We start from the raw sequence: 461373 nt of genomic DNA on the forward strand, positions 1-461373 counted from the left end.
GCCGGTGGCCTGGCACGCCAGCGCTGCATCGCTCACGCTGGCGACGCAGGGCGCGGGCGATCTTAGCGATCTGGACGACGGAGGCGGGCCAACGGGGGACGCGTCGGCCCATACCTTTCGCGACGCGTGGAGAGACACCGACGACAAGACGCTGTGGCCAATCGCGACGTCCCTGTCGCGCGAACGTGTGGAGACGTCGTGGCGCGTCGGCATGGTGTTGCAGCGAGAGGGGCGTCAGTTGGCATTGATCTATCTCGACGGGGCGAGCGCGTGGCTGCGCGAGCGCTGCCGTCGGGCGACGCCAGACGACGTGCCGCTGGACCCGGCGGGCTGGCCTGAACGCTGCTGCGCACTCGTGGCGGGATGGGTGACCTTACCCGCAACGCAATACAAAGCGCTGCACGCGGGCGACGCCGTCCTGCTCGATGTGGCGGCGGATATCGCGCGAGGCGAATACTGGCTGATAGATGGCGACTACGCGATCGCCATGTGTGATGGCCGGCCGTCCGATTGCCATGTCGTGCAGTTCGACGACATGAGCGGCATGGATCGCACGGACAGCGCGCGATGGGATGCCGTCGTTACCGAAAAGCCATTTCCCATTCCGTTGTTGATGGCGTGGCGCGCGGGCGTGCCCGGGGCTGCTCACCGACCGATGGCGCCGAGTGCGTTGCACGCCGGACGCATTGTGCTCCGGAGCCGCCGCGCAGTGGGGGCCAGCGGGCGTTTGATGCGTTTCGAGGACGGACGTCTCGCGGTCCATATCGACGAGAAAAGTGACGCGCCGTTCGTGCATGACACCCCGACCTGCGACGATCCGCCGGGCGATATTTCGGGTGGTGACCCGATGGGCGTGCATCCGGCGCCGACCTAACATCGCTCGTGCGCTTGCCGCGACGCGCGGTGGTCTGTCTGCGCACGGTGATCCACCGTGGCCGCTTCCGGCCTTCGTCCTGCCCCGTTCTGCTTTGTCCTGCCGCGTTCCACCTCGTCTCGCGTTGCCACGCGGCGTCGACACCGCGTGGCATGCGCATCTGGCCGCCGTCAACAACGCATATTGGAGTTTGCATGTCCTTGCTCGACCACCCGGTGCAGCTCATCGTGTTGCTGTCGCTGCTATCGATCATGCCGCTGCTGGTGGTGCTGGGGACTGCATTTCTGAAGCTGGCCGTGGTGTTCGCGCTACTGCGCAATGCGCTGGGCACGCAGCAGATTCCCCCCAACATCGCCATCTACGGGCTATCGCTCGTGCTCACCTGTTTCATCATGGCCCCGGTGGCGTTCGACATCGAGGCCAATCTCGAGACACGTCCCGTGTCGCTGTCGTCCACGAGTGTTGTGGCCGATGTCGACGCGAGCATCCTGTCGCCGTACCGAGCGTTTCTCACCCGCCATACCGATGCGAGGCAACGCGACTTCTTCGCGAACATCGCGAGCGAGACGTGGCCGCAGGCGCATCGTGCTCGCCTCGCGCCGGACTCCCTGCTCGTGCTGATGCCGGCCTTCGCGCTGAGCCAGCTGGCCGAGGCGTTCAAGATCGGCCTGTTGCTGTATCTGCCGTTCGTCGTGATCGATCTGGTGATCTCGAACATTCTGCTCGCGATGGGCATGATGATGGTCTCGCCCATGACCATTGCGCTGCCGTTCAAGCTGCTGATCTTCGTGATGATGAACGGATGGGAGCAGTTGGTGCGTCAGTTGATGCTCTCTTACGCATGACGGCCCCCGGAGCGCACTCATGAGCGAAGCCGTCGTTGTCAATCTGACGAGCGAGATGTTGTGGCTGACGCTGCTCCTGTCGCTGCCGACGGTCGTGGTGGCGTCGGTAGTCGGTGTACTCGTCTCGCTGGTGCAGGCGCTCACGCAGGTGCAGGACCAGACTGTGCAATTCCTCATCAAGCTCATCGCCGTGTCGGTCACGCTCGCTGCGACCTATGCGTGGATGGGCCATGTGCTGCTCCACTACGCGGGCAACGCGTTCGAGCAGATCAGCCGGATGCGGTGAACGGCATGGCGACCTCTCTCGTGCCGGGCATGGACCCCGCACTCGACACGGTGCTCTCGCCGTTGTGGGGCGACCTCTACGGCTGGCTGGTCGCGTGGGGCGTGGCCATGCTGCGCCCGCTGGGCATCGCGATGCTGCTGCCGGTGCTCTCGGTCGGCATGCTCGGCGCGGGCATGCTGCGCAACGCGCTGGTGCTCGCACTCGCGTTGCCGGTCGTCGCCCTGGTGCATGCCACGCCCGACATGCCCACGCATTGGGGGGCGTGGGCCCTGCTGATTCTGCAAGAGCTATGCATCGGGGGGCTGCTTGGGTTTGCCGCCGCGTTGCCGTTCTGGGCCGTCGATATGACGGGGTATGTGATTGACACGATGCGCGGCGCGTCCATGGCGAGCGTGCTCAATCCGTTGATGGGGGCGCAGTCGTCCGTCTTCGGTGTCGCGCTCACGCAGATGCTTTGTGTGCTGTTCTTCATCACCCCGGCGGCGCATGCCATGCTCACCGCGCTGTATGAGTCCTACGTCGCGTTGCCGGTCGGCAAGCCGTGGCAATGGCATGACGGCAGCGTGGCGTGGTTGCTCACGCTCTGGCAGGCGATGCAAGTCATGTGCGTGGCGGTTGCCCTGCCGGCGATGGTCGTGATGGTGCTCGTCGACATGTCGATGGGTTTCGTCAATCGCGCCGCGCAGCAGCTCAATGTGTTCTTCCTCGCCATGCCGGTGAAAAGCGCCATGGCGCTGCTGGTCACGGTGGCGAGCCTGCCGTTTGCCATCGCCGTGCCGCTCGCGGGTTGGTATCGCTTGCCCGATGTGTTCCGCGCCTGGACCACGCTGACGCTGCCCGCATCGTGAGACGCCCATGAGCGAAAAGAGTCAGCCGCCTACCCCCAAGAAGATCAAGGACGAACGCGCCAAAGGCCGTGTCGCGAAGAGCGCCGACCTCGCGGTGTGCATGCAGCTCGGCGTGGTGCTTGCTTGGCTGACGTTCGAAGGCCCCGCGCTTTATCAAGCGATGGAGGCACTCGTGTCGCGCATGCTGGCGGTGCTGAACGATCCGGTCGACGACGCCGTGCGCGGCATGCTGGGGCCGTCGCTGCTGCTTCTGGTGCGTTTCGGCGGCGGACTCGCGCTGCTGTTGATCGTCACGACCTGGCTGGCCATGGTGATGCAGGTCGGGGCGCTCGTGGCGCCAGAGGTGATTCGTCCCAAGTACGAACGCATCGATCCGATCGCGAAGGCCAAGCAACTGTTCTCGATGCAGTCGCTCTTCGAGTTCGGCAAGTCGCTCGTCAAGGTCGGCGTGCTGGGGATGGTGTTCTTCTATCTCATCCGGCAATACACGCCTTCGCTGGCGGCGCTGCCGCAATGCGGCCCCGCGTGCGGCATCGCGCTGACGACCCGGTTGTTGTTCTGGCTGATGGCCGTGCTTGTCGTTGCCTACGTGGTGTTTGGCGGACTCGACCTTGCGTATCAGAAGTATCAGTTGCACAAGCAATTGAGGATGTCTCATGACGAGATCAAGCGCGAATCGAAAGAGGTCGAGGGCAATCGGGACCTCAAGAACAAGCGCCGCGACATTCACCGGGAGACGATCGAAAGCGGCAGTCTGTCGAACAATGTGAAGCGCTCGACAGCTGTGGTGCGAAACCCGACGCACATTGCGATCTGCCTGCGCTATGTGCCCGGTGAGACGCCCGTGCCGCTCGTAATCGAGAAGGGCCGCAACGCCCGCGCACGGACGATCGTGCGGCTCGCCGAGCGCGAAGGCGTACCGGTGGTCGAGCATGTGTCCGTGGCGCGTCGCCTGATGAGCGATGTCGAGATCGATGCCCCCATTCCTACCGATTTGTTCGACGCGGTCGCGGCGATTCTGCGGCTCGCGCTCGATTTGCCATACGAAGTGCGGGCAGTGCAGGACGAGCCGGCAGGCCAGAGCGGCGATCCGATGTCGGCGGAGCGTTCCGGAGATGGCGACACTTCGGCCAAGTCGACGCGTATCGACGGGAGGCGGCGGGTATGAGTGCTCCTCTGTGCCTGGTTTCACGTATGGGGGCGCTCGGCTGCCGGTCGTTGCGGTGGGTCGTGTTCGTGATGGGGGTGCTGAGTCTGTCGACACCCGCGACGGCCGGCAATCGTGGATTGTTGCCGCTTCATCCGCGCGTGGCCGATGCACGGCTTCTGGTGCCCGAGCCACGTGCCATCGTGAACCCGCCGTCGCCGCTCGTAGACGCCCGCGTTACCGCGGACGTTCCCGTGGTCGACGAACCCGACACGCCAAAGTCGGCACCGATCCCTTCCACAGAAGCGCTGGCGTCAGCAGAGCCCGCGGCAACGGAAGCGCCGTTGGCCCTCGCACCGACGCCGATGGCGTCTTCGCAAGCACGGCCCTTCGACATGCTGGTACAACGCGCTGCCGAAGTGGCGTCGGTCGATGCGGCACTGCTACACGCGATTATCGACGTCGAGTCGGGATACGATCCGCAGGCGGTGTCCGGAAAAGGGGCGATCGGGTTGATGCAGGTGTTGCCCCGCACAGGGGAGCGTTTCGGCGTGCGGCGTCTTGAGGACCCGGCCGAAAACGTGCGTGCGGGGGCGTCCTACCTCCGCTGGCTGCTCACGCGCTTCGATGGCGACCTGCCGCTGGTGCTGGCGGCCTACAACGCGGGGGAGGGGGCTGTACTGCGCTATGGGCGTCAGATACCGCCGTTTCCCGAGACGCAGAACTACGTTCGCAAGGTGATGGCGGGGTATTCGCGTCTGCGCACCACGAATGGGCCGGAGACGGTTGAGCCGCAGCGACATCGGGTGCCGCGGGGCAGCGCGTCGCGGCGTCCGGCCATCGGGGATATCGCGACAACGCGTCCGGCCCCGACGCCCTCGCCGAAGGCTCCCCATGTGACACAGCCGGCGAAGGCTGCGCAGACCGACGACGTCGCGGCGGATCGCGCGTTACGTCTGTTGCGAGGCTTGGGAACGTTGCTGACCCGCAGCCCATCGGTCGAAGCGGCGGGCGGGCGCACACGCGACCAGCCTGCGGTGCTTATGCCTTGACGCAATGAGGCAATGACGCGGTGACGCCGTGCGCATGGAGCCCGGCTGCCAGCGCAGTTCGGGCGGGGGGGCTTACAGCGACGGGACGGTGTCGGCGACCGAGGCGCGGGCAGACATGCGCTCGAAGTGCTTGGCGAGATTCGGATTCGCCTCGCGCCAGTGGATTTCCGGGTAACGGAAGTCCAGATAGCCGAGGGCGCAGGTAACGGCCACGTCGGCCAGTGTGAGGCGATTGCTTGCGCACCACTGGCGTTCGTTCAGCCCTTGTTCCATGGCGCGCAGTCCTTCCTCGATCTTGCTGAGCTGCCGCGCGATGAGCGCGGGTGAGCGCGACGCTTCGTCGTGGAACAGCGTCTCGACGCGGATCTGCACGGCGGCGTCCGTCAGGCCGTCGGCGAGCGCTTCCCAGCAGCGCACTTCGGTGCGCTCGCGCCCCGACGGGGGAATGAGCTTGCCGACCGGCGAGAGCGTATCGATGTACTCGCAGATCACCCGCGAATCGAACACGGCTTCGCCGTCCTCCATCACCAGACAGGGCACTTTGCCCAGGGGATTGGACTGCTGGATACGGGTGTCGTCGGCCCACACATTCTCTAGCTCGAGCTTGTAATCGAGCTTCTTTTCAGCCAGCACAATGCGGACTTTGCGAACGTAGGGACTGGCGAGGGCACCGATCAACTTCATGTGAATCCTTGATAAATCGCTTGAGCGCGGGGGAGAGTATAACGTGTGGTCCGGACCGGTCGCCGCCGGCCTCGGGAGGGTTGGGGCCGGGAATGGTAAAATACTGGCCTTTCCGAGTTGGCGCCTCGCCGGCTCCCCGGTTTTCTTTTTCGGTGCCCAGTGCCATGTCCGACGAATTCTCCCCATTGACCGCGCTTTCCCCGCTCGACGGCCGTTATGCCAGCAAGACCGACGCTCTGCGTCCGTGGCTGTCCGAAGCGGCATTCATGCGTCACCGCGTGACGGTCGAAATCCACTGGCTGATCGCCTTGTCCAAGGCCGGTTTCGCTGAAATCGCCCCGTTCTCGGCCGATGCGGAGACGTTCCTGCTGAATCTGGCAACGAACTTCTCGAACGCCGATGCACAGCGCATCAAGGACATCGAGAAAGTCACCAATCACGATGTGAAGGCTGTCGAGTACTGGCTCAAGGAAAAGGTCCAGGGTCAGGCCGAACTCGAAAAGGCCAGCGAATTCATCCATTTCGCCTGCACCTCGGAAGACATCAACAACACCTCGCACGGCCTGATGATCAAGGGGGCTCGCGACACGGTGATCGTGCCAGCACTCGAATCGCTGGTCACCAAGCTCGGCGAACTGGCGCGCGAACACGCATCGCAGCCGATGCTCTCGCGCACGCACGGTCAGCCGGCGTCGCCGACCACGCTCGGCAAGGAACTGGCCAACGTGGCCGTGCGTCTGGCCCGTGCGCTCGAGCGTGTTCGCCGCGTTGAGCTGCTCGCCAAGATGAACGGTGCGGTCGGCAACTACAACGCCCACCTCTCGGCCTACCCGGAGTACGACTGGGAGGCTTTCTCGAAGGCTGTCATCGAGCAGCGTCTGGGCCTGACGTTCAACCCATACACGATCCAGATCGAACCGCACGACTACATGGCCGAGCTGTTCGACGCCGTGGCCCGTGCGAACACCATCCTGCTCGATCTGAACCGCGACATCTGGGGTTACATCTCGGTCGGCTACTTCAAGCAGAAGACGAAGGCCGGCGAGATCGGTTCGTCGACCATGCCGCACAAGGTCAACCCGATCGACTTCGAAAATTCGGAAGGCAACCTTGGCTTGGCCAACGCCGTGCTGCGCCATCTGGCCGACAAGCTGCCGGTCTCGCGCTGGCAGCGCGACCTGACGGACTCGACCGTGCTGCGCAACATCGGCGTGGCGTTCGGTTACAGCCTGCTCGCCTACGACTCGTGCCTGCGTGGTTTGGGTAAGCTCGAAGTCAATCCGGCGCGTCTGGACGAAGACCTAGACAACACGTGGGAAGTCCTGGCCGAGCCGGTGCAGACCGTGATGCGCCGCTTCGGCATTCCCAACCCGTATGAGCAACTCAAGGAGCTCACGCGCGGCAAGGGCATCACGCGCGAAGCGCTGCAAGCGTTCATCGGGAAGCTGGATATTCCGGCCGACGCGAAGGCCCGTCTGCTGGAAATGACGCCGGCGAACTACATCGGCATCGCAGAGTCGCTCGCGAAGCGCGTCTAACCCGCGCCGTTGCTTCAACGAAACGGGCCGCTTCTGCGGCCCGTTTTGCGTGGTGGGTTGCATCCCGATCGCCGTTGCTCAAGTCATTCAATCCCGTAGCGAAAGCGCCATTCCGAACCCATGTTGTCGTCCGTGATGGCGGTGACATCCTGCGTTTGCGCGAGGATCGTCCGGCAGGAGGGCATGGGGGGCGTTGTGCCAGTGTCAGCAGTGGCGATATCCGGGCCAGGGAAGCGCTGTGCGAACCCGCGCAGATAGTCCCGGTGGGCCGGATTGTCGGGATCGATGACCGGCTTGCCGTCGATGCGCCATGCGAGCATTGCCTCGCGCCAGCGAGACAGATCCCAACGGATGGGAGACGTCGACAGCACGAGGTTGTTGCCCAGCATGACCCCGTTGCCAAACACCTCGCATCCCGTGCGTTGTACCCGTTGCGAACTGGTGGTGTTGTACATCAGTACCCCATCAGGAGCCAGCCGGTCGCGTGTCAGCGTCAACATCTCGCGCGACAGCAGCAGCGACGCATGTGCCCGCATGAAGAACGTTGTGTTCATGACGATCATGTCGAACGGCTGAGCGCGATATTGCCGCAGCCATCGGCGGCCGTCGTCGGTGATCAGCGTGACCTTGGGATTGCGCAACAGCGAGGCGACGTTCGGATGCTGGTCGATCAGCGTTGCGTAGCCGTCGTTGAGTTCGACGACAGTGAGTGACTCCACGCCCGGCATGTTCACCAGTACCTGTGCCCACGAGCCGGAAGACAGTCCGACCATCAATACCCGACGGGGGGCGGGAGGCGCGGCGGCCGCGAGTCCATATGGACGGAACACCATGTTGGTGTCGTTGATCGGATCAACGTTGAACTTGCCGTCGTACATGCCCCCGCCGTAGACCGTGCCGTCGGCCGCAACGGTGACGATGCCGTGGCGATTTTCGAGCACGTCAACGACGGCCGAGGTGTCCGTCGCGCTCTTGTATTCGAGCGCACCGAACAGGTCGCGGGTCATCGGCGGCACGAGCCATGCCGCGCACAACGCAAATACCAGCGCAGCCACCGTGTATCGACGCCGCATGTTGCGAGGAGTGCCCGGCAGCACCGAGGCGAAGCGTCCCAGCGTTACGGCACCCGCCAGTGTCAGGCCGATGGAGATTTGTACGAGCCCAAAGCACTGCATTGCGACGAAGCCGGTGAAGAGGCTGCCGCATGCGCTGCCGGCGATGTTCGCCAGGTAAAGCTGGGATGTCCTCAATCCCGCGCGATGATCGGGGGCGATGGACAATTGGGAGAGCAGCGGCAGCAGCGTTCCCCATGCGGTGCCAATGCTGAACACCGCGAGGTACAGGAACGGGAAGAGGGCCACCGGACTACGCACCGCCAACGCCCCGGCGATCGGAAGAAGCGCAGCGCTGACGACAATGGCGGCTAGCTGCGTATTGAGGATGCGATGAGCAAGCCTGGGCAGGTTGCCTGCCGCATCGCCACACCAGCGCCCGGCGGCCTGTGCGCCCATGGCGAGTCCTGCCAGAAACATTGCCAGTGTTGTCGCGAACGCGCTCGCGTTGCCGCCGCTGGCAAACGAGATTGTGCGAAACAGGAAGACCTCGAACGACATGGACACGCCGCCGCCCAATGCCGCGAGCCAGAGGCATGCGCCAAATTTCACAGCGAGCGGTGCGCCCGTCGAGGTCCAAGCCGCCGGTGTTTCAGTAAGTCTTGGCGATGCCATCACCCCGCCGTTTGTCGACGCACGCGAACGCAGGTAGGTCGCGAGTGCTGAAGCGGCGATGGTCGCATTGATGGCGGCCGCGAGATAGGTTGCCGCTCGCATCCCTGAGAAAGGAAAGATCAGAAAGGAGGCAATCACACAGGCAGAGGCCGCGCCCAATGTGTTCATGCAATAGAGACGCCCCACGCTCTCGCCGGTGCTGCCGGAGTGGATGACCCAGTGACGTACCAACAGCGGCAGTGTCGCCCCCATCAGCATCGTTGGGGCAATGACAAGGGCAAGCGTGATCAGCGCCATGCTCGGCAACGATGTCCCCAACACCCTATCGCTCACCCATGCGAGCACCGGGAGCGATATTGCACCAAGCGCGGCAATCGACAGCTCGATCAACGCGAACACGCGCAGGGTCGCCAGCCCCGTGCGGGTCGACAACCAGCCACCCGCGAGGCTGCCGCATCCCAGTCCGATCATGAACGCGGTGACGATCACCGTGACCGCCTCGATCTGCACCCCGAAGATTTCCGCCAGCACGCGTTGCCAGACGAGTTGGTAGATCAGCGCGGGAATGCCCGAACCGAAGAACATCAGGCAGATGAGCGTAGCTTCCCTTGCCGATGCAGGCGATTCTTGGGTAGTGCATGGGCTGCCGGTACCGGGTGCCGTGGCTGAATGCGGGGGCGATTCTATCGTCATGTTCGGTTTCCAAAATGAAAAACGACACGGGAAAGCGGCGGCCCGGCGGCGAAGACTCAGTGAGTCGGGGATGTCATACACGACGCTGGGTTGCTGTGTATCATAGCCGCATAACCCATAAGGAGAACCCCACAGATGAAGCTCACTTTCGCAGTTGCAGCGCTTGCCGCCGCCGTTGTGCCGGCCCTCGCTCAAGCCCAGTTCGCCAAGCCCGACGACGCCGTAGAGTATCGTCAGTCGGCGCTCTTCCTGCTTGGCAATCATTTCGGCCGCATCGGTGCCGTCGTCAAGGGCGACGCCCCGTTCAACAAGGACGACGTAGCGAAGAACGCCGAACTCGTCGCGACCCTGTCGAAGCTGCCGTGGCCGGCGTTTGAAGGCGGTCAGACCACCGCCAAGAGCAAGGCCAAGCCGGAAGTCTTCGCCGACAAGGCGAAGTTCCAGCAGGCCGCCGAGAAGATGGAAACGGCCGTGGCGAAGCTCAATACCGTGGCCAAGGGCGGCGACCTCGCCTCGATCAAGACGGCGTTCGGCGAAGCCGCGCAAACCTGCAAGAGCTGCCACGACAATTTCCGCGCGAAGTAAGCGTCATCTGTCTGCATGAAAAAAGCCGGTCGTGCTCAGCGACCGGCTTTTTTCATGGGCGACGAGGCGATGCGTGCGCCGCCCGCGCATCGTGGTGCGCCGTCAGTAAGACGGTAACGACGCCACCGCCGGGGTCAGGTGTACGATCCGGTACACCAGCGCCGAGGCCAGCACGATCAGCACCAGCGCCCCTGCCCGCACCCGCCAGTCGTCACGCGCCGGATGCACCGGTGCGGCGAGCGGCTTGTCGCCCACGATCATCGGCTTGATCAGATCCTTCTTGCGCGCAATGCGGTAGTACAGGATCGCAAGCACATGCAATGCCACCAGCGCCACCAACACCCATTGATTGCGCAGATGCCAGCCAGTGAGCATGTCGCTCGTGTCCTTGTCGATGAATTTGACGAGCGGGCCGTCGTTGAAGATGTCGTCGTTCGAGAACAGGCCGAGCACGACCTGAATGCCGAAGAACAGCAGCATGGCGATGACCGACAGGCCACCCAGCGGCGTGTGGCCCGCGAAGCGAGCGTCGGTGTCCGGCGCGTTGCGCAGCGACCGGAAGAACGCGCGCGGCCCGGCGATGAAAGCACTGAAGCGCGCATAGCGTGGCCCGGCGATGCCCCACACCAGGCGGAAGAGCAACAACGCGAGCACCGCATAGCCGCACCAGAAGTGATAGACCATCGCGTTGCCGCCGGTTTTGGCGGTGACATAGGCGGCGACGGCGAACACGACGAATGACCAGTGGAACAGGCGGGTGGGCAGGTCCCAGATGCGGATCGGCTTCATTGGCGTGACGTTTCGTAAATGGCGAATCCCGCGAGATTACCGCAAGCCCGGCGCGGCTGCACGTTCGGGGGGGCGACTTCGTGCCGGAACACGGGGGGCAGTCGGACGAAAAAAAACCGCAGGACGCGCCGGCGGTTTTTCTGACGAAGCGTTGCGAGCCGGTCAGACTCGTGCGCCGAAGTTCGGGTCGTTGCGATCGATGCCGTCTTCCTCGTCCTTGTTGCTGTGCTTGATGAGGTCTTCACGCTTCACGCCGAACCACATGGCAAGCGCTGCCGCCACGAACACCGACGAGTAGATACCGAACAGAATACCCACGGTCAGGGCGAGCGCGAAGTAGTGCAGCGTCTGGCCACCGAAGAAGAACATCGACAGCACCATCATTTCCGTACTCGCGTGCGTGATGATGGTACGCGACATGGTCGTCGTGATCGCGTGATCGATGACTTCCTGCACCGTCGCCTTGCGCATCTTGCGGAAGGTCTCGCGAATCCGGTCGAAGATCACGACCGATTCGTTCACCGAGTACCCCAGCACCGCCAGCACCCCCGCCAGTACCGCCAGCGAGAACTCCCACTGGAAGTACGCGAAGAAGCCAAGAATGATCACCACGTCGTGCAAGTTGGCGATCACGCCGGCCACCGCGAATTTCCATTCGAAGCGGAACGACAGGTAGATGATGATGCCGACGACCACGAAGGTCAGCGCCAGCAGACCGTCCGTGAACAGCTCGTGACCAATCTGCGGGCCGACGAATTCCACGCGACGCAGTTGCACGTCGGGGGCGTCGGCCTTGAGCGCGGTCATCACGGCGTCGCTCTGCTGCGCGCTGGTGATCTGCTTGCCGTCGGAGCCGGTCTGAATCGGCAGACGGATCATCACGTCGCGCGAGGTGCCGAAGCTCTGCACCTGCACGTCGCGATAGCCGAGCTTGCCGACTTCGCCCCGGATCTTCTCGAGATCGGCCGCCTGCGTGTAGGCCACTTCCATGACCGTGCCGCCGGTGAACTCGATCGACAGGTGCAGGCCCCGCGTGAGCAGGAAGAACACCGCCGCCACAAACGTGAGCGCCGAGACAACGTTGAAGATCAGGGCATGCCGCATGAACGGCACGTCTTTCTTGATGCGGAAAAATTCCATGACTGTTTCCTCTCGCGCCTGCGGTTATTGCTCGCCTGCGTCGGGTGCGTTTGTCGCACCGTCCGGGCGCCAGACCTGACCGATCGCCAGCGTCTTGAGCTTGCGACGGCCGCCGTACCACAGGTTGACCAGACCGCGCGAGAAGAACACGGCCGAGAACATCGAAGTCAGGATACCCAGGCAGTGCACCACTGCAAACGCGCGCACCGGGCCCGAACCGAACGCCAGCAGCGCCAGACCGGCGATGAGCGTGGTCACGTTCGAGTCCACGATCGTCGCCCACGCATGCTCGAAGCCCAGCGAAATCGCTTTCTGGGCCGATGCCCCCGCACGCAACTCTTCGCGGATACGTTCGTTGATCAGCACGTTGGCGTCGATGGCCATACCGAGCGTGAGCGCGATAGCGGCAATGCCCGGCAGCGTGAGCGTGGCCTGCATCATCGAGAGCACGGCCACGAGCAGCAGCAGGTTGAACAGCAGGGCGATGACCGAGAACACGCCGAACAGCATGTAGTACATCATCATGAACAGGGCGATGGCGACCAGGCCGTACAGCACCGAGTTGACACCCTTCTGCACGTTATCGGCACCGAGGCTCGGGCCGATCGTGCGTTCTTCGATGATTTCCATCGGCGCGGCCAGCGAACCGGCGCGCAGCAGCAGCGCCAGATCGTTGGCGCCTTGTGCCGAGCCCATCCCGGTGATCTGGAAGCTCTGACCCAGTTCGCTGCGGATGTTGGCCACCGTCAGCACTTCGCCCTTGCCCTTCTCGAACAGCACGATGGCCATCGGCTTGCCGATGTTGTCGCGCGAGACATCGCGCAACACACGGCCACCTGCGGCGTCGAGCTTGATGTTCACGGACGGCTGCTGGTGATCGTCGAAGCCTGCCGACGCGCTCGTGATGCGATCGCCGCTGAAAATCACCTGACGCTTGAGCATCACCGGTGCGCCATTGCCGTGCAGGAACAGTTCGTCCTGCGGCGGCACCGGCGTATCGGCCGACACGAGGCGCGGTGCATCGGGATCCGCCAGACGTGCTTCGAGCGTTGCCGTGCGACCGATGATGTCCTTCGCCTTGGCGGTGTCTTGCACGCCGGGCAACTGCACCACGATGCGGTCCGGGCCTTCCTGCTGAATCACCGGTTCGGCCACGCCGAGTTCGTTCACCCGGTTATGCAGCGTGACGATGTTCTGCTTGACGGCGTTGTCCTGCACCGCGCGGCGTGCGGCCTCCGTGAACGCGCCCACGACCTTGAACGTGCCGTTCGGGCCGGGTTGCGTGGTGTACGAAAGGTCGGGCAGGCCATCAGTGAGGGCGGTGCGGGCACGGTCTGCATCGTCCTGGCTGCTGAAGACGGCTTCGATGCCGGTATCCGTGCGCGTCAACCCGTTGTGGCGGATGTTCTTGTCGCGCAGCAGCGTGCGGGCGTCGGCGGCGGCGGCATCCAGACGCTTGGTGATGGCGCCGGCCATATCGACTTGCAGCAGGAAGTGGACCCCGCCGCGCAGGTCGAGGCCGAGATACATCGGCAGCGCGTGGATTCGGGAAAGCCATTCCGGCGAGGCCGAGAGCAGGTTGAGCGCAACCACGTAGGTCGGATCGGTTGCGTCGGTGTTGAGCGACGCCTGAAGAAGATCCTTGGCGCGAAGCTGCGTGTCGGTATCGGAGAAGCGAATACGCACGCTCGGGTTGTTGCCCGTGCTGTCGAACACGGCGCCGTTATAGGCAATGTTCTGTGCCTTGAGCGCGTCTTCGGCGCGCGAAAGCGTCGAGGGATCGACCTTGACGGTCGCCTTGACGCTGGAAATCTGTACTGCCGGTGTCTCACCGAACAGGTTCGGCAGCGTGTAGAGCACCCCGATGGCAAGTGCCACCAGAATGACGATGTATTTCCAGAGAGGATAGCGATTCATAGCAGCGGGCTAGGGTGATGCCTCGTGGCAAACCGTGCTTCGGACCGGCCGGCACGGCAACGCGGGTCGCCACGACCGGCGTCGCCATGCACTGCGGCCGCCGGGAGGGCGGCCGCGAGCGGTTGCGCGAAGGATCAGAGCGCCTTGATGGTGCCCTTCGGCAGCAGGGTCGTGATGGCGCCCTTCTGCACGTTGATCTCGACGTTCTCTGCGATCTCAACGGTCACGAAGGTCTCGCCGACCTTCGAGATACGACCGGCCAGGCCGCCCGACGTCACCACTTCGTCGCCCTTGGCGAGCGCAGCCAGCATGTTGCGGGTCTCTTTCTGGCGCTTCATTTGCGGACGAATCATGATGAAGTACAACACCACGAACATCAGCACGAGCGGCAGGAAGCTCATCAGGTTGCTGGTCGGACTGGCAGCGCCTGCCGTCTGAGCGAAGGCTTCGGAAATCAGCACGTTCGGTTCTCCTTATGTAAGACGTGTAAAAGCCGCGTGTGGCCGGTCTTGCGGACACGCGCGGCGTGTGTTTCGGTGCGAGGATGCAGGATCCAAGCCCGGCATTTTACCACTGCCCGACCCCGTTCCCCCGGGGATTCGGTGCCCATTTCAATCGTTGTCGGGCCCCGGCCATTACTGCACGCCGCGCGCGCGATCGGCCCGGAACTGGGCAACGAACGCGTCGAAACGGTGAGCTTCAATGGCATCCCGGATTTCCTGCATCAGCGTGAGATAGTAATGCAGGTTGTGAATGGTATTGAGCCGCGCGCCCAGAATCTCCCCGGCTCGCTGCAAGTGGTGCAGATAGGCGCGCGAGAAGTTTCGACAGGTGTAACAGCCGCAAGTTTCGTCCAGCGGACGTGTGTCGGTCTTGTGCGAGGCGTTGCGGATCTTCAGATCGCCAAACCGCGTGAAGAGCCAGCCGTTGCGGGCGTTACGCGTGGGCATCACGCAGTCGAACATGTCCACGCCCGCCGCCACACCGGCGACCAGGTCTTCCGGCGTGCCCACGCCCATCAGGTAGTGCGGCTTGTTCGCAGGCAGACGCGGCGCCACGTGCTCGAGCACGCGCATCATGTCTTCCTTGGGCTCGCCGACCGACAGCCCGCCAATCGCATACCCATGGAAATCGAGCTCGGACAGCCCGGCTAGCGATTCGTCGCGCAAATGTTCGTACATGCCGCCCTGAACGATCCCGAACAGCGCGTTCGGGTTCTCGAGCCGGTTGAATTCGTCGATCGAGCGCTTGGCCCAACGCAGCGACATGCGCATCGACTGGCCCGCTTCGACCTCGGTGGCCGGACGGCCGTCGATCTCATACGGCGTGCATTCGTCGAATTGCATGACGATGTCCGAATTGAGCACGTGCTGGATCTGCATCGAGATTTCCGGCGAGAGGAAGAGACGGTCGCCATTCACCGGCGAGGCGAATTTCACCCCTTCCTCGCTGATCTTGCGCAACTCACCCAGGCTGAACACCTGAAAGCCACCCGAATCCGTGAGGATGGGACGATCCCAGCCCATGAAGCGGTGCAGGCCGCCGTGCGCGGCAATCGTCTCCAGCCCCGGACGCAGCCAGAGGTGGAAGGTATTGCCGAGGATGATCTGGGCGTTGTTTTCAACGAGTTCGGCCGGCGACATCGCCTTGACCGAGCCGTAGGTGCCGACCGGCATGAAGATGGGCGTCTCGACCACGCCGTGGTTGAGCGTGACGCGCCCCCGGCGGGCTTGCCCGTCGGTGGTGATGAGTTCGAACTTGAGCATGTGTCGTGCGCCCCGGCACCACCGGCAACACAAGCCGGCGCCCGCGCGGGACGTCAAAAAAAGCGGCCAGCGCCCCATGCGCGGCCAAGGCGCTATTGTACCGGGTCGAACGGCCGTCGATCGCGGATCTGACGGCCGTGCGGATTCAGGCGGCGGCTTGCGGCGCGTCGCGCAACGTCTCGCGCGAGAGAATCATGGCGTCGCCGTAGCTGAAGAAGCGATAGCGCTGCTCGATAGCGTGGCGGTAGGCCGCGCGGATCGTCTCGACACCCGAGAATGCGGAGACGAGCATGAGCAACGTCGATTTGGGCAAATGGAAGTTGGTGACGAGACGCTCGACCAACTGGAAACGGTAGCCCGGCGTGATGAAGATGTCCGTCTCGGCGCTCCCGGCGCGCAAGGTGCCCGGGGCGCCGCCGGCGGCCAGCGTGGCCTGCGCCGCAGACTCCAGCGCACGCATCGATGTCGTGCCGACCGCGATCACACGTCCGCCGCGCGCGCGGGTGGCGGCAACGGCGTCGACCAGTGACGGCGTGATCTCGTACCACTCCGAATGCATCTTGTGCTCGCCGATGTTCTCGACCCGCACCGGCTGGAACGTGCCTGCGCCAACATGCAGCGTGAGCGCGGCGCGCTGCACGCCCAGCGCGTCGAGGCGGGCGAAGAGGGCGTCGTCGAAGTGAAGGCCCGCCGTCGGCGCGGCCACGGCGCCCGGATTGCGGGCGTAGACGGTCTGGTAACGCGTTTCGTCCGCGGCGTCGGCGTCGTGCTCGATGTACGGCGGCAGCGGCAGGCGGCCGTAGGTTTCGAGCAGCGTGTAGCAGTCTTCGGGGAAGTGCAGCGTATAGAACGGCTCGACGCGCTCGCCGACCGTCACCTCGAAGGCATCGGCCAGACGCAGCACGGTGCCGGGCGCCGGGCTCTTGCTCGCCCGGATCTGGGCGAGGGCGGTGCGGTTGTCGATCACGCGCTCGACAAGCACTTCGATCTTGCCTCCACTCGCCTTCTGGCCGAACAGACGGGCCTTGATGACACGGGTGTCGTTGAACACGAGCAGGTCGCCGGGGGCGAGCAGGCCGGGCAGATCGGCGAAGTGCCGGTCGTACAGATGGGGTGGCGTGACACTGCCATCGACCTCCAGCAAGCGGCTGGCCGTGCGCTCGGCGAGAGCGGTCTGCGCGATCAGTTCGGGCGGCAGGTCGAAATCGAAATCGGAAAGGGTATACATCAGCGTTTACAATGCGTAGCAACCGACATTTTACTTGGTTCGTCCGAAGGCTTGCCGGCACGGTGTGTGCCGCACGGGCGAACGCCCCCGACTCGCGACTGCATGACCGAACGCAGAATGCCCGCCACCGCGCCTGACGACGCCCCTGCCGACCTCGTGGATCTTGCCGATGCCGCAGGCGCACAGGCAGATGCCGCGTCCCGCCCCGCTGCGAAACGCGCGCGGCGCACGTCCGCCGAGACTGACACGCCAACCGGCGCGCACGCTTCCGAGCCCGAGCCCAAGTCCGCCAAGTCGGGAAAGACGGCGAAGTCTTCCCAATCCGCCAAATCCGCAAAAGACGCCAAGCCCGCCGCACGCAAGACGGCTGGCTCCGCCACGGTCGACAAGCTCGCCAAACTGGGTCTGAAGCGCGACATCGACCTGATCCTGCATCTGCCGATGCGCTACGAGGATGAAACCACGCTGCGCAAGATCGGCGACGTGCTGCCCAGCGAACTGGCGCAGGTCGAAGGCGTGGTCACGGCGAGCGAAGTGGCGTACCGGCCGCGCCGTCAGTGGGTAGTACGCATCGCGGACGACGGCCACGAGCTCGTGCTGCGTTTTCTGAATTTCTACGGCAGCCAGCAGAAGCAACTCGCCATTGGCACGCGCGTGCGGGTGCGCGGCGAAGTGCGCGGCGGTTTTTTCGGACTGGAGATGGTGCACCCCGCGTACCGCGTAGTGCAGGACGCTGCGGCGCCGCTTCCCGAATCCCTCACGCCGGTGTATCCGAGCGCGGCTGGCTTGTCGCAGGCCTATCTGCGCAAGGCGATTCACAACGCCATGGAGCGCACCCCGTTGCCGGAGTTGTTGCCGACGGGGCTGCTTCAGCGCGCCATCGGCCCTGACCATCCCCTCCCGGCGCTGGCCGATGCCGTGCGGCTGTTGCACGCGCCGCCCCCTAACGTGTCGGAGACGGCGCTCATCGAGCGTTCGCATCCGGCATGGTTGCGCATCAAGTGCGAGGAACTGCTCGCGCAGCAACTGTCGCTCAAGCGGGCGCAGGCGGCGCGCCGGCGTCTCGCGGCGCCGTCCTTCGGCAAGCCCGTGCCGGGCGGTTTGCTCCAGCGTTTCGAAGCTGCGTTGCCGTTTCGTCTGACGGGCGCGCAGCAACGCGTGTGGGCAGAAATTCAGACCGATCTGGCCGAACCGCATCCGATGCAGCGTCTGTTGCAGGGCGACGTGGGCAGTGGCAAGACGATCATCGCGGCGCTGGCCGCGGCGCAGGCGATCGACGCCGGCTTTCAGGCGGCGATCATGGCGCCGACCGAAATCCTCGCGGAACAGCATCTGCGCAAGCTCTCGGCGTGGCTCACGCCGTTGGGCGTGGAGGTCGCATGGCTGGCCGGCAGCATGAAGGCCAAAGAGAAGCGCGAAGCGCTCGCGCGCGTGGCGAGCGGCGAGGCGCAACTCGTCATCGGCACGCACGCGATCATTCAGGACACGGTCACGTTCGCGCGTCTGGGCATGGCGGTCGTCGACGAACAGCACCGGTTCGGGGTGGCGCAACGTCTCGCCCTGCGCAGCAAGATGCAAACGGCGGGCATGGGGGCAAACGCCATGCCGCATCAATTGATGATGAGTGCGACGCCCATTCCGCGCACGCTCGCGATGACCTACTACGCCGATCTCGATGTCTCCGTGATCGACGAGTTGCCGCCGGGCCGCAGCCCGGTCGTCACGAAGCTGATCAGCGACACGCGCCGCCCCGAAGTGATCGATCGCGTTCGGGCGGCGGCGCTGGCCGGACGTCAGGTGTACTGGGTGTGTCCGTTGATCGAGGAAAGCGAGGCGCTGCAATTGCAGACGGCCGTCGACACCCACACCCAATTGGTCGCGGCGCTGCCCGAACTGCGCGTGGGACTCGTGCACGGACGTCTCTCCCCGGCAGAAAAAGCCGCCGTGATGGATGACTTCACGCGCGGCGACACCCATCTGCTGGTGGCGACCACTGTCATCGAAGTGGGCGTGGACGTGCCCAACGCGTCGCTCATGGTGATCGAACATGCGGAGCGCTTCGGACTTGCGCAATTGCACCAGTTAAGAGGACGCGTCGGGCGGGGCTCCGCAGAATCCGTTTGCCTGCTGATGTACGCGTCGCCATTGTCGATGGGCGCGAAGGCTCGCCTGCAAACGATGCGCGAGACGACCGACGGTTTCGTCATCGCGCGGCGCGATCTGGAAATCCGCGGGCCGGGTGAGTTTCTCGGGGCGCGGCAGTCGGGCGCGGCCATGCTGCGCTTCGTCGATCTGAATGAGGACGCGTGGTTGATTCCTGGGGCGCAGGAAGCGGCCGATGTGCTGCTGAAGTCCCATCCCGGCGCGGTGGCTGCGCATCTGGAGCGCTGGCTTGGGGCGCGGGAAGACTATCTGAAGGCGTGAACGCTGGCCTTGGTTGGCTCTGGCTGGGCGTCTGTGCGGCGGCGAGGGATGGGGCCGGATCGGGGGGATGACGATGAGCGCGTCGCCCGAAAACGGGCAATTGCCGCTCGATTGTGCTATAAAAAACAAAATCTATCGATTGCGGTACTTCGATTAATTTACACAGGTTAGGACGACATGACCCTCACGGAACTCAAGTACATCGTGGCGGTGGCGCGTGAACGCCATTTCGGTCGCGCGGCGGAAGCCTGTTTCGTCAGCCAGCCGACGCTCTCGGTGGCCATCAAGAAGCTCGAAGACGAGCTGAACGTACAGATTTTTGAGCGTGGCGCGGCGGAAGTGAGCGTGACGCCCCTCGGCGAGCAGATCGTCGCCCAGGCGCAACGCGTGCTCGAGCAGACCATCGCCATCAAGGAAATTGCCAAGCAGGGGCGCGATCCGCTGGCCGGGCCGCTGCGTCTGGGCGTGATCTACACGATCGGGCCGTATCTGCTGCCCGCGCTCGTCAAAGAGATGATCGAGACTACGGCGCAGATGCCGCTCATGCTGCAAGAGAACTACACGCTCAAGCTCATCGAGTTGCTCAAGCAGGGCGAGATCGATGCCGCGATCATGGCGCTGCCGTTCCCCGAGAGCGGCCTGATGGTGCGTCCGCTATACGACGAGCCGTTCGTGGTGGCGCTGCCGCGCTCGCATCCATGGGCCGATCGCACGCAGATCGATGCCGGCGACCTCAAGCAAGAGACGATGCTTCTCCTCGGCAGCGGCCACTGCTTCCGCGATCATGTGCTCGGCGTGTGTCCGGAGCTGATGCGCTTCTCGCAGAACGCCGATGGCATCCAGAAGACGTTCGAGGGCTCGTCGCTCGAAACGATTCGCCATATGGTCGCAAGCGGTGTCGGAATTACTGTCCTGCCGAAGACGTCGGTGCCGGACACGCAGGCCCCCGACAGCTTGTTACGCTATGTGCCGTTCTCGGCCCCGGTGCCGGACCGTCGCGTCGTGCTGGCGTGGCGCAAGAGCTTCACGCGTCTGCCGGCCATCGAAGCGGTGGCTCAGGCCATTGCCCGCTGCCATCTGCCGGGCATCATCCCGCTCGATCTGCCGGCGACGTCGAACTGACGCCGCGTTGAGGGGGCGCTGATAGAGCGCTGACCCATCGGGGCGACCCCGTCCCGAGATCCCTGAATTCGCCATACGCCGCTGCCTTGTGCCGCGGCGTATTGCTTTTGCCTATTAAATATATAAAAACGATTAATTCGACCGTTTTAATAAAAATAATTAATCTTGAGTCACTCGTTTGAAACCGCCCCGCCCAAGCGATGAGGGTCCTTCAGACGATGATCGCTGCCCCCGCAGCACGACGCATTCGAGGTGCCGACGATGACCCAACTGAAGGCCTATTTGCACGACATCGAAACCACGCTGAAACCCATACTCGCCGACTTCGCGCTCATGAGCGCCTGAGTCTCGCGAGATTGCCCGATCAGGAAACAGGAGAGCGTCACATGTCAGAAACGAAAAAACTCACTACTGCCGCCGGTGCACCGGTGCCCGATAACCAGAACACGATGACGGCCGGCCCCCGGGGCCCGGCGCTGCTGCAAGACGTGTGGTTTCTCGAGAAACTCGCCCATTTCGACCGCGAGGTCATTCCGGAGCGTCGTGTGCATGCGAAGGGGTCGGGCGCCTTCGGCAAGCTCACCATCACACACGACATTACGAAGTTCAGTCGGGCTCGCGTGTTCGAGGCGGTCGGCAAGGAAACGCCGGTCTTCCTCCGTTTCTCCACGGTCGCCGGTGAGCGCGGCGCGGCCGATGCCGAACGCGATGTGCGCGGTTTCGCCCTGAAGTTCTACACCGACGAGGGGAACTGGGATCTCGTAGGCAACAACACGCCGGTGTTCTTCGTGCGCGATCCGCTCAAGTTCCCCGACTTCATCCACACGCAAAAGCGCGATCCGAAGACGAACCTGCGCAATCCGACGGCCGCATGGGACTTTTGGTCGCGTCACCCCGAGTCGCTCCATCAGGTAACGATTCTGATGAGCGATCGCGGCTTGCCGGCGAACTATCGTCAGCAGCACGGCTTCGGTTCGCATACGTTCAGCTTCATCAACGCCGCGAACGAACGCTTCTGGGTGAAGTTTCACTTCAAGTCGATGCAGGGTGTCGAGAACCTCACGAACGCGCAGGCGGCAGAGGTCGTGGCGGGGGATCGGGAGAGTGCGCAGCGTGATCTGTTCGCGTCGATCGAGGCGGGCGACTTCCCGCGCTGGCGCATGCAGGTGCAGGTGATGCCCGAGGCAGAGGCCGAGACCTATCGCATCAACCCGTTCGATCTGACGAAAGTGTGGCCGCATGCGGACTACCCGTTGATCGACGTAGGCGTGCTGGAGCTGAACCGCAACCCGGAGAACTACTTTGCCGACGTCGAGCAAGCGGCCTTCAATCCGGCCAACGTGGTGCCGGGCATCGGCTTCTCGCCGGATCGCATGTTGCAGGGACGCCTGTTCTCTTACGGCGACACGCAGCGCTATCGACTGGGCGTGAACCACAGCGCGATTCCGGTCAATGCGCCGAAATGCCCGTTCCACAACAGCTTCCATCGGGATGGCGCGATGCGCGTGGACGGCAATCTGGGCAGCACGCCGAACTACGAACCGAATCGCTACGGCGCGTTTGCCGAGCAGCCGGAATTCCGTGAGCCGCCGCAAGCCGTGGGTGCCGTGGCCGATCGCTTCGATCACCGCGAGGATGACGACTACTACTCGCAGCCGCGTGCCTTGTTCCATCTGTTCGACGATGCGCAGAAGTCGCGGTTGTTCGGCAATATCGCCGCCGCAATGCAGGGCGTGCCCGACGACGTCGCCGAGCGTCAGATCGGTCACTTCGCCAAGATCGATCCGGCGTATGCGCAAGGGGTGATCGCAGCACGTCAGGCGTTGCTGAAGTAACGCACGGATGTCGTAACACGACGCTTGGCGAAGTTGGCGGGGACGGGTAACACCGTCCCCGTGCAGGCGTTGCGGCTGGCGCTCGCGAATCGTGGCGAACGCGAGATCGGATACGGAATACGTCAGGCCGCTGGCCAGAAGGCACGGATCGCCGCAATACCGTAGGCGCCAGCATGACGAGCGCTCATGAGCGTGTCGGCGCGCATGCCGCCGAGGGCGAAGACCGGCAGCGAGGTTTGCGCAGCAAGTGCGGTGAATGCGGGCCAGCCGAGCGGTGTCGCGTCGGGGTGCGTGGCGGTGGCAAGTACGGGGGAGAGCGTGACGAAGTCGAGTCCCAACGCCGTGGCATGGGCGAGTTGCGCGGCGTTGTGACAGGCGGCGCTTATTAGCTTCCAGCCCGCGGGGCGTGCGTGACTGGCCATCAGCCGATCGCTGGTCAGGTGCCAGCCATCGGCCTGCGGCACGGTGCCGGCGTGAACACCGTTCGCGGCGTCGAGCCAGAGGTCAGCAACGTCGTGCGGCGGGTTGAGGATGAGTTGTGCCCCGGCGGCATGCGTCAACGCCAGCGCACTCTCTGCCAGCGCACGATAGCCGTCGGCATCGAGGGATCGATTGCGAAGCTGTACGAGGCGCGTGCCGCGCGCGAGCGCTTGTGCGAGCTGCGACGAAAACGTGGCGATCTGCGCACGCGATGCGACGTCGGGCGTGACCAGAAGCTGGCGGGGCAGGGCGAGTTGAGCGGGGTTCGAGGTGTCGTTGACGAGGGCGCTCACGCGGGATGTTCCGGCGGGATGGGTGGGCATCGGCAGGCGGTTGGCGGACTCTGCTGCGCCGCAGTCGCGGCGGGTATGCGCGCAGTGTACCCGGAATGGCGGATTGAACGTCTCGAGGAAAGTACGGAGGTGCGGGGCACGCGTCGGCCTCCGCCGACATTTTCATGACAGGGTTCCCCCCATGTATGAAGGGGGCACCATAGCAAACGGAGTCAACATCATGGCAAAGAAAAGCAACGTGGCCAGCGTGAACATCGGCATCAGCGACAAGGATCGCAAGCATATTGTGGAGGGTCTGAGCCATCTGCTGGCCGACACCTACACGCTCTACCTGAAGACGCACAACTTTCATTGGAACGTCACCGGTCCGATGTTCAACACGCTGCATCTGATGTTCGAAGGGCAGTACAACGAACTGGCGCTGGCCGTCGATCAGATTGCCGAGCGGATTCGCGCACTGGGCTACCCGGCACCGGGAACCTACAAGGAGTTCGCGAAGCTTTCGTCGATTCCCGAGGCGGACGGCGTGCCGGCCGCTGAGGAGATGATCCGTCAACTGGTCGAAGGGCAGGAAGCGGTCACGCGCACTGCGCGCGGCATCTTCCCGATCGTCGATGCGGCATCGGACGAGCCGACCGCCGACCTGCTCACGCAACGCATGCAGTTGCATGAGAAAAACGCGTGGATGCTGCGCAGCTTGCTGGCCTGAACTTGGCCTGTCTCTGGTTTCCCTTCACGCCCGTGCGCTCGCACGGGCGTTTTTGCTCGTGATGCGCCAGCCTCCGTCGGCACGGCGTCACGTGTTTTTCTCACACAGGCGCATCGTTTCCCCTATCGCGCGGGAATGGTCATAGAGAAAGGGGTGCACTCCTTGGTGCAGTCCAGTACACTCGCCGGATGCCCTTCGATTGGCTCGCCCGCAACCTTCTCGTCAGCCTGTTTCTGCCACCGGTCAATGTGCTGGTGCTCGCAGGGCTTGCGTTCGTGGTCTGGCGTCGCTGGCCGCGTGTTGGCAAGACGCTGGCGGCGGTCGCCATGCTGGCGCTCTGGGTGCAGGCGATGCCCTGGTTCGGCCGGCAATTGGCCCATCCGCTGGAGGTCGGAACCCTTGTCGACCTCAAGGCGGTCGACGCCGCCCGTCAGGCGCCGGGGGCTGCTGCGAAGCTGCCGCAGGCCGTGGTGATTCTCGGCGGTGGGGCGAACCTTCACGGGCCGGAATATGGCCGTGCCAATGGCGCAGACATCAGCGATGCCACACTTGCCCGCTTGCGCTACGGCGCGTTCCTTGCACGTCGAGCGCAGTTGCCGGTACTCGTCTCCGGAGGCAGCCCGACAGGCGAGGCCGTCGAAGCCCGTGTGATGGCGGAAATTGCGACGGACGAGCTGGGGGTGCCAGTGCGCTGGGTCGAGGCTCAATCATTGAACACGGCGCAAAACGCCGCTTTTAGCGCGCATATGCTGACGAACTCCGGCGTATCGCGCATCTATCTGGTCACGAGCACATGGCATATGCGCCGTGCCCGCGATCAGTTCGAACGTGCCGGACTCACGGTGGTACCCGCACCGTGCTGCAACGCGAACGCGTTCGAGCCGGATATCGTGCCGGGCTGGTGGCCGACCGTCGGCGGCCTGCGCACCACGCATCAGGCCTTGCGTGAGTGGATGGGCCTGGCGGTGGGGCACTGACCCGCGCGGCATCCGCAAAATGTCACGAAGCCCCGGCATCGTAGGCAGAAGATTGATGCTCCGGAGTCCCGCGTTCGCGAGGCTTCCTGATTTGCCAACCCTAAAACGAGAGAGACGTATGAAGACGAAAGCAGTCCTGAGCGTTGAAGACGTGCAGAAGATCAACGCCGCCGCTGTGGCCGAAGCGACCGCCAACGGCTGGAACGTGTGCATCACGATCGTCGACGACGGTGGCCATGCCCTGTCGCTGTATCGCATGGACGGCGCTGCCCCCAGCACCGCCATGATGTCGCTGGGCAAAGCGCAGACGTCGGCCGTCGGCCGTCGCGAAAGCGGTGCGTTCGAAGAGATGATCAACGGCGGGCGCTTCGCATTTCTGAGCGCGCCGAACACGGCGATGCTCGAGGGCGGCGTGCCCATCGTCGTCGACGGCAACGTCATTGGTGCGGTGGGCGTGTCCGGTGTGAAGTCGGCGCAAGACGCACAGATCGCACGCGCCGGCATTGCGACCGTGACCGGCGGCTGATCGAACGATCGATGCGCCAGGGCGTCCGGGGCTCCGGATCTTTGCCCTGCGCCGGAAAGACAAAAACATCGCCGATGACATTCGGCGATGTTTTTTTTCGGGCGCGCCAAAAGAAAAACCCGTCCGCGAGGACGGGTCAAAGGCTTGTCAGGCCGGATGGCCCTACCTGAGGCTTGGCAGGCCGGGCCACGAGGAGAACATCAATGAAACCCGAGGGGATGGACAAAAAAAGTGGCTTGGCTGGCGCGCAACGCAGGTAGAGAGGGGCTTGCCGTAACTATATGGGATCGCGTTGCGTTCGCTGGCTACTGCCAAACACCTCTTAGGCGAGGTGGTCCCCACAAAACTCGGTGAAGGTGACGGCACGGTCGTGGTCATGCCGCCGCCAAAATTCGTGATGGCTTGGGTGCCTTACTTCGTCAGAATCAACTTGCCGTAACGGGTGGCGCGTAGCTGATACGTCTGTCCGTTGTGCAGGATGTTCACGCACTGCGTGCCTTGCAGCAGGTGATCGCTGGTCAACACACGGCCTGTGGCGTGGCTGGCCGGCTTGTCTGCCGCCGGGCTGGCCACTTGCGTGCGCGACACCGACAGGGTGCGGCGCGGCGCGGTAGCAGGCTGGGTCTGGCGGGCAGTGGTGTGGCTTGCGGTCATCTCGCTCATCCGTGTGGCTGACTGTGAGATGAATCTTAAATGAGAATCATTCCCATTTATATTTGAATTTGGCTATTGTTGTCTTTGATTGAATAGTTTTCCGCTAAGCGGTGATTTGCCGGACGCTAAGCCTCATGGTCCGGCAAACGACTGGCTGGGGCTTGCCTGAGGTGGTTCAGCCCAGTGCGCCTTGCTCGGCGAGCGCCCGGATCTGCCCGATCGTATCGATGTCCGCCTCGCGGTACGCGGATTTCACAAACTCGCTGTAACGTGTGTCGGCCGTGGCGGCATCTTCCTGCAGCGTAGTGCTGTAGGTGAAGCGAACGAAGTAGTGCGTCGGCGTCGGCTCTTCGATACGCATCGTAAGGGTGCCCCCCGCGTGCTGCTCGGTCGCCGCCGTTTCATAACGAACGGACTGGAGGGGATCGAACACGACCCGGTCATGCACGATGGCTTCGCCAAAACGCAGCTCACGGGTGAGCGTGTCGTCTGTGCGCTCGTGCACGATGCACTTGTCGAGTCCCAGCACGAAAGATTCCGGCTGTTCGGCGCGCAGCACGAGGCCACGCCAGAGTTGATCGCGCGTCAGCGCGAAGGCCAGCGGATTCAGGAGGTCGTTGACCTCGATCAGGTGTTCGTACTGCAAGAAAATCTCCCCTTCAATCGATGACTGCCAGTGAGCAGCAATAGCACGCCAGCAACGCGCCGGATATTACTCGACCAATGCACTCTCGATGGCAATGGTGCCCGACAATACCTTGTGAATTGGGCACGCATTGGCAATTTCCAAGAGGCGCTGACGCTGTTCCTCCGACAAATCGCCCGCCAGTTCGATCTTGCGCGTGATCTGCGTCGTCCCGGCAGGCGGTTTGCCGTCCGGGTTCATCGCCAGTGTCACCTTCACGTCCTTGAGCGGCCACTCTTTACGGCGTGCATACATCTGCAACGTGATTGACGTGCACGCACCGAGACTGGAGAGCAACAATGCCGCCGGGGCGGGGCCCAGGTCGGCGCCGCCGAGCGTTGCAGGCTCGTCGGCGCTCCATTCGTGCTTGCCGTCAGAGAGATGGGTGGTGAAACCTGCGGCGCCCAGATGGGCGGTGACAATCGCGTCTGCGGCCATGGCAGCTCCTGTAAGGGCTCAATGCACGAAGTGGAACATGTCGAGAGATGACAAGAACGGCCCGGCGATGAGATCGGGCCACAACGCACTCTGCGTGCCATTGTGACCCAATTTCGCCGGGCCGGTGCGAACGGCGGGCGTCGACCCGCCAGCGCATGCTCAGGCGGCGGAACCCGAGGCGGGAATGCGTCCCATGCGGCCCGCCTGGAAGTCGAGAATCGCCTGACGGATCTCGCCTTCCGTGTTCATGACGAACGGGCCGTAACGGGCCACCGGCTCACCCAGCGGCTTGCCACCGATCAACAGGAACGAGAGCGGTTTGTCGCTATCGTTGCGCACCGTGATGCCTTCGCCTTCGTTGCCGAAGACGACCATCTGATGCGTCTTGGCGGGCGAGGCGTCGGCACCGAAATGCCCTTCGCCGTCGATCACGTAGGCGAACACATTGAAGTCCGCAGGCACCGGATGCTCGAGCAGGGCTTGCGGTTGCAACGTGAAATGCTGGTAAAGAATCGGCGTGCGTGTCTCGATGGCCGCGCGTGTGCCAAGCGCCTCGCCGGCGATGACACGCACCGAGACTTTGCCGTCGTCGCTCGTCGCGCTCGGGATGCCTGCGGCAGGCAGTTCCTGATAGCGCGGCGTCATCATCTTGTCCGTGCGCGGCAAGTTCACCCACAACTGGAAGCCGTGCATTTCGCCGCCACGCTGCTGGAAGGCTGCCGAAGGCATTTCGGAGTGAATCACGCCGGCGCCCGCCGTCATCCACTGCACGTCGCCAGGCGTGAGCTTGCCTGCGTGGCCTTGCGAGTCGCGATGCTCCATCTCACCGGCAAGCAGGTAGGTCACGGTCTCGAAGCCACGGTGCGGGTGATCGGGCGCGCCCTTGGCGTCGCCGGGGGCCACCTGCATGGGCCCCATCTCGTCGAGCAGCAGAAACGGATCGAAGTCCGCCAGCATACGGGTCGGGAACGGACGATTCACGTAAAAGCCGGCGCCTTCCTGCGTTTGCGCTGCCGTAAAGATGCGGGCGACCGGGCGGGCGTAGGGGGTGCTCATGGGGAAATCTCCTGTAGGGACGGGCGTCGAGATGACGTCTTGCGTCCAATGTCATGCCCCAACTATATCGGGGCAGATGGCACCGGGAGTAGCCCGTAACACAGGAAGGATTGTTACCCGATTGGAACAATATCGGGCAAGCGCGGGGTGGCGACGCAGTTTGCGAATCGTCGGGACAAAAAAAGCGCGGTGACGAGCACCGCGCTTCCCTTCTGCGAAACGTGAATCGACCGGACTGGCTTACTTGGTGACCGGCTCGGTCACGAAACCGAGTTTGGTCACGCCGGCCGTCTGCGCCTCCGAGAGCACCTTGGCGACGCTCTCGTAACGCACGTTCTTGTCGGCGAACAGATGCAGTTCCGGTTGCGGCTGCGCTTCGGCCGCTTGTGCCAGACGCGCCTTGAGCGTGGCGTCGTCGATGGCCTGCTTGTCCCAGAAAACAGTGCCGTCGGCCTGAATCGACAGATCGATCTTGGCCGGTTTGGTGTCTTCGGGCTGGCTGCTCGCCTGCGGCAAGTCGAGCTTGACCGAGTGATTGAGCACCGGCAGCGTCACGATGAAGATGATCAGCAGCACCAGCATGACGTCGACGAGCGGCGTCATGTTGATCTCGCTCATCATGGCGTCATCGGCACCGTCGTCGCTGCTGTATGAACCCATAGCCATAGCGAACTCCTTCTCTTGCGTGGCCGCTTAGCTGGCGCTGGCCGGGGTGGACTTGCGCACCGGCGTAACGTTGGTCGCGAACTGCGTCGAGTGCAGGCTGGCGCCGGTCAGGAAGTAACCGTGCAGGCTGTGTGCGAAACGATTGAGCTTCGAGACGATGCCCTTGTTGGCACGCGTCAGGGCGTTGAAGCCGAGCACGGCCGGGATGGCGACGAACAGACCGAAGGCGGTCATGATGAGCGCCTCGCCCACGGGGCCGGCCACCTTGTCGATGGTCGTCTGACCCGAGGCACCGATGGCGAGCAGGGCGTGATAGATCCCCCACACCGTGCCGAACAGGCCGACGAACGGCGAGGTCGAACCGATCGAGGCGAGCATGGCCAGGCCGCTTTGCAGACGTGAAACTGTGTCGTCCACCGAGTTCTTCAGGGCGCGCGTGATCCAGTCGCTCACGTCCATCTTGTCATGCAGATGCGGCTGGCTTTGGCGGTGATGTTCGGCGGCGTCCTGACCGGCCAGTGCCAGTGCGAGGAACGGGTTGTTCTGACCCGATTCGCCCAGTTTCTGCAAACCGGCGGAAAAGTTCTCCGAGTGCCAGAAATCCGGCTCGGCGGAGCGCGTCAGGCGGCTCAGGCGGAAGACTTGCGTGCCCTTGATGATGATGACCGTCCAGGACAGCACCGACATCACCAACAGCACGATCGCGATCGCACGGGTGACGAAATCGCCCTGCGCCCAGACGTGGCTCAAACCATACTCTTGCATTTTGCGTTCCTCGGGAGATCCAGTTCGTAAATCGTTACGTTAATCGTTCAGATTGAAATTAAACGGTTTGGTCGCCGCGGCTTCCACCGCACGGCCGTTTTGCATCGGGGGCGCGCAGCGCATCGCCAATGCGGCGGTGCGGGCGGCCTGATCGAGGCGGGGGAAGCCGCTCGACTTGGTGACATTGGCGCTCGAGACCACCCCGCGGGTGTCGATCACGAGACGCAACGTGACGGTGCCTTCCTCGCCAACGCGACGTGACTGCGTAGGGTAGACCACGCGGGGTTCGTCGCATTTGACGGCAAGCCCTTCGATCGGTCCCGACGGTGCGGGGGCGGGCGCCGGTGCAGGCGGCGCCGGGGGCGTCGGCGCGGCGTTTTGCACCGGTTCGACTTGCTGCTGCGGCGGCGCGACCGGTTCGGCCTTTTGAGTAATGGCGTTCTTCGGTTGCTCGCGCGGCTTGGGCGGCGGTGGCGTGACCTTCGGCTTTGGCGGTTCCGGCTGCGGTTTGGGCGGCGCGGGTTGGGGCGGGGTCGGCGCCGGTGTGAGCGGAATGATCGTGGCGGTAAACGTCGTCGGTTCGATCGTTGCCTTCTCGGGGTCGTTGCGCAGGTGCGACAGACCGACCAGAGCGGCAATGTGGAGGACGACGATCGCGGCCGCGATCGCGATGGCGCGCGGCGACGTCAGCGGATCTCGGATCTGCGTGAGCGCAAGGCCAGATGGGGGCACGGCGGTCGACATGATAACGGCTAGGGTACGCTAAATTGCGGCGATGAACGGTGAGTGAAGCGCAGTGTGCGAAACCTCGGAGTTCGGGATGGCCGGACGTGCGATCAAAGGAAAACCGCGCCAAGGGGCGCGGTCGGCGAACGCAGTGAGTTGAAAACCCTGCCTGAACTCACCTTCGAAACAGGAAAAACGACAAACATAACGTCGAAACAAAGCCAATCAGGAGTTCCATCTGACACCTCCAGGGTGACGAATCGCTGGCTGGCGCATGACGCCGCTAGACGCCTGGCTGGCTCCGTAACCATCGTGAACCGAAAGGACGCCGGTCACGACAGTGAAATCGAAACAGATGCGACGAGGCGAATATGGTCTTCGCCATTGCGTTGACGTCGATTATGCCGCCAGGGCAAGTTCGCGCGTCATGACCACGACTTCGGTCGAGGTCTCGACGTGATCTGCCTGGGCCGACTGGCAGCAGCCACCGCATGAGCGGCCGCAGCATGGCGTGGCACCCGAGACCATCTCCTGAACGTACGGCCCGCACTTGCCGCAGCAAAGCGCGACGCCGAGGTCGATCTGAAGATCTTCCATCGTGGAGGCGCCGGCGTCGAGACAGGCCTTGATCTGGCGCTCGGAGACGGATTTGCAGACACAGACGATCATGGTGAAAACGTCAAAATGTAACACTAATGAGAATAATTATTATTTAAGTCATGGCGTTTTGCAAGCCCCATCGACCTATCCCATAGTCCGCACAGGGATATACGTCGGTGGTCTTAGGCGGGAATGATGGGAAGGTCCGGCGGCAAATCCAGACAGGCCGGGCCATGCGGCGCGATGCCGGCAATCTCGACCGTTTGTACGCGCGGGGCGTTGGGCAGGAGTCGATCGGCCATCGTTTGGAGGGCATCGGCGTTGGCGGTCGTCATCAACTGGAGGTCGCCGTGCGCGCCGATCGGGGAGGTGGCATGCAGCCCATCGGTTTCAAGACGCCGTTGAAGCTGGCGGGCGATGGCGGCCCCGGTGTCGATGAGCGTCAGGGTTGTGCCGAAGCGCCGTTCAATGGCGGGAATCAGGAAGGGGTAATGGGTACAGCCGAGCACGAGCGTATCGGCCCCTTGCGCCATCATCGGCTCGATGAACTTGTCCAGGAGCGCCATGACCGCAGGGGAATCGACGTCGCCGGCTTCGATGCGTTCCACGAGCCCGTGGCCCGGTTGGCAAAGGAAACGCTGCCCTTGCGCCGTGTGACGCGCCAGCAGATCCGCGAATCGGGCGCTTCGTAACGTTGCGGCCGTGGCGAGCACGCCGATCACGCCACTGCGCGATACGGCGGCGGCGGGCTTGATGCCGGGCTCGACACCGATGACCGGCCACGGCGCGTCGGCGCGCAGCGCGGCAACGCCATGCGCCGTAGCGGTATTGCAGGCCACGACGAGCGCCTTGGCGTCATTCGCGCGCAACCACCGGCCAATCGCGAGGCTGCGCTGTTCGATGAACGTATCGGGGCGCTCGCCATACGGTGCGAAGCGTGAGTCGGCCACGTAGAGCAGCGACTCGTGAGGGAGCAGAGCGCGTATGGCCTGAAGGACCGACAGGCCACCGAGGCCGGAATCGAAGACGCCAATCGGCGCGTTGGAGGGCATGGCAAATGAAAAAGGGCCGGCAAATGCCGGCCCCGAAATTTTAGCGCAAACCTTGCCGGCCGATACTGGCCCGGCGTAGCGCCCGTTATGTGTCTTGTGGGGTGTGACGAGCTTATTATTCGAACGACGCCATGCCCGACTGCTGGTAGTTCTGGAGACCGACCTTGTCGATCAGGTCGATCTGCGTTTCGAGCCAGTCGATGTGCTCTTCGGTGTCGTGCAGGATCTCGTTGAAGATTTCACGCGAGACGAAATCCTTCGCGCTTTCGCAATGCGCGATACCTTCCTTGCAGGTCTGCTGCGAGATGTTCTCAAGCTTCAGGTCGCACTTCAGGATTTCGAGGGTGTCCTCACCGATGAGCAACTTGTGCAGATCTTGCAGGTTGGGCAGGCCGTCGAGCATGAAGATGCGTTCGATCAGCTTGTCGGCGTGCTTCATCTCGCCGATGGACTCGTCGTATTCGTGCTTGCCGAGTTTGTCGAGCCCCCAATGCTTGTACATCCGGGCGTGCAGAAAGTACTGGTTGATCGCCGTCAGCTCGTTCGTGAGCTGCTTGTTGAGGAGTTCGAGGACTTTCTTGTCGCCTTTCATTTCGGATCCCTGTTTTTTCATGCAATTTGCAAGCGGTTGAAGAGTAGCTCGAAAAGCCCGGAAAGCCAAGCTCCACAAGGCTTTTCGTGAACCGAGGTGCGAATGGAAATACGATCCATTCTCGCCGCGCAATATGACATCGACGTCGCACGAGGCGACATCGCGAGGGCGAAAAAAAAGCCCGGACGATGCCGGGCTTTGTCCTTCGGGCTGACGAGACCGTTGACGGGGCTCGTGCAGCCTGACCTCCTGTGTCGACGGGAACCGTCGAATTACTCGGCAGCGACCGGAATCTTGCCGATCTTGGCTTGCCATTCCTTCGGGCCGGTCTGGTGCACCGACACGCCGGTCGAATCGACGGCCACGGTCACGGGCATGTCCTTGACGTCGAATTCGTAGATCGCTTCCATGCCGAGGTCGTCGAACGCCAACACGCGGGCGGCGCGAATCGCCTTGGAGACGAGATACGCGGCGCCGCCGACGGCCATCAGGTACGCAGCCTTGTGCTGCTTGATGGCTTCGATGGCGGCCGGGCCACGTTCCGACTTGCCGATCATGACGGCGAGGCCCGTCTTCGACAGCATCATGTCGGTGAACTTGTCCATGCGGGTGGACGTGGTCGGACCGGCCGGGCCGACGACTTCGTCGCGTACAGGATCGACCGGGCCGACGTAGTAAATCGCACGTCCCTTGAAGTCGACCGGCAGCGGTTCGCCCTTGGCGATCATGTCGGCGATGCGCTTGTGGGCGGCGTCGCGACCGGTGAGCATCTTGCCCGAGAGCAGCAGAGTCTGGCCCGGCTTCCAGCTCGTGATTTCTTCCGGCGTGAGCGTGTCGAGATCGACGCGCTTGCTCGTCTCGGTGTTCGGCGCCCAGTGCACGTTCGGCCATGCGTCGAGCGACGGTGCGGCGAGGAACGACGGGCCCGAGCCGTCCAGCGTGAAGTGCGCATGACGCGTTGCCGCACAGTTCGGGATCATGGCGACCGGCTTCGATGCTGCGTGCGTCGGGTAGTCGAGGATCTTCACGTCGAGCACCGTAGCCAGACCGCCGAGACCTTGTGCGCCGATACCCAGCGCATTGACCTTCTCGAACAGCTCGATACGCAGCTCTTCGTTCCAGTTTTGCGGGCCGCGCTTGATCACGTCATGGATGTCGATCGGGTCCATGAGCGATTCCTTGGCGAGCACCATGGCCTTTTCCGCCGTGCCGCCGATACCGATGCCGAGCATGCCCGGCGGGCACCAGCCGGCGCCCATCGTCGGCACCGTCTTCACCACCCAGTCGACGATCGAGTCGGACGGGTTGAGCATGACGAACTTCGACTTGTTTTCCGAACCGCCGCCCTTGGCTGCGACCGTGATATCGACCTTATCGCCTTCCACGATTTCGTAGTGGATGACGGCGGGCGTGTTGTCCTTCGTGTTCTTGCGGCCGGCTTCGGGCGGCGCCACGATCGAGGCGCGCAGCACGTTGTCCGGGTGCATGTAAGCCTGACGCACACCTTCGTTGATCATGTCGGTGAGGCTGCGCTTGGCGTCCCAGCGCACGTTCATGCCGACCTTCACGAACACGGTCACGATACCGGTGTCCTGACACAGCGGACGGCGGCCTTCGGCGCACATGCGGCTGTTGGTCAGAATTTGCGCGATGGCGTCCTTGGCCGCGGGGCTTTGCTCGGCCTCATAGGCACGGCCCAGGGCCTGAATGTAATCGTCCGGATGGTAGTAGCTGATGTACTGCAGGGCACCGGCGACGCTCTGAATGACGTCGTCTTCTTTAATGACGGTAGACATGAAACGGCTCTCGACTTAGTGGGGACTGGTAGGGGTAATGACGTGCTGCGGGGTAGCGTATGCCGGGGCGTGGCTATCGTTCGTCATCTTGTTGACGACGGCCATGACAACGGCAGAAAGCAGAAAGGCGCAGTGAATGATCACTTGCCACATGATGGTGTGCGGCGTTTGCTGAGACGCATCGATGAACGTCTTGAGCAGATGAATCGACGAGATGCTGATGAGCGCCATCGACAGCTTCACCTTGAGCACGCCGGCGTTCACGTGATCGAGCCATTCCGGTTCGTCCGGATGGCCTTCGACACCGAGGCGGGAGACGAACGTCTCATAGCCGCCGATGATCACCATGATGAGCAGGTTCGAGATCATCACCACGTCGATCAGACCGAGCACGACGAGCATGATCTGCGTTTCGTCGAACGTCGTGGCGTGCGAGATCAGGTGCCAGAGTTCGACCAGAAACTTGTAGACGTAGACGCCTTGTGCGGCAATCAGGCCCAGATACAGCGGCAGTTGGAGCCAGCGGCTGAAGAAAATGACGCGGGGCAGGGGGCGCAGGGGGCGCCGCGGCGCGTCGGATGAGCGGCCGGGAGTCGACATGGCTATTTTGACGGAGTGGAGACATTGGCCTGCGGTATCGACCACAGGCTGTAGTTATCAAATACGCAAAGCAACTGCGAAACCACCGGGCAACGGGCTTACCGCAGGTATGTCACGGATTGCGCGTCGCAAAATCGGCATGGCGGGCATTTTACAACGTCTTGTCCGGCATGCCGCGTCCGATTCAGTCCCGGGCCGGCAATAGCGTCTTGCGCGTACCGGCGGACGGCAGCGCCGCGAGCACGATCCCGGCCACCGTCAGGGCCAGCGCGGCGCCCTGAGCGAGCGTCAGTCGCTCACCCAGGAAGATCACGCCGTAAGCCGTGGCGGCCACGGGCACCATGGCGGTGAATACCCCGGCGAGTTGAGCGCTGACGTGCCGAATGCCGCGCATCCACAGGAAGAACGAGAACACGCTCGCAGCGAGGCCGTACCAGACGATGAGCGCCCAATGGCCGGGCGTGAGCGACGCGTAGTCCACGGCCATCAGACCCACCACGCCAAGCGGCAGCATCAGTACGCCGCCGATCAGGTGTGTATAGGCGCAGATATCGATGGCGGAGAGTTCGGCGGCGAGTCGTTTCGAGACGATCACGTAGATCGCTTCGCAGACGACGGCGCCCAGCACGAGCGCGTTGCCAAGCCACGCATTGCCCGCTTCGGTGGTGCCGGCGCCGTGGGCGTCGCCGCGAGAGAGGTTCAGCAGGGCCACGCCGGCAATCGCCAGCCCGACGCTCACCAGTGTGCGCCGCGACGGATGCTCGCGCAGCACGGCCCACGACAGCAGCGCCACACAGGCGGGCAGGGTTGCGGTGATAACGCCGGCGGCCGTGGCCGTCGTCATCCGAACGCCCGAGAGCATGAGCAGGGTGAAGAGGAACGTGCCGAAGAACGTCTGCACGAACAGGTGCCACCATTGGCCGCGCGTGACGCGCCGCATGGCCGAGGGCCGGTAGCGCGGGGCGAGCGCGATGACGGCGATCACGAAGCGCCACAGGGCGAAGGCGGCCACGGGCATGACGGCGACCATGGTCTTGCCGATGCCGACGTTGATCCCGACAAAGGTCATCGCCAGCGCCAGCGCGAAGCTTGGGAAGCGGGCGAACACGCGGTCGGTGGCCGAGGGCGCGCTGGGAATATCGGCGGGCGGTTGAGGCGAAGATGTCGAATTCACGGGCGCTCCGGGCGAGTCCGGGGTGGCGAGATAGGGTTGATGCGGGTAGGATTGTAGCGAATACGCCACAGTCTGCTGCAATGCGGTGACGCGTCCGCGTGAGTCCCGCACGTGGGACACGAAGCTTGCGTGCACCAGTGTAAGGCGTTAGTAAGTCGCTCGTCTTAATGTGACGTTAGCGATTTGATTTGGCTTGATTGCAATCGGTTTGCATATTCATAAGAGGGGACAACTCATGGCAGCAATTGAATCGGTATTGCAGGAGCAGCGCGTTTTCGCGCCGCCGCAGGCGCTGGTCGCCAAAGCGAACATCTCCGGCATGCCCGCCTATGAGGCGCTGTGCGCTGAGGCCGAGAAGGATTACGAGGGATTCTGGGCGCGTCAGGCGCGCGAGAATCTGGCCTGGCACAAGCCGTTCACCAAAGTCCTCGACGAGACCAACGCCCCCTTCTATACGTGGTTCGAAGACGGTCAGATCAACGCGTCGTACAACTGTCTGGATCGTCAGATCGAGGCGGGTCTGGGCGACAAGAACGCCATTCTTTTCGAAGCTGACGACGGTACGGTCACGCCCGTGACCTATCGCGACCTGCTCGCGCGCGTGAATCGCTTCGCCAATGCGCTCAAGGCCAAGGGTGTGAAGAAGGGTGACCGCGTGGTCATCTACATGCCGATGTCGGTCGAAGGCGTGGTCGCCATGCAGGCGTGCGCCCGCATCGGTGCAACGCACTCGGTCGTGTTCGGCGGTTTCTCGGCCAAGTCGCTCAACGAGCGTGTGATTGATGCCGGCGCCGTCGCCATCGTCACCGCCGACGAGCAGATGCGCGGCGGCAAGGCGCTGCCGTTGAAGTCCATCGTCGACGAAGCGCTCGCGATGGGCGGTTGCGACCATGTGAAGTCCGTGATCGTCTACCGTCGCACCGGCGGCAACGTCACCATGCAAGCGGGCCGCGACGAAGTGTTGCAGGACCTCGTTGCCAGCCAGTCGGACCAGTGCGAACCCGAGTGGGTGGGCGCGGAGCATCCGCTTTTCATTCTCTACACGTCGGGCTCGACGGGCAAGCCGAAGGGGGTGCAGCACAGCACCGGTGGCTACCTGTTGTGGGCGTCGCTCACCATGCAGTGGACGTTCGACATCAAGCCGGACGACGTTTTCTGGTGCACGGCCGACATCGGCTGGATCACCGGCCACACGTACATTGCTTATGGCCCGTTGGCCGTGGGCGCGACGCAGGTGGTGTTCGAGGGCGTGCCGACGTATCCGAACGCGGGGCGTTTCTGGGACATGATCGGCCGTCACAAGGTGACGGTGTTCTACACCGCGCCGACGGCGATCCGTTCGCTGATCAAGGCGGCTGAGCAGACGCCCGACGTGCATCCGAAGAAGTACGACCTGTCGTCGTTGCGCATTCTCGGGTCGGTCGGTGAGCCGATCAATCCGGAAGCGTGGATGTGGTACTACGAGAACGTTGGCGGCGCCCGTTGTCCGATCGTCGATACGTGGTGGCAGACGGAGACGGGCGGTCATATCATCACGCCGCTGCCGGGCGCCACGCCGTTGGTGCCGGGATCGTGCACGTTGGGTCTGCCGGGCATTGCCGTGGCGATCGTTGACGAGACCGGGCAGGACGTGCCGAACGGTCAGGGCGGCATGCTGGTGATCAAGCGTGCGTGGCCGGCGATGATTCGCACGATCTGGGGCGACCCGGAGCGTTACAAGACGAGCTACTTCCCGTCGGAGCTGGGCGGCAAGATTTACCTCGCGGGTGACGGTTCGATTCGCGATGCCAAGACCGGTTACTTCACGATCATGGGGCGAATCGACGACGTGCTGAACGTTTCGGGTCACCGCATGGGCACGATGGAAATCGAGTCGGCGCTGGTGGCGAATCCCATCGTGGCGGAGGCTGCGGTGGTGGGGCGTCCGGACGACACGACGGGCGAGGCGATTGTCGCATTCGTGGTGCTCAAGCGTTCGCGTCCGACGGGGGACGAGGCCAAGCAACTGGCGCTCGAGCTGCGTAACTGGGTGGGCAAGGAGATCGGGCCGATCGCCAAGCCGAAGGACATCCGTTTCGGGGACAACCTGCCGAAGACACGCTCGGGCAAGATCATGCGTCGTTTGTTGCGTGTGATCGCGAAGGGCGAGGAGATCACGCAGGACACGTCCACGCTTGAGAATCCGGCCATTCTGGAGCAGCTCAAGCAGGCGCAGTAAGCGCACGGTCGCCGGCCTGCTATGGCGCATCGCTCGCAGACCGGCGCGGCCGGCACGACTGACAGCATGAGTGTCGGCGTGGATAACAGCGGGACGCCGCCGGACCTGGCGTCCGGCGGGTCGCCGTCCGATGTCGACTGGCATGGGGCGGCGGCAGCTGTCGCGTCGCGCCATTGGCGGCGCACGTTGCGGCTGGTGGCGGTCCTGATGGTGATCGGCTTCGGGGTGACGTTCGTGCCGCAATTCTGGGCGCGCGAATGGGCGTCGCTGCGATTTGCCGGGTGGCCGCTACCGTTTTACATGGGTGCGCAGGGGGCGATCCTGATCGATATCGGTCTGATCGTCATTTATGCGTGGCTGCAGCGTCGCAACGACGCGCGCTATCACCGTGAGCTGCATGCGTTACGCGATGCACATCGCGACAGCCTTGGCCTTGGCGTTGATGGGGCCGGGCCGAGCCGCGCGGCGGTGGCAGCGACCTCACGAAGTGCTTCCTCTCGCGCCGTTTCGGCGCCGACCTACCGATGAGTTTCACGCGCAGATTGATGCGCTACTACCTGTACTACACGGCGGGTTTCCTTGCGTTCGTGTTGATGATTGGTCTGCTCGAGCGGGTCAATGGTCCGGGGGTGTGGATCGGTTACGCCTTCCTTTTCGTGACGATTGCCGTCTATGCCGTGATCGGCCTGATCTCGCGGACATCGGACGCGGCCGAGTACTACGTTGCGGGACGACGCGTGCCGCCGATGTTCAACGGTATGGCATGTGCGGCGGACTGGATGAGTGCGGCGTCGTTCATGGGGTTGGCGGGGTCGCTGTACGTGTCCGGTTACGACGGCCTGGCTTACGTCATGGGGTGGACGGGGGGCTATTGTCTGGTGGCGTTCCTGCTCGCGCCGTATTTGCGCAAGATGGGTCGTTACACGGTGCCGGACTTTCTTGGCACGCGATACGACAGCAATCTGGTGCGCGCGCTGGGTGTCTTCTCGACGATTCTGTGTTCGTTCGTCTACCTTGTTGCGCAGATTCAGGGCGTGGGGCTGATTGCGTCGCGGTTCATTGGGGTTGAGTTCACCATTGGCATCTTCTTCGGGTTGGCGGGCATTCTTGTGTGCTCGTTCCTTGGCGGGATGCGTGCCGTGACTTGGACGCAAGTGGCGCAGTACATCATCATGATCACGGCGTTTCTGGTGCCGACGGCGATGATTGGTCATCAGACGGGCAACGGGTGGTTTCCGCAATTCAGCTACGGCCAGGCGTTGGCGAAGGTTGAAGCGCTGGAGCGGGAGATTCAGCAGTCGGTGCCGGAGCGGGAGGTGCGCGACTACTACCGTGAGCAGGCGGAGCAGATGCAGCGGCGTCTGGACGGATTGCCGGATAGCTTTTATAGCGAGCGTGCGGAGCTGGAGCGGCAGTTGCTGGACACGAAGCGTCGGAATGGGCCGTTGCGCGATGTGAAGGTGTTGGAAACGAAATTGGATGCGTTTCCGCGCGATGTTGGTGAGGCGCAGAATCAGTGGCTGGAATTGCGCAATCAGTATGTGGAGCGCAGTGAGCCTCCGCATGCGATGACGGAGCCGTTCCCGGCGCGAGACGATACGACACGAAGCTCGCAGCGGTTGAATTTCCTGTTGTTGATGTTGTGTCTGATGATCGGCACGGCGAGCTTGCCGCATATTTTGACGCGCTATGGCACGACGGCGACGGTGCAGGGCGCGCGCAGTTCGGTGGGGTGGACGCTATTTTTTGTGGCGCTGCTGTATGTGAGTGCGCCAGCGTTGGCGGTGATGCTCAAGTACGACGTGTTGTTGCATCTGGCGGGGGCGCGTTACGAGAATCTACCGGGATGGGTGACGCAATGGCGGCATGCGACACCGGTGCAATTGGACATCTCGGACGTTTATCGTGATGGGGTGGTGCAATGGGGCGAAATCTGGATGCAGCCGGACATGTTGGTGCTGGCGGGCCCGGAAATCGCTGGGTTGCCGTATGTCATATCGGGATTGGTGGCGGCGGGCGCGTTGGCGGCGGTGTTGTCGACGGCGGACGGATTGTTGCTGACGATTGCGAATGCGTTGTCGCACGACGTCTATTTCCACATGGTGGATAGAAATGCGTCGAGCCAGAAGCGGGTGACGACATCGAAGATTTTGTTGTTGTGTGTGGCGATGTTTGCGTCGTATGTGACGTCGCTGAAGCTGGGAAATATTTTATTTTTGGTGGGGGCGGCATTTTCGTTGGCAGCATCGTGTTTGTTCCCGGCGTTGGTGCTGGGGGTGTTTTGGAAACGCACGACACGGCTGGGTGCGACGGCGGGGATGGTGAGCGGGTTGTTGGTATGCGTGTACTACATCGTGACGACGTATCCGTTCTTCACGAGGCTGACGGGGTTTGTGGGGTCCCGCTGGTGGGGCGTTGACCCGATTTCGGCGGGGGCGTTCGGGGTGCCGGTGGGGTTTGCGGTGGCGATCGCGTTTAGCTTGCTGGGCGGACGCCCGAGCGCGCGGGACCGGCATCTGGTGGACCACTTGAGGCGTCCGTGATGAGGGTGCGGAGAAGAAATTTTACGTGGGCGACGCGAAAGGGTATGGGATGTTGCCGCCGACCTGCTATAATGCGCGACTCTTCAGGAGAGATGGATGAGCGGTTTAAGTCGCACGCCTGGAAAGCGTGTATAGGTTAATAGCCTATCGGGGGTTCGAATCCCCCTCTCTCCGCCACGGATACATAAGGCTTTGCAGCGAAGTGCCCGCTCAGCTTGTGCAATAGATGCGCGAGTGTGCAATAGAGCGGGCTGCAAAGTTCACTTCAAAGGCATCACCTTCTCGGCTTTACGGCGATACACGCGACGCGTGGTCCGGCTATCCGTGTGCGATAGCAGCGCCTGAGCATGCTCCAGCGTCTCTGCGTCACTTGCTGCTTTGGCACGCAAGTCGTGCTCTGAAAATCGCTCGGAGACGTCCGTTTCCTCAAGAACTCTGTCCATGAAATCGCGCCAAAGCGAGTCCCATCCGCCTGCGCGTCCAGTCAGTTCGTTGATGTACGGTTCTGCCCGGCGATTACAGAATAGATGAGTGGCGTTCTGCGCCGACCTGGCATCGATAGCCTCCCTCACGCAACGACGCAGTTCTTCGGTCCATTGATAGAGCGTTCGTTTCCCCGTCTTCTTGGCCGTCTTGTTTCGCTCGATCAGAATCCCATCGTCGGTAAAGTGCCTCTCCGGTTGAAGGCGTAGCAAGTCGCCGCGCGCCATGCCGGTCATGCCCTTAAGTCGAATGTAGGCCTGGACCATTCGAATGCCGCCACGAGGCCGCTTGGGCTTGATAGACATACACGCATCAACCTCCCAGTCCTCTACATAGCGTGTCCGTGCGTCTTCGCCCTTTAGGCGGACCTCGAATTTGAATGGGTGGCGATCAAGGTATCCCCATTCGACTGCTTTGGTAAAGGCATGTGACAGCACTTCGATTTCTCTATGGGCTGCGGTGACTGCCGGAACTTCCTTAAAGCTCCCGTCGGGTTGCTTCACTTTCTTTCGACGGAGATTTACGTAGGCGTAAATGTGTCTCGGTTTTATGCCACCCAACGGCGCATCGTGAAATTTTTCGCGTAGCTGCTTCACTGCGAGTTGGTTTTGCGTCTGCGTAGTGGGAGCTTTGGTCGGGACGACTTCGAGTGCATAACGGTCAAGTAGTTGGCCAACGGTCTTCGCCTTGTCCAGGGTTCCGAGACGTTCGGCCCAGACCCGATACGATTCCGGGAGTGTTTTGCCGAGACGAAACTTCTTTTTCCCATCCCAATGAAGCTCCATGCCAGGGGGGACTTCGTAGTAATAAGCCCCGTGATAGTGTCGCCATCGAGACGGAAGACCTCGATTTTCTGGTTTGCGCGGAACTGGCATCAGGCGACGCTCCAAACAGGGTTCCAGTCAGACGATGACTTTTCCGGCATGCGTCCCCCAAGAAGTGATTCCACATGCGCTCGCAACACGAGTACATGGCCGTCGGGCCTCACCCGATGTTCGATGCCCATAGAGCGAAGTGCGAAGACTTGGTTGTTTCGCCGCCGTCGCCCCGTCAATTCAGACAGTTCCTCGACGCTGAGAAAAAGCGATGCAGTCAATTCAGTTCTCCTTCGTTGCTAACCAGAAGCTTCCGAGCCCCTGATTCCAAAATGCTTGGCAGTTGTCCAACTTCGCGCCAGCCTCTTGAGCCGCTTCAAATGCAGTCACGATGGCCTTCACCGGGTCGTCGCTCAAGATGTGGTCGATGGCATCTCGCTCGGGGATCGTAATGCCACGACTCGACCAATAGCGCTTCTCGTTCATCTTGTGCTCGGCAAAGTCCTTGGTCAGATATTTGCCGAGGTAAGCCGCCAGCTTGTGATGTTGACCTTTCTGACGAAACGGATTGCGCACATTGACGTTGCCGTTGTCCTCGCCAACGATGGATATCCAGATCGCGCGGAGCACCCTGTAGTTCTGCCGTCCCTTTACCGCGATGTGTAGATGCCACGCGCCCCGTTTCTGACGTTCCGGAACTGCGATGTACTGGAAGTCCTGAATCTTGTTCAAGCGGCGGCGTAGAGCGTCGAAATGACGCTTCAGGCGCTCCTTGTCCTGCATATTCTCCCGGTAGGTCAACGTAATCATGCGATCCGCGCCAATGGCCTTACAACGCAATCTGACTTGTTGCTTGGCCCGTTTGGCCGCCGCCATTTGGTTATCTTCCGAGTTTTCGGATTCGCCGCGCTTGGCTTTCGGCAAGGTGTGAAGCCGCTGGGCGCCCATGTAGCGGTCGAATCGGGTGACGGTGACCTCCACCTGACCCTGTCCAAAATTTCGTCCCCTGACGATCCACTCTCGTCGGAAGGCGGAATCGTTCACTAAACTCGGTTCTTGCATGGCAGCTCCTTTGTCATGTGTCATCGCGGAGAAGGCGTTGGCCCCGGTGTTCTGCATCGGGGCCTTTTTTCATCCGGATCGAAGTCGAAGTGTTTCTGTCCCGGCTGGATGCCCTTTGCCACCCCCTTTCTCGTTAAGTGTTACGGATATAAATTTAGGGCGCGCTTCGCGCGCCCCCGCCGTCCTCGACCCTGCGGGCGGCGGCGGTCGCGCGAAGCGTCGTTCTTTCTTCGATCCGCGCCACTTTGTTGGCGGGAGCGGAAAGGCGGTTTTCAATGAGAGGAGGTGTAGCCGGTGGTGGCGCTTCGGCGGGCGTCTGGGGTGCTACCCGCTGCTCGGTCGCGCGGGTCGCGCTGAGTCGCGCGTCAACGGCCCGGACGTTGCAGGTGCGTCCGCGGGCATCCATGGCTTCGGCATCGGCGCCGACACTCCCGACGCTAGACGTCCTGACACGCTCTACCTGGAGGACGAGAAGGATCTCGGTGTTCGAGGTCGCATCGGCCTGGCTATCGAGGAATCGGGGCAGGAAAGACAGTCCCGTGGTGTTGTCGGATGCCTTGTTGGTTGTCAGTCCGCCAATGAGGATGATGTCGCCATCCTGCGAACTGATTTCGGTGCTCACTTCCCGGGTGTTCAGCGTTGGTGACTTGTTGACGCCAGTCGTCGTTTTCACGAAGTCGCTGATTTGCTGCGAGACGTGCAGATCGATAACGCAATCCTTCACGGTCGGGCGCAACTCGAAGATGACGCCGGACGAGTGGTATTCGACCGATTGAACCGGTTCACCGCCACCGCGAGGGTAGGAGACGGACTTGAGCACCGGGACTTTCTGCCCCACGGTGAGCTTTCCCCGCGAGCCGGATCGGATACGCAGGTTCGGGCTATTGATGACCTGAAATCGTGTGTCTTTCGATAGTGCCGAAAACACCGTGTCGAGATCTCCCGCTGTGATGCGCACAGCGTTGCTCAGCTTCTCTCCTGTCACCTGTATGGATAGCCCTAAACCTTTGGATAGCAGATCCAGTGCAAGCTGAAACGCGGAACCATGTTCGCTGCTTTGGGTGACCTCGTAGGCCGTTGCTCGCACAGCGACTTCACCGACCGGCGTATCGACGAGCGGTAGTAACTCCTGGAGCATCAGAATTTCGGCTTTCGTTCCACGGAAAACGAGCGTGTCGCCTTTCTGGTCGATGAGCATCGCCGCAGAACCGTCGAGGATATTGCCGCCCGCTCGTCCCTCGGGTGGGGCAGCGACTTCGCGGTTCACGGTGAACTGCCCTCGAAACACTGGCCTGACGAGATTGGCGAGATAGGCCGTGTCTCGATATTGGGGGCGATAGACGTAGGTGGATTGCGGTTCCGCGTCTACGCTGATACTTGACCGCTTGAATACGAAGTCGACACCTTGGCGCCTTTCGATGCCGAATCCGAGAGAATCCAGAAACGTGATCAGGAATGCACGTAGGTCGCCGCGCCTCGTATCGAACCGCATCGAGACCATTCGCGGGTCATCGAGCACTTCGGGGGAAATGACATAAGGCGTCTTGATGGCTTCGCCGTAGAGCAAGGAGACGAGCTGCGCCACATTGACGAACTGGAAGTCGAATTTTCCGGATGAGGGGCTCGGCCTTAATCGAGGGGGCGGGCCACTTGCGTTGGTCCAGTCGGGCGAGTGGGGGCGCTCGACGCTGTCCCGAATCGCCGGGCCGTCATCGTGAAGGGCTGGCCCTCGGTAATCGATGGGGGCGGGCACGATGCGAGGCTCGTCCGCAAATGATTGGGCTGCAGCGATCAACATCGCGCCGGCGAACAGGGACTTCATCGCGATTCTCCGAAGAACCGAGAAGCGGGCTTTTGCCCCGACCATGCAGTGACCTGTTGACCGTCGACCTCACCGATGATCGCGAGGCCACGATTGCGAAATGCTGATGAGGGCTCGATGCGTAAGCGCCCAGCGTTATCGCTCAGCACGACATAGCGCTTTCCTGTGACCGAGTATTGCCCCACGACGCGCCATCTATCGCTAAGCGTCGGAGCGCGGGGCACAAGATCGGATCGCACATTGGTGGGAGCGGGCAGACTTCCGTCCGATTCCACCTTAGTAGGCGACGACTCCGTGGCCAGTTCGGGATGAAAGAATCGCCAGAGGAGAACCCCAACGCCGGTCCAGCAGCCCACGAAAAGTACGGCGGTCATCCACAGCTTGGGATTGCGCAGCATGTTTTGCCGGGAATCGATGGCGCGCTCTTTCCCTTTGCCGCCCGCATACGACTGATACAGCGGAAAAATGGCTTTGTCGTATGTTGTGGTCGTGGTCCCCAGTCGTGCTGCCTTGGTGATCCGCCCGCCGCCGAACATCTCGACGCGATAGCGATTGCCTAGCCCCAATTCCTTGAGCTTCTTCGTGACGAACGTGACTTCGATCACCGAGCGTAACTGCCGGTGGAGATCCGTGATCGACTGGATCATCAACGCGACATCGCACGAAACGCCAGTTTCCGGATGCACATAGTGTCGATGCATCCGGAAGAAGCGCATGTGCTCGGGGCTGATTTTGTGCGAGACGGACCAGAACTCCCACGCCTCATCGATCGCCACTAGATCGCCTGCTTTGACGATTGAGTCGAGGTCCGGCCTCGTTTCGTCGGGAAAGAAGCCTGCCTTGAGAACGTCTGCGTTTGAAATAGGAATCAGCGCGCCAAGCGTTGTCGGGTCTGCTTTCTTCACGTCCGTGCAGTAAGCGTGAATAGCGTCCGCGTTGATGCCGTCGACATTGGTCACCACACGTCTGCCAGACAAAACCGCTGGCACGATGACGCTGCTAACGACCTCATAGCTCTTGCCCGATCCCATCAAGCCTGTGTAAGCGTTGATTGCCATGGCACTTACCCAATGATCGGCAAACGCCGGATGAGAAAGCGTGCTGCCATGGCGCTGACGATCATCGGTGCACCTTGTGAGACGGCAAACAGGTCGAGCCAATACCAAACCCCGGTAGGGATGCCCGAAAACACCTCGTTAAGCTTGGACACCTGCGGGAAGAGGTTGCTCGATTTGAGGGCGACGACAAATTCGCTGACGACATACCAGAGCGCAAAGAATGTCGCCCACTTGACCACCGACGCGCGGAACATAAAGCCCAACGCGGTGTTAAGAACGCTCGCGATAATGGCAAACAGTGGCATGAGGACCTCAGGCGGAGAGAACAATCAAAAGCGCCATGACCGCGAAGGCCGCGATCATCACCTGGCGAAGTTGTGGCCCAATGCGTTCGGCAATTTCGCAGTGGACATCGATTGGAATGGTGCGATCGAATACCTGGAACGTTGCGCGCGGACACTCAGCACCGTGCGAAGGCATCGTCCAGGCTTTGAAGTCGGCCGTCAGCCCCAGGATCGGATCGATGATCATCTTTGCGGTGGGCGTTTCTTCCAGTGCCGGCTTACCCACTTCGGGGGCGCCACCTAGCTCCATATCGACCTTGACCCGGTTGCCGATATCGACAGTCGGGCGGTTGACGACATTCACGTCCTGAACGCCTTCGGTGTTCTTGTTGCGGTCGGTGCCGGGCTCGCCCTCTTCATGGGGATCGCGCGCGGTGTTCGGGTCTATCTCGGGATCGGGTCTAGGATCGACGCGCGGATCTGTTTCGGGATCGACCTGCTGGTTTGGGTCTTCGCGTGGACGGATGCGAGGAGATATCGGTACCGTCTTGATGTCTGGCGGATTGGCGGGCTCGAATACGTCGCCGATATGCGGAACCAGCTTGGGATTCTCTTTGACCCATATCACCACGTCCTCTTCCGTGACGGGCTCCGAGTCGCGATAGGGGAGTCCCGCATAGTCAGGTGCTTCCGCCGCCTGCTGCCACGATTCATCGACGATGTCGGCGAGCGTCTTGGGGCTGATCGGCATCTTCATGAGTTCCCGGTTCATGCTGGCGCGCGCTGCGTCCAGATCGGGGTAAATCGATTCCGTTGTCATCCGGTTGAACCCGTAAAAGGCGTCGCGGCTGATGTCGAATACGGCTGGGTTCAGTTCGAGCGTCACCCATTCATGGGGCGCGGGGCAAAAGGGCGGGGCGTCGTCGTAGCAGGGCCGGTGTTTGTTTGTCCACATGCGTTCAGCAAAGCCTGCGAACTCGCCGTAGTCATCGAGCAATTCGATGATTTTCAGTTGCGGATCTGTATCGCCGGGCTGGAACAACCAACGTGTGCGCAGTGCCTCTAGCTCAGATATCGACGTGAAGGGGATGCGAATTCCGTGTTCTGGATAGGACAAGGCGATGCCGGCGGACTCTGGCGGCAGTAGCGGAAATTCGTGACATGCGACTCGGGTGTTTGTGGGGGAGCATCCATGCGTTCTATACACATGTGCCCCGAGGCGTCTGAGAGTTTCGAAAAGCGGTTCGTGGGAGGGAGACGTCTTGAAGTCCGGGTAGGGCGGTAACTTCACGGGTTCCGTGCGCGGGAGCTTGCTCGCGAGCGCAACGGAACCGTCATAGGTCTGTCCGATAGCGACCTCAGCGTCGCCCAATGATGCGATCAATTGGCTACCCGCACCGACGATGCCGAGCCCCGCGAGGATTGTCAGCCAGACGGGCGCGCCAGCAAGGGACAGGCCGATGCCCGCGCCGGTTGAGACAACGTTTAGCGCTGTGCTCGATGACGAGATTGCTTCTAACGTCGCAATAACGCGAGCGTCGTTCGCAGCGAAACCGCGGGAGGCTGCTATCCGCGTAATGACGCCAGCGATGGCGCGATTCATGGCGAAGTTCGCGACGGGGAGCGCTTGCGGTATTGCCGGCTGTGGTGCGAGGAGGGCGAGTAGCGCTAAGGCCACCATTGCTTGTTTCATCGTTATCCTCTCAAGCCTTGAACAACCGCCCATCCGCATACGACTCCCCAGGCGAAGAAAGTCAGATCCCACAGTTCTTGCGTCGGCATGATGGTCTCCGGTGGCCGAGCGCTCGACACGCGCGATGGAGCGCTCGGCCATGCTCAACGATTAGCCTTTGATAACGCCGAGCACGATCTTTGCGCCGCGTAGCGTGGCATACACGGTGACCAGCGACAGGGCGACAGCAAGGATTGCGGCGGTGGTGGAGCCCATGTTGATGCCGTTGGTCAGTGAGGACAGGTCAGGGCCGCCACCTCCGCCGCCACCGCCATCTGCCTTAGCCAAGCAGGACGCCGTACCCAACGTAATGCCGAGAGCGGTTCGCGTGACAATCGAGCGAAGGTGTTGAAGTGCTTCTTTCATAGTTACTGACTCCAATTGAGATGCCGGGATGCGCCCGGCGCGCTGGCTCAACCTCGACGGATGAAGCCGAGGACTGCGCCCACATGGGCACTCACGAACCAAAGGCCGACGACGGTTGTGAATGCCAATGTCCAGAAGCCCGCCATCTGTACGGTGTCGAGTGAGGTGGCGGGTGCATGTGCTTGCGCGATTTCGGGGTCGACGGAGACAAAACTGAATTGCTGGCCGTTCTCTGGCGGGCAGAGCTCGCGGTCAAGGGCGGTAATCGCCATCGGTGGGCGAATGGGTTGGCAGGCCAGCAGACGGATGGTTTGGTCTGTCACGCGCAGCCTCCGTGTGCACATTGCTGGCCTTTCGCCGCGCGAATGCACTTAGGAAGCGGATGGCCGTCGTAGTCCGAGGTTTGGGCGGCGAGCGAAAGCGTTTGTTTGGCGCGTGCCGGGCCGAAGCGGTCGCGTAGGCTGAGTAAGAACTGTCGGAACATCGCAACCCCCAATCTCCATCACGGCTAATGAGCTGCGACGGTGTTAAGAATCTGGCGGGGGGCCGGATATAGAAGATGAGTTATCGGCGTCTACATGAAGACGCGACGCAAGGCGGGAAAATCAGGTTGTGGATTTGCCGGAAGTTGCGGGGCGCGCGCCGCTCGCACAGGGATGCAGGGCTACAATGCGCGGAACTAGATGACCATCCATCGATTGAGAAAAGGCGAATTCCGCGAGGTATTCGCCTTTGGTCGTTTCCTTAAGACCGTCCGGCAGCATGACTCGGCCGACGACGGCTTGATCGCCTTCGCTTGTCGATTGGTAGAGCACGCACTGTGCGGTGCGCATGTCGTAGGGACGCCCCGTCTTACTTGAGATGCCTTCGAGTCGCGTGACGTCGATGATGATGAGCTTTTGTTTGCTGGTCATAAGGTCACCGGTTGCATGTGAGCGGCAGCAGGGGAATCCGAGCTACCGATGCCTAGGAATTAGACATGCCTAAAGTATAGGTTTCCATGTCTGGAACGTATTTGGGGAAATTCCGAGATGCGCGAGCGTATCTGCGAACTCATTGAGCACGTCGCCGACGCCGACCGATGTTGGCGGGAGATGGAGGACTTCACGGGTATCCCGTCGAAGCGGTGGCAGAACGTCTCGCGAGGTCTGCAACGCCCGACGTCCGAGATGATTGAAGCCATTGGTGAAGTCTGGCCGCAGTTTGCTTTCTGGTTGGTAACGGGGCGCACGGACGAGGCGAGCGGGCATATCTCACCCGCCCTGGAGCAAGTGGCTCGGGACTTAAACAAAATCCGGAAGGCTGGGTAGTCGCAGCGAAGGTGCTAAACCGATGGCTGCAGCGGCGTTAAGCCGCGAGAACGTTTCATGGAAGTGTCCCCGTTGCCTCGCTGAGGTGGAGAGCGCCAATCAGGTACTGGGGGCGACCGGCAGTTGTTTTACTTGATGTCGTCGCTTTACGTTGGAAGGTGTACGGCGAACGCTGTGCGGTGCCGCAAACCCCTCAGCGTTCCACGCGGTTGAGCCGCTAAGGAAAACAGCAAGATCGTTCATCGGCTCCCGGCAAAGTGCCGGTAAGCAGTTTCGTAAGCCTTCGCGACCACCATTCGGGCGCTCGTCGTGACGTTGGCAGGCAACTCGTCGCGGGTTTCCTCATAGAAAAGCAGAAGTGCCTCTCGCAATGAGAGGCACCAAATTGCTGAGGGCTCGAGGCAACGTCAGGACAGCAGGAGTGTGGGGTTTCCTGCAAAACTCAGATCGTCGTCCAACCGTTGGGTCACGTCGAGAACTTCGTCCGCGAGGTCTCCCAGTTGCTCGAAGTATGCGTTTGCGAATTCGGAGGGAATGGCTTCCGCACTTTCTTGATTGGCCGCCACCATGCAAAGTGCGACGAGGCGTTCGGAAAGACAGTGCAGTTTGTCGAGAGAATCGCGAACAGCGACAGGAGTAGATACGAGAGAGGTCATGCTGTGTGTCCTCATGCTAACCGTTTCAATCCTGCCCCTCGTGCGACGAGAGGGGGTGGGCAGGCACTGGACTGGGTTAGCGGACCGCTGATCAGTCGGATTGGGCGGCACACCCGAAGGTGTCCCAGCCCAGGCCTGCCCGTTGATTTCGTAGGCATGCATGAGACCGCACACGAAGCCGCGATGCATTGCGGCTGTGTGCCCGGACAGATCAATCGGGCCGCTACGCCCGGTCACGTTTGGGGCGTGACGAGGACAAGCTTACAGAGACCGCACGCAGGCAACAAGAACGCAAGCGGTGAATTATGCGAGATAAGTGCGATTTCGGATTCGTCTTAGAGGAATGTAAGGAAACATCCTTCTGAGAAGCTCATTTCCGTGCTTCTAGAGAACAAACCCGAGGGACACCATCGAGACACGAAGTAACGGTAGCGACGAGAGACTCATCTCTTGGTCTAGACGGAACCTCAAGGCATCGATTTTCTAGAAAAGCTGGCGTACGATTTGCGCGATTTTTTTTGCGAGCAAGGGAGGCACAGCGTTGCCGACTTGGTGGTACTGCTGGGTTCGATTGCCTTGGAATATGTAATTATCGGGGAACGTTTGCAGTCGAGCAGCTTCCCTCACGGTCAGACTTCGGCATTGACTGGGATCGGGATGAATAAAATAGTGGCCATCCTTGGAAATATGGCTTGTTATTGTTGTCGATGGTTTTTCCAAAAGCTGAACCCGGAATCTGTCCGAAAACTTTCCACTTTTCCAGTTCGCATGATTCGGGTGCAACAATTCACTCAGGTTGAAATCTTCATGCCCTTTGGGGGATTGCCCATTGGCCTTCGCGAATGTACTCGCAAATGCATATCGCATGAGGTCCGAGTCCATGTGGCCTCGCGCCTCATGATTCATCCAAACTTGGAGATGCTCGTCCTCTAGCCATTCCGCAAGCGGAGAGTCCAAGGTGCATGTCGGGTCCTTTGGCACCCGTAGTCCACCAGAACTCAAGCTATCTGCTACGCCGATGAGCCCACGTTGTAGTTCTGCAAGGATCCCGTTTTGTCCGCTAAATGTCGCTGCTTGAGACAGACTGCTAAAGTGCGTTCGGACAACGCGTGCCCACTCGTCGGGACTGTCTTTCCGTTTGCTAAGTTTGCTTCTGAGTGGCGGCAAGGATCCAATCGCGTCATTAAGCGTGGGACATTTGGATTGGAATTTTTCTAAAAAATGACTGATCGGTTGATCCATGTCCTCTCGCACGCCCAAGAGAATCACGCGGTGGCGAGCTTGTGGAATGCCATAGTTTTCCGTACGAACCACGAACTTCCGAACATCAATGTCCTCGAGAGCCATTTTCCTGTCGAACATTGCTTCTTCGGAAAGCGAATAGATCGTATAGCCACCCCTACGTGTTCGCTTGCCTGCTACAGCTAGATCTGGATCCGAAAGGTCTCTAAGAATCGAATGGAACACAAGCTCGCCACCAACCGTTGATGAGAGAATCCCCTTGACATTCTCCATGACAAATACGGCAGGTCTATATTTATGGATGATTCGTAGGTATTCCTTGTACAGGAAGTGCCGATGGTCGTTTTCCGGACGATAATCACTTTTACCCTTATTTCTGGCCCGACCGACTAACGAATAGGCTTGGCATGGAGGGCCTCCAATTAGAACCCACGGTGCGCGCGAAGACAGACGGTGCTTCCTGATTTGAGCATCCAGTGTAGCGTTGCCCTCGGGGGTGCCAAGCGTAAGTTGCAGGGCTTCCGACCTCGCCGTCTTGAGCGCTTGCTGTGCCAGCGGGTCGCTAATGATGTCTCGCCCCTCGTTGCAGAAGTCATAGTAGGCCTGAAGTGCAGAACCTCCCGCTCGTTTAAGTTCACGAAAGACCGATCGCAACTGGAGCGTCTTGTGCGCATGTGGGTCCATCTCGGCCGAAACTACGATTTGAAATGGTTCTCCTTCAAGCGAGGAAAAACCCTCCCCGAGTCCACCTGGGCCTGCAAACAAATCAACGATCGGTATGGACTGTTTTCTTGACATACTTCATAGAGACTTCGGAGAGCGGGAACCACTTGGCCGTGGAAAATCCAGGATACCAGGAATGGTAGATATCGTCGACGAAAACACTCGCTCCCGGATGATGTCGAATATCAGGGCGAAGGATACCAAGCCGGAGATGATCGTTCGGCGGTATTTGCATGCGCATGGCTTCCGCTTTCGGTTGCACGATAGACGGTTGCCAGGTACACCGGATTTGGTGTTGAGAAAGTACCGAACCGTAATATTCGTGCACGGTTGCTTCTGGCACCATCATGCCGGATGTCCCAAGGCGTACGTGCCTGCGTCAAACACGGATCAGTGGATGAGGAAGTTTGAGCTGAATCGAGCCCGCGACGCAAGGTGTTCGGAAATGCTTGCAATAGCAGGATGGTCCATCATCGTGGTATGGGAGTGTGAGCTTGGGGCAAATAGATCCGCTACAACGTTGCTCAAATTGCGCGAAACCCTATTAGGCTCACTCTGAGCAGCGAAAGTCGATTTGCGCCCATGGGGGACGGAATTCGCCCCGTGTCACTACGGGGCGGCGCAAGCTCATGAGATAGATGGCGATGCGGACGACTAGTTTGGGTGTGAGTAGTCAGGGGTTCCGATTCGACTAAAGAATGTTCCAAGTCGCTCGACTAGTGAGGGCAAGAATTCGCCGGTCAACGCGGCCACTCGCACGCCAGGAAATTGGATGTTTTCATTCACAGGGCGTTCAACGAAGCGCACCTTGTCAAAGCGCACCATAAATGGCCCCAAGGATCTGTCTGCAAGCTTCATTTGGGGCAGGAAGTGTAAGTTTGTCTTGCTTCGGTGCTGCGTGAATTTTCTTAGTTTCTCCTCCGCGGCTCCTAGTTTCTCCAACGGCTTTTTAGTATCTGTGCCTTCAGCTGCGGCAGCTGCCTCATACGCTCCCTTGGCGGCGTTGACTGCGTCAACTAGCGCTTGCCACTCCGCTGATACGTCCTCGCATACAGCGAGCTGAATGGTATCTCCGCGGGTCGCAGGGCGAGCGAGGTCGCATCGGGGTGTGATTACGATTTCGAGGCCGGCAGCGAATTGCAGAAGGTCGCCGGTGCGAAGACCGTCCCGTATTGGCGGTACAAAGTACCACTCCTCGGGGTGCGCGACCTGATTTCCTCGCTCTTGGAGTGTGGCGTAGACGTGCGAGGTGATATGACGAGTAATTGCGCTTTGAACCTGATTTTGGCTCGGTTGGTCGACGATCCAATTAGCCCAGCGAGGCCAAATGGATTTGGCGAAGATTTTCGCCATTTCACGGCGAATCGCCTCTTGCGCGGCTTGAATGTGCTCAAGCATGGGCGCTTGCTCCGTCAACCAACGCATCACGGCATTAGTGCCATCGCCATCGTCGCCCCCCTTCACAAAAATACGGACAGACCCCCTCGCGTATTCTGGACTGTCGACCAACTTCGTTTCACCCGTGAAGGCTGCGACTGCGGCCATCTCTGCTTCCAGTATCTCTTTTAGAGCGTCATTGCCGTCAGTGTTTGGTGCGGCGTTGCCATTCTCCAACTGCAAACGAATGTCGACAATGGCTGCATCGAAGTTGCTAGTTGCAATACACTTTCGGACATTAGTTAACGTAGATGCGAACTGAGCTTCAATAAAAAAGCCGTGCCCCGTGTCTTGGGTGTCGGCATTGTGCATATCAAATTGACGCTTCCATGAGTTTTGTTCGTCAATGTCATCTTCGACGATGAGTACTCTCATTTGAAAAGTCATTAAAAATCCCCGATTATTCTAATTGCTAACTGGAAACTCGATAATAAAAGTTACATCAGGGGAGTTTTCATCAAATCTTAGATCCCCCATGCTTGCGCGGCATGCCTCGCGTGCGATGGCGAGGCCAAGTCCCGTGCCATCTGATTTTAGGCTAGCCCCGGCCTGAAAGAGACGTGGAATGTAATTTTCATCGATAAGCGGACCATTGTTTGAAATTGAAACAAGAACATTTTTTTCGTTCTTCTTGCTTGTAATTATGATTTCCCCGTCTGGGTTGTTCTTTGTCGAAATCCAGTAAATGGCATTTTCGACGATATTCATTAGGGCTGCCTGAAAATCCTCGATATAGCCATAGGCCTTAATATCTGAGGGGACGTCGAGTTCAATGCGAATGCCGTGGTCGGCCAAGGACGCTTCGAAGAGGTCGACTGATGCACCAATCGGATGAATTACCGAGAATTCCACGGGGCGACCTCTGCGCCGACCGGAAACTGGGTCGAGCTTCTTAAATAGACGACTAAGCCCTTTGGTTCCGTTATTCACAACCTCTATCTGGCTGGGAAATTGCTTTCTCGCAATCTCTCCCTTCTTGCTCGCGCCATCTGTCACAAATTCAATGTTTTCGGCGAGAGCTTTTCCCGCGGTAGCCATCGGATTCAGAAGACGTCGTCCTTCGTGAATGACCTGTGCGACAACCAAGCCCAATGCGGCTCGTGATTGAAGAAGTTTCTGGTACTCTTCAATCTGATCTAACGAGCTGGTTAGTGCTGTTGAGTCCTTGGCAATAGCCTTCTCTATTGAGCCCCTGAATTCCACCGGGAGCTTGGCCACGGCTTGCGAGACTGCATGGAGAGCTGCAAGCGTTTTTGCATGGGAGACATCTGCCCGTGGGCGACGACTTAGTCCCGCCCGCTCGCGATACTCCAATCGACGATCTTCGGCATAAATCAGTACGTCGCCAACCAGGCGCTTTAGCCGTTCGAAGGCCCCGTTATGCTCTAACCCCTCGCGACTACTGCGTTCCACCAGCCTATTGGTGCCCTCAGAGCCAATGTAAATGCTGCCGGATACCTGAGATATACCCAATTTTTTAGACGGATTTTGTACTCGCTGTCTCTCAAGTTCGAGCCAATCATTTTCTGGTTCGCCGTAAGGTCTGATTCTGAATCCGCTTCGAAAGATTGCGATGCCGGCGTAGTCGCTCAAGATCTTTCTGGCATCGCGAATTCCAATTTGTTCGAAGTTTAATCCCATTCTGGAAAAAAGAGCGGATACTGACTCTGCTTCTCGATCATAAATGTTGATGCGGACGTCAAAAGCTCCGCAGGGCTCTTCGTCTTCTCGAGGTTTCGAAGAGTTCATCTCCAGAGGTAACGGGTGATTGTCGCCCTTGCAAATGGTGAACGTTCCGAAAAATTGCCCATCCTCATCGAATCTACCTTCCAGGATATAATCGGCGATGTTGGATATTTCGAAGGGCCGTATTAAATTCGGATTTTCGACATCATCGGTATTCTGCAGGTGAGTGAAGTTAAGCTTTTCGAATAAATCTTTGCCGTCGAAACCGGTAGTGGATTGTGTAAAATCAGAGATATCGAGGTGAATATCAAATTGATCACCTGCTATGTTCGGTGATGCAACTCTTCTCAACTCACGAATCAACGATTCCAAGCGTTTTTTTGTCCAGGTATCGCGAGTCGAAGTGATTTCTAGACTCACTCCGGTTGGATGTGAACTTCCCTGCGGCAGATATCGCTGACTGACCGGAATGTCTATGTCATCGAGATAGTTTTCGGCGGTGAAAATATCCCAATCGACTGACAATTTAACTTCTTCTTTTCTTCCCGAAGCATCGACGGCGACTGACTTCAGTGCGGTAAATCTTCCGAGCCGTGATGCTGCGAAGCGTCCAATGCCCTTCGCTCCAAGTAGTCGTCGCCCGCGCGGACTTACGCATCTACGTAATTTTTCGTCGGTTGCCGGTTCGAACCAACCATTCACGACCGTTTGAAGTGTCATACCGTGTCCTGAGTCCTGGACACTGATGGCACCTCTAGGGACCGCGTCGTTCGGTGGCGTGATCTTGATTACGACAAACGCTGAATCCGCATCGTAAGCGTTCTTCACTAGCTCAATAAGTGCTGCTTCGGGGCCGCTAATAAGTTGATCCCCGATCGTTCTTATAATTCGCGCGCGCGGTCTCAGCTTTGCCATAGAGGGCTCTTCGTTATCCTAGGTTTTTCCGATGCCAGCATTGTTTGCGTGGGCTGGGCGAAACTATTTGCCCTATTGTAATGCTCGAATTTCTCTATGTGTAATCAGAACACCCAAATCCTGTCATGGATGTCCGCTAACCAGAATGTATGGGGGGGCCGTACGCTTATAGCGCTGCATCATCTTCGATGAGACGGGGATGGCGAAGAATAGGGGGGCGTGTGGCGGCAAGAGGGCTAGAGTATGCCGCCACCGATGTCGGCCATAATCGGATAGTTGAGTGTTGCCCTTCGGGGTGGAACTGTCGACTGAATGTCTATGGGGTGTTCGACCAATAGACCTCTATTGGCCGGAGCTGTGTGTAAATGCGGAAGTACTTGGTTATGAGATGTCGCTTGATTTGGTTGGGGGCTGCTGCGAAGCTAATGCAAGGCGATCTGATGGTCGACGGCTTGGACTTGAGCCTTCGGCGTGCGTTTCGCACAGTCTTGACTGAAACCGGCCGCATGAACATCTGTGGGGAGACGGATGCTCTATGCCTCGCCGAACAACTCCTCGAATCCTTCCTTGCAAAGCTTGAGCATTGCTTCGGGTTCCTTTTTATCAGGGGAAATCTCCGCCGCCTCGCGGATGACGTCGTTCATCTCAGAAAATAGTTCTTTGACGCCGTCACGAACGGACTTTTGCTGGTTGGGATGCTGCGTGTTCTCAAGTTTCTTCCAGATGGGGGCGAGGTCGGTCTCGATGGCCCCATTGAAAATCTGAAGTGTATCGTGGATATAGAGCACATCCTGTGCGCGTTTTTTCCCGACCCGCTTGTCCCTGATCAGAAGCTTCTGGATCATAAAGCTCACAGGATTCGGCACTCTCAGATCCGCTACTGCCTCGCCCAATCCAGACTCATCCTTCGGGATGGTCACAAACCAAGGGTCGTAGAGCAGTACTTCTAGGTAGCGGAGCTTTTGTGCGACAACACCTGCGTGTTGTTCGGTGGCATCGTCTTGCAATACCCCATGCTCATCGCGTTTTTTTCCGCTGCCCGTGAGTGGCGTGAGGAACTCCGCGTAAAATCCATTCGTGCCGTCGCTTAAGTTATAACGCATGGCTGGTGGCCTGAACTCACCAGCAAGGTTCGGCTCCTCCGCGAATCCTGCTCCTGCCAAGGCCTTCTTGATATCACCTTCGAGAGGTTCGCGCTTGTCGTATGCTACATCTGCGTCTCGGGTGAAGATCGGAATGTGATCTGCCGTGTAAGCGCGCGGCTCATAGCGATAGAGTCGGAATGCCCAGCCACCAATGAAGACGATCTGCTTGCGCCATGGTTCAAGGGTCACCGCAAGTAGGCTAAATTCGGCTAGTTCGCTCACACTTTTTCTCCCGCGATCTTTGCCAGCACACCGTGCTCGAGTTCGGCCGCTTGCTCCGCACCGCGCCTCGGGTCTGCTGAAACGTCCAGCCATGTCTGGATGACGTCTGACACCCATATCCCATCTCGCATCACTCGCCCACGAAGCAACGAATTGGGGTATGGGTGCTGTTTCAGAATGAAATCAGGCCGCTCGCCTTCGCGCGCCCGACGGAGGCCCCGCCAGTTTTCACTGGTTATGAGATCAGGCACCCACAACGTCGCTGTTGCGCCATTTACGTGCCCTACGCCGAGTGCGTGCGCGGCAGAAAACTGCCCCAGTGTTGCCCCCTCTTCCCGTTTGAGCGTCTTACGTAGCTGCTCCTCAGGCACGCCACTCGCGAGAAACTTCATTGGCACACTGACGGCCGGCTTCGCGTATGCGGCCTTCCATCGTTGCGCAAGCTTGCGTCTTTGGATGATTCTCAGGTGCGGCGCGAACTCAACCAAATTCTCTTCCTTCAGGGCATTGACGAGACGTGTAGCGGTCATGACCGATACGTCAGCTTCGCGCGCAAGCTCGGTCGCTGTCCGATATGTCCTTTCTGGAGCGTTAATTAGGTTGTCGCGTTTGATGTCCGACGCCAGCAACAGCTTGAGCATCCATTGGGCCAGATCGGAAAGAACGAGTGTTGGTGGTGCCGAATGGCTCATTCGCCGCATAGCTGCGCTCGGCTCGTTGGCTTCCAGACCAGGAAAATCAACATACAGCGGCGTGTCCGACAGGAGGGCGATCGGTTCGCCTTCACCATATGTATGCTGAAAATCCCGAACCTTGTTGACGAGGGTCGGTGATGCAACGCCCACCCATAGGAGGACGGCTGGCCGAAACTTTTCTTCACTTGCGTTTGCGTGAGCGCGCGATTCAAGCAGTGCCTGCGAGAACAGCGGTATCACACGATCTGTTCGTCCCTCTGTCAGCGCTTTGAGTACGGCGTGGTACTTTTCACCATGAGGACTGGTCAGGACAAAATCTGCGCCCTTGTCATCCGCTCGGCCCTCCTCGATCTCCCAGCCCCCGTTCTCAAACAGCGTACGCACGGAGTCCCGCGCTAGGCGCTCGGCAGCTCTAGTTCTGAAATGGTGGTTACTCATAATTCACTTGGCCGAGTTATTTAAGATGGCCATGTGAAATCACTTGGCCGCGTTATATCACTCGGCCATGTTACTCCCGTGCCACCCCACATGCAAGAAGATGACCTTTTTCATCGCTGATGTGTGCTAAGGCTGTGAGGCACGGTGACGAAAGTGCACCGAGTATCGTGCGAGAGATTGTTGGAACGCCCAAGTCCTACGTCCAGAAGCTAGTGTGGACAGCGCCACAGTGCTGGCCGCGACAATAAAGCTCCGCGCTCTGAAATGAGGGGGACATCGGTGCCATAGTTTGTCGCGCTCCTAGGATCGCCAGTGGTTTTGGGGCGAAGTAGGGGGCGGCAATGGCACATCAAAGCTCTGTCACTCCATTGATTTTAAAAGAGATTCATGGAATGGGGGAAGCGGTTAATAGCCTATCGGGGGTTCGAATCCCCCTCTCTCCGCCACTAGATTCCATGCGGGTTTCCGGGCAGTTCAGGAAACCGGTTTGTGTCATAGATCGGGTGTTATGTCATTCGACCCGGTTTCTTGAGCGGATTCACCCGCTCGGCTTTCCCTCGGTAGATATGTCGTGTTGTTCTGCTATCAGCATGAGAGAGCAGGGCGCGCGCTTGCTCGAACCGTCAAGCGACCCCGCGTCACTCGCCGCCTTGGCGCGAATGTCATGCTCACCGAACGGCACCGTCACCTTTGTTTCTTCCATGGCTCTGGCAATGAACTCCGCCCAGAGTGATTCCCATCCGACCGCACGTCCGTGTCCCTTCACGTAGCACTCGCCCTAGCGAATGCAGGATAGCCAGCGCGATTTCGCGACAGGGTGAGCAGCCTGCACAGCCGCAACGGCCGTGCGTAGATCGTCGTTCCGGAGATATAACGTGCGCTCGCAGCACGAGCATGCTGTCGTCCGGCCACACCTTGTGTTCGATGCCGAGAGTCGAGAGTCGAGAGAACGTGAGACTGCGACTCATATCGCGCGCAGCCAGTCATCTGCCGAATTTCGTCTTGCATCGTGGCGTCAGCCGCCGGAGAAGGCGGGTACGTGACGATTCGAGAAAAGCTCATTCACGCGCTCGGCGGCGGGGCGCCGATCATTGCGATTGCGCTTGCGGCGAACTTCGAGGGCGTGCGGCGCGAAGCGTATCTTGACGCGGTGGGTATCCCAACGATCTGCGACGGACATACCCAGGGCGTTAAGCATCGGGATGCGGGCCATCGCCAACGCGCTCGCTTCCGCCGCGAAGCCTGTCGGCCTGCAAAGGCTTCGGTATCAAGAAGACTCCAATTTTTCGCTCGTCGGCCTTTGCCGGAGTGTGGAAGATGCAGACAGATGTCGAATTCTCGGCGGAAATTCAAACGAAATCCCCAATTCTTCAAAGGATCGTTGTTCGCCTTTCTCATATTTTTGGGGCTGGCGTATGCTGGGCGGCGATGCGCCGGGGCACGAGAGACTGCTCATATATTTCTCTCAATTCATAGGGTCGGGCACTCATGAATAAGAATCGGTTCCGCAAAGTCTTTTGCATCATCGAGGGGGAAAAACTCGCCGCCAATCAAAGAACTACTCTGGGAGAGAGGAACCCTATGCAGATCCGCCACGCCGTCACTCTTGCCTTCTTGCTTGCCCCGGTCGGGGTCATGGCGCAGAACCAAGGCCAGGCAGAGAAGAGCCCCTGGAGGACCATTGAGCCGGGTGGTGAAACCTCCTGCGCGACAGGAACACCCTATGCCTTCCATGTGAAGCCGGGTGAAGGCGCGGACGCCGCGAAGCTCATGATCTTTCTCAGTGGCGGCGGCGCCTGCTGGACGGGCGAGCAATGCGACCCCAGCTCGGCGGTTTACATTCCCTTCGCGCGTCCTCAGCCAAACGAACCGCAGTGGCGGAGCGAATACATGGGGCGCCTTGGACTCTCTGAACGGGTTGATCCAAGCGACCCGCGCAACTGGCGGGGAGTCTTCGACCTCGGCAACCCGGAAAACCCGGTTGCCAAATGGACGCAGGTCTATGCCTCCTATTGCACAGGCGACGTATACCTCGGCAATCGCGATGTGACCTACAAGACAGCGGATGGTCGGGAGATAGCGGTGCGCCACCGGGGGCGTGCAAATGTGGAATCGGTGCTCAGTTGGGTCTATCAGAACGTGAAGAAGCCCGAGCGCATCGTCGTTGCCGGGTCGAGCGCGGGCGCCATCGGCGCGCCGATCTATGCGGCGGAAGTCGCGGATCATTATCCGGACGTTGAGATTACCGCCGTCTCGGACGGCGCGGGCGGCTATCGGTCCCCGAAGATTGCGGAATTGATCCGGCACTGGGGCTTCTGGGATGGCGCGCCCAAATGGATGGGCGGCGTCGATCGCAAGAGCGCGACGTTCGAAGATCTCGGCCGCGCGGCGGTGAGACACGCGCCGCGTTTGCGAGTCGTCGAACTCGACACCGCCTATGACCAGGCGCAGGAAAGGTTCCAGAAGGCCTTCGGCACTCCCTCCAGGCTCTACCCGCTGCTGTTGCAGAACCGGGCGGAACAGGCCAAGGGGATTCCCGGCTTCGCAGGCTTTACGAGCCGTGGCAAGGAGCACACGCAGCTCCTTTTCGACCGCTTCTATACCAATAAAGAGGAAGGCGTTCGCGTAGTGGACTGGTTCCGCGACGTGACGGAAGGCCGCAAGGTCAAAAGCGTCACTTGCGGCGAACCGAAGTCCTGCGAAAAGGAACCGGAATAGGAGTCTTCCGGTTCGGACAAGGCTGTAACTTCGATAGCATTTCTGCCGCGTTGCCCGGCTGGCTTCCCGCAAAACACATGCGTCACTGGTGGTGACTACACGTGACACTGCACTGCCGGGCAAACGTGGTTGGATTTCTGAACGAATACAACCTCGATGGCTATCAGAATGGCCTGTTCAAGTACCAGAACCCTTCCATCAATTCGCTGTGGAGCACCATGTCGGTGCAGATCAGCGTTCTTTAACCTGCTGATCGTCGCCTGATGTTGTTGAGGCCGGGAAACCGGCCTTTTGTATTTCTAAACGTGGATATTGACGCCGATGGGTTGGCCTTGCCGACCCAACATGATCGATATAGCCGATTTCAGCATCTTCACGGTCGTCTCGTCGTTGCGGGATAGCGCGCCTTCTGTGCCGTCGCGCATCTTCTGCGTGAAAGTCGTATCGCTTCCCGGCGCTCTCGGCCGTTAGCGAATATAGGTGCTTAGCGTTTCGGGGGGGAAGGCGAATTCTCTCTTCGCCAAGCAAACAATGAGGCCCTTGATTACCCAAGGGCCTCATTGTTTCCGGCGGCCTGACCTCTCTTCATCGCCGCAGTCTATGCAAGGCCCCGGAGGGGCGCCTCACCAGTTAAATCGAACACCGACGATGCCCTGGGCGACGGATTGCCGTGAGCGGCTGTCATCGAGCGACACGCGGTAGCTCGCCTGGCCATAGAAGCTCGTATAAGCGTTCACTCGCGCCGTCACACCGCCGCCGATCTCCACCGCCGTCTCGCCGAAACGGCTCGCGATGGGCGCGTTCGTGCCGAACGTCGCCTGGTCGCTGCCCGAAAAGGCGTGCCAGAGATTCAACAGCGCATACGGTTGCCAGAGCGTGCCCCGCGCATCGCGCCCCGTGCGTTGGAGCCGTATACCCAGCCGGCCTGTCACGGCGTTCGCCGAATCCCAATCCACACTCGAGTACGCGTCTTGCGCGTGATTCACCGACAGGTGTTGCCAGATGATCTGCGCCTGCGGCTCCCACTGCCAGTCGCTCTCGTCGCCGAACCGGATCGGGTATCCGGTCTCAAGCGAGGCGGTGTAGCCCGTTGCATGGGGCGATATTTCGGCGCCGTAGTTCGACTTTGCGTTGATGTCGTACCAGCTTGTCTGAAAGACGGCATCGGTATACCACCCGCTCGGGCCGAAATGGGTCCAATACGCGCCGACCGAGGGCCCGCTCATCGAGAGTTTTCCGACTTCCAGATCTTGTGTGCCAAGCGCGAAGCCGCTCACCGACGACGTGTTGTAGTCCGTATAAGCGGCATAGACGCCGACATGGTCGCGATGCCCGCTGTCTGTCGTGCGTCGCAAGAGGTCGAAGCCTGCCTGCACCCCGGTCTGATTGCCGGTCGCCTTGGTATCGACATCGCCCGTCCAGCGATTGTTCACGTGTGCGCCGAACACGCGTGCCCATCCCAGGTTGCCATAGGTACGGCCTTCCGGAATGCCACGAAGATTCTCCTCTTCGCCAACCCGTTGATGCAGAGTGCCGAGCGTGGCCAGCCCCATTTGTCGCGCCAGTGCCGGCACCGGCATGTAGAGCGCCACCTCGGGGCGATAGAGCGGAATTTCCGTGGTCGGCGCCGATGGACTGCTCGGTGCCACGCTCAAATTCGAGCGCAGGAACCAGTCGTCGGCGCCGGTACTGCCACCGCGAAAGAGCTGGTACTCGTAGGCACCGGCGGCAACACGTTGGCCCAGCGCAAAGGCATTCGTCGCGGAGGTGCCGCCCCCGGTCACCTGAACCAGTCGAATGCCATCGGCCGTCGTTTGCGCGCCGGGGCCGCCGGCATTATTGACCAGCAGCGCGGTGGTGCCGCTGGCCTGGCCGCCATTGACCACCAGAAGATTGGTCGGCGAGTTGTCGGTGCCGAGATAAGTGTTGAACCCGATGCGGCCGCCGGCGCCGCCGGCGTAGCTGCCGACCGTTAGCGCACTGTACGATCCCGGCAGGGCCAGGAACTGGATCAGGCCCGCGTTACTCACAGCGCCTACAACGTTGGAGTTCCCCGTCACATTCCAGACGCTGCTGCCATCGATTGCGACATTGGTGGCATTGCGAGCCAGGCCGGTCCAGAGGCTGCCTTGCAGCGAGACGTTTGCGGTGTTGCCGGCATCGGCCAGCAAGTCCCCCGTCCATTGCGATGCGTCGAAGCTCGCATTGACGGTATTGCCCGCGCCGCTCAACACCAGATCGCCGACCCAGCGACTGTTGCCGAGATGGTAGGTGAGGGTGGAGGGATCGACGACGATGTCGCCGGAGACGGTGGGCATGTCGACGATATTGAGCGTCAGATTGGACGCGGTGCCCGCAGCGTCTTCCGTCGCCTGCGCGAGCAACTTTCGGCCATTGACGGTCGCCGGGGCGATCGTATTGACGCCACTGAGCGTGACGGCGCCAGTGCCGCCGTCGGCCATCACGATGGCACCGTTTGCCGCGCTCAGGCTGCCGCCATTTACCGAGACAATACTCGGCGCGCTGCCCGAGAGATAGATCGCCGCCGATCCGTTGCCGCTGACCTCAATGGCAGTTCCCGTGGCCGACACGGTGCCGCCGTTGATGGCCGCAATGCCATGCGCCGCGCTGCCTGCGGTTGTAACCGAACCGCCGCTCGCTTGCACCTGTCCCGAATTGCTGGCCTCGATACCGTTGGCCGCAACGCCTGCGGTGGTAATGGCGGCGCGGTTCAGTGTGACGGCGCTGCCGGCGTCTTGCGCCAGGGCGCCGAAGGCGCTCTGGCCCTGCGTGTTCACGGTGATGTCGGTGGCACCGATCGTACCGCCGGCCGACGCGTGCACGCCAACGGCTTTGGCGTTCGTGGTGCTGATCCGTGTGCCGGTCAGACTGATGAGACTGCCGCTATCGGTCGCTCGGACGGCATCGGCGCCACCGACCGAGGCAGTATCGGCACCATGAGTCGTGATGGTGCCGCCGGTGACGGAAGCCGTTCCCCCCTGTTGGGCCCAGATGCCGACGGCACCGTCGCCGTTTGTTGTCACGGCATTGTTTTCGGCCTGTAACTGACTGCCCGCGCCCACCACATCCACGCCATGAGCTTCGAGGCCGATCTGGGCATCCGGGAACTGGAGGACGGGCGGAGAACTGCCGCTGACCCGATATCCGGTGGTGATCTCGGTGCCTTTTGCAAGCACTGTGCTGCCATCGCTGACAAGCAAGCCCGCACTCGACGGGCCTGACGTGCGGACGATGGTGCTGGTCAGCGTGATCGTGCTGGCGCCAGTGGCCTGCGCGCCCGGCGAATCGGGTTGGTAGGTGAAGATGCCATAGCCCGCGAAGTCGATCTTGCCCCCGGCGTCGGCCCACACGCCGGGGCTGTTTGCGCCATAGGTGGCCGAACTCGCACCATTGCTCACGACGATGCTGCTACCCGGGCCCCGAGCGAGCATGCCAGGGGAGTTGGCGTTGACTGTGCCTCCGTAATAATCCCCGGACGCAATGGCGCCGCCGTTGATGGTGATGTTTCCGCCTGCGGTGGCGAACAACCCCGCGCTGCCGTTGCCGTAGACATTTACGTATGTGCCGATCAGGCTGAGACGGCTGCCTGCGCCTGACGCAACCGCGCCTGGGGCATTGTCACCAAAGCTGTACGTGTTCACGTTGTTCAGGGTGATCAAGCCCCCAGCATCCGCAAATGCGGCCGACGCGCCCGCACCTGAGGTCGTGATGGTGGTGTTGGTGCCGGTGATCTGGCCCCCACCGTTGGCATACAAGCCATGCCCGCCCGCGCCCAAGGTTTCGACCGTGGAAACATCCTGCGTTGTGCCGTCCAGCGTCACCGTCCCTTTGTTTGTCGCCTGTACGCCCAGGCCGGTGCCAGTTGCGGTAAGACTGACAGACGTGCCGCTATACGTTATCCCGGTGCCGGAGACTTGCACGACGGGGTCCACGCCAGTGCTTTCTCGCACGGTGAGGGCCGAATCGGCGCAACTATCAGTGGATAGGCTGAGTGTCGCTGGAGCCGGTGCGCATTGCGCCAGCGCTTGCGCCGAAGGCAGCATCGCCGCCACGACAGTGGCCAAGACATGGCGTTTGGTTCTGGGAGGGCTCTTTAACGCGGGTTTCGTCTTGCCAGACACGGTTCTCCTCCAATGGTCGATCGAGCTCGATCTATTTGGATAAGATCATAAGTATTTCTAAAGTATTTGTGTGAACCCTGTGGCATCAATGACATCCCGTCTTATACCGATGGGAATCTCTGAAGCTCGATTTGATTGGAAGTCCATGATAGTCAGTTCATGCTGGTCCACCCGGAAGAACCCCAGGTTCGCGCTTGAGGCCGCATGCGCAAGCCCGTCGCTATCGCAGAATCGGGCCCGGCGTATTCACGTCCACGCAGCAAACGATGGCGTCGACGCCATCGTCGTGCTCGCTCAGATACACATGTCCCACGCCACTATCGAAATAAAGGCTATCCCCAGGTGCCAGCCGGAATTTGCTGCCGTTTTCAAACTGCAACAACAGGTTGCCCGATAAGACGAATACAAACTCTTCGCCTGCGTGGCGGATATAGTCGGGAAAATCTTCCAGCTTGCGCGCGCGAATATGTGCCCGCATCGGCACCATGCGCTTATTGGCAAGATCGGAAGCGATCATGCCGTAGCGATAGTTGGGGGTCTCGTATATCGCCTGCTTGCCCGCCTCGGTGAACGATGGGCTGATGCCAGCGCTCAATTCGACGTTGTCGTGTCCGAAGATCGCCGAATAGTCCAGCCCGAGTGCCCGCGCAAGTGCGCCAAATTTGTCGTAGGTCAGCGCAATATCGCCGCGCTCCGCCTTCGAGATCGTCGATACCGCGACACCTGAGCGCTCGCTCAACGCTTTGAGCGTCAGTCCGTTCGCCGTTCTTGCGTTTCGCAGTCGCGCGCCTACCGTTTCGTGACTCACCTGGCTATCGCGCTTCAGCTTGCCTGGCGAGACGGACTTCTTTCGTGTAGTTGACGTCATAGCACTGTAATTGAGCCTGTTGCCCCCGCCCCTGGGACCTGAACATCGCTCGCCAAGGGGATCGACATATCGGTGTTTTCTCGTATACGAGAAATGAAATTCTCATATATGATAACCGGACTGCCCACAGACGCCTGGCGTCCACCTCGACAGCCGCATCGTCATTCTCTCCGAGTCCCACAATGAAGAAAGAAATCACGCGTTTGCAAACCAATGCCCGCATGAGTCAAGTGGTCGTTGCCGGCGGTGTCGTATATCTGGCAGGTCAGGTGCCTGCCACGCAAGGCGCCACCATTACCGAGCAGACGATCGAAGTTCTGAAGCAAATCGACACGCTACTCGCGTCAGCAGGTGTAGACAAAACCCATCTTCTGACGGCCAACATCTGGCTTTCCGATGCGCGTCATTTCGACGAATTCAACCGTATCTGGGATGTCTGGATCCCGGAAGGAAATGCGCCCACGCGAGCGTGCGTTCAATCGTTGTTGATGCGAGCCGGTTTCGACGTAGAAGTTGCCGTGACGGCGTTGGCGTAGGTCCCCCACGGCATTTGCCATTCAATCACCCCACCGTAGCGTTGCCGCGCGATTGCGCAGCGAACCGTCACAATGGGCTAACGACAATATCTCTGCCATGAAATTCGATGTCCTCGTACTCGGCGCCGGGATCGTAGGCACTTCGACAGCCATCCATCTTCAGAGTCGCGGCCTGACAACCGCGCTCATTGACCGTGGAGCGCCCGGCAGGGAAACGTCGTTTGGTAACGCCGGATTGATACAGCGCGAAGGCGTCTATCCTTACGCGTTTCCTCGCGATGTCGGCACACTGCTTCGCTACGCGCGCAATCAATCAACCGACGTGCACTATCACCCGTCGGCGCTGCCGGGCATCGCCCCATTTCTTGCACGGTACTGGCATCACTCCGCACCGCAGCGCCATGCCCGCATTGCCCGTCAATACAGCACCCTGATCGAGCATTGTGTGACCGAGCACAAGGCACTCATCGGCCTTGCGGGCGCGGACGACCTTCTACGGGAAGGCGGCTGGCTCAAAGTCTTCCACACCCGTGGTGCGCTCGATGCTGCGCACCAGGAAGCCGAGCGTTGGCAACGTGAGTATGGCGTGCCATTCGAGCGACTTGATGCAGCGAGACTTCAGAGGGATGAGCCGTCGCTCTCGACAGCGCTCGTCGGCGCCATTCGATATACCGCCTCGAATTCGATACGCGATCCGGGCGAGCTGGTTGCCCGCTATGCCCAGCACTTCACATCGATAGGCGGACGCATCCTTCGCGGCGATGCGACCACGCTGACTCCCCACTGGCACGTACAGACGACTGAGGGGGACATCGAAGGCCGTCAGGCGGTCGTGGCAATGGGCCCCTGGTCCGATACGATCACGAATGCTCTGGGTTACCGGCTCCCGCTGGCAGTCAAGCGTGGCTATCACCGCCACTTCCGGCCGGAGCCTGGCGCCAGACTGAATCAACCGGTGCTGGATGCCGAAAGCGGCTTCCTGATAGCCCCGATGAACCAAGGTATCCGTCTGACCACCGGCGTCGAGCTTGCACTGCGCGATGCCCCTCGGACACCCGTTCAACTGGCAGCCGTCGAACCTCTGGCGAGACGCCTGTTCCCGTTAGGCGCACCGGTCGAACCCGAGCCCTGGATGGGGTGCCGACCCTGCACGCCCGATATGCTGCCGATCATCGGCCCGGCGCCCAAGCATCGCGACCTTTGGTTCGCATTCGGTCACGCGCATCATGGCCTGACGCTAGGTCCTGTGACAGGGCGTCTGATTGCCGAGATGCTGACCGGCGCGCCAACGCTCGTCGACCCCTCGCCATTTCGTGCCGACCGATTCTGACGCGGCGCGGTGCCATTCCATCGCCTGCGTGTGTCGCCGTCCGGCGGCGCTTCAGACGAAAAAAAGCCCTCCGATGTGAAGGGCAAAATTTGCCGGAGTTTTGGCGATTCCCGGCAAACTATCGGATCAGCCGACTTGTCGCGAATCTGCACGATCCGTGGCGTCGATGCGCCCCGGATCACGCGAACGGATTTTCAACGCGAGGCCAGTAGTTAAGGTCGCGGTGGCGATAGGGAATGGCTGCGAAATCTGGCGTCAGTGCACCGGGCGCCGCGACGTGAACGATCGCCTTCGCCCGGGGGGCAAACTCCGCCTGGAAGTGCTGAGTCGATTTCACGACCACGAGTCGCTTGGCGTCCATTGGCACACCGATGCCCGTGAATGCGTCCACGCCGATGACTTGTGTTCGCACGGACACCAGCACGATGTCCAATCCGTTGGGCCCTTCCACCCAGATCGAGCGACCCAGCGGGATCGACATCCCGGAGATGCTCTGCGAATGCGTATCGTGCACGGCCCGAACGGTAACGCGCAGGTCAATCGGGTCGCCTGACGCGGCACCGCACTTACCGCCAATGCGAAGGTCGAGTGTGGCGCCGACGCCGGCATCCGCACAGATCTGAATGGCGCCCAAATCCCAGAAGCAACCCAATGCGACATCGGGAATACCGCGCTCGACGACCCGCCGGAGGATGAAGGTGCTGTCTCCGGGGGCGCCACCGCCGGGGTTGTCGGCAACATCGGCTACGACCACCGGGCCGGCACCTACGGCCAGGGCGATGTCGAGCCCGTGATCCAGATCGTGCCATTGGGGCTGGACCTCACGTCGTATCGCCCAGAATTCCTGTCCGAGTTGGTGTGCCAGTGCACTGGCGAGCGCAGGGTCGCGGTCTGCAATCACCCAGAGCTTCGCACCGGCTTCGGGGACATCGCCCCAGGGAAAGCCATGGCCAAGAGACACGGAGAGAATTCCATCGCGTCCCTCGAAGGACTTCATTCGCCGCACAAAGCCGGCCATCGGTTCCGATGTGGTGTGCCATGCCCCGACCATACGGCAATCGAATACGGCCGTGACTGGTTTTACTTTTCCCTCCACGGCCTGCGTCACCAGTCGATAGACCTCGCGCAACCGGTCGATTGCATCGGTATGCGGATATTCCTTGTAGGCGATGAGAATGTCGGCCGCACACTGCATCCGCTCGGTGAAATGACAGTGGGGGTCGAGCGTTGCCGCGATCGGCACATCGGGGCCGACAACTTCGCGAATGCACGCAAGGAGATCGCCTTCGCAGTCGTCGTAATGCTGCGCCACCATCGCGCCGTGAAGCATGAGGACGACGGCGTCAAGCGGCAGTGCTGCGCGTACACCGGCGACGATTTCATCGCGCAGCGTTTCATAGACTTCCCGGATCACGGGCCCCGAAGGCTGCGCCTCTGCGCCCAGGCCTTCGGCGATCTCGTGCTCCTCCGACTGAGCGAGTCGCCGAAGCTCTGCTAGCAGATAGCCCACACCTTCAGGCGAGCGGATGCTTGCATCGCCCCGGAAGATCCCGTATTCCTGAAATCCTCCCCACCCGGTGGGGCATGGCGCGAAGGTATTGGTTTCTGTCGAGAGATGTGCCGCGAAGATCTTCATTGCGAGTCCAGAGGTGTGAAGAAAACCGTTGCACACACTCTATTGAGACCGCGTTGCCGGATTGTGAGCAATGTGTATCCACATTGACACACACGTGGGAAGACGTTCGTCCGAACGTTGGCGTCGGTGCTGCAGACACCTATCGCCTTGGCAGCACGACGCGTGCAATCAGGCCACCGTCCCTGCCATTGAGCAGCGTCAGCGAACCGGCGTGCCGCTTGACCACGTCGTGTGCAATGGCCAACCCGAGCCCGGTACCGCCGGTGTCTCGGCTACGGGATTGCTCAAGCCGGAAAAATGGCTCTAGTACCCGCTCAAGATCGCGCTCCGGAATGCCGGGGCCCTGATCGACGATATCGATCTGAACTTCCTCATCGCCGTCGATCAGTTGAATTCGAGCCTCGCCCCCGTAGCGGATGGCATTCGCCACCAGATTGCTGAGACAACGCTTCAACGCCAGCGGCTGCGCGAGCAGCGGGGCGATGGCGCCATGCACGGAGACCTTTTGGCCACGTTCCAACGCGTCTTCCGCGATGGCGTCTACGAGCGCATCCATATCGATGGGGCTGAGTTCTTCCGTCACGGCCTCGTTGCGCAGAAACGAGAGTGTTGCGTCGAGCAACTGCGTCATTTCGTCGATATCGGCCACCATTCGATCGCTGAACTCCGAGGTCTCGAGCGTCCGTAGACGAAGACGCATGCGCGTGAGCGGCGTGCGCAAGTCGTGCGAGACGGCCGCGAGAAAGCGATTGCGGTCGTTGACCTGACGCCGTATGGCCGCCTGCATCGAGTTGAAAACACGTGCGGCCTGCCGGGCTTCGATCGGGCCCGCTTCGGGAATCGGTGGCGCGTCCATATTGCGGGACAACTCTGCGGCACCTGCGGCCAGCGACTTGAACGGCACCGACAGCATCCGCGCGCCGACCCAGGACGAGACGAGCAGCGGAACGATCTGCACGGCGGTGGCGAGACCCCACTGCAGCCCGGTCGACATGCCGGGAGGCGGCTTGAAGGCCTCGGAGGAGTACAGCGTATACACAAGGATGCCGGTGCCGGCTTGCGTGAGGGCCACCATGACGAGCATGACAAACAGCAGCCGATAGAACGCGGAATCGAACGATGGCTTTTGCATGATGGTGGCGGCGGGCGCGGTGGAAGAAGACTCGAACATGCCCGCCATTATCCCGCCGCCGTGTAGCGTCTTCATCAACAGATTGTTTCAGGACGGAAATATCCGGGAGCCGTCACCTCGCACCGAACTCCCGCAGGTGCGAAAAGCCACTGCCGTGAGGGCTATGTTTCACGCGCGATACAAAGTCCACATGAACCAGAAATATCGCACAAATAACGTTCATGCCAGAGCCGAGACTCGAAAGAACGTGGACAGATAACGCGAAACGATCCCTAGCGCGAAGGCATCTGTGATGACCGACGTGCGGAAATCCCGGAGGAGACGACAGTGGCAATCGAACAACATCGCAGGCATACCGCAGTCAACTTGCATCGATTCAGGTTTCGCCCGCGCGGAGGAACCTGGTTGGTCGGTTCGCTGCTGGGACTGGCGTCAGCTTACGGATATGCCCAAACGGCGGCATTGCCCGGTGCGGCGTCTGCTGTGAGTGCAGACGCTGAGAATGTCGACCCGTCGATTGACACAAACGCAAGATCGGGCGATGCGGCGCAAACCGCGACCGTGGTATCGGCGAAAGACGGCGCGACGCTCAACACCGTCGTTGTGACGGCAACGCGTCGTCGTGAACCGGCGCGCGAAGTGCCGATGCAGATCAATGTCATTTCGGCAGATGAGTTGCAGAAGAGCGGTGCGAAAACGATGTCCGATTTTCTGTCGTCGGAACCTGGGGTCGATCTCAATACGCAAGGCGGAAGCGGTGCCGGACAGATCAGCATGCGCGGCGTGACGACCGGGGAACAAACCGGTCCGACCGTCGGTGTCTACGTCGACGATGTCGCCTTCGGGGGGAGCACGGTCTTCTCGCAAGGCGCCACGTTCGCGCTGGACATGAGCCTGCTCGATCTGAACCACATCGAGGTGCTGCGCGGGCCGCAAGGCACGCTCTACGGCGCGGGCGCGATGGGCGGGCTGTTGAAGTACGTCACCAACGAGCCGGATACCAATGCGTTCTCCGGCCAGGCCAGCGCGGGCATGTCGTCGACCAAGCACGGCGGCATTGGCAATACCGCCAGCGCGGTGCTGAATATTCCAATCAAGAACGATGTGGCCGCCGTGCGCGTTTCGGCATTCAGCCAACACGATGCTGGCTACGTCGATGCCGTCGGTCCCCAGGCGGGCAGTCGAATCGACAGGGGCGACACCTACGGTGCGCGCGCGTCGTTGCTCTTGACGCCAACCAGCCAGTTCACAGTGCGTCTGAGCGCGATCACGCAGAACATCAATCGAAACGCGCCGAATTACGTTGCCTACGACAAGAGCGGCCAACCTGTCGATGGCGATCTGACAACGCGGATTTACGCCCCGGAGCCGTTCCATCAAAACGTCCAGCTCTACTCGCTGGGCGTGGAGTACGACTTCGGATGGTCTCGCTTCAATTCGATCACGTCGTATCAATCGGTGAGAACGGATCAACCTCAGGACCTGTCGGTGGTCTACGTGCCGGCGCTGGCCGCGCAAGGGTTCAATCTGAACTCGGTCGTCGCGGCGAATCTGGCGACAACGAACAAGGTGACTCAGGAATTTCGTTTGACGTCGCCCGCGAATCAACGTCTCGAATGGCTCGGGGGACTTTTCTTTACCCGGGAGCGCAGCGAGTCGGATCAGGGCATTGTCGCGGCGTTTCCCGACGGTTCGTCGGCCTCGCTCTCCGGGCTGACGGCGCCGAGTACCTACACCGAATATGCGGCGTATGGCGATCTGACGTATCACCTGACACCGCGTCTCGCGCTCACCGGGGGCGTGCGAATCGCCCACAATCGTCAGACCTACGACCAGACCACATCGGGGCTTCTGGGTGGGCCGCCGCAGTCGATTTCTGCGCCGTCGTCTGACACGAGCAAGACGTACATGCTGACTGCCAGCTATGCGTTGACCGAGAACAGCAATGTGTATGCCCGCGCAGCCAGCGGCTATCGCCCGGGGGGACCGAACGCGCTGCTCGTCAGCCCGATCACGGGGCAGCCCGGTAACGGTAGCGCCACGTTCCAGCCCGATACGCTCTGGACATATGAGGCTGGCTATAAGGCCGACTTGTTCGACAAGCGTGTCTCGTTGTCAGCGACCGTCTACGACATCGAGTGGAAGAACATCCAGCAGCTTGGTGCACTGGAGGGTGTCAATCAGGTGCTCAACGCCGGTAACGCCCGCATCAAGGGGTTCGAGTTGGCGAGCAGCTTCCGCCCCGATCGGCATTGGAGTTTCGGCATGGGCTTCTCCTACATCGACGCCAGGCTGACACAAGGAAACGCCTCCACCGGGACGCAATCGGGGGACCCGCTGCCGAACTCTGCGAAGTTCTCGGCAACCTTGACGGGGACGTATCGCTTCTCGCTCGGTTCATACGTCTCATACGTCGGCATTGCGGAACGATTCGTTGGCCGTCGTCATGCGGGATTCGGCAGCAGCAACGGCCGCCCGGATTACCCGCTGCCGGGCTATGCGGTGACAGACCTTCAGGCAGGGATCGACTTCGGCAAGGCGAGTCTGAGCCTTTACGTGCGCAACCTGTTTGATCGGCGCGCGCTGCTCGCTGCGGGCACCGCATTGATGCCGCTTGGCGGGCCGGCGCTGGTCAGTGTGGAACAGCCGCGCACCATCGGCGCCGTGCTCACCGTTCCGTTCTGATCGACGTCGATCCGAATTCCGCAATACCGGAGAATCTCACATGACTTTGCAGCAAAAAGACCTGCACGCTCGCCTCGATGCCCATCTGGCGACATTCAATCGGAGCGATGCCCCGGGGCTCGTGATCGGGATCGCGCGTGACGGGCGGGCACTGTACCGCAAGGGGTTCGGCATGACGAGCCTCGAACATGGGGTCGCCAACACGCCGGCGACCCGCATGCGAATCGGCTCGACCAGCAAGCACTTTGCTTGCCTGGCGGCGCTGCTGCTTGCGGAAGACGGCAAGCTGGATATCGATGCGGGCGTTCGCACGTATATGCCCGAATTACCCGAGTTGGCGGGCGAACCGACGCTGCGCCAGTTGATGACGCACACCAGTGGCTATCGCTGCTATCTGGATTTGTCCGTGATGACGCAAGGTGTGTCCACGATTTTGCCGGGGGCGCCGTTGGCGATCGAGCTACGTCAGCGAGACGTCAATTTCCCTCCGGGGGAGCGCATGATCTATTGCAACGGTGGGTACCACCTGCTGTCGCAGATCATCGGGCGCGTCAGCGGTATGTCGTTTGAGCAGTTTCTTGAGCAGCGGATCTTCCGCGTCATGGGCATGAACGACACCGAGTCCGTCAGCGACGACTTGCGAATCAGACCGCGCATGGCGACACAGCATGTTCCCGACGGGGCCGGTGGGTATCTGCGCGGATTGTTTCCCTGCGTCGACGTATTGGGTGAAGGCGGTATCGTTTCCACGATCGACGATATGTTGACGTGGGCCGGCCATCTCCGTCATCCCGACAGACTGGGGAGTCCCGATACGTGGCGTGAAATGCTGACGATGCCTCGGTATTCGAGCGGGGAAACCGGCGTCTACGCCTTGGGGCTGATGCGCACTCGGTACCGCAATGTCGAGACCATCCATCACGCCGGTGGCGTGTTCGGCGGAACGTGTCAGATGTTGACGGTGCCTTCGCATGCGCTGGACATCGTTCTGATGAGCAATGGCGCACCGGTCGACCCGGTCTCGCTGGCGACCGAGATTGTGGATATTGTTCTTGGAGACGAGGTGCTCGGCCCGCCGCGACAAGCCGCAGCAAGCACTTCGGCAAACCCCGGTCTGGTCGGCCAATATCTGTCCGTTGCGCCCCTTCAGTTTGTGGAGATCGTCGAGCGGGACGAACGTCTGCACGCCGTACTCCATCATCAGCCACACCTTGCGCAGCCGCTTATCGCGCTTGAGCGTGGATATCGTATCGAAGATGGCGCCGGTGCCCAGACCCGGGTCGTACCTCATGCGCGCACGGCAGCGGGAGACGTTCCGTCCATCGATTTCATCGAGAGCGGACATGCCGTCACACTGAATCGATATGAAGGTGCCCCGCCGGTTGAGGCGCAGGGAGTGGAAGGGCTCTGTGGTCAATACTCCAGTCACGATGCCGACGCACACGCCGTCATCTCGATTGAAGACGGGCTTCCGACGCTGTCCATTCGTGGCGCGACGGGAGGTGTGCGCTATCGCCTGAGTGCGCTTACCCGCGATGTCTGGACCTTCGAGCCAGCGGATGCCTCTGCACTCTCCACGGGCACTGCACTTGTGGAGCGTCGCGCAGACCAGGCCACTGGCTTCTCCCTGTACACGTCACGCACGCGGGCGCTGGCGTTCTCTCGTATCGGCTAACGTTGACGTGGGGCGGGCACTCCAAAACGCGAGTTCCCGCCCCGACGATAGGGAGCGGGATTCGACATTCACGTTAGGGACTTTGCGAATCGAAGGTTTCGCGTGCGGGGGGTGTTGATGGAAAGTCCCGCGACGTCCCGGGTGCCCGGCAGCCTGACGATGGTAATTGTTCCCGCTGTGGTGGCGTTTGGCCCTCTCGGCGAGAAGCGAAAAAGATCGATGTCGACCGGGAAGACGTCGTAGTGGCATTCGCCCGCTCTGCCCACGATCTCGAGCGACAGGATGGGGCGATCGCCGCCGTGCACATCCTGTACCGATCCGGCAGGTCGTAGCATCGCACGAGCATCGGCTTCTTCGCTCGCATAGGCGCCGCTCAGGGCGTCGATGTCTTCGATGCCCACGGAGGGCGGCATCTCGATGCGGCGATAGGTGGTCGCATGACCGCAATGCAAAATGTGCAAGTGCTCGACATCGCCCGGCTCGGTGGCGGGCGCCCAGCAGAGTCGGAATGTGCCATCGCCGCTCGACTCCAAGGCAAATTCGCTCGTATCGGTTTCGAGGGAATGCTCTTGATATAGCGTTGGAGTGCTCGGTTCCAGCGGTCCGCTTAGCATCATGTATCCCCCGCGCTCGACGATGTCGTACACGATATCTCCGTTCGCTTCGCGATAGGTCCCGGCTCGTTCGGAGGCGGAGACCATTCTGGCCGGTGTCGGGGCAGGGGCTTCCTTCATCTCGTCGGCCAGCAAGACATCCAGCATGCGAAGCGAGAGCGCCGCTGGCGCCGAAACAGCCCCGTTGCTAAGCAGCACAACGTCGATGCCGTGCTCGGGAACGCATAGCATTTGACACGATCCGCCGACGACACCACCGGCATGGTGGATCAGTTCACACCCACGATATTGCGTGCGCTTCAACCCCATCATGTAATCGCTGCGCAGGCCGCTGGAGAACACGGGGGACGAGAACATCAATTCCCATGTGGCAGGGCTACCCACGCGCTTGATTCCGCGCAAATGGGCGCACCATTTGAGCATGTCGTCCACGCACGAGACGACGCCGCCTTCACCGAGAATCTCACGCGAAGGAAATATCCCCCGGTCGTAAGATCCTGTGCCGCTCCCGACATGACTCGCGGCCATGTGGGGCTGGATCTGATCATCGCCGGACAGACAGAACGTATCGTTCATGCCCAGCGGTTCGAAGATTTCAGAGGCGAGAAATGCCGCGAACGATTGTTGGCTGACACGTTCGATTGCTAGCGAAATCAGGTGATATCCGCCGTTGCAGTACATCATCCGCTCGCCCGCCGGAAAGTTGACGCCTGTTTGCCGGCGCTGAATGTCGAGCAGGTAGCCGGGCTGGGGCGCGATCAATCCGTTGGTGAGGAGCGATATATCGAGCGCGCAGCGCTGGCCGCTGGTGTGCGTCATGAGCGAGCGGAGGGGCGCGTCACCGGCAATACCCGTCAGTTCCGGCAAATAGCGGCGGATCGGCACATCGATATCCAGCGCTTTTGCTTCCCGGAGCAGCAGGGCCGCGAGGCATGTCATGTGTTTGGTCGTCGACCCGATACGCAGCCGGGTTCGAACATCCAGGCCAAGACCCAGTCCCGTATTCGCCATGCCGTAGGCGCGGCGTAACACCACGTCTGCGCCAATGGCGGCGCTCACGACGACGCCGGGTGCATCGCTTCGGTTGAACGGAGCAAACAGTGCTGTCAGCGCCTCGCTGTCAAATCGCTCCTGTGCCGACACGGCATTTCCTCCCGTATCAATTCGCCTCATGGTGAGTCTCATCGCTGCCCCAAGGGCTAGCGGGGCCCAGCAGGTAGCCATTGCGGTATTGGAACGAAGGCGTGCGATCCTCGGCCAGAAAGCAGGGGCCATCGAGGTCGACCCGATCACTCAACTGTCCCAGCACGTAGGCCGGGGCGACGCCGAGCGACGTGCAGGGCATGCATCCGACCATGACCGAAAGCCCGAGATCCCGAATCGGCGTGATCAGCGAAAGCGCTCGCGTGAGGCCGCCGCACTTGTCCAGCTTGACGTTGACGACGTGGTACCTGCGGGCGACGGTGGCGAGATCGTCCAGATCCTGAAACGATTCGTCTGCGGCCAGACGGATCGGATACGACATCGATTCAAGACATACGTCTTCACCCACGGGCAGCGGTTGCTCCAGCAGCTCGACGCCAACGTGCTGCATCACCGGCAGCATCCGGATCATGTGGTCTTGCGTCCACCCCTGATTGGCGTCGACAGACAGTTCGACGCCCGGGCGAGCCGCTCGGATCGCGAGTAATCGATCCGCGTCGAGTGGGCTTCCGTCCAGTTTGATCTTCAGTGCCAAGGCGTCTTCATAGCCGCGAGCCGCTTCGGCCATGGCTTCCACGGTATCCACGCCGACAGTGAACGACGTTCGCAGCGGGCGCAGGCGCGGGCGTCCGGCAAGTTGTGCGACCGTCGTGCCACGACGCTGAGCGGTCAGAGACCACAGCGCTGCATCGACGGCATTTCTGGCGCCACCCGCAGGCATCAGCGCGATGAGGTCTTCCCGGGAGATACCGCGCTCGATGTCGGGACGCACCGCCGCAATCTGATCGGCCATGCCGTCCGGCGTTTCCCCCCGGTAGTAGACGCCGGCGGCCTCGCCCCGACCTTCATGCTGACCGGACCGCAAAGATACGACCAGAACACTGGCGGCTTCGACGGTGTGACCCGAGACGTGGAAGGGGGTGGCCAGCGGCCATCGTTCGACGAGCGTGGAGAGCGTGCAGGGAGTTGTCATTTGATCTTAGGCGTAGCGTTCGATAGCGAGACGTACCGCGTTGGCCGCACTGCGCATTAGGAGGCACGCCACGATGAATCCGGACAGGGCCACGGCAACGATGGCCCAGATGAGACCCGAGGCAGTGCCGTGCAGGTGATCCGACATCAGGCCAATGGCGACAGGGCTGCCGGATTGCATCAGCACGGTTGTCAGGACCCCGATGGCCGCCACTCTCGATCTCAGATAGGGCGGACAAATGCTCTGCATCAGGCCCGGAAACATGATCATCCCGGCGACGACGCACATGAATTGAGCACCGAACAGGACGTAGAGGCAGGACACGGATGGCGCGATCAAATAGCCGAGACTGACGATGCAGGCCCCAAGGGCCCCCCACTCGCATACCCGTAGCGGGGCGAGTACGCCGAGGCGTGTGCTCAGGCGGCGAGCGAGGAGCCAGCCGAGAACGCATCCGACGACGCTCCCCACCATCGCTGCACTGCCTAGTCCGGCGCCGGCGGTTGCCGGCGTCGCGCCGAAGAAGCGCACGGCGACGACGGGTATCCAGGTGGTAGTGCCGGCAAAGGCCATGTTGATCAGTGCGATCGCACCGAAAAATCGGATCATCATCGGCATCTCGCTGCGGAAGTACTCCCCGGCAGCGGGCCCGGCGGGCGATACGTTGCCGGTCGCGCGTTGGAGGTTCGAATGCGCATAGCGCGGCCGGATCATCGCGACGATCAGTACCAGCAGCGGCGCGGGGACGGCTACGGCGAAGAACGCGATACGCCACGTGGACGCATTGCCCAGACCGAAGGGCAAGACGCCGTGCAGGGTGTCGATCCCCTGGATCAGTAAGCCGCCAAGCGCCATGCCCGCGCCGGCGCTCAATAGATTGACCAGTGCAAAGACGGAGTTGGCGAGGATGCGTTGCCGCGCAGGAAATAGATCGGGGAGCAAGCCGTAGATGATCGGCATGAGTCCCGCTTCGCCGATGCCCAGCCCGATGGAGGCGATGAAGAGCGTCCAGAATCCGGTCGCCAAACCGCAGGCGGCAGTCGCGGCACTCCAGAGAAGGATGCAGAGTGCCAGAACGATCCGGCGATCCAGCCGGTCCGCGAGCCACCCGATCGGAATGGCCGCCGCGCCTGCAAACAGCGCGATACCGGCGCCTTGCAGCAGTCCCACCTGAATGTCGGCAAGGCCGAATTCTGCGCGAATGAGCTCGGCCAATAGCACCAGCATCTGGCGATCGACATTGGCGAAGAACGTCACGATGACGAGAGCAAAAAGCCCGAGCCACGCCCCGATCCCCGCATACCTCCCGCGGCGAGCCGCCGTTTCATACTGTGGCGTTTCGGTATTCGAATCGAACATTTGAAGTCCAGTAGTAGTGCGTCAGCGCGCGCGGACATCGGCGGACAGACGAGATGTCATTGCGCGAAACGCTCGTTGCCCACCAGTCCGATGCGCGTCACGCCGAGCCGTTGCGCCGACGCCATGACCATCGCGACCGATCGATAAGGGGCTTTCGCGTCGGCGCGCAGGTGCAGCTCGGTGGGGGGCGTGGACGTTGCCGCTTCGGTGAGGTGAGTCTCCAACTGTGTGCGGTCGTTGAGCGGCAATCCGTTCCATGCCACAACGCCTTGCTCATCGACATCGACTTGCACGACGAGCGGTGGGATCGCGGGTGACGCATTGGAAGGCGTGGGCATGTCGAGTTTTACGGCATGCGTCTGAATCGGAATGGTGAGAATCAGCATGATCAGAAGCACCAACATAACGTCGATGAGTGGCGTCGTGTTGATCTCCACCATGATGTCGCTGCTCTCGCCAGCGCCCGATGGCATGGTCATGGCCATGACAGTCTCCTGGGGTAGCGCGCCGTCGGCACTATTGGCGCGGCGGCGCTTCGGTAATGAAGTCGACCTTGGCGATGCCGGCGCGCTGGCATGCCAGCACAACCCGTCCGATGGCGGCGTAGCGGGCATCGAGGTCGCCGCGAATATGCACTTCGGGCTGGGGTGTCAGTACGGCGACCGCCTTGAGTTTTTCCAGCAACGTTGTGGCATCGGGAATCCGTCGCTCGTCCCAATAGACCTCACCGTCGTGGGTGACGGCGAGGACGATGTTCTGAGGTGTGGTTTGCAGGGGTTGGACCGATTCCTTTGGCAGGGTGACGGGAACGGTATGCGAGACCACGGGAATGGTGATCAGGAAGATGATGAGCAACACCAGCATGACGTCGACCAGCGGCGTCGTGTTGATTGTCGCCATGACCTCGTCGTGCTCTGCACCACCGCTCCCGCCGGATAGGGTCATCGCCATGACATCACCCCACGCGAGCGACTTGAGCGGCTCGGGTCGCCAATGCAGCGGCGGCTGTCGTTTTTCCTGTCAGCAGCACGTTATGCAGTTCGCTGCCGAACTCGCGCACGCGCTCCATGACGGCCTTGTTGCGACGGACAAGCCAGTTGTATCCGAGCACGGCGGGAACGGCGACGGCCAGGCCGATTGCCGTCATGATCAACGCTTCCCCCACAGGCCCGGCGACCTTGTCGATGGAGGCTTGCCCGGCAATGCCGATGGCGGTGAGCGCGTGGTAGATGCCCCAGACGGTGCCGAAAAGGCCAACGAACGGGGCGGTGGAACCGACGGTGCCCAGGAACGACAGTCCATCCTGGAGACGATTCGATACGCCGGTCATGGCACGTTCGATGGCGCTGGCGATCCAGGTATTCAGGTCGACCTGATCGAGCAACGCACCGGTGTGATGATCGCGTGCCGACAGCGCCGTTTCGGCAATGTAACGAAACGGACTTCCTGCATCGAGTGAGCGGATCCCTTCGGAGAGCGAGGCGGCGTTCCAGAACGTCTTTTCCGCGGCACGTGCGCGTCGCAGGATCTTGGCCTGTTCGAGCAGCTTGGCGACGATGATGTACCAACTTCCCATCGACATGATGACGAGAATGAGCAGGGTCCCGCGAGCGATCATGTCGCCGCCTTCCCAAAGCGCTTGCAGCCCGTAGGGGTTGATCTCCGCCGAGGCAGCGTGTGCGCCCGGTGAAGCGAGCGCCACGAGCGTGGTGAGCGCGCAGATAACGGCGGTTGAGACCAGGGGGCGGCGCTTACGCGGTGTGGCACGATATGGGAACTGAAACATGGTCGTCTCCTTGACGTGAGTTCAGAGGGGGAAGAAGGGCGGTTGCGGACCGCCTCAATTGAGTTGGAAATCGAACGGCACTTGAACGCGCACATCCTGACCTTGTGCGACGCACTGGAACTGCCGCACCGCGCTCTCGGCCGCCCGGTCCAGCGCCGGGGCTGCCGAGCGGGCGACACGAAGTTGTTTCACTTGCCCGTCGGTGCCGACAATGAATTCGATGAGGACGTTGCCGGTGATGTTGTCGCGCAGCGCTTCGCGTGGATAGCGGATCGCAGCCCGGACTTGTGCGGAATTCGGACAGACGACACCGACGTTGGCTGCCACCGGCTTGCTTTCGACGGGTGCCGGCGGCGCAACCGGTGTCGTGGCGACAGGCTTGTCGCTTTGTGCGGCAATCGCGTTGGGCTGCGGGGTGGCCTGTACCTGCACTTCAGGCGGTGGCACGTAGGCCTTGGGTGGCACGACGGGGCGTGGGGCCGGCGCGATCTTCTTGACCGGAGGGGGCGGCGGCGGAGGCGGAGGTTTGATTTCCTCGATGATTCGTGTCTCGATGGGCGCCTGAATGATCGTCGCGACACGCGTGGCGAGCCCACTCAGCAAGGCATACAGAATCAGTGCGTGCACAAGCAGGGCAACGCCGATGCCAAGCAGTCTCCGGGCGGGCGGTTTGGGTTGAGCGTAATTCATGGACTACGTGTCTCCTACCTGCATAGGTGTGGAGTCACGTTACGGCGCAGGTATTTCTGTTTCATCTCGACTTTGTATCGGGATTGATACATAGACGATGCGAGGCACTGACGCCGAATGTTTCAAGACCGCAACAAAGCCGCAAGATTGCTGGCACGTTTGTCGCCGATAATCCGGAAATCGGGCGCGTCGAATCGACGTGGCGGGGGACTAAAAGAGGAAAATGACCATGGCAACGCACGTACTTGTCGTCGACGACGATGCGCAGATACGGAGTCTGCTTTGCGATTGCCTCGCCGGCTTTGGCATGACCTGTACGCAGGCTGCCAGCGGTGAGGAGATGCATGATGCGCTTGAGCGCAACGACATCGATATTGTCGTGCTCGATCTGATGCTTCCCGACAGCGACGGGCTGACGCTATGCCGGGAATTGCGCACATCGTCGGAGATTCCCATCGTGATGTTGACTGCGCGTGGCGAGATGACCGACAGAATTGTCGGCCTCGAACTCGGTGCGGACGATTACGTCGTGAAGCCCTTCGAGCCGCGTGAGCTGGTCGCGAGAATTCAGACGATCCTTCGCCGCACCAAGGCGCAGGCGAGGGCGGTACCCGAGCCGAAGGACGAGCGGCGATTCGCGGGATGGCGTCTCAGTCTGATCGGCCGTCATCTGATTGCGCCCGACAACACCGTCATTCCTCTCTCGAACGCTGAATTTCGACTGCTGAATGCATTTCTTTCTGCGCCGGGCCGTGTGCTGAGTCGTGAGTACCTGATGGATGCGGCCCGAGGGAAGTCCATCGATGCGTTCGATCGCAGCATCGACGTCCAGATATCGAGGCTGCGACATAAGCTGCGAGAAGACATCAAGGAGCCACGGTTACTGCGGACGATCCGTGGCGAGGGCTACATGCTTGACGTCAGGGCACGATCGGATGGGGAGGGGTAGGTTTGGGTGGGATAAATGCATCGAACCGACCTTTTTCCCTCTTCCTCTCAAGAGGGCTGACAACACTTGCTCTGGCTAGTCGGAGAGCTCCCGGCTCGGTCGGTACACAATCGGCTCGTCACGGTGAGCTAGTTCGAAAGTGATTGAGGGCGAGCATCTTGTGCGCTACGCGCTAACGCATGCATCCCGGAATCAGCCATCGCATGATTCGGTCAATGGATGGTTCCGGGCGCACGCCTGGTGGGGAGATGGTCACGCTTAGCGCTTACGCGCTCAGTGGCTCAGTGTGTTCGACATAGGCTCGCTGTCGTTGCCGCGCGGTGGCCGGACTGCCAGCGTTTGCCCCCGCCCCCTCGGTTTTCGCCTGTCGCCGAAACTCCCGTGGTGACACGCCGTAGCGCGCACGGAAGTCCCGCGAGAAATGTGCGCCATCGGAGAATCCGCATTCCAGCGCGATATCGGTGATGCTGCGCGTATCGTGACGCAACTGCCACCGCCCGTAATCCAGTCGCATGCTGCGAAGAAATGACATCGGCGAAACGGCAAGCGCCTCGTGGAAGGCCCGTTCCAGTTGCCGTCGTCCGACGTTCACATACCGGGCGATGGCGTCGAGCGTTGGCGGATTGTCGATGCGCTGCTCGATGAAGTGGGCAGCCTGCCGCACGCGAATGTCGGTAATGTGGGAGAGATCCGCATAAAAATGCGCCTGCGGCAGCTTCGCCGGACGGATACCTTGCAGCATCATGTGCCGCACGACTTGCTGCGCTTTCGCCTGACCGCAGTGCCGGGTCACGAGATACAAGCCCAGATCGATGGCCGCCGTCGATCCGGCGCACGTGATCAGATCCCCTTCGTCGACGAACAGATGATCGACCACCGCCTTCGTCTGTGCGAAGCGCGACCGAAAGGCATCCAGCACGTTCCAATGCACGCAGACGGTGCGTGACCCTACCAGTCCCGCCTGTGCAAGCGTGAACGTGCCGGTGCAGATGCCCAGCATGCGCACATGCTTCGCGCTGGCAAGCTGAAGCCAATCGCGTAACTGTGGCGGAAGAAAAGTATTCGGGTAGTCGTTCCCGCCGCACATGGCAATGTAATCAAAGCACGAGGGGTCTTCCGACAGTGCGCCATCGACATTCACCTCCACCCCCGCGCTCGACTGACGCGGCAATCCGTCCATGCTCATGACGCGCCAATGCACGTCGATCTGACGGCTGCGTCCACCGTGATCGGCGGCCAGGCGCAGAACATCGACGAGGCCCGCGAACGCGGCCAGCGTGAACTGGTGTAGCAAGACGAGCCCGATGGACAACTTGGCCTTGGCGATCGGCTCGATGGCGTCATGCGCCGTGTCGTGGCTGGCGCCGCCAATCGGCGATACGTCCGGCACCAGCAGATGGGGCGCCCCCGACGCGCGCTTCTTTTTTTTCGACGTTTCCTGTCCAGTCGTCTTGCCGTAGATATGACGGCTTTGCATGTCGCGGTTATACAAGTTTTTGACCGATGCTTGCAAGCTGGCGACAACCCTTGCTCGCTACGATGCAACTCAGCGATATCCGCTGTGTCGCACGCCAGATGGACCTGAGCGCGACGCCTGCGGAACGCACAAGATGCTCGTAATGCTTGCAAGACTCGGAATGACTGGCCACACCTTCCTTCGGGGGATGACATGAACTTCTGCAGCCGCAACACCTTACGGAAGTCGGTAATCGCGATGGCGATTGCGACAACCGCGTCTATGTCTGCTTTCCAGGCGGCTGCGCAGTCTTCGCGCATTACGGTCGCCATGTACGGCGGCAACTGGGGCGACGCCTTCAAAGCCTGCGTCGCCGAGCCCTTCACCAAGGCCACTGGCATTGCTGTCACGCCTGAAATCGGCACGTCCACCACAACGCTCGCGAAGCTGCAACAGCAAAAGAATTCGCCGACCATCGACGTCGCCTGGCTCGACGGCGGCATCAGCGAACTGGCTTTCGATGCGGGGGTTCTCGACAACCTCGATGCCACGGGCATTCCCAATCTGAAGAACGTCAATGCGAAGGGCGTCTATCGCAACGGCAACACCACCTATGCGGTGAGTTCCGGCTACTACTCGCTGGGCCTGACATACAGCACGAAGTCGGTCAAGACGCCGCCCACCAGTTGGAAAGACCTCTGGAAGCCGGAGTATGCGGGCGCTGTGACGGTGCCGTCGCCGTCGAATTCCGCAGGCGTTCCGTTCGTGGTGTTTCTCGCCCATGTCTGGGGTGTCGATCCGGCCAATCTCGGCCCGGTGTACAGCAAGCTGGCTTCGCTCGACGCCTCGCTGTTCTACGACAGTTCGGGCGCGGCTACCAATGCTTTCCAGAGCGGCGAAGCCGTCATCGGCGCGCACTTCAACGTTGGCGCATGGGATCTGATCGACAAGGGCGTGCCCATCGGATTCGTCGTGCCGAAGGAGGGCGTCTGGGCGACGGACGCTCGTCTGCATCTGGTCAAGGGATCGCGCAACAAGGGGGCCGCCGAGAAGTTCATCAATACGGCGCTCACTCCCGAAGCGTCGTCGTGCCTGGCCTCGAAACTGTATCTTGGCCCGGCCGTTGCCGGCGTGAAGGTGTCGCCGGATGTCGCGCGCAAGTTGCCGTGGGGCGCAAATGGATCGGTCGACAGCCTGAAGCTGTTCGACTGGAGCATGATCAACGCGCGTCGCGCCGAGATCACGTCGGCCTGGAACCGTCAGGTGTCTGCAAAGAAGTAAGGAAGGTCGCACCATGACAGCATTGCTCTCTCTCGACGCGGTATCCAAGCGCTTCGGCAGTTATCAGGCGCTTGACCGCATCAGCCTCGATGTCCGGCAGGGCGAGTTCATCGCACTGCTCGGCCCGAGTGGCTGTGGCAAGACGACGCTCCTGCGCGCCATCGCCGGTTTCCAGACGCCCGACAGCGGTCGCATCGCCATCGACGGCGAGGACGTCACGCAATTGCCGCCGTATCGTCGCCCGCTCAACACGGTATTCCAGCAGTACGCGCTGTTTCCTCACATGCGCGTGCTTGAGAACGTTGCCTATGGCCCGCGCCGGCAGGGTGTCGCGCGCAACGAGGCGGCGAAGCGCGCACGTGACGCATTGGCCATGGTCGGGCTGGAGAACTTCGGCGAGCGCTATCCACGGGAGCTTTCCGGCGGGCAACAGCAGCGCGTGGCGCTGGCCCGCGCAATCGTCAATCGTCCGAAGCTGCTGCTGCTCGACGAACCGCTCTCCGCGCTCGACATGAAGCTGCGCAAGCGCATGCAACTGGAACTCAAGCATTTGCAGGAGCGGCTTGGCATTGCCTTCGTGTTCGTGACGCACGATCAGGAAGAGGCGATGACGATGGCGGACCGGATCGTGGTGATGAACGCCGGAAGCATCGAACAGGTGGGCACGGGGATCGACATCTATCGCTGCCCTGCGACGCGCTTCGTCACGGAATTCATCGGCGACGCCAACATGATTGCGTTCGACGTGCGCGACGGTGCGCTGCGCCTCGACATGGCATCGCCCGCGCAATGGCCTGTGCCGTCGAATACGCCGACGCGCGGCGTTGCGGTGCTGCGTCCGGAGCAATTGCATGTGCTCGCCGTGGCTGCCAATCGCTCACCCGATGCGTCGGCGTGCCGCATGCGAGGTGTGCTGGCCGACATCGTCGATATTGGGAGTCACGCGCTGCTCTACGCCGACATTGGCGCACATCGCGTCGTCGCCCGCACGACCAGCGGCATCGCGGCAACGCTGCGCCCCGGTGCCGACGTGCATCTGGGCTTCGACCCTGCGAACGTGCATCTGATCGGGGATGCGGCATGAACCCGGCATTGTCGCTTCCCGCGCACGACGAGGGAACGCACAGGCTGCGACTGGCGCCCGTGTGGATGATTGGCGTGCCTTTGCTGTTCTTCGCCGCGTTCTTCCTCGCACCGCTGGTCGTGGTGCTGGTCGCGAGCCTCACTTCCGTCAATGCCTCCGGGCTGTCGGTGCTGACGTTCGTCAACTATGCGCGGGTGCTCGCCGATCACTATCACTGGGACGTCACGCTCGTCACGTTTCGTATCGCTTGCCTCACGACGGTGTTCTGCGTGCTGCTCGGCTACCCGCTTGCCTGGTATCTCGTGCGCATCGTGCGTTGGCAGGCGTGGCGTCGGGCCTGCGTGATTCTGCTTGTCGTGCCCATGCTCACGAGCAATATCGTCCGATCGTTTGGCTGGATGGTATTGCTTGGCCGCAATGGGCTAATCAATGAGGCGCTGCTGGCGACCGGACAGATCGAACGCCCGCTTCGTTTCCTCGGCACGGAGACCGGCATCCTCATCGGCATGGTGTACGTGTTGCTGCCGTTCGTCGTGCTGGCGGTGGGCAACTCGCTGGCCCGCGTGGACACATCGCTTGAACAGGCCTCCGCCGATCTCGGCGCCAAGCCTTACGAGACGTTCTTTCATGTGACGTTGCCATTGACGATGCCCGGCATCGTGGCGGGCGCGATCATGGTCTTTACGCTTGCGGTCTCTGCCTATGTCACGCCGGCATTGCTCTCCGGCGGACGCGTCACGGTGCTCTCGATGCTGATCTTCCAACAATACAGCTCGACGTTCGACGTCCATTACGGCGGCGCACTCAGCATCGTGTTGCTCGTGTTCACCCTGGCGATGGTGGCGTTGGCGGGACGGATCGGCGCGGTGCGGGGAGGTGTCCGATGATTGCGCGATTTTCCGTTCGTCTGGTGGCATGGGCTGTGCTCGCCTACCTGATGTTGCCGCTCATCGTGATTCTCGGCAGTTCGCTGACCCGCACCGAGTTCCTGGCGTTTCCGCCGCAGGGCATCACGTTGCGCTGGTACCAGCAGATGCTGCACGACCAGAGTTATCTGGCGGCCTTCTCGACGAGCACGACGCTGGCGTTCACGGCGACGGTGTTGTCGCTCCTGCTGACGGTGCCCGCGTCGCTGGTGCTGGCGCGATACGAGTTTCGTGGCAAGGGCACGCTGACGGCGATTCTGATGGCGCCGCTGACCCTGCCGCACATTGTGCTCGGCGCCGCGCTGCTGCAGTTCGGTGGGTACTTCGGTCTGACACGCAGCTTCCTGTCGCTTCTGATCGGCCACACCATCATCGTGGCGCCATTCGTGCTGCGCTCGGTGCTCTCGATGATGACGCCGGAGCAACGCGCGCTGGAAGAAGCCTCGAGCGATCTGGGGGCAAATCCGTGGACGACGTTCTTCCTTGTCATCCTGCCGCGCATCCGGCCGGGCATCGTGACCGGCTCGATCTTTGCGTTCATTTCGTCGTGGATCAACGTCGAGCTTTCGATATTCAACACGACGGCGGATCTCAACACTATTCCGGTCAAGTTGTTCAACTACGTGCAGTACACGATCGACCCGACGATCGCCGCGGTGTCCGGTGCGACGATTCTGGTAGCCGTTGTGGCGATCGTGATCCTGGATCTCACCATCGGTCTCGACATGTTGTCCGACCGCAGCTAATCCTCAACTGACTCTTCTGGAGCAATTGTTATGCGCAAGCAAGACGCGTTCGACGTCATCTACACCCATACCGAAGGTGAACCGCTTTGCATCATCCACAGCGGCATTCCGTATCCGGCCGGGTCCACGATCCTGGAAAAGCGGGCTTTCCTCGAAGCCAACTACGACTGGCTGCGCATGGCGCTCATGCGTGAGCCGCGCGGCCACCGCGATATGTTCGGTGTGTTCCTCACGCCGCCGTCGAGTCAGGAGTTCGATGCCGGTCTGATCTATATCGACGGCACCGAGTACTCGCATATGTGCGGCCACGGCACGATTGCGGTCGCCATGGCGATGGTGGCGCACGGCTTCGTACCGCGTGGTCCGAACGGCATTACGCGCATTCGCTTCGAAACGACGGCCGGTCTTGTGGTCGCGGAAGTGGCGACCGAAGGCGATGAAGTGCTGTGGACGCGTTTCGAGAATGTGCCGGCGTATGTCGCGGCGCAGGACGTTCCGGTACATCTGCCCGGCTATGGCGATCTGAAGGCCGACATCGTCTGGGGCGGTAACTACTTCGGGATTGTCGATCTGAGCGGCTGCAATCTGCGCATCTCGCCGGAGAACGGCAGCGAACTGTCGCGCCTCGGTCTGTTGGTACGCGATCAGATCAACGCGAAGATGCGCATCCAGCATCCGACGCAAGCGCACGTGAATAACCTGAACTACGTGACTTTCTGGCATTCGCCGACGATTGAAGGCGCGTTCTACAAGAATGTTCACGTGTTCAGCGCCGGACAACTGGATCGCTCGCCGGGGGGCACCGGCACCAGCGCGATGATGGCGATGTTCGAAGCACGCGGACAACTGAAGATGAATCAGCCCATCCTGACCGAGGGCCTGCTGGGCAGCGGTACGTTCGAAGGTTGCCTGTTGGGTGAGGTGGATTTGAACGGCACGCGTGCCGTGCGTCCGACGGTCAAGGGCACGGCCAGTGTTCTGGGTACCGCGCGCTGGATCATCGATCGCAAGGACCCGGTCGGCGCAGGGTTCCTGGTGCGATAACGCCCCTTGGGGGGTAAGGGGGGGTATGGGAGAACGCGACGTTCGGCCACCCCCTCCTTTCGTTCATCGCGCTCGTGTACCGTCTCGCCCGTCGAATCGCTGTCAGGAACTTCGGGCGCCTGCGCTGCACTCGGCGCAAGGCGTTGCAAAGGCCCGACAGTCCAGCCCTCGCGCAACGCAGAGTCGAGCGAGATATCGTTGGTTATCCTTCGGAATCGATGTGAATTTGGTAAGCTCCCTGTCAATACGAATTGACCTGTCCGGTAGCTCGGGGCACGAAGAAGGGGGGGATCATGGCGCACACGGACATCCGCATTTCGACCGACTCGATCGAGCCGTCGCTACGTGACGACTACTGGCGCGAAGTCACACGGCCGTTCTGCGAGACGCTGCGTTCCGAGCGCGCGGACGCTCCCCCTCTCGAGGGGACCATGCTGATTCGCAATGTAGCCGGATTAACGCTGGGCTCGACGACGTTCAACGCCCAGCGGTATGTGCGAAACAAACGCACCATTGCGCAGGGCGGACTCGACCACTATCTCATTCATGTGCTGGTCGCGGGTTCGATTCACGGCAACTTCGCCGGCCGGGATGTCGTGGCAGCGCCAGGCAGCATCTGCGTCATCGATCTCGCGCGAACCTATGAGTGCGACGTCGATGCCGGTGTGCGACTGGCGACGACCGTGCCGCGAGCGGGTATCGAGACGTCGCTGGGCAGCCGCGATCTGCACGGATTCGTGCTCAAGCCAGGGCTGCCGATTACCCGTTTGCTGGTGGATTATCTGCGCGGTCTGCATGCCGTGTCTGCCGACTTGTCCGCCAGCGAAGACATTGCCGTGCAAGACGCTCTCGTGACCTTGCTGACCGCGGGGCTGACCAGCGCGCCGCCCGCGCAAGCCGAACCGAAGTCCGTGCTCGGCCGGGCGTTGCGTGAACGCCTGCTGACGTACATTGAAAACCACCTCGCGCACCCGGAACTCGGGCCGGAGCTTCTGGCGCGGCGCTTTCGCATCTCGCGCGCCCACTTGTATCGTGCGTTTGCGGAGGATGGCGGCATCGTCAGCGTGATCCGCAGCCGACGCCTTAATGCCAGCTACCGGGCTCTCATCGATCCGAGCAAGGCCACCTGGACGACGGCGAAAATCGCCACCGACTCAGGCTTCTCCGACGTGGGCAAATTTCGCAAGGCATTTACCGCGAGCTTTGGCGTGACCCCGGACGACGCCCGCGCACAGGGTCGCTTCGTTGCGCCGTCAATTAGCGGAGCTGGCCAGTTAGCGACGCATTTCGCCGCTTTCGGCGCGCTTCAGGCCGGTCAGTGGCCTCAAAACCGCTTGGATGGGTGAGTCGCAACGACGCTGTCAACTTCCCAAGTGGGCGTCACCTCTCGTATTGCACCTCGCCGTGCGCGTCGGGGATTCATCGAAAGTGCAAGCCAGCCGCCGGTATCATAAAACACGGCGTCGGCGCGCTGGCAGGATGCCATCTCCCACCACCGAAGGAGACCGACGATGAATCCCATAGGCATCGCAACGCCGGGCACTGCCCCGACGAGCTTCCCCTTGACGCATCAGCAACAACCTCATCGGCACGAGAGTTTCGTCGCGGATATTCAGACAGTAAAACTCAGAACGGCTGGCAGGCTCGAGTCGCCATTCGCAGCCACCGCGCAGCGAATTCGTCCTGTCGAGTCCGCAAGTCCCTTGCCGGTGGTGTCGCTCAGGAATTTGCTGGACGTCACCGACCCGGAGCAGGATCCTGGTCCGGCGGTGGACTTCGCGTTTTTCCGGGAGCCGCTGAAGCAGAACATGGCGCTGTTGGGCCAATGGGCCGCCGCTGCCAAGGCCGGTAGTCAGTCCGACGCGTGGTCACAGTTCGTCAACGACATCTCGGCGTACTACTTCAAGGGGAGCCGGCGGCAGCGTGTCATGGACGCGTTGATCCTGTCCATCGACGTGCTGCCCGCGAGCCATCGTGCGGATGCGCTGGCCTGTCTGCTTGCCGATGGCGAGGAGGGGATGGCGGCGGCCGAAGAGTTCTGGGAATACATCGGGCTGGATCGAATCCCCGAGACGGACAAGGAGCGGGTGCGCGGTTTGATCCGGCAGTACGGCATCGGGGCGTAACACGGCAAAGGGGTCGGTGACATTCGGTTGAGTGCGCCCCGTCGAATCAAACGGCACAGACTCACCCGGGAAAAGTGTCACCGACCTGGCGACTCAAACGACGCCCAATACCGACTTCGGTTCCATGAAGGCTTCCAACCCGAAGGTGCCGTACTCGCGGCCAATACCGGACTGTTTGAACCCGCCGAATGGCGCGGCCGGTTCGTGGGCGAGCGTGTTGACGAGCACGCGCCCCGCCACGATCTGCGACGCCACGGCGCCCGCGCGCTCGAGATCCGGGGAGCAGACGTAAGCCTGAAGCCCGTAGGGCGTGTCATTGGCAATCGAGACGGCTTCCGATTCGTCGCGATAGGCAATGATCGACAACACGGGGCCGAAGATTTCTTCGCGAGCAATCGTCATATCGTTGCGCACACCGCTGAACAGCGTCGGGCGCACAAACCAGCCTGCATCGATACCGTCCGGACGCCCGGGACCGCCCGCCAGCAGACGCGCGCCCTCGTCGATGCCGATACCGATATAACGCTGCACCCGCTCCCATTGCTTCTGGCTCACCATCGGCCCGATGTGGGTTGCGGGGTCACGCGGATCGCCCGCATGAATTCCCGCCACGGCGGCAACCATGCCTTCCTCGAACTCGCGCAACCGCGCCTGCGGCACAAGAATACGGGTGCCGGCGATGCAAGCCTGCCCGCTGTTCATGAACCCGGCCTGAAGCGCGAGGGGGATGGCGTCTTCGAAGTTCGCGTCGTCGAGGATCACCATCGGCGACTTGCCGCCCAACTCCAGCGTCACGCGCTTGAACGTTTCCGCAGCGGTGCGAAGAATCGAGCGGCCGACCGCCGTCGAGCCGGTGAACGAGAGTTTCGCAACGTCCGGATGCGAACTGATCTCGGCGCCAACGGTGTCGCCGCGTCCCGTCACGATGTTGAATACGCCAGGCGGAAGCTGAGCGTCGTGCAGCGCCTCGGTCACGACGCGCGTCTGGATGGCGCTCATTTCGCTCGGCTTCACGACTGCCGTGCAGCCCGCAGCAAGCGCCGCAGCCAGCTTGCCGCAGATAAACCCGGCGTTGCTGTTCCACGGCGTGATCAGACCCGCAACGCCCAACGGTTGCATGACGACTTCTGCGGTACCGATATGGCGCACGAGCGCATAGTCTTCCAGCGTATTCGCGGCTTGCAACAGCACATCGCTGGCGTGCAGGGCCATCCAGCGAGCACGCTCGATCGGTGCGCCATATTCTTCGACGATGGCGTCGCACAGCGCATCTTCGCGTGCGAGAACGGCGCCATGCAGACGTTTGAGCATTGCCACGCGCTCATGCTTGCTCGTGCGTGAAAAGGCAGGAAAGGCGCGCTTGGCGGCGGCGATGGCGGCGCGCGCATCGTCGGCGTCCGCCAGTCGGACCTGACCGATGACCTGTTCGGTGGCTGGGTTGAAAAGATCGAAGCGTTCGTCGCCGTGCGGGGTGACGAAAGCGCCGTCGATATAAATCTTGTCGATGATCTTCATGATCTGTCCTGAGAAAACTGGGTCGATGACTCAAGATAGACCAGCGATATTGCGCTGACTAGCCGTACAATCGTGGATGACTTGTTGAGGAATTCAGGATAATGAGAACGTCAGGCCTTGCGGAACTGGAAGCGGTCATGGCGGTTGCGCGTCATCGGAGTTTCCGTGCGGCAGCGACCGAGTTGGGGGTATCGACGTCGGCACTCAGTCATCAGGTGGCAGCGCTTGAAGCCCGTATCGGCGTGCGACTCTTCAACCGAACGACCCGCAGCGTCTCGCTCTCCGAGGCGGGCACGCAGTTCGTGGCCAGCATCGCGCCAGCGCTGTCGACCATCCAGACAGCGCTAGACGACGCCGGTACTTTTCGCGATACCCCGTCCGGCACGCTGCGCATCAATACGTCGGTGGGCGCAGCTCATCAGGTGATGCCGTTGCTCTTCGAATTCTCCGCACGCTATCCCGACGTGAAGCTCGACCTCGTAACGGAGGGGCGTCTGATCGATATCGTTGTCGACGGCTTCGACGCAGGCATTCGTCTCATGGAAATCGTGCCGCAGGACATGATCGCGGTGCCGTTCGGCGACCGGCAGCGGTTCGCGGTGGTCGGCAGCCCGGCGTACTTCGCCCGTCATCCGCCGCCGCGCACACCGGCGGATCTGCGCGAACACCAATGCATTCGAAGCCGCATGCCGAGCGGCGCCATCTACCAATGGGAGTTCGAGCGGCACGGCGAGATGTTGCGCGTCGATGGCAGGGGCTCGATCACGCTCGACGATGCGAGTCTGATGCTCCGGGCCGCCCGTGCGGGTGTCGGTCTGGCCTACCTGACGGAGTGGAACGTGCGCGACGATCTGGCGGCCGGCACTCTCGTGAGAGTGCTCGAAGCGTGGACACCGCCGCTCGACGGATTGGCACTCTACTATCCGGGCCGCCGCCACGTTCCCGCCGCCCTGCGCGCGTTGATCGATGTGATCCGCGAACGTGCCGACGCCGAGCGCGCGCCTGCGCCCCGCAAAGGGCGAGGTCGTGCGTAGCGACGGGGATCACCGCCCGGGGATGATCGGTGCCGGCGGCGGGGTGGCAGGCCGTTGCGGCGTCGCCGAATTCCCGAACGCGTTTCCCATGCGCTGAGACGTCGCGCTCCAGTTGAACTGGCCGCCGATCTGATTGCTCGGCTTGTTGGCGATGTCTTCCGATTCCAGGCCGGGCGCCCGTCCGCCCGCGAGCGGGCTCGACGCCGGCTGTAACTGATTCGTCAGACAGTCATACGACGGCGAGCGCTGTCCATTCACTTCCACATCGACACAGCCGGCTCGCGTGCGCGAAGCCTCGTCGGCGGCGCTCACGTGCCCAATTGCGCCGAGCGTCAATGCAAGGACGCTTGCTATCGATGCACCTGACACCATCGCGGGTGCACGAAATCCCCAAGTGTTCTCTGCCTTCATGGCATGTCTCCCCGTCAAAAATGTCAGGCCGTCCATCAGGACTCCGACCCAACAAGCATACGTCAGTCCTGCCGTTTTTCGAGAAAGATGAATTTCTCGTGACAAACGTTAGTCGGCCGCGTTCCCGGACGTCTAGGTATCCGTATTCGTGAGGAATGTCGACACGGATTGCGTGCGGCCGGGCGATTCCAGCGGTGTTTGGGTAAGCACAGGAAATCGCTGATAAGCGCCAGGCCACCGGGGGCACTGCATCGGGCAGAGCCGCGTCGACCTAACAAAGCAGAGTCTTCTATATGCGTTTGATGAAATCGAACCGGCCGTGGCTGCGCTGGGCGGCAGTGTGCGCAGTCACGTTGGGGGGAACCGTTCATGGCGTTGCGATGGCTCAGGAAGCCAACGCCGCTCGGTCGGACAACGCGCCTGCGGTCAAGCCGCAGGCAGGCGCAGCAGAATTGGCGCCAGCGAAGGAAAAGTCTGCCGAAGCGCAGAAGCCAGTCAATATCAACGAGTACGTTGTGCGCGGCAATACCGTGCTCGACGTGCGCACAATCGAAAAGGCGGTCACACCGTATCTCGGGCCGAACCGCACGCTCGCCGACATCGAAGCGGCACGCGATGCCTTGCTCGCGGCCTATCAGGCCAAGGGCTACCAGTCGGTGTACGTGGATCTGCCGGAGCAACAGGTCACCGGCGGCATCGTGTATCTGAAGGTGAGCGAGACCAAGCTGGGACGTCTGCGTGTGGTCGGCTCGGAATACCACTCGCCGCGCGAGGTGCGCGATCGCGTGCCGTCGCTGGCCGAGGGCAAGGTGCCGGACTTCAACGCCGCCCAGGCGGAACTCACGGCCCTGAACCGTACCGGCGAGCAACAGGTAGTGCCGCTCGTCAAGCAAGGCGCCGTGCCCGGCACGATGGACGTCGATCTCAAGGTCGAGGACACCAACCCGTGGCGGGCCAGCCTCAGCCTGAACAACGACCGCAGCGCCGATACGAAGCCGCTGCGCATGCTCGCCTCGGTGGGCTACGACAACCTGTGGCAACTCGGCCATCGCGTGTCGATGAGCTTCTTCGGCGCGCCGCAAGACTTCAGCCAGAGCAAGGTCTGGTCGGGATCGTATGTGGCGCCGTTGGGCGCTTCGCCGTGGACCCTCGAACTCAATGGCTATCAATCGGACAGCAACGTCGCCACCACCGGCGGTACCACGGTGCTCGGCAAGGGCCACGCGATCGGCCTGAAGACGACGTACACGCTGCCGGATACCGGTGCCTGGTACCACGCCTTCAGTGTGGGCGTGGACTTCAAGGACAACACGGAAACCACGCGCTTCGGCACCGCCGGCGATGTGGTGCCGCTCAAGTACGCACCGATCACGCTCGGTTACAGCGGCTTCTATCAGGACGAAGACCTGAGCGCCGGGCTGAATACGTCGATCGTCTCGGGCATGTCGAGTTTCCTTGGTTATGGCAGCAGTCCTGCCCAGTTCGATGCGAAGCGCTACAAGGCCTCGCCGAGCTTCATGGTGCTGCGCGCCGATGCGAACGGGACTTACACGTTCAGCGGCGGCTGGCAACTTTCGGCGCGCGTGGCCACGCAGATGACCGATTCGCCCCTGATCTCGAACGAACAACTGGCAGGTGGCGGCATGAACTCGGTGCGCGGCTACCTCTCGGCCGAGGCGACGGGCGACTACGGCGTGGTGGGTTCCATCGAATGGCGCACGCCACCGATCCCGCTGCTGGGACCGGTCGTCTCGAACTGGCGCGCCTACGCGTTCTTCGATGGCGCGCGACTGGGGCTGCGCGACGCGTTGCCCGAGCAGACGTCGCGGTACTCGCTGGCGTCGGTCGGCGTGGGCTCGTCGCTGCGGCTGACCTCGCACGTGACGGGCCGCGTCGATGCCGCGTATCCGCTGACCAACGGGCCGCGCACGGAGCGCTACAAGCCGCGACTGAACTTCAGCGTCACGGCAACTTATTGAGCGGATGGCGCGACCTGCCGGCGACCCGAAAACGATCCTTCCGAATTTCACGACACAACATTCACGACCTGATGCCCGATGCGCCAATTCAACGCATCGGGCGGCATAAACGGAGAAATACAGCCATGCGACGCATTCTTCCATTCCTGCTTGCGCTGATCGGCACGCTGATGCCGGTGCTCGCGCACGCCTGGTGGCAACCGGATTGGGCGTACCGCAAGCCGATCACCATCGATGTCGGCCCGCAAGGCGGCAACATCGCGGGCGACGCCGGCCGTGTGCCGATGCTGCTGCGCTTGCATACGGGTAACTTCAGCTTCGAAGGCGTGAACGAGACCGGGGCCGATCTGCGCTTCGTGGCCGCCGACGACAAGACCGTTCTCAATCACCAGATCGAGCAATTCGATCCGGTGCTGGGCATTGCGCTCGTGTGGGTCGATGTGCCCGCCGTGAGCGCAGGCGCCAAGCAACAGGTCTGGATGTACTACGGCAACCGTAAGGCACCTGCGGCCGGCAACGGCCAGCGCGTGTTCGACCCGGATTACACCGCCGTGTATCACTTTGGCGAATCGAATGTGCCGGCACGCGACACGACCGCTTACGGCAACAACAGTCAGAACCCGGTCGTCACGCTTGACGGCGCGATCATCGGCAAGGGGGCGCAAGTGGGCGCTTCGCCGATCGTGTTGCCGGCCTCGCCGTCGCTCGCGCTCGCCGCAGGCAGCCCGTTCACGTTCTCGGCCTGGGTGCGCCCGGAGAAGCTGGGCGCGAACGAAGCGATTTACGTGCGCCGCGACGGCGCCAACGATCTCGTGATCGGCGTCGATCAGGGGGTGCCGTTCGTGCAGGTGGGCGCTCAGCGCAGCCAGCCGGGTCAACCGATTCAGGCCGGTCAGTGGTCGCATCTGGCAGTCACGGCAGATGGCAAGTCGGTCACGCTTTACGTCGGCGGTCACGCGGCCACGACGCTCGCGCTCGCACTGCCCGCCCTGAACTCGCCGACGATCATCGGCGGCGACGCCGATGGCGCCACCGGTGGCCTCGCCCGCTTCTCGGGGGCTGTGGACGAAGTGCATCTCTCGAAGGTCGCGCGCAGCGCCGCACTGCTGCAAACGGACGCCGTCTCGCAAGGTGCCGAATCGCGTCTGATCGCCTTCGGTCCAGACGAGCAGCAAGCCGGCAAGAGCCACTTCGGTTTCATCCTCGCGGCCATGCCGGTCGACGCCTGGGTAGTGGTCTGTGTGCTGGGCCTGATGGCGTTGGTCTCGTGGATCATCATGATCACGAAAGGCCGTAGCTACGCTGCAAAGGCGCGCGCCAACAGTGCCTTCATGACGCAATTTCGCGAAGCCTCGGGCGCACCGCTCGACCAGATTGCGCGCACGAATCGCGTGCCGGAGGACGTGCGCGACCAATCGCCGCTGTGGCGACTGTACGAGGTTGCGCTCGGCGAATTGCATCGCCGTCACGAACTGGGCTACGACACGAGCGCGGTCTCGGACGCGACCATCAGCGCCATTCGCGCGTCGATGGACGGTGCGATGGTGCGCGAAGTCGAAGACATGAGCAAACGCATGAACTGGCTGTCGACGTCGATTGAAGGGGCGCCGTATGTCGGTCTGTTCGGCACCGTGATCGGGATCATGCTGGTGTTCGTCGTGGCGGCCATGGCGGGCGCGGTGGACATCAACTCGGTAGCACCGGGCATGGCCGCTGCACTGCTGTGTACGGCTGCCGGTCTCGGCGTGGCGATTCCCGCACTGTTCGGCTACAACTGGCTGGTGTCGCGCTCGGATGCGCTCTCCGCCGACATGGCCGTGTTCGTCGACGAGTTCACGACCCGCCTTGCCGAAGAGCAGGGCGAAGGCCGCCGTCAGCCCGTGCTGCAACGCGCCTGACGAGGACGAATCATGGCAAACGCAATGCGATTCGCGGCGAAGAAGCGCGCAGGTGGCATCAACATCACGCCGTTCGTCGACGTGCTGCTGGTGGTGCTGGTGATCTTCATTCTCACGAGTAACGCCAGTATTCCCGGCATCAAGGTCGATCTCCCGAAGGCCAGCTCGTCGGTGGCGCTCGAAAAACCGAAGACGAAGGCGATCACGGTCGATAACACCGGGCAGGTGTTTCTCGATGCCTATCCGGTGACGCTGACCGAGCTTGAGGATCGCTTGCGCACGGAAAAGGCGGTCACACCCGACTTCCCGGTGATCGTGCGCGGCGACGCGCAGGTGCAGTACGCCAAGGTTGTCGAAGTGCTCGACCTGCTGCGCCGGATCGATCTCAACCAGGTCGGCCTCGTGACCGGCAAGCCGCAGTAAGGAGCGCAGCGTGAAACCTCGCGATTTCGCGTCTAGCCCCGTGCGGCCCGCCGCCAGGCCGCCCAGTCCGGCGCTCGCGCTGTTGCGCCGGCGTGGCGCACTGATCGTTGGCGGCCTCGTCGTGCTCGGACTGATCGCCCTTTTCTGGCACTTGCTCACGGACAAGGCCAGCATGCGTCGCGAGGTCAACACCCCGCCGATGCTCATGCTGCCGCCGCCTCCGCCGCCCCCGCCGCCGCAGGAGAAACCGCCCGAGCCGCAGCCGGAGAAGATCAAGCCGGAAGTCGTCGAGCCGAAGCCGGCCGACCCTGTAGAGCCTCCGAAGGACGACACGCCGCCGAGCCCGACCAAGGATCTGGGCGATGCCGTGACGATCAATGGCGACGCGCAGGCCGGTACCGATGCGTTCGGCATCGGCGCGGGCAGCGGCGGCGGCATGACCGGTGGCGGGGGGGGATTGGGTAGCCGCTCGTATAGCGCGTGGCTGGCGAGTTCGCTGCAACAGGCGTTCGGGCGCGATCAACGCACTCGCACGCTGGCCTTCGACGACGTGCGCATCGATCTCTGGCTCGACGCCGACGGACGCGCCACACGCGCCCAGTTGGTACGGGGCACCGGTAACGCGGCGATTGACGATGCGGTGCTCGCGATGTTGCGCGACTTCCATGCAGAAGAGAAGCCGCCTGCATCGTTGCGCTACCCGCTGTCGATGAGCATTCGGGGGCGCAGGCCATGACGCGCACTACGGCGTCCGACACGCCACACATGCCGCAATCAGGACTTCCTTTTTACGCAAAAGTCACACACAAAATGAAAGCACTGGAACGTATGACCGACGCTCTCGCGCACCGACGTGCGCCTCGCGCAGCGGGCACCGCAGGCGCGGTGGCACTGGCGCTCGCGCTGCTGGGCGCCACGAGCCTGGCCCATGCACAGGCGCAGCCCGCCCCGAAAGATACCGCCATGGTCAAGCTGATCCGTGGTCTCATCAAGAGCGGCGCGATCGACAAGACCACCGGCGAAGCCCTTCTGGCACAAGCGGAGACGGAAGCCTACGCGGCATCGGCGGCAGCGCAGAAGGCGGCCGCCGCACCTGCCGTGGCGGCGGCGGCCGTGCCCGGAGGCGAGCCGGGCGACGTGCGCGTCCCGTACATCTCGCAGACCACGCGCGATCAGATTCGCGACGAGGTGAAGAACGAAGTGATGGCGCAAGCGAAGACGGAGGGCTGGGCTGCGCCGAACGAAACGCCGGAGTGGACCAAGCGCATTCACATCGAAGGCGACTTCCGCCTGCGCAACGAATCGCGCTTCTATTCGAGCAGCAACACGAACACGCAGATCGACTGGGCGCAGATCAACAAGGGCAATGGTTTCGACGTCAATTCGAACACCAATCTGACGCTCCCGCCGCTGCTCAATACCACGCAGAACCGCACCAACCAGTTCCGTGCCCGTGCACGCTTCGGCATCTTCGCTGACGTGTCCGAGCAGGTGAAGGCGGGGGTGAGACTGGCCAGCAGCAACGACGACAGCCCGGTGTCGACCAACTCCACGCTCGGTGGCGGTCTGAACAAGAAGAGCGTGTGGCTTGACCAGATGTGGATGTCGTATCAGCCGTTCGACTGGATGAAGATCACGGGCGGGCGCTTCACGCCGCCCTATGTCACCTCCGACATGCTGTTCTCGAACGACCTGAACATCGACGGCATTGCCGCGCAGTTCAACAAGGTGCTGCCGCAGAACCCGAACGTCGAACTGTTCGGCTCGCTCGGCTTCATCCCGCTGGAGTACTCGGGCGACAACTCGCCGTCGAACAGCCAGAGCAAGATGTCGAGCCAGACCAAGTGGATGCTCGGCACGCAGTTCGGTGCGAACTGGAAGCTCGACTCGAAGAACAGCTTGCGCGGCACGCTGGGGTACTTCGACTTCCGCAACATCACGGGTCAACTGTCGTCGCCTTGCGCGCTGTATGCAGGCCAGACGAGCTGCGATTCGGACTGGTCGCGTCCGGCGTTCATGCAGAAGGGCAACACGCTCATGCTGCTGCGTAACATCGCGCTCAACCCGCTCGATCCGGCCAATACGGCACAGCCGCAGTACGTCGGCTACGCCTCGAAGTTCCAACTGCTCGACTTGTCGGCCCGTTGGGACACGATGCTGGCCGGGCGCTATCCGCTGCGCTTCGACGTGAACTACATCCGCAACCTGGCCTACAACGAAGGCGAGATGTGGGCACGTGCGAACGGTGGCATCGTGAACAACTTCGGCGCGGGCGATGCAACGCGCGCCAACTTCAAGAGCGGTCCGAACGCCTACCTGTTCCAGGCGACCTTTGGCAAGCCGGTCATGGCGTCGCGCGGCGACTGGAACGTGTTGTTCGGTTACAAGCGTATCGAGCCGGATGCCGTGCCCGATGCCTACAACGACTCGACGTTCCACGGCGGTGGCACGAACGCGAAGGGTTACTACATCGGGGCTTCGTATGCCTTCGACAAGAACGCATGGCTCTCGGGCCGCTGGCTTTCGACGAAGGAAGTCTATGGTGCGCCGCTGTCGATCGACACGTTGCAGATCGAAGTCAACGCGCGATTCTAAGGAGGTGGTCATGAGTCAACAGCCCTCGCGCGCGATGAAGCGTCTGGCCTCAGGTGTGGCCGCCGCGGTGCTGCTCGCCGTGTGCTCCGTCGCCACGGCACAGACGCCGCAGGGCGCGCCGAGTATGGAAGAGCGTCTGCGCACGCAATTGCGCAGCACGACCGAGCAACTCCAGCAGGCGAAGAACGAACTCGCCGCACTCAAGGCCGGCGGCGCCACCGCCGGCGCACCTGGCAAGGACTCGCCCGAGGCGCTGAAGAAGGCGCTGGACGAAGCCCAGCGGCAACTTGCCGCGGAGCGTCAGGCGCGCGAGCGTCTGTCGCAGGACGCCCGGGCTTCGCAATCGGAAGTGAAGGCGGTGGCCGACAAGGCCAACGTGCAGATTGCGCAGTACCGCAATGCCTACGACGAACTGCTCAGGCTCGCGCGTCAGGCCGATGCGCAGCGCAAGCATCTCGCCGACGAGACGGCGGCGCAGCGAGTCGCGCTCGCGATGTGCAAGGAGAAAAACGATCGCCTCTACGCCGTGGGACAGGAAATCCTGACGGCCTACGAGACGATGGATGTGGCGACCGTGGTCGCCGCGCGTCAGCCGTTCGCTACGCAGACCCGCGTGAAGTACGAGCAAATCGCCCAGCAGTACGGCGACAAGCTGTACGAGGGCAAGTTCGACGAGCAACAGGCCGCTGCCGCCATCGCTGCAAAGCCTGCCGAAACGGCAGCGTCGTCGGCACCGGCATCGGTTGCAGCACCGGCAGCATCGCAGTAATACCGCGCGTGACGAGGGGGCGTGCACGGCGCACCTCGTCCTGAATTCGCATAACGATAGTTCGAGGATCACTGGCATGAACGAAGAGAACACGACACAACACGACAATCACGACGCCGAGCGAGCCGGTGCGCCGACGTCTTCGGGCGCGGCGTCGCCCGCCGACATCGTCACGTTCGTCACGTCCGCTCAGGTGGCAGATGCCATTCGCGCCGCCGGATGCGCGGTGTCGGTGCAACAAGACGATCTGGTCACGCGCCTGCACAGCGCGAGCCACGGTATCGGCTATCAGGTGCATTGGGGCAATCAGGCCGGTGCCGACCAGTATCTCAATTTCACGCTGAGCTGTCCGCTGCGCGTGCAGGGCGGCGATTTGCCCGACGGCCTGATCAACGAGTGGCATCGTTCGCGCCGCTTCGCCCGTGTGGCGGCGCACGGCGAGTTTCTCGTGCTGGAGATGGACGTCATTGTGGCGGGCGGCGTTTCCCCCGATTTCCTGAATTTCTCGATGCGACTCTGGGTCGAGATGATGGGACAGTTCTTCCTGCATCTTCGCAACTTCACACAGCAAGGCGCGGGCCAGATCCCGGGGGCCGGGGCATCGGGCGAAGCCCTTGCTGTTACGCCGGGCGATACGCTCGGGAGCGGCGATTCGCAGGTACCGATGACGCTTAACTAAAGCGTTACCGCGCGGCGCATCTTTTGCGCGTTTCTCGCCTGAGCCTCGGGAACCTCCCGCGCGCGGTTGTTTCACGTCCAGGTAGACGACTGGTTGGCCCGTAACCCGCCTACACCCCGTGGGCGCGTTACGGGCGTTTTTCGTGGGCGCTCGGGGACACCCGATGCCGTGAAATGCAGCACGATCGGCGGCACTGTCAAAGTACCGTCACAATCGCCCACCAGAATTCTCAGGAATTCTTACAAATTATTTTCGGACCGGGGAAACGGCTGACGCCTTGGCGCGCCACCGTGCGCTTTGCCTGCCGCAGAGGTCCCGGGATTCCCGATATTTCCGACCGCCTGCCATGCAAAGGCCCGCCGCCCGACATGATTGCCATTGCTCGCTCTGCACGTTTGCGATTCGCTGCTGCGGGCGTGCTGGTGGGCTGGCTGCTGTGCTGCATGCCGGGCGTTTCGCTCGAAAGCGCGTCGGCGGCGCCGCAGGCGCAATCGTTTGATTTCCCGGAGATGCCCTTGAAGGACGCGCTCGCCCGCTTCGATGCGCTCACGCGTATGTCCGTCTTCTACCCGTCTTCGCTGGTGGAAGGGCGCCGCTCGCATGCCGTCTCAGGTATTTATTCGCCGCGCGAAGCGCTCGACGTACTTCTCGAAGGCACGGGCGTGATGGCCGAGGCAACGGCGCAGAACGCTTTTGTTCTCGCGCCACTGGGCATGACGGACGTGCGGGACGCCACAACGCACAACTCGGCGCGGGTGGCCGACGACTACCACGCACGATTGCAGGGCAAGGTGTTGCAGGCGCTGTGCGCCATGCCATCGCTTTCGCCGGGGGAGTATCGATTGGCAATGACGGTGCAGGTCGGCGAGAACGCCAGGGTGGGGCGCGTGCGTCTGCTCGATACAACGGGGGATGCGCGTCGCGATGGGGCGATCCTGCGTCGCCTTCAGGGACTTGACGTTGGCATCGCACCTGCCGACACGTCGCATCCGTTCGTGCTGTTGCTGGTGCCAGCCGAATGCCGGGCGACTTCGTCCGCGTGTGCACCCTCGCCGTGTCCGGCGACGACGGAGCGATAGATGGTCGATACGCCCCGGGCATTCCTGCGCGATTTGCTCACGCAGCGTTACGAGGATCTCAAACGCAAACTGACCTGGCGTCTCGGGTCTGCCGAACTCGCCAGCGACGCGCTGCACGACACATGGGTGCATCTCGATGATCGCGCCGATCGCCAGAGCGACGTGAAGAGTCCCGGTGCGTATCTCATGCGCATCGCCATGAACATGGCGTTCGATCGCGTACAGCGCGAGCGCCGGTACATGAGCGACGACGAGATCGATGCGCTGATGACGGAGTTCGTGGACCCGGCGCCCGGCCCCGCGCAGACGGTGGAAGCGCGCGACGAGATTGCGCTGCTGGAGCGTTTGCTCGCCACCATGCCGCCGCGCCGCCGCGCGATCTTCATCGCGGTGCGGGTGCACGAGATGTCCAACGAGGATGTGGCGCGTCGCTTCGGCGTGTCCGCGCGTCTGGTCGGTCTTGAGCTCAAGCGTGCTCACGAGTACTGCATGGCCCATATGCCGAGGTCCGAATGAGCGAAGGATTGCCGATGGCGTGCGGGAAAACCGTCTCATGGAGTGAGACCTTCCGTCTCGTGCGAGAGGTGACGCCATGAGTGCCCGACCCGATACCCCCTTGCCGCCGAAGCGGCGTCTCGACGCGCTCGAGCGTCAGGCCATGGCATGGGTGCGGCGAATGGCGTCGGGGGAGATGACCCACGCCGACGGCGACACGCTGCGCGAGTGGGCGCGTCGTGACCCGAGCCATGCGCAAGCGCTGGCGAACGCGCGTCGTCAGTGGCAGCACCTGACTCAGGCGGCCCATCGGCATGCCGCGGCGGCTGCGGTATGCGCGGCCCCGGCCCCCGCGCGGTCGCCCGCACAGCATCGAAAGACCGAACGCGGCTTCGATCCGCGCCGTCGCTGGTGGTTGGCGGGCACCGCCGGGGCATTTGCGACCGCGGCCGGCGTCGCTGCGATCGGTGGTCCGCTTGGCTGGTTGCCGGGGACGGCCGCCCTGCACGCGGATTACCGAACCGGCACTGGCGAACAGCGCACGGTGGCGCTTGCCGGCAATGTGTCCGTCGAAATGAATACACGCACGAGCGTGGCGGTGCGCGCCGGTAGTACCGCGGGCATTGATCTGCTCGGCGGTGAAGCCGCGGTCGATACCACACGCGCGGCAGCGCCGTTCGAGATCGTTGCCGGGGCGGGGCGCACGATTGCGCATCGCGCCCGAGTGGAAGTTCGCAACGTGGCGCAGAAGGTGTGCGTCACCTGTATCGATGGTGTGGCCGAAGTTGTGCACACGGCGGGGCGCGTGCAACTGAGCGCGCGTCAACAACTGGTCTACGACGAGCGCGCGCTGCAATCGCTGGTGAATGTCGGCGACGGTGAAATGCCGGCATGGCGCGACGGCTATCTGCGATTCACCGAAGTCCCGCTGGGCGACGTCATCGACGAGATCAATCGCTATCGTCCCGGCAAGGTCGTGCTGATGAACGACAGGCTGGCGACGCGTCCGGTGACAGGACGCTTTGCGATCCGCTCGCTCGACGTCGCCCTCGGTCAGATCGAGCATTCGCTGCAACTCTCTGCGCACACCTTGCCGGGGGGCATCGTTCTGCTCGGATGACCCGGCGTGTTGGGCTTCGTGACGGCTTGACCCTGTCACGAAAGATTCAAATAAATCCTTGCCGATTGGCTCGTGCCGAACGGTCTTAGTCCCGAGAGCGTCAAGCGTTCGCAGCGCTTGAACGAAAACCTGCCAGGGCCGTCGCCGGCGTTGTCGCGAGACAACGTCCCACGGCCGCACGAGACGCCAGACGGGATTGAGATGACCATGCACAAGCGCGTAGTTTCCCTATCAACTCGCACGCGGGCCAGCACACGTCTGCTACGCATTCGACCGCTTGCCCAGGCCGTGGCCGTATTCGCCGCCAGTAGCGCCATGATTAGCGCGGCGCATGCGCAGCAGGCTTTCAGTAACGCGTGGTTTGCCGCTCGCGGTGCGGCGCAATCCACCGCGGCGCAGACGGGCCGCCTGCCGAACGGTATGCCGGTATCGTCGTTGCAGAATCCGGGGGAGCAACAGCAACGCGCTACGCAGGCCGTGCAGAATTCCATCGCCAATCTCGCCACGGCCGCGCAAGGCATTGCCGCGATGCAGGCTGCGCAGAACGCTGCGCGTCAGGCTGCTGCCGCAACACCCGAGACTATCCCCGACGGTCTGGCCGAAGGAGGCCTGAAGGTCGACACGAATAGCCTCACCGCCGGCTGGATCAATGCGAACAAGAAGATCGCACAGGATCGCGATGCCGCCGGCAACACCAAGGTGGCCATCGAGCAAACCGGCGAGAAGGCGATTCTGAACTGGGAGACGTTCAACGTGGGCCGTCGCACGACGGTCGAGTTCGTGCAGCAACCGGGTTGGGCGGTGCTCAACCGCGTGAACGATCCGCAGGCGCGTCCGAGCCAGATTCAGGGGCAGATCAAGGCCGACGGCACGGTGATGATCGTCAACCGCAACGGCATTCAGTTCTCGGGAACGGCGCAGGTCGATACGCGCAATCTCGTCGCGGCTGCGGTTGGCATGACGAACGATCAGTTCAATCGCGGCATCTACGGTGCCGCCGTGTCCGGCGCGACGGTGCCGACGTTTGCCAACGATCTTCAGGTGAGCGGATCGAGCGTGTCGCACACGGGGGCGAGCGCCGACGTGACGGTGGACGCGGGCGCACGCCTGAACACGCGGCGTCCGCAATCGGTGACGGAAGGCGGCGGCTACGTGTTGTTGCTCGGGCGCGAAGCGCACAATCGCGGCACGATCGTCACCCCCTCGGGGCAGACGGTCATCGCCGGTGGCGATGCGTTTGTGATCCGGCGCGGCGTCGGCACCGACGGCAATGTGAATTCGAGCACGCGCGGCAACGAAGTCGAGCCGAAGCTGTTGCCGGGGTCGACGGCCGGGCGCGTGAGCAACAGCGGTCTGATTCAGGCGGCGCTTGGCGACATCACGCTTGCGGGGCGTCAGATCGAGCAAAGCGGTGTGCTGGTCTCTACCACCTCGGTCAATGCGCGCGGCACGATTCACCTGACGGCGAGTGGCGACAGCAACGCCCTGGTGCGCGTGGCACCCGGCGCGCTCAACGCCATCGTGCTCGACCCGTCGGGCGATGCGGCACTCGATGCGCAACGCACGACGTTGCTGGCCGATGCTGCGAAGGCGGCGGAATCCGGGTTGTACAACCGCCGGGATCAGTCGCTCGTGCAAATCACGTCGTCTGGCGACGTATTGTTCGACAGCGACTCGCTCACCCTCGCCACGGGCGGGCAGATCAATGTGCTGGCCACCCGTCGCGCGATGGCGATGGAGCGCGCGAAGCTCGACGTCTCCGGCGCCGTGGGGGTGAAGGTGGCCATGTCGGCAAACAATGTCGAGGTGAACGTCCAGGGTAACGAGCAGCGTGACGCACCGAGTAATCGGGACACGCATTTGCTCAATAACCTGACCGTCTACATCGACCGGCGCTATCTCGTGCGTGTGCCTGCCGGCACACAGGGGTACACCACCGATCGCTGGTACACGCCGGGCGGCCTGCTGGAAGTCAGCGGCTATCTGAACACGGCGTCGCACAGCATCGGCGAGTGGGCGGCACAAGGCGGGACGGTGCAATTGGGCGGAGCCGAGGTGGTCACGCGCGCCGGTTCGCTCATCAATCTGGCGGGCGGCACGCTCGACGTGCAGACCGGCATGATCCGGCAAAGCTGGCTGCGCGGCGTCGACGGGCAGTTGTATCGCGTCGATAACGCGCCGGGCGATTTGCGGTACCTCGGGACGTATCGCGGGTTCGAGGCCGAACACGCCCGCTGGGGAAAGAGCACGACCGAGACGTTCGCCACGCTGTTCATCGCACCGGGGCAGCGTCTGGAGAATGGATACACCGTGGGGCGCGACGCCGGGCGGTTGATTATCTCGGCACCCTCTGCGGTGCTCGAAGGCGATGTCGATACCGCCGCTTACCAAGGCCCGCGTCAGACACAGGCTGCCGACCGGGGGCTTTACGACGGGTATCTGCAATCACCGCTTGCAGCACCGCGTGCCGGTCAGTTGATCGTCGGCAAGCTCACGCCTTACTACGACGACACCACGCTCACGTTGCGCGATAGCCCGTCGGCCATCGCGCGCACGATCAATGTCGGCGACGTTCAGGCGCTGGCGGCGGACATTGCGCAGGGGAGTGCGCTCGACACCCAGCGCGCAGGAAAGATATCGCTCGACGCAGGCTGGCTCAACCGTCAGCAGTTTGGCGGCGTGAAGCTGCTGGCGACAGATGCGCTGACGCTCACGCGCGACATTCGTGTAGCGGACGGCGGCGACGTTGGTTTGCATGCGACGCGAGTCGACATCGACGCGAACGTGACGGCGCGTGGTGGCTCGATTGCGGCGGGCAACATTGTGCAGCGCGTGCTCCAGGCGACGAACGGCGCGTGGGGCGATGTCCCTATCACGGACCCCGCGCTGATCGCCGGCGGCCAGTACGTCAAGGTGGCGCGTGGCGTGACGCTCGACACGCGTGGCCTGTGGAGCCGTGCGGACGATGATGAGGCGGGCATCCACGGTATGCCGTACCTCAATGGCGGCAATGTCATCTTCTCGACGACCGGCGACGTGCGAGTGGCGCAGGGCAGCACCATCGACGTCTCGTCGGGGGCCGTGCGGCTCGCGGGCGGCACGGTGCGTGGCGGCAAGGGCGGCAATGTGTCGCTGCTGGCCAGCCAGTACGACACGACTGGCAAGAGCGCTGGCGAGCTGCATGTCGACGGCGAGCTGCGCGGTTATGGCGTGAGCGGTGGCGGCACGTTGAAGCTGGACACCGGCAATGGCGTGGTGATCGGCGCGCCGACATCGCCTGGCTCGTCGCCCGATACATCGCTCGGTGTGTCGCTTTTCTCGACTGGCTTTTCCCGCTATGACGTCACAGGGCAACTGGGGTTGACGATAGCGGATGGCGCGCACCTCGACGTTGTCATGCCCGTGCTGAACGTCGACGGGCAAGCCGCGCGCGACACGCTCAGCGGCAGCGATCCGTCAGGCGTGTTGTCCGTCCTCCTTGCACCCGTCTGGCAAAGCGATGCCGCCAGGGGCACGATCACGCAGCGCAGCGGGGCCGATCTGGCGTTGTCCGCCGGCTCGCAACTCAAGCGTGGGCAACTGAGCGTGGGCGACGGGGCACAGATCGAAGTCGATCCGGGACGCAACATCACGCTCACGAGCAACGGGCAGATGACGGTGCTCGGCACGCTGCGCTCTGCATCGGGCACGGTCAGTCTGTTGCCTGGCCTGTTCGGTACCGGCGATGCGCAAGGCCGACCCGAGGGCACGTTCACACCGACATCGATCTGGCTGGGCGGCAATGCCGTCATCGATGTCGCCGCGCGCCCGATGGTGGCAAAGGACGCCTCCGGCGCAATTTCCGGCAAGGTGGCCGCAGGCGGCACCATCCAGATCGGCGCGAAGTATGTCGCGGGCGCTACCCAGGTCGAGGCAGCCGACGCGTTCGTTATCGTGCGCCCCGGCGCACGGCTCGATGCGTCGGGCACAGCCGCCGACGTCGATGTGCCGGGGCAGGGGCGCACGCACGTGGCAAGCAACGGCGGGGTCATCTCACTGGCGTCGGCACGCGGTCTCTATCTCGACGGCGATATGAAGGCGGCGTCGGGCGGCGCAGGCGCTGCGGGCGGTACGCTCAACGTGGTGCTCGAGACGCTGGCTTACGGCATGGTGGATCGGACCACGCTGCGCGGCAGCAATGTGGACGATTCCGTGCGCGTGGCGCACGAGATGATCGTCGCCCAGACGCAGGGCGGCAGCGCGCTCTCGGATACGCTGCGTCCGGGCGCGCTCGGCGGCGGACTGGCGTTGGGCAACGCACGCATCGGCGTCGATCGCGTGACGGCCGGCGGCTTCGACAATCTCTCTTTGCTCGCCAACGGGATGATGGATTTCGACGGCAACGTCAATCTGTCGCTCGGTCAGAGCTTGCGCCTCACCGCAAGTTCGTTTGGCTTGGCAGCGAACGCTGCACCGGGCGCGCAGGTCAGGTTTGCCGCGCCCTACGTGCAGCTTGCCGGCACGACACGCCAGCAATCCGATAACTTCCTCATGCCCAACCCGGTGAGTGGTTCGAGGAACAACGGACAGGGTGCCGGGGCGCTGGGGGTGCCGCTGCTCGACGATCAGGCGAAATTCGAAATCAACGGCTCGCTCATCGACGTATCGGGCCGGATGCAATTCGGCACCGCAGGGACCATCGAGACCAACGCCGGAACTCCCGTCAGTGTCTTGCGTAATGCGTTCGGCAATGTCGCCTTGCGCAGTACCGGTGACCTGCGTCTGCTCGACAAGACCGAAGTCTATTCGCCAGGCGACATGACGTTGGCCGCCGTGCAGATTTATCCGACACAGAACGCGAGCGCAATGATCGTCGTGGGGCAGCGTAGCTATCCGAGCGATTGCTGTGTGCGCCTGAACCAGTTGGACCCGACGCATGTTCTGACCATCGAGCGTGTGGGCGATACGCTGGCGGTGCAGCCGTATTCGCTGTTCGGCAGTCTCACCCTTAAGGCCGGGCAGATCCGTCAGGGCGGCGTGCTGCGCGCTCCGATGGGGACCATCACGTTCGGGGCGCCGATGGAGACGGAAGCCAACGGCATCCTGACCTTGTTGCCGGGTAGCGTGACGTCCGTGAGCGCGAATGGACTCGTGATGCCTTATGGCGGCTCGCTCGACGGACTGAGTTATCTCAATGCTGCCGTCGACGCGCGATACTCGCTCGCCGGCGGAGGACCGTCGGTCGTGGTGTATAGCCATGCGTTGGCTGTGGATCCGGGGGCCGTCATCGACCTCTCGGGGGGCGGCGAAATCCGGGGCGCCGCATTCCTCACCGGCCGTGGCGGCTCTACGGATGCCCGTCTCGCGCCGCTGATGCAAGTGGTGCAGACCGGCACAAAGGGAAGTTTCCGTCTGCCCTCCCTCTCGTCCAATCCGGTCTACGCCATCGTGCCTGGGGTACAGCCAGCCTATGCGCCGGTGGTAAGCGAGAACGGCGCGGGCGCCCCCCTCATGGGGCAGCAGATCACCATCGGCGCCGGGGTGCCGGGATTGCCCGCCGGCACCTATACGCTGCTGCCGTCGACGTTCGCGTTGCTGCCCGGCGCGTATCGCGTGGAGTTGCAGACGCAGTCCCCCGCGCAGGCGGGCCTCGCACCGGTCGCAATGCGCAATGGGTCGCTCACACTTCCGGCGCAATTGAGCGTGAGCAACACGAGCCTTCGTAACGCCACGCCGACGCAGGCCGTTCTGACTTCGGCGGATGTCCTGCGCACCTACTCGCAGTACAACGAGATGAGTTACGCGGACTTCGCCCGTGCCACGAGCGAACGTGTCGGAGCACCTCGTGCGCTGATCGAGGCGGACGCCAAGCGTCTCGATCTCTATTTCCTGTCGGATGTCTACCGGGGCAAAATCGCCGATACATCAGCGTTGCGCTTTCAGGGCTCGGCGAACGTCGCCCCGGCCAAGGGCGGTTACGGCGCCAGCCTGCTGGTCACCGCACCGTCCACCGGTAACTTTGAGATCCTCGGTGCAGGTGCGACACCCCGGCAAGACGACAAGTCGCTTATTTCGCTCAGAGCGGACGATCTGAACGCGATCGGCGCGGCGCGCATGGGGATTGGCGGACTACCCGTGGTCGCCGCCGACGCCACCGGGTCGATCCTCAGCGCCACCACAGCCGGGTTCACAGGCAACGCCTACAACGTTGTGCTGCGCGGTGGCGCAATGCTGCGCGCAAGCGAAGTGTTCATCGTCACGATCTCCACCGCCAAGGGCATTACCGTCGAGCAGGGGAGCGGCATCAACACACTCGGCTTCGGCATGCCGATGTGGGATTCCACAATGGGGTATACCTACACGCCGGGGGCGGCGGGGGTGCTGGCGGTGTCCAATGGCCGGCTCGCGATGCTATCGCCGTTGCCGACCGGCGCACAGGATTCCTTTGGCGCCGGGTACATCGACCTTGGCGTTTGCGCGTCGCCCGCCGCATGTGCAGGTGAAACGCTGCTGCTGTCCGAAGGCTCGATTGCGGTGGCGACTGACAAGCGATTCACGATCACCGATGCCGTGCGCTACGGCACGCGCCAACTGTCGCTCGCGGTCGGTCGGGTCAATGTTGGCGATCAGGCATCGCTGGATTCGCTTGCCGCTTCCGGGCGTCTGGCGGAAGGACTGACGCTCAACCAGACGGTGCTGTCGCGACTGTTACGCGGCGACCGGGCCTATGGCGCGCCTGCGCTCGAAAGCCTGTCTCTCATCGCTCGCGATTCGATCAATTTCTACGATTCCGTCGAGCTATCGACCATCGATGCTGCAACCGGAAAATCGAGCATCGATGTGCTCGTGCTGGGCACGCCGGCCATCTTCGGATACGGCGCGAGCGATGCACTCGCGCGTATTCGCACCGATCGGCTCGTGTGGACCGGCTCGAAGTCACCTGCGGGCGCCATCGTCGAGGGCGGGGCAGGCACCGGCAGCGGTCGCTTGTCGCTCGACGCACGGGAGATCGAATTCGGCTTCGGACCGGCCACGCAGCGCGACGTCAATCACGATATGAACCGCATGACCGTCGGTTTCTCGACAGTCGAACTCAACGCCAGCGAGCGGGTAACGGCTAACCAGAAGGGCAGCCTGTCCGTCTATCGCTCACAGAACGGGTGGAACGACCAGAAGCAGGATTTCGATTACAGCGGCGGTGACATCGTCATCGATACGCCACTGCTCACGGGGGCGGCAGGGTCGGTGAACCGTTTCGTCGCGGGCGGCAACGTGTCGGTGACGAACGCGAGTGCTCGCACGAGACCCGTGATCGACAACGGCAAGCTTGTGGCCGCGCTGGGGGCCGAAGTCGCGCTGAGCGCTGGCGGGGCAGCGAGCGTCGACACGAGCGTCGTGCTGCCGAGCGGCCGCTTGACCGTGGCCGCACAGGCGGATGTGACACTTGGTGATGGCGCCCAACTCGATCTGGCCGGACGCAAGCTCGATTTCTTCGACACCAGCAAATACAGCTGGGGCGGCGATATGGTCCTGTCGAGCGCCAACGGCAACGTTCGCCAGACCGCCGGGTCGCGCATCGATCTGTCGGCGCTGGAAAACCGGGCCGGCAAGCTCACCGTGACGGCGCTGTCACCGGTCAGCGGCGTCGTATCGCTGGCGGGCAAGGTGCTCGGCAGTGCCAGCGGTCGCTACGATGCGGGCGGCACGTGGGTGCCGTTCGCTGCGGGAGGCGTCGACATCCGCGCTCAGCACGTCGACGATTTCGGCGGGCTCAATGCTCGTCTGACCGACGGCGGCGTCTTTGGCAGCCGCAGCTTCCAGATCAAGCAGGGCAGTCTTGTCGTTGGCGACGAACTCAAGGCGCGTGAGATCACGCTCTCGATCGACGGGGGACGACTTGACGTGCTCGGGCGTGTCGACGCGAGCGGGGCACAAGCGGGCACCATTCGCCTCTCGGCCCGCGACGGCGTGACGGTCGGTGGCAACGCGGTGCTCGACGCGCACAGCACCACGCTGCGTCTGGACAGTTATGGGCAGCCCATCGAAGCTTCCAACCGTGCGGTCATCGAGATCAACGGCAATCAGGGACGTGTGGTGCTGGCCGACGGTGCACGGCTCGATGTGCGTGCCGGGACGAACGACGTGAAAGGCGCACCCCTGTCGGTCGGGACGGTCGAGATCAGCGCAAAGCGTCTGGGCGGTGCGAACGAAGCCCTGGGCAACGACATCGCGATCGATGCGGGCGGTAACGTCGTGATCGACGGTGCGCGCTCGATCACCGTCAACGGGATGTACCGCGACACCCAGGCACCGGCCGGCACCGATGTTTCCATCGACGGCCGTCCATATCAGCTCGTCAATCAAGCTTATCTGGACGCGCTTCACGCGCAGAACGAAACGTTCATGTCGAACGCGCTGGCCAATGGCGCGTTGCTCGCGCGGCTGGCCGGATTGCGCCGCTATACCGATGCCTTCCATCTGCGCCCGGGTGTCGAGATCGTCAGCGCGACGCCTGACGGCGACATTCACCTGGACGGCGATATCGACATGTCGCGCTATCGCTACGCGAGCCTGAACCCGAACACGCAGAAGACCGGTGTGTGGGGCAGCGGCGAAGCGGGCGCGCTGACGATTCGCGCCGGGGGAAATCTGAACGTCTTCGGCAGTCTGACCGACGGGTTCGATACCAGCAAGCTCACGCCGGGTGCGGACAACAAGGGGTGGGTGCTTACCAGCGGAACTGCAGGGTGGGGCGGCGATGCCGTGATCCCGGTGGGCGGGTTGGTGACGCTCGCCGCCGGCACGGAATTCCCGGCCGATCGCAAGCTTAACTACGACGTTCAGGTGGCGGCGACGAAGTTGCCTGCCGGCACGCGTCTGCCCGCCAGCATCACACTGAGCGCCGATCTGACGCTGCCGTCGGGCACTGTGCTTGGGGCGGCCGTGCGCGATGCGGCGGGCAACGTGGTGTACCCGGCGGGTACGGCGCTGACGTCGGCCCTTACCTTGCGCTCCGGCATGCAGATCGATGCCGGCATGGTGTTGCCTTTGGACGCGTCTGTGGCAGCGATGCGCTGGCCTGCGGGCGCTGTGATGCCGGTGAACCTCAAGCTCGCCGCCGATGTGTTGCTGCGCAAGGGCGCGATCATTCCGGCCGAGACCGACGTCAAGCTGCCGGGAGGCGTGCTGTTCGTCAACGTGCGCCCGGCGGATGCCGACGGTAATCAGGGGCAGATTCATGCGCTTGCGCCGATGCTTCAGGCGGGTTCGGCGTCGTGGTCGCTGCGGCTGGTCGCTGGCGCCGATACGTCGGCTGCCGATCCGCGTGCGTTGCAGCCGTTGAAGGCCGATGGACATCTGACGCTTGCAGACACGCACTACGGCATGGGCGTGCTCAATGTGCTCAAGCCGGGGACCGGCACGCTTGGCGTTTATCGCTGGGGGCCGGATGCTGCGGAGTTGGGCGCCGTCGAGGGCGAGATTGTGACGGAGGAAGACCTGATCAACTGGGGCATTTCCACGCCCGCGGACATCGACATGTGGAACGGGTACTACGATGCGTTCCGACTCGTGACGCCCGGCATTCCCGCCGAGTACGAGTTGAAGACGCAACCCGCTCGCGAACCTGTCTTCAGCGTGGTGCGTACCGGCACGGGCGATCTCGACATGCTCGCGGCGGGTAACTTCACGATGAGTTCGCCGTTTGGGGTTTATACGGCGGGTACGCAGGCGCGTGATGTGACGAGCGCCTATAACCTCGCACGGGCCACGATCAAGAATACGTCCGTGCTGGGGGCGGAGGGGGCGGCCTTCGAGTCATACGTCAGCGGTGCGCAGAGTCTCTACAGCGCGTGGTATCCGGAGCATGGCGGCAATCTGTTCGTGCGCGCTCAGGGCGATATTCGTGGCGACACCGTTGGCACACGTGACGGCTATCAACGCTCGACAAGTTTTGGTGTTCCGCGAGCGGTTCCGGATGCCGGCAATCTGGGCAATTGGCTGTGGCGCCAGGGATCGGGCTCCGTGATTGCGCAAGGGGGCGTGCCGAGCGCGTGGTGGGTCAATTTCGGGACGTATGTGGTCGGCAAGGAAGACGGCTACGCGGCATTCGAGAAGGTACCGTTCCTGGTGGGCTTTGCCGGACTTGGCACGCTCGGCGGCGGCAATGTGGTGCTCGAAGCCGGCGCGAACGCTGGCATGCTGGAGTCCCGCATGGGGGCAGGCAATAGTTACGGCCCAAGCGCGCTCGCTCGCAGCGAGGGCTTGAATGTCGCGGTAGGCAGCACCGGTCGGGTGTCGGCGGACGGTTCGCAGATTCAATTGACGGGCGGCGGCGATCTCGACGTGCGGATCGGCGGCGGTCTGAATCCTGTACGAGAAGTTCGTGCCATCACGCAGCCTGGTAGCTTGATCAAGGACTCGGCAGAGTGGCGCAATGGCAACCTTGGGCTGAACGGCACGTTCACGAACCTGCGCGGTGCCACGCGCATCGAAGCGGGGGCGCTGGGCGGTGTCGACGCGCTGTTCGGCGCCACCGATTTGCGCGAGACCCGGGCACGCGATGTGTTCACCCCCCAGATCGGCATGGCGACCGGGGGACCCACGCTGGTACTCGGCGACTCGACGATTCGCATCGACACACGTGGCGACCTGGTGATAGGCGGCTATGGCGATGCAACGCGCGCACAACAGCGCACCAACGGCACGCCGTTCACCGCGTCGGGCGTCAACTATAGTGGCGAAGGATTCAGTTGGTTCACGCTGTGGACGCCTTCCACTGCCATCGACTTGTTCAGTGCGGGCGGAAATCTCGCACCACTCACCGCGATGGCCGACCCGCGGGCAGGGGCGAACTACGCGTCGACCGACGGCCGTTTCGTGCTGCCTGCGACACTGCGCGCGGTCGCTGCTAGCGGCAATATTTACAACGGCTTTTCGGCAACTCGTATTCTCGATGCGGAGTCGAAGGTGACGATCGGCGACACGCCGGCGTTGCTGGCACCGGAGCCCGTCAGTTCGTTGTTCAGAGTGGCGCCCGACGGTGGTGCGCTCGAGATGATGGCCGGCCAATCCCTGTTCGGATCCGGGTTCCCCATCAGCCGTTCCGCGGCCGATCCCACGGCGTTACCTACGCCGCAAAACCCTGCCTTCATGGGGGGCGTGCGCAATGCATGGTTCGGCCGTGCTTACCTCACGAACGTGCGACAGGATGCCATCGCACCGCAACTGCTGTTCTATTACAGCCCGGATTCCGCGACACGGTTCCCGATGTTCAGCCTGACCCCGGCGACCGTCTCCGGCTATGACTTCACCGGCATCGCGCCGGCCCGTTTCTATGCACTCACGGGCGATATCGTCGGACTGCAAACGGGCGGCATTGACTACCGCGGCAGCATAACGCCCGTCGCAGGCACGCAGCCGACCTGGTACGAAGGCAATGGCGCCGTGGCGATTCGGGCCGGGCGAGACATCGTCAACTCGGGAACGCCGCTCGGCACCTATTTGAGCACCAACGCTGACTTCGCCGGCTGGACCACCACGCCCGATTTCACTGATCCGGTCAACAATCCGGGACGCCCGATGAGGGTCGCGTCGACGACGATGCGCGGCAACCTGATCGTGCAGAACTCGGCGGACGATGTCTCCGTGGTGTCGGCGGGTCGGGACATTCTTTACAGCACGTTCTACGTGGCGGGCCCGGGTTTGCTGGAAATCACGGCGGGGCGCAACGTCTTCATGGGCGACAAGGCCGAGTTGCGCAGTCTCGGCGCGCTCGCCAACGTCAAACCCGGCGACCGGAGCAACGGGGCTGCGATTGCGGTAGCGGCGGGTGTCGGACCCCGAGGGCTCGACGGCATCGACTTCAAGGCGTTCGCCGCCCGGTATCTCGATGCAGCGAATCTGGCAGACGGTGGACGGCCGCTCGCCGATCAGCCGGGCAAGGCAGTCGTTGTGTACGGCGGAGAACTCACGCTTTCCGGATGGTTAGGTCAGGAGTTCGGCTATCGCGGAAATGCGGCAGGCGCCGATGCGTTCCTCGTCACTAAGCAGGCAGAACTCGACGCGGCGAGTCAGGCTGCCGGTGGCGCAGGCGGCATCGCCAAACGGGATCTGCGCAATGAGTTCGCGCAGCAAAGCCAGTTGTATCTCGTGAATTGGCTCGCGACACGCTTCGGCGGCCGCAACGCGCTCGGGCGACATTTCGATGCGGCGTCGATGGATGCCCGTCAGTTCTTCGACGCCTTGCCGCCCGAGCACCAGCGCGCGTATCTGCGCGATGTGTACTTCGCGGAACTGCGCGCTTCGGGGCGTGAGTACAACGATGCGAGCGGCCCGCGCGCGGGTAGTTATCTGCGGGGGCGCGAGGCCATCGCCACGCTCTTCCCCGAGCAGGACGAGAGCGGTGCGTCGCGTCAGTATGACGGCAGTCTCACGATGTACAGCAGTGCGCTCTACTATCTGCAAAACCTGGATCGCCAATCGACGACACGTCCGGTGCCTGGTGTGAAGTATTTGACGCAGGCGCAATGGGTCGCGCGTGGCAGTCCTGCGTATGATGTTCCTCACTATGAAGTTCAAGACGCGGGCATCCATACCGACTTCGGCGGCGGGGTGAGCATCATGACGCCGGGCGGACGGACGCTCGTTGGCGTGGACGGTGGTTTTGTGCCGGCTGAAGGCTCCGGTGTGCTCACGCAGGGGCGCGGCAACATCGACATGTATGCGCGAGATAGCATTCTGCTCGGTCAGAGTCGTGTATTCACCACGTTCGGCGGCAATATTCTCGCGTGGTCGGCGCAGGGCGACATCAACGCGGGCCGTGGATCGAAATCGACGGTGGTCTACACACCGCAGCGTCGTGTCTATGACGACCTCGGACTTGTAGCGCTCTCGCCGACAACTCCAAATACGGGCGCTGGCATTGCCACGTTGAACCCGATCCCTGAGATTCCGCCGGGCGACATCGATCTGATTGCGCCGCTTGGCACGATCGACGCGGGGGAGGCGGGGATTCGGGTGTCCGGTAACGTGAACATCGCGGCGCTGCGGGTGATGAACGCCGAAAACATTCAAGTGCAGGGCAAGTCCGTTGGTATTCCGACGATTGCGGCCGTAAATGTGGGCGCGCTCACGAATGCCAGTGCGACGGCGGCGCAGGCGGCCGCGGCGGCACAGGACGCGGTGGCTCGCGATCGGGCGTCGGCGCGGCAGGGCCAGCCGTCGATTTTCTCTGTTCGCATGCTCGATACGGGGACGTCGAACGATGCGACCGGCAAGCCGCGTGCCGATAGCACTCGGATGTTCCGCTACGATCCTGCGTCGCCCGTACAGGTGCTCGGCCAGATGAACCTGAGTGAGGCGCAGTTGCAGGCGCTCACGCCCACGGAGCGGAAGAATCTGATGCGCTGAGGCTGGAACGACTCTCCTTGATGGGGAGAGTCGTTCGACGGCAGCCTGATGATCAGGGTGACCACTATATATAGCGGGCCAACGGAAGGAATTTGCCGGCCTTTCAAAATAGTTTCACAAAGGGCTTGCGCAGTTCGTCGAAGGTGACTAATATCTCGTCTCTCGCAACGACAGCGGCGCAGCGAAAGCGGCGACGACGTGGAAGCGACGGGCTGGAAAGCCCGGTGGTTAGGGGTTTTGGAGCTTGTGAGTCGCTACGGCGATGAGCGAAGAGAAGCGAAAAAAACTGTTGACGACGACGAGAAGCTGCGACATAATCTCACTTCTCTGCTGCTGATGCAGCGACGCAGAAAACGAAGCGACGGCGCGGTAAGTGTGCGACGAAGCGAAGTCAGATGCGATTGATCTTTAAAAATTGAACAACCGATAAGTGTGGGCACTCGATGAATAGTGCGTCTGCTTCGGCAGATTAGCTTTAAATTTATTGAGGCTCACATAGTAATAGGTAAGTTAAGTAATTAACTTGTCAGCATACTTTGAGAGCGACCGGTTCGAGTGATTTATCACGAAAAACCGAAAACAGTAACAGGTTTAAACTGAAGAGTTTGATCCTGGCTCAGATTGAACGCTGGCGGCATGCCTTACACATGCAAGTCGAACGGCAGCACGGGTGCTTGCACCTGGTGGCGAGTGGCGAACGGGTGAGTAATACATCGGAATGTACCTTGTAGTGGGGGATAGCTCGGCGAAAGCCGGATTAATACCGCATACGCTCTGAGGAGGAAAGCGGGGGACCTTCGGGCCTCGTGCTACAAGAGCAGCCGATGTCAGATTAGCTAGTTGGTGGGGTAAAAGCTCACCAAGGCGACGATCTGTAGCTGGTCTGAGAGGACGACCAGCCACACTGGGACTGAGACACGGCCCAGACTCCTACGGGAGGCAGCAGTGGGGAATTTTGGACAATGGGCGAAAGCCTGATCCAGCAATGCCGCGTGTGTGAAGAAGGCCTTCGGGTTGTAAAGCACTTTTGTCCGGAAAGAAATCCTCTGGGTTAATACCTCGGGGGGATGACGGTACCGGAAGAATAAGCACCGGCTAACTACGTGCCAGCAGCCGCGGTAATACGTAGGGTGCAAGCGTTAATCGGAATTACTGGGCGTAAAGCGTGCGCAGGCGGTTTTGTAAGACGGATGTGAAATCCCCGGGCTTAACCTGGGAACTGCATTCGTGACTGCAAGGCTAGAGTATGGCAGAGGGGGGTAGAATTCCACGTGTAGCAGTGAAATGCGTAGAGATGTGGAGGAATACCGATGGCGAAGGCAGCCCCCTGGGCCAATACTGACGCTCATGCACGAAAGCGTGGGGAGCAAACAGGATTAGATACCCTGGTAGTCCACGCCCTAAACGATGTCAACTAGTTGTTGGGGATTCATTTCCTTAGTAACGAAGCTAACGCGTGAAGTTGACCGCCTGGGGAGTACGGTCGCAAGATTAAAACTCAAAGGAATTGACGGGGACCCGCACAAGCGGTGGATGATGTGGATTAATTCGATGCAACGCGAAAAACCTTACCTACCCTTGACATGTACGGAATCCTGCTGAGAGGTGGGAGTGCTCGAAAGAGAACCGTAACACAGGTGCTGCATGGCTGTCGTCAGCTCGTGTCGTGAGATGTTGGGTTAAGTCCCGCAACGAGCGCAACCCTTGTCCTTAGTTGCTACGCAAGAGCACTCTAAGGAGACTGCCGGTGACAAACCGGAGGAAGGTGGGGATGACGTCAAGTCCTCATGGCCCTTATGGGTAGGGCTTCACACGTCATACAATGGTCGGTACAGAGGGCTGCCAAACCGCGAGGTGGAGCTAACCCCAGAAAACCGATCGTAGTCCGGATCGCAGTCTGCAACTCGACTGCGTGAAGCTGGAATCGCTAGTAATCGCGGATCAGCATGTCGCGGTGAATACGTTCCCGGGTCTTGTACACACCGCCCGTCACACCATGGGAGTGGGTTTTGCCAGAAGTAGGTAGCCTAACCGTAAGGAGGGCGCTTACCACGGCAGGATTCATGACTGGGGTGAAGTCGTAACAAGGTAGCCGTAGGGGAACCTGCGGCTGGATCACCTCCTTTCTAGAGCATGCACTGGAAGTTGAGTGTTCACGCTTATCGGTTGTTTGACTGCGTAGATCTAAGTCGGGTCTGTAGCTCAGGTGGTTAGAGCACCGTCTTGATAAGGCGGGGGTCGAAGGTTCAAGTCCTTCCAGACCCACCAATCTCTTTCCACCGACGCCTGGTAGAAAGAAATCTGGCTGAGGCAAGGCACAAAAAGCCGCGGCATACATTGGTATGCAAGGTTTTTTGTAACGCCGCATCAGACTGATTTGGGGGGCATAGCTCAGCTGGGAGAGCACCTGCTTTGCAAGCAGGGGGTCGTCGGTTCGATCCCGTCTGCCTCCACCAATTCCTTAGATCACACATCGATGTCAGTCAAAAGCTTTTACGTCTGTAGTAAATCCCAATAGTGATTTAGCGTGAACGTTTTTGAATGACAGCAATGTCATGCAGTATTTGTTCTTTAACAATTTAGAAGAAGTAGTAGTACAACGGAAGCGCGTTAGAGATGGCGCGTGGAAATTGTACGGGTTGTGATTGTATCAACCAGTATTTAAGTGATCGAAAGATGACTTGGAATACGGCACAACGCGATAACTCAACCTATAGCTGGAAGACATTCTGGTTATAGGGTCAAGCGAATAAGTGCATGTGGTGGATGCCTTGGCGATTACAGGCGATGAAGGACGCGATAGCCTGCGAAAAGTTGTGGGGAGCTGGCAAATAAGCATTGATCCACAAATGTCCGAATGGGGAAACCCGGCCTTTTAGGTCATCCTAGACTGAATACATAGGTCTAGCGAAGCGAACGCGGCGAACTGAAACATCTAAGTAGCTGCAGGAAAAGAAATCAACCGAGATTCCCAAAGTAGTGGCGAGCGAAATGGGACCAGCCTTCAAGATTTAGCACCGGTGTTATCAAAACGGAATGGAAAGTCCGGCCATAGTGGGTGATAGCCCCGTATGAGAAAACCCTGGTGTGGAACTAAGCTTGAGACAAGTAGGGCGGGACACGTGAAATCCTGTCTGAAGATGGGGGGACCATCCTCCAAGGCTAAATACTCGTAATCGACCGATAGTGAACCAGTACCGTGAGGGAAAGGCGAAAAGAACCCCGGGAGGGGAGTGAAATAGATCCTGAAACCGCATGCATACAAACAGTCGGAGCCTCGTAAGGGGTGACGGCGTACCTTTTGTATAATGGGTCAGCGACTTACATTCAGTGGCGAGCTTAACCGAATAGGGAAGGCGTAGCGAAAGCGAGTCCGAATAGGGCGTTCAGTCGCTGGGTGTAGACCCGAAACCAAGTGATCTATCCATGGCCAGGATGAAGGTGCGGTAACACGTACTGGAGGTCCGAACCCACTAATGTTGAAAAATTAGGGGATGAGCTGTGGATAGGGGTGAAAGGCTAAACAAACTTGGAAATAGCTGGTTCTCTCCGAAAACTATTTAGGTAGTGCCTCGTGTATCACCTTCGGGGGTAGAGCACTGTCATGGTTGAAGGGTCCATTGCGGATTACTTCGCCATAGCAAACTCCGAATACCGAAGAGTGCAATCACGGGAGACAGACATCGGGTGCTAACGTCCGGTGTCAAGAGGGAAACAACCCAGACCGCCAGCTAAGGTCCCTAAATATTGCTAAGTGGGAAACGAAGTGGGAAGGCTAAAACAGTCAGGAGGTTGGCTTAGAAGCAGCCACCCTTTAAAGAAAGCGTAATAGCTCACTGATCGAGTCGTCCTGCGCGGAAGATGTAACGGGGCTAAGCAATATACCGAAGCTGCGGATGCGAGCTTGCTCGCATGGTAGGAGAGCGTTCTGTAAGCCTGTGAAGGTGTCTTGTAAAGGATGCTGGAGGTATCAGAAGTGCGAATGCTGACATGAGTAGCGATAAAGGGGGTGAAAGGCCCCCTCGCCGTAAGCCCAAGGTTTCCTACGCAACGTTCATCGGCGTAGGGTGAGTCGGCCCCTAAGGCGAGGCAGAGATGCGTAGCTGATGGGAAGCAGGTTAATATTCCTGCACCGTCGTATGATGCGATGGGGGGACGGATCGCGGAAGGTTGTCCGGGTGTTGGAAGTCCCGGTCCCTGCAGTGGAGAAGGCGCTTAGGCAAATCCGGGCGCGTAATTCAAGGCTGTGGGGCGAGCGAACTTGTTCGCGAAGCAATTGGAAGTGGTTCCAAGAAAAGCCTCTAAGCTTCAGTCATACGAGACCGTACCGCAAACCGACACAGGTGGGCGAGATGAGTATTCTAAGGCGCTTGAGAGAACTCGGGAGAAGGAACTCGGCAAATTGGTACCGTAACTTCGGGATAAGGTACGCCCTTGTAGCTTGACTGGCCTGCGCCAGGAGGGTGAAGGGGTTGCAATAAACTGGTGGCTGCGACTGTTTAATAAAAACACAGCACTCTGCAAACACGAAAGTGGACGTATAGGGTGTGACGCCTGCCCGGTGCCGGAAGATTAAATGATGGGGTGCAAGCTCTTGATTGAAGTCCCGGTAAACGGCGGCCGTAACTATAACGGTCCTAAGGTAGCGAAATTCCTTGTCGGGTAAGTTCCGACCTGCACGAATGGCGTAACGATGGCCACACTGTCTCCTCCCGAGACTCAGCGAAGTTGAAGTGTTTGTGATGATGCAATCTACCCGCGGCTAGACGGAAAGACCCCATGAACCTTTACTGTAGCTTTGCATTGGACTTTGAACCGGTCTGTGTAGGATAGGTGGGAGGCTTTGAAGCAGGAACGCTAGTTTCTGTGGAGCCGTCCTTGAAATACCACCCTGGCTTGTTTGAGGTTCTAACCTAGGTCCGTAATCCGGATCGGGGACAGTGCATGGTAGGCAGTTTGACTGGGGCGGTCTCCTCCCAAAGTGTAACGGAGGAGTACGAAGGTACGCTAGGTACGGTCGGAAATCGTGCTGATAGTGCAATGGCAAAAGCGTGCTTAACTGCGAGACTGACAAGTCGAGCAGGTGCGAAAGCAGGTCATAGTGATCCGGTGGTTCTGTATGGAAGGGCCATCGCTCAACGGATAAAAGGTACTCTGGGGATAACAGGCTGATACCGCCCAAGAGTTCATATCGACGGCGGTGTTTGGCACCTCGATGTCGGCTCATCTCATCCTGGGGCTGTAGCCGGTCCCAAGGGTATGGCTGTTCGCCATTTAAAGAGGTACGTGAGCTGGGTTTAAAACGTCGTGAGACAGTTTGGTCCCTATCTGCCGTGGGCGTTGGAAGTTTGAAGGGGGCTGCTCCTAGTACGAGAGGACCGGAGTGGACGAACCTCTGGTGTACCGGTTGTCACGCCAGTGGCATCGCCGGGTAGCTATGTTCGGAAGAGATAACCGCTGAAAGCATCTAAGCGGGAAACTCGCCTTAAGATGAGACTTCCCTAGGAACTCGATTCCTTTGAAGGGTCGTTCAAGACCAGGACGTTGATAGGTCAGGTGTGGAAGCGCAGTAATGCGTTAAGCTAACTGATACTAATTGCCCGTAAGGCTTGATCCTATAACCAGTGTGTTTTCCCTGGTTTGAGTGACGTGTGTGCCCCAATGGCGCTGATACGCTCACAACCCAATTACATGTAGTACTACGCTTCTTCTGAATTGGTTTTGTTGCACGCCTAGTGCAGCAAGACATACAAGTTATGCCTGATGACCATAGCGAGTTGGAACCACCCCTTCCCATCCCGAACAGGACCGTGAAACGACTCCACGCCGATGATAGTGCGGATACCCGTGTGAAAGTAGGTAATCGTCAGGCTCCCCTAAAGACCCCTTGCTACAACGCGTAGCAAGGGGTTTTTGCTTTGTGTGATCGCTTTATCCTGTGACTTGCGGGGTGGTTCAAGCGCCGGGCAAGCGGGCTGGTCTTGGTGCTTTGGAATGCCCTGCGATGCTGGTAGCAGTTGTTCGTTGCAGAGCGAAAGCTTCCGCCTGTAATCGTCATTTCCGTCGGGCTCACATTTCCGCACAACAGGCGGGCGTCGGCGTTCGTTTCCGCGGCTTCGGTGCGGCGCATGAGAAGGCCTGCCTACCCGGTGTGATGCCTCCACACGCCTGAGGATGTACGCCAATCATCTGACGCTCGGAGGGGTTGAGTGCTACGCCTGTCATTACCGGATCTGGCAAGACCCTAGTGCGCTCCAATGACCGCATCTGGCCTGTCTTGGAGACGATATGGGACTGACGTTCGATTTCTCCCGGAGGCTGACGGCGGCACCGAACGTCTCAACGCTTTGGGGGGTATGTGCATGAAAGACGCCGGCTCCGCAGGGCGTTACCAGGTCACCGAGCTGCTGGACGGTGGAGTGCTGAATGATCGCCGCAAACAGCCCGGAGACGCGCAGGCTTATCTCATCCGTCGTGATGCGGCGTTGACGCCTTTGGCTTACGGCAAACGCATGATTCAACCGGTTGATGGCGTGCTTAACTGCAACTGGGAGCGCGGCATCCGGATGATCTCCATGGCAGCGGATATTGTGGTTGATTGCTGCGATGACCTGGGAGCGACCATTGCCAGTCGCCCGAAAGCCACGCGAAGCATCTCGCAAAAGCTCGGGCGGGAATTCCATAACGCACGAGACAGCCTGAGCCGGTACGTCGACGCCTGATGCCGCCGGATATTGATGTCAACGTGCCGTTGGGAATGATCGAGATCCGGCCCTGATTCACATATTCAAGCAAATCAAAGACTTGCCGCATATAGTGAAAATCCGCAGAGCATCAGGCACAAAAACTGCGTATTTAATGCATGGAAGGTGTTGACAAGGCCGGGGGACATCTCCATAATTGCAAATTCTCTGCGGAGGGGTGCCCGAGTGGCTAAAGGGGGCAGACTGTAAATCTGTTGGCTTACGCCTACGTTGGTTCGAATCCAACCTCCTCCACCAGAATGCGGAAGTAATGAGCGTCGGAAACCTCGGTCTCCGGCGCTTGTTACGAAGAAGCGAGAGTCGGAATCCAAGCGGGTGTAGCTCAATGGTAGAGCAGAAGCCTTCCAAGCTTATGACGAGGGTTCGATTCCCTTCACCCGCTCCAGGTGACGCGCAGAAGCAGTAGAAGTAACAGGATTCGCCCATGTGGCTCAGTGGTAGAGCACTCCCTTGGTAAGGGAGAGGTCGGCAGTTCGATCCTGCCCATGGGCACCAAAAGATAGTGTGAAGCGCGGCAATCAACATGCCGAGCAACCTCGGCAATAGATAACCCCGTTAGGAGTCGAAAATGGCAAAGGAAAAGTTTCAGCGGACCAAGCCGCACGTAAACGTTGGCACCATCGGTCACGTTGACCATGGCAAGACGACCCTGACGGCCGCTATCGCAACGGTTCTGTCGTCGAAGTTCGGCGGCGAAGCCAAGAACTACGCTGACATCGACGCAGCGCCGGAAGAAAAGGCACGCGGTATTACCATCAACACCGCACACATCGAGTACGAAACGGCTAACCGCCACTACGCACACGTTGACTGCCCGGGCCACGCCGACTACGTCAAGAACATGATTACCGGTGCTGCCCAGATGGACGGCGCTATCCTGGTTTGCTCGGCTGCTGACGGCCCGATGCCGCAGACGCGTGAGCACATCCTGCTGGCTCGTCAGGTTGGCGTGCCGTACATCATCGTGTTCCTGAACAAGTGCGACATGGTCGACGACGCCGAGCTGCTCGAGCTGGTCGAAATGGAAGTTCGCGAACTCCTGTCGAAGTACGACTTCCCGGGCGACGATCTGCCGATCATCAAGGGTTCGGCCAAGCTGGCGCTGGAAGGCGACAAGGGCGAACTCGGCGAAGCCGCCATCATGCAATTGGCTGAAGCCCTCGACACGTACATCCCGACGCCGGAGCGTGCAGTCGACAAGGCATTCCTGATGCCGGTGGAAGACGTGTTCTCGATCTCGGGTCGCGGTACGGTTGTGACGGGTCGCGTTGAGTCGGGCGTGATCAAGGTCGGCGAAGAAATCGAAATCGTTGGCATCACGCCGACGGTCAAGACGATTTGCACGGGCGTTGAAATGTTCCGCAAGCTGCTCGACCAAGGTCAGGCAGGCGATAACGTCGGTATTCTGCTGCGCGGCACGAAGCGTGAAGAAGTCCAGCGTGGTCAGGTTCTGGCCAAGCCGGGTTCGATCACGCCGCACACGGACTTCACGGGCGAAGTGTACGTTCTGTCGAAGGATGAAGGTGGTCGTCACACCCCGTTCTTCAACAACTACCGTCCGCAGTTCTACTTCCGCACGACGGACGTGACGGGCTCGATCACCCTGCCGGAAGGCAAGGAAATGGTCATGCCGGGCGATAACGTTTCGATCACCGTCAAGCTGATCGCTCCGATCGCCATGACGGAAGGTCTGCGTTTCGCAATCCGCGAAGGTGGCCGTACTGTCGGCGCCGGCGTGGTTGCAAAGATCTTAGCTTAAGCCGGTACCTTAACGGTCCGCGCTTACGGGGTCAGCTTTTGGCGGCTGGCCCCTCTGCTGTTTTAGGGGTATAGCTCAACTGGCAGAGCGTCGGTCTCCAAAACCGAAGGTTGGGGGTTCGATTCCCTCTGCCCCTGCCAAACAACTGTCTGCAAGCTGGAAATGGCGAATTCTCCCGTAGAAACTGTGCGTACGACTGGCGACAAGCTGCTGCTGGCACTGGCCGCAGTGCTGGTGATTGCTGGCGTCGTGGCGTTCTACGCGTTGGAGCAACAGGCACTGTACGTGCGTGTCGCTGCCATCGTCGTCGTTCTGGCCATCGCAGCAGGTGTTGCATTGGCATCGCAAACCGGCAAAGGCTTCCTGGCTTTTGCCAAGGATGCGTATCGGGAAGTGGGTAAGGTCGTTTGGCCGACCCGTAAAGAGGCCGCTCAAACGACCGCGATTGTCTTCGCGTTCGTCATCGTCATGGCGTTGTATCTGTGGATCAGCGATAAGACGATTGAATGGGCAGTGTTCTCTTTGATTCTTGGCTGGAAGTGATATGTCTGATACCGGGGCTGCACCGAGTAAGAAGCGCTGGTACGTCGTTCATGCTTATTCCGGCATGGAAAAGAGCGTAGCCAAAGCGCTTCGCGAGCGCATTGCGCGCGCTGGCATGGAAGACTACTTCGGCGAAATTCTCGTTCCGACCGAAGAAGTTGTTGAAACAAAAGGTGGCCACAAGTCGGTCACCGAGCGTCGTTTCTTCCCCGGCTATGTGCTGTGTGAGATGGAAATGACGGACGACACGTGGCACTTGGTGAAGAATACCGCCAAGGTCACCGGCTTCGTCGGCGGTACGGGCAATCGTCCGATTCCGATCCGACAGGCCGAGGTCGACAAGATCATGTCGCAAATCAAGGACGGGGTGGAAAAGCCGCGTCCCAAGACGTTGTTCGAGGTGGGCGAGTTGGTTCGAGTCAAGGATGGTCCTTTCACGGACTTCAACGGCTCGGTGGAAGAAGTGAACTACGAAAAATCTCGCCTCCGTGTTTCCGTCACCATTTTCGGACGGGCGACTCCGGTAGAACTGGAGTTCGGACAAGTCGAAAAGATCTAAGAATAAAATGCGCCGGCGCGACGTCCGGCGCGTTTTTGCGTTGGTGACAGCCGTCGCCGAGGAGCGCCAGTAGCCGGATTTCCGGTGAAAACGCGCTATGACTCAACCCCGAATATGCGCCACATATTCGTTCCGGAGTAAACCATGGCAAAGAAAATCATCGGCTTTATCAAGCTGCAGATTCCTGCAGGTAAAGCCAATCCGTCGCCCCCCGTGGGCCCGGCACTGGGTCAACGCGGCCTGAACATCATGGAGTTCTGCAAGGCGTTCAACGCGCAAACGCAGAGCCTCGAGCCGGGTCTGCCGATTCCGGTGGTGATCACCGCATTTGCAGACAAGAGCTTCACGTTCGTCCTGAAGACCCCGCCGGCAACGGTGCTGATCAAGAAGGCTGCCAACCTGCAAAAGGGTTCGAGCAAGCCGCACACCGACAAGGTGGGCAAGATCACCCGCGCACAAGCGGAAGAAATCGCGAAGACCAAGATGCCTGACCTTACCGCCTCCGATCTGGACGCTGCGGTTCGCACCATCGCTGGCAGCGCACGTTCGATGGGCATCACGGTGGAGGGTCTGTAATGGCTAAGATCTCTAAGCGTCAACAAGCACTGGCCGCCAAGGTCGACCGCAACAAGCTGTACCCGGTCGGCGATGCTCTGGCCCTGGTCAAGGAATGCGCAAGCGCCAAGTTCGACGAGTCGATCGACGTCGCCGTGCAACTGGGCGTGGATGCGAAGAAGTCGGACCAAGTGGTTCGTGGTTCGGTCGTTCTGCCGGCAGGTACCGGCAAGTCGGTTCGCGTGGCCGTTTTCGCCCAAGGCGAAAAGGCTGAGCAAGCCAAGGCTGCCGGCGCTGAAATCGTTGGCATGGAAGACCTGGCCGAGCAGATCAAGGCCGGCAACATGGACTTCGATATCGTGATCGCTTCGCCGGACACGATGCGTATCGTCGGTACGCTGGGCCAGATCCTCGGCCCGCGCGGCCTGATGCCGAACCCGAAGGTTGGCACGGTGACCCCGGACGTTGCCACGGCTGTGAAGAACGCCAAGGCAGGTCAGGTGCAGTTCCGCGTTGACAAGGGCGGCATCATTCACGCCACGATCGGTCGCGCATCGTTCGAACCGGCAGCGCTGCAGAAGAACCTGTCGGCCCTGTTGGAAGCCCTGACGAAGGCCAAGCCGGCTTCGAGCAAGGGTGTCTACCTGCGCAAGATCGCCCTGTCGAGCACGATGGGCGTTGGCGTGCGTGTGGACTAGGCTAGCCTGGCTGCCTAAGTGAGACAGTATCGCAATCGCAGGGTGATGGCGTCCCCTGCGATGGCCGAGATCCTCGAGATCGAAAGCCAGTAGCAAAAGACTTTGGGCGGAAGCGAGTTCTTCGGAAAGCGCTTCCGGTTATCAAAGACCGTTGGCGGGAATGGGCACTCACTGACGCTCCCTTAATACGCCAGCCAACGCAGATGGCGAACCCGAACAAGTTTTGCAGTCACACCGTCGCACGCGGGCAACCGGGCGCGAGGGTTGAAACTCCAGACATGTCGGTAAGCCGTTAGTGGAACGGCGTCACCATGAGGTGATGTCAATTTTGGAGGTTAACCGTGGCACTTAATCTTGATGATAAGAAGGCCGTCGTGGCAGAAGTATCGGCGCAAGTCGCCGGCGCTTCGACCATCGTTGTGGCTGAATATCGCGGAATCACGGTTGGCGATCTGACGAAGCTTCGCGCCAATGCGCGTCAGCAAGGCGTCTACCTGCGCGTTCTGAAGAACACGCTGGCACGCCGCGCGGTGGAAAACACCCCGTTTGCTGACCTGGCTGAGCAGATGACCGGTCCTCTGATCTACGGTATCTCGACGGATCCCGTAGCCGCTGCGAAAGTCTTGAACGACTTTTCGAAGGGCAACGACAAGTTGATCTTGAAGGCCGGCTCGTACGACGGCAAGGTGATGGACAAGGCAGGCGTGCAAGCGCTGGCCTCGATCCCGAGCCGCGACGAACTGCTCGCGAAGTTGCTGGGTGTCATGCAAGCGCCGGTTTCCGGCTTTGCTCGCGTCCTGGCTGCCGTGGCCGAGAAGAAGCAAGCGGAAGCTGCTTAATTCTCGACCCGGTTACACGATCGCTGACTTCGGTCCGAACACAATCTAGGAGTTTTACAAATGGCAATCACGAAAGACGAAATCATCGAAGCCGTAGGCGCGATGTCGGTTATGGAACTGAACGACCTGGTCAAGGCGTTCGAAGAGAAGTTCGGCGTGTCGGCTGCTGCCCTGGCAGTTGCTGGCCCGGCAGGTGCTGGCGGCGGTGCTGCTGCTGCTGAAGAGCAAACCGAATTCAACGTCGTTCTGGCAGAAGTCGGCGCGAACAAGGTCGGCGTTATTAAGGCCGTCCGCGAAATCACCGGCCTGGGCCTGAAGGAAGCCAAGGATCTGGTTGATGGCGCTCCGAAGGCTGTTAAGGAAGGCGTCGACAAGGCTGCTGCTGAAGAAGCCAAGAAGAAGCTGGAAGAAGCCGGCGCCAAGGTCGAAGTCAAGTAATTCGGCTCTGCGCGTAGGGAAGGCTGGCGACGAAAAGTCGTCAGCCTTTTTGTGCTTTCAGGAGATGCAAATCCCACAAGGGGCGTGCGGAAATCGAAAGTCGGCGCGAAGCGGCGCCAAGTGGTTGAAAGCAAAATGATTTCGCCGAAGCCTGTGCCAGCCACGCTGTTTCAAACGCGTGTATCACCGGCAAGTTGAGCGAAAGGCGGTATCAGAGAAGTAGCGAAGGCGTATCGAAGAGGCCAAAGAAAAAATCGCGCGGGAATGAGCCGGCGGCGGTTTTCTCTTTGTCTTCTGAAGCGACTGCAGAAGGCAAGTTTGGTCGGGCGACGGGCAACACAGGCATCCGTCGCCGTCAGCCAGCGGTTGGTAGCGGCCAACCACCAAGCTCGTTGCTCTACGGCAAGCCCGCCGTGGAGGACGTCTGGTCTCAGTCGATGAACACCCGTTGGCGATGCCTGCCGTCGTCGTCAGCGTAGTGATTCGGAGATCGTAATGCACTATTCCTTCACCGAGAAGAAACGCATTCGCAAGAGTTTTGCGAAGCGTCCGACCGTGCACAAGGTGCCGTTTTTGCTGGCCACCCAGCTCGCCTCGTACACATCGTTCTTGCAAGCCGATGCGCTTGCATCGGAGCGGAAGCCGGAGGGTCTGCAAGCAGCCTTCTCCTCCATTTTCCCGATCGTTTCTCACAACGGGTTCGCACGCCTGGAGTTCGTCAGCTATCTGCTCGGTACCCCTGCGTTCGATGTCAAGGAATGTCAACAGCGCGGCCTGACCTTTTGCTCGGCCCTGCGCGCCAAGGTTCGTCTGGTGATTCTCGACAAGGAATCGCCGAACAAGCCGGTCGTCAAGGAAGTGAAGGAACAGGAAGTGTACATGGGCGAAATTCCGCTCATGACCTCGACGGGTTCCTTCGTCATCAATGGCACGGAACGTGTCATCGTCTCGCAGCTGCACCGTTCGCCGGGCGTGTTCTTCGAACACGACAAGGGCAAGACGCACAGCTCGGGCAAACTGCTTTTCTCCGCGCGTATCATCCCCTACCGCGGCTCGTGGCTGGACTTCGAATTCGATCCGAAGGACATCCTGTACTTCCGCGTTGACCGCCGTCGCAAGATGCCGGTCACGATCCTGCTCAAGGCCATCGGCCTGACGCCGGAACAGATCCTCGCGAACTTCTTCGTGTTCGACAACTTCAAGCTGATGCCGGAAGGCGCACAGATGGAGTTCGTGCCGGAGCGTCTGCGCGGTGAAGTTGCGCGTTTCGACATTACGGATCGCGAAGGCAAGGTCATCGTTCAGAAGGACAAGCGCGTCAACGCCAAGCACATCCGTGATCTGGAGAACGCCAACACCAAGTTCATCTCGGTGCCGGAAGACTACCTGCTCGGCCGCGTGCTCGCGAAGAACGTGATCGATGGCGATACCGGCGAAGTGATCGCCAACGCCAACGACGAAATCACCGAAAGCGTGCTGGTCAAGCTGCGCGAGTCGGGCGTGTCGGACATCCAGACGTTGTACACGAACGATCTGGACCAGGGTTCGTACATCTCGGCCACGCTGCGTATCGACGAAACCGCCGACCAAACGGCCGCGCGTATCGCGATCTACCGCATGATGCGCCCGGGCGAGCCGCCGACCGAAGATGCGGTCGAGGCACTGTTCAACCGTCTGTTCTACAGCGAAGAAGCTTACGACCTGTCGAAGGTGGGTCGTATGAAGTTCAACCGTCGTGTTGGCCGTGACGAAGTGCTCGGACCGATGACGCTGGAAGACGACGACATTCTCGCGACCATCAAGATCCTCGTGGATCTGCGTAACGGCCGTGGCGAAGTCGACGACATCGACCACCTGGGTAACCGTCGCGTGCGTTGTGTCGGCGAACTGGCCGAAAACCAGTTCCGCGCCGGTCTCGTGCGTGTCGAGCGCGCTGTGAAGGAACGTCTGGGTCAGGCCGAGTCGGAAAACCTGATGCCGCACGACCTGATCAACAGCAAGCCGATCTCGTCGGCCATTCGCGAGTTCTTCGGTTCGTCGCAGCTGTCGCAGTTTATGGACCAGACCAACCCGCTGTCGGAAATCACGCACAAGCGTCGTGTTTCCGCACTGGGCCCGGGCGGTCTGACGCGTGAGCGCGCCGGCTTTGAAGTTCGCGACGTGCACCCGACTCACTACGGTCGCGTGTGCCCGATTGAAACGCCGGAAGGTCCGAACATTGGTCTGATCAACTCGCTGGCGCTGTACGCCCGCCTGAACGAATACGGCTTCCTCGAGACGCCGTATCGCAAGGTGGTGGACGGCAAGGTTACCGACCAGATCGACTACTTGTCGGCGATTGAAGAAGGTCGTTACGTGATCGCTCAGGCGAACGCGTCGATCGGCGAAAACGGCGAACTGACCGATGAACTGGTCTCGTCGCGTGAAGCTGGCGAAACGCTGATGGTCACGCCGGACCGCATCCAGTACATGGACGTGGCACCGTCGCAGATCGTGTCGGTGGCAGCCTCGCTGATTCCGTTCCTCGAGCACGATGACGCGAACCGCGCGTTGATGGGTTCGAACATGCAGCGCCAGGCCGTGCCTTGCCTGCGTCCGGAAAAAGCGGTCGTCGGTACGGGTATCGAACGTACCGTGGCGGTTGACTCGGGTACGACCGTGCAGGCGTTCCGTGGCGGTGTGGTCGACTACGTCGATGCCGGCCGTGTGGTGATTCGCGTGAACGACGATGAAGCCGTTGCCGGTGAAGTCGGCGTGGACATCTACAACCTGATCAAGTACACGCGTTCGAACCAGAACACCAACATCAACCAGCGCCCGATCGTGGAAGTGGGCGACAAGGTGGCGCGCGGCGATGTGATCGCCGACGGCGCGTCGACCGATCTGGGTGAGCTGGCGCTGGGTCAGAACATGCTGATCGCGTTCATGCCGTGGAACGGCTACAACTTCGAGGATTCGATCCTGATCTCGGAGCGTGTCGTTGCGGAAGACCGTTACACGTCGATCCACATCGAAGAGCTGAATGTGGTCGCTCGCGACACGAAGCTCGGACCTGAGGAAATCACGCGCGACATCTCGAACCTGGCGGAAGTGCAACTGAGTCGCCTGGACGAGTCGGGCATCGTGTACATCGGCGCGGAAGTCGAAGCCGGTGACGTGATGGTGGGCAAGGTCACGCCGAAGGGCGAAACCCAGCTCACGCCGGAAGAAAAGCTGCTGCGCGCGATCTTCGGTGAGAAGGCGTCGGACGTGAAGGACACCTCGCTGCGCGTGCCCTCGGGCATGAGCGGTACGGTGATCGACGTGCAAGTGTTCACGCGTGAAGGCATTCAGCGCGACAAGCGTGCTCAACAGATCATCGACGATGAACTGAAGGGCTATCGCCTGGACCTGAACGACCAGCTGCGTATCGTGGAAGGCGATGCGTTCCAGCGTCTGGAGCGCTTCCTGGTGGGCAAGACGGCCAACGGCGGTCCGAAGAAGCTCGCCAAGGGCACCAAGATCACCAAGGAATACCTGGCCGATCTGGACCGTTACCACTGGTTCGACATTCGTCTGGCAGACGACGAAGGTGCGCAACAACTCGAGCAGATCAAGGAATCGATCGAGCAGAAGCGTCACTCGTTCGATCTGGCCTTCGAAGAGAAGCGCAAGAAGCTCACGCAAGGCGACGAACTGCCGCCGGGCGTGCTGAAGATGGTCAAGGTGTACCTGGCGGTCAAGCGTCGTCTGCAGCCGGGCGACAAGATGGCCGGCCGTCACGGTAACAAGGGCGTGGTCTCGAAGATCGTGCCGATCGAGGATATGCCGTACATGGCCGATGGCCGTCCGGCTGACATCGTGCTCAACCCGCTCGGCGTGCCGTCGCGGATGAACGTGGGTCAGATTCTCGAGTCGCACCTCGGCTGGGCAGCGAAGGGTCTGGGCTGGCGTATCGGCGAAATGCTGCAAGCGCACACCAAGGTCCAGGAAGTTCGCAAGTTCCTGACGAAGATCTACAACGAGAGCGGTCAGCAAGAAGATATCGACAGCCTGTCGGACGACGAAATCATGTCGCTGGCGCGCAACCTGCAGAACGGCGTGCCGTTCGCAACGCCGGTGTTCGACGGCGCGCATGAAGAGGAAATTCGTCGCATGCTGGATCTGGCATTCCCGGATCACATCGCGAAGGAACTCGGCATGACCAAGTCGAAGAACCAGGTCACGCTGTTCGACGGTCGTACCGGCGAAGCCTTTGAGCGTCCGGTCACGTGCGGCTTCATGCACATGCTCAAGCTGCACCACTTGGTCGACGACAAGATGCACGCGCGTTCGACCGGTCCGTACTCGCTGGTGACGCAACAGCCGTTGGGCGGTAAGGCTCAGTTCGGTGGTCAGCGCTTCGGTGAAATGGAAGTGTGGGCACTGGAAGCCTATGGCGCATCGTATGTGCTGCAGGAAATGCTGACCGTGAAGTCGGATGACGTGACGGGTCGTACGAAGGTGTACGAGAACCTCGTCAAGGGCGATCACGTGATCGATGCCGGCATGCCGGAATCGTTCAACGTGCTGGTCAAGGAAATCCGTTCGCTCGGTATCGATATCGACCTGGAGCGCGGTTAATCGCGTTCAGGCAACAGGAGAAAGCAATGAAAGCTTTGCTCGATCTATTCAAGCAAGTCCAGCAGGACGAACAGTTCGACGCGATCAAGATCGGTCTGGCTTCGCCGGACAAGATCCGCTCGTGGTCGTTCGGCGAAGTGAAAAAGCCGGAGACGATCAACTACCGGACTTTCAAGCCCGAGCGTGACGGTCTGTTCTGCGCAAAGATCTTCGGTCCGATCAAGGACTACGAATGCCTTTGCGGCAAGTACAAGCGCCTGAAGCACCGTGGCGTGATCTGCGAGAAGTGCGGCGTGGAAGTCACGCTGGCGAAGGTGCGTCGCGAACGCATGGGCCACATTGAGCTGGCCTCGCCGGTTGCGCACATCTGGTTCCTGAAGTCGCTCCCGTCGCGTCTGGGCATGGTGCTCGACATGACGCTGCGCGACATCGAACGCGTGCTGTACTTCGAAGCCTACGTGGTCCTCGAACCTGGCATGACGCCGCTCAAGCGTTGCCAGATCATGACGGAAGAGGATTACTACAACAAGGTCGAGGAATACGGCGACGAATTCCGTGCCGAGATGGGCGCGGAAGGCGTGCGCGAGCTGCTGCGCTCGATCGACATCGACCAGCAGGTCGAGCATCTGCGCGCCGAGCTGCAAGCCACGGGCTCGGAAGCCAAGATCAAGAAGTACGCCAAGCGCCTGAAGGTGCTCGAGGCTTTCCAACGCTCGGGCATCAAGCCCGAGTGGATGGTGCTCGAAGTGCTGCCGGTGCTCCCGCCTGAGCTGCGCCCGCTGGTGCCGCTCGACGGTGGCCGCTTCGCGACCTCGGATCTGAACGATCTGTATCGCCGCGTCATCAACCGTAACAACCGTCTGAAGCGTCTGCTCGAGCTCAAGGCCCCGGACATCATCGTGCGCAACGAAAAGCGCATGCTGCAAGAGTCCGTGGACTCGCTGCTCGACAACGGCCGTCGCGGTAAGGCGATGACCGGTGCGAACAAGCGTCCGCTCAAGTCGCTGGCCGACATGATCAAGGGCAAGAGCGGTCGTTTCCGTCAGAACTTGCTGGGTAAGCGCGTTGACTACTCGGGCCGTTCGGTGATTACCGTGGGCCCGACGCTCAAGCTGCATCAGTGCGGTCTGCCCAAGCTGATGGCGCTCGAACTCTTCAAGCCGTTCATCTTCCACAAGCTGGAAGTGATGGGCGTGGCCACGACCATCAAGGCCGCGAAGAAGGAAGTCGAGAACCAGACGGCGGTGGTGTGGGACATCCTCGAAGAGGTGATCCGCGAGCATCCGATCATGCTGAACCGCGCACCGACGCTGCACCGTCTGGGTATCCAGGCGTTTGAGCCGGTGCTGATCGAAGGCAAGGCAATTCAGCTTCACCCGCTGGTTTGCGCGGCATTCAACGCCGACTTCGACGGTGACCAGATGGCCGTTCACGTGCCGCTGTCGCTCGAAGCGCAGATGGAAGCGCGTACCCTGATGCTGGCCTCGAACAACGTGTTGTTCCCGGCTAACGGCGATCCGTCGATCGTGCCGTCGCAGGATATCGTGCTGGGTCTGTATTACGCGACGCGCGACAAGATCAACGGCCGCGGCGAAGGCCTGTCGTTCATCGACGTCTCGGAAGTGCTGCGTGCGTACGACAACAAGGAAGTCGAACTGGCTTCGCGTGTGAACGTGCGTATCACGGAGTACACGGTCGATCCGGAAACGGGCGAAAAGACGCCGAAGATCACGCTGTACCCGACGACTGTCGGCCGCGCGATTCTGTCGGAAATTCTGCCGCCGGGCCTGCCGTTCTCGGTGCTGAACAAGTCGCTCAAGAAGAAGGAAATCTCGAAGCTGATCAACACGGCGTTCCGCCGCTGCGGTCTGCGCGAGACGGTGATCTTCGTCGACAAGCTGATGCAGTCGGGCTTCCGCCTGGCAACGCGTGCCGGTATCTCGATCTGCGTCGACGACATGCTCGTGCCGACGAAGAAGGAAGAGCTGATCGGCGAAGCGTCGAAGAAGGTCAAGGAATACGACCGTCAGTACATGTCGGGTCTGGTCACGGCGCAAGAGCGTTACAACAACGTCGTGGACATTTGGGGTGCTACCGGTGACGCCGTGGGTAAGGCGATGATGGAGCAGCTCTCGAAGGAAAAGACGATCGATCGCGACGGTAACTCCGTGGATCAGGAGTCGTTCAACTCGATTTACATGATGGCCGACTCCGGTGCTCGCGGTTCGAGCGCCCAGATTCGCCAGCTCGCCGGTATGCGTGGCCTGATGGCCAAGCCGGACGGCTCGATTATCGAGACGCCGATTACCGCGAACTTCCGCGAAGGCCTGAACGTGTTGCAGTACTTCATCTCGACCCACGGTGCACGTAAGGGTCTGGCCGATACGGCACTGAAGACGGCAAACTCGGGTTACCTGACGCGTCGTCTGGTCGACGTGACGCAGGATTTGGTCGTGGTCGAAGACGATTGCGGCACGAGCAACGGCGTGGCGATGAAGGCGCTGGTCGAGGGCGGTGAAGTGGTCGAAGCCCTGCGTGACCGTATCCTGGGTCGCGTGGCAGTCGCCGACGTTGTGAATCCGGAAACGCAGGAAACGGTGTACGAGGCCGGCACGCTGCTGGACGAAGACGTCGTCGAAATGATCGAAACGCTGGGTATCGACGAAGTGCGCGTGCGCACGCCGTTGACCTGCGATACGCGCTATGGTCTGTGCGCAGCCTGCTATGGCCGCGATCTGGGTCGTGGCACGCGCGTGAACGTCGGCGAAGCCGTCGGCGTGATCGCCGCACAGTCGATCGGCGAACCGGGCACGCAGCTCACGATGCGTACGTTCCACATCGGTGGTGCAGCGTCGCGTGCGGCAGTGGCCTCGTCGATCGAAGCCAAGTCGAACGGTACGGTTCGCTTCTCGGCGACCATGCGTTACGTGACGAATGGCCGTGGCGAGCAGATCGCGATCTCGCGTTCGGGCGAAATCCTGATCACGGACGATCATGGCCGTGAGCGCGAGCGTCACAAGGTGCCGTATGGCGCCACGCTGCTGCATCTGGACGGCGCGCAGGTCAAGGCCGGCGCCCAACTGGGTACGTGGGACCCGCTGACGCGCCCGATCATTACCGAACACGGCGGTTTCGCCAAGTTCGAGAATGTCGAGGAAGGTGTCACGGTTGCCAAGCAGATCGACGATGTGACGGGTCTGTCCACGCTGGTCGTGATCGATCCGAAGCGTCGTGGTCCGGCGTCGAAGAATGTGCGTCCGCAGGTCAAGCTGCTCGACGAGAATGGTGTGGAAGTGAAGATCCCGGGGACCGATCACGCTGTGACGATCGGCTTCCAGGTGGGCGCACTGATCACCATCAAGGACGGTCAGCACGTTCCGGTGGGCGAAGTGCTTGCACGTATCCCGACCGAAGCGCAGAAGACCCGCGATATTACCGGGGGTCTGCCGCGTGTGGCCGAGCTGTTCGAAGCGCGTGCACCGAAGGACGCCGGCATTCTGGCCGAAGTCACGGGTACCACGTCGTTCGGTAAGGACACGAAGGGCAAGCAGCGTCTGGTCATTACCGATCTGGACGGCAACCAGCACGAATTCCTGATTCCGAAGGAAAAGCAGGTGCTGGTGCACGACGGTCAGGTGGTGAACAAGGGTGAAATGATCGTGGACGGCCCGGCCGACCCGCATGACATCCTGCGTTTGCAGGGTATCGAAGCGCTGGCACGTTACATCGTCGACGAAGTTCAGGACGTGTATCGCTTGCAGGGTGTGAAGATCAACGACAAGCACATCGAGGTGATCGTTCGCCAGATGCTGCGTCGTGTGCAGATCACCGACAACGGCGATTCGCGCTTCATCATCGGTGAACAGGTCGAACGTTCGGACATGCTTGACGAGAACGACGCCATGAACGCCGCGGACAAGCGTCCGGCGCAGTACGAAAACGTGTTGCTGGGTATTACGAAGGCGTCGCTGTCGACGGATTCGTTCATCTCGGCCGCATCGTTCCAGGAAACGACGCGCGTGTTGACCGAAGCCGCCATCATGGGCAAGAAGGACGACCTGCGTGGCCTGAAGGAAAACGTCATCGTCGGCCGTCTGATCCCGGCAGGTACGGGTCTGGCATATCACAAGGCCCGCAAGGCCCGTGAGATGTCGGATCGCGAGCGTCACGACCAGATCGCTCTGGAAGAGGCGTTTGCTCCGATGCCGAACTCGGTGGAAGAGCCTACGGCTGAGTAATCGGACTGGCGGCGCTGGCGAATGCGGGCGCTGCCGATCTGAAAACAACGTCGTAATAGAAACGGCACCCTTTGCGGGGTGCCGTTTTTTTTTGTCCCAACCGTGCGAGAGGTTGCCGACGTGCAAATGCCTCGCGGGAAACGGCGGGAAACGAAAAGCCCCGCCGTCGAATCGAGGGCGGGGCTGGGGGCGGCGACGGGCGCCGGTGACTTGTCAGGTGTCGCTCAGAATCCGAAGTGACCCTGAACATAGACCATGCGCGGTGCACCGACCATGATGCCGCCGTTCTGGTCGGTATTGCGCGTGTAGAAGCGCTTGTCGAACACGTTGTTCACGCCTACGGTGACATCGGCGTTCTTGTAGAACGGCAGTTTGTACATCGCCTGCAGATTCCACACACGGTAGCCCGGCACCCTGCCGTTCGTCCCGTCAGCCGACGCCGCTTCAGTGTTCGCCAGATCCGAGTACTGCGAACTCTGGTGCGTCGTCGATACGTTGAACGTCCATTGACTGATCGTGTAACGCGCGCCGAGCGTGTCGGTAAAGCGTGAGTAGAACGGCACGTCGAGGCCGGCCGTCGTGCCCGACTTCTGGATCGCGCGCACGTAAGTGAAGTTCGCGTACAGGTTCAGACCGCGCAATACGCTGTCGCGATCGAAGGTGTAGTCGAGCGCGGTCTCGATGCCGTCGTGGTTCGTCGCGCCAATATTCTGGAACGTCGCCGGGCTGACGTTCGGCACTTGCAGAATCTGATTGTCGAACTTCATCTTGAATGCCGTCAGCTCGGCCTTCCAGCGATTGTCCGTCCAACGTGTACCGATTTCATACGTGCGCGCCACTTCCGGCTGCAGCGGATTCGACGCGGACATCGAGTTCAACTGCGTGTTCTGCACCGGGCCGAACGACGTGCTGTAGTCCGCGAAAATCGTCCACGCGCTGTTCACCAGATACGACAGGTTCACCGACGGCAGCGGCTTGTTGTTGTCGGTGCGATACGTGTTGCCCGACGCCTTGTCGACGCGCTGCGAGGCGATCATTTCGTAACGCACGCCCGGCGTGAGGCGCCAGTTGCCCCATGCCATGCGGTCGTCGATATAGAACGCGTTCGCCGAGGTGTAGTTGTAGAACGTGGTCGTGGCGGACGTGGCGCCGTTGGCAACGTTCACGTTGAAGTTGTTGTCGTCGCCACGCTCGCGGATAAAGCGATATCCAACCGTCACATCATGCGCCGTCGGTCCGAAAAGCAGACGCTGCGTGTAGCGCGGCTCAATGCCGAACGTCTGATAGTTGCGGGGCTGGTGAACGCTCACGAGCGGCAATACCGACAGATTGGTCAGCGTGCTCTGACGGTAGCTCTCGTTGTAGAACGTGCGGATCTCGAATTCCTGCGTCTCCGAGATCGTGTTCAGGTAGCCGAAGTCGAGGCCCGTGCGGTTACCGCTCCAGTAGTCGTTCGGGCGGGTGTTCTGGAATGGATCGGCGTTGTATTGCGCCGTGGTCAGACCGCCGGGTGTCTTCGACTTGGCGTCGTAGTACGAGACCTTGCCGTAGACCTGCTGGCTCGGCGTGATGTCGTAGCGCCACTTCAACGCCAGATCGTTGACGTTTTCGTCGCTGCCCTTGCGCCAGTCGCGACCGACCATGCCCGAGTACAGCAGCGCGAAACCCAGACCGTTATCCATCTGCGTGCCGAGGAACAGGCCATATTGCGTGTTCGTGCCTCCACCGGTGGTGTAGATGTTCTGACGCACGGTGGCGTCGCCGGTCAGGCCCGGTGTATTCGGAATCGAACGTGTCTTGAAGTTGATCACGCCGCCAACGTTCTGCGGGCCGTAGCGAACCGCACCGCCGCTGCGCACCACGTCGATGCTCTCGATGTTGAAGAGGCTGACCGGCGCGAACGACAACTGCGGCTGACCATACGGCGCCACGGCGAGCGGAATGCCATCGAGCAGCACCGTCGAGCGCGGGCTGAAACGGCCCGCAAGCCCGCGCACACCGATGTTCAGGGAGATGGCGCTACCCGCGCTGCTGGAGTTGTCGGTGGCCTGTACGCCCGGCACACGGCGCAGCACGTCGCCGATGCTTGCCGCGCCCGACGCGTCGATCTGATCCTTCTTCACCACCGTGCGTGCGCCCGGGAATGTCTTTGCACTGTTGTCCAGCCCCGTGCCGAGCCAGTCGCCCGACACGTTGACCGCGCCGAGTTCGACGTCCGCCTTGGCGTCTGCGGCCGAGGTGGACGAACCTGCCTGCTGGGCATGCGCGCTACCGAGCGTTGCCACGAGCAACGCGGCGGCGCAGGCCGTGGCGCGTGGCAGACCGAGATGGGCGGCGAAGCGATGGGCACGGTTGAGGCGGGCGGTGCTAACGGTGCCGACGGCATGGGCTGCCGCGTGGGCACGGCGACTGACGGACATCTTCATCTTGATTGACCTTCGTGACTGCGAGCGTGTGACGAGCGTGGCCGCTGGCAGACATGGATGCCGCGGCGTTCGGATCGTAAGGCGTTGTAATAAAGTGACGCGGATTATAAATGCAAATCACTCTCATTTTTAATGTGTGTCGCCGAGCGCAAGTCGGGAAGGCTCGGCAGCGCGGGACGGGGGGACGATCTTGCGGAGAAAGGCCGACGTTATCGATGAAAGTCGATTGATGGCACTGCAAAGCCGGAAGAAAGGCAGGGGATCGGTTTTGCCGAACGCGATTCAACGGACGGTTGAAGGTGTGGCGATCGCGCGACAGTCGGGGAATGGGCGGGATTGGCCCGTCGACAGGGCGTTGGCGGGCGACGTCGGATTATCCAGTTTTGCTTATCAATCGCCCAAAATCGATTGATTGTTCCTGGCGCGTGCGGCCGCAAGAATAGCGGCTATCGACTGACAAAAACACGTCGCCTGCGCCGGGCGGCGCCATGGAGACAACGCGATGCCGAAGCTCGATGCCTCGACTCATCAGGCCCTTGCCCGCGAGCTGCACGAGGCGGAGCGCAACCGCACGCCGGTCATGCAGTTTTCCCGCCGTTATCCCGACATGACCATCGCCGACAGCTATGCGATTTCGCAGGCGTGGCTGGCGCTGAAATACGCGGAAGGTCGTCGCATGATCGGCCATAAGATCGGGCTGACCTCGCGCGCCATGCAAGTGGCGGCGCAGATCACCGAACCCGACCACGGCACGCTGCTCGACGACATGCTCGTCGCCGACGGTGCGACGCTCGAGGCCTCGCGCTTCATCGTGCCGCGTCTCGAAGTGGAGTTGGCGTTCATTCTTGCGAAGCCGCTCAAGGGGCCCGGTGTCACGCTGTTCGACGTGCTCGACGCCACCGCGTGGGTGACGCCGGCGCTCGAACTGATCGACGGTCGCATCGAGTTGTTCGACCGCGACACGAAGGCCCCGCGCAAGGTCTTCGACACGATTGCCGACAACGCGGCGAACGCCGCCGTGATTCTCGGCGGGCGTCCCGTCAAGCCGGACGCCGTCGATTTGCGCTGGACCGGTGCGCTGCTCTATCGCAATGGTGTGATCGAAGAATCGGGCCTGAGTGCGGCGGTCCTGAATCATCCGGGCAACGGTATTGCGTGGCTGGCCAACAAGCTTGGCGCGTTCGACGAAGGGTTGCAGGCGGGCGAAATCGTGCTGGCCGGGTCGTTCACGCGGCCCGTGGCCTGTGCGGCGGGCGATGTCTTCCACGCTGACTACGGTCCGCTCGGCGCCATCGGCGTTCGCTTCGTCTGAGGGGCATCGCCCCATTCGTTCGCCCCTCACTGGAGCCGATGTCATGAAAACACCCCCGAATCTCTTCAAGCAGGCCCTCGCACGCGGTGAGCGTCAGATCGGTTTGTGGCTGGGACTGGCGACGCCGTATGCCGCCGAGTTGTGCGCGGGCAGCGGCTTCGACTGGTTGGTGATCGACGGCGAGCACGCCCCGAACGACCTGCGCACGATGCTGGCGACGTTGCAGGCGGTAGCGCCGTATCCGACGCACCCGGTGGTGCGGCTGCCGCATGGCGACGCCACGCTCATCAAGCAGGTGTTGGAAATCGGTGCCATGACACTGCTTGTGCCGATGGTTGAGTCTGCGGCCATGGCGCAGGCGCTCGTCAGCGCGACGCGCTATCCGCCGCGCGGCATTCGCGGGGTCGGCAGCGGGTTGGCGCGTTCCTCGCGCTGGAATCGCTACGAGGACTATCTGCACGTCGCGAACGAGACGATCAGTCTGCTTGTGCAAGTGGAGACGGCCGACGCGCTGGCGCAAGTCGACGAGATCGCCGCCGTCGATGGCGTGGACGGTGTGTTCATCGGTCCGGCCGATCTCGCGGCATCGATGGGCTACCTCGGACAGGCATCGCACCCCGAAGTGCGCAACGCCATCGAAGACGGTATCGTGCGCATCCGTCGTGCGGGCAAGGCAGCGGGCATTCTGTGTGTCGACGAAACGCTGGCCCGTCATTACCTCGATCTGGGCGTGACCTTTATCGCCGTGGGGATCGACACCACGTTGCTCGCCAGTGCGAGCCGTTCGCTGGCCGCGAAATTCGCTGTTGCTGACGATTCGGCGGCGCCGGCGCGCTGATCGCACCCGCGTGCAGGTTGGGCGACAGGACGTCCGCCGCACGCGTCACCCCTCCCGCCCACCTTTCCCAACATTCCCCCCAAGAGACATGGCATGAGTGCTACCCGTTTTGACGTTGCCGGCGTATCCGTCTCGCCGGACCACTATATCGACGGCCGCCGTGTGGCGTGCGTCGACACCTTCGAGTGTGTTTCCCCCATCGATCAGACCCGGCTTGGCGACATCGCCAGCGGCAGTCTGGCGCACGTCGATGCGGCGGTGACAGCGGCGGCGCTGGCCTTTCCCGCGTGGGCTGCGCTGGGGGCGGCCGGGCGTGCGCCGTATCTCCAGCGATTCGCCGAGGCGATCGGGCGCCGTGCCGATGCCTTCGCCACGCTGGAGAGTTCCGACGCCGGTGTCCTGCGCTCGCGTATGGCGCACGGTGTGGTGCCGCGCGCCATGCAGAACATCACCTGGTTTGCAGAGCATGCATTGACATTGCAGGACCGCGTGATCGAGACACCGCAGGCGCGCCACCTCGTGCGTCACGACCCGGCGGGTGTGGTCGCCGTGATCACGCCGTGGAATTCGCCGTTGATGCTCGCGACATGGAAGATCGGCCCGGCGCTCGCGTCCGGCAATACGGTCGTGCTGAAGGCGCCGGAGTGGGCGCCGCTCACGTCCTCGCTGCTCGCCGACTGCGCGCACGAGGCGGGCTTGCCGCCGGGCGTGTTCAACCTGCTGCAAGGCTCGGGCGCCGTGACGGGGGCGGCGCTCGTGAGCGACGCACGGCTTGCACGCATCTCCTTCACCGGATCGGTGGCCACGGCCAAGTGGATCGCAAAGACAGCGGCGGCCAACCTCGTGCCTTGCAGCCTCGAACTGGGCGGCAAATCGGCGTTCATCGTGCTGGCCGACGCCGATCTCGACGCTGCGGCCGCGACCGCAGCACTGATGTACCGCAACGCCGGGCAGGTGTGTCTGGCGGGTACCCGTCTGCTCGTGCATGCCGACGTTGCCGCTGCGTTCACCGAGAGGCTGCGTGCGCAGGTCGAGCATCTGGTGGTGGGCGATCCACGCGACGGCGCCACCGAGGTCGGTCCGATCATTCATATGCGTCAGCTCGAGCGCGTGCAGGGCTTCGTCGAGCGTGCCGTCGCCGGCGGCGCACGCGTGTTGTGGGGCGGGACGCGGCATCCGTTCGGCGCGCAGTACTTCGCGCCCACGTTGCTGACCGATTTGCGCCAGCGCGACGAGATCGTGCAGGAGGAAGTCTTCGGGCCAGTGCTCACGCTGCAAACCTTCGGCAGCGACGACGAGGTCGTCGACATGGCCAACGGCACGGACTATGGGCTGGGCGGCGTTTGCTACGGCAATGAGGCGCATGCCATCGCGGTGGCCGAGCGCGTGCGCACGGGCTTCATCTGGATCAACAGTTTCGGCATTCGCGATCTGGCCGCGCCGTTTGGCGGCATCAAGCGCTCGGGCGTCGGGCGCGAAGGCGGTGACTGGAGTTTCGAATTCTTCTGCGACGTGAAGGATGTCGTCGTACCCAAACAGCCGTTCAAGGCGAGCTTCAGCCATCGCTGATGCGCGAGCGCAGCGACATGACAATGAGATGAGAGGAGAGCAACATGGGACAGATCGTCGGCGCGGCACTGGTGTCGCATCACCCCGGCCTGATGCAGTGTGAGGAGTTTCGCGTGCTGCAGGGAGCGGGGGCGGATTCGGACCTGATCCCCGGCTATGCGCGCGTGCGTGAGCGCCTCGTGGCGGCACGGCCGGACGTCATCATGATTTTCGATTCGCACTGGTTCACCACGGGCTATCACCTGATCGATGGCGGGGCACGGTACTCGGGCATGTACATCTCCGACGAAATGCCGTGGTATCTGCACGGCGTGCCTTACGATTACCGGGGGCATCCGGAGCTGGCGCTGGGCGTGGAAGCGGTTGCGCGCGAGCGCGGTGTGCGGGCACGCGCGGTCCAGCATCCCGATCTGCCGCGCCATTACCCGACGATCAACGTCATCAAACAGATGCGGCTCGACGCATGGCCGATCGTGACGGTGAGTTCGTGTCAGAACTGCGAGACGCAGCACTTTCTGCAATCCGGCGAAGTGATTGGCGAGGCGATTCGTCGCAGTGACTTGCGTGTGGCGCTGCTGGCGTCGGGCGCGTTGAGCCACAAGTTCAACGGCATCGACTGGACGCCGAATCACCCGCGCATCTTCCACGAGAGCAATGTGTCGCGTCCGGAAAATATCGAGAGCGACAAGCGCGCGATCGAGGCATTTCGAGAGGGACGTCACGACCAGATTCTGGCCGATTGGGACACCGATTACCGCAAGCGTCCGTGGGAGGCGCACGGGGCACACTATCTGCAGATGGTCGGTGCGCTGGGGGGCGCCGCGTGTCGCGACAAGGGCGCCGTGTTGTCGGAGTACGAGAACGCGCGCGGCACCGGCAACGTGCATATCTGGTTCGACACCATCTGACGAGGCGAGACCATGGACTTCGAATTTCCGCTGCGCGAATTGCCTGCCGTGATGTGCGGCCCGCGCGTCGAGCGCCGTCGCATTCTGCTGGGCGGCAGCGCATTCTGGGGCACGATCGTCGAAGAAGGCAACGAGCGCGGCATGCTGCGTCTCGACGATGGCCGGACGGTGGATCCGCAGACCGTGGCGCATCTGCCGCCGGTCGATCCGTCGAAAATCATCGCCGTGCATATCTCTTATCGCTCGCGTAGCATGGAGACACGCAACAAGCCGAAGCCGACGGACACCCCGACATACTTCACGAAGCCCCCCACCTCGCTGAACGGCCACGGGGGGCAGATCCTCAAGCCGGCGGACTGTCGCTATCTGAATTACGAAGGCGAGTACGCCGTGGTGATCGGACGCACGTGCCGCAACGTGTTGCCGGATGAGGCGTGGGATTACATCGAGGGATTCTGTCCGGCGCTGGACATGGGGTTGCAGGACTTTCGCGACACGGATCAGGGCTCGATGCTGCGCGTGAAAGGGGCGGATACGCTGTTGCCCGTCGGCCCTGGCATCGTGCGCGGCGTGAATTTGTTCGAGCAGACGTTGCGCACTTATCGCAACGGGCGCGTCGTGCAGGAGGCGCACATTGGCGACGAGACGATCTGGGGGCCGCACTACGTGATCGCGGATATTGCGCGGCACATCACATTGGTGCCGGGCGACGTGATCCTGATGGGCACGCCTTGCCATTCGCGCTCCGTGGACGCGGGCGATGTCGTGGAATGTGAGATCACCGGCCTCGGACGTCTTTCGGGCAGGGTCGTGCGTATCGAAGCCCCGCGTGCGGCGGCGCTCGGCGTGGGGCATGCGCCGGGCGACAGTCCCGAAGTGCGTCGGGTGGCGCTGGGTTTTGACGAACGTGTGCCGGAGCGATTCAAGGAAAACTATCGCCTCGCGGCACATCGACAGGAGTAATGGGATGAAGGTAACGATCATTGGCGCGGGCGCCATCGGTGGCTTGCTCGGGTTGAAGCTCGCGGCAACGGGTGAGGCGCAGGTCAGTGCGCTGGCGCGCGGCGCGACGCTGGCGGCGCTGCGCGAGCGCGGCTGGCGGGTGAAGCAGGGCGAGACGCTCACAGCGGCGCCGGTCGCCGCGGCACATCCCCTGGAAGATTCGGCGAAGTTGGGCGTTCAGGATCTGGTGGTGATCGCGGTGAAGGGGCCGGCGCTCACGCAGGTCGCTGCGTGCGTTGCCCCGTTGATCGGTCCGCAGACGCTGGTGCTGCCCGCAATGAATGGTGTGCCCTGGTGGTTCTGCAAGGGCGTGGCGCCTTTTTGCGACGACACGTTGACAAGCATCGATCCGGATGGCGCGATTGGCGCTGCCATTCCGCAGGCGAACGTGATCGGGTGTGTCGTGCATGCGAGTGCGGCGACACCGGAGCCGGGTCTGGTCGATCACAAGATGGGGCGAGGCCTCATCATCGGCGAGCCGGGCGGGGGCGCGAGCGAGCGCGTGCAACGCCTTGCCGCGCTGCTCGAGCGTGCGGGATTCGAGGTGAAGGCATCGGACAACGTGCGTCTCGACATCTGGTACAAGCTGTGGGGCAATCTGACGATGAACCCCGTGTCGGCCATTACCGGCGCCACCATCGACCGGTTGCTCGACGATCCGCTCGTGCGCGCGTTCTGCTCGGCCGCGATGCGCGAGGCGGCTACGATCGGTGCGAAGATCGGCTGCACCATCGAGCAGTCGCCCGAAGATCGGCATGAGGTGACGGCAAAGCTGGGGGCGTTCAAGACGTCGATGCTGCAGGACGTGGAAGCGCACCGCCCCATCGAACTCGACGCGCTCGTGAGCGTGGTGAGAGAGATCGGTCAGCGCGTCTCCGTACCCACGCCAAACATCGATGCCTTGCTCGGCCTGACAAGGCTCTTCGGGCGAGTGCATGGGTTATATTGACGGCTATCGAAAGGAAGCGAGGTGAGCGATGCGACCGTCAGTCTTGTTGAAACGCCACTGTGTCGCCGTGCGCGAGGCGGCACGGCGGCATCGTGCATCGAATCCGCGCGTATTCGGGTCAGTGCTGCACGGCACTGACCGCGACGGTAGCGATCTCGATATTCTCGTCGATGCACTGCCCGGGACGACCCTATTCGACCTTGGCGGGTTGCAGGACGAGTTGGAATCGATGCTAGGCATTCACGTCGATGTTCTGACGCCGGCGGATTTGCCGGTCAAATTCAGGGAGCAGGTACTGGCTGAGGCGCGTCCGGTATGAGCGAGACACGTCTGCCCGATTACCTGGATCACATGCGTCAGGCCGCGACTGACGCGTGCGATTTTGTCGACGGTCTCTCAAAAGACGACTTCCTGCACGACAAGCGCACGCAACAGGCTGTGGTGATGAGTCTGATTATCATCGGAGAAGCGGCGACGAAAATCATGGATCGTCACGCCGACTTCGCTCAGTCAAATCCCGAGGTTCCGTGGCGTGCGATGCGCGGTATGCGCAATCGCATCGCCCATGGTTATTTCGATATCAACCTCGATGTCGTCTGGGACACCATCCAGATCGCACTGCCCGATCTTCTGGGCCACCTCAAAGGCCTTTAAGAGGCGTTGCGCGCCGCCTCATCTTGCTCGGCCTTTAGCGCGTACTTATCGTACCCCGGTGTGCCGATACACCTGACTCAGTGCGGCGAGACCCACAGCGGCGGCGGCCATCATGTAGAAACTCGGCGCGAGTTTGCTGCCGGTTGCGTTGATCAGCCACGTCAGGATGAACGGCGCGAAGCCCCCGAAGAACGTCACCGACAGGTTGTACGAGAGCGACAGGCCCGTGGTGCGCGTCTTCACCGGAAAGATCTCCGAGGCGAGAGCGGGCAACGGAGCAAAGTACACCGTCATCAGCACGCCGAGCAGCGTCTGCAACGCGAGCATCATGCCAAAGCTCGGGTACGTCGAAAGCAGCCAGAACATCGGCCAGATCAAGACCAGCAACGCGGCCGCCGCGATCATCATCGGCTTGGCACGGCCGACACGATCCGACCACGCGCCCACGACCGGCGAGAGGAACATCTGCACGATCCCGGTCGCCACGGTCGCCGCAAACGCGACCGATGCGGGCAACCCGAGTTGTTTGATCGCATACGTCGGCATGTACAGCACGAGATAGGTCGAGACCGTGGCAACGACCACGGCACCCACCGCCAGCAACAAGCGCATCTTCTGATGCTCGAACGTGTCGCGCAGCGGCGTCTGCGTCGGCTCGGCTTCCAGGAACTCGGGCGTCTCGCTGACATGGCGACGGATGTAATACGCAACCGGCCCGATCAGCAAGCCGAACAGGAACGGCACGCGCCAGCCCCAGCTCTGCATCTGCTCGGGCGAGAGCGTGCTCGTCAGCACCGCGCCGAAGCCGGCGGCCAGCAGCGTCGTCAGCCCCTGACTCGCCACCTGAAAGCTCGCAAAGAAGCCGCGCCGTTGCGGCGCATGCTCGGCGAGAAAGGCCGTTGCACTACCGAATTCGCCGCCGGCCGAGAACCCCTGAATCATGCGTGCGAGCACGATGCCCATCGGCGCGAGCACACCAATCGTCTCGTAAGTCGGCATGAAGGCGATGATCGCCGTGCCTGCCATCATCAACAGAATGGTCATCGTCAGTGCCTCGCGCCGTCCCCGGCGATCGGCATACACGCCAATGACGATTGCGCCCAACGGCCGCATGAAGAACGACACACCGAACGTACCGAGCGTGAGCAGCAGCGATGTCGTGTCGTCGTGCGCGGGGAAGAACAGTTTCGCGATAGTGACGGCGAAAAAGCCGTACACAACGAGATCGAACCATTCGAGCGCGTTACCGATGGACGCGGATATCACCGCGCGCCAGGTGTGTGAGGTTGCGTCGCGGCCGATGCGCTCACCGGCGGCAGTGGCTGTGGTCATGTTGTCTCCAGTCGTTGTTATGTGTCGAGCATGCGTTCGTCGGAGGCATGCACCCCGTGTTCTTGTGGCCTGTCGCCGCGGCCTCAGCCCTGCGCCAGCACCTGGGCGATGGCCTGCGCCACGGTGTCGACGTTGCGCGTATTCAGGCCGGCCACACACATGCGTCCGGAGCGCAGCAGATAGACGCCGTGCGTTTCGCGCAGGGCGTCGGCTTGCGCGGCGGACAGCCCCGTGTACGTGAACATGCCGCGCTGCGCGATGTAGCGAGAAAGCTTCTCTCCACTGACGTGTGCCGCCAGCCGTGCATGAATCTGCGCGCGCATCGTGGCGATGCGCGTGCGCATGCTGTCCAGCTCGTCTTCCCACGCGCGCCGCAAGGCGGGTGTCGTCAACACTTGCGCGACGAGCCGGGCCCCGTGCGTTGGCGGATTGCTATAGTTCGCGCGCACCGTACCGGTGAGTTGTCCGAACACGCGTGACGCTTCGTCTGCCGACGCGCATACCACCGACAGCGCGCCGCATCGCTCGCCATATAGCGAGAAGTTCTTCGAGAACGAATTGGCCACCACGGTCGGCACGCCGGCGTCGGTCAACGCGCGCACGGCGAACGCGTCGGCGTCGAGGCCATCGCCGAAGCCCTGATAGGCCATGTCGACGAACGCGATGAGGCCGCGCTCGCGCAGCACCGGCACGAGCGTTTGCCATTGCGTCTGAGTCAGATCCACGCCGGTCGGGTTGTGACAGCAGGCGTGCAGGAGCACGATGCTGCGCGGCGGGAGCGACGCGAGGGTGTCGAGCATGGCGTCGAAGCGCAGTCCGCCGGTGGCGTCGTCGTAATACGGATAGGACCGCACGGGAAAGCCTGCGCTCTCGAACACCACGCGATGGTTGTCCCAGCTTGGGTCGCTGATCCAGAGGGTGCTCTCGGGGAAATAGCGTTTGAGGAAGTCCGCCCCCACGCGTAGCGCGCCGCCACCGCCCAACGTCTGCAAGGTGGCGATGCGCTGCTCGCGGCGCGCGGCATTGCCCTCCCCGAAGACGAGGGCTTGCACGGCGTCGCGATACGTGGGTGTGCCGGCCATCGGAAGATAGGGACGGGGCCCGATGTCGGCGAGCACGGCCGATTCGGCATCGCGCACGGCTTGCATGACCGGCAGACGCCCGTTGTCGTCGAAGTAGATGCCGATCGACAGATTGACCTTGTTCGGACGAGGATCGTGTCCGAAGGCTTCGTTCAGGCCAAGGATGGGGTCGCCGGGGTAGGCGTCGACATGGGAAAACATGAGGGGGCTCGCTCCTTACCGATTCGATCGGGTTCGACGGTGAATTTTGAAAATCGATTGTGGGCGACGCCCCTTTACGGAACAATCAATCGATTTTGGTCGATTCGTAAGCGAAACTTGATAATCGAAATGCCATGCCCCTGACCCGCGTCACGCTCCGCCAGTTCGAAGCGCTGGTGGCCATTGCCGAACTGCATAGCTTTGCCGAGGCCGGCAACCGGCTGGGGCTCACGTCGTCTGCCGTGAGCCAACTCGTTGCCGAGCTGGAGTCGGTGCTCGGCTTTCGCATCTTCGATCGCACCACCCGGCGTGTGGCGCTGTCCAGCGCTGGACGCGACTTCCTCGCCTCGGCCGAATCGGTGCTACGCCATGTACAGGCTGCGGAGAAGACCGCCGACGATCTGCGCAACCGGGCGGCCGGCATCGTGCGTGTGGGCGCGCCGCTCGTGCTCGCGAGCATGGCGTTGCCTGCGGCGATTCGCGTCTATGCCGAAACGCGGCCCAAGGTGGTGGTGCGCGTGGTCGACACGCCCGTCGATGCACTCATCGATCATGTCGCCAATGGCGACCTCGATCTGGCCATTGGCCCGAACCGTGCGACAGGGGCTCACGTGGCGGGCGAGCCGGCGTTCGACAGTCCGTGGGTGTTGTGGTGCACGCCCGAACATCCGCTCGCGCGGCGTCGCCGCGTGCGCTGGTCGGATTTGCGCGACACGCCGCTCGTCGCCGCCGGTCGCGATCATGAACGCAGCGTCGCGCAGATGCGGTTATCCGCCCCGGACGACGCACGCATCACGCCCATCGATGTCGTCGATAACGTGACAACCGCGCTTGGGGTGGCGGCGCAAGGGCTGGCGGCGACGCTCACGCCCGGCTACGTGGCGGCGCTCGCGCATCCGTTCGGTCTCGTGATGCGACGTGTCGTGTCGCCCGAGACGATTCGTCAGGTATGTGTCTATCGTCCGCTGTCTCGTGCGGCGTCACCTGCGGCGGAAGGCTTTGCGCAGTTCTTGCTGGAATGGCTGCCGCAGTGGAACGAACGGATCATGGCCACGCCTCAGACGTGAGCGCGGCGCGGCGCGGCGTCGCGCGTGAGGGTCTCAGCATCACTTTCAATGTCTTCAACGTCTCGCTGCGAGCCGGCAGATGGCGTAGGAAAGCCACACTTCAATAATTAAAATTACGATAAGCATGCCGAAATGAATAATAAAAATTACAGCGTTGCGGCGTGTGCGGAGAAAGTGGTTTTGATCGCCTGAAACAAGCTGTAATTTTCGAAGCGATTCGTTTAGTGTTTACCCATCCTGCCTGCGAGCAAAAACAGGTCAGTTGATTCGTAGTGCTTTCGATGTGTCAGATTGTCTCCCATCCCCAAGGAGGTAAAGTGACTCACGCAATGCGCCAACATCTGCCTCGTCGTCGTCCGCTGTCGGTGGCGGTTTCTCTTGTCTTTCTGTCTGCCGGCGCCGCACAGGCACAAACCTATCCGCTATCGGTGATCCCGTCCGGCAGCATCCTGACCTACGAACAGTATTACGACGGAAATGTTGTGCCCGTGGGCGTCATTCAAGGGACCGTGACGATTCACCCGGTGCCTCCTTATCCCGCCCAACTGGGCGGCGCCGGTGTGTCGGTATTCAACGGCGCGGTCGTGACGATCGACCCGAACCAGGGTGTGGCGGGACAGGTCTCCATTACCTCCGACTACCAGGCCGGCGCACCGAACGACGCGCTCTACATCGCCAATGGTACCGTGAAGATCACGCCAAGCGCCGGCGGGGTTCTGCTCAGGGGCAGGGGAACATCAGTCCACGGCGTCTACATGCCGGAGACGTCTAGCGGAACATCGCTGCTGCAAGGCGGTAACGTCACGATTACCACCGACGGGAGCACCGCCGACGGCATTCGCGCCTATGGCTCGACATCGACCATCAATCTCGATCAGGCGTCGATTACGGTGAGCGGTGCGGACAGCTGGGGTGTGCGTTCCTGGGGCGGGAGCAACATCACGCTCAGCAACTCGACCGTGACGTCCGTGGGCACGGGGGGAGGTGGCCTTCAGGTGTTCAACGGCAGCTCGGGCACGATCAACGGGAATTCGACCATCACCACCGCTGTGGATGGCAACCTCGGTCTGAACGCCGAAGCCGGTGGCACGCTCAACACCAACACCGACGCGAACACGCCGGGCACTGTCGTCGTAAGCACGACGGGCGCGGGCAGTCACGCCGTGCGGATCGGTACCGCCAACGGCAACCTCAATCGATTGCGTCTGTCCACCACGCAGAACAGCACGTATGGGTTGCTCGTCAACGGCACATCGACCGTAACGGGCTCGCAGGTCGCCGTGAGCACGCTGGGCACCTCTGCATACGGCATGTGGATCTCGGGCAGCACGACGGCCACGCTCAATGGCGGGTCCATCAGTACGCAGGGACAGACCGCTTACGGCCTGCTGTCCGGCTCAGGGGCGGCCACGGTGAATCTGTCCGACTTCGCGATCACGACGCAAGGCGTTCAGGCCTACGGCATCTACGGCTGGACGGGCAGTACGACCCACTTCGCCGGCGGCAGCATCACGACGAATCAGGCCAGTACTTATGGCATTTACGCGAACGCGGGCACGGTCAATTTGCTGACCAGCGCAAGCGGTGCAGGCACGGCGATCACGACCTCGGGCGCCAACGCCTACGTCGTGCGTATTCAGAATGGCGGCCTCTTCAACGCGACCGGCGCGACGTTGCACGCCACTGGTGCGGGCGGCGCGGGCATTGTGTTCGATGCGCCGCAAACGGTGGCGGCGATGCCGACATCCGTCGCCACTCCCGGGTTGCCCACGCTGCCCACGACCACTGCCGGGCTGACGTCGCTCGACCCGCCGCCTGCGCTGGCGATCACGACACCGTATCCGAGCGCGCCGACCGAGGTCGGCAGCGACATTGTCGGCGTAGCGACGGGCGGTGTGGGAGGCGTGGCGGCACCGCCGCGCGCCGGCGGTTACAACATGACGTTGCAAGGCACGACGGTCACCTCGGACCAAAGTGCGGCGCTATGGATCTATGGCGGCGTTGCCAACGTCAATCTGGTCGATTCGACGCTGACCGGCAGTGCGGGAGCGGTGTACGCGACGACGCGCGCCGTCTCGGGAGGGGGGGAGTTGGGCGCCACGCTCAACCTCGACGCCAACCACTCGGTGCTCAATGGCCGGATCCTGACCGACACGACCAGTACGTCGGTCGTCAATCTGAGCAACAGCAGCACATGGCATGTGACGGCGAGTTCGAATGTGACGGAACTGAGCAACGCCAACAGCCTGATCGACTTTCCTGTCACGGCACTGCTGGCGTCGGCGCCCACCAGTCAGAGTTCGTATCGCACCGTGAACGTCGGTAACAGCTATGTCGGAAACGGTGGCACGGTAGCGCTGAACACCTACCTGAACGAGGGTGGAGCGTTGACGAATCAGTACACTGACCGGCTGCTCATCGCAGGCTCGGCAAGCGGCACGACGCTATTGCAGATCAAGCCGGTTGCCGGGAGTCCGGGCAAGCTCACGTCGCCCACCGGTGTGATCACCAACGACGAGGGGATTTCGGTTGTCCAGGTCGGGGGCACCTCTACGTTCAATGCGTTCCGTCTGGCTGGGGGCTACGTCGTGGCGCCCAATTCGCCTTATGAGTACCGGCTCTATGCCTATGGTCCCGGTTCGGTACATGGCACGGCGGAGGCGTCGCAAAACCTCGTTGGCACCGGGGGTGGTTTTTGGGACTACCGCTTGCAAAGTGCCTACGTGGATCCGGGCGGCGAAGTGGACCCGGAAGGTCCTGGAGGACCCGGCGGCGAAATCGTCGACCCGGTGCCGCCCGATGCGCGCCCTGAGGTCGCCCCTCAAGTTCCTGCCTACCTGAGCGCGCCGCAGGCCTTCTTGCATGCCGGGCTGATGGATCTCGATTCGCTGCATCGGCGTCTGGGGGAAGTGCGCGATGACCGCGAACTGGGCCGGGATCGCGGGCCGGGCGAGATGTTCGTGCGCGGCTACGGCGGCAATTTCCGGTACTTCTCCAACCAGAGCTTCCAGGCGTTTGGTTACGATATGCGCGGAGATTATGGCGCGATTCAAATCGGTGGCAATCTGTTCAAACATGTCACCGAGGATGGCACATGGCGCTTCGGCGCGGCCGGTTCGATGGGCTGGCTACACTACGAACCCGACGCCGTCGATGGCGCCAGCTCTACGCGCTCGAGTACCTACCGGCTGTACGGATATGGCACCTATCAGAGCCAGCAAGGCTGGTATGTGGATGGCATTGTCTCGGTTGGCTGGTTCAACGGGCAAGTGAACACCGATGTTCGCACCGACGTCGCTTCGATGCGTGGCAACAGCTATGCGGCGTCGGTGGAGGCGGGCTATCCGTTAGCGCTTGCGTATGGTCTCAATCTCGAGCCGCAATTGCAGTTCGTGGGGCAGCATCTGGCGTTTCGCAATATGACCGACGCCGATGGACTGTCTGTGAATATCGGCTCCCAGAACCAGGTCACAGGTCGGCTCGGTGTGCGGCTGACCCGGCCGATAGCGGTGAGCACAGGGCGTGTCACGCCTTATGTCGGATTCGACCTTGTGCACGCTTTCGTCGCCGGGACCAGCGTGCAAGTCGGCGAGGCGATGTTCCAGACCGGGAAGTACGGCGACGCGATGGTGTTCTCGCTGGGTGTGAACGGCACGCAGTCAGCCAATCTGTCGATGTACGGCCGCGTGTCGTATCAACAGAGTTTCGGCACGGCCGGGATGCGTGGCGTGCTCGTCAACGTCGGTGCGAAGTACGTTTTCTGAGCGCCCGCATGGGTCGTATGATCCACGCGGTCTTCGACGTTGCCGGATCACGCGCCGTCAGCGACGCTTGCCGTCGGACGGCGGTGGCGGCAACGCTGCGAGATCCTCGCTCAACTGCGCGCGCAAAGTCGAGATGGCGGCCGAGGTGTCGGCCGGTTTCAATTCCTCACGCGCGATGGCTTCGCGCAGATGGTGACGCAGTATCGGATCACGGGTTTGCGAGAGCGTTTCGCGATAGAACGGCAAGACATTCTCGGGATGACCACCCACGCGGTAGAGGTGCGCGATCTCCTCTATCGTGCGAACGGCGGCAAAGCCGGGCCCGCCGGGCCCGCCGGGGGCGGCGGGGCCGCGAGGACCCGGCCCCCCGAAGTGCGGGCCCGTGCCCGGCGGCGGTGGCATTTCGCGGACTTCCGCGGCGGGTTGCGCACTCTGCACGCGAGCGGCGGGAGGTAACGCGTCGGCCGTGGCAACGCCGGTGGCCGTCATGGCCAGCACAAACGCAAGTGCACCGGCCGTGTGGCGTATCGTGATCTTCATCATATGGACTCCGTATTAAAAGCGCTCGCAGGAGTATCGAGCGCCTGGGGCAAGCGTAACGCGCATCCGATGCCCGGCCGGGGGGCGGTAACGACATGTAAGGCGAGTCGTGCGGCGTTACACTGATGCCCTCGCCGCGCAAACGCTGCGCGGGCTTTGTCGACTCCCGCACAGCGTTCGAGGAGACCCCTATGGCAACCGGCAAGACGACCGAATTCGTGCACCCCGCCTCCGTCACATCGTGGCGCAGCCCGGTGGATTTCTACGCCACGCTCACGCGCGTGATCGACGCGCTCAAGCAACACGGCATGACGATCTTCGCCGACATCGATCAGAGCGCGGCGGCGGCGTCTGCCGGGTTGGCATTGCGTCCGACACGCCTGCTGCTTTTCGGCAACCCGAAGGGTGGCACGCCGGTGATGGCCGCCAATCCGCATGCCGGACTGGAGTTGCCGCTCAAGGTGATGGTGTGGGCGGCCGCCGCCGACGATGTTCGTGTGGACTTTCTGAACCCCGGGCCGTCGTTGAGTGCGTTGTATGGCATCGATGCTTCACAGGCTGCGGGATTCGGTGGTGTGGCGAAGCTGTTCGAGGTCGCCCTCGCGGGATGAGCCAGCACTGGCGAGGACTTCGGGTTCGGCCGGCGAAACGTTAGGTGGCGCGATGCGCACGGCATGACACGCGCTGACGGCACGCAGTGCCGGGGCGCTGATGTCCAGAGCCCGCACGGCCTTGTCTGCCGGGCTTCGCCGCGCGCTGTGCGGTCACGTAAAAGTGCCTATACTGATCCGGCCTGACTGCACGCGGTTGCCGTTGTCTGTCGCGCCCCACTTCAGCGGGCGCTCAGTCAACATCGCGCGCAGGCACTTCCCCCTTCTTTGATGGAGTAACTCCCGTGTCGAACAGTCAATGGATCCGTGTCGAAACCGTGGATGGCGCCTTCGATGCCTATCTGGCATTGCCGCCGTCGGGTAAGACCGCAAACGCGCCGGGCATCGTGCTGGTGCAGGAAATCTTCGGCGTGAACGAGCACATTCGTGGCGTGGCCGATCAATACGCAATGGACGGCTATGTGGTGCTCGCGCCGGACATTTTCTGGCGCGCCGCACCGCGCGTGGAATTGGGCTACGCGGGTGACGACATGGCGCGTGCCATGGAGTTGCGCAAGTCGGTCGATGTCGAGAAGGCCGTGAAGGATATCGAAGCCACGGTCAAGGCACTGCGCACCAGGATCGATGGCGGTGCCAAGGTGGCGGCCGTCGGTTATTGTTTCGGCGGCCTGTTGTCGTATCTGAGCGCCGCACGCGGGCTGGTCGATGCCGCCGTGCCGTACTACGGCGGCGGCATTCACAGCTATCTGGCCGAAGCGGCCAATCTGAACGTGCCGGTGCAGTTCCACTACGGGGCACTCGATAGCCACATCACGCCGGATATCGTGACGTCGGTGAGCGACGCGGTGAAGTCGCGTCCGAACACGGAAGTGTTCGTGTACCCAGGGGCCGATCACGGCTTCAACTGCTGGGCCCGTGGCTCGTACCATCAGCCGTCGGCAGCGCTGGCGCACGGCCGCGCACTGACATTCCTCGCGAAATCGCTGACGAAGTAAGTCGCGCGGCGTAGCCGCCAACGGCAAGAAGCCCGCTTCGGCGGGCTTCGTCGTTTCTGGCGTTTGCAGACGCTATCTGGCGGACACCTTAGAAGCGGTGGGTGTCCGCTAAAAAAGCCCGTCGCCGAAGCGACGGGCAAAGTCCTGTGCGTTGAACCACCACGCACAGCGACAGGAGTCTTGGGTCGGGAACGACCGGAGATCACATCAGGCGCCGGTGCGGGCCGGCGCGTCGTTATGCGCAGAACGACGCGCCGCGGCCTCTTGTACGAGGCTCGCGGCGCGGCGAGTTACATTACGAACCGAAGTAGGTCGTGCCGGCACGTTGTTGGCCGCCGACCGAACCCATCGTGACCGGGGCGCTGGCCGATGCCGGTTGTGCGCTCGGCACTGCCTTCGGGTACACGGCGTCGTGTTGCACCACGAGGCCGGCCTGTTGAGCCTGAATCAGTTCTTCACGGACCTGTGCGCGGCTGAGCACGCTGGTTTGCGGCACCCACGAGAATTCCGAGGGACCGTCGAAGGCATCGCTGGCGAAAGCCGAACCGGCCGATAGGGCCAGCATTGCAGAAACCAGAGCCGAAGTCATAAGGGCGCGTTGCATGATGTTTTCTCCTGTCTTTTGAAAGGGGCGATGTTGATTTCATCGTCGACAGTTGAAGTCTATTAATGCAGGACGCAGTGATAAAGACGACTTCGAACAAGCAACTCTTGTTCAAACGGAAATAATCGACGGGCGACCAAGGAGACCTTCAATGCTTTATCTGTGGATCAAGGCCGTACATCTGATGGCGGTGATCGCGTTGATTGCGGGGATGGTGACGATGGCGCTGGGCGGGCGTTTGTCGCAGCCCGAATGGCGTCGTATCGCGCGACGGGCGGACTACGGGCTGGCGTCGCCCGCGTTGATCGTGGTGTGGCTGACCGGCCCCACACTCGCGATCATGGGGCATTGGTGGAGCGCACCATGGCTGATGATCAAGCTGGTTCTGGTGCTGGTCATCTCGGGATTGCATGGCCGCTTGTCCGCCACGCTCAGACGATTGGATCGCGACGGCGCTACATCGTCGCCGCCGCTTTTTCAACGGGCTTTGCCGGTCACGCTGCTCTCGATGGCGGGGATCGTGGCGTTGGTGATCGTCAAGCCGTTCTGAACCGTGTGCGCCGCGCAACGGTGCGGTAAGGGATTCGGCTTGGTGGGCGGACGTGCCCGGTGTTACGCTGGCGACATCGCCAAAAACGTCCCAAAAATTACGCCTTTGAAAGGCCTGGTGCCGATGCCGATCACTAGTGCGGTACCCCTGGATTTTCAGGGTCATGACCGCCCCGTCGGCGCGTTGGCGAAAGATTATCCGGATGGGCACGTCGTGCGGACGCACCAGCACCAGCGCGCGCAATTGATGTACGCCAGCGCTGGCATTCTCGAAGTGCGCACGGATACGTCATTCTGGGTGATTCCGCCGCAACGCGCATTGTGGATTCCGGGGGGAGTTGCGCATGAAGTGCGCATGCGCGGCAGAGTCGAGATGCGCACGATCTACGTCGACGTGGCCCGATGCGGTCTATCGGCACCCGACATGCCCGTCGTCATCCGGGTGTCCGCGCTGCTGCGCGAGTTGATTCTGCGCGCGATGACGCTTCCCGAAGACTGGTCGCCCGATGGACGCGATGCGCTCGTCATGGCGTTGCTGCTCGAGGAAGTCGAGTGGAAGAGCGACTCGCCGCTGCACTTGCAGGTGCCTCGCGATCCCCGTTTGCGCAAGATCTTCGATACCTATCTGAGCACGCCGGCCGATACCCGCAGTCTTCAGGACTGGGCGATCGAGGTCGGAGCATCGAGCCGCACGCTGGAGCGTCGGTTCATGACCGAGTTCGGCTTGCCTTTTCGGGAGTGGCGTCAGCATATGCGCCTGCTTGGCGCGCTGCCGCTGTTGGGCGCTGGGCGGCCCATCACACAGGTGGCGCTCGAAGTCGGTTACGACACGCCGAGCGCGTTTTCCACCATGTTTCGCCGCTTTATGGGCGTGACGCCAAGCGAGTACCTGACGCGCGCCCGCGGCCAGGGGTAAGCCAGTGCATGGCGTCCCACATATCGTCGTAGACCGTGACGCCTTCGGCATGCAGCGGAGAGCGCTGGCGTTTCGAGCCGATCCCGACGAAGTCGATCCCGAGCTGACGCGCCACTTTCAGATCCCACATGCCATCGCCCATGGAGACGATCGCGCGCGGATTCGTAATGCCGTAACCCGCCTGCGCCCGCTTGATCGCTTCGGCGACGAGTTGTTCGCGCGAGCTGTATTCCGACGCCGTGATGAGCATGGCGTCCGTGTAGTCGATGGCGACCGAGCGGAGCTTGCGGTGACTCACCTGGCGGATGCCGCCTGTCGCGAACACGACACCCCAGCGTGAGCGGTGCGCGGCCTCGACGAAGGCCCGCGCGCCGGGAATCTCGGCCAGCCCATGGGCGTTGAGCAGGGCGGTGAAGCGCTCGTCGATTTCATGTTCGAAGCGAGCGAGGTCGTGCGGCTGCGGCAGCGCCCGGCCGTGCTCGGCATGCGCGTGAATCAGGATGCCGGTGTCGGTGTGATGGGGGTAACTGCCCCAGTCGGTGTTCAGGTCCTCGAACGCCAGCGATTCCATCGCGCCAAGTAGCGCGCGCTGGTGAATGCGGACCGAATCGGTCAGAGTGCCGTCGACATCGAGCACCAGAATGCTGTCTTTTTCGAAACTGGCCTGCATGGCTGAATGGGACTCGTGTCAGAGCGGAGGTCTTGCCGCCGAAATGTGGGAGTGTACGAATTCGCGAGGTTTAACAAAACGCGTTGAGTGACATCGGATACGCCGGACGCGACACGGGGGGCTATAGGATTTAATAGCTCGAGGATAGTGGGCTTGCGATCCCGCGTATAGACAGCGCCGGGGCTGCCTATACGCGGGACAGAGAGGAGCGCGGTCCGATCAGCCGTAACGAGGGCGCGATTGAGACGACATTTCGCGCATCTGACGCTCAAGTGCTTTGAGCGCCGCTTGCATCTCGGCGAGCGACGGCTTGCGCTCGCGCCGCAAGCGGGCGCGCGATGGGTCCTGCACTGGCAGAGCGCTTGTCTGCGGTTGCGCGTCAATCCGGGAAGTGGGCCGTGCCGGCGCGGGCGTTTGCGTCGTCGTGACGCTTGGCGCGGGAGCGTCCGGCTGGCATCGCCGCTGCCGGACATGCCGGTGCGATTCGGGGGCAAGGGCTTCGCGTGTCTCGCTGCGGGCAAATTCGCCAAAGCGTTGATGACCTTCATGAAGCAGCTCGGCCAATGTGCGCACGATGTTCTTGCCCGGTCCCACTGCACGCATCTGCATACGGGTCGTCATGTAGGCCTCGGGGACTTCACCGAACAGTTGATTCACATGCTGGCTTGCGTGCGCGAGGGTGTCCTCGAGCACTTGCTGGACGGTCGACGGTGTCGCCAGAGAGATGAACAACGAGTGGAGTCTGCCACCGACGGGCGTCCGGATATAGGCGCCAAGCATGGCGTCACGCATCTGCGGGGCGCCGACGGAGCGCCGGACCCGTGGCTCCGGGAACGGGCCTGTGACGTGATGGCGCCGGGCTTCCTGCTCGCTGCTCACCACGCGGAGGAAACTCAATTGAGGGATTTCGATGTAGGTGTCGGCGTGGCGCAGCAGGCGCTGCGTGTCCGGTGACATCCGGCTGAGTTGCTGCGTGAGGCGGGCTTCGATGGATGCCACGGAATACTTGCCTTCGGACTCGGCCGCGAAGGTCTCGGAGAATGCTTTCTCGAGTGCGTGGCTGTCGCGGCGCTGTCGGGTGAGCACCGTGCGTACAGGTGTCGGGAGCGAGGCTTCGCAGCCGGCCAGCATCAGTCGGCTTGCACTGACCTCGACGTCCGTGTCGGGGGGCAGATCGAGCAGGCAGTTCCGCGCGTCGTCGCGGCTACCTCTCACGCACACTGGCCGCACGTCCGCCAGCCGTTCCGCGAAGACTTGGGCGCGGGTGGTGGGCGCCTGGGACCAGTTGGACGCAGGCGTCGGGGTGAGAATATACGCCAGGCTTTGTGATGTGGAGGCTGGCGATAGCACGACTCGCCGGAGTTCCGTGATGATGTCGCTCTTGCGAGCCGCCAGATGGGGCATCGGCAGCCCTGGCGACAGGGAGAGCGCGTTCGCCATCCAGTTCAAATTCAGCAGGGGCATTAGCATAGCTGTCACTCCGGTTGAGGTCACGGGTCCGTTCCCGCGATGCGCCGGAGTATGGGCGTTGCTTCATTTCTGACTGTCGCGTCGGGGCGCCTGCGTTCGGAGTTCGGCACCTGCCGGTGTGCCGTCCTGTTCACACGATGGCGGGGTGCAGGCTCGGCGGCGCTTCGCGCAGTAATGCCTTCAGGCGTTTGAGGGCGCTGGCGAGGCGCTCGGTATCTCGCACGCCGCCCAGCGAAATGCGGATGGCGTTGGGGGCGTCGGGAGTCAGGCAGAAGGCATCGGCGGGCGTGACGGCCAACCCTTCGGCGCGCGCGGCCATCGTCAATTCGCGGGCCGTCCATGGCGCTGGCAGTGCGTGCCAGAGATGGATGCCCTGCGCCGCGCAGGTGTGTTCGTTGCCAAGAATCTCTGCCGCGATGGCCTGGCGCTGTGCGGCGGCATCTTTCACGCCATCCAGAATGCGATCGGCCATACCGTTGTGAATCCACTGCGTGGCCAGTCCCGTCATTAGCGGTGGCGCCATCAGCGCGAACGAGTGCAGCGTATTCAGAAAGTTGTCGCGTTGGCGTGCGCTGGCAAGCCGGACATAGGCGGTGCGCAACCCCGGCGTGAGGCATTTCGACAGGGTTGCCACGTAGTGCACACGATGCGGCGCGAGACGTGCCAGCGGTGGCGGAGCGTCGAGTGCCAGGCGCCAGTAGGGATCGTCCTCGATGAACGTCAGATCGAGCGTCTCGGCGATAGCGAGCAATTCGCGGCGGCGGCGCTCGGGCATCGTGCGGGTGGTCGGGTTCTGGAGCGTGGGGTTGAGGTAGACCAGGCGAGCGCCGTGCTCGCGTGCGGCGGCCCTCAGCGCGTCGGGCAGCATGCCGTCGCCGTCGGTGGCGACATGCGCCAGCTGGCGGCCAAGGGTGCGGGCAGCGCTGTGCAACCCAGGGTAGACGATCGGCTCGCACAGTATTGTCTCGTCGCGCGCAGTGCCGATGAGCAATAGCGCAGCCAACGTGGCCTGCGCCCCGGGGCAGACGAGAACGTCGGACGGGGAGACCGCGCCGAGCATCGGCGCGAGCCACATGGCGCCGGCCTGCCGGTCGGCCACGCCTCCGTCTCCCAGTTGATAGGCCATGAGCATCGACGCATCCGTGTGCCGGAGCACTTCGTCGATGCCCTTTTGCAGCATCTCGCCCAAAAACAGGCCGGCCGGTGCCGGCGGAATGTTCATCCCGAGATCGAGCACCTGATCGAGTGCCACGTGCGGCGTGCTGACGAAGGTGCCGAGCGGGCCGCGACCCTCGATGGCGTTGCGCTCGCGCGCCCGGTTGTAGGCGCGCGTGACGGTCGTGAAATCGATGCCCAGCCACGCCGCGAGCTCACGCTGCGCCGGCAGCCGGTCGCCGGGCCGCAGACGGCCGTCCGCCACCGACTGCTCGATGAATCCGGCCAACCGCAGATAGCGCGGCCCCTTGCCGGTGGTCAGGGCGGGCTTCCAGAAGGTGGCGCGCAGGCTGTCGTGGGAAGCGTCCATGGCGATGTCTGTGTTATGTATGGAGAATTTTGATTGTTACGTCGAGTGTATGCAGTTTAGTTTGCATACATAAACGTCGCAATACTTGAATTCGGGCGGTATCGCCGCATCTTGAGCCGGTATGCCTGCGCGGATTGCGGTGGCAACGCGTTAACAATCAACGACTTACCGGACAAATCTGCGTGCGAGTGCATTGACACTTGCATTGAGCGCAGGTATAGTCGCAGGCTCCGGTTTTTCCGGCGGCATGCCCGTGCCTAATGCAAAGTGCTTATGCATCAAGCGTTTAGATGCGGACAATCCGCAAGAGCAGCCGGTGAGTACGCAGTAAAGTCGCATGCCGGCCCGCCTTGGCTGTCATGCTTTTGACACGTTTAGGAAATCACAATGCCAACGATTAACCAATTGGTCCGCAAGCCGCGCACCTCTGCTCAAATCAAGAGCAAGAGCCCGGCCCTGCAGGACTGCCCGCAGCGTCGTGGCGTGTGCACCCGTGTGTACACGACGACGCCGAAGAAGCCGAACTCCGCACTGCGTAAGGTTGCCAAGGTGCGCCTGACGAACGGTTTCGAAGTCATCTCGTACATCGGCGGTGAAGGCCACAACCTGCAGGAACACTCGGTCGTGCTGATTCGCGGCGGTCGTGTGAAGGACTTGCCGGGTGTGCGTTACCACATGGTGCGCGGTAGCCTCGACACGCAAGGCGTCAAGGACCGTAAGCAAGCCCGTTCGAAGTACGGCGCGAAGCGTCCGAAGGCCTAAGCGGCTAAGCGGATATATGTTCGGTGATGGTGGATATCGTCACTGAGTAAGTGGTCACTCGGCCGTAGTGGCTAGTAGGTGACCTGGAGCCAGGCTCCAACTGAATTTATTAAGGAAGAAATCATGCCGCGTCGTCGCGAAGTCCCCAAGCGCGAAGTGTTGCCCGATCCGAAGTTCGGCAACGTTGATGTCGCTAAATTCATGAACGTGCTCATGCTTGCCGGCAAGAAGTCGGTGGCAGAGCGCATCGTTTATGGTGCTTTCGAGCAGATCCAAACCAAGGCGGGCAAGGATCCGCTGGAAGTCTTCAACACCGCTCTCGGTAACGTGAAGCCGGTGGTTGAAGTCAAGAGCCGCCGTGTTGGCGGTGCAAACTATCAAGTTCCGGTCGAAGTGCGTCCGTCGCGTCGTATGGCATTGGCGATGCGTTGGTTGCGTGAGGCCGCGAAAAAGCGTAGTGAGAAGTCGATGGCCCTGCGTCTGGCAGGCGAGCTGATCGAAGCCTCGGAAGGCCGTGGCGGCGCCATGAAGAAGCGTGACGAAGTTCACCGCATGGCCGAAGCCAACAAGGCTTTCTCGCACTTCCGCTTCTGACGCTGGCAAGCAGTACCTAGAGCAGAAACCGGGGCGGGTGCGCATGAGAAATTGCGCCTCGCCCGTTTGTGTTAGTAGCCCCCTCAAAAATGGCGGCTACATTGAAAGAGGCTTAAAGTGGCTCGTACAACCCCTATCGAGCGCTACCGCAACATCGGTATTAGCGCTCACATCGACGCAGGTAAAACCACGACGACCGAGCGCATTTTGTTCTACACCGGTGTGAACCACAAAATCGGTGAAGTGCACGATGGCGCGGCGACGATGGACTGGATGGAGCAGGAACAAGAGCGTGGCATTACGATTACGTCGGCTGCCACGACCTGCTTCTGGTCCGGCATGGCGAACAATTACCAAAAGCACCGCATCAACATCATCGACACCCCGGGTCACGTCGACTTCACGATTGAAGTCGAGCGCTCGATGCGTGTTCTCGATGGCGCGTGCATGGTGTATTGCGCTGTGGGTGGCGTGCAGCCCCAGTCGGAAACCGTTTGGCGTCAGGCCAACAAGTACGGCGTGCCGCGTCTGGCGTTCGTCAACAAGATGGACCGTACCGGCGCGAACTTCTTCAAGGTCTACGACCAACTGAAGAACCGCCTGAAGGCCAACCCGGTGCCGGTGGTGGTGCCGATCGGCGCCGAAGAAAGCTTCAAGGGCGTCGTCGACCTCATCAAGATGAAGGCGATCATTTGGGACGAAGCGTCGCAAGGCATGAAGTTCGACTACGTCGACATTCCGGCCGAGCTGCAAGCGGAAGCCCAGAAGTGGCGCGAAGGCATGGTCGAAGCGGCCGCCGAATCGAGCGAAGACCTGATGAACAAGTACCTGGAAGAGGGCGACCTCTCCGAGGCTGAAATCATCAACGGTCTGCGCACGCGTACCATCGCTTGCGAAATCCAGCCGATGCTGTGCGGCACCGCGTTCAAGAACAAGGGTGTGCAGCGTATGCTGGACGCCGTGATCGACTTCCTGCCGTCGCCGGTCGACATTCCGCCGGTCAAGGGCACGGACGACAAGGAACAGCCGGTCGAGCGTCGTGCGTCGGATGACGAGAAGTTCTCGTCGCTGGCGTTCAAGATCATGACCGACCCGTTCGTTGGCCAGCTGATCTTCTTCCGCGTCTACTCGGGCGTTGTGAACAAGGGCGACACGCTGCTGAACTCGGTCAAGGGCAAGAAGGAACGTCTGGGCCGTATCGTGCAGATGCACGCGAACCAGCGCGAAGAAATCGACGAAGTGCGTGCAGGCGACATCGCCGCAGCCGTCGGTTTGAAGGACGCGACCACGGGTGACACGCTGTGCGACCCGACCGCCCCGATCGTGCTCGAGCGCATGGTGTTCCCGGAGCCGGTGATTTCGCAGGCTGTCGAGCCGAAGACCAAGGTCGACCAGGAAAAGATGGGCCTCGCCCTGAACCGCCTGGCGCAGGAAGATCCGTCGTTCCGCGTGCAGACCGATGAAGAATCGGGTCAGACCATCATTTCGGGTATGGGCGAGCTCCACCTCGAAATTCTGGTTGACCGTATGAAGCGCGAATTCGGCGTGGAAGCCAACATCGGCGCCCCGCAAGTTGCCTACCGCGAAACCATTCGCAAGTCGGCAGCGGACGTCGAAGGCAAGTTCGTCAAGCAGTCGGGTGGTCGCGGCCAATTCGGTCACGCGGTCATTACGCTGGAGCCGAACGAGCAAGGCAAGGGCTACGAGTTCCTGGACGAGATCAAGGGTGGTGTCATTCCTCGCGAATACATCCCGGCGGTCGACAAGGGTATTCAAGACACCCTCAAGAACGGTGTTCTGGCTGGCTTCCCGGTCGTGGACGTCAAGGTTCACCTGACGTTCGGTTCGTACCACGATGTGGACTCGAACGAAAACGCGTTCCGTATGGCCGGTTCGATGGCTTTCAAGGAAGCCATGCGCCGCGCTAGCCCGGTGATTCTCGAGCCGATGATGGCTGTCGAAGTCGAAACGCCGGAAGACTACATGGGTAACGTGATGGGCGACTTGTCGTCGCGTCGCGGCATTATCCAGGGCATGGATGACATGGTCGGCGGCGGCAAGATCGTGCGCGCTGAAGTTCCGCTGTCGGAAATGTTCGGCTACTCGACGTCGCTGCGTTCGGCCACGCAAGGCCGCGCCACGTACACGATGGAGTTCAAGCACTACGCTGAAGCTCCGAAGAACGTGAGCGAAGGCATCATCAGCGCTAAGAACAAGTAATTGATTTGGTGGGCGAGCGCATCAAGTGATGCGCCGCCCGACTCACTGTTAAATCGTCTATTCAGTATCTGAGGATTCGGAAATGGCAAAGGAAAAATTCACGCGGAATAAGCCGCACGTGAACGTTGGCACCATCGGTCACGTTGACCACGGCAAGACCACGCTGACGGCTGCTATCGCAACGGTTCTGTCGTCGAAGTTCGGCGGCGAAGCCAAGAACTACGCTGACATCGACGCAGCGCCGGAAGAAAAGGCACGCGGCATTACCATCAACACCGCGCACATCGAGTACGAAACGGCGGCTCGCCACTACGCACACGTTGACTGCCCGGGCCACGCCGACTACGTCAAGAACATGATTACCGGTGCTGCCCAGATGGACGGCGCTATCCTGGTTTGCTCGGCTGCTGACGGCCCGATGCCGCAAACGCGTGAGCACATCCTGCTGGCTCGTCAGGTTGGCGTGCCGTACATCATCGTGTTCCTGAACAAGTGCGACATGGTCGACGACGCCGAGCTGCTCGAGCTGGTCGAAATGGAAGTTCGCGAACTCCTGTCGAAGTACGAGTTCCCGGGCGACGACCTGCCGATCATCCAGGGTTCGGCCAAGCTGGCGCTGGAAGGCGACAAGGGCGCGCTGGGCGAAGAAGCCATCATGAAGCTGGCTGACGCTCTCGACACGTACATCCCGACGCCGGAGCGCGCCATCGACGGCACATTCCTGATGCCGGTGGAAGACGTGTTCTCGATCTCGGGTCGCGGTACCGTGGTGACCGGTCGTATCGAGCGCGGCATCATCAAGGTCGGCGAAGAAATCGAAATCGTCGGTATCGCCATGGACGGCGACAAGCCGAAGATCGACAAGACGACCTGCACGGGCGTTGAAATGTTCCGCAAGCTGCTCGACCAGGGTCAGGCAGGCGACAACGTCGGTATTCTGCTGCGCGGCACGAAGCGTGAAGAAGTCCAGCGTGGTCAGGTTCTGGCCAAGCCGGGCACGATCAAGCCGCACCGCAAGTTCTCGGGCGAGGTCTACATTCTGTCGAAGGATGAAGGTGGTCGTCACACCCCGTTCTTCAACAACTACCGTCCGCAGTTCTACTTCCGCACGACGGACGTGACGGGCTCGATCGCCCTGCCGGAAGGCAAGGAAATGGTCATGCCGGGCGACAACGTGTCGATCAAGGTTGAACTGATTCAGCCGATCGCCATGGAAGAAGGTCTGCGTTTTGCAATCCGCGAAGGTGGCCGTACCGTCGGCGCCGGCGTGGTTGCCAAGATTGAAGACTAATTGCGGATTCGATGAAGCGGGTGCCGGCACTGCCGGTGCCTGTTTCTCTAAGTCTGTTTGCTCTTTGTGATTTACCCGGCACCCGAACGAGGGCTGCCACGCTCTTTGGAGAATTTCCATGCAGAACCAGAAGATCCGCATTCGCCTGAAGGCTTTCGACTACCGCTTGATCGACCAGTCGGCCGCCGAAATCGTTGAAACCGCCAAGCGCACTGGCGCGATCGTCAAGGGCCCGGTGCCCCTGCCGACGCGTATCGAGCGTTTCGACATCCTGCGCTCGCCGCACGTCAACAAGACGTCGCGCGACCAGCTCGAAATTCGCACGCACCAGCGCCTGATGGACATCGTCGATCCGACGGACAAGACCGTCGATGCACTGATGAAGCTGGACCTGCCGGCTGGTGTCGACGTCGAGATCAAGCTGCAGTAAGGCTTGCGGGCGACTTTGCCCTTGAAAGCCCCGCCAATGCTGGATCGGCGGGGCTTTGTTATGCGATTTAGCAACACTTGTCAAGCGATAAAAGCTCGTCTATAATGGCGGGCTCAAGTGTAGTTTTGAAAAGATGGCCCACATCCGTGGACCATCCTTTTGTCATTTAGCCCCGGCCAATCGCAGTCGGGAATGGAGAAAATCATGAGCCTTGGCCTTGTCGGTCGCAAGGTTGGCATGACGCGTATTTTCACGGACGACGGCGATTCGATTCCCGTTACCGTGCTCGACGTGTCTAACAACCGCGTGACGCAAATCAAGACGGATGAAACGGACGGCTACACCGCCGTTCAAGTCACTTTCGGCAATCGCCGCGCAACTCGCGTGGTTAAGGCCGCCGCCGGTCACTTCGCGAAAGCGGGTGTCGAAGCCGGTGAAATCCTCAAGGAATTCCGCGTTGACGCTGCCAAAGCTGCTGAACTGCAGCCGGGCGCAGTTGTTGGCGTCGATCTCTTCCAGGTGGGCCAGAAGGTCGACGTGCAAGGCGTGTCGATCGGTAAGGGCTACGCCGGTACCATCAAGCGCTACAACTTCGCTTCGGGCCGCGCTTCGCACGGTAACTCGCGTTCGCACAACGTGCCGGGTTCGATCGGTATGGCGCAGGATCCGGGTCGTGTGTTCCCGGGTAAGCGCATGACGGGTCACCTGGGCGACGTCACCACGACGGTGCAGAATCTCGAAATCGCGCGCATTGACGCTGAGCGTAACCTGATCTTCGTGAAGGGTGCCGTTCCGGGCGCCAACGAAGGCAAGGTTTTCGTGACCACGGCAGTCAAGGCCAAACTCGCGAAGGGAGCGTAACAATGGAACTGAAGCTCCTGAATGAGCAAGGTCAGGAAGGCGCTGCGGTCAACGCGTCGGACGTCGTGTTCGGCCGTGACTACAACGAAGCGCTGATCCATCAGGTTGTGGTGGCTTATCAAGCCAACGCCCGCAGCGGCAATCGTGCGCAGAAGGACCGTGAACAGGTCAAGCACACGACCAAGAAGCCGTGGCGTCAGAAGGGTACGAGCCGTGCTCGTGCCGGTATGTCGTCGAGCCCGCTGTGGCGCGGCGGTGGCCGTATCTTCCCGAATTCGCCGGAAGAGAACTTCACCCACAAGGTCAACAAGAAGATGTACCGCGCAGGTGTGTGCTCGATTCTGTCGCAGCTCGCCCGTGAAGGTCGTCTGTCGGTCGTCGAGGACATCAAGCTGGATGCTCCGAAGACCAAACTGCTCGCTGACAAGGTCAAGGCCATGGGTCTTGACTCGGTGCTGCTGATCACGGATAGCGTGGACGAGAACCTGTTCCTGGCCTCGCGCAATCTGGCTCACGTTGCCGTCACCGAGCCGCGTTTCGCCGACCCGCTGTCGCTCATCTACTTCAAGAAGGTGCTGCTGACGAAGGGCGCGATCGCCAAGATTGAGGAGATGCTGTCATGAGCGACGTGCGTAAAAACGACCATCGTCTGTACCAGGTCCTGCTCGCGCCGGTGATCTCCGAAAAGGCGACGCTGGTGGCTGACAAGAATGAACAAGTGGTGTTCCAAGTTGCACGCGACGCGAACAAGCAAGAAGTGAAGGCTGCAGTTGAGCTTCTCTTCAAGGTGGAAGTCGAGTCGGTGCAAATTCTGAACCGTAAGGGCAAGCAAAAGCGCTTTGGCCGCTTCATGGGTCGTCGCGACCACGAGAAGAAGGCTTACGTGAGCTTGAAGCCGGGTCAGGAAATCAATTTTGAAGCGGAGGCCAAGTAATCATGGCACTCGTCAAAACGAAACCGACGTCGCCGGGCCGCCGTTCGCTGGTCAAGGTCGTCAACAAGGATCTGCATAAGGGCAAGCCGTTCGCCCCGTTGCTCGATACCAAGAGCAAGACCGCTGGCCGTAACAACAACGGTCACATCACCACCCGTCATATGGGTGGCGGTCACAAGCAGCACTACCGTATCGTCGATTTCCGTCGCAACAAGGACGGCATCACGGCGAAGGTTGAGCGTCTGGAATACGACCCGAACCGCAGCGCGAACATCGCTCTGCTGTGCTACGCCGACGGCGAGCGTCGTTACATCCTGGCCCCGAAGGGTCTGACCGTCGGCCAGCAACTGGTCAGCGGCTCGGAAGCCCCGATCAAGGCCGGTAACACGCTGCCGATCCGTAACATTCCGGTCGGTACGACGATTCACGGCATCGAGCTGCAACCGGGCAAGGGCGCGCAAATCGCTCGTGCTGCTGGTACCTCGGCAATGCTGCTGGCTCGCGAAGGCACGTACGCTCAAGTGCGTCTGCGTTCGGGTGAAGTGCGTCGCGTGCACATCGAGTGCCGCGCAACTATCGGTGAAGTCGGTAACGAAGAACACAGCCTGCGCCAACTCGGCAAGGCCGGTGCAAAGCGTTGGCGCGGTATTCGCCCGACCGTTCGCGGTGTGGCGATGAACCCGGTGGATCACCCGCATGGTGGTGGTGAAGGTCGTACGGCTGCTGGTCGTCATCCGGTCAGCCCGTGGGGTCAGCATACCAAGGGTAAGCGTACCCGCTCGACCAAGCGCACCGACAGCATGATCGTTCAGCGTCGCAAGAAGCGTTAATTGGAGCTAGCAAATGACTCGTTCTGTTAAAAAAGGTCCGTTTTGCGACGCTCATCTGCTGAAGAAAGTGGAAGCGGCAGCTGCATCGCGTGACAAGAAGCCGATCAAGACCTGGTCGCGTCGTTCGACCGTCCTGCCCGATTTTATCGGCCTGACGATCGCTGTACATAACGGCCGTCAGCACGTGCCTGTGTACGTGACGGAAAACATGGTCGGCCACAAGCTGGGTGAGTTCGCACTTACCCGTACCTTCAAGGGCCATGCGGCCGACAAGAAGGCGAAGAAATAAGGGGCCGATCATGGAAGTGAAAGCAATTCATCGCGGTGCCCGTATCTCGGCGCAGAAGACGCGTCTGGTCGCTGACCAGATTCGCGGTCTGCCGCTGGAGCGTGCACTGAATGTCCTGACCTTCTCACCGAAGAAGGCCGCGGTCATTATCAAGAAGGTTCTCGAGTCGGCTATCGCCAACGCCGAGCACAATGAAGGTGCTGACATCGACGAACTGCGCGTCAAGGGCATCTTCGTTGACAAGGGCACCTCGCTCAAGCGTTTCACGGCCCGTGCAAAAGGCCGTGGTAACAAGATCGAGAAGCAAACCTGTCACATCACTGTGACGCTGGGCAACTAAGGGGTCACGATGGGACAGAAAATTCATCCGACTGGCTTCCGCTTGGCTGTTAGTCGTAACTGGGCTTCGCGTTGGTACGCCAACAACCAGAATTTCGCGCAGATGCTGAAGGAAGACATCGGCGTTCGCGAATATCTGAAGAAGAAGCTGAAGAACGCTTCGGTTGGCCGTGTCATCATCGAACGTCCGGCAAAGAACGCTCGTATTACGATTTTCAGCTCGCGTCCGGGCGTTGTGATCGGTAAGAAGGGCGAGGACATCGAAATCCTCAAGGCCGAGCTGCAAAAGCGCATGGGCGTGCCCGTGCACGTGAACATCGAGGAAATCCGCAAGCCGGAAACCGATGCGCAGCTCATCGCTGATTCGATCGCTCAACAGCTCGAGCGCCGTATCATGTTCCGTCGCGCAATGAAGCGCGCGATGCAGAACGCGATGCGTCTGGGTGCCCAAGGCATCAAGATCATGAGCGCCGGCCGTCTGAACGGTATCGAAATCGCTCGTACCGAGTGGTACCGCGAAGGCCGTGTGCCCCTGCACACGCTGCGCGCTGACATCGACTACGCAACCTCGGAAGCGAAGACGACGTACGGCATCATCGGTATCAAGGTGTGGGTGTACAAGGGTGACACGCTGGGCCGCAACGACGCTCCGGTGGCTGAAGAGCCGGCCGAAGAAAAGCGTCCGCGCCGCAACGCGCGTCCGGGCGACCGTCGCCCCCGTCGTGACGACGCTGGCGATAAGGCCGGTGCGAAGCGCGGTGGTGCACGCCGTCCGGCTGGCAAGCCTGAAGGCGATGCCAAGACTGGAGAATAATCATGCTGCAACCGAAACGCAGAAAGTATCGCAAAGAGCAGAAGGGCCGTAACACTGGCGTCGCCACTCGTGGCAACGAAGTGTCGTTCGGCGAATTCGGCCTGAAGGCGGTCGGTCGTGGTCGTCTGACGGCTCGTCAAATCGAAGCCGCGCGTCGTGCCATGACTCGCCACATCAAGCGCGGTGGTCGTATCTGGATCCGTATCTTCCCGGACAAGCCGATCTCGCAAAAGCCGGCAGAAGTACGTATGGGTAACGGTAAGGGTAACCCGGAGTACTACGTCGCCGAGATTCAACCGGGCAAGATGCTGTACGAAATGGACGGTGTGGATGAAGCGCTGGCGCGCGAGGCGTTCCGCCTGGCTGCCGCCAAGCTGCCGATTCAGACGACGTTCTTCGTACGTCGCCTTGGCGCCTGAGGGGAGAATTTGAAATGAAAGCATCCGAACTTCGTGCCAAGGATGTCGACGGCCTGAACAAGGAACTGTCGGATCTGCTGAAGGCCCAATTCGGTCTTCGCATGCAAGCGGGCACCCAACAGCTGAGCAACACCAGCCAGCTGAAGAAGGTGCGCAAGGACATCGCGCGTGTGCGTACCGTGTTGACTGAGAAGGCGAGCCAGAAATGAACGATACCGCTAAGACCTCGCTGAAGCGTACCCTCGTGGGTAAAGTTGTCAGCGACAAGATGGACAAGACGGTTACCGTGCTGGTCGAGCGTCAAATGAAGCACCCGCTCTACGGCAAGTACATCGTGCGTTCGAAGAAGTACCACGCGCACGATGAGACCAACCAGATCAAGGAAGGCGATACGGTCGAGATTCAAGAAACTCGTCCGCTGTCGAAGACCAAGGCCTGGACGGTCTCCCGTCTCGTGGAAGCCGCCCGTATCATCTAAGGTGAGCTGAAGCGAAGGCTTGACTTGCAAGTCCGGAATTATCATTGTATAATTCCGGACTTTCCGCTTCTTTCGCTAAAACCGGTCTTTGGTTTCGCAAGGGAGTGGATGGCTTCCTGAGTCGGATTCGTATCCTCTACGGGTCAGGTGAAGGTAGCAAGGTTGTCCACTTTTGAACGACTCAACCCAAACGGCACCCTTTGGTGCTGACGGGGACCAAGACTGACCGACGCGTATGTGTCGGATTAAGTTGGGAAGATAACACCATGATTCAAACTGAAACCCGGCTCGAAGTAGCCGACAACACCGGTGCGCGCGAAGTGATGTGCATCAAGGTGCTGGGCGGCTCCAAGCGTCGCTACGCCGGCATTGGCGACATCATCAAGGTCAGCGTGAAAGATGCTGCCCCGCGTGGTCGCGTCAAGAAGGGCGAAATCTATAACGCAGTGGTCGTGCGCACCGCCAAGGGCGTGCGTCGCCAGGACGGCTCGCTGGTCAAATTCGACGGCAACGCCGCCGTGCTGCTTAACACCAAGCTCGAGCCGATCGGCACCCGTATCTTCGGGCCGGTTACGCGTGAACTGCGTACCGAACGCTTCATGAAGATCGTGTCGCTGGCCCCGGAAGTGCTGTAAGGAGCCGACACATGAACAAGATTCGCAAGGGTGACCAGGTCATCGTGCTGACGGGTAAGGACAAGGCCAAGCGTGGCACGGTCCTGGCCGTTGATGGCGACAAGTTGGTCGTCGAGGGCGTGAACGTTGCTAAGAAGCACGTCAAGCCGAACCCGATGAAGGGCACGCAAGGTGGCGTGGTCGACAAGACGATGCCGATCCACGTTTCGAACGTGGCGCTGGTGGATGCCAATGGCAAGCCGTCGCGTGTGGGCATCAAGGTCGAAGACGGCAAGAAGGTCCGCTTCCTCAAGACGACCGGTGCTACGGTCGTCGGTGCCTAATCGCAGGGAGTATAGATAATGGCCCGTTTGCAAGAATTCTATAAGGACAAAGTTGTCGCCGAGCTGACTAAGCAGTTCGGTTACAAGTCTGTCATGGAAGTGCCGCGCATCACCAAGATCACCCTGAACATGGGCCTTGGTCAAGCCGTTGCTGACAAGAAGATCATTGAGCACGCCGTTGGCGACCTGACGAAAATTGCCGGTCAAAAGCCGGTGGTGACGAAGGCTCGCAAGGCTATCGCCGGTTTCAAGATCCGCGAAGGTTACCCGATCGGTACGATGGTGACGCTGCGCGGTGAACGTATGTTCGAATTCCTGGATCGTTTCATCACCGTGGCTCTGCCGCGCGTGCGTGACTTCCGTGGTATTTCGGGTCGTGCGTTCGACGGTCGTGGCAACTACAACATCGGTGTGAAGGAACAGATCATCTTCCCCGAAATCGAGTACGACAAAATCGACGCACTGCGTGGTCTGAATATCAGCATCACGACGACTGCGAAGACTGACGAAGAAGCCAAGGCTCTTCTGTCGGCGTTCAAATTCCCGTTCCGTAACTGAGGTAATCGTGGCTAAACTGGCACTTATCGAACGCGAAAAGAAACGCGCCCGTCTGGCGCAGAAATTTTCTGCCAAGCGCGCCGCCCTCAAAGCGACCATCGAAGACACCAGCAAGTCGGAAGACGAGCGTTATGAAGCACGCCTGGCGCTGCAACAGCTGCCGCGTAACGCAAACCCGACGCGTCAACGCAATCGTTGCGACCTGACCGGCCGTCCGCGCGGAACCTTCCGCAAATTCGGCCTGGCCCGTAACAAGATCCGTGAAATCGCCTTCCGTGGCGAAATCCCGGGCGTGACCAAAGCAAGCTGGTAATAGGAGAAGCACCATGAGCATGAGCGATCCTATCGCCGATATGCTGACTCGCATCCGCAACGCTCAGATGGTTGAGAAGGCATCGGTCAAGATGCCCTCGTCCAAGCTGAAGGTCTCGATCGCCAAGGTCCTCAAGGACGAAGGTTACATCGAAGACTTCGCGGTTGAAGCAGAAGAAACGAAGCCGGTGCTGAACATTGCACTGAAGTACTACGCTGGCCGTCCTGTGATTGAGCGCCTCGAGCGCGTGTCGCGTCCGGGTCTGCGTGTGTACAAGAGCCGCAACGACATCCCGCAGGTTATGAATGGCCTCGGCGTTGCTATCGTCTCGACCCCGAAGGGCGTGATGACCGATCGCAAAGCACGCGCCACCGGCGTGGGCGGCGAAGTCATCTGCTACGTCGCCTAACCGAGGAGAGTTGAAATGTCTCGAGTAGGTAAGAGTCCCATTGCACTGCCGAAGGGCGTTGAAGCAACGCTGGCTGGCAATGTGCTGACGGTCAAGGGCGCCCTGGGTTCGTTGACCCGCGGCATCAATCCCCTTGTGATCGTCAAGATCGAAGACGGCACCGTCACCTTCGCCCCGGCCGATGAAAGCCGCGAAGCGAATGCGCTGTACGGTACGGAACGGGCGCTGGTCAACAATATGGTGACCGGCGTGAGCAAGGGTTTCGAAAAGAAACTGCAACTCGTTGGCGTGGGTTACCGTGCCAAGGCTGAAGGTAACAACCTGAAGCTCGAGCTGGGTTTCTCGCACGATGTTGTGCATGCCATGCCGGAAGGCGTGAAAGCAGAGACCCCGACGCAGACGGAGATCATCATCAAAGGCGTTGATAAGCAACGCATCGGACAAGTGGCTGCGGAAGTTCGCGGTTACCGTCCGCCCGAGCCCTACAAGGGTAAGGGCGTCCGCTATGCGGACGAGGTGGTGATCCTCAAGGAAACCAAGAAGAAGTAAGGGTGCGAAACATGGACAAGAAACAATCACGTGTGCGCCGCGCTCGCCAGACTCGTATCAAGCTGGCAGCTCAGAAGGTGCATCGCCTTTCCGTGCATCGCACCAACGTGCACATTTACGCGCAAGTTTTCTCGGAAGACGGCACGCAAGTGCTGGCCAGCGCTTCGACGCTGGAAGCCGAAGTGCGCAAGGAACTGGGCGACAAGGAAGGCAAGGGTGGCAACGCTGCCGCTGCAGCGCTGATCGGCCGTCGTATCGCCGAAAAGGCGAAGGCTGCCGGCATCGAGAGCGTTGCTTTCGACCGCTCGGGCTTCCGCTATCACGGTCGCGTTAAGGCTCTCGCCGACGCTGCCCGTGAAGCCGGCCTCAAGTTCTAAGTAAGGATCCGTCATGGCAAAGATGCAAGCGAAAGTTCAGGCTGACGAACGCGACGACGGCCTTCGCGAGAAGATGATCGCGGTCAACCGTGTCACGAAGGTTGTGAAGGGTGGTCGTATTCTCGGTTTTGCCGCGTTGACCGTGGTTGGTGACGGCGATGGCCGCATCGGCATGGGCAAGGGCAAGGCGAAGGAAGTGCCGGTTGCCGTTCAAAAGGCAATGGAACAAGCCCGCCGCAACATGTTCAAGGTGCCCCTCAAGAACGGCACCCTGCAACACAACGTTCTCGGCCAGCATGGCGCCTCGCGCGTCCTGATGTCGCCGGCGAAGGACGGTACCGGTGTTATCGCCGGTGGCCCGATGCGCGCGGTGTTCGAGGTGATGGGCGTGACCAACGTGGTGACGAAGAGCCTTGGCTCGACGAACCCGTACAACCTGGTCCGCGCCACGCTCGACGGCCTGAAGAAACAATCGACTCCTGCTGACATCGCCGCCAAGCGTGGCAAGTCGGTGGAAGAGATCCTCGGCTAAGGGTGATCAATATGTCGCAGCAAACTGTGAAAGTTAAGCTGGTCAAGAGCCTGATCGGTACGCGTGAAGAACACCGCGCGACCGTCAAGGGCCTGGGCCTGCGTCGCCTCAATTCGGTCAGCGAGTTGCAGGATACGCCCGCTGTGCGGGGCATGATCAACAAGGTCTCGTACCTTGTGAAGATCGTCGACTGAGCGAGGGCAAAATGGAATTGAATTCGATTAAGCCGGCAGAAGGCGCCAAGCACGCCAAGCGCCGCGTTGGCCGTGGCATCGGTTCGGGTCTGGGTAAAACCGCCGGCCGTGGTCACAAGGGTCAGAAGTCGCGTTCGGGCGGCTTCCACAAGGTGGGCTTCGAAGGCGGTCAAATGCCGCTGCAACGTCGTCTGCCGAAGCGTGGTTTCAAGTCGCTGACGCGTCGTTTCGTGGGCGAAGTTCGCCTGGCCGACCTGAACAACCTGCCGGTCGACGAGATCGATCTGTTGGTTCTGAAGCAGGCTGGTCTGGTGAGCGAGCTGTCGCTGTCGGCCAAGATCATCGCCTCGGGCGAGATCACCCGCAAAGTCGTTGTGAAGGGTCTGGGCGTCACCAAGGGTGCGCTCACCGCCATTCAAGCGGCTGGCGGTTCGGTTGCAGAGTAAGTTAGGTCACCCCGGAGCCAGCATTGGCCAAGTCTCCTAATCTCGCTAAGCCTGGTACGCAGGGCCCGAAGTATGCGGATCTGCGTCGGCGGCTGGTTTTCCTGCTGCTGGCGCTGATTGTCTACCGTATTGGTGCGCATATCCCGGTGCCGGGCATCGACCCCGATCAGCTGGCGCAGTTGTTCCAGCGCCAGTCGGGCGGGATCCTGGGCATGTTCAACATGTTCTCGGGCGGTGCGTTGTCGCGTTTCACGATCTTCGCGCTGGGGATCATGCCGTATATTTCGGCATCGATCATCATGCAGCTGTTGGCGATGGTTTCGCCTCAGTTGGAAGCATTGCGTAAGGAAGGCCAGGCCGGACAGCGCAAGATTACGCAGTACACCCGGTATTTCACGGTGGTACTCGCGCTCTTCCAGGCTGCGGCGATCGCGGTGACGTTGGAAAGCGAGCCGGGGCTCGTCGTCGATCCGGGCATGTTGTTCCGCCTGACGACGGTGATCACGCTCGTGACCGGCACGATGTTCCTGATGTGGCTCGGTGAGCAGATCACCGAACGCGGCCTCGGTAACGGTATCTCGATCATCATCTTTGGTGGTATCGCGGCCGGTTTGCCGAATGCTGTGGGCGGTCTGTTCGAGCTCGTCGGTACCGGTTCGATCGGTCCGTTCTCGGCCATCGTGATCTGTGCCCTCGTGGTGCTCGTGACGTTCTTCGTCGTGTTCGTCGAACGTGGTCAGCGCAAGATCCTTGTGAATTACGCCAAGCGTCAGGTCGGCAACAAGGTGTACGGCGGTCAGGCTTCGCACCTGCCGCTCAAGCTGAACATGGCAGGCGTGATTCCGCCGATCTTTGCGTCGTCGATCATCCTGTTCCCGGCAACGATCGCGAATTGGTTCGGTGCGGGTGATAACGCGCGCTGGCTCAAGGATATCGCGGCGAAGTTGTCGCCGGGTCAGCCGATCTACGTGATGCTCTACGCACTGGCGATCGTGTTCTTCTGCTTCTTCTACACCGCACTGGTGTTTAACAGCAAGGAGACCGCCGAGAACCTGAAGAAGAGTGGTGCGTTTGTTCCGGGGATTCGACCGGGCGACCAGACTGCGCGATATATCGACAAGATCCTGACGCGCCTGACACTGGCCGGCGCAGCTTACGTCACCTTGGTGTGTTTGCTGCCTGAGTTCCTGGTGTTGCGTTGGAATGTCCCGTTCTACTTCGGTGGAACCTCACTGCTGATTATCGTGGTGGTGACGATGGACTTCATGGCGCAAGTGCAGTCGTATGTGATGTCGCAACAATATGAGTCGCTGCTCCGCAAGGCGAATTTCAAGGGCGGCAATAACATGACGCTTCGCTAATGATCCTGGATCATGTCGAAAGACGACGTTATTCAAATGCAGGGTGAGGTACTTGAAAACCTCCCCAATGCCACCTTCCGGGTAAAGCTGGAAAATGGCCATGTAGTACTCGGACATATTTCCGGCAAGATGCGGATGCATTACATCCGCATTCTTCCCGGAGATAAGGTGACGGTAGAGTTGACGCCCTACGATCTGTCGCGTGCGCGGATCGTCTTCCGGGCGAAGTGATTAGAGAGAGGGAATTGTCATGAAAGTTTTGGCATCTGTTAAGTGCATCTGCCGCAATTGCAAGTTTGTGAAGCGCAAAGGCGTGCTGCGCGTGATCTGCAGTTCGGATCCGCGCCACAAGCAACGTCAGGGCTAATCGGCCTTTAACGCTATTTAGTTGGGGAATTACGAATGGCTCGTATCGCAGGGGTTAACATCCCGAACCACCAGCACACCGCTATCGGCCTGACGGCTATTTACGGTGTCGGCCGCACGCGCGCTCGCCAGATTTGCGAAGCCGCCGGTGTGCCGTTCTCGAAGAAGGTCAAGGACCTCGACGACGCTGATCTCGAAAAGCTGCGTGATCAAGTCGGTCAATTGACGGTTGAGGGTGACCTGCGCCGTGAAGTGACGATGAACATCAAGCGCCTGATGGATCTGGGCTGCTATCGTGGCATGCGTCACCGCAAGGGCTTGCCGCTCCGCGGTCAGCGCACCCGTACCAATGCGCGTACCCGCAAGGGCCCGCGTAAGGCCGGCGTCTCGCTGAAGAAGTAACCAGAGGATAGGAAACTCATGGCTAAGCAACAGAACAACGCCGCTTCGCAGCGCGTTCGCAAAAAGGTCAAGAAGAGCGTTGCAGAAGGCGTCGTGCACGTCCACGCTTCGTTCAACAACACCATCATCACGATCACCGATCGTCAGGGCAATGCGCTGGCATGGGCGACCTCGGGTGGCCAGGGCTTCAAGGGTTCGCGCAAGTCGACCCCGTTTGCTGCCCAGGTTGCTGCTGAGTCGGCTGGCCGCGTGGCACTGGAATACGGCGTGAAGAACCTGGAAGTTCGCATCAAGGGCCCGGGCCCGGGTCGCGAATCCGCGGTTCGTGCGCTGAATGCGCTGGGTATCAAGATCACGGCCATCTCGGACGTGACGCCGGTCCCGCACAACGGCTGCCGCCCGCCGAAGCGTCGTCGTATCTAAGACGCTTCAAAATCCTGCTATAATCGCGGGTTCGCGCACGGTCTCGGCCGTGCGCGTAGCAATTTCTAAGACCACCGTCCGGTACATTGGTACCGGACTTGCGTAGTGGACAAAGTTCGCTGCGTCAAATTTTGAGATAAAGGAACAACCGTGGCACGTTATATCGGCCCGAAGGCCAAACTCTCCCGTCGTGAAGGTACCGACCTCTTCCTGAAGAGCGCACGCCGCTCGCTCGCCGACAAGTGCAAGCTGGATAGCAAGCCGGGTCAGCATGGCCGCACCTCGGGTGCTCGCACGTCCGACTACGGCAACCAACTGCGCGAAAAGCAGAAGGTCAAGCGTATTTACGGCGTGCTTGAGCGTCAGTTCCGTCGTTATTTCGCGGAAGCCGACCGTCTCAAGGGCAACACGGGTGAAAACCTGTTGCAAGTGCTCGAGTCGCGCCTCGACAACGTCGTGTACCGCATGGGCTTTGGTTCGACGCGCGCCGAAGCGCGCCAGCTGGTCGGCCACAAGGCGATCGTGCTGAACGGTGTTGTTTCGAACATCCCGTCGATCAAGGTCAAGGCCGGTGACGTGATCACCGTGCGCGAAAAGGCCAAGAAGCAAGTGCGTATTCAAGAATCGCTGTCGCTGGCTGAGCAAGTCGGTTTCCCGATCTGGGTTTCGGTTGACGCCAAGAAGATGGAAGGCACTTTCAAGGCACTGCCGGAACGTAGCGATATCGCGGGCGACATCAACGAAAGCCTGATCGTCGAATTGTATTCGCGTTAATCCGTATGCTGACGCGCCTCACGGCGCGTTTTGCGTTCCGTGCAGGTTGTCACCCATCAGCCTTATCGGTGTAACGAGCCGAGGGTATTGAAAAGGAAACCTATGCAAACCAGTTTGTTGAAGCCCAAGATTATCGCGGTTGAGCCGGTCGGTGAGCATCACGCCAAAGTCGTGATGGAGCCGTTCGAACGTGGCTACGGCCACACCTTGGGCAACGCGCTTCGCCGCGTGCTGTTGTCGTCGATGGTGGGCTACGCGCCGACCGAAGTGACGATCGCCGGCGTTGTGCATGAATACTCCACCATCGACGGTGTCCAGGAAGATGTCGTCAACTTCCTGCTGAACCTGAAGGGTGTCGTGTTCAAGCTGCATAACCGTGACGAAGTCACCGTTACGCTGCGCAAGGATGGTGAAGGTGTGGTGCGCGCTTCGGATATCGAAGTGCCGCATGATGTGGAACTGATCAACCCCGATCACGTGATCGCGCATCTGGCCAAGGGCGGCAAGCTCGACGTTCAGATCAAGATCGAAAAGGGTCGTGGTTATGTCCCGGGTAACGTGCGCCGTTATGGCGATGACTCGGCCAAGGTGATTGGCCGTATCGTCCTCGACGCGTCGTTCTCGCCGGTCAAGCGTGTGAGCTATGCGGTCGAATCGGCCCGCGTGGAACAGCGCACGGACCTGGACAAGCTCGTGATGAACATCGAAACCAACGGTGTGGTGTCGCCGGAAGAAGCGATCCGTCAATCGGCTCGCATCCTCGTCGACCAACTGTCGGTGTTCGCTGCGCTGGAAGGCACGGAAGCCGCCAGCGAAGCGCCGTCGCGTGCGCCGCAGATCGATCCGATCCTGCTGCGTCCGGTGGACGATCTCGAGTTGACGGTGCGTTCGGCCAACTGCCTGAAGGCCGAAAACATCTACTACATCGGCGACCTGATCCAGCGTACCGAGAACGAATTGCTCAAGACCCCGAATCTGGGTCGCAAGTCGCTCAACGAGATCAAGGAAGTGCTTGCCTCGCGTGGTCTCACGCTGGGCATGAAGCTCGAAAACTGGCCGCCGGCTGGTCTCGAGAAGTAAGGTGTGATGACATGGCCGCCTTCGGGTGGCCATGTTGCTACGTAAGTGCGGCGCGTCGGAATGTTCCGATACGGCCGATAGCGAAGGTACCGGCCCGCGGTGTTTGTCACCGATAGAAGAGCTAGGTCGAAAACTCTGTTTAAAGGAAAGTTGAAATGCGTCACCGTCATGGTCTGCGTAAACTGAACCGTACCAGCAGCCACCGTCTGGCAATGCTGCGTAACATGTCGAACTCGTTGATCCAGCACGAAGCGATCAAGACCACGCTGCCGAAGGCTAAGGAACTACGTAAGGTCGTCGAGCCCCTCATCACGCTTGGTAAGAAGGACTCGGTCGCCAACCGTCGTCTGGCGTTCAACCGCCTGCGCGATCGCGAAATGGTCACCAAGCTGTTCAACGAACTGGGCCCGCGCTTTGCGAACCGCCCGGGTGGCTACCTGCGTATCCTGAAGATGGGTTTCCGCGTGGGCGACAATGCACCGATGGCTTTCGTCGAACTGCTGGACCGTCCGGAAGTCGACACGGAAGCGCCGGAAGTCGCTGAGTAAGCGATTCGCGCAACGGTCTTTTCAAGATCGTCAGTCGTAAGAAAAAGCCAGGTCACTGACCTGGCTTTTTTGTTTTGAGGTGTTGTCCGAAGCCGTGACGGCATCGGTCCGAAAATCACGGGTTGATGACGCACGTTTCATGGCCTCGGTGTACAGTGAACAATCCTCACGTTTGAACGGTCTATCGCACACCATGGATGCCCTTCTTATCGTCATGACGACGTTTCCCGACGAGGCCAGCGCCGAAGCGGCGATCGACGGCATGCTCGCCGAGCAGTTGGCGGCGTGTGTGCAGCAAATGGCGCCGGTGCGCTCAAGTTATCGCTGGCAAGGAAAGCGCGAGACGAGTGTGGAAGTGCCACTCATGATCAAGACGACTGCCGCGCGTTATGGCGCGCTTGAGCAGTACATCAAAGCACATCATCCGTACGACGTACCCGAAATCGTTGCATGGCCAGCTACTGCGGCGTTGCCTGCCTATGCTCGTTGGGTCGAAGACGAGACCCGGGGGAAACTGCATGTCTGAGGCAATGAGCATGGTTGGGCCGCTGAACGTGAATACCATCGGTGAACAGAGGACATCGATACGACAACGCGTTGGGCGACTTTGGGCGCTGGCATGGCTGGCCGTGGCCCTTGCGCTTTCTCTGAGCGCGGGACATGCGCAAGCGGCCGACGATTTCCTCGATCCAGATGTCGCCTTCAAGGTGTCGAAGACGGAACAACCCGGGGCCGTTCTGCTGCATTTCGAGGTCGCCAAGGGGTATTACCTCTATCGCGAGCGATTTGCCTTCGCGGCGGACAACCCCGCTGTCACGCTCGGTACGCCAGTGTTTCCAAAGGGGGAGGTGAAGCACGACGAGACCTTCGGCAAGGACATGGAGGTCTATCACGAGCCCATCGACGTTCGTATTCCCGTCAGTCAGGTGAACGGCCCGTTCACACTGAATGTCACCATGCAGGGTTGTGCGGACAAGGGGTTGTGTTATCCGCCAATGGACAAGCCGCTCAAGATTTCGGCGGCGGTCGGCGGTGCAGCGGGCGGTAGCTCCAGTGTGGGTTCCTCGGCCGGGGCAGCTACGCAAGCGTTGCTTGGCGGGGGCTCGCCGGCGTCCAGCAGTGCGCCTGTTGCCGCAGCGGTGCTGACAGCATCGTCTGCGGGTACGGCGAGTGGCTGGTTGTCGGCGCGAGAGGACTACAGCGAAGCAGAGCGCATCCTCTCCGGCGGCAGCTTTGCGCTGGCGTTGGGCATCTTCTTCGTGCTCGGTATTGGTCTGGCCTTTACGCCATGCGTATTGCCGATGGTGCCGATCCTGCTATCGATCGTCGCCGGGCAAGAGGCCAGCCGCGGTAAGGCGATTCGTCTCGCTGTTGCGTATGTGCTCGGCATGGCTGTGGTGAACACTGTCATCGGCGTTGCCGCGGGGTTACTGGGGCAAGGCCTCATCGCGTTCTTGCAAGCACCGTGGGTGTTGGCGCTGTTCGCCTTGCTGATGGTCATCCTGTCGTTGTCGATGTTCGGGATGTACGAGATTCAATTGCCGTCAGGATGGCGGGCGAGGATCGACGACGCCGCCCGCAAGCAGAAGTCCGGTCAATGGATCGGGGCTGCCATGATGGGGGTGCTCTCGGGGCTGATCGTCAGCCCGTGTGTGACGGCGCCGCTGGCCGCCGCGCTCGCCTTCATCGCAAAAACGGGGGACGCCGTTTTCGGCGGTGCAACGCTCTTTGCATTGTCTCTGGGGATGGGGTTGCCGCTCGTGATTCTTGCCGGTGGTGGTGGTGCGTTGCTGCCGCGGGCCGGGGCGTGGATGGACGGTGTGAAGCGTTTCTTCGGTTTCCTGCTCCTCGGCGTCGCCCTGTGGATTATCCGGCCACTGCTGCCAACGCCAGTACTACTGTTGGGTGCGGGTGTTCTGCTATTGGTGGCGGCCACGTTCATGCGCGTCTTCGATACCTTGCCTGAAGGCGTGAGCGGCATGCGACGTCTTCTCAAGGGCCTTGGCGTTGCCGTCGCACTTCTCGGGGCTGTCGCGCTGGTGGGGGCCGCAGCGGGGGCGCGCGATCCGCTGGCGCCGTTGGCCGGATTGACGGCGGCTGCGTCCGGGAACGCGACAGCGAGTGCTGCGGCCGTTGAGGGCGTCAGGTTTCAGCGCGTACGCAGTGTGGCGGAACTCGAACAGGTCGTAGCGACGGCCGGGCGTCCGGTGATGTTCGATTTCTATGCAGACTGGTGCATCAGTTGTAAAGAGATGGAGCGATTCGTCTTCACGGATCCGAAGGTGAAAGCACGTCTCGATCAGATGGTGCTCGTGCAGGCGGACGTCACGGCGAACAATGCCGACGATCAGGCGCTGCTGAAGCGCTTCGGATTGTTTGGTCCGCCCGGCATCATCTTCTTCGACGGTGGCGGCAAGGAAGTGGCAGGTGCGCGTGTCATTGGCGCTCAGTCGGCAGAGCAGTTCCTGCGCAGCCTCGACAAGGCATACGGCCCGGCAGTCTGAGCTCCTGAGTCCTGAAGACGCTAAGACAATAAGACGCTCAGGCATTAAGGCAGTAACATGCGGCCAACGCGTGCGTCGGTGCGAGAGAATCTGCAAGCCGGGAATACGATTTCCGCGACGCAATGCAAAACGGCTAACCCAATCTTGGGTTAGCCGTTTTCATTTCTGTCCGGAGGATTGCATTAGCGGGTTTGTCGTGAGCCTGACGGCCGTGGCTCGCTCGGTCCAGCGTGCAAAATCTCACGGCTCGCGTTGTCCTTCGCCATCAGACTTGCGCGCGAATCAGGCGTGCGGCATCCAGTGCGAAGTATGTCAGGATGCCGTCTGCACCCGCGCGCTTGAACGCCAGCAGCGACTCCATCATCACCTTGTCGTGATCAAGCCAGCCATTCTGTGCGGCAGCCTTGAGCATCGCGTACTCGCCACTGACTTGATACGCGTAGGTGGGGAAGCGGAACTCATCCTTCACGCGGCGCACGATGTCGAGGTACGGCATGCCGGGCTTGACCATCACCATGTCCGCGCCTTCCTCGATGTCGAGCGCGACTTCGCGCAGCGCTTCATCCGAGTTCGCCGGGTCCATCTGATAGGTCATCTTGTTGCCCTTGCCCAGATTCGATGCCGAGCCGACGGCGTCGCGGAACGGGCCATAAAACGCCGATGCGTATTTCGCGGCGTACGCCATGATTCGCGTATGAATGTGGCCTGCCGACTCAAGGGCTTCGCGAATGGCGCCGATGCGTCCGTCCATCATGTCGGAAGGGGCGACGATGTCCACGCCGGCTTCGGCTTGTGTGAGGGCTTGCTTCACGAGGAGACGTGTCGTGACATCGTTGATGACGTAACCGTTTTCGTCGAGCACGCCATCTTGACCGTGGCTCGTGTACGGGTCGAGGGCCACGTCGGTCAGCACGCCAAGATCGGGGAAATTGCGCTTGAGTTCGCGCACGGCGCGCGGGATCAGGCCGTCGGGGTTGGTCGCTTCGATGCCATCGGGTGTCTTCAGCGACGTCTCGATATTCGGGAACAGTGCGATCACCGGGACGCCGAGCGTGACGCACGTATCGGCGACACGGAGCAACTCGTCGACGGAGACACGCTCAACGCCGGGCATGGAATCGACGGCCTCACGACGGTTTTCGCCTTCGAGCACGAATACCGGGTAGATGAGGTCGTCGCAAGTCAGGTGGTTTTCACGCATCAGACGGCGTGAGAAGTCATCGCGTCGCATGCGGCGCGGGCGAAGCAGGGGGTAGGAACTCATGCGATCGGTCCTTTGGACGGAGAGTGGTGCTTCGAAGATTCCCGAGAAATCGGTCGTGCAGACGCGTCCCGAAAACGAAGTGTCGTTGCGACTGGCTCAATGATTCCCTAAGAGGGAAGGCGCGCAAAAAAAGGCACTTGCCGGGAAACTTTCGAACGCATGGTATATCATACCAACCGGATGTTCGCACTGTGTGCGAGGGTCCCCCGCTTCTCCTCCCTGAGCGGGCGCCTGTCGTTCTACGATAAGGCTTATTTAAACCCGCCGTGCCTACACGGCGGTTTTTTTATGTGCGCGCGAATCGTCACGGCGAAGCCCCGACGGGCCGCGCTTTCAGGCAGATGCGAGAGACCTCATCCGTTCGGCTGAGGGCATGGTGACGCCGTCACTTGTGCACGCCAATTCCCGTTGACCTTACGAAGTCTTGCGTGACTCGCCGCGACGATTTGTCGCGCCCGTTAAGGCTGTCTGCCGTCTACCTTAGCGGTTGATCAACAGGTCGATGCCTCGGGGCAATGGCGTGGGGCGTTTGGGTGGGGCCAAGCCGGATGAGCAGGACTGAGGATGCGCCGATCCCTTGCGTGGACGAGGGATCGGGCAGGGATCACTTCTTGGCGGTGTCGCGTGCAGGAATGGCGAGCCAGCCTTCGAGTACGCGTTGTGCTTCGTCGAGGCCGATGCGCTTGAGCGACGAGAACAGTTGCGCCGTGAATTGTGGTGCCGTGTCAGGATCGTCGGCCGGAAGGCCGTCGGTGCGGGGCAGCGCAGCCAGGCGCTTTTGCGTGTCGCGCAGTACGACTGTCGCTTCCTGGCGCGTGAGCTTGTCCACCTTGGTTAGCAGCACATGGATCGGGCGGCCCGTGGTCTTGAACCAGTCGATCAACTTGCAATCGAGTTCGGTGAACGGACGGCGCGAGTCCATCAGAAGCACGAGGCCGCGCAGTTGCGGCCGTTGCACCAGATAATCGCCGAGGAGCTGCTGCCAGTGGACCTTCACGCCACCGCCGACCTCGGCGTAACCGTAGCCGGGCAAGTCGACGAGATAGCCGTACAGCTTATCGAGGTGGGCGATCTCGAAGTAATTAATGTGCTGCGTGCGTCCCGGCGTCTTGCTCGAGAAGGCCAGGCGCTTCTGGTTGCAGAGGATGTTGAGCGCGCTGGACTTGCCCGCGTTCGAGCGTCCCGCGAAGGCGACCTCGGGCACAGCCGTGGGCGGCAAATCGCGCAGATGATTGACGGTCGTAAAGAAGCGGGCTTGATGAAGTAGGGACATGACGGAAACCGGGGAGCGCCGCAGCCACAGGGAACGGGCCGCAACGCGGGTGCAGGGGCGCAAAACGGTGAGTTTGATGCCCACCGGCGACAAGCCGGGGAGCCCCGTTCTGCGGCCTTCTACATGGAAATCCCCTAAAGTCGGGGAAAGACTTTATTGTACAATATGAAAGTTAACCTTGGCCTTGCCAAGGCTTGCCCGAACGTCTCGCACGCCGTGAGGTTGGAGGAGAAACACGGCGTCGGACGGTGAGTTCGAACGACCGATTTCCCGACAAAACAGATATAAGGTGTGCGAATGAACCGAGGAGTGTGGAAGTCTCTCGCTGCAACACCGTTGGCGCTGGCATGCTTTCTACTGAGCGGTGCAGGACAAGCCGCCGAGCCTCAGACGCCTGCAAAACCAGACCTGAACCGGGGACAGGCGATTGCCAGTCAGGTCTGCGCCGCTTGCCACGCGGCAGACGGCAATAGTACCGGCGCCGCTTATCCGAAGCTCGCCGGTCAACACGCCGAGTATCTGGACAAACAGCTCCTCGATTTCAAGGCGCAACCCGGCAAAACGCCCGCGCGTAACAATCCCATCATGGCCGGCATGGTCGCGGCATTGTCCGAACAGGATATGCGCAACGTGTCCGCCTATTTCGCCTCGCAGACCGCGAAGCCGGGCGTAGCACGCAACAAGGACACGGTGCCGCTGGGCGAGAAGATTTACCGTGGCGGTCTGGCCGAGAAGGGCGTGCCTGCGTGCGCTTCCTGCCACGGGCCGACCGGTGCCGGCATGCCGTCGCAGTATCCGCGTCTCTCGGGGCAATGGGCCGACTACACGGCGGCCCAACTGGTCGCGTTCCGCGACGAAACCCGCAAGAACAACGCGCCGATGCATACCGTGGCCTCGCGGTTGTCGGACAAGGAAATCAAGGCAGTCGCGGATTACATCGCCGGTTTGCGCTGATCGGCAGCCCCGCCCTGACATCATGTGAACGTCAGGGTATATTCGCTGACTTATAACGAAACCAGCAGCGGCGCCGCAGAGCGACCGGATAGATCTGGTTTAGCATACACAGGGTGGCGGGCGCGTGAGATACGCGTCCCCGCCCTTTTTTGTTGTCGGAAACAGGATGAGCATCAGTACCTCCGGAATGCAGATCAAAGGCGCGCAACGATGGGTGCGCGACGGTGTCGAGCTGGTCAGCTCGATGCGCTTTGCCATCAGCCTGCTGAGCGTGCTTGCCATTGCCAGCATCGTTGGCACCGTGCTCAAGCAGGGCGATCCGTATCCCAACTACGTCAATCAGTTCGGTCCATTCTGGGCCGGCGTCTTTCGCTCAATCGGCCTGTACACGGTGTACAGCTCGTGGTGGTTCCTGCTGATCCTCTTCTTCCTCATGGCGTCGACGACGCTGTGTATCGTGCGCAACGCGCCGAAGATGGTCGCGGACATTCGTAGTTGGCGCGATCACGTGCGCGAGGGTAGCTTGCGCGCCTTCGGTCACAAGGCGGAGTTCTCCGGGCCGACCTCGCGGGGCGACCTGCTGCCGCGCCTCACGGGCTATCTCGGACATCGGGGTTACCGTTTCGTCGTGCGTGAGCGCGATGGCGCCACACTCGTCGCGGCCAAGGCGGGCGCGATCAACAAGATCGGCTACATCTTCGCTCACAGTGCCATTGTCATCATTTGTCTGGGGGGGCTGGTCGACAGCGATCTGCTGATTCGTGTGCAGATGGCGCTGTTCGGCAAATCGCCTTTGCAGGGCAATGCGGTGATCTCGCAGATTCCGGAAACGCATCGTCTTTCGCCGAATAATCCTGCGTTCCGCGGTTATTCGTTCGTGCCCGAAGGTGGCAAATCGACCACGGCGATCTTGAATTTCCAGGATGGCTCGGTCGTGCAGGATCTGCCGTTCTCCATCGAACTGAAGAAATTCCACGTCGACTACTATTCGACGGGTATGCCCAAGCTGTTCGCAAGCGATATCGTGGTCACCGACCCCGAGACCGGCAAGACGATGGATGCGACGGTGAAGGTCAACGAGCCGTTCATCTTCAAGGGTGTGGCGATCTATCAGTCGAGCTTCGAGGACGGTGGGAGCAAGCTGAAGCTGACCGGATATCCGATGCACGGCGCCTCGGACCGCACGTTCGCCTTCTCGGGCGACATTGGCGGCTCCACGCAACTGCGCGGCGGCGTGGCGGGCAAAGATGAATACACCGTCGAGTTCAGCGACTTTCGCGCAATCAACGTCGAGAACATCAGCAACGGCGGTGGCGAACGCGACGTGCGCGGCGTGGCCCGCAAGTCGTTGCGTGACGACCTGAGCGCACAGCTCGGCTCGGGCGCCCGCACGGATCTGAGCAAGGATCTGCGCAACGTAGGACCGTCGGTGCAATACAAGGTGCGCGATCGCAGCGGGCAGGCGAAGGAGTACCGCAACTACATGCTGCCGATTCTGGTGGGCGACGGCGAGCGTGTCTTCATGACGGGCGTGCGCGACACGCCGGACGGCCCGTTCCAGTACTTGCGCATTCCGGCGGACGCCGACGGTTCGGTCAAGCAATGGATGCTGCTGCGCGCCGCCCTTCAGGACGATAGTGCGCGTGCCGAAGCTGCTCGCCGTTTCGCCGCACAATCGCTGCCGGCGCAGACGTCGACGACGCTTCGCGATCAGTTGCAAGAGAGCGCCAAGCGCGAACTGGACCTGTTTGCCGGTGTGATTCCGGCAAGCAAAACGAGCCAGACGAAGGGCGGCTTGCAGGCGATTGCCGAGTTCGTGAACGAGAAGGTGCCGCAGGAGCAGCAATCCGCCGCCGCAGATATGTTCCGTCGCATTCTCGACGGTACGGTCTGGCAATTGTGGCAAGTCGCTCGCGAACAGGCCGGGCAGCCCGCCATGACGCCCTCGCCGGAGAACGAGCGCTTCGTGCACACGGCCACTAACGCGCTGTCCGACAACTTCCTGTACGACGCACCGGTCTTCCTGCAACTCGATTCGTTCGAACAGATCCAGGCGAGCGTCTTCCAGCTCACGCGCTCGCCCGGCAAGAAGATCGTGTATCTTGGCAGCTTGCTGCTGGTACTCGGCATCTTCTCGATGTTCTATGTACGAGAGCGGCGTCTGTGGATGTGGCTCAAGGACACACCGGACGGTGGCAGTTCGGTATTGATGGCCGTGTCGACGACACGCCGCACATTGGATTTCGAAAAGGAATTCGCCCGCACGAAGGCGGAGATCGACGAGATCGTCACGAAACGATGAAGGTGAGACAGATGGAGTTAACGCAAAGCTATTCGGAAGCCTCATGGCTGCGCCGCCGCAGCATCGGCGACTGGTTGTTTGCACTGGCCCTGGCGATCGGCGCGGGCTTTGCCCTCAATCGCTACGGCCACTACATGGATTACTACGAGCACACGATTCTGGTGCTCTCGGTACCCACCTTCGCGCTGCTCGGCTGGCATTGGCGATCCGTGCGCTGGCTGATGGCCGGGATCGCCATTCTCGCGCTCTCGGGCATTGGCTTGTATCAACATGATCTGGCGCGTGCCGATCAGGCGTTCCTCCTCAAGTACTTCCTCTCCAGTCAGTCGGCCATCCTGTGGATGAGCGCGCTGTTCTTCCTGGCGACGATTTTCTACTGGGGTGGCCTGATTGCACGTTCGCCGTTCGGCGCGAGTGTGGGCTCGTCGTTGTGCTGGGCGGCGGTGCTGCTCGGCTTCACCGGCATGATGGTGCGCTGGTACGAGTCGTATCTGGTGGGGGCCGACGTTGGCCACATTCCAATCTCGAACCTGTACGAAGTTTTCGTGCTCTTCTGCCTAATCACGGCGCTGTTCTATCTCTACTACGAGCGCCGTTATGAAACCCGCTCGCTCGGACCGTTCGTGCTGCTCGTGATCAGCGCGGCAGTCGGTTTCAACCTCTGGTACAGCGTAGCGCGCAGTGCCTATGAGATTCAGCCGCTGGTGCCGGCGTTGCAAAGCTGGTGGATGAAGATCCACGTGCCGGCGAACTTCATCGGTTACGGCACGTTCGCCCTTGCGGCGATGGTCTCGGTGGCATATCTGCTCAAGTCTGGCGAAAACAAGCGTCTGGCTGCGGCCGGCAAGCCGCTCGACAGCGGTTTCTTCTCATCGCGCCTGCCGTCGCTCGAATTGCTCGACGACGTGATGTACAAGGCCATCGCGGTGGGCTTCGCGTTCTTCACGATCGCCACGATTCTCGGTGCGTTGTGGGCTGCCGACGCGTGGGGTGGCTACTGGAGCTGGGACCCGAAGGAAACGTGGGCGCTGATCGTCTGGCTGAACTACGCCGCGTGGCTGCACATGCGTCTGATGAAGGGGCTGCGTGGTGCCGTGGCGGCGTGGTGGTCGCTGACTGGGCTGCTGATCACGACGTTCGCGTTCCTCGGTGTGAACATGTTCCTCTCGGGGTTGCACAGCTACGGACAGCTCTGAGGCGGATCGCCGCATCGGGCCCGCTTAGCAAGCCGCCGCACGCAGGTGCCGGCGGCTTTTTTCATCGTGTCGTATGATTTCCCGCAGCATCGTGGCGGGAACCGCGTCACCCGTCCGTCAGTCTTCATCGACAGTCGCATTCGCGCGTCGATGAGCATGCCAACGGCGGCGATACGGGTGAGGCAGAGGACAAGTCAGGGGAAAGCATCATGGGTACGAGCAAATCGCGTCTGCGTGGCGAAGACATTCCGGCGAGCAGCATCACGCCGCGTGAGGCCGTCACGGCGCGGCGGCGCTTCTTGCGCGTGTCCGGCGCGGGATTGACGGGATTGGGCGGTGCCGCCCTCGGCGTGCTGCCGCACGGCATGGCGTTCGCTGCCGATAGCCCCGGCACCGGCCTCGCAAAACTGACGGCGCCGCGCAACACCCGCTATGTGCTTACCGACAAGCCGACCGACATCAAAGACGTCACCACCTACAACAACTTCTACGAATTCGGGACCGACAAGTCCGATCCGGCACGTCGGGCGAGCACGCTCAAGCCGCGGCCGTGGCAAGTCGCTATCGAAGGCGAGGTGAAGCAGCCGAAGGTCTACGACATCGATGCGCTGCTCAAACTTGCCCCGCTCGAGGAGCGCGTCTATCGCCACCGCTGCGTCGAGGGTTGGTCGATGGTGATTCCGTGGATCGGCTACTCGCTCGCTGAACTCATCAGGCAAGTCCAGCCCACGGGCAATGCGAAGTATGTGGAGTTCGTGACGCTGGCCGATCCGAAACAGATGCCGGGCCTTTCGTACCCCGTACTGAGTTGGCCCTACGTGGAAGGCCTGCGCATGGACGAAGCAATGCATCCGCTTTCCCTGCTGACGTTCGGCCTGTATGGCGAAGTGCTGCCGAATCAGAATGGGGCGCCGGTGCGCATGGTGGTGCCGTGGAAGTACGGATTCAAGAGTGCCAAATCCATCGTGAAGATCCGTTTCGTCGAGAAAATGCCGCTGACGAGTTGGCATCGCGCCGCTCCGGACGAGTATGGTTTTTACTCCAACGTGAATCCCGACGTCGATCATCCGCGGTGGAGTCAGGCGACCGAGCGGCGCATCGGCGATGGCGGCATCTTCACACCCAAGCGCAAGACGCTGATGTTCAACGGGTACGGTGAGCAGGTCGCCGGCCTGTATCAGGGCATGGACCTGCGTAAATTCTTCTGAGCCGATATCTCGTGTCGATCACGCCATCCGGGTCGAGCGAAGCGCGCGACTTGAGCGATTCGGGCGACGTGCCCGGCGCTACCGCTGCCGATAAGCCTGCTCGCGCGGCCGGCCGCGCGACGTCACGCGTGCAACGCTGGATGCCGTGGGCGAAAGTGGCTGTATTCCTGTTGGCGATGGTGCCGTTGCTGCGGCTCGTCGCCTATGGACTGATGGATAGGCTGGGTGCGAATCCTGTCGAGTTCATTACCCGCTCGACAGGTACCTGGACGCTGGTGATGCTCTGCATCACGCTCGCGATCACGCCGGTGCGTCGCGTGTCGGGACAGGCGTGGCTACTGCGCTTTCGCCGCATGCTCGGGCTGTTCGCGTGCTTCTACGGCGCGCTGCATTTCGCAACGTACTTCTGGCTGGATCAGTGGTTCGACTGGACGAGTATCCTGCGCGACGTGTCGGGCAAGCGTCCGTTCATTACCGTGGGATTCGCGGCGTTCGTGCTGATGGTGGCGCTGGCGCTGACGTCGCCGCATGCGATCGTGCGACGCATGGGCGCAAAGCGCTGGCAGCGGCTGCATCGCCTGATTTACGCGATTGCCGTGCTGGCGATTCTGCACTACTGGTGGATGAAGGCGGGCAAGAACGATCTTGCCCAGCCGGCGATCTATGCGATCGTGATGACAGCCTTGCTCGGCGCCCGTCTGTTCTGGGCGCTTCGCAGGCAGCGGGGTCAGGCGTTGTCGGGCAACAGCCGTTCGCCGGCGAACAACGATTCGACCGTCTCACGTTCGCGCACGAGGTAAGCCTCGTTGCCGTCGACCATGACTTCGGCGGCACGCGGACGCGTGTTGTAGTTGGAGCTCATCGTGAAGCCGTAGGCACCTGCCGAGCGGATCGCGAGCAGGTCGTCCGGGCCGATGGCCAGCGCACGATCGCGGCCGAGCCAGTCGCCGCTTTCGCAAACGGGGCCCACGACGTCGTAGGTCACGGCATCGGCGGCCCGACGCACCACCGGATCGATCCCGTGATAGGCCTCGTACATCGCCGGGCGTGCGAGATCGTTCATGGCCGCATCGACGATGGCGAAATTCTTCGTCTCGCCGTGCTTGAGGAATTCCACGCGCGTGAGCAGCACGCCGGCATTACCGACGAGCGAGCGGCCCGGTTCGAACAGCACCTGACGATGGCCATGGCCGCGCTTGGCGATGTGATCGAGCAGCGTGGTGGCGAATGCGGTGATGTCGGGCGGCGTTTCGTCCGTGTAGGTGATGCCCAGGCCACCGCCAACGTCGACGTGGTGCAGTGAGATTCCCGCAGTTTCAAGCTTTTCGACGAGATCGAGAATCTTGTCGGTGGCGTCGAGATACGGCGAAATTTCCGTGATTTGCGAGCCGATATGGCAGTCGATGCCGACGACTTCGAGGTTTGGCATGGCCGCCGCGGCGCGATAGGCGTCGAAGGCTTCTTCGTAGGCCACGCCGAACTTGTTGCCGCGCAGACCTGTGGAGATATACGGGTGCGTCTTGGCGTCGACGTTCGGGTTCACACGTAGCGATACCCGCGCGCGCTTGCCGGCCTGCCCGGCCACGTCATTGAGCCGGTCGAGTTCCGGACGCGATTCCACGTTAAAGCAGAAAACATCCTTTTCCAGCGCGTAGCGCATCTCGTCTGCGTGCTTGCCGACGCCCGAGAACACGGCGCGCTTCGGATCGCCACCTGCCGCGATCACGCGAGCGAGTTCACCGGCCGACACGATGTCGAAACCCGCGCCAAGCTTGGCGAACACGCCGAGCACGGCGAGGTTCGAGTTGGCCTTGGCGGCGTAGTGCACGGCGGCGTTGCGGCCTTCGCAGGCTTTGGCGTAAGCCTGATAAGCGTTCGTCAGGGCCGCTTTCGAATAGACATACAGCGGCGTACCGAAACGCTCGGCGAGGGCGGGCAGAGCAACGTTCTCGGCGTGGAGCACGTCGTCGCGGTAGGAGAAGATGGCGTCGGACATCGGAAAAACTCGGTAATCAACTAGAGCACGCTGGCAAGGCGGAGGGCTTTCGGCCTGTCGCTGCTTATTCCGGTTTGGCCGCAGGCACTGAAGCGGCCGGCGGCACATCGACCGAAGGCCCGCGCTGCGGCTCGGGCACGCGCTGCGGCGGCGGCAAAGGCGCCCCCGGCGGCGGTGCTGGTTTCGCCGGCCGGGCGGGCAGGTACAGCGGCCCGGCCTGACCGCAGCCCGCTAACACGCTCAAAAGGGCAATCGAGGCTACAATCGCGCAGGTTCGAATAGGTGCAGTCATTGGGGGTATCGCCGCGTGGTGCGGCATGCGAACGATGACGCAAAGCGTGGAGTTTAGCATGACGGAAAGTGAATTCCTGGCGCTCGCCGAGGCAGTCTTGGCGCAGGTGGAGGCGGCTGTCGAGGGCAGCGACGTAGATATCGATTGCGAACGCACGGGCAACGTCCTGACGCTCGAATTCGAGGACGGCAGCAAGATCATCGTCAATCTGCAAACGCCGATGAGCGAAATCTGGGTGGCCGCGCGCTCTGGCGGCTTCCACTACCGCCTCAAGGGTGACGAGTGGCGTGACACCCGCGACGATTCCGAACTGTTCGAAGCGCTGTCGCGCTTTGCGTCGCAACAGGCGGGCGAGACGGTCACGTTACAAGCCGACTGACAAAAAAATCGCGGCGCCGCCCCTTTGCGTGAAAGGGCAATGCGCCGCGTGTGATGGCCCCGAGCCCGGCTACGGGCATTCCGGGGCCGCCCGTTCGGACGGCCCGTCAGGGCTTGCTGTTGAACATGTCCAGAATGCGTTGGCGTTCCTGACGATCCACCGGTGCGGGTGCCGGGCTCGGTTGTGCGGGCATTTGACCGGGCATCGTCCCGATCGATGGCCCCGGTGCTGCCGACCCATCGGACGCAGGGTCCGCGCTCAGGCCGACCGTGCTTACGGCGCGCCCCGGCGGATAGTCATCGTAGAAGTAATCGCCGTTCGCCTGAATGATGCCCTGCGGCATGGTTCGGGCCGACTCGGGCACACCGCGCAGCGCCTTCGACATGTAGTCGATCCAGATCGGCAGCGCCAGACCGCCACCCGTCTCGCGATCGCCCAGATTGCGCGGCTGATCGAAGCCAATCCAGGCGACCCCCACCAGTTGTGACTGATAGCCGGCGAACCAGGCGTCGTGCGAATCGTTGGTCGTGCCGGTCTTGCCCGCCAGATCGCTGCGCTTGAGTGCGTTGGTCTTGGCGGCCGTGCCTCGGGTCGCAACGTCGTGCAACATCGAATTCATGATGAATGCGTTGCGCGCCGGAATCGCCCGAATCGTCTCGTCGCCTGCTGTGGCAGGCTTTTCCTCCATGATGACGTTGCCCTTCGAGTCGGTAATGCGCGCCACGATGAACGGGTTCACGCGGAAGCCACCGTTCGCAAAGACGGCATACGCACTTGCCATTTGCAGCGGCGTGACCATTCCCGCCCCCAGCGCCATCGGCAGATAGGCCGGATGCTTGTCGGCTTCGAAGCCGAATCGCCCGATGAACTTCTGCGCGTAGCCCGGTGTGATGCTTTGCAGGATACGGATCGAGACAAGGTTGCGAGAACGCATCAGCGCGACGCGCATCGGCATCGGACCCTCGAAGCCACCGCCGTAGTTCTTCGGCTCCCAGGGCTGGCCCCCCGTCTGCGCAGCCGTGAAGTACAGCGGCCCGTCGTTGATGATGGTCGCGGGGGCGAAGCCCTTCTCGAGCGCGGCTGAGTAGATGAATGGCTTGAAGCTCGAGCCCGGCTGACGCCACGCCTGCGTCACGTGGTTGAACTTGTTCCGGTTGAAGTCGAAGCCCCCGACCAGCGAGCGAATGGCACCGTTCTGCGGGTCGAGCGACACGAACGCCGCTTCGATATCCGGCATTTGCACGATCCGCCAGTTTTCCTTCGCGTCTTTCGTCACACGAATCACCGAGCCCCGGCGAATCTTCTGCTTCGGCTGAGCTTTCGCGTTCAGTCCGGCGGCGGCGAAGCGCAGGCCGTCGCCGGTCACCGTCACATCGTCGCCGTTCAGAAGCACGGCCTTGACCTGCTGCGGCGATGCGGAGAGCACCACGGCGGCGACCATGTCGCCACTGTCCGGATGCTCGACCAGCGTGTCGTCGATCAATTGCTCGCGCTCGTCCTGATCGTCCGGCAAATCGATGTTGGCTTCAGGGCCGCGATAGCCGTGACGCAACTCATAGGCCATGACCCCGGCGCGCAGCGCTTCGTATGCGGCTTCCTGATCCGCCGAATTGATCGTTGTGTAGACGTTGAAACCGCGCGTATAGATCTCGTCCTTGAACTGGGCGTAGAGCAACTGCCGAACCATTTCCGCCACGTACCCGGCGTGAACACTGAATTCGCTGCCCAGCCCACGCACCACCAGCTCTTGCGAGACGGCCTGGTCGTATTCGGCCTTCGAGACGTACCCAAGGTCGTACATCCGTTTGAGGATGTACTCCTGACGCACGCGAGCGCGCTTGTAGTTGACGATCGGGTTATACGCCGATGGCGCCTTCGGCAGCCCGGCGAGCATGGCCGCTTCAGCAAGCGTGATGTCCTTCAGATCCTTGCCGAAATAGACGCGCGCGGCGCTGGCGAAGCCGTAGGCGCGTTCGCCGAGGTAGATCTGATTCATGTACAGCTCAAGAATCTGATCCTTCGTGAGACGCGACTCGATCTTGTAGGCGAGCAGCGCTTCGTAAATCTTGCGCGTATAGGTTTTTTCGCTGGACAGGAAGAAGTTGCGCGCGACCTGCATCGTGATCGTACTGGCGCCCTGCGACGATCCGCCTCGCGTGAAGTTCGCGAGGCCCGCGCGGAAAATGCCGATGAAGTCGACCCCGCCGTGCTGATAGAAGCGATCGTCTTCGATGGCGATCACGGCTTTCTTCATGACGTCGGGAATATCGGCAAAGCGCACCAGATTCCGCCGCTCTTCACCGAATTCGCCAATCTGGATTTCGTCGGCAGTGTAGATGCGCAGGGGAATCTTGGGGCGGTAGTCGACGATGGTGTCGAGCGACGGCAACTGCGGCGTCATCACCACCAGGATGTACCCCGCGAGCAGCGCGCCACATACGACCATCGCGGCGATCAGGCCGGCGAACCAAAGGGCGATGCGCAGCCAGATGGAGCGGCGCGGTTTGGGCGGGCGCTTGTCGCGGGGTGTCTCGGTTTGGGGTGTGCTTGCCATGGGGGAACCGGAAAAATCGATGGGCCGATTATAACGAACGACCCGCAACCGCCCTCCGCCGCCGCCCGAAATCGGAGTTCCGGCCTATGGAGTCTAGGAATCGGACGAGGAAAAAACGGCACGAATTCCTAAAGCGCATTTTGCTTGTCCCATTGCCGCCCGGTTTCGGACTGGTCCGATTGGGTTGCTCAATCGGGCTGGATAGCATCGATCCCATCGACGAGGAGAGACGGGAGGACATCATGATCGAAGCGGTCCTGCGCGGCATGCGCCACATGGGCAGCCGACTGGCGGCAGTCATGCCGCGCGCCGGAGGCGGTGGTTGCGGTATTCATTTTGACGCGGGCGGCCTGCATTTCGTTCGCTTGACGCGTGTAGCCGGGCTCGCGCAATTGCGTCTGGCTGGGTATGGATCGGCAGTGCTGGAGGACGACATGGTGCGAGGTGCCTTGATCGCCAAGCCTGAAGCGGCAGCCCGTCGTCTGGAAGAATTGCTGGAGCGGATCGGCGTCGGTGTTCAGGACCTGCGCGACGACACCATCGTGCTCGCGCTTCCCGCGCATGGGCTCAAAACGCAGGTCGTCGATTATCCGAGGGACCTCCCGGCGCGGGCGTTGCGTGCCTGGTGCGAGCGGCGAGCCGCGCTGCTGTTGCCCGGGGATGGCGATCCCGATTTGCGCAATCGCGTTGGCGTTGCATGGGCCGACCCGGGCAACCATCGACTACGGCTGTATGCCTGCGAGGCAGCATTGGTGGACGACCGCGTGGCCGTGTTGGAAATGTCGGGACTTCGGGCGCATGCCATCGACGCAGCGCACGAGGCTGGGCGCAGGGCATTCCGATGGGCGTGGCCGGCGGGTAAAGAGGCTGGGGCGACGGAACAAAGCGGTGTGCCGATGGCGCTGTTGCAGGTGGACACCCGCGATCTCGATTTGTCGGTGTTCGAGGCAGACATCTGTGTTGCCGACGCGCGCGAGCGATTTGATGGCGTCGGCGGTCATCCCGATGCATTGGCCAGTGTCGTGCGAGAGTTGATGGCCAAGCTGCCCGTCGTCCCGAGCGTCACGTATGTGGCCGCGCAAGGGGCAAGCGCTGGTGGATTGGTCGCAATCTGCGATGCCGTGAGTGCCTCATGCCGCATGCCGGTACGGCCGTTCGATCCGCTTCGACGGTTCGAGACGCCGACGTCGGCTGGCCCGAGGCGTCAGACGTTCGCGCAACGCTCATCGCTTGCCGTGCCTTGCGGGCTGGCATTGCGCGCCATGTCGATGCAGGGGGTGGCATGCGAGTGAGCACGCGAATTCCCCCGCTTGATTTCCTTCCTACGTTGGCGCAACTGCGGCAGCGCGCCTTCCGACGGCAATGGCGCATGTGGGCATCTGTGGCGGTGCTCGGTGCACTGGCGGCGCTCATGCCGATGGCGCGGGACATTCAGCAGCGTCGCGAGGCGCAGGCGCAGTTGACGGCGTTGCGTGAGGCAAGCGACAAGCTGGGTGGAACGCTGAAGGCTTTCGATATCACGAGTCGCAAGCTCGCCACCATAAACGCGCATCGCCGGGCGGCCCTCACACTGATCGAACGACGGCAACCGGTCGCTTACCGGTTGCTCGACATCGTGCGCGCCTGCGCGGATGGCGTGCGACTGACCTCGGTGAAGACGGGCGACGCTCAACTACGGATCGAAGGCTATGCGACGACGCAATCGCGGGTGCGGGAAACCCAGAAGCGCTTGAGAGCCCTGCCGTGGGTGCGCAAAGTGACGGAAGTCGAATCAAGTGTTGTCCCCGAGAGCGCCAGACGTCAGTGGGTGAGCGCTGCTGCGCAGACGTTGGTGCCGAATATCCGTCGATTCACGTTACGTATCGACGTGAAGGCCACCGCCCATCCCATGGCATTCGCGATCGGTACCGATGCCAGCGCAGTGACCGAGGAGGTGCCCGATGCACGGTGAGCACCCCCCGCCGGACGACGTTCGAGATATTTTTCATGACGTGGTGACGCGTTGGCGTGAGAGATGGACGGCATGGACGTCGGTATCCCCGGCAGAGTGGCCGCAACCGGTTCGGTGGGCGCTGACAACCCTCGCGTGGCTGACTGGCCTTGTCTTGGCATGGTCCGTCTGGTGGTTGATGGGCTTGCCTGTGCGCGCGACTTTGCAGAAGGATCTCGATGTCGAACGACAGGCGCTGGAGCGAGCTAACGATGCCGCTCGTCGATTGCCCGCCATGATGACGACGCTTCAGGACGCAGAGGCCGAGTCGATGGCCTGGCGGCGCTTGCTGCCGCTCGCCGAAGGAAGCGAAAACGGCGACGCACCCGACCTGGACCCGACCGAAGCGTTGTTGCCGGACTCCGTGAATGACCCGGACGCGACGTGGCGTGCCGATCTCGAGCGGCTCGCGGCTAACGCAGGCCTGACGCTGGAGATGGCTCGGTCGGGGACATCGGCGGCGGACGGCGAGATAGCAATCGAGCGTGCGGAAATGCGGGTGAGGGGACCGGTCGCGAAATTGCTCGGCTGGCTCGCGGAAATCGACAATTTGCCACGTCATGTGGCCGTCGAACACCTGTCGCTCGAGGGGCCGGGGATGGGATCGTCGGATCGGACGGACGGGGGCGATGGTGAGGCCCGACTCGCCGCCACGGTAACGGCGTTTCGCTGGCAACGGCCGTCAGATGTTTCCAGTGCGCCCGCAGCGCGGCCGCTGCCAACATTGCCCGCGCCGGCGCTTCGCTGGACGATGCCCGCAGACACGGTCGATGTATTCCGCACGCTGCTCACGCGTCATTCGGGACAGGACGCGGTGACGATGTCGACGTCGGGCGCCCCCTCGTCGGTCGACGACGAGAAACCTGTCGGGGCGATGCGGGCGGGATCGCGTCGTGTCACGTTGCACCGGACGGCCACGGCTGGATTGGCGGCGACGTGGAGCGAAGGACCTCCCCGGCAGCGGACCACGGCGAAGGATGTTGAGGCGGCGTCCGTCGATGTCACGCTTCATGGGGTCGAAGTTGTCGATGCGCTGCGGACATTCGCGCGTTTGATCGGGCGAGGTGTGGTGATCGGAGAGCGCGTGACCGGGCGTCTTGATATGGACGTGCAGGGCGTCTCTGCGGCCACGGCATTCGACGTCATGATCCGAAGTGCCGGGCTTGGCGTTCAATCCCTGAACGGTGTCGACTGGATTGCGCCGCGCGCCGATTTGCTGGCCGACGAGCAGACGCAACTGGAGGCTGCGGCGAAGCGCGAGGCGCTGTTGCCGCTGGCGAGTCGTCGCTTCACGCTGAACTATCCGCGAGCGTTGGCATTGCGGGACATCATCATGGGCGAGAAAGACAGTAAGGGGCAGCGACTCCTGTCGTCACGCGGTAGTCTGATCGCCGATCCTCGCACCAACCAACTCTTCGTGACCGACCTGCCGGAAAAGCTCGATGCGCTGGCGTCGTTCGTTGCACGGATCGATGTGCCGGTCCGGCAGGTGCTGATCGAAGCGCGCATCGTCGAGGCCGACGATCGGTTCAGCGAGTCGCTGGGCGTCCGGCTGGCGGGGTACGACGGGCAAGGAAAGGGCGGGCAGAAGGGCGGTGATCGACTCGAAGCAGGCAAATCGTCGGGCAGCGGAGATACGACTCAGGGCGACGGAACATCATCGGGGCACTCGGTCAATATTGGCTTGCCTGCCGCTGTGCTTGCGGGCGTTACGCCGCCGAGTCTGGCCATCACCCTATTTGGCCGTTCGGCAACGCGCTTTCTGCAGTTGGAGTTGTCGGCACTCGAGACGACCGGGCGCGGGCGTGTCGTTTCCCGACCGCGCGTGGTCACTGCCGACAAGATTCAGGCCATCATCGAGCAGGGTACCGAGTTGCCCTACCAGACCCGGAGCGGGCGTCGCAGTGTGACGTCGGTCCAGTTTCGCAAGGCGACGCTGAGGCTCGAAGTGACGCCGCTGATCACCCCCGACGGTCAGGTGATATTGGACGTCGACGTGCGTAAGGACAGCGTGGGGCAAGCGGTGGCCGAGGGGTACGCGGTGGACACGCGGCACGTCAAGACGCAGGTGCAGGTCGAGAACGGTGGAACGGTGGCTATCGGCGGGATCTATCAGGAAGAACGGCGCGACAGTCGTGCCAGCGTGCCGTGGTTGGGCGACGTGCCTCTGCTGGGGGCGTTATTCCGCAATCGCGCCAACGACGATCGCCGGACCGAACTGCTGGTGTTTCTCACGCCCAGTGTGGTGCCTGAGGGAGGGCGTACCGACGGGCTTTCCGATCCGCCGGAAGCGCCCTGGGGTGGCCCTGAAGTGCTCCCGGCACCGCCGCAAACCGACTGGCCGTCGGGCCATCCCCGGCTGACCGGGGCGTTCCCCGAGGCGACGCGTTCCGCACGCCCGACGCAGATCCCGGTATCATCAGGGATTGGAACCCAAATATCAGCGATTTATGCTGGAAAACGTAATACTTGTCGGACTGATGGGGGCGGGCAAGACCACGGTTGGGCGCGCAGTGGCACGACGTCTCGGGCGGCAGTTCTATGACTCCGACCATGAGATCGAGGCGCGCACGGGCGTGCGCATTCCGGTCATCTTCGAGCACGAAGGCGAGGACGGTTTCCGTCAGCGTGAAGCCCAGACCATCGACGAACTCACCCAACGCAGTGGCATCGTCCTCGCGACCGGCGGGGGCGCAGTGCTGCGCGCGGAGAATCGCGAGAACATCAAGTCGCGAGGCACCGTCGTTTATCTTCGCGCCAATCCGCATGACCTCTGGCTGCGCACGCGTCGTGACAAGAATCGACCGTTGCTGCAAACCGCCGACCCGCGTGCGCGTCTTGAACAACTGTTTCAGGAGCGCGACGCGCTGTATCGCGAGTGCGCAACCTTCGTTATCGAAACCGGCCGGCCGAGTGTGAATGCACTCGTCAACATGGTGTTGATGCAACTGGAGATGGCGGGGATCGTTCCCAGCAACGCCGGGGTGCCGCACGAGGGGCCGGAAGCCTCTGAAGGTGGGCCGGCCGAGACGTCCGTGGTTGCGCTCGACGGTGCGCACAACGTGACATCGCAGGCGGGGAATGCCGATGGTAACCCGGTGCAGACTGGCCGCGACGACGCGCTGCAGACGACACCGGTGTCGCCATCGCCCGATGCCTTTCCCCGCTGATTCCGCCGATATCGCTGAACATGACAACAAGCGGCATGATTACCCTCAAACTTGATCTGGGCGAGCGCGCCTACCCCATTCACATCGGCACGGAGCTGCTCACGCAGGAAGCGCTGTTTGCGCCGCACGTGCGTGGCACGCATGCCGTGATCGTGACGAACACGACCGTTGCCCCGCTCTACGCCGAACGTGTCGCTGCAACAATGCAGCGCCTTGGCAAGCGTGTGGTTACTGCGGTGCTGCCCGATGGCGAGGCGCACAAGAACTGGCAGACGCTCAATCTGATTTTCGACGAACTGCTCGGCGCACAGGCAGACCGCAAGGCCACGCTAATCGCGCTCGGTGGCGGTGTCGTCGGCGACATGACCGGGTTTGCCGCGGCGTGCTACATGCGCGGCGTCCCCTTCGTTCAAGTACCGACGACGCTGCTCGCGCAGGTGGATTCTTCGGTCGGTGGCAAGACCGGCATCAATCACCCGCTCGGTAAAAATATGATCGGGGCGTTTTGGCAGCCGAGCGCGGTTCTCGCCGACATCGGCACCTTGTCTACGCTGCCCGAGCGTGAGTTGGCGGCGGGGATGGCGGAAGTCATCAAACACGGTGCGATTGCCGATGAAAAATACTTCGACTGGATCGAAGCGAATATCGACGCATTGAATGGCCGTGATACGGCGGCGCTCACCTACGGCGTGCAACGGTCCTGCGAAATCAAAGCGCAAGTCGTCGCGAGTGACGAACGCGAACAGGGGTTGCGTGCCACGCTGAACTTCGGCCACACGTTCGGTCACGCCATCGAAGCGGGGCTTGGCTACGGCGAGTGGCTGCACGGCGAGGCGGTGGGGTGCGGTATGGTGATGGCTGCCGACCTGTCGGCGCGCTTGGGCTTTATCGACGAAGCGCTGGTGCCGCGTATCAAGGCGTTGGTTGCGGCGGCGAAGCTGCCGGTCAAGGCGCCTGACCTCGGAGAGGATCGCTATATCGATCTGATGCGAGTCGACAAGAAGGCGGAAGGCGGAGACATCCGCTTCGTGCTGCTTAATCGGCTGGGTCAAGCGTTCATGACGAGCGTTCCCGACGCCGAACTTCGCGCCACATTGCGCGCCAATATCTAAGACGGAGGGCTGGCGATGATCGATTACGAAGCGTCGCTTGCCCCTTACGCGGCGCGCTCGAACGCGTCACGCGGGCGGCGGTTCGCCGAATCGGCACCGACGACGCGCACGGAATTCCAGCGCGACCGTGACCGCATCATCCATTCAACTGCTTTTCGCCGGCTCGAATACAAAACGCAAGTCTTCGTCAACCACGAAGGCGACCTGTTCCGCACGCGTCTGACTCACAGCCTGGAAGTGGCGCAGATCGGCCGGTCGATCGCAAGAAATTTGCGTGTGAACGAAGATCTCGTCGAGGCGATTGCGCTGGCGCATGATCTGGGGCATACCCCCTTCGGCCACGCAGGGCAGGACGCGCTCAACGCGTGCATGCAGAACTATGGCGGGTTCGAGCACAATCTTCAGAGCCTGATCGTTGTCGACGAACTCGAGGAGCATTACGGCGGGTTCAACGGTCTGAACCTCTGCTTCGAGACGCGCGAAGGCATTCTCAAGCATTGCTCTCGCGCCAATGCGCGAGGTCTGGGGGAGCTGGGCGAGCGTTTTCTCAAGGGGCGCCAGCCTGGCATCGAGTCGCAGATTGCCAATCTCGCCGATGAGATCGCCTACAACAATCACGATATCGACGACGGCGTGCGCTCGGGGCTGCTGTCACTCGATCAACTTGATGCCGTGCCGCTCTGGAAGCGCTATTGCACCGAAGCACGCTCGGCATGGCCCGAGATCGCCGGCAGACGACTGGTACATGAGACGACGCGTCGGATCATCAATGCGCTCATCGTCGACCTGATTACGACCACCCGCCAGCGTATTACCGATGCTTCGCCGTCCTCGATGGACGATGTGCGCGGCGCGGGACCCCTCGTGGCTTTCAGCACCGAGATGCGAGAGCAGGCGGGAGAACTCAAGCGATTCCTGTTCGACAACCTGTATCGGCACTATCTCGTCATGCGCATGGCGGCGAAAGCGCAGCGCATTGTTCAGGAGTTGTTCGATACGTTTCTCGCCGATCCTCGGTTGCTGCCACCGAACTACCGTACCGAGAACGTCGAGGATCAGCCGCGCTGGATTGCGCATTACGTGGCCGGGATGACGGATCGCTACGCCATCAAGGAATACCGCAGACTCTTCACGATCGAGCCGACGCTCTGACGCGCGGGAGTGAGGAGTCACGGAATCAAGGGATGAAGCGAAACAGCCGGCATTTGCCGGCTGTTTTCACTTTGGCCGGGACAGCGAGGGGCGGGGTGCCCGTCGTCATCCCGGAAGCCCGTGCGTGCGCCACGGCACGCCGGGAAGGATTAGCTACGTCCCGCGATAAACCCGAGGACCAATGCCACGGCGGCCACGGTACCGACGGTTTGCCACGGCCGTTCGTGCACGTAGCCATCGGCTTCTTCCCAGACTTCGTTGGCGCGAAGTCGCAGGTTGGCGCGAGCATCACCGAAGTCGCTGCGGGCCTGGCGCAGTTTGTCGCCAATTTCGGCACGCAGGGCCTCAACGTCCGAGGCCGACTTCGCGTTGGAGAGCGCATGGTCCAGGTCGTCGAGCAGATCGCGAACGCGCGATGAGACGTCGCCACTGGCCAGGCGCGCCGCGCGTGCCGTGCGTCGGCCGGCATAGCGTGCATCTTCCAGACCGCTATTCAGTGCTGTTTCCGCTTTCGAGGCAATTCCCATTTTCAGACTCCCAAGAGGTGATACCAAGAGGTGGTATTGAAATGCGGCGCCCAACGAGCCCGGATGGGCCGGCGCCGGTGGAACCCTGACGCGAACGGCCATTATGGCGCGGCAGTTCGTGTGCGTACACCTTCAGAGCGTTCGGGAAAAAAGAAAGTTGCAGCGCGTTCGCTGAAGTTCGTGTGAGAAAGCGCCTACATCAGGGCCAGAAACGCGAAAACGCCGCGCAAGGCGGCGTTTTCGGAACAGCTTGGCGCGTCTTTCGACGCATCGAGGCTGCGCGGAAGCGTGGCTTAGAAGCGATAGCCCAGGGACAAGAACGTCACGACCGGGTTCAGCTTGACCTTGGCTTCACTGGTCGTCGTGATCGGACCGCGAGTCGTCGTCAGCTTGGCGGTCGTGCTGACCGGGATGTACGACACGGAGAAAGCCAGCGTCCAGTGCTTGTCCATGTTGTAGTTGATACCGGCGTTGAAGACCGGTGCCCACGAGTTGGTCAGGCTTGCCGTGGTGTTGCCGCCGGGGCCGCCGGTCAGCGCAGCGCTGGCCAGCGACTGGAAGCCAGGCGTGAGTTCGATGTTCGAGTAGAAGAAGTAGCTCGCACCGATACCCACGAACGGACGCCACGTGTCGTTGGCCTGACCGAAGTAGTACTTCAGCAACAGCGCGGGGCTCCACTGTTTGGCCGAGGCGAGCGAGCCGCCACCCGGCAACGCGAGGTTGCCTTGACCGTACAGGCGGAACTTCGGCGGGATGCCCATCACGGCTTCCACGGCGATGTTGTCGGTGAAGAAGTGGGCAAACGTCAGGCCCAGCGTATCGGCGTCGTCCACTTGGGCGCCAGTGTTACCGAGACGGCTGTTCACCAGATTGGCGAGGCCCGGCACGTTCGATCCCGTGACATGCAGCGGATCGCTTGATACCTGGGGCGAGAGGTGGAACCAACCAAGATTGATAACGTTATCGCCAGCTTGCTGCGCGAAGGCGGCCCCCGATGCCGTCAGCATGGCTGCGGCAGCAATCGTCAAATGCTTCAACTTCATCGATTCGTCTCCTGCTCAAGATTCTTTATTGTCGAGAATTTCGTTAAATGAAATTCAGGGCCATTATGCCGACCGTGCAAAGTGTCGGATAGCGAGAGTCTGGAGGCCGCGCTCTAAAGGTGTTGTTTCCACGCATCGACTCATGGAATGCCCTTAGGAAAAAGCGCTGGACGAAAGAAAAGCGTGCCCTTATATGTCAGGCACGCTTTTAGGAATTCACTGCGGAGTCCGATATGCCGGACGCATTATGCGTCCCGCACACTGAGTTTAGAACTTGTAGCCAAGCGATACGAAGGTCACAATCGGATTCAGCTTGATTTCGGCGTCGGAGGAAGAAAGCACCGTGCCGTCCTGCGCCTTGATCTTGATGTTCGCGGTGGTCTTGAGCGGCAGGTAGGAGACCGATGCGCTCGCAACCCAGTGCTTGTCGAAGGCATACGAGAAACCGGCGTTGAATACCGGTTGCCAGGACGCCGACGATTTCGCTTCCACGCTTGTCGGTCCGTTATGTCCGGAAGTAAAAGCGAGCACGTTGCCGAAATTCTGATTTAACGCCGCTTCGAAATTCGGATTGAGATTGACGTTGGTAAAGAACGTATAGCTCACGCCGACACCGAGAAAAGGGCGCCACGTCGAATTGGCTTGTCCGAAGTAATACTGCAGCACGAGCGCCGGACTCCATTGACGCACGCTTTGCACGATCGGGTTGTTTTGCGGCGCGCCGAGGTCGATACTCGTGAGCTGGCCGGCGATGCCCGGTGGCGCGATCACGCCCTGACCCGTGAGCTTGAACTTGGCGGGAACGCCAGCCACCGACTGCAACGCAATGTTGTCGGTGAAGAAGTGAGTAATCACGAGCCCGAGCGTGTCGGCGTTGCTGACCTTCGCGCCGCTGCCGGGGGAGGTGAAGTTCGACGGCACCAGAGAGGGCGTGAGGCCCTCCTGAGTGACGCTGGTGGTCATCGGCTTGCTGGAGTCTTGCGGGGCGATGTGAAACCACCCGAGGTTGACGACGTTGTCGCCGGCTTGTTGTGCAAAGGCGCTGGTGGACGCCAGGGAAATGCCGAGTCCGAGCGCGCAATAACGCGCCGCGGACCGATAGGTCCGAGTTGTCATTTGTCTATCCTCCCAAGATTATTTATTTATTTTTCGATGCATTATGCGCTTGGGATTTCACGGTGCAATCGCCGGATCTAGAGCTTTTGTACGAATCAACGGGGTTTGGCTAGATATCAGTATTTAAAGAGGTTTTTCAAGATAAAACCCTCTCGCAAATCGTGATGTCGAGCTTTAAAGCATTACATTTGAATAAGCATGGCCCGATTACCGAGACTTTTCATTCCGCGCCAACCGCAACACGTCATCTTGCGCGGCAATAACCGACAGGCGATCTTCGTGGACGACGAGGATCGACGCGTATTTCACGACCGCCTTCGCGACGCTGCGCGCGCTCACGGACTGGCGATTCACGCGTGGTGCATGATGCCGAACCATCTGCATCTGGTAGCGACGCCGTCCGACGAGCGCAGCTTGCCCGCCACTCTTCAGGCGGTCGGCCGCTATTACGTGTTGTATTTCAATCGGCGCCATCAGCGCACCGGCACTCTGTGGGAGGGCCGGTATCGCGCTACGGTGATCGAGGCCGAGCACTACCTGCTGCTCGCCAGCCGCTACGTCGAACTCAATCCGGTGCGTGCCGGGTTGGTGGACGCGCCCGGCAATTACGTCTGGTCGAGCTACAACCACCACGTCGGTCTCACGGTCGACAGTCTGGTGACGGACCACGCGCTGTATTGGGCGCTCGGCAATACGCCGTTCGAGCGTCAGCGGGCTTACGCGGAGGGGTTCTCGATTCCACTGCCCCCGCACGAAATCGACGCACTGCGTACAGCAACGCAGAAAGGGTGGTTGCTCGGCGGCCCGGAATATCAGGCCCGCATGTCGCTCGCGGCGAATCGTCGAGTGAGTCCACTGACGCGTGGCCGACCACGTAAATCGGTTTCCGAGACCCTCTGAAGTCCCATCCGGCAGGCCGGTTCCGGCCTGCCTCCCATCCCCCAAGTATTTGAAATCACGACGTCTTTCGCCACGCTGCGATCGAGTGAAATTAATCTGACCCCAATAAAGCTGAGCCTTCTTTTGGTGCGGTTTTTAATTAGAATCTGACCCCATTAAAATATTTTGTCATTGTGAATTTCATGGCGTATATTCCAACTTCGGCCGATTGGTGCGATGCGCAAAAGCGTGCGCGCTGAGTCGGTTCCTGTGGCGACGCCCGAGAACGATCTTCAACGAGCGCGAATCCGCAGCCCTGGCCCGCCCGGCCAACCCCACTTAACCCGGTCGACCGCGACGAGCATGCGCGCGGCGACCTCGCCAAGAGACGGTGTAACTCGTGGAAAAGAAACAACAACCGATTGCGACGGCAGCAGCGCTGCCGGGTGAGGCGTACTTGGCGCCGGACGCACAGGGCATGTACGACCCGGCCAACGAACACGATGCCTGCGGCGTCGGCTTCGTGGCGCACATCAAGGGCGTGAAAAGTCACGCCATCGTCGAGCAGGGCCTGAAGATTCTCGAAAACCTCGATCACCGGGGCGCCGTCGGTGCTGACCCGCTGATGGGTGACGGCGCCGGTATCCTGCTCCAGATTCCCGACCAGTTCTACCGTGAAGAGATGGCCCGGCAGGGGGTGACCTTGCCGCCGGCCGGAGAATATGGCGTCGGCATGATCTTCCTGCCGAAGGAACACGCGTCGCGTCTGGCCTGCGAACAGGAGCTCGAGCGCACCGTGAAGGCCGAGGGGCAGGTCGTGCTGGGCTGGCGCGATGTCGCCATCGATCGCGACATGCCGATGTCGCCGAACGTGAAGGCCACCGAGCCGGTGATCCGCCAGATCTTCATCGGCCGCGGTCAGGACATCATGGTGACGGACGCCCTCGAGCGTAAGCTCTACGTCATCCGCAAGACGGCGAGCCACCGCATTCAGGCGCTCAAGCTCAAGCACGGCAAGGAATATTTCGTGCCGTCGATGTCGGCACGCACGATCGTCTACAAGGGCCTGCTGCTGTGCGATCAGGTTGGGCGCTACTACCGCGATCTGTCGGATCCGCGCACCGTCTCGGCGCTCGCCCTCGTTCACCAGCGCTTCTCGACGAACACGTTCCCGGCATGGGAGCTGGCGCACCCGTACCGCATGGTGGCCCACAACGGTGAAATCAACACCGTGAAGGGCAACGTCAACTGGATCAACGCCCGCACGGGCGCGATCTCGTCGGCCGTGCTCGGCAACGATCTGCAAAAGCTGTGGCCGCTGATCTATCCGGGCCAGTCGGACACTGCGTCGTTCGACAACTGCCTCGAAATGCTCACGATGGCCGGCTATCCGCTCGCCCACGCCGTGATGATGATGATCCCGGAAGCCTGGGAGCAGCACACGCTGATGGACGAGAACCGCCGCGCGTTCTACGAATACCACGCCGCCATGATGGAGCCGTGGGATGGCCCCGCCGCCATCGCGTTCACCGATGGCCGTCAGATTGGCGCGACGCTCGACCGTAACGGCCTGCGTCCCGCACGTTTCGTGATTACCGACGACGACGTCGTGATCCTGGCATCGGAATCGGGCGTGCTGCCGATCCCCGAGTCGAAGATCGTCAAGAAGTGGCGTCTCCAGCCGGGCAAGATGTTCCTGATCGACATGGATCAGGGCCGCATCATCGACGACAAGGAACTCAAGGACAACCTCGCCAACGCGAAGCCGTACAAGAGCTGGATCGACGCCGTGCGCATCAAGCTCGACGAAATCGAACCGAAGGTCGAGGAAGCCGGCGTGCATCACGACACGGCCACCCCTTTGCTCGATCTGCAGCAGGCCTTCGGCTACACGCAGGAAGAACTGAAACTGTTGATGACGCCGATGGCGATCAACGGCGAAGAAGCCGTGGGTTCGATGGGCAACGACAGCCCGCTCGCGGTCATGAGCAACAAGAACAAAACGCTCTATCACTACTTCCGTCAGCTCTTCGCGCAGGTGACGAACCCGCCGATCGACCCGATCCGCGAGAACATGGTGATGTCGCTGGTGTCGTTCATCGGTCCGAAGCCGAACCTGCTCGACACGAACAACATCAACCCGCCGATGCGTCTCGAAGTGTCGCAGCCGGTGCTGGACTTCAAGGAAATCTCGAAGATCCGCCACATCGACAAGTACACCGGCGGCAAATTCCGCTCCTACGAGTTGAACATCTGCTATCCGGTAGCGTGGGGCAAGGAAGGCATCGAAGCGCGTCTCGCATCGCTGTGTGCGGAAGCCGTCGATGCGGTGAAGTCGGGCTACAACATCCTGATCGTCTCGGACCGTCTGACGAACCGCGAACAGGTTGCGATCCCGGCGCTGCTCGCCACGTCCGCCGTGCACCAGCATCTGGTCGCACAGGGCCTGCGCACGAGCACGGGCCTCGTGGTCGAAACCGGTTCGGCGCGTGAGGTGCATCACTTCGCATTGCTCGCGGGCTACGGCGCCGAAGCCGTGCACCCGTACCTCGCCATGGAAACGCTCGCCCAGATCGCCCGCAAGCAAGGCGGCGACCTGACGCCGGAAAAGGCGATCAAGCACTTCGTCAAGGCAGTCGGCAAGGGCCTGCACAAGGTCATGTCGAAGATGGGCATCTCGACGTACATGTCGTACACGGGGGCGCAGATATTCGAAGCCATCGGCCTGTCGCAGGAACTGGTCAGGAAGTACTTCCAGGGCACGGCGTCGAACGTTGGCGGGATCGGCATCTTCGAAGTGGCCGAGGAGGCCGTGCGTCTGCATCGCGACGCCTTCGGCGACAACCCGGTGCTGGCCAACATGCTCGACGCCGGTGGTGAATACGCGTTCCGTATTCGTGGTGAAGACCATATGTGGTCGCCGGACGCCATCGCGAAGCTCCAGCACTCGACCCGCTCGAATTCGTACCAGACGTACAAGGAGTACGCGAATCTCATCAACGACCAGAGCAAGCGTCACATGACGCTGCGTGGTCTGTTCGAATTCCGCGTCGATCCGCAACGCGCGATTCCGCTCGATCAGGTCGAGTCCGCCAAAGACATCGTGAAGCGTTTCGCCACGGGCGCCATGTCGCTCGGTTCGATCTCGACCGAAGCGCACGCCACGCTGGCCGTTGCGATGAACCGCATCGGCGGCAAGTCGAACACGGGCGAGGGCGGCGAAGATCCGCGCCGTTATCGCAACGAACTGAAGGGCATTCCGATCAAGAAGGGCGAATCGCTCGCGTCGATCGTGGGTCGCGACGTCATCGAGACCGATATCGAACTGCAAGACGGCGACTCGCTGCGCTCGCGCATCAAGCAGGTTGCGTCGGGCCGCTTCGGTGTGACGGCCGACTATCTGGTCTCGGCCGATCAGATTCAGATCAAGATGGCGCAGGGGGCAAAGCCGGGCGAAGGCGGTCAATTGCCGGGTCACAAGGTGACGGAGTACATCGGCAAGCTGCGTTACTCGGTGCCGGGCGTGGGCCTGATTTCGCCGCCGCCGCACCATGACATCTACTCGATCGAAGATCTGGCGCAGCTCATTCACGATCTGAAGAACGTGAATTCGTCGTCGTCGATCTCGGTCAAGCTCGTGTCGGAAGTGGGCGTGGGCACGGTCGCTGCCGGTGTCGCGAAGGCCAAGGCCGATCACGTGGTGATCGCCGGTCACGACGGCGGCACGGGCGCTTCGCCGCTGTCGTCGGTGAAGTACGCCGGCACGCCGTGGGAGCTGGGTCTGGCGGAGACGCAACAGACGCTGGTGCTCAACCGTCTGCGGGGTCGTATCCGCGTGCAGGCCGACGGTCAGATGAAGACCGGCCGCGACGTGGTGATCGGCGCGCTGCTCGGTGCAGACGAGTTCGGTTTCGCGACGGCGCCGCTCGTCGTCGAAGGCTGCATCATGATGCGCAAGTGCCACCTGAACACCTGCCCGGTGGGCGTGGCGACGCAGGACCCGGTGCTGCGCAAGAAATTCCAGGGCAAGCCGGAACATGTCGTCAATTACTTCTTCTTCGTGGCCGAGGAAGTGCGCGAAATCATGGCGCAACTGGGCATCTCGAAGTTCGACGATCTGATCGGCCGTGCCGACCTGCTCAACACCAAGTCGGGCGTGGAACACTGGAAGGCGAAGGGTCTCGACTTCTCGCGCATCTTCTACCAGCCGGAAGTGGACGCCGATGTGCCGCGTCTGCACGTCGAATCGCAGGATCACGGCCTGTCGGGTGCACTCGATCACGCGCTGATCGAAAAGGCGCTGCCGGCGCTGGAGAGGGGCGAGCATGTCTCGTTCATCCAGCCGGTGCGCAACCGTAACCGCACGGTTGGCGCCATGCTCTCGGGCGAAGTGGCGAAGCGCTACGGTCACGAAGGTCTGCCGGATGACACGATTCACGTGCAACTCAAGGGCACGGCGGGTCAGAGCTTCGGAGCGTTCCTCGCACGCGGCATCACGCTCGATCTGGTGGGCGACGGTAACGACTACGTGGGCAAGGGCCTGTCGGGCGGCCGCATCATCGTGCGTCCGACCAACGACTTCCGTGGCAATGCCGAAGACAACATCATCGTGGGCAACACCGTGATGATCGGCGCCATCGAAGGCGAAGCCTTCTTCAACGGCGTGGCCGGCGAACGCTTCTGCGTGCGCAACTCGGGCGCGACCGCTGTGGTGGAGGGCACGGGCGACCACGGTTGCGAATACATGACCGGAGGTACGGTGGTCGTGCTGGGCGAGACCGGCCGTAACTTCTCGGCGGGGATGTCGGGCGGTGTGGCCTACGTGTACGACGCTGACGGCACGTTCGCCGCCAAGTGCAACACGGCGATGGTCGCACTCGATCCGGTGCTGCCGCATGGCGAACAGGAGCGCACGGTGAGCCAGGGGCTGTGGCATCGCGGTCAGACCGACGAAGCGCAACTGCGCGACCTGATCGAGCGTCACTTCCAGTACACGGGCTCATCGCGCGCAAAGGCGCTGCTCGAGGACTGGGACGGCGCACGCCGCAAGTTCGTGAAGGTGTTCCCGAACGAATACAAGCGTGCCCTGGGCGAAATGGCCAAGGCGGGCGACAAACAAGCACTGGCGGCCTGAAGCCGCTCGCGCGGCAACGTTGCGGGGTGAGGGCCCTGTGACGTGCCGCGCGCGGGTGAGGCACGGTAACCACAAAACTTTCCGACTGAAGAAACATGGGCAAGGTCACAGGTTTTCTCGAATTCGAGCGCCAGAGCGAGTCATACGAAGCACCGCTGGCACGCGTGAAGCACTACAAGGAGTTCGTGCTCGCGCTCTCCGACGATCAGGCAAAGGTACAGGGCGCACGCTGCATGGATTGCGGCATTCCGTTCTGCAACAACGGTTGCCCGGTCAACAACATCATTCCCGACTTCAACGATCTGGTGTATCGCCAGGACTGGAAGTCGGCCATCGCAGTGCTGCACTCGACGAACAACTTTCCGGAGTTCACGGGCCGCATCTGCCCGGCGCCGTGTGAGGCCGCCTGCACGCTGAACATCAACAGCGATGCGGTGGGCATCAAGTCGATCGAACACGCGATCATCGACAAGGCCTGGAGCGAAGGCTGGGTCGAGGCGCAGCCTGCGAAGCACAAGACCGGCAAGACGGTCGCTGTCGTCGGGTCGGGCCCGGCGGGCATGGCCGTGGCGCAGCAACTCGCGCGCGCCGGTCACGACGTCACCGTGTTCGAGAAGAACGATCGGGTTGGCGGTCTGCTGCGTTACGGCATTCCCGACTTCAAGCTGGAGAAGTGGCTGATCGACCGCCGCATGCGCCAGATGGAAGCCGAGGGTGTCACGTTCCGTACCGGCGTCTATGTCGGTAAGGACGCCCCCGACGCGCACATCAACAACTTCTCCAAAGAGACGATCTCGCCGGAGCAGTTGCAGGCGCAGTTCGACGCCGTGGTGATTGCCGGCGGTGCTGAGCAGCCGCGCGATCTGCCGGTGCCGGGCCGTGAGCTGGAAGGCATTCATTACGCGATGGAATTCCTGCCGCAGCAAAACAAGGTGAACGCGGGCGACAAGCTGCCGAACCAGTTGCTGGCCACGGGCAAGAACGTGATCGTGATCGGCGGCGGCGACACCGGCTCCGATTGCGTGGGCACGTCGAACCGCCACGGTGCGAAGAGCGTGACGCAGTTCGAACTGCTGCCGCAGCCGCCGGAACAGGAAAACAAGCCGATGGTGTGGCCGTACTGGCCGACCAAGCTGCGCACGTCGTCGAGTCATGAAGAGGGCTGCGAGCGCGACTGGTCGGTCGCCACGAAGCGCTTCGAAGGCAAGAACGGCAAGGTCGAGAAGTTGATCGCCGTGCGTCTCGAATGGAAGGACGGCAAGATGCAGGAAGTGCCGGGCTCGGAATTCGAGCTCAAGGCCGATCTGGTGCTGCTCGCCATGGGCTTCGTCTCGCCGTTGCAGACCGTGCTCGACGCGTTCGGTGTCGACAAGGATGCGCGCGGTAACGTGCGTGCCTCGACCGAGGGCGAGCGTGCCTACACGACGAACCTGCCGAAGGTGTTCGCGGCCGGCGACGTGCGTCGCGGTCAGTCGCTGGTGGTGTGGGCGATTCGCGAAGGCCGTCAGTGCGCCCGCGCCGTCGACGAGTTCCTGATGGGGCACTCGGAACTGCCGCGTTAAGCGTCAAACGTCTCAAGGCGCGCCCTTCGGGGCCCGCGCAGGTAATGCCTGCCAAAACCACAAATACGGGGTTGAGAGGAGGGGCGCAGAGGTAGGCATCTGCGTCACTGTGGAGAAACCGTCCGGACGGCAACGTCCGGGCGGTTTTTTCTTGCCTGTTCCTTTCGTGCGCTCAGATCGGCGAGCGCGCTCGGCAGGGCAATGAAACGCCGCAAACTCAAAATATAAGATGTCATACAACAAGACATCCTCGTCCATCATTCACATGCAAGAAAACTCTCCCAACATGTGCAAACTTCAATGGTGATAAGGGTTGTGGCGTTGAGCGATGCGATCGAGCGAAACACTAGGGATTATCCGTAAACGGTAGATTCCGTGATTGTCATCGTACATCGTCTCACGTAGGATGCCTCTCCATGCGAGCGACGGACTCGCCACAAAATATTCACGGAGAGAGACAACCATCATGGCACTGAAGATCAAAGGCCTGCGCTGGTGGATGATCGGACTGCTGACACTCGGCACGGTCATGAACTACCTTGCGCGCAGCTCGCTTGCCGTTGCCGCCCCCACGGTAATGAAGGATCTCCACATTACCACTCAGCAGTACGGCTGGATTACTGGCGCATTCCTCGTGTTGTATCCGATCGGCGCACCGCTCACGGGCTACCTGATGGACCGTATCGGCCTGCGATTGGGCTTCCTGTTGTGCGGCGTGATGTGGTCGGTGGTGTGCATGCTGCACGGTCTGGCCGACGGCTGGATCGGTCTGTTCGTGTTGCGCGGTTTGCTGGGGTTGGCCGAGGCCTCGTTCATTCCGGCCGGTATGCGCGCTGCCGCGTTCTGGTTTCCGACGAAGGAGCGCGCGCTCGCTGCGGGCATCTTCAATATCGGCACTTCGATCGGCGCGATTCTCGCGCCGCCGCTGATCGCCTGGTCGATCATGCGCTACAACTGGGAAACGGCCTTCGTGATCGCGGGCGGTCTGGGCCTCGTGTGGGGCGTGTTGTGGTTCGCGTTCTATCGTCACCCGACCGATCATCCGGCGCTCACGCAGACCGAGTCCGACTACATCAACGAAGGCCGTGCCGTCGATGCGGCGGCCGACGCCCGCAAGCCGAACCTGATCTCGATCCTGCGTCAGCGCAATTTCTGGGGCATCGCCCTGCCGCGTTTCTTCGCCGATCCGGTGTGGGGCACGATCGTGTTCTGGATGCCGCTGTACCTCAATCAGGCACGGGGTTTCGATCTGAAGACGATTGCGGCAACGGCATGGCTGCCGTTCGTGGCAGCGGATATCGGATGCCTGATGGGGGGCACGATTTCCGTCTGGCTGAACAAGCATTTCAAGATCACCATCTTCAACGGCAAGCGCGTCGTGTTCACCATCGGCGCCATCATCATGACGGCGATGTGCGGCGTGGGCTTCGTCAAGGATCCGATGATGGCGATCTTCCTGCTCTGCCTCGGAGGCTTCGCTCACCAGACGCTCTCGGTCACCGTGATTTCGATGTCGGCCGACCTGTTCCCGCGGAATGAAGTGGCGACCGTGACAGGCATGGCGGGGTTGTCCGCCGGTATCGGCAACCTGCTCTTCACGCTGGTGATCGGCACCTTCGTGACGGCGGTGGGCTACGCCCCGTTCTTCGTGGCTCTCGGTCTGGGAGATCTGATCGGCGCGGTGATTCTGTGGACGGTGGTCAAGCCGCACATGGCGGACACGGCCACGCCGTCGCCGGTCAAGCATGTCGACGTGGGACGCACTGCGAATGCATAGCAAGCGCAGTGAGGGGGACAGCGGGCGCGACGGGATACCTTCCGTCGCACGATGATTCGACGCACGCCGCGCTGCATGCTCCCCCGTGGGTGTGCGGCGCGGCGTCGGTGTTGTTGTGGCAATGCATCGTGACGCGTGATGGCATGCATTGCGATCTACCGATGAACAAGGAGTGACATGAGCCAGACTTCCGGCAAACCCTTTCGCCGTCTGTTGCTGACCGGCGCAGCGGGCAATCTTGGCAAACAACTGCGTGGCAAGCTCGCCGAGTGGGCCGACATCGTGCGCGTGAGCGATATCGTGCCGCTCACCGCCGATGCGCCGCACGAAGAGGCGATGCAAGTCGACCTCGCCGATCGGGCTGCGGTGCATGCGCTGCTCGAAGGCGTCGATGCGCTGGTGCATCTGGGGGGCGTTTCCGTCGAAGCGCCGTTCGACGATATTCTGCAAGCCAACATCCTCGGTCTGTACAACGTCTACAGCGCGGCGCAGAAGCAGGGCGTGAAACGCATTATTTACGCCAGCTCGAATCACGCGGTCGGTTTCCATCCCGTAACGGAAGTGCTCGACGTCGACGCCCCGCATCGCCCGGACGGCATGTACGGCATCTCGAAATGTTTCGGCGAAGACCTGTCGCGCTACTACTTCGACCGCTTCGGCCTCGAGACTGTGTGCCTGCGCATCGGCTCGTCGTTCGAGCAACCGAAGAATCCGCGCATGATGGTGACGTATCTGAGCTATCGCGACTTCATCGAACTCGTGCGTTGCTCGCTGTTCACGAATCGTGTGGGCCATGCCATCGTCTACGGCGTGTCGGACAATCCGACACTGTGGGTCGACAACACCAAGGCCGCGTTCCTCGGCTTCCGCCCGCAAGACAGTTCGGCCGAATTCGCCGGGTTATTCCCGCCCAAGGCCCCCGATCCGCAGATGGACGACTGGACGCAGCGATTCCAGGGCGGGCCGTTCGTGCTGATGGGGCCGATGGAGCCCAAGGCGTGAGCGGCGTATCCATCGAGCGGTTTGAGCCGTCGCGGGAGACGCCGCATGCTGTGGGCGAAAGTCCGCTGTGGCGCCCGGACGAGCAAGCGCTCTACTGGGTGGATATTCCCGCGAAGCAATTGCATCGCGTGACGCCCGCCGACGGCGAGCGTCGCCAGTGGACCTTCCCGGAACAGATCGCGTGCTTCTCGTTCGATGCGTTCGGCACGTTGCTCGCTGGTTGCGAGACCGGGCTGTTTGCGGTGCGACTCGGGGCGCCCGGCGTCATCGCGGCGAGCGATTGGCAGCGCGTGGCGGCACCGGCATTTCCTGCGCCGGGCATGCGCTTTAACGACGGCCGTTGCGATCGTCAGGGCCGCTTCTGGGCGGGCACGATGGTGCAGGACATGTCGCTTGCGAGCGACGCGGGCGCGCTCTTTCGCTTCGATGCCGAGGGACGTCTTTCCGCACCGCTCGTCGACGGCCTCGTGACGCAGAACGGCCTGGGTTTTTCGCCCGACAGCCGCACGATGTATCTGAGCGATTCGCATCCGACGCGCCGCCGCGTGTGGGCGTTCGACTTCGATGCCGACAGTGGTGCGATCAGCGCGCAGCGTTTGTTCGTCGACATGAATCAGTATCCGGGTCGTCCCGACGGTGCCGCCGTCGATGCCGATGGCGGCTATTGGACGTGCGCCAACGATGGCAGCCGCTTGTTGCGATTCACGCCTGCGGGGGCGTTGGATCGCGAGATTGTGTTGCCGGTATCGAAGCCGTCGATGTGTGCATTCGGCGGACGCGATTTCGACACGTTGTTCGTCACATCGATTCGTCCGGGCACGGGAGCCAACGAACACGACGGTCATGTCTTCGCCGTGCGTTGTGGCGTGCAGGGATTGCCGGAAGCGCCTTATGCGGGATCTATAGGCGCGTTTTCGGCGGCAGGTGTGTAGGCGGGGGTAGGTCGGTAGCGACGCCGCGCGCAGGTGAACAAGCGGCGAGCACCGCGGAAGTGGTGCCGGGTTGGCTGGCTGACGTGGATGGCAGCCCGGTGAGGCAGCGGGACGCCGGATCGACAAAGGTTAGCGATCCGGCGTCCCGTTTTGCCATCGTCGCTCAGACCGATGGCGGGGCAGATATCAATGCGTGAAGTCCGCCGGGACGAGCGACTTGCCGCGCGTCTCGGGCAGCAGCAACGCGCATACGACCACGAGCAGATAGCCGCCACCCGCGACCAGGCCGATGGCCTTCACGAGCGAGCCGGTCTGCGCGAGCATGCCCACGGCGATGGGGAAGAACGAGCCGATGCCGCGACCAAGGTTGTAGCAGAAACCTTGTCCGGAGCCGCGGATGTGGTTCGGATACAGCTCCGTCAGATAGGCGCCGATCCCCGCGAAAATGCCTTGCACGACGATGCCGAGCGGGAAGCCGAGCAACAGCATCGCGCTGTCGGTGATCGGCAGCATCGTGTACGCCATGCCGAGCACGAACGAGGCGACGGCGAAGAAGATGAAGGCGCCGCGACGGCCGAGTTTGTCGGAGAGGATCGCGCCGACGATATAGCCCACGAACGATCCGACGATCAGCACAATCAGATACGCGCTCGTGTTGAACACCGAGAGACCGCGCACCGTCTTCAGATATGTCGGCAACCACGTCGTAATCGCGTAGTAGCCGCCCAGCATGCCGGAGCACAGCAAGCTGCCGAGGATCGTCGTCTTGAGATGTTCGGGCGCGAAGATCTGCATGAAGTTGCCTTGCAGCTTGCCCTCGGCAATCTTGCGGCGGGTCTGCGTGAAGATCTCCGGGTCCGACACGTTACGGCGCACATACGTGATCCACAGCGCCGGCACGATACCGATCCAGAAGCACGCGCGCCACGCGGTCCCTTCGTCGAGCACCGCGAAGAAGAACCAATACAGCAGCGCGGCGGCAGCCCAGCCGACCGACCAACTGCTTTGCACCGTACCGACCGCTTTCGCGCGATGCTGCGGCGAGCGGATCATCTCGCCCATCATCATCGTCACGACGGTCCATTCCCCACCGAAGCCGATGCCTTGCAACGTGCGCGTGATGAGCAACTGCCAGAACGAGTTCGTGAAGCCCGAGAGGAACGTGAACAGGCAGAACGTGGCGATCGTCCATTGCAGCACGCGCACGCGGCCGTAGCGATCCGCAAGAATGCCGGCGAGCCATCCGCCTACGGCGGACGAGATCAGCGAGCTGGTCGCGATCATGCCGGCCTCGCCCTTCGTCATGCCCCACGCGGCGATAAGCGTGGGTATCAGGAAGGAATAGATCATGAAATCGAACGCGTCGACGGCGTAGCCGCCGAAGCCGGCATACAGGGCCTTGCGTTCTTTCGTATTGAGTTCCTTGAACCAGGAAAAAAATGCCATGAAGACTCCTCGGTGGATCGTGTGCTTGTCGTTATGTGTGTGACGTGTGTTTTTCTTGTGGGGTGCGCAAACTCGCGCGCGACTCAGAGCGTCAGGCCGCCGTCGACGTGAATCACCTGTCCCGTGATCTGACGCGCATGCCGGCCGAGCAGAAAGACGGCGAGCGCGGCGATGTCGTCGGGTTCGCAGAGGCGGCCGGTCGGCGTGGCGTCGGCTGCGCGCTGCCATGCGGCCGGATCGATGGCGGAGTGGCCACTGTCTTTACGTGTGTAGCCGGGCGCGACGCAGTTGATCGTCACGCCCAAGCGAGCGTATTCGGCGGCGGCGCTTCTGGCGAGCGCCTCGATGGCGGCCTTGGCAGCGGCGGTTGCGGGAAAGCCGGGTTGATTCGGCGCGAAGCGGTGTGCCACGAACGAACTGATGGCCACCACGCTGGCCTGCGGCGAGCGTTGCAGATCGGGTAACGCGCTGCGCAGGAGCGCGGCGAATGCGCCGGGCATGGCGGCGAGCGTGCGCGCAAAGGCCTCGTCGTCCACATCGGCCAGATGCTGTCGCGTGGCGAAGCCCGCGTTGCTCACGAGTTGGTCGACGGGGCCGAAGGCGTCGTGCGCGGCGTCGATCAACCGTGTGGCGGCAGAGGTCTCGGCGAGGTCGCCGAACCAGACGGCGCACTGCGCGCCGAGCGCCTCGCAGGCGCGACGTACCTCGGCGAGACGCGCCTGACTCTCGTCAGAAGCCCCGCGGGTATGGAGTAACAGGTGAGTTTCCGGGCCGGCAAGCCGGCGGGCGATGGCCGCACCGATGCCGGAAGCGGCGCCGGTTACGACGATAGTGCGTCCGGCGCGTCGGTGAGACTGGCCGGACAAGGAAGCGGGGGTGGTCACGATGAGGCCGAGTCAGGCAAAGGGTGCCCGTGATTATGCCAAAGCCCTCGTGCGCCGGGACAGGCGCGTCAATATTATTTAGGAAGTGAATGAATTGGCGTGCGCGCCTGCTACGCGGCGCCCGCCACCTGTGAGGGTTCGACGTCGCCGGTGGCCCGCAACGTCATGGTGTGTTGATGGAAGCGGCCGAGGGTCTCGCGGTGCGCCACACTCACCATCGCCGTGTTGGGCAAACGCGCATGCAACGCTTCGTACACGGCCTCTTCGGTCTCCACGTCGAGTGCGCTGGTGGCCTCGTCGAGGAACAGGTAATCGGGCTTCTGGAGCAACGCACGCGCCGCGGCGAGCCGTTGCTGTTCCCCGCCCGAGAGCCGTCGTGCCCAGTGGGCGGGCGTTGACAACTCGCTCGCGTATTGGTCCATGTTGACGGCGGCGAGCGCGTCACGGCACTCGGCGTCGCTGAACGTGTCGGGCGGCGAGGGGAACGCCAGTGCGGCCTTCAAGGTGTCGATGGGCAGATAGCTCTGTTGCGAGAGGAACAGCACGCGGGCGTTGGCGGGGACGTCGATGCGCCCGCTGCCGAAGGGCCAAAGACCCGCGAGGGCGCGCAACAAGGTGCTTTTGCCGCAACCCGAACGGCCGCGAATGAGCCAGTGGGAACCCGGTGTGAACGCGAACGTTCCGGCGGCTGCGAGCGGTACGCCATTGGGAAGCGCCAGATGCAGATCGGTCGCCGCATACCCGGGAGCGGACGAACTGTTCGCTGTCACGACCGAGATGGCGCCTGCATGGGGTTGCTGTGGTGGCTCGTCGATCACGCGCGTGAATTCGCGCAGACGATTGATCGTCGCTTTCCAGTCGGCCAGTGTCGCGAAGCTGTTCACGAACCACGAAAAGCCGTCGCTGACCTGCCCGAAGGCGTCGATGATTCGCATGAGCACGCCGAGGGTGAACGCGCCCGCGAAGTAGCGAGGGGCCGCCGCCATGATCGGGAAGACGATGGCGATCTGCGCGTAAATCGAGTTGGCGAAGATCAGGCGCTTCGTTACGACCATGATTTGCCACCAGTTCTCGCGCACTGCGCCAAACGCCGACTTCAGACGAGACAGTTCGGCGCCTTCGCCGCGATAGAGCGCGACCTGCTCGGCCGATTCGCGCAAACGCACCAGCAGAAAACGGAAATCGGCTTCCACCTGTTGCTGCCGGTAGCTAAGGCCCACGAGCGGACGGCCGACCTTGAAGATGAAAAACGAGCCTACGACGGCATAAAGCGCCGCAACCCAGACCATGTAGCCCGGGATAGTGATGTTCATGCCGCCGAGCAGGAACGATACTGCGCCGGAGATCGTCCAGAGAATCGTGATGAACGAGAACAGCGAGACGAGCGTCGTCAGCAAGTCGAGCGACAGCGCCAGCGACGAGTTGACCAACGTGCGGATATCTTCCGAAATACGTTGGTCGGGGTTGTCGGCGAGATGGTCGCGCTCGATGCGGTAATACGCCTGACGGGTGAACCACTTCGACAGGTTCGTATCGGTTACCCATTGCCGCCAGCGGATTTCGAGCATCTGGCGGAAGTAGGTGCGGAACGTGGCGATGATGATGAAGCTGAAGGCAAGGATCGCGAATTCGGCGAGCGACGACTTGAAGACAGGCCAGTCGCGCTTGTCGAGGGCGTCGTAAAAGCCGGCGTTCCACGCGTTCAGGCGCACGTTGATGAACACGACCGCCAGATTCAGCGCCACAACGAGCGCCAGCAATCGGCGCCCCTCCCAACGTTTCTCCGAGACCCAGTAAGGCCGGATCAATTGCCAGGCCGTAGGGTGCTTCGGCGGCTTGGGCGCCGGGGTGGCGACGGGGTCGCCGGGCGGGGGCACCTCGGGCGATTGGGGGGACATCGGCGTGTGGACCATGATCGTCTGGCGGCACTGCCGCAGTGGTGCAATGTGTGATGGGGGACGACGGCTCATTTGACCTCAGTTCCCGATGCTGCGTTGCACGAATTGCGCCCTGAAACTCGCGTCACACCGAATTTCAGTTTACGTGTTGTTACAAGGCCCGGGAGATTCGTCGAAAAACGAGACGCAACGGGCGTGTAACCGGCCGGGAACCCAGCTTGCACGGGCGTCGGCATCTATGTTGTAATGGCTGCGGGCGAAACAGGGGTGCTCCGTGACCATGCGTAACGACGTCACGGGGCTGAGAGAGACCCTTTGCACCCGACCCGGGTAATACCGGCGTGGGAAGTTTCCGACTCCTCCAGTGGGGTAAGGTGTCCAACACCGTTTCGTCCTTTTGCTTTCATGAGGAAAGGACCCCATGCGCTGCCTTCCACCGATTCCTTCGTATTCCCCTGATTGCCTGCGCGCCGTGACGGCTTGCGCGGCCATGCGCGTATGAGCGCCACGACACTCCGTTCGGCTTCTCGTCCCGACGTCGCCATCCTCGGCGGCGGGCTATCCGGCCGTCTTCTGGCCTGGCAACTGGTTCGCGCCGGCGTGCGCGTGGCGCTGTATGAGCGGGGTGACGCCGACGGATCGTCTGCCGCCGGCTGGGTCGCGGCTGCCATGCTCGCGCCGCTGGCCGAGGCCGCCGTGGCGGAGCCGAGCATCGTCGAGATGGGCGCGGCCGGTCTCGAGCGCTGGCCGTCGCTGATCGATGGCTTGCCCGAGCCTGTCTTCTTCCAACGCAACGGCACGCTGGTCGTGTGGCATCAGCCCGACCGTGCCGAAGCCGTGATGTTCGATCGGCGCATGCGCGCGAATGCCCCGCCGGCATTGCTGCGTGGTGGCGTCGAGCGGGTGGCGGGTGCGCAATTGGGCGAGGTCGAGCCTGCGCTGGCCGGGCGTTTTCAGGAAGGTTGGCTGCTGCCGAACGAGGGGCAACTCGACAACCGTCAATTGCTGCGCGCACTGGCGGCCGGTCTCGAAAAGGCGGGGGCAGAACTGCATTGGCATACGGAGATCGCGGAAGGGGCCTATCCCGACGCGGGGCTCGTCATCGATTGCCGTGGGTTGGGCGCTCGCGAAGTCCTCACGCGATTGCGCGGTGTGCGCGGCGAAGTGGTGCGCATTCACGCGCCGGGTATCGGGCTGCGCCGACCGGTACGGTTGCTGCATCCGCGTTACCCGATCTATATCGCGCCCAAGGAAAACGATCTGTATGTGATCGGCGCGACCGAACTCGAGTCGGAAGACATGTCGCCGATGACCGTGCGCTCGGCGCTCGAACTGCTCTCGGCGGCGCATTCGCTGAACCCGGCGTTCGGCGAGGCGCGCATTATCGAGTTGAACGTCAACTGCCGCCCCGCGCTGCCCGATCATCTGCCGCGTGTGCAGTGGGACGGGGCGCGGCTGTTGCGAGTGAACGGTTTGTACCGGCATGGCTATCTGCTGGCGCCGGCAGTCACGGGAGAGGCTTGCGCGCTGGCGCAGGCATTGATGCAATCGACGGGCGCTGCACCGACCGCGTTCGACTGGGAAACGTGGCGAGCGAGCCGGCCGTGGCCGGACCTGTTCCGTCAGGCATGAGAGGGAGCTGTACGCGATGGACATCCATATCAATCAACAGACGCTGAGCGTGGCCGAGACGGCGACGCTGGCCGAGGCGCTTGCCGCCTACGGCGCGCAGCCGCCGTTCGCGGCGGCGATCAATGGGCAATTCGTGCCCAAGACGCAATACGCGGCGCGCACGCTCGCGCAGGGCGACAAGATCGATGTCGTGCAACCGGTCGCCGGAGGCTGAAATGAACGCATTCACCGAATCGGCCAACGTGGCCGCAGGCAGCGCGCGTGACGCGCTCACGCTGTACGACACTCGCTTTGGCAGCCGTTTTCTGTTGGGCACGGCGCGCTATCCGTCGCTGCAAGCGCTCAACGATTCCATCGACGCGGCGCGCCCGGGCATGGTGACGGTGGCGTTGCGCCGCCAACTGTCGGGCAACGGGGTGCAGGCCTCGGAAGGGCATTTCTGGGAAACGCTGCGTCGTCTCGCGGTGCCGGTGCTGCCCAATACGGCAGGCTGCCATTCGGTACAGGAAGCGGTGACGACGGCGCAAATGGCGCGCGAAGTCTTCGAGACCGACTGGATCAAGCTCGAACTGATCGGCGACGATTACACGCTCCAACCCGATCCGTTCGGTCTGGTGACGGCCGCCGAGCAACTGATTCGCGACGGCTTCAAGGTGTTGCCGTATTGCACGGAAGATCTGGTGCTGTGCCGTCGTCTGCTCGACGTCGGTTGTCAGGCGCTGATGCCGTGGGGCGCGCCGATCGGCACGGGCAAGGGGGTGATCAATCCCTACGGTTTGCGGTTGCTGCGCGACCGTTTGCCGGATACGCCGCTGATTGTCGACGCGGGTCTCGGTCTGCCGTCGCACGCCTGTCAGGTGATGGAGTGGGGCTACGACGGCGTGTTGCTCAACACCGCCGTGGCGCTCGCCGCGCAACCGGTGGAGATGGCAGGCGCGTTTGCCGGAGCGATCAAGGCGGGGCGTGCCGCATGGCTCGCCGGCCCGATGGCCGAGCGCGAAAGCGCCGAGGCGAGCACGCCGGTGGTCGGCGTGCCGTTCTGGCACCAGACGGGCGTCTGAATACCGTTCGCCAGCATTTCGCTTCAGATTTCGTTCGTCACCTCGTACCTCCGATTTACAAGGAAACTCCATGACGACGCAGATTGGCGCCGCCACGTTGCCGCACGTGCAATGCCTGCCCGCCGACGCCCCGCTTGCCATGGCGTGGCAGCAAGCCGCAGCCGAGATTCGCGCGCGGCTTGCGCCGTGGCCGTCGGACAAGACGGCGCCGCATTGGCGTTTGCACGCCCAGACGCCGGTCAGCGCCGGCACGGGCGACGTGATCTGGTGGCCGCTTGCGCCGCAGGGGGCGCCGGGCACGGCGGCGTCGGTGCAGATCGATGTTTGGCGCGCAGCCGGTGCCGTGGTGTTGTGCTCGCATGCATTGGCGAATGGGCAAGTGCAGGACACGCTGTACACGCACGACGTGATCTATCGCGTGGCGGGGGCGGACGATCCCGCTTTCTTCCCGGCGTTCGCCGCGTTTCTCGATGGTGGCTTCGCACCTCACGACGCGCTGGTGCTCGCGCGTGCCTGGCGAACCGACGGTAGCCATGCACGACCGGAAGATGCCGACACGCTGGGCGCATGGCCGAGCGTGCTGGAGACTTTCCCGACAGTGCTCGGGCAAGTGCCGTCACCCGGACGTTTCCCGGCATGCCCATCACGTCTCGGCCTGTATCCGGTGTTGCCGGACGCCGACTGGTGCGAACGCATGGCCGATCTGCAGGTGAGCACCGTTCAGTTGCGAATCAAGGACCCGGCACATCCGGCGTTGCGTTCGGAGATTGAGCGTACGGTGGCTGCCGGCCGACGCGTGACGCGCGACAGTGCATGGTTCATCAACGATCATTGGCGCGAGGCAGCGCAGGCCAACGCCTACGGCGTGCATCTCGGACAGGAAGACATGGCGGCGCTCACCGCCGACGAGGTGGCGACGCTGTTCGCGAGTGGCATGCGTCTGGGCATCAGTACGCATGGCTATTACGAGATTCTCGCGGCGCATCATTTCCGTCCGAGCTATCTGGCCGTCGGCGCCGTGTTCCCGACGACCACCAAAGTGATCGCGACGGCGCCGCAGGGGCTGGCGAAGCTTGCGCGGTACGTGAAGCTGATTGCACCGCATTACCCGCTGGTCGCGATTGGCGGCATCGATGCCGCCAATCTCGCGCAGGTACTCGATACGGGCGTGGGATGCACGGCGGTCGTGCGCGCGGTGACGGAGGCTGACGATGTGGCCGCAGCGGTGCAAGGCATGCAAAAGGAGTTCGCGCGGCGCAGCGTGGCATGACACGATGACGCGGCTTAGCGGAGGCGGGCGGTTACAGATCGCGTGTCATGAACACTGCGCCGTCGCCGTATCCGGCCAGCTTGGCAGCGATCAGCGGTGAGACATCCGTGGCGACGGCATAGCCGAAGCGCGCCCAGAATCCCTGCGATTGCTGCACGGCAACCAGTGCCGATGCCCGTAACCCCAACGACTGCGCGGAAGCCAGCGCCACCGCATAGAGCTGGCTGGCGACGCCCGCGCCGCGTGTGCGGGGGGCGAGCGCCATATCGTGAACGTACCAACAGTCGGGGGTGTCGGGCAGGGCGTCGAGGACGGTGTCCAGCGGCGGCGGGGCCGCGATGCGCCAGGGGTGCGTGAACAGATAGCCGGCCACTGACGCGTGTCCCGGATCGGCGTCGAGCGCGACCCAGCAGGTGGATGCCGACAGCGTGAGCCGCGAAGCCAGCGTGGCCTCCGACTCATGCATCAGATCGCCATAGGCCTGCGCCTGTACCGTCAACACCTGGGAAATGTCGCTGGGTTGCATCGGACGAATCCGAAACTTCGGCGGCTCCGTAGATTGCGTCTCAATAGGGAGGAGAGGCGATGGCGTGGCGGGAGGCATCCGGGTCAATGATTTATTGCGTGAAACGCCATATTGTAGCAACCGCACAACACCCGTGCCGGCTGTGGGTTCGGTAAGTCCTTGCTGCGGTTACGTTTTCTGTTGGTTGTGCATGTTGGAACGCGAACCGGCGATCATGCGAAGGCACTGTAGAATGCCGCGGGGCTACGCCGTTCCTCGCTTTCACCCACCCTCCGTGGGCGGCATCAATTGGCATTCCCCCCTATAATTGGCGTTTTGCGCCGCACTATAAGACCCGAAACGTGCCTACCCCGAATCCGGAAAATTTGCTCGAGTTGCGCGACGTCAGCTTTGGTTATGGCGAACGTCTGGTGCTTTCCGGGTTGAATATGCGGTTTCCCCGCGGCAAGGTCATCGCGGTGATGGGCGGCTCGGGCTGTGGCAAGACAACCGTGCTGCGCCTGATCGGCGGGCTCGTCCATGCCAGCCAGGGCACTGTCGATTTCGACGGGACCGACGTCGCATCGCTGGACCGCGACGGCTGGTACCGGCTGCGTCGTCGCATGGGCATGCTGTTCCAGTTCGGCGCGCTCTTCACCGACATGACGGTGTTCGACAATGTGGCCTTTCCGCTGCGCGAACACACCCGGCTCGATGAAGAACTCATTCGCGATCTTGTGCTGATGAAGCTGAACGCGGTCGGCCTGCGTGGCGCGCGTGATATGAAGCCGGCCGAGATCTCGGGCGGGATGGCGCGCCGTGTGGCGCTTGCCCGCACGATCGCACTGGACCCGGATCTCGTGATGTACGACGAGCCGTTCACCGGTCTGGATCCGATCTCGATGGGCATTACGGCCAATCTGATCCGCAAGCTCAACGACGCGCTGGGCGCCACGTCCATCATCGTGTCGCACGACGTGTCGGAGACGTTCGCGATCGCCGATTACATCTATTTCATCAGCGAAGGCCGCATTGCTGCCGAGGGCGAACCCGAGGCGCTGCGCGGCTCGAACGACCCGACGGTGCGCCAGTTCATCGACGCGCAACCGGACGGCCCTGTGAAGTTTCAGTATCCCGCGCCACCGCTCGCGGAAGATTTCGGTATCGGAGCGCGCGCATGATCACCGCCATCGGCAGTTTTGTCCGCGGTCACGTCGAGCGAGTCGGCTACGGCGCACGCCTGTTCCTGCGTATGCTCGCGTCGAGCGGCGCGCTGTTGCGTCGGCCGCGCCTTGTGACCGACCAGATTCATTTCGTCGGTAACTATTCATTCGTCATCATCGCGGTCTCGGGCCTGTTTGTCGGCTTCGTGCTGGGCTTGCAAGGCTATTACACGCTCAACAAGTACGGCTCGGAGCAGGCGCTGGGGTTGCTGGTGGCGCTCTCGCTGGTGCGTGAGCTGGGCCCGGTGGTGACGGCATTGCTGTTCGCCGGGCGCGCCGGCACCTCGCTGACGGCCGAGATTGGCCTGATGAAGGCGGGCGAGCAATTGACCGCCATGGAAATGATGGCGATCGATCCGATCGCGCGCGTCGTGGCCCCGCGTTTCTGGGCAGGGGTGATCGCCATGCCGATTCTGGCGGCGATCTTCTCGGCCGTCGGTATTTTTGGCGGTTATCTGGTCGGCGTGCAACTGATCGGTGTCGACACCGGTGCGTTCTGGTCGCAGATGCAAGGCGGCGTAGACGTATGGGCCGACGTTGCCAATGGCGTCATCAAGAGCATCGTGTTCGGCATTGCCGTCACATTCATCGCGCTGTATCAGGGGTTTGAGGCGCATCCGACACCGGAGGGCGTGTCGCGTGCGACTACGCGCACGGTGGTGCAGGCGTCGCTTGCCGTACTCGGCCTCGACTTCCTGCTCACGGCCCTCATGTTCAGCTAACGGGCCAACGTGCCTGCCAAGACATAGACAGACAGTTCGCGCACACTGACACAATGAAAAAACACCCCCTCGACTTCTGGGTTGGCCTGTTCGTGGTTCTCGGCTTCGCAGCGCTGCTGTTCCTCGCGCTCAAGGCGGGCAACATGAGTTCGCTGTCGTTCTCGAATACGTATCCGGTGACCGTGCGCTTCGACAACATTGGCGGCCTCAAGCCGCGTGCGGCCGTCAAGAGCGCTGGCGTGGTGGTCGGTCGCGTGGCGTCGATCAAGTTCGACGACAAGCGATATCTGGCCGATGTCACGCTCAATATCGACTCGCAGTATCAGTTCCCGAAGGATTCGTCGGCCAAGATCCTGACGTCGGGTCTGCTGGGCGAGCAATACATCGGGCTGGAGCCCGGTGGTGACGATCAGATGCTCAAGAGCGGTGATACGATCACGCTCACGCAATCCGCGATCGTGTTGGAAAATCTGATCGGACAGTTCCTGTACAACAAGGCGGCGGACGCCGGTGGCGCCAAGGCGGACGGTGCATCGGCTGCGCCGGCACCGGCAGCCCCCGCTGCCGCACCGACGCCAGGGGCAGCAACGGTAACCCAAGGAAAATAAGAGAAATGACCAGCTTCCGTACTTCGGCAGTGCTGGCCGCTGGCGCGATGGCGCTGGCAGGTTGCGCGACTGTCACCAACCCGAATCCCGCTGACCCCATCGAAGGTTTCAACCGTTCGATGTATTCGTTCAACGACACGCTCGACAAGGCGGTCATGGTCCCGGTGGCCAAGGGCTACCGTTTCGCAGTGCCGGAGCCGGCGCGCGATATGGTCACGAACTTCTTCTCGAACGTGGGCGACGTGTACAACTTCGCCAACAATCTGTTGCAGTTGGAGATCACGGCGGCTGCGCAGGATCTGATGCGCCTGACCATGAACACGTTCTTCGGTGTGGGTGGTCTGTTCGACTTTGCAACGCCGGCCGGGTTGCCGAAGCACAGCCAGGATTTCGGCGTGACGCTGGGCAAGTGGGGCTTGCCTGACGGTCCGTACCTCGTGTTGCCGCTGCTTGGTCCGAGCACCGTGCGTGACACCGTCGGTATGGCGGGCAACATGTTCATCGACCCGACGTCGTATATCAAGCCGGACTGGGTGAGCTACACGATTTACGGCGTGCGTCTGGTGAACACGCGTGCGAACCTGCTCGACGCATCGAACCTGCTTGAAGCCGCAGCGCTCGACCCGTACTCGTTCACGCGAGACGCCTATCTGGCGCGTCGCAAGTACCTGATCAACGGCGGCGCAACGGGCGATTCCACGCTGCCGAACTACGAAGACGAAGGCGACGCTGCCGGTGCCGCAGGGGCGGCGGCGGGCGGCACGAGCGCTCAGCCGATGCCGGCTGCACCCGCGTCGGGCGCCACCGCGCCGGCGCCGGGGGCGCAAGGCGAATTGGAAGCGCCGCAAGGCTCACCGGTGCCGGGGAAGATGGTCCCGGGAGGTCTGCCGTTCCGTCGTTAATCGACAGTTAATCGACGCTGAACACGCATCGATCGGCATCGATCCACAACAATGACGGTGCGCCCCGCTCGCCGGGGCGTCGTCGGCAAACTGTCGGGCAACAGTTTGTTACACGACACTGCCGTCAATCCGAGAACTCAAGACGCAATGCGGGTATCCAATCCCGCAACACTCGTCACTCGAAAGAGGAAGTCCACAATGAAGAAGTTCTGGCTCATTCCTGTCATGGCGTTCATGACTTACACCGCCGCAGGCTCTGCCATGGCGCAGGCCCAGGCACCGGACGCGCTGGTCAAGCAGACCGTGACCGAAGTGATGGCTGCCGCCAAGAGCGATCCGAATGTGCAGAAGGGTGATCTGAACAGCATTACCCGGCTGATCGAAACGAAGATCATGCCGCACGCGGATTTTGCGAAGACCACGCAACTGGCGACCGGCCGTGCATGGGCGACCGCCACGCCGCAACAACGCGACCAGCTCACGAACGAATTCAAGAAGCTGCTGCTGTACACGTATGCTGGCGCCATCGCACAGATTCGCGATCAACAGGTCGAATACAAGCCGTTCCGCGCGCAACCGGGCGATACCGATGTCGCGGTCAACACCAGCGTGTTGAACAACGGTCAGCCGATCGAACTCGATTACCGTCTGTACAAGAACGCCAGCGGCGAATGGAAGCTGTATGACCTGAACGTGCTGGGCGCGTGGCTCATCCAGACCTATCGCAGCCAGTTCGCCGAGCAGATCAACAAGAACGGTGTCGATGGCCTGATCCAGTTCCTGAAGACGCGCAACCAGCAACTCGCAGGCGGCAAGTAAGCGCATGCTCGCGTTGCAGACCGACCTCACGCACGACACCGCGGGCGATGTGCTCGCCAAGGCGATCGATCGCATCGACGCGGGCGAGACCCAGATCGATTGCGCTGGACTGACGCATTTCGACTCGTCGGCGCTGGCCGTGTTGCTGGCCCTGCGCCGCCACGCGGTCCGTCGGGGCGCGACGTTGGCGTTCACTAACTTGCCGACGGGGTTGGCCAGCCTTGCGCTCGTGTACGGCGTCGACCATCTGCTCTCGAGCTGATGCGCCTGGCCGGACTGCCGCCCTGATGAAAGCGCCGTCTCCCAACGGCGCTTTTTTTATGGGTGAGGCCGTGGCGCGGGCCGAACGCTGCGCGTTACCGACTTTTCAACGGTTACGCCCGTTGCGGGAGCCGTCAGACCCGCCGGAAGCACGGCCGATACCGGCTTCCTTTATAATCAGGGGTTTTCTGCCAACTTTTGGGCAGTTACCCTCATCCGGGCACGTTTGCCGCCGATATGGCCGCTGCCGCAATCTCAGCGGTCAAGCGCACACGGCCGGCTGTGGCCGGAGAACACACAATGGCGCACCCGCCAAGACGGGTGCGCGCAGTCCATGGCCGCCATCGAAATCCGTAACGTCAAAAAACGCTATCAGGCGTTGCAGGCGCTCAAAGGCGTCAGCTTTTCGATCGAAGAGGGTGAATTCTTCGGTCTGCTTGGCCCCAATGGTGCCGGCAAAACTACGCTGATCAGCATTCTCGCGGGCCTCGCACGCGCAGATTCGGGCAACATCAGCGTCCTCGGCCACGACGTGGTGCGAGACTACCGCAATGCCCGTCGCAAGCTCGGCGTGGTGCCGCAGGAACTCGTCTTCGATCCGTTCTTCTCCGTGCGCGAAACGCTGCGTATCCAGTCCGGCTACTTCGGGCTCACGCGTAACGACGACTGGATCGACGAAGTGATGGCCAACCTCGATCTGACCGACAAGGCGAACGCCAACATGCGTCAGCTCTCGGGCGGCATGAAGCGGCGCGTGCTCGTGGCGCAGGCGCTCGTGCACCGTCCGCCCGTGATCGTGCTCGACGAGCCGACCGCCGGGGTCGACGTGGAACTGCGTCAGACGCTGTGGAAATTCATCTCGCGTCTGAACCGCGAGGGCCACACCATCGTGCTGACGACCCACTATCTGGAAGAAGCCGAAACGCTGTGCGACCGCATCGCCATGCTCAAGCGTGGCGAAGTCGTGGCGCTCGAGCGCACGGCCTCGTTGCTTCAGCGTTTCGCGGGCACACGTCTCGTGTTGCGTTTCAAGCAGGGCACGCTGCCAGACTCGTTGCGTCCGTTGCTGGTCGATGCTCAGGACACGGGCGGACACCAGTTCGCGCTGCGTCTGGCGGGCTGCGACGAAGTGGAATCGATTCTCGCCACCTGCCGGGCGGCAGGCGGGATCGTCGAGGACATCGACATTCAGAAGGCCGATCTCGAGGACGTGTTCGTGCAGATCATGTCCGGTTCGCGCACGCAGGAGGTGTCGGCATGATCGGCTTTCGCACGCTGTTCTATAAGGAAGTCCTGCGCTTCTGGAAGGTCAGCTTCCAGACCGTGGGCGCGCCGGTGCTCACCGCGCTGCTGTACCTCATGATCTTCGGCCATGTGCTCGAAGATCGCGTGACGGTTTATGACCAGATCACCTACACGGCATTCCTCGTGCCGGGTCTGGTGATGATGAGCGTGTTGCAGAACGCGTTCGCCAACAGTTCGTCGTCGCTGATCCAGTCCAAGATCACGGGCAACCTCGTATTCGTGCTGCTGCCGCCGCTCTCGCACTGGGAGATGTATGGCGCGTATGTGCTCGCCGCCGTCGTGCGTGGGTTGTCGGTGGGGCTGGGGGTCTTCGTGGTCACGGCGGCGTTCACGCACCTGTCGTTTGCCGCACCGTTGTGGATCATCGGCTTCGCGTTTCTCGGCGCGGCAATTCTCGGCACGCTGGGACTGATCGCGGGGATCTGGGCAGAGAAATTCGACCAGCTCGCGGCGTTCCAGAACTTCCTGATCATGCCGGCAACGTTCCTCGCGGGCGTGTTTTACTCGATTCACTCGCTGCCGCCGCTGTGGCAGGCTGTCTCGCATTTCAACCCGTTCTTCTACATGATCGACGGGTTCCGTTACGGTTTCTTCGGCGTGTCCGACGTAGCCCCGGAGACGAGCCTTGCCGTCGTCGGTGCGACTTTCCTCATACTCGCAATCGTGGCGCTGAATCTGCTGCGCCGCGGCTACAAACTGCGTCACTGAACTTCTCCAGGATCAGCAATGCTGCCTACCCCCGAACAAATCAAGCAGTACATCGAAGCCGGTCTGGCTTGCGAACATGTGGCCGTCGAAGGTGATGGCCAGCACTTCTTTGCGACCATCGTGAGCACGCAGTTCGAAGGCAAGCGCCTCATCGCGCGCCATCAACTCGTGTATGGCGCATTGGGCGATCGCATGAAGGCAGAAATTCATGCGTTGTCGATGAAGACCCTGACGCCCACGGAGTTTCAGGCGCAATGAGGATGACGCAAGAGAGTGCTGGCGCAACTGGCAATAGCGAGGCTGCTGCTGGCGAGCGTGTGGCCGCGGACCACCTCGAAATCGAAGGTGGCGAGCGGCTGGCGGGAGAGATCACCGTCTCGGGTGCCAAGAACGCAGCGTTGCCCATTCTGTGTGCGAGCCTGCTGACGGCCGAGCCGCTGGTGCTCGGCAATGTGCCCGATCTGCACGACGTGCGCACCATGCTGACGCTGCTCGCGCGCATGGGCGTGAAGGTCGGGCGTAATGGCGAATCGGTGACGCTCGACGCGTCGCAGATCACCGAGCCTGCGGCCCCCTACGATCTCGTGAAGACGATGCGGGCGTCGATTCTGGTGCTCGGCCCGTTGCTGGCACGTTGCGGCGAAGCGCGGGTGTCGTTGCCGGGGGGATGCGCCATTGGCGCACGGCCCGTCGACCAGCACATCAAGGGTCTGCAAAAGATGGGCGCCGAGATCACGCTCACGCATGGCGACATCGTGGCCAAGGCGGCGCGTCTGCGCGGCGAGACGCTCGTGACGGACATGATCACCGTCACCGGCACGGAAAACCTGCTCATGGCGGCAACGCTCGCCGACGGCGTGACCGTGCTGGCCAACGCCGCGCGTGAGCCGGAAGTGACCGATCTGGCGCACCTCCTGGTGAAGATGGGCGCCAGGATCGAAGGTATCGGCACCGACCGTCTGGTGGTGACCGGCGTGGCGCGCTTGCATGGTGCAACGCACGATGTCGTGCCCGACCGCATCGAGGCCGGCACGTTCCTGTGCGCGGCCGTGGCGACGCGCGGCGATATCACCTTGCGTCGCGTGGTGCCGTCCACGCTCGACGCGGTGATCGAGAAATTGCGCGAAACGGGCGCGAACGTGACGGCCGGTGCGGATTGGCTGCGCGTGACGATGGACCGGCGCGCGCGGGCAGTCAGTTTCCAGACGTCGGAATATCCGGCGTTTCCGACCGACATGCAGGCGCAGTTCATGGCGCTGAACTGCATTGCGCAAGGGGCTTCGCAGGTCGTCGAGACGATCTTCGAGAACCGCTTCATGCATGTGCAGGAATTGATGCGTCTGGGCGCGAATATCGGCATCGACGGCAACACGGCGCGGATTTCCGGCGTGGATCGCCTGTCGGGTGCGCATGTGATGGCGACCGACTTGCGCGCGTCTGCCAGCCTGATCGTCGCGGGTCTGACGGCCGATGGCCGCACGCTCGTCGACCGTATCCATCACCTCGATCGCGGCTATCATCGTATCGAGGCAAAGTTGTGCGCCGTGGGCGCGCGAATCCGGCGTGTCGAAGCACGCCAGGGAGAGATTGCATGAGTTCCGCCAAGCCGGCCCAGCCGCTCGCTCAGCCGCTGACGCTGGCGCTTTCCAAAGGCCGTATCTTCACGGAGACGCTGCCGCTGCTGGCTGCCGCCGGTATCGAAGTCACGGAAGATCCGGAGACCTCGCGCAAGCTGATTCTGCCGACGACGGACGCGAATCTGCGCGTCATCATCGTGCGCGCGACCGACGTGCCGACCTACGTGCAATATGGTGCCGCCGACTTTGGTGTGGCCGGCAAGGATGTGCTCATCGAACACGGCGGTGGCGGTCTGTACCAGCCGATCGATTTGAACATTGCGCGTTGCCGCATGTCTGTGGCTGTACCGAAGGGTTTCGATTACGCGAATGCCGTGCGTCAGGGCGCGCGCCTGCGGGTGGCGACCAAGTACGTGCAGACCGCGCGCGAGCACTTCGCGGCCAAGGGCGTGCACGTCGACCTGATCAAGCTGTACGGCTCGATGGAACTGGGCCCGCTCGTCGGTCTGGCCGACGCGATCGTCGATCTGGTGAGCACCGGCGGTACGCTGCGGGCCAACAATCTGGTGGAAGTGGAAGAGATCATGGATATCTCGTCCCGCCTCGTGATCAATCAGGCTGCGCTCAAGTTGAAACGCGAGTCGTTGCAGCCTATTCTGGATGCCTTCGAGCAGGCCTCCCGGCAAACAGCATGAAACTCGATATTCGCAAACTCGATTCCTCCGCTGACGGCTTCGCGAAGCAGCTTCGCGAGGTGCTGGCGTTCGAGGCGAGCGAAGACGCCGCCATCGACCGCGCGGCCGCCGAAATTCTCGCCGACGTGAAGACGCGCGGCGATGCGGCCGTGATCGAATACACCAACAAGTTCGACCGTCTGAGCGCACGCGACATGACGGCGCTCGAGTTGCCCGCCGAAGCATTGGCCGCGGCGCTCGAAAGCCTCGAGCCGAAGCGTCGTGCCGCGCTCGAAGCGGCGGCCGCGCGCGTGCGCGCCTACCACGAGAAGCAACGCATCGAATGCGGCACCCATAGCTGGCAGTACACCGAGTCGGACGGCACGGTGCTGGGCCAGAAGGTCACGCCGCTCGATCGCGTCGGCATCTATGTGCCGGGCGGCAAGGCGGCGTATCCGTCGTCGGTGCTGATGAACGCGATTCCGGCGCGTGTCGCGGGCGTGAAGGACATCATCATGGTGGTGCCCACGCCGGACGGCGTGCAGAACCCGCTGGTGCTCGCCGCCGCGCATATCGCCGGTGTCGATCGCGTGTTCACCATCGGTGGCGCGCAGGCCGTTGGCGCGCTGGCGTATGGCACCGAAACGGTGCCGGCAGTCGACAAGATCGTTGGCCCGGGCAACGCCTTCGTGGCAGCGGCCAAGCGTCGCGTGTTCGGCACCGTCGGCATCGACATGATCGCTGGCCCGTCGGAAATTCTCGTCATCTGCGACGGCTCGACAGACCCCGACTGGGTGGCCATGGACCTGTTCTCGCAGGCCGAGCACGACGAACTCGCGCAGTCGATCCTGCTATGCCCGGACGAGAAATACCTCGCGCGTGTGCACGCCTCGATGGAGCGCCAGATCGAAGAGATGCCGCGTCGCGATGTGATCGCCGCTTCGCTGCAAGGCCGTGGTGCGCTGGTCAAGGTGCGCGATATGGCGGAAGCCTGCGAGATCGCCAACGTGATCGCGCCCGAGCATTTGGAAATCTCGGCCGAGACACCGCAGCAGTGGGGCGAGAAGATCCGCCACGCCGGTGCGATTTTCCTCGGCAAGTTCACAAGCGAGAGTCTGGGCGATTACTGCGCCGGCCCCAACCACGTGCTGCCGACGTCGCGTACCGCGCGATTCTCGTCGCCGCTGGGGGTGTACGACTTCATCAAGCGATCGAGCCTCATCGAAGTGAGCGAGGGCGGTGCCCGCATGCTCGGCGAGATCGCCGCCGAACTGGCTTACGGCGAAGGTCTGCAAGCGCACGCGCGCAGCGCGGAATACCGCCTGCATCACGAGTCCTGACATGCGCGACGACGCCCTGCGGCCCGCGTACTGTCAAACGACGCCGGCTACCGCCTGGCGTCGGACCCGCGCAATCACCGCCTCCCCGTTATTTTCACTGCCAGCCCGCCTTGCGCGGGCTGCGCGGCGTGCTGCCGCCGTACTCGCGCCGATCGTCATTGCGTTCGCGGCCAGCACCGCCGCCCATGCCTCGGGCCATGACTGCCAGCACGCCACGTTCGACGGCGCGTCCGTCGAACGATTGACCGTGTGCGTGAGCCGTCAGGCGTTCGACAACGACGTCTACGTGTTGCGGCTGAACGGCAAGACCGCGCTGCGTGGCACCGACGACGAAGTGGCCCACGGCGTGTTCGCCCGCGTGGGTAACCGCCTGGTGGCCATGCGCTGCGAAGCCGAGGAGTCACCCGCACGCGTGAGTCCGGCAGTGGCACAGGCGCTGTCCTGGCAGACCGGCGTGCGCGTACAGCGCATCACGGACGCCCTCGGCAGCGTGGAGACCGGCCGCCGGTGCACCGTCAAGATCGACGGCGCCGATGCCGGACGGCTGACGTTCGCCTTCAACTGATTCGTTATCTTCACGCACGCTTTTCATCCATCGCCATGTCCGTCGACCAAGTGATCCGCCCCGATGTGCTCGCCATGAGCACCTACCCCGTGCCCGACGCCAGCGGTTTCCTCAAGCTCGACGCGATGGAGAACCCCTACGGCTTGCCCGAAGCGCTGCGCCACGCGTTGGGGCAGCGACTGGCCGATGTAGCGCTCAACCGCTACCCGGCGCCGCGTCCGCAGGCGCTGCTGGAGAAGCTGGCTCGCACGATGGGCGTGCCGGCCGGCGCACGGTTGCTGCTGGGCAACGGATCGGACGAGATCATCAGCATGATTGCGATGGCGACGGCACGTCCGGGCGCCGCCGTGATCGCGCCGGTGCCGGGGTTCGTGATGTATGAAATGTCGTCGCGCTTCGCGGGGATCGAATTCGTTGGCGTGCCGTTGCGTGCCGACTTTTCGCTCGACATGCCCGCGATGCTGGGCGCCATTGCGGCACACCCCGGCGCGGTCGTCTATCTGGCGTACCCGAACAATCCCACGGGTAACCTGTTCGCCGACGACGATATCGAAACGCTCGTGCGCGCGGCCGATCGCGGGCTGGTGGTCATTGACGAGGCGTACCAACCGTTTGCCGGGAAGACGTGGATGCCGCGCCTGCCGGAGTTTGCGAACCTGCTGATCATGCGCACGGTCTCGAAGCTCGGTCTGGCGGGGATTCGTCTGGGTTACGTGGCGGGCAGCGCGCAGTGGCTGGATCAGCTCGACAAGGTGCGTCCGCCGTACAACGTGAACGTGCTCACGCAGGCGTGTGCCGAATTCATGCTCGATCACCTCGACGTACTCGACGCGCAGGCGGCCGAATTGCGGGCCGAACGCGAGCGTTTGGCCACGGCGGTGGCGGCGCTGCCTGGCACGACAGTGTTCCCGAGCGATGCGAATTTCCTGCTCGTGCGGGTGCCGGATGCCGACAAAACCCACGCTGACCTGCTGGCACACAAGGTGTTGATCAAAAACGTGGGTAAAATGCACGTATTGCTGGCCAATTGCCTGAGATTGACGGTCGGCACCCCCACGGAGAATGCGGCAATGGTCGAGGCCCTGGCCGCATCACTCTAACAAGCCATACGACGAGAACTCACCATCATGCGCATTGCGGAAGTCGTTCGCGATACCAGCGAAACGCAAATACGCGTCAAGATCGATCTGGACGGCACCGGCCGGAAGACGCTCGATACCGGCGTGCCGTTTCTGGACCACATGCTCGACCAGATCGCGCGCCACGGCCTTATCGACATGGAAGTCGAGGCAAAGGGCGATACCTTCATTGACGATCACCACACGGTGGAAGACGTCGGCATCACGTTGGGCATGGCCGTTGCCAAGGCCATCGGCGATCGCAAGGGCATCGTGCGCTACGGCCACAGCTATGTGCCGCTCGACGAAGCGCTCTCGCGCGTGGTGATCGATTTCTCGGGCCGTCCCGGTCTCGAATTTCACGTGCCGTTCACGCGCGCACGCGTCGGCAACTTCGACGTTGACCTGACCATCGAATTTTTCCGTGGCTTCGTGAATCACGCGGGCGTCACGCTGCATATCGACAACCTGCGCGGTATCAACGCTCATCACCAGTGCGAAACGGTGTTCAAGGCGTTTGGCCGTGCATTGCGCATGGCGGTCGAAATCGATCCGCGTGCGGCAGGTGTCGTGCCGTCCACGAAGGGAAGCCTGTAACGCGAGACTGGCCGGCGCTGCGCGCCGGAGATAGCCCGCCGGCCTGTGAGGCCGGCGCCCTCTGCGACGCATCATCGACCGGCCGGACGCCGGCGCCGTGTGCCCCCTATGACGCTCGACGCCTTCAAGTTCTTCATTTCGCTGCTGGCCCTGATCAACCCGCTCGGGGCGATCCCGCTGTTCATCAGCCTGACGTCTTCGCAGACGCGCGAGGAGAAGCGCCATACGATCGATGTTGCGGCGATTGCCGTGGCGCTGGTGGTCGCGGGTTCGGGACTGTTCGGGGAAGCCATCATCCGCTTCTTCGGCATCTCGATTGCGTCGCTGGAAGTGGGCGGTGGCGTCATCATGTTGCTCATGGCCGTGAACATGATCAACGCGCAGACGGGCAACACGCGGGCGACGGCGGAAGAGCGTCACGAAGCGGAAGAGCGGCCGAACATTGCCGTGGTGCCGCTTGCCATCCCGCTGCTCACTGGTCCGGGTACGATCAGTACCGTGATCATCTACTCGGGCCGCGCGCACGGCTGGGCGCAGATTCTGGCGCTCATGGCGATCGGCGTGGGTGTGGGGGCGGTGTGCTGGGTGGCGCTGCGTAGCGCCGGGCGCATCGAAGGCTGGCTGGGACGCACGGGCATCAACATCGGCACGCGCCTGATGGGGTTGATCCTCTCGGCGCTGGCCGTGGAATTCATTATCGATGGTTTGAAAATACTGCTGCCGGGTTTGAGATGAATAAGATTGCGATTGTCGACTACGGAATGGGCAACCTGCGCTCGGTCTATCAGGCGCTGCGTGCCGCCGCGCCGGAAGCCGACGTGAGCATCAGCAGCGACGCCGCCGAGATTCGCGCCGCCGACCGTGTGGTGCTGCCGGGGCAGGGCGCCATGCGCGACTGCATGGGCTGCCTGAACGAGTCGGGCCTGCGCGAAGCGGTGGTCGAGGCTGCCGCCACCAAGCCGATGTTCGGCGTGTGCGTGGGCGAGCAGATGCTGTTCGACGTGTCGGACGAAGGCAACACGCCTGCGCTCGGTCTGCTGCCGGGCCGCGTGGTGCGCTTCGACCTCGAGGGCCAGGTGCAAGATGACGGCTCGCGCTTCAAGGTGCCGCAGATGGGCTGGAACCGCGTGCGTCAGACGCAAGGCCATCCGATCTGGGCCGGCGTGCCGGACGACAGCTATTTTTACTTCGTGCACAGCTACTACGTTGTGCCCGGCAAGCCCGAACTGACGGCTGGCGAGACGGTCTATGGCGTGCCCTTTACCTGTGCAGTGGCCCAAGATAATATCTTCGCCACCCAGTTCCACCCGGAAAAGAGCGCCCAGGCTGGCCTTGCCCTTTATCGCAATTTCGCGCAGTGGAAACCCTGATCGTGACCCGAGTGGCGCGTGTGTGCCCCGGTGCCTCGCAGGGCGTGTCCGTTGTCCCGGCTTATACTGTGTGTCATGTTGACGAATCCGATCCCGATGTGCCGGTGCCCGGCAAGGCAGGGGTCGGTTTTGTGTTGTCCGCGTAATTTGCGAATTTCTTTTACTTCCCACTAGCGACGTTTCACGATTGCCTATGCTGCTCATTCCGGCCATCGACCTTAAAGACGGTCAATGCGTTCGCCTTAAACAAGGCGACATGGATCAAGCCACCGTATTCTCGGAGGACCCCGCTGCCATGGCTCGACATTGGGTCGAGCAAGGCGCGCGCCGCCTCCATCTGGTGGACTTGAATGGTGCATTCGTCGGCAAGCCGCGCAATGAGGCGGCGATCCGCGCCATCATTCAGGAAGTCGGCGCCGATATCCCCGTGCAGTTGGGCGGTGGCATTCGTGACCTGAATACCATCGAGCGCTACCTCGACGACGGGTTGTCATACGTCATCATCGGCACGGCCGCGGTCAAGAACCCTGGCTTCCTGAAGGACGCGTGCACCGCGTTCGGCGGACACATCATCGTTGGCCTCGATGCCAAGGACGGCAAGGTCGCCACCGACGGCTGGAGCAAGCTCACCGGCCACGAAGTCGTGGATCTGGCGCGCAAGTTCGAGGACTACGGCGTCGAGTCGATCATCTACACCGACATCGGTCGCGACGGCATGCTCCAGGGCATCAATATCGATGCGACGGTGCGTCTCGCGCAGGCGGTGACCGTGCCGGTGATCGCCAGCGGCGGTCTGTCGAATCTGGGCGATATCGATGCGCTGTGCCAGGTCGAGCGTGAGGGCGTCGAAGGCGTCATCTGCGGTCGCGCGATCTACTCGGGCGACCTGAATTTCTCGACGGCGCAAACACGCGCCGACGAGCTTTCCGGAGGAGCGGCATAAGCGAGTCCTCGGCTGCGGCCGGCTCGCCTGCCATCATCATGGCTCTTGCAAAACGCATCATCCCGTGCCTGGACGTGACGGCCGGCCGTGTGGTCAAGGGCGTCAATTTCGTCGAACTTCGCGACGCAGGCGACCCCGTGGAGATCGCCCGCCGTTACGACGAGCAGGGCGCCGACGAACTCACGTTCCTCGACATTACGGCGACTTCCGACGGGCGCGATCTCATTCTGCCGATCATCGAAGCAGTGGCCGCGCAGGTCTTCATCCCGCTGACCGTGGGCGGCGGCGTGCGCGAGGTGGCCGATGTGCGCCGCCTGCTCAACGCCGGTGCGGACAAGGTCAGCATGAACTCGTCGGCGGTCGCCAATCCGCAACTGGTGGCCGATGCGGCTGCCAAATACGGTTCGCAGTGCATCGTCGTGGCGATCGACGCAAAGCGTGTCTCGGCCGACGGCGAAGCGCCGCGCTGGGAAGTCTTCACGCATGGCGGTCGTAAGGGCACCGGGCTGGAAGCGGTGGCCTGGGCCAAGCAGATCGAAGCCTTGGGCGCGGGCGAGATCCTGCTGACCAGCATGGATCGCGACGGTACGAAGAGCGGCTTCGATCTGGCGCTCACGCGCGCCGTGTCGGACGCCGTCAGCATCCCCGTGATCGCCTCGGGTGGCGTGGGGTCGCTGGCCGACCTGGCCAATGGCGTGACCGAGGGCCACGCGGATGCCGTTCTCGCCGCAAGCATTTTCCATTACGGCGAGCACACGGTCGGTGAGGCAAAGCGCTTCATGGCCGACAAGGGCATTTCGGTGCGGCTCTGAACGGGAATCGACGGATCATGACGCAAGACTGGCTGGACAAGGTAAGTTGGGACGCACAGGGCCTCGTGCCCGTGATCGCGCAGGAAGTCGGCAGCAACGACGTGTTGATGTTTGCCTGGATGAACCGTGAAGCGCTCGCGCGTACGGTCGAGACCGGCGAAGCCGTCTACTATTCGCGCTCGCGCAAGCGCCTGTGGCACAAGGGCGAGGAATCGGGCCACGTGCAGAAGGTGCATGAGATCCGTCTGGATTGCGACGAAGACGTGGTGCTGCTCAAGGTCGAGCAGATCGATGGCATTGCCTGCCATACCGGCCGTCATTCCTGCTTCTTCCAGAAGTTCGAGGGCAGCGTCGACGATGGCCAGTGGACCACCGTCGAACCGGTGCTCAAAGACCCCCACAAGATCTACAAGTGACCGCCATGAACGATACGCTCGAGCGTGTTGCCGAAGTGATTGCCTCGCGTAAGGGGGGCGATCCCGACAAGTCCTACGTTGCGCGCCTGTTCCACAAGGGCGACGACGCCATCTGCAAGAAGATCGGCGAAGAAGCCACCGAAGTGGTGCTCGCGGCGAAGGATATCCGCATTGGCGGGGCCGACAATCTGCGCCAGAAACTCGTTTGCGAGACGGCCGATCTGTGGTTCCACTGCATGGTGCTGCTCGCCCATCACGACCTGAGCCCGAACGAGGTGCTGGCCGAACTGGCACGCCGTGAAGGGTTGTCGGGGCTCGCCGAGAAAGCGCAGCGCAGCACGCGCGGCGAACACGCGGACTGACTTCCCCTTTGGCCGTCATGCCCGCTGTCGTAGCGCCGCTGGCGGGCAGACTCATGCGAGGAGACGCCTCATGAACGATCCGCAGACTTCCGGCCCGTCCGGCTCACCCGGCAGCACGGACCACCCGTATGTCGTCAATACCCCGTCGAGCGCGCCGAGCGCCGAGCAGGAACGCGCGTTGCGCAAGCTCACGCATGTGCTCTACGCACTCTATGCCCTGTTCTGGCTCACGGGCGGCGTGACCGCCATCGTGGCGATCATCATCAACTACATCAAGCGCGACGACGTGACCGGCACGCTCTACGCCTCGCATTTCACCTGGCAGATCCGTACCTTCTGGTGGTCGGTGGTCTGGGGCGTGCTTGGCGTGGCGCTCGCGGTGGTCATGGTCGGCTTCGCGATTCTCTGGGTGCTCGGCATCTGGACGCTGTATCGAATCGTCAAAGGCTGGCTGTACCTGAACGACAACAAGCCGATGTACGCCGCGCGTGCCTGAACGACTTCGGGCGGCGCTTCGACCCATTCGAGAATTCGAGAGGAAGACACACGCATGACGCACGATAACTGTATCTTCTGCAAAATTGTGGCCGGGCAGATCCCGAGCGCGCAGGTCTACGCCGACGATGATGTCGTCGTGTTCAAGGACATCAATCCGGCAGCCGATCTGCATTTGCTGATGGTGCCGCGCAAGCACATCGCCACGTTGCAGGATTGCCAGCCCGAAGATCAGGCGCTGCTCGGCAAGATGATGTTGCTCGCGCCGAAGATCGCTGCCGAACAGGGCTACCGCTTTGATGGCGACGCGTCGAACATCGAAGGCAATGGCTTCCGGGTCGTGACGAACACCGGACCGGGTGGCGGGCAAGAGGTTTATCATCTGCATATGCATATCCTGGCTGGTCCGCGGCCGTGGAAGCGTATGTAAGTGATGACGGCAGCCCATCGCGATGAATTGCCGCGTGGGGTTGCCGAATGGTGCAAGGCTCCCGCATCGGGAAAGGTTTCACGAAACATTTATTTCTACCCGGCGTCCGGCCCGGTTACGATGCAGGACGTGACGCGCGATGTGCCAGAATGGGGCATCATGGCGGCGGGCACCGGGGTCAACACAGAGTGCCCTAACAAGACCCCGTCGCGAGGCGGCAGGGGTGGGGAAACGCAAGGAGAGTGGTCATGGGTTCGTTGAGTATTTGGCACTGGCTGATCGTGCTGGTGATCGTGATGATGGTTTTCGGTACCAAGAAGCTGCGTAACATGGGCAGCGATCTGGGTGGCGCGGTGAAGGGTTTCAAGGACGGCATGAAGGAGGGCGAAAGTGGCGCTCCGGCGGCCAAGGACGACCCGGCTGCTGCCAAGGAACTGCGCGATTCGACCACCATCGACGTGCAGGCCAAGGACGCGAGCAATCACAAGCAAGGCTAAGCCGGCGTCGACATGATCGATCTCGGCCTTTCCAAACTGATGTTGATCGGCGTTGTTGCGCTGGTCGTGATCGGTCCCGAGCGTCTGCCGAAAGTGGCACGCACGGCGGGCGCGCTCTTCGGCCGCGCACAGCGCTATATCAACGATGTAAAGGCTGAAGTGAGCCGCGAGATGGAGCTCGACGAGTTGCGCAACATGCGCACGCAGTTCGAGGACGCGGCCCGCAGCGCCCAGAACACCGTTCAGAAGCAGTTGCACGAGCAGGAAGCGTCGCTCAACGACGCCTGGGCGAGCGCCACGGGGACATCGACGAGCGAGATCGCCGGCGGGGGCACCGATGCCGCGACCGGGTATTCCGATAGCTACCTCGCCGAACCGGTGGTGACATCGGGCATCCGCGCGTCGACCAAGCGCCGCAACTGGCGCGTGCGTCGTGCGGCCACACCGATGTGGTTCAAGCAGGCCAGCACCACGCGTACGCGGGTGCAGTCGGGCGCGGCGCGCGTGGCGCGTCACACGCCGGCCAAGCTGCGCCGGCCCGTCAAGTTCTTCTGAGGCGCTTGCGCACCGAACTTCCCGCCATCCGGCACTGTGCTGCCGGCTTCATTCCTGGATAAGTCGACGTGAGCGACGACAAGCAAATCCCCGACGGGGGCACCGAAGAGACTTTCATCTCGCATCTGATCGAGCTGCGCAATCGCATTATTCGTGCGGGTTCGGCGGTGATCGTGGTGTTCCTCGCGCTGGTCTATTGGGCGCCGGACATTTTCCGTCTGCTCTCCCGCCCGCTGATGCAATCGCTGCCTGCCGGCGGCAAGATGATCGTCACCGACATCACCGGCTCGTTCTTCGTGCCGATGAAGGTCACGATGATGGTCGCGTTCGTGGTGGCGCTCCCTATCGTGTTGTATCAGGCGTGGGCGTTCGTGGCGCCGGGGCTGTATCAGCACGAAAAGAAGCTGGTGATGCCGCTCGTCGTCAGCAGCTACACGCTGTTTTTGCTCGGTATGGCGTTCGCCTACTTCCTCGTGTTCCCGACCGTGTTCCACTTCATGGCGCATTACAACGCGCCATTGGGTGCGGAGATGAACACCGATATCGACAATTACCTGAGTTTTGTCCTCACGATGTTCATGTGCTTCGGGGTGACCTTCGAAGTGCCGGTGGTCGTCGTGGTGCTCGCCCGCATGGGCGTTGTGAGTCTCCAGAAGCTCAAGCAGATTCGGCCGTATGTGGTGGTGGGCGCTTTCGTGCTGGCCGCCGTTGTCACGCCGCCGGACGTCCTCTCGCAACTGATGCTGGCTATTCCGCTGATCATCCTTTACGAACTGGGCCTGATCGCGGCACGGATCTTCGTCAAGCAGGGGCGCACGGAGGAGGAAGGCAGCGAGGAGAACGGGCAGGCGGCGCCGTAACGTCATCTGACATCACCTGAACGGTCGCCGCGCAAACCGCTCGCGGGATCGTCGGAAAAGACATGAAAGCACGGGCCGAGGCCCGTGCCTTTTTATTGGACGGGGACGGGACGCGCCGATCGCCGTTGCTCAGGACGGCGCCCAAACGAAAACGGCCGCGCCGAAGCGCAGCCGTTTTGTCCCTCCGGGAGCCTGGCGCCGTCAGTCAGCGCTGTTGTCGTCGCTACCGTCGTCTTCGTCCTGCACCGGCCGCTTGGGCGGCGGTGGGCGTTTGCCGATCATCACGGTGAGATCCAGCTCCTTCTTCTTGCGCGTGACGTGCAGCTTGGCCTGCGCACCCGGCTTGATCTGGGCAATGACGTTGAGCAATTCGGTGGTGTCGCGAATCGACTCGTCGTTCACCTTGGTCAGGATGTCGCCTGGCTGAACGCCTGCCTTGTCGGCCGGTCCGCCTTGCACAACCCCGGCGATGATGACGCCCGAATCTTGTTGCAGGCCGAACGACTCGGCGATATCCGAGGTGATGTCCTGCGGCTCGACGCCGACCCAGCCACGCGTAACCCCACCGGTGGTAATAATGCTCTCGAGTACCGAGCGAGCCGTCGACACGGGAATCGCGAAGCCGATGCCCATATTGCCGCCGCTGCGCGAGTAGATCGCCGTGTTGATTCCCAGCAGGTTGCCGTTCACGTCGACCAGTGCGCCGCCGGAGTTACCGGGGTTGATGGCGGCATCCGTCTGAATGAAGTTCTCGAACGTGCTGATGTCGAGGTGATTCCGGCCGAGCGCACTGATGATGCCCATGGTGACCGTCTGACCGACGCCGAACGGGTTGCCGATGGCGAGCACAACGTCGCCGACGCGCACCTGCTCCATGCGGCCGAGCGTAATGGCGGGCAGGTTGTCGAGCGTGATCTTGAGCACGGCCAGATCGGTCTCGGGGTCGCTGCCGACCAGCTTGGCGCGGGCTTTGCGGCCGTCGGCGAGGGCGACTTCGATCTCGTCGGCGCCGTCCACCACGTGATGATTCGTGAGAATATAGCCTTCGCTGCTCACAATCACGCCCGAGCCGAGGCTCGACACCGGGTCTTGTCGCACCGTACCGCCGCCGTCGCCGAAGAAATAGCGGAACAGCGGATCATCGAGGCGCGGATCGCGATTTTGCTTTTGTTCCTTACTGGAAAAAATGCTGACCACCGCGGGCATGGCCTTTTGTGCGCCGTCGGCATACGAGCCGGTCGCCGGCTTGTCCGACAGACTGGGCGCGACTTCTTGCAAGGCGATGATCGGATTGGCCAGTTGCTTGCCGAACGAACCCTGGCGTTGCAGCCACTGAGGCTTGAGAGTGGCGATGATGAAGAGCAACGCAAGCAGCACGGTGACCGCTTGCGCGAACAGTAGCCAGAAGCGTCTGAGCATGAAAGAGCGAGACCTTATATGAATCGTGTTGAACTCGAATTGTATCTGAACGATACCCTGCAAATCGCGCAATTTCGCGATTACTGCCCGAACGGCCTACAGGTCGAAGGGCGCAGCGACATCCGAAAAATCGCCAGTGGCGTGACCGCCAGCCTGGCTTTTCTTGAGGCCGCCCGCGATTGGGGGGCCGATGCCGTTCTCGTCCATCACGGATATTTCTGGAAGAACGAAGATGCCCGCATTACCGGGATGAAGCGCCGTCGTCTGGGCGTGCTGATCGGTCATGACATCAACCTGTTCGCCTATCATCTGCCGCTCGACGCCCATCCCGAACTGGGCAACAACGCGCAACTCGGCAAATTGCTGGGTTTCACCGACGATGGCAGCCGTTTCGGCCCGGATCAGCTCGGTTGGCTCGGTACGCCGGCACAGCCGACGACACTGGCCGCGCTGGCGGCTCATGTCGAGGCGCGGTTGGGTCGCGCACCTCTGATGCTAGGTGAGCCGAATCGGGAGGTGCGCCGGGTGGCGTGGTGTACCGGTGGTGCGCAGGGCTTCTTCGAAGCGGCGATCGCGGCCGGGACTGACGTCTATATCAGTGGCGAAGTGTCCGAGCCGACGCAGCATCTCGCGCTTGAGAGCGGCGTGGGATATCTGGCGGCGGGACACCACGCGACAGAACGAGGCGGCGCGAAGGCCGTAGGCGAACATGTCGCGGCGCGTTTCGGGCTGGAACACCGATTCTTCGATATGCCGAACCCGGTCTGACCTGAGCCTGCCCGTGGCAGGGCGGCAGGCCGCCGCCCTGACGGTATTACCCGTTCTGCTTCTTGAGGCTGTCGCGGATTTCGCGCAGCAGAACGATATCTTCCGGGGTGGGCTCCGGTGCGGCCGGGGCTTCCGGTGCCGGGCGCTTGAGTCGGTTGATCTGTTTGACCATCAGAAAGATGATGAAAGCCAGAATCAGGAAGTTGAGGGCAACGGTGATGAAGTTGCCGTAACCGAAAACGGCCACACCGGCCTTGGTCAGATCGGCGTAGGACGTCGGGTTGCCCTTGAAGTCCGGGGGGATGCTGCCGAGCAGGATGAATTTGCTCGAAAAGTCGAGACCGCCGAAGATCGCACCGACGATCGGCATGATCAGGTCCTTGACGACAGAGTCGACGATCTTGCCGAAGGCCCCGCCGATAATCACACCGACGGCCAGATCGATCACATTGCCTTTGACGGCAAATTCCTTGAATTCCGACATGAAACTCATGCCATTCCTCCGCTGTTTTGATGAGTGACCGGGGGGAGCATCGCTGCGCCAGCCCTTATGAATTGGCATTGATTGACCGGTAATTCCCTGCGAGGTCACACGCCAGCGACGTCGGTCGCGACAAGCATTGTCACGCATTTGCCACAGGCCGCGCACGATGTCACCGGGGTGAGACAAGGAAAATGATGACTAAATGTCGTGCACGCGTCAACGAAAGCAGCGATCATAGCGGTTCTCGTGCAGCATCCCAGAAGCGAAACCCCGGGTGAGCGTTTGCCACCCGCAGGGTACGTTAATCCTTTGAAAATACGCGAAAACCACTAGGAGACTGGGGCGTTTTGCCGTTGTTTCAGGCATTTGCGCTCGCGTATGATTTCAGGTTGACGGAAATACCAATTCAACCGTGTGGGGCTTGTGATGAGTGACAATCAAGAAAAGGCCGTCGACAGTAGCCGCCGGAATCTGTTGATTGCGACGTCCGTAGCTGGAGGCGTGGGCGGCGTTGCAACACTGGTTCCTTTCGTCAGTTCCCTGGAACCGTCCGAGCGCGCCAAGGCAGGCGGGGCGCCGGTCGAGGCCGATATCAGCAATCTGAAGCCCGGTGAGAAGATGACCGTGGCGTGGCGGGGACTGCCTGTGTGGATCGTGCGCCGCACGCCGGACGAGATGGCTTCGCTGTCCAAAGTGACGGCAGAGCTGGCTGATCCGGACTCCAAGGAAACGTTTTCCTACCCGATGCCCGACTATTGCAAGAACGCGTTCCGCGCGCGTACCGAGCAGAAGGACCTGCTCGTGGTCGTCGGCATCTGTACTCACCTCGGTTGTATCCCATCCGGCCCCTATCAGGCGAACACCAACGCCGCGCTGGGCCACGATCCGGGCTTCCTGTGCCCGTGCCATGGTTCCACCTACGATATGTCGGGCCGCGTCTTCAAGAACAAGCCGGCGCCAAAGAATCTCGACGTTCCTCGTTTCATGTTCGTGAACGACACCAAGATCGTGATCGGTAAAGACGAAAAAGGAGAAGCGTAAATGGCCGCCGACAAACAGGTCGATACGACGGGCTTGCTGGGCTGGATCGACCGTCGGTTCCCCCTTACCCAGCTCTGGCGGGAGCACGCGTCCGAGTATTACGCGCCCAAGAATTTCAATTTCTGGTATTTCTTCGGCTCGCTGGCCATGCTGGTGCTGGTGATCCAGATTCTCACCGGTATTTTCCTGGTGATGAACTACAAGCCAGACGCCAGCCTCGCGTTCGCGTCGGTCGAGTACATCATGCGCGAAGTGCCGTGGGGCTGGCTCATCCGCTACATGCACTCGACGGGTGCCTCGATGTTCTTCGTCGTGGTGTATCTGCACATGTTCCGCGGACTGCTGTACGGCTCGTATCGCAAGCCGCGCGAGCTGGTGTGGGTGTTCGGCTGTCTGATCTTCCTGTGCCTGATGGCCGAAGCGTTCATGGGCTACCTGCTGCCCTGGGGGCAGATGTCGTACTGGGGCGCGCAGGTGATCGTGAATCTGTTCTCGGCGATCCCGTTCATCGGCCCGGACCTCTCGCTGTGGATTCGTGGCGACTACGTGGTGTCGGACGCTACGCTCAACCGCTTCTTCGCGTTCCATGTGATCGCCATCCCGCTGGTGCTGATCGGGCTGATCGTCGCGCACATCATCGCGCTGCACGAAGTCGGGTCGAACAACCCAGATGGTATTGAGATCAAGGACAAGAAGGACGCCAACGGCCGGCCGCTCGATGGCATTCCGTTCCATCCGTACTACACGGTGCACGACATCATGGGGGTGGGCGTGTTCCTGATGGTCTTCTCGGCGATCGTGTTCTTCGCGCCGACGATGGGCGGGTACTTCCTGGAAGCCAACAACTTCATTCCGTCCGATCCGCTCAAGACGCCTCCGCATATCGCGCCGGTGTGGTATTTCACGCCGTTCTACTCGATGCTGCGCGCCACGACCGATGACTTCAAGCACGTGCTGATGGTGCTGGCGGTGATCGTCACGGCCATCTGGTGGGTCAAGGGAAAGGCGGCGGCGACGACGAAGGTCGCGGCGTCTGGCGGCGTGGTGTTGCTGCTGCTGGCGATGTACCTGACCGAAGCCAAGTTCTGGGGCGTGGTGGTGATGGGCGGTGCGGTAGTGACGCTGTTCTTCCTGCCGTGGCTGGACCATAGTCCGGTGAAGTCGATTCGTTACCGTCCGGGCTTCCACAAGGTGCTGTTGGGTATTCTCGTCGTCATTTTTGCTGTGTTGGGATATCTGGGTATCCAGGAACCGACGCCCGTGAAGACCGCGATCTCGCAGGTCGGCGCGCTGTACTACTTCGGATTCTTCTGGCTGATGCCGCTCTGGAGCAAGCGGGGCACATTCAAGCCGGTGCCGGAGCGCGTGACCTTCGCGGCGCACTGAGCGCACGCAAACGACGACTAGGGATATCAAGATGAGAAAACTGTTGCTTATCCTGGCGCTCCTGAGTGGTTTCACGGCGCCGGCTTTTGCTGAAGAGGGTGTGCCGCTCGACACGGCGCCCAATCGGATCGACGATCTGGCCTCGCTGCAGCGCGGTGCGAAGCTGTTCGTGAACTACTGTCTCAATTGCCATTCGGCGGCGTCGATGCGGTATTCGCGCCTGAAAGATCTGGGATTGTCGGACACGGAGATCAAGAACAATCTGCTGTTCACGACGGACAAGATTGGCGAGACGATGACCGTGGCCATGCGCACGGCAGACGCCAAGGAATGGTTCGGTTCGGCACCGCCGGATCTGTCGGTCGAGGCGCGGGCGCGGGGTACGGACTGGCTGTACACCTACTTGCGTACGTTCTATCGGGACGATGCCCGGCCGACGGGTTGGAACAACCTGACGTTCCCGAATGTGGGCATGCCGAACCCGTTCTGGCAGTTGCAGGGACAGCGCGCTTTGAAGCATGTGGAGGGCGCTGAGCATGGTCCTGCGCAGTATGTGCAGATCACTCAAGGGACGATGAAACCGGTGGAATTCGATGCTGCCGTGGCTGATCTGGTATCTTATCTGGATTGGATGTCGGAACCGGCGCAGCGCACGCGCCGGCAGTTGGGTGTCTGGGTTTTGTTGTTCTTGGGACTCTTTACGGTACTTGCCTGGCGCCTGAATGCGGCCTATTGGAAGGACGTGAAGTAAAATAACGTCTGTACGACGGGGCCAGGGTTTGGGAAGCGTCGGTTTCCCGCCCCGGCCCCGTTGGTTTTTAAGGAAGACGCGCTATGATGGTTTTGTACTCGGGCACTACGTGCCCCTTCTCCCAGCGTTGCCGGCTGGTTCTGTTCGAAAAAGGCATGGATTTTGAAATCCGTGACGTCGACCTGTTCAACAAGCCGGAAGACATTGCGGTGATGAACCCGTACGGTCAGGTGCCGATTCTTGTCGAGCGCGACCTGATTCTGTACGAATCGAACATCATCAATGAGTACATTGACGAGCGATTCCCGCATCCGCAGTTGATGCCGGCTGATCCGGTGCAGCGTGCGCGTGCGCGCCTGTTCCTGTTCAATTTCGAGAAAGAGCTGTTTGTGCATGTGAGCTCGCTCGAGAACGAGAAGGGCAAGGCGGCTGAGAAGACGCACGAGAAGGCGCGTGGAGCGATTCGCGATCGTCTGACGCAGCTTGCGCCGATTTTCGTGAAGAACAAGTACATGCTGGGCGAAGAGTTCTCGATGCTCGACGTGGCGATTGCGCCGCTGCTGTGGCGTCTGGATCACTACGGCATTGAGTTGTCGAAGAATGCTGCGCCGTTGATGAAGTATGCAGAGCGGATTTTCAGCCGCCCGGCGTACATTGAAGCGCTGACGCCGTCTGAAAAGGTCATGCGTCGCTAATGCGTTGAATTGCTCGCTGACGAAGCTGGCTTGCCGAGGGTGGTGAGCGGGTTTCGCGGCGGGGTGAGTTGGTCATATGCCTGAAACGTCTACCAAGCCTTATCTTCTGCGCGCGCTGTACGAGTGGTGTACCGACAACGGATACACACCGTATTTGGCCGTGCATGTCGATGCCAAGACGCGAGTTCCGCGCGAGTTTGTGAAAGATGGCGAGATCGTGCTGAATATCAGCTTCGACGCCACGAGCGGATTGCAGATGGGCAACGACTGGATTGAATTCAGCGCCCGTTTCGGCGGTATCTCACAGAAGGTGGAAGTGCAGGTACCGAACGTGCTGGCGATTTATGCCCGTGAGAATGGTCAGGGGATGGCATTCCCGGTCGACAAGCAGGCGTCTGCGGAAGAGGGGGCGGAGCTGGAAGCCGTGCCATCGGTGCAGGCGCCGGGCGACGACGATCCGGAGCCGCCGCGTCCGGGCGGCAACGCACCGGCGGGTGGTAATGCCGGGCGGGCCCGCCTGAAGGTGGTGAAGTAACGCGATTGCGGGCGAACGGGCCGATGCGTTTGAGCATTGGCCTAATCGCTTGCATGGACGGACGATTTTTCACGATCAGGTAGCCGCAGTAGCCGATGAATCGGTTACAATACGCGACTTCGCCGGCTTAGCTCATCTGGTAGAGCAGTTGATTTGTAATCATCAGGTGGCGGGTTCGAGTCCTGCAGCCGGCACCAAATATCAATAGGGGTTCCAGTGATGGAGCCCCTATTTTTTTGTTCTACAATCGTAGCGCTGTTCTACAAATTGCCGAATCGACGTACCGGGCGGATAACGTCTCGCAGAAACCGATCCTGCTAGTTTCATCGACGAATCGTCCGATTTCAGCAACAAGGCGTCATCTTAGTTTGACTCCGAGGCAGTGAGCGTCAATAGTTCCGTCCATGCTCAGCGAACGCGACATCAAGAAGGCCGTACTACATAAGCTCTTGCCGCAAGCTCTTGCGCAAGATGCCGTTGTCGTGAGCGAAATGGTTGTTGGAAAGGCAGACCGAAGAGCTGACCTAGTTGTTGCAAATGGACACCTGCACGCAATCGAAATCAAAAGCGATTTAGATTCGCTGCGTCGCCTCGAAGGTCAAATGGCGGTTTACCTGAGCCGTTTCGACAAGGTCACACTCGTCCTGTCTTCAAAGTTCGTTGAACATGCACTCGCACATTCACCCGACCGTGTCGCTGTTTGGGAGGCGACCGAGACGAGAGGTGGCGTGACGCGGCTCCGGGTGCGCAGACCGGGGCGTCTCGAGCCCATTACTGACAAGGCTGCACTCTGTGATTTTCTTCTAAAGAGTGAGCTTGTACAGATCGTTAAGTCACGCGACGCTATAGGCAAAACGTCAAACTTGTCCCGTTGCGAACTAGTGAAATTTGCAGAGACGCTCCCGCTAGCTTTCATCCGCCGCGAAGTTTTGTCGAGCGTGAAAACGAGGTACCGGGATACGTTTGCGGGATACGTCGGCGGAGTCGGCGGTGATCAGCAGCAACCGCCCAACGTTGACGATCTGAGCCGCGTTGCACTGAAGCGAAAAGCGGCGATGCTGGTGCAGGATGCCCAGCGCAAGCCGCCTCACTACGAACGCAGACCGCTAAATCTGCTGCGCTTTTTTCCTGATGGGGACATCCCGGAAGGGATGCCGACTCATGTGCTAGTGCCGACGGTGAATTAAAGCCAATCGTCCTCCTCGCCGGATTGATTGGTCCGCGCGCCAAACACGGAGAGCTGATAGGTGATGTGCAAATTCACTCGCACGGATATAGCGGTGACGGCGCCATTAATTGTCTCTCCGGTGCCGTTTGCAGTGTTCCGTATCATTTGCGCACCCCAGCAAGGATTTGTTTGCAGATCGGGGTGATCGTCCAGCAGTTTCGTTGCAATTTCTGCATAGCCGTCCCCTTTTCTGCCCGGGCGCCGCTCAAAGGTCCATGAGTGGTCCCATGGGACATCAAGACGCGGTAAAAACGTGCCGCCTTCATCGTCATAAACGACCGAGTGGATGGACGCGTGGTCACCATACATAACGATGTCCGGCCCGATCTCCTCATATAAGACATGTTCAAGCATGTCGATCTTGCCGCTTGTTTCTGAGCCTTTATGTAGAAATTGAGTCACGGATCGAGGATAGCTCGTGCCCGCTAGCACGCGAGCAACCTCCGGGACTTCCTCAACGATACGATTAATCGAGCGTAGAACACTTTCCAACACGCCGGATTTGATGCGCTTCGTGGAAATATCGCGAATATAACCAGCGTCTAGCACAACAAGTGCATTCTCCGGAGCATCCAGCGCATACAGCGCTGTGAGTGTGTGATCCAAATCGGATTGGTAGTTTCTGACGCGAAAAACGGGATCCTTTCCTGATCGCTCCAAGCCCTGGGCTTGTTTGACGATATCGCGGACACGCGCATCGGGAGACAACTGCACAACGGGCACGACTTCAGGCCTTTGATTAACAAACGCCAACCAGTTCGCGAACCCCTTTTCCGGGTTCATCAGATCACGCACAGCGTCATTTTGGTGCTGTCCGTCCTTCGATAAGTCGAGCATGTATTGCCTTTTACCAAGGCATTGTTCGACCTTCTCAAGTGCCTTCTCCACGCCGTCCGTGTTACGCCATTTTCCAAGCGTGATTAGTGGAAGAATCTGATCCTTCTGATCGTCGCTGAGCTTCGAAAATCCGGCCAGTTCCGCCTGACGCGTGCGGAGAATCGGGAAATACCGAAAATCCGAGAATATGCTCTTACTCATCTTGCTCTCCCGACTCGCCCTGTTGATCAGAATACGCTGCTAACTTCTTACGGATATTCTCTCGGATTGGTTCGGGGTTGATAACCCCGGTCAGTGCAGTCGCGATGTCGCGATACGTACTCAAATCCTTGGCCAACTCAATGGCGTCGTTCTTTGCCCGAATGGTTTCGTCTCGTGCGTCAGAAAGGGCGCGTTCGAGCCGTTCGACAGTCGATAGTCCGCGCCATCCAAGAAGAAAAGTTAGGAATGCAGCAGAACCCCAGCCCGAGACGGCCAGCAATTGCACGTCACTCGTAGGGCGAGCTAGATAAATACTCAGTGCGATGCCCCCGACACCAATGCCCAAACTGATGATTGAAACAAGTCGATCGTAGTTCATGCTCTTGTAGTCTGATGACCGTCTAAGCGGAGATTAGTCAACCAGATTCTACACGGCGGACTAGTGTTGAGCTATTTCGTCGGTGTTACCTTGACACCGCGCTTGCGGACGTAATGCTCCGTCATCACGGCGCTGCCATGCCCCAAAAGCGCTTGGGCCGCTCGGAGGTCGCTGGCGTCTTCTTTGTCAGTGCCGGCCTTTGCCCTGAGATCTCGAAACTGAAACGACTCTTTACTTATGCCCGAAGCATTGCGAGCACGGTCGAATCGAAATCGAAGCGCTGCCTGACCCAAGGCGTATCCGCGCTCGTCGATGACCACGCGGGTGGAGTGGATGCCAAGTCTCGACTTCCGATGCGAAATGCGGTCCAGAAGAGCGGCTAACGCGCCAACTATTTCGATGCGAACTATAGCGCCGGTCTTGTTTTGCCGTATGACCAGAATCCCATTTCCGATATCTCTTTCGTCGATCTTCAATACATCAGCAGGGCGCTGGCCGGTTAGATATGCGAGATCCATAGCGTCCTTCAGCGGAGTGTCGGCTTTGTCCCAAACGGCCTTATACAGGTCATCGTCGATATAGATGTCTCGCCCGTCCTCCCTGTGCTTCCTAATACCTATACATGGATTAGCAAGGTCGGTCGCTCCCCATTCGCGAGCCTTGTTGAAGATGTGCGAAAACAGCGCAATCTCCCGGTTGGCGGAGACGGGCGCATCCTTACGCCAGTCAAGATACTGCCGAATATGGAGTGGCTTAACTCCGTCAAGTGGGGCAGGGGGATTGTCAAAGAAGAGGTAAAGGCGACTCAGCTGAAGCATGTTCGTGCGCTGAGTTTCGCGGGCTTTACGCGGGAGAACTTCCCTGACATAACGCTCTGCGACGTGACGAAACGTTATGAGCTGCTTCCGCAACTGATTGCCTTGCTCTAGATCGGCATAACGTCGCAATGCTTCTACGAAATCACCTCCCAGAGCTGTCCACCTGCGCGGCTTTCCCCCCATGTCGTAGTAGTAATAAGACCTCGCCCGCGCAGTCGTTTTGACCCGCATCCTCGGAGGCAAATGGAGATTTTTTGTCGGTTTTCGCCCCACAGTACTAGCCCTTTAACACACGCGGTGCCCACGTCTCAGAGGAGCGAGTCGCTGGTAGCCCCTCAATTGCGGCTCGGGACACTACGGCACGGCCGCAAGCGTTTACAAAGAACGGCAAGCCCATGCTGCGCAACGTATCGATTTGTTTTGATTTAACTTTTCTACCAGTAAGTACTACTAATTCTTCACAAGATAAAAAAATCGCAGTCAATTTAGTGACTCCCTCGTGGACAACCAGAAACAGCCTAACTCCTGATTCCAAAACACCTGACATTGATCCAAACTTGCCCCGACTGCCTTTGCTGCCTCGAAAGCGACCAAAATTGCCCTCGCCGGGTCATTGCACAGAATGTGTTCGATTGGATGCCGCTCAGGAACCACGATGCCTCTGCTCGTCCAATAGCGCTTTTCGTTCATCTTGTGCTCTGCGAAGTCTTTTGTGAGGTACTTGCCGAGGTAAGCGGCCAGCTTGTGACGTAGCCCTCTTTGCTTGAATGGGTTGCGCACATCGACGTTGCCGTTATCTGCGCCAACGATTGAATGCCAGATGGAGCGCAAAACGCGATAGTTTTGCCTGCCCTTCACTGCAACGTGCAGATGCCATGCCCCACGTTTCTGGCGTTCGGAGACGGCTACGTATTGAAAATTTTGGAACTTGCCTAAGCGGCGACGAAGAGCATCGAAATCGCGCTTCAGACGGTCACGGTCTTCCATGTTTTCTCGGTATGTCAAAGTGATCATGCGATCCGCGCCAATGGCCTTGCAGCGAAGTCGGACCTGTTGTTTTGCTCGCTTTGCCGCAGCGAGTTGATTTTCTTCTGTGTTTTCTGATTCGCCGCGCTTTGCTTTCGGCATCGCGTGCAGCTGCTGGGCTCCCATATACCGATCAAATCGCGTGGCGGTGACTTCGACTTGTCCATCACCAAAGTCCCGGCCCCTGATCAACCACTCTCGACGGAACGCTACCCAGTCCGATATACTCGTTTCAAGCATGACAACTCCAGATTGTCGTGTGGCTGTGCTAGCCCCGAACCGTTGCAGCGGCCGGGGCTTTTCTTTTTTTGCGATGGTGTTGAGGCTCTCTTCTTCGAGCTTCACCATCTGCTCGTACGTTAAGTGTTACTGATATAAATCTAGGCGCGCTCCGCGCGCCCGAGTGACCGCGCTGCCGCTGCGCACACTCGGGCGTCGCAGCCCGCCCACTTGCGCAGAATGTTTCGCATGGGCCGCGCCGACCTCCGGCCGACCCAGCCCAAGCTCGGAGCGTCTTTGTGGCAACGCGGCGTCAAGGCCGAGCCCTGCGGGTCGCTGCGCGAGCCTTGACCCCGGCACACGTCGACTCACACTCATCACCCGCCGCCCTTCACACGTTGAACCTGCAACACCAAAACCACTTCAGTGCGGCCGCTGGATGCGCTGTGTCCGTCGAGAAACGAGGGCAACCAGCCGGGGCTGTTCTTCGTTGCTGAATCACCGTCTTGCACCAACCCGCCGAGCAATATGACCTCACCATCTTTTGCACTGATGGTCGTTCTAATTTCTCGTGTGTTCTTTGTCGGTGAGTTGTTCACTCCATTGGTGGTCGGCACGAAGCTGGAAATCTGCTCCGTCAAACGGACCTCTATGGCCTCTTGCATGACGACTGGTTCGACCTCGAAGATCAGGCCCGCGTCCTGATACGTGACCGACTGAATAGGTGTCCCTGAAGCACCCTGATAGCTGATGCTTCCGAGCGTCGGTACGCGTGACCCAACATTGAGGCGAACCCGCTCGCCTGACGTGACGCGAACATGCGGATCGCTTATTTGCTTGAAGCGCGTATCAGCGTTCAGCAGCGACAGCGCCATGTCCAAACCGGAACTTGAGAAGCGAAGTGCCGTGGGGTCGCTGTCCGTGGCGCCGTTTGACATCGACATGGAAGTCCCAAACGCACGGGCGGCAATGCTGAACGCGGAGTTATTTGCTCGCGTGTTTGATACCTCGTACACCCAACCGCGAATTAATACCTCCCCGGCGGCAGCGTCTATCTCTTTCAATGCTGCGACCACGCGCTTGATCTCTTCGTCGGTGCACAGGCAGGTCAGCTCATCTGCGGCGGAAAGAGAAAGTGCCGCGCGCGGCGGCGGATTTCCCGGTTGACCAACAGCCGCGCCATCAGACGGCGACGCGGACGTATCTGATTCCGTTCTATCTGCGAGAGGGCGTGCGAATGCCAGAGTCCTTGCACCTAGTACCGGTTCGACCGCGCGAGCAAGATATGCGGCGGTACGGAATCTCGGGCGGTAAACAAACAGTGATTGCGCTACCTTCCTCCGTTCGTCGTACGTCTTTCGTGACACATAGTCGACGCCGGATTTAGACGTGACGGCGAATCCCTGCGAATCTAAAAAATCGAGCACGAACGAATGTAGGTCGCGACCTTTCCCGTCATATCGGAATGACACGAGTCGAGTGTCTTGCAATACGTCGGAACTAATGACGTGCGGCACCCCCAATGCTTCGCTATACAGAAAATCCACGAGTTGCCCGACGTTCACATAGCGCAAGTCGAAAGCACCGCTAGGGGAGCGTTGAACTCCTTTGATGGGAGTCGTAGGCAGTGCGGGAGATGCGGAAAAAAGCGTCGCGTCGAATCGAGGAGGCAGGGGCAATTGGGTCTCTGCCGCGCAAGCACTTGCGCTGAGTAATGCTGCGGCGAGCGCGATAATCGATTTTTTCATTTCTGCTTCTCCGCGGCACTAACGCCGGACCATGCGGAAACGATGTCGCCGTCTAAGACCCCACGCGTGCCCAATGACTCCCCGGTGAAAACGTCAGAATCTCGCGGCGCAACCGACCTTGTTTGTCAGCGAGAAGAACGTAGCCCTTTCCGTTTATCGCGTAGCGGCCAACGAACCGCCACGTTGACGAGACGACAGCTTTGGGCGACGACGATGTGCGAGATACATCAGTCGGCGCTCCTTCAGTTGTCGACGGAGATTGGGGACCGCCGTTCTTGAGTCCAAACCCGCCGGACACGCCCAGGAATCCTTTCCACGCGAGCAAGCCTGCGGCGAGTGCGGCAACTGGAAGCACGAAGAGAGCTTTCGGAATCACCGCTTTCTGTTTCGTGTGGACTTCCGCGCTTGTGTACAGATTGAACACATCGCGCGGATAGCCCCACATGGTTTTCACCGCGTCGCGAAGCCCCGTGTTCGGGTTGTGGCAGTGATCCCATTCATAGAGCATTGCCCGTCGACCACCGAACAGGCGACGAACGTGCACATGTCTTCCGACGAGATCGCGGATCGTTTTGCTCATCCGCTGTGGATGCTGCGTGATGAGAATGAAATCGACCCCTTTATGACGGTGGACGTGCAGTTTCTCGACGTCTTCTGTCGCTTTGACGCTGACCGGCGTTGGTCCCCAGATTCGCTGGACCTCATCAACCACGATTAGGTCGTTTTGCTCACAATGTGTGTACCAATCACGCACCCATGTCTCGTCGACCAACTCGTGCTCTAGAGACAAATCTCGGATACCGTCAACAACGAGCCGTCTACCCGAACGAAGCTCCTTCTGCATAAGCCACACGGCATAGAGCGTTTTCCCGCTGCCCGGAGTGCCAGTGATTAACGTGATCATTTGATGAAGAAGCGTTTGAAATTGGACGCACCAGCCATCGCGACACGAGCACTGATAGCGCCTCCGATGTAACCCATGCCCTGAAATACGCCTCCCATGGCAAGTAGGTTCATGAGATCGGCGGGAAGGCCACCTACTGCGCCGACGACCCACGACATGAGCTTGTCGACCACGAGACTGATTCCTGCGACGGTCACGACGCCCACACCGAGTGCTAGGAGCGCTTGCGCGATCAACGGCTGGACAAGAGAAAGCAGCCACGTCGCCCAGCTCATCGGAGCAATCCAGTAATGGCGTTCGAGCGGGCGCTAGCGCGGTCGACGTCGGACTTGAGAGACGAGCCGATATACGCGATGGCGAGCACCGCGATCAAAAGCACAGCGATGAGAAATTTCATGACGAGACTCCCATGACAAAAATGATGGCTGCCGCGAGTGCGCAGATAGCGAGAACGAGCGGACGGAGTTTTTGAACCAGAGAACAAAGCGGATCGAGCGAGAAGGAAATCTGTTGCCCAAACGCATTCACAACGATCGGCGCCGGGCATGCACCATCACTCGGCCCAACTGACCAAGGGGTAAGCGAAACGTCCTTTGATACCGGCTGTGGAGGCGGCGCGGGCGGTGCGCTGCCGAGCGGCGCACACGCGGATGCGGAGGGATTTGCCTTACAGAGATCCGTATTGGTAGGGTTGCCCGTACTAGGCGGGTTGGGATCTGTAGGCGAACCCGGCCCAGTTGATATGTCCGACGAAATCGGCACGGTCGGAGCACCAAACGGCTTGGGGTACCCCTGCACGAGATCGCTCCATGTGGGAGCAACGGGCGCGGACGCCACATCACCTGATGTGACAGGATTTACAGGCGAGTATGGATAGCCGTTGTAGTCTGGACGTGCCGCAGCACTGCGCCAGAGAGCGTCAGTAATAGACGCGGTTAGCGATTGCGGCAATGGCTGAGCGAGCATCGCAGGAGTAAGCGGAAGCGTCGTGATACTTCCGGTCTCTGTCTTGAGCGGCTTTACATAGTTGGCGTTCTTCGAGGGGCTGACGTTTATCTCAGTGCCAATCTGAGTGGGATTGTTCTGTAATGGCGTCCAGTTGAGCAAGACCTTATATGAGAGCGGTTCCGGCGATCCGGTCGGACTGGTCTGAGTAATTGTGACCGTGATGTTCTTCACCGCTTGCGACTGAAATGCCACGTTTGCATCCGCAACTTGCTTTGCACAGTCAAGTCCACTCACGCACCCTACGACCGTGCCGGAGTTCGGGTACCCGTTGTCCCAATACGGATAATTGGAAGGCAGAGGGTTTGTGCAAGTGGTGGTGACTTGCGGGTTACAGGTCGGACGCGTGAACGCGGTCCAACTTCCGGCTTCTGCTGGTGGTGGGTCTTGTATGGCCGATGGAGTGTCGGGGGCGAGCTTGAGGCTCTGTGCCGGGTTGTCGCCGACTTGGGATAGCTTGTATACCCCCCACGCTATCGCACCTGCGGCAGCGATGACGCCAAGACTTACTGCTGTCGCCAGCCATACCGGCGCTCCGGCGACGGTGGCGACCGTTCCGGCAGCAAGGCTCACATACGATGCGTCGTTTGCGGCTTTTCCAACGAACGAGAGAGTGTTGAGTAGTGTGGCGTCGTTTGCGGCCACAGTGATCCCGCGTCGGGCAAGATTCGCCACAATTCCGGACGCAACAGCGCGATTGATGACCGCATTGAATACGGGCATGAGCACTGGTGCCGCCTGAGCCTGAGCCGCCTGCTGTTGACACAGCATCGCGACCAGCGCAAACAAGATGATGATCTTTTTCATCTGCTCAGAAGAAAAGGATGACGCCGATTGCCCAGCACGTCAGAACTACGATGCCGACACATTCATAGAACCAGAGCACTCACGCCTCCCCGGTAGAGTCGAAGTGATTGCGGATGGCGCGAATACACCAAGCAACTGCCATGACACCAAGTACCGCACCACCAATTTGCAAGCCGACGATTTCGCCGCCAGCGACGGGTTGAGAGTCCGAGAGAGTCGCGACGTGGATAAGCATCTCGTTGCCCGCTGAGTCAGCGCCGCATTTCACGTGCTGGCCGCCGACTTCCGCATAGGTCACGCCGGGTTCGTCAGCAGGTCCACAAACCAAACCGGAAAGCGCCATTTCGTTTGCCCAGAAGAAAAGGCGCTGGATACTTCAGCGCCTTCTCATTAACTGCCGCTGTGATTAGCGGCCGAGGAAGCCCTTCACAACCTTGTAGCCCCACGCCAGGACCACGACGGCGAGCACGGCACCACCGATAGCGATGATCGTCGGCTGTACGCCGTTGATGGACGTAACGATGGGAGCCGAGTCGACTCCGGTCGGTGTGGTTTGGGCGAACGACACGGAGCTTGCGAGAGCCGCAGCCGCGGCGATGGAAAGCGAGAGGAATTTCTTTTGGATGTTCTTCATGTGAGACCTTCAGATTGAATCGAATTCGGCCCAGATATAGGGACGCGCGTGCGAGGGCCAGATGCTCGCGCGTCGGAAATTTGAGCGAAAGGTGGCGGGGTCAGGCAGTTGCAGACTGAGCGAGGGGCTTGGCCTTGTTCTGCCCGAATGGCACCAACGAAACGATGCGAGGGACGAGACGTCCAGCGTCTGTACCGTTTCCCTGAGCAAGCGCGAACTCCGCGAGATATTCACCGGGTTGGCGGTCAGCAAGCGCATCGGGAAGGTTGATCACTCCGACGACGATATTTGCAACGCCGTCGGTAGCTTGTTCCAAGATGCACTGGGCTTCACGGATGGTGTACGCACGTCCGGTCTTTTGGCTCGTGCCGGAACGGGTGTTGACGGACAAGATGGTCAGTTTTTGTTTGCTCATAGCAGCCTCGTGGCGAAAATGTCCCGCAGGACCGATAATCAGGGAACGAAAATTTGGAAACGTAAAATTAATCGTTAAAAATAACGAATAATTTTGACGAAATATAGAACGGAGCTTCCGCGATGTCAACACTCGGGACTGAAGATTCGCGCGCTCGCGCGATGCACATCATTAGCGCGGTGACGAACCCGGCTCGCCGATTCAAGGAGCTTGGAGATGTCACCGACGTGCATGCAGCTACCTGGCGTAGCTTTTGGATTCGAGAAGGGGCCGTGCCGAGCGGGGCAATGCTCGAGGGCTTGGCCAAGAATTGGCCGCAATATGCGTTTTGGCTACTGACGGGGATTACCGACCCCGAGGCAGGACACGTTGCGCCGCCAAGCGCGGCCGACGATTTGATCGAGCCCGATAATGAGGAGTCGCCAATAGCAAATGCGTACTTCCAACATCAGCTAGCGCGGCGCAGTAATCGGAAGGAGCGACTAGACCTATCTGCGTTGGAGCCGGATTACGAGGCGATCATGAAGCTGATGGGGCCGATGGCTGAGCCAAAGTCGCGAACTGCGAAGGGAGCCAAGATTGATCTATCTGTGTTGGATCAGCCGCTGGATCCCATTTACGAGCAGAAATTCAATAAAGCGAAGGCCCTCTTTCACGAACTCAAAGAGCAGAAGTACCAAGACCGCTTAGCTGAACTGAGGTCGCAGAAGAAGGCGCGCTAAAGCAGCACCCTGCGTATCGCTCGACAATCAGCGTCAACCCCGCACTGAGGCTGGACGAAGGGAGGGGCGGGCATCGGTCTGAGGCCTTTGCCCAAGCTACTGAGAGTTACGAGGTGATTCCGAGCGCTTTCGCCTGCTCGCGACTAAGACGAATCGAGACGGATGGTTTGAAGCTCTTAAGGGCTGACACCTCGAACGCCACGCCCTCTAAGGTTAAGAAAACCGCTTGCTCATCGATGGCGTCTTCATAGACGTGGATCGACTCCGAGTCGTCGTCAGACGACCACATCTTGACTGTTGATTTCGTGCTCATAGCGCACCTCTGGCTCAGATCTGACCAATCCGGGACTTACGTATACCAACGGTCCCGAAGGACGGTATGGCATCGGAATGCAACATTGCCGAAATGCCAAATCCATGTACCCATCAATGCGAGAACAACGGTTAGGAACCAACCGGTCCACCCCCATTGGGTCAGAGGAATTCGATTGGCGACTTTGACGTACTCGGGTACCACGTCGGCCATCGCCATTCCAAAGTACCCCGCGATCAAGAAGCTGGTTGCGCCGAGAGCCACCAGCATCGCGCTTGGCATGTCTCCATAGGAGCGCTTCTTAGGGTTGGACAGTCGGTTAATCAGTGATTTGAACATCGCTTCCCCCAGGGTGTGAAGTCGGATCGCGAGCGATCAGCGCGATCGCTCAAATAGATACTAGGCCCACGCCTCACATATCGTCTAGCACGCGTTGATCTCCAGCCCGCCCGTTCTACAAACGATTCGCGTGCCACGCTGCGTCAGCCTCTAGCGAGGCGCCTCAACGACTCTTTGTAGATCGAAAATCGCGGAACGCCATTGATCTATAAGGAATTTGATGGTGCTTTGTAATCATCAGGTGGCGGGTTCGAGTCCTGCAGCCGGCACCATATTCAAGTCCATCGACATCCGGTGGCATCAAAAAACCCCGTGAGATCAATGATCTCGCGGGGTTTTTTGTTTTCGATGGTGCTGATATGTCCGGCAGCGCCCGGAAAAAGTGCTGGTATATTTGCTGGTGCCAAAATTGAATATGTTGGTACTGCGTCACGTCGCTCACAGACACGGCAGTTCGTAATGCCAAGCCCGCTGCGGAGCCGTGCAAGCTTACGGATGGTGCGGGAATGTACCTCCACGTTCAGCCGAACGGCTCGCGATATTGGCGCATGGCGTACCGGCTAGCGAGCCTTTCAACGCCATGACAGCCGGACTAGGCGAATTCGGGTTGCTCGCGTATGCGCGTTGAAGCAAGCTCGGCGCAACCGTTTTGCCATAATCACCGAGTGCCTTCGTGATGGCCCGCAGGAGAACTCCCTTGCCGTTACCGCCAGGACCGATGATGAGGAGAACACCTGTTCGCGGGAACGCGTTGTAGCCAAGCGCGCGTTGGATGTAGCTCGCAAAGTTCGTGTCGCCCTCGGCGATGCTCGCGATGAACTTGGTGAACTCAGGACATTTTGCGTCGGGATCATAGGCCGCGCCGCAGCGCAGTGTGAAGAAATCGCTCGCGCAAGCAGGGCGATGGAGTCCCGTCAGCAGTTCGATCACGCCGTTTTCGACGCCCGGCAGGTCGGGGTTCGAATCGAATCGTGAAGTGGAAATTTCCAGGGACGCCTCAAGGGACGCCTGGCGCAGAATTGCCGAGAGCGCGGAAGCCGTTGCGTGACGCTGAACTGCGGGCAGAAAGCATCCCTGTTTTTCCTTGTCGTGCATCTTCGCCGTTTCCATCAGGCATCCAACCATGTCCTTGCAACGGCGAAGTGCCAGATGCTGGGATTTCTGCCAGATGCCTTCGAACACCCACCAGTCACCGGAATGGTGGTCAAATGCGACTCCCCCTCGATTGGTCGCAACGTACAGGTTCGCGAGCGCGCGCTCTCTGTGAAAGGGACGTCCGCTAACGCACTGCCCTGCGAGAACAAATTCGCATGGTAGAAGAGCGTTCCCTTGGTGACGCCGCCAGACGATTTGAAGTTGCGCCACATACGATCTTGTGACGGTTGGTCATACTGGTCACGAACCTTCTGCGCCCATTCATCCCACAACGTTTTACCGTGCTCACCGGGCAGAAAGGAGTGGAGGGCCATACCGATATGGAGCCAGACGAGGCGGCTATCGGCGGGAGCGCGCTCACCAACAAGTTCTTGATTGTTTCTCTGGCGAAGTAGCAACGGACACGTTAAAAAAATGTGCAATCGCGTTGGCAGGTTGATCGCGGTGCCTGCTCCCATATTAGTTGCGAGTTACACGTTCCCGTGCGAACGGGTGACGCTGATTTTTGGTTGTGGTCCGCGCGCTATGCGCGATCAGAACTGTGCGGTAAGCGAGAATCCGACCGTAGTGTGTGCGGTTTGGAAGGAAGTGGGCTTATAGATCGGGGTGCCGAAAAATACTTCACCAGCGACAAAGCCGAATGGGAGTTTGGTATTGCCGCGTACGCCAATGACTGCGCCCGCAAGTTGTGTCCCGGCCAAGTATTGCGCGTTGGGGCCGCTGACACGCCCGTAATCCACACCGGCGAAGAGCGATACGCCAGACGCTCCAAGTGCCCACTGCAATTCGTTGCGCCAGTAAATGCCCTTTTCCGCAGCAAGGGACGATTCACCGTCAAATCCGCGAACGGTATAGCGGCTGCCGATACTCATGTCGTCGATGTAGTGCAGAACGTCGTTGGTGAACTGGCCGTGGAACGTGGTGACGTAACGCAGTGGCAACTGTCCGAGCGGTAGCGAGAGGTTCGCGTCAAGTACCGCCATCTTGAAGCGATACGTCGGCGTGCCAGGCAAAGCGTTGTCCGGCGCGGCCCCAAGCCCCGACACACTTTGCCGATAAGCAAGGGTGCCGTCGAATTGCCCGGCACCGATGTAGTGACGATCCGAGATACCGAACTCAATGAAGGTGTTGTTCCGGTACTGCTGATCGATTTCAGCATCCTCGAGGAAACTGCGGCCAAAGCGCTTGCTCAACCGGACGTGCGCACTCAGCACATTGCTCTGGCTGCGCTGAAGTACGCGCGACAGTCTTAAATCGAGATTCTGCGACTGTCCACGCGTCACGAAGGTATCGTTCACGCCTGCAATTTGCTGGTTATACCGATTGGCGTAAGCCGCCACTGTAGCGGTCCAGAATCCCCATGGAATCGAATAGAAAGCATTCCACCCGTTAGATCCGAAGCGCTTATCAGCGAACGAGAGATCATGTGTTGCGCCGACATTCAGGATGTCGTTCAGGCCCAGGGGATTGTCGATACCGAGGGCGAGGCTACCCTGTAATTTCCCTGTATCGCGAGATCCTGAGTTGTCGACCGAGGCGACGACGCTCCATCGCTTTGTTCGCTTGATGTCGATGACGACATCGCTTTCTCCGGGCACTTCCGTCGGCACGATCTGCATCGTCACGTCCTGGCTTGCGACGCGCTTCATCTGCTCAAGCCCCTGCTCAAGGTCGCGCAGTTCGAGGAGATCGCCCGGGCGCGTGGGAAACGCCGTACGCCAGGTGCCGTATTGCGATGCATCGGAGAAGCGAATGTCCCCGATGATGCCGGGAACGAGCATGAGCTTCAGTTCCCCGGTCGTCAGGTCTTGCTCGGGCACGAGAACGCGTGTCGTCACATAGCCCTTGGCCAGAATCGCCTTAGTGAGCCCCGCCGTTATCGCTGCAATGCCCTCGCGGCCCACGCATTCGCCCTGATAGTGCGCGAGCCAGTCCGTTGCGAACGCAAATGGATCAAAAGGAAGCAATGACGCACCAGCGGCTTGCGCACGTTGCGGGAGTGTCTCGGGAACGTGCAGCGAAAACCTCTCGATCGGAAAACATGGGGACTCCACGGGAAGCGCAGGGAATCCGTCTGCAGCCGGAAGCGCCGAGCGCACCGTTGGCGTATTGATCGCGGCGGCGCGCTCCTGTGCCTGACGTTGCTGCTCGAGCAGTTGCTGCTGTCGCGCATTCGACGCAGCCGCATCGATGGCCGGCGCGGGCGACGTTTGCGCCGTAGCCTCGAATGACAGCGGGAGGGAGAGCAGAGCCAAAGCCAGGCGACGAAGCTGTGCTGTTGACCAACGTGATGCGAAAGTCATTGCGAGGCAACTGAAAAGGATTCTCGGAGACAAGACGAGCGCCAGCCCGACCCGAAGTCGTGGATCGAAAAGCGAAGTCAAAGACGGGAGGTGTGTCCTATTGGACGACCTTGAATCAGGTGTCGAAGCGCATTGGAATCCCCGGCGATATTAATTCGGATTATTAGTTTTTCCGGATGTTACCGCTATTGATTACTTTTCGGAAGATAGTTTGGCATCGCGAAATAATAATGAAAAATTTAGTACTATTCGGCATGCGAAGTTTGTAACGATATAAGTAAAACATCGGGCAAAGACCCTAACAAAAAACAGTCGTACAAAGATCAGATGAAAAAACACACGAATCGGCGCGCGCGGGGCGCGCTTCGGGGAAGCCCCTTGGAAATTGGGCTGCAGCACGGCCTGGTACGTGCGTTGGTGCTTGCGCAGATCATTGCCCCGATTTCGGTTCGGGCGCAGGTTGTCGCGGCGCCGGGTGGGCCCACTGTTGTGCAAACCGCCAACGGTTTGCAGCAGGTCAATATCACCACGCCTACGGCCGCGGGCGTATCAAAAAATGTCTATTCGCAGTTCGACGTGCCGCGTCAGGGTGTCATCCTGAACAACTCGCCGACGATCGTGAACACGCAGCAAGCGGGGTACGTCAACGGCAACCCCAATCTCGCTCGGGATCAGGCTGCGCGCGTGATCCTGAATCAGGTCAACAGTAATTCCCCGAGTCAGCTACGGGGTTATCTCGAAGTCGCGGGCAAGGCCGCGCAAGTCGTCGTGGCGAACAGCGCGGGAATCATGGTCGACGGTGGGGGTTTCATCAACACCACGCGTGCGGTGCTGACCACCGGAATCCCGATCATGGGTGCGGACGGCAGCCTCGCTGGCTATCAGGTCAACGGCGGACGTCTGGTGATTCAGGGAGACGGGCTGAACGCGGCGAATGTCGATCAGGTCGACCTCATCGCACGTGCCGTTCAGGTCAACGCTGCGTTGCATGCAAAGCAACTCAATGTGGTGACGGGCACGAATCGTGTCGATCACGAAACGCTTGCGGTGCAGAAGACGACGGGCGACGGTGTCGCACCCGATGTGGCAGTGGACGTCGGTCAGTTGGGCGGGATGTACGCGCAACGCATCTTTCTCGTGGGCACGGAGAACGGTGTCGGCGTCTCCAACAAGGGCGTGATCGCGGCGCAGGCTGGCGATCTCACGTTGACGACCGAGGGCAAGCTCGTCACGACTGGAAGGACTGAGGCGACGGGCAATGTGAGCTTGAACGCCCGGGCAGGTATCGACAATCAGGGCAGTGTCTACGCGGGCGGATTTGCAGACGTCCGCACTGGCGGCATCCTTGGTAACAGCGGTGTGCTGAGCGCCGCGGGGAATCTGATCGCGCAGGCCGCCGGGTTGACATCGGGCGGCACGCTCGGTGCCGGTATCGATGCCGACGGTCAGGCGACGCTCGTAGGTAGTCTGACAGTGACGGCATCCGGAAAAGTCGTTGCAACGGGCCGCAACGTCGCGCGGGGCGACATGACAGTTGTTGCCGATACGCTGGACCTTTCTGGTAGCCGTACAGATGCCAGTCAAAGCCTGTCGCTGACGTCACAGGCCGGCGATATCGACCTCCAGCGTGCCATTGTCACCGCTTCCAATGCGCTGCGCGTGAAGGCGGCGCAAGGTCTTCTCAACGCTAATGGCGCGCTGTCGGCCGACACGATCACATTGGCGGCGTTGGGCCGTATCGATAACAACGATGCACAAACGGCCGCGAGAACACGGCTCGACGTCACGGGAGCAAATCTCGACAACCAGCGCGGTCTGTTTCAATCGGGCGGGCTTCTCAAGGTCAGGGGGGCAACGCTGAACAACACCGCCGGACGCGTCGTATCGCTCGGCGGCGACGGAACGTCCATCGATATCGACGGCGAATTGCGTAACGCGACGGGCGTGAACGGACTCGACGCCCCCGGTGGGGTCATCGGCACCAACGGCGACCTGCGTCTGCATGCCGGTTCGCTGATCAATGCCGCGCAACTCGTCGCCGGGACGACGATGACCCTCACATCCGGACAACTGGACAACACCAACGGAACACTTTCCAGCGAGCAAATCGACGTGAGCGTCGACGGTGTTCTGACCAATCGTCAGGGCGCGATTTCCGCGACGACATCGACGCTTCGCGCCGGGCAACTCGTCAACGATCATGGACTGATCGACGCGGACACCCTGTCGCTGACAGTGTTGGGGGATGCGTCCAATCGTTCGGGAGAGATCAAGCAGTACGGCGATTCGGCGCAGACCGTCAAAGTCGGTGCGGTGCTGGACAACACTGCAGGTACGGTCGCAACCAAGGCCAGCGGGCTGACACTGAACGTCGGACAGTTGGTCAACGATCAAGGGAAGATCAGCCATCTCGGCAACGATACGTTGTCGGTCATATCGACTGGCGACGTCACGAACATGACGGGGCTGCTGGGCAGTCTGGGTGCGCTTCGGATCTCTGCGGCGCGCATCGAAAACACAGGCGGAGAACTTAGCGCGAGCGATGTCGTATGGCTCACCGCGACGAAGAACATCGTCAATCGCAGCGGCGGGGTCGTGTACGGCGGGAATAGTCTGAGGGTTGTGGCGGACACCGACATCGACAACGCGGCAGGATCGATGCAATCGGGGGGAGCCGTCAAGCTGGATGCCAACGGCACGCTCACCAACACCAGCGGTCGTATCAGTGCCAATGGCGCGCACGATGCACTGACGGTGACCGTCGGTAGCCTCGTGAATGCCGCCGGACAACTGACGAATGCCGGAGACGGCGACACCACTGTGACGGCGGCTCGGGATGTCGGCAATGCCGGAGGAACGATCGGTGGCAACGGCAGGCTGAGCATCGATGCGGCGACTCTGAGCAACCTCTCCGGAGGCAAGATCATTGGCGGCGGAGATGTTCTGCTGGGCGTCGTCGGCTTGCTCGACAACTCGGCGGGGCAGTTGTTCGGCGACACGTCGCTGACGGTGACGCCAGCCACCGCGCGCTTGACCAATTCGGGCGGGACCATCGAAAGTCGTGGCGACGTCTCGTTGCAGATCGCGTCGCTCGATAACGGAGGCGGGGTCATCCGCTCGAACCGCGACGTGGGTGTGGGCGGCGCCATGAACGGTGCCGGACAAATGACGGCCGGTCGAAATCTGACGCTTGCTGCCGTTGGCGACTACGTGAACGCATCCGCCAACCGTCTGCGTGCGGACGGCATACTCAAGTTGACGTCAACGGGGCGCTTCACCAACGATGGCACGCTAATGGCGCCCGGCACGCTCGACGTACAAGCCGCCCAGATCATCAATAACGTGAATGGCTCGATCAATGCGACGACGACACAACTGAGTGCCGCGGGCCTGTTCTCCAACTCCGGCAGCATCAGTGGCGATACGGTTCGACTCAAGGCGAACTACTTCTTCAATGGCTATGGTGTGCTGGGCAACGATGTGCAGATCAATGCCGTCGATATCGAGAACAACAGCGCGTCGGCGATCATCGGGGGCGCGAAGCGACTCGCCCTGTATGCGTCGAATTCCGTCTCCAACTACGACGGGGCATTGCTCTACAGCACGGGCGACATCGAGATTGCGCGTGACGGCACACGCGATGGGCAGGGGCTGCTCGCCAATCAGATGGCGTTGCTGACCAACCGTTCGGCCAGCATCGTTGCCGATGGCAATCTGGACATTGCGGCTCGCGTCATCAACAACTCGCGCACCAGCATCGTGACGCAGCCCGGAACGCCACAGTCTACGACGCAAGGTTTCAGTCTTTACACGGCGGGGCTGACTGGAGGCGACGAAACGATGATGCACATGAGCCTGACGTTCCCCGAATGGTTCTGGAGCGGAGGCAGAGCGCCGATATCGTCCTCACTTCTGGAGAATCTTGCCAGACCGCTGACGGTCAACATTCCGAAGTCGCAGGTGACGAATGTGGATCTCGCAGCGAAGACCTTCAGTCTGACGAAGCCGCTCGAAGAGTCTTATCAGGACATGACGACGCAAGGACAGGGGGCGTGCGACGACCATGGCCAGTGTGGATCGTCCACTAAGACACGCGAAGTCGGCAAGAATCCGACCCAGTACTTCAACAGCATCGTCGATAACGGGGACAGCTACCGTATCGTGTTCTGGCCGGACTGGGACCCGAATACGATGATTCGGCCGGATCAGGCGATCTCGCGCGGCGATCTGGGGATCGACCAGCGTGACTACAACGAGATCACGCGCATCGTCACGACGACGCGAACGCGCGACGAACTCATTAGCGCATCTCCCGAAGCGAAGCTCCAGGCGCAAGGATCGATTCGCATCAATGCCGATGGCGGTGCGATCAACAACCAGTCGTCAACGATGACGGCAGGGCGCGACCTCATTCGACGGGCGACCGGCGGGTCCGTCGACGACGTTGGTATCACGTTGCAAGAGACGGTGACGCAAACGCAGACGTCGACTTTCTACTGGCATCAGAAATCGGGCGGCGACAGCGATCAAAAGACGGTGGCCTATCCCGTCACGCCGTTGCCGCCAACCACACTTGCGTCGCTTCCCGCGATTGCCGTGGGTAATCAGTCGGTGCAATCCTCCGGCCGGAATATCGCAGTGTCGAGTGTGGACCGCTCCGGTAATACGGTGGGTAGTGCAGGTGTGACCGGGGGGAATGCGACGGGAACGCAGTTGGGCAATTTGTCGGGCGCGGTGGTCAACCGTCAGACCCTAGGCTCGTCTGCGCAGGCGATTCCTGGCCTGACGTTGCCAAAAAACGCGCTGTTCCAATTGCGGTCGGCACCGGGGCAGACCTATCTCGTCGCCACGGATTCGCGTTTCACCGATTACGGCAAATTCATCTCCAGCGACTACATGCTCACTGGGCTGAATCTCGATCCGCAGACAACGCAGAAGCGCATCGGCGACGGCTTCTACGAAACGCAACTGGTGCGGGATCAGATTACGGCGTTGACCGGCAAGACATTACTGGCCGGCTACACGAACTATCTCGATGAGTACACGATGCTACTCAATAACGGCGTGACCTACGGCAAGCAATTCGGGCTGAGCGTGGGTGTGGGGCTGTCGGATGCCCAGATGAAGCAACTGACCAGCGACATGGTGTGGCTGGTTTCTCAGGACGTCACGTTGCCCGACGGCTCGGTGCAATCCGTGCTCGTGCCGCAGGTATATCTGGCGCAGGCCAATACCGTCGATCTGACGAACACGGGCGCGCTGGTCTCGGGCGGCAGCGTCAAGCTCGCTGCGACGGGCGACGTGAAGAACAGTGGCCAGATCGTCAGCGACACGGCAACGACGATTCTCGGCGATGCCATCGTCAACCTCGGCGTCATCGGCAGCGGTGGCACGACCGCGCTTTCGTCGCTCGGCGATATCCGGAACACCGGCGGACGCATCGGCGGCAAGGACGTCGTAGTGCAGGCCGGTCGTGACCTCATCAACGAGTCGACTACGCTCACCCAGACGGCAGGGACGGACACCGGCGGAAGCTTTACATCGTCGGCGTCGGCCACAGGTATTGGTGCGGTCGGCATCATCTCGGGATCGAACAGCGCCACCGCCGTGGCGGCGCGCGACGTCACCCTTAATGCGGGCGCGATCGCCAGCGATGGCGCTGTGGTGGTCGCAGCGGGGCGTGACATCAACGCAAACACGTTGACGGTCGGCCAGTCGCAGACCGTCGGTACGACCGATGGACAGAACGGAGGGAACGACGTCATTGTGCAGAACGTCGGCAGTGCGATCTCCGCTGGAGGCAATCTGACGGCGGTCTCAGGGCGCGACACCACGTTGAGCGGAACGACAGTTGCCGCTAGTGGCAATGCGACGGTACTCGCGGGCAATGATGTCACGGTGACGGCGGTCAAGGATTCGCATTCGCACGATGAGCGCTCCTTCGGTGGCTCGTTGCAGTACGCCAAATCGTCTCTGGACGAGGCGGTCAATGGCGCCTCCGTGAGCGCAGGCAACCACGTGCTGATCGGCGCGGGGCAGACGAGCGCGGTCGGTGGCGTACTTGGTGCGTATCAGATCAGTCCGGTCGCGGCCTCGTCGGGCACCGGAAATCTGTCGGTGCTGGGCTCATCTGTGTCGTCGCAGGGGAATGGAACCGTCGCATTGGCGGCGACGGGCGACGTCAACATCGGCACGGTGACGGAGACGCACGACAGTCAGAAATGGCAGCACGACAGCAGTTCGGGATTCCTCTCCAAAACAGAGGAGACATCGTCATCGAGCTCGCATCAAACGATTGCGGTGGGCTCAACGGCGTCGGGCAATGCGGTCGGGGTGTCGGCCGGACGCGACCTCATCGTGAGTGGTTCAACGGTCGTCGGCACGCAGGACGTCGCCTTGCAGGCCGGACGCGACGTGCGCATCGAGTCGGCGCAGAACGAGAGCCAGAGCAGCTCGTTTTACGAGAAGAAGAGTTCCGGCCTGGGTTCGTCGGGCGGTGTGGGCATTTCGTACGGCAAGAACGAGCAACGTGACCAGACCAACGACAGCAGCGTGACGCAGACGGGCAGCATGGTGGGCAGCCTGAACGGCAATGTCAGCGTGGTGGCGGGCAACGACCTGCTGGTCAGAGGCAGCGACATCATGGCGGCTGGCGATATTACCGGCATCGGTCAGAATGTCACGATCGAATCTGCGCTCAATCAACAGCATCATGACGAGACGCATGAGTTCAAGAGCTCGGGTTTTACGCTGGCAGTGAAGTCGCCGGTCATTGATGCGATTCAAAACGTGACGAATCAAGTCAAGGCAGCGGTGGACTCTGGCGGGGATGCGCGTGTCTCGGCGCTGCGTGGGTATGCTGCCGCCAGCGGCGCGGTGGGTGCATTCGGCGAGACCAAAGGTGCGCTGAGTATGCTCGAAGCAGGCAAAACACCGGAAGCCAAAGTCGAGCTTAGTTTCGGCTCGTCGAGCAGCCGATCGACATCTTCCGTCGATACGACGCAGAACGTGTCGAGCAACATCAGGTCGGGCGGCACGACCGCGTTTGTCGCTACTGGGGACGCGGCGTCGGGCAAAGGCAATGTGAACATCATCGGATCGAACATCGATGCGAAGGATGTCCTCCTACAAGCCACCAACCAGGTCAATGTCCTCAGCAGCAAGGACACGGAGTCGACGCGCAGCGACAACGAGTCGAAGGGCGGTAGTTTTGGCGTGTCGTTCGGCACGAGCGGCTGGGGGGTATCGGCGTCGTTCTCGAAGTCTAACGGCGACGCTAACTCGGATTCGACTTTCCAGAACAACTCGCATATCAACGCGAGTAATACGGCAGTGATTGTGAGCGGCGGCGATACGAATATCGTCGGCGGCAATGTGAATGCGGACAAAGTGATTGCGCGTGTGGGCGGCGATCTGAACATCGCTAGCGTGCAGGACACGAGCGAGAGTTCGGCACATCAGGAGAGTATGGGCGGTGGCTTCAGCGCGAGCATGGGAGGCGCGTCGGGCAGCTTCAGCTATTCGCGCGGCAATGCGAGCGGCAACTATGCCGGTGTTGTTGAGCAATCGGGGATTCAGGCGGGGTCTGGTGGGTTCGACGTCGACGTCAAGGGCAATACGGATCTGAAGGGCTCGTATATCGCCAGTACGGCAGATCCGTCGAAGAACCAACTGACGACGGGCACGCTGACATTCTCCGACATCCGGAACCACTCGGATTACAGCGCCAACAGTTTCGGCTTCGGCGGCGGAGGCACGTTCGGCAACGGCGGTGCTAACGAGCGTACGACGGGGCCGAGCTCGGGCAAGAACACGGGTGGCATCTCACCGATGCTGCCGCAGTCCGAGAGCGGCAGCGAGCGAGGTGTGACGCGCAGCGGTGTGAGCGACGGCGCCATCACGCTGACGAACGGTGCAAACCAGACGCAGGATCTCGCCAGTCTGAATCGCGATACGTCGAATCTGAACGAAACGGTGAACCGCACACCGGATTTGCAGAACCTGCTTAACGATCAGTCGCGCCTGATGGCGGCCGCGACGGCGGCCGGGGAAGCGGTGGCGCGGGATATCGGGACGTATGCAGATAAGAAGCGAGAGGCGGCGCAAAAGCTGGCCGATGCCACGACCGACCCGGAGTTGAAGGCGCAGTATCAGAAGGAAGCGGACGACTGGAAGGAGGGCGGCGACTACCGTGCGGCAATGCACGCGGCTGGCGGCGCAATCATCGCAGGCTTAGGAGGCGGGAATGCGCTGGGTGGAGCGCTAGGCGCAGGACTGACATCGAAGCTGGGCGGCGCGCTAAACGAACTGAGCGACAACATTCAGAAGGCACATCCGACGGGAAATGCCGACATCGATCAGGCGTTGGCACAGATTGTGGCGACGGGCGTTGGTACGGCGGTGGGGGCAGCGGTTGGTGGAAGTTCGGGGGCATTTGCCGCGTATAACGTTGATCGGTTTAACCGGCAGTTGCATTCTCAAGAGAGCGTCGTCATCTCGAAGCTGGCGAGTGAAAAGGCCGAGCAAGTATGTCAGGGAGATGCTGCCTGTATCGGGCAAGCCACTGTCTACTGGACAGATGTCCTCGAACGCACTGCCAGGGGGTTAGTTGACGATGCGGAAAATGAGAAAAACCTGGTCTACCTTCAGAGGATGATGCAAGCGGCAGGGAGCACCAATAGTATCGGTGCTCAAGGAGGTGTAGCGCAGTACCTTGCGAGCATGAAAGAAGCGCAGGACATGCTTTCATCATTCATGGGGCAGACAATCCTTGTTAAAGGAAGTCCTGTGATCTCTGATGGATCTCCGCAGACCTATTTCAGTGCGACGGGCGAACAGCGAGCCAACCCATACACAAACTACTTACTTGGCAGTCAACCACCGGGATCGATCATTCTGGGGATGGAGTTGCGAGATCAGAGTCGTCTAACTTATCTAGCTACTCCTAACGGCGCGGCACAACCGGTCTACCCACTGGAAGAGTGGCTCATCGGAGGGAAACTTGTTGATACGCTGATTGGCACACTTGGGCGACTGTTGTCGTCGACAGATATCGCAATCTTAGGGCGTGCCTCCGCTTCAGCCGGGGGGAATATTAGCGCGCAGCAGATCACACGGGAAAGCACGCAACTTCGACTTACGTCCGCCGATCGTACACTCTTGTCACAATTGGATACGGTCTCCAATACTGCCCTTCAAGGTGATCTTCGGGAATATGTGGTCAATAACTATTTCGTACGGAATGGTTTCAAATCGATGGAAGGGAAGTGTGGTGGCAGCAATTGTTTTGATGGTGTGTACATCAAGGGTGACACTCTCTATGTGGTGGAGGTTAAGCCGTTGAGGAGTAATGGATCGATCAAGTTGAGTACCGAAAGTGGAAATCTTCCGACGCAGATGAGTGACGGATGGATAGAATCGGCTATTGATCGACTGGGTCGAGGATCTAATGATCAACGAGCGACTGCTGCTGCGATTCGATCCGCGATCGAGGAGAATAGATTGGTGAAGATTGTGGCAGGTGTCAATTCGGATGGCGTGACCGCGGTCAGACTAAAGTGAGGTGAAACATGAATGACGAATTTTTTCGTAAAAATATACATGGATATGAAGCTTCAAAACAAAGCTTAAGTGAAGTTGAGAGAAAATTTTATAATGGAAAGATCGTGGTTTCACCGGCTTTTTTGTCGATGTTAAGGTCAGATCATCTGAATGTTGCGATATATGATTATTTTTCGGGTGAGGATGAGTTGAGTTTGAAGAAAAATCTCTATGCTGCGAGCGAGCTTACGGTAGAGATTTTGAAAAGTGGGGGGGAGAATGCGTTCTCGACGGATATTGAAATATTTTGCTCGTTGATGTCGGATTGTGATTCTATTTTGTTTGATATATGTAATTTTGATGGTGGGGGTTTTTCAAAAAACAAAAATAATCCATTGCTTCATCAGTTTGTATCCCATATGTACCAATTGGCAATTAGATCTAATTGGGATGAGTTGCAAAATAAAATTGATAAAATTTCTAAGAACGGTAGAAAGGACTGGAGAAGTGATGCGACAAATGGTAGGGATTTTTTTTCCCTGTTGATTGCTCGGGATGTAAGGGGGCTTGAAAAAGCTATTTCGAAAAAAGTGTCGGAAAAACCTTTGCGTCCTGTGGTTGATGGAGTGCTCTCTGTTGCGGCAACTTTGGAGGCGAAAATATGTTGGAGGCACGGGATTGAGGTGGAATTTGAAAGTTCATTGATTCCCGCAAATTTGCTCCCTGTAAGGCCACTGCCAGAATATAAAAATTCTTACGATTTCATGTTTGAAAAAAAGAAGGATGATGGTGGTGTTGCAAAAATTCTTAGAATGATGGGAATTCATCGATAATTAATGAGTTTTTGCTTATAAAAATAATACGAAACGGCGAAGTGATTCGAGCTTGGTGTTTGCCATAACTAGTAGTCGACGAGAATTATCATTCGATATTCTTAAAAAACTCTCACATCAATACGAGCAAGACGGCAGTGATTGTGAGCGGCGGCGATACAAAATCGTCGGCGGCAACGTGAGTGCGGACAAGGTGAATACGCGTGTATGCGGCGATCTGAACATCGCCAGCGTGCAGGACATGAGCCAGAGTTCGTCGCATCAACAGAGTGTGGGCGGCGGGTTCGACGTCGACGTCAAGGGCAGTACGGATCTGAAGGGTGCGTACATCACGAGTACGGCAGATCCGTCGAAGAACCAACTGACGACGGGCACGCTGACGTTCTCCGACATCCAAAACCACTCGGATTACAGCGCCAACAGTTTCGGCTTCGGCGGCGGAGGCACGTTCGGCAACGGCGGTGCTAACGAGCGTACGACGGGGCCGAGCTCGGGCAAGAACACGGGTGGCATCGCACCCATGCTGCCGCAGTCGGAGAGCGGCAGCGAGCGAGGTGTGACGTGCAGCGGCGTGAGCGAAGGCACGATCACGCTGACGAACGGCGCGAATCAGACGCAGGATCTCGCCAGTCTGAACCGCGACGCGTCGAACCTGAACGAAACGGTGAACCGCACACCGGATTTGCAGAACCTGCTTAACGATCAGTTGCGCCTGATGGCGGCCGCGACGGCGGCCGGGGAAGCGGTGGCGCGGGATATCGGGACGTATGTAGATAAGAAGCGAGAGGCTGCGCTTGATCTGGCCAAAAATACGACCGATCCAGACTTGAAGGCTCAATATCTTAAGGAAGCCGACGCTTGGAAGGAGGGCGGCGACTACCGCGCGGCGATGCAAGCAGCCGGTGGCGCAATTGTGGCTGGCCTCGGCGGCGGCAATGCGTTGGGCGGTGCGTTGGGTGCAGGGTTGACGTCAAAGCTTGGCGGAACGCTGAACGAATTTAGTGAGAGCATTCAGAACGCCCACCCGACGGGTAACGCCGATATCGATCAGGCGTTGGCGCAGATCGTGGTGACCGGTGTTGGTACTGCGGTTGGAGCAATGGTTGGTGGTGGTTCGGGAGCGTTTGCTGGGTATAACGTTGATCGGTTTAATCGGCAGTTGCATCCAATGGAGGAGCAGAAGCTTAAGCAACTGCAGCAAGGAAAATCTCCCGAGGAACAATACCGATTGGCTGCGGCGAGCTGTGCGCTAGTTCGCTGTGCCGACGGTATTCCCGACAGTGATCCGAGCAAACTGGTATTGCTTAAGATGCAGACGGATGGGGCGCAATACTCCGCCGAGCAAAACGTTCTACGGCAAGCGGGCGCTTTTGACGGATATTCTAAGTCCGACTTCATCAACGACAAATACGATCGATATCAGATCGGGAATCGTACAACTGGCGCTGTACAGGCTGTGGTAAGCGCGGCTGTCGGAGTTACTGCAATTGGTGCAGGGTGCTCGAGCGTCGTCGCATGTGGGGTTGCAGCTATTGTGGCCAGTAGCAGTTTCGATTATTCGAGGGCCGGGTTCATACAAGCTGTCAACGGGGGATATACCCCCACGTACGGAGAGCGCGCACTTCAGAGCTTAGGCTTGGATTCTCAGTCGGCAGCGTTGGCATATGCTGCATTGAGTTTGGGCGGGGCAGCGACAGGTTCCGTGATACAAACGCAAGCGGGAAAGCAGGCGGCAGCATTTAACGAAGCGGCCCGCCTGACTTACACAACCGAAAAATTCGGGACTCAAGGTGTTCAGGTGTCCGGCGCCGTTATGCAAACGCCCCAAGCACAGGCGATAGTTGACGTATATCTTGCGGCGGGATACGCGCAAGACGACGCGGTACGATATGCGAGAAACCTGATTAGTTCGGGGACGACATTGCCAACGAAGTTCGACGTTGGCTCGAACACAGAGTTGATCAAAATTATGCCGAAGGGAATTTACTCTGGTGACGTAATAGGCGAGACATCACCGTACTTTATTACGCGAGCGGAGTACGAATCGTTATCGAAGTTGCCTGTTGACCAGATTGCAGCAAAGCTTGGTTTGCCAGCTATGCAAGCTATTCGGGGCTCGCAGTTGGGGTTCGACGTTTATTCGATGTCCCCTCTGCCGAAAACGGTGCCTGTAGCATTTTCGAGCCAAGTCGCTCCTGTTCAGCAGGGCGCTTATTCGGCGCCAGGCGGTGCACAACAAATACTTGTGCCCAATCGCACGCAGTGGACTGATCCAAATGCGAACAAGATCGGCGAGATAATGGGGTTACGTCAATGGACCAAGTGAAGTTAAGAAAGTACGCGGAGCTTTTGGATGCTGAAATTCGTGCCAATCTCGGCGGAAATGCGGACGTAGATTGGTTGTATGACTATCCTCCGTTAGTTGAGGCGATTGAGGATGCGCGTGCGGGGCGGATAGTTCAACCTCGCGATCTGGGCTTGGCCAGATGGGAAATGGAGTCAAACATTCAGGCGATAAGAAGCGTGTCGCACCGATTAGCACAATTTGAGCTCTTACTTGAAGGGTTGCCGATTGTCGGTGATGAAGACTAATAGGTTCTCCCCTTCGCCGATCGCTCGCTCGTTCAGAGTTCGGTAACTATGAATTTCGCGGTAATGAAGTGGCTAGAATCTGCGGAGCCCTGAGCAACCTAGATACTGAGCCGCAGTTTTCGGCCGTTTACGAACGATCATGGTCGTGGGATACAACTAACCCACTCCCTTGCGTTTGGTGGGTATCGCTGGCTGGTAATCGGTGTGATTGTAGTGGTCTAATCTCCCCAGACACCAATTAAGGCGAGAATACTCGCTATGAAGTGGTGTCTGACGATCCAACAACGTCGTTCGTTTTCCCCTGAGTTAAAGCGCAGTGCTGCGTCTCTGGTCCTCGACCAGAGCTATAGCCATGTCGATGCCAGCCGGTCGGTCGGCGTTGCCGAGTCCGTTTTGCGTTGCTGGGTTGATCAGCTCCAGCTTAAGCGCCGTGGTGTTACCCCTCAGAGCAAAACCCTTGCGCCGGAGCAGCAGCCAGGCTGGTGAACACGGGCTTATTCAACGGCACGCGCTGGTACTCGTGCCGATTACCCGTGGGGTCCGGGGTTCACTCACGCCACTGTCGGTTATGTGGCTCACCAAACCATACTGTCGGCACAGCCCCGTGATCGGCGAGCCTGCATCGGCCTCCTCCCAGAAACCCAATGTTCTGCGCTTCGGTGGCCGATTGAAATCTGTCGGCACCGTTTTTTCTGTTGAGGGGGGGGCGGGGACAGATGAGCAAAAAGACAAAGTTGGGACGGCCAGTGAGTGGTAAGTTGCCCCCCTGGCGGCGACTCAACGTTTCCCGAAAGCGTGGAAATCAAGGTGACGTGCCTCAACGTTCCGCCTCGGAGATTTCCGGGGGGATTGCTGCATACGATTTGACTGCGGCGTCTGTTGCATCGCTCTCGATGAGAGTCTTGCTTTCGTCAAGCGGGTCATCCGTATCGCACAGGTCGCGTCTCGCCGCACTTGTACGAGAGAGCCCGGGTCGCTCGTTCGCGCTTACCGGTCGTGCACAAACGTGAATATTCATGAAACTCTCTATACCGTCCTGCGTCGGTCCCGCGCCTTTCCTCCAAGCCAATATACTGGGCATCGGCCCGCGTCACAGGGCGCAAGCGTGGGCGTCAGACTGTATTGGTGTTGGTAGTGGCGCCTCGGTCGACATGCCAACTCGCCTTGGTCCATCACCAAATTCACAGTTGATTGAATCACACGGCTTTGATTCCGGCTCAGGCCAAAGCCTGCCAGTCATTCGATGGGAGCGGTTGAGCACGGGTGCGCCAGGCATGGTGTCGAGCTACGCCCAGCGACCCACGCCTCCCAAAACGCCAGAGATCATTGAGCAAGTGTTGCGGGGCAGTTGGGAGCCCGGCGTGATGGCGAGTCCCGCCCAGCGACCACCGCGTCCCGAAACGCCAGACATCATTCGGCAAGCGTTGCAGGGCACGTGGCAACCCGGCGTGATGGCGAGTCCCGCCCAGCGACCGCCGCCTCCCGAAACGCCGGAGATCATTCGGCAAGCGTTGCAGCGCACGTGGCAACCCGGCGTGATGGCGAGCCCCGCCCAGCGGCCACAGCCTCCCGAAACACCAGACATCATTCGGCAAGCGTTACAGGGCACGTGGCAACCCGACATGGCGTCGAGCCCCGCCCAGCGACCACCGCCTCCCGAAACACCAGACATCATTCGGCAAGCGTTGCAGGGCACGTGGCAACCCGGCGTGATGGCGAGCCCCGCCCGGCGACCACCGCCTCCCGAAACACCAGACATCATTCGGCAAGCGTTGCAGGGCACGTGGCAACCCGACATGGCGTCGAGCCCCGCGCAGCGGCCAGCGTCTCCCAAACCAGGCAGCGTTCAGCAAACGTTGGAGGGCACGTGTGGGCACGGCATGGGGTCGAACTCCGCCCGGGGACCGATTGTCGTCGAAAGCAAGAAAGCGAAGGCGAGGAACGCCATGTTGAGGGAATGGGAGGCGCTCAGCAGCGAGCAAATTGAAGACGAGGGGGGTATCAGAGGATTTGCCGAGAAGCGCAACGTGCGTTATGCCACGATGAGGATATACCTCCGTGCATCTGGTGGGCTGCGCCCCCGTGGTAATGACCGGTTCCGCGTCAAGGCGAGGCCAGTGACCAACGCCGTATTGAATGAGTGGAAAAAGCTTACCAAGGAGCAAATTGAAAAAGTCGGTGGCACGGAAGGTTTTGCTTCGAAGCATAACGTGCGCCTTGCCACACTAAGGATGTACGTCAGGGCATCCGGTGGGCTGAGTCCGGATGGTGAGGAAAGGCTCCGCGCGCACGAGATGAAACCGGTAACCAACGCCATATTGGAGGAGTGGAAAAAGCTTACCAAGGAGAAAATTGCAGCGGAGGGTGGGCTCCGCGGTTTCGCCAGGAAGCACAACGTGCTCTATAAATTGCTAGAGAGGTACGCTTGTGCAAGCGGCGGGCTGAGGCCGCATGGCGAGGATCGGCTCAACGGGCATGAGAAGAATCCGGTCACCGACGCCATGTTGGAGGAATGGGACGCGCTCGGCGAGGAACAACTTAAACGCGAAGGCGGCTTCACGGGCTTTGTCAAGAAGCACAACGTGGCTACGGCCAAACTACAGGTATACGTCTATACATCCGGTGGGCTGAGACCGCGCGGTCGTGCCAGGCTTGGCAGGCATAAGCGAATTGGGATCACCAACGCCACGTTGGGAGCATGACAACAGCTCGGCAGGGAGCAAATCAAAAATAAGGGTGGCATCATCGGTTTTGCCAAGAGGTGCAACGTGCCTGCTGGCGCAATAAAGACATGTGCCTATGCAACCGGTGGGCTGACCCAGGGTGGCGAGAACTGGATCGGCAGCGCGTCGTCCCCGACCAGATCAAAGGCGGCCCCATTGCGTACCTGGGGCCAAGCCTCTCGGCTGTTCCTCCGTTGTGAGTGACTTCCTCATAATCGCTAACGGCCGTCGCCCAAGTGACGACGTCACTGGCTAAGCGCGCAACGCTTCACCCCTGTGCCATCACCTGCTGCGCAATTGCCGTCGTTATCCCCATCTTGTCGTGACGCGTGCGCTCAAGCAGTCCGATACTTCGCTGCTCGATCATGCCGGGTAGCGGAAGAATCCGTAGCGAATCGTCTTGTGCCCACGTCGCGCTTCTCAGCATCGGCACAACCGCAATCCCCACGCGTTGACGCACCAGCGCCACGATCCCTTCTATCGACGACAACTCCAAAAAATCGCTCACCTTCACATGTTGGCGTCGCACCGCCCGATCGATAAGCACGCCGGTGCGCTGCGTTCGATCAAACCGCAAGAACCGTTCCGTTTCCAGCAACTTCGCGACCGATCCAGTCTTCAACGCCGACGACGCCAGCAGTACCAACGGCTCACGATACAACGGCGTCCACCGCACGCCCGCCGGACGCCTTCCCGACGCTTCCACCAGTACCGCACAATCGATCTCGCCGGCATCGAGTTTCGCCGTCAGCTCAATCGAGCGCGCTGTCTGAATCAGAATCTCCAGATGCGGCTGCGCCTGCTTGATCTGCGATACCGCACGCGCCAACGCACTCACCGCCGATTCCACCGCACCGATCGTCACCGGACCGGCTGTCGACTCGATGCCCGCGGCTAATGTGCGCATCGTCTGATACTGCGCCAGCAATTGCTCCGCATGCGGCAGCAGCAGACGTCCCATCGCGTTGAGCGCAACGGACCGTCCCACGCGATCGAATAGCGGATGGTCGAATTCCTCCTCCAGCGCACGCATTTGCATGCTCACCGCGGACTGCGTCATCGCTAGATGTTCGGCGGCCGCAGCGAACGATCCATGCCTCGCGACTGCCACAAAAGTCCTCATAAATCGCAGATTGCTCATAGATCGCTCGCCGTTTTCGGTTGGGAGAATAGGAGAATTCGTCCCGAAAAGCCGTCGTCAATACATCAAAAAATTTGCGATGACGGATCACAAATTCTAGCTTTTATTGGTTTTTTGGCACAAGCAGAATGGGGCGAAGCGAGTGCGGTCGGCTTGCCGCGAAAACACTTCATAGATGAGGAGTCTCCCCATGGAAGTTTCGGTCGGGCGCGACAGCGCCGCAAACGCCGCGGTCCCTGAGCGCTCGGGAAAGCGAATCGACGTCGGCATCATCGCCGTGTCCACCATTGGCAACGCGCTCGAATGGTTCGACTTCACCGTATTCACCTTCTTTGCCGCGAACATCGCACGGCAATTCTTCCCCAGCGATAACCCGACGGCAGCCCTTCTCGCCGCATGGACGACCTTCGGTGTCGGCTTCCTGACGCGTCCACTCGGCGGCATCGTTCTCGGTGCCTACGCTGACAAGCACGGCCGCAAATCTGCCTTGCTGGTCACGATCTCCGTCATGGCGCTGGGCGTCGCGGTGATCGCCTTCGCGCCCACTTATGCGCAGATCGGCATGGCAGCCCCCGTGCTGATGCTCATCGGACGCTTCCTTCAGGGATTCTCCGCTGGCGGCGAAGTCGGTAGCGCCACGGCATTCCTCGTCGAGCATGCCCCGGTCGAGCGACGCGGTGTGTACGGCAGCTTCCAGATGATCGCGCAGGCGTGCAGCATGCTGCTCGGCGCTATCGTGTCCGTGGGCATCACCCAATCGCTGACACCCGAACAAATCGATGCGTTCGGCTGGCGTATTCCGTTCGTCATCGGTTTGCTGATCGTTCCCGTCGGACTCTATGTGCGTTCGCGGCTGGACGAGTCGCCGGTGTTCAAGGATGCGCGTCACCAGTCCACGCAAAAGCGCTCGCCGTTCCTCGAGTCGATCACGATGCACTGGCGTCAGGTCGTTGCCGGATTCGGGCTGACGGTGTACGGCACCATCGGCACGTACATCTTCTATTACTACATGCCGAGCTACGCAACGAAGTCGCTGGGCATCCCGTTCAAAAGCAGTGTGATCGCGTCGCTGTGCGCTGCTGTCGCCTACATCGTCGGAACGTTTGCCTCGGGACGCCTTTCGGATTCCATCGGCCGCAAGAAGCCGATGACCGCTTCGGCGCTCATCAGCCTGGTCATCGCGTATCCGTTGTTCCTTGCCGTCAGTCACGTGCCGACCCTGCCGATGCTGATTTTCGTGCAGTGCTGTCTGATGCTCTCGCTGGGTCTGTTTCAGGGCTCGTACTGTGCCTTCGTATGCGAACTCTTCCCGTCGCGCGTGCGGGCGACGTCGATGGCCATCGGCTACAACTTTGCGGTGATGATCTTCGGCGGTTTCGCCGGCGCGATCGCCACGTTGCTCATCGGCTGGACCGGCGACAAGCTCGCCGTCGTGTACTACGGCCTCTTCGGTGCAGCCGTGGGCCTCGTCACGATCTTGTCGCTCAAGGACCGCTCGCGGCAGCCGCTGCTGTAACCCTTCATTCATCACGGCGCCCGGCGTCTCGTCGCCGGTGCGCCTGCATCACCCCAGCCCATCCTGCCTCTGTCCAATGGCGTGACCCATGTCGTCGTTGCTGTCGTCGGCACCCCCGACGCACACGACATGACGCGCGCCATCCGGGGCATTCCTCAAGAGACGATACCGATGTCCATCATTCCTGAAATCGCCGAGCGTTCGGCAGAACTGCAAGCCATTCGACGCGATATCCACGCTCACCCCGAACTGCGCTACGAAGAGGCGCGCACGTCCGACATTGTGGCGAAGCTGCTCGAATCGTGGGGGATCGAAGTCACGCGGGGGCTGGGAAAGACGGGCGTCGTCGGCGTACTGCGCAACGGTACCGGTAAGAAGGTCATCGGCCTGCGCGCCGACATGGACGCCTTGCCGATTCAGGAACTCAACACGTTTGCACACGCGTCGCAGTACGCGGGGAAGATGCACGCCTGTGGTCACGATGGCCACACCGCCATGCTCCTCGGCGCGGCACAGCATCTCGCCAGGCACCGGACTTTCGACGGCACCATCGTTTTCATCTTCCAGCCAGCGGAGGAGGGCGGTGGCGGAGCGAAAGCCATGCTGGAAGACGGACTGTTCGAGAAGTTTCCGGTCGACGCCGTATTCGCGCTGCACAACTGGCCGGGCCTTGCCGCCGGCAGTTTCGGGGCGCGCGTGGGCGCAACGCAGGCGTCGAGCAACGAGTTCCGCATCGTTGTCAAAGGCACGGGAGCTCACGCCGCGATGCCGCACGACGGTATCGATCCGGTCCTCACGGCCATGCAGATCGGCACCGGATTGCAGAGCATCATGACGCGCAACAAGCGTCCGATCGACGCCGCTGTTTTGTCCATTACGCAGATGCAGGCGGGCGAGGCCATCAACGTCATTCCGAACACGGCGACGCTGGCTGGCACGGTGCGCACCTTCTCGCTCGACGTACTCGATCTGGTGGAGACACGCATGCGCGAGTTTTGCGAAGCGACCGCCGCGGCCTACGGCTGCTCGGTCGAATTCTCGTTCCTGCGCAATTACCCGCCAACGGTGAACACTGCTGCCGAGACACAGTTCGCAGTCAACGTCATGCAGGAGATCGTGGGGCGCGATCACGTCGTCAGTCCGATCGATCCGACGATGGGCGCGGAGGACTTCTCGTTCTTCCTGCTGGAGCGTCCCGGTTGCTACGCGTACATCGGCAATGGGACGGGGGATCATCGCACCCATGGGCATGGCCTCGGCCCGTGCATGTTGCACAACACGAGCTATGACTTCAACGACGACGTGCTGACACTTGGCGCCACCTATTGGGTGCGGCTGACGGAAGCGTTTCTGGTGGAGTGACGCACGATGATCATGAGTCCGTTTTCGGATAGCTATCGCCAGGCGCGCATGCGCTTTGCCGACGCCGCCAGGGAGGCAGGCGTGGAGGTGACGAGTCATGCCATTCCCGAGGTCATCGGCCGGGAAGGCGAGGAATTGGTGACGGACGTCGTGCGTTTAGGGGCAACCGACGCGCGGCGATTGCTGATCCTCACCTCGGCTACACACGGTGTCGAGGGCTTCTGCGGGAGCGCCGCGCAGATCGCCTTGCTTGGCGACGAAGGGTTGAAGGCGCGTCTCGATAACACGGGCGTGGCCATTCTGATCGTGCATGCTCTCAACCCTTACGGTTTTTCGTGGTTGTCGCGCACGAATGAAGACAACGTCGATCTGAATCGGAACAGCATCGATTTCTCACAGACGTTGCCTGTCAACATGGCCTACGCGGATTTGCACGACCTGCTGGTGCCGTCGACCTGGCCGCCGTCCGACGACAACGCCCGGGCGATTTCGGATTACATCGCGACGCATGGCGAGTCGGCTTACCAGCGCGCGCTGACAGTCGGGCAGTACGCGTTTGCCGAAGGGCTGTTCTACGGCGGACGCGAGCCGGTATGGAGTACACGATTGATGCGCACGCTGATCGAGACGCACGCGCAGCAGTGTGATGCGATTGGCTGGATCGACTTCCATACCGGTCTCGGTCCGCCAGGTCACGGAGAGAAGATCTGTGTCGGTGCGCTCGACGCCGCAGAGTTGGCCCGTGCCCGCACATGGTGGGGCGCCGATCTTGCCAGTCCGCTGGACGGGACGACGGTGGCGTCAAACGTCGGTGGACCATTGCTGGACACGCTGCGCACCGCGCGAAGCGATGCACAGGTGACGGCGATGGCCATCGAATACGGTACAGTGCCGCTCGTCGACATGCTGCATATGTTGCGAGCGGATGCGTGGCTAAGGCGACATCCGGATGCCCCGGAGGCACAAGCGTCGGCGATTCGTCAGGCGGTGCGCTCGGCCTTCTGCTTTGACGATGCCGTATGGCAAGGGCAGATTCTCGGGCAAGCGCGTGTGGCGATCCTGCAAGCGGTGACGGGGTTGAGTCGTCACCCCATGTAAGCGATGCGTTCGCGTTGTCTGTCAGGGGAATTCGCGATTCGCGCGATTTCGCGCGACAATCGCGAATCAGGCGCGGCAGGCAAGATGAGCCGGTCGATCGCCCGCCCCAATCACGCAACGCACCACGCAAACGTACATGGCATCTCACGTGAAGAAGTCTTTCGTCGGCCGAATTCGAGATCAGCTCGATCAGCTCTCCCCATCGGAGCGGCGTCTGGCGGAGTTCGCACTGGATTTGCCGGGGGACCTGGCGGGGTACACGGCGTCTGAGCTGGCGACGCTCGCGCAGGTTTCCAACGCCACCGTTACGCGCTTTGTGCGACGTCTGGGTTACGAGTCGTTCGACGAAGCCCGCAAGCATGTGCGCTCTGAGCAGCGCGCCGGTTCACCGCTCGCGATGGCAGCCACGGCACCTGCTGCGGATGCCGTCGCCGACGATCTCGTCGGCGCACAACGTCAACAAAGTCTCGCTAACATCGACGCCACCTATCGGCGTCTCTCGTCCAGCGAAATCGAACAGATCGCGACGGCGATTCTCGAAGCACGCAAAGTCTGGGTCGTCGGCTTCCGCTCCAGCCATCCGCTGGCGATGTACTTCCGCTGGCAACTTCTGCAAATCGTCCCGAGCGCGCAGGTGATCCCGGGCGCCGGGGAGACGTTGGGCGAACATCTCGCAGGCATCGGTGCCAACGACGTCGTGGTCGTCTTCGCGCTGCGTCGTCGTATACGTCAGATGCCGAGCGTCGTTGCGCAACTGGCGAAGGCCTGCCAGAACCTCGTCTACATCACCGAGCGCAATGCCTCCACGAAGGCACCGGCGAAGTGGACATTGCAATGTGATGTCCAGGGGCCCGGTGTGCTCGATAACCACACAGCCGTGATCGGTCTGTGCCACCTGATTGTCACGCAGGTGATGACGCTGGCGGGTAATCCGGGACGTCGTCACCTCGGGCTCGTGGAAGCGTTCCACGACGCGCTCGACGAAATCTGATCCCCCCCGGGTGGCGACGCCGCCCTCGTAAGCCCCCATTCCTCCTGGTGACGTCCCCGATTGGCATTCTCCGCCAAGGACACCGTATGTCCGGTGAAACCCTGATATGAAAAATAATTTTCAAAAACAAATAATCTGAAAAAATATTAACTGATCAGAGTTCATCAGAGGGCGAGGCAAATCGGTCGCAAGGCGCCAATCGCGGCGCAGGGAGTTTTACGATGGGCGCAGAAGTGGTCGTATCGTCGTCGGAACCCAGGTTGCAGCAGCTCGAACGGGCGCTCGACGACATCGGGGTGACGCCGTCACACAAAAAAATCCTCGCACTGATTCTGTTCGGCGTGCTGTTCGACGTTTTCGAACAAAACGCTGTCGGCCTCGTGGGGCCGCTGCTGCGCGAGTACTGGGGCATCTCGGCGGCGCAGATCGGCTTCCTCAACACGCTGACATTCGGCGCAGCCGCCATCGGACGACTCGGCTCCGGCTACATCGCCGACCGCTATGGCCGTCGCACGATGCTCAGCATCAACCTGATGCTGTTCACGCTGGGGGCACTGATCTGTGCGCTGGCGACGAACTACACCATGCTCGCAGCCGGACGTTTCATCGTTGGCTTCGGTCTCGGCGGTGAGATCTCGATTGCGGTCACGATGCTGGCGGAGTTCTGCTCGTCGCGCTTTCGTGGCGTGGCGGTGGGGGCGATCAACGTCGCGGGGGGCGGACTTGGCAACATGCTCGCGCCAGCGTTCGGACTGGCCGTCTTCGCCTTCTTCCCCGGTCCGGATAGCTGGCGCTGGCTGTTCGGCTGTCTGGTGCTGCCAGCCTTTTTCGTGTTGCTGTATCGCCGGTTCATCCCGGAGACGCCGCGTTTCCTGCTCTCCAAAGGCCGGGTCGAAGACGCCAACCGCGTGCTCAACATTCTCGCGTCGGGCAAGCTTGGCAAAGCGCCCAAGGGGGAGGGCAGGCGCGATGCCAAGCGTTATCTGAGCGAAGCGCCAGAAGGCGCACATCGTGCCGACAAAGTGCGTCTGCGCGAAGTCTTCGTTGGCCCGCTGGCACGACGCACGGCTGCGGTCGGCGTTGCCGTGTGCATGACCTACGGTGCGCAGATTTCCGTGCTCACGCTGATGCCGACGATTCTGATGGCGCAGGGCTACACGCTGAGCAAGAGCTTCGTGTTCACCATCGTGATGCAGTCGGGCAGCCTGCTCGGCGCTATCACCGCGTCGTATTTCGGCTTCCGTTTCCCGCGCAAGCGGGTGCTGACGCTCGGTGCGATCGCCGCGTGCGCGATCGGTCTGTGCTTTGGCTTTCTGTCGAAGTCGCAGCCGCTCATCCTCGCGTTCGGGGCGGCGTTCCAGTTCTGCGTGCTGCTGCTCAATACGTCCATCTGGATTTACGCCCCGGAGCTTTATCCGACGCGAGTGCGCGCCTTCGGTACGGCGTTCATTCTTGCGCTGGGCACGCTGGCCGGTGCGGCGATGCCGCTGGTCGCCGGTCGCGTGTTCGACCAATACGGCATCGGCGGCATGTTCGGGATGATGGCCGCGATGTACGCCGTGTTTGCGCTTGCGTTGACCTTCGCGCCGGAGACATTCGGCAAGCCCATCGATGGTCCCGAGGCACCGGGCGACGTCGACGCGCACACGGCAGCCAGAACATCGGCTGACGCACCGCCGTCCCCGGCTGCCTGAACCACCTCTCTTTTCCGACTCGCCGAGATTTTCATGACTCACATCCTGCTCATCAATCCGAATACGTCGACGGCGACGACGCAAATGATGGTCGATATCGCGCGCACCTATCTCGCCAGCGTGATGTCGTCCCCACCCATGGTCGTCGGAGCAACGGTGACGCGTGGCGCACCGATGATCGTCGATGAGCAGGACCTTGTCGTTGCTGCCGAGGCTGTGAACGAACCGCAGATCGTCGCGCTGGCGGCACAGGCGGATGGCGTGATCGTCGGTGCGTTTGGCGACCCCGGCATCGAGGCGCTGCGCGCGCGTCTGGAGGTGCCCGTGGTCGGCATCGGCGCGTCGTCCGTGCGCGAGGCAGCGGCGGGCGGGCGGCGCTTCGGCATCGCGACGACGACGCCCATGCTGGCGCACTCCATCGCATCGAATGTCCATAAGCTCGGGTTCGGCGCGACCTTCACCGGCTCGCGATTCACCAGCGGCGATCCGTTGGCGTTGGGGGGCGTGCCGTCGCAACTGGAGAGTCGTCTGGCGCGTGCGGTTGACGCGTGCATTCAGCAGGACGGCGCCCGTGCCGTCGTGATCGGCGGTGGTCCATTGGGCGAAGCGGCACAAGCGTTGGGCGAGCAGTTTTCGATCCCGGTGATCGGGCCTGTGCCGGCAGCATGTCGCGCACTGATTCAGGCGATGCGTCTCGGCGAAGCCGCCTGACGTCATCCATATCGAAGTCATAACAGCGCACTCGCGTCCACCATCGCGCGGGGCAGAACACGCACTTCTTGGCGAGGAAACATCATGAATCAACCGACACGGCTGCATGCGAGCGACGCGACCAACGCGTTCGCCGACCCGGACCATCGAATGCTCGACCCGATCTACAAAAAGATCATGTGGCGGATCATTCCGTTCATCTTCGTGTTGTGGATGCTGGCGTGGATCGATCGCGTGAATGTCGGCTTCGCGAAGCTGCAAATGCAGCAGGATCTGGGTTTCAGCGAGACGGTCTACGGCATTGGTGCGGGCATCTTCTTTCTCGGCTATTTCTTTCTGGAGATTCCGAGTAACTGGCTGTTGCTGCGTATCGGCGCGAGACGCACGCTCGCGCGCATTACGCTGGGTTGGGGGACGATCTGCGTGTTGATGATGTTTACGCATTCTCCCGCGTATTTCTATGTGATGCGGTTTCTGCTCGGCGCGTTTGAAGCTGGGTTCCAGCCGGGGGTATTGCTCTATCTGACGTTCTGGTTTCCCGCCCATCGTCGCGCGAAGGCGTTTGCCTGGTTCATCTCGGCGTCGGCCGTGTCATCGGTGGTGGGGGCGCCGCTGGCCGGGGCGATTCTCAACGGAATGCACGGCGTGAACGGCTGGGCGGGGTGGCAGTGGTTGTTTTTGCTTGAAGGTATCCCGACGGTCCTCGCCGGCATTCTGGCGGTGTGGTTCCTCGTCGATAAGCCGGAGCAGGCAGACTGGCTGTCGGAGAAGGAGAAGCGGTTGCTGCAAATCGATCTCGACCGTGACCGGAACAGCGCCGGGAAACGCGAACACAGTTTCATGCTGGCGGTGCGTAGCCCAAAGTTGTGGCTGCTGACGGCTATCTACTTCGGTATCGTCGCAGCGAACGCGACGCTCTCGTTCTTCGCGCCAACCATCGTCCGCGCACTGGGGCCGACGAATCCGCTGCACATCGGGTTGCTCGTCGGGGTGATGTACGTGTTTGGCGCGATCTTCCAGCTCGTTATCGGTTACAGCGCGGACAAGCGACGGGAGGCGCGCATGCACTGTGCGATCCCGGTGTTCATCGGCGCATGCGGATTGGCGGGTGTGGGCGTGTTCGCGGGCAGTCATGGCGTGGCGGCGTTCCTGTGCCTTGCCGTGGCGGTGTCGGGGACCATGGGCGCGATTCCGGTGTTCTGGCAGTTGCCGAACGCGTATCTCGCAGGCGGCGCTGCGGCGATGGGCGTGGCGTTCATCAATTCGGTGGCGAATCTGGCGGGGTTCGGCTCGCCGTACTTGCTCGGCCTCGTCAAGGACGCGACCGGCAGCTTCAACGGCGGCCTCTGGATCGTGGCGGCGCTTGAAGCGTTCGTTGCCATCCTGATCTGGTGGAGGATGCATCGACGCACGCCAGCGCAGGGAGCGCATGCAATGGCTTGAGTCTCGCCTTTAACAACACAAGGGCAACGTGACGTCACGTTGCCCTTGTCGTTTGGATTCACTCGCCGAGTGTCAGAATGCCCGGCGGAAAATCTCTTCGATCTCGGCTTGTTCGGCACGTCGCGGATTGGTGAACCCGCAGGCGTCCTGCATGGCATTCGCCGCAAGCGTCGGCACGTCTTCGAGCTTCGCGCCGAGTTCGGTCAGTCCGTTCGGAATACCGATGTCCTTCGACAGTCGACGGATCGCCGCAATCGCCACCTTTGCACCTTCTTCGTCGCTCAGGCCCTCAACCTTCTCGCCCATCGCCTGCGCGATATCTTTCAACCGCCCGGCGCTCACGCTCGCGTTGAACTCTTCCACATGCGGCAGCAGCACCGCGTTGCAGACACCGTGCGGCAAGTCGTAGAACCCGCCGAGTTGATGCGCCATCGCGTGCACATAGCCCAGCGACGCATTGTTGAATGCCATGCCTGCAAGGAACTGCGCGTAAGCCATGTTCTCGCGTGCCGTCATGTCGTCACCGTGCGAGACTGCGCGACGCAAGTTCTGCGAGATCAGCGTGACAGCCTTGAGCGCACAGGCATCGGTGATCGGCGTGGCGGTGGTCGACACATACGCTTCGGTGGCGTGCGTAAGCGCGTCCATACCCGTCGCGGCCGTGAGGCCCTTGGGCATTGCAGCCATCAGCGCCGGATCGTTGACCGACAACAACGGCGTGACGTTGCGGTCGACGATTGCCATCTTCACGTGACGCTTCTCGTCGGTGATGATGCAAAAGCGCGTCATCTCGCTCGCCGTGCCGGCCGTCGTGTTGATCGCAACGAGCGGCAGTTGCGGCTTCTTCGATTGATCGACGCCTTCGTAATCGGCGATATGTCCACCGTTTGCCGCGCACAGCGCGATGCCTTTCGCACAGTCATGCGGCGAGCCGCCGCCCAGCGAGATCACGAAGTCGCACTGGTTCTGTTTGAGGATGGCGAGCCCGGCTTCCACGTTGCCGACGGTCGGGTTCGGCTTCGCACCGTCGAATACCACCGACTGGATGTCTTGCTGGCCGAGCAGCTTCGCCACTTTGTCGGCAACGCCCGCCTTGGCGAGCCCGGCGTCGGTCACGATCAATGCACGGCGGAAATGGTACTGGCGCAGGGCGGCAATCGCTTCGTCGAGGCTGCCGACGCCCATCATGTTGACGGCGGGGATAAAGAAGGTCGTGCTCATGGTCATGCTCCTTATTTGTTCTGAGAGGGGCACACCACGCGCGCTGGTCTCAACGCGAGCGCGCATGCGGTGTCCAGAATCGTTTTTCGCAGGCACTGAAGACAGCATCGCACCCACGGCGCGATGCGTCTTTGATCTGCTGCAAACTCAGGGGCGACTAGAGGGAGTGCTCAAAAGAACCCGAGCGGATGAGTGTCGTAGCTCACCAGCAGATTCTTCGTCTGCTGGTAGTGATCGAGCATCATCTTGTGCGTCTCACGGCCGATGCCGGACTTCTTGTAACCGCCGAACGCGGCATGTGCCGGATAGAGGTGATAGCAGTTGGTCCACACGCGTCCCGCCTGAATGCCGCGGCCCATGCGGTACGCGCGATTGATGTCGCGTGTCCATACCCCCGCGCCGAGACCGAACTCGGTGTCGTTGGCAATCGCCAGCGCTTCGGCTTCGTCCTTGAACGTCGTCACGCCGACCACCGGACCGAAGATTTCTTCCTGGAACACGCGCATCCGGTTCTCGCCTTTGAGCAGCGTCGGCTGGATGTAAAAGCCCGACGCCAGCGGACCGTCGAGCATCTCGATGCCCCCGCCCGTAAGTACCTGAGCACCCTCCTTGCGAGCCAGATCGAGGTAGGTAAGGATCTTGTCGAACTGCTGTTGCGACGCCTGTGCGCCGATGGCCGTCTCCGTATCCAGCGGATCGCCGCGCTTGATGCGCGCGACCCGGGCCATTACCACTTCCATGAAGGGCTCGTAGATCGATTCCTGCACGAGTGCGCGAGACGGGCAGGTGCAGACCTCACCCTGATTCAGGAAGCCCAGCACGAGGCCTTCAGCGGCCTTCTCGATGAACTCGGGCTCGCCACGCATGACATCGTCGAAGAAGAGGTTGGGCGACTTGCCGCCCAGCTCGACCGTGCTCGGGATCAGATTGGCGGCAGCCCGCGACAGAATGTGTCCGCCCACGGGCGTCGAGCCGGTGAAGGCGATCTTGGCGATGCGCCGGCTCGTCGCCAGGGCTTCACCGGCTTCCTTGCCGAAACCCTGAACGATGTTGAGCACCCCCGGCGGCAGCAGATCGCCGACCAGTTCGGCGAACAGGGTGATCGAAAGCGGGGTTTGCTCGGCAGGTTTGAGCACTACGCAGTTGCCGGCGGCGAGTGCGGGTGCAAGCTTCCATGCGGCCATCAGCAGCGGGAAATTCCACGGAATGATCTGACCGACGACACCCAGCGGCTCATGGAAATGGTAGGCAGCCGTGTGCTCGTCGATCTCTGCGGCCGTGCCTTCCTGAGCGCGGATACACCCGGCGAAGTAGCGGAAGTGGTCGATCGCCAGCGGAAGGTCGGCGGCGAGCGTCTCGCGCACCGGCTTGCCGTTATCCCAGGTCTCGGCGACGGCGAACCGCTCGAGTTGCGCCTCGAGCCGGTCGGCGATCTGTAACAGAATGCGCGAGCGCGCCTGCACCGACGTCCTGCCCCACCTGGGCGCAGCCGCATGGGCCGCGTCGAGCGCGCGTTCAATGTCGGCGCCGCTGGAGCGGGGAAACTCGCTGATGACGCCGCCGGTTACGGGCGACGTATTGGTGAAATAGCGTCCTTCCACGGGCGGCACGAATTTGCCGCCGATGTAGTTCTCGTAATGCGTTTGCAAAGACAGCAAGGCACCGGGCGTGCCGGGTGGGGCGTATCGCATGTCGTGTCTCCGGATATTGTCGTATCGGTGGTGCTGTGACCACACGGGGCAATAAGCAATTCGCGGGCCACCTGCGGCGAATCGCCAATTCATGCGGGAAAGCGGCGTGGGGCGGTGTTGGCGTGTACCGAATCCGTGACACCTTTGTCTCGCGCCGTGACACCGGGTGTCTCGTCGTTGTGACAGGCAATGGCTTCGCGTCTCCCGATTGACATCGCGCATTGCAATCACCCCCGGCATGGGACATGCTTCGGGAACGACTACGAGATCATCCGGCACGGGGGAGACGACCAATGCCAGCCAATACACAGTCAGCACATGCGCGTCGTGTGCTCAATGTCGTACAGGGTCATGCGTCGCACGGCGCTGCCGCGACCGACCCGAACATCGCCGATTCCTGGCGTCGCTGTCTGGACACCCACGCGCTCGATCCGGGCGCGCGCATGGCGCCACGTGTGCTGGAGTCGGCGCAACTGCGCGAGCGCCGAAACGCGATGGAGCGCTTGCGCAACGTGTCCACCCCGGTGCTTGAGCGTTTGCAACGTCAGTTGATGAATCCGCATCAGGCCGTGTTACTCACCGCACCCGACGGCGTCATCGTCGACTCCCGGCTTCACGACGGCAAGCGCGACGACTTCCTTCGCGCAGGGCTATGGCCGGGCGCCGACTGGAGCGAGTCGTGCGAAGGCACCAACGGCATCGGTACCTGCGTGGTCGAACGCGCCCCGGTCATCATCTGTCAGCAGGACCACTTTCGCGCGCTGCACACGCCCCTTACCTGCACGGCAAGTCCCGTATTCGCCCCGCAAGGCGATCTGCTCGCCGTGATCGACGTATCGTCCACAAGCGCCGATCTCACACGACAGAGCCAATTCCATACGCTCGCGCTCGTGAATCTGTCGGCGAAGGTCGTGGAGAGCGAATATTTCTTTCTTCACTATCGTGACGAATGGCTGCTGCAATTGCAGGAGCAGGCCGATCATCTCGGCGGCTTTGCGCAAGCGCTGATCGCCTTCGACGACACCGGGCGCGTGCTGGCCGCCAACCAAAGCGCATTGAATCGCCTGGGCGCGACGCGCGACGAGATCGTCGGCACCCGCGTGGATCGCTGGTTCGCGCAGACGCTCGATGCGCTGTTGGCACAAGCGCACCCCACGCCGAGCACGTGTTGGCCGATTCGCACGCAGGCCGGCGAGCCGTTGCTGGCGATGGTGAGTGCACCCTTGCGTGCGGTACGGCGCGTGAGCCGTCTGCCGACGCCCGCGCAAGAGACGACGGCCCCTGCGTTTTCCGACCCGGCGTTGGCGCGCGAGTTTTCGCGCGCTTGCCGGGTCTTCGCACATGATGTCCCGGTTCTCATTCGCGGCGAAACGGGCAGTGGCAAAGAGGTCTTCGCGCGCGCCGTGCACATGGCAAGCGCGAGAGCGAATGGTCCGTTCGTTGCGCTGAATTGCGCGGCGATCCCCGAGTCGCTGATCGAGAGCGAGCTTTTCGGCTACGTGGGAGGCAGCTTCACTGGCGCGCGCAAAGAGGGGATGAACGGCAAGCTGTGGCAAGCGAACGGCGGCACGCTGTTTCTGGACGAGATCGGCGACATGCCGTTCGCGATGCAAACCCGGCTGCTGCGCGTGCTCGAAGACCGCAGGGTGTCCCCATTGGGGGGCGGCGAACCGGTGCCGCTCGACATTCGCATCCTCAGCGCAACGCACCGCAACCTTGCCGAGCGTATCGCCGAGCGGCAATTCCGCGAGGATCTCTTTTATCGTCTGAGTGGATTGGAAGTTGGCGTGCCGCCGCTGCGCGAGCGTGCAGACAAGATCGACCTGATTCAGCGGCTGTTGGCGCAGGCCTGCGAACAAGGCAGGATCACCCTGACGGACGCCGCACAAGACCGGCTCTGCGCTTATGCGTGGCCGGGGAATGTGCGGCAGATGCGCAGCGTCATTCGCACACTGGTCGCGCTGAGCGAGAACGGTGTCATCACGCTGGATGACCTGCCGGACGAGTTGCGCGAAGCGGCGCCGGTCTTGAGCGTCGCAGCGCCGACAGAGGCGCCGCTGGAGGCGGCGGAGCGTCAGGCCCTGCGCGCCACGCTCGATGCCTGCCAGGGGCAGGTTAGCGCTGCGGCGCGCAAGCTCGGGGTCAGTCGCAACACGCTGTACCGGAAGCTGAAGCGCTTCGGCCTGCTGCGTGGCTGAGGCTCGCTGCGCGACTGCGACATCGTCTGCTTACTTCGTCGGAATCGGGGTCGCCCGATCCACCGGAACGGCAGTTACGCTGTTCTGCGGCGAGCCGTCGATGAGCTTGTCGGAGTAGGTGAGGTAGACGAGGGTGTTGCGCGTCTTGTCGACCATTCGCACAATGCGCAGCTTCTTGAAGAGTGGCGACAGGCCTTCCGAGAAAACCTCCTCTTCCTTCGGGAGCGGCGCGGTGAAAGCGATCGGCCCGACAGGCCGGCAGGCAATCGACGCTTCCGACTTGTCTTCCGCCAGTCCGACCATTCCCTTGACGCCGCCGGTCTTCGCGCGCGACACATAGCAAGTCACGCCGTGCACCTTCGGGTCATCGAAGGCGTCGACCACGATCTTGTGATCCGGTCCCACCAGTTTGAATGCGGTGCTCACGTCACCGATCTTCTCGGCATGTGCCCAATTCGCGGCGACTAACAATGCCAGCGCAAAGACTGTCTTCATGAGGATGTATTCCGTCAAATGCCGAGTGATCGATAGCGTTCCGGCGACGCTCACCCGCCAGGCGTGCCGCGCGCAGCGGATTCTACTCGTGTCGTGTGACCCCCGGTGACAGCCACTGTGAGAAGGCCGCCGGGTCCGTTTCCGGGGTGATGTACCACTGCCGCCGCGACGGGTCGTAGACGGCGCCGCGCGCGATCAGTTCATCCTTCGCGCCATAGGTATCGCCGCTCAGATAACGCCGGGCGGGCGTAGCGTCCACCGGCATCGCCATGTTGCGAACGAGCGCGTCGTCGGCGAGGTGCGTCGTGCGTGGCAGGTCGAGAGACGCGATGAATCCGCTTTGCCGGGTCTCGTCGTGGGACGTGATCAGAGAGATCGATTCTCGCGCCCGCGTCATCGCGACGTAAAACAGATTCTTTTCGCTCTCGATGGGCGCGTAAGGATTCGGAAACTCGTTGCGTTCCATAAAGGGGATGATGACGTGATCGAACTCCTTGCCCTTGATGTTCGCCACGGTGTCGACACTCACGCGCGCGCCCGTTCTCGCGCGCCGGATGGCAGAAAGGCGTGCCATCATCGACGCAAAATAGTCCGCCAGCGGCGTGTCGTCGGCGGGTAGCGTCGCGGCATAGGCGCGCAGCGTGCGCTCAACCAGATCGACGTCATACGGCCGCGCATAGAGGCGCGTTGCCACCGCCTGAAAATCGATCTTCTGACGGATGCGGCGGAAGGCGTCGTTGGCAGAGAGCATCGGCAGGCTCGCGCGCAATTCGCGAATCAACTGACCGATGTTCGCGGCGGGGGTGCCCGGCACCGCACCCAGCAGATACGACGTGTAAATCTGTTCGATCAACTCCGGGTGTTTGGCCGTCAACTGATACTGATCGCGCGACAGGCGAATGTTCGCGAAGATGCCAAGCACTGCCGCGACGGACATGCGCTCACGCTCGTCGATGGTCTCGTGCGCACGCATCGCCAATGCGAACACGGCGCGCACGAACCGGATCTCTTCCCGGAACTGGAAACCCTCTTTATTCGGCGATTCGAAGGGAATCTCGGCGCGCCACAGTGCCTCTTCCACCGCAGCGCTTTGATGCCAGTCGCGCAGCAGTACCGCGCACGTCGAACGTTTGTCGCTGTCTTGCATCCAGCCGCGCACGTCGGCCAGCACGGCGTTTGCCACGGTGCTGTGCTGGCTATCGACCTTGATGACCTCGATGGGCGTGTGTCGTCTGACGTAAGACTCGATGGCTTTGCGCTTGAATGCGGCCACCGGATAGGCGATATGGGGGCCGTGACGGAACGTGCGCGTGAGCGGGTAGGCATTCGCGCCGGCAAAATCCATGCGGAAGCGCTCGCCCATATACACATCGCTCGCGCCCATGTCCCCGTGAATGACCTGATCGCGATCCCCCACGCCGACGAATCGGCAATTGAGCGTGCGGAGCAAATGGCGCAGCACGCGATACGACGCTTCGTTGAAGTCGTGTTGTTCGTCGCACACGATCAGCCGGCACGGGGCGAAATACTGCGGTGCGACGCTCTCGCGATCGATCAACTGTGCAAGGTCGTAGGTGCCGTCGAAACGATCCCGGAATTTCGGCTCATCGAGCGCACCCAGACGATCCCGTTCATAGGCTTGCGTGATGGCGTACTGGGCGGGAGTGACGTCCAGCCGCTCGAGCAGATCGCCAAGCTGCTCGTCGTCCACGTCGTCGAACAGTGCGCCCCCCGCCTTGAGCTTTCGCATGGCCTCAAGGCTTTGCGCCACATTGATGTGGTTGTCTTCGAAGACGCCGGGCGCGTACCGGTGTTCGACGTCGTCGCGCAATGTCTCCATGGCGCTGGCGATGTAGGACGTGAGGAAGCTGTCGCGCTGAATGCGACGTGCGCGCTCGTTCGCCGTGGGCAAGGCATCGAGCACGTCATGGCTGTAGTCGTCGAAGGTCGAGACGCGCACGCGCTTGTGCAGGTCGGCATGAATGCCTGAGCGTTGCAACCGCGCGCGCAGCACGTCGGCGGCGGTGGCGGTGAAGGTCAGCGCGAGGATTTGCTCCGGCGGCGTACCCCCGGCGATGGCTTCGCCGATGCGGGCGACGAGCGTTGTCGTTTTGCCGGTGCCGGCGTTGGCCATGGCGATGCAGATCCTCTCGTTCGCCACCTGAAGCGCGACCTGCTCGACGGTCAGTGCGGGACCGTTGGGCACGAAGCGTGGGGTGCGAAGCGGGGATGGGGTTTCACTCATGACTTCTGACCTTGCTGGGGACGCGGGTGATGCGGGATGGGCGAGGGCGCGCGTCGTGCGCGGCAAGAGAGATTCTATCCGGGTGCGTGGGTTCTCGCTGCGACTGGCAGGACCGGCGGTCGTGGCGGATGCGGGGGATTCAGCAGATCGTCAGGCGACGGTTGCCTGTGTCCGGCAAATGCGCTATAGTCACGCCTCTTCGCGCGGGGGTATAGCTCAGCTGGGAGAGCGCTTGCATGGCATGCAAGAGGTCAGCGGTTCGATCCCGCTTACCTCCACCAAACGAATGACAGTTTTCTGTCCCCTTCGTCTAGAGGCCTAGGACATCACCCTTTCACGGTGAGTACAGGGGTTCGAATCCCCTAGGGGACGCCATCTATCGGCAGCGGTGTGGTTCACACGTCGAGGCCGGCCGGCGTCAGATTCGGCAACACGCATACAAAGGTCGGATGTCTTCACAGGCATCCGGCCTTTTGCATTTGGGCCGCATCGCGGAGGTCGTCCTCGTTTGGGGCGGTTGGCGAGCAGCATTTTGCGAAATCCCGATGAAATGGCGGGTAGCGCGGTGCGTCGCGTTGTGTTTAGGCGACATCTGACGGACTCCTGACGCACGGGGGACCATAAGGGGACGGTCGACAAGTACCATCCGCCACAATCCAGTTCGCGCTGTCGCGGGGATACCGACAATTCGCGCGAAACACGTGGCAAGAGAGGGGACATCGTCCTTGGTTGCGGTAATAAAAGCTGGCTAACATTCGCCATCGCACCAGGGTCCAAAGCAATTGTGTCGCACGCCGATATATTCCCCATGGCGTTGGCGTCGCCGTTCCAGACTCGTGCCAGACCAGCCCCCGTCCGTCGTTACCGGAAAGGGCAATGCGCCTGCGCGCTTTACCGGCAGGCTCGGACCAGAAAGAAGAGCGATGAAAGTCCTGTCTATATTCGGCACGCGCCCCGAAGCAATCAAGATGGCGCCTCTCGTAAGTGCGCTCGATGACGAACCCGGCATCGAGAGTGTGGTGTGCGTGACCGGCCAGCATCGGCAGATGCTCGATCAGGTGATGTCGCTTTTCGGGCTGACGGCCAAGTACGATCTGGAAGTCATGGTGCCGAATCAGACGCTCAACGGCCTGTTCTCGCGTGCCATCGAGCGGGTCGACGCCGTGCTCGAAGCCGAAAAGCCCGATTACGTATTGGTTCATGGCGACACGAGTACCGCGTCGGCATGCGCGCTCGCGGCCTTTCATCGCCGCATTCGCATTGGTCACGTCGAAGCGGGGCTGCGCACCGGCGACCTGAGTAAGCCCTTCCCCGAAGAGATGAATCGCCGCGTGGTCGATGCCGTTGGCGACTGGCTGTTCGCACCGACACAAACGTCCCGCGCCAATCTGCTGCGCGAGAACCTCCATGGCAAGATCGCCGTGACCGGTAACACGGTGATCGATGCATTAGCCACGCTCACTGCGCGCCTGCGCGACGACTCGCCGCTCAGCGCAGAGATCGCCGCGCGTTATCCGTGGATCGACCCCGGCCGCCGTCTGCTGCTCGTGACCGGTCATCGTCGGGAGAGCTTCGGCGATGGCTTCCAGAACATCTGTGCCGCGCTGGCCGAACTTGCGCGTCGCGACGATCTTCAGATCGTCTATCCGGTGCACCTGAACCCTGCCGTGCGCGAAGTCGTGATGCAGGAACTGTCCGGCTTTGGCAGCGTGCATCTGATCGATCCGCTCGACTACGTGGAATTTGTCTGGTTCATGCAGCGCGCGTACATCATCCTGACGGACTCGGGCGGGGTGCAGGAAGAAGCGCCGTATCTCGGCAAACCGGTGCTGGTCATGCGCGATGTGACCGAGCGCCCCGAGGCCGTCGAAGCGGGCACTGTGGCGCTGGTCGGCGCTAACCGCGAGCGGATCGTGGCCGGCGTCACCCGCCTGCTCGACGATGTTGCCTATCACGCGTCGTTTTCCCGTCGGCTCAATCCTTATGGCGACGGCCACGCAGCCGGTCGTATCGTCGACGCGCTGTGTGGGCGGCCGATGGTGGAGTTCGATCCCGGTCACGCTGGCAGTACGCGCGCGCGCTGAGGGAGATCATCGATGCTGTCCGAATCGCTCACGCCCCCGAATTCAACGGCCTTGCCGATGTCGTCCAACTCTGTGTCGTCGCCCGCGCGCGATGTCACGTCAACTCACGGAACGCCCATGTCGTTGCCTAACCCCATGCGTATTCACAGTGCTTCCTCCCGCCAGCCGACACGTGCCGGCGCACGCCACACCTCGACGATTTCGGCCATCGCGCTCGGCGCACTGGCGCTCGTGAGCGCGCTGTGCCCGGCGGTATCGCACGCCAGTGCGTTGGGCGACGGCGTTCGCGCACTTGGCGCCGGTGCCAATCTGACGCGCAACATCGCGTTGTCGGACCTTGGCATCACGGCACCGGTCGTACTCGCGGGCGACGCGAACCAGGAGTTCTATCTGCCGGTACCGAAGGGCCTTGCGCTGGCCGACGCGTCGGTTGCCTTCGACGGTCGCTATCTGAAGGGCGCGGCGGGTCCCGCCTCGGTTGTGCTGTCCATCGACGGCCAACCGATGACGTCGCAATCGGTGCCCGATGGCGACGGCCCGCTTCAGCGCAATCTGGCGGTCTCGTCGCGTGCCCGTGACACAGGCTTCGTCCGTCTGGGCGTGAACTGGCATTCGCGCACGGGAACGTACCGTTGCGAGCCGGATCGATCGATGGCCAATTCGGTCACGATTTCGCCACAGACCCGTCTGACGTATCGCATCGACCCGAAGTCGGTAGCGAGTCTCGACGACGCCTGGAGCACACTGCCGGGCGCGCCTGCGCTGCTCGTGGCAGGCAAGAAACTGGATAAGGATGCGTTCGACAGCGCTTGGCGTGTCGGCGTAGCACTGGAGCGTAGCGGCAGGCGCGTCATCGTGCGTGCATTGCCCGCCGTTGGCGATGGGGTGGACACGCGTGGCGTCGAGGTACCGGCGGCGCTGGCCGGTGTGCCCGCGTTCGCGGCCATCAAGGACAACAGCGCGTCTCATAAGCTGGCCAGCGACGCCGAACTCGGTGCGTTGCTCGCCGTGGGCGCGCCGTCGGTGAGTGGCGAAGTGGTGGTGGCCGACGCGGCGCTGCGTGCCCGCATGACAGCCGCGCTCGACGCGCTGCAAGCCCAGTTCTCGAGCGACAGCGATGCGGCTGCGGCTTTCAAGGCCTGGCGCGCCGCACGCGCCCCGCTCTCGATTGACGCACTGGCCGCCAAGCAGATTCGCCTGACACCGATGGGCGGCCAGTCGGTGATTGCCATTGCTGGCGATGCCGGTGCACAGGCTGCCGGTCTTTTCGACGATTCGCTGCGCCGTTTGCTGGTGTCGAATAACGTGACGGCACCGATCGCTCACACGCCGGATATCGAGGACAAGCAGGTCGTGCGGCTGTCGAGCCTGGGCGGTTCGGCCGATAGCTTCGACGTGCTGGCGCGCGGCGACTGGACGGTGAGCTTCCCGCTGACTGCCGTCGCCTCGGGCGGACGCATGCCGGGCGAAATCTCGCTCTATCTGTCGGCAGCGCCGGGGCCGGCGGCATCCAAGCCTGTCGCGACCGTGTTCTGGAATGGCATTTTGCTGGCGGCCAAGCAACTGGACGCCAACGGTCGTCCGGAACAACTCAAGGCCCGCGTGCCGGGCTATGCGCTGGGCGTGAACAACATTTTGCGCGTGTCGGTACAGCGTCAGCCGTACTCGGCCGACTGTAACGAAATTCCGCAGGCGTATCCGGTCAATGTGTTGCCGGCGGCGAGCTATGTGCGCCCGGGCAAGGCCGAGCCGGATGGCACGTTCGTGGGCCTGCTGCCGCTCATGGCGGGCGATCCGCAATTGATCGTACCGGATCGCTATCTGGCGGCTGCACCGGAGAACATCAAACGCGTGATCGGCATCGCGGCGGCAAGCGGACTGTCTCCTTCGCGCGCCGAACTGACGGTGGCCGCGGGCGACAAGTCCGTCAAGCCGGGCAAGCCGTTCGTCGCCATGGAAGTGCAGATCGACGGGGCGAAGCCTTCTGCCGTCGTGACCGATCGCAAGCGTCTGGAGATCGGCGGCAAGGACGCCAAGTGGCTCGATATGACGGGGTTGCAACGTCTTTCAACGGCGGAAGTCGTTCGCGGCGGCGGTCAAGATGGCTTGCTCTGGTATGCGATCGGCGAACCGACGGCTGACGTGGGCGTGCCGTTCCTGCTCAATCGCGGCAACCTCGCGATCATCGGCCCGAGCGGTCCGGTCGCGTGGATCGACACGAGCAATCCGGATGCCAGTCTGCCCCCTGGGGCCGGCGAGAGCGCGTTCTACGAATGGCGCCGCTATGTGTCGTGGGGCGTGCCTGCCATTGCCATCGCGCTGCTTGTGCTGCTGCTGATCTTGATTCTGGCGCTGCGTGCCGGGCGCAAGAACAAGAGTGATCATTAATGCATAGCGCCGGGTTGACGTGATCTCCTCACTCTATTGGCCGTATCTGGTTGCCGACTACTATCGCGGGCTTGAGGTGGCAAGCGCGGTGGTCGGCGTCATCATCCTGCTATCGAGTATCGACGACTTGTTCGTCGACCTCTGGTACTGGGTGCGCCAGGCCTACCGGTCGCTGTTCATCCGGCGGCGCTACACGCCGTTGCAGGCGTCGCAGTTGCGTGAAGTTCGCGAGCAGCCGCTCGCCATCATGGTGCCGGCGTGGCTCGAGTACGACGTGATTGCCGCCATGCTCGAGAGCATGGTGGGCACGCTCGAGTACAAGAACTACATGATCTTCGTCGGCACGTATAAGAACGACGCCAAGACGAAGAACGAAGTCGAGCGCATGCGTCGACGCTATCGCCAGTTGGTTCATGTGGAAGTGCCTCACGACGGGCCGACTTGCAAGGCCGACTGCCTGAACTGGATCGTGCAGGCGATCTTCAAACAGAATCAGCAGCAGCCCGAGCCGTTCGCCGGCGTGATCCTGCACGACAGCGAAGACGTGCTTCACCCGCTGGAGCTGAAGTATTACAACTACCTGCTGCCGCGCATCGATTTCATTCAGTTGCCGGTGACGTCGCTCGAGCGCGAATGGTACGAACTCGTCGCCGGCACTTACATGGACGAATTCGCCGAATGGCACACGAAGGATCTGGTGGTTCGCGAGAGTCTGTCGAAGATGGTGCCGTCGGCGGGCGTGGGCACATGCTTCTCGCGCCGCGCCCTTGAAGAGCTGGCCGCCGAGACGCAAAACCAGCCTTTCAACACCGATACGCTCACCGAAGACTACGACATCGGCGCACGACTGGCGCGCCGTGGCATGAAGCAGATCTTCGGCAAGTTCCCGGTCGAGTACGTGATCAAGCGCGCTGGCCTTTTCGGCTTCGGCAAGGAGAAAGTGTCGACGATCCGCATGCCCCTCGGCATTCGCGAATACTTCCCCAACACGTTCAAGACGGCTTATCGGCAGAAGGCTCGCTGGACGCTGGGCATCGGGCTGCAAGGCTGGGCGCAGGTCGGCTGGCAGGGATCGCTCGCGACGAAGTACCTGCTGTTCCGTGACCGCAAGGGGCTGGCGACGTCGTTCATTGCGATCATTGCCTACGTGTTGCTGCTCAATTTCGTGCTGTTTCTGATTGCCGACAAGCTGGGCTGGTGGAAGGTGTATTACCCGTCGATCTTTCCGCCCAATGGCTGGGTCATGACGCTCATGAGCCTGAATGCCATTGCGCTGGCGTTGCGCGTATCGCAGCGCAGCTTCTTCGTGTACCACATGTACGGCTGGGAACACGCGTTGCTCGCCGCCCCGCGCATGGTGATCGGCAACTTCATCAATGCGATGGCCGCTGCGCGCGCGTGGCGTCTGTTTATCGTCCACCTCATCACGGGCAAACGCCTGGTGTGGGACAAGACGATGCACGACTTCCCCTCGACCGATCAGCTCACGCAGCAGCGTCAGCGATTGGGCGAGCTGTTGTTGTCGTGGCAAGCCATCGATGAGACCAAGTTGGCATTCGCACTGGAGACGCAGGCCCGCGAAGGCCGCCCGCTGGGTGAAATTCTCATGCAACTGGGCTGGCTGGACGAAGCCACGCTCTCCGAAGCCATCTCGTTTCAGCAAGGTGTGGCCGCCCCGTCGCTGCAGCCTGCCAATCTTCCCTCTGCCGCGACATGAAGACGCCTTTGACGCCCTTTCGCACACTCGCACTTGTTACGGCGATGGCCTGTTGTTGGTCCGCGCTCCCCACTTCGGCATTCGCCCAGGCATCGGCCACGGCCGACAAGGCCGCTGGCGAAGCGCCGCTGTCGGGGCAGGCATGGAAGCTGGCCGATCAGGCTTACAAGCACTATCAGGCGGGTCGCTTTGCGCAAGCCGCAACGGCAGCCGCGGGGGCGGCTCGTCTGCGTCCCGACGTTCTGCGCCTGCGCATGCTGCTCATCTATTCGCTGCAACGCGCGGGCAAGATCGACGACGCGCGCAAGGCTGTCGACGACGCGCTCAAATACGGCTTCAATGCACCGGCTTTGCGTGACGCGAATACCAACCTCGCGCAGGCGCAGGCAAGCGGCCCCCCGCCGACCGAGGCGTACCGGCGTGGTTTCCCTATCGCGACGCAGGCCTATACCGAATACAACGCTCAGCAATATGCGGAGTCTGCGGCGCATGCGGAACAGGCGTTCCGTATCGACCCATCGCAAGGCGCGTGGGCGCTGTTGTGGATCGGCGCACTCGAGGCACAGGAAAAGCTCGACGACGGTGTGGCTGCGGCCAACACCGCGATATCGCTCGGCGCGCCGAATACCTCGGATCTGAAGGCCCGTATTCAGGTGCTGCGCGCACGCAAGGCCGTCGATCCGGCCAGCCAGGGCTATCAGGCGATCATCGATAACCAGCCCAAAAATGCGATTCCTTTTGCGCGCGAGGCTGTCGGTCTCGCACCGGAAGACGACAGCTACCGGCTGCTGCTGATCTCGGCACTCATGCTCGACAATCAGTTGCAGGAAGCGGAAGACGCGGCGTCCGATGCGCTCAAGCAAAACGACGAGAACACCGTGGCGCTGGAGATGCGCGGATATCTGCGTCAGCTTCAGGGCAAGAAGGCCCTCGCCGATGCGGACTTCGACGAAGCGATCAAGCAGGACTGGCTGGACGAAGGACAGATCCGCAACGTTCGCCTGATCGCGGCCGACGCGGCGCTCGCGGGCGGCGATCATGCGCGTGCCATCGCGCTCCTCGCTCCCCTCGGCGACAAAGACGACGCGGTGAAATCGCGCCTGAAGATCGCGCGTTCAAGCAAGCGCCCACCGCCGACGCTCACGCAGGTCAACTTCCCGGCGCCGATTCAGGACCCACGCGAAACGCCCTACGGCACCGTCTACGAACTGCTGCCCTATGACACAGTGGGTTACGGCGGGCCGTCCGCACAAGCCTACGCTGCCTATGACCGCGAGGATTATCAGGAAGCGATCAAGCAGGCGCGCCGCGCGGTCGAGCTGGACCCGAAGAGCCCGATCTACCAGAGCTTGCTGACGACGACGTTGGCGGCAGGCAACTCGGCGCAGGCGAAAGAGGCGGGCGACCGGATCGAGAAGGCCCTCGCAGAGAAGCCGGGCGATCCGGACCTGCTGGTTCAGCGTGGCTATTTGCGTCAACGCATTGGCGAACCCGCGTTGGCCGTCGAAGATTTTCAGGCGGCGCGCGCGAGCGGCAAGGCGTCGCCCGATGTTGTGCTCGCGGAAGGATATGCGCTCTCAGCGGCTGGCCGCAAAGCCGATGCCGAAGCGACATTCCGCAAGGCCATCGACGACTACGATGCGAACCGTTTGTCGCTCACGCCCGAACAACTCTACGACACGCGTGGCGCCATTGCCGACGTCTCGCGGCAATGGGGGGCTACGGTCTCGGTGGGGTATCGCGGTGCGCGTCCCGCTGGGGGGAGCCTGGGCGGAGCGGCGATCTCGGTACCGGGCAATGCGGTATTCAGTACTGCCGAAGTCTTCTGGCGTCCGCGTGGCTGGTTGAATTCGAACGACCACGCGTTCGAAGTGTATGGCCAGTTGACAAACACGTTGTACGACGCCGGAGGCCGAACCGTTGCGCAATCCGGTCTGGACCCGTGCAGTCAGGCGCCGATCAATATCGATCCGACGTCGAACCGTGGCAGCGCCGGCTTCCCGACGACGGTGGGTATTCTGGGGGTGCGATTCACCCCGTCGACCGAGTTGGGACTGACGTTCGGTCTGGAGCGTCAATTCCTGCTCGGGTCGGCGACCCGCTCCGGCACCTTCCAGCCGAAGCGGCAGGATCTGCAATGTACGCTCAATCAGAGCAACCAGACGGCCAACTACCACGCCAATGCGGGTAACGGCGGTTGGCAAGCCTATGCCACTTACGGGTACTACATCGGCAGCGAGCTACGCATGGATCAGCCTAGCTGGTTCACGCTCGAAAGCTATATTCAGGCGGGCTATTCGTGGCAAGACCTGCCGTCCGATCTCTGGCTCACGGACAACACGACGGGCGCGGCCACCACTAGCACGTCGGGTAAGGTCAAGCGGCGGCAGTATTTTGCGGCTTTCGAAGTGCGTGCCGGGCAGAGCTTCCGCATGGATCAGATCAGCGAGCACCTCGTGCTGTATCCCTACGTGGTCCTCGCGGGCGATTGGCTCAAGAATGCCGACAGCGTGGAGGGGCTCGCGATCAACGATCAGGGCGTGCCGCCGCAAGCCGTCAACAGCTATGACCTGCTGGGCAATAGTTCGTCGTGGTCGCTGGGCGCGGGTGTCGGTTTCAACGTTCGCTACTACTTCCGCTCGGATCACTACAACACCGCGCGATCGTACGTCGATTTCGCCACGCAGTATCGCTTCAACATCGGTGGTGGCCAGGCGGATCGGGCGAAGGGGCTGTTCCTGACGTTCACGCTTTCGTACTGAGTCTTTGGGCATGACAGATTTTTATCGATATCCAGGAGTGGTTGTATGACCCCCGATGCTTTCGAATCTCGCGCGCCGCGCCGCATGGGCACTGGCATGCTTCGCTGTCTGGCCGCCTGTGCCATGACACTGGTTTTCGCCGCTGCGCAGGCGCAAGACGCCTCGACGCTCATTATTCGCGGCAAGGACAACTGGCTGTTTCCGGGGTGGGGCAGTCTCACGCAGGTCGACACGCGCGGGATCGATGCGAATACCGAACTCGTGCGCGAGGCGCGCGATGCGCTCGCGGCACGCAACATCAAACTCGAAGTGTTGTTGCTGCCGGACAAATCGCTGTTCTATCAGGACAAGCTGCCCGACGGCAAAGTCATGAGCCCCGAGGTCAAGGCGCGCTACAAGACGATTCTTGGCAAGCTGCAAGCCGCCGGTATCACGACCTTCGACGACGAAGTCATTCTGCGTCGCATCAAGGACGGCGGTCAGGACGTGTACTACCGCACCGACCAGCACTGGACACAGGTGGCAGCGGACGCCACCGCGCAGGCGACGGCCGACATGATCCGCAAGGACGTGCCGAATCTGTCGGGACAACCGGGCACCGGTTTGCCGCTGGGCGGCATGGTCAATGACCGCCGTTACGGCGATCTGGCCGATCTTTTCCTGACGGCAGACGAGCGCAAGAAGATCGGCCGTGAGGTGTTCACGGTGCGCCGCCCGTCGGAAGGTCAGGCGCTGCTCGACGACGCGCCCGCACCGGTGCACGTCACGGGCCACAGCATGATGCAGCCGTACTTCGGTTTCCCGCAGAAGCTTTCCAACCTGCTTGACCGTCCGGTCTCCGTCAACTGGAAGCCGGGTAACGTGGGTCAATGGGTCATGCTGCTCGAATACCTGGAGTCGCCGGCGTTCAAGCAGACCAAGCCGCAGGTACTGGTCTGGCAGATCTTCGAACCGGCTTATTCGCAAGGCCCGGATGCGTCCGGTCTGTGGGACAACGCCTCGATCATGACGCCCGACACATGGCGCAAGCGTCTGAAGGCTGCAACGGGAAATTAAGCGCGTGCCGGACATCGAACCTCCCAAAGCGCCGTCGCATCGACTGACGGCGTTCGTTATGGCGGCATGGCTCGCCGTGGGTCTCGTCTGGGGCGTGTGGACACTCGCCCATGCCCGCCTCGAACGCGATCAGGTAAATCTGAGGGCGTGGCTCAACGGAACGGCGGGTGCCGCGCTGAATAAATCGCTGCGCCTTCCCGAACAGGGCACCGTCGAGACGTGGAACGCCGCCATTCGCTACCGCGTGCTCGGTGACGTCGGCGAACAGGTCGCCATGGGCTGTCCGCAATGGATGTTCTATCGCGACGGCATGCGGCCGCGACCCGGCACGGGTGGCGCCGTGTTCGAGGACCGTATGCGTCTGATGCATGACTGGCTGGCACAGGTGCGCGCGCAAGGCGTGAAAGTGCTGGTAGTGGCCGTGCCCGACAAGGCGCGTATCGAGTCGGCGCATCTGTGTGGACGGCAGGTGTCGTCCGCCATGCTCGCCCGCCTGGATATCGTGAAATCGGCGCTGCAACGTGAAGGCGTGCCGTTCGTCGATCTGCGTCCGACGCTCGTGACGGGCGACCAGCCCATGTTCTTCCGCACCGATGTTCATATGAACGCCGAAGGCGCGAGAGCGGCGGCGGCCACGGTGGCGCGTGCCGGTCTCTCGCTTCTGCCCGGTAAAGGTGCGCAGGCGTTCGATATCGGGGTGCCCGCGCCGGCCCAGCCGCGCGTGGGCGACCTGCTCACGCTTTCCGGACTGGAGCACGCGCACGGCGCATGGCGGCCACGTCCCGATCTGGCGTCGGCGCAGCACATCGCGCCCATCCGCTCGGGAGGACTGCTCGACGATACGCCACCTGTCGAGGTCATGCTCGCGGGAAGCTCGCATGGCCGCCGCAGTAATTTCGCCGAATGGCTCGGCGTCGATCTGGGACGCGAAGTGTGGAACCTGAGTATGGACGGCGGCGATTTCGCCGGCGCGCTGACGGTCGCGCTCAAGCAGCGCGCGCAGTGGCCCAAGAGCCTGAAGCTGGTGATCTGGGAGTTCTCGGAGAACGCGTTGTCGCTGCCGCTCAGCGATGACGAAAAGTCCGCACTGTCCCGCTTGTCTCAACGTCCGACGACCTGATACGCCTATCCAATGCTGTTCAACTCTTACCTGTTCCTGTTGTTGTTCCTGCCGGTCGCGCTGGCTGGGCATTACATCAGCGGGGCGATCAATTTACGTCTCGCAGCGTTCTGGCTGTGCCTGACATCGTTCGTGTTCTACGGCTGGTGGAATCCCCAGTTCGTGGTGTTGCTCGCGATCTCAATCGCTTTCAACTATGCGATCAGTCAGGGCGTATTGCGAAACACGGGCCGTGCTCGGGTGCAGAATGCCATCGTCGCGCTGGGCGTGGGGGTCGATCTGGCGGTGCTGTTCCACTACAAGTACTTCGCTGCGCTGCTCGGCTTTTTGCACGATCTCGGCCTGACACATTCGTCGGTCGACACACTGGTGTTGCCGTTGGGCATTTCGTTCTTCACGTTCACGCAGATCGGTTATCTACTCGACTGCCGCTCGGGGCTGGTCAAGGAACGTAGCCTGCTTAGCTACGTGTTGTTCGTCACGTTTTTCCCGCACCTGATCGCCGGCCCCATTCTCCACCACAAGGAGATGATGCCGCAGTTCGCGCAACGGGAGAATTACCGCTTCAAGGCGGAGAACCTGTCGATCGGCGGCATTCTGTTCGTTATCGGATTGGCCAAGAAGGTGTTGCTCGCCGACGCAATCGCGCCCTATGCCGATGCGGGGTTCGCGTCGCCCGGCGATTTGCAATTCTGGGGCGCATGGGGCACCAGTCTCTGCTACGCCTTGCAGGTGTACTTCGACTTCTCCGGCTATTCGGACATGGCGCTGGGACTGGCGAAGATGTTCGGCATTCGCTTTCCGCTGAACTTCAATTCTCCCTACAAGGCCACCAGCGTCATCGATTTCTGGGCGCGCTGGCACATCACGCTCACGCGCTACCTGACGGCCTATCTGTATTACCCGGTGGCGATGGCGATTTCCCGTCGCCGAAGCGCGCGAGGTTTGCCGGGCGGCTCGGAAGCGGCGCGCACCCCGTTGGGCTTTCTCAGCACGATTGTCGTGCCGACGGTCTTCACGATGGGGCTGGCCGGCGTCTGGCACGGCGCGGGTTTTCAGTTTCTGGTCTTCGGCCTGCTGCATGCGGCGTATTTGTCGATCAATCACGGCTGGCGCATTTTCGTCGTTGGCCGCAAGCCGGCGTCGAGCAGGACCCGCTGGCCGGCGCATATCGCTTCGGTCGCGCTCACCTTTGTGGCCGTGTTGGTTGCCCAGGCGTTCTTCCGCGCCAACGGCGTGCACGACGCGTTGTCGCTGCTCGGCGGTATGGTCGGGTTGCGGGGGATCGAGGCATGGCCGTCGCTCAGCTATCTCGATGGCGCGAGTCTCGGCGACGGCTGGCGTTTGCTGATCGGGCATCATTTGCAACTGGTCTATGTCGTCGTGCTGCTCGGCATTGTGTGGTTCACGCCGAACGCTCACCAGATGCTCGGCCGCTATTCACCGGCGCTATTCAAGGTGCAGGAAGCGACGCGTCGTTTCATGCGTTGGCAGCCGAATCCGGCGTGGCTTTCGGTCACGCTCGTGCTGCTGTTCTTGTGCCTCGTGAATCTGCACAAGGAAACACGTTTCCTCTATTTCCAGTTTTGATTGCGAATTGTTCGCGGGAGTCATGTCATGACCATCAATGAGATTGAAAGCAAAATCGCCGAGCTCATCGGCAACATCGTGATGACGCAGGTTGAACCCGACACCCTGCTGATCGATTCCGGTCTGGTCGATTCGTTGTCGGCCGTCGACGTGGTGCTCGCCGTCGAACGCGAATTCGGTGTGAAGGTTCCGCCGTCCGAGATCGACGTGTATCTCGAATCGGTTCACACGCTGGCCGCGTTTGTCGCCGAACAGAAGGGCGCCTGAGTTCAGAGGCGATTTGCCGAAGAGGTTCAACCATGCACTTCGATTTTGAACGGCTGGAATTTGTCGACGTCGCTCAGGCACCCGACGCCCCGGCGGTCGTCGACACCCGGGGCACGCTCACGTGGGCAGCGCTGCAGGCTGCCGTCGATCGGTGGATGACCGATGCCGAAGCGGCAGGTGTGGTGCCTGATGTGCCGCTCGTCATTTCCGGGCACAAAGAGTCGGCGTTTCTCGTCGCGATGCTGGGCTGTCTTCGTCTGGGCGTGCCGTTTGTGCCGGTGGACGTGATCAATCCCGCGCAGCGAATTGCCCGCATCGGGGAACTGGTGCAAGCGGGGCTGCGTTTCGACGCACAGGCCGATGCCTTCCTGCCGACCGGGCACAACGCGACGGCACTGGCGCAGCGCGGGCTCGCGTACATCATGTTTACGTCGGGGAGTACCGGCGACCCCAAGGGCGTGCAGATCGGCCGGGACAGCGTGGCGCTGTTTGCCGGCTGGATTCGGGACGACGTGAAGCCGGGACCGGCGCCGGCGTTCATGGATCAGATGCTGTTCAGCTTCGACTTCTCGCTGTTCAACTGGGTGGGGGCGCTCGCCACGGGCGGGTGTTGTGTGCTGTGCCCGCGCGAGATCATTGCCGATCGCGCGGCGTTTGCCCGCTATCTCGCGGATACTCATGTCAATGTGTGGGCATCGACGCCATCGTTCGTGCGGCAACAGTTGCTCAATGCCGATTTCGATCACGCGCATCTGCCGGACTTGCGGATGTTCGTCTTCGGCGCGGAATCGTTGACGCCTGCGGTTGCCGAAGCCCTTTGGCAGCGCTTCCCGGACGTGCGCATCGTGAACTCGTATGGGCCGACGGAGGCCACTTGTTCGACGACATGGGTCGAGATCGATCCCGCGCTGCGCGCGGCGGCACCGCTGCCGTTCCCCATCGGCCGCGCCAAGCCTTATGCGGAAGTGTTCATCGACGATGGTGAGATTTGCATGGCCGGCGATCATGTCATGCGCGGGTATCTGAATCGTCCCGATCTCAATGAGACGCGTCTGTTTCTGCATCACGGCAAGCGGGCCTACAGGAGCGGCGATCTTGGTGAAATCGATGCGCAGGGTCTCGTGACCTTCCGTGGTCGTCGCGACGATCAGGTCAAAATGCACGGCTACCGTATCGAGCTGGCGGAAATCGATGCGTCGCTGGCAACGCTGCCGGGCATTCGTGCGGGCGCTGCGGTGGCGCTGCGACGACCCGATGGCGTGATTGTGCGCATGATCGGATTCGTCGAGCCGGAAACGGACGGCCCTGCGGGACTGCATGAGGTTCCCAAGGATCTGGCCGACTGGAAGTCGTTGCTCGCGCAACGCCTGCCGCCGTACATGATTCCCTCGGAACTGGTCGTGTGTCATGGCTTCCCCACGACGACCAGTGACAAGGCCGATCGCAAGCAACTGGAACGGATGTATCTGGAAGCGCGCACACGCTCAGGTCATTCGGCAAAAACGGAGTCGTAAGCATGAACATGTTGCGTAATCTGACGCTCGCACTGACATTGACTGTCGCGGGTATCGGCGTGAGTGCGGCCGAAGGCATCTTCGCTCGGCTCTATGCCGCGCGGCCGCCTGTCGGTTCGTCGTTCGTTCGTGTCGTCAACCCCGGCACGTCGGCCATGCGGGCTCAGGTGGCCAATGGGCCGGCGCAGGTGCTGTCCGGGGAGAAGATCGCCAGCACGTATGCCATCGTCAAGGGGAACGAGGCGTTTCGGGTGGTGATCGACGGCAAGCCGGCGGGTACGCTTCAGGTGGCGCCCGATACCTTCAACACGCTCGTCGCTCGTCGCGATGGCGGCAAAGTGGTGCTGACCTCGTTGGTTGACGCCGCGGGCACGCAAGATGGTCTGAAGGCCGAGCTGCGCTTCTACAACCTCAGTGAGACATGTGCCGGGGGCAAGCTGAGCGTGAGCCCGTCGGGGCCGACGCTGTTCGATGACGTGGGGCACGGCGCTTCGGTAGCGCGCGCGATCAATCCGGTCAAGGCGACGCTGATATCGGGGTGCGGTACGGTTGCGTCCAAGACGCTCGCCCTGCCCGGACTTGAGCCGGGCGATCACTACAGCCTTTTCATGGTCGGCACGCAGGCTGCGCCGGTGTTGCGCGGACAGTTGAGCGCAACGGACCCGTATCAGCAATAAGTGGTTCGACGGCTTCGCGCCGTCGGGCGAGGCAGCATCAGGACAGCGCGGCCTTCCAGTCGCGCAGCAGCGCCTTTGATCCGGGGGTGTCGTCGAACACCCAGGGATCGATGGCGAAGGCGACCAGCCGGGTGGCGCCGTATTGTCTTGCCATTTCCCATTGACGCTTCACACGGTCGAACTCGGCCGCGATCGCATTGAACTCCGTGCCATCGTTCTTCTGCGAAGGCAGTTCTTCGAAAAGCTCGAGAATGATGTCGAATCCCGTTCCCCGCGTTTTGAGCATCGCGAACAATGGCGTGAGCGCCGTGTAGTTCGACATGCCGGCTACGCCCACGCCATCCTGAATCATGGGGTGGAGCTGAACGCGATCGAGCAGAGTGCCCCACAGGTCGGTCAGCGTGCCGAGTGTCGGTAGCTTACTGAAGTAGGTCGAAATGGTCGGTGGATGTCCGCTTGTCGCGATGGCGACGTCCGACATCGGGCCGAGCCATGCCGAGAGCTTGTCGATCCGCGAAGGTGTGGCCCAGTGATATTGCTCGAGTTCGTAGGGCAGATACCAGCCACGAAATGCCGGATGTCGGGGCCACGACGTGTTCTGCATATAGGCGGCAGCACGCTTTCCGGTGCGTTGGAGATACGCGTCGAGCGCATTCGCGCGCGTGGCATCTAGGGCCGTCCACCAGCGTTCGTCGTAGGGCACGCCCAGATGTACACCCATGTTGAGCGCGGCGCTCTCGTCGAGGAGCGTGCGAATCAGCGCGTCGGGGGCCATCCAGGTGTTCTCGGGCTCGCCGTCGATGCCGACCCACTGCACGAAAATTTCCTTGCATCCGAGGGCATGCGTGGCAGCGAGGCGCTCGCGCCATTGCTTAGGCGTCCATTCCAGATGGCTGCGCCAGAGCTGGACGAAACTTCCACCGATCTCCGGCGGCGTCGTGCAGGCGGCCAGCGGCAGGCAGGCGGCGAGCGCCGCAGCTTGCAGCAGGCGGCGGCGCAACGGGGATTCGGGGGCGGCTGCCGGTACAATGACATCTTTGCGCATGGCGTCATGCCATGCGTTGCGTTGCGGATTCCTCATGAGCAAACCTGCCCTCACCCTCAAGTTCAAGTGCACCAAGTGTGCAAAACCGGTCACGCTGTATTTGCAGAAGACGACAGCGTGCGCGCATATTATCCCGTATCAGGGATGGTGCAAGTGTGGCCAGTTGATGCGCCATGCCACAGGCGATAAGGACGCGGTGGCGTCGTTCGTCGAATCGATGGACCCGCTCTGGTCGCATCACCACCATCACCATCATTGAGCCGCAGGTCATCGTGTGCGCATGGTGCCTTCATTGCGTCCCCGGCGCGTCCCCCTGCGGTGAGCGGAGCGTCTGATGTCGAACGGACTCTCGCCGTGGCGCCCGGCGCCGAAGGACCCGATGCGTTTCCTCTCGGCATACCCGGCCGGGGTGCTCGCACAAGTGCGCGAACTGATCGACACCGGCCGTCTTGGCGCGCATCTCGATCGACGCTATCCATCGCGTCACACCGTGCAGACCGATCGCGCGCTGTACGAATTCACGTTGGAGATCAAACAGGCATTCCTGCGTAGCGCAGCGCCCGTGCATAAGGTGGCCTACGACGCCAAGATCGATGTCGTGCATCACGCCCTCGGCTTGCACACGGCCATCTCGCGCGTTCAGGGCGGCAAGCTCAAGGCGAAGAAGGAAATCCGTGTGGCGTCACTCTTTCGTGAGGCCCCGCCTGAGTTTCTGCGCATGATTGTCGTGCACGAACTCGCGCATTTGAAGGAAGGCGACCATAACAAGGCGTTCTACCGCCTGTGCGAGTTCATGGAGCCGGCCTACCATCAACTGGAATTCGACACGCGGCTGTTCCTTGTGCGGCGTGAAATCGACGCGACTTCGCCTGCGACCGAATAGGCGCCAGCCCGAAGAAAACACAACGCCCGTCGGTTTGACACCGACGGGCGTTGTGTTTTCAGCGAGCGATGAAGCGTGCTCTGCCGCGATCAGTACGGATACACCGTATCGTTTGCGACAGCGGCGCGCTGACCCTGTTGCACGCGCAGTGGCGGCGCTTGCGTCACCGTGGCAACGCGGCCGTCGTCCAGACGCACGGTGATGCGGTAAAGCACGTTCGGTTGACCCATGCCGTTTTCGATCCGGTTGCCCGCGATGGCGCCGATCACGGCGCCACCGATGGTGGTGGCCGTGCGTCCGCGTCCACCGCCCATCGTGTTGCCGAGCAGGCCGCCGGCTGCGCCGCCGAGTACCGTGCCAAGAATGTTCGGGCTATTGTTCGCGCCGTTCATCTGTTCAATCGATTCGACACGGCCGTAAAGCGCACCGGGGATTTGCTGTTGCTGTTGGGGCGGTTGCTGGTAGCCCTGCTGATATCCCTGCTGGTACCCCGGCTGTTGATAGCCTTGTTGGTAGCCCTGTTGCTGGTACCCATACTGCGGGCCCGGCGCCACGCAGCCAGCCAACATGGCGGCGACCAGTGCCGCGCTGATTCCCGTAAGTGCTTTGATGTTCATTTTGGTTTGTCCTCGTGAGCGTGAGGTAAATGCGCCGCCATCCTAACGGGGTGACGTTGCGCACGATGTGTCGCATCTCTTGCGACCACGACGCGGAATGTAGGGTTCCGCAGACCTTTGTGCTGTAAGAAAAGGTAAGCGTTTGTAATGACGGGCACAACGTTTTGGCGCGGGTTTGCGGCAGGCCCGCACGATTTGAAGCCTTCCTCGGTGAAATTCCCATCGGATGAGACGTGGGGTCATACTCTGCAAATGCTTAATGCATGGGTGAAATCCGCCAATATTGCGCAAAGATGCCGTGATTTTTCGCTGATAAACGTCTGAAGCGCGCCATGTTGCGCGGGAATCATCTAAGCATATAACCACAAAACACTTGGATGCATCGGTACCAAGCGGTAACATCGCGACCTTTGGCGCTGTGCCGGCCGGTCATCGTTTTCTCCCTTTCCCGCATCATGTCCGTTGACGTCTCCTTGTCTTCCGTCGCGTCCGCACACGCGAGCCCTGCGGCATCGTCCGCTTCTCCTGCCAAAGCTGCTGCCGGTCCCGCAGTGATCCGCTCGGCCGCCGATGTCGCGCAACTCGTCAACGAGGGCGGCGCCCGCGTGTCCAACGCGCGCTGGATTGTGGCCATCGCCCTTGGCGGTGTCTTCCTCGATGCCTACGACCTCGGGGCACTGGCGTTCGGGCTGAAAGACGTGGCCCGCGAATTCCATCTCACACCGGCGGGCACGGGCATGGTGGCATCGGCCATCACGTTCGGTGCCATTGTGGGGGCATTCCTCGGCGGCTACTTCACCGACCGCATCGGCCGCTATCGCGTGTTCATGGCCGACATGCTGTGCTTCGTGATCGCCGCCATCGCCTGCGCGTTTGCACCGAACGAGTATGTGCTCGCCGGGGCCCGATTCGTGATGGGGCTGGGCGTCGGTATCGACTTGCCGGTGGCAATGGCGTTCCTCGCCGAATTCTCGAAGCTCAAGGGACGAGGCAATAAAGCCGCGCGCGTCGCGATGTGGTGTCCCACCTGGTACGCGGCAATCTGTGCATCGTATCTGCTCGTGCTGCTGTGCTATTCGGTGTTGCCTTCGTCGCACAGCGCATTGTTGTGGCGAATCATCCTCGGCTTCGGTGCGATTCCTGCGCTGGCGATCATCGCCGTGCGCAGCCGCTACATGAGCGAATCCCCCGTGTGGGCGGCGAATCAGGGCGATCTCGAGGGGGCGGCAAAGATCCTGAAGCGTTCCTACGGCATCGATGCCGTGGTGGCCGCCGACGCGCAGCGCGTGGCGCCGAAGCGCCCGGCCGCATGGAGCAACTACGGTGCCCTGCTCAAGGGTGTGTATCTGCGTCGCACGACGCTCGCGACCATCATCGCCGTGGCCTCGTCGTTCGCATACAACGCGGTGGCGTTCGGGCTGCCTGTGATCATCGCAAGCTTCCTCGCGCAATCGATGCTCACCACGATTCTGATGTCGCTCGCGCTGAACCTGCTGTTCGCCTTCACCGGCGGGTTGCTGGGCGTGCGTCTCGTACCGAAGTTCGGCGCCTGGAAACTGACCGTGCTCGGTTATGCCTTTCAGTTGGCGGCACTCGTTGGCCTTGCGCTGGTTGGCAAGCCGGACGGTGCCGCGCAGGTGGCATGGGCGTTGGGCTTGCTCGCCCTGTTCCTGCTGGGGCAGGGTTTCGGACCGGGGGCGCATTCGATGACCTTCGCGTCGTTGAGCTACCCGACGTCGCTGCGCGGCGTGGGCGTGGGTTTCAATCAGACGCTCATGCGCAGCAGCTCGACCGTTTCGCTGTTCCTGTTCCCGGTGCTGGCGGCAGCGCTCGCCACGAAAGTGTTCTGGGTCATTGCCATCGCGCCGGCCATTGGTTTGCTGGCGCTGCTGGCGATCCGTTGGGAACCGTCGAACTACGACGTCGACGCCGAAGACTTCTGAGCGTCGTCCGCCTGCGGGCGGGCAACCGGGGGCGCTGCAACGGCGCCCGCCAGCATCGGGCGGCTATTGCCGCGAGACCCTGTGACTTGTGACAGGGATCTCCGGCAATTCAGCGCGCCCCGATGTCGGGCGCGAACAGGCGCTCTCGCTTCATGAACGGATCAATGTCGCCCGCCCGGTTGCGCTGGCGCGAGCACAATTTTTTCCCGTTCATCTCGATACACTCCCGCGTCCCCAACGGATTACCGCCTTCGCGCGAAGCCTTCGGCCCGCTGACGGCCGCCTGACCCGCGCCGAATTCGCGCTCGAAGGCACGTTGTGCGACGTTGCCCTGTGCCGATGGCGTATCGCGCGGCGCAGCGCGCTGCGACTGGTCGGTGATCGCACGCTCGGTGCTCGCGACCGGCGACGAGGCGTTCGACGAGGGGCGTGCGGCTGCGTCCCGCGCGATGTCGGCGCGCCAGTCAAGGATCGGGGCACTCAATGTCGGGGCAGGGCGTTCCTGACCCTGGGCAGGCTGTGCGGGCGTGGCCGGCATTGGGGGTGAGGGAGTCTGCCGTTGTGGGATTGCCAGTGCCGGCGCGCGGAGCTCCGCTGGCGTGCCGCCTCGGCGCGGCGCTTTGGCGACGGACGGGGAGTGGAGCGCGGGGCTTTGTGAGGCTGGTGGGGCTGGCGGTGCGGGCGGTTTGATGAGCGCGACCTGCATGGCCGTGCGCCCGGACGAATTGCCGCCAAGGTCGACGGTCTGCCAAGCGGCGGCGATCCAGACACACCAGTGCAGTGCCAGTACCGCAGCCGCGACCCACCAGACGCTGCGCGGCAGGCGAGCCTCAATGGCGCGGGACGGCGAGCGCCCGGCGAACGACGATGCGTGACGTGCGAAGGCCAGATCGGTTGAGCTAAGGGGTGTGAGCGACAAGGGCGGGCAGGAATGCTGTCGAAAACCGGACGGGGTGTTTGCATTCTGGCATGCGCTTCGCGCCGGGACAGACCAGCCCCGGCACTTTGTGCCATGTCCTCGAAAAAACGGCGCTTCGAACGAAGCGCCGTGCCCCTGATTGCGCTGCCGGTGTTAATGCGACGCGATGCCGGGTGGCATTGTTGGGTGAAGTGAGTGCTGGCTCAGCTGGGGCGTGACGATGTGCGGCCGGTCAGCGCGGCACCCCCGCCCATGATGTAGTTCTCGAGCTGATCGATGGTGAACTGCTGTTCCGTGATGATGGCCTTGACCAGATCGCCGATGGACAGCAGGCCGACCAGTTCGCCGTCTTTCATGACAGGCAGGTGACGAATGCGGTGCTCCGTCATCAGGGACATGCAATCCTCGTTGGTCTGATCGGGGCTCACGTAGCGCACGGCCGAGGTCATGACGTCGCGTATCGGGGTATTGACCGACGTGCGTCCCATGAGCGCCACCTTGCGGGCGTAATCGCGCTCGGTGAAGATGCCGACGATCTTGCCGTCGTCATCACTGACCAGCACCGCGCCGATTCGCGCTTCGGCCATCAGGGTCAAGGCATCGAGGACCGAATCGGTCGGGCGCACCTGGTACACCGTGTCGGCCGATTTGGACTTCAGGATCTGAGCGACTGTTTTCATGGTCTTCCTCCTGCGGGCTACGGGTACTTACAGCATAGTTGAGTGCTCGTCGCGCGTCATGCCCGCATTGTCCCCGAGTGACTCGTGCGGCGGCAGTCCCGCGCCGGGGCCGTCAGGCGAGCGCATTGGTGCATTGCGCCACAAATGGGCGACAAAAGCCTGCAAAAGGGCTTGTCATCGCTATATTTTTCCCACGGGCGACGTAGAAAGGCGTATCCTAGCGGGATCGGCGAAAATTCGCCGATCATCGCCTGACGATCGCGAAATGCTTTATCGGCGCCGCTGACAGCCATGTCCTGCGAGCCGGATCACTCGCTGTGCCGATGACGCAGACCCTACGGTCTTCGCCCTCCCGACACGCACTGCTCGTCATTGTGGCACTGCCGCAATGTGCCTTGCTCCTTCGAACCATCGCCGCTTTTCGGTGCGCCGTCATGCCTTCGTGGCCGGTCCATCGGGTAGGCTCCTTTTGGCGTTCGATGTGCACTCCGTCAAAGACAGGGTGCGGCGAGGGTATTGGCGAACGAACCTTCAGTAACACCGGTGCTGCGCCCTCGCGAGCGGCACCCTCAAGAGGACACGATATTGGCCAAGGAAGAACTGATCGAATTCAGCGGACACGTCTCGGATGTGCTGCCGGACAATCGCTTTCGCGTAACGCTCGAAAACGGCGTGGAAGTGATGGCATATGCGAGCGGCCGCATGCAGAAGAACCGCATCCGCATTCTGGCGGGTGACCGCGTGACGCTGGAAATGTCGCCCTATGACCTGAGCAAGGGCCGCATCAACTACCGTCACAAGAATTAAGTCAGCGAAGACGTCTGGCTTTTGCGCGCAAGTCGTTGCCCGTCGCGGGCATAGCCATGCCGCGCATAGAAGCGATGTGCGGCGACCCGATGGTCGCTGCTCGTCACTTCGAATTTCTCGCATCCCTGCTCGTTGAACCACGCGTGCGCGGCCGCCATCAGCGCGTGCCCGACGCCAGAGCCTCGCACATTCTCCTCCACGACCAGCGCTGTAATGCGCCCCAGACGCCCCGCCAGATGAAACATGGTGAGCGCGTGCAATCCCATGCATCCCACGATTCGACCGTGTTCGTCCACCGCGACGAAGGCCGCGTCGTCGCCATTTGCCGCTGACAGCGCGATATTGCGCCGAACGATATCGAGCGGTGTGTCGTAGCCCAGTTGTGCGAGCAATGCAACGATGCGCGGTGCGTCCTCGTCGAGGGCGCGGCGAGTGCTGGGCGTGGGTGTGGTCATGTCAGAGTTGTTCGAAACGGTCGAAACGGCGGCCGGTGTACTCCACTTCGCTTTCAAATTCCGTCACGCGCGCGCCGGGCGGCCCGTGGCGCATCCATTCGAGCATCTTGTCGACCTGATCGGGCGTGCCCTGCACCGTTGCGAGGATGTCGCCCTCGGGCAGTGCCTGCACCCAGCCGCGCACCCCGATCAGATGCCCCTCGCGCACCGCCGCCTGCCGATAGCCGACGCCCTGGATCTTGCCGCGCAAACGGACGACAACGGTTTCGAGCGAGGAACTGGGCGAAAGTGACTTCATGGCAGCGAATAACAGGAGAGCAAGCAAGAGAACAAACGAGACCACCGATACGGGAGCGCGAAAGACCGCGGCTCGGGGCTGGGCGATTGTAGCGTCATCGCGTGACGACCACGCTCGCTTTTGCCTCGAATGCGCCGTTGCCGCTTATGCCGCGTTCGCTGCCTACGCCGTGCGAGGCACCAGACGCAGGCGCGTGATCTCCGACGGCGCGCCGAACCGCTTGGGCGGTCCCCAGTAGCCCGTGCCCCGGCTCACATAGATCGCGAGTTGCTTGAGTCGGTGCAGGCCGTGCACGTAAGGCTGTTGCAGCGGCACGAAGTACATCCACGGCCAGAATTGTCCGCCGTGTGTGTGTCCGGAGAGTTGCAGGTCGAAGCCGGCCTCTTGCGCTGCGGACGCACTGCGGGGCTGGTGGGCGAGCAACACGCGCGGCACCCCTGCGGGGGCGCCCGCCACGGCAGCCTGCGGATCGCTGCGCTTTTCCGGATCGAAGTGATGGGCGGTGAAGTCCGTCACGCCTGCCACCGTGAGCGACGCGCCTTCGTGCTCGAGCACGACATGTTCGTTTTCGAGCACGGTCAGGCCGATGCGCCGCAATTCCTCGACCCATGCCGGCGCACCCGAGTAGTACTCGTGGTTGCCCGTGCATACATAGGTGCCGTGGCGTGAGTTGAGTTGCGCGAGCGGCGCGATGTGATCGCGCAACGCCGGCACGCCGCCGTCGACCAGATCGCCGGTGATGGCGACGAGATCCGGCTTGAGTTCGTTGGTGGCTTCGACGATGGCCTCGATGTAGCGGCGACGAATCGTCGAACTGACGTGAATATCGCTCAACTGCACGATCGTGAACCCGTTGAGTTCGGGCGGCAGGTTGGCGATGGGGACATCGACGTCGACCACGCGTGCGAGGCGCCGTGCGTTATAGAAGCCCAGCAGTGTGGACAACGCGGTGAGGCCCAGCACGATGACGGCAGAACGCGTCACGAGTTGTTCGTCGAGAACGGAGAAGGCCATCGCCACGCCCAGCACGATGTCGCGCAGCAGCGTGAGCACGAATAGCGACGAGAAGATGCCGATGGCGGTCATGCCGCTCCACGTGAGCAGTGTCGCCAGCGGCTCGCGCTGGATGGCGCGGCTCATCAGCCCCAGAGGAATCAGGACGGTCGAGGCGACAAGCCACGCGCCGCCGAGCACCTTCCAGCCGAGGGCAACCGGCAGCGGCGTCAACAGCCGCCAGCCGATGTACGCATGCAACAGCGCGATGATGGCGAGCATCAACCAGCGCGGACGTGCGGGTAATGTGCGTCGCGACGACTTGCCGTGCGCGTGCGCCCCCACCGAAGGGGGCTGCGATGCCTGTGAGGCGTGTGAGGGTTGCGACATAGCTTGGTCTGGTCGGAATTCGGGGGCGGACGTGGCCGTTATGCGGGCGTCGTGCGCAATTGCAAGAGCCGGTAAAAAATTACGCCGGTGGCGCCGGGTACTTCTGCGCGTTCATCACGAGCTTCTCGGCCACTGCCCGGTTCAGGTCGACACCCAGCACCGACGACAGTCGTACGAGATACATGGCGATATCGGCCAGTTCCTGCTCGACGTGTCGCGCCTCGCTCGTCTGCATGACGGCGCTGGCTTGGGCATCGGTGTGCCACTGGAAGATTTCGACCAGCTCGGCAACTTCGACGGACAACGCCATCGCAAGGTTCTTCGGCGTGTGATGCCGGTGCCAGTCGCGCGCATCGGCGAACGCATGCAGGGCGGCTTCCAGTCCCGTCGTGTCGATGAGGCGGTCGTTCGCGACATGGGCATCGGCGTTGCCGGAGACAGCGGATTGCTTCGGGGCAGCGGACATGAGAGGCGGTATTCGGAGGTGGCGGCCGCAAACGGGCTCGGGGACGCGACAAAAAGGCGCAGGAACGAGGTATGGTAGCGCGTTGGTGCCAGAAGCGCCGTGCACCGCCCCGATCCCTGCCGGACCCATATCCCTTGGACAGCACTCCCTCCGATCCCGTCGTCGCGCCGGCGTTACCGCTGGACACACTCGAAACGCGCGCAACCGCCGAGCCGTCGGAACTGCCCGGGCCGATGTCATACCGTGTCACGCTGCTGCCATCCGGCTGGCAGTTCGATGCGGCAGCCGACACACCGATCCTGCTGGCGGCGCAGACGGCGGGCATCAAGCTGCCGAGCCTGTGCCGCAACGGCACTTGCCGCGCGTGCCTGTGCCGGGCGCAGACTGGCGGCGAGCCCGCACCGGTGGCTTATCGAATCGAATGGCCGGGGCTGTCGCGCGAAGAGAAGGGGGAGGGCTGGCTGCTGCCGTGCTGTGCTTACGCGCGTGCCGACCTCGTCATCGACGCGCCCGACGCCACCCTTTGTTAAACTTGGCGCTATCTGGCGCTCGCCCCCGAGCCGTCATAACCGTTTCAGGATCAGGAAAGCCGAATGGCACAGTACGTATTCAGCATGAACCGCGTGGGCAAGATCGTGCCGCCCAAGCGTCACATCCTCAAGGACATCTCCCTGTCGTTCTTCCCGGGCGCCAAGATCGGCGTGCTGGGCCTGAACGGTTCGGGCAAATCGACGCTGCTCAAGATCATGGCCGGTGTCGACAAGGAGATCGAGGGTGAAGCGATTCCGATGGCGAACCTGAACATCGGTTATCTGCCGCAGGAGCCGCAGCTCGATCCGGAACAGACGGTGCGCGAAGCCGTGGAAGGCGGCATGGGCGAAGTGTTCGAAGCTCGCACGAAGCTCGACGAGATTTACGCCGCCTACGCCGAACCGGATGCCGACTTCGACGCGCTCGCCGCCGCACAGGCCAAGTACGAAGCGATCCTCGCCGCGAGCGATGGCAATAACATCGAGCAAACGCTGGAAGTGGCCGCCGACGCGCTGCGCCTGCCGCCGTGGGACGCCAAGATCGGCGTGCTCTCGGGCGGTGAAAAGCGCCGCGTGGCGCTGGCCCGCCTGCTGCTCTCGAAGCCGGACATGCTCCTGCTCGACGAACCGACCAACCACCTGGACGCCGAATCGGTCGACTGGCTCGAACAGTTCCTCACGCGCTTCCCGGGCACCGTGGTGGCCGTCACCCACGATCGCTACTTCCTGGATAACGCCGCCGAGTGGATTCTTGAACTCGACCGTGGTCACGGCATTCCCTAGAAGGGCAACTACAGCTCCTGGCTCGACCAGAAGGAGCAGCGCCTGAAGCAGGAAGAGTCGACCGAGTCGGCCCGTCAGAAAGCGCTGAAGAAGGAGCTGGAGTGGGTGCGTCAGAACCCGAAGGGCCGTCAGGCGAAGTCGAAGGCGCGTCTTGCCCGGTTCGACGAACTGAACAGCCAGGAATACCAGAAGCGTAACGAAACCCAGGAAATCTTCATCCCGGTGGGTGAGCGTCTGGGTAACGAGGTCGTCGAATTTAAGAATGTGTCGAAGGCTTTCGGCGACCGTCTGCTGATCGACGACCTGAGCTTCACCGTGCCGCCCGGCGCGATCGTGGGCATCATCGGCCCGAACGGCGCCGGCAAGTCGACTTTCTTCAAGATGCTCACAGGCCGTGAGCAGCCGGACAGCGGTGAGATCAAGGTGGGGCCGACGGTCAAGATGGCTTACGTCGACCAGAGCCGCGACGCGCTGGACGGCACCAAGACCGTGTTCGAAGAGATCTCGGGCGGCGCCGACGTGCTGACGGTGGGCAAATATGAAACGCCCTCGCGTGCCTATATCGGCCGCTTCAACTTCAAGGGCTCGGACCAGCAGAAGCAGGTCGGTTCGCTCTCGGGTGGTGAGCGCGGCCGTCTGCACATGGCCAAGACGCTGATTTCCGGCGGCAACGTGTTGCTGCTCGACGAACCGTCGAACGATCTGGACGTCGAAACCCTGCGTGCACTCGAGGATGCGCTGCTCGAGTTCGCCGGTTGTGTGATGGTCATCTCGCACGATCGCTGGTTCCTCGACCGTATCGCTACGCATATTCTGGCCTTCGAAGGCGACTCGCATGTCGAGTTCTTCCCGGGCAACTATCAGGAGTACGAGGCGGACAAGAAGAAGCGCCTCGGCGAGGAGGCCGCAAAACCGAAGCGAATCCGCTACAAGCCGATCGCGCGGTAATGCAGGAAAAGGCGCCGCAAGGCGCCTTTTCTGTTTGAACGGTGGTTCGGCGGGTTCGCTGCAACTGACTTGCCGTCCACAACCGTGTTCGACGTGCCATGCCGACGCACAGTGCGCGGCATGGCTCGCCATTTTGACGAATCAGGAGTGTGCAAATGAGCCAGTCAGTGAATCAGTTGAATGGGAAAGTCGCCGTGGTGACCGGTGCCGCCAGTGGTATCGGCAAGGAAATCGCGCTCACCCTCGCGCGTGCCGGCGCCGCCGTGGCGATTGCCGATCTGAATCAGCAGGGCGCCGACGCCGTGGCCGAAGAGATCAAGGCGGCCGGTGGCAAGGCCCTCGGTGTGGCGATGGACGTGACCAACGAAGAGGCGGTGAACAGCGGCATCGACAAGGTCGCGGACACCTTCGGCTCGGTCGACATCCTGATCTCGAACGCGGGCATTCAGATCGTCAATCCGATCGAGAACTATGCGTTCTCCGACTGGAAGAAGATGCAGGCCATTCACGTCGATGGCGCGTTCCTCACGACCAAGGCGGCGCTCAAGCACATGTACAAGGATGACCGTGGCGGCATCGTGATCTACATGGGGTCGGTGCACTCGCACGAGGCGTCGCCGCTCAAGTCGGCCTATGTGGCTGCCAAGCATGCGTTGCTGGGGCTTGCCCGCGTGCTCGCCAAGGAAGGCGCGAAGCACAATGTGCGCTCGCACGTCATCTGCCCGGGCTTCGTGCGCACGCCGCTCGTCGACAAGCAGATCCCGGAGCAGGCCAAGGAATTGGGCATTTCGGAAGACGACGTCATCAAGAAAGTCATGCTGGGCGGCACGGTCGATGGTGTGTTCACCACAGTCGACGACGTGGCGCAAACCGCGCTTTTCCTCGCCACATTCCCGACCGCCGCTTTCACCGGACAGTCGTTTGTGGTGAGTCACGGCTGGTTCATGCAGTAAGCAAGCAGTTTCACCCGCGCCGGCGACGTGATGCGCCGGCGCTGCCTTCAGGTCATCAGCTTCAGGAAGTCTCAGGAGAACGGTCATGACGGCCAATCCGCCGAAAGTCCCCAAACGCGCCATCGATCTGCCGCCTTACGAGACGGTCGCACTCGTCTTGCAGGGCGGCGGGGCACTCGGGGCCTATCAGGCGGGGGTGTATGCCGGGTTGTTCGAGGCCGGCATTGCACCGAACTGGATCGCGGGGATTTCCATCGGTGCGCTCAATACGGCGGTCATTGCCGGCAATGCGCCGGAGCGTCGCGTGGCGCAGCTCGAAGCGTTCTGGCGCACGATTTGCGAGCCCGCCGTATTTCCGCCGCTGCCCGCACCGTTCGAAGCCGCCATCCTCAATGGTCCCGAGTCGGGCCGCATCGCCTACAGTGCGTGGCAGGCATGGCGCGCCATGGTCGAAGGTCAGAAGGGCTTCTTCACGCCGCGCTGGCCACAGCCGCTGCCCACCGCCATGGGTGATCCGGCGCATGCGAGCTACTACGACACGTCGGCACTGCGCAGCACGCTGGAGCGCTTCGTCGACTTCGACCGTATCAATTCGCGGGAGATTCGGGTGTCCGTCGGTGCCGTCAATGTGCATACGGGTAACTTCGTCTACTTCGACAACACGCGTGAGGTGTTGCGCGCGGAACACTTCATGGCGTCCGGTGCGTTGCCACCGGGGTTCCCGGCCGTGGAAATCGACGGTCAGTTTTACTGGGATGGCGGGCTGGTGTCGAACACGCCGCTCTCGGAAGTGCTGGGCACCTCGCCACGGCGCGACACGCTCGCCTTTCAGGTCGATCTATGGAGTGCGCGGGGGCCGCTGCCCGACAACCTGAACGACGTGGCCGATCGGCAGAAGGATATTCAGTTCTCGAGCCGCACGCGTCTCGTCACCGACAATCTGCAACGCGCTCAGCACTATCGTCGCGTCTTGCGTGAGGTGCTCGAACGGGTGCCTGCCGATGTGCGCGCCCGTGATCCGTGGTGTCACGCCGCAGAGGAGATCGCCTGTAGCAAGCGCTACAACGTCATTCAGTTGATTTATCGGAACAAGGAGTACGAGGGGCACTACAAGGATTATCAGTTCGGCTTGTCCACCATGCTCGATCACTGGGCGAGCGGTCTCGACGATGTACGTCGCACGCTCGCGCATCCCGAATGGCTCACGATGCCCAACGGCACGTCCGGCTTCATCACGCACGATATTCATCGTCACGAAGTCGTCTGACGCGGCCCGCAGCCTCGCGATCCATCCCCCTGCATGACCACTCCTGCGGCGTGCCCCCCGACACGCCGCAGGGCCCTGCAATCGGCGCCGATTTCGCACCGGTACTGCACTAAAACTTCCCCGGGCATCGCCTTCGATTACTGCGCCAGTGCGGTTTCGAGGCGCAATTTGAGCGGTTGCAGGTCGAGCAACATTGCGGTGCGCGCGGCGCCGTCTGTCGCAGGCAACTCGACGGCTTCGCGCATGTCGTTGCGCATTTCATGTGTGGCCCGGCCGAGCAACATCGCGGGTACCGGCAGCTTGTCGGCTTCGTCGAGGGTGACGATGTTCTCGATGGCGTCGACGAGCAATCCGAACTTGTCCTTGCCGTGTTCGATGACGAGAATCTTGCGCGTCTGGGCTTCGTCTTGCGGCGGCATGCCGTACAGCGTGCGCAGATCGACGATGGTGACCAGTTCGCGTCGCAGATTGAGCATGCCGCGCACGAACGCAGGCGCGCCTGGTGCGGGGATGACGTCCGGCGAATCGTGAATGATCTCTCTCAATTGGTCGAGACGCACCGCCAGCATGTGTTGCAGACGGAACGACACGTAGGCGTGACGCGTGCCACGCGCCGACTTCGCACCGTTCCCCCGCCATGCCGCATCGCCGGCCTTCGCGCGCTGTGCGCTGTCGGCCTCGCGATACAGGTCACGGTGGCCGCGTGTGAGTTCAAGCACCTGTGAATGTGTGAACAGTTCGTCGGCGTTGAGCAGCACGATGTCGTCGGCGGGCTCGCGGGCAATGCATCCCGAGAAGAGCTGCGCATGCGAGGCGCTGAACGACGGCATGGCGAGCACCTCGTCCGCGTAATACGTCACGATGTTGTCGACGGCGTCCACCAGCAAACCGAAGTGCACATCTTCCTGTTTGACGATCAGAATGCGCCGCGGGTCCGACGCCGTGCCGGCAATGCCGGGCTCCGGGCGGCTCGCGTGCAAGCCGAGGAAATGCGCGAAGTCGACGACCGGGACGACCGTGCCGCGCAGGTTGAGCATGCCGACGCAAAACACACTGGCGAGCGCCGAGCTCTGCAATTCGGGGATGCGGATGATTTCGCGAATTGCACTCATCGGCAACGCGAGGCGAGAGTGCTCGACGGTGAACGACACGCACTGCAATCGCTGACGTTGCTGGCGGCGCTGTGGCGCCGTGAGTGCCTGACGTGCGAGCAACTGCGGCATGTTCTCGATGTGAACGAGGGCGGCCGGTGCCAGGATCTGGAGAATGCGGTCGCCGCCGTCGAGTTTGATGGCGCCGCAGACCACCTGCGGCGCCGTGTGCGACGGGTCGTACTCGAACCCGGTGCGTTGCGAGGCGCGCACGCGCAGGATTTCGCTCGTCGTGTCGAACAGCAATCCAACGCGCACGCCATCGACGTCGACGATCGCGATTTTCTCGGTGACGGGCGCGACCGTGGTCGGTGCCGCCGACGCGATCGCGAGCAATGGCTTCAGATCGACGATGGGAATGAGGGTGCCGCGCAGGTTGAAAAGCCCCAGTAGAAACGGTGGCGAGAGCGGCACCGGTGTCACGCGCGCCGGGTAGTTCACCACTTCCTGCAAGGCGGCGATGGGCAGCGCGAATTCCACGTCGCCCAGATGAAACGAGCCGAAGACTTCAATATCGTCCGGGTTCGACGGACGCGCGGCGGGTGGCGTGCGAACGGCTGCGCTGCCGGCAGCGGTGGCCGACGCCTCGCCCCGAACGTCGAGCGGCAGCGTGGCCGCAGCGCCATCACCGGGAGATGGCGCGTCGCGCAGACGTGTCGTCGTTGTGCCGGGCGTCACGCCGTAACCTGCAAGACGCCCGGCGTCGCTCCCGAGGTTGCGCCCGAAGGCGGCATATCCCTGATAGGGCGACACCGTGGGCGGCAGCACGGTCGTGCCCGCGACGATGTCGCGATGCAAAAAGGGAAATCCTGGCGTGCGTGCATTCATGATTCCCGTCCCACAAGTCGAAGCGCGGGGCGACGCGGCACCGCAGCGCCCCCATTGGAACCGATCGTGCGCACATGGAACGTGTGATTCGCACAGTCGATGGTCAGTTGGCGCCCGATCTCGCCGCCGACTTCGACGTGCACGATCGGGATGCCCGTCTCGGCAATCAACGCCTGCGCCATATTGGCGTTGGCGACACCGATCAGCCCGTGCCGCGCGGGGGGCTGGTGCGGCATCATGTTGCCGCCGCCCGCGATCACGGCTTCGATTTCGCCGCGACGTGCGCTGTCGGCTTTCATCAGCGCGAGCAGCGAAGGCACGGCTTGCGACACATACTTTGCGCCGATGGCGAGCGTGGGATTCGGTGCCTCGGGCAGCAGGCAGTGCGCGAGCCCATAGAGTCCGCGCGAGCGCCACATCAGACCGATGCCTACGCACGAGCCGAGGGTGGCGCGCAGCACGTCTTCGCCGCGCCCGATGCGCACCTCGCCCATCAACACCTGAATGTCATGCGACGGCCCCATTTGATGCTCCCTGATTCCGGTAAATGAGCGGTTGCTCAAACTGATAGCCGGTCGAGAGCCGCGCAAGCGACTCGGATTCGCCGACGATCAGCACGCCTTCGGGGGCAAGCGTGCGGCGTACGTTCTCGAGAACGCGTTCCTGATCGGCTGTCTCGAAGTAGATGAGCACGTTGCGCAGCATCACGAGATCGAAGGCCTCACGACGCGCCATGCGCTGATAGAGGTTGTGTTCGGCAAACGTGATGTGGGCGCGCAGTTCCGGTGCCACGGCGAACCCGCCGGCATTCGGACGGAAGTACTTGGCGAGCATGGCCGGGCGTTGCTGTTTCAGGCCGTCGATGCTGCGCCCGCCGTAGTTGCCGGCGATTGCCACGGCCAGCACCTGACTGGAAATGTCGGTGGCGTGGATCTGGTATTGGAAGCCCGGGTGCCGCGCGCGGAATTCTTCACAGACCATGGCGGCCGAGTACGACTCCTCGCCGGAAGAGGCGGCCGCCGACCACATCCGGAAGATTCGCCCGGGATTCGCAGCGCGCCAGCGCGGCAAATAGTGCTGAGAGAAATAGTCCCAGACGCGTGGCGTGCGAAAGAAGGTGGTCTCGTTTGTCGTGACCAGATTCACGAAGTTGCGCACCTCGTCCGGGGTGTTTTCAAGCAACGCGAGATAGTCGCGGTAGCAACGTAGCGAGAGCGTGCGCAGGCGAGGGCGTAACCGGCCCTGCAACATCGTCCACTTCTTCTCGTTCATCGAGATACCGGTGTGCCGGTGAACGGCGCGCAGCAGCGCCAGTTGAGTACCGGGATCGGCGTCGGCTTCGATTTCCATATCGGGCCCTCTTGGCGGACGTGTGATCCGGCTCCGCGCGCTCGGACAGAACCGGATAGTGCTGGCGGGCGACCGGGGCGCGAGCCGGCGGTCGCCACGGGGGAGTGCTTACACCTTGAATCGCGATACCGTGCGGTCGAGTTCTTCCGCCCCCTGATTGAGGCCGGTGGTTGCCTGGGCGATCGTTTCGCAGGCGCCTGCGGACTTTTCCGTCTCTTCCGCAACGTGCTGAATGGCGAGACTCACTTCGCGCGCGGCAACGAGTTGCTCTTCGGCAGCGCACGAAATTTCGGAGATTGCCTGCGTGGTGCGAGACACCCCGCCGACGATCTTCTCGAACGCCTCGCCGGCCTGCCGCGACACTTCGCTCCCCTGCGCGACACGCTTGGTCGACTCGTTGATGAGTTTGGAGATCTCTTTGGTCGCTTGCGACGAACGCTCGGCGAGCTTGCGCACTTCGTCGGCCACGACCGAGAAGCCGAGACCGTGCTCGCCCGCACGCGCCGCTTCGATGGCCGCATTGAACGCGAGCAGGTTGGTCTGCCCGGCAATCTCGCCGATCACTTTCACAATCTCGCTGATGTCTTCCGACGACTTGTTGATCAACTCCATCGCCTCGACCGAGCGGGCAATGGCGCGGGCCCCGGTTTCGGCTTCCTGTTGCGTCGACTTCGCGAGCTGATCGGCGCCCTTGGTGTTGTCGGCAATCGAGTTGATCGACGCGGTGAGTTCCTCGATGGACGCGTTCATCTCTTCGACCGTCGCCCCCAGCGCCTGCGCACCGGTGGCAACGGTATTCGCGCGATCGGCAATGTCGCGCGACGCGCCCGAGAACTCACCCGCGGAATTGACCACCTTGCCGATCACGCCGCGCAGATCGTCCATCATGTGACGAATGCCGTCGGCCAACTGATCGATGGGGTCGTTGCCCGCGACGGCAATGTCGCCGGTCAGGTCGCCCGCGGCCGCACGATTGACCGTGTCGAGCAGCAACGCCACCTTGCGTTGGTCTTCCTCGGCACGGCGCTTCACGCTCGCTTCCAGTTCGACCTGCTGTGTGATGTCGGTGGCGAACTTCACGACTTTGTAGGGGCGTCCGTTCGCGTTGAGGATCGGGTTGTACGTCGCCTGAATCCAGATCTCACGTCCACCGTGCCCGATGCGCTTATAGCGGCCAGAGTCGAACTCGCCACGATTGAGCTTGGCCCAGAAGTCGTGATACGTCTGCGAGGCGGCGTATTCCGGCTCGCAAAACAGTCGGTGGTGCTTGCCGCGAATTTCGTCGAGCGAGTAGCCGAGCGTTTTCAGGAAGTTGTCGTTGGCCGTGATGACGGTGCCGTCGAGATTGAACTCGATGACCGCTTGCGCGAGATCCATCGCCCGCACCTTGCCTTCGAATTCGGCCTGACGTGCCCGGTCGGCGGTGATGTCGGTAGCGAACTTGATGACTTTGTACGCCACGCCGTTAGCGTCGAAGACCGGGTTGTACGACGCCCGAATCCACACCTCGCGGCCACCTTTGCCGATGCGTTTGTACTCGCCCGCATCGAATTCGCCGCGGCCGAGCTTGGCCCAGAAGTCGCGATAGGCGTCAGATGCCGCGTAGTCGGTCTCGCAGAACATGCGGTGATGCTGACCCTGAATCTCGTCGAGTCGATAACCGAGTGTTTGCAGGAAGTTGTCGTTGGCGTGCAGGACGCGGCCCTGCAAGTCGAATTCGATGACGGCCTGCACGCGATTGAGCGCGGCGCTGACGGCCTGTAGTTCTTGCTGTTCCATCTGGAATTCAGGCGTGGCGATTTCCATGACCTTCTCCCCTGATACGCTTGCCCCGGCGCGTGTCGTGCGTCCGTCACGAAAGGGATGCTGCGGTGTGCCCCGTAGTTGGCGCGCAGTCCTCTATAGACGCGATTACGACAGCGCAATAGGCAACTTGAGATCAGTGCCTACCCGCATATTGTTTTTGCGGAGATTCGCAAAAAACGTCGGAAACCGCGTCGAATAAGGATTTAAAGATAAAGGAATGACGCGCGAAGTCGACGCTGTTATAGCGTCGATTCATTTCAAACGCATAAATGAAATAAACAATCGGTATGCGCCTGCACGTTGGCGGTGCAGGAATTTGACGCGATCCCATGTCCGAGACATGGCGACACGGTGAATCGGAAGATCGGTGAAAAAGACCTCCTCCCGCGTCTGAAACGGGAGGAGGTTGGACTCAAAGTCGCACTCTTCGGGGCAATTGAAAGGGCGACATTCTTCACTATGCAATCCCCGTGCCAGACCGGGAGATATCCGCAAACCCCCGTCGTTATTGGCTTCTGGCGCGCCCTGGTGACGCGATGTTACGGCCACACAAGAGGCGTGTTACGTAACAAAGTGCGACACATTCCCGGTTTGGCAACCTTCGCTTACACGGCTTACAGACGCGTGATGGGCTTCCTACAGGCACGACGATATAAAGAAGACGAACGGATTCACGTTCCATCACCAGGAGTCAGATCATGAAGTTCGTCGTTGCTGCGCTGCTTGCCGTCACCCTTGCCGGATGTGTTGTTGTTCCGGCACGGCCGTATTACGGAGGGTATTACGGGCATCCGTGTTGCTATCGCTATTAATGCGTGAAAGAGGTTTTGCGCGATAAAAATCGATACCCGGAGACGAGAAATGCAGATGAAATGTCATCAATGAACAGGGAGCCACGCATTTTCGGAATCCGATAAAAAAGCCCCGCAGGTTTTACCCTGCGGGGCGATGCTTCTCGCTGGTCGCGAACTTGCGTCATCGTCGAGACGAAGTCCGCGACGCGCTGCCTGGATCGAATCAGCGGCGGTGATGCCAGTCGCGGCGATCGTAGTCGCGGCGGTCCCAGCCGCGATCATGGCGCCAGTGGCCTGGAGGCGGGCCACGCCAGTAATGCGGACGTGGCGCGTAGACCACCGGCGGTGGCGGCGCGATGATCATCGGAGGCGGCGCCGCGTAGACCGGCGGCGGCGCATAGACCGGGCCCGGCGCCACGATGGCCGGGCCGGGAATGCCGATGTTCACCGAGACGTCGGTGCGCGCGAACGCACTGTTCGAAGCGAGTCCCGCAGCCATCGCCGTGACCGCCATGAGGGCCGCTGCCGCGATCCGATATTGACCTTGCATCTGTTCTCCCTGTTTTTCGTGTCTGCCGGTGCGCGTTGTCATGAGGCGCACCGGCACGCGATTCGTTGTGCCGATTTTACGATTCGCGTGTGCGGGCCTGTGCTACGGCAGCACTACAGATGTAACAAGGCGTAAGGAAACCTGCGATGACGTTCGCAGGCGAGAGGCATCGGCTGATTCCGGCGATTTAGCGCCGCTCGTGATCTCGCGGGGCGAGAAAACTGGCAGGGCGGCGACCGCGTCGCGCCGACGTCGCAAAGTACGACGGACGCCGCAGGTCGTGCGTGTCGTCCGGCGAGCGCCAGTAGGGGGTGCGCGGCGTGCCGAGCAGGTCCCCCGGCCGGTGCGGCGAGAGCGGCGGCACCGACGCGGGCCACGCGACCTGACGCCAACGGGCGCCGGCGGGCACGACCAGAACCAGCATGACGAAAACGAGCGTCACGACAGCGTAGACGACAACAGGCGAGAGGGTGGTCTCCATGACAAACTCCGGTCGCGAACATGTCACACCACGGGGGGATGCCGCTTGGCGGGCAAAGTGTGGCGTTTTCACTATAGTCCATGCGGCTCTGGCTGGCACTCGGTTGCCGCTACGCGGGTTGCGGGACTACACTACAGACGCAGTTTCCCGAATGCCGTTGCCATGCTGCGCGGCGGCCACGCTGGCGTCAACCGCCACTTCGCTGTCCGGGGGATCGTGATGACTCAGGCCATGCTGGACTCCACTCCCGCCGTCGCGTCGACGGCACCCGTGACCCCTGTGGCCATCGATCACGTCGCGTATCCGAGCTACGACGCGCTTCTCACACACCGCTTCTACGTCGACGTCATGGGCTTCGCGCTCGCTGGCGCACAGACCGGCATGAGCCGACTGTGGGGCAAACCCTATCTGCTGGTGAGCTATCAGATCGCCCCGGGTGAGGCGCTGGCGTTTTTCCATTGCGACGGGCTGGCGCCGAAAGGTCATTCCGACACGCCGGCGACACAGATTCATCACGTCGCGTTGCGCGTGCGCGATCTCGAGGCGCTCGAGCGCTGGAAGTCACGCCTCACCGCGCACGACGTGCCGTTCGCGCTCGAGCGTCACGGCGAGGCAGAGCATCTCTACCTGCTCGATCCGAACGAAATCATGCTGGAATTGTGTGTGCAGACGCCGGAATCGGCGGCCGGACAATTGCACGGGGCGCACGATATCTTGCAGCGCTGGGTCGACGGTGTGAGGTGAGCGGCGGGGAAGGGCTGACAAGTGCCGAGAAGGGCCGGAAAGGGCCGACAAGGCGCCCGGCGAACGCACAGCGCTCAGGCTTCGGTGTCCTTGCCAAGGCCGTCCCAACTCGTGGAGGTCGGGGGCGCAATGCCGAACAGGTCGATCACACGCGAGACCGTATCGTCGACCATGGCGTCGAGCGATGCCGGACGGTTGTAAAAGGCTGGCAGTGGCGGATAGACGATGCCGCCCATTTCGGTGACCGCCGTCATATTGCGCAGGTGCGCGAGGTTGAAGGGGGTTTCGCGCACCATCAGCACGAGGCGGCGGCGCTCCTTCAGGGTGACGTCGGCCGCGCGGGCGATCAGATTGTCCGAGAGTCCGTGCGCGACGCTGGCAAGCGTCTTCATGGAGCAGGGGGCGACGACCATGCCGGCTGTCGAGAACGAACCGCTGGCAATGTTCGCGCCGATCTCGCGCACGCTATGGTAGTGGTCGGCCAGCGCCTGCACATCGGCACGCTCCAGCCCGAGTTCGTGGCGCAGCGTCAGCCAGCCTGCGCTCGATACCAGTAAATGCGTCTCGACGCCGCCCATGGCGCGCAGCCGCTCGAGCAGTCTCACGCCATAGATCGCGCCGGTCGCGCCGGTGATGGCAACGACCAGACGCGCGGGCTGTGGGCTCTGCGTCGATGGCGTCATCGAGGCGGAATTACGCGAGGTCGGCGAGGACCTGCTTGAGTTCGCCGCTCTGGTACATCTCCATCATGATGTCCGAGCCGCCGATGAATTCGCCGCCGATGTAGAGCTGCGGAATGGTCGGCCAGTTGGCGAATTCCTTCACGCCCTGGCGGATTTCCTCGTCTTGCAGCACGTCCACCGTGAACAGATTGTCGACGCCGCAGGCCTTCAGGATTTGCACGGCGCGGCCCGAGAAGCCACACATCGGGAATTGCGCGTTGCCCTTCATGAAGAGCACGACGGGATGTTCGGTGACGATTTGCTGGATACGTTGCTGGGTGGTCATGGTGGAAAAGCCCGTTGGGATGCCGGAAATTCGGCGTATCCGGCATTTTAGCGGTTTTCGGCCGCGTCCGTCGGCGTGTGCTCAGACGCGCCGGCCACCCGTGGTGCGTTCGATACCGGCGAGATCGCGCTCGGAGACGACGTCGGCAAAGCCCGCGGCCAGACAAAGTCCGCGAACGTCGGCGGCCTGATGGTAGCCATGTTCGCACAGCAGCCAGCTATCGGGCAGCAGCCGCGACGGCGCCCCGGCAACGATCGTGCGCAGGGCGGCGAGGCCATCGGCATGGTCGGTCAGCGCGTCGACCGGCTCGAAGCGCAAGTCGCCCTGCGAGAGATGTTCGTCTCCCGACACGATGTACGGCGGATTCGAGACGATGATGTCGAACGGCGCGCTGTCTTCCGGCAACCCTGCGTACCAGTCGCTGGCGACGAATGCGACGCGGGCATCCAGCCCGAGTTGCCGGGCGTTTTCGCGCGCGACGTCGAGGGCGTCGGTCGAACGGTCGAGCGCGATGACCCGGGCGTCGGGCCGGCTGTGGGCGATGGCCAGCGCAATCGCGCCGCTGCCGGTGCCCAGATCGAGCACACGCGGCGCGGTGCGACCTTCGAGTCGCGCCAGTGCCAGCTCCACGAGCAGTTCGGTTTCCGGCCGGGGAATGAGCACCGACGGGCTGACCGTCAGCGTCAGGCCGAAAAACTCCCGTGTGCCGGTCAGATAGGCGATGGGCTCACCCGCCACGCGACGCGTATGCAGAGCGCGATAGACGGCGACGGTCTCGGGCGCGAGCGGCTCGCGGTCGCGCGTGATCAGTTGCGTGCGGGTCCAGCCGAGCACATGCGAGAGCAGGATGCGCGCTTCCTGCGGCGGCAGCCCCGGTTCGCGCAGCAGCGAGGCGACGGTGGTGGCCATCGTGCCGGCGTGCCGAGAATGAGCGTCGCCTGCCCCTTGCGGCATCAGGCAGCCTCGCCCAGCGACGCCAGCAGCTCGGCCTGATGCTCGGTGACGAGCGCGTTGATCATGTCGTCGAGATCGCCGTCCATGATGTATTCAAGCTTGTAGAGCGTGAGGTTGATGCGGTGATCCGTCATCCGCCCCTGCGGGAAGTTGTACGTGCGGATGCGTTCCGAGCGATCGCCCGAGCCGATCAGACTCTTGCGCGTCGCGGCTTCTTTCGCTTGCTGGGCACGCAACTGGCCGTCCTTGATGCGCGCGGCCAGCACCTTGAGTGCCTTGTCCTTGTTACGGTGCTGCGAGCGGTCGTCCTGACATTCGACGACGATACCCGTCGGCAAGTGCGTGATACGCACGGCCGAGTCCGTCTTGTTGACGTGCTGCCCGCCTGCGCCCGACGCACGGAAGGTGTCGATGCGAATGTCCGCCGGATTGATTTCGACTTCGGCGACATCATCGGCTTCCGGCATCACGGCTACCGTACAGGCGGACGTATGAATGCGCCCCTGGGTTTCCGTGGCCGGCACACGCTGCACACGATGACCGCCCGACTCGAACTTGAGACGCGAGTACGCGCCCTGGCCGATCAGACGCACGATCACTTCCTTGTAGCCGCCCAGATCCGATTCGCTGGCCGACATGATTTCGACTTGCCAGCGCTGGCGTTCCGCGTAACGCGTGTACATGCGCAGCAGATCGCCCGCGAACAGCGCCGATTCGTCGCCGCCGGTGCCGGCACGGATTTCCAGAAAGATGTTGCGATCGTCGTTCGGGTCGCGCGGCAACAGCATGCGTTGCAGCGAGCTTTCGATGTCGTCCATGCGAGCGCGGGCATTCGCGGCTTCGTCTTCCGCGAACTCGCGCATCTCGGGGTCGGCCGCCATTTCCTGCGCCGCCGCGACATCGTTCTGGGCGTCGCGGTATTGGCGATATTGCGCGACGACCGGCGCCAGCTCGGCGTGTTCGCGAGTGAGCTTGCGGTAGTTGTCCAGATCGCGCGTGACGTCGCCCTGACTCAATAGCCCATCAAGCTCGACCAGACGTTGCGTCAACTGGTCGAGCTTGGCTTGCATGCTCGCTTTCATCTATTTGTCGGCGTTTCCCGAGGTGCGGAACAGTTCGGGAATGAGGTGAATGATTTGCTCGCGCGAATCGCCGCGCGCCGTGTTCAGCGCGTGCGTCGGGCCGTGCAGGAATTTCTTGGTGAGGGATTGGGACAGGGCTTCGAGCACGGCGGCGGGATCGTCGCCGCGCGCGAGCATGCGCTGGGCACGCTCAAGCTCAGCCAGCCGCATGGCCTCGGCGGTGCCGTGGATGTCGCGGATGACCGGCACGACGCTGCGCGCCTCGAGCCATTGCATGAAGTTCTGTACGCGCGTCTCGATGATCGCTTCGGCTTGCGCGACCGCTGCCTGACGCAGCGCATTGCCTTCGCGCACGACCGCGCCGAGATCGTCGACGGTGTAGAGAAAAACGTCGGTCAGACGGCCGACTTCCGGCTCGATGTCGCGTGGCACGGCCAGATCGACCATGAACATCGGCTTGTGCTTGCGAGCCTTGATGGCGCGCTCGACCGCACCCAGACCGATCAGCGGCAACGTGCTCGCCGTACACGACACGACGATGTCGAACTCGTGCAGGCGTTGTGGCAATTCCGACAACCGGATGGCCGTGCCGCCCAGACGCTCGGCGAGCTTTTCGCCGCGCTCGGCAGTCCGGTTGGCGATGAACAGCGCTTTCGGATTCTGTGCAGCGAAGTGCGTGGCGCACAGCTCGATCATCTCGCCGGCACCGATGAACAGCACCTTTTGTGTGCTGATGCTTTCAAAAATGCGTTGGGCAAGACGCACCGCCGCAGCGGCCATCGACACCGAATGCGCACCGATCTCGGTCTGGCCGCGGACTTCCTTGGCGACCGCGAACGTGCGCTGGAAAAGCTGGTTCAGATACGTGCCCAGGGCGCCGGCCTCGGCGGCTGTGCGCACGGCATCCTTCAACTGGCCGAGGATCTGCGTCTCACCGAGCACCATCGAGTCGAGCCCGCTTGCCACGCGAAACGCATGACGCACGGCGTCGGACTGGGGAAGGGCGTACAGGTGAGGGGCGAGGTCGCCGGCGGGAATGTTGTGGAACTGGGCCAGCCAGTGCACCGCGCGCTCGCGAGCGGCGGTGTCGTCGGTCACGCAATAGATCTCGGTGCGATTGCACGTCGACAGAATGGCGGCCTCGGGGGCGCTCAGTCTGCCGCTATCGGTGCCGGTCCACAGACTCTTCAGGCCTGCCAGCGCCGGCTCGATCCGCTCGAACGGAAACGCCACCCGTTCGCGCAGCGAGACGGGCGCCGTGTGGTGGTTCAGGCCGAGAGCGAGCAGTTGCATGATGTGGGGGATCTGATAGCCCCTGATTATAGCGCGTCGACGCGATCCCCGTTTCGAGGGGCCACATGCGGCGCGCTTCCGGATAGCGTGCTCCATCATGGCGCAGCCGTCCGGTTTTGACAAATAGACATCCCTTATACCCGGCATAGCGCGCCCTGCCGCTGCCGTCGTTTGTTGATATATCAGGGGGGTGTCAAGCGGGACGGGGCCGTTCACGGGGATTGCCGAAACGTCGGGTTTCAAGGCTATACTGCCTTCGGGTTCCCGTCCTTGGAGACACGTCATGGGCATTATCGGCACCATCGTCGTCGGTCTGATTGTCGGTCTTATCGCACGCGCCCTGCATCCCGGCCGGGACAGCATGGGCATCATCATGACCATCATTCTCGGCATTGCCGGCGCGCTGCTCGCCCGCTACGTCGGACAGTTTCTCCACCTCTATACCGAAGGCCAGTCGGCCGGCTGGATCGCCTCCATCATCGGTGCGATCGTGCTGCTGGTGATCTACGGCGCCATCAAGCGCAGCCGCGCGGCCTGACACGACCCACGAGACCCGGTCATGGACATCGTCATCCTTCTGCTCGTAGGACTCGTGGCCGGGTGGCTCGCCGGGCTGGTGGTCGGCGGCAGCTTCGGCCTCATCGGCGACATGGTCGTCGGGGTGATCGGGGCGTTCGTCGGCGCGTGGTTGTTGCGGCATCTGGGTATCGCTGTGGGATACGGCACGCTCGGGCGCATCATCACCGCCACGATCGGCGCGATCGTGCTGCTCGCGCTGTTGCGTCTGGTGCGACGATAGGCCGCACGAGCGGGCCGGAAATCGGGACATTCGCACGGCATCGCCCGGCGCTCACCGGTGGTTCCGTGTCGCATCGGAACAACGTGGGATGGCCGATGCGCGTCGTGCGGGTCTTTCGTCGTCCAAAACCTTCCAAAACCAGAATCCGAACAGGGTTTTGCATGGCGAGGCGCCTTGTGGCATGAGGCTTTGCGGCCTGACGTGGGGCACCGTCAAGCGCGTCATACGCGTTTTCCCGCGTTCGGCTATGCTTGTCGCCATCGCCAGGCCCAAGTCGTCTTGACTACGCGTGCGGCACCGCCGCCACGTTCGATCCCCGTCTTCCGTCTGCTGGCGTGGCTGCCGTGCCTGACAGGGGCGCGGCGGCGCTCCTCGCAAGTTGGTACGCCCGATCCCCCTCATTAAAAGAACACATGTCTGCGACACGCAACTCCATGCGGCCATTCATCGTGGCATCCGTCATGGCGGCAACCTCCATGGTTGCCATCGAAGCCACGATCATTTCGACGGCCATGCCGCAAATCGTCGCCCAACTCGGCGGCCTGAATCTGTATAGCTGGGTCTTCTCCGCCTTCCTGCTCGCGCAGACCGCCATGACCGTGGTGTTCGGCAAGCTGGCCGATCTCTATGGCCGCAAGCCGGTCATTCTCGTGGGCATCGTCGTTTTTCTGGTGGCGTCGCTCGGCGGCGGGCTGGCATGGTCGATGCCGGCGATGATCGCCTTCCGCCTGTTGCAGGGCGTGGGCGCCGCGTGTATTCAGCCCGTGAGCCTCACGATCATTGCCGACTACTACCCGATCAGCGAGCGCGGCAAGGTGCAGGGCTATCTGGCGAGCGTCTGGGCGATCTCGGCCGTGCTCGGCCCGATGCTCGGCGGCATCATCATTCGCGAATTGTCGTGGGCGTGGATCTTCTGGATCAACATCCCCATCGGTTTGCTGGCCGGTGCGGGCTTTATCGCCTATCTGCACGAAGACGCCCCGCGTCAGCGCCCGAGCATCGACGTGCTCGGCGCCGGGTTCTTCACGATTGCCGTGGCGGCGCTGATGATTGCGCTGACCGATGCCAACGCCTTCTCCGACACGCACGTCTGGGGCGGGGTGCTCGCCTGCGCCATCGCGTCGCTGCTGTTCGTCTGGCAGGAACGCCGCGCCAAGGACCCGATGATCTCGTTCGCGCTGTGGAGCCGCCGTCCGATCGCGGCGGCCAACGCGGCGACGCTGCTCTCGGGCATGGTGCTCATGGGGCTGACGACCTTCCTGCCGATGTACGCGCAAGGGGTGCTGCGTCAAACGCCGGTCGTCGCGGGCATGGCGCTCACCATGATCATGGTCGGCTGGCCGATTGGCTCGACACTGGCTGCCAAGACGTTTGCGCGTTTCGGCCTGCGCCGCATTCTCGTGGGCGGCAGCCTGCTGATGCCGGTTGGCGGCATCGTCTTTGCGCTGTTGGGGCCGAGCAGTTCGCCATTACTCGCCGGCTTTGGCTCCTTCCTCATGGGCTTCTCCATGGGCACGGGCAGCGTGAGTGCCCTCGTGCTGATTCAGGAACTGGTCGATCCGTCGCAGCGCGGCAGCGCCACGGCGTCGAACATCTTCTCGCGCAATCTGGGCAGCACGCTGGGGGCGACGCTCTTCGGCGCCGTGCTCAACTTCGGGCTGACGCATTCGAGCGACGTGGGTGTCGTCACCTCCGATCAGTTGCGTCACGTGCTGGAAGACCGCGGCGGGTCGACGGTGGCCGATCAGGCCATTCGCGCGGTACTGCAACATTCGCTGCACCTCACGTTCCTGTCGATCCTGGCAATTTCGGTGGGCGTTGTGCTGTTGCTGCTGCTGGTGCCGACCAACGCCGTGGACCGTTCGCGCGACGCCAAGCGTGAAAAGCCGGAATTCGTGCCGGGCGGACACTGATCGACGCGTTCGTTCATGCGACACAAGAACGGCCGGTGGAGATCCTCCACCGGCCGTTTCTCATGGCTTCATGGCTTCGAGGCTTCAGGGGGACTTAACGCGACGCCTCGGGCACCAGATGCAACCGCGACTCCGTGTCCGCTTCCACGGCTGCGCGCGAGTACGGCAACTTGAAGTACTCGCCATCGAGCCATTTCTGCGCCAGATCGCGATAGTGCGGACTGTCCGGGTTGCCCGATTCGCCGGGCAGGTTCATCGCGCGCGTGTTATCCCAGTTGCCCACATCGACCACGATCCGGAACGACGGCCCGTTCGTTTGCCGGAAGTCGCTCACCCGATACGTCGACTGGTTCGGCGTGAACGGGCTGCCGCCCTTGGGGAGCGGACCGACGTTGAGCTTGGCGCGCATGTCGGCGTCGACGGCGTCGGCGAGCGGGTGCGCGTTCAGATTCGTCTGAAGTTTGCCCCACTGCCACGCACCGGGATCGCTGCCTTGCAGCTTGACCATTTCGCCCCACGCTTCGCCAAGACTTGAGAGCAACACGGCGTCTCGCCTGGCATTGGCGTTCTCGCCGAAGCGGGCCGCAGGCTGTTCGAGCGCATCGAGCATGGCGGCCGGGTCCGGTGCGCCGAAGCTCTCGGCGGCGGCCTTGGGCAGCACGGCGTTCTTGTAAGCGCGGCCCAGATGGCGGCTGAACCAGACTTCCTCGAGCGCAGCCTGAGCGGAGTCTGCGCGCATGTCGGCATCCCAGCCCTTGAGCAGCCTGAGTGCGGCCGCCGTTTGCGGGTCGTCGCTGGAGAGTGGCGTGAGCAACGCCATGAGACGCCGCGCCGGAATCGACACGATGTCGTTTTGCAGGCGTTCCGAGTCCTCGAGGGAGACCTTGTCCTTGGCCTTGAGCACCTCGTCGATGCGGGCATGGCGCGAGCCGTTGGTCCATTCGAAGCCGAGCTTGCGTTCGGCATAGGGGTAGCCGGCCGGCATGTTCATCTCGTTGGACGTCGTGAAGTAGCCGGTCGCCGGGTTATACGCCGACGGCAACTGATCGCGCCGCCAGAAACCGGCCCATTCGTAACGACCATCGCCCGGCACGGGCATCAGCCCGTCCCAGTTGGGACGAATCGGGGCCATGCCGCTCGGCACCCAGCCGATGTTGCCCGCCGTATCCGCATAGACCTGATTGACGGTCGGTGCGCCCCAGGTATTGAGCGCCGTCTGAAACTCGGCGTAGGTCTTCGCGCGCATGTAGCGCATGGCGTCGAAGTAGGGCGACATGCCCGGCTCCAGCCAGGCCGTGCGCACGGCATAGGCGCGATGCTTGGCGGCGTCGACATAGATCACCGGGCCGTGCTTCGTGAACTTGAGGTCGGTCTGCACCGGCGCGCCGTCGCGTACCTCGATGCTCTCGTGAACGGTGCGCATCGGTACCCACTTGCCGCGATAGCGATACTGATCGGGGTTGGCAGGGTTCAACTCGTAGACGTACAGATCTTCCTGATCGATGTTGAAGATCGTGAGACCGAATGCGATGGTGCCGTTATGTCCGATGGCCACACCGGGGATAGCGGGCTCTCCCGCACCGATCAGATTGAGCGTGGGCGTGCTCACCTGCACGATGTAGCGCAAGCTCGGTGCGGCATAGGCACGGTGCGGATCGTTCGCCATGATGGCGCGGCCCGTGGCGGATTTCTGCGGCGAGATGACCCAGTTGTTGCTGCCTTCGGCCGATTCCGTCGAGACATCGTAGGGGCCGTTGTCTGCGAGTTGCACCACGTCGGCGTCGGCATGTTGCAGCGAATCCCTGGTGATCTTCACACCTTGCGTGGCGAGATCGAAAACCTTCAGCAGATCGTCGGGCAGACACGGATCGAGGCCCTCGGGAACCTGCGTTTTCCACGTCGGTTGCAGACCCACGCGCACGCTGTCGGCGTCGAGCGACGCGCGGCATACGACCTTGGCGCGGGCGACTTCGCTCTTCAGATTGCGCGTGAGGCCGTGGCTGCGAATGCGCACGATATCGTCCGCCGACCATTTCGCCGGCCAGTAGCCGACCTTGCGGAATTCATACGGCATCTGATCGGGATGCGACGCGAGCCAGCCGATGTAGGCGTTCACGCCAGCGGCAAACGCCTCGGCAGCGGGTTTGGCGTCCGGGCCATAGCGGCGCCACTCGGTCGCCATGTCGCCACGGTAGACGAAGCGGCGTGCGGCGTCGTCCTGCGCCACATAGGCACGTCCGAACACTTCGGATAACTGGCCGAGTCCACGGCGTCGCCACAGGTCGATCTGGAACAGACGGTCGCGTGCGGCATTGAAGCCCTGCACGAAGAAGCCATCGCGTTCATTGGCGGCGAAGATGTGCGGCACGCCATGATGATCGATCAGTATGTCGGCCGGTTGCGACAGGCCGGCGACGCTCAGGGTTTGCGATGGCGTGGCGGCTGCCGCACCATCGGCGGCATGCAGCGACGCGCTCCACGTCGTGACGGCAAAGGCTAGCACACTGGCGGCGTGGATGGCATTGGGGCGTTGCATTGTCTTCCTCCTGTTCTTGTTGGGGGGGCTTGATGCTGCGGAGTACCACGCAATCCTAGACACATCGTGCAGGCGTGCAACCCATATTCCGGGAAATGGAATAAATTCTGAATCGTCGAGCCGCGACGGGCGGTTGCGCTGTTGCGGCGCCGCCAACTGCGGCACCTGTGCCTGCTTGGGTTCGTATTGTCAGGTGAACCCGTCGACGCGCCTGTGGGACACTGTGTCACCTTTGCGAACACGCCAATGCCGGATATGCGTCAGACACCGTCGAACGAACCCGCCACGCGAATGGAACGCTGGCGTGCGTCGCCGCACGTGCGCACCCTTATCGTGCCGCTCATGCGCTTCGGGGTCTCGGGGGTGATCTCGACGGCGGTGCATGTGATCGTGGCGATCACGCTCATCGAAGCGTTCGGGGCGGGGTCGGTGCTGGCGAACGCCGTGGCCTTCTGCACTGCCACGCCGTGCTCCTATCTGCTCAATACCCTATGGAGCTTCTCCGCACGGGTGCACCGCACGAGTCTCGCGCGATTCGTGCCGGTGTCGATCTTCGGGCTCTTGCTCACCACGTTCGTGGCACGCACGGTGGAGCATCTTGGCGGCAATCACTGGGCGGGCATCGCTGCGGTCGTGCTGATCGTGCCGCCGACCACGTTCGCGCTGCATCGCTACTGGACTTACCGTCAGGCGTGAAGGCCGCCCGGCGCGTTTGTGGTCACCTCAGCTTGCCTTAGCGGACGATGAATCGATGGGCGCGCGAGGCAATCGATTTGCCACCTCCGCCATGCGCCCGGAGCGCCTTGCGCCCGGACGGCAACCGCACATTGGACTCATGCAGCGGCGCGCGCGACGGCAGGTGGCTCACCTTGACGCTCGACTGGTAACGGCGTCGCACCAGATACAGCGGACGTCCCTTGGACTCGTAGTAAATCCGCCCGACGTACTCTCCGATAACACCGATCCCCACGAGCTGAATACCGCCGAGGAACAGAATGCCGACGAGCAGCGAGGCATAGCCAGGCACATCGATGCCATGAATGATCGTGCGCAACACGATATAGCTGCCATAGGCGAGCGAGACGAGGGCGAGTGACACGCCGATATATGTCCAGCAGCGCAGCGGCACGGTGCTGAAGCTGGTAATGCCTTCGAGCGCGAAATTCCATAGCCGCCAGCCGGAGAACTTCGATTCGCCCGCACTGCGCGCTTCGCGCACGTACTCCACGACTTCGGTGTGGAATCCGACCCAGGCGAACAACCCTTTCATGAAGCGGCGGCGCTCGGGTAACCGTTTGAGTGCGGTCACGACACGCCGGTCGATCAGCCGGAAGTCGCCGACGTTCTCGGGCAGTTTCACCTCGGACAGCCGGTTGTGCACGCGGTAATAGAGGCCTGCGGCGACGCGTTTGGCGAAGCTGTCGCTCGCGCGATTCGTGCGTTTGGCCAGCACGACTTCCGCACCGTTGCGCCAGCGCTCGATCATCACGGGGATAAGGGCGGGCGGGTCTTGCAGGTCGGCGTCGATGGGGATGACGGCGTCGCCCTGCGCTTCGTCGATGCCCGCGCTCAGGGCGGCTTCCTTGCCGAAGTTACGCGTGAAGTCGATCACGCGGATGCGCGCGTCGGCGCGGCGCAGTGCAAGCAGGACGCTCAGTGTGTCGTCGGTGCTGCCATCGTTCACGCAGACGATCTCGAAGCGCACATCGGTCAGGCTATCGAGCACAGGCGCCACGGCGCGGTAAAACTTCTCAAGTGCCGGTGCTTCGTTGTGACAGGGCACGACGAGCGAGACAAGGGGGGGGCGTTGCGGCAGCACAGTGTGGCGGGTATCGGCGGCGCGGGGCATGGTGATTACCTCGTGAACGCAGGCGCAGTAACGGACGAGCGGCGGCGGGAGACGGCGCTGCCGGGGGCGTCCGGGGTATTCGGCCGATCGGGCAACTCGGGCACGTGCGAGAGGCGACGACGACGGCGCCATAACAGCACGAGCGTTGCCAGCGTGATGAAGGGCATGAACTGGAAGCCGATGTGTTGCACACCGAGCAGGCCGCAAAGCGGGGTGAGCCACAACACCACGAGCCATTCGCGTTCGCCGCGCAGCCACCCGCGCGCGATGCCGTCGCGCACATACCAGGCGATGACGAGCGCGAGAATCGTGAGGTCGTAGTCGTAGAGATACGGACTCACGAGCGTGGTCGCGCAGATGAGCATGGCGGCGCGCAATGCGAACGCCGTCGGACGCCGCCAGAAGTCGATCATCGCCAGCACCGCACACAGGGCCACCACGCCATGAATGACGGCGGCCAGCCCAAGCGATGCGCCCAGCATGCGAGCCGTGACGAAGAACGTCGGCACGCGCGCGATCTGGGCGGTGCCGTCGACGATGCTCTGCCGTGCAAACGTCGTCGCGTGCAGGAACGTCGGATAGACCTCGAATCCGAAGACTGCGGCGGCGAGCGCCGTGGTGCCGACGACCGTGGCGACACAGGCGGCCAGCGCGCGCCATTGGCGAGCACAAAGAAAGGCCAGCGGAAAGAGCAGGGCGACGTGCGGTTTGATGAAGAGCAGTCCGGCGAGCACGCCCGCCCGGACCGGGCGTTTGCGCAGCATGGCCAGCGAGAAGCCTGCGAGCCCGGTGGTGTAGAGCGAGATCTGTCCGGCGAGGATCACGACCAGCACGCCGGGGAAACCGACCGTGGCCAGACGCGCGTCGCGCCACGGGGCGGTGCGCCGCAAGGCGGCGTAGTACAGGCTGAAGCCGACGCAGGCGTACAACGTATAGGCGTAGGGAAACGAGAGCAGCGCGACCGGGGCGAGCAGCAGCATGGCGACGGGCGGATAAAGCCACGGCATCACGCCGCCCAGCTTTTCGGCCCACGGTTGCTCGGCGATCTGCACGCGCGTCATCAGTTCGATGTTGTAGGCGTCGAGCGGATGCCCGTGCAGGACGAAATGCGATGCTCCCCAGAACGGCAGGAAGTCGAGACCGACGGGGCCGATCTTCGGCGTCGGAAGGAACGAGTGCTGATACCACCAGGCGACGCCCACGGCGATGGCGAAGAACAGTCCGGCACCGCTGTAGAGCCGAATGCGCGCGCGATCGTCGGACCAGTGCCGGCGCTCGCGCGGTGCCACTTCAACGACGGTCGACGGCTTCGATGTCATGCATGAACCTCCCCTGGCTGCATGAAAACGGCGATGCTCGACTACGGTGACTGCATGGGTGACGCGCGCTATCGCTTGTTCGAGTCTTGTGCGATGCACGATTGTCGCGGGTCGCGCGCGGCAATCTCAAGCAGGGCATTCCCGGTATGGCGCGCGGTGCGGCGTTGTGCGCGGCGTTGGTGAAGACGATGGCTTCGCACTGCAACGCATTGTCCCGTTGCCCGGCACGCATGATTCCATAGTAGACGAGACGGTCTCCGAACGGATCTCGACCGGTCGCTTCCTTGCGCATTCGCCCGGAATCCGCTGGCAGATGTGGCAAACCGGCGTTTGAAGGTGAGATTCGAACCGCAAGATCGGGGGATGTGCTGCCGCAGGCGACCCGTCGCCGGTGAGGGCGGTCAGTGAATACGCAGCAGACCGATGACTTGCCACCAGAGCACGCTGAGTGGCACGACCGTCACCAGCGCGACGAGCGCCGTCGCGATGCAATAGCGGGTGGCGTCGCGAATGCCGATGCCGGCCAGTGCCATCGCCAGCACGAGCGGCGGGGCCTGATAAGGCAGCGCGATGGTGGAGATGCCGATGGCCTGCGTCAGCAGGATTGCCTTGACGCCGAGTGGCGCGCCCGCAGCGAGGGCGGGCACCAGCGGGGTGTACAGGGCGGGGGCGGCGTTCGAGGTGACGAGGAACGTCAGCGCGATCGATAGGGCGACAAGGACCAGATAGGCCGATACCGTCGACATCTGCGCGAGATCGAGCCGGGAGAGCACGGGACGCAACGCTTGGGCGAGTCCGGCCTGATCGACGGCGGCCGTCAGTCCGATGATGGCGGCGACGAACCACAATGGCGCGAGCTTGACTTGTTTGAGGAAGGCATCGGGGTTCACCAGCCGCAATGGTCCGAGGCATAACAGCGCCACGCCGAGTCCGACCCAGCCGGCGGCGACGTGATGCCACGGCTCCGTCAGCCAGAGGCCAAGCATCAACGCCAGTGCAGCCAACAGACGCCATTCGTCAGGGCGCATCGCTGTGTGGGTGTCGTCGTTTATCCGGATGTCGGCAAGCGGTGTCAGCCGATCCGGAAAGCATCGCAGCGCCACGACGACCAACACGACACCACGCACGACGGCGAGCCCCGGCACCAGCGCCATTGCGTATTCGCCGTAGCCGAGCCGAAGGCCGAGCACGGTCTCGGCGGTTCCGGCCATGACGAGATTGGGCAGGTTGGCGGGAAGAATGGCGCTCGACAACTCGCAACTCGCGAGCGCCGTCGCCAGCAGGAGTCCGGTGCGGCCGGGGCGACCTGCCGTCAATCCGACACGCTCGCAGAAGCTCAGCACGATTGGCGTGAGGATGGCGATGCGCCCGAGCGTCGAGGGCATCACGATCCCGAGAACGAAAGCCACGACGACGAAGCCGGTCAGGGCGGCGCCATAGGCGTGGCCGCAATGGTCGGCGAGCCGTGACGCGACACGTTCGCCAAGTCCCGTGACGCTGAGCGCCATGCCGACGACCGCACCGCTGAAGACCAGCCAGAACGCGCTCGACGCGAAGCCCGAGAACACCACGTTCGCACCGAGCGATGTGCAAGTCGCGAGCAGGAACAGCAACACGAGCGACACGAGGAAGTCCGGCAGCCAGCCGGTCGCCCAGTAGCTGAGGCAGAACAGGACGATGACTGCCACGGCGAGCGTATCGCCGCGCAACCCGGCGGTGTGCAAGGCGAGGCCGGCGGCGGCGCTGAGTCCCGCGAGCAGGGCGTGACGCCAAAGGCGACCGGGTGCGAAGGCATCGGCGGGCGCCGTTGTCGCGATGGGAGCGGGCGCAGACGAGGAAGGGCTGACCGGAGGCATAGACGTCACCTGTTGTTAAATAATATATAATTTAAAGTGATTATATATAGTTAACTGACGGAGACGATCCATGCGTCAGGAATCGGGTACCGGAACGGCGGTGGAGCGCACTTACGAAGCGCTTCGTGAACAAATCGGCCGGGGCGAGTTGAAGCCGGGCGAGGCCTTGCGTCAGGACCATCTGGCGGCGGCGCTGGGCGTGAGTCACGTGCCGGTGCGCGAGGCGCTTACGATGCTGGCGTCGGATGGATTGGCGGTTAGCCGGGTCAATCGCGGCACGATGGTGACGGCGCTCACGGAAGACGACGCGCTGGAACTGGCCGATTACCGGGCGCTGCTCGAGGGACGGCTGATGGCGTTGGCGATGCCGAATCTGTCGCGCGCGGACATTGCGCGGGCGCGCGCGGCACTCGACGCGTTGGAATCGGCGACCGACCTTTCGGACATCGTGACGCGCAACGCCGCGTTTCACGGCATGCTCTACGCGAAGGCCGAGCGCCCCTACTTCCAGCGCGCCGTGGCGACCGCGCGACTGAACCTCGGGCGCTACCTGTTTCTTACCTGGCAGAAGACCGGCAATGCGTTGCGCTCGCATGAGGAGCATCGCGAGTTGCTGCGCTTGTGCGAGGTGGGCGACGATGCCGGCGCCGTCGCTCTGGTACAAGCGCACAATCGCGCGACAGGCGAGCAAATCGCGCGAATCATTCGTGAGGGATGGACGGCGTGAATACGCGTGCCGGGGCGTTTTACGCACGTCATGGCTTCCGTGTGACCCGTCGTGGCGTGTCGGACGACGACGAATACGACGAGATGACGTTCGCGGGACAACGGGGTTGAAGTCCTCGCATTTCCGGCGTTGAAAACAAAACACCCCGGCACGATGGCCGGGGTGTTTGTGGTCTTGGCAGACGGTGGTGTCAGACGTTGAACAGGAAGTTCATCACGTCGCCGTCGTGCACGACGTATTCCTTGCCTTCGGCGCGCATCTTGCCGGCTTCCTTCGCGCCCTGTTCACCCTTGTACTGGATGTAGTCGTCGAAGGCGATGGTTTGCGCGCGGATGAAGCCGCGTTCGAAGTCGGTGTGAATCACGCCGGCGGCTTGCGGGGCGGTGTCGCCCACGTGGATCGTCCAGGCGCGCACTTCCTTCACGCCTGCCGTGAAGTACGTTTGCAGACCGAGCAGCTTGAAGCCCGCGCGGATCACGCGGTCCAGACCCGGCTCGTCCATGCCCATATCGGCGAGGAATTCCGCCTTGTCGGCGTCTTCCATATCGGCGATTTCCGCCTCGATCGCAGCGCACACGGCGACCACGGGCGCATTTTCCGCCTCGGCGTACTTGCGCACCGCATCCAGATGCGGATTGTTTTCGAAGCCGTCGTCCTTCACGTTGGCGACGTACATCGTCGGCTTGGCGGTAATCAGGCAGAACGGCTTGATGAGTGCCTGCTCGTCGTCCGAGAGCTTGAGCGAGCGCACCGGGCGTGCTTCGTTGAGCACCGGCACGACCTTCTCGAGCACGGCCACGAGCTTCGCGGCTTCCTTGTCGTTACCCGACTTGGCGGCCTTCGAATAGCGTTGCAGTGCCTTTTCGACGGTGCCAAGGTCGGCCAGCGCCAATTCGGTGTTGATGACTTCGATATCCGAAATCGGGTTCACCTTACCCGCCACGTGGATGACGTTCTCATCCTCGAAGCAGCGCACGACGTGCGTGATGGCGTCCGTTTCGCGGATGTTGGCGAGGAACTGGTTGCCCAACCCTTCGCCCTTGGACGCGCCCGCCACCAGACCGGCGATGTCCACGAATTCGACCGTGGCCGGCATGATGCGCTCGGGCTTGACGATCTCGGCCAGCTTGCCCAGACGCGGGTCCGGCACTTCCACCACGCCGACGTTCGGCTCGATGGTGCAGAACGGGTAGTTCTCGGCAGCGATGCCCGCTTTGGTCAGGGCGTTGAAAAGAGTCGACTTGCCAACGTTGGGCAAGCCGACGATGCCGCATTTGAGGCTCATGCTAAATCCTGTCTAATCCGATATATGCGCCGTTGCATTCGCCGGTCCGTCGGTCGTTACGTCGGTGATTGCGTCGCGGAAAGTCCGCCATTGTACCCGTTCTGCCTGCAACAACGCCCTCGGCCCGGTCGCATCGGCCCCAACGCCGGTGCCGCGCTCAACTCAGTTGCTTCGCCGAGAACGTGTCGCACTTGCGCATGTCGCCGGATTGCAGCCCCTGACGCAGCCAGTACACCCGCTGGGCGCTCGTGCCGTGCGTGAACGACTCGGGCACCACGCGCCCCTGCGACTGTTGCTGCAACCGGTCGTCGCCAATGGCCGCTGCGGCCTTCAGGCCCTGTTCGATATCGCCCGGCTCCAGCAGCTGCTGATTCGCCTTCGCCGCGTTGTTCGCCCAGACCCCCGCGAAGCAATCGGCCTGCAACTCCAGACGCACCGACAGCGCATTGGCCTGCGCTTCGTTGGCGCGGCGGCGAACTTCGTCGAATTTCTCGGAAATGCCCAGCAGATTCTGGATGTGATGGCCCACTTCATGGGCGATCACATAGGCTTGCGCGAAGTCGCCGCCCGCGCCGAAACGTTGCTGCAACTCGTCATAGAACGCGAGATCGATGTAGACCTTGCTGTCGCCCGGGCAGTAGAACGGCCCCATCGCGGTTTGCCCGGTGCCGCAAGCCGTGGGCGTCGCGCCCGAGAACAACACCAGCTTCGGCGGTACGTACTGACGGTTGAGTTGCTGCGGGAATACGGTTTCCCAGGTGCGCTCGATGTTGCCGAGCACCTTGCGGGTGAAGACCGTCTTCGGATCGTTGGCCGGCGCGGCGTTCGGAGCGGATTGGGGTTGCGACTGCGTCTGCCCCTGAATCATCTGCGAGCCCTGAATGATCACGCGCGGATCGATCCCGAAGAAGTACGAAGCGGCGAGTGCCACCACAATCGTGCCGATGCCGATCGTAGTGCGCCCGCCGAAACCGCCGCCCCGGCGATCTTCGACGTTCTGGCTTTCGGATTCATTGTCGAGGCGCATAGGGGGCTCCGTGTCGGTTATCGATATGCGCGGAAGTATAGCGCCGGGCCGTGACACGCGACGCTGCGTCGCAGCAGGCGCCGGGCGGCAGGCCGTCGCAGGTGTGGCAGGCGTGCGACAATACGCCATCTCGTTTTCTGAACCAGCCGGCTCGCGCGATTCAGGCGCTGGCGCTGCATTCGCCGCATGTCTCAAACGCACACTTCCAGCCAAACGCACGATGTCGTCGTCGTCGGTGGCGGTCTGGTCGGCAAGGCTGCCGCCTTGCTGCTCTCGCAGGCTCGCCTGTCCGTTGCACTGCTCGCCCAACCGGCTGCTGCCGCACCGGGTGCGGGCAGCACGGGCGGCGACATGTGGGACGCCCGCATCTACTCCCTGTCCTCCAGTTCCCAGGCGCTGTTCGAGCGCATGCGCGTCTGGCAGGCAGTCGATCCTGCGCGCGTGAATCCTGTCTACGACATGGAAGTCTTCGGCGACGAGCGCGGCAGTCTTCACTTCTCGGCCTATCAGGCGGCAGTGCCGCAACTGGCCTGGATCGCCGAATCGTCGAATCTCGAACGCGCCCTTGACGCCGCGCTGCGATTCTCCCCGCAAGTGCAATGGCTCGACGCCCGCGCCGACGCGCTCGAAGTCGATGCGGCCGCCGCGTCGGTGCGTCTGTCGGACGGCAAGACGCTGCGCGCCTCGCTCGTGGTCGGCGCCGACGGCGCGCACTCGTGGGTGCGCAGTACCGCCGGACTCGATGGCGCCGTGCGTCCCTACGAACAACTCGGCGTGGTGTGCAATTTCCGCGCGGAACGTCCTCACCGCGATACCGCGTTCCAGTGGTTCCACGATGGCGAGATCATCGCGCTGTTGCCGCTTCCCGATCAGCACGTCTCGCTGGTCTGGTCGGCGGCCGACGATCATGCGAAGCATTTGCTCGCCCTCGATCCGCAAGCGTTGGCCGATCGCATCGGCACGTTCTCGAACGGTGAACTCGGCGGCCTCACGCCGGTCTCAGCGCGGGCTCAGGGTTTCCCGCTCGTGCTCGCGCAGGCCAAGCGTCTGATCGCACCGCGCGTGGCGTTGGTCGGCGATGCGGCCCATGTGGTGCACCCGCTCGCCGGTCAGGGCATGAACCTCGGTCTGCGCGACGTGGCGGCGCTCGGCGATGCCCTTGCCGCACGCGAGTCGTTCCGCGACTGTGGCGACGCAGCGGTCTTGCGTCGCTACGAGCGTGCCCGCAAGGAAGATATCGGCAGCATGGCGCTCACCACGGACGGTTTGCACAAGCTGTTCTCGACGAGCAACCCGCTCGCGAAATTCGTCCGCAACGCGGGGCTCGATAGCGTGAACATGCTGCCCTTCGTCAAGAAATTCCTGATCGGCCGCGCCCTGGGCTGACCCCTTGTGGCGTGACTGCCGGCGACGTCTGTGGACATCGGACCTGCCGCACGCGCCTCTCGCTCGATACACTTCTGGAGATATTCGATGTTGCAACGTTATCGCGCCCCGGCGCTCGCAGCGCTCGGTCTGGCGGCAATTTGCGCCGCAACGTTCACGACGTCCGCCATGGCGCAGAACAAGTCCGACGCGACGCTCGATCGCGTGAAGGCGGCCGTGCAGAAGACGCTGGGCGCCGATGCCCCGGTCAAGTCGGTCACGCGCACGCCGATTCCGGGGCTCTATGAAGTGGCCGTCGGTGGCGAGATCATGTATTCCGACGAGAAGGCGCAATACGTGATGCTTGGCGGCAATCTCGTCGACACGAAGACGCGTCAGAATCTGACCGAGGCACATCAGTCGGAGCTGAACAAGGTCGACTTCGCCAAGCTGCCGCTCGAGCGCGCCATCAAGTACGTGAAGGGCAACGGCAGCCGCAAGATCGCCGTGTTCTCGGACCCGAACTGCCCGTACTGCAAGCGCTTCGAAGATTCGCTCAAGAACTCGAAGCTCGACAACCTCACCGTCTACACCTTCCTGTACCCGGTGCTCGGCCCGGATTCGGATGCCAAGTCGAAGGCGATCTGGTGCGCGCCCGATCCGCTCAAGGCATGGCATGACTGGATGCTCGACAAGAAGGCGCCTCCGGCACCGACCGCCAAGTGCGACGACGGGGCGGTCAAGCAGAACGTCGCGCTCGGCCATCAGTACAACGTGACGGGCACGCCGACGATCGTTCTGTCCGATGGCCGTCGTCTGCCGGGCGCCGTGCCTGCCGACGAACTGGAAAAGGCGCTCTCGACGGTCAAGTAACCGTTTGCGAAACGCCCGACTCTCCCGAGAACAAGAAGCCGCCACGTTATGAAAGCCACGTCTGCCTTGCCCGCCATTCGGTACGCGATCGTTCCGAAGTCGCCCGCCGCTCATCTGTTCGAAGTGACCGTCACGGTCTCGAATCCCGCGCCCGACGGGCAGCGCTTCACGCTGCCGGCGTGGATTCCGGGCAGCTACATGGTGCGCGAGTTCGCTCGCAATATCGTGACGATCGGCGCGACGTGCCGTGGCCGCAAGGTCGCGCTCGACAAGCTCGACAAGCACACATGGCAGGCCGCGCCGTGCAAGGGCACGCTGATCGTGACCTACGAGGTGTATGCATGGGATCTGTCGGTGCGCGCTGCGCATCTCGACGACACGCACGGCTTCTTCAATGGCACGAGCGTGTTTCTGCGCGTGGAGGGTCAGGAACAGGCGCCGTGTGAAGTCGACGTGTTGCGTCCGCGTGGCGCCGCCTTCAAGGCGTGGCGTGTGGCGACCGCACTCGAGCCGGCGCAGGGCACGGCCGCGCTCGACTTCGGTCGCTATCTCGCGATCGATTACGACGAGTTGATCGATTCGCCCGTCGAGATGGGCACGTTCGTGCATGGCACGTTCAAGGCCTGTGGCGTGACGCACGAAGTCGCCATTACCGGCCCCGTGCCGAATCTCGATCTGGATCGTTTGCTGCGCGACATGAAGAAGATCTGCGAGGCGCAGATCCGTCTGTTCGAGCCGGGCGCCAGTTCGCGCTCGCGTGTGCCGATGTCGCGCTACGTCTTTCTGCTGATGACCGTGGGCGACGGTTACGGCGGTCTGGAGCATCGCGCGTCCACTGCCTTGCTCGCCGGCCGCAACGATCTGCCGGTGCAGGGGCAGGCTCGCATGAGCGACGCCTATCGCGGCTTCCTCGGTCTGGTGAGTCACGAGTACTTCCATACGTGGAACGTCAAGCGCATCAAGCCGGCAGTGTTCGCGCCGTACACGCTCGATCAGGAGAATTACACGCGCCTGCTGTGGCTGTTCGAAGGCTTCACGTCGTATTACGACGATCTGATGCTGGTGCGCAGTGGTGTGATCGCGCCTGCCGCGTACTACGACCTCGTTGCCAAGACGGTGGCGAACGTGTTGCGCGGCAGCGGCCGTCTCAAGCAAACCGTGGCCGAGAGTTCGTTCGATGCGTGGACAAAGTACTACCGTCAGGATGAAAACGCACCGAACGCCATCGTCAGTTATTACACGAAGGGATCGCTTGTCGCGCTCGCCCTCGATCTGACGATCCGCTCGCAGACACGCGGACAGAAGTCGCTCGACGACATCATGCGTGCGCTGTGGCAGCGCTATGGCCGCGACTTCTATCGCGGCTCGCCTGTGGGGATCGACGAAGACGCGGTGCAACCGTTCTTCGAAGAGATTTCGGGACTCGATCTGTCGGAATTTTTTGCCACGGCGATCAACGGCACCCGCGATCTGCCGCTCGCGACGCTGCTTGAGCGTGTGGGGCTCACGTTAGCGCCGGTGACGCCGGAGAATGGGCGTCCTGCGCTCGGGGCGAAGACGGTCAAGCGCGGCGACGATCTCACGCTGGCGCAGGTGCTCGACGGTGGCGCGGCACAGGCCGCCGGTCTGTCGGCGGGCGATGCGCTCGTTGCGATCGATGGGCTGCGCGTAACGCCGGGCAACATCGACAAGCTGCTGGAGCGTTATCGTCCGGGCGACCGGGTGACGGTCCACGCTTTCCGTCGCGACGAATTGCGCGAGACCGCGCTCACGCTCGATACCCCGGAGGTCTCGCAGTACCGCATTGCCGAGACGAAGGATCGCGCCGCCGCACAACGCCGCGAGAAGTGGCTGTCGGCCTGATCTGTGTGAGTGCCGGGCGCGCCATCGGCGTGCGCGCGGCTTAACCTTCTGCCGGACCCGGCACCGTCGGGTCCCGGTTCTCTTCCGGACACGATCTTGCGACCGCGAGCATATGCTCGATGAAGACCTGCGTCTTGCGCGGGAGGAAGCGTCGCGAGGGCGTGACCAGATGCACCGGACTTTCCGGTAGCGACCACTCGGGCAGCACTTTCACGAGACGGCCGGTGCGCAGCGCGTCTTCCGCCAGAATGTCGGTGAGCGCGGCGATGCCGCTGCCCGCCAGCGCCATCTCCTTGACCATCCCCATGCTGTTGACCTGAATCGCTCCGTGCATGGTGATGTCCATGCGTTGGCGGCCCTTGTGCAGCGTGTCGGTGTTGAACAGACGGCGCGCGCCTTGCAGGATGACGAATCGATGCCCCGCGAGTTCGTCGGGGGTGGCGGGCAGACCCGTCGCGCTCAGATAGAGCGGGCTTGCATACAGGCTGCGCGTGAGCTTGAGCAAGGGGCGCGCCACGAGTGTGGAATCGGAGAGTTGTCCGGCACGGATGGCCACATCGACACGCTCGGCAATCAGATCGACCTGACGAGAACTCAGATCGACGTCCACGGTGATCTCGGGATAGGCGGCGCAGAAGGTCGCGAGGGGAACCGCCAGCCACTGCGTTGCGAAGTCGCCGGGTGCGGTGATGCGCAGGCGTCCGCGCGGTTTGCTCGACAACTGCGAGGCGAAGTCGCGCGTCTCTTCCACCTCTTCGAGAATCGGCAGGCAACGCTCGTAGTACGCCTCACCCACTTCGGTCAGTTCGAGGCGTCGCGTGGTCTTGTGCAACAGCCTTGTGCCCAGACGCGTTTCCAGCCTCGACAGACGCCGGCTCACCGTCGCCTTGGGCAGGTCGAGCCGTTCGCCGGCACGCGTAATGCTGCCCGAGCGCACGACCTCCGCGAAGATCAGCATGTCATTCAGATCGTCAATCATCGCGCGCGCTCCTCGGTGACGCGTGTCGTCCGGCAAGGACAAAAGGCCCGAACGCTGGTAGAAGGCGGGCCCCAGGTCATTGTTCCAAAATGGGAACAAACAATTCGATTTTACCGGCTTGTTTCATTTTTGGGGGTAACTAGAATTCATCCCAAGCCGACGCACAATTCACGGCACCCTCGAGATGGGAGCCAGTGCGCACGGATTATCGAACCCCCAGGCTCAGGAGCCACCGAAATGACCACGATTCTGCAAATCAATTCCGCCGCCCGCTCGCAAGGCGCCAACTCGACCACCCTCGCCAACGAATCGGTGGCGCAACTGGTCGCGAAGCACCCCGGCGCCAAGGTTGTCGTGCGCGACCTGCTGGCCGATGGCGTGCCGCATCTGGACGAAGCCGTGATCGGCGCGTTCTTCACACCGGAAGATCAGCGCTCGGCCGAACAAAAGGCCATCATTGCCCGCAGCGACGAACTGATCGCCGAAATTCAGGCCGCCGACTATGTCGTGTTCGGCGTGCCGCTGTACAACTTCCAGGTGCCGACGCAACTGAAGGCGTACTTCGACTGGATCGCCCGCGCTCGCGTGACCTTCCGTTACCGTGAAGACGGCAGCGTGGAAGGCTTGATTCAGGGCAAGAAGGTGATCGTGGCGTTTGCTCGCGGTGGCAACTACAAGGACACGCCGGCCGACAGCCAGACCCCGTACATCAAGACGATTCTGGGCTTCCTCGGCATGACGGACGTGACGTTCATCTTCGCCGAAGGTCTGGCGCGCGGTCCGGAGTCGGCAGCGGCTGGCTTCGCCAACGCGCGCGAAGCCATCGCTGCGCTGTAAGCCCTCGGGTACCGCTGTTCTCCCGCGCGCGCAGGCCCCCAATGGTCAATCCGACGCCCTTGCATCCGCGTCAGACGAAGCGTCCGGCCGCCCATGCCGACGTGAGTACCATCCCGCGCGTGCTTTCCGTCTCCCGGCCCGGCCGCTGTGCCGCCGCCGCGGGGGCGGGTATTTTCGATCAGGTCGACGAGACCGACCCGTTTTTGTCGATCGACATCTTTCGCCGTCACGGCGCCTGCATACCGGCGCACCCCCATGCGGGATGCGTGGTGGCGACTTATCTGTTTCCCGAGGCGACGACCGCGTTGCGTTGCCGTCACGCCCACGGTGGCGATGACGTGCTGCACCCGGGCGATCTGCTCTGGCTGGACACGAACTGCGGCACCGTGCACGAAGAAGTCCCCGACGATGCGCGTGCCACGGTGCGTGGTGTGCGGATGATCGTCAATCGCGCCGGGCGTCACGCGCACGGCGCGCCTGCACAGAGCGTTGTGCGCACCGAAGCCATGCGACGCTGGCGCGAAGGGGACGTCGATCTGACGTTGATCTGCGGGCAGTGGGACGAGCGCGAGGTCGCACGCACGGAAGGCGAGCGCACGACGCTGTTGCAACTCGACTGGCATGACGATGCGTTGCGCACACTGACCATTCCGTGCGACGGCCGCCGCTGGTTGGCCTTGATCGCCCAGGGCGAGGCGGCGCTTGCCGGACACGCCTTGCGAGCGGAAGGTGGCGGGGCGGAAGCCGTCTGGCTGCCGCCGGGCGAGTGGCAACTGGCCGGACGCACTGGCGCCCGATTGGTCGTGGCCGGCGGTGATCCGCTCGGCGAGCCCGTGGTCTATCGAGGTAACTTCGCCGCGCGCGACGAGAGCGATCTCGTGGCGTTGACGCGGCGCTATCAGCAAGGGGCGATGGGCACACTGCCGCCCGTCGAGGACCCTCACTGACGCATCACTGCACCGTCGTCCTCACGGCGTGATGCCCGCATCCGAAAGCGCCTTGTGAATACGATCGACCTTGATCGCATTGTTATAGGTGGCTTTCTCGCTGTCGCCTCCGTAACCCCCGTAATGCAATCCGACGATCAGGCCATCCGACAGGCGCACGACCGGTGAGCCGGAGTTGCCGCCCCACGTTGAGGAGTCGTAAGAGAACTGCTGAGGGTCGAGGCTGGGATTGACCAGCAGCATACCCGGCGCAAGGCGCTCGGCGGGGAAGGGGATCTGGCTATCCGGCAGCTTGAACATCGTATCGATCTGCTGCTCCGACAAGTAGGTGCAGTCGTCGCTGGCACTCGCGCCCGCGCAACTGACCGGGCGCGAAGGATAGCCGATCACGGCCACACGCGCGCCCTCCGTCAGATCGAAGCGTGTCGCCAGAGGCGCGGCGGGCGGCAAGGCGTTGTCTTCCGTTCGCAGAATCGCGTAGTCGTCGTTTTCCCCATCCCCGCCCACCGCTTCGATGCCGACGATGCGTACCTCTCGCGGTGTCGTGCGCACCTCACAGCTCGAGTATTCCCACGGAAACGACACGACGAGTACCTGCTTGTCGTACAGGCGCCAAGCGCCTTTGCTGTCGAGATACGCATAGCTTTGCAGCACATGCCGATTGGTGATGACGTGAGACTTGCCCACGACGAACGCTGTGGCGCCGAGACTCATGTACCGGGGCTTGCTGCTGGGGTCTGCCTGGTAGTACTGAAAGATCACGCCCACGCTGCGGGCGACGGCCGCCAGCGGCGTCGACACGGCGGTGATGTAGTCGCGCCAGTTGCTCCACGCGGTCATCTGCTCGTTGGCCCAAGGCGCGCCGGAACACAGGCCGTAGACCGGGCGGGTGACGACGCGAATCGTCTCGGTCTTCTCCTTCAGATCCTTGAGCGACCGGGGTGGCTCGCCGTCGAGCAGGCGGGTGGCGGCGGCGATGTTGTCGCGCGCCTGACCGATGTCCTGCACACGTGCGGCGACCAGCGACGTCTGAGACGCCTTGAGCCACACGGCCTGTTCCTTTTTCAACGCCTGGTCCTGCTTCTGGAGCACTGCCTTGACGTTGACGGACTCCGCTTCCTGCAGGGCTTGCGAGGTCGCCGGCGTGGCCACACTCGGGGCTTGCGTCTGTGCGACGGCGTGAACCACGACGCTCGACACCAGCAAGCCGGCGGCGAGCCGATGAGGTAGGCGAATCATGGCTTCCACGCCTCCGGAACGTTGCGCACTGCGGCGTCGGCGGCAGCGTACTGTGTTTTCGCCTTATCGAAGTCGTCCTTCAATGCCTTGAAGAAGGCGACCAGATCGGCGATCGACACATGCTTGTCGTCCACCAGTGTGACAAGTTGCTTCTCCGCCTCAACGAGCTTGTCGCGCAGTACCACGGGCGAGGGGCTGGCGTGCAGTGCATCGTATTCGGCGAGCTGTTCGTTCGCCAGCATGCCGAGTTCACGGATGCGGATGTCGTCATCGGCAGGCGTGAGATTCGCGGGGGTGATCAGCAGCTTGCGGAAGGTGGCCAACGGCCGCTGCAACGACACGATCTGCCGGCGGTTCCACGCGCTTGCGAGGGTCGAGGCCTTGAAGTCGTTGTTCATCACCGTTTCGAATGTCGGATGAAACTCGTGAACGTACTTGGCGAAGCGCTCCTTGGCGGCCAGATCGTTGTAAGCCGTCAACCCGGTCTGGAACAGGGCGGCAATCGCCTTGTAGGCGGCAATGGCGGCGGGCACGACGGCGGTGACGTTCTCGGCGCTGACCTCGGTGGAGGGCCGGACCTTCCATTGCGTGAGCTGCGTCTTCAGATCGTTGGCACAGGCGCGAACCGCATTTTTCGGCACGGTATCGTTCGGCAGACCGGGGACGTCGATCGGTTTGCGCAGTGCCTGAAATCGGGACCATTGACCGCCAATCGAGTCGTCGCCTTCGGCGAGCACCTGTTTGAGGCCGCCGGAGTAGGTGGTGGCGAAGGTCATTGCGGCGCGTTCGCTGACGAAGTCGTCGGTGCCGGCACATACGAAGCGGGCGAAGGAACCCAGTTCGTCGTCCGCGTCGATATCGAAGACGCGGACCTCGCCCGGTTTAACCCGGCGCGTTTGCACGTAATACTCCACTGCCTCTGCACGTCGCACACGCGCGCGCGATTTGAGTTCGGTATCGAGCGCGCTCTGAGACGCTTTGACGGCGGCGTCGAAGCTATCGGCGGCGCCCTGTAGCGAATCCTTGTTACGGAACTGAACGGTGGAACATCCCGCGAGTGCGGCGACGATGCCGAGCACCATGAACGACCGCGCCGCTGCGACACCCGCAGTGACGACGACTCCCCGATTCGCCATCTCGAACCCCCGTACGAATAGGCAAAACTGTGTGACGAAAATGTCTTTTTTGATTGTCGTGATGCGTTGCGCGGCCCGCTCGAACGGCGCTTGACTGGCGACGCGGCGCCATCATGTCATGCGTATCAGGGGCGCGCAAGGAAGGAGGTTAAGTGAAACGATCGTTTGAAGTCGGGACTCGCTGCAGCATCCCTTGGGACGACAGTGCGGCGTGTAAATGCGGCACAAGAGGGCGTGGGGCGGGAGGATCGTCGAACGCAAAACGGGGATCCAGCCAAGGTGGCGGGATCCCCGTTTTGCGTTTACCGACATGTCGACGTGCTGACCTATCGACACATCGGCGTGCGATCACTGATGGAAATTCAGCGTGAGCATCGCGGTGCGACCCGGTGCCCATGTGGCGTAGATCGGGTAGGCGCTCGAGTAATACTTCTTGTCGAAGATGTTCTGCACGTTCAGTTGCAGATCGATGGTGCGCGACACACGGTAGGTCGCCATGGCGTCGAAGCGGGCGTAGCCCGGCGTCCACTTGCGCGTGGTGGGCGACACCGACGCGTAGGTGAGACTCGAGAGCGTCATGCCTGCGCCGACGGTGAATTTCGGCATCACTTCGTAGTCGGTCCACAGCGTGAGGTTGTGCTTCGGCACCATCACCATCGGCAGACCGGAAGCGCCCGGCGCTGCTGCCGGGCCGGCGTCCGTCGTGATCGCGTCGAGGTACGAGTAACCGCCGAAGACGCGCCAATGGTTTGTCAGGCTACCTGCCCAGCCGAGTTCGGCGCCGCGCACACGCTGGCTACCCGCGTTGATCGTGCCACCGAGACCGTCCGAGACACGTGCATTCGTCTTGTCCGTCTGGAACAGGGCGGCGGTCAGCGACAGGCGCTGATCGATCACGTCCCACTTCGCGCCGATTTCGATATTGCGGCTACGTTCCGGCGAAAGATTGTTGTTCGTCGAGGTGATCTGGTCGGTACCGCCGCCCAGACCGCTGTTCGCGCCCGGCGGGTTGGCCGACGTGCCATACGACGCATACAGACTCAGCGATGGCAGCACCTTGTAGACCACGCCCAACTGGAAACTGAACAGGTTCGAGATGTTCTTCAGATCGGGCGCGCCCGCCTGCACGGCATGCACGTCGAAGCGATCGAAGCGTGCGCCCGCGTTGATGAGCCATCGATCCGAGAGCTTCACGCTGTCGAACAGGTAGGCCGAGGCCACGTTGGTGCGCGTGTTGGTCGCGGCACCCGGGAAGCTCTTGTCGCCGTTGAGCGCGATGCTACCGGTCCACGGGTTATCCGGATTCCAGTTGCCGATCGTCGTGCAGTTGTACGCCACCGAGCACGGGCCGCCCGAGCGAATGTTGTTGCCCGCGCTGTCGGTGACGAGGTAGCCCTCGTAGCGGCTTTGCTCGTTGCTGAACTCGACGCCGCCCGTGAGCGTGTGCTCGAAGCCGAACAGCGTGGTCTTGCCCGTGAGTTCGGTCTGGTTGGCGATGCTGTTGGTGGCGTACTTCCCGCTCTTGGCTTGCAGCGAAATGATGTTCGATGAGGCCGACTGGAACTGCGGGTTCGTGGCGATGTAATCGAGCGTGGCCCGGCCGACCATCGTGGTGTTCTTGATCTTCCACGTGTCGTTGATGCGGTGCTCGACCTTGATTTCGCCGGTGTCGGTCTGGCCACGGCGATAGTCGCGGTTGTTCAGGCCATAGAACTGATTGCGCTGGAAGCCGCCGTCCGGCGTGCCGCCTGTCGAGCGGAACGGCGCGCTGAAGTCCGGCATGTCGTAGGAGTTCAGGTGGTAGTAGCTGACCGTCACCGTGGTCGGGCTGTTCAGGCCGAACGCGACCGAAGGCGCCACGCCCCAGCGCTTGCTGTAGACGTTGTTGCGGCCCGCCTGATCCGCGTCGTGACCCATCACGTTCAGGCGCACGGCAGTCTGATCGTTCACCTGACGGTTCACGTCCATCGTCAGACGTTTGTAGCTGTCGGTGCCCAGACCGAGGCTGGCGTTGGTGAAGTCTTCCAGACGCGGCGTCTTGGTCGTGATGTCGATGCTGCCACCGACGGCGCCACGTCCGGCGTAGACCGAATCCGGGCCCTTGATGACGCTGATGTTCTCGATGGCGAACGTCTCGCGGTTCTGCACGCCGGAGTCGCGCATGCCGTCGACGAAGATCGAGTTGCGCGATTCGAAGCCGCGAATGACCGGACGGTCAGCCGACGGGTTCGCGGCGGCGTCGCCCCCGATGAACGTGATGCCGGGCACGGTCTTGAGTGCGTCGGCGAAGGTCGTGGCGTTCGTCTGCTTGATCAGCTCTTCCGGAATGACCGTGATCGAGCGCGGCGTGTCGCGCAGCGGGGCCACGAACTTGTACGACGGCAGCGTCTTCGTTTGCATCGGCGACGGCACGGCGCTGTCGCTGACCTGCGTGGTCGGCAGCGTGACGGCGGGCGAGGCGTCCGGCGATGCGGCCGGGGTCGACTGGGACGTCTGGGCTTGAGCGGTCAGAGGGGCGAAGCTACCGGCGACCACGAGGGCGCAGGCTGAGGCGAGCAGACGCTGACGCGTCTGGAAGACGGTGGACATTCGTGTGTTCCTGCAATGGCGTCACCGTCGGAGCACTTCCCAGGCCGGGCAACGCACAGTTATTGTTGTTGATAATGAGATGGATTCGCATTATCTATTACGGAGCGGAAGTTTAATATTTCAAAACATTCCTGTAAACGCTTATCGCGTATGTGTCGCCGTGTATCTCGCCATGTGAAAAGAGGAGAGATCGAAGCGTCCCGATTTTTTATTTCTGATATTCGCAAATCGGGACGAGCGCCGACGTTGTCGCTGGTGCGAGTCGACAGGCGAGCGGAGAGGGTGAGACGCGGACGAACCGCGTCTGTGCTTACTCGGGCACTCGCCAGTCGATGGGCGTCTTGCCGTGTTGTGCGAGGAAGGCGTTGGCGGCGCTGAAGTGGCCGCAACCGAGAAAACCGCGATGGGCGGAGAGGGGGGACGGGTGCGGCGCTTCGAGCAGCAGATGGCCGTGCCCGGCCAGCAGCGGCGCTTTGGCCTGCGCATGGCTTCCCCACAGCAGGAAGACCAGCGGCCCCTGCTGCGCGGCGAGGCCGCAGAGCAGCGTATCGGTGCACGCTTGCCAGCCCCCGGTCTTGAACGGTTTGGCGTGACTTGCCGCGTTGGCGGCTTCTACCGTCAGCGTGGTGTTGAGCAGCAGCACGCCCTGTTTCGCCCAGGCGTCGAGATGGCCGTGCGACGGCGGGGAGATACCGAGATCGCGCTCGATCTCCTTGTAGATGTTGCGCAGCGACGGCGGCACGCGAACCCCGCGTTGTACCGAGAACGCCATGCCATGTGCCTGCGCGATGCCGTGGTCGTCGCCGTGATAGGGATCTTGCCCGAGGATGACGACCTTGACGTCGCCCGGCGATGTCATGCGAAGCGCGTGGAAGATATCCGCCGGATAGACGGTCTTGCCGGCGGCGACTTCGGCGTCGACAAAACGGCATAGGGGCGCGTAGGCGTCGCTACGCACGAACGGCGAGACAAGCGTTTTCCAGTCGGCGGGCAAGGCGTCGAACTGATCTTCGACACGTCCTTTGAGCGGCCCGGCGGCTTTGGCGCCGCCAGCGTCGGAGCTCGCGGCGGCGACCAGCTTTGAGGGTGGCTTCGGCGCCGGTGTCGCCGATGCAGATGAAGACGCCGCCGACTTCGGCGGGCGTCCGCGACGGCGTGGCGGTACGGCCGGGGCTTCGGAGGCGGGGGCAGTTGTTTTCGACGGCGCGGTTGCGTCGTCCGTGGGGGCTACGGACGCGGGTTCGTCAAACAACGAGCCCTGCCGTTCATCGTGTTTTGTCGGGGAGGCGACGCGTGAGCGTGATGTCATGCAATAGGTCTGTCGAATGAGCCGATGGGGCAAAAGGAGCCAAATAGGCGCGCGATGACGCGTGCGTTGACGTCGGTCGTCAACCCGCGTCGGTCACTGACCGAGTACGGCTTGCCGCAGACGATAACCCCGCTGTGCCTTGCTCACATTGTCGTGATGCAATTCGGGCAACACGTCGCGCAAGTTCTGCGCAAGGGCGTGGAGAATACGCTCGCCCTGACCATCGCGATCGTCGTCCGGCGCGTCGAGCCATTCCAGTTCGACTTCGACCAGCGGTGCCGTATGACGTTTGCCATCGGCTTCGACGGCGACCTCGCCCCGATCGAACGCGATCTCCACCGCAGTGCCGTCCCCGGCGATATAGCGCCACAGGCGTCGCACGAAATTCGTCTCGAACTGGGCGACGACATTCGCCCCTTCGGCGCGCAGCAACGCGGCGGTCGCGGGCACATCGCAGGCCGCGATCAGCTTCGTGAGTTCGAGGGCTTCGCCTTGTACGGGCTGTTCCCACTCGTGACGCACATGCAGGCCGTCGCGCGCTTCGCCGACCGATTTGAGCGTTTGCAGCCATTGTCCGGCGTGCGCGTCACGCGCCACGAAACGCAGGCGCAGCGCGGCCTTGGCGTTTGCCAGCGCCAGCGAGGGGGTGTCGAAGTAGCGGTTGACGAGATGGCGTTCCCCGCGCGCTTCGGCGCCGGGCAAGCGGTCGAGGTGAGCGATCAGCGCGTCGGCGCGCGCGGCGGGCAGGTCGCCCGGAAGAGCAAGTTTGAGTTCGCGTTCGATGGCCATCGGGCCGCTCCTTTGAGAGGGGACGCCGGGCGTGCCGGGTGTCGCTGCACCGTGCGGGCGCGATGCAGCGTGCCGGACATCGGGCGATGTCCCGGGCGGGACACCGTGCCATCGATCGCTTGCGTGACGTTGAGTCGCGCGTTAGCGGGGCATGTCGAACAGCGTGGCGAGTGCATCGCCCGGCTCGGGCGCGCGCATGAAGGCTTCGCCGACGAGAAAGGCATTGACGTTGGCGGCACGCATGCGCGCCACGTCGTCACGCGACAGGATACCCGACTCCGTGACCACCAGACGGTCGTCGGGAATGTGTTTGAGCAGGCCCAGCGTCGTGTCGAGCGACACGTCGAAGGTGTGCAGGTTGCGATTGTTGATGCCCAGCAGGGGCGTGCTCAGTTCAAGTCCTGCGTCCAGTTCGCGGCCGTTGTGCACTTCGACGAGCACGGCCATGCCCAGTTCGTGCGCCTGCGCTTCGAGTTCGCGCATATGGGCCAGTTCCAGCGCGGCGGCGATGAGCAGAATGCAGTCGGCGCCCATTTCTCGTGCCTCAAAGACCTGATACGCGTCGATCATGAAGTCCTTGCGCAGCACAGGCAGATCGCAGGCCGCACGGGCGGCCTTCAGATATTCCGGCGCGCCCTGGAAGAACTGCACGTCGGTCAATACCGACAGGCAGGCGGCGCCGCCTTGCTGATACGACTCGGCGATTTGCGGCGGCACGAAGTGCTCGCGAATCACGCCTTTCGACGGGCTGGCCTTCTTGATTTCGGCAATGACACCGGGCAGGCCGGCGCCGATCTTCGTGCGCAGGGCGCCGACGAAATCGCGGGTGCGCAGCGCGCTGTCGCCGACAGTGGCTTCGGCATCGCGGCGCAGGCTGGCGAGGTCACGAACGCGCTTCGCAGCGGCGACTTCTTCGGCCTTCACGGCCAGGATCTTGTCGAGAACGGTAGACATATCGATGGATGATTCGGGGCTACGGAAAGCGGCGGGCACGATCGGTGCCCGCCGGGGGCGTGTCGAGCGTCAGTCCTTGAAGCGCTGCGTGAATGCGACGAAGGCGTCGAGCTTCGCGCGCGCCGCGCCGCTGGCGATCGATTCACGGGCCATCTCGATGCCGTCGGCGATCGAGGCGGCGCGGTTGGCGGCATAGAGCGCGGTACCGGCGTTGAGCGTCACGATCTCGCGGGCGGTGCCGGCCTTGTTCTCGAGCGCCTCGATGAGCATCGTCTTCGACTCCTCGGCGCTGCCGACTTTCAGGCTGCGATTGCTCACCATCTGAAGGCCGAAGTCTTCCGGATGAATTTCGTATTCCGTGACCTTGCCGTCCTTCAGTTCGCCGACCAGCGTGGCGGCACCGAGCGACACTTCGTCCATGCCGTCCTTGCCGTAGACCACGAGCACGTGTTCTGCGCCAAGGCGCTGCATCACACGCACCTGAATACCGACCAGATCGGGGTGGAACACGCCCATCAACTGATTCGGCGCACCGGCGGGGTTCGTGAGCGGCCCGAGAATATTGAAGATGGTGCGCACGCCCATTTCCTTGCGGATCGCGGCGACGTTCTTCATGGCCGGGTGATGGTTCGGTGCGAACATGAAACCGATGCCGACGTCACGCAGACACTCGGCCACTTGTTCGGGCGAGAGCATGATATTCACGCCGAGCGCTTCGAGCACGTCGGCACTGCCCGACTTCGAGCTCACGCCACGGTTGCCGTGCTTGGCGACCTTTGCGCCGGCGCCCGCGGCCACGAACATCGACGCGGTGGAAATATTGAACGTATGCGACACATCGCCGCCGGTCCCCACGATGTCGACGAAGTGTTCGTCGGCCGGTGCCTCAACGTGATTCGCGAACTCGCGCATCACTTGTGCGGCGGCGGCGATCTCACCGATGGTTTCCTTCTTCACGCGCAGGCCGGTGATGATGGCAGCGGACATGACCGGGGAAATCTCGCCCTTCATGATGAGGCGCATCAGGTGCAGCATCTCGTCGTGGAAGATTTCGCGGTGTTCGATGGTGCGCTGCAGCGCTTCTTGCGGGGTAATCATTGTTGTCTCTCTTATCTGTCGGTTCGGTGCCGATGACTCAGGCGGCTTGTGCCACACGCGGAGCCGCTTGCAGGAAGTTGCGCAAAACGTCGTGGCCGTGTTCCGACAGAATCGACTCGGGGTGGAACTGCACGCCCTCGACGTCGAGCGTCTTGTGACGCACGCCCATGATTTCGCCGTCGTCCGTCCACGCCGTGACTTCGAGGCAGTCGGGCAGCGATGCGCGCTCGATGGCCAGCGAGTGATAACGCGTGACGGTGAAGCGCTTGGGCAGATTGGCGAACACGCCTTGTTGTGTCGTTTCGATCTCGCTCACCTTGCCGTGCATGATTTGCTGGGCGCGAACGACCTTGCCGCCGAAGGCTTCGCCGATGGCCTGGTGACCGAGGCAAACGCCGAGAATCGGAATGACGCCGGAGAAGCGCTTGAGCACATCGATCGTGATGCCTGCGTTGGCCGGGCAGCTTGGGCCGGGCGAGAGGCAGATGCGCGCGGGGGCGAGTTCAGCGATCGTGTCGAGGGTGATTTCGTCGTTACGAAAGACCCGCACGTCTTCGCCCAACTCACCGAAGTACTGGACGATGTTGTAGGTAAACGAGTCGTAGTTGTCGATCATCAGCAGCATGATGGTCCCTGTTCGTCTGGTGACAAAGGATTGTCGAACGCATGAGATTTGCGAATTCCCCCTGAGCGTGCCCCCATATTGAGTTCGCGATCCGCGGGGGAGGGCGCTATGGGGATGAAATTGACGTGGCGGGTTACCGCCACCAGCGCAGGGCAGCGGTCAGGGGCGACCAGAGGAGGGAGGAAGACTGATGCGACTTCATAGTGACGCCGATTGTAGCAGCATCTGCCGGGGGCCGTGGGTGGGGCGTCGCAAAAAGCGGTCAATCGGCGGGTTTCGCGCGTGAACGGGACGTTTCTCGCAAGAATGTGCGCGCCGCTACGGCTGTCTTTCGACGATTCTGCAACGGCGGGCGAGGACGGCCCCCGTCTTCGGGGCCGCCCGCCGGGGGGGCTTCATCGAGGGCCGAGTACCGCCGCCAGCGCGTCGGGGCGCGGCATGCCATTGACGCGTTGAATCGCACCCGTGTCGTCGCGATAGACGATGCCGGGCGTGCCGCGAAACTCCAGTTCCGCCATCAGTTGCCGATGTGCCTCGAGCGTGAGGGCGATCTCGGGCGACACGCTTGGTGCGGGCGCGATCCCGCCGCTGCCGAACTGCCGCTCGTTGTGCAACAGCGCGGCGGTACGGTCGGCAGCGCCGAGAATGGCCGCTGCCTTCGTGGGGCTGTCGGCTTTGATCACGCCGACCATCACATGACGCAATTGCACCTTGCCGGCATCGACCCAGGGGCGTGCCGACGCCCAGAAGCGATTGCAGTAGGGGCAATTCGGGTCGTTGAACGTGTACACCACACGCGGCGCGTCCGCGTTGCCATCCTGCACCCACGCCGAGGCGGCGAGTTTTGACCAGAGGGCTTCGCTCATCGGTTGGGTGACGAGGTTGCTGACGCGTTCCATGTCGAGCGGCTTGCCGTTGGCATCGATGCGTGTGCCGACAATGGCCGTACCGTCGCGCAGCACATAAAGGGCAATCGGTTGCTGGCCGGCCGTGCCGGCAAAGCCGCGAAGCTCCGTGCCGGTGTCGAACGGCTGGAGATCCTGCAAACCTTCGCGGGCGAGCGCTTGAACGACGGCCGGGGTCTCCTTGCCTCCCACCGGCCCAGCACTACCGGAGGATCCCGAGGCAATCGCGTAGACGGCCGCGGCGAGGGCCGGCACGGCGATCAGGCTGGGAACGAGAAATTTGCGAATCGACATCAAAGACTCCTAAGGCATACGCGGTGCCGGGGGTTGGTGAAGACGGCCTTGCAGCGTGTCGCGCAGACGCGCGGCCGTCAGCTCGCCCAGATGGGCGTCGACCAGACGGCCGTTCGTATCGAAGAACAACGTGGTGGGCAGTCCGCGTGCGCCAGCCGCCTGCATGGCTTGCGAGGCGGGATCGAGCAGCAGATCGTCGAACTCAAGCCCCTGCGACTGCACGAATGCCTCGACCGTGTGCGCGGTCTCGCCCTGATTGATCATGAGGAATCGCACATCCGGGTAGTCGCCTTGCGCCTTGGCGAGCACCGGCATTTCGCGGCGGCATGGCGGGCACCAGCTTGCCCACAGATTCATCACGACGGGGCTGCCGCGATAGGCATCGAGCGAGACGGGCTGCCCCGTCACCGTCGATAGCGTCAACGAGGGCAGCGGCGGCGCGGCGCGTTGCATTGCGCTCAAGCCCGCTTGTGCGGCGCCCCAGATGGCGACGCCGGCGGCGAAGCCGTAAAGCATTGGCCGGCGTCGAGCGGGATGACGTCGCACGCGCCACAGCGCCCAGCCGAGCGCGACGGGCAGGCCGGCCCAGACCAGGAAGCCGCCGTCGCCAATCGCAATGATGGACATCGGGGCTGCCACGTAATCGGGCCACCAGCGCAGCACGTAAGCAAAGCGTGCGACAAGCAGGCCGACGAACAGGGCGTCGATCAACGTGCTGGCAGCGGCGCGGCGCGGATCGGTGTCCGTGTTGCGCAGGAGATAGCGCGCAACGAGCCACGCGACCGCCATCGCTGCGGCCACGGCGACCGTCTGCACCGAGAAGGGACCAAGGCCCGTCATACGGCCCCCGCTGCGTCGAGGCGACGCAGGAAATTGCGGGCGTCGAGTTCGCCGACCATGCGTTGTGCGCGTACTTCCTTGCCGTTTGCGTCGATCAGGATGAGCGTGGGCGGTCCCAGGACTCCCCAGCGTTTCATCAACGCCTGATCGATCGCGTCGTGCTTCGTCACGTCGGGGCGCAGTACCTGCATGCGGGCCAGTCTCGCCGCGACGGCGGGGTCTCCGAACACATTGCGCTCGATGACATGACAGCTCACACACCAGTCCGCGTAAAAATCGATCAACGTCCATTGCCCCTTCGCGGCAGCTTGCGCGATGCGGGCGTCGACGTCTTCCGCCGACTTGACGCTCACATACTCGAACGCCTTGTCGCTACGAGCGCTCGCGCTGCCCACAATGGCGGCGCTCCCCCGTTCCAGCGGCCGCAGCACCGACTCGCTGCCCGAAGCTGCTCCGACGAGCAGGAGCACCGACCAGAGGCCCGCCAGTGCCGACGCGAACGTCAGCGTCCAGCCTGCCGGCTTGCCGCGTAGCGGCCATGCCCAGGCGGCGAACCCGACGGCGACTCCGAGGCCCAGCGCCCCCCAGAGCAGCAGACTGACGTGACCGGGCAGGAAGCGGCTCAACATCAGAATGGCCATGCCCGTCATGACGTAGGCGAAGGCAATGCGCACGCGAACCATCCACGCGCCCGGGCGCGGCAGCACTCGCGAGCCGAACAGGGCGATCGCAAGCAATGGCAGACCCATTCCAAGCCCCAGCGCGAACAGGGCGATTCCGCCCATCCAGGCGTTACCCGTCTGGCTGATATAGAGCAAGGCACCGGCCAGGGGGGCCGTCATGCACGGGCCGACAAGTAGGGCCGAGAGGAAGCCGAGTGCCGCAGCGCCTGCAAGACTGCCGCCGGTGCGTTGATGTCCGGCGGCGTCGAGCCGACTCGTCACGAACTCCGGCAAACGCAATTCGAACAGACCGAACAGCGAGGCGGCCAGCACGAGGAACAGTGCCGCGAAGGCACCCAGCAACCACTGCGATTGCAACGTCGCCTGCAAATTCGCGCCAGCCAGACCTGCCGCCACGCCGACGGCGGCATACGTGAGCGCCATCGCGAGCACATACGACAGCGACAGGGCCAGTGCACGCCAGGGTGCCGGGCGATGGCCCACGATCATCGTCGAGACGATCGGGATCATCGGCAACGTGCATGGGGTAAAGGCGAGCAGCAGCCCGAAGCCGAAGAACAGCAGCGTCGCCGCGACGGGGCCGACCGTGGCCAGCCGGTGCGCGGCGGCCTGATCTTCCGCGAGCGGCGCGGGGGCGGCGTTGGTTTCAACAGAAGGCGCGGCGGGTATCGCGAAGATTGCTGGCGTATCGGGTGTCGATGCCATGCCCCCGGGCAAGACAACTTGCATCGTCTGCGGTGGATAGCAGATGCCCGCGTCCGCACACCCTTGCCAGTGCAGCGTCATGGGGCCCGATGTTGCCGCCGGCAGACGAATGCGCAGTGCATCCGCCGTATAGATCTCCGTATCGCCGAAGAACTCGTCCGAATGCTTCGCGCCCTCGGAGAGCGTCAGATCGACCGGCTTGCCCGAGGCATCCTCCGCACGCAGCGAATGCCGGTAAACGTAGTACTCCTTCGCAACATGTCCGATAACCTCAAGCTGCTCATCCACCCGATTCACGGGGGAGAGAGTGAGCACCTGCGACGCGTCGAGAAACGTCGGCTCGCTTTGCCACGGAAACGCATCGGCGGTACGCATTGCGCCGAGCGCACCGAGCAAAATCACAAAGAGGTAGAAAAAGCGCCGTAGCAAATCGGTTCTCCTGAAGGCGTTCCAAAGCAGGGAGAAGCGTGCCCCATGTCGATTAACCGAGAGTTAACGCGCGACGTCCGTGTTGGTTACGCGCCCATGCCGTGTCCGAAGCGTGCAACGAGTTACGCAAATTACGTAACATGACGCCGTCATCACAGGAGGTGCGAAGTCATGCGAGTGCTGTTGGTTGAGGACGATGCGTTGATCGCGAGCGGCATTGTCGCCGGATTGGCGGTGTTGGGCATTGCGGTTGCGCATGCGTCGAGCGGGTCGGCGGCGGTGTGTGCGCATGCGGAGAACACCTTCGACGCGTTGGTGCTCGATCTGGGTTTGCCCGATGAAGATGGCCTTCAGGTGTTGGCCCGGATTCGTGCGGTGGAGCCGGACGTCCCAGTGCTCATCCTGACCGCGCGCGACGCCATCGAACATCGGATTGCGGGGTTGAACAGCGGTGCGGACGACTACATGGTCAAGCCCTTCGATTTGCGCGAGCTGGCGGCGCGGTTGCATGCATTGATGCGTCGCACGCAGGGGCGTGCTGCGCAGATCATCGAAGCCGGGCCGCTCCGGCTGGAGCCGGCGAGCGGATTGGCGTGGCTCGACGACGCGCCCGTGGAGCTTTCGCGAAAGGAGGTCGACTTGCTGGCGCATCTGGCGAGTACGCGGGGCCGATGGCTGACGCCCGACATGTTGCATGAACGGCTATATGGTTTGTCCGAGCGTGTGAACAGCAATGCCCTGAACGTCCACATTCACAACGTGCGTCGCAAGTTGGGGGGCGATGTCATTCAGACGGCGCGAGGTTTGGGCTATCGATTGGGGTGGGCGTTGTCATGAGTCTTCGACTGAGAGCGGTACTGATCGCGGGCATTGCGTTGATCGCACTGTGGGTGGTGGCAGCGGGATGGATGATGCGTGGCGTGCAGGCCAACCTGGACAGGGCGTTGGATGAGCGTCTGGCGATGTCGGCCCGAATGGTATCGGGGTTATTGGCGAGAGCCGAGTTATTGCCGGTGGGCCCGAGTGCGGGGCAGTCCGATTGGGGGGACGTGATACGTGTGGGCACCAATGACGGAATCGCGTGCGAGATCCGTTCCGTGCATGGTGCGGTGTTGGCGCGAACCGACGGTGGGCCACTGGCAACGGAGAAGGCATTGCCGTTGGGATTCAGCACCATGGAAGTCGACGGCAAGCATTGGCGAATCTATGTATTGCAGGATGAGCGTGGCTATCAGGTCATGACGGCGGATGGATTGGAGAAGCGCGCAGGCCTCACAAGTGCGCTGTTGAGGGCGGCGGGCATACCGTTCCTGATTGCGGTGGTGGGTGGTCTGATGGCGTTATGGATTGGTATCGGGCGAGGATTGTCGCCATTGGAGACATTACGTGCGACGTTGCGCAACAAGCGAGCGGACGACACGGCGCCGATCGATCTGGGGCGTGCGCCGGCGGAGCTGCGCCCGGTAGTCTCGGCATTAAACGGCTTATTGGATCGCCTGACGCTGGCATTGACGCATCAGAGGGCGTTCACCGACGCGGCGGCGCATGAACTGCGGACTCCATTGACGGCCATCGACACGCACATACAGGTCGCGGGGATCACGAGTGGCGTGTCGGCGAGGCAGGCGTTACAGCAGGCGGGCATTGGCGTGCGGCGATTGCGGCACACGCTGGATCAGATGATGACATTGGCGCGCGCAGAGGCATCGACCCATACCAAGGACGAATGCAAATCGTTGCGAACCGCAATAGCGGAAGCCGTGAGTGAATGGGAAGAGACGGATCGGGGCCCCGTTCCGCCGCGAGTTGGGTCTATGTCTGAGTGGCGGAATGGGGCTCCGGTCCGTCGTGGGGCACCACGGGTCGCAATTAGCATGGCGTGTGAAGACCGTGGCACGGCGATACCGCATTCGATGTTGAGCACGGCGATAAGGAACCTGGTGGACAATGCGTTGCGCTACTCACCGGAGGGAAGCGCGGTGGATCTGACGGTGGAGATGGACGCGTTACGACAGCGATACAGCATCGAGGTGGCGGATCGGGGCCCGGGCTTGGCGCCGGAGCAAGCGGCACAGATGGGGCAGCGTTTTTGGCGCGCAGACCGGGGCCGGAAGCACGGCGAAGGCGCGGGACTGGGGATCTCCATTGTGCGGGCGATAGCGTCGCGTTTCGGTGCGGCGCTCGAGTTCGCACCGCGTGAGGGTGGTGGATTGGTGGCTCGGATCGAGGTACCGATGGGGCGATGACCGAAGGAAGGTCGGCGCATCGCCCGTGTTGGATGTCAGCGGGTTGACTTCGCTTTGACGGCGGCGGCTGTCCGGGTTGTCTTCGCTGCGGCGGTGCGTTTGCGCGGGGACGTGGCCGGTGTTGCGACCTTCCGTGGTGCGGAGGTTGCACGCGCCTTGCGAGGTGTCGTCGCATGCCCAGGCGATGACTGCACGGCCGCCTGCTTCGACGCCACGCGCTCGAACACCGCCAACACCTGTTCCAGATCGCGTTGCTCGCCGCCGTCGAGCGGCACGGCGAAGCTCAGATCCTTCACCGCCTTGGCCACTCGCCGGATATCCGCGGGTGTCGAGTGGGCAAGCATGCCGGGAATCGCTTCCATCGCGGCGTCGGGGTCCATGCGCAGCAACCCGGCCTGACGCCGGATCATCTCGCGGAACTGCTCGATCGAGATATCGTTCTCGCCACGCGGCAGCGAGCGAGCAAGGTTGAACTGACGCTCGTCGGCCTCACCATGCAGACGATGCACCCAGATCAGTGCGCGAATGCCGGCTTCCAGCAGACCGCCCTGATGCAGTTCGTGACGGCGATGGGCCAACGACTGCGCGACAAAGGCAACGTGCTCCGGCGACGTGCCCGGATGCACCCGGACTGCCGCGTCGTCGCTGCCATGCAGCCCGGCGAGCGCCTGCACCCATGGTTGGCCGTAAATCCATTCGAAAGCCTTCTCGTAGCCGTCGTCGCGCATATCGCGATAGAAGTTGAGCGATTGCTCGATGGCGCTCGACACCGCCGATTCCAGCGCAAGAAAGGGGTTGTCCGACGCCACCGGATGCCGCGTTTCCCGCACGCGCTCTGCCTTTTCGGCGAACGGAACCGCGAACGGATTGCGATCCGACCAAAGCTCGTAACTCACCCGAAGCGGATGCAGCAGACGCATCCAGTACGCCGAATTCGGCGTGACCATCGCCTGCACCCAAGGTTGCACCAGACTGCGATACAAACCGAGATTGATGTCCGACAGATGCGCCACCGCTGCGAAACGCCGGTCGCTCTCGCTATCCGGTTGCACAATGGCGCGCACATCCTCGACACTGCGTCGCTGAATCGACATCACATAATCGCCATCGATCAGTTCCCGATGCGGCGTGTCTTGCGTCTTGTTGGCGATCTGCGCCTGATAAATGCCGGCGGGCAGCACATCGATCAGATCGATATTGTTGACGAACTTGCGGTGCTCCTTGCGCCCCGTGCTGCCCGACACGAAGATGCCGAGATGGCCGATGCTGTCGTGCGTGGCGTAGACGATCGTCTGATCGTGACTGAGCACTTCCGCGTCATCGCGATACATGTCCGTCACGAAGCCCAACGCTTGCGGTGGCGGCGTAATGTTGTCGCCATACGAGCAAAACACCACGATCGGGGAGCGGATATTGCGCAGATCGATCCGGATGCCGTCGCTCGTGATCAACTCCGCACTCGTGAGCCGATTGCCGACGAACAGGTTATCGACGATGTACTGCATCTCCTGCGCGTTCAGGAACACATGTCCGCCCCAGTACTTCTCGAAGCTGAGATAGCGCGGTGCCTCCGTGTCGACGTTGGCGTACAGGTGATACTTCTTGCGCCACAGCGTGTTGGCCGGATCGAGATTCTCGAAGTTCTGCACCAGCCATGCGCCGTCGAAACGCCCGTCGCCCAGATCGCTGGTGAGCGCCGTCAACCAGCTGCCACCGAGCAAACCGCCCGAATACCGCATCGGGTTGCGTCCGCGCCAGCCGGCCCAGTACGACAACGGTGCGCCGGCCACAATGATCGGCCCGAACAATTCAGGACGCATCGCCGCCGTCATCAACACCTGCCAGCCCGCCTGACAGTTGCCGATGACCGCCGGCTTGCCCGCACTCTCGGGGTGCAGCGAAATCACCTTCTCCAGAAACGCGGCCTCGGCGTGCATCACGTCCTCCACCGTCTGACCGGGCACCGGATCGGGCAGAAAGCCCACGAAATAGCACGGATGCCCTGCACGCAGGGCTGCGCCGATTTCGCTGTCGGGCTTGAAGCCGCCAATGCCCGGGCCGTGTCCCGCGCGAGGGTCGACGACCACAAAGGGTCGAGCGTTTGGCTGCGTGGGAGAGGCGTCCGACGGCAGAATGCGCATCAGGCAGTAATTGCACGGACGGGGCAGGTCGTGCCCGTCGAGGATCACCTCGGCCGGAAAGTCGAGCACATTCGGCGCCGATTCGGCGAGGTGAGCCTGATACTGATTGCCGCGCTGGCGCATGACGTCGGCGAACAACACGCTGCGCTGCCACGCGTCGAGCGCATATTCGGCAGCGGCCGCCATCCACGGTAGATTCGACAGCCACGGGTTGGCGGCGAGCCAGGGAGCATCGGCCGCAGGGGGCGCGTCGGCAGACGCGGTGGCGCGCGATGTTCGGCGTTGGAGTGCGGCAGACGACTTGGCAGGCATGATCAAGACCTCGCAAATCCGGCATGACAGGGTTTTGACGAACGCCGCGGGGGCAGTGCGGGCCCGACGTCGCGGGCCGCAGACCGCAGGCGTTACGCCATCGAACTGAGCGTGCGGCGAAAACGTCGCAACGAGAAGGTGAAGAACACGGCGCCGATGACCGCCAGCGCCACGAACTGCACCCACACGACGCCGATCCCGGCGCCACGGAACAGGATTGCCTGACCCAACTCGACAAAATGCGTCGTGGGGGCGGCAAGCATGATGTCCTGCACCAGCTTCGGCATGCTTTCGCGCGGCGTGTTCCCGCCCGAGAGCATTTGCAGAGGCAGCAACACCAGAATCAACAACATGCCGAACTGCGGCATCGACCGGGCCAGCGTCGCCAGAAAGATGCCCATCGACGTGGTGGCGAACAGATGTAGTGTCGCGCCAAGCAGGAACAGCGCTACCGACCCCCCAATCGGCACATGCAGCGCGCCGCTCACGATCAGCCAGAGCGACATGCCTGCGGCGATCAGCACCACCAGCCCCATCGACCAGACCTTCGCCAGCATGATCTCGGTCGGTGTCACCGGCATGACGAGCAAATGCTCGATCGTGCCGTGTTCGCGTTCGCGAATGAGCGCGGCGCCCGTGAGAATGATCGAGAGCATCGTGATGTTGTTGATGATCTGCATCAGCGCGCCGAACCAGGCGCGTTCCAGCGTGGGGTTGAAGCGCACCCGCAACGCCAGATCCACCGGCAGTTCCGGCGTCGATCGGTATCGCTGAAGGAATTCGCGCACCTCCGCCGACACGATCTGCTGCACATACCCGCTGCCGGAGAACGCCTGACTCATGCGTGTGGCGTCCACATTGAGCTGCACTTCGGCTGCCCGACCCGCCAGAACATCGCGCTGAAAGTTCGGTGGAATGTTCAGGGCAAACGTGTACGCGCCTTCGTCCATGCCCCGGTCAACGGCGTCGGCCGTGATCATGCGCGGCATGGTGAACTGTGGCGGGTAGAACGCCGAGACAATGCGCTGCGACAGCGGCGACACATCCTCGTCCACGATGGCAATCGGCGCGAGGTGCAGCGTATCGGGCTGCGCCGTGGCCGACGAATACACCGATGCCGTGAACGTATAGATGATCAGCACCAGCATCATCGGGTCGCGCACAAGACTCCAGAGCTCCTTCACGCCGAGCCGATAAATATTCGCCAGATGCCGCCGCCACGGATGCGTGCGACGCGGCGGCGCGATACTGGCCTGCGCCGGTGGCGCAGGGGGAGGAGAGGCTTGCGGTGTGCTCGGGCTCGCCATCATTTGTCCTGTTTCTTGAGCAGCAGGATCGTGGCGCCCAGAATCACGGGCACGGCAACGAGCATCGGCCAGAAGGCGTTGCCCAGATCGGCAAACCCGAGCGCCTTGTTGAAGACGCCGCGGCTGATGATGAGCATGTACGTCGCCGGATAGATCTCGCCAATGAACCGGCCCGATCCCTCCATCGACGGCACCGGCGTGAGCATCCCGGAAAACTGGATCGCCGGAATCATGGTGCCGATCATCGTGAAGAACAGGGCCGCGATCTGGCTGCGGGTGAATGTCGACGCGAGCAAGCCAATGCCTGTGGCGACGACGTTGAAAATGAAGACGGCCGTGATAAGCGTGAGGAAACTGCCCTTGATCGGCACGCCGAACAGCGTCACGGCGAGCAGCGCCATGAGCAGGAAATTGAGCATGGCCAGCGCGACATATGGAATCTGCTTGCCGATCAGGAATTCCGTGCGTGTGACGGGCGTCACGTACAGATTCAGGATCGAGCCCAGCTCCTTTTCGCGCACCACCGACAGTGCGGTGAGCATCGCAGGCAGCATCAGCAACAGCAGCGGAATGACGGCCGGCACCATCGCCGGCAGGCTCTTGACGTCGGGGTTATAGCGATAGCGGGTCTCGATATCGAGCGACGCCGTGGGCCGGACGCCGAGCCGTCGCAAGGACTGATCGGCCAGCCAGTTCTGGTGCATGCCCTGCACATAGCCTTGTACCGTTTCCGCGCGCATCGGCATGGCGCCATCGATCCATGCGCCGATCTGCACGGCCTTGCCGTGCGACACGTCACGGGCGAACCCCGGTGGAATTTCGATGGCCAGCGACAGTTCGCCGTCGCGCAGGCGGCGGTCCATGTCGTCGTAATCGGTGATGGGGGGCTGCTCGATGAAGTAACGAGACCCCGCGATATTGAGTGCGTAGTTCTGACTCAACGTGGTCTGGTCGCGGTCGAGCACGGCGTAGCGCAGATCCTCCACGTCCATGCTGATGCCGTAGCCCATCACGAGCATCAGCACGAGCGAGCCGACCAGCGCGAGCGTGGCGCGCACCGGGTCGCGTTGCAGTTCCAGCGTTTCGCGCCAGAGATAGCTGATCATGCGACCGAGCGAAAACGCTTTGTGGTGCGCATGTGCGGTATCGGTGGGAGCGGCGTCTGTGACTGCCGACTTGGGCGTCTCCGGCGCTTCGGGGGTGCCGCCGCCCGCTTCGACAAGGTATTCGATGAACGCCTGCTCGAGCGTGGCTGCGCCTTTATCTTGCGTGATCTTCGCCGGGGGATCGGACACGAGCACCTTGCCTGCGTGCATCAGCGAGATGCGATCGCAGCGGTCGGCCTCGTTCATGAAGTGCGTGGAAATAAAGATCGTCACGCGGTCCCGCCGGGACAATTCCACCAGCAGACGCCAGAAGTTGTCGCGGGCGACCGGATCGACGCCCGAGGTCGGCTCGTCAAGAATCAGCAACTCCGGTTTGTGCACCATCGCCACCGCGAGCGACAGACGCTGGCGCATCCCCAGTGGAATGCTGTCGGGCAGTGCGTCGAGCACGTCGGCCAGACCAAAGCGTTGCACCATCTCTGCTACACGCGCGTCGACTTCTGCCTCGGGCACATGGAACAGTCGCGCGTGCAGCACGAGGTTCTGATGCACCGTCAACTCTGTGTAAAGCGAGAACGCTTGCGACATGTAGCCCACGCGCCGGCGCGTGTCGATGTCTTTCGGATCGACCTCGTGACCGAAGAGCCACGCCTGACCTTCGCTCGCCTGCAGCAGGCCGGTGAGCATCTTCATCGTGGTCGACTTGCCGCAGCCGTTCGAGCCGAGGAAGCCGAAGATCTCGCCGCGACGGATACGGAAATCCACATGATCGACCGCCACGAAATCGCCAAAGCGCATCGTCAGCCCCTTGGCTTCGATGGCAATTTCCGTGTGCTCGTCGATGTGCAACGGCGGAATCACGACCGGTTCGTAGCCGAGCTTCTTGTCGTCCGGCAACAGATCGATGAACGCCGCTTCGAGATTGTCGCGGTGCGTGCGCGCCAGCAGCTCGGCCGGCGTGCCGGTCGCGAGGACCTTGCCGGCGTCCATCGCCACGAGCCAGTCGAAGCGCTGCGCTTCATCCATATAGGCCGTGGCGACGATTACGCTCATGGCCGGACGCTCCCGGCGAATGCGCGCGATCAGATCCCAGAACTGCGCGCGGGCGAGCGGATCGACGCCGGTCGTCGGTTCGTCGAGAATCAGCAGGTCGGGGTCATGGATCAGCGCGCAGCACAGGCCGAGCTTCTGCTTCATCCCGCCCGAGAGTTTGCCGGCCGGGCGTTCGAGAAACGGATGCAGGCCGGTGCTGCGCGTGAGATCGTCGATGCGACGGCGACGCTCGGCGGCGTCGTGGCCGAACAGGCGCGCGAAGAATTGCAGGTTCTCTTCGACAGAGAGCGTCGGGTAGAGATTCTTGCCAAGCCCCTGCGGCATGTAGGCGATGCGCGGGCACACGAGATCGCGGTGTGCCTTGCTGGCCATATCGCCGCCCAGGGCTTCCACGGTGCCCGTCTGCACCGCTCGTGCCCCTGCGATGAGCGAGAGCAGCGTGGATTTGCCAACGCCGTCAGGGCCGATCAGACCGACCATGCAGTTGGCGGGGATGTCGATGCCGACGTCGTCCAGCGCAACGGTCTTGCGGCCGTAGCGCAGCGTGACGCCGGCCACATGAACGACCGGCGGGGAGGCGGGCGATGAGAGCGAGGGAGGCGCCGTCATGATGCGCGGCTCACTGCGGCAGCTTGGTCTGCAACTGGGCAGGCCACGGCGCCTGGCTGTCGGTCTTCACCCACGCCACGCCGGGCAGGCCGGTCTTCACGAGCGTCATATGCTTTTGCAACAGTTCCGGCGCAATCTGCGCGCGCACACGGAACATCAGCTTCTGACGCTCGCTCTCGGTCTCCACGGTTTTCGGCGTGAACTGTGCCGTGCTGGAGACAAACGAGATGCTTGCCGGAATGACGTACTGCGGCGCGGCGTCGAGAATGATGCGCGCTTCGGCGCCGATGGCCAGACGTCCGGCGACGGTCTCGGGCAGGAAGAACGTCATATACACGTCCGACAGGTCGACCAGATTGAGCACCTTGCCTCCCGCCGCGAGCACTTCGCCCGGCTGCGCGACGCGATATTGCACGCGACCGTCGCGCGGCGCCTTGAGGTCGCTGTCCGTGATGTCGGCTTCGATACGGTTGACGGTGGCCTGCGCGGCTTCCACCGTCGATTTGCTTCCGGTGACCTGAGCGTTGGCGGCTTCCACGGCGGACTGCGCGGCAGCCACTTGCGCGCGGGCGGCGGTGACGGCAGCGCGTGTGCTGCGAACGCGTGCGCGGTCGTCGTCCAGTTCCTGCACCGACGAGGCGCCTTCCTTGGACAACGTCTCGGAACGCGACAGACGCCGTTGCGCGGCATCGAGTTCGGCTTCGCGCGCTGCGACATTCGCTTCGGCCGTCGCCTTATCGGACAACCTCGCGGCGGCCTGCGCCTGAATCGCCGCGACGTTGGTCACGGCTTGCTGATATTGCGCACGCGCTTCGTCGCGCTGTGCGTTGAGTGTGTCGATCTGCATCTTGGCGAGCACCTGACCCGCCTTCACGAAATCGCCTTCCCTGACGTAAATGGCTTCGACGCGGCCGGCGAGCTTGGTCGCGACGTCGACTTCGGTCGCTTCGATGCGGCCGTTTCCACTCGCAAAACCCGCACCGGGACCGGTGTCGCTGTAGGTCTTCCATCCATACCAGCCCAGCCCGATCACGGCGAGCACGATCAGCGCGGGAACCAGTTTCTTGGCGTTGGGAAGCGTCATGTTCTTTGACCTCTTGAATTTATTGGACGGCTGGCGCAGCGCTCGTCGGGCCGGTGGCGCCAACGGTGCCGCCGGGCGATGGCACGACCACGCGAGGCGTGCGCGCGAACGGGCCGCCCGGTGCATCGGCAGCGGGCATGAGACGGCTGCCACCGCCGAGCGCCGTGTAGAGCGACACGCGCGCAGACAGCAGCGCGCGGCGCGTCTGCACCGTTTGTTGTTCGATGGCGAGGAGATCGCGTTGTGCGTCGAGCACTTCGAGAAAGGCCGCTGCGCCGTGGTCGTAACGCAGCTTGGCAAGTCGTGCGCGCTCGGCCTGCGCGTCCTGCGTGGCTTGCAGGATCGTGACCTGATCGGCCAGCCAGCGACGCGCACTCAGCGCGTCGGCCACATCGCGGAACGCTCCCTGAATCGTCTTCTCGTAATTCGCGATCGACTCCACGCGCCGGGCTTCGGCGAGATCGAGGTTGTTCACGAGACGTCCGCCCTGAAAGATCGGAATGTTGATGCTGGGCGTGAAGGCCCACGCCGCGCTTCCGGCCTTGAAGAGGCCGTCAAGTGCACTGCTCGCCGTGCCGACCGAGCCGGTGAGCGTGATCTGCGGGAAGAAGGCCGCGCGCGCGGCGCCGATGTTCGCGTGCGCGGCGCGCAGTTGATACTCGGCCGCGATGATGTCGGGCCGGTCTTCCAGCAGCGACGAAGGCAGACCGGGTTCGAGATCGCGCATCAGACGAGCATCGTCGACCGTGTGCTCGATTGCCTGCGGCGTGGTGTCGAGCGGGGCGCCTACCAGCACTTGCAACGCGTGGGCTTGCGTAGCGCGTTGTTGCTGGAGTTGCGTAACGAGGGCGCGGGCCTGTTGCCACAGCGTGGTGACTTCGGTGAGATCGAGTTTCGACGTTGAGCCGACTTGCTCGCGACGCGTGAAGATGCGCAACGATTCGGCGCGACTGTCGACCGTCTGCTGTGCCAGGACGATACGTTCGTCGAATTCACGCAGGCTCAGCCACGTCTGTGCGACTTGCGAGATCAGGCTCAGTTCGAGGGCGCGGCGAGAGGCATCGGACGCCAGATAATCGTCGAGCGCGGCGTCCTTCAGATTGCGGATGCGGCCCCAGAAGTCCAGCTCCCACGTCGACAGGCCAAGGCCGACCTGATACTGGCTGCTGATATAGGGATTGCCGGTGAGGCTCAGATCGCCGGGCAAACGCTGACGTGTCTCGCTGGCGCCGACACCGACTGACGGAAACAGATCGGCGCGTTGAATGCCATACGCCGCTCGCGCCTGTTCGACACGGGCGAGCGCGACGCGCAGATCGCGATTGTTGGCTAATGCGGTTTCGATCAGGCTGCGCAATTGCGGATCGGCGAAATACTCGCGCCAATCGAGCGCAGACGCAGGCTGTGCGGCCACTGTCGCGGCAGAGGTGCTGACATCGGGTGTCCACACCTCGGCCACCGGGGCCGCTGGGCGCTCATAAGTCGGCGCCATCGACAGACAGCCGCTAAGCAGGGTAGTGACAAGTGCGGCTGTCGTGGTCATCGCAAAGGTAGTTGCGACGCTAGAACGCATACGTGAATTGCATGGTTTCGCCATAGAAGCTTCGACCTCCCGACGGACACCTAACTATAGCTTGGTGACGTCAATCGGCGTATACCGGAGTGGTCGAAAAAAAGCGAACGGTTGTGCTAAATCAACAAGGGCCCCGAATCGAGTAGAGGATCGATTCAGGGCCCTGCGAATTTAGATGTCACGCGCATGCAATATAAGCAAAGCATTCGCGTTTCAAACAGCAGCGTGCTTCACTTTGGTGCGACGGCGCACGGCAGTGGTCCGCGCGCCGTATGGCTCAGTGCTGGCTCAGTACTCGGCGTCGAGACCGTCCTGCACCTGTTCTGCCGCACGCAGCACGGCGCGCGCCTTGTTTTCCGTCTCTTGCCATTCGGATTCAGGCACCGAATCGGCCACGATACCGGCGGCCGCTTGCACATACAGATTGCCGTCCTTGATCACGCCAGTGCGAATCGCGATGGCAACGTCCATTTCGCCGCCAAACGACAGATAACCGACGGCGCCGCCATAGAGGCCGCGCTTGACCGGCTCGAGTTCGTCGATCAGTTCCATGGCGCGAACCTTCGGTGCGCCGGTGAGCGTGCCGGCCGGGAACGTGGCGCGCAGCACGTCGATGTTCGACAGTCCCGGTTGCAGACGGCCTTCCACCGAACTCACGATGTGCTGCACGTGCGAGTACTTCTCGATGACCATCTTGTCGGTGACTTCGACGGTGCCCGTCTGTGCGATGCGGCCCACGTCGTTGCGAGCGAGATCGATGAGCATGACGTGTTCGGCAATTTCCTTCGGATCGCCAAGCAATTCGGTGGCCAGCTCGGCATCGCGCTCCGGCGTGGCGCCGCGCGGACGTGTGCCGGCGAGCGGTCGGATCGTCACGATTTCGTGCTCGCCGTCGGGCGTCTGGCGACGCTCCTGACGCACGAGGATCTCGGGCGAGGCGCCGACCACCTGAAAATCGCCGAAGTTGTAGAAGTACATGTACGGCGACGGATTGAGCGAGCGTAGCGCGCGGTAGAGCGAGAGCGGTGCGTCGCGATACGGTTTGATGAGTCGCTGGCCGACCTGCACCTGCATCAGTTCACCGGCCTCGATGGCCTCCTTGGCCTTCGCGACGGCCGCGAGGTAATCCGGCTTGGCGAATTCGCGGAAGGTTTCCGTGCGCACGCTGCCGGAGGTGACCGGGGCGTCGACCGGCGCCTTCAGGCGGGCGCGCAATTCGCGCAGACGCAGGCGGGCCTTCGAATACGCTTCCGGCTGCGTGGGATCGGCGTAGATGATGAGGTAGAGCTTGCCGGTCAGGTTGTCGATCACGGCGAGTTCTTCCGTGAGCAGCAACTGAATGTCGGGCAGGTTCAGATCGTCGCGCGGCGTGGTGTGCGCGAGCTTCTTCTCGATGTAGCGCACGGCGTCATAGCCGAAGTAGCCGGCAAGGCCACCGCAGAAGCGCGGCATGCCCGGGCGCAGCGCCACTTTGTAGCGTGCCTGGAACTGGGTGATGAACTCGAGCGGATCGCCGTCATGCGTCTCGACGACGGTGCCGTCGCGCACCACTTCGGTCTTCGGGCCGAAGCTGCGCAGCAGCGTGTGGGCCGAGAGGCCGATGAACGAGTAGCGGCCGAAGCGCTCGCCGCCGACGACGGATTCGAGAAGGAAGGTGTTTGCGCCACGTCGGTCGCCCAGCGCCAGCTTGAGATACAGCGAGAGCGGCGTGTCGAGATCGGCGAAGGCTTCGGCGATCAGCGGAATGCGGTTGAAGCCTTGATTGGCCAGCGATTTGAATTCGAGTTCGGTCATGTTGCACTCTGCCTGCAAGTTTGCCGGCGGGTGAGCCCGCAGAATCGGCGTGGATTGGCGTTGAGAATACCTGAGTCGTGGCGGGGTGGCGGTGCTGGCCCACACCGGGTCGCGGTGAGCGCCCACGCATGTGCAATGCGACGGCGACGACCGCGTCTCGGTGAATCCGCGCGCCGTGCGAGACGGCGTGCCGATCGATGAATTCTTGGGAACAACAACGATGCAAGAAACGGGTTGCTGAAGACGAACTCCAGCGGTCCCGGCCACCCCTTGGAAGGGTTCAGCAGGACCAGCGTCGCCAGGGCCAGGCCCCCCGGTCGATCACGCTAAGACTCCGTTTCTTGTTCAGGAACATGCGCTTGAATGGCAGTGTGGAATGTGGCGAACTCAGCTCGCTAGAGAGGGCGTTGCCTTGGGGCAGATGGCCCGGGCGGCGCCCAGAATTGAGGCGACTATACCATCCGTGTCGATCGTTTGTATAGATTCGCCATGGTTGTACCCATAGGGCACGGTGAGCGAGCGGCAGCCCGCTGCACGGGCGGCTTGTGCGTCGTTGCCCGAGTCGCCGATCAGCACGGCTTGCGCGGGCGATACCCCGAAAGCCTCGCAGGCTTTGAGGAGCGGCATCGGGTCCGGTTTGCGCTTGGGCCACGAATCGCCGCCGTAGACGAGGTCGAATTGATCCGACAGGCCGTAGTGCTCGAGCAGCGCCACCGCGAAGCGATGCTGCTTGTTGGTGATGCAAGCGACCGGCAGACCCGCTTCGTGCAAGGCCGCCAGCCCTTCGCGGACTTCGGGGTAGAGGGCGGTGTGCTCGCCATTGATCGACGTGTAGACAGCTTCGTACTTGTCCTGTGCGCGCTCGAACAGGCCGTCGATGTCGGCCTCGGGGAATCGCTCGGCGAGGGTCTTGCGCACCAGATTGGCGGTGCCCTTACCGACGAAGGTCATGAGGCGCTCGGTCGGCACGGGCTCGGCGCCCAGATCGGCCAGCATGGCATTGAGCGCCACGCCGAAGTCGCCTGCCGTGTCGACCATCGTGCCGTCGAGGTCGATCAGCACTGCGCGGATGCCATCGAGTTGAAGGCCGGCGGTCGGTGTCGTTTGGGTCATGCCACGCTCGCCAGTTGGGCGCGCATCTCGTCGATCACCGCCTTGTAGTCGGGTTTGCCGAAGATGGCCGACCCGGCGACGAACGTGTCGGCACCCGCGGCGGCGATTTCGGCGATGTTGTCGACCTTCACGCCGCCGTCGATTTCCAGACGAATCTCACGGCCGGTCTCGGCCGTATAGGCGTCGATGCGCGCGCGCACGGCGCGCAGCTTGTTGAGCGCCTCGGGGATGAACGACTGGCCGCCGAAGCCGGGGTTCACCGACATGATGAGCACCATGTCCAGACGATCCATCACGTGATCGAGGTAATTCAGCGGGGTACCCGGGTTGAACACGAGGCCGGCCTTGCAGCCGTTGTCGTGAATCAGGCCGAGGGTGCGGTCGATGTGTTCCGAGGCTTCCGGATGGAACGTGATCAGATTGGCGCCGGCCTTGGCGAAGTCGGGCACGATGCGGTCGACCGGGCGTACCATCAGATGCACGTCGATGGGCACGTCCACGTGCGGGCGGATGGCCTCGCACACCATCGGGCCGATGGTCAGGTTGGGAACGTAATGGTTGTCCATGACGTCGAAGTGAATCCAGTCGGCGCCAGCCGCCACGACGTTACGGACTTCTTCGCCCAGCCGGGCAAAGTCGGCGGACAGGATGCTGGGGGCGATACAGAATTGCGTCATGGCGGGACCGGGAGTAGCGTCAAAAGCGGTATTTTAAAGCTTTCGCCTGCCCCCTGCCCGTTGTGCGCCGAAGGGAAAGGGGGGAACGCCCCCGAAAGGGCGCCGTTGCGCCGCGTTTGCCGGTTGCGACCTGCGACGACTTGCCGCAGAATGCCTTGCAAAACGGGACGGCGCATGTGCCGCACGTCCGTCACGATGCCGATCGCGGACATCGTGACACCACACGCAGCGAAAGCTGTCAGACCAGAACGCCATCAGAGAGCACCATGCGCAACAGGAACACCCGATGAGCCAGTACGAATTTACCGTCACGGTGCGCCCGCAATATCTCCCGGAGCAATCGGAACCGGACCGTCGGCAATTCGCCTTCGCCTATACGATTACGATTCGCAACAGCGGAGAGGTGCCGGCCCAACTGATCTCGCGCCACTGGGTGATCACCGACGGCGACAACCATGTGCAGGAAGTCAACGGTCTGGGCGTGGTTGGCCATCAGCCGTTCCTGCAACCCGGCGAGCAATTCGAATACACGAGCTGGGCGATGGTCGCCACGCCGGTCGGCACCATGCGCGGCGAGTACTTCTGCGTCGCGGAAGACGGCACGCGTTTCGAAGCGCCCATCGCCGAATTCGCGCTGACCATGCCGCGCACCCTGCACTGAGCCGGGGGCGCGCGGTGTTCGGACGTCAGCGCCGGTCGTCGGACCAGTCTTCCCGCTTGAGCGGATCGTCGGCGGCGCGTGCCGCCGGGTCCGGGTTGAGGGGATCGATCGGGTCGACGGTATCGCTCGGCATTGGCCGGATCGCGCGCGTCTGGCGAACCCTGCGTTTGGGCGACGGCTTGCGCCGCATCACCACAATCGCGGCGACGATCACGATCGCCAGCAACACTTCCGGCAAGACCAGCAAGGCCGGATATTCATCGAACAGATTACCCATGACGCTCTTCCTGAATGTGTTCGGGCGGTGGCGCGCCGGCCGGGGCCTGGCGCTCGCCGCGTTTGCCGCATTGCTTTACGGTTGTTCGAGTGTGCCTCCTTCGGGCACCTATCGTCCAGGTACGCCGCCATCGACGGTCGCCACACCGCCTTCGGGCGTGGGTCGCATGCAGGCCGTGTCGTGGTCGCAGGTCGAAGGATGGCAGGACGACTCGCTCATCGGCGCGCGCCTTGCGCTCGCCCAGAGCTGCGTGAAGCTGGGCCGTCAGAACAATTGGCAACCCGCGTGCCGTGCGGCCGAGCATCTCGACGATCTGGACCCGGCGGCAGTGCGGCAGTTCTTCGAGCAGTACTTTACGCCGTTTCGTATCTCGAACTCCGACGGCACGCAATCCGGCCTGATCACGGGCTACTACGAGCCGCTGCTGCATGGCTCGCGGGTGCGCGGTGGTATCTACCAGACGCCGCTCTACAAATGGCCCGCCGGCCGCAAGGCCGGATCGCTGCCGGCGCGCTCGGAACTCATGCGCAGCGGCATGTTGCGCGGCTACGAACTGGTCTATGTGGATGACCCCATCGAGGCATTCTTCCTCCAGGTGCAAGGCTCCGGTCAGGTGCTGCTCGACGACGGTTCGATCATGCGTGTGGGCTACGCCGGCAACAACGACCAGCCCTACAAGTCGATCGGACGCTGGCTAATCGATCGCGGCGAGATCACCGCCGCGCAGGCGACGATGCAGGGCATCCGCGCCTGGGCGCGTGCCAATCCGTCGCGTGTGGACGCCTTGCTCGACGTGAACCCGCGCTTCGTCTTCTTCCGCGAAATGCCGAATCACGGCGTGGGCGGCATCGAAGGGCCGATTGGCGCGCTGGGCGTGCCGCTCACGGCCGAGCGCTCGATTGCCGTCGATCCGGCGTCGATCCCGCTGGGCAGTCCGGTGTTCCTCGCAACGACGCGTCCGCCCTTCGGTGCGCAAGCGAATGCGCCGATCAACCGGCTGATGTTCGCGCAGGACACGGGCAGTGCCATCAAGGGCGGCGTTCGCGCCGACTTCTTCTGGGGGCTCGGCGACGACGCGGGCGATCTGGCCGGACGCATGCGCCAGAGCGGCCGGATGTGGGTCTTTCTGCCCAATCAGTGAGATCACGTTGCAACGAAAAAGCCCGCGACTATCGCGGGCTTTTTTCATGGGGACGAATGCGAACTCAACGCGGACGCTTGTCCACCACCCGGCGTGCCTTGCCCACCGAGCGTTCGATGCCGCCGACCGGCTTCACGCGCACGGCGCACGACACCCCGATGAGGGTCTTGATGTCGCGCTTGAGTTCGCCGCCTGCCGAGGCCAGCGCACTGTCGTCGTGGCAACCGATCGCCGCTTCGACTTCCACGGCCATCGTGTCCATCGGACCTTCCTTGTCGAGAATGATCTGATAGTGCGGCGAGAGCACCGGCTGGCGCAGCAGCAGTTCTTCGATTTGCGACGGGAAGACGTTCACGCCGCGAATGATCATCATGTCGTCCGAGCGGCCGGTGATCTTCTCCATGCGGCGCATCGTGCGCGCCGTGCCCGGCAGCAGTCGCGTGAGATCGCGCGTGCGGTAGCGAATGATCGGCAGCGCTTCCTTGGTGAGCGAGGTGAACACCAGTTCGCCGAATTCGCCGTCGGGTAGCACTTCGCCCGTCTCCGGATCGATGATTTCGGGGAAGAAGTGGTCTTCCCAGATGGTCGGGCCGTCTTTCGTTTCGGCACATTCGCAAGCCACGCCCGGGCCCATCACCTCCGACAGCCCGTAGATGTCGACCGCGTCGATGCCCATGCGCTTCTCGATGGCCGAGCGCATGTCGTTCGTCCACGGCTCCGCACCGAAGATGCCGATGCGCAGCGATGCGTCGGCCGCCACCATGCCCTGACGCTCGAGTTCGTCGGCAATCGCGAGCATGTAGCTCGGCGTGACCATGATGATGTCCGGCTTGAAGTCCTGAATCAGCTGCACCTGCTTCTCGGTCTGGCCGCCGCCGAACGGGATCACCGTCAGACCGGCACGCTCGGCACCGTAGTGCGCCCCAAGGCCGCCCGTGAACAGACCGTAGCCGTAGCTGATATGCACCTTGTCGCCGCGTCGCGCGCCCGACGCACGGATCGAGCGAGCGACCAGATCGGCCCACGTGCTGATGTCGTTGGCGGTGTAGCCCACGACCGTCGGCTTGCCTGTCGTGCCCGAAGACGCATGCACGCGCGAGACCTGCTCCATCGGCACCGCGAACATGCCGAACGGATAGCTGTCGCGCAGATCCTGTTTCGTCGTGAACGGGAACTTGGCCAGATCGGCCAGCGAGGTCAGATCGTCCGGATGGACGCCGGCCTCGTCGAATTTCCGGCGATACACTGGCGAATTCTCATAGGCATGCCGCAACGTCGTCTTCAGACGCTCGAGTTGAAGGCTGCGCAGTTCGTCGAGGCTCGCTTTCTCGATCGGCTCGAGCGGCAGGGCGGTGGTCATGACTGTCTCCTTGGGGCTTGCTGCTACTTACTGTTGCTTGCTTTTACGCATGTGAAGCATGTGAGGCATGTGTCTCGCGACGCCGTGCCCGGACTCGTGTACTGCCGGGGCGCGTCAGACGACGCTGCCCTTGATCTGTGCGGACTTGCCGCGGAACATCGCGACCACCTCGCCTGCCGAGTTCGTCAAACGGATGTCATAGATGCCATGACGCCCCGAGAGCACTTGTTCCTGGGCTTCGGCGGTGAGCGTGTCACCGCCCGAGACCGGCTTCAGGAATTCGATGCTGCACCCGGCCGCCACGGTATTGATGTTGTAGCTGTTGCACGCAAACGCGAAGGTCGAGTCGGCGAGCGTGAACATCAGGCCGCCGTGGCAGATCGCGTGACCGTTGAGGAATTCGTCGCGAATGCGCATCGTCATGCGCGCATAGCCCGGGCGCACTTCCTGCAACTCCATGCCCAGCCACTGGCTCGCACGGTCGCTGCTGTACATGGCCTCGCCCGTGGCGCGGGCGAGTTCTTCCGGGGTCATCTCACCGGTTGCTTTGGGGGCGGGGGAGGTCAGGCTCATGATGTCTCTCGTCTTGTTATGGTGTCGGTCTCTCGCGCGGCGCGTGGGGTCTTGGTGTGCGGGGCGGCGATGGCTTGATGGGTTCTCTTGGGGCCGCAGCCGCCGTCATCGCGGCGATCAGCGGCCTTCGAACTTCGGCGCGCGCTTCTCAAGGAACGCGTTCACGCCTTCGGCATAGTCGTAGGACGCCCCCAGGGCACGCTGTTCATCGCGCTCGAGATCGAGTTGCTGATCGAGCGTATTGGTCGTCGATGCGTACAGCGCTTCCTTGATGCTCGCGAGGGCCTTGGTCGGTTGCGTCGCCAGTTGCGCGGCAAGCTTTTGTGCTTCGGCGAGGAGTGCGTCGTCCTCGACGCAGCGCCAGATCATGCCCCACTGTTCGGCCTGCTCGGCCGACAGCTTGTCGCCGAGCATCGCGAGTCCCATCGCACGGGCCATGCCCACGCGCTGTGGCAGGAGCCACGTCCCCCCCGTGTCGGGCACCAGCCCGATTTTGACGAACGCCTGCACGAAGTTGACCGAAGCGCCCGCGAGCACGATGTCGCAAGCGAGCGCCAGATTTGCGCCAGCGCCCGCCGCGATGCCGTTGACTGCCGCGATCACCGGCAGCGGCATCGAGCGCAGTTTGCGCACGAGCGGGTTGAAATTCTCGTCGACCAACTCGCCGAGATCGGTCGAGGCACCCGGCGTGAAGTCGAGATCCGCCAGGTCCTGTCCGGCGCAGAAGCCGCGTCCGGCACCGGTCAGCACAATGGCTCGCGCGCCCTGTGCTTGCGCGGTATCGAGGGCGTCGCGCAGTTCCGCATGCATCTGCCGCGTGAAGCTGTTGAGCTTCTCGGGGCGATTGAGCGTGATCGTTGCGACGTTGGCTTGCAGCGTCAGTTGAACCGTGGCAGTCATCGGTGTCTTCCTCCAGGTGTCTTGTAATGTCGGGGAGCGGAGCGAGGCGCGAGCGTTCAGACTCGCTCGATGGCAATCGCAATGCCCTGGCCCACGCCGATGCACATCGTACACAATGCAAAGCGGCCGCCCGTGCGGTGCAACTGGTACATCGCAGTGGTCACCAGACGCGCGCCCGAGGCGCCCAGCGGGTGGCCCAGCGCAATCGCGCCGCCGTTCGGGTTCACGCGAGCGTCGTCGTCGGCAATGCCGAGTTGACGCAACACGGCCAGACCCTGACTCGCGAAGGCTTCGTTCAGCTCGATCACGTCGAACTGATCCAGCGTCATGTTCAATTGCTTGAGTAGCTTGAGCGTGGCCGGCGCCGGGCCGATGCCCATGATGCGCGGGGCCACACCGGCGGTCGCCATGCCGAGCACGCGTGCTCGCGGCGTGAGGCCGTGCCGCTTGGCGGCGCTTTCGCTTGCGAGCAGCAGCGCGCACGAGCCGTCGTTCACGCCCGAGGCGTTGCCGGCGGTCACGGTGCCGTCCGGGCGCACCACGCCCTTGAGCTTGGCCAGCGATTCGAGGCTGGTCGCGCGCGGGTGTTCGTCACGATCGACGACGATCGGGTCGCCCTTCTTCTGCGCGATCGAGACCGGCGTGATTTCCTGAGCGAGCGTGCCGTCGGCCTGAGCGCGTGCTGCCTTCTCCTGACTGCGCAGGGCGAAGCGGTCCTGATCTTCGCGGTTGATGCCGAAGTCGTCGGCCACGTTCTCGGCCGTCTCCGGCATGGAATCCACGCCGTACTGTGCCTTCATCAACGGATTGATGAAGCGCCAGCCGATGGTCGTATCGAAGATCGCGGCCTGACGGGCAAACGCGCTATCGGCTTTGCCCATCACGAACGGTGCGCGGGTCATCGACTCGACGCCGCCCGCGATCATCAGACCGGCTTCGCCTGCCTTGATGGCGCGTGCCGCGCTGCCGATGGCATCCATGCCCGAGCCGCACAGGCGGTTGAGCGTGGCGCCCGGCACGTCGATCGGCAACTCGGCGAGCAACGCGGCCATGCGGGCCACGTTACGGTTGTCTTCGCCTGCCTGATTGGCGCAGCCGTAGATGACGTCGTCGATCAGCGTCCAGTCGACGTTCGGGTTGCGCGCCATGAGCGCTTTGAGGGGAATCGCACCGAGGTTGTCGGCGCGAACGTCCTTGAGGGCGCCGCCGTAGCGGCCGATGGGCGTGCGGATCGCGTCGCAGATGAAGGCTTCGGTCATGATGTCTCGGTCCTGTCTTTTCGTGGGGCGGGGGGCGGCGCGGCAGCGGCCGCGCGACGGTGAGTGCCTATGGTAGTGGCAGACTGTCGCGTTGGCGCGTGCCGTGAGGTGTTTGCCGTCCCCCTTCTCTCTATATAGTGTCGTGACGCTCAGGCGGCGCCGGCGTCAGATTTGGCCGGCACATGGTGGCGGCTCTGCACCACGCGGAAACGATTCGCGACGAAAGCGGCGTCGGCGAGGCTCGCGTTGGCCGCCGGATTGCCGCCCGTGCCGTGGTAATCCGAGTAGGCCGCTGACTGGTTCACGAACACACCGCCGGTCAGGTTGAGCGACAGCGCGACGCGGCCTTCGATGGCGGCGTCGAGTGCCTGCGCTTCGCCTTCGGGCGTCGTCGTGTAGGCCGACAGCGTGAGCGCGCCGTGTTCGGCGGCGGTGCGGCCTGCCAGCGCGAAGGCTTGTGCGCTGTTGTCGACGGCGATCACGAAGGCGATCGGGCCGAACCACTCGCGGGTGTAAATGGCGTCGTCGGCGACGTCCAGAGCGACGATCAGCGGCGTGCGCACGCGAGCATCGGCGAAGGCCGGGTGCTGGAGCGTCTGGCTATCGAGCACGACGCGGCCGACCTTGCGGGCTTCGTCGATCCGGGCAAGCACGCCTTCGTTTTGAATCGCGCCGAGCAGTTCGACGGCCTTGGCCGGGTCGCTGCACGTTTTCTGGACGCTGCCTGCGATCGCGGCGACCACGTCGTCGAACGAGACCTTGCCGTCCGGCGTCTGGATACCGTCGCGCGGAATGTAGATGTTCTGCGGTGCGGTGCACATCTGACCCGAGTACAACGCCAGCGAAAAGCCGATGTTGCGAGCCATGCCCTTCAGGTCGTCCGTCGAATCGATCACGATCTGGTTCACGCCGGCTTTCTCGGTGTAGACCTGCGCCTGACGGGCGTTGGTCTCTAGCCAGTCGCCGTTGGCGGTGCTGCCGGTGAAATCGATCACACGCACTTCGTTGCGCTTGGCCAGTTGCTGGACGATGGCGCCGTCGTTCGGGTTGGTGGCGGCGAGCGTGACGACATCCGGATCGAAACCGGCTTCCTTGAGCACGTCGCGAGCAATCTTCACGGTAATGGCGAGCGGCAGGATCGCGCCCGGATGCGGCTTGACGATCACGGCGTTACCCGTGGCCAGGCTGGCGAACAGGCCCGGGTAACCGTTCCACGTCGGGAACGTGCAGCAGCCGAGGACCAGCGCCACGCCGCGCGGCACGACGGTGTAGCGCTTCTCCATCGCGAGCGGCGGGTTCTTGCCTTGCGGCTTTTCCCAGTAGGCGTCTGCCGGGATGCGGCGCAGTTCGTCCCAGGCATAGGCCACGGCTTCGAGGCCGCGATCCTGTGCGTGCGGGCCGCCGGCCTGGAAGGCCATCATGAACGCCTGCCCAGTCGTGTGCATCACGGCGTTGGCCATTTCGAAGCTGCGCGCGTTCAGGCGCTTGAGAATTTCCAATGACACACCGACCCAGGCATCAGGCGTCGCGGCACGCCACGACTTGTGGGCGTCGCTCACACGGGCGAGCAGGGTGTCGATCTCGAAACCGGGGTAGGTCGTGCCAAGGGCGAAGCCGAAGGGCGAGGTTTCCTGGCCGGCGCTGCCTGTGCTGCCGCGCTGTTCCAGCGGGAAGGCGGCGTTCAGGTATTGCTTGAACGCGGCTTCGCCGTCGGCGGCAGCCGTCTCGCCATACGCGCGCGGGCTGGGTATTTCCGTGAACGGGCTCCAGTAACCACGCGTGGCGATGGCCTGAAGGGCGCGCTCGAGAGTCTCTTGGTGTTTGGCGAAGAGGGGATGAGTCATGGTTGTGGATCTGTCCGTGTCGGGATGCGGCTGGCGGATTCGCTGTCTGCCGGCAGGCACACTCGTGCGGGCGCTCGGCAAGACGCAGGGAACGGCACCGGGTCGTGGTCGAGACGTCTCATGAACATTAATTGACCGACCGGTTGGTTTGTTAATATAGCACCAAATCTTCCGGGCGTGGCGCACGATGACGCCGGGTTTTCCCCGACAGCTGGCAAGGCGCCCGGGCGGACACGGCGGTGCTCGTTGCGCTTGGCCCGGTGCGGATTGGCGGGGCGTTTGCATGGCGGAACGAGGGGTGCGTGGCCGGGGGATCGATGGCATCATGCCTAACCACTGCAGTCGACGCCCGGCAAGCCCCTTACCCGGGTTTGCCGCGTGCGCCGCAGCGCCGTTGCGAACCAATGGCGTGTTCATCGCCTTATGCCTGTTTCCGGCGGCTGCGAGGGTGTCATGTCCTGGCGGCACCGGCCCCCGAACCACAAGACGAGACTTTGACTGGAGGAAGAAGAGGATGACGTACGAGAATATTTTGGTGGAGACGCGCGGCCGCGTCGGTCTGATCACGCTGAATCGTCCGAAGGCGCTCAACGCGCTGAACGATGCGCTGATGGACGAACTGGGCACCGCGCTCACCGCCTTCGACGCCGACGAGGCCATCGGTTGCATGGTGATCACCGGTAGCGAAAAGGCGTTCGCGGCAGGGGCCGACATCGGCATGATGTCGAAGTACACCTTCGCCGACGTTTTTAAGGGTGATTACATCACGCGCAACTGGGAAACCGTGCGTCGAATCCGAAAACCGGTGATCGCTGCCGTATCGGGTTTTGCGCTTGGCGGCGGGTGTGAACTGGCCATGATGTGCGACTTCATCATCGCGGCCGACACTGCAAAGTTTGGCCAGCCGGAAATCAAGCTGGGTGTGATTCCGGGGGCGGGCGGTACGCAGCGTCTGACGCGCGCGGTGTCCAAGGCCAAGGCGATGGACATGTGCCTGACGGCGCGTTTCATGGATGCGACCGAAGCGGAGCGTGCTGGCCTGGTGTCGCGCGTGGTGCCTGCCGACAAGCTGCTTGACGAAGCTATCGCCGCGGCCAGCACCATTTGCGAATACTCGTTGCCGGTCGTGATGGCGGCCAAGGAAGCGGTTAACCGTGCGTTCGAATCGACGCTCGACGAAGGGGTGCAGTTCGAGCGTCGCATCTTCCATTCGCTCTTCGCGCTCGAGGATCAGAAGGAAGGCATGGCGGCATTTGTCGAGAAGCGCAAGCCGGTTTTCAAGCATCGTTGAGCTTGCTGCGAAGCACCGGGATGACCTCCTGTGTGGGGGGGGCATCCTGTGTTAGGCTGCCGGTTTTTTCAGCAAGGGGCGAATCGATGGCGATGAAACGACGTGCATTTGCGCTGGCCTTGGTGGTGGCCTCCGGGCTGCTATTGGGTGCCTGCGGGAAGAAGGAAGAATCGGCCGCAGGCCGGTCAGTCGGGCCGGATGGCTCGCAGCCTGTGTACGTCGTCGGCTCGGATGCTGCCTATGCGCCGTTCGAATATGAGACCGATACCCGGCAGATCGCCGGTTTCGATATCGATGTGATGAAAGCCGTCGCCGACAAGGCGGGCATCTCCATCCGATTCATCAATACGCCGTTCGAAGGCATCTTCAATTCGCTGGTGCAGGGGGATCGGGACATTCTGATTTCGGCGATCACGATTACGGATGAACGTCGCAAGCAGATGGATTTCTCGACGCCGTATTTTGAGGCGTCGCAGTTGATTGCCGTACCGGCCAATTCGACCGTACAGAAGTTCGACGATCTGAAGTCGCTGAAGGTGGGCGTGCAGACGGCGACCACGGGTGACGAAGTCGTGCAGAAGCTTATGGGCAAGAACAATCCGTCGGTCAAACGCTTTGAAGGCACGCCGCTGGCAATGAAGGAACTTGAGGCCGGGGGTGTCGATGCGGTGGTGGCCGACAATGGCGTCGTGGTGAACTTCATCACGAACAATCCGAATGCGAAGCTGCGCACGGTGGCCGATAGCAGCTTCCCGAAGGAGTACTACGGCATTGCAGTACGCAAGGGCGATGCCGAATTGCTGGCCAAGATCAATAAGGGTATCGACGTGATCAAGTCGGATGGCACGTATGACGCGATCTACGAACGCTACTTCGGCAAGAAGAAGTCCTGACGTTGCGCGCTCTCTCTATAGAGCATCGGCACCTGAAGGTGCCGATGCCTGATGAAAAAGCCCCGTCGAGACGGGGCTTTTTCATGGGTTTTCAAAATATTTTCACAAAGGGCTTGCCAGGGTACGGGGTTTTCACTAATATCTCGTCTCTCGCAACGACAGCGACGCAGCGAAAGCGGCGACGACGTGGAAGCGACGGGCTGGAAAGCCCGGTGGTTAGGGGTTTTGGAGCTTGCGAGTCGCTACGGCGATGAGCGAAGAGAAGCGAAAAAAACTGTTGACGACGACGAGAAGCTGCGACATAATCTCACTTCTCTGCTGCTGATGCAGCGACGCAGAAAACGAAGCGACGGCGCGGTAAGTGTGCGACGAAGTGAAGTCAGATGCGATTGATCTTTAAAAATTGAACAACCGATAAGTGTGGGCACTCGATGAATGGTGCGTCTGCTTCGGCAGATTAGCTTTAAATTTATTGAGGCTCACATAGTAATAGGTAAGTTAAGTAATTAACTTGTCAGCATACTTTGAGAGCGACCGGTTCGAGTGATTTATCACGAAAAACCGAAAACAGTAACAGGTTTAAACTGAAGAGTTTGATCCTGGCTCAGATTGAACGCTGGCGGCATGCCTTACACATGCAAGTCGAACGGCAGCACGGGTGCTTGCACCTGGTGGCGAGTGGCGAACGGGTGAGTAATACATCGGAATGTACCTTGTAGTGGGGGATAGCTCGGCGAAAGCCGGATTAATACCGCATACGCTCTGAGGAGGAAAGCGGGGGACCTTCGGGCCTCGTGCTACAAGAGCAGCCGATGTCAGATTAGCTAGTTGGTGGGGTAAAAGCTCACCAAGGCGACGATCTGTAGCTGGTCTGAGAGGACGACCAGCCACACTGGGACTGAGACACGGCCCAGACTCCTACGGGAGGCAGCAGTGGGGAATTTTGGACAATGGGCGAAAGCCTGATCCAGCAATGCCGCGTGTGTGAAGAAGGCCTTCGGGTTGTAAAGCACTTTTGTCCGGAAAGAAATCCTCTGGGTTAATACCTCGGGGGGATGACGGTACCGGAAGAATAAGCACCGGCTAACTACGTGCCAGCAGCCGCGGTAATACGTAGGGTGCAAGCGTTAATCGGAATTACTGGGCGTAAAGCGTGCGCAGGCGGTTTTGTAAGACGGATGTGAAATCCCCGGGCTTAACCTGGGAACTGCATTCGTGACTGCAAGGCTAGAGTATGGCAGAGGGGGGTAGAATTCCACGTGTAGCAGTGAAATGCGTAGAGATGTGGAGGAATACCGATGGCGAAGGCAGCCCCCTGGGCCAATACTGACGCTCATGCACGAAAGCGTGGGGAGCAAACAGGATTAGATACCCTGGTAGTCCACGCCCTAAACGATGTCAACTAGTTGTTGGGGATTCATTTCCTTAGTAACGAAGCTAACGCGTGAAGTTGACCGCCTGGGGAGTACGGTCGCAAGATTAAAACTCAAAGGAATTGACGGGGACCCGCACAAGCGGTGGATGATGTGGATTAATTCGATGCAACGCGAAAAACCTTACCTACCCTTGACATGTACGGAATCCTGCTGAGAGGTGGGAGTGCTCGAAAGAGAACCGTAACACAGGTGCTGCATGGCTGTCGTCAGCTCGTGTCGTGAGATGTTGGGTTAAGTCCCGCAACGAGCGCAACCCTTGTCCTTAGTTGCTACGCAAGAGCACTCTAAGGAGACTGCCGGTGACAAACCGGAGGAAGGTGGGGATGACGTCAAGTCCTCATGGCCCTTATGGGTAGGGCTTCACACGTCATACAATGGTCGGTACAGAGGGCTGCCAAACCGCGAGGTGGAGCTAACCCCAGAAAACCGATCGTAGTCCGGATCGCAGTCTGCAACTCGACTGCGTGAAGCTGGAATCGCTAGTAATCGCGGATCAGCATGTCGCGGTGAATACGTTCCCGGGTCTTGTACACACCGCCCGTCACACCATGGGAGTGGGTTTTGCCAGAAGTAGGTAGCCTAACCGTAAGGAGGGCGCTTACCACGGCAGGATTCATGACTGGGGTGAAGTCGTAACAAGGTAGCCGTAGGGGAACCTGCGGCTGGATCACCTCCTTTCTAGAGCATGCACTGGAAGTTGAGTGTTCACGCTTATCGGTTGTTTGACTGCGTAGATCTAAGTCGGGTCTGTAGCTCAGGTGGTTAGAGCACCGTCTTGATAAGGCGGGGGTCGAAGGTTCAAGTCCTTCCAGACCCACCAAGCTTTACACCACCGCCTGACCAAGTCGAGTCGTGGTGATGTGCTTGACTGGGGGATTAGCTCAGCTGGGAGAGCACCTGCTTTGCAAGCAGGGGGTCGTCGGTTCGATCCCGTCATCCTCCACCAAAACCTTAGATCGCATCGATGTCAGTCAAAAGCTTTTACGTCTGTAGTAAATCCCAATAGTGATTTAGCGTGAACGTTTTTGAATGACAGCAATGTCATGCAGTATTTGTTCTTTAACAATTTAGAAGAAGTAGTAGTACAACGGAAGCGCGTTAGAGATGGCGCGTGGAAATTGTACGGGTTGTGATTGTATCAACCAGTATTTAAGTGATCGAAAGATGACTTGGAATACGGCACAACGCGATAACTCAACCTATAGCTGGAAGACATTCTGGTTATAGGGTCAAGCGAATAAGTGCATGTGGTGGATGCCTTGGCGATTACAGGCGATGAAGGACGCGATAGCCTGCGAAAAGTTGTGGGGAGCTGGCAAATAAGCATTGATCCACAAATGTCCGAATGGGGAAACCCGGCCTTTTAGGTCATCCTAGACTGAATACATAGGTCTAGCGAAGCGAACGCGGCGAACTGAAACATCTAAGTAGCTGCAGGAAAAGAAATCAACCGAGATTCCCAAAGTAGTGGCGAGCGAAATGGGACCAGCCTTCAAGATTTAGCACCGGTGTTATCAAAACGGAATGGAAAGTCCGGCCATAGTGGGTGATAGCCCCGTATGAGAAAACCCTGGTGTGGAACTAAGCTTGAGACAAGTAGGGCGGGACACGTGAAATCCTGTCTGAAGATGGGGGGACCATCCTCCAAGGCTAAATACTCGTAATCGACCGATAGTGAACCAGTACCGTGAGGGAAAGGCGAAAAGAACCCCGGGAGGGGAGTGAAATAGATCCTGAAACCGCATGCATACAAACAGTCGGAGCCTCGTAAGGGGTGACGGCGTACCTTTTGTATAATGGGTCAGCGACTTACATTCAGTGGCGAGCTTAACCGAATAGGGAAGGCGTAGCGAAAGCGAGTCCGAATAGGGCGTTCAGTCGCTGGGTGTAGACCCGAAACCAAGTGATCTATCCATGGCCAGGATGAAGGTGCGGTAACACGTACTGGAGGTCCGAACCCACTAATGTTGAAAAATTAGGGGATGAGCTGTGGATAGGGGTGAAAGGCTAAACAAACTTGGAAATAGCTGGTTCTCTCCGAAAACTATTTAGGTAGTGCCTCGTGTATCACCTTCGGGGGTAGAGCACTGTCATGGTTGAAGGGTCCATTGCGGATTACTTCGCCATAGCAAACTCCGAATACCGAAGAGTGCAATCACGGGAGACAGACATCGGGTGCTAACGTCCGGTGTCAAGAGGGAAACAACCCAGACCGCCAGCTAAGGTCCCTAAATATTGCTAAGTGGGAAACGAAGTGGGAAGGCTAAAACAGTCAGGAGGTTGGCTTAGAAGCAGCCACCCTTTAAAGAAAGCGTAATAGCTCACTGATCGAGTCGTCCTGCGCGGAAGATGTAACGGGGCTAAGCAATATACCGAAGCTGCGGATGCGAGCTTGCTCGCATGGTAGGAGAGCGTTCTGTAAGCCTGTGAAGGTGTCTTGTAAAGGATGCTGGAGGTATCAGAAGTGCGAATGCTGACATGAGTAGCGATAAAGGGGGTGAAAGGCCCCCTCGCCGTAAGCCCAAGGTTTCCTACGCAACGTTCATCGGCGTAGGGTGAGTCGGCCCCTAAGGCGAGGCAGAGATGCGTAGCTGATGGGAAGCAGGTTAATATTCCTGCACCGTCGTATGATGCGATGGGGGGACGGATCGCGGAAGGTTGTCCGGGTGTTGGAAGTCCCGGTCCCTGCAGTGGAGAAGGCGCTTAGGCAAATCCGGGCGCGTAATTCAAGGCTGTGGGGCGAGCGAACTTGTTCGCGAAGCAATTGGAAGTGGTTCCAAGAAAAGCCTCTAAGCTTCAGTCATACGAGACCGTACCGCAAACCGACACAGGTGGGCGAGATGAGTATTCTAAGGCGCTTGAGAGAACTCGGGAGAAGGAACTCGGCAAATTGGTACCGTAACTTCGGGATAAGGTACGCCCTTGTAGCTTGACTGGCCTGCGCCAGGAGGGTGAAGGGGTTGCAATAAACTGGTGGCTGCGACTGTTTAATAAAAACACAGCACTCTGCAAACACGAAAGTGGACGTATAGGGTGTGACGCCTGCCCGGTGCCGGAAGATTAAATGATGGGGTGCAAGCTCTTGATTGAAGTCCCGGTAAACGGCGGCCGTAACTATAACGGTCCTAAGGTAGCGAAATTCCTTGTCGGGTAAGTTCCGACCTGCACGAATGGCGTAACGATGGCCACACTGTCTCCTCCCGAGACTCAGCGAAGTTGAAGTGTTTGTGATGATGCAATCTACCCGCGGCTAGACGGAAAGACCCCATGAACCTTTACTGTAGCTTTGCATTGGACTTTGAACCGGTCTGTGTAGGATAGGTGGGAGGCTTTGAAGCAGGAACGCTAGTTTCTGTGGAGCCGTCCTTGAAATACCACCCTGGCTTGTTTGAGGTTCTAACCTAGGTCCGTAATCCGGATCGGGGACAGTGCATGGTAGGCAGTTTGACTGGGGCGGTCTCCTCCCAAAGTGTAACGGAGGAGTACGAAGGTACGCTAGGTACGGTCGGAAATCGTGCTGATAGTGCAATGGCAAAAGCGTGCTTAACTGCGAGACTGACAAGTCGAGCAGGTGCGAAAGCAGGTCATAGTGATCCGGTGGTTCTGTATGGAAGGGCCATCGCTCAACGGATAAAAGGTACTCTGGGGATAACAGGCTGATACCGCCCAAGAGTTCATATCGACGGCGGTGTTTGGCACCTCGATGTCGGCTCATCTCATCCTGGGGCTGTAGCCGGTCCCAAGGGTATGGCTGTTCGCCATTTAAAGAGGTACGTGAGCTGGGTTTAAAACGTCGTGAGACAGTTTGGTCCCTATCTGCCGTGGGCGTTGGAAGTTTGAAGGGGGCTGCTCCTAGTACGAGAGGACCGGAGTGGACGAACCTCTGGTGTACCGGTTGTCACGCCAGTGGCATCGCCGGGTAGCTATGTTCGGAAGAGATAACCGCTGAAAGCATCTAAGCGGGAAACTCGCCTTAAGATGAGACTTCCCTAGGAACTCGATTCCTTTGAAGGGTCGTTCAAGACCAGGACGTTGATAGGTCAGGTGTGGAAGCGCAGTAATGCGTTAAGCTAACTGATACTAATTGCCCGTAAGGCTTGATCCTATAACCAGTGTGTTTTCCCTGGTTTGAGTGACGTGTGTGCCCCAATGGCGCTGATACGCTCACAACCCAATTACATGTAGTACTACGCTTCTTCTGAATTGGTTTTGTTGCACGCCTAGTGCAGCAAGACATACAAGTTATGCCTGATGACCATAGCGAGTTGGAACCACCCCTTCCCATCCCGAACAGGACCGTGAAACGACTCCACGCCGATGATAGTGCGGATACCCGTGTGAAAGTAGGTAATCGTCAGGCTCCCCTAAAGACCCCTTGCTACAACGCGTAGCAAGGGGTTTTTGCTTTGTGCGATCGCTTTATTCTGTGACTTGCGGAGTGATTCAAGCGCCGGGTGTTGCGTCGTCGCCATGATGTGAAATTCCCGATAGATCGACATCCATTTCTCGCTTAGCATTCGGCCACGGGGTTAGTGAAGTTCGTGGAGCGAAACAGGTGTTGAATCAAGATCAGGGCAAGCGCCATGCAAAGTGGCGTGCCAGTGCGATAGGTATCGGTGTCGCAGTCGTCCTATCCGGAATTATGGGATGCAGTTCGCCGGGATCGTCTTCGACACGAGCGTCGGCGATGACCGTACCGGTGCAGAACGACGAAATTGCGCCGCTTTCTGCCGCAGTGAATTCGGATGGTCTGCCACCGCACTGGGAGACTTATCTGGTCACCCGCAAAAAACGCCTCACCGACTACGAACAGACAACCGATAGCGATGGCATTGCCGTCATTCGGGCTGTCGTCGACGGATCGGCATCCGGCATTGCCCAGAAGCTTGATATCCCCGTGTACCCGGGCGCCAAATTGACATGGCGCTGGCGCGCCGACGCCATGCCCGCTAAGGCAGACATTCGCACGAAACAATTTGATGATGCACCGGTGCGTATCGCGCTCGCATTCGATGGCGATTCGGCAAAACTCACTGTTCAGGATCACTTGCACCGCGAACTGGCCCGACTGGTGAGCGGTCGAGAGCTACCGTTCGCGACGTTGATGTATACGTGGGGCGACGATAAGTTTGCTGCGAATGACGTTGTCGCGAATCCCTACACCGAGCGCATCCGTTCGATCGTTGTCGAACGTGGCGAGACGAATCTTGGAAGATGGCAGACTTATTCTCGAGATATCGCGAAGGACTATGAGAAGGCGTTTGGAGAGCCACCGGGGCGTCTGATTGGCATTGCCATCATGAGTGACGGCGACAATACGCAATCGAAATTTACCGCATGGTACGGTGATATTCACCTGGAAACTGACGGCATTCCTACAACTACTGCCGCTAAATAACGAGTTTTGACGCTATCAAAACAAAAGGCCGGCAAATCAATTGCCGGCCTTTGTTATTGCGATGCGGAAGACCAAATCACGACAGCTTACTGATCACGTCCAAAATACGTTTCGACCAGCTTCACCCAATAAGTACCGCCAAGCGGGAGCAAGTCGTCGTTGAAGTCGTAGCTGGCGTTGTGCAGATTGCACGGTCCAAGACCATGGCCGGCGTCGCGATGGGTGCCGTCGCCATTGCCGATGAATACATACGCGCCGGGTTTCTCGAGAAGCATGAACGAGAAATCCTCCGCGCCCATCGTCGGCTCGACCTTGTCGTTGACGTTCTCGTCGCCGACCAACTCGCGCATGACGTCGGCACACAGTGCCGCCATGGCAGGCTCGTTGATCGTCGGCGGATAGTTACGATGGAATTCGATTTCTGCCGAGCAGCCGAGGCCTTTGGCGACGAACTCGGAAATCTCGCGCAGACGCGTTTCGATGAGATCCAGCACTTCGATCGAGAACGTGCGGATCGTCCCTCCCAACCATGCGACGTCGGGCACGACATTGGTCGCATCGCCGGCGTGGATCTGCGTGATGGACAGCACTGCGGCGTCGATCGGGCGCTTATTGCGCGTGATGATGCTCTGCAAGGCCTGAGCCACCTGGACGGCGGCGATCACGGGGTCGATGCCCGCGTTCGGAATGCCCGCGTGAGTTCCCTTGCCGCGGATCGTGATCTTGAATTCGTTGCTCGAGGCCATCATCGGGCCCGGCGTCACGGCGAATGTCCCCATCGGCACGCCCGGCCAGTTGTGCATGCCGAATACAGCCTGCATGGGGAAGCGCTCGAACAGTCCGTCCCTGATCATCTCGCGAGCCCCGCCGCCACCTTCTTCGGCCGGTTGAAAAATGAGATAAACGGTGCCGTCGAAATTGCGGTGTTTCTGAAGATATTGCGCTGCGGCAAGCAACATGGCCGTATGGCCATCGTGGCCGCAGGCATGCATCTTCCCATCGTGTTTGGATGCGTGTTCGAACGTATTGGCTTCATGAATCGGCAGCGCATCCATATCGGCGCGCAGACCGATCGCGCGGTCGCTGCTGCCATTCTTGATGATGCCCACGAGCCCGGTTTTACCCAGTCCACGGTGAATGGGGATACCCCATTTGGTCAACGTCTCGGCAACGACGTCGGAGGTGCGGTTTTCTTCGAAGCAAAGTTCGGGATGGGCGTGAATGTCACGTCGGATGGTCTGAATTTCGCCGCGAGCGGCGTCGATTTCTGGAATGAGCTTCATATCGGGGGATTCGCAAGGCGCAATGGCTCATCTTACCCCTAATAGCGAGGGCTGGCATCTTGGCAAGAATTGCCCGAGCGGGGTATCGGATACGTCTGGAAAATGCCGCGAATGCCCGTCTGGCGGGGCGACGCGTGAATGAACGTAATACAATATCGCCAGCGTCCCACCATTGCAGGACGCGGCAATTCGGTAGAGAGAGGAGTAGTTTCATGACGACCAATACCCATGTCGTTCGGGCCGCCTGCCCGCATGACTGTCCCGACACGTGCGCGTTGCACGTCACCGTGGAGAATGGCGTCGCGATCAAGGTCCAGGGGGACCCCGACCATCCGACGACCAAGGGCGTCTTGTGCACGAAAGTCTCGCGTTACACCGAACGAACTTACCATCCGGATCGCCTGTTATATCCGCTCAAACGTATTGGTCCGAAAGGTAGCGGGGAATTTGCGCGGGTCAGTTGGGATGAGGCGCTCGATGAGATTGCCCGCCGACTGAGCGCCATTGCTGCCCGTGAACCCGAAGCCATTCTGCCGTACAGCTATGCCGGCACGATGGGGTTCGTTCAGGGCGAATCGATGGCTGCGCGGTTCTTCAACAAACTTGGCGCGTCCGATCTCGATCGCACAATTTGCGCGAGTGCAGGGGCGGCGGGGCTGAGATACACCTACGGCGCCGGGGTCGGCATGCATGTCGAGCACTTCGTCGACAGCAAATTGATTCTGATCTGGGGCAGCAATCCGATTACGTCGAGCGTGCACTTCTGGGCGATTGCACAGGAAGCGAAGCGGCGTGGTGCGAAGCTGATTGCCATTGACCCCTACCGCTCGCTGACTGCGGAGAAGTGCCACCAGCATATTGCGTTGTTGCCGGGAACGGATGCCGCATTGGCATTGGGCATGATGCATGTTCTGATTGCCGAGGATCTAGTTGATCACGAGTACATTGCCCGGTATACGGTGGGTTACGCCGAACTTACGGATCGTGTGCGGCGCTATACGCCGGCGAAGGTCGCGGAAATCTGCGGCATCGACGAAGCGACAATCATCACATTGGCGCGTGAGTATGCGAGTGCGAAGCCGGCGGCCATTCGTCTGAATTACGGCATGCAGCGCGCCAAAGGTGGCGGTCAGGCGACGCGCGCAGTCGCATGTCTTCCCGCGCTGATCGGTGCATGGCGCGATCCGGCGGGCGGAATGCTGATGTCGACATCAGGTTATGCACCGGTGGATGCCGTGGCGCAGGCGCGCCCGGATCTGCGACCGCGACAGGACAAGCCTGCGCGCGTAGTCAACATGAGTGCCATCGGTGATGCACTTTGCCACACCGGCGACGAATCGTTCGGCCCTAAGATCGAAGCGCTGGTGGTCTACAACAGCAACCCCGTTGCGGTGGCGCCTGAGTCGAGCAAGGTAGCGGCCGGTTTTGGCCGCGAGGATCTCTTCACGGTAGTGCTGGAGCACTTCCAGACCGATACCGCAGATTATGCCGACTTCGTGCTGCCGGCGACGACGCAGCTCGAACATCTGGATATTCACAAGGCTTACGGCCACACCTATCTACTGGCGAACAATCCAGCGATTGCGCCACTTGGTGAGGCAAAGCCCAACTCGGAAATCTTCCGCCTTCTGGCCCAGCGCATGGGGTGGCAGGACGCCTGTTTCTTAGACACCGACGATCAACTGGCCGAGCAATCGATTCGTTGGAGCGATGCGCGTATGGCAAACAGCGACTGGGAAACCCTCAAGCGCGATGGGTGGATTCGCTACGATCTTCCGGAGGCGCCGTTTGCGAACGGACAGTTCTATACGCCATCGGGGAAGTGCGAGTTCTATTCGGAGCGCATGTTGCAGGAAGGCTTCGACCCATTGCCCGACTGGGTGCCGCCATACGAGTCGGTCGCCAGCAATCCCGAGCTGGCCGCTCGCTATCCGCTGGCGATGATCTCGCCGCCGGCTCGCAATTTCCTGAATTCGAGCTTCGTGAATGTCGATAGCCTGCGGGCCACGGTCGGCGAACCTACGCTGGATATTCATCCATCAGATGCCGCACCGCGTGGCATTGTAGACGGCGTCGGTGTTCGGATTTTCAACGATCGGGGCACGCTCAATGCCAAGGCTCGGGTCACGGAGAAGGCGCGGGAGGGTGTTGTCGTCGGCCTCTCCATCTGGTGGAAGAAGCTTGCGCCGGACGGCAAGAATGCTAACGAAGTGACGAGCCAACAACTCACCGATCTTGGCCGGGCGCCCACCTTTTACGACTGCCTGGTCGAAGTTGCACCGGTATAGGCGCGATTGATTTGAGGCCAACGTCGAGGAGCCCGCGATGCCGATCCTATCTGCGCTGGTGACGACGTTTTGCCGTTGGCGTGGGCACGTCAACGCAGCGATGGTGGCGGGAGTGAGCCTGTTGTTCGGTCTGGGGGGATGTAGTCAGGTTGGCTATTACGCGCAATCGATCAATGGGCACTTCACGGTGCTGCATGAGGCGCGGCCCGTCACGGATCTGCTGGCGGACCCATCGATCGATCCGCGACTGCGTACACGACTTGTCGAGGCGGAGCAGATTCGCAGCTATGCGGTGTCGGCACTTGGCGAACCGGATAACGGAAGCTATCGAAGCTACGCCGACCTGAAGCGTCCGTTCGTGGTCTACAACGTCTTTGCCGCCCCCTCGCTGTCGTTAAAGTTGCGGGAGTCCTGTCTGCTGGTCGTTGGCTGCGTCGAGTACCGTGGCTACTACTCTCGTGAATCCGCCGAAGCTTATGCGGCCGAGTTACATCGAGACGGTTGGGAGACGTTCGTTGCGGGCATTCCAGCTTACTCGACGCTCGGTTATTTCGACGATCCGCTGCTGAACACCTTCATTTATCTCCCACGGGCGGAAGTCGCGCGGATGATTTTTCACGAACTCGCTCACCAGATTCTGTTCGTTCGCGGGGACACCGCGTTCAATGAGTCGTTCGCCGTGACGGTAGAGACGGTTGGGGTTCAGCGCTGGCTGATGGCACACCCCGATGCGGCGATCGAGTACGGGCGATACGACGCGCATCGGCGCCAATTCCGCAAGTTGGTGGATAGCTATCGGAAACGTCTGGAAGCGCTCTACGCCGGCCCGGAATCGGATGCTGAGAAAGCGGTCAGCAAGGACGTCATGTTTAGCCGGATGCGGGCTGACTATGAGGCGTTGAAGACGTCCTGGGGGGGATACAAGGGCTTCGATCTGTGGTTTGCGACCGATTTGAACAACGCAAAAATCGGGTCTTTCGCGACATATAACCAGTGGGTGCCGGCATTCATGGCGCTCCTCGCGCAAGAGCAAGGCGATTTGCCCAAGTTTTACGCGGCTGTCAAAGCCATGTCGAAACGGCCCGAAGCCGAGCGTAACGAGGCGCTCGCCGTGTTGGACAAAACCCCCGAAGCGGCAACGGCAAGGGCTTCGCTGGAAAGCCCAATGCAGGCGGGGCGATAAACGCATTGCTCGGCAACGCCCGCCGGCCAGTCGTTGAGCACGTAGCTCAACTCGCTGCCCCAAAGCCTAAATGGTGATTTTCGCGGCTTACCCAATCACCGACTTCAAATCTCCCAGCAGCGCGTAGAGCTGCTGCTGACGGTCTTCCGGTAGCTGTCCCAAGCGCTGCTCGATCCACGTTTCATGCGCCCGAGCCATATTGGAGAACGCTTTCTTGCCGCGCGGGGTGAGTTTGATCAGGAAGGCGCGCCGATCGTTGACCACCGTCTCGCGCGTCACCCAGCCCTCTTTCTCCAACTGATCGGTGATGCCTGTGACATTCCCGCCAGTGACCATCATTCGCTTGCTCAATTCGCCCATCTTCAGCCCTTCCGGATGGCGGTCGAGCTGTGCCAGCAGATCGAAGCGCGGCAATGTGCAATCGAATTCCTGGCGCAAACGCGAACGGATATCCGTCTCGATCATGTTCGCGCAGGTGAGCAGCCGCAACCACAGACGCAAGGCGTCGTGCTCGCGATCGTGGGCTCGCGTTTCGAGATCGAGAGAGTCGGAGTCGGCGAGGCTCATGGTCGGGGAATAAAATTTACAGTATGGAAATTTTAGGTTTGAAATAAACGCTCGGTCAAGCTGGGGGCGCTACGAGGTCTTCGAGCCGCCTGATGGCCAGTCCGCAAATTGGGGAACCAAAGCATAAAAAAAGGGCACCCGAAGGTGCCCTTTCGTCAAACAAAGACTAAGTGACAGAAACTGTCAGCTTAGAACTTGTGACGGATACCAGCCGTGACTGCGAACTGATTCGAGCTGTTCGAGAAGCCCAGACCGTTCAACGAAGCGCCACCAGGAGCGTCGTCGTTAGCGTGTTGCCACAGACCAACCAAGTACGTGTCCGTGCGCTTCGACAGGAAGTAGTCGACGCCCAGGTTGACTTGGTGGTACTTCGGCGACGTGCCGTTCTTGTTGCCAATCACGCCGTTGATCGTCGACCACGTGTACGTGTACGAAGCGCCCAGTTGCAGAGCCGGGGTCAGCATGTACTTGGCGTTCAGTTCGGCGTTGTCAAACTTCCAGCTGCCGCCGCCCACATATTGGTACACGCTGTGAGCGTACACCAGACCCAGCGTGGCCGGACCGAAGGCGTACGAACCGCCTGCCGATGCGATCCATGCCTTGTCGCTGGTACCGCCAGCCGTCATGGCCGTCGTGGCATCGCCCGTACCGCTGTTGGCGATCACGCCGGAGGCGTTGCTGTTCGGTGCGCCAAGGTACAAGTAGCCAGCGCCGAACGACACCGGGCCGTTAGCGTAGCCCAGACCGAACGAGTAAGCGCGGTTGTTGGCGAAGCCCGTACCCGTCGTGCCGTTGTTGGCCGAGTTCGAGAAGCCGTACATACCGCCAGCGCTGAAGCCGTTGTAGTTGACCGACGTGTACTTGACCGAGTTGTTCACGCGGAACGAGTTGTTCAAGTTGTCGTTATCGTACGGGTGAGCGCCCGCAAACGTCGACCATTGGCTACCCGAAGCGTACGGACCAACGAAGTCAACCACGGAGTCGTACTGACGACCGATCGTGAACGTACCAGCCGTTGCGCTGCTCAGACCAACGTAGGCTTGACGACCGAACATACGACCGTTCTGGCCCAGCGTGCCGCTGCCCAGGTTGAAGCCGTTTTCCAACACGAAGATCGCCTTCAGGCCACCACCGAGGTCTTCAGCGCCCTTCAGGCCCCAACGCGAACCTTGCAGGTTGCCGTTGGCGAATTGGAAGTTCTTGGAGGTGGTACCCGTGCCGGCCAGGTTACCGCCAGTCTTGCTGACGTATTGCAGGCCAGCGTCGATGATACCGTACAGGGTCACGCTGCTTTGAGCGTGAGCAGCGCCAGCGAATGCGCCGAGCACACCCAGAGCGAGAAGCGACTTTTTCATTGAGTGATCTCCAAAGGATTGTGAGATTTGTTTAACAAGGTCACTAGTGATAACGTCCTTGCTAATCAACTTCGCGAGAAGTTGGACGTAATGTAACAAATTCACTGTGGGCGGCAAAGGAAAAGGCCGGTTTTACGCGGGTTTGCGGCTGCCTTTGTTTCGTTTACGCAACAGCCCGGAAACCGGCGTCCGGCGGGGATTTCATGCGTTTGCGCCCGCGCAAGGCGCGCCGGATAAAGGCGCGTATCATTGGCGACGGGCGCGGAGGAATTGCTCTGTGTTCCACATTGTGAAAAATTGAAGTGAGTTGAAAGTACGATGTTCTCCGACAGCCTGATCTCCGAACTTGACCGTGGCCTGCGAGCCATTGCCGGCATCACCCAAGCATCCCGCCCGACGCCGGCACCGGTGATCTCCCCAGATAGTGAGACCCCCCTCAGTGACGACGCGTTGACGCCGAAAGAGCGCAGGCATGTTGCTGGCCTCATGCGGGTGAATCATGTCGGCGAGGTTTGCGCGCAGGCGCTATATCAGGCACAGAAATTGGCGACAACGCGCCCCGAGCTTCGGGCGGCGTTCGAGCACGCGGGCAAGGAAGAAGAGGATCACCTCGCGTGGACGGCTCACCGTCTCTCGGAGTTGGGCTCGCGTCCCAGCCTGCTCAATCCGCTTTGGTACGCCGGGGCATTTGCTATTGGCTTCGTCGCAGGTAAGTGTGGCGACACGGTCAGCCTGGGCTTCGTGTCGGAGACGGAGCGCCAGGTTGAGCGCCATCTGGAGAGTCACCTGGAAGATCTGCCGCCGCACGATTTGCGCTCGCGCGCCATCGTCGATCAGATGCGCATCGATGAAATCGAACACGGTCAGGCAGCGCGCGATGCCGGCGGGATTGACCTGCCAGTGCCGGTGCAGCGTGTGATGCGGGCGGCTGCCAAGGTCATGACGACGACCGCCTACTATATATAGAGCGTCTGCAACGTCCCCCCGAAAGACCCCTACCTGCTCAGTCGATCTCCCCTGGTGCGACGCGTGCCGGCCGGCATTTGCCCGGCTTTGTCACGGCGTGAGCGCGCACTACCCGGTATCGATAGTGATGGCGGGCCTCCTGCGAGGCGATGCCCAAAGTTTGAGGTTCCACTTTCACTATCGCAGTTATGTCTTTAATTTTCCTGACAAAATTCCGTTTTCTGGCTTTAGGAAAGTGAGCTAAGTCATTGTTCTGCCTGACAAATTCGCCGCTAAAAAAGGGCGAAACGCTTGACCGGCCATACACTCTCCTCTAAAGTGGGAAATAGTGTGAGAAAGTGTATTTTTGTGTGGCGTAGGGCACAAAATCTTTCTCTTTCGGCATGACGGGCAGGCGGACAAAACCTCACGGGAGCGCGCGTGTTTCAGGGAGCCTCGGCACTTTCACTGGATGCAAAGGGACGGATGTCGATTCCGGCCCGGCATCGTGACGTGCTGCAGGGCGACGCTGAAGGCAAGGTGACGATTACCAAGCACCCGGATGGATGTTTGCTGTTGTTCCCGCGACCCGAATGGGAAATCTTCCGCGGCAAGATCGCCGCACTGCCGATGGATGCGCACTGGTGGCGACGCATCTTCCTGGGCAACGCAGCCGATGTCGAAATGGATTCGGCGGGCCGTGTCCTGGTGGCGCCCGAATTGCGCGCGGCTGCGGGCATGGACAAGGAAGTCATGCTGCTGGGCATGGGCAGTCACTTTGAACTCTGGGATGCCGCGACGTATGCCGCCAAGGAACAGGCGGCGATGGCGCAGGGTATGCCGGAAGCACTGAAAAACTTCACTTTTTGACAGATCAGGTGGTCCGACGAGCATGGCGCACGCGGTGGAAACGGTAATGCAGCACCGCACGGTCCTGCTAGAGGAGGCCGTGGATGCCTTGCTGTGGCGCGACGACGGCGTATACGTCGACGGCACGTTCGGCAGAGGCGGGCACAGTCGCAGGATTCTCGAGCGGCTGGGTCCCAAGGGGAGGCTGATCGCATTCGACAAGGATCCCCAAGCGATCGCGGAGGCGGCAAAAATTGCCGATCCGCGATTTTCGATTGAGCACGAGAGCTTCGCGACGTTGCGCGAGGCGCTGGCCCGACGCGGTATCGACAAGGTGTCGGGCGTTTTGCTGGATCTGGGCGTTTCGTCGCCGCAGTTCGACGACCCTGCGCGTGGATTCAGTTTTCGTTTTGACGGCCCGCTCGACATGCGCATGGATCCCACGCGCGGAGAGTCGGCCGCCGACTGGCTGGCCCGGGCAACGCTGGAAGAAATGACGGAGGTCATCAAGGACTATGGGGAAGAACGGTTTGCTTTTCAGATTGCAAAGGCGCTTGTTGCTCGCCGGGCAAACGCCGACCACCTCGGTCCACTCGTCAGCACTCGCGAGCTTGCCGCAATCGTGGCGGGCGCGGTCAAGACCCGTGAGAAGGGCAAGGACCCGGCAACACGCACCTTTCAGGCTCTACGGATTCACGTCAATCAAGAGCTTGCGGACTTGCAGATAGCACTCGACGTGGCGGCCGATGTCCTCGAAACGGGAGGCAGACTCGTGGCGATCAGCTTTCATTCACTGGAAGACCGCATCGTGAAGCGCTTCGTGCAAGCGCGCACGACCGCGCCGGTGGTGGATCGCCGCGTGCCTTTGCGCGCCCACGAAATTCCCGAGCCGCCCTTCAAATCCAGTCGCAAGATCAAGCCGTCCGCCGAAGAGGTGGAGGCAAACCCGCGCGCACGCTCGGCGATCATGCGGGTCATGGAGCGGGTGGCAACATGAGCCGGCTCAATATGCTCCTGCTCGCGGTACTCATCGGCTGCGCGTTGTCGCTGATCAATGCGCAATATCGCGCGCGCGGAACGTTCGTCGAACTCAACCGCGAGCAGGCACTCGAGCATCAATTGCTGCAGGATTGGGATCGTCTTCAGTACGAGCAGAGCGCGCAGAGCAAGAGCGCCCGTATCGAAAGCGTGGCACGCACCGACCTGAAAATGCAGGCCGTGTCGCCGGGCCGCACGCAATACCTGTCTGCGCCGGCTGGTAGCACCGGGGCGATGGTGGATGTGCCGGTGCCGAGCGCAAGCGCCGCCTTTGCTCCTGCGAGCGGAGGCAAGCGATGATTCGCCGCAAAGACGCCAAGGCCAAGACCAAGGATGTGCAGTTCTCTGCCAGCCCGGTCCTGTCCGTGCGTCTGCCGATGTGGCGCTCGAAGATGCTCGTCTTCGTGATCTTCGGCGCGTTTGCGTCGCTGGTTGCGCGTGCCTTCTGGATTCAGGGGCCGGGCAACGCCTTCTATCAGCGTCAGGGCGAGAGCCGTTACGAACGCACACTTGAGATGTCCGCCACGCGCGGCAAAGTGTTCGACCGTAACGGGCAGGTGCTTGCCACCAGTCTGCCCGTCAAGGCCATCTGGGCCATCCCCGAAGATGTACCCGACGACATTTCGACGCAGCAGATTCGCCAGCTTTCGCGTCTGCTCGAGATGAGCGAGCCGGATCTGCGCCGCAAGCTCAATCAGGAAAAGAGCTTTGTCTACGTGAAGCGCCAGGTCTTGCCGGATGTGGCCAAGCAAGTCGCCGATCTGGACATCCCGGGCATCTACCAGCGCAAGGAGTACAAGCGCTTCTATCCGGAAGGCGAGATTGCGGCGCACGTCGTGGGCTTCACGAACGTCGAGGACATCGGGCAGGAAGGCGTCGAGCTGTCGATGCAGAAGGATCTGGCCGCCACGCCCGGCAGCCGCCGCGTGATCAAGGACCGTCTGGGCCGCGTGGTCGAGGACATCGATATCCTGGCGCAGCCGCGCGACGGCCATGACATCACGCTTTCGATCGACAGCAAGATCCAGTTCCTCGCCTACAGCGAATTGAAAGACGCCATCGAGCGCACCGGCGCAAAGGCCGGCAGCGCCGTGGTGCTCGACGTTCGTACCGGCGAGGTGCTCGCGCTCGTCAATCTCCCCACGTATAACCCGAACAACCGCACGAACCTGACCGGCGCGCAGTTGCGCAACCGGGTCATTACCGACACCTTCGAGCCGGGGTCGATCATGAAGCCGATTACGGTGGCCGCTGCCATCGAGAACGGCTACGTGAAACCGACGTCGACGGTCATGACCACCGGCCGGGCGACCTTCTTCGGCGCAACGATAACGGACACGCACGACTACGGTTTGCTGACCGTGGCGGGCGTCATTCAGAAGTCGAGCAACATCGGTACGGCCAAGCTTGCGCTCCAGATGAAGCCGCAGGAAATGTGGGACATGTTCACGAGCGTGGGCCTCGGTCAGGCGCCCAAGCTCGGCTTCCCCGGTGCGGTGGCGGGACGTCTGCGTCCGGCCAAGAGCTGGCGCCCGATCGAGCAGGCGACGATGGGCTACGGCTATGGTCTGTCGGCCTCGCTGATTCAGCTTGCGCGCGCCTACACCGTGTTCGCGCACGACGGCGAACTGTTGCCCATCTCTATCTATAAGACGGATGGCAGTGTCGTGAAGGGCACGCCGGTCATCTCGCCGGCGACGGCGCGTGAAGTGCGCAAGATGCTCGAAATGGTGACCTCACCCGGCGGTACCGCGACGCGTGCCCAGGTGGTCGGCTATCGCGTCGGCGGCAAGACCGGCACGGCCTACAAGCAATCGGGCAAGGGCTACGACAAGAGCAAGTATCGCGCGTCGTTCGTGGGTATGGCACCGATGTCGGAACCGCGCATCATCGTGGCCGTGACGCTCGATGAGCCGGGCCGCGGCTCGCACTACGGTGGCGTGGCCGCCGGCCCGGCGTTCGCCGCCATTGTGGGCGGCACGCTGCGATCGCTGAATGTGGTGCCGGATTCGCCGGTAACGAAGCTCGTGGTGAGCGACAAGGTGGAGGAGAGCGAGCCATGGGCACCGTGACCCCGACGCCTCAGACGCCTGCCACGCTCGCGATGATCGCGGACGCCACCGAGCGCGCCACGCTCGCACAGGCATGGGACTGGCTGTGCCGCACGGTGCCGGCCGGGGCGACGTTGCACGCGGATAGCCGTCGCATCACGCCGGGCGACGTGTTCGTCGCTTACGCGGTCAAGGGGGCGGACAGCCGGGGCTTCATCGCGGATGCGGTCGAGCGCGGCGCGGCTGCCGTCCTGTGGCAGAGCGATGGCTTCACATGGCCGGCATCGCTGGTCAGTCTGGCGAACGTGCCGGAATTCGGTGTGCCGCGACTCGATTGGCTGGCCGGTCCGTTGGCGGCGCTGTGGTACGGCGAGCCGAGCGTCGGCATGACGATGCTGGGCGTGACCGGAACGAACGGGAAAACGTCCTGCAGCCAGTGGCTCGCGCAGTTGCTGTCGAAGGCAGGTACCCGCAGTGCCGTGATCGGCACGCTGGGTAGCGGATTCCCCGGTCATTTGACGGTCACGGGGTTCACCACGCCGGATGCCGTTCAGTTGCAACGCAGCCTCGACGACCTGCGCGCCCAAGGCGCGAAGGCGGTCGCGATGGAAGTCTCGTCGCACGGTCTTTATCAAGGTCGCGTGAACGGCGTGGCGTTCGACGTCGCCGTCTTCACCAATCTGACGCAGGACCACCTCGATTACCACGGCACGATGGCCGAGTACGAAGCGGCCAAAACGCGCCTGTTCGACTGGCCGGCCCTGAAGGCGGCGGTCATCAATCGTGACGACGCGATGGGCCAGCGCCTGCTCAAGCGTCTGGCCGGCAAGACGCCGGTATACGAATACGGTGTGCACGGCGACGCCGTGTCGGTGCATGGCAACCGGGTGTTGCGCGCGGAAGATATCCGCGCGACGACGGCAGGCACGCGCTTCACGCTGCACATCGACGATCACAGCCAGCAGATTACGGTGCCGCTCATCGGTGAGTTCAACGTGAGTAACGCACTCGCTGTGCTGGGTGCCGCGCTGGCAGCGGGTGTACCGCAAGACGCGGCCATTGCCGGACTGGCGACGCTCACGCCCGTGTCAGGTCGTATGGAACAGATCGGCCAACCGGGACAGCCGCTGGTCGTCATCGACTATGCGCACACGCCCGACGCCCTCGACAAGACGCTCGAAGCGCTGCGCCCGGTGGCGGCAGCGCGGGGTGGCAAGCTTGTCTGCGTGTTCGGTTGTGGCGGCGATCGCGACGCGGGCAAGCGTCCGCAAATGGGGACGGTGGCCGAACGTCTGGCCGACGCCGTCGTGCTGACGAGCGACAACCCGCGCACCGAAGCGCCGGCCGACATCATGGCGCAGATCGCCGCAGGTCTCACGCAGCCGGGCGCCGCACGTCTCATCGAAGACCGGGCGAGCGCGATTCTGCAAGCCGTGCGCGGCGCGCAGGCCGCCGATGTGGTGCTCGTTGCGGGCAAGGGACACGAAAGTACACAGGAAATCATGGGTAAGAAGCGGCCGTTCTCCGATCAGGAGCATGCGCGTCTGGCACTCGCCGCGCGTGCAACCACTGTGCGCGGAGGTGGCGAATGACGATGTGGCGACTGAGCGATGCTCAAGCGGCCGTGAGCGATTCACGCATCACGGGGGCGCCGTCGACCGCGTTCGCACGCATCGTGACGGACAGCCGTTCGGTACAACCGGGCGATCTCTTCGTGGCGATCAAGGGCGAGCGTTTCGACGCGCACGACTTTCTGGCCGATGTGGCCCGCGCGGGTGCCTCCGCTGTGGTCGCGTCGCGCGTGCCGGAGGGGGTCGAGACGCCTGCGCTGATTGTGCCCGATACGCGTATCGCGCTGGGGGAGCTGGCCGCCGCATGGCGCCGCCGCTTTGCGATTCCCGTGGTGGCGGTTACCGGCAGTAACGGCAAGACGACGGTGAAGGAAATGATCTCGGCGATCTTCGCCGAAGCGGTGGGCGTCGAAGCGCGTCTGGCCACCGCCGGTAACTTCAACAACGACATCGGCCTGCCGCTCACGCTGTTCCGTCTGCATGACGGTGACAAGCTGGCAGTGCTCGAACTGGGTATGAATCACCCCGGCGAAACGGCGTATCTCGCGAAGATCGCGCAGCCGACGGTGGCTGTGATCAACAACGCGCAGCGTGAGCATCAGGAGTTCATGGTGAGCGTGGCGGCCGTGGCGCAAGAGCATTCGGCCGTGCTGGCAGCGCTGCCCGACGACGGCGCCGCCGTGTTCCCGGCGGAGAGCGAATTTGCGCCGATGTGGCGCGACATCGCGGGCAAGCGCCGTGTGCTCGACTTCGCGCTCGATGCGCGTGCCGCGGTATCGGGACGCTATGACGTAGCCACGCGCGTGCTGCGTGTGGCGTCGCCGGCCGGTGAGTTTTCGGTCGCGTTGCCGCTGCTCGGCGAGCACAACGCGCGCAACGCGCTGGCCGCCATCGCATGTGCGTTGGGCGCGCATGTCGACATTGGTTCGATCGTGCGGGCACTCGAAGCGTTTTCCGCCGTCAAAGGCCGTCTTCAGGTGTCAACGCTCTCGAAGGGACCGCTCGCCGGCGTGACCCTGATCGACGACACCTATAATGCGAACCCCGATTCCGTCCGGGCCGCTATCGACGTACTGGCACAGACGCCGCCCCCCCGCGTGCTGGTGTTGGGCGACATGGGCGAAGTCGGCGACAACGGCCCGGCATTTCACCGCGAAGTGGGCGAATACGCCGCGCAGCGCGGTGTCGATCGCTTGTTGGCGATGGGGGAGCAGACGCAAGCGAGTGTGGCCGCCTTCGGCGACGGTGGCGAGCATTTTTCGGACGTGACCGATGTCGCACCGCTCGTGGCCGAGCTGAATGCCACGTTGAGCGCGCCGGCCACGATATTAGTGAAGGGAAGCCGCTTCATGCGGATGGAGCGCGTGCTCGAGCAGTTGCGCGCGACGAGTGAAGGCGGGGGCGTCGATGCCCCGGCCAAGTGAAAAAGGATTGATGGAATGTTGCTGACGTTGGCGCAATGGCTGCAAGCGGATGCGAGCTATTTGCGCGTGTTCAACTACCTGACGTTTCGGGCCGTGATGGCAAGCCTCACGGCGCTGGTGATCGGGCTCTCGTTCGGGCCGATGGTCATTCGCAAGCTCGCCGAAATGAAGGTCGGTCAGGCCGTGCGTACCGATGGCCCGCAGACCCACCTGATCAAGTCGGGCACGCCCACGATGGGGGGGGTTCTGATTCTGATCGGCATTACCGTTGCCACGCTGCTCTGGGCCGATTTGAGCAACCGCTTCATCTGGATCGTGCTGACCGTGACGCTGGGCTTCGGCATCATCGGCTGGATCGACGACTACCGGAAGGTGGTCTACAAGGACCCGCGCGGCATGTCGTCGCGCGAGAAGTATTTCTGGCAATCGATCATTGGCCTGTTTGCGGCGACCTATCTGGCGTTCTCGGTGTCGGAGACGAGCAACCTGAAGGTTTTCGAGTTGTTCATCAGTTGGGTGCGCAACGGGTTCCCGCTCGATCTGCCGCCGAAGGCCGACTTCATCGTGCCGTTCTTCAAGACGATGAGCTACCCCCTGGGCGTGTTCGGTTTCATCGCGTTGACCTACTTTGTCATCGTCGGCTCGTCCAACGCCGTTAACCTCACGGACGGTCTCGATGGCCTGGTCATCATGCCGGTCGTGCTGGTCGGCGCGGCCCTCGGCGTGTTCGCTTACGTGATGGGCAACGTTGTCTATTCGAAGTACCTGCTGTTCCCGCATATTCCGGGCGCGGGCGAGTTGCTTGTGTTCTGTTCGGCCATGTCGGGCGCGGGGCTGGCGTTCCTGTGGTTCAACACGCATCCGGCACAGGTGTTCATGGGCGATGTCGGCGCGTTGGCGCTGGGCGGTGCGCTCGGCACGGTCGCGGTGATCGTGCGTCAGGAAGTGGTGCTGTTCGTGATGGGCGGCGTGTTCGTCGCAGAGACGCTGTCGGTGATGTTGCAGGTGACCTGGTTCAAATACACCAAGCGACGTTTCGGAGAAGGGCGGCGGATCTTCAAGATGGCCCCGCTGCATCACCACTTCGAACTGTCGGGATGGAAGGAAACGCAGGTGGTGGTTCGCTTCTGGATCATCACGCTGATGCTGGTACTGATCGGCCTGTCGACGCTGAAGTTGCGCTGACAGGACGAAGAAGGCGGGCAGGCGGCATCGCGAACGGGCGAAGTCGCTGTCTCGCAACGCTGCACTAAAGGAAGGGCCGCTCGCGCCGATAGCGGAATATCGGTGTCGTTGAAGCGATGCATTCGTAGGTTGTTTGAATCGATAAAAGGGAAAGAGCGACGTGTTCGGCGAGAAGTTTGGTGAATCCTGGCAACCGCGTGTCCTGATCCTGGGTCTGGGAGAGTCCGGCCTGGCGATGGCGCGTTGGTGCGCGCGTTACGGCTGCCGTGTGCGGGCGGCCGATACGCGTTTTGCGTCGTCGGAGACACCGCCGAACGTGGCGACATTGCGCCTGGACGCGCCGCAAGCCGAATTCATCGGCGGCGCGTTTGCCGGGCAAGTCGATGCGCTGCTCGACGACATCGAACTGATCGGCATCAGTCCGGGCCTCTCGCCGCTGTCGCCCGATGTGGCGCCGTTGCTCGCCGAGGCTGCCGAGCGCGGCGTTCCCGTGTGGGGCGAGATCGAATTCTTCGCGCAGGCGCTGCGTCACATGCAGTCGACGAGCGGCTATGCGCCCAAGCTGCTGGCCATTACCGGTACGAACGGCAAGACCACGACCACGAGTCTGACCGGGTTGTTGTGCCGACGCGCCGGAAAGCGCACGGCCGTAGCGGGCAACATCAGCCCGACGGCGCTTGATCGTTTGACCGAGTGCATTGCCGACGCCACGCTGCCCGACGTCTGGGTGCTCGAACTCTCCAGCTTCCAGCTCGAGACGACACACTCTCTCGCGCCCGATGCGGCCGCGATTCTCAATATCACGCAAGACCATCTGGACTGGCACGGCGACATGGACGCCTACGCCGGCGCCAAGGCGCGCATCTTCAGCGAGCAGACGGTTCGCGTGCTCAACCGCGAGGACGCACGTGTGATGGCGTTTGCGGCGCCCGAGGCCAACGTGGTGACGTTCGGCACGAGCAAGCCCGATGCCGTTGGCGACTTCGGTCTGGAGATGGAAGGCGGCATGTGGTGGCTGGTCGAAGGCATCACGCGCGACGACGCGCCGCCGGCCCCGAAGCGTCGCAAGGCGGGGGCCGTGGAAGCGGCGGTCGAGGTGTACAGCAAGCGTCTCATGCCGGCCGACGCCCTGCGTATCCGCGGTCAGCACAACGCCGCGAATGCGCTGGCGGCGCTGGCACTGGCCCGCGCCATCGATCTGCCGATGGCCAAGCTGCTGCACGGCCTGCGCGAATACCCGGGTGAGCCGCATCGTGTGCAGCTCATCGGCACGCTCAACGAAGTCGAGTTCTACGACGACAGCAAGGGCACCAATGTTGGCGCCACCGTCGCGGCCATCACGGGCCTGCAAAAGACGCTGCTGCTGATCGTCGGTGGCGAGGGCAAGGGGCAGGACTTCTCGCCGCTGGCCAATCCGGTGGCGCATCATGCGCGCGCCGTGCTGCTGATCGGCCGCGACGCGCCGTTGCTGCGCGAAGCCCTGACCGATACCGGTGTCGAACTGATCGACGCCCCGACGCTCGAAGACGCCACGCGAGAAGCCGCCAGACTGGCCCAGCCGGGCGACGCAGTGTTGCTCTCGCCCGCGTGCGCGAGCTTCGACATGTTCCGCAACTACGAGCATCGCGCGCAGGTGTTCCGCGACACCGTGGTTGATCTGGCCGCCGACGCAGGGGTGATGCTATGAACCGTATCAAGTCGTTCTTCAGCAAAAAGCGTCAGGCCGGCTTCGCCGGTGCGGGCACGGCCACCGCGCCGGGTGCCGCGACTCAAGCGGCGAGCCGCACGCTCGGCAGCATCAAGCCGACCCGCTCGCGCATGCTCGAATACGATCACGCGCTCATGTGGGTGGTGATCTCGCTGCTGTCGCTGGGGCTGGTGATGGTGTATTCAGCGTCGGTCGCACTGCCGGATTCGCCGAAGTACAGCGGCTATTCGACGTATCACTTCCTGGGTCGTCACATCGTGTCGCTCACGATGGGGCTGACCGCCGCGGCGATCACGTTCCGTATCCCGGTCAAGACGCTCGACAAACTCGCGCCCAAGGTCTTTCTGCTGGCGCTGGTGCTGCTGGTGATCGTGCTGATCCCGCACGTGGGCAAGGGCGTGAACGGCTCGAAGCGCTGGATTCCGTTCGGTGTGCTCAATCTGCAACCGTCGGAAATCATGAAGCTCGCGGTCACGCTCTATGCCGCGAACTACACCGTGCGCAAGCAGGAATTCATGCAGAGCTTCGGCAAGGGCTTTCTGCCGATGGGGATCGCCGTGGTGTTCGTCGGCATGCTGCTGCTGCTCGAACCGGACATGGGCGCATTCATGGTGGTCGCGGCCATCGCGATGGGCATTCTGTTCCTCGGCGGCGTGAACGGACGTCTGTTCGGCGGGCTGGCGCTTACCGCGGTCGGCACGTTCGCGATGCTGATCTGGCTCTCGCCGTGGCGTCGCGAGCGGATTTTCGCGTATCTCGATCCGTGGCGCGAGGACTACGCGCTCGGCAAGGCCTATCAGCTCACGCACTCGCTCATCGCGTTCGGACGCGGCGAATGGACCGGCGTGGGGCTGGGCGGCAGCATCGAAAAACTGCACTACCTGCCCGAAGCGCATACCGACTTCATCCTGGCGGTGATCGGTGAAGAGTTCGGCTTCGTCGGCGTGCTGGTGGTCATCCTGCTCTTCTACTGGCTGGTTCGCCGTGCGTTCGAGATCGGCCGTCAGGCGCTGGCGCTCGAGCGCACCTTCGCCGGGTTGCTGGCAAAGGGCGTGGGCGTGTGGCTCGGTGCGCAGACCTTTATCAACATGGGTGTGAATCTGGGCCTGCTGCCGACCAAGGGGCTGACGTTGCCGCTGGTCAGTTACGGCGGCTCGGGCATCTTGCTCAACTGTGTGGCCGTGGCGATTCTGCTGCGGGTGGATTACGAGAACCGCGTATTGATGCGGGGAGGAAAAGTATGACCGAGCGCGCTACCGCGATGCCGGCACCGGAAACGAAGACACGCACGCTGCTGGTCATGGCCGGCGGCACGGGCGGTCACGTCTTCCCGGGGCTCGCGGTCGCCAACTTCCTGCGTGTGCAGGGATGGCGCGTGGTCTGGCTCGGGAATCCGACCGGCATGGAAGCGACGCTCGTGCCGAAGTACGACATTCCGATGGAGTTCGTGAAGTTTGGCGGCTTGCGCGGCAAGGGGCCGATGACCAAGCTGCTGCTGCCGCTCAACCTGCTGCGCGCGTTCTGGCAAAGCATTGGCGCGATTCGTCGTGCGAAGCCGAATGTGGTGCTCGGCATGGGCGGGTACATCACCTTCCCGGCGGGGATGATGGCGTCTCTGCTGGGGCGTCCGCTCGTGCTGCACGAACAGAACTCGGTCGCGGGCATGGCGAACAAGGTGCTCGCGCGCGTGGCCGACAAGGTGCTGCTCGCGTTCCCCGACACCATCGAGCACGGCGAATGGGTTGGCAACCCGATTCGTGCCGACTTCGACGAGATGGCACCGCCGGCCGAACGTTACAACGCGCGTACTGGCGCGCTGCGCATTCTGGTGGTGGGCGGCAGTCTGGGCGCAACGGTCCTCAATGAGATCGTGCCGAAGGCGCTGGCGAAGCTGCCGCGCGAAGATCGTCCGCAGGTCACGCATCAGGCGGGCGTCAAACATATTCAGACGCTGCAAGCGAATTACGCTGCAGCGGGGGTGACGGTCGAAGCGGTGCCGTTCATCGACAACATGGTCGCGGCCTACGCGGCGGCGGATCTGGTGATCTGCCGGGCGGGCGCGATGACGGTGGCCGAAGTGGCCGCAGCGGGGGTGGCGGCGCTGTTCGTGCCATTCCCTCACGCGGTCGACGACCATCAGACAACGAATGCGCGTTTCCTCGCCGACAAGGGCGCGGCAACGCTGATCGACCAGCGCGAGCTGTCGGTCGAGACCCTGGCCGAGTGGCTGCGCCGTCAGACGCGCGAATCGCTGCTCGCGATGGGAGAGAAAGCCAGGGCGCTCGCCAAGCCGGACGCCACCGAACAAGTGGCGCGCGTGTGCGCGGCTCTGGCCAAGGATTGAAATGAAACACATCGTCAAACACATTCACTTCGTCGGCATTGGCGGCTCGGGTATGAGCGGCATTGCCGAGGTGTTGCTCAACCTGGGGTATCAGGTGAGCGGCTCCGATCTCGGCGACAACGCCGTGACTCAGCGCCTCGCAGGCCTGGGCGCGCGTATCGCTCGCGGCCATGCGGCCGAACATATCGACGGCGCGGACGCCATCGTCGTGTCCACGGCCATCACGGCCGACAACCCGGAAGTGCTCGCAGGTCGTGCACGTCAGATTCCCATCGTGCCGCGCGCGCTGATGCTCGCGGAACTCATGCGTCTGAAGCAGGGGGTGGCGATCGCCGGCACGCACGGCAAGACCACCACGACGAGCCTAGTGGCGAGCGTGCTCGCGCAGGGCGGACTGGACCCGACGTTCGTGATCGGCGGCCGTCTGAACAGCGCCGGTGCGAATGCCAAGCTCGGAACCGGCGACTTCATCGTGGTCGAAGCCGACGAGTCGGACGCCTCGTTCCTGAATCTGAATCCGGTCATCGAAGTCATTACCAACATCGATGCCGATCACATGGACACCTACGGGCACGACTTCGCCCGTCTGAAACAGTCGTTCGTGGCCTTCACGCAGCGCCTGCCGTTCTACGGCATTGCCGTGCTGTGTGTGGACGACCCGAACGTGCGCGAGATCCTGCCGTTCGTCTCGAAGCCGATCGTGCGTTACGGCCTGTCGGAGGATGCGCAAGTGCGCGCCATCGACGTGCGCGCCGACGCCGGGCAAATGCGTTTCACCGTGCTGCGCAAATTCGGCGCGGGGGCTGCGCCGCTCGACATCACGCTGAATCTGCCGGGCGAGCACAACGTGCGCAACGCGCTGGCGGCGATTGCCATTGCGACCGAACTCGAAGTTCCCGACGCCGCGATTCAGCAGGCGCTGGCGGAATTCAACGGCGTTGGCCGACGCTTCCAGCGCTATGGCGACATTGCGCTGCCGAAGGCGAGTGGCGGGGGGGCGTTCACGTTGATCGACGACTACGGCCATCACCCTGTCGAGATGGCGGCCACGCTGGCCGCTGCGCGGGGGGCGTTCCCGGGGCGCCGTATCGTGCTGGCCTTCCAGCCGCACCGTTACACGCGCACGCGCGATTGCTTCGAGGACTTCGTGCAGGTGTTGTCCGACGCCGATGCCGTTGTGCTCGGCGAGGTGTACTCGGCTGGCGAGGCGCCCATCGTGGCGGCCGACGGCCGTGCTCTGTCGCGGGCATTGCGCGTGGCGGGCAAGGTGGAACCGGTTTTCGTGGAAGACGTTGCGCAACTGCCCGACGCCATTCTGCAAGTCGCTCGTGCGGGCGACGTTGTAATCACCATGGGTGCCGGCTCGATTGGCGCGGTGCCCGGCAAGTTGCAAGTTCAGCAAGGAGTTTGACGTGAGTGCATTCGATCCGAAACGTTTCGGCAAGGTTGGCGTCCTGATGGGTGGGCGCTCGGCCGAGCGTCAGATCTCGCTGATTTCGGGCAATGGTGTGCTCGAAGCCCTGCGCTCGCGTGGCGTGGACGCGCACGCGTTCGACACAGGCATGCACGACCTCGCGGCACTGGCTGCGCAGAAGTTCGACCGTGTGTTCATCGCATTGCATGGACGTTATGGCGAAGACGGCACGCTTCAGGGCGCGCTCGAACATCTGGGGGTTCCTTACACCGGCAGTGGCGTGTTGGCGTCCGCACTGGCGATGGACAAGGAAATGACCAAGCGCGTGTGGATCAACGAAGGGCTGCCGACGCCGCGCTTTGCGATGCTCACCGCCGACAGCGACTTCGATGCCGTGGCGCGCGATCTCGGCCTGCCGCTGATCGTCAAACCGTCGCGCGAAGGCTCGACCATCGGCCTGACGAAGGTCACCGAGGCGTCGCAGTTGAAGGCGGCCTACGAGAAGGCTGCCGCGCTCGATCCGGACGTGCTCGCCGAAGAGTTCATCGATGGCGACGAGCTGACCGTGCCGGTGCTCGGCGTGGGCACGAAGGGGGCTGCGGCCGCCCGTGCACTGCCGGTGATCCGCATCGTGGCGCCGGACGCGAACTACGACTACCAGAACAAGTATTTCAAGGACGACACGCGCTACGAATGCCCGCCGCCGTTGTCGGTGTCCTTGCAGGAGGAAGTGCAGCGCCTCGTGTTGCGCGCCTACCTCGTGCTGGGCTGCCGGGGCTGGGCTCGTGCCGACGTGATGCTGCGCAAGCGCGACAACAAGCCGTTCCTGCTGGAGATCAATACGTCGCCGGGCATGACCGGCCACTCGCTGGTGCCGATCTCGGCGCGCGCGGCGGGCCTGTCTTACGAAGACTTGGTGGTCGAAATTTTGGCAACTGCGACGCTCGATCTGCACCCGAACGCGCAGTGGAAACCCGAGTAAAACCTTGAACGCGTTGAAGAACGCCCTGATACGGAAAGCAAATCGCCATGTGGCACAACGTACGCCTGCTCAACGCCATCGCGAGTGCGCTCGTCGCACTCGTCGTGCTGGCGGCGCTCGCGGCGGGCGGCCATTGGCTGATCCAGCGGCCGATCTTCACGCTCAAGGCGATTCAGATCGATGGGGACGTGTCGCATATCAACGGACCGACCTTGCGTGCGAACGCGGTGGCGCGTCTGAAGGGCAACTTCTTCACCATCGATCTGGACGCGACGCGAGCGGCCTTCGAGGCGGTGCCCTGGGTGCGTCATGCCAGTGTGCGGCGTGTCTGGCCGAATCAACTGGCCATCACGATCGAGGAATACAAGCCACTGGCGACCTGGAACGACGGCCGTCTGGTGAGTGTGGATGGCGAGTTGTTCGCCGCGAATCTGGCGGAAGCCGAGGACGAGGGCAAGCTGCCCGAGTTCGCGGGGCCGCCGGGCAGCGAGAAAGATGTGACGGCGCGGTACTACGACTTCATGAAGTGGTTCGCGCCGCTGAATATGAAACCCGAGGCGGTCACGCTGTCGAATCGTTACGCATGGGGCGTGCGACTCGCAGGGGGCGTGCAACTGGCGCTGGGACGGGAGCGTACGCCCGAAACCCTCGCCACGCGCAGCCGGCGTTTCGTACAAGCGTATCCGCAGGTTGCGGCGCGCTGGGGAAATCAGATCGAGTATGCCGATCTGCGGTACCCGAACGGTTTTGCAGTCCGGGCCGCAGGTATGCGTTTCTTGAGCGAAGAACAGGCCAAGAAGCTAGCCGCGACACCGGTGCAAAAGCGGGATTCGCAAAAGCCGGCAGTTGCGCAACCTGCCGCGCGGCAGAAGCGAAGCCAGTGAGACTTCAGGACTTACACACGCTATGAGCAAAGATTACAAGGATCTGTTGGTCGCCCTCGATATCGGCACGTCGAAAGTCGTGGCGGTGGTGGCCGAGCTGCGCCCTGAAGGCCGCTATGAAGTGATCGGCCTTGGCCAGAGTGAATCGCGAGGCCTGAAAAAGGGTGTCGTGGTGAACATCGAGGCCACCGTGCAGTCGATTCAACGTGCGCTCGAAGAAGCCGAGCTGATGGCCGACTGCAAGATCACCAATGTGTTCACGGGGATTGCCGGTAGCCACATCCGCAGCTTCAATTCGAGCGGCATGGTGGCGATCAAGGACAAGGAAGTGACGCAGGCCGATGTGGCGCGCGTCATCGAGACGGCCAAGGCGATCAACATTCCGACCGATCAGCAGGTGCTGCATATCCTCACGCAGGAATTCATCATCGACGGTCAGGAAGACGTGCGCGAGCCGATCGGCATGAGCGGCATCCGTCTCGAGGTGAAAGTGCACATCGTGACCGGCGCCGTCTCGGCCGCGCAGAACATCGTGAAGTGCGTGCGCCGTTGCGGCCTCGAAGTGAACGATCTGATTCTCCAGCCGCTGGCGTCGAGCATCTCGGTGCTCACCGAAGACGAGAAGGAACTCGGCGTGGTGCTGATCGATATCGGCGGCGGCACGACGGACATTGCGATCTTCAGCGAAGGCGCGATTCGTCATACGGCGGTGATTCCGATTGCCGGCGATCAGATCACCAGCGATATCGCGATGGCCGTGCGCACGCCGACACCGGACGCGGAAGACATCAAGATCGCGCACGGCATCGCCAAGCAGTCGCTGGCCGATCCGGATGAAATGATCGAAGTGCCCGGGCTGGGCGAGCGCGGTCCGCGCACGCTCTCGCGTCAGGCGCTGGCGGCGGTGATCGAGCCGCGCGTCGAAGAACTGTTCTCGCTCGTGCAGCAGGTCGTGCGCGAGTCGGGTTACGAAGAACTGTTGTCCTCGGGCATCGTGCTCACCGGCGGCGCGGCGATGATGCCGGGCATGGTCGAGCTGGGCGAGGACATCTTCCTCAAGCCGGTGCGTATTGGCGTGCCGGAATATGCAGGCGGTCTGGCCGATGTGGTGCGCAGTCCGCGCTACGCGACGGCGATGGGGCTGCTGCTCGAAGGGCGTTCCCAACGCATGCGTGGCCGCAAGGTCGCGGTGCAGTCGGGGCAGGCAAATCAGGTCTGGACGCGCATGCGCGACTGGTTCTTCAGCAATTTTTAATGGTGTTTTTTGAGGGGTGTGGATTCGGTATTGAAAACACGCGCGGCTTACCCGAGCCACACGTGACCCGCAGTACCGGATCTGCTTTTAATTCACTGGAGGCGCTATGAACTTTGAAATGTTGGAAACGGAAACCAACGGCACCATCATCAAGGTGGTGGGTGTTGGTGGCGCTGGCGGCAATGCCGTCCAGCACATGATCAACCGTGGTGTGCAAGGCGTGGAATTCATCGCCATGAACACCGACGCTCAGGCACTGGGCCGCTCGCAGGCCAGCGTCAACATCCAGCTCGGCAAGACCGGTCTGGGGGCTGGCGCGAAGCCGGAAATGGGCCATGCTGCCGCGGAAGAGGCTCGCGAGCGCGTGGCCGACGCTCTGCGCGGCGCGCACATGGTGTTCATCACCGCGGGTATGGGTGGCGGCACGGGCACGGGCGCGGCACCGGTCGTGGCGCAGATTGCCAAGGAAATGGGCATTCTGACCGTGGGCGTGGTCTCGAAGCCGTTCGAGTTCGAAGGTGGCAAGCGCATGCGTGTCGCCGAGACGGGCGCGCAGGAACTGGAAGACAACGTCGACTCGCTGATCGTTGTGCTCAATGACAAGCTGTTCGAAGTCATGGGCGACGACGCCGAGATGGACAAGTGCTTCCAGTGCGCCGACGACGTGCTGCACAACGCCGTGGCCGGCATCGCCGAAATCATCAACGTCGACGGTTTGGTGAACGTCGACTTTGAAGACGTGAAGACGGTGATGGGCGAGCAAGGCAAGGCCATGATGGGTACGGCCACCGTTGCCGGTGTCGATCGTGCGCGTCTGGCAGCCGAGCAAGCCGTGGCAAGCCCGCTGCTCGAAGGCGTGGACCTGTCGGGCGCACGTGGCGTGCTGGTGAACATCACGGCATCGCGTTCGCTGCGTTTGTCGGAAACGCGTGAAGTGATGAACACCATCAAGAGCTATGCCGCCGAAGACGCGACCGTGATTTTCGGTACCGTCTACGACGACAAGATGGGTGATGCACTGCGCGTGACCGTCGTGGCAACCGGCCTGGGCCGTGCGGTTGCGAAGAAGGCCGCGGCACCGATGACGCTGCTCAAGACCGGTACCGACAATATGCCGATCGCGACCGGCCATGTGCCGAACGTGGGTCAGGCGGGCGGTACGGACTACGGCGCGCTCGATACGCCGGCCGTGTGGCGCAGCACGCGCGAGACCGCAGCCTCGCACGTGGCCGCATTGCAGGAAAAGGGTGTCGACACGTACGACATTCCGGCTTTCCTGCGCAAGCAAGCCGACTGACAAGGTGGCGTGCGGGCCGGGTGCCAGTGCCTGGCGCCGCCGCACCTTGAGAATCGCGAGACCTACGCAGGTCGTCGTGAGGATTCGTCGTCGCCCCGAATACCATGCCAGGTGGCGTGGGGAAGGCGCGCCGCAGTACGAGTCCGAATGACGATACGGCAAGGTTGTGATGCGGGAAATGCCTTGTAGCTGCGACAACCAGAGTCGCAATAGGCGTCAACGCATCGCAGATGGCGAACGTTACGGGTAAGCGTTCGTGATCCCGGACCCGGTCTCGCGGATCTGTCCCCCGACCGCTGCGGCATGCCTCCGTCGCGGCGGCCGGGGTGCCCCGAACGTGCATGACGTCATGTGTGAGGTCCGACGTCGAAGCACGAGGCACAAAGCTACGGAACGACGAAACAGCCTATTTCGTCATGCGATATGGGCGACGACAAACCGATGGGGCAGAATTCGGAATGTTTAGTAACGAAGCGTTGTGTTTGTGGCACAGCGATGAAGGCGCCGATCTGGTATAATTCGATCTATGGTCCTTAGCGTCTGATAGTTTTAATAAATAGCATGCTCAAGCAGCGCACACTCAAATCCATCGCCAAGACAGTCGGCATCGGCTTGCACTCCGGTCGCAAGGTCGAGTTGTCGTTGCGTCCGGCACCGCCCAATACGGGTATCGTCTTCTGTCGTACCGATCTGAATCCTCCTGTGGAGATTCCGGCATCGGCGATGGCGATCGGCGACACGCGTCTGGCGTCGGTGTTGCAGAAGGATGGTGCGCGGGTGTCCACCGTGGAGCACCTGATGTCGGCATGCGCGGGTCTGGGCATCGACAATCTGTATGTCGATGTGACGGCCGAAGAAATTCCGATCATGGATGGCAGCGCAGCGACGTTTGTCTTCCTGATTCAGTCGGCAGGCATCGAAGAGCAGGCGGCGGCCAAGAAATTCATTCGTGTGACGAAGCCGGTCGAGATTCGCGAAGGCGACAAGTTCGCCTGTCTCGAACCGTATGAAGGTTTCAAGCTCAAGTTCACCATCGATTTCCGTCACCCGGCGGTCGATCGCACGGGCCAGGCGCTCGAGATCGACTTTGCCGAAACGTCCTACGCGAAGGAAATTGCGCGCGCCCGCACGTTTGGCTTCGCTCATGAAGTCGAGATGTTGCGCGAACTGGGTCTGGCACGCGGTGGCAGCATGGATAACGCCATTGTGCTCGACGAATACCGCATCCTGAACAACGACGGTCTGCGCTACGACGACGAGTTCGTGAAGCACAAGATGCTCGACGCCATCGGCGATCTGTATGTGATTGGTCACCCGTTGCTGGCGTCGTACACGGCGTACAAGTCGGGACATGGTCTGAATAACCAGTTGCTGCGCGAACTTCTCGCACAAGACGCCTACGAAATCGTCACGTTCGAGCACGCCGAAGACGCACCGCGCGGCTTCCAGTTCGAGCCGCAGACGCAGTTCGCGTAAATCGCGCAACGCGTCGCCCGCCGCAGCGGGGATGTAACAAAACGAAAGCGCCGGAAATCCGGCGCTTTTTTATTTGACGCGCGACAAATATCGGCGTTTGGCATCGATCCGTTTCATTGAGGCATGCGTGCCCCGACGGGCTGCGTCACGGTTTGCGCGATCCGCCATAGGAGTGACGCGCGACGAGACGCGCGAGGGCGTCGCGCAGCGGGGAGGGTTCCAGTGCGTCGCGCAAATCGCGCAGACTGACCAGCCCTTGCCGGGGCAAGCGGGCCTCCTTGGGAGGCTTCTGTGGCTCTGGCGCGGCGATACTGACGCGAATGCGGATCGTGCGAATCAGCCAGCCCCGTTTTGCAAGGCCTTCGATCAGCGACGGCGTTTGCTGGCGCAGACGCGCTGCGAGCGAATTGTTGGCGACGAGAAAGACCAGCGCCCCTTCGCGCGGCGGCGTGACCTTCACGCTGGCGGTGAGCGCGGGGGGCAGCAACGCATGCACGTCCCGCTCCAGCCGGGCCAGCTGCTCGGCGGCGACCAGCAGTGATCCTGCGCCGTCGGAGGCGGACAGAAGGGTGGTCAGGGGGCGGGCGACGCGGTTTGCTTTGGGTCGTTTCATATGATGAGACAGATGTCGCCGCCTATTTTACCCCGCCATCGGGCGTCGCCTCGGCCCGCCCCGTCAAAACACCGGGTTGTCGGCGTCGGGTACCGCCGGGACGTGTAACCGCAGCATGCTAGAATCCATTTTTCAGTACAGGTATCGAACCGGAGCGAGGCCAGCGTGCCGAACACCGGTGACCCGCAGCGCTCAGGCGCATCGGGCGGTTGGCATTTCCGGGGCATGTCTCCGGTGAGTGTGCTCCGTCCGGTGGCAAGCGGCGCGATTGCGAACGACATTTGCCGCCCTAACCAGTGATCCGATGATTCCCGGTCTTCTTAAAAAAGTATTTGGCAGCCGCAACCAGCGGCTCATCAAGCAGTACCAGAAAACCGTCACGGCGATTAACGCCCTCGAGCCGCAGATCGCCCAACTCAGCGATGAGCAACTGCGCGGCAAGACTGAGGAATTCAAGCAACGCATCGCCCAGGGGGCGACTGTAGATTCGTTGCTCGTCGAAGCCTTTGCCGTGTGCCGCGAAGCCGGCAAGCGCGTGCTCAAGATGCGCCACTTCGACGTTCAGCTGATCGGTGGCATGGTGCTGCACTTCGGCAAGATCGCCGAAATGCGTACCGGTGAAGGCAAGACGCTCGTCGCAACGTTGCCTGCCTATCTGAATGCGCTCTCGGGCAAAGGCGTGCACGTGGTGACCGTCAACGATTACCTGGCGCAGCGCGATGCCGAGTGGATGGCGCGTCTGTATAACTTCCTGGGTCTGTCGGTCGGCATCAATCTGTCGCAGATGCCGCACGATCAGAAGCAGACGGCCTACGCAGCGGACATCACCTACGGCACGAACAACGAGTTCGGCTTCGACTACCTGCGCGACAACATGGTCTACGAGACCGAGCAGCGCGTGCAGCGCACGTTGAACTACGCGATTGTCGACGAAGTGGACTCGATCCTGATCGACGAAGCGCGCACGCCGCTCATCATCTCCGGTCAGGCCGAAGACCACACCGAACTGTATGTGAAGATGGATCGCCTGCCGGCGATGCTCGAGCGTCAGATCGGCGAAGAGAAGGCCGATGGCACGGGCGTCGAAGTGCCGGGCGACTACACGCTCGACGAGAAGGCGCGTCAGGTGTTCCTGACCGAGCGCGGCCACGAGAAGGCCGAGCAACTGCTGGCCGAGTGGGGCATGATCGCCGAGGGCGACAGTCTCTACGCACCGCAGAACATCACGCTCATGCACCACGTGTACGCCGCACTGCGCGCGCACACGCTGTTCCACAAGGACCAGCACTACGTGGTGCAGAACGACGAGATTGTCATCGTCGACGAATTCACCGGCCGTCTGATGGCTGGCCGCCGCTGGTCGGAAGGGCTGCACCAGGCGGTGGAAGCGAAGGAGCGCGTGTCGATCCAGCACGAGAACCAGACGCTCGCTTCGATCACGTTCCAGAACTACTTCCGCATGTACGCCAAGCTCTCGGGCATGACGGGGACCGCGGACACGGAAGCGTTCGAATTCAACGAAATCTACCGTCTCGAGACGGTGGTGATTCCGACGAACCGCCAACCCAAGCGGATCGACCGTCAGGATCAGATCTACAAGACGGCCAAGGAGAAGTACGACGCCGTCATCAAGGACATTCGCGATTGCGTGGAGCGTGGCCAGCCGGTGCTGGTGGGCACGACGTCGATCGAAACGTCCGAATACCTCTCGCAACTGCTCACGCGCGAAAAGCTGCCGCATCAGGTGCTCAACGCCAAGCAGCACGAGCGCGAAGCCGAGATCGTGGCGCAGGCAGGCCGTCCGGGCGTGATCACCATCGCCACGAACATGGCCGGTCGCGGTACCGACATCGTGCTGGGCGGCAATGTCGAGAAGCAGTCGAGTTTCATCGAGGCGGATGCCGCACTGTCCGACGACGAAAAGGCCGCTCGCATCAAGCAACTGCAGGATGAGTGGCAAGGTCTGCACGAGCAGGTGAAGGCCGCTGGCGGTCTGCATATCATCGGCACCGAGCGCCACGAGTCGCGTCGTATCGACAACCAGTTGCGCGGCCGTTCGGGCCGTCAGGGTGACCCGGGTTCGTCGCGCTTCTATCTCTCGCTGGAAGATCCGCTGCTGCGCATTTTCGCGGGTGATCGCGTGCGCGCGATCATGGATCGTCTGAAGATGCCGGAAGGCGAAGCCATCGAAGCGGGTATCGTCTCGCGCTCGATCGAGTCGGCGCAACGCAAGGTCGAAGCGCGCAACTTCGACGTGCGTAAGCAACTGCTCGAGTACGACGACGTGGCCAACGATCAGCGCAAGGTGATCTACCAGCAGCGTAACGAATTGCTCGAAGCGCAAGACGTCTCGGAAACCATCGCGGGCATGCGTCAAAGCGTGTTCGAAGACCTGGTGCGCACCTATGTGCCGGCCGGTACGGTCGAAGAGCAATGGGACCTGAAGGGGCTGGAAACGACGCTGCGCGAAGAGTGGCAGCTCGACCTGCCGCTGCAGTCGCGCATTGAAGGCGCCGACGAGATCGACGACGAGGACATCCTCAAGGAAGTGATGGACGCGGCGGAAGCTTCGTACAACGCCAAGGTCGAACTGGTGGGCCGCGAGTCGTTCTCGGGCTTCGAACGCTCGGTCATGCTGCAGAGCGTGGATTCGAACTGGCGTGAGCATCTGGCGGCGCTGGATCACCTGCGTCAGGGCATCCATCTGCGCGGCTATGCGCAGAAGAATCCGAAGCAGGAATACAAGCGCGAGGCGTTCGAACTGTTCGCCCAGTTGCTCGAAACCATCAAGCTGGAAGTCACGCGCGTCATCATGAACGTGCGTATCCAGTCGCAGGAAGAGCTTGAGCACGCAACGGAGTCGCTCGAAGATAACGCGGGCGGTCTGGTCAATATCGAGTTCAAGCACGACGAACTCGAGACCGTGGGCGGCGAAGGCGAGATCGACGAAGATGCCGGTCGTCCGGTGGTCGCGGCGCTCGCCCAGGCGGCGGGCGCGGCAGCCGCGGTCGATGGCGAGTTGTTGCCGAAGGTTGGCCGCAACGATCCGTGCCCGTGCGGCAGTGGCAAGAAATTCAAGCACTGCCACGGCAAACTGTCTTAAGATGTGAACCGATCGACGCGGCGCCGACTCAATCGGCGCCGCGTCGTTTGTAGCGCCGGTTTTTCGACCGGCCGCACCGATCAACCGCCGCCCCGGCGGCGTGTCGTGCCGACATCGTCTGGGCGGGAGATGCAACCCTTACCTCTCGCGGGCGAACCCTCATGGCCGTCAATTTCCCCTCGATCGAAGCCTCCCAACTGCGCGCCATTCCCGGCGTCGAACTGGGCTGGGCCGAAGCCAATATCCGCAAGCCGAACCGCAAGGACGTGCTGGTCATGCGACTGGCCACCGGTAGCACGGTCTCCGGCGTTTTCACGACGAACCGCTTTTGCGCCGCGCCGGTGACGGTGTGTAAAGAGCACCTCGTGGCTCATTCGGGCATTCGCGCGCTCATCGTCAACACGGGGAATGCCAACGCCGGTACCGGCGAGCCGGGCATGGCCGCGACGCGCGCAACGTGTAATGCGCTTGCCGAGCTGCTGTCGGTTGCGCCGAACCAGATTCTGCCGTTTTCGACGGGCGTGATTCTCGAGCCGCTGCCGGTCGATCGTCTGATCGCGGGGATGCCCCAGGCGATTGCCAATCTGGCGCCTGCGCATTGGTACGAAGCCGCCCAATCGATCATGACGACCGACACGCTGCCGAAGGCCGCGTCGCGCGAGGTCATCATCGACGGCAAGTCCATCGTGCTCACCGGTATCAGCAAGGGCGCCGGCATGATCAAGCCGAACATGGCGACCATGCTCGGTTTCGTCGGCACCAATGCGCGTGTGGCGCAGCCGGTGCTCGATGCGCTCGTGAAGTACGTTGCGGACCGTTCGTTCAATGCCATTACCATCGATGGCGATACGTCCACCAACGACTCGTTCATCGTCGTCGCGACAGGCCAGACCGAGTTGCCGGAAATCGCCAGCACGGACACGCCGGCGTTCGCCGCATTGCGCGACGCCCTGCTGTCGATCTCGCAGGAGCTCGCGCAGCTTATCGTGCGCGACGGCGAAGGGGCGACCAAGTTCATCACCGTGAAGGTCGAGGGTGGGCGCGACGTCGCGGAATGCCGTCAGATTGCCTATGCCATCGGTCACTCGCCGCTGGTGAAGACGGCGTTTTACGCGTCCGATCCGAATCTGGGCCGTATCCTGGCCGCGATCGGTTATGCCGGCGTGGGCGACCTCGACGTCAGCAAGGTCGATCTCTATCTGGACGACGTCCTGGTCGCGCGCGCCGGTGGCCGCAATGCCGACTATCGCGAGGAAGACGGCCAACGCGTGATGAAGCAAAGCGAGATTACGGTACGCGTAGTGCTCGGGCGCGGCGACGCTGCCACGACGTTGTGGACGTGCGACTTCTCGCACGACTACGTGAGCATCAACGCGGATTACCGTTCCTGAGCCCTGACGCGATGGCTGCACGCCTCCCACCGGAGGCCGCGGCCGTCGGCGCAGAGGGCCGGTGCCGGACCGGCATCGGCCACGCGCCGGTCGACGTCGCCGACCCTGTCGGTGCGTCACCGGCAGGTGGCAAAAGCACCGTGGCGCACAGCGAAGGGAAACCACAACACGAAGAAGCATCGACACGAGCGCCCGTGAGCGGCGCGGGGATTTCGAAGCATGGATAAGCTGGAGCAGTTCCTTACGCGCGCAGAAGGCGTGCTGGCCCGGTTGGAGGCGATGTTGCCCCCGGCGGCCCCCGAGATCGACTGGAACGCCGCCATGGCGTTTCGCTGGCGCAAGAAGCAGGGGCGTGGTTTTTTGCAGCCGGTGGCGCATGTCTCCGAGATTACGCTGGACGACCTGCAGAACATCGAGCGCCAGAAGGGGTTGATCGAGCAGAACACGCGTCAGTTCGTGCGTGGCGAGCCCGCTAACAACGTGTTGCTGACCGGCGCACGTGGCACGGGCAAGTCGTCGCTCATCAAGGCGTGCCTGAACCAATATGCCCCGGAAGGCCTGCGTCTGATCGAAGTCGACAAGGACGATCTGGTCGATCTGGGCGATATCGTCGACCTGATTTCGCAGCGTCCCGAACGCTTCGTGGTGTTTTGCGACGACCTGTCGTTCGAAGACGGCGAGTCGGGCTACAAGGCGTTGAAAGTCGCGCTCGACGGTTCGATCGCCGCGCAGTCCGACAATGTGTTGATCTACGCCACGTCGAACCGCCGTCACTTGTTGCCCGAATACATGAAGGACAACGAGAGCTATCGCCATACCGAAGACGGTGAGATTCATCCGGGCGAAGTGATCGAGGAAAAAATCTCGCTGTCCGAGCGCTTCGGACTGTGGGTGAGCTTCTATCCGTTCAAGCAGGACGACTACCTGACGATCGTTGGTCACTGGTTGCAGCATTTCGGTGTGCCAGCCGATCAGACGGAGAGTGCGCGTCACGAGGCGCTGATCTGGGCGCTCGAGCGTGGTTCGCGCTCAGGTCGCGTGGCGTTTCAGTTTGCCCGCGACTGGGCGGGCAAACAGCGTGGTGCGTCGCACGCATCTTAACGATTGGGACGCGACGGGGGCCCGGGCCAACGGTCCGCGTGTCATCCGTAACGCGATCCGGCAATTCCGCAGGCATTGTGCAGTGATATGACAGACTCGAAACGATATGCGCCCGATGGGCGGCCCGTCACGGAAGTGGCTGTGGGTGTGATGGTGCGCCCGGATGGCTCGGTGCTTCTCGGCCAACGTCCCGCAGGTAAGCCGTATGCGGGCTACTGGGAGTTTCCGGGCGGCAAGCTCGAAGAAGGCGAGTCGGTGGCGGCGGCGCTGGCGCGTGAACTGCATGAAGAGCTTGGCGTGACGGTGGAGCGGTGTGCGCCGTGGCGCGTGCTCGAGCACGATTATCCTCATGCGTATGTGCGTCTGCACTTCTGCAAGGTGACGGCCTGGCAGGGAGAGCCGCACGGCAAGGAAGGTCAGGCGCTGGCGTGGGAGCGTCCGCCGGTGAGCGTTGAGCCGCTACTGCCGGCTGCGCTGCCGCCGCTTACATGGCTGGCCGAGGAACTGGCGGCGAAATCGTAACGAAGAGCGTAACAAGAGCGTCACGAGGGCGTAACGAGGGCGCGGCGGCGCGGTTGTCGTTGACGGCGTGACGGCGGCGATGGCAGGCGCTTCCAGAAATGAAAAAGGCATCCGGAAGGATGCCTTTTTCATTGGGTTCGACGCAGGGACTTCCGTGCGTGAAGTCGCCTAACGCTCTGTTGGATCGAGCGGTGCGTCCTGCGAGGGATCGTCCGGCGACTCGGCGGGGATCGTGTACTTCTCCGCCGCCCAGGCGCCCATGTCGATCTGCTTGCAGCGCTCCGAGCAGAATGGGCGGAATTTTGCCTGAGGTCCCCAGACCACTTTCTTGCCGCAAGTCGGACAGTTGATGACGGTCGTCATGCGCTTACAGATTGCAGAGCGTCAGCAGGAACGGCACGTCACTGTCGACCGGACGCGGCTTCAGATCGCCGTCCTGCGTCGTGAAGCGTACCCACAACATGTACTTGTTGGCGCTGGCTTCGGGAATGACGCGCAGATCGGCGGCGACACGCACTTGCATGAGCTGATAGACCCGCCCGGTCAGCATCTGCTGATAGCTGCCTTGCTGCGCCATCGCCTTGCTGGCGTGCCCAGACTCGCGCGCGAGGCCCAGCACGATGGTGATCGCATCGCGCAGCGGGAGCAGCGGGCCGATCCACTTGTCGATATCGTGACGACGCTGTTCGGCATCGTTGTGACGCCATGCGTAGTACGACGGCAGATCGAAGCGACACGTGCCTCCCGGGATCACCGAGCGGCTACGAATGCTTGCGAGCCACTCGTTGTCGTTCAGGTGCTGGCCGGGTTTGCCGGGAATCTGGTTGAGGTTCGCAATGGCCAGCTCGACTTCGCCGATGAACTGTTCAAGTGCGTCGGAGGCGATATCGGGATTGCCGCGATAGGTGTGGAGCGTCTGACGCTGCCGGTCGAGTTCCTTGACCAGATCGTTCTTCAGATCAGTGCGCCCAGCAATGTCGGCGATCTCGAACATCGTGATCAGCGCCGCATGGTGATCGAGCGGCTGATCCTGCCCGACGAAAAAGGCAAAGCGCCCGAACAGCTCTTCTAGCCGAAGCAGCGTGCGAATGCGTTCGTTGAGCGGATATTCGTACAGGATCAAGCGCGTTGGCCCAAAAGTTGGCGCTTTTCAGCGTAATGGCGACATTCTAATGCGGGAATCTGTCGGGGTGCAACGCGAGTGGGCGCTCAATCGAAGGCGGCGAGCGCGAGGGACGCAGGAAACACGGCCGCCAACGTCGATTAATGGCCATCCCCCTGTGCCGCCAGCTTCAGATAGGCCGCATGCAAGCGGTCCACTTGCGGGGCCAGCGGCGCGTGCTGAACGTCGTTGTCGATCACGTCGTCGGCGGCGCTCAGCCGTTGCGCGCGAGTGGCCTGCCGCGCCATGATTGCCTGCACCTGCTCACGTGTGAAGCGGTTCCGGGACATGACGCGCGAGATCTGTGTCTCCTCGGTGCAGTCGACAACGAGCACCCGTTGTACCCGCTCGCGCCACGTGCCGGATTCCAACAGCAGGGGGACGACGAAAATCAGATAGGGCCCTTGCGCCTCGGCGGCGGCGCGCTCGCACTCCGTGCGGATCAACGGATGGGTAATAGCCTCCAAACGTGTTTTCGCCACGTCGTCCGTGAATACCGCTTCGCGCATGCGCGCGCGGTCGAGCGAGCCGTCCGGGGCGACAAAGGCGTCGCCGAACTCGCGCCGGATCGCTGGCATGGCGGCGCCCCCGGGGGCCGTGATGCCGTGCGCGATGGCGTCGGTATCGATAATGGCGATGCCATGCGTGGCGAACAGATTCGCGACAGTCGTCTTGCCGCTGCCGATGCCGCCAGTCAGACCGATGGCGTAAGTCATGGAGTCCCTCCGATCCAGATCATCAGACCGTTGCCGCCGAACAGCGTGGCGATGCCAGCCGCTGCGAGAAAAGCGCCGAACGGAAACATTTGGTCGCTGCGCAGACGTCCGGCGATCCATGCGGTGCCGGCCACGACGATCGCAAGCAGGCACGCGAGCGTCAGAATCTGCACCAACGCCGTCCATCCGAACCATGCCCCCAGCGCCGCATAGAGTTTGAAGTCGCCGAAGCCCATCCCTTCGCGACGACGCAGCCACCAATACACCCAGTAGAGCGCCCACAGGCTCATATAGCCTGCGGCGGCGCCAATGACTGCCGCGGGCAATGCGGCGAACCAGTGACCGAGATTGCAGAGCAGTCCGGCCCAGAGCAGGGGCAGCGTCAGGATGTCGGGCAGTAGTTGCGTGTCGTAATCGATGTAGGCGAGCGCAATCAGTGTCCAGACAAGACCGAGTGCGCCGAGGCTTTGCCAGGTCGGACCGAAGCGCCAACCGATAGCGACACTGAGCACGCCGCTCAACAGCGATAGCTGCCAGCGACGCGACGGCGCAGTATCGAGCGACGGGATGTGTGGCGAGACGAGGGAACCCGCTCGCGTGATCGCGGCTGACGGCAAGGTGGCCTGATACGAGGTGGAATGGAGTCGTGAGGCGCTGTCCGCACCACCCGCGTGACCGGCGTGACCGGCGTCGTCCGTCTGCATCTCCTCGAGCCAGGCTTGTTCGACGGCGACGGGGACACGGCGTACCACGACGTCGAGGCCGAATCCGGCAATGACACCCACTGCGGCGAACAGCAACAGGCGCCAATGCGGTTCAAGTTGCGCCAGCCAGTCGACGAGAAGCAGCTCTGCGTAACCGTTCATGCGACACCGTATCCGAGTTGGAACATCGGCAGATACATGGCGAGCACCATGCCGCCGATCAACAGGCCAAGAAACGTAATCATCATGGGTTCCAGCGTCGCGCAGGCACTGACCAGCGCATGCGAGGCCTCTTCGTCGAGCAGGCCGGCGGCCTGGTTGAGCATGCGCCCGAGTGTACCCGATTCCTCCCCGATCACCGTCAGTTGCGCGATCACCAACGGCCAGTGTGCGTGCGCCTCGAGCGAGGTGGCAAGTCGTGAACCCCGGGCGACAGCGCGATGCACGTCGTGCGCAGCCTGCTGCATGACGAGGTTGCCACATGCGCTCGCCGCGGCGTCCATCGCATCGGGGAGCGCCACGCCCGCGTCCAGCAACGTGCCGAGCGTTCGGGACCACCTCGCGGCGCTCATCATCCGCAGGATCCGGCCGACACCTGGCAGACGCAATATCAGGCGATCCCATAATCGCCGTATTCGCGTGCTGCGTCGCCAGGCGGCCGTGATGACCAATCCCGACGCGCCCATGCCGGCCAGCAGCCACGGTCCATGCGTCAACGACGCGCGCGAAAGGTCGATAAGCCACCGCGTCAGGGGCGGGAGCGGCACGCCACCGCCGGCGGCGCTGGCGAACAGTCGCTCGAACTCCGGGATCACCCATTGGAGCAGGGCGACCACGACAGTCGTGGCAACGGCCAGCACCGTCAACGGATAGGCAAGCGCGCGTTGCAACTTCTCCTTCACGGTCCGTGTGTGATCGTACTGCGCGCTCAGACGCGCGAGTGTCGGGCCAAGTTGGCCACTCAGTTCTCCTGCCGCGATCAACTGACAGTCGATGTGGCTGAATCGGCGGCTGGCTCGCGCCATGGCCTGGGCTAACGGATACCCCAGTGCGACATCCGAGCCGATGGCGGAGGCGAGCCGCTTGAGGCCTCGCGCGTGGGCGCCGCGTGCAAGTACATCGAGTGCGGCTGCGAGCGGCACACCCGCGCCCAGCAGCGTGGATAAGCGTCGGACAAGGTCGGTGGCGTCTGCCGAAGCGACGCGCCCTGCCGGCGCATGCCTGCGCCCTGGATGGAGATGCGTGATCGTCACGCGCTGGTCGCGAAGCATCCGTCGCGCGGCGGCTTCGCCGGGGGCGAGCAATTCCCCTTCCCGACGCTGCCCATCGGCATCCAATCCTTGCCATCGCCACCTTCGAACGTGTGTCAGGGATGGCATGGTTGGCTCCCCGCAGACACGAAATACAACCAGGATGGACGTGCTCGCGTTGAAAGCTCGTGCGAGTTGCGTGGCGTGACATGCGACGCGTGGTTCAGAGCCAGGGATGAGTGCGCATCAGGCCGGTGTTGTCGCATCGACATCCTCCTTGCTCACCGTGCCAGCGGCGGCATGCCAGAGTCCGGCTTCACGCAATGTCATGACCCCTTCGCTCCGGGCTTGTGCGGCCAGTTCGTGGGGACTGCGGGCCTGCGCGATGTTGATCGCCTGTGTCGCGCTGATTGGCATCACCTGAAAAGCGCCGATGCGCCCGGCGAAGCCCGTGCCGTGGCAGCGCATGCAGCGATGTCCGGCCGGTGAGGGCGCTCTGGGCGCGGCGTGAGGTTCGCAGCCGGCCGGGCAGCGACGACGGAGTAAGCGCTGTGCGCTGATGATCAATAGCGTCGACGAAAGATTGAACGGCGCCACACCGAGGTCGAAGAGCCGGGCGAGTGTGCTGGGGGCGTCGTTCGCATGGACGGTTGCGAAGACGAGGTGTCCGGTTTGCGCCGCCTGCACGGCAATCTCGGCAGTTTGCGGATCGCGGATTTCCCCAACGACAAGCACATCCGGGTCCTGCCGCAAAAACGCGCGCAGGGCCGTGGCAAAGTCGAGTCCGGCGCGTTCGTTGAGATTGACCTGAGTGATGCCGGGCAAGCGGATTTCCACGGGGTCCTCGATGGTCACGATATTGCGCGAAGTATCGTTGAGCCGCCGCAGGCAACTGTAGAGCGAGACGGTCTTGCCGCTCCCTGTCGGTCCGGTGAGCAGGATCATGCCGTGCGGCTGGGCGATGGCGCGGGCGAGCGCAAGATACTGCTGTGGTGTGTACCCGAGCCCCTCGAGCGAGAGCGGGACCTTGGCGCCGTCCAGCAAACGCACGACGAGCTTTTCGCCATGCAGCGTTGGCAGCGCACTGACGCGGCACTCGACCGGCTCGCCCGCTTCGCGCCATATCATGCGCCCGTCCTGTGGCAGACGCTTTTGCGCAATATCCAGATTGGCCAGCACCTTGAGACGCGAGATCAGCATGTCGCGCCACGGCATGGGCACGTCGCGGTGCTCTTGCAGACGGCCATCGATACGCAACCGAATGCGAAAGCGTTGTGCCATGGGCTCGAAGTGCACGTCGGACGCCCCTGCGCGAATGGCTTCGCTCAGCATCTGCTCAAGGAGTTGCAGAGGTGTGGCCGCGCCGTGCCCCGCGCGCAGTTCTGTGGCAGCGGACTCGCGGTGATCGGTGAGTGGTGCCGTGTCAGCGGAGGCGGAAGCGTGTTCGGGGGTGCGAAATGACATGGCGGGGTTTGGCGAGGGCTGGGTGAAGCTTCAGTCTCGTCAAAACCCGGGAGCGGCTCAATCGGAATTGCCCGAAAAATGGGGCGATGTCACGTGCAGTGAACGGGGACGACTCAATCGTGCGCCGACGATCGTGTGGCGGGTTTGAACAGACGCACCATCTTGATCGCCTGATTGTCGATCTGCACGATTTCCATGCGAACGCCACTGATTTCCAGACTGACAGCAGCCTCCGGAATTTCCCGCAGCACTTCGAGAATCAGGCCGTTGAGCGTTTTCGGCCCGTCGGTTGGCAGATGCAGGCTCAACCGTCGGTTCAGATCGCGAAGTCCCACGCCGCCGCTGACCAGGCAATCGCCGTCGGCCGTCCAGCCCGAGCGACTGCCACCCGTGCCCGGCACACTCGTCGTGAACTCGCCGATGAGTTCTTCGATGATGTCCTCGGTGGTGACCAGTCCTTCGACTTCGCCGTATTCGTTGACGACCAGTCCCACACGGCGGTGGTTTTCCTGGAAGTATTGCAACTGACGCAGCGCAGGCGTATCGCTCGGGATGAAGTAGGGATCGACAAGCAACGCGCGCAGCGTGTCGACCGTCAGGTCGTCGGGGTGCCGCAGTGCGGCCAGCGTGCGACGAACCGGCAGAATGCCGACGACGCGATCGATGTCGCCGTCATAGACCGGCAGCTTGTTGTGGTAGCAGGTTTCGAGTTGCGTGAGGATCGTGTCGAGCGGTGCCGAGATGTCGAGCGCTTCGATGCGTGCGCGCGGCACCATCACGTCGTCGACGGTAATGTTCTCGAGGTCGAGCAGATTGAGCAGCACGCTGCGCGGCTTGGTCGGCATGTAGTTGCCGGCTTCGAGCACGATGGTGCGCAACTCTTCCGTGGTGAGGCGAGCTTCGTTTGCGGCACGGCGCGTGTCGATGTGCAGCACGCGCAGCATGCCGCGCACAAAGCCGTTGAGCACCCACACGAGCGGCGAGGCCAGCGTCACGATTGGCTTGAGCAATGTGCTGGTCGGCAAGGCGATCCGCTCGGGGTATGTCGCGCCGACGATCTTCGGACCGATCTCGGCAAAGATGATGATGAGCAGCGCAATCACTGCGGTCGCGATCGACAGCGTGACGGCGTCGTTGCCGAAATAGCGCACCGCAATCGAGGTGGTGAGCACCGGCACGACGGTGTTAATGACGTTATTGCCGACGAGAATCGTCGAGAGCAGCGCTTCGGTGCGCGAGAGCAGGCCCTGTGTCGCCCTGGCGCCGTGAACGTTCATCCGCACCAGATGTTTCAGGCGATGGCGATTGAGCGCCATCATGCTCGTTTCGGAAATGGAAAAGAATCCCGAGCAGACGATCAGGAGGGCGACGGCGCAAATCTGCGCCCATAAGGGCAAGGCTTCCAAGCGTTTGGGCGCGCGAATGGCGCATGGGGTGGCAATGAGTTGCCACTATAGCAGAGGGGATGGGGGTGTTCGTCGTGGGGTTCGGGCCGCCAGTTGCGTCTGATCGAATGCAACGGACTACAAGACATTCGGCGCCGGACTCGAGAGGATGGCACTGGATAAACGCCAGGGGCGATGAATACGACAGGCATAAAAAAACCGCCGGACACGTCCGGCGGTCTTTTTTGCTTTGCTTGAGAGCAAAGTAAATCCTGGTCGGGGTGAGAGGATTCGAACCTCCGGCCTCTACGTCCCGAACGTAGCGCTCTACCAGGCTAAGCTACACCCCGCTTCGATACTGCTGCTTCACCGTTAAGTGCGTCGCGCTATCGAGTAAGAACATAATTCTAGCAGGCTATTTTTATATTGGGAAGAGGGGAGCGCAGAAATTGTTTGCGCTGCTGCATCGGCCTCTTCTTTCGCGCGTGCCAGGGTGTAGTCGAGTGCGCCCGTGCGCGTGATTGCCGCAAGAATCGGCTCGAACTTGTCGGTGCCGCCATTCTCGATGGCTTCACGCACGAGCGCGCGTTCTTCATCCGTACCGTGTTGCAGCACATGAATGAGCGGCAGCGTCGGCTTGCCTTCGCGAAGATCGTCGCCCGCGTTCTTGCCCATCGCGTCCGTGTCACCTGCGTAGTCGAGCCAGTCGTCCATCAACTGGAACGCGGTGCCCAGACGCCCGCCGTATTCGCGCACGGCCGCTTCGGTCTGTGCGTCGGCATTCGCGAGTACCGCAGCGAGCTGCGTGGCCGCTTCGAACAGCGTGGCCGTCTTGTACTGGATGACTTGCAGATAGCGGGCTTCATCGACATCGGGGTCGTGCATGTTCAGCAACTGCAGCACTTCGCCTTCCGCGATCACATTGGTGGCGCGCGCCAGAATCTGCATCACACGCATGTTGTCCACGCTCACCATCATTTCAAAGGAGCGCGAATACAGGAAGTCGCCCACCAGCACCGATGCCGCGTTGCCGAACAGCGCATTGGCGGTCTGTTTGCCGCGGCGCAGGTCGGATTCATCGACGACGTCGTCGTGAAGCAGTGTCGAGGTATGAATGAATTCGATGACCGCTGCAAGTTCGAAGCGGTGCGGCGAGCTCACGCCGAGCGCGCCGGCAACGAGCAGCAGCAGCGCAGGGCGGAGGCGCTTGCCGCCCGAATTGATGATGTACTCCGAGATCTGATTGATCAGGACCACCTCGGAGGCCAGCCGGTGGCGGATAAGCTGGTCGACGGCACGCATGTCGTCGGCAATGGCGGCCAGTACGTTCTGGGGAGAAGTCGAAGCAGTCAAGACAAGGCTCGGGTGAGGAAAAATTCGCCCCAAATTATATAGTGCGCGGGGCGACTTTCGGGGACCAGCCCCGCGGAATGGCTGGATTCATGGAAGTCTTTGACTCAAAAGGAGAAAGTCTGTATAATCCCCGGTTTTCGTGCGCGTATTCGTTGCGCCAGGTCCGAAAATGCCTCGGTATGACGGTCCGCAGCGGTGCGATTGGCCGGTAAGTCGAGTCCTTTCGGGACCCTCGGTCTGCACGGAAAATTCTCTTGTTTATGAGTGAGGTTCAACAATGTACGCGGTCATAAAAACCGGCGGTAAGCAATATAAGGTTGCTGCTGGCGAAAAGCTCAAAGTAGAACAGATACCGGCTGACATTGGCGCTGAAATCACCATCGACCAGGTTCTCGCCGTTGGCGAGGGCGAATCGATTAAGTTCGGTGCGCCGTTGGTCAGTGGGGCTTCCGTCAAGGCTACCGTTATCGCCCAAGGTCGTCACCCCAAGGTGAAGATTTTCAAGATGCGCCGTCGCAAGCACTACCAAAAGCGTCAAGGCCATCGCCAAAACTACACCGAGCTGCGCATCGACAGCATCAACGGCTAATCGATCAAGCTAGGTAAGGAGTTAAGTCATGGCACACAAAAAAGCAGGCGGATCGTCCCGTAACGGCCGCGATTCCGAGTCGAAGCGCCTCGGCGTGAAGGTGTACGGCGGTCAGGCAATCCTGGCTGGCGGCATCATCGTTCGCCAACGTGGTACTCGTATGCATGCCGGCGAAAACGTCGGTATCGGTAAGGACCACACGCTGTTTGCACTGGCCGATGGCCACGTGCAGTTCGCCGTCAAGGGCGCAGCGAAGAAGCAAGTGGTTAGCGTGGTGCCGGCAGCGTAAGCTAAGCCTTTTGCCACCAAAAGGCTCCGCTCCCATGCGGAGCCTTTTTTGTTTGTCCCGCCTGCGCGCAGCGAGCATCGTGCGCCCGGGCTGGATCATTGAACAGTATTTGGATCGTCTGCGGACGGTCGATTGAGCGGAACGAACCCACATGAAATTCATTGACGCAGCGCGTATCGAGGTGATCGCCGGGAATGGCGGCAATGGCTCGGCATCGATGCGCCGTGAGAAGTTCGTGCCGTTCGGTGGACCTGACGGCGGCGACGGTGGTCGCGGCGGCAGTGTGTATGCCGTGGCGGACCGAAACATCAATACCCTGATCGATTACCGTTATTCGAAGAAGCATCTGGCGAAGAACGGCGAATCCGGTCGCGGCGCAGATTGCTACGGCAAGGGCGGCGAGGACATTTTCCTGCGCATGCCGGTCGGCACGATCATCAGCGATATGGAAACCGGCGAGACCATCGCCGATCTGACCGAGCACGGTCAGGAAGTCGTGCTCGCGCAAGGGGGCGCCGGTGGTCTGGGCAATCTCCATTTCAAGTCGAGCACGAACCGCGCGCCGCGTCAGAAGACGGACGGCAAGCCCGGTGAGCGCCGTATGCTCCAGCTCGAGCTGAAGGTGCTCGCGGACATCGGCCTGCTCGGCATGCCGAATGCCGGCAAGTCGACGTTCATCGCATCGGTATCGAATGCGCGCCCGAAGATCGCGGATTATCCGTTCACGACGTTGCACCCGAATCTGGGCGTCGTGCGCACCGCGCCGGGCAAGAGCTTCGTGATTGCCGATATTCCCGGCCTGATCGAAGGCGCCGCCGAGGGTGCCGGGCTGGGCCACCAGTTCCTGCGCCACTTGCAGCGTACCGGCCTGTTGCTCCATATCGTGGACATCGCACCGTTCGACGAAGGTGTCGATCCGGTGGCCGATGCGCAGGCGATCGTTCTCGAACTCCAGAAGTACGACGAGGAGCTGTTCCAGAAGCCCCGTTGGCTGGTGCTCAACAAGGTCGATATGGTGCCGGAAGAGGAGCGTGCCGCGCGCGTGGCCGATTTCCAAAAGCGCTTCGGCTGGAGCGGCCCCACGTTCGAAATCTCCGCGTTGACGGGCGAAGGCTGCGAGAAGCTGTGCCTGGCGGTGCAGGAATATCTCTACCAGCAACGCGGCGCCGTCGAAGAGGCACTGGAAGACGCCGCGCTGGACCCCCGTTTCCGCGCAGGCAGCACTGCCCCGGCAGAGCCGGCTGCGGACGCCGCACCACAAACGCCCCCGGACGACGCGCCAAAGGCGTAAACTTCTCGTCACTCAAATGCGGGTGCTGTCGCGATACGTCGCGCCACCCACCCGCGAACCGGGTGCTGTCGTCAGGTGAGGGAAGGGCCGTTCTACGACACCTCTCATCACTTCCCGCCGCTTACCGGCGACGGCAGCAGCCCGTCTTCCCAATATATCCGCAGGAGAATCCAGGTCCATGCGTTCGGTCATCGCCGATGCCAAGCGGCTTGTGGTGAAAGTGGGCTCCAGTCTCGTGACCAACGACGGTCGCGGTCTGGACGATGTCGCCATTGCGCGATGGGCGCAACAGATCGCCGCGCTGCGGCACGGTGGCGACGGACGTCCGCCCAAGCAGGTCGTGCTCGTCAGTTCGGGCGCGATTGCCGAGGGGATGCAGCGTCTGGGCTGGGCGCGCCGTCCGAAGGCCATCGACGAATTGCAGGCCGCGGCCGCCGTGGGCCAGATGGGCCTCGCGCAGGTCTATGAGACCCGTTTTGCCGAACACGGCGTGCGAACCGCACAGATTCTCCTCACGCATGCCGATCTGGCCGACCGCGAACGCTATCTGAATGCGCGCACGACCTTGCTGACCTTGCTGCGACTCGGCGTGGTGCCGATCATCAACGAGAACGACACGGTCGTCACCGATGAAATCAAGTTTGGCGATAACGATACGCTCGGCGCGCTCGTGACCAATCTGATCGACGGGGACGCGCTGGTCATCCTGACCGATCAATCGGGTCTGTACACGGCCGATCCGCGCAAGCACCCCGACGCCGAGTTCGTGCACGAAGCCGAGGCGGGAGACGAGCGTCTGGAAGCGATGGCCGGTGGCGCCGGCACGAATATCGGACGCGGCGGCATGCTGACCAAGATTCTGGCGGCCAAGCGCGCGGCCACGAGCGGCGCACACACCGTGATCGCATCGGGACGCGAAGCCGACGTGCTCGTGCGTCTGGCAGGCGGCGAAGCCATCGGCACGCAACTGGTCGCGCGCACGGCGGTACTCACTGCACGTAAGCAGTGGATGGCCGACCATCTGCAGGTGCGCGGCCGTGTCGTGATCGACGCGGGCGCGTGCAAGAAGCTGATCGAAGAGGGCAAGAGCCTGTTGCCGATCGGCGTGATCGACGTCGAGGGCACATTCGCGCGCGGGGAAGTGATCGCCTGTGTGGACGAGGCCGGTCACGAAGTCGCGCGTGGCCTGTCGAACTACAGCGCTTCGGAGGCGCGTCTGATTCGCCGTCACCCGAGCAGTGACATCGAGCAGGTGCTGGGCTTCGCGAACGAGCCCGAGCTGATCCATCGCGACAATCTGATTCTGCGCTGAGGCACGGGCGCGGGGAGCATATGCCTCGCGTCAGACGTAAAAAACGCCGGCACGCAATGCGTGAGCGGCGTTTTTTTATCCGACCAAGCCGGGCGTCGCGCGCCCGCGATGCTCAACGATAGGCGGGATTGGTCGTCGGGAAGCGCAGCCCCTGGATGATGGCCTTGGCGCTGCCCAGCGGCGTCTTGTCCTGGCAAAGATAATCGCGGTACAGAATGCCCTGGTAAGCCGTCGCGCCGTATGGCTGGATCGGGCGCCATTCGCTCTTGCGCGCGGCGACCCAGGAACCATCGGGGCGGCCGGTGGCGTACAGACGCGACTCGAACGACGAGCAATGAATGCCTTCATATGACACATTGCGCGCCCCTTGCTTGCTGCGAATGACAGCGATATAGCGAACCACGCCGTCATCGGTCACCTGCACGGACTTCGTGTCGATGGCGTAGTCGAGCGCCGAATTCGGCACGGTGGGGAAGCTCACCAGATCGGCATCCTGCGGCGCGGCGGTCGGCAAGGTGTATTCCGCTTCCTTCCATTTGCCCTTGGCGGCTTCCTGCTGGGCGAGGTATTCGTCGAAGTCCTGGACGGGTTGCGACGTGCTGCTGCAGGCGGCAATCAGCGCCAGAGCAGCCAGAGGAGCCAGGGCGGCCAGGCGCGGGGCGCGGCGGGCAAAGAAAGGACGCATGAGATGTGGATGAGAAGTCGGTTGGACGGCGGATGAACGAAAGCGGGCAATCCGCGCGGCGTCCCGGAGGACGCCTGGTCAAAAAAAGGGCGCGGGCATGACGCCCGCAACCGATGATGGGACACGCCGGTCGCGGCCCGGTTCAGTGCTCCCGGGGCGGCATGCCCGACGTGGCGGTGTCGGCAGCTTCGCCGGCGTCGCCGCAATCGTCATGGCCGCACCCGTCGTCGTGCGCGTGCGTGCCACCGGGCGGCATTTCACCGATACGGGCACCGGCGCGCGGGAACCGCCGCCGGTCTTGCTGGGCGCGTGCAGCCGAGCGACGCAGATAGCGCGATAGCTCGTTCAGGGCGAGTTGATACACCTCGCGCTTGAACTCGATCACCGCGTCGAGCGGCACCCAGTACTCGTTCCAGCGCCAGGCGTCGAACTCGGGATGATCGGTAGCGCGCAGGCAGATGTCGCAATCGCGACCGACCATGCGCAGCAGGAACCAGATCTGCTTCTGGCCCCGGTAATGTCCGCGCACTTCGCGCTTGATGAATTTGTCCGGCACCTCATAACGCAGCCAGTCGCGTGTGCGACCAATGATTTTGACGTGTTCTGGCTTTAGCCCGGTTTCCTCGTGCAATTCTCGGAACATAGCCTGTTCGGGCGTTTCGCCGTACTTGATGCCGCCTTGCGGGAACTGCCAGGAGTGCTCGCCCAGCCGCTTGCCCCAGAACACTTCATTGCGTGCGTTTAAGAGGATGATGCCGACGTTCGGGCGAAAGCCTTCACGGTCAAGCATACAACCACCCTTGAATCCTTTAAAATTGCTTCGATTATAAACAGATAATCACCGGCGCGGCGGCCGGCGGCGGCTCGGGTGACCGGGGCGGCGCGCAAGGCCGGCGGGTGTCTCAGGGGCTGCGACGACGTTCAGGCGCGCCCCGGCCCCCCGCTTCTGGCAACCGACCCGACCGCTGTGTGCGCCGTTGACCCTCATTTTTCCGGAAATCTGCATGAAAGCCTCTCGTTTCTTCATCGGCACCCTCAAGGAAGCGCCCACCGACGCCGAAATCGTCAGCCACAAGCTGATGATGCGCGCCGGCATGATTCGCCGCGTCGCCGGCGGTATCTACGATTACCTGCCGATCGGCCTGCGCTCGATCCGCAAGGTCGAAGCCATCGTCCGTGAAGAAATGAACCGCGCAGGCGCGCTCGAACTGCTCATGCCGGCCGTGCAGCCGGCAGAACTGTGGCAGGAGTCGGGACGCTGGGTGCAGTACGGCCCGGAACTGCTGCGCTTGAAGGATCGTCACGATCGCGAATTCGTCGTCGGCCCGACGCATGAAGAAGTGGTGACGGACATCGCCCGCCGCGAAATCAAGAGCTATCGCCAACTGCCGGTGAACTTCTATCAGGTGCAGACGAAGTTCCGCGACGAGATCCGTCCGCGTTTCGGTGTGATGCGCGGCCGTGAGTTCATCATGAAGGACGCTTATTCCTTCGATAAGGACCGTGCGGGCTTGCAGGTGTCGTATCAGAAGATGTTCGATGCCTACGTGCGCATCTTCACGCGTCTGGGGCTGGAGTTCCGCGCAGTGGTGGCCGATAACGGTTCCATCGGCGGCTCCGGTTCGCATGAATTCCATGTGATCGCCGACACCGGCGAAGACGCCATCGCCTACTGCCCGACGTCCGACTATGCGGCCAACGTCGAAATGGCCGAGGCGCTCGCGCCTCAGGGCGAGCGCGCCGCGCCTGCCGAAGCCCTGACCAAGACCGCCACGCCGGGCAAGGCCAAGTGCGAAGCCGTTGCAGAATTCCTCTCGATCCCGCTCGCGCGCACGGTCAAGTCGATCGTGCTGGCCACCGACAGCGAAGACGCCGGCACGACCGTCTGGCTGCTCCTGCTGCGCGGCGACCATGATCTGAACGAGATCAAGGCGAGCAAGGTGCCGGGCTTGTCCGGTATGCGTTTCGCCAGCGAAGCCGAGATCGTGGAATGGTTCGGCACGCCGCCGGGCTATCTGGGTCCCCTCGGGACGAAGAAGCCGGTCAAGCTCGTGGTCGATCGCTCGGTCGCGAAGATGAGCGACTTTGTCGTCGGCGCCAACGAAGCGGGCTTCCACATCACCGGCGTGAACTGGGGCCGCGACCTGCCCGAGCCGGAAGTCGTGGCCGATCTGCGCAACGTCGTACCGGGCGACCTCTCGCCGGACGGCAAGGGCGAGATCGCGCTGTGCCGAGGCATCGAAGTGGGTCACGTGTTCCAACTGGGCACCAAGTACTCCGACGCCATGGGCGCCACGTTCCTCGACGAGACCGGCAAGCCGGCACCGATGGAAATGGGCTGCTACGGCATTGGCATCACGCGTATTCTCGGCGCGGCGATCGAACAGAATTTCGACGACAACGGCATCATCTGGCCGGAATCGATTGCCCCGTTCGAGGTGGTGCTGTGCCCGATGGGCTACGACCGCAACGACGCGGTGCGCGAAGCCACCGACAAGCTCTACGAAGCGCTGTTGGC

General features: G+C 61.9%; 397 protein-coding genes, 13 tRNA genes, 6 rRNA genes, 5 pseudogenes and 1 riboswitch (2 of these 422 running past the window's edge). Of the genes and pseudogenes, 259 read left to right on the forward strand and 162 right to left on the reverse strand.

Annotated features, from left to right (window positions below; genetic code table 11):
• The 6 genes from PI93_RS04335 to PI93_RS04360 all read left to right on the forward strand — a co-directional run.
• On the forward strand, positions 1-874 hold the 3' portion of the coding sequence (locus tag PI93_RS04335; RefSeq protein ID WP_039374563.1) for a hypothetical protein. It extends 257 nt beyond the left edge of the window; only the last 874 of its 1131 coding nucleotides appear in the window; the start codon falls outside the window, past its left edge; it ends in the stop codon at positions 872-874.
• 194 nt (positions 875-1068) lie between these two features.
• The gene (gene sctR / locus PI93_RS04340; RefSeq protein WP_039374561.1) at positions 1069-1719 is read left to right on the forward strand and encodes a type III secretion system export apparatus subunit SctR; all 651 of its coding nucleotides are present in this window, start codon (positions 1069-1071) and stop codon (positions 1717-1719) included.
• A 19-nt stretch (positions 1720-1738) separates the two neighbouring features.
• Positions 1739-2005 carry a type III secretion system export apparatus subunit SctS gene (gene sctS, locus PI93_RS04345; RefSeq protein ID WP_039374559.1) on the forward strand — a complete coding sequence of 89 codons (267 nt, stop codon included), beginning with the start codon at positions 1739-1741 and terminating at the stop codon, positions 2003-2005.
• A 5-nt stretch (positions 2006-2010) separates the two neighbouring features.
• Positions 2011-2853: a type III secretion system export apparatus subunit SctT gene (gene sctT / locus PI93_RS04350; protein WP_052241023.1), complete on the forward strand. Its 843-nt coding sequence runs from the start codon at positions 2011-2013 to the stop codon at positions 2851-2853.
• 7 nt (positions 2854-2860) lie between these two features.
• A complete protein-coding gene (locus PI93_RS04355; protein WP_080759432.1) occupies positions 2861-4021 on the forward strand; it encodes an EscU/YscU/HrcU family type III secretion system export apparatus switch protein in 1161 nt (386 codons plus the stop codon).
• Positions 4018-5052, forward strand: coding sequence for a lytic transglycosylase domain-containing protein (locus PI93_RS04360; RefSeq protein ID WP_236105727.1), 1035 nt, complete (start codon positions 4018-4020; stop codon positions 5050-5052). Before PI93_RS04355 ends, PI93_RS04360 begins: the two co-directional genes overlap by 4 nt.
• Before the next feature lie 72 nt (positions 5053-5124).
• Here the strand turns inward: PI93_RS04360 and PI93_RS04365 are convergent, their stop codons facing one another.
• Positions 5125-5736 carry a glutathione S-transferase family protein gene (locus PI93_RS04365; RefSeq protein WP_039374558.1) on the reverse strand — a complete coding sequence of 204 codons (612 nt, stop codon included), beginning with the start codon at positions 5734-5736 and terminating at the stop codon, positions 5125-5127.
• 164 nt (positions 5737-5900) lie between these two features.
• Between PI93_RS04365 and purB the strand changes: the two genes are divergently transcribed.
• Complete coding sequence (gene purB / locus PI93_RS04370; RefSeq protein WP_039374603.1) at positions 5901-7274, forward strand: adenylosuccinate lyase; 1374 nt, start codon at positions 5901-5903, stop codon at positions 7272-7274.
• Between the two features lie 83 nt (positions 7275-7357).
• On the opposite strand, the gene PI93_RS04375 is transcribed toward purB, so the two are convergent.
• Complete coding sequence (locus PI93_RS04375; RefSeq protein ID WP_144400490.1) at positions 7358-9694, reverse strand: fused MFS/spermidine synthase; 2337 nt, start codon at positions 9692-9694, stop codon at positions 7358-7360.
• Between the two features lie 135 nt (positions 9695-9829).
• Between PI93_RS04375 and PI93_RS04380 the strand changes: the two genes are divergently transcribed.
• Positions 9830-10279 carry a c-type cytochrome gene (locus tag PI93_RS04380; protein ID WP_039374555.1) on the forward strand — a complete coding sequence of 150 codons (450 nt, stop codon included), beginning with the start codon at positions 9830-9832 and terminating at the stop codon, positions 10277-10279.
• Between the two features lie 102 nt (positions 10280-10381).
• On the opposite strand, the gene PI93_RS04385 is transcribed toward PI93_RS04380, so the two are convergent.
• From PI93_RS04385 to queA, 6 genes are all read right to left on the reverse strand, one after another.
• The gene (locus PI93_RS04385; protein WP_039374554.1) at positions 10382-11068 is read right to left on the reverse strand and encodes a cytochrome b/b6 domain-containing protein; all 687 of its coding nucleotides are present in this window, start codon (positions 11066-11068) and stop codon (positions 10382-10384) included.
• 162 nt (positions 11069-11230) lie between these two features.
• Positions 11231-12208 (reverse strand): protein translocase subunit SecF, encoded by a 978-nt coding sequence (gene secF, locus PI93_RS04390; protein WP_039374553.1) that lies wholly within the window; start codon positions 12206-12208, stop codon positions 11231-11233.
• A 24-nt stretch (positions 12209-12232) separates the two neighbouring features.
• Entirely contained in the window at positions 12233-14125 is a 1893-nt protein-coding gene (secD, locus tag PI93_RS04395) for a protein translocase subunit SecD (protein WP_039374551.1), read from the reverse strand.
• A 134-nt stretch (positions 14126-14259) separates the two neighbouring features.
• The gene (gene yajC / locus PI93_RS04400) at positions 14260-14526 is read right to left on the reverse strand and encodes a preprotein translocase subunit YajC (protein WP_233179920.1); all 267 of its coding nucleotides are present in this window, start codon (positions 14524-14526) and stop codon (positions 14260-14262) included.
• Between the two features lie 234 nt (positions 14527-14760).
• Positions 14761-15891, reverse strand: a complete 1131-nt coding sequence (gene tgt, locus PI93_RS04405) for a tRNA guanosine(34) transglycosylase Tgt (protein ID WP_039374548.1) — start codon at positions 15889-15891, stop codon at positions 14761-14763.
• 145 nt (positions 15892-16036) lie between these two features.
• Positions 16037-17119 carry a tRNA preQ1(34) S-adenosylmethionine ribosyltransferase-isomerase QueA gene (queA, locus tag PI93_RS04410; RefSeq protein ID WP_039374547.1) on the reverse strand — a complete coding sequence of 361 codons (1083 nt, stop codon included), beginning with the start codon at positions 17117-17119 and terminating at the stop codon, positions 16037-16039.
• 102 nt (positions 17120-17221) lie between these two features.
• Between queA and recG the strand changes: the two genes are divergently transcribed.
• The 3 genes from recG (at position 17222) to PI93_RS04425 (ending at position 22500) form a co-directional block, all read left to right on the forward strand.
• Positions 17222-19543: an ATP-dependent DNA helicase RecG gene (gene recG / locus PI93_RS04415; RefSeq protein ID WP_039374545.1), complete on the forward strand. Its 2322-nt coding sequence runs from the start codon at positions 17222-17224 to the stop codon at positions 19541-19543.
• Positions 19544-19720: 177 nt separating this feature from the next.
• Positions 19721-20665 (forward strand): LysR substrate-binding domain-containing protein, encoded by a 945-nt coding sequence (locus PI93_RS04420; RefSeq protein ID WP_039374543.1) that lies wholly within the window; start codon positions 19721-19723, stop codon positions 20663-20665.
• A gap of 386 nt (positions 20666-21051) precedes the next feature.
• The gene (locus PI93_RS04425; RefSeq protein WP_039374542.1) at positions 21052-22500 is read left to right on the forward strand and encodes a catalase; all 1449 of its coding nucleotides are present in this window, start codon (positions 21052-21054) and stop codon (positions 22498-22500) included.
• A gap of 122 nt (positions 22501-22622) precedes the next feature.
• Here PI93_RS04425 and PI93_RS04430 read toward each other — a convergent pair whose 3' ends face one another.
• The gene (locus PI93_RS04430; RefSeq protein ID WP_236105729.1) at positions 22623-23273 is read right to left on the reverse strand and encodes a thiamine phosphate synthase; all 651 of its coding nucleotides are present in this window, start codon (positions 23271-23273) and stop codon (positions 22623-22625) included.
• A 220-nt stretch (positions 23274-23493) separates the two neighbouring features.
• Between PI93_RS04430 and PI93_RS04435 the strand changes: the two genes are divergently transcribed.
• The 3 genes from PI93_RS04435 (at position 23494) to PI93_RS04445 (ending at position 25485) form a co-directional block, all read left to right on the forward strand.
• The gene (locus PI93_RS04435; RefSeq protein WP_039374540.1) at positions 23494-23982 is read left to right on the forward strand and encodes a Dps family protein; all 489 of its coding nucleotides are present in this window, start codon (positions 23494-23496) and stop codon (positions 23980-23982) included.
• Positions 23983-24170: 188 nt separating this feature from the next.
• Complete coding sequence (locus PI93_RS04440) at positions 24171-24959, forward strand: YdcF family protein (protein WP_039374538.1); 789 nt, start codon at positions 24171-24173, stop codon at positions 24957-24959.
• A 118-nt stretch (positions 24960-25077) separates the two neighbouring features.
• Positions 25078-25485 (forward strand): GlcG/HbpS family heme-binding protein, encoded by a 408-nt coding sequence (locus tag PI93_RS04445; RefSeq protein ID WP_039374537.1) that lies wholly within the window; start codon positions 25078-25080, stop codon positions 25483-25485.
• Between the two features lie 411 nt (positions 25486-25896).
• Here the strand turns inward: PI93_RS04445 and hemP are convergent, their stop codons facing one another.
• The 13 genes from hemP to PI93_RS04510 all read right to left on the reverse strand — a co-directional run bounded on the left by hemP (position 25897) and on the right by PI93_RS04510 (position 36184).
• Positions 25897-26148: a hemin uptake protein HemP gene (gene hemP, locus PI93_RS04450; protein WP_039374535.1), complete on the reverse strand. Its 252-nt coding sequence runs from the start codon at positions 26146-26148 to the stop codon at positions 25897-25899.
• A 166-nt stretch (positions 26149-26314) separates the two neighbouring features.
• On the reverse strand, positions 26315-26785 hold the full coding sequence (locus PI93_RS04455) for an SRPBCC family protein (RefSeq protein WP_080759430.1): 471 nt from the start codon (positions 26783-26785) through the stop codon (positions 26315-26317).
• A 66-nt stretch (positions 26786-26851) separates the two neighbouring features.
• Complete coding sequence (locus PI93_RS04460; protein ID WP_039374531.1) at positions 26852-27262, reverse strand: OsmC family protein; 411 nt, start codon at positions 27260-27262, stop codon at positions 26852-26854.
• Positions 27263-27421: 159 nt separating this feature from the next.
• Positions 27422-28318: a pirin family protein gene (locus PI93_RS04465; RefSeq protein ID WP_039374530.1), complete on the reverse strand. Its 897-nt coding sequence runs from the start codon at positions 28316-28318 to the stop codon at positions 27422-27424.
• 240 nt (positions 28319-28558) lie between these two features.
• A complete protein-coding gene (locus PI93_RS04470) occupies positions 28559-28984 on the reverse strand; it encodes an ExbD/TolR family protein (protein WP_039374528.1) in 426 nt (141 codons plus the stop codon).
• A 27-nt stretch (positions 28985-29011) separates the two neighbouring features.
• Positions 29012-29749, reverse strand: a complete 738-nt coding sequence (locus tag PI93_RS04475) for a MotA/TolQ/ExbB proton channel family protein (protein WP_039374527.1) — start codon at positions 29747-29749, stop codon at positions 29012-29014.
• A gap of 39 nt (positions 29750-29788) precedes the next feature.
• A complete protein-coding gene (locus PI93_RS04480) occupies positions 29789-30493 on the reverse strand; it encodes an energy transducer TonB (protein ID WP_052241021.1) in 705 nt (234 codons plus the stop codon).
• Between the two features lie 381 nt (positions 30494-30874).
• Entirely contained in the window at positions 30875-31144 is a 270-nt protein-coding gene (locus tag PI93_RS04485) for a (2Fe-2S)-binding protein (protein ID WP_039374525.1), read from the reverse strand.
• A 113-nt stretch (positions 31145-31257) separates the two neighbouring features.
• Positions 31258-32127: a glutamate racemase gene (murI, locus tag PI93_RS04490; RefSeq protein ID WP_039374524.1), complete on the reverse strand. Its 870-nt coding sequence runs from the start codon at positions 32125-32127 to the stop codon at positions 31258-31260.
• A 115-nt stretch (positions 32128-32242) separates the two neighbouring features.
• A complete protein-coding gene (gene bfr / locus PI93_RS04495) occupies positions 32243-32719 on the reverse strand; it encodes a bacterioferritin (RefSeq protein ID WP_039374523.1) in 477 nt (158 codons plus the stop codon).
• A 272-nt stretch (positions 32720-32991) separates the two neighbouring features.
• Positions 32992-34515: a fumarate hydratase gene (locus PI93_RS04500; RefSeq protein ID WP_039374521.1), complete on the reverse strand. Its 1524-nt coding sequence runs from the start codon at positions 34513-34515 to the stop codon at positions 32992-32994.
• A 15-nt stretch (positions 34516-34530) separates the two neighbouring features.
• Entirely contained in the window at positions 34531-35115 is a 585-nt protein-coding gene (locus PI93_RS04505; protein ID WP_039374520.1) for a TIGR00645 family protein, read from the reverse strand.
• 184 nt (positions 35116-35299) lie between these two features.
• Positions 35300-36184 carry a DMT family transporter gene (locus PI93_RS04510; RefSeq protein ID WP_052241029.1) on the reverse strand — a complete coding sequence of 295 codons (885 nt, stop codon included), beginning with the start codon at positions 36182-36184 and terminating at the stop codon, positions 35300-35302.
• A gap of 340 nt (positions 36185-36524) precedes the next feature.
• Here PI93_RS04510 and acs point away from each other — a divergent pair, with 340 nt between their 5' ends.
• The 4 genes from acs to PI93_RS04530 all read left to right on the forward strand — a co-directional run bounded on the left by acs (position 36525) and on the right by PI93_RS04530 (position 41227).
• Positions 36525-38507, forward strand: a complete 1983-nt coding sequence (acs, locus tag PI93_RS04515; protein ID WP_039374519.1) for an acetate--CoA ligase — start codon at positions 36525-36527, stop codon at positions 38505-38507.
• 21 nt (positions 38508-38528) lie between these two features.
• A complete protein-coding gene (locus tag PI93_RS04520; protein WP_052241020.1) occupies positions 38529-39035 on the forward strand; it encodes a DUF4212 domain-containing protein in 507 nt (168 codons plus the stop codon).
• Positions 39032-41050 (forward strand): sodium:solute symporter family protein, encoded by a 2019-nt coding sequence (locus tag PI93_RS04525; protein ID WP_039374517.1) that lies wholly within the window; start codon positions 39032-39034, stop codon positions 41048-41050. The genes PI93_RS04520 and PI93_RS04525 overlap by 4 nt, the downstream gene beginning before the upstream one ends.
• 86 nt (positions 41051-41136) lie before the next feature.
• Positions 41137-41227 (forward strand) — tRNA-Ser (locus PI93_RS04530).
• Between the two features lie 83 nt (positions 41228-41310).
• Here the strand turns inward: PI93_RS04530 and PI93_RS04535 are convergent.
• The 10 genes from PI93_RS04535 to PI93_RS04580 form a co-directional block, all read right to left on the reverse strand.
• Positions 41311-42318, reverse strand: a complete 1008-nt coding sequence (locus PI93_RS04535) for a site-specific integrase (RefSeq protein ID WP_236105730.1) — start codon at positions 42316-42318, stop codon at positions 41311-41313.
• Between the two features lie 89 nt (positions 42319-42407).
• Positions 42408-42629, reverse strand: coding sequence for a DUF4224 domain-containing protein (locus PI93_RS04540; RefSeq protein WP_072632887.1), 222 nt, complete (start codon positions 42627-42629; stop codon positions 42408-42410).
• Between the two features lies 1 nt (position 42630).
• Entirely contained in the window at positions 42631-43410 is a 780-nt protein-coding gene (locus PI93_RS04545; RefSeq protein ID WP_039374593.1) for a rolling circle replication-associated protein, read from the reverse strand.
• A gap of 154 nt (positions 43411-43564) precedes the next feature.
• Positions 43565-45232 (reverse strand): type II secretion system protein GspD, encoded by a 1668-nt coding sequence (locus tag PI93_RS04550; RefSeq protein ID WP_236105732.1) that lies wholly within the window; start codon positions 45230-45232, stop codon positions 43565-43567.
• The gene (locus tag PI93_RS04555) at positions 45229-46290 is read right to left on the reverse strand and encodes a zonular occludens toxin domain-containing protein (RefSeq protein WP_039374515.1); all 1062 of its coding nucleotides are present in this window, start codon (positions 46288-46290) and stop codon (positions 45229-45231) included. The genes PI93_RS04550 and PI93_RS04555 overlap by 4 nt, the downstream gene beginning before the upstream one ends.
• Positions 46291-46295: 5 nt before the next feature.
• Positions 46296-46595, reverse strand: coding sequence for a DUF2523 family protein (locus PI93_RS04560; protein ID WP_125348261.1), 300 nt, complete (start codon positions 46593-46595; stop codon positions 46296-46298).
• 7 nt (positions 46596-46602) lie between these two features.
• Positions 46603-48267: an IgG-binding virulence factor TspB family protein gene (locus PI93_RS04565; protein WP_158453311.1), complete on the reverse strand. Its 1665-nt coding sequence runs from the start codon at positions 48265-48267 to the stop codon at positions 46603-46605.
• 150 nt (positions 48268-48417) lie between these two features.
• Positions 48418-48672, reverse strand: coding sequence for a hypothetical protein (locus PI93_RS04570; protein ID WP_039374513.1), 255 nt, complete (start codon positions 48670-48672; stop codon positions 48418-48420).
• A gap of 47 nt (positions 48673-48719) precedes the next feature.
• A complete protein-coding gene (locus PI93_RS04575; RefSeq protein WP_144400492.1) occupies positions 48720-48995 on the reverse strand; it encodes a hypothetical protein in 276 nt (91 codons plus the stop codon).
• 282 nt (positions 48996-49277) lie between these two features.
• Complete coding sequence (locus PI93_RS04580; protein WP_039374511.1) at positions 49278-49586, reverse strand: hypothetical protein; 309 nt, start codon at positions 49584-49586, stop codon at positions 49278-49280.
• A 117-nt stretch (positions 49587-49703) separates the two neighbouring features.
• On the opposite strand from PI93_RS04580, the gene PI93_RS04585 reads away from it, so the two are divergent.
• On the forward strand, positions 49704-49982 hold the full coding sequence (locus PI93_RS04585; RefSeq protein ID WP_052241018.1) for a hypothetical protein: 279 nt from the start codon (positions 49704-49706) through the stop codon (positions 49980-49982).
• 407 nt (positions 49983-50389) lie between these two features.
• Here the strand turns inward: PI93_RS04585 and PI93_RS04590 are convergent, their stop codons facing one another.
• Positions 50390-50638, reverse strand: coding sequence for a hypothetical protein (locus PI93_RS04590; protein WP_144400493.1), 249 nt, complete (start codon positions 50636-50638; stop codon positions 50390-50392).
• Positions 50639-51121: 483 nt separating this feature from the next.
• Positions 51122-52678 (reverse strand): DNA cytosine methyltransferase, encoded by a 1557-nt coding sequence (locus PI93_RS04595; protein ID WP_039374510.1) that lies wholly within the window; start codon positions 52676-52678, stop codon positions 51122-51124.
• A gap of 100 nt (positions 52679-52778) precedes the next feature.
• Between PI93_RS04595 and PI93_RS04600 the strand changes: the two genes are divergently transcribed.
• A complete protein-coding gene (locus PI93_RS04600) occupies positions 52779-53162 on the forward strand; it encodes a very short patch repair endonuclease (protein WP_236105818.1) in 384 nt (127 codons plus the stop codon).
• A 95-nt stretch (positions 53163-53257) separates the two neighbouring features.
• On the opposite strand, the gene PI93_RS04605 is transcribed toward PI93_RS04600, so the two are convergent.
• The 4 genes from PI93_RS04605 to PI93_RS04620 all read right to left on the reverse strand — a co-directional run bounded on the left by PI93_RS04605 (position 53258) and on the right by PI93_RS04620 (position 59087).
• Complete coding sequence (locus tag PI93_RS04605; protein ID WP_039374508.1) at positions 53258-54415, reverse strand: hypothetical protein; 1158 nt, start codon at positions 54413-54415, stop codon at positions 53258-53260.
• Between the two features lie 30 nt (positions 54416-54445).
• Positions 54446-56641 carry a sensor histidine kinase gene (locus PI93_RS04610; RefSeq protein WP_039374507.1) on the reverse strand — a complete coding sequence of 732 codons (2196 nt, stop codon included), beginning with the start codon at positions 56639-56641 and terminating at the stop codon, positions 54446-54448.
• A gap of 533 nt (positions 56642-57174) precedes the next feature.
• On the reverse strand, positions 57175-58008 hold the full coding sequence (locus tag PI93_RS04615; protein ID WP_039374506.1) for a GSU2403 family nucleotidyltransferase fold protein: 834 nt from the start codon (positions 58006-58008) through the stop codon (positions 57175-57177).
• A complete protein-coding gene (locus tag PI93_RS04620) occupies positions 58005-59087 on the reverse strand; it encodes an RpiR family transcriptional regulator (protein WP_236105734.1) in 1083 nt (360 codons plus the stop codon). Before PI93_RS04620 ends, PI93_RS04615 begins: the two co-directional genes overlap by 4 nt.
• A gap of 1204 nt (positions 59088-60291) precedes the next feature.
• Between PI93_RS04620 and PI93_RS25050 the strand changes: the two genes are divergently transcribed.
• From PI93_RS25050 to PI93_RS04630, 3 genes are all read left to right on the forward strand, one after another.
• Entirely contained in the window at positions 60292-60633 is a 342-nt protein-coding gene (locus PI93_RS25050; protein ID WP_407945355.1) for a hypothetical protein, read from the forward strand.
• 89 nt (positions 60634-60722) lie between these two features.
• Positions 60723-61859 (forward strand): pectin acetylesterase-family hydrolase, encoded by a 1137-nt coding sequence (locus PI93_RS04625; protein WP_158453410.1) that lies wholly within the window; start codon positions 60723-60725, stop codon positions 61857-61859.
• Positions 61860-61960: 101 nt separating this feature from the next.
• Positions 61961-62104, forward strand: a complete 144-nt coding sequence (locus tag PI93_RS04630) for a DUF4879 domain-containing protein (protein WP_201278427.1) — start codon at positions 61961-61963, stop codon at positions 62102-62104.
• Between the two features lie 378 nt (positions 62105-62482).
• On the opposite strand, the gene PI93_RS04635 is transcribed toward PI93_RS04630, so the two are convergent.
• Together PI93_RS04635 and PI93_RS04640 are read right to left on the reverse strand one after the other, a co-directional pair.
• The gene (locus PI93_RS04635) at positions 62483-65830 is read right to left on the reverse strand and encodes an autotransporter outer membrane beta-barrel domain-containing protein (protein ID WP_158453247.1); all 3348 of its coding nucleotides are present in this window, start codon (positions 65828-65830) and stop codon (positions 62483-62485) included.
• Positions 65831-66221: 391 nt separating this feature from the next.
• Positions 66222-66869, reverse strand: coding sequence for a helix-turn-helix domain-containing protein (locus PI93_RS04640; protein WP_039366842.1), 648 nt, complete (start codon positions 66867-66869; stop codon positions 66222-66224).
• A gap of 182 nt (positions 66870-67051) precedes the next feature.
• On the opposite strand from PI93_RS04640, the gene PI93_RS04645 reads away from it, so the two are divergent.
• Both PI93_RS04645 and PI93_RS04650 read left to right on the forward strand, forming a co-directional pair.
• Positions 67052-67405 carry a RidA family protein gene (locus PI93_RS04645; RefSeq protein WP_039366845.1) on the forward strand — a complete coding sequence of 118 codons (354 nt, stop codon included), beginning with the start codon at positions 67052-67054 and terminating at the stop codon, positions 67403-67405.
• Positions 67406-67502: 97 nt separating this feature from the next.
• Positions 67503-68735, forward strand: coding sequence for an NAD(P)/FAD-dependent oxidoreductase (locus tag PI93_RS04650; protein ID WP_039366848.1), 1233 nt, complete (start codon positions 67503-67505; stop codon positions 68733-68735).
• Positions 68736-68913: 178 nt separating this feature from the next.
• On the opposite strand, the gene PI93_RS04655 is transcribed toward PI93_RS04650, so the two are convergent.
• Both PI93_RS04655 and PI93_RS04660 read right to left on the reverse strand, forming a co-directional pair.
• On the reverse strand, positions 68914-70371 hold the full coding sequence (locus tag PI93_RS04655; protein ID WP_039366851.1) for a M81 family metallopeptidase: 1458 nt from the start codon (positions 70369-70371) through the stop codon (positions 68914-68916).
• Between the two features lie 139 nt (positions 70372-70510).
• The gene (locus PI93_RS04660) at positions 70511-71542 is read right to left on the reverse strand and encodes an ATP-binding protein (RefSeq protein ID WP_039366914.1); all 1032 of its coding nucleotides are present in this window, start codon (positions 71540-71542) and stop codon (positions 70511-70513) included.
• Between the two features lie 444 nt (positions 71543-71986).
• Between PI93_RS04660 and PI93_RS04665 the strand changes: the two genes are divergently transcribed.
• Both PI93_RS04665 and PI93_RS04670 read left to right on the forward strand, forming a co-directional pair.
• Positions 71987-74188, forward strand: coding sequence for a TonB-dependent receptor (locus PI93_RS04665; protein WP_236105736.1), 2202 nt, complete (start codon positions 71987-71989; stop codon positions 74186-74188).
• 40 nt (positions 74189-74228) lie between these two features.
• Positions 74229-75863, forward strand: coding sequence for a serine hydrolase domain-containing protein (locus PI93_RS04670; RefSeq protein ID WP_039366853.1), 1635 nt, complete (start codon positions 74229-74231; stop codon positions 75861-75863).
• Positions 75864-75931: 68 nt separating this feature from the next.
• Here the strand turns inward: PI93_RS04670 and PI93_RS24770 are convergent, their stop codons facing one another.
• From PI93_RS24770 to PI93_RS04705, 7 genes are read right to left on the reverse strand one after another with little or no spacing between them, the layout of a single operon-like run.
• Entirely contained in the window at positions 75932-77752 is a 1821-nt protein-coding gene (locus PI93_RS24770) for a serine hydrolase domain-containing protein (RefSeq protein ID WP_080759050.1), read from the reverse strand.
• The gene (locus PI93_RS04680) at positions 77637-78653 is read right to left on the reverse strand and encodes a dipeptide epimerase (protein ID WP_039366858.1); all 1017 of its coding nucleotides are present in this window, start codon (positions 78651-78653) and stop codon (positions 77637-77639) included. The genes PI93_RS24770 and PI93_RS04680 overlap by 116 nt, the downstream gene beginning before the upstream one ends.
• 6 nt (positions 78654-78659) lie before the next feature.
• Positions 78660-80012, reverse strand: coding sequence for an MFS transporter (locus PI93_RS04685; protein WP_039366862.1), 1353 nt, complete (start codon positions 80010-80012; stop codon positions 78660-78662).
• A gap of 56 nt (positions 80013-80068) precedes the next feature.
• Positions 80069-80497, reverse strand: coding sequence for an ExbD/TolR family protein (locus PI93_RS04690; protein WP_039366866.1), 429 nt, complete (start codon positions 80495-80497; stop codon positions 80069-80071).
• Positions 80498-80528: 31 nt separating this feature from the next.
• Positions 80529-80963 carry an ExbD/TolR family protein gene (locus PI93_RS04695; protein ID WP_039366869.1) on the reverse strand — a complete coding sequence of 145 codons (435 nt, stop codon included), beginning with the start codon at positions 80961-80963 and terminating at the stop codon, positions 80529-80531.
• Positions 80964-80967: 4 nt separating this feature from the next.
• Positions 80968-81798, reverse strand: coding sequence for a MotA/TolQ/ExbB proton channel family protein (locus tag PI93_RS04700; protein ID WP_080759051.1), 831 nt, complete (start codon positions 81796-81798; stop codon positions 80968-80970).
• Positions 81799-81852: 54 nt separating this feature from the next.
• Entirely contained in the window at positions 81853-82488 is a 636-nt protein-coding gene (locus PI93_RS04705) for an energy transducer TonB (protein WP_039366873.1), read from the reverse strand.
• 229 nt (positions 82489-82717) lie between these two features.
• On the opposite strand from PI93_RS04705, the gene PI93_RS04710 reads away from it, so the two are divergent.
• Complete coding sequence (locus PI93_RS04710; RefSeq protein ID WP_039366877.1) at positions 82718-83437, forward strand: response regulator; 720 nt, start codon at positions 82718-82720, stop codon at positions 83435-83437.
• A gap of 265 nt (positions 83438-83702) precedes the next feature.
• On the opposite strand, the gene PI93_RS04715 is transcribed toward PI93_RS04710, so the two are convergent.
• On the reverse strand, positions 83703-84914 hold the full coding sequence (locus tag PI93_RS04715; RefSeq protein ID WP_080759052.1) for a GlxA family transcriptional regulator: 1212 nt from the start codon (positions 84912-84914) through the stop codon (positions 83703-83705).
• 261 nt (positions 84915-85175) lie between these two features.
• Here PI93_RS04715 and PI93_RS04720 point away from each other — a divergent pair, with 261 nt between their 5' ends.
• The 7 genes from PI93_RS04720 (at position 85176) to PI93_RS04750 (ending at position 92100) form a co-directional block, all read left to right on the forward strand.
• Positions 85176-86174 carry an ABC transporter substrate-binding protein gene (locus PI93_RS04720; protein ID WP_224786322.1) on the forward strand — a complete coding sequence of 333 codons (999 nt, stop codon included), beginning with the start codon at positions 85176-85178 and terminating at the stop codon, positions 86172-86174.
• Between the two features lie 13 nt (positions 86175-86187).
• Positions 86188-87258, forward strand: coding sequence for an ABC transporter ATP-binding protein (locus PI93_RS04725; RefSeq protein WP_039366881.1), 1071 nt, complete (start codon positions 86188-86190; stop codon positions 87256-87258).
• Entirely contained in the window at positions 87255-88145 is an 891-nt protein-coding gene (locus tag PI93_RS04730; RefSeq protein WP_052240449.1) for an ABC transporter permease, read from the forward strand. Before PI93_RS04725 ends, PI93_RS04730 begins: the two co-directional genes overlap by 4 nt.
• Positions 88142-88930: an ABC transporter permease gene (locus tag PI93_RS04735; RefSeq protein WP_039366884.1), complete on the forward strand. Its 789-nt coding sequence runs from the start codon at positions 88142-88144 to the stop codon at positions 88928-88930. The genes PI93_RS04730 and PI93_RS04735 overlap by 4 nt, the downstream gene beginning before the upstream one ends.
• Before the next feature lie 30 nt (positions 88931-88960).
• A complete protein-coding gene (locus PI93_RS04740; RefSeq protein WP_039366886.1) occupies positions 88961-89974 on the forward strand; it encodes a proline racemase family protein in 1014 nt (337 codons plus the stop codon).
• A gap of 293 nt (positions 89975-90267) precedes the next feature.
• Entirely contained in the window at positions 90268-91320 is a 1053-nt protein-coding gene (locus PI93_RS04745; RefSeq protein WP_052240450.1) for a helix-turn-helix domain-containing protein, read from the forward strand.
• A gap of 216 nt (positions 91321-91536) precedes the next feature.
• On the forward strand, positions 91537-92100 hold the full coding sequence (locus tag PI93_RS04750; protein WP_144400161.1) for a hypothetical protein: 564 nt from the start codon (positions 91537-91539) through the stop codon (positions 92098-92100).
• A 93-nt stretch (positions 92101-92193) separates the two neighbouring features.
• On the opposite strand, the gene PI93_RS04755 is transcribed toward PI93_RS04750, so the two are convergent.
• Complete coding sequence (locus PI93_RS04755; RefSeq protein WP_039366890.1) at positions 92194-93615, reverse strand: aldehyde dehydrogenase family protein; 1422 nt, start codon at positions 93613-93615, stop codon at positions 92194-92196.
• Between the two features lie 101 nt (positions 93616-93716).
• Between PI93_RS04755 and PI93_RS04760 the strand changes: the two genes are divergently transcribed.
• The gene (locus tag PI93_RS04760; RefSeq protein ID WP_039366893.1) at positions 93717-94649 is read left to right on the forward strand and encodes a LysR family transcriptional regulator; all 933 of its coding nucleotides are present in this window, start codon (positions 93717-93719) and stop codon (positions 94647-94649) included.
• Positions 94650-94658: 9 nt separating this feature from the next.
• On the opposite strand, the gene PI93_RS04765 is transcribed toward PI93_RS04760, so the two are convergent.
• A complete protein-coding gene (locus PI93_RS04765; protein WP_201278428.1) occupies positions 94659-94961 on the reverse strand; it encodes a hypothetical protein in 303 nt (100 codons plus the stop codon).
• 392 nt (positions 94962-95353) lie between these two features.
• Between PI93_RS04765 and PI93_RS04770 the strand changes: the two genes are divergently transcribed.
• From PI93_RS04770 to rpoC, 30 genes are all read left to right on the forward strand, one after another.
• Positions 95354-97039, forward strand: coding sequence for a ShlB/FhaC/HecB family hemolysin secretion/activation protein (locus PI93_RS04770; protein WP_039366895.1), 1686 nt, complete (start codon positions 95354-95356; stop codon positions 97037-97039).
• A 125-nt stretch (positions 97040-97164) separates the two neighbouring features.
• The gene (locus PI93_RS04775) at positions 97165-98937 is read left to right on the forward strand and encodes a DUF2341 domain-containing protein (RefSeq protein WP_039366898.1); all 1773 of its coding nucleotides are present in this window, start codon (positions 97165-97167) and stop codon (positions 98935-98937) included.
• A 12-nt stretch (positions 98938-98949) separates the two neighbouring features.
• Positions 98950-99360, forward strand: coding sequence for an ExbD/TolR family protein (locus PI93_RS04780; protein WP_039366901.1), 411 nt, complete (start codon positions 98950-98952; stop codon positions 99358-99360).
• 10 nt (positions 99361-99370) lie between these two features.
• Positions 99371-100096: an energy transducer TonB family protein gene (locus PI93_RS04785; RefSeq protein ID WP_236105738.1), complete on the forward strand. Its 726-nt coding sequence runs from the start codon at positions 99371-99373 to the stop codon at positions 100094-100096.
• A 92-nt stretch (positions 100097-100188) separates the two neighbouring features.
• Positions 100189-101955, forward strand: a complete 1767-nt coding sequence (locus tag PI93_RS04790; protein WP_052240458.1) for a putative porin — start codon at positions 100189-100191, stop codon at positions 101953-101955.
• Positions 101956-101965: 10 nt separating this feature from the next.
• Positions 101966-102724: a hypothetical protein gene (locus PI93_RS04795; protein ID WP_039366905.1), complete on the forward strand. Its 759-nt coding sequence runs from the start codon at positions 101966-101968 to the stop codon at positions 102722-102724.
• Between the two features lie 76 nt (positions 102725-102800).
• Positions 102801-103403, forward strand: coding sequence for a YbjN domain-containing protein (locus PI93_RS04800; RefSeq protein ID WP_052240453.1), 603 nt, complete (start codon positions 102801-102803; stop codon positions 103401-103403).
• A gap of 368 nt (positions 103404-103771) precedes the next feature.
• Positions 103772-104482, forward strand: a complete 711-nt coding sequence (locus tag PI93_RS04805; protein WP_052240454.1) for an STN domain-containing protein — start codon at positions 103772-103774, stop codon at positions 104480-104482.
• A complete protein-coding gene (locus PI93_RS04810) occupies positions 104483-104998 on the forward strand; it encodes an RNA polymerase sigma factor (RefSeq protein ID WP_039366908.1) in 516 nt (171 codons plus the stop codon).
• A 76-nt stretch (positions 104999-105074) separates the two neighbouring features.
• The gene (locus PI93_RS04815) at positions 105075-106097 is read left to right on the forward strand and encodes a FecR family protein (protein ID WP_039366911.1); all 1023 of its coding nucleotides are present in this window, start codon (positions 105075-105077) and stop codon (positions 106095-106097) included.
• Positions 106098-106304: 207 nt separating this feature from the next.
• Positions 106305-119486 carry a filamentous haemagglutinin family protein gene (locus PI93_RS04820; protein WP_039366946.1) on the forward strand — a complete coding sequence of 4394 codons (13182 nt, stop codon included), beginning with the start codon at positions 106305-106307 and terminating at the stop codon, positions 119484-119486.
• Between the two features lie 593 nt (positions 119487-120079).
• Positions 120080-121612, forward strand: a 16S ribosomal RNA gene (locus PI93_RS04825).
• 65 nt (positions 121613-121677) lie between these two features.
• Positions 121678-121754: transfer RNA gene (locus PI93_RS04830), tRNA-Ile, on the forward strand.
• Between the two features lie 112 nt (positions 121755-121866).
• Positions 121867-121942 (forward strand) — tRNA-Ala (locus PI93_RS04835).
• A gap of 283 nt (positions 121943-122225) precedes the next feature.
• Positions 122226-125103: ribosomal RNA gene (locus PI93_RS04840) — 23S ribosomal RNA — on the forward strand.
• A 142-nt stretch (positions 125104-125245) separates the two neighbouring features.
• Positions 125246-125358, forward strand: a 5S ribosomal RNA gene (rrf, locus tag PI93_RS04845).
• Together the 16S, 23S and 5S rRNA genes with 2 tRNA genes alongside form the textbook arrangement of a ribosomal RNA operon.
• 490 nt (positions 125359-125848) lie before the next feature.
• Positions 125849-126208, forward strand: a complete 360-nt coding sequence (locus PI93_RS04850) for a hypothetical protein (protein WP_144400521.1) — start codon at positions 125849-125851, stop codon at positions 126206-126208.
• Between the two features lie 193 nt (positions 126209-126401).
• Positions 126402-126487, forward strand: a tRNA-Tyr gene (locus PI93_RS04855).
• 74 nt (positions 126488-126561) lie between these two features.
• Positions 126562-126635 (forward strand) — tRNA-Gly (locus tag PI93_RS04860).
• Positions 126636-126670: 35 nt separating this feature from the next.
• A tRNA-Thr gene (locus PI93_RS04865) sits at positions 126671-126745 on the forward strand.
• 73 nt (positions 126746-126818) lie between these two features.
• Positions 126819-128009 carry an elongation factor Tu gene (tuf, locus tag PI93_RS04870; RefSeq protein ID WP_039374987.1) on the forward strand — a complete coding sequence of 397 codons (1191 nt, stop codon included), beginning with the start codon at positions 126819-126821 and terminating at the stop codon, positions 128007-128009.
• 64 nt (positions 128010-128073) lie between these two features.
• Positions 128074-128149, forward strand: a tRNA-Trp gene (locus PI93_RS04875).
• 22 nt (positions 128150-128171) lie between these two features.
• On the forward strand, positions 128172-128552 hold the full coding sequence (secE, locus tag PI93_RS04880; protein ID WP_039374985.1) for a preprotein translocase subunit SecE: 381 nt from the start codon (positions 128172-128174) through the stop codon (positions 128550-128552).
• A 1-nt stretch (position 128553) separates the two neighbouring features.
• On the forward strand, positions 128554-129111 hold the full coding sequence (gene nusG, locus PI93_RS04885) for a transcription termination/antitermination protein NusG (RefSeq protein ID WP_039374983.1): 558 nt from the start codon (positions 128554-128556) through the stop codon (positions 129109-129111).
• 144 nt (positions 129112-129255) lie between these two features.
• A complete protein-coding gene (gene rplK, locus PI93_RS04890; protein WP_010804164.1) occupies positions 129256-129687 on the forward strand; it encodes a 50S ribosomal protein L11 in 432 nt (143 codons plus the stop codon).
• Positions 129687-130364, forward strand: coding sequence for a 50S ribosomal protein L1 (gene rplA / locus PI93_RS04895; RefSeq protein ID WP_039374982.1), 678 nt, complete (start codon positions 129687-129689; stop codon positions 130362-130364). Before rplK ends, rplA begins: the two co-directional genes overlap by 1 nt.
• A gap of 341 nt (positions 130365-130705) precedes the next feature.
• Positions 130706-131203 carry a 50S ribosomal protein L10 gene (gene rplJ, locus PI93_RS04900; protein ID WP_010804162.1) on the forward strand — a complete coding sequence of 166 codons (498 nt, stop codon included), beginning with the start codon at positions 130706-130708 and terminating at the stop codon, positions 131201-131203.
• Positions 131204-131263: 60 nt separating this feature from the next.
• Positions 131264-131641, forward strand: a complete 378-nt coding sequence (rplL, locus tag PI93_RS04905) for a 50S ribosomal protein L7/L12 (protein ID WP_039374980.1) — start codon at positions 131264-131266, stop codon at positions 131639-131641.
• A 495-nt stretch (positions 131642-132136) separates the two neighbouring features.
• Positions 132137-136243 (forward strand): DNA-directed RNA polymerase subunit beta, encoded by a 4107-nt coding sequence (gene rpoB, locus PI93_RS04910; protein WP_039374978.1) that lies wholly within the window; start codon positions 132137-132139, stop codon positions 136241-136243.
• Positions 136244-136269: 26 nt separating this feature from the next.
• Positions 136270-140481 (forward strand): DNA-directed RNA polymerase subunit beta', encoded by a 4212-nt coding sequence (gene rpoC, locus PI93_RS04915; RefSeq protein WP_039374977.1) that lies wholly within the window; start codon positions 136270-136272, stop codon positions 140479-140481.
• Positions 140482-140705: 224 nt separating this feature from the next.
• On the opposite strand, the gene PI93_RS04920 is transcribed toward rpoC, so the two are convergent.
• Entirely contained in the window at positions 140706-142907 is a 2202-nt protein-coding gene (locus PI93_RS04920; RefSeq protein ID WP_080759475.1) for a TonB-dependent receptor family protein, read from the reverse strand.
• Positions 142908-143409: 502 nt separating this feature from the next.
• Here PI93_RS04920 and hpaH point away from each other — a divergent pair.
• The 8 genes from hpaH (at position 143410) to PI93_RS04960 (ending at position 150139) form a co-directional block, all read left to right on the forward strand.
• Positions 143410-144219, forward strand: a complete 810-nt coding sequence (hpaH, locus tag PI93_RS04925) for a 2-oxo-hept-4-ene-1,7-dioate hydratase (RefSeq protein ID WP_039374976.1) — start codon at positions 143410-143412, stop codon at positions 144217-144219.
• 43 nt (positions 144220-144262) lie between these two features.
• Positions 144263-145057, forward strand: coding sequence for a 4-hydroxy-2-oxoheptanedioate aldolase (hpaI, locus tag PI93_RS04930; RefSeq protein ID WP_039374974.1), 795 nt, complete (start codon positions 144263-144265; stop codon positions 145055-145057).
• A gap of 93 nt (positions 145058-145150) precedes the next feature.
• Complete coding sequence (locus tag PI93_RS04935; protein WP_039374972.1) at positions 145151-146626, forward strand: aldehyde dehydrogenase family protein; 1476 nt, start codon at positions 145151-145153, stop codon at positions 146624-146626.
• A gap of 44 nt (positions 146627-146670) precedes the next feature.
• Positions 146671-147534, forward strand: coding sequence for a DODA-type extradiol aromatic ring-opening family dioxygenase (locus PI93_RS04940; RefSeq protein WP_039374971.1), 864 nt, complete (start codon positions 146671-146673; stop codon positions 147532-147534).
• Positions 147535-147546: 12 nt separating this feature from the next.
• Positions 147547-148497 (forward strand): fumarylacetoacetate hydrolase family protein, encoded by a 951-nt coding sequence (locus PI93_RS04945; RefSeq protein ID WP_039374969.1) that lies wholly within the window; start codon positions 147547-147549, stop codon positions 148495-148497.
• A gap of 4 nt (positions 148498-148501) precedes the next feature.
• Positions 148502-149485 (forward strand): 2-dehydropantoate 2-reductase, encoded by a 984-nt coding sequence (locus tag PI93_RS04950; protein ID WP_039374967.1) that lies wholly within the window; start codon positions 148502-148504, stop codon positions 149483-149485.
• 28 nt (positions 149486-149513) lie between these two features.
• Complete coding sequence (locus PI93_RS04955; protein ID WP_039374965.1) at positions 149514-149804, forward strand: nucleotidyltransferase family protein; 291 nt, start codon at positions 149514-149516, stop codon at positions 149802-149804.
• Complete coding sequence (locus tag PI93_RS04960; protein WP_039374964.1) at positions 149801-150139, forward strand: HepT-like ribonuclease domain-containing protein; 339 nt, start codon at positions 149801-149803, stop codon at positions 150137-150139. The genes PI93_RS04955 and PI93_RS04960 overlap by 4 nt, the downstream gene beginning before the upstream one ends.
• Before the next feature lie 45 nt (positions 150140-150184).
• Here the strand turns inward: PI93_RS04960 and PI93_RS04965 are convergent, their stop codons facing one another.
• Positions 150185-151471 (reverse strand): MFS transporter, encoded by a 1287-nt coding sequence (locus PI93_RS04965; protein WP_052241071.1) that lies wholly within the window; start codon positions 151469-151471, stop codon positions 150185-150187.
• An 83-nt stretch (positions 151472-151554) separates the two neighbouring features.
• Complete coding sequence (locus tag PI93_RS04970) at positions 151555-152754, reverse strand: amino acid aminotransferase (protein ID WP_039374962.1); 1200 nt, start codon at positions 152752-152754, stop codon at positions 151555-151557.
• A 134-nt stretch (positions 152755-152888) separates the two neighbouring features.
• Between PI93_RS04970 and PI93_RS04975 the strand changes: the two genes are divergently transcribed.
• Together PI93_RS04975 and PI93_RS04980 are read left to right on the forward strand one after the other, a co-directional pair.
• A complete protein-coding gene (locus PI93_RS04975; RefSeq protein ID WP_039374960.1) occupies positions 152889-153821 on the forward strand; it encodes a LysR family transcriptional regulator in 933 nt (310 codons plus the stop codon).
• A 317-nt stretch (positions 153822-154138) separates the two neighbouring features.
• Positions 154139-157585: an autotransporter family protein gene (locus tag PI93_RS04980; RefSeq protein WP_158453316.1), complete on the forward strand. Its 3447-nt coding sequence runs from the start codon at positions 154139-154141 to the stop codon at positions 157583-157585.
• Between the two features lie 57 nt (positions 157586-157642).
• Here the strand turns inward: PI93_RS04980 and PI93_RS04985 are convergent, their stop codons facing one another.
• The gene (locus PI93_RS04985) at positions 157643-158128 is read right to left on the reverse strand and encodes a hypothetical protein (protein WP_052241070.1); all 486 of its coding nucleotides are present in this window, start codon (positions 158126-158128) and stop codon (positions 157643-157645) included.
• A gap of 188 nt (positions 158129-158316) precedes the next feature.
• Here PI93_RS04985 and PI93_RS04990 point away from each other — a divergent pair, with 188 nt between their 5' ends.
• Positions 158317-158736 (forward strand): DUF302 domain-containing protein, encoded by a 420-nt coding sequence (locus PI93_RS04990; RefSeq protein ID WP_052241069.1) that lies wholly within the window; start codon positions 158317-158319, stop codon positions 158734-158736.
• 284 nt (positions 158737-159020) lie between these two features.
• Positions 159021-159731, forward strand: a complete 711-nt coding sequence (locus tag PI93_RS04995; protein ID WP_039374958.1) for a dienelactone hydrolase family protein — start codon at positions 159021-159023, stop codon at positions 159729-159731.
• 295 nt (positions 159732-160026) lie between these two features.
• Here PI93_RS04995 and PI93_RS05000 read toward each other — a convergent pair whose 3' ends face one another.
• Entirely contained in the window at positions 160027-160335 is a 309-nt protein-coding gene (locus PI93_RS05000) for a DUF4148 domain-containing protein (RefSeq protein WP_039376188.1), read from the reverse strand.
• A gap of 151 nt (positions 160336-160486) precedes the next feature.
• On the opposite strand from PI93_RS05000, the gene PI93_RS05005 reads away from it, so the two are divergent.
• Together PI93_RS05005 and PI93_RS05010 are read left to right on the forward strand one after the other, a co-directional pair.
• Positions 160487-160885 carry a CopD family protein gene (locus PI93_RS05005; RefSeq protein WP_039374954.1) on the forward strand — a complete coding sequence of 133 codons (399 nt, stop codon included), beginning with the start codon at positions 160487-160489 and terminating at the stop codon, positions 160883-160885.
• A 123-nt stretch (positions 160886-161008) separates the two neighbouring features.
• Complete coding sequence (locus tag PI93_RS05010; protein ID WP_039374991.1) at positions 161009-161800, forward strand: AraC family transcriptional regulator; 792 nt, start codon at positions 161009-161011, stop codon at positions 161798-161800.
• On the opposite strand, the gene PI93_RS05015 is transcribed toward PI93_RS05010, so the two are convergent.
• The 3 genes from PI93_RS05015 to PI93_RS05025 form a co-directional block, all read right to left on the reverse strand.
• Complete coding sequence (locus PI93_RS05015) at positions 161748-162470, reverse strand: HAD family hydrolase (protein ID WP_039374953.1); 723 nt, start codon at positions 162468-162470, stop codon at positions 161748-161750. The genes PI93_RS05010 and PI93_RS05015 overlap by 53 nt on opposite strands.
• Before the next feature lie 219 nt (positions 162471-162689).
• The gene (locus tag PI93_RS05020) at positions 162690-163940 is read right to left on the reverse strand and encodes a hypothetical protein (RefSeq protein ID WP_144400522.1); all 1251 of its coding nucleotides are present in this window, start codon (positions 163938-163940) and stop codon (positions 162690-162692) included.
• 130 nt (positions 163941-164070) lie between these two features.
• Positions 164071-165465 carry an aminotransferase-like domain-containing protein gene (locus tag PI93_RS05025; protein ID WP_039374950.1) on the reverse strand — a complete coding sequence of 465 codons (1395 nt, stop codon included), beginning with the start codon at positions 165463-165465 and terminating at the stop codon, positions 164071-164073.
• 387 nt (positions 165466-165852) lie between these two features.
• On the opposite strand from PI93_RS05025, the gene rpsL reads away from it, so the two are divergent.
• From rpsL to dsbD (PI93_RS05200), 35 genes are all read left to right on the forward strand, one after another.
• Positions 165853-166227, forward strand: a complete 375-nt coding sequence (gene rpsL / locus PI93_RS05030) for a 30S ribosomal protein S12 (protein WP_010804142.1) — start codon at positions 165853-165855, stop codon at positions 166225-166227.
• A 123-nt stretch (positions 166228-166350) separates the two neighbouring features.
• Positions 166351-166821, forward strand: a complete 471-nt coding sequence (gene rpsG, locus PI93_RS05035) for a 30S ribosomal protein S7 (RefSeq protein ID WP_010804141.1) — start codon at positions 166351-166353, stop codon at positions 166819-166821.
• Between the two features lie 117 nt (positions 166822-166938).
• Positions 166939-169041, forward strand: a complete 2103-nt coding sequence (fusA, locus tag PI93_RS05040; RefSeq protein WP_010804140.1) for an elongation factor G — start codon at positions 166939-166941, stop codon at positions 169039-169041.
• An 82-nt stretch (positions 169042-169123) separates the two neighbouring features.
• Positions 169124-170332 (forward strand): elongation factor Tu, encoded by a 1209-nt coding sequence (tuf, locus tag PI93_RS05045; protein WP_039374948.1) that lies wholly within the window; start codon positions 169124-169126, stop codon positions 170330-170332.
• Positions 170333-170450: 118 nt separating this feature from the next.
• Positions 170451-170762: a 30S ribosomal protein S10 gene (rpsJ, locus tag PI93_RS05050; protein ID WP_010804138.1), complete on the forward strand. Its 312-nt coding sequence runs from the start codon at positions 170451-170453 to the stop codon at positions 170760-170762.
• Between the two features lie 204 nt (positions 170763-170966).
• Positions 170967-171623 (forward strand): 50S ribosomal protein L3, encoded by a 657-nt coding sequence (rplC, locus tag PI93_RS05055; protein ID WP_039374947.1) that lies wholly within the window; start codon positions 170967-170969, stop codon positions 171621-171623.
• Between the two features lie 2 nt (positions 171624-171625).
• Complete coding sequence (gene rplD / locus PI93_RS05060; RefSeq protein ID WP_039374945.1) at positions 171626-172246, forward strand: 50S ribosomal protein L4; 621 nt, start codon at positions 171626-171628, stop codon at positions 172244-172246.
• Positions 172243-172557 carry a 50S ribosomal protein L23 gene (rplW, locus tag PI93_RS05065; protein WP_010804135.1) on the forward strand — a complete coding sequence of 105 codons (315 nt, stop codon included), beginning with the start codon at positions 172243-172245 and terminating at the stop codon, positions 172555-172557. Before rplD ends, rplW begins: the two co-directional genes overlap by 4 nt.
• 2 nt (positions 172558-172559) lie before the next feature.
• Positions 172560-173387 carry a 50S ribosomal protein L2 gene (rplB, locus tag PI93_RS05070; RefSeq protein ID WP_039374943.1) on the forward strand — a complete coding sequence of 276 codons (828 nt, stop codon included), beginning with the start codon at positions 172560-172562 and terminating at the stop codon, positions 173385-173387.
• A gap of 13 nt (positions 173388-173400) precedes the next feature.
• The gene (gene rpsS, locus PI93_RS05075) at positions 173401-173676 is read left to right on the forward strand and encodes a 30S ribosomal protein S19 (protein WP_010804133.1); all 276 of its coding nucleotides are present in this window, start codon (positions 173401-173403) and stop codon (positions 173674-173676) included.
• 7 nt (positions 173677-173683) lie between these two features.
• Positions 173684-174016, forward strand: a complete 333-nt coding sequence (gene rplV, locus PI93_RS05080) for a 50S ribosomal protein L22 (RefSeq protein WP_199065170.1) — start codon at positions 173684-173686, stop codon at positions 174014-174016.
• Positions 174017-174025: 9 nt separating this feature from the next.
• A complete protein-coding gene (rpsC, locus tag PI93_RS05085) occupies positions 174026-174829 on the forward strand; it encodes a 30S ribosomal protein S3 (RefSeq protein ID WP_039374939.1) in 804 nt (267 codons plus the stop codon).
• A gap of 2 nt (positions 174830-174831) precedes the next feature.
• Positions 174832-175248 carry a 50S ribosomal protein L16 gene (rplP, locus tag PI93_RS05090; protein WP_010804130.1) on the forward strand — a complete coding sequence of 139 codons (417 nt, stop codon included), beginning with the start codon at positions 174832-174834 and terminating at the stop codon, positions 175246-175248.
• 14 nt (positions 175249-175262) lie between these two features.
• On the forward strand, positions 175263-175457 hold the full coding sequence (gene rpmC, locus PI93_RS05095) for a 50S ribosomal protein L29 (protein WP_010804129.1): 195 nt from the start codon (positions 175263-175265) through the stop codon (positions 175455-175457).
• Entirely contained in the window at positions 175454-175726 is a 273-nt protein-coding gene (gene rpsQ / locus PI93_RS05100; RefSeq protein ID WP_039374937.1) for a 30S ribosomal protein S17, read from the forward strand. Before rpmC ends, rpsQ begins: the two co-directional genes overlap by 4 nt.
• A gap of 266 nt (positions 175727-175992) precedes the next feature.
• On the forward strand, positions 175993-176361 hold the full coding sequence (gene rplN / locus PI93_RS05105; protein ID WP_010804127.1) for a 50S ribosomal protein L14: 369 nt from the start codon (positions 175993-175995) through the stop codon (positions 176359-176361).
• 11 nt (positions 176362-176372) lie between these two features.
• Positions 176373-176684 carry a 50S ribosomal protein L24 gene (gene rplX / locus PI93_RS05110; RefSeq protein ID WP_010804126.1) on the forward strand — a complete coding sequence of 104 codons (312 nt, stop codon included), beginning with the start codon at positions 176373-176375 and terminating at the stop codon, positions 176682-176684.
• 18 nt (positions 176685-176702) lie between these two features.
• Positions 176703-177242: a 50S ribosomal protein L5 gene (gene rplE, locus PI93_RS05115; protein WP_010804125.1), complete on the forward strand. Its 540-nt coding sequence runs from the start codon at positions 176703-176705 to the stop codon at positions 177240-177242.
• Positions 177243-177249: 7 nt separating this feature from the next.
• Positions 177250-177555, forward strand: coding sequence for a 30S ribosomal protein S14 (rpsN, locus tag PI93_RS05120; RefSeq protein ID WP_017235792.1), 306 nt, complete (start codon positions 177250-177252; stop codon positions 177553-177555).
• Between the two features lie 13 nt (positions 177556-177568).
• Complete coding sequence (gene rpsH, locus PI93_RS05125; protein ID WP_010804123.1) at positions 177569-177964, forward strand: 30S ribosomal protein S8; 396 nt, start codon at positions 177569-177571, stop codon at positions 177962-177964.
• Between the two features lie 15 nt (positions 177965-177979).
• Positions 177980-178513, forward strand: a complete 534-nt coding sequence (gene rplF / locus PI93_RS05130) for a 50S ribosomal protein L6 (protein WP_039374934.1) — start codon at positions 177980-177982, stop codon at positions 178511-178513.
• An 11-nt stretch (positions 178514-178524) separates the two neighbouring features.
• A complete protein-coding gene (rplR, locus tag PI93_RS05135) occupies positions 178525-178890 on the forward strand; it encodes a 50S ribosomal protein L18 (protein ID WP_010804121.1) in 366 nt (121 codons plus the stop codon).
• A 13-nt stretch (positions 178891-178903) separates the two neighbouring features.
• Complete coding sequence (rpsE, locus tag PI93_RS05140; protein ID WP_010804120.1) at positions 178904-179422, forward strand: 30S ribosomal protein S5; 519 nt, start codon at positions 178904-178906, stop codon at positions 179420-179422.
• Positions 179423-179433: 11 nt separating this feature from the next.
• Positions 179434-179616 carry a 50S ribosomal protein L30 gene (gene rpmD, locus PI93_RS05145; RefSeq protein WP_010804119.1) on the forward strand — a complete coding sequence of 61 codons (183 nt, stop codon included), beginning with the start codon at positions 179434-179436 and terminating at the stop codon, positions 179614-179616.
• Positions 179617-179627: 11 nt separating this feature from the next.
• A complete protein-coding gene (rplO, locus tag PI93_RS05150) occupies positions 179628-180062 on the forward strand; it encodes a 50S ribosomal protein L15 (protein WP_010804118.1) in 435 nt (144 codons plus the stop codon).
• 23 nt (positions 180063-180085) lie between these two features.
• The gene (gene secY / locus PI93_RS05155; RefSeq protein WP_010804117.1) at positions 180086-181423 is read left to right on the forward strand and encodes a preprotein translocase subunit SecY; all 1338 of its coding nucleotides are present in this window, start codon (positions 180086-180088) and stop codon (positions 181421-181423) included.
• A 12-nt stretch (positions 181424-181435) separates the two neighbouring features.
• Complete coding sequence (infA, locus tag PI93_RS05160; RefSeq protein ID WP_010804116.1) at positions 181436-181654, forward strand: translation initiation factor IF-1; 219 nt, start codon at positions 181436-181438, stop codon at positions 181652-181654.
• A gap of 19 nt (positions 181655-181673) precedes the next feature.
• The gene (gene rpmJ / locus PI93_RS05165; RefSeq protein ID WP_010804115.1) at positions 181674-181790 is read left to right on the forward strand and encodes a 50S ribosomal protein L36; all 117 of its coding nucleotides are present in this window, start codon (positions 181674-181676) and stop codon (positions 181788-181790) included.
• A 35-nt stretch (positions 181791-181825) separates the two neighbouring features.
• A complete protein-coding gene (gene rpsM / locus PI93_RS05170; protein ID WP_010804114.1) occupies positions 181826-182191 on the forward strand; it encodes a 30S ribosomal protein S13 in 366 nt (121 codons plus the stop codon).
• Between the two features lie 18 nt (positions 182192-182209).
• Positions 182210-182614 (forward strand): 30S ribosomal protein S11, encoded by a 405-nt coding sequence (rpsK, locus tag PI93_RS05175; RefSeq protein ID WP_010804113.1) that lies wholly within the window; start codon positions 182210-182212, stop codon positions 182612-182614.
• 150 nt (positions 182615-182764) lie between these two features.
• Positions 182765-183388, forward strand: a complete 624-nt coding sequence (gene rpsD / locus PI93_RS05180; RefSeq protein ID WP_039374931.1) for a 30S ribosomal protein S4 — start codon at positions 182765-182767, stop codon at positions 183386-183388.
• A 102-nt stretch (positions 183389-183490) separates the two neighbouring features.
• Positions 183491-184468: a DNA-directed RNA polymerase subunit alpha gene (locus PI93_RS05185; RefSeq protein WP_010804111.1), complete on the forward strand. Its 978-nt coding sequence runs from the start codon at positions 183491-183493 to the stop codon at positions 184466-184468.
• Between the two features lie 155 nt (positions 184469-184623).
• Positions 184624-185016 (forward strand): 50S ribosomal protein L17, encoded by a 393-nt coding sequence (rplQ, locus tag PI93_RS05190; protein WP_010804110.1) that lies wholly within the window; start codon positions 184624-184626, stop codon positions 185014-185016.
• A gap of 193 nt (positions 185017-185209) precedes the next feature.
• Entirely contained in the window at positions 185210-185542 is a 333-nt protein-coding gene (cutA, locus tag PI93_RS05195; protein WP_039374989.1) for a divalent-cation tolerance protein CutA, read from the forward strand.
• Entirely contained in the window at positions 185535-187520 is a 1986-nt protein-coding gene (gene dsbD, locus PI93_RS05200) for a protein-disulfide reductase DsbD (RefSeq protein ID WP_236105666.1), read from the forward strand. The genes cutA and dsbD (PI93_RS05200) overlap by 8 nt, the downstream gene beginning before the upstream one ends.
• A 265-nt stretch (positions 187521-187785) precedes the next feature.
• Here dsbD (PI93_RS05200) and hemB read toward each other — a convergent pair whose 3' ends face one another.
• Positions 187786-188784 carry a porphobilinogen synthase gene (gene hemB, locus PI93_RS05205; RefSeq protein WP_039374616.1) on the reverse strand — a complete coding sequence of 333 codons (999 nt, stop codon included), beginning with the start codon at positions 188782-188784 and terminating at the stop codon, positions 187786-187788.
• 604 nt (positions 188785-189388) lie between these two features.
• Positions 189389-190057 (reverse strand): ribosome biogenesis GTP-binding protein YihA/YsxC, encoded by a 669-nt coding sequence (gene yihA / locus PI93_RS05210; RefSeq protein WP_039374618.1) that lies wholly within the window; start codon positions 190055-190057, stop codon positions 189389-189391.
• A 297-nt stretch (positions 190058-190354) separates the two neighbouring features.
• Here yihA and PI93_RS05215 point away from each other — a divergent pair, with 297 nt between their 5' ends.
• From PI93_RS05215 to PI93_RS05235, 5 genes are all read left to right on the forward strand, one after another.
• Positions 190355-191011 carry a c-type cytochrome gene (locus PI93_RS05215; RefSeq protein WP_039374620.1) on the forward strand — a complete coding sequence of 219 codons (657 nt, stop codon included), beginning with the start codon at positions 190355-190357 and terminating at the stop codon, positions 191009-191011.
• A gap of 166 nt (positions 191012-191177) precedes the next feature.
• Positions 191178-193313 (forward strand): cytochrome c biogenesis protein ResB, encoded by a 2136-nt coding sequence (locus tag PI93_RS05220; protein ID WP_039374622.1) that lies wholly within the window; start codon positions 191178-191180, stop codon positions 193311-193313.
• A gap of 11 nt (positions 193314-193324) precedes the next feature.
• Positions 193325-194509, forward strand: a complete 1185-nt coding sequence (ccsB, locus tag PI93_RS05225; protein WP_039374646.1) for a c-type cytochrome biogenesis protein CcsB — start codon at positions 193325-193327, stop codon at positions 194507-194509.
• A 209-nt stretch (positions 194510-194718) separates the two neighbouring features.
• Positions 194719-195717 carry a protein-methionine-sulfoxide reductase catalytic subunit MsrP gene (msrP, locus tag PI93_RS05230; protein ID WP_039374623.1) on the forward strand — a complete coding sequence of 333 codons (999 nt, stop codon included), beginning with the start codon at positions 194719-194721 and terminating at the stop codon, positions 195715-195717.
• Positions 195718-195728: 11 nt separating this feature from the next.
• Complete coding sequence (locus tag PI93_RS05235) at positions 195729-196517, forward strand: protein-methionine-sulfoxide reductase heme-binding subunit MsrQ (RefSeq protein WP_407945346.1); 789 nt, start codon at positions 195729-195731, stop codon at positions 196515-196517.
• On the opposite strand, the gene lysA is transcribed toward PI93_RS05235, so the two are convergent.
• Entirely contained in the window at positions 196445-197713 is a 1269-nt protein-coding gene (gene lysA / locus PI93_RS05240; protein WP_039374624.1) for a diaminopimelate decarboxylase, read from the reverse strand. The genes PI93_RS05235 and lysA overlap by 73 nt on opposite strands.
• Positions 197714-197777: 64 nt before the next feature.
• Positions 197778-198065 (reverse strand): LPS translocon maturation chaperone LptM, encoded by a 288-nt coding sequence (lptM, locus tag PI93_RS24775; protein WP_306439124.1) that lies wholly within the window; start codon positions 198063-198065, stop codon positions 197778-197780.
• Between lptM and cyaY the strand changes: the two genes are divergently transcribed.
• A complete protein-coding gene (gene cyaY / locus PI93_RS05245; protein ID WP_039374626.1) occupies positions 198064-198384 on the forward strand; it encodes an iron donor protein CyaY in 321 nt (106 codons plus the stop codon). The genes lptM and cyaY overlap by 2 nt on opposite strands.
• A 106-nt stretch (positions 198385-198490) precedes the next feature.
• On the opposite strand, the gene PI93_RS05250 is transcribed toward cyaY, so the two are convergent.
• On the reverse strand, positions 198491-200938 hold the full coding sequence (locus tag PI93_RS05250; protein WP_039374628.1) for a penicillin-binding protein 1A: 2448 nt from the start codon (positions 200936-200938) through the stop codon (positions 198491-198493).
• Positions 200939-201180: 242 nt separating this feature from the next.
• Between PI93_RS05250 and PI93_RS05255 the strand changes: the two genes are divergently transcribed.
• From PI93_RS05255 to PI93_RS05280, 6 genes and pseudogenes are all read left to right on the forward strand, one after another.
• Complete coding sequence (locus PI93_RS05255) at positions 201181-202230, forward strand: type IV pilus biogenesis protein PilM (RefSeq protein ID WP_039374630.1); 1050 nt, start codon at positions 201181-201183, stop codon at positions 202228-202230.
• Positions 202231-202307: 77 nt separating this feature from the next.
• Positions 202308-202889 (forward strand): PilN domain-containing protein, encoded by a 582-nt coding sequence (locus PI93_RS05260; protein ID WP_039374631.1) that lies wholly within the window; start codon positions 202308-202310, stop codon positions 202887-202889.
• Between the two features lie 154 nt (positions 202890-203043).
• Entirely contained in the window at positions 203044-205473 is a 2430-nt protein-coding gene (pilQ, locus tag PI93_RS05265; RefSeq protein WP_158453245.1) for a type IV pilus secretin PilQ, read from the forward strand.
• Positions 205379-205897: pseudogene (locus PI93_RS05270) on the forward strand (shikimate kinase); the annotation flags it as partial. The gene pilQ and the pseudogene PI93_RS05270, both read left to right, overlap by 95 nt.
• Before the next feature lie 236 nt (positions 205898-206133).
• Positions 206134-207210, forward strand: coding sequence for a 3-dehydroquinate synthase (gene aroB, locus PI93_RS05275; protein ID WP_039374634.1), 1077 nt, complete (start codon positions 206134-206136; stop codon positions 207208-207210).
• Positions 207211-207225: 15 nt separating this feature from the next.
• Complete coding sequence (locus PI93_RS05280) at positions 207226-208362, forward strand: deoxyguanosinetriphosphate triphosphohydrolase (protein WP_039374635.1); 1137 nt, start codon at positions 207226-207228, stop codon at positions 208360-208362.
• A 149-nt stretch (positions 208363-208511) separates the two neighbouring features.
• Here PI93_RS05280 and PI93_RS05285 read toward each other — a convergent pair whose 3' ends face one another.
• The 3 genes from PI93_RS05285 to PI93_RS05295 all read right to left on the reverse strand — a co-directional run bounded on the left by PI93_RS05285 (position 208512) and on the right by PI93_RS05295 (position 211048).
• Positions 208512-208889, reverse strand: coding sequence for a DUF883 family protein (locus tag PI93_RS05285; protein ID WP_052241031.1), 378 nt, complete (start codon positions 208887-208889; stop codon positions 208512-208514).
• A 293-nt stretch (positions 208890-209182) separates the two neighbouring features.
• Positions 209183-209932 (reverse strand): OmpW/AlkL family protein, encoded by a 750-nt coding sequence (locus PI93_RS05290; protein WP_039374636.1) that lies wholly within the window; start codon positions 209930-209932, stop codon positions 209183-209185.
• A 267-nt stretch (positions 209933-210199) separates the two neighbouring features.
• The gene (locus PI93_RS05295) at positions 210200-211048 is read right to left on the reverse strand and encodes an OmpW/AlkL family protein (RefSeq protein ID WP_039374637.1); all 849 of its coding nucleotides are present in this window, start codon (positions 211046-211048) and stop codon (positions 210200-210202) included.
• A 198-nt stretch (positions 211049-211246) separates the two neighbouring features.
• Between PI93_RS05295 and PI93_RS05300 the strand changes: the two genes are divergently transcribed.
• The 6 genes from PI93_RS05300 to PI93_RS05325 all read left to right on the forward strand — a co-directional run bounded on the left by PI93_RS05300 (position 211247) and on the right by PI93_RS05325 (position 222334).
• Positions 211247-211948: a transposase gene (locus tag PI93_RS05300; RefSeq protein WP_039374638.1), complete on the forward strand. Its 702-nt coding sequence runs from the start codon at positions 211247-211249 to the stop codon at positions 211946-211948.
• Between the two features lie 379 nt (positions 211949-212327).
• Positions 212328-217061, forward strand: a complete 4734-nt coding sequence (locus PI93_RS05305; RefSeq protein WP_370834661.1) for a glutamate synthase-related protein — start codon at positions 212328-212330, stop codon at positions 217059-217061.
• Positions 217062-217156: 95 nt separating this feature from the next.
• Complete coding sequence (locus PI93_RS05310; protein ID WP_039374639.1) at positions 217157-218623, forward strand: glutamate synthase subunit beta; 1467 nt, start codon at positions 217157-217159, stop codon at positions 218621-218623.
• A gap of 466 nt (positions 218624-219089) precedes the next feature.
• Complete coding sequence (locus PI93_RS05315; RefSeq protein ID WP_039374640.1) at positions 219090-220400, forward strand: MFS transporter; 1311 nt, start codon at positions 219090-219092, stop codon at positions 220398-220400.
• A gap of 177 nt (positions 220401-220577) precedes the next feature.
• Entirely contained in the window at positions 220578-221402 is an 825-nt protein-coding gene (locus PI93_RS05320; RefSeq protein ID WP_039374642.1) for an NAD-dependent epimerase/dehydratase family protein, read from the forward strand.
• Positions 221399-222334, forward strand: a complete 936-nt coding sequence (locus tag PI93_RS05325) for an SMP-30/gluconolactonase/LRE family protein (protein ID WP_039374644.1) — start codon at positions 221399-221401, stop codon at positions 222332-222334. The genes PI93_RS05320 and PI93_RS05325 overlap by 4 nt, the downstream gene beginning before the upstream one ends.
• A gap of 186 nt (positions 222335-222520) precedes the next feature.
• Here the strand turns inward: PI93_RS05325 and PI93_RS05330 are convergent, their stop codons facing one another.
• From PI93_RS05330 to PI93_RS05340, 3 genes are all read right to left on the reverse strand, one after another.
• Positions 222521-223780 (reverse strand): MFS transporter, encoded by a 1260-nt coding sequence (locus tag PI93_RS05330; protein ID WP_039375139.1) that lies wholly within the window; start codon positions 223778-223780, stop codon positions 222521-222523.
• A gap of 83 nt (positions 223781-223863) precedes the next feature.
• On the reverse strand, positions 223864-224664 hold the full coding sequence (locus tag PI93_RS05335) for an SDR family NAD(P)-dependent oxidoreductase (protein WP_052241088.1): 801 nt from the start codon (positions 224662-224664) through the stop codon (positions 223864-223866).
• 110 nt (positions 224665-224774) lie between these two features.
• Positions 224775-226562 carry an ABC transporter ATP-binding protein/permease gene (locus PI93_RS05340; protein WP_080759496.1) on the reverse strand — a complete coding sequence of 596 codons (1788 nt, stop codon included), beginning with the start codon at positions 226560-226562 and terminating at the stop codon, positions 224775-224777.
• Positions 226563-226815: 253 nt separating this feature from the next.
• A riboswitch (TPP riboswitch) is annotated at positions 226816-226927 on the forward strand.
• 133 nt (positions 226928-227060) lie between these two features.
• On the opposite strand from PI93_RS05340, the gene PI93_RS05345 reads away from it, so the two are divergent.
• From PI93_RS05345 to PI93_RS05360, 4 genes are all read left to right on the forward strand, one after another.
• Positions 227061-228194 (forward strand): FAD-dependent oxidoreductase, encoded by a 1134-nt coding sequence (locus tag PI93_RS05345; RefSeq protein ID WP_039375140.1) that lies wholly within the window; start codon positions 227061-227063, stop codon positions 228192-228194.
• 16 nt (positions 228195-228210) lie between these two features.
• Positions 228211-228408 carry a sulfur carrier protein ThiS gene (thiS, locus tag PI93_RS05350; protein WP_039375141.1) on the forward strand — a complete coding sequence of 66 codons (198 nt, stop codon included), beginning with the start codon at positions 228211-228213 and terminating at the stop codon, positions 228406-228408.
• Position 228409: 1 nt separating this feature from the next.
• Complete coding sequence (locus tag PI93_RS05355; protein ID WP_052241089.1) at positions 228410-229255, forward strand: thiazole synthase; 846 nt, start codon at positions 228410-228412, stop codon at positions 229253-229255.
• A 70-nt stretch (positions 229256-229325) separates the two neighbouring features.
• Positions 229326-230525 carry a thiamine phosphate synthase gene (locus tag PI93_RS05360; RefSeq protein WP_370834663.1) on the forward strand — a complete coding sequence of 400 codons (1200 nt, stop codon included), beginning with the start codon at positions 229326-229328 and terminating at the stop codon, positions 230523-230525.
• Between the two features lie 31 nt (positions 230526-230556).
• Here PI93_RS05360 and PI93_RS05365 read toward each other — a convergent pair whose 3' ends face one another.
• Complete coding sequence (locus PI93_RS05365) at positions 230557-231051, reverse strand: GNAT family N-acetyltransferase (RefSeq protein ID WP_039375142.1); 495 nt, start codon at positions 231049-231051, stop codon at positions 230557-230559.
• Between the two features lie 341 nt (positions 231052-231392).
• On the opposite strand from PI93_RS05365, the gene PI93_RS05370 reads away from it, so the two are divergent.
• The 26 genes from PI93_RS05370 to tatC all read left to right on the forward strand — a co-directional run bounded on the left by PI93_RS05370 (position 231393) and on the right by tatC (position 250189).
• On the forward strand, positions 231393-232211 hold the full coding sequence (locus PI93_RS05370; protein WP_039375144.1) for an ABC transporter ATP-binding protein: 819 nt from the start codon (positions 231393-231395) through the stop codon (positions 232209-232211).
• A complete protein-coding gene (gene mlaE, locus PI93_RS05375; protein ID WP_039375146.1) occupies positions 232208-232975 on the forward strand; it encodes a lipid asymmetry maintenance ABC transporter permease subunit MlaE in 768 nt (255 codons plus the stop codon). Before PI93_RS05370 ends, mlaE begins: the two co-directional genes overlap by 4 nt.
• Before the next feature lie 53 nt (positions 232976-233028).
• Positions 233029-233583, forward strand: coding sequence for an outer membrane lipid asymmetry maintenance protein MlaD (gene mlaD / locus PI93_RS05380; RefSeq protein ID WP_039375147.1), 555 nt, complete (start codon positions 233029-233031; stop codon positions 233581-233583).
• Positions 233584-233588: 5 nt separating this feature from the next.
• Positions 233589-234485 (forward strand): MlaA family lipoprotein, encoded by an 897-nt coding sequence (locus tag PI93_RS05385; RefSeq protein ID WP_039375149.1) that lies wholly within the window; start codon positions 233589-233591, stop codon positions 234483-234485.
• Between the two features lie 198 nt (positions 234486-234683).
• Complete coding sequence (locus tag PI93_RS05390) at positions 234684-235304, forward strand: MlaC/ttg2D family ABC transporter substrate-binding protein (protein WP_039375151.1); 621 nt, start codon at positions 234684-234686, stop codon at positions 235302-235304.
• A gap of 4 nt (positions 235305-235308) precedes the next feature.
• Positions 235309-235566: an STAS domain-containing protein gene (locus PI93_RS05395; protein WP_010808169.1), complete on the forward strand. Its 258-nt coding sequence runs from the start codon at positions 235309-235311 to the stop codon at positions 235564-235566.
• Positions 235567-235899: 333 nt separating this feature from the next.
• Entirely contained in the window at positions 235900-236826 is a 927-nt protein-coding gene (locus PI93_RS05400) for an ABC transporter ATP-binding protein (RefSeq protein WP_039375152.1), read from the forward strand.
• Positions 236823-237578: an ABC transporter permease gene (locus PI93_RS05405; protein ID WP_039375153.1), complete on the forward strand. Its 756-nt coding sequence runs from the start codon at positions 236823-236825 to the stop codon at positions 237576-237578. The genes PI93_RS05400 and PI93_RS05405 overlap by 4 nt, the downstream gene beginning before the upstream one ends.
• Before the next feature lie 18 nt (positions 237579-237596).
• On the forward strand, positions 237597-237836 hold the full coding sequence (locus tag PI93_RS05410; RefSeq protein WP_039375154.1) for a BolA family protein: 240 nt from the start codon (positions 237597-237599) through the stop codon (positions 237834-237836).
• Entirely contained in the window at positions 237833-239173 is a 1341-nt protein-coding gene (murA, locus tag PI93_RS05415; RefSeq protein ID WP_052241090.1) for a UDP-N-acetylglucosamine 1-carboxyvinyltransferase, read from the forward strand. The genes PI93_RS05410 and murA overlap by 4 nt, the downstream gene beginning before the upstream one ends.
• Positions 239170-239850 carry an ATP phosphoribosyltransferase gene (hisG, locus tag PI93_RS05420; protein ID WP_039375156.1) on the forward strand — a complete coding sequence of 227 codons (681 nt, stop codon included), beginning with the start codon at positions 239170-239172 and terminating at the stop codon, positions 239848-239850. The genes murA and hisG overlap by 4 nt, the downstream gene beginning before the upstream one ends.
• Entirely contained in the window at positions 239847-241169 is a 1323-nt protein-coding gene (gene hisD / locus PI93_RS05425; RefSeq protein ID WP_039375157.1) for a histidinol dehydrogenase, read from the forward strand. The genes hisG and hisD overlap by 4 nt, the downstream gene beginning before the upstream one ends.
• Before the next feature lies 1 nt (position 241170).
• The gene (locus PI93_RS05430; RefSeq protein WP_039375158.1) at positions 241171-241734 is read left to right on the forward strand and encodes a hypothetical protein; all 564 of its coding nucleotides are present in this window, start codon (positions 241171-241173) and stop codon (positions 241732-241734) included.
• A gap of 35 nt (positions 241735-241769) precedes the next feature.
• Positions 241770-242834: a histidinol-phosphate transaminase gene (hisC, locus tag PI93_RS05435; RefSeq protein WP_039375160.1), complete on the forward strand. Its 1065-nt coding sequence runs from the start codon at positions 241770-241772 to the stop codon at positions 242832-242834.
• A 27-nt stretch (positions 242835-242861) separates the two neighbouring features.
• Positions 242862-243449 (forward strand): imidazoleglycerol-phosphate dehydratase HisB, encoded by a 588-nt coding sequence (gene hisB, locus PI93_RS05440; protein WP_039375162.1) that lies wholly within the window; start codon positions 242862-242864, stop codon positions 243447-243449.
• Positions 243450-243557: 108 nt separating this feature from the next.
• Positions 243558-244184 carry a MarC family protein gene (locus PI93_RS05445; RefSeq protein WP_039375163.1) on the forward strand — a complete coding sequence of 209 codons (627 nt, stop codon included), beginning with the start codon at positions 243558-243560 and terminating at the stop codon, positions 244182-244184.
• The gene (hisH, locus tag PI93_RS05450; protein WP_039375165.1) at positions 244181-244819 is read left to right on the forward strand and encodes an imidazole glycerol phosphate synthase subunit HisH; all 639 of its coding nucleotides are present in this window, start codon (positions 244181-244183) and stop codon (positions 244817-244819) included. The genes PI93_RS05445 and hisH overlap by 4 nt, the downstream gene beginning before the upstream one ends.
• A gap of 193 nt (positions 244820-245012) precedes the next feature.
• On the forward strand, positions 245013-245762 hold the full coding sequence (gene hisA / locus PI93_RS05455; RefSeq protein WP_039375167.1) for a 1-(5-phosphoribosyl)-5-[(5-phosphoribosylamino)methylideneamino]imidazole-4-carboxamide isomerase: 750 nt from the start codon (positions 245013-245015) through the stop codon (positions 245760-245762).
• 38 nt (positions 245763-245800) lie between these two features.
• Positions 245801-246574: an imidazole glycerol phosphate synthase subunit HisF gene (hisF, locus tag PI93_RS05460; RefSeq protein ID WP_039375168.1), complete on the forward strand. Its 774-nt coding sequence runs from the start codon at positions 245801-245803 to the stop codon at positions 246572-246574.
• Positions 246575-246591: 17 nt separating this feature from the next.
• Complete coding sequence (gene hisI / locus PI93_RS05465) at positions 246592-246990, forward strand: phosphoribosyl-AMP cyclohydrolase (RefSeq protein WP_039375169.1); 399 nt, start codon at positions 246592-246594, stop codon at positions 246988-246990.
• 5 nt (positions 246991-246995) lie between these two features.
• Positions 246996-247352: a phosphoribosyl-ATP diphosphatase gene (locus PI93_RS05470; RefSeq protein WP_039375170.1), complete on the forward strand. Its 357-nt coding sequence runs from the start codon at positions 246996-246998 to the stop codon at positions 247350-247352.
• 70 nt (positions 247353-247422) lie between these two features.
• Positions 247423-247848, forward strand: a complete 426-nt coding sequence (locus PI93_RS05475; protein ID WP_039375171.1) for a DUF4870 family protein — start codon at positions 247423-247425, stop codon at positions 247846-247848.
• A 54-nt stretch (positions 247849-247902) separates the two neighbouring features.
• A complete protein-coding gene (locus tag PI93_RS05480; RefSeq protein WP_039375172.1) occupies positions 247903-248277 on the forward strand; it encodes a histidine triad nucleotide-binding protein in 375 nt (124 codons plus the stop codon).
• Between the two features lie 248 nt (positions 248278-248525).
• Entirely contained in the window at positions 248526-248774 is a 249-nt protein-coding gene (tatA, locus tag PI93_RS05485; RefSeq protein WP_039375173.1) for a Sec-independent protein translocase subunit TatA, read from the forward strand.
• 12 nt (positions 248775-248786) lie between these two features.
• Complete coding sequence (tatB, locus tag PI93_RS05490) at positions 248787-249329, forward strand: Sec-independent protein translocase protein TatB (RefSeq protein WP_039375174.1); 543 nt, start codon at positions 248787-248789, stop codon at positions 249327-249329.
• Between the two features lie 68 nt (positions 249330-249397).
• Positions 249398-250189 (forward strand): twin-arginine translocase subunit TatC, encoded by a 792-nt coding sequence (gene tatC, locus PI93_RS05495; RefSeq protein ID WP_039375175.1) that lies wholly within the window; start codon positions 249398-249400, stop codon positions 250187-250189.
• 201 nt (positions 250190-250390) lie between these two features.
• Here the strand turns inward: tatC and PI93_RS05500 are convergent, their stop codons facing one another.
• On the reverse strand, positions 250391-251608 hold the full coding sequence (locus PI93_RS05500) for a Do family serine endopeptidase (RefSeq protein WP_039375176.1): 1218 nt from the start codon (positions 251606-251608) through the stop codon (positions 250391-250393).
• An 18-nt stretch (positions 251609-251626) separates the two neighbouring features.
• On the opposite strand from PI93_RS05500, the gene PI93_RS05505 reads away from it, so the two are divergent.
• Positions 251627-252376: a Nif3-like dinuclear metal center hexameric protein gene (locus tag PI93_RS05505; protein WP_039375178.1), complete on the forward strand. Its 750-nt coding sequence runs from the start codon at positions 251627-251629 to the stop codon at positions 252374-252376.
• 46 nt (positions 252377-252422) lie between these two features.
• Here PI93_RS05505 and mscL read toward each other — a convergent pair whose 3' ends face one another.
• Positions 252423-252869 carry a large conductance mechanosensitive channel protein MscL gene (gene mscL, locus PI93_RS05510; protein WP_039375179.1) on the reverse strand — a complete coding sequence of 149 codons (447 nt, stop codon included), beginning with the start codon at positions 252867-252869 and terminating at the stop codon, positions 252423-252425.
• A 417-nt stretch (positions 252870-253286) separates the two neighbouring features.
• On the opposite strand from mscL, the gene petA reads away from it, so the two are divergent.
• From petA to PI93_RS05545, 8 genes and pseudogenes are all read left to right on the forward strand, one after another.
• Positions 253287-253901: a ubiquinol-cytochrome c reductase iron-sulfur subunit gene (gene petA / locus PI93_RS05515; protein WP_039375180.1), complete on the forward strand. Its 615-nt coding sequence runs from the start codon at positions 253287-253289 to the stop codon at positions 253899-253901.
• Positions 253902-254048: 147 nt separating this feature from the next.
• A pseudogene (locus PI93_RS05520) lies at positions 254049-255143 on the forward strand (cytochrome b); the annotation flags it as partial.
• Positions 255134-255322: a hypothetical protein gene (locus tag PI93_RS25145; protein ID WP_442417674.1), complete on the forward strand. Its 189-nt coding sequence runs from the start codon at positions 255134-255136 to the stop codon at positions 255320-255322. The pseudogene PI93_RS05520 and the gene PI93_RS25145, both read left to right, overlap by 10 nt.
• Positions 255319-256038, forward strand: a complete 720-nt coding sequence (locus tag PI93_RS05525) for a cytochrome c1 (RefSeq protein ID WP_039375182.1) — start codon at positions 255319-255321, stop codon at positions 256036-256038. Before PI93_RS25145 ends, PI93_RS05525 begins: the two co-directional genes overlap by 4 nt.
• A gap of 83 nt (positions 256039-256121) precedes the next feature.
• Positions 256122-256733, forward strand: coding sequence for a glutathione S-transferase N-terminal domain-containing protein (locus tag PI93_RS05530; RefSeq protein ID WP_010808196.1), 612 nt, complete (start codon positions 256122-256124; stop codon positions 256731-256733).
• 76 nt (positions 256734-256809) lie between these two features.
• Entirely contained in the window at positions 256810-257268 is a 459-nt protein-coding gene (locus PI93_RS05535) for a ClpXP protease specificity-enhancing factor (protein WP_039375183.1), read from the forward strand.
• A gap of 121 nt (positions 257269-257389) precedes the next feature.
• A tRNA-Thr gene (locus PI93_RS05540) sits at positions 257390-257465 on the forward strand.
• A 207-nt stretch (positions 257466-257672) separates the two neighbouring features.
• The gene (locus PI93_RS05545) at positions 257673-258455 is read left to right on the forward strand and encodes a sce7726 family protein (RefSeq protein ID WP_039375184.1); all 783 of its coding nucleotides are present in this window, start codon (positions 257673-257675) and stop codon (positions 258453-258455) included.
• Here PI93_RS05545 and PI93_RS05550 read toward each other — a convergent pair.
• From PI93_RS05550 to PI93_RS05605, 13 genes are all read right to left on the reverse strand, one after another.
• Positions 258452-259534, reverse strand: a complete 1083-nt coding sequence (locus PI93_RS05550; RefSeq protein WP_039375186.1) for a beta family protein — start codon at positions 259532-259534, stop codon at positions 258452-258454. The genes PI93_RS05545 and PI93_RS05550 overlap by 4 nt on opposite strands.
• On the reverse strand, positions 259527-259913 hold the full coding sequence (locus tag PI93_RS05555; RefSeq protein ID WP_039375189.1) for a hypothetical protein: 387 nt from the start codon (positions 259911-259913) through the stop codon (positions 259527-259529). Before PI93_RS05555 ends, PI93_RS05550 begins: the two co-directional genes overlap by 8 nt.
• Before the next feature lie 71 nt (positions 259914-259984).
• Entirely contained in the window at positions 259985-260731 is a 747-nt protein-coding gene (locus PI93_RS05560) for a tyrosine-type recombinase/integrase (protein WP_236105665.1), read from the reverse strand.
• Positions 260732-261008: 277 nt separating this feature from the next.
• The gene (locus tag PI93_RS05565) at positions 261009-261278 is read right to left on the reverse strand and encodes a DUF4224 domain-containing protein (RefSeq protein ID WP_080759488.1); all 270 of its coding nucleotides are present in this window, start codon (positions 261276-261278) and stop codon (positions 261009-261011) included.
• On the reverse strand, positions 261212-261997 hold the full coding sequence (locus tag PI93_RS05570) for a rolling circle replication-associated protein (RefSeq protein WP_039375257.1): 786 nt from the start codon (positions 261995-261997) through the stop codon (positions 261212-261214). The genes PI93_RS05565 and PI93_RS05570 overlap by 67 nt, the downstream gene beginning before the upstream one ends.
• Before the next feature lie 356 nt (positions 261998-262353).
• Positions 262354-263724, reverse strand: a complete 1371-nt coding sequence (locus tag PI93_RS05575) for a type II secretion system protein GspD (protein ID WP_039375192.1) — start codon at positions 263722-263724, stop codon at positions 262354-262356.
• A 52-nt stretch (positions 263725-263776) separates the two neighbouring features.
• Positions 263777-264628, reverse strand: coding sequence for a zonular occludens toxin domain-containing protein (locus PI93_RS05580; protein ID WP_328803347.1), 852 nt, complete (start codon positions 264626-264628; stop codon positions 263777-263779).
• Positions 264625-264903 carry a DUF2523 domain-containing protein gene (locus tag PI93_RS05585; protein WP_039375195.1) on the reverse strand — a complete coding sequence of 93 codons (279 nt, stop codon included), beginning with the start codon at positions 264901-264903 and terminating at the stop codon, positions 264625-264627. The genes PI93_RS05580 and PI93_RS05585 overlap by 4 nt, the downstream gene beginning before the upstream one ends.
• Positions 264900-265025, reverse strand: a complete 126-nt coding sequence (locus tag PI93_RS24935; RefSeq protein ID WP_268893812.1) for a hypothetical protein — start codon at positions 265023-265025, stop codon at positions 264900-264902. The genes PI93_RS05585 and PI93_RS24935 overlap by 4 nt, the downstream gene beginning before the upstream one ends.
• On the reverse strand, positions 265022-266440 hold the full coding sequence (locus PI93_RS05590) for a virulence factor TspB C-terminal domain-related protein (protein WP_144400151.1): 1419 nt from the start codon (positions 266438-266440) through the stop codon (positions 265022-265024). Before PI93_RS05590 ends, PI93_RS24935 begins: the two co-directional genes overlap by 4 nt.
• Before the next feature lie 79 nt (positions 266441-266519).
• Entirely contained in the window at positions 266520-266783 is a 264-nt protein-coding gene (locus PI93_RS05595) for a hypothetical protein (protein ID WP_039375198.1), read from the reverse strand.
• 63 nt (positions 266784-266846) lie between these two features.
• On the reverse strand, positions 266847-267074 hold the full coding sequence (locus PI93_RS05600; protein ID WP_039375199.1) for a major capsid protein: 228 nt from the start codon (positions 267072-267074) through the stop codon (positions 266847-266849).
• Between the two features lie 100 nt (positions 267075-267174).
• A complete protein-coding gene (locus PI93_RS05605; RefSeq protein ID WP_039375201.1) occupies positions 267175-267489 on the reverse strand; it encodes a cellulose synthase in 315 nt (104 codons plus the stop codon).
• Between the two features lie 122 nt (positions 267490-267611).
• Between PI93_RS05605 and PI93_RS05610 the strand changes: the two genes are divergently transcribed.
• Entirely contained in the window at positions 267612-268211 is a 600-nt protein-coding gene (locus PI93_RS05610; RefSeq protein ID WP_039375202.1) for a hypothetical protein, read from the forward strand.
• A gap of 106 nt (positions 268212-268317) precedes the next feature.
• Here the strand turns inward: PI93_RS05610 and PI93_RS05615 are convergent, their stop codons facing one another.
• Complete coding sequence (locus PI93_RS05615) at positions 268318-268524, reverse strand: hypothetical protein (protein WP_144400152.1); 207 nt, start codon at positions 268522-268524, stop codon at positions 268318-268320.
• Between the two features lie 752 nt (positions 268525-269276).
• Between PI93_RS05615 and PI93_RS05620 the strand changes: the two are divergent.
• Positions 269277-269426: pseudogene (locus PI93_RS05620) on the forward strand (Arm DNA-binding domain-containing protein); the annotation flags it as partial.
• Here PI93_RS05620 and PI93_RS05625 read toward each other — a convergent pair.
• From PI93_RS05625 to PI93_RS05635, 3 genes are all read right to left on the reverse strand, one after another.
• Positions 269353-270045 (reverse strand): hypothetical protein, encoded by a 693-nt coding sequence (locus tag PI93_RS05625; RefSeq protein WP_039375206.1) that lies wholly within the window; start codon positions 270043-270045, stop codon positions 269353-269355. The pseudogene PI93_RS05620 and the gene PI93_RS05625 sit on opposite strands and share 74 nt — an antisense overlap.
• Positions 269973-270476 carry a PriCT-2 domain-containing protein gene (locus PI93_RS25055; RefSeq protein WP_144400153.1) on the reverse strand — a complete coding sequence of 168 codons (504 nt, stop codon included), beginning with the start codon at positions 270474-270476 and terminating at the stop codon, positions 269973-269975. The genes PI93_RS05625 and PI93_RS25055 overlap by 73 nt, the downstream gene beginning before the upstream one ends.
• A gap of 75 nt (positions 270477-270551) precedes the next feature.
• The gene (locus PI93_RS05635) at positions 270552-272321 is read right to left on the reverse strand and encodes a ShlB/FhaC/HecB family hemolysin secretion/activation protein (protein WP_052241091.1); all 1770 of its coding nucleotides are present in this window, start codon (positions 272319-272321) and stop codon (positions 270552-270554) included.
• A 378-nt stretch (positions 272322-272699) separates the two neighbouring features.
• On the opposite strand from PI93_RS05635, the gene PI93_RS05640 reads away from it, so the two are divergent.
• The 6 genes and pseudogenes from PI93_RS05640 to PI93_RS05665 all read left to right on the forward strand — a co-directional run bounded on the left by PI93_RS05640 (position 272700) and on the right by PI93_RS05665 (position 287988).
• Complete coding sequence (locus tag PI93_RS05640) at positions 272700-281882, forward strand: hemagglutinin repeat-containing protein (protein WP_052241092.1); 9183 nt, start codon at positions 272700-272702, stop codon at positions 281880-281882.
• Positions 281883-281890: 8 nt separating this feature from the next.
• Positions 281891-282694, forward strand: coding sequence for an Imm49 family immunity protein (locus tag PI93_RS05645; RefSeq protein ID WP_144400154.1), 804 nt, complete (start codon positions 281891-281893; stop codon positions 282692-282694).
• Between the two features lie 55 nt (positions 282695-282749).
• A complete protein-coding gene (locus PI93_RS05650; protein WP_236109292.1) occupies positions 282750-285020 on the forward strand; it encodes a hemagglutinin repeat-containing protein in 2271 nt (756 codons plus the stop codon).
• Complete coding sequence (locus PI93_RS05655) at positions 285008-285286, forward strand: hypothetical protein (RefSeq protein WP_039375210.1); 279 nt, start codon at positions 285008-285010, stop codon at positions 285284-285286. Before PI93_RS05650 ends, PI93_RS05655 begins: the two co-directional genes overlap by 13 nt.
• Positions 285287-285544: 258 nt before the next feature.
• Positions 285545-285760, forward strand: a pseudogene (locus PI93_RS05660) (transposase); the annotation flags it as partial.
• Positions 285761-287166: 1406 nt separating this feature from the next.
• The gene (locus PI93_RS05665; RefSeq protein ID WP_144400155.1) at positions 287167-287988 is read left to right on the forward strand and encodes a hypothetical protein; all 822 of its coding nucleotides are present in this window, start codon (positions 287167-287169) and stop codon (positions 287986-287988) included.
• Positions 287989-288277: 289 nt separating this feature from the next.
• Here the strand turns inward: PI93_RS05665 and PI93_RS05670 are convergent, their stop codons facing one another.
• Positions 288278-289150, reverse strand: a complete 873-nt coding sequence (locus PI93_RS05670) for a LysR family transcriptional regulator (protein WP_039375213.1) — start codon at positions 289148-289150, stop codon at positions 288278-288280.
• 190 nt (positions 289151-289340) lie between these two features.
• Between PI93_RS05670 and PI93_RS05675 the strand changes: the two genes are divergently transcribed.
• The 7 genes from PI93_RS05675 to PI93_RS05705 all read left to right on the forward strand — a co-directional run bounded on the left by PI93_RS05675 (position 289341) and on the right by PI93_RS05705 (position 297965).
• Complete coding sequence (locus tag PI93_RS05675; protein WP_039375215.1) at positions 289341-290666, forward strand: MFS transporter; 1326 nt, start codon at positions 289341-289343, stop codon at positions 290664-290666.
• A 171-nt stretch (positions 290667-290837) separates the two neighbouring features.
• Positions 290838-292028, forward strand: a complete 1191-nt coding sequence (locus tag PI93_RS05680) for a M20 aminoacylase family protein (protein WP_039375216.1) — start codon at positions 290838-290840, stop codon at positions 292026-292028.
• A gap of 12 nt (positions 292029-292040) precedes the next feature.
• The gene (locus tag PI93_RS05685; protein WP_328803348.1) at positions 292041-293126 is read left to right on the forward strand and encodes a M14 family metallopeptidase; all 1086 of its coding nucleotides are present in this window, start codon (positions 292041-292043) and stop codon (positions 293124-293126) included.
• Between the two features lie 136 nt (positions 293127-293262).
• A complete protein-coding gene (locus tag PI93_RS05690) occupies positions 293263-294117 on the forward strand; it encodes a MurR/RpiR family transcriptional regulator (protein WP_039375219.1) in 855 nt (284 codons plus the stop codon).
• 221 nt (positions 294118-294338) lie between these two features.
• Positions 294339-295811: an MFS transporter gene (locus PI93_RS05695; RefSeq protein WP_039375221.1), complete on the forward strand. Its 1473-nt coding sequence runs from the start codon at positions 294339-294341 to the stop codon at positions 295809-295811.
• 33 nt (positions 295812-295844) lie between these two features.
• Positions 295845-296522: an aspartate/glutamate racemase family protein gene (locus tag PI93_RS05700; protein WP_039375222.1), complete on the forward strand. Its 678-nt coding sequence runs from the start codon at positions 295845-295847 to the stop codon at positions 296520-296522.
• Between the two features lie 84 nt (positions 296523-296606).
• The gene (locus PI93_RS05705) at positions 296607-297965 is read left to right on the forward strand and encodes an MFS transporter (RefSeq protein WP_080759493.1); all 1359 of its coding nucleotides are present in this window, start codon (positions 296607-296609) and stop codon (positions 297963-297965) included.
• Positions 297966-298037: 72 nt separating this feature from the next.
• Here the strand turns inward: PI93_RS05705 and yiaY are convergent, their stop codons facing one another.
• Positions 298038-299186: an L-threonine dehydrogenase gene (gene yiaY, locus PI93_RS05710; protein ID WP_039375224.1), complete on the reverse strand. Its 1149-nt coding sequence runs from the start codon at positions 299184-299186 to the stop codon at positions 298038-298040.
• 170 nt (positions 299187-299356) lie between these two features.
• Positions 299357-300877: an acetaldehyde dehydrogenase ExaC gene (exaC, locus tag PI93_RS05715; RefSeq protein WP_039375226.1), complete on the reverse strand. Its 1521-nt coding sequence runs from the start codon at positions 300875-300877 to the stop codon at positions 299357-299359.
• Positions 300878-301170: 293 nt separating this feature from the next.
• Between exaC and PI93_RS05720 the strand changes: the two genes are divergently transcribed.
• Entirely contained in the window at positions 301171-303075 is a 1905-nt protein-coding gene (locus PI93_RS05720; protein ID WP_039375228.1) for a sigma-54-dependent Fis family transcriptional regulator, read from the forward strand.
• A 30-nt stretch (positions 303076-303105) separates the two neighbouring features.
• Here PI93_RS05720 and PI93_RS05725 read toward each other — a convergent pair whose 3' ends face one another.
• Positions 303106-303570: a CreA family protein gene (locus tag PI93_RS05725; RefSeq protein WP_039375229.1), complete on the reverse strand. Its 465-nt coding sequence runs from the start codon at positions 303568-303570 to the stop codon at positions 303106-303108.
• Positions 303571-303652: 82 nt separating this feature from the next.
• On the reverse strand, positions 303653-305815 hold the full coding sequence (locus PI93_RS05730) for a UvrD-helicase domain-containing protein (protein WP_080759494.1): 2163 nt from the start codon (positions 305813-305815) through the stop codon (positions 303653-303655).
• A 205-nt stretch (positions 305816-306020) separates the two neighbouring features.
• Here PI93_RS05730 and PI93_RS05735 point away from each other — a divergent pair.
• From PI93_RS05735 to PI93_RS05790, 12 genes are all read left to right on the forward strand, one after another.
• Positions 306021-306096: transfer RNA gene (locus tag PI93_RS05735), tRNA-Ala, on the forward strand.
• An 18-nt stretch (positions 306097-306114) separates the two neighbouring features.
• Positions 306115-306190: transfer RNA gene (locus PI93_RS05740), tRNA-Glu, on the forward strand.
• A gap of 548 nt (positions 306191-306738) precedes the next feature.
• Positions 306739-307899, forward strand: coding sequence for a non-hydrolyzing UDP-N-acetylglucosamine 2-epimerase (wecB, locus tag PI93_RS05745; protein WP_039375233.1), 1161 nt, complete (start codon positions 306739-306741; stop codon positions 307897-307899).
• Between the two features lie 117 nt (positions 307900-308016).
• Positions 308017-310287, forward strand: coding sequence for a cellulose biosynthesis cyclic di-GMP-binding regulatory protein BcsB (locus tag PI93_RS05750; RefSeq protein WP_236105663.1), 2271 nt, complete (start codon positions 308017-308019; stop codon positions 310285-310287).
• Positions 310288-310306: 19 nt separating this feature from the next.
• Complete coding sequence (locus PI93_RS05755; RefSeq protein WP_039375235.1) at positions 310307-312004, forward strand: glycosyl transferase family protein; 1698 nt, start codon at positions 310307-310309, stop codon at positions 312002-312004.
• Positions 312001-314766: an NfrA family protein gene (locus PI93_RS05760; RefSeq protein ID WP_039375237.1), complete on the forward strand. Its 2766-nt coding sequence runs from the start codon at positions 312001-312003 to the stop codon at positions 314764-314766. Before PI93_RS05755 ends, PI93_RS05760 begins: the two co-directional genes overlap by 4 nt.
• 45 nt (positions 314767-314811) lie before the next feature.
• On the forward strand, positions 314812-315822 hold the full coding sequence (locus PI93_RS05765; RefSeq protein WP_039375239.1) for an alginate O-acetyltransferase AlgX-related protein: 1011 nt from the start codon (positions 314812-314814) through the stop codon (positions 315820-315822).
• A gap of 4 nt (positions 315823-315826) precedes the next feature.
• The gene (locus PI93_RS05770; protein ID WP_039375241.1) at positions 315827-316942 is read left to right on the forward strand and encodes an alginate O-acetyltransferase AlgX-related protein; all 1116 of its coding nucleotides are present in this window, start codon (positions 315827-315829) and stop codon (positions 316940-316942) included.
• Positions 316943-316954: 12 nt separating this feature from the next.
• On the forward strand, positions 316955-318532 hold the full coding sequence (locus PI93_RS05775; RefSeq protein ID WP_039375242.1) for an MBOAT family O-acyltransferase: 1578 nt from the start codon (positions 316955-316957) through the stop codon (positions 318530-318532).
• Between the two features lie 27 nt (positions 318533-318559).
• The gene (locus tag PI93_RS05780) at positions 318560-318799 is read left to right on the forward strand and encodes an acyl carrier protein (protein ID WP_039375245.1); all 240 of its coding nucleotides are present in this window, start codon (positions 318560-318562) and stop codon (positions 318797-318799) included.
• A gap of 32 nt (positions 318800-318831) precedes the next feature.
• Positions 318832-320313, forward strand: coding sequence for an AMP-binding protein (locus tag PI93_RS05785; protein WP_039375246.1), 1482 nt, complete (start codon positions 318832-318834; stop codon positions 320311-320313).
• Between the two features lie 2 nt (positions 320314-320315).
• Positions 320316-320990: an alginate O-acetyltransferase AlgF gene (locus PI93_RS05790; protein WP_236105662.1), complete on the forward strand. Its 675-nt coding sequence runs from the start codon at positions 320316-320318 to the stop codon at positions 320988-320990.
• Positions 320991-321027: 37 nt separating this feature from the next.
• Here the strand turns inward: PI93_RS05790 and PI93_RS05795 are convergent, their stop codons facing one another.
• A complete protein-coding gene (locus tag PI93_RS05795) occupies positions 321028-322071 on the reverse strand; it encodes a DUF4434 domain-containing protein (protein ID WP_080759495.1) in 1044 nt (347 codons plus the stop codon).
• On the opposite strand from PI93_RS05795, the gene PI93_RS05800 reads away from it, so the two are divergent.
• Positions 322070-322294, forward strand: coding sequence for a hypothetical protein (locus PI93_RS05800; RefSeq protein ID WP_039375249.1), 225 nt, complete (start codon positions 322070-322072; stop codon positions 322292-322294). The two genes, PI93_RS05795 and PI93_RS05800, sit on opposite strands and share 2 nt — an antisense overlap.
• Before the next feature lie 120 nt (positions 322295-322414).
• Positions 322415-322918 (forward strand): M48 metallopeptidase family protein, encoded by a 504-nt coding sequence (locus PI93_RS05805; RefSeq protein WP_039375267.1) that lies wholly within the window; start codon positions 322415-322417, stop codon positions 322916-322918.
• 89 nt (positions 322919-323007) lie between these two features.
• Here PI93_RS05805 and PI93_RS05810 read toward each other — a convergent pair whose 3' ends face one another.
• Complete coding sequence (locus tag PI93_RS05810) at positions 323008-323535, reverse strand: outer membrane lipoprotein (RefSeq protein ID WP_039373988.1); 528 nt, start codon at positions 323533-323535, stop codon at positions 323008-323010.
• Positions 323536-323990: 455 nt separating this feature from the next.
• On the opposite strand from PI93_RS05810, the gene PI93_RS05815 reads away from it, so the two are divergent.
• Positions 323991-325478 (forward strand): MFS transporter, encoded by a 1488-nt coding sequence (locus tag PI93_RS05815; RefSeq protein ID WP_080759384.1) that lies wholly within the window; start codon positions 323991-323993, stop codon positions 325476-325478.
• Positions 325479-325587: 109 nt separating this feature from the next.
• Here the strand turns inward: PI93_RS05815 and PI93_RS05820 are convergent, their stop codons facing one another.
• On the reverse strand, positions 325588-326397 hold the full coding sequence (locus PI93_RS05820; protein ID WP_144400156.1) for a hypothetical protein: 810 nt from the start codon (positions 326395-326397) through the stop codon (positions 325588-325590).
• A 203-nt stretch (positions 326398-326600) separates the two neighbouring features.
• Positions 326601-327077 (reverse strand): CBS domain-containing protein, encoded by a 477-nt coding sequence (locus PI93_RS05825; RefSeq protein ID WP_039373984.1) that lies wholly within the window; start codon positions 327075-327077, stop codon positions 326601-326603.
• Positions 327078-327662: 585 nt separating this feature from the next.
• On the opposite strand from PI93_RS05825, the gene infA (PI93_RS05830) reads away from it, so the two are divergent.
• Entirely contained in the window at positions 327663-327884 is a 222-nt protein-coding gene (gene infA / locus PI93_RS05830) for a translation initiation factor IF-1 (RefSeq protein WP_010808709.1), read from the forward strand.
• On the opposite strand, the gene PI93_RS05835 is transcribed toward infA (PI93_RS05830), so the two are convergent.
• From PI93_RS05835 to PI93_RS05850, 4 genes are all read right to left on the reverse strand, one after another.
• Positions 327881-328339, reverse strand: coding sequence for a GNAT family N-acetyltransferase (locus PI93_RS05835; protein WP_039373982.1), 459 nt, complete (start codon positions 328337-328339; stop codon positions 327881-327883). The genes infA (PI93_RS05830) and PI93_RS05835 overlap by 4 nt on opposite strands.
• Position 328340: 1 nt before the next feature.
• A complete protein-coding gene (locus PI93_RS05840) occupies positions 328341-328637 on the reverse strand; it encodes an acylphosphatase (RefSeq protein WP_039374003.1) in 297 nt (98 codons plus the stop codon).
• Positions 328638-328799: 162 nt separating this feature from the next.
• Positions 328800-329912: a metallophosphoesterase gene (locus tag PI93_RS05845; protein WP_039373981.1), complete on the reverse strand. Its 1113-nt coding sequence runs from the start codon at positions 329910-329912 to the stop codon at positions 328800-328802.
• 187 nt (positions 329913-330099) lie between these two features.
• Positions 330100-330486: a nucleotide pyrophosphohydrolase gene (locus PI93_RS05850; protein ID WP_080759383.1), complete on the reverse strand. Its 387-nt coding sequence runs from the start codon at positions 330484-330486 to the stop codon at positions 330100-330102.
• A 134-nt stretch (positions 330487-330620) separates the two neighbouring features.
• On the opposite strand from PI93_RS05850, the gene PI93_RS05855 reads away from it, so the two are divergent.
• From PI93_RS05855 to PI93_RS05870, 4 genes and pseudogenes are all read left to right on the forward strand, one after another.
• Complete coding sequence (locus PI93_RS05855) at positions 330621-331016, forward strand: 2Fe-2S iron-sulfur cluster-binding protein (RefSeq protein ID WP_306439122.1); 396 nt, start codon at positions 330621-330623, stop codon at positions 331014-331016.
• A gap of 63 nt (positions 331017-331079) precedes the next feature.
• Positions 331080-332747, forward strand: a pseudogene (gene ettA, locus PI93_RS05860) (energy-dependent translational throttle protein EttA).
• A 167-nt stretch (positions 332748-332914) separates the two neighbouring features.
• Positions 332915-333700, forward strand: coding sequence for a 3-hydroxybutyrate dehydrogenase (locus PI93_RS05865; protein WP_039374000.1), 786 nt, complete (start codon positions 332915-332917; stop codon positions 333698-333700).
• Between the two features lie 85 nt (positions 333701-333785).
• Positions 333786-334967 carry a DUF3734 domain-containing protein gene (locus PI93_RS05870; RefSeq protein ID WP_039373980.1) on the forward strand — a complete coding sequence of 394 codons (1182 nt, stop codon included), beginning with the start codon at positions 333786-333788 and terminating at the stop codon, positions 334965-334967.
• A 137-nt stretch (positions 334968-335104) separates the two neighbouring features.
• On the opposite strand, the gene PI93_RS05875 is transcribed toward PI93_RS05870, so the two are convergent.
• The 6 genes from PI93_RS05875 to PI93_RS05900 all read right to left on the reverse strand — a co-directional run bounded on the left by PI93_RS05875 (position 335105) and on the right by PI93_RS05900 (position 341927).
• On the reverse strand, positions 335105-336946 hold the full coding sequence (locus PI93_RS05875; RefSeq protein WP_052240950.1) for a chemotaxis protein CheW: 1842 nt from the start codon (positions 336944-336946) through the stop codon (positions 335105-335107).
• Positions 336943-337470, reverse strand: a complete 528-nt coding sequence (locus PI93_RS05880; RefSeq protein ID WP_039373979.1) for a chemotaxis protein CheD — start codon at positions 337468-337470, stop codon at positions 336943-336945. The genes PI93_RS05875 and PI93_RS05880 overlap by 4 nt, the downstream gene beginning before the upstream one ends.
• Entirely contained in the window at positions 337454-338296 is an 843-nt protein-coding gene (locus PI93_RS05885; protein ID WP_039373977.1) for a CheR family methyltransferase, read from the reverse strand. The genes PI93_RS05880 and PI93_RS05885 overlap by 17 nt, the downstream gene beginning before the upstream one ends.
• 108 nt (positions 338297-338404) lie before the next feature.
• Complete coding sequence (locus PI93_RS05890; protein WP_039373976.1) at positions 338405-340102, reverse strand: methyl-accepting chemotaxis protein; 1698 nt, start codon at positions 340100-340102, stop codon at positions 338405-338407.
• Between the two features lie 1017 nt (positions 340103-341119).
• Entirely contained in the window at positions 341120-341446 is a 327-nt protein-coding gene (locus PI93_RS05895) for a hypothetical protein (protein ID WP_080759385.1), read from the reverse strand.
• A 187-nt stretch (positions 341447-341633) separates the two neighbouring features.
• A complete protein-coding gene (locus PI93_RS05900) occupies positions 341634-341927 on the reverse strand; it encodes a hypothetical protein (protein ID WP_039373974.1) in 294 nt (97 codons plus the stop codon).
• 231 nt (positions 341928-342158) lie between these two features.
• Here PI93_RS05900 and PI93_RS05905 point away from each other — a divergent pair, with 231 nt between their 5' ends.
• A complete protein-coding gene (locus PI93_RS05905) occupies positions 342159-342671 on the forward strand; it encodes a VOC family protein (protein WP_158453246.1) in 513 nt (170 codons plus the stop codon).
• 74 nt (positions 342672-342745) lie between these two features.
• Here PI93_RS05905 and PI93_RS05910 read toward each other — a convergent pair whose 3' ends face one another.
• The 5 genes from PI93_RS05910 to hemA form a co-directional block, all read right to left on the reverse strand.
• Positions 342746-343354 (reverse strand): UbiX family flavin prenyltransferase, encoded by a 609-nt coding sequence (locus PI93_RS05910; protein ID WP_039373972.1) that lies wholly within the window; start codon positions 343352-343354, stop codon positions 342746-342748.
• 10 nt (positions 343355-343364) lie between these two features.
• Positions 343365-343679: a Grx4 family monothiol glutaredoxin gene (grxD, locus tag PI93_RS05915; RefSeq protein WP_039373971.1), complete on the reverse strand. Its 315-nt coding sequence runs from the start codon at positions 343677-343679 to the stop codon at positions 343365-343367.
• 81 nt (positions 343680-343760) lie between these two features.
• Positions 343761-344588: a peptide chain release factor N(5)-glutamine methyltransferase gene (gene prmC / locus PI93_RS05920; protein WP_039373969.1), complete on the reverse strand. Its 828-nt coding sequence runs from the start codon at positions 344586-344588 to the stop codon at positions 343761-343763.
• Between the two features lie 44 nt (positions 344589-344632).
• Positions 344633-345715, reverse strand: coding sequence for a peptide chain release factor 1 (prfA, locus tag PI93_RS05925; protein ID WP_039373968.1), 1083 nt, complete (start codon positions 345713-345715; stop codon positions 344633-344635).
• A complete protein-coding gene (gene hemA, locus PI93_RS05930) occupies positions 345716-347008 on the reverse strand; it encodes a glutamyl-tRNA reductase (RefSeq protein WP_039373966.1) in 1293 nt (430 codons plus the stop codon).
• A gap of 283 nt (positions 347009-347291) precedes the next feature.
• Between hemA and PI93_RS05935 the strand changes: the two genes are divergently transcribed.
• From PI93_RS05935 to PI93_RS05945, 3 genes are all read left to right on the forward strand, one after another.
• Positions 347292-347546 carry a GlsB/YeaQ/YmgE family stress response membrane protein gene (locus PI93_RS05935; RefSeq protein ID WP_039373965.1) on the forward strand — a complete coding sequence of 85 codons (255 nt, stop codon included), beginning with the start codon at positions 347292-347294 and terminating at the stop codon, positions 347544-347546.
• Positions 347547-347567: 21 nt separating this feature from the next.
• A complete protein-coding gene (locus PI93_RS05940; protein ID WP_039373964.1) occupies positions 347568-347807 on the forward strand; it encodes a GlsB/YeaQ/YmgE family stress response membrane protein in 240 nt (79 codons plus the stop codon).
• 413 nt (positions 347808-348220) lie between these two features.
• The gene (locus PI93_RS05945; RefSeq protein WP_039373961.1) at positions 348221-349720 is read left to right on the forward strand and encodes an MDR family MFS transporter; all 1500 of its coding nucleotides are present in this window, start codon (positions 348221-348223) and stop codon (positions 349718-349720) included.
• Positions 349721-349814: 94 nt separating this feature from the next.
• On the opposite strand, the gene PI93_RS05950 is transcribed toward PI93_RS05945, so the two are convergent.
• Complete coding sequence (locus PI93_RS05950; RefSeq protein ID WP_039373960.1) at positions 349815-352256, reverse strand: penicillin acylase family protein; 2442 nt, start codon at positions 352254-352256, stop codon at positions 349815-349817.
• 246 nt (positions 352257-352502) lie between these two features.
• On the opposite strand from PI93_RS05950, the gene PI93_RS05955 reads away from it, so the two are divergent.
• Complete coding sequence (locus PI93_RS05955; protein ID WP_236105658.1) at positions 352503-352952, forward strand: GtrA family protein; 450 nt, start codon at positions 352503-352505, stop codon at positions 352950-352952.
• Between the two features lie 37 nt (positions 352953-352989).
• Here PI93_RS05955 and PI93_RS05960 read toward each other — a convergent pair whose 3' ends face one another.
• From PI93_RS05960 to PI93_RS05970, 3 genes are all read right to left on the reverse strand, one after another.
• Entirely contained in the window at positions 352990-354105 is a 1116-nt protein-coding gene (locus PI93_RS05960) for a glycosyltransferase family 2 protein (RefSeq protein ID WP_052240949.1), read from the reverse strand.
• A 5-nt stretch (positions 354106-354110) separates the two neighbouring features.
• A complete protein-coding gene (locus tag PI93_RS05965) occupies positions 354111-355424 on the reverse strand; it encodes a glycosyltransferase family 87 protein (RefSeq protein WP_052240948.1) in 1314 nt (437 codons plus the stop codon).
• Positions 355425-355825: 401 nt separating this feature from the next.
• Positions 355826-357280, reverse strand: a complete 1455-nt coding sequence (locus PI93_RS05970; RefSeq protein WP_052240947.1) for an SLC13 family permease — start codon at positions 357278-357280, stop codon at positions 355826-355828.
• A gap of 70 nt (positions 357281-357350) precedes the next feature.
• Here PI93_RS05970 and PI93_RS05975 point away from each other — a divergent pair, with 70 nt between their 5' ends.
• Complete coding sequence (locus PI93_RS05975) at positions 357351-358007, forward strand: GntR family transcriptional regulator (protein ID WP_052240946.1); 657 nt, start codon at positions 357351-357353, stop codon at positions 358005-358007.
• Positions 358008-358197: 190 nt separating this feature from the next.
• On the opposite strand, the gene ychF is transcribed toward PI93_RS05975, so the two are convergent.
• Together ychF and ypfJ are read right to left on the reverse strand one after the other, a co-directional pair.
• The gene (ychF, locus tag PI93_RS05980; RefSeq protein WP_039373958.1) at positions 358198-359292 is read right to left on the reverse strand and encodes a redox-regulated ATPase YchF; all 1095 of its coding nucleotides are present in this window, start codon (positions 359290-359292) and stop codon (positions 358198-358200) included.
• A 157-nt stretch (positions 359293-359449) separates the two neighbouring features.
• On the reverse strand, positions 359450-360319 hold the full coding sequence (ypfJ, locus tag PI93_RS05985) for a KPN_02809 family neutral zinc metallopeptidase (protein ID WP_039373956.1): 870 nt from the start codon (positions 360317-360319) through the stop codon (positions 359450-359452).
• 186 nt (positions 360320-360505) lie between these two features.
• Here ypfJ and PI93_RS05990 point away from each other — a divergent pair, with 186 nt between their 5' ends.
• The 3 genes from PI93_RS05990 to PI93_RS06000 all read left to right on the forward strand — a co-directional run bounded on the left by PI93_RS05990 (position 360506) and on the right by PI93_RS06000 (position 364420).
• Positions 360506-361705, forward strand: a complete 1200-nt coding sequence (locus PI93_RS05990) for a UbiH/UbiF family hydroxylase (protein WP_039373955.1) — start codon at positions 360506-360508, stop codon at positions 361703-361705.
• 87 nt (positions 361706-361792) lie between these two features.
• Positions 361793-362557 (forward strand): DsbC family protein, encoded by a 765-nt coding sequence (locus PI93_RS05995; protein WP_039373954.1) that lies wholly within the window; start codon positions 361793-361795, stop codon positions 362555-362557.
• 66 nt (positions 362558-362623) lie between these two features.
• Positions 362624-364420: a M61 family metallopeptidase gene (locus tag PI93_RS06000; RefSeq protein ID WP_144400160.1), complete on the forward strand. Its 1797-nt coding sequence runs from the start codon at positions 362624-362626 to the stop codon at positions 364418-364420.
• A 40-nt stretch (positions 364421-364460) separates the two neighbouring features.
• Here PI93_RS06000 and PI93_RS06005 read toward each other — a convergent pair whose 3' ends face one another.
• Positions 364461-365399 carry a LysR family transcriptional regulator gene (locus PI93_RS06005; RefSeq protein WP_052240945.1) on the reverse strand — a complete coding sequence of 313 codons (939 nt, stop codon included), beginning with the start codon at positions 365397-365399 and terminating at the stop codon, positions 364461-364463.
• A gap of 237 nt (positions 365400-365636) precedes the next feature.
• Between PI93_RS06005 and PI93_RS06010 the strand changes: the two genes are divergently transcribed.
• A complete protein-coding gene (locus PI93_RS06010; protein WP_039373951.1) occupies positions 365637-366236 on the forward strand; it encodes an FMN-dependent NADH-azoreductase in 600 nt (199 codons plus the stop codon).
• A gap of 41 nt (positions 366237-366277) precedes the next feature.
• Complete coding sequence (locus PI93_RS06015; RefSeq protein WP_039373950.1) at positions 366278-367183, forward strand: pirin family protein; 906 nt, start codon at positions 366278-366280, stop codon at positions 367181-367183.
• A 21-nt stretch (positions 367184-367204) separates the two neighbouring features.
• Here the strand turns inward: PI93_RS06015 and PI93_RS06020 are convergent, their stop codons facing one another.
• The 11 genes from PI93_RS06020 to dsbD (PI93_RS06070) all read right to left on the reverse strand — a co-directional run bounded on the left by PI93_RS06020 (position 367205) and on the right by dsbD (PI93_RS06070) (position 380778).
• Entirely contained in the window at positions 367205-368422 is a 1218-nt protein-coding gene (locus PI93_RS06020) for a trypsin-like serine peptidase (RefSeq protein ID WP_039373948.1), read from the reverse strand.
• Positions 368419-369558 (reverse strand): hypothetical protein, encoded by a 1140-nt coding sequence (locus PI93_RS06025; protein ID WP_144400157.1) that lies wholly within the window; start codon positions 369556-369558, stop codon positions 368419-368421. The genes PI93_RS06020 and PI93_RS06025 overlap by 4 nt, the downstream gene beginning before the upstream one ends.
• A 348-nt stretch (positions 369559-369906) precedes the next feature.
• Positions 369907-372147: a TonB-dependent receptor gene (locus tag PI93_RS06030; protein WP_039375415.1), complete on the reverse strand. Its 2241-nt coding sequence runs from the start codon at positions 372145-372147 to the stop codon at positions 369907-369909.
• Positions 372148-372457: 310 nt separating this feature from the next.
• Positions 372458-373456, reverse strand: a complete 999-nt coding sequence (locus tag PI93_RS06035) for a uracil-DNA glycosylase (protein ID WP_039375417.1) — start codon at positions 373454-373456, stop codon at positions 372458-372460.
• Between the two features lie 93 nt (positions 373457-373549).
• Entirely contained in the window at positions 373550-374245 is a 696-nt protein-coding gene (locus PI93_RS06040) for a CYTH domain-containing protein (protein WP_039375420.1), read from the reverse strand.
• A 141-nt stretch (positions 374246-374386) separates the two neighbouring features.
• Complete coding sequence (trpC, locus tag PI93_RS06045; protein ID WP_039375421.1) at positions 374387-375199, reverse strand: indole-3-glycerol phosphate synthase TrpC; 813 nt, start codon at positions 375197-375199, stop codon at positions 374387-374389.
• A gap of 69 nt (positions 375200-375268) precedes the next feature.
• Positions 375269-376297: an anthranilate phosphoribosyltransferase gene (gene trpD / locus PI93_RS06050; protein WP_039375422.1), complete on the reverse strand. Its 1029-nt coding sequence runs from the start codon at positions 376295-376297 to the stop codon at positions 375269-375271.
• Between the two features lie 37 nt (positions 376298-376334).
• Entirely contained in the window at positions 376335-376922 is a 588-nt protein-coding gene (locus PI93_RS06055) for an anthranilate synthase component II (RefSeq protein WP_039375424.1), read from the reverse strand.
• 395 nt (positions 376923-377317) lie between these two features.
• Positions 377318-378121 carry a thiol:disulfide interchange protein DsbG gene (gene dsbG, locus PI93_RS06060; protein ID WP_052241114.1) on the reverse strand — a complete coding sequence of 268 codons (804 nt, stop codon included), beginning with the start codon at positions 378119-378121 and terminating at the stop codon, positions 377318-377320.
• Positions 378122-378130: 9 nt separating this feature from the next.
• Positions 378131-378961, reverse strand: a complete 831-nt coding sequence (locus PI93_RS06065) for a TlpA family protein disulfide reductase (protein ID WP_039375425.1) — start codon at positions 378959-378961, stop codon at positions 378131-378133.
• The gene (gene dsbD / locus PI93_RS06070) at positions 378958-380778 is read right to left on the reverse strand and encodes a protein-disulfide reductase DsbD (RefSeq protein WP_039375427.1); all 1821 of its coding nucleotides are present in this window, start codon (positions 380776-380778) and stop codon (positions 378958-378960) included. The genes PI93_RS06065 and dsbD (PI93_RS06070) overlap by 4 nt, the downstream gene beginning before the upstream one ends.
• A gap of 171 nt (positions 380779-380949) precedes the next feature.
• Between dsbD (PI93_RS06070) and PI93_RS06075 the strand changes: the two genes are divergently transcribed.
• Together PI93_RS06075 and PI93_RS06080 are read left to right on the forward strand one after the other, a co-directional pair.
• Complete coding sequence (locus PI93_RS06075) at positions 380950-381615, forward strand: response regulator (protein WP_039375428.1); 666 nt, start codon at positions 380950-380952, stop codon at positions 381613-381615.
• The gene (locus PI93_RS06080) at positions 381612-383024 is read left to right on the forward strand and encodes an ATP-binding protein (RefSeq protein ID WP_039375430.1); all 1413 of its coding nucleotides are present in this window, start codon (positions 381612-381614) and stop codon (positions 383022-383024) included. The genes PI93_RS06075 and PI93_RS06080 overlap by 4 nt, the downstream gene beginning before the upstream one ends.
• Positions 383025-383059: 35 nt before the next feature.
• On the opposite strand, the gene PI93_RS06085 is transcribed toward PI93_RS06080, so the two are convergent.
• From PI93_RS06085 to rpe, 8 genes are all read right to left on the reverse strand, one after another.
• A complete protein-coding gene (locus PI93_RS06085; protein ID WP_080759509.1) occupies positions 383060-385477 on the reverse strand; it encodes a DUF3141 domain-containing protein in 2418 nt (805 codons plus the stop codon).
• A 92-nt stretch (positions 385478-385569) separates the two neighbouring features.
• Positions 385570-386787 (reverse strand): ABC transporter permease, encoded by a 1218-nt coding sequence (locus PI93_RS06090; RefSeq protein WP_236105656.1) that lies wholly within the window; start codon positions 386785-386787, stop codon positions 385570-385572.
• A complete protein-coding gene (rbbA, locus tag PI93_RS06095) occupies positions 386784-389552 on the reverse strand; it encodes a ribosome-associated ATPase/putative transporter RbbA (RefSeq protein ID WP_039375432.1) in 2769 nt (922 codons plus the stop codon). The genes PI93_RS06090 and rbbA overlap by 4 nt, the downstream gene beginning before the upstream one ends.
• A gap of 10 nt (positions 389553-389562) precedes the next feature.
• A complete protein-coding gene (locus PI93_RS06100) occupies positions 389563-390636 on the reverse strand; it encodes an HlyD family secretion protein (RefSeq protein ID WP_039375434.1) in 1074 nt (357 codons plus the stop codon).
• A 19-nt stretch (positions 390637-390655) separates the two neighbouring features.
• On the reverse strand, positions 390656-392179 hold the full coding sequence (locus PI93_RS06105) for an efflux transporter outer membrane subunit (protein ID WP_080759508.1): 1524 nt from the start codon (positions 392177-392179) through the stop codon (positions 390656-390658).
• A 318-nt stretch (positions 392180-392497) separates the two neighbouring features.
• A complete protein-coding gene (gene trpE, locus PI93_RS06110; RefSeq protein WP_039375435.1) occupies positions 392498-394003 on the reverse strand; it encodes an anthranilate synthase component I in 1506 nt (501 codons plus the stop codon).
• A 387-nt stretch (positions 394004-394390) separates the two neighbouring features.
• A complete protein-coding gene (locus tag PI93_RS06115; protein ID WP_039375438.1) occupies positions 394391-395116 on the reverse strand; it encodes a phosphoglycolate phosphatase in 726 nt (241 codons plus the stop codon).
• Positions 395113-395793 carry a ribulose-phosphate 3-epimerase gene (rpe, locus tag PI93_RS06120; protein ID WP_039375441.1) on the reverse strand — a complete coding sequence of 227 codons (681 nt, stop codon included), beginning with the start codon at positions 395791-395793 and terminating at the stop codon, positions 395113-395115. The genes PI93_RS06115 and rpe overlap by 4 nt, the downstream gene beginning before the upstream one ends.
• Before the next feature lie 286 nt (positions 395794-396079).
• Between rpe and apaG the strand changes: the two genes are divergently transcribed.
• Positions 396080-396454 carry a Co2+/Mg2+ efflux protein ApaG gene (apaG, locus tag PI93_RS06125; RefSeq protein ID WP_039375444.1) on the forward strand — a complete coding sequence of 125 codons (375 nt, stop codon included), beginning with the start codon at positions 396080-396082 and terminating at the stop codon, positions 396452-396454.
• A gap of 25 nt (positions 396455-396479) precedes the next feature.
• Here apaG and PI93_RS24675 read toward each other — a convergent pair whose 3' ends face one another.
• Positions 396480-396731, reverse strand: coding sequence for a hypothetical protein (locus tag PI93_RS24675; RefSeq protein ID WP_150561299.1), 252 nt, complete (start codon positions 396729-396731; stop codon positions 396480-396482).
• Between PI93_RS24675 and mltA the strand changes: the two genes are divergently transcribed.
• On the forward strand, positions 396730-397872 hold the full coding sequence (mltA, locus tag PI93_RS06130) for a murein transglycosylase A (protein WP_191623478.1): 1143 nt from the start codon (positions 396730-396732) through the stop codon (positions 397870-397872). The two genes, PI93_RS24675 and mltA, sit on opposite strands and share 2 nt — an antisense overlap.
• Positions 397873-397936: 64 nt before the next feature.
• Here mltA and paaK read toward each other — a convergent pair whose 3' ends face one another.
• The 5 genes from paaK to paaN form a co-directional block, all read right to left on the reverse strand.
• Positions 397937-399232, reverse strand: coding sequence for a phenylacetate--CoA ligase PaaK (paaK, locus tag PI93_RS06135; protein WP_039375446.1), 1296 nt, complete (start codon positions 399230-399232; stop codon positions 397937-397939).
• 114 nt (positions 399233-399346) lie between these two features.
• A complete protein-coding gene (paaI, locus tag PI93_RS06140) occupies positions 399347-399805 on the reverse strand; it encodes a hydroxyphenylacetyl-CoA thioesterase PaaI (protein WP_191623480.1) in 459 nt (152 codons plus the stop codon).
• A gap of 117 nt (positions 399806-399922) precedes the next feature.
• Positions 399923-400705: a 2-(1,2-epoxy-1,2-dihydrophenyl)acetyl-CoA isomerase PaaG gene (gene paaG, locus PI93_RS06145; protein ID WP_039375448.1), complete on the reverse strand. Its 783-nt coding sequence runs from the start codon at positions 400703-400705 to the stop codon at positions 399923-399925.
• 56 nt (positions 400706-400761) lie between these two features.
• A complete protein-coding gene (pcaF, locus tag PI93_RS06150; protein WP_039375449.1) occupies positions 400762-401964 on the reverse strand; it encodes a 3-oxoadipyl-CoA thiolase in 1203 nt (400 codons plus the stop codon).
• A gap of 149 nt (positions 401965-402113) precedes the next feature.
• Positions 402114-403808 (reverse strand): phenylacetic acid degradation protein PaaN, encoded by a 1695-nt coding sequence (paaN, locus tag PI93_RS06155; protein ID WP_039375451.1) that lies wholly within the window; start codon positions 403806-403808, stop codon positions 402114-402116.
• Positions 403809-404322: 514 nt separating this feature from the next.
• On the opposite strand from paaN, the gene PI93_RS06160 reads away from it, so the two are divergent.
• The 8 genes from PI93_RS06160 (at position 404323) to PI93_RS06195 (ending at position 412826) form a co-directional block, all read left to right on the forward strand.
• Entirely contained in the window at positions 404323-405099 is a 777-nt protein-coding gene (locus PI93_RS06160; RefSeq protein ID WP_039375452.1) for an enoyl-CoA hydratase, read from the forward strand.
• A gap of 86 nt (positions 405100-405185) precedes the next feature.
• Complete coding sequence (locus PI93_RS06165) at positions 405186-405992, forward strand: basic amino acid ABC transporter substrate-binding protein (RefSeq protein WP_039375455.1); 807 nt, start codon at positions 405186-405188, stop codon at positions 405990-405992.
• Between the two features lie 581 nt (positions 405993-406573).
• Positions 406574-408106, forward strand: a 16S ribosomal RNA gene (locus PI93_RS06170).
• Between the two features lie 65 nt (positions 408107-408171).
• Positions 408172-408248, forward strand: a tRNA-Ile gene (locus PI93_RS06175).
• A gap of 50 nt (positions 408249-408298) precedes the next feature.
• Positions 408299-408374 (forward strand) — tRNA-Ala (locus PI93_RS06180).
• A gap of 281 nt (positions 408375-408655) precedes the next feature.
• Positions 408656-411533 (forward strand): 23S ribosomal RNA (locus PI93_RS06185).
• Between the two features lie 142 nt (positions 411534-411675).
• Positions 411676-411788 (forward strand): 5S ribosomal RNA (gene rrf, locus PI93_RS06190).
• A 327-nt stretch (positions 411789-412115) separates the two neighbouring features.
• Positions 412116-412826: a DUF3047 domain-containing protein gene (locus tag PI93_RS06195; protein WP_052241133.1), complete on the forward strand. Its 711-nt coding sequence runs from the start codon at positions 412116-412118 to the stop codon at positions 412824-412826.
• 86 nt (positions 412827-412912) lie between these two features.
• Here the strand turns inward: PI93_RS06195 and PI93_RS06200 are convergent, their stop codons facing one another.
• Positions 412913-414109 carry a M20 aminoacylase family protein gene (locus PI93_RS06200; RefSeq protein ID WP_039375677.1) on the reverse strand — a complete coding sequence of 399 codons (1197 nt, stop codon included), beginning with the start codon at positions 414107-414109 and terminating at the stop codon, positions 412913-412915.
• A gap of 212 nt (positions 414110-414321) precedes the next feature.
• Between PI93_RS06200 and PI93_RS06205 the strand changes: the two genes are divergently transcribed.
• Both PI93_RS06205 and PI93_RS06210 read left to right on the forward strand, forming a co-directional pair.
• Positions 414322-416397, forward strand: coding sequence for a molybdopterin-containing oxidoreductase family protein (locus PI93_RS06205; RefSeq protein ID WP_039375675.1), 2076 nt, complete (start codon positions 414322-414324; stop codon positions 416395-416397).
• 37 nt (positions 416398-416434) lie between these two features.
• Positions 416435-417580 (forward strand): aminopeptidase, encoded by a 1146-nt coding sequence (locus PI93_RS06210; RefSeq protein WP_080759516.1) that lies wholly within the window; start codon positions 416435-416437, stop codon positions 417578-417580.
• Positions 417581-417667: 87 nt separating this feature from the next.
• Here PI93_RS06210 and PI93_RS06215 read toward each other — a convergent pair whose 3' ends face one another.
• Both PI93_RS06215 and PI93_RS06220 read right to left on the reverse strand, forming a co-directional pair.
• Entirely contained in the window at positions 417668-418147 is a 480-nt protein-coding gene (locus tag PI93_RS06215) for a MarR family winged helix-turn-helix transcriptional regulator (RefSeq protein ID WP_039375674.1), read from the reverse strand.
• A gap of 188 nt (positions 418148-418335) precedes the next feature.
• Positions 418336-419502: a porin gene (locus PI93_RS06220; RefSeq protein ID WP_039375672.1), complete on the reverse strand. Its 1167-nt coding sequence runs from the start codon at positions 419500-419502 to the stop codon at positions 418336-418338.
• Between the two features lie 318 nt (positions 419503-419820).
• Between PI93_RS06220 and coq7 the strand changes: the two genes are divergently transcribed.
• From coq7 to lpxC, 17 genes are all read left to right on the forward strand, one after another.
• On the forward strand, positions 419821-420468 hold the full coding sequence (coq7, locus tag PI93_RS06225) for a 2-polyprenyl-3-methyl-6-methoxy-1,4-benzoquinone monooxygenase (RefSeq protein ID WP_039375671.1): 648 nt from the start codon (positions 419821-419823) through the stop codon (positions 420466-420468).
• 420 nt (positions 420469-420888) lie between these two features.
• A complete protein-coding gene (gene mraZ, locus PI93_RS06230; RefSeq protein ID WP_010806918.1) occupies positions 420889-421317 on the forward strand; it encodes a division/cell wall cluster transcriptional repressor MraZ in 429 nt (142 codons plus the stop codon).
• 22 nt (positions 421318-421339) lie between these two features.
• Positions 421340-422293: a 16S rRNA (cytosine(1402)-N(4))-methyltransferase RsmH gene (gene rsmH, locus PI93_RS06235; RefSeq protein ID WP_039375670.1), complete on the forward strand. Its 954-nt coding sequence runs from the start codon at positions 421340-421342 to the stop codon at positions 422291-422293.
• Positions 422290-422634: a cell division protein FtsL gene (gene ftsL, locus PI93_RS06240; protein ID WP_039375668.1), complete on the forward strand. Its 345-nt coding sequence runs from the start codon at positions 422290-422292 to the stop codon at positions 422632-422634. Before rsmH ends, ftsL begins: the two co-directional genes overlap by 4 nt.
• Positions 422631-424406, forward strand: a complete 1776-nt coding sequence (locus PI93_RS06245; RefSeq protein WP_039375666.1) for a peptidoglycan D,D-transpeptidase FtsI family protein — start codon at positions 422631-422633, stop codon at positions 424404-424406. Before ftsL ends, PI93_RS06245 begins: the two co-directional genes overlap by 4 nt.
• A 32-nt stretch (positions 424407-424438) precedes the next feature.
• On the forward strand, positions 424439-425977 hold the full coding sequence (locus tag PI93_RS06250) for a UDP-N-acetylmuramoyl-L-alanyl-D-glutamate--2,6-diaminopimelate ligase (protein ID WP_039375679.1): 1539 nt from the start codon (positions 424439-424441) through the stop codon (positions 425975-425977).
• Complete coding sequence (locus PI93_RS06255) at positions 425974-427380, forward strand: UDP-N-acetylmuramoyl-tripeptide--D-alanyl-D-alanine ligase (protein ID WP_039375665.1); 1407 nt, start codon at positions 425974-425976, stop codon at positions 427378-427380. Before PI93_RS06250 ends, PI93_RS06255 begins: the two co-directional genes overlap by 4 nt.
• Positions 427381-427395: 15 nt before the next feature.
• Positions 427396-428565, forward strand: coding sequence for a phospho-N-acetylmuramoyl-pentapeptide-transferase (mraY, locus tag PI93_RS06260; protein WP_039375664.1), 1170 nt, complete (start codon positions 427396-427398; stop codon positions 428563-428565).
• Positions 428566-428725: 160 nt separating this feature from the next.
• Positions 428726-430252 carry a UDP-N-acetylmuramoyl-L-alanine--D-glutamate ligase gene (murD, locus tag PI93_RS06265; protein ID WP_039375662.1) on the forward strand — a complete coding sequence of 509 codons (1527 nt, stop codon included), beginning with the start codon at positions 428726-428728 and terminating at the stop codon, positions 430250-430252.
• A complete protein-coding gene (gene ftsW / locus PI93_RS06270; RefSeq protein ID WP_039375660.1) occupies positions 430249-431517 on the forward strand; it encodes a putative lipid II flippase FtsW in 1269 nt (422 codons plus the stop codon). The genes murD and ftsW overlap by 4 nt, the downstream gene beginning before the upstream one ends.
• Positions 431514-432617, forward strand: coding sequence for an undecaprenyldiphospho-muramoylpentapeptide beta-N-acetylglucosaminyltransferase (gene murG, locus PI93_RS06275; RefSeq protein WP_080759515.1), 1104 nt, complete (start codon positions 431514-431516; stop codon positions 432615-432617). Before ftsW ends, murG begins: the two co-directional genes overlap by 4 nt.
• A gap of 1 nt (position 432618) precedes the next feature.
• Complete coding sequence (murC, locus tag PI93_RS06280) at positions 432619-434028, forward strand: UDP-N-acetylmuramate--L-alanine ligase (protein WP_039375659.1); 1410 nt, start codon at positions 432619-432621, stop codon at positions 434026-434028.
• Positions 434029-434074: 46 nt separating this feature from the next.
• Positions 434075-435013, forward strand: coding sequence for a D-alanine--D-alanine ligase (locus tag PI93_RS06285; RefSeq protein WP_052241134.1), 939 nt, complete (start codon positions 434075-434077; stop codon positions 435011-435013).
• A 47-nt stretch (positions 435014-435060) separates the two neighbouring features.
• Positions 435061-435897: a cell division protein FtsQ/DivIB gene (locus PI93_RS06290; protein ID WP_039375656.1), complete on the forward strand. Its 837-nt coding sequence runs from the start codon at positions 435061-435063 to the stop codon at positions 435895-435897.
• A 22-nt stretch (positions 435898-435919) separates the two neighbouring features.
• Positions 435920-437152, forward strand: coding sequence for a cell division protein FtsA (gene ftsA / locus PI93_RS06295; protein ID WP_039375654.1), 1233 nt, complete (start codon positions 435920-435922; stop codon positions 437150-437152).
• A 106-nt stretch (positions 437153-437258) separates the two neighbouring features.
• A complete protein-coding gene (gene ftsZ / locus PI93_RS06300; protein WP_039375651.1) occupies positions 437259-438449 on the forward strand; it encodes a cell division protein FtsZ in 1191 nt (396 codons plus the stop codon).
• A gap of 561 nt (positions 438450-439010) precedes the next feature.
• The gene (gene lpxC, locus PI93_RS06305) at positions 439011-439925 is read left to right on the forward strand and encodes a UDP-3-O-acyl-N-acetylglucosamine deacetylase (RefSeq protein ID WP_039375649.1); all 915 of its coding nucleotides are present in this window, start codon (positions 439011-439013) and stop codon (positions 439923-439925) included.
• Between the two features lie 145 nt (positions 439926-440070).
• Here lpxC and PI93_RS06310 read toward each other — a convergent pair whose 3' ends face one another.
• Positions 440071-440538 carry a DciA family protein gene (locus tag PI93_RS06310; RefSeq protein WP_039375647.1) on the reverse strand — a complete coding sequence of 156 codons (468 nt, stop codon included), beginning with the start codon at positions 440536-440538 and terminating at the stop codon, positions 440071-440073.
• A 304-nt stretch (positions 440539-440842) separates the two neighbouring features.
• Here PI93_RS06310 and secA point away from each other — a divergent pair, with 304 nt between their 5' ends.
• The 4 genes from secA to PI93_RS06330 all read left to right on the forward strand — a co-directional run bounded on the left by secA (position 440843) and on the right by PI93_RS06330 (position 446655).
• The gene (gene secA, locus PI93_RS06315; protein ID WP_039375645.1) at positions 440843-443641 is read left to right on the forward strand and encodes a preprotein translocase subunit SecA; all 2799 of its coding nucleotides are present in this window, start codon (positions 440843-440845) and stop codon (positions 443639-443641) included.
• 161 nt (positions 443642-443802) lie between these two features.
• Positions 443803-445032, forward strand: coding sequence for a bifunctional glutamate N-acetyltransferase/amino-acid acetyltransferase ArgJ (gene argJ, locus PI93_RS06320; protein WP_039375644.1), 1230 nt, complete (start codon positions 443803-443805; stop codon positions 445030-445032).
• A gap of 219 nt (positions 445033-445251) precedes the next feature.
• Entirely contained in the window at positions 445252-446133 is an 882-nt protein-coding gene (locus PI93_RS06325) for an ATP-binding protein (protein WP_039375641.1), read from the forward strand.
• 87 nt (positions 446134-446220) lie between these two features.
• Positions 446221-446655, forward strand: a complete 435-nt coding sequence (locus tag PI93_RS06330; protein ID WP_039375639.1) for an NUDIX domain-containing protein — start codon at positions 446221-446223, stop codon at positions 446653-446655.
• Between the two features lie 168 nt (positions 446656-446823).
• Here the strand turns inward: PI93_RS06330 and yacG are convergent, their stop codons facing one another.
• The 9 genes from yacG to PI93_RS06375 all read right to left on the reverse strand — a co-directional run bounded on the left by yacG (position 446824) and on the right by PI93_RS06375 (position 454638).
• Complete coding sequence (gene yacG, locus PI93_RS06335; RefSeq protein WP_039374927.1) at positions 446824-447018, reverse strand: DNA gyrase inhibitor YacG; 195 nt, start codon at positions 447016-447018, stop codon at positions 446824-446826.
• 4 nt (positions 447019-447022) lie between these two features.
• Positions 447023-447778 carry a cell division protein ZapD gene (gene zapD, locus PI93_RS06340; RefSeq protein WP_039374926.1) on the reverse strand — a complete coding sequence of 252 codons (756 nt, stop codon included), beginning with the start codon at positions 447776-447778 and terminating at the stop codon, positions 447023-447025.
• 140 nt (positions 447779-447918) lie between these two features.
• A complete protein-coding gene (gene coaE, locus PI93_RS06345; protein WP_039374925.1) occupies positions 447919-448533 on the reverse strand; it encodes a dephospho-CoA kinase in 615 nt (204 codons plus the stop codon).
• A complete protein-coding gene (locus PI93_RS06350; RefSeq protein WP_039374924.1) occupies positions 448530-449399 on the reverse strand; it encodes a prepilin peptidase in 870 nt (289 codons plus the stop codon). Before PI93_RS06350 ends, coaE begins: the two co-directional genes overlap by 4 nt.
• Positions 449396-450616 carry a type II secretion system F family protein gene (locus PI93_RS06355; protein ID WP_039374923.1) on the reverse strand — a complete coding sequence of 407 codons (1221 nt, stop codon included), beginning with the start codon at positions 450614-450616 and terminating at the stop codon, positions 449396-449398. The genes PI93_RS06350 and PI93_RS06355 overlap by 4 nt, the downstream gene beginning before the upstream one ends.
• Positions 450617-450733: 117 nt before the next feature.
• Complete coding sequence (locus PI93_RS06360) at positions 450734-451951, reverse strand: GspE/PulE family protein (RefSeq protein ID WP_039374922.1); 1218 nt, start codon at positions 451949-451951, stop codon at positions 450734-450736.
• A 113-nt stretch (positions 451952-452064) separates the two neighbouring features.
• Complete coding sequence (locus tag PI93_RS06365; protein ID WP_080759471.1) at positions 452065-453357, reverse strand: HlyC/CorC family transporter; 1293 nt, start codon at positions 453355-453357, stop codon at positions 452065-452067.
• A 252-nt stretch (positions 453358-453609) separates the two neighbouring features.
• A tRNA-Pro gene (locus tag PI93_RS06370) sits at positions 453610-453686 on the reverse strand.
• Between the two features lie 22 nt (positions 453687-453708).
• Positions 453709-454638, reverse strand: a complete 930-nt coding sequence (locus PI93_RS06375; RefSeq protein WP_010803929.1) for a polyprenyl synthetase family protein — start codon at positions 454636-454638, stop codon at positions 453709-453711.
• Positions 454639-454966: 328 nt separating this feature from the next.
• Here PI93_RS06375 and rplU point away from each other — a divergent pair, with 328 nt between their 5' ends.
• The 4 genes from rplU to proB all read left to right on the forward strand — a co-directional run bounded on the left by rplU (position 454967) and on the right by proB (position 458170).
• Positions 454967-455278, forward strand: coding sequence for a 50S ribosomal protein L21 (gene rplU / locus PI93_RS06380; RefSeq protein ID WP_010803930.1), 312 nt, complete (start codon positions 454967-454969; stop codon positions 455276-455278).
• A 28-nt stretch (positions 455279-455306) separates the two neighbouring features.
• Entirely contained in the window at positions 455307-455567 is a 261-nt protein-coding gene (gene rpmA, locus PI93_RS06385; protein WP_010803931.1) for a 50S ribosomal protein L27, read from the forward strand.
• A 151-nt stretch (positions 455568-455718) separates the two neighbouring features.
• Positions 455719-456858 (forward strand): Obg family GTPase CgtA, encoded by a 1140-nt coding sequence (cgtA, locus tag PI93_RS06390; RefSeq protein WP_039374920.1) that lies wholly within the window; start codon positions 455719-455721, stop codon positions 456856-456858.
• Between the two features lie 178 nt (positions 456859-457036).
• A complete protein-coding gene (proB, locus tag PI93_RS06395; RefSeq protein ID WP_039374919.1) occupies positions 457037-458170 on the forward strand; it encodes a glutamate 5-kinase in 1134 nt (377 codons plus the stop codon).
• Between the two features lie 112 nt (positions 458171-458282).
• Here proB and PI93_RS06400 read toward each other — a convergent pair whose 3' ends face one another.
• Positions 458283-458855, reverse strand: a complete 573-nt coding sequence (locus PI93_RS06400) for a CNP1-like family protein (RefSeq protein ID WP_052241066.1) — start codon at positions 458853-458855, stop codon at positions 458283-458285.
• A gap of 142 nt (positions 458856-458997) precedes the next feature.
• Entirely contained in the window at positions 458998-459645 is a 648-nt protein-coding gene (locus PI93_RS06405; RefSeq protein WP_039374918.1) for an RNA pyrophosphohydrolase, read from the reverse strand.
• A 214-nt stretch (positions 459646-459859) separates the two neighbouring features.
• Between PI93_RS06405 and PI93_RS06410 the strand changes: the two genes are divergently transcribed.
• On the forward strand, positions 459860-461373 hold the 5' portion of the coding sequence (locus PI93_RS06410; protein WP_039374917.1) for a proline--tRNA ligase. 226 nt of this gene lie beyond the right edge of the window; 1514 of the gene's 1740 nt are visible here — the first part of the coding sequence; the start codon lies at positions 459860-459862; its stop codon lies beyond the right edge, outside the window.

Source organism: Pandoraea fibrosis, assembly GCF_000807775.2.
Classification (GTDB): domain Bacteria; phylum Pseudomonadota; class Gammaproteobacteria; order Burkholderiales; family Burkholderiaceae; genus Pandoraea; species Pandoraea fibrosis.

What these genes read in the sequence shown, in the direction of transcription:
- sctR (WP_039374561.1), top strand. Translation starts at nt 1,069, where the DNA reads ATGTCCTTGCTCGACCACCCGGTGCAGCTCATCGTGTTGCTGTCGCTG.
- sctS (WP_039374559.1), top strand. Translation starts at nt 1,739, where the DNA reads ATGAGCGAAGCCGTCGTTGTCAATCTGACGAGCGAGATGTTGTGGCTG.
- sctT (WP_052241023.1), top strand. Translation starts at nt 2,011, where the DNA reads ATGGCGACCTCTCTCGTGCCGGGCATGGACCCCGCACTCGACACGGTG.
- PI93_RS04355 (WP_080759432.1), top strand. Translation starts at nt 2,861, where the DNA reads ATGAGCGAAAAGAGTCAGCCGCCTACCCCCAAGAAGATCAAGGACGAA.
- PI93_RS04360 (WP_236105727.1), top strand. Translation starts at nt 4,018, where the DNA reads ATGAGTGCTCCTCTGTGCCTGGTTTCACGTATGGGGGCGCTCGGCTGC.
- PI93_RS04365 (WP_039374558.1), bottom strand. Translation starts at nt 5,736, where the DNA reads ATGAAGTTGATCGGTGCCCTCGCCAGTCCCTACGTTCGCAAAGTCCGC.
- purB (WP_039374603.1), top strand. Translation starts at nt 5,901, where the DNA reads ATGTCCGACGAATTCTCCCCATTGACCGCGCTTTCCCCGCTCGACGGC.
- PI93_RS04375 (WP_144400490.1), bottom strand. Translation starts at nt 9,694, where the DNA reads ATGACGATAGAATCGCCCCCGCATTCAGCCACGGCACCCGGTACCGGC.
- PI93_RS04380 (WP_039374555.1), top strand. Translation starts at nt 9,830, where the DNA reads ATGAAGCTCACTTTCGCAGTTGCAGCGCTTGCCGCCGCCGTTGTGCCG.
- PI93_RS04385 (WP_039374554.1), bottom strand. Translation starts at nt 11,068, where the DNA reads ATGAAGCCGATCCGCATCTGGGACCTGCCCACCCGCCTGTTCCACTGG.
- secF (WP_039374553.1), bottom strand. Translation starts at nt 12,208, where the DNA reads ATGGAATTTTTCCGCATCAAGAAAGACGTGCCGTTCATGCGGCATGCC.
- secD (WP_039374551.1), bottom strand. Translation starts at nt 14,125, where the DNA reads ATGAATCGCTATCCTCTCTGGAAATACATCGTCATTCTGGTGGCACTT.
- yajC (WP_233179920.1), bottom strand. Translation starts at nt 14,526, where the DNA reads ATGAGCTTCCTGCCGCTCGTGCTGATGTTCGTGGTGTTGTACTTCATC.
- tgt (WP_039374548.1), bottom strand. Translation starts at nt 15,891, where the DNA reads ATGCTCAAGTTCGAACTCATCACCACCGACGGGCAAGCCCGCCGGGGG.
- queA (WP_039374547.1), bottom strand. Translation starts at nt 17,119, where the DNA reads ATGTATACCCTTTCCGATTTCGATTTCGACCTGCCGCCCGAACTGATC.
- recG (WP_039374545.1), top strand. Translation starts at nt 17,222, where the DNA reads ATGACCGAACGCAGAATGCCCGCCACCGCGCCTGACGACGCCCCTGCC.
- PI93_RS04420 (WP_039374543.1), top strand. Translation starts at nt 19,721, where the DNA reads ATGACCCTCACGGAACTCAAGTACATCGTGGCGGTGGCGCGTGAACGC.
- PI93_RS04425 (WP_039374542.1), top strand. Translation starts at nt 21,052, where the DNA reads ATGTCAGAAACGAAAAAACTCACTACTGCCGCCGGTGCACCGGTGCCC.
- PI93_RS04435 (WP_039374540.1), top strand. Translation starts at nt 23,494, where the DNA reads ATGGCAAAGAAAAGCAACGTGGCCAGCGTGAACATCGGCATCAGCGAC.
- PI93_RS04440 (WP_039374538.1), top strand. Translation starts at nt 24,171, where the DNA reads ATGCCCTTCGATTGGCTCGCCCGCAACCTTCTCGTCAGCCTGTTTCTG.
- PI93_RS04445 (WP_039374537.1), top strand. Translation starts at nt 25,078, where the DNA reads ATGAAGACGAAAGCAGTCCTGAGCGTTGAAGACGTGCAGAAGATCAAC.
- hemP (WP_039374535.1), bottom strand. Translation starts at nt 26,148, where the DNA reads ATGAGCGAGATGACCGCAAGCCACACCACTGCCCGCCAGACCCAGCCT.
- PI93_RS04460 (WP_039374531.1), bottom strand. Translation starts at nt 27,262, where the DNA reads ATGGCCGCAGACGCGATTGTCACCGCCCATCTGGGCGCCGCAGGTTTC.
- PI93_RS04465 (WP_039374530.1), bottom strand. Translation starts at nt 28,318, where the DNA reads ATGAGCACCCCCTACGCCCGCCCGGTCGCCCGCATCTTTACGGCAGCG.
- PI93_RS04470 (WP_039374528.1), bottom strand. Translation starts at nt 28,984, where the DNA reads ATGGCTATGGGTTCATACAGCAGCGACGACGGTGCCGATGACGCCATG.
- PI93_RS04475 (WP_039374527.1), bottom strand. Translation starts at nt 29,749, where the DNA reads ATGCAAGAGTATGGTTTGAGCCACGTCTGGGCGCAGGGCGATTTCGTC.
- PI93_RS04480 (WP_052241021.1), bottom strand. Translation starts at nt 30,493, where the DNA reads ATGTCGACCGCCGTGCCCCCATCTGGCCTTGCGCTCACGCAGATCCGA.
- PI93_RS04485 (WP_039374525.1), bottom strand. Translation starts at nt 31,144, where the DNA reads ATGATCGTCTGTGTCTGCAAATCCGTCTCCGAGCGCCAGATCAAGGCC.
- murI (WP_039374524.1), bottom strand. Translation starts at nt 32,127, where the DNA reads ATGCCCTCCAACGCGCCGATTGGCGTCTTCGATTCCGGCCTCGGTGGC.
- bfr (WP_039374523.1), bottom strand. Translation starts at nt 32,719, where the DNA reads ATGAAAGGCGACAAGAAAGTCCTCGAACTCCTCAACAAGCAGCTCACG.
- PI93_RS04500 (WP_039374521.1), bottom strand. Translation starts at nt 34,515, where the DNA reads ATGTCTACCGTCATTAAAGAAGACGACGTCATTCAGAGCGTCGCCGGT.
- PI93_RS04505 (WP_039374520.1), bottom strand. Translation starts at nt 35,115, where the DNA reads ATGTCGACTCCCGGCCGCTCATCCGACGCGCCGCGGCGCCCCCTGCGC.
- PI93_RS04510 (WP_052241029.1), bottom strand. Translation starts at nt 36,184, where the DNA reads ATGACCTTTGTCGGGATCAACGTCGGCATCGGCAAGACCATGGTCGCC.
- acs (WP_039374519.1), top strand. Translation starts at nt 36,525, where the DNA reads ATGGCAGCAATTGAATCGGTATTGCAGGAGCAGCGCGTTTTCGCGCCG.
- PI93_RS04520 (WP_052241020.1), top strand. Translation starts at nt 38,529, where the DNA reads ATGGCGCATCGCTCGCAGACCGGCGCGGCCGGCACGACTGACAGCATG.
- PI93_RS04525 (WP_039374517.1), top strand. Translation starts at nt 39,032, where the DNA reads ATGAGTTTCACGCGCAGATTGATGCGCTACTACCTGTACTACACGGCG.
- PI93_RS04535 (WP_236105730.1), bottom strand. Translation starts at nt 42,318, where the DNA reads ATGGAGCTTCATTGGGATGGGAAAAAGAAGTTTCGTCTCGGCAAAACA.
- PI93_RS04545 (WP_039374593.1), bottom strand. Translation starts at nt 43,410, where the DNA reads ATGCAAGAACCGAGTTTAGTGAACGATTCCGCCTTCCGACGAGAGTGG.
- PI93_RS04550 (WP_236105732.1), bottom strand. Translation starts at nt 45,232, where the DNA reads ATGAAGTCCCTGTTCGCCGGCGCGATGTTGATCGCTGCAGCCCAATCA.
- PI93_RS04555 (WP_039374515.1), bottom strand. Translation starts at nt 46,290, where the DNA reads ATGGCAATCAACGCTTACACAGGCTTGATGGGATCGGGCAAGAGCTAT.
- PI93_RS04560 (WP_125348261.1), bottom strand. Translation starts at nt 46,595, where the DNA reads ATGCCACTGTTTGCCATTATCGCGAGCGTTCTTAACACCGCGTTGGGC.
- PI93_RS04565 (WP_158453311.1), bottom strand. Translation starts at nt 48,267, where the DNA reads ATGAAACAAGCAATGGTGGCCTTAGCGCTACTCGCCCTCCTCGCACCA.
- PI93_RS04570 (WP_039374513.1), bottom strand. Translation starts at nt 48,672, where the DNA reads ATGAAAGAAGCACTTCAACACCTTCGCTCGATTGTCACGCGAACCGCT.
- PI93_RS04580 (WP_039374511.1), bottom strand. Translation starts at nt 49,586, where the DNA reads ATGACCAGCAAACAAAAGCTCATCATCATCGACGTCACGCGACTCGAA.
- PI93_RS04585 (WP_052241018.1), top strand. Translation starts at nt 49,704, where the DNA reads ATGCGCGAGCGTATCTGCGAACTCATTGAGCACGTCGCCGACGCCGAC.
- PI93_RS04590 (WP_144400493.1), bottom strand. Translation starts at nt 50,638, where the DNA reads ATGACCTCTCTCGTATCTACTCCTGTCGCTGTTCGCGATTCTCTCGAC.
- PI93_RS04595 (WP_039374510.1), bottom strand. Translation starts at nt 52,678, where the DNA reads ATGTCAAGAAAACAGTCCATACCGATCGTTGATTTGTTTGCAGGCCCA.
- PI93_RS04600 (WP_236105818.1), top strand. Translation starts at nt 52,779, where the DNA reads ATGTCGAATATCAGGGCGAAGGATACCAAGCCGGAGATGATCGTTCGG.
- PI93_RS04605 (WP_039374508.1), bottom strand. Translation starts at nt 54,415, where the DNA reads ATGAGAGTACTCATCGTCGAAGATGACATTGACGAACAAAACTCATGG.
- PI93_RS04610 (WP_039374507.1), bottom strand. Translation starts at nt 56,641, where the DNA reads ATGGCAAAGCTGAGACCGCGCGCGCGAATTATAAGAACGATCGGGGAT.
- PI93_RS04625 (WP_158453410.1), top strand. Translation starts at nt 60,723, where the DNA reads ATGCAGATCCGCCACGCCGTCACTCTTGCCTTCTTGCTTGCCCCGGTC.
- PI93_RS04640 (WP_039366842.1), bottom strand. Translation starts at nt 66,869, where the DNA reads ATGACGTCAACTACACGAAAGAAGTCCGTCTCGCCAGGCAAGCTGAAG.
- PI93_RS04645 (WP_039366845.1), top strand. Translation starts at nt 67,052, where the DNA reads ATGAAGAAAGAAATCACGCGTTTGCAAACCAATGCCCGCATGAGTCAA.
- PI93_RS04650 (WP_039366848.1), top strand. Translation starts at nt 67,503, where the DNA reads ATGAAATTCGATGTCCTCGTACTCGGCGCCGGGATCGTAGGCACTTCG.
- PI93_RS04655 (WP_039366851.1), bottom strand. Translation starts at nt 70,371, where the DNA reads ATGAAGATCTTCGCGGCACATCTCTCGACAGAAACCAATACCTTCGCG.
- PI93_RS04660 (WP_039366914.1), bottom strand. Translation starts at nt 71,542, where the DNA reads ATGTTCGAGTCTTCTTCCACCGCGCCCGCCGCCACCATCATGCAAAAG.
- PI93_RS04670 (WP_039366853.1), top strand. Translation starts at nt 74,229, where the DNA reads ATGACTTTGCAGCAAAAAGACCTGCACGCTCGCCTCGATGCCCATCTG.
- PI93_RS24770 (WP_080759050.1), bottom strand. Translation starts at nt 77,752, where the DNA reads ATGGCCCCTGCTTTCTGGCCGAGGATCGCACGCCTTCGTTCCAATACC.
- PI93_RS04680 (WP_039366858.1), bottom strand. Translation starts at nt 78,653, where the DNA reads ATGACAACTCCCTGCACGCTCTCCACGCTCGTCGAACGATGGCCGCTG.
- PI93_RS04685 (WP_039366862.1), bottom strand. Translation starts at nt 80,012, where the DNA reads ATGTTCGATTCGAATACCGAAACGCCACAGTATGAAACGGCGGCTCGC.
- PI93_RS04690 (WP_039366866.1), bottom strand. Translation starts at nt 80,497, where the DNA reads ATGGCCATGACCATGCCATCGGGCGCTGGCGAGAGCAGCGACATCATG.
- PI93_RS04695 (WP_039366869.1), bottom strand. Translation starts at nt 80,963, where the DNA reads ATGGCGATGACCCTATCCGGCGGGAGCGGTGGTGCAGAGCACGACGAG.
- PI93_RS04700 (WP_080759051.1), bottom strand. Translation starts at nt 81,798, where the DNA reads ATGTTTCAGTTCCCATATCGTGCCACACCGCGTAAGCGCCGCCCCCTG.
- PI93_RS04705 (WP_039366873.1), bottom strand. Translation starts at nt 82,488, where the DNA reads ATGAATTACGCTCAACCCAAACCGCCCGCCCGGAGACTGCTTGGCATC.
- PI93_RS04710 (WP_039366877.1), top strand. Translation starts at nt 82,718, where the DNA reads ATGGCAACGCACGTACTTGTCGTCGACGACGATGCGCAGATACGGAGT.
- PI93_RS04715 (WP_080759052.1), bottom strand. Translation starts at nt 84,914, where the DNA reads ATGCAAAGCCGTCATATCTACGGCAAGACGACTGGACAGGAAACGTCG.
- PI93_RS04720 (WP_224786322.1), top strand. Translation starts at nt 85,176, where the DNA reads ATGTCTGCTTTCCAGGCGGCTGCGCAGTCTTCGCGCATTACGGTCGCC.
- PI93_RS04725 (WP_039366881.1), top strand. Translation starts at nt 86,188, where the DNA reads ATGACAGCATTGCTCTCTCTCGACGCGGTATCCAAGCGCTTCGGCAGT.
- PI93_RS04730 (WP_052240449.1), top strand. Translation starts at nt 87,255, where the DNA reads ATGAACCCGGCATTGTCGCTTCCCGCGCACGACGAGGGAACGCACAGG.
- PI93_RS04735 (WP_039366884.1), top strand. Translation starts at nt 88,142, where the DNA reads ATGATTGCGCGATTTTCCGTTCGTCTGGTGGCATGGGCTGTGCTCGCC.
- PI93_RS04740 (WP_039366886.1), top strand. Translation starts at nt 88,961, where the DNA reads ATGCGCAAGCAAGACGCGTTCGACGTCATCTACACCCATACCGAAGGT.
- PI93_RS04745 (WP_052240450.1), top strand. Translation starts at nt 90,268, where the DNA reads ATGGCGCACACGGACATCCGCATTTCGACCGACTCGATCGAGCCGTCG.
- PI93_RS04755 (WP_039366890.1), bottom strand. Translation starts at nt 93,615, where the DNA reads ATGAAGATCATCGACAAGATTTATATCGACGGCGCTTTCGTCACCCCG.
- PI93_RS04760 (WP_039366893.1), top strand. Translation starts at nt 93,717, where the DNA reads ATGAGAACGTCAGGCCTTGCGGAACTGGAAGCGGTCATGGCGGTTGCG.
- PI93_RS04770 (WP_039366895.1), top strand. Translation starts at nt 95,354, where the DNA reads ATGCGTTTGATGAAATCGAACCGGCCGTGGCTGCGCTGGGCGGCAGTG.
- PI93_RS04775 (WP_039366898.1), top strand. Translation starts at nt 97,165, where the DNA reads ATGCGACGCATTCTTCCATTCCTGCTTGCGCTGATCGGCACGCTGATG.
- PI93_RS04780 (WP_039366901.1), top strand. Translation starts at nt 98,950, where the DNA reads ATGGCAAACGCAATGCGATTCGCGGCGAAGAAGCGCGCAGGTGGCATC.
- PI93_RS04790 (WP_052240458.1), top strand. Translation starts at nt 100,189, where the DNA reads ATGACCGACGCTCTCGCGCACCGACGTGCGCCTCGCGCAGCGGGCACC.
- PI93_RS04795 (WP_039366905.1), top strand. Translation starts at nt 101,966, where the DNA reads ATGAGTCAACAGCCCTCGCGCGCGATGAAGCGTCTGGCCTCAGGTGTG.
- PI93_RS04800 (WP_052240453.1), top strand. Translation starts at nt 102,801, where the DNA reads ATGAACGAAGAGAACACGACACAACACGACAATCACGACGCCGAGCGA.
- PI93_RS04805 (WP_052240454.1), top strand. Translation starts at nt 103,772, where the DNA reads ATGATTGCCATTGCTCGCTCTGCACGTTTGCGATTCGCTGCTGCGGGC.
- PI93_RS04810 (WP_039366908.1), top strand. Translation starts at nt 104,483, where the DNA reads ATGGTCGATACGCCCCGGGCATTCCTGCGCGATTTGCTCACGCAGCGT.
- PI93_RS04815 (WP_039366911.1), top strand. Translation starts at nt 105,075, where the DNA reads ATGAGTGCCCGACCCGATACCCCCTTGCCGCCGAAGCGGCGTCTCGAC.
- PI93_RS04820 (WP_039366946.1), top strand. Translation starts at nt 106,305, where the DNA reads ATGCACAAGCGCGTAGTTTCCCTATCAACTCGCACGCGGGCCAGCACA.
- PI93_RS04850 (WP_144400521.1), top strand. Translation starts at nt 125,849, where the DNA reads ATGAAAGACGCCGGCTCCGCAGGGCGTTACCAGGTCACCGAGCTGCTG.
- tuf (WP_039374987.1), top strand. Translation starts at nt 126,819, where the DNA reads ATGGCAAAGGAAAAGTTTCAGCGGACCAAGCCGCACGTAAACGTTGGC.
- secE (WP_039374985.1), top strand. Translation starts at nt 128,172, where the DNA reads ATGGCGAATTCTCCCGTAGAAACTGTGCGTACGACTGGCGACAAGCTG.
- nusG (WP_039374983.1), top strand. Translation starts at nt 128,554, where the DNA reads ATGTCTGATACCGGGGCTGCACCGAGTAAGAAGCGCTGGTACGTCGTT.
- rplK (WP_010804164.1), top strand. Translation starts at nt 129,256, where the DNA reads ATGGCAAAGAAAATCATCGGCTTTATCAAGCTGCAGATTCCTGCAGGT.
- rplA (WP_039374982.1), top strand. Translation starts at nt 129,687, where the DNA reads ATGGCTAAGATCTCTAAGCGTCAACAAGCACTGGCCGCCAAGGTCGAC.
- rplL (WP_039374980.1), top strand. Translation starts at nt 131,264, where the DNA reads ATGGCAATCACGAAAGACGAAATCATCGAAGCCGTAGGCGCGATGTCG.
- rpoB (WP_039374978.1), top strand. Translation starts at nt 132,137, where the DNA reads ATGCACTATTCCTTCACCGAGAAGAAACGCATTCGCAAGAGTTTTGCG.
- rpoC (WP_039374977.1), top strand. Translation starts at nt 136,270, where the DNA reads ATGAAAGCTTTGCTCGATCTATTCAAGCAAGTCCAGCAGGACGAACAG.
- PI93_RS04920 (WP_080759475.1), bottom strand. Translation starts at nt 142,907, where the DNA reads ATGAAGATGTCCGTCAGTCGCCGTGCCCACGCGGCAGCCCATGCCGTC.
- hpaH (WP_039374976.1), top strand. Translation starts at nt 143,410, where the DNA reads ATGCCGAAGCTCGATGCCTCGACTCATCAGGCCCTTGCCCGCGAGCTG.
- hpaI (WP_039374974.1), top strand. Translation starts at nt 144,263, where the DNA reads ATGAAAACACCCCCGAATCTCTTCAAGCAGGCCCTCGCACGCGGTGAG.
- PI93_RS04935 (WP_039374972.1), top strand. Translation starts at nt 145,151, where the DNA reads ATGAGTGCTACCCGTTTTGACGTTGCCGGCGTATCCGTCTCGCCGGAC.
- PI93_RS04940 (WP_039374971.1), top strand. Translation starts at nt 146,671, where the DNA reads ATGGGACAGATCGTCGGCGCGGCACTGGTGTCGCATCACCCCGGCCTG.
- PI93_RS04945 (WP_039374969.1), top strand. Translation starts at nt 147,547, where the DNA reads ATGGACTTCGAATTTCCGCTGCGCGAATTGCCTGCCGTGATGTGCGGC.
- PI93_RS04950 (WP_039374967.1), top strand. Translation starts at nt 148,502, where the DNA reads ATGAAGGTAACGATCATTGGCGCGGGCGCCATCGGTGGCTTGCTCGGG.
- PI93_RS04955 (WP_039374965.1), top strand. Translation starts at nt 149,514, where the DNA reads ATGCGACCGTCAGTCTTGTTGAAACGCCACTGTGTCGCCGTGCGCGAG.
- PI93_RS04960 (WP_039374964.1), top strand. Translation starts at nt 149,801, where the DNA reads ATGAGCGAGACACGTCTGCCCGATTACCTGGATCACATGCGTCAGGCC.
- PI93_RS04965 (WP_052241071.1), bottom strand. Translation starts at nt 151,471, where the DNA reads ATGACCACAGCCACTGCCGCCGGTGAGCGCATCGGCCGCGACGCAACC.
- PI93_RS04970 (WP_039374962.1), bottom strand. Translation starts at nt 152,754, where the DNA reads ATGTTTTCCCATGTCGACGCCTACCCCGGCGACCCCATCCTTGGCCTG.
- PI93_RS04975 (WP_039374960.1), top strand. Translation starts at nt 152,889, where the DNA reads ATGCCCCTGACCCGCGTCACGCTCCGCCAGTTCGAAGCGCTGGTGGCC.
- PI93_RS04985 (WP_052241070.1), bottom strand. Translation starts at nt 158,128, where the DNA reads ATGATGAAGATCACGATACGCCACACGGCCGGTGCACTTGCGTTTGTG.
- PI93_RS04990 (WP_052241069.1), top strand. Translation starts at nt 158,317, where the DNA reads ATGGCAACCGGCAAGACGACCGAATTCGTGCACCCCGCCTCCGTCACA.
- PI93_RS05000 (WP_039376188.1), bottom strand. Translation starts at nt 160,335, where the DNA reads ATGCAACGCGCCCTTATGACTTCGGCTCTGGTTTCTGCAATGCTGGCC.
- PI93_RS05005 (WP_039374954.1), top strand. Translation starts at nt 160,487, where the DNA reads ATGCTTTATCTGTGGATCAAGGCCGTACATCTGATGGCGGTGATCGCG.
- PI93_RS05010 (WP_039374991.1), top strand. Translation starts at nt 161,009, where the DNA reads ATGCCGATCACTAGTGCGGTACCCCTGGATTTTCAGGGTCATGACCGC.
- PI93_RS05015 (WP_039374953.1), bottom strand. Translation starts at nt 162,470, where the DNA reads ATGCAGGCCAGTTTCGAAAAAGACAGCATTCTGGTGCTCGATGTCGAC.
- PI93_RS05020 (WP_144400522.1), bottom strand. Translation starts at nt 163,940, where the DNA reads ATGCTAATGCCCCTGCTGAATTTGAACTGGATGGCGAACGCGCTCTCC.
- PI93_RS05025 (WP_039374950.1), bottom strand. Translation starts at nt 165,465, where the DNA reads ATGGACGCTTCCCACGACAGCCTGCGCGCCACCTTCTGGAAGCCCGCC.
- rpsL (WP_010804142.1), top strand. Translation starts at nt 165,853, where the DNA reads ATGCCAACGATTAACCAATTGGTCCGCAAGCCGCGCACCTCTGCTCAA.
- rpsG (WP_010804141.1), top strand. Translation starts at nt 166,351, where the DNA reads ATGCCGCGTCGTCGCGAAGTCCCCAAGCGCGAAGTGTTGCCCGATCCG.
- tuf (WP_039374948.1), top strand. Translation starts at nt 169,124, where the DNA reads ATGGCAAAGGAAAAATTCACGCGGAATAAGCCGCACGTGAACGTTGGC.
- rpsJ (WP_010804138.1), top strand. Translation starts at nt 170,451, where the DNA reads ATGCAGAACCAGAAGATCCGCATTCGCCTGAAGGCTTTCGACTACCGC.
- rplC (WP_039374947.1), top strand. Translation starts at nt 170,967, where the DNA reads ATGAGCCTTGGCCTTGTCGGTCGCAAGGTTGGCATGACGCGTATTTTC.
- rplD (WP_039374945.1), top strand. Translation starts at nt 171,626, where the DNA reads ATGGAACTGAAGCTCCTGAATGAGCAAGGTCAGGAAGGCGCTGCGGTC.
- rplW (WP_010804135.1), top strand. Translation starts at nt 172,243, where the DNA reads ATGAGCGACGTGCGTAAAAACGACCATCGTCTGTACCAGGTCCTGCTC.
- rplB (WP_039374943.1), top strand. Translation starts at nt 172,560, where the DNA reads ATGGCACTCGTCAAAACGAAACCGACGTCGCCGGGCCGCCGTTCGCTG.
- rpsS (WP_010804133.1), top strand. Translation starts at nt 173,401, where the DNA reads ATGACTCGTTCTGTTAAAAAAGGTCCGTTTTGCGACGCTCATCTGCTG.
- rpsC (WP_039374939.1), top strand. Translation starts at nt 174,026, where the DNA reads ATGGGACAGAAAATTCATCCGACTGGCTTCCGCTTGGCTGTTAGTCGT.
- rplP (WP_010804130.1), top strand. Translation starts at nt 174,832, where the DNA reads ATGCTGCAACCGAAACGCAGAAAGTATCGCAAAGAGCAGAAGGGCCGT.
- rpmC (WP_010804129.1), top strand. Translation starts at nt 175,263, where the DNA reads ATGAAAGCATCCGAACTTCGTGCCAAGGATGTCGACGGCCTGAACAAG.
- rpsQ (WP_039374937.1), top strand. Translation starts at nt 175,454, where the DNA reads ATGAACGATACCGCTAAGACCTCGCTGAAGCGTACCCTCGTGGGTAAA.
- rplN (WP_010804127.1), top strand. Translation starts at nt 175,993, where the DNA reads ATGATTCAAACTGAAACCCGGCTCGAAGTAGCCGACAACACCGGTGCG.
- rplX (WP_010804126.1), top strand. Translation starts at nt 176,373, where the DNA reads ATGAACAAGATTCGCAAGGGTGACCAGGTCATCGTGCTGACGGGTAAG.
- rplE (WP_010804125.1), top strand. Translation starts at nt 176,703, where the DNA reads ATGGCCCGTTTGCAAGAATTCTATAAGGACAAAGTTGTCGCCGAGCTG.
- rpsH (WP_010804123.1), top strand. Translation starts at nt 177,569, where the DNA reads ATGAGCATGAGCGATCCTATCGCCGATATGCTGACTCGCATCCGCAAC.
- rplF (WP_039374934.1), top strand. Translation starts at nt 177,980, where the DNA reads ATGTCTCGAGTAGGTAAGAGTCCCATTGCACTGCCGAAGGGCGTTGAA.
- rplR (WP_010804121.1), top strand. Translation starts at nt 178,525, where the DNA reads ATGGACAAGAAACAATCACGTGTGCGCCGCGCTCGCCAGACTCGTATC.
- rpsE (WP_010804120.1), top strand. Translation starts at nt 178,904, where the DNA reads ATGGCAAAGATGCAAGCGAAAGTTCAGGCTGACGAACGCGACGACGGC.
- rpmD (WP_010804119.1), top strand. Translation starts at nt 179,434, where the DNA reads ATGTCGCAGCAAACTGTGAAAGTTAAGCTGGTCAAGAGCCTGATCGGT.
- rplO (WP_010804118.1), top strand. Translation starts at nt 179,628, where the DNA reads ATGGAATTGAATTCGATTAAGCCGGCAGAAGGCGCCAAGCACGCCAAG.
- infA (WP_010804116.1), top strand. Translation starts at nt 181,436, where the DNA reads ATGTCGAAAGACGACGTTATTCAAATGCAGGGTGAGGTACTTGAAAAC.
- rpmJ (WP_010804115.1), top strand. Translation starts at nt 181,674, where the DNA reads ATGAAAGTTTTGGCATCTGTTAAGTGCATCTGCCGCAATTGCAAGTTT.
- rpsM (WP_010804114.1), top strand. Translation starts at nt 181,826, where the DNA reads ATGGCTCGTATCGCAGGGGTTAACATCCCGAACCACCAGCACACCGCT.
- rpsK (WP_010804113.1), top strand. Translation starts at nt 182,210, where the DNA reads ATGGCTAAGCAACAGAACAACGCCGCTTCGCAGCGCGTTCGCAAAAAG.
- PI93_RS05185 (WP_010804111.1), top strand. Translation starts at nt 183,491, where the DNA reads ATGCAAACCAGTTTGTTGAAGCCCAAGATTATCGCGGTTGAGCCGGTC.
- rplQ (WP_010804110.1), top strand. Translation starts at nt 184,624, where the DNA reads ATGCGTCACCGTCATGGTCTGCGTAAACTGAACCGTACCAGCAGCCAC.
- cutA (WP_039374989.1), top strand. Translation starts at nt 185,210, where the DNA reads ATGGATGCCCTTCTTATCGTCATGACGACGTTTCCCGACGAGGCCAGC.
- dsbD (WP_236105666.1), top strand. Translation starts at nt 185,535, where the DNA reads ATGTCTGAGGCAATGAGCATGGTTGGGCCGCTGAACGTGAATACCATC.
- hemB (WP_039374616.1), bottom strand. Translation starts at nt 188,784, where the DNA reads ATGAGTTCCTACCCCCTGCTTCGCCCGCGCCGCATGCGACGCGATGAC.
- yihA (WP_039374618.1), bottom strand. Translation starts at nt 190,057, where the DNA reads ATGTCCCTACTTCATCAAGCCCGCTTCTTTACGACCGTCAATCATCTG.
- PI93_RS05215 (WP_039374620.1), top strand. Translation starts at nt 190,355, where the DNA reads ATGAACCGAGGAGTGTGGAAGTCTCTCGCTGCAACACCGTTGGCGCTG.
- PI93_RS05220 (WP_039374622.1), top strand. Translation starts at nt 191,178, where the DNA reads ATGAGCATCAGTACCTCCGGAATGCAGATCAAAGGCGCGCAACGATGG.
- ccsB (WP_039374646.1), top strand. Translation starts at nt 193,325, where the DNA reads ATGGAGTTAACGCAAAGCTATTCGGAAGCCTCATGGCTGCGCCGCCGC.
- msrP (WP_039374623.1), top strand. Translation starts at nt 194,719, where the DNA reads ATGGGTACGAGCAAATCGCGTCTGCGTGGCGAAGACATTCCGGCGAGC.
- lysA (WP_039374624.1), bottom strand. Translation starts at nt 197,713, where the DNA reads ATGTCCGACGCCATCTTCTCCTACCGCGACGACGTGCTCCACGCCGAG.
- cyaY (WP_039374626.1), top strand. Translation starts at nt 198,064, where the DNA reads ATGACGGAAAGTGAATTCCTGGCGCTCGCCGAGGCAGTCTTGGCGCAG.
- lptM (WP_306439124.1), bottom strand. Translation starts at nt 198,065, where the DNA reads ATGCTAAACTCCACGCTTTGCGTCATCGTTCGCATGCCGCACCACGCG.
- PI93_RS05250 (WP_039374628.1), bottom strand. Translation starts at nt 200,938, where the DNA reads ATGGCAAGCACACCCCAAACCGAGACACCCCGCGACAAGCGCCCGCCC.
- PI93_RS05255 (WP_039374630.1), top strand. Translation starts at nt 201,181, where the DNA reads ATGATCGAAGCGGTCCTGCGCGGCATGCGCCACATGGGCAGCCGACTG.
- PI93_RS05260 (WP_039374631.1), top strand. Translation starts at nt 202,308, where the DNA reads ATGTGGGCATCTGTGGCGGTGCTCGGTGCACTGGCGGCGCTCATGCCG.
- aroB (WP_039374634.1), top strand. Translation starts at nt 206,134, where the DNA reads ATGATTACCCTCAAACTTGATCTGGGCGAGCGCGCCTACCCCATTCAC.
- PI93_RS05280 (WP_039374635.1), top strand. Translation starts at nt 207,226, where the DNA reads ATGATCGATTACGAAGCGTCGCTTGCCCCTTACGCGGCGCGCTCGAAC.
- PI93_RS05285 (WP_052241031.1), bottom strand. Translation starts at nt 208,889, where the DNA reads ATGGGAATTGCCTCGAAAGCGGAAACAGCACTGAATAGCGGTCTGGAA.
- PI93_RS05290 (WP_039374636.1), bottom strand. Translation starts at nt 209,932, where the DNA reads ATGAAGTTGAAGCATTTGACGATTGCTGCCGCAGCCATGCTGACGGCA.
- PI93_RS05295 (WP_039374637.1), bottom strand. Translation starts at nt 211,048, where the DNA reads ATGACAACTCGGACCTATCGGTCCGCGGCGCGTTATTGCGCGCTCGGA.
- PI93_RS05300 (WP_039374638.1), top strand. Translation starts at nt 211,247, where the DNA reads ATGGCCCGATTACCGAGACTTTTCATTCCGCGCCAACCGCAACACGTC.
- PI93_RS05310 (WP_039374639.1), top strand. Translation starts at nt 217,157, where the DNA reads ATGGGCAAGGTCACAGGTTTTCTCGAATTCGAGCGCCAGAGCGAGTCA.
- PI93_RS05315 (WP_039374640.1), top strand. Translation starts at nt 219,090, where the DNA reads ATGGCACTGAAGATCAAAGGCCTGCGCTGGTGGATGATCGGACTGCTG.
- PI93_RS05320 (WP_039374642.1), top strand. Translation starts at nt 220,578, where the DNA reads ATGAGCCAGACTTCCGGCAAACCCTTTCGCCGTCTGTTGCTGACCGGC.
- PI93_RS05330 (WP_039375139.1), bottom strand. Translation starts at nt 223,780, where the DNA reads ATGGCATTTTTTTCCTGGTTCAAGGAACTCAATACGAAAGAACGCAAG.
- PI93_RS05340 (WP_080759496.1), bottom strand. Translation starts at nt 226,562, where the DNA reads ATGTCCCCCCAATCGCCCGAGGTGCCCCCGCCCGGCGACCCCGTCGCC.
- PI93_RS05345 (WP_039375140.1), top strand. Translation starts at nt 227,061, where the DNA reads ATGAGCGCCACGACACTCCGTTCGGCTTCTCGTCCCGACGTCGCCATC.
- thiS (WP_039375141.1), top strand. Translation starts at nt 228,211, where the DNA reads ATGGACATCCATATCAATCAACAGACGCTGAGCGTGGCCGAGACGGCG.
- PI93_RS05355 (WP_052241089.1), top strand. Translation starts at nt 228,410, where the DNA reads ATGAACGCATTCACCGAATCGGCCAACGTGGCCGCAGGCAGCGCGCGT.
- PI93_RS05360 (WP_370834663.1), top strand. Translation starts at nt 229,326, where the DNA reads ATGACGACGCAGATTGGCGCCGCCACGTTGCCGCACGTGCAATGCCTG.
- PI93_RS05365 (WP_039375142.1), bottom strand. Translation starts at nt 231,051, where the DNA reads ATGCAACCCAGCGACATTTCCCAGGTGTTGACGGTACAGGCGCAGGCC.
- mlaE (WP_039375146.1), top strand. Translation starts at nt 232,208, where the DNA reads ATGATCACCGCCATCGGCAGTTTTGTCCGCGGTCACGTCGAGCGAGTC.
- mlaD (WP_039375147.1), top strand. Translation starts at nt 233,029, where the DNA reads ATGAAAAAACACCCCCTCGACTTCTGGGTTGGCCTGTTCGTGGTTCTC.
- PI93_RS05385 (WP_039375149.1), top strand. Translation starts at nt 233,589, where the DNA reads ATGACCAGCTTCCGTACTTCGGCAGTGCTGGCCGCTGGCGCGATGGCG.
- PI93_RS05390 (WP_039375151.1), top strand. Translation starts at nt 234,684, where the DNA reads ATGAAGAAGTTCTGGCTCATTCCTGTCATGGCGTTCATGACTTACACC.
- PI93_RS05395 (WP_010808169.1), top strand. Translation starts at nt 235,309, where the DNA reads ATGCTCGCGTTGCAGACCGACCTCACGCACGACACCGCGGGCGATGTG.
- PI93_RS05400 (WP_039375152.1), top strand. Translation starts at nt 235,900, where the DNA reads ATGGCCGCCATCGAAATCCGTAACGTCAAAAAACGCTATCAGGCGTTG.
- PI93_RS05405 (WP_039375153.1), top strand. Translation starts at nt 236,823, where the DNA reads ATGATCGGCTTTCGCACGCTGTTCTATAAGGAAGTCCTGCGCTTCTGG.
- PI93_RS05410 (WP_039375154.1), top strand. Translation starts at nt 237,597, where the DNA reads ATGCTGCCTACCCCCGAACAAATCAAGCAGTACATCGAAGCCGGTCTG.
- murA (WP_052241090.1), top strand. Translation starts at nt 237,833, where the DNA reads ATGAGGATGACGCAAGAGAGTGCTGGCGCAACTGGCAATAGCGAGGCT.
- hisG (WP_039375156.1), top strand. Translation starts at nt 239,170, where the DNA reads ATGAGTTCCGCCAAGCCGGCCCAGCCGCTCGCTCAGCCGCTGACGCTG.
- hisD (WP_039375157.1), top strand. Translation starts at nt 239,847, where the DNA reads ATGAAACTCGATATTCGCAAACTCGATTCCTCCGCTGACGGCTTCGCG.
- PI93_RS05430 (WP_039375158.1), top strand. Translation starts at nt 241,171, where the DNA reads ATGCGCGACGACGCCCTGCGGCCCGCGTACTGTCAAACGACGCCGGCT.
- hisC (WP_039375160.1), top strand. Translation starts at nt 241,770, where the DNA reads ATGTCCGTCGACCAAGTGATCCGCCCCGATGTGCTCGCCATGAGCACC.
- hisB (WP_039375162.1), top strand. Translation starts at nt 242,862, where the DNA reads ATGCGCATTGCGGAAGTCGTTCGCGATACCAGCGAAACGCAAATACGC.
- PI93_RS05445 (WP_039375163.1), top strand. Translation starts at nt 243,558, where the DNA reads ATGACGCTCGACGCCTTCAAGTTCTTCATTTCGCTGCTGGCCCTGATC.
- hisH (WP_039375165.1), top strand. Translation starts at nt 244,181, where the DNA reads ATGAATAAGATTGCGATTGTCGACTACGGAATGGGCAACCTGCGCTCG.
- hisA (WP_039375167.1), top strand. Translation starts at nt 245,013, where the DNA reads ATGCTGCTCATTCCGGCCATCGACCTTAAAGACGGTCAATGCGTTCGC.
- hisF (WP_039375168.1), top strand. Translation starts at nt 245,801, where the DNA reads ATGGCTCTTGCAAAACGCATCATCCCGTGCCTGGACGTGACGGCCGGC.
- hisI (WP_039375169.1), top strand. Translation starts at nt 246,592, where the DNA reads ATGACGCAAGACTGGCTGGACAAGGTAAGTTGGGACGCACAGGGCCTC.
- PI93_RS05470 (WP_039375170.1), top strand. Translation starts at nt 246,996, where the DNA reads ATGAACGATACGCTCGAGCGTGTTGCCGAAGTGATTGCCTCGCGTAAG.
- PI93_RS05475 (WP_039375171.1), top strand. Translation starts at nt 247,423, where the DNA reads ATGAACGATCCGCAGACTTCCGGCCCGTCCGGCTCACCCGGCAGCACG.
- PI93_RS05480 (WP_039375172.1), top strand. Translation starts at nt 247,903, where the DNA reads ATGACGCACGATAACTGTATCTTCTGCAAAATTGTGGCCGGGCAGATC.
- tatA (WP_039375173.1), top strand. Translation starts at nt 248,526, where the DNA reads ATGGGTTCGTTGAGTATTTGGCACTGGCTGATCGTGCTGGTGATCGTG.
- tatB (WP_039375174.1), top strand. Translation starts at nt 248,787, where the DNA reads ATGATCGATCTCGGCCTTTCCAAACTGATGTTGATCGGCGTTGTTGCG.
- PI93_RS05500 (WP_039375176.1), bottom strand. Translation starts at nt 251,608, where the DNA reads ATGCTCAGACGCTTCTGGCTACTGTTCGCGCAAGCGGTCACCGTGCTG.
- PI93_RS05505 (WP_039375178.1), top strand. Translation starts at nt 251,627, where the DNA reads ATGAATCGTGTTGAACTCGAATTGTATCTGAACGATACCCTGCAAATC.
- mscL (WP_039375179.1), bottom strand. Translation starts at nt 252,869, where the DNA reads ATGAGTTTCATGTCGGAATTCAAGGAATTTGCCGTCAAAGGCAATGTG.
- petA (WP_039375180.1), top strand. Translation starts at nt 253,287, where the DNA reads ATGAGTGACAATCAAGAAAAGGCCGTCGACAGTAGCCGCCGGAATCTG.
- PI93_RS05525 (WP_039375182.1), top strand. Translation starts at nt 255,319, where the DNA reads ATGAGAAAACTGTTGCTTATCCTGGCGCTCCTGAGTGGTTTCACGGCG.
- PI93_RS05530 (WP_010808196.1), top strand. Translation starts at nt 256,122, where the DNA reads ATGATGGTTTTGTACTCGGGCACTACGTGCCCCTTCTCCCAGCGTTGC.
- PI93_RS05535 (WP_039375183.1), top strand. Translation starts at nt 256,810, where the DNA reads ATGCCTGAAACGTCTACCAAGCCTTATCTTCTGCGCGCGCTGTACGAG.
- PI93_RS05545 (WP_039375184.1), top strand. Translation starts at nt 257,673, where the DNA reads ATGCTCAGCGAACGCGACATCAAGAAGGCCGTACTACATAAGCTCTTG.
- PI93_RS05550 (WP_039375186.1), bottom strand. Translation starts at nt 259,534, where the DNA reads ATGAGTAAGAGCATATTCTCGGATTTTCGGTATTTCCCGATTCTCCGC.
- PI93_RS05555 (WP_039375189.1), bottom strand. Translation starts at nt 259,913, where the DNA reads ATGAACTACGATCGACTTGTTTCAATCATCAGTTTGGGCATTGGTGTC.
- PI93_RS05560 (WP_236105665.1), bottom strand. Translation starts at nt 260,731, where the DNA reads ATGCTTCAGCTGAGTCGCCTTTACCTCTTCTTTGACAATCCCCCTGCC.
- PI93_RS05565 (WP_080759488.1), bottom strand. Translation starts at nt 261,278, where the DNA reads ATGTCAGGTGTTTTGGAATCAGGAGTTAGGCTGTTTCTGGTTGTCCAC.
- PI93_RS05570 (WP_039375257.1), bottom strand. Translation starts at nt 261,997, where the DNA reads ATGCTTGAAACGAGTATATCGGACTGGGTAGCGTTCCGTCGAGAGTGG.
- PI93_RS05575 (WP_039375192.1), bottom strand. Translation starts at nt 263,724, where the DNA reads ATGAAAAAATCGATTATCGCGCTCGCCGCAGCATTACTCAGCGCAAGT.
- PI93_RS05580 (WP_328803347.1), bottom strand. Translation starts at nt 264,628, where the DNA reads ATGATCACGTTAATCACTGGCACTCCGGGCAGCGGGAAAACGCTCTAT.
- PI93_RS05585 (WP_039375195.1), bottom strand. Translation starts at nt 264,903, where the DNA reads ATGAGCTGGGCGACGTGGCTGCTTTCTCTTGTCCAGCCGTTGATCGCG.
- PI93_RS24935 (WP_268893812.1), bottom strand. Translation starts at nt 265,025, where the DNA reads ATGAAATTTCTCATCGCTGTGCTTTTGATCGCGGTGCTCGCCATCGCG.
- PI93_RS05590 (WP_144400151.1), bottom strand. Translation starts at nt 266,440, where the DNA reads ATGAAAAAGATCATCATCTTGTTTGCGCTGGTCGCGATGCTGTGTCAA.
- PI93_RS05595 (WP_039375198.1), bottom strand. Translation starts at nt 266,783, where the DNA reads ATGGCGCTTTCCGGTTTGGTTTGTGGACCTGCTGACGAACCCGGCGTG.
- PI93_RS05600 (WP_039375199.1), bottom strand. Translation starts at nt 267,074, where the DNA reads ATGAAGAACATCCAAAAGAAATTCCTCTCGCTTTCCATCGCCGCGGCT.
- PI93_RS05605 (WP_039375201.1), bottom strand. Translation starts at nt 267,489, where the DNA reads ATGAGCAAACAAAAACTGACCATCTTGTCCGTCAACACCCGTTCCGGC.
- PI93_RS05610 (WP_039375202.1), top strand. Translation starts at nt 267,612, where the DNA reads ATGTCAACACTCGGGACTGAAGATTCGCGCGCTCGCGCGATGCACATC.
- PI93_RS05615 (WP_144400152.1), bottom strand. Translation starts at nt 268,524, where the DNA reads ATGAGCACGAAATCAACAGTCAAGATGTGGTCGTCTGACGACGACTCG.
- PI93_RS25055 (WP_144400153.1), bottom strand. Translation starts at nt 270,476, where the DNA reads ATGGGAGCAGGCACCGCGATCAACCTGCCAACGCGATTGCACATTTTT.
- PI93_RS05635 (WP_052241091.1), bottom strand. Translation starts at nt 272,321, where the DNA reads ATGACTTTCGCATCACGTTGGTCAACAGCACAGCTTCGTCGCCTGGCT.
- PI93_RS05645 (WP_144400154.1), top strand. Translation starts at nt 281,891, where the DNA reads ATGAATGACGAATTTTTTCGTAAAAATATACATGGATATGAAGCTTCA.
- PI93_RS05655 (WP_039375210.1), top strand. Translation starts at nt 285,008, where the DNA reads ATGGACCAAGTGAAGTTAAGAAAGTACGCGGAGCTTTTGGATGCTGAA.
- PI93_RS05665 (WP_144400155.1), top strand. Translation starts at nt 287,167, where the DNA reads ATGGGGTCGAACTCCGCCCGGGGACCGATTGTCGTCGAAAGCAAGAAA.
- PI93_RS05670 (WP_039375213.1), bottom strand. Translation starts at nt 289,150, where the DNA reads ATGAGCAATCTGCGATTTATGAGGACTTTTGTGGCAGTCGCGAGGCAT.
- PI93_RS05675 (WP_039375215.1), top strand. Translation starts at nt 289,341, where the DNA reads ATGGAAGTTTCGGTCGGGCGCGACAGCGCCGCAAACGCCGCGGTCCCT.
- PI93_RS05680 (WP_039375216.1), top strand. Translation starts at nt 290,838, where the DNA reads ATGTCCATCATTCCTGAAATCGCCGAGCGTTCGGCAGAACTGCAAGCC.
- PI93_RS05685 (WP_328803348.1), top strand. Translation starts at nt 292,041, where the DNA reads ATGAGTCCGTTTTCGGATAGCTATCGCCAGGCGCGCATGCGCTTTGCC.
- PI93_RS05690 (WP_039375219.1), top strand. Translation starts at nt 293,263, where the DNA reads ATGGCATCTCACGTGAAGAAGTCTTTCGTCGGCCGAATTCGAGATCAG.
- PI93_RS05695 (WP_039375221.1), top strand. Translation starts at nt 294,339, where the DNA reads ATGGGCGCAGAAGTGGTCGTATCGTCGTCGGAACCCAGGTTGCAGCAG.
- PI93_RS05700 (WP_039375222.1), top strand. Translation starts at nt 295,845, where the DNA reads ATGACTCACATCCTGCTCATCAATCCGAATACGTCGACGGCGACGACG.
- PI93_RS05705 (WP_080759493.1), top strand. Translation starts at nt 296,607, where the DNA reads ATGAATCAACCGACACGGCTGCATGCGAGCGACGCGACCAACGCGTTC.
- yiaY (WP_039375224.1), bottom strand. Translation starts at nt 299,186, where the DNA reads ATGAGCACGACCTTCTTTATCCCCGCCGTCAACATGATGGGCGTCGGC.
- exaC (WP_039375226.1), bottom strand. Translation starts at nt 300,877, where the DNA reads ATGCGATACGCCCCACCCGGCACGCCCGGTGCCTTGCTGTCTTTGCAA.
- PI93_RS05720 (WP_039375228.1), top strand. Translation starts at nt 301,171, where the DNA reads ATGCCAGCCAATACACAGTCAGCACATGCGCGTCGTGTGCTCAATGTC.
- PI93_RS05725 (WP_039375229.1), bottom strand. Translation starts at nt 303,570, where the DNA reads ATGAAGACAGTCTTTGCGCTGGCATTGTTAGTCGCCGCGAATTGGGCA.
- PI93_RS05730 (WP_080759494.1), bottom strand. Translation starts at nt 305,815, where the DNA reads ATGAGTGAAACCCCATCCCCGCTTCGCACCCCACGCTTCGTGCCCAAC.
- wecB (WP_039375233.1), top strand. Translation starts at nt 306,739, where the DNA reads ATGAAAGTCCTGTCTATATTCGGCACGCGCCCCGAAGCAATCAAGATG.
- PI93_RS05750 (WP_236105663.1), top strand. Translation starts at nt 308,017, where the DNA reads ATGTCGTTGCCTAACCCCATGCGTATTCACAGTGCTTCCTCCCGCCAG.
- PI93_RS05760 (WP_039375237.1), top strand. Translation starts at nt 312,001, where the DNA reads ATGAAGACGCCTTTGACGCCCTTTCGCACACTCGCACTTGTTACGGCG.
- PI93_RS05765 (WP_039375239.1), top strand. Translation starts at nt 314,812, where the DNA reads ATGACCCCCGATGCTTTCGAATCTCGCGCGCCGCGCCGCATGGGCACT.
- PI93_RS05775 (WP_039375242.1), top strand. Translation starts at nt 316,955, where the DNA reads ATGCTGTTCAACTCTTACCTGTTCCTGTTGTTGTTCCTGCCGGTCGCG.
- PI93_RS05780 (WP_039375245.1), top strand. Translation starts at nt 318,560, where the DNA reads ATGACCATCAATGAGATTGAAAGCAAAATCGCCGAGCTCATCGGCAAC.
- PI93_RS05785 (WP_039375246.1), top strand. Translation starts at nt 318,832, where the DNA reads ATGCACTTCGATTTTGAACGGCTGGAATTTGTCGACGTCGCTCAGGCA.
- PI93_RS05790 (WP_236105662.1), top strand. Translation starts at nt 320,316, where the DNA reads ATGAACATGTTGCGTAATCTGACGCTCGCACTGACATTGACTGTCGCG.
- PI93_RS05800 (WP_039375249.1), top strand. Translation starts at nt 322,070, where the DNA reads ATGAGCAAACCTGCCCTCACCCTCAAGTTCAAGTGCACCAAGTGTGCA.
- PI93_RS05795 (WP_080759495.1), bottom strand. Translation starts at nt 322,071, where the DNA reads ATGAGGAATCCGCAACGCAACGCATGGCATGACGCCATGCGCAAAGAT.
- PI93_RS05805 (WP_039375267.1), top strand. Translation starts at nt 322,415, where the DNA reads ATGCGTTTCCTCTCGGCATACCCGGCCGGGGTGCTCGCACAAGTGCGC.
- PI93_RS05810 (WP_039373988.1), bottom strand. Translation starts at nt 323,535, where the DNA reads ATGAACATCAAAGCACTTACGGGAATCAGCGCGGCACTGGTCGCCGCC.
- PI93_RS05815 (WP_080759384.1), top strand. Translation starts at nt 323,991, where the DNA reads ATGTCCGTTGACGTCTCCTTGTCTTCCGTCGCGTCCGCACACGCGAGC.
- PI93_RS05825 (WP_039373984.1), bottom strand. Translation starts at nt 327,077, where the DNA reads ATGAAAACAGTCGCTCAGATCCTGAAGTCCAAATCGGCCGACACGGTG.
- PI93_RS05835 (WP_039373982.1), bottom strand. Translation starts at nt 328,339, where the DNA reads ATGACCACACCCACGCCCAGCACTCGCCGCGCCCTCGACGAGGACGCA.
- PI93_RS05840 (WP_039374003.1), bottom strand. Translation starts at nt 328,637, where the DNA reads ATGAAGTCACTTTCGCCCAGTTCCTCGCTCGAAACCGTTGTCGTCCGT.
- PI93_RS05845 (WP_039373981.1), bottom strand. Translation starts at nt 329,912, where the DNA reads ATGCTCGCCATCATCGCGCTGTTGCATGCGTACATCGGCTGGCGGCTG.
- PI93_RS05850 (WP_080759383.1), bottom strand. Translation starts at nt 330,486, where the DNA reads ATGTCCGCTGCCCCGAAGCAATCCGCTGTCTCCGGCAACGCCGATGCC.
- PI93_RS05870 (WP_039373980.1), top strand. Translation starts at nt 333,786, where the DNA reads ATGACGGCCAATCCGCCGAAAGTCCCCAAACGCGCCATCGATCTGCCG.
- PI93_RS05875 (WP_052240950.1), bottom strand. Translation starts at nt 336,946, where the DNA reads ATGAATGCACGCACGCCAGGATTTCCCTTTTTGCATCGCGACATCGTC.
- PI93_RS05880 (WP_039373979.1), bottom strand. Translation starts at nt 337,470, where the DNA reads ATGGGGCCGTCGCATGACATTCAGGTGTTGATGGGCGAGGTGCGCATC.
- PI93_RS05885 (WP_039373977.1), bottom strand. Translation starts at nt 338,296, where the DNA reads ATGGAAATCGAAGCCGACGCCGATCCCGGTACTCAACTGGCGCTGCTG.
- PI93_RS05890 (WP_039373976.1), bottom strand. Translation starts at nt 340,102, where the DNA reads ATGGAAATCGCCACGCCTGAATTCCAGATGGAACAGCAAGAACTACAG.
- PI93_RS05895 (WP_080759385.1), bottom strand. Translation starts at nt 341,446, where the DNA reads ATGCAAGGTCAATATCGGATCGCGGCAGCGGCCCTCATGGCGGTCACG.
- PI93_RS05900 (WP_039373974.1), bottom strand. Translation starts at nt 341,927, where the DNA reads ATGGAGACCACCCTCTCGCCTGTTGTCGTCTACGCTGTCGTGACGCTC.
- PI93_RS05905 (WP_158453246.1), top strand. Translation starts at nt 342,159, where the DNA reads ATGCTGGACTCCACTCCCGCCGTCGCGTCGACGGCACCCGTGACCCCT.
- PI93_RS05910 (WP_039373972.1), bottom strand. Translation starts at nt 343,354, where the DNA reads ATGACGCCATCGACGCAGAGCCCACAGCCCGCGCGTCTGGTCGTTGCC.
- grxD (WP_039373971.1), bottom strand. Translation starts at nt 343,679, where the DNA reads ATGACCACCCAGCAACGTATCCAGCAAATCGTCACCGAACATCCCGTC.
- prmC (WP_039373969.1), bottom strand. Translation starts at nt 344,588, where the DNA reads ATGGCCACCACCGTCGCCTCGCTGCTGCGCGAACCGGGGCTGCCGCCG.
- prfA (WP_039373968.1), bottom strand. Translation starts at nt 345,715, where the DNA reads ATGAAAGCGAGCATGCAAGCCAAGCTCGACCAGTTGACGCAACGTCTG.
- hemA (WP_039373966.1), bottom strand. Translation starts at nt 347,008, where the DNA reads ATGCAACTGCTCGCTCTCGGCCTGAACCACCACACGGCGCCCGTCTCG.
- PI93_RS05935 (WP_039373965.1), top strand. Translation starts at nt 347,292, where the DNA reads ATGGGCATTATCGGCACCATCGTCGTCGGTCTGATTGTCGGTCTTATC.
- PI93_RS05940 (WP_039373964.1), top strand. Translation starts at nt 347,568, where the DNA reads ATGGACATCGTCATCCTTCTGCTCGTAGGACTCGTGGCCGGGTGGCTC.
- PI93_RS05945 (WP_039373961.1), top strand. Translation starts at nt 348,221, where the DNA reads ATGTCTGCGACACGCAACTCCATGCGGCCATTCATCGTGGCATCCGTC.
- PI93_RS05950 (WP_039373960.1), bottom strand. Translation starts at nt 352,256, where the DNA reads ATGCAACGCCCCAATGCCATCCACGCCGCCAGTGTGCTAGCCTTTGCC.
- PI93_RS05955 (WP_236105658.1), top strand. Translation starts at nt 352,503, where the DNA reads ATGCCGGATATGCGTCAGACACCGTCGAACGAACCCGCCACGCGAATG.
- PI93_RS05960 (WP_052240949.1), bottom strand. Translation starts at nt 354,105, where the DNA reads ATGCCCCGCGCCGCCGATACCCGCCACACTGTGCTGCCGCAACGCCCC.
- PI93_RS05965 (WP_052240948.1), bottom strand. Translation starts at nt 355,424, where the DNA reads ATGACATCGAAGCCGTCGACCGTCGTTGAAGTGGCACCGCGCGAGCGC.
- PI93_RS05970 (WP_052240947.1), bottom strand. Translation starts at nt 357,280, where the DNA reads ATGCCTCCGGTCAGCCCTTCCTCGTCTGCGCCCGCTCCCATCGCGACA.
- PI93_RS05975 (WP_052240946.1), top strand. Translation starts at nt 357,351, where the DNA reads ATGCGTCAGGAATCGGGTACCGGAACGGCGGTGGAGCGCACTTACGAA.
- ychF (WP_039373958.1), bottom strand. Translation starts at nt 359,292, where the DNA reads ATGAGCCTCAAATGCGGCATCGTCGGCTTGCCCAACGTTGGCAAGTCG.
- ypfJ (WP_039373956.1), bottom strand. Translation starts at nt 360,319, where the DNA reads ATGCGCCTCGACAATGAATCCGAAAGCCAGAACGTCGAAGATCGCCGG.
- PI93_RS05990 (WP_039373955.1), top strand. Translation starts at nt 360,506, where the DNA reads ATGTCTCAAACGCACACTTCCAGCCAAACGCACGATGTCGTCGTCGTC.
- PI93_RS05995 (WP_039373954.1), top strand. Translation starts at nt 361,793, where the DNA reads ATGTTGCAACGTTATCGCGCCCCGGCGCTCGCAGCGCTCGGTCTGGCG.
- PI93_RS06005 (WP_052240945.1), bottom strand. Translation starts at nt 365,399, where the DNA reads ATGATTGACGATCTGAATGACATGCTGATCTTCGCGGAGGTCGTGCGC.
- PI93_RS06010 (WP_039373951.1), top strand. Translation starts at nt 365,637, where the DNA reads ATGACCACGATTCTGCAAATCAATTCCGCCGCCCGCTCGCAAGGCGCC.
- PI93_RS06015 (WP_039373950.1), top strand. Translation starts at nt 366,278, where the DNA reads ATGGTCAATCCGACGCCCTTGCATCCGCGTCAGACGAAGCGTCCGGCC.
- PI93_RS06020 (WP_039373948.1), bottom strand. Translation starts at nt 368,422, where the DNA reads ATGATTCGCCTACCTCATCGGCTCGCCGCCGGCTTGCTGGTGTCGAGC.
- PI93_RS06025 (WP_144400157.1), bottom strand. Translation starts at nt 369,558, where the DNA reads ATGGCGAATCGGGGAGTCGTCGTCACTGCGGGTGTCGCAGCGGCGCGG.
- PI93_RS06030 (WP_039375415.1), bottom strand. Translation starts at nt 372,147, where the DNA reads ATGTCCACCGTCTTCCAGACGCGTCAGCGTCTGCTCGCCTCAGCCTGC.
- PI93_RS06035 (WP_039375417.1), bottom strand. Translation starts at nt 373,456, where the DNA reads ATGACATCACGCTCACGCGTCGCCTCCCCGACAAAACACGATGAACGG.
- PI93_RS06040 (WP_039375420.1), bottom strand. Translation starts at nt 374,245, where the DNA reads ATGGCCATCGAACGCGAACTCAAACTTGCTCTTCCGGGCGACCTGCCC.
- trpC (WP_039375421.1), bottom strand. Translation starts at nt 375,199, where the DNA reads ATGTCTACCGTTCTCGACAAGATCCTGGCCGTGAAGGCCGAAGAAGTC.
- trpD (WP_039375422.1), bottom strand. Translation starts at nt 376,297, where the DNA reads ATGATTACCCCGCAAGAAGCGCTGCAGCGCACCATCGAACACCGCGAA.
- PI93_RS06055 (WP_039375424.1), bottom strand. Translation starts at nt 376,922, where the DNA reads ATGCTGCTGATGATCGACAACTACGACTCGTTTACCTACAACATCGTC.
- dsbG (WP_052241114.1), bottom strand. Translation starts at nt 378,121, where the DNA reads ATGTCGATTCGCAAATTTCTCGTTCCCAGCCTGATCGCCGTGCCGGCC.
- PI93_RS06065 (WP_039375425.1), bottom strand. Translation starts at nt 378,961, where the DNA reads ATGACGGGCCTTGGTCCCTTCTCGGTGCAGACGGTCGCCGTGGCCGCA.
- PI93_RS06075 (WP_039375428.1), top strand. Translation starts at nt 380,950, where the DNA reads ATGCGAGTGCTGTTGGTTGAGGACGATGCGTTGATCGCGAGCGGCATT.
- PI93_RS06080 (WP_039375430.1), top strand. Translation starts at nt 381,612, where the DNA reads ATGAGTCTTCGACTGAGAGCGGTACTGATCGCGGGCATTGCGTTGATC.
- PI93_RS06085 (WP_080759509.1), bottom strand. Translation starts at nt 385,477, where the DNA reads ATGCCTGCCAAGTCGTCTGCCGCACTCCAACGCCGAACATCGCGCGCC.
- PI93_RS06090 (WP_236105656.1), bottom strand. Translation starts at nt 386,787, where the DNA reads ATGATGGCGAGCCCGAGCACACCGCAAGCCTCTCCTCCCCCTGCGCCA.
- rbbA (WP_039375432.1), bottom strand. Translation starts at nt 389,552, where the DNA reads ATGACGGCGCCTCCCTCGCTCTCATCGCCCGCCTCCCCGCCGGTCGTT.
- PI93_RS06100 (WP_039375434.1), bottom strand. Translation starts at nt 390,636, where the DNA reads ATGACGCTTCCCAACGCCAAGAAACTGGTTCCCGCGCTGATCGTGCTC.
- PI93_RS06105 (WP_080759508.1), bottom strand. Translation starts at nt 392,179, where the DNA reads ATGACCACGACAGCCGCACTTGTCACTACCCTGCTTAGCGGCTGTCTG.
- trpE (WP_039375435.1), bottom strand. Translation starts at nt 394,003, where the DNA reads ATGACCGAACTCGAATTCAAATCGCTGGCCAATCAAGGCTTCAACCGC.
- PI93_RS06115 (WP_039375438.1), bottom strand. Translation starts at nt 395,116, where the DNA reads ATGACCCAAACGACACCGACCGCCGGCCTTCAACTCGATGGCATCCGC.
- rpe (WP_039375441.1), bottom strand. Translation starts at nt 395,793, where the DNA reads ATGACGCAATTCTGTATCGCCCCCAGCATCCTGTCCGCCGACTTTGCC.
- apaG (WP_039375444.1), top strand. Translation starts at nt 396,080, where the DNA reads ATGAGCCAGTACGAATTTACCGTCACGGTGCGCCCGCAATATCTCCCG.
- mltA (WP_191623478.1), top strand. Translation starts at nt 396,730, where the DNA reads ATGACGCTCTTCCTGAATGTGTTCGGGCGGTGGCGCGCCGGCCGGGGC.
- PI93_RS24675 (WP_150561299.1), bottom strand. Translation starts at nt 396,731, where the DNA reads ATGGGTAATCTGTTCGATGAATATCCGGCCTTGCTGGTCTTGCCGGAA.
- paaK (WP_039375446.1), bottom strand. Translation starts at nt 399,232, where the DNA reads ATGACCACCGCCCTGCCGCTCGAGCCGATCGAGAAAGCGAGCCTCGAC.
- paaI (WP_191623480.1), bottom strand. Translation starts at nt 399,805, where the DNA reads ATGAGCCTGACCTCCCCCGCCCCCAAAGCAACCGGTGAGATGACCCCG.
- paaG (WP_039375448.1), bottom strand. Translation starts at nt 400,705, where the DNA reads ATGACTGCCACGGTTCAACTGACGCTGCAAGCCAACGTCGCAACGATC.
- pcaF (WP_039375449.1), bottom strand. Translation starts at nt 401,964, where the DNA reads ATGACCGAAGCCTTCATCTGCGACGCGATCCGCACGCCCATCGGCCGC.
- paaN (WP_039375451.1), bottom strand. Translation starts at nt 403,808, where the DNA reads ATGACTCATCCCCTCTTCGCCAAACACCAAGAGACTCTCGAGCGCGCC.
- PI93_RS06160 (WP_039375452.1), top strand. Translation starts at nt 404,323, where the DNA reads ATGACGTACGAGAATATTTTGGTGGAGACGCGCGGCCGCGTCGGTCTG.
- PI93_RS06165 (WP_039375455.1), top strand. Translation starts at nt 405,186, where the DNA reads ATGGCGATGAAACGACGTGCATTTGCGCTGGCCTTGGTGGTGGCCTCC.
- PI93_RS06195 (WP_052241133.1), top strand. Translation starts at nt 412,116, where the DNA reads ATGACCGTACCGGTGCAGAACGACGAAATTGCGCCGCTTTCTGCCGCA.
- PI93_RS06200 (WP_039375677.1), bottom strand. Translation starts at nt 414,109, where the DNA reads ATGAAGCTCATTCCAGAAATCGACGCCGCTCGCGGCGAAATTCAGACC.
- PI93_RS06205 (WP_039375675.1), top strand. Translation starts at nt 414,322, where the DNA reads ATGACGACCAATACCCATGTCGTTCGGGCCGCCTGCCCGCATGACTGT.
- PI93_RS06210 (WP_080759516.1), top strand. Translation starts at nt 416,435, where the DNA reads ATGCCGATCCTATCTGCGCTGGTGACGACGTTTTGCCGTTGGCGTGGG.
- PI93_RS06215 (WP_039375674.1), bottom strand. Translation starts at nt 418,147, where the DNA reads ATGAGCCTCGCCGACTCCGACTCTCTCGATCTCGAAACGCGAGCCCAC.
- PI93_RS06220 (WP_039375672.1), bottom strand. Translation starts at nt 419,502, where the DNA reads ATGAAAAAGTCGCTTCTCGCTCTGGGTGTGCTCGGCGCATTCGCTGGC.
- coq7 (WP_039375671.1), top strand. Translation starts at nt 419,821, where the DNA reads ATGTTCTCCGACAGCCTGATCTCCGAACTTGACCGTGGCCTGCGAGCC.
- rsmH (WP_039375670.1), top strand. Translation starts at nt 421,340, where the DNA reads ATGGCGCACGCGGTGGAAACGGTAATGCAGCACCGCACGGTCCTGCTA.
- ftsL (WP_039375668.1), top strand. Translation starts at nt 422,290, where the DNA reads ATGAGCCGGCTCAATATGCTCCTGCTCGCGGTACTCATCGGCTGCGCG.
- PI93_RS06245 (WP_039375666.1), top strand. Translation starts at nt 422,631, where the DNA reads ATGATTCGCCGCAAAGACGCCAAGGCCAAGACCAAGGATGTGCAGTTC.
- PI93_RS06250 (WP_039375679.1), top strand. Translation starts at nt 424,439, where the DNA reads ATGATCGCGGACGCCACCGAGCGCGCCACGCTCGCACAGGCATGGGAC.
- PI93_RS06255 (WP_039375665.1), top strand. Translation starts at nt 425,974, where the DNA reads ATGACGATGTGGCGACTGAGCGATGCTCAAGCGGCCGTGAGCGATTCA.
- mraY (WP_039375664.1), top strand. Translation starts at nt 427,396, where the DNA reads ATGTTGCTGACGTTGGCGCAATGGCTGCAAGCGGATGCGAGCTATTTG.
- ftsW (WP_039375660.1), top strand. Translation starts at nt 430,249, where the DNA reads ATGAACCGTATCAAGTCGTTCTTCAGCAAAAAGCGTCAGGCCGGCTTC.
- murG (WP_080759515.1), top strand. Translation starts at nt 431,514, where the DNA reads ATGACCGAGCGCGCTACCGCGATGCCGGCACCGGAAACGAAGACACGC.
- murC (WP_039375659.1), top strand. Translation starts at nt 432,619, where the DNA reads ATGAAACACATCGTCAAACACATTCACTTCGTCGGCATTGGCGGCTCG.
- PI93_RS06285 (WP_052241134.1), top strand. Translation starts at nt 434,075, where the DNA reads ATGGGTGGGCGCTCGGCCGAGCGTCAGATCTCGCTGATTTCGGGCAAT.
- PI93_RS06290 (WP_039375656.1), top strand. Translation starts at nt 435,061, where the DNA reads ATGTGGCACAACGTACGCCTGCTCAACGCCATCGCGAGTGCGCTCGTC.
- ftsA (WP_039375654.1), top strand. Translation starts at nt 435,920, where the DNA reads ATGAGCAAAGATTACAAGGATCTGTTGGTCGCCCTCGATATCGGCACG.
- ftsZ (WP_039375651.1), top strand. Translation starts at nt 437,259, where the DNA reads ATGAACTTTGAAATGTTGGAAACGGAAACCAACGGCACCATCATCAAG.
- lpxC (WP_039375649.1), top strand. Translation starts at nt 439,011, where the DNA reads ATGCTCAAGCAGCGCACACTCAAATCCATCGCCAAGACAGTCGGCATC.
- PI93_RS06310 (WP_039375647.1), bottom strand. Translation starts at nt 440,538, where the DNA reads ATGAAACGACCCAAAGCAAACCGCGTCGCCCGCCCCCTGACCACCCTT.
- secA (WP_039375645.1), top strand. Translation starts at nt 440,843, where the DNA reads ATGATTCCCGGTCTTCTTAAAAAAGTATTTGGCAGCCGCAACCAGCGG.
- argJ (WP_039375644.1), top strand. Translation starts at nt 443,803, where the DNA reads ATGGCCGTCAATTTCCCCTCGATCGAAGCCTCCCAACTGCGCGCCATT.
- PI93_RS06325 (WP_039375641.1), top strand. Translation starts at nt 445,252, where the DNA reads ATGGATAAGCTGGAGCAGTTCCTTACGCGCGCAGAAGGCGTGCTGGCC.
- PI93_RS06330 (WP_039375639.1), top strand. Translation starts at nt 446,221, where the DNA reads ATGACAGACTCGAAACGATATGCGCCCGATGGGCGGCCCGTCACGGAA.
- yacG (WP_039374927.1), bottom strand. Translation starts at nt 447,018, where the DNA reads ATGACGACCGTCATCAACTGTCCGACTTGCGGCAAGAAAGTGGTCTGG.
- coaE (WP_039374925.1), bottom strand. Translation starts at nt 448,533, where the DNA reads ATGACTTACGCCATCGGTCTGACTGGCGGCATCGGCAGCGGCAAGACG.
- PI93_RS06350 (WP_039374924.1), bottom strand. Translation starts at nt 449,399, where the DNA reads ATGAACGGTTACGCAGAGCTGCTTCTCGTCGACTGGCTGGCGCAACTT.
- PI93_RS06355 (WP_039374923.1), bottom strand. Translation starts at nt 450,616, where the DNA reads ATGCCATCCCTGACACACGTTCGAAGGTGGCGATGGCAAGGATTGGAT.
- PI93_RS06360 (WP_039374922.1), bottom strand. Translation starts at nt 451,951, where the DNA reads ATGTCATTTCGCACCCCCGAACACGCTTCCGCCTCCGCTGACACGGCA.
- PI93_RS06375 (WP_010803929.1), bottom strand. Translation starts at nt 454,638, where the DNA reads ATGCGTGCCGTCGACCAGCTTATCCGCCACCGGCTGGCCTCCGAGGTG.
- rplU (WP_010803930.1), top strand. Translation starts at nt 454,967, where the DNA reads ATGTACGCGGTCATAAAAACCGGCGGTAAGCAATATAAGGTTGCTGCT.
- rpmA (WP_010803931.1), top strand. Translation starts at nt 455,307, where the DNA reads ATGGCACACAAAAAAGCAGGCGGATCGTCCCGTAACGGCCGCGATTCC.
- cgtA (WP_039374920.1), top strand. Translation starts at nt 455,719, where the DNA reads ATGAAATTCATTGACGCAGCGCGTATCGAGGTGATCGCCGGGAATGGC.
- proB (WP_039374919.1), top strand. Translation starts at nt 457,037, where the DNA reads ATGCGTTCGGTCATCGCCGATGCCAAGCGGCTTGTGGTGAAAGTGGGC.
- PI93_RS06400 (WP_052241066.1), bottom strand. Translation starts at nt 458,855, where the DNA reads ATGCGTCCTTTCTTTGCCCGCCGCGCCCCGCGCCTGGCCGCCCTGGCT.
- PI93_RS06405 (WP_039374918.1), bottom strand. Translation starts at nt 459,645, where the DNA reads ATGCTTGACCGTGAAGGCTTTCGCCCGAACGTCGGCATCATCCTCTTA.